General features: G+C 54.8%; 444 protein-coding genes, 3 tRNA genes, 1 other RNA gene and 1 pseudogene (2 of these 449 running past the window's edge). 269 read left to right on the plus strand and 180 right to left on the minus strand.

The genetic code is table 11. From position 1 onward, the window contains the following. The 5 genes in view from ABJG22_RS05520 to ABJG22_RS05540 are tightly spaced (at most 15 nt apart) and all read left to right on the plus strand, a layout consistent with a single transcriptional unit that may run on beyond the window. A protein-coding gene (locus ABJG22_RS05520) for an OB-fold domain-containing protein (protein WP_348019254.1) crosses the window boundary here: on the plus strand, positions 1-249 show its 3' portion. 165 nt of this gene lie to the left of the window's left edge; 249 of the gene's 414 nt are visible here — the last part of the coding sequence; the start codon falls outside the window, past its left edge; its stop codon occupies positions 247-249. Positions 250-251: 2 nt separating this feature from the next. After that, on the plus strand, positions 252-1,397 hold the full coding sequence (locus ABJG22_RS05525) for a thiolase family protein (protein ID WP_348019255.1): 1,146 nt from the start codon (positions 252-254) through the stop codon (positions 1,395-1,397). Positions 1,398-1,405: 8 nt separating this feature from the next. Next, positions 1,406-2,581 (plus strand): acyl-CoA dehydrogenase, encoded by a 1,176-nt coding sequence (locus ABJG22_RS05530; RefSeq protein WP_348019256.1) that lies wholly within the window; start codon positions 1,406-1,408, stop codon positions 2,579-2,581. Between the two features lie 3 nt (positions 2,582-2,584). Then, positions 2,585-3,607: an NADP-dependent oxidoreductase gene (locus ABJG22_RS05535; protein WP_348019257.1), complete on the plus strand. Its 1,023-nt coding sequence runs from the start codon at positions 2,585-2,587 to the stop codon at positions 3,605-3,607. A gap of 15 nt (positions 3,608-3,622) precedes the next feature. Continuing rightward, positions 3,623-4,015: a limonene-1,2-epoxide hydrolase family protein gene (locus ABJG22_RS05540; RefSeq protein ID WP_348019258.1), complete on the plus strand. Its 393-nt coding sequence runs from the start codon at positions 3,623-3,625 to the stop codon at positions 4,013-4,015. 2 nt (positions 4,016-4,017) lie between these two features. On the opposite strand, the gene ABJG22_RS05545 is transcribed toward ABJG22_RS05540, so the two are convergent. Beyond that, positions 4,018-4,779: an SDR family oxidoreductase gene (locus ABJG22_RS05545; protein ID WP_348019259.1), complete on the minus strand. Its 762-nt coding sequence runs from the start codon at positions 4,777-4,779 to the stop codon at positions 4,018-4,020. A gap of 282 nt (positions 4,780-5,061) precedes the next feature. On the opposite strand from ABJG22_RS05545, the gene ABJG22_RS05550 reads away from it, so the two are divergent. Both ABJG22_RS05550 and ABJG22_RS05555 read left to right on the plus strand, forming a co-directional pair. Further along, positions 5,062-7,542 carry a TonB-dependent receptor gene (locus tag ABJG22_RS05550; protein WP_348019260.1) on the plus strand — a complete coding sequence of 827 codons (2,481 nt, stop codon included), beginning with the start codon at positions 5,062-5,064 and terminating at the stop codon, positions 7,540-7,542. A gap of 149 nt (positions 7,543-7,691) precedes the next feature. Next, entirely contained in the window at positions 7,692-8,483 is a 792-nt protein-coding gene (locus ABJG22_RS05555; RefSeq protein ID WP_348019261.1) for an SDR family oxidoreductase, read from the plus strand. 58 nt (positions 8,484-8,541) lie between these two features. Here the strand turns inward: ABJG22_RS05555 and gyrB are convergent, their stop codons facing one another. Then, positions 8,542-11,034: a DNA topoisomerase (ATP-hydrolyzing) subunit B gene (gene gyrB, locus ABJG22_RS05560; protein WP_348020304.1), complete on the minus strand. Its 2,493-nt coding sequence runs from the start codon at positions 11,032-11,034 to the stop codon at positions 8,542-8,544. A 298-nt stretch (positions 11,035-11,332) separates the two neighbouring features. Here gyrB and ABJG22_RS05565 point away from each other — a divergent pair, with 298 nt between their 5' ends. The 3 genes from ABJG22_RS05565 to ABJG22_RS05575 all read left to right on the plus strand — a co-directional run bounded on the left by ABJG22_RS05565 (position 11,333) and on the right by ABJG22_RS05575 (position 13,562). After that, on the plus strand, positions 11,333-11,734 hold the full coding sequence (locus ABJG22_RS05565; protein WP_348019262.1) for a PaaI family thioesterase: 402 nt from the start codon (positions 11,333-11,335) through the stop codon (positions 11,732-11,734). A 75-nt stretch (positions 11,735-11,809) separates the two neighbouring features. Continuing rightward, positions 11,810-12,304 (plus strand): hypothetical protein, encoded by a 495-nt coding sequence (locus ABJG22_RS05570; protein WP_348019263.1) that lies wholly within the window; start codon positions 11,810-11,812, stop codon positions 12,302-12,304. Positions 12,305-12,536: 232 nt separating this feature from the next. After that, positions 12,537-13,562, plus strand: coding sequence for a DUF1838 family protein (locus ABJG22_RS05575; protein WP_348019264.1), 1,026 nt, complete (start codon positions 12,537-12,539; stop codon positions 13,560-13,562). Positions 13,563-13,706: 144 nt separating this feature from the next. Here the strand turns inward: ABJG22_RS05575 and ABJG22_RS05580 are convergent, their stop codons facing one another. Together ABJG22_RS05580 and ABJG22_RS05585 are read right to left on the minus strand one after the other, a co-directional pair. Next, on the minus strand, positions 13,707-14,405 hold the full coding sequence (locus tag ABJG22_RS05580; protein WP_348019265.1) for a hypothetical protein: 699 nt from the start codon (positions 14,403-14,405) through the stop codon (positions 13,707-13,709). Positions 14,406-14,573: 168 nt separating this feature from the next. Further along, a complete protein-coding gene (locus ABJG22_RS05585) occupies positions 14,574-16,052 on the minus strand; it encodes a serine hydrolase domain-containing protein (RefSeq protein WP_348019266.1) in 1,479 nt (492 codons plus the stop codon). A 195-nt stretch (positions 16,053-16,247) separates the two neighbouring features. Here ABJG22_RS05585 and ABJG22_RS05590 point away from each other — a divergent pair, with 195 nt between their 5' ends. Continuing rightward, complete coding sequence (locus ABJG22_RS05590; protein ID WP_348019267.1) at positions 16,248-16,406, plus strand: hypothetical protein; 159 nt, start codon at positions 16,248-16,250, stop codon at positions 16,404-16,406. Positions 16,407-16,421: 15 nt separating this feature from the next. Here the strand turns inward: ABJG22_RS05590 and ABJG22_RS05595 are convergent, their stop codons facing one another. Further along, positions 16,422-16,919: a rhodanese-like domain-containing protein gene (locus ABJG22_RS05595; protein ID WP_348019268.1), complete on the minus strand. Its 498-nt coding sequence runs from the start codon at positions 16,917-16,919 to the stop codon at positions 16,422-16,424. 187 nt (positions 16,920-17,106) lie between these two features. Between ABJG22_RS05595 and ABJG22_RS05600 the strand changes: the two genes are divergently transcribed. From ABJG22_RS05600 to ABJG22_RS05650, 11 genes are all read left to right on the plus strand, one after another. Then, positions 17,107-17,511: a GxxExxY protein gene (locus ABJG22_RS05600; RefSeq protein WP_348019269.1), complete on the plus strand. Its 405-nt coding sequence runs from the start codon at positions 17,107-17,109 to the stop codon at positions 17,509-17,511. 60 nt (positions 17,512-17,571) lie between these two features. Then, entirely contained in the window at positions 17,572-19,137 is a 1,566-nt protein-coding gene (locus tag ABJG22_RS05605; protein WP_348019270.1) for a class I adenylate-forming enzyme family protein, read from the plus strand. A gap of 94 nt (positions 19,138-19,231) precedes the next feature. Continuing rightward, complete coding sequence (guaA, locus tag ABJG22_RS05610; RefSeq protein ID WP_348019271.1) at positions 19,232-20,803, plus strand: glutamine-hydrolyzing GMP synthase; 1,572 nt, start codon at positions 19,232-19,234, stop codon at positions 20,801-20,803. A gap of 191 nt (positions 20,804-20,994) precedes the next feature. Next, positions 20,995-21,264, plus strand: a complete 270-nt coding sequence (locus ABJG22_RS05615) for a GIY-YIG nuclease family protein (RefSeq protein ID WP_348019272.1) — start codon at positions 20,995-20,997, stop codon at positions 21,262-21,264. 383 nt (positions 21,265-21,647) lie between these two features. After that, a complete protein-coding gene (locus tag ABJG22_RS05620; RefSeq protein ID WP_348019273.1) occupies positions 21,648-22,655 on the plus strand; it encodes an NAD(P)-dependent alcohol dehydrogenase in 1,008 nt (335 codons plus the stop codon). A gap of 28 nt (positions 22,656-22,683) precedes the next feature. After that, on the plus strand, positions 22,684-23,085 hold the full coding sequence (locus ABJG22_RS05625; RefSeq protein WP_348019274.1) for a GFA family protein: 402 nt from the start codon (positions 22,684-22,686) through the stop codon (positions 23,083-23,085). Further along, positions 23,072-23,521: a GNAT family acetyltransferase gene (locus ABJG22_RS05630; protein WP_348019275.1), complete on the plus strand. Its 450-nt coding sequence runs from the start codon at positions 23,072-23,074 to the stop codon at positions 23,519-23,521. Before ABJG22_RS05625 ends, ABJG22_RS05630 begins: the two co-directional genes overlap by 14 nt. A 3-nt stretch (positions 23,522-23,524) precedes the next feature. After that, entirely contained in the window at positions 23,525-24,220 is a 696-nt protein-coding gene (locus ABJG22_RS05635) for a DUF4336 domain-containing protein (protein ID WP_348019276.1), read from the plus strand. Positions 24,221-24,345: 125 nt separating this feature from the next. After that, positions 24,346-24,714 carry an ArsC family reductase gene (locus ABJG22_RS05640; RefSeq protein ID WP_348019277.1) on the plus strand — a complete coding sequence of 123 codons (369 nt, stop codon included), beginning with the start codon at positions 24,346-24,348 and terminating at the stop codon, positions 24,712-24,714. Then, the gene (locus tag ABJG22_RS05645) at positions 24,714-24,995 is read left to right on the plus strand and encodes a DUF427 domain-containing protein (protein WP_348019278.1); all 282 of its coding nucleotides are present in this window, start codon (positions 24,714-24,716) and stop codon (positions 24,993-24,995) included. The genes ABJG22_RS05640 and ABJG22_RS05645 overlap by 1 nt, the downstream gene beginning before the upstream one ends. Next, entirely contained in the window at positions 24,992-26,086 is a 1,095-nt protein-coding gene (locus ABJG22_RS05650) for a glycerophosphodiester phosphodiesterase (RefSeq protein WP_348019279.1), read from the plus strand. The genes ABJG22_RS05645 and ABJG22_RS05650 overlap by 4 nt, the downstream gene beginning before the upstream one ends. On the opposite strand, the gene ABJG22_RS05655 is transcribed toward ABJG22_RS05650, so the two are convergent. Next, positions 26,062-27,294 carry a TCR/Tet family MFS transporter gene (locus tag ABJG22_RS05655; RefSeq protein WP_348019280.1) on the minus strand — a complete coding sequence of 411 codons (1,233 nt, stop codon included), beginning with the start codon at positions 27,292-27,294 and terminating at the stop codon, positions 26,062-26,064. The two genes, ABJG22_RS05650 and ABJG22_RS05655, sit on opposite strands and share 25 nt — an antisense overlap. 141 nt (positions 27,295-27,435) lie before the next feature. Here ABJG22_RS05655 and panB point away from each other — a divergent pair, with 141 nt between their 5' ends. The 5 genes from panB to ABJG22_RS05680 all read left to right on the plus strand — a co-directional run bounded on the left by panB (position 27,436) and on the right by ABJG22_RS05680 (position 32,524). Continuing rightward, positions 27,436-28,308, plus strand: a complete 873-nt coding sequence (gene panB, locus ABJG22_RS05660; RefSeq protein WP_348019281.1) for a 3-methyl-2-oxobutanoate hydroxymethyltransferase — start codon at positions 27,436-27,438, stop codon at positions 28,306-28,308. A 156-nt stretch (positions 28,309-28,464) separates the two neighbouring features. Next, complete coding sequence (locus ABJG22_RS05665; protein ID WP_348019282.1) at positions 28,465-29,229, plus strand: tetratricopeptide repeat protein; 765 nt, start codon at positions 28,465-28,467, stop codon at positions 29,227-29,229. Next, positions 29,226-30,560, plus strand: coding sequence for a PQQ-binding-like beta-propeller repeat protein (locus ABJG22_RS05670; RefSeq protein WP_348019283.1), 1,335 nt, complete (start codon positions 29,226-29,228; stop codon positions 30,558-30,560). The genes ABJG22_RS05665 and ABJG22_RS05670 overlap by 4 nt, the downstream gene beginning before the upstream one ends. Before the next feature lie 31 nt (positions 30,561-30,591). Then, positions 30,592-31,983, plus strand: a complete 1,392-nt coding sequence (gene der, locus ABJG22_RS05675; protein WP_348019284.1) for a ribosome biogenesis GTPase Der — start codon at positions 30,592-30,594, stop codon at positions 31,981-31,983. A 130-nt stretch (positions 31,984-32,113) separates the two neighbouring features. After that, entirely contained in the window at positions 32,114-32,524 is a 411-nt protein-coding gene (locus ABJG22_RS05680; protein WP_348019285.1) for an Hpt domain-containing protein, read from the plus strand. Positions 32,525-32,539: 15 nt separating this feature from the next. On the opposite strand, the gene bfr is transcribed toward ABJG22_RS05680, so the two are convergent. The 4 genes from bfr to ABJG22_RS05700 all read right to left on the minus strand — a co-directional run bounded on the left by bfr (position 32,540) and on the right by ABJG22_RS05700 (position 35,324). Continuing rightward, complete coding sequence (gene bfr / locus ABJG22_RS05685) at positions 32,540-33,016, minus strand: bacterioferritin (protein ID WP_348019286.1); 477 nt, start codon at positions 33,014-33,016, stop codon at positions 32,540-32,542. Positions 33,017-33,138: 122 nt separating this feature from the next. Then, positions 33,139-33,309: a (2Fe-2S)-binding protein gene (locus ABJG22_RS05690; RefSeq protein ID WP_348019287.1), complete on the minus strand. Its 171-nt coding sequence runs from the start codon at positions 33,307-33,309 to the stop codon at positions 33,139-33,141. 72 nt (positions 33,310-33,381) lie between these two features. Then, a complete protein-coding gene (locus ABJG22_RS05695; protein ID WP_348019288.1) occupies positions 33,382-34,620 on the minus strand; it encodes a DUF418 domain-containing protein in 1,239 nt (412 codons plus the stop codon). 29 nt (positions 34,621-34,649) lie between these two features. Continuing rightward, positions 34,650-35,324 carry a nitroreductase family protein gene (locus tag ABJG22_RS05700; protein ID WP_348019289.1) on the minus strand — a complete coding sequence of 225 codons (675 nt, stop codon included), beginning with the start codon at positions 35,322-35,324 and terminating at the stop codon, positions 34,650-34,652. Between the two features lie 156 nt (positions 35,325-35,480). On the opposite strand from ABJG22_RS05700, the gene ABJG22_RS05705 reads away from it, so the two are divergent. Next, the gene (locus ABJG22_RS05705) at positions 35,481-36,284 is read left to right on the plus strand and encodes a Coq4 family protein (protein ID WP_348019290.1); all 804 of its coding nucleotides are present in this window, start codon (positions 35,481-35,483) and stop codon (positions 36,282-36,284) included. On the opposite strand, the gene ABJG22_RS05710 is transcribed toward ABJG22_RS05705, so the two are convergent. Both ABJG22_RS05710 and purL read right to left on the minus strand, forming a co-directional pair. After that, entirely contained in the window at positions 36,281-36,610 is a 330-nt protein-coding gene (locus tag ABJG22_RS05710) for a DUF6122 family protein (RefSeq protein ID WP_348019291.1), read from the minus strand. The genes ABJG22_RS05705 and ABJG22_RS05710 overlap by 4 nt on opposite strands. A gap of 44 nt (positions 36,611-36,654) precedes the next feature. Further along, complete coding sequence (gene purL, locus ABJG22_RS05715; protein ID WP_348019292.1) at positions 36,655-38,877, minus strand: phosphoribosylformylglycinamidine synthase subunit PurL; 2,223 nt, start codon at positions 38,875-38,877, stop codon at positions 36,655-36,657. A gap of 91 nt (positions 38,878-38,968) precedes the next feature. Between purL and ABJG22_RS05720 the strand changes: the two genes are divergently transcribed. After that, positions 38,969-39,568, plus strand: coding sequence for a 2-hydroxychromene-2-carboxylate isomerase (locus tag ABJG22_RS05720; RefSeq protein ID WP_348019293.1), 600 nt, complete (start codon positions 38,969-38,971; stop codon positions 39,566-39,568). 181 nt (positions 39,569-39,749) lie between these two features. Here ABJG22_RS05720 and ABJG22_RS05725 read toward each other — a convergent pair whose 3' ends face one another. Together ABJG22_RS05725 and ABJG22_RS05730 are read right to left on the minus strand one after the other, a co-directional pair. Further along, on the minus strand, positions 39,750-40,166 hold the full coding sequence (locus tag ABJG22_RS05725) for a DUF2177 family protein (protein WP_348019294.1): 417 nt from the start codon (positions 40,164-40,166) through the stop codon (positions 39,750-39,752). 25 nt (positions 40,167-40,191) lie between these two features. After that, entirely contained in the window at positions 40,192-40,851 is a 660-nt protein-coding gene (locus tag ABJG22_RS05730; protein WP_348019295.1) for a hypothetical protein, read from the minus strand. A 99-nt stretch (positions 40,852-40,950) separates the two neighbouring features. On the opposite strand from ABJG22_RS05730, the gene ABJG22_RS05735 reads away from it, so the two are divergent. From ABJG22_RS05735 to ABJG22_RS05760, 6 genes are all read left to right on the plus strand, one after another. Further along, on the plus strand, positions 40,951-41,199 hold the full coding sequence (locus ABJG22_RS05735) for an exodeoxyribonuclease VII small subunit (RefSeq protein WP_348019296.1): 249 nt from the start codon (positions 40,951-40,953) through the stop codon (positions 41,197-41,199). A gap of 40 nt (positions 41,200-41,239) precedes the next feature. Next, positions 41,240-42,106 (plus strand): polyprenyl synthetase family protein, encoded by an 867-nt coding sequence (locus tag ABJG22_RS05740; RefSeq protein WP_348020305.1) that lies wholly within the window; start codon positions 41,240-41,242, stop codon positions 42,104-42,106. 15 nt (positions 42,107-42,121) lie between these two features. Further along, positions 42,122-42,625 carry a pantetheine-phosphate adenylyltransferase gene (coaD, locus tag ABJG22_RS05745; protein WP_348019297.1) on the plus strand — a complete coding sequence of 168 codons (504 nt, stop codon included), beginning with the start codon at positions 42,122-42,124 and terminating at the stop codon, positions 42,623-42,625. An 86-nt stretch (positions 42,626-42,711) separates the two neighbouring features. Continuing rightward, the gene (locus tag ABJG22_RS05750) at positions 42,712-43,362 is read left to right on the plus strand and encodes a peptidylprolyl isomerase (protein ID WP_348019298.1); all 651 of its coding nucleotides are present in this window, start codon (positions 42,712-42,714) and stop codon (positions 43,360-43,362) included. 8 nt (positions 43,363-43,370) lie between these two features. Beyond that, complete coding sequence (gene queA / locus ABJG22_RS05755; RefSeq protein WP_348019299.1) at positions 43,371-44,402, plus strand: tRNA preQ1(34) S-adenosylmethionine ribosyltransferase-isomerase QueA; 1,032 nt, start codon at positions 43,371-43,373, stop codon at positions 44,400-44,402. 93 nt (positions 44,403-44,495) lie between these two features. Further along, positions 44,496-45,917 carry an aldehyde dehydrogenase family protein gene (locus ABJG22_RS05760; RefSeq protein ID WP_348019300.1) on the plus strand — a complete coding sequence of 474 codons (1,422 nt, stop codon included), beginning with the start codon at positions 44,496-44,498 and terminating at the stop codon, positions 45,915-45,917. Positions 45,918-46,011: 94 nt separating this feature from the next. Here ABJG22_RS05760 and ABJG22_RS05765 read toward each other — a convergent pair whose 3' ends face one another. Continuing rightward, the gene (locus ABJG22_RS05765; RefSeq protein WP_348019301.1) at positions 46,012-46,365 is read right to left on the minus strand and encodes a DUF2282 domain-containing protein; all 354 of its coding nucleotides are present in this window, start codon (positions 46,363-46,365) and stop codon (positions 46,012-46,014) included. Positions 46,366-46,519: 154 nt separating this feature from the next. Between ABJG22_RS05765 and tgt the strand changes: the two genes are divergently transcribed. From tgt to xth, 7 genes are all read left to right on the plus strand, one after another. Next, entirely contained in the window at positions 46,520-47,647 is a 1,128-nt protein-coding gene (gene tgt, locus ABJG22_RS05770; protein ID WP_348019302.1) for a tRNA guanosine(34) transglycosylase Tgt, read from the plus strand. Continuing rightward, on the plus strand, positions 47,644-50,370 hold the full coding sequence (locus ABJG22_RS05775; RefSeq protein ID WP_348019303.1) for a bifunctional [glutamine synthetase] adenylyltransferase/[glutamine synthetase]-adenylyl-L-tyrosine phosphorylase: 2,727 nt from the start codon (positions 47,644-47,646) through the stop codon (positions 50,368-50,370). The genes tgt and ABJG22_RS05775 overlap by 4 nt, the downstream gene beginning before the upstream one ends. Further along, complete coding sequence (locus ABJG22_RS05780) at positions 50,367-50,828, plus strand: peroxiredoxin (protein WP_348019304.1); 462 nt, start codon at positions 50,367-50,369, stop codon at positions 50,826-50,828. The genes ABJG22_RS05775 and ABJG22_RS05780 overlap by 4 nt, the downstream gene beginning before the upstream one ends. A 10-nt stretch (positions 50,829-50,838) precedes the next feature. After that, positions 50,839-51,636 carry a ferritin-like domain-containing protein gene (locus ABJG22_RS05785; RefSeq protein ID WP_348019305.1) on the plus strand — a complete coding sequence of 266 codons (798 nt, stop codon included), beginning with the start codon at positions 50,839-50,841 and terminating at the stop codon, positions 51,634-51,636. Positions 51,637-51,818: 182 nt separating this feature from the next. Beyond that, positions 51,819-52,439: a M23 family metallopeptidase gene (locus ABJG22_RS05790; protein WP_348019306.1), complete on the plus strand. Its 621-nt coding sequence runs from the start codon at positions 51,819-51,821 to the stop codon at positions 52,437-52,439. Between the two features lie 92 nt (positions 52,440-52,531). Further along, on the plus strand, positions 52,532-52,882 hold the full coding sequence (gene erpA / locus ABJG22_RS05795) for an iron-sulfur cluster insertion protein ErpA (RefSeq protein ID WP_348019307.1): 351 nt from the start codon (positions 52,532-52,534) through the stop codon (positions 52,880-52,882). Then, complete coding sequence (gene xth / locus ABJG22_RS05800; RefSeq protein WP_348019308.1) at positions 52,883-53,671, plus strand: exodeoxyribonuclease III; 789 nt, start codon at positions 52,883-52,885, stop codon at positions 53,669-53,671. Between the two features lie 27 nt (positions 53,672-53,698). On the opposite strand, the gene ABJG22_RS05805 is transcribed toward xth, so the two are convergent. Then, positions 53,699-54,865 (minus strand): N-acetyltransferase, encoded by a 1,167-nt coding sequence (locus tag ABJG22_RS05805; protein ID WP_348019309.1) that lies wholly within the window; start codon positions 54,863-54,865, stop codon positions 53,699-53,701. A gap of 143 nt (positions 54,866-55,008) precedes the next feature. Between ABJG22_RS05805 and ABJG22_RS05810 the strand changes: the two genes are divergently transcribed. Beyond that, a complete protein-coding gene (locus ABJG22_RS05810) occupies positions 55,009-56,109 on the plus strand; it encodes a fatty acid desaturase (protein ID WP_348019310.1) in 1,101 nt (366 codons plus the stop codon). 5 nt (positions 56,110-56,114) lie between these two features. Here the strand turns inward: ABJG22_RS05810 and lptG are convergent, their stop codons facing one another. Further along, on the minus strand, positions 56,115-57,203 hold the full coding sequence (gene lptG, locus ABJG22_RS05815; protein WP_348019311.1) for an LPS export ABC transporter permease LptG: 1,089 nt from the start codon (positions 57,201-57,203) through the stop codon (positions 56,115-56,117). Positions 57,204-57,209: 6 nt separating this feature from the next. Further along, positions 57,210-58,415 carry an LPS export ABC transporter permease LptF gene (gene lptF, locus ABJG22_RS05820; RefSeq protein ID WP_348020306.1) on the minus strand — a complete coding sequence of 402 codons (1,206 nt, stop codon included), beginning with the start codon at positions 58,413-58,415 and terminating at the stop codon, positions 57,210-57,212. A gap of 131 nt (positions 58,416-58,546) precedes the next feature. Here lptF and ABJG22_RS05825 point away from each other — a divergent pair, with 131 nt between their 5' ends. Genes ABJG22_RS05825 through ABJG22_RS05835 form a run of 3 tightly spaced genes read left to right on the plus strand, consistent with a single transcriptional unit; the run spans position 58,547 to position 60,972 of the window. Next, complete coding sequence (locus ABJG22_RS05825) at positions 58,547-59,029, plus strand: DUF2141 domain-containing protein (RefSeq protein ID WP_348019312.1); 483 nt, start codon at positions 58,547-58,549, stop codon at positions 59,027-59,029. 35 nt (positions 59,030-59,064) lie between these two features. Further along, a complete protein-coding gene (locus tag ABJG22_RS05830; protein ID WP_348019313.1) occupies positions 59,065-60,039 on the plus strand; it encodes an acylglycerol kinase family protein in 975 nt (324 codons plus the stop codon). 15 nt (positions 60,040-60,054) lie between these two features. Next, on the plus strand, positions 60,055-60,972 hold the full coding sequence (locus ABJG22_RS05835) for a hypothetical protein (protein WP_348019314.1): 918 nt from the start codon (positions 60,055-60,057) through the stop codon (positions 60,970-60,972). A 24-nt stretch (positions 60,973-60,996) separates the two neighbouring features. Here the strand turns inward: ABJG22_RS05835 and ABJG22_RS05840 are convergent, their stop codons facing one another. The 9 genes from ABJG22_RS05840 to ABJG22_RS05880 form a co-directional block, all read right to left on the minus strand. Further along, positions 60,997-61,791, minus strand: coding sequence for an enoyl-CoA hydratase/isomerase family protein (locus ABJG22_RS05840; protein ID WP_348019315.1), 795 nt, complete (start codon positions 61,789-61,791; stop codon positions 60,997-60,999). Positions 61,792-61,806: 15 nt separating this feature from the next. After that, entirely contained in the window at positions 61,807-62,040 is a 234-nt protein-coding gene (locus tag ABJG22_RS05845) for a hypothetical protein (RefSeq protein WP_348019316.1), read from the minus strand. A gap of 241 nt (positions 62,041-62,281) precedes the next feature. Continuing rightward, positions 62,282-63,481 (minus strand): aminotransferase class I/II-fold pyridoxal phosphate-dependent enzyme, encoded by a 1,200-nt coding sequence (locus ABJG22_RS05850; protein ID WP_348019317.1) that lies wholly within the window; start codon positions 63,479-63,481, stop codon positions 62,282-62,284. A 103-nt stretch (positions 63,482-63,584) separates the two neighbouring features. Next, positions 63,585-63,830 carry an acyl carrier protein gene (locus ABJG22_RS05855; RefSeq protein WP_348019318.1) on the minus strand — a complete coding sequence of 82 codons (246 nt, stop codon included), beginning with the start codon at positions 63,828-63,830 and terminating at the stop codon, positions 63,585-63,587. A gap of 222 nt (positions 63,831-64,052) precedes the next feature. Next, the gene (locus tag ABJG22_RS05860; protein WP_348019319.1) at positions 64,053-64,955 is read right to left on the minus strand and encodes an NAD(P)-dependent oxidoreductase; all 903 of its coding nucleotides are present in this window, start codon (positions 64,953-64,955) and stop codon (positions 64,053-64,055) included. 35 nt (positions 64,956-64,990) lie between these two features. After that, positions 64,991-66,100: a glutamate 5-kinase gene (gene proB, locus ABJG22_RS05865; protein ID WP_348019320.1), complete on the minus strand. Its 1,110-nt coding sequence runs from the start codon at positions 66,098-66,100 to the stop codon at positions 64,991-64,993. Next, the gene (obgE, locus tag ABJG22_RS05870; protein WP_348019321.1) at positions 66,097-67,161 is read right to left on the minus strand and encodes a GTPase ObgE; all 1,065 of its coding nucleotides are present in this window, start codon (positions 67,159-67,161) and stop codon (positions 66,097-66,099) included. The genes proB and obgE overlap by 4 nt, the downstream gene beginning before the upstream one ends. Before the next feature lie 45 nt (positions 67,162-67,206). Then, on the minus strand, positions 67,207-68,508 hold the full coding sequence (locus ABJG22_RS05875) for an SRPBCC family protein (RefSeq protein ID WP_348019322.1): 1,302 nt from the start codon (positions 68,506-68,508) through the stop codon (positions 67,207-67,209). Between the two features lie 121 nt (positions 68,509-68,629). Further along, entirely contained in the window at positions 68,630-69,256 is a 627-nt protein-coding gene (locus tag ABJG22_RS05880) for a TetR/AcrR family transcriptional regulator (RefSeq protein WP_348019323.1), read from the minus strand. Positions 69,257-69,367: 111 nt separating this feature from the next. Here ABJG22_RS05880 and ABJG22_RS05885 point away from each other — a divergent pair, with 111 nt between their 5' ends. Beyond that, positions 69,368-70,906, plus strand: a complete 1,539-nt coding sequence (locus tag ABJG22_RS05885) for an amidohydrolase family protein (RefSeq protein ID WP_348019324.1) — start codon at positions 69,368-69,370, stop codon at positions 70,904-70,906. 54 nt (positions 70,907-70,960) lie between these two features. Here ABJG22_RS05885 and ABJG22_RS05890 read toward each other — a convergent pair whose 3' ends face one another. From ABJG22_RS05890 to ABJG22_RS05900, 3 genes are all read right to left on the minus strand, one after another. Beyond that, positions 70,961-73,099, minus strand: coding sequence for a molybdopterin-dependent oxidoreductase (locus ABJG22_RS05890; protein WP_348019325.1), 2,139 nt, complete (start codon positions 73,097-73,099; stop codon positions 70,961-70,963). A 131-nt stretch (positions 73,100-73,230) separates the two neighbouring features. Next, positions 73,231-75,918, minus strand: coding sequence for a phosphoenolpyruvate carboxylase (gene ppc / locus ABJG22_RS05895; protein WP_348019326.1), 2,688 nt, complete (start codon positions 75,916-75,918; stop codon positions 73,231-73,233). Between the two features lie 102 nt (positions 75,919-76,020). Next, the gene (locus tag ABJG22_RS05900) at positions 76,021-76,587 is read right to left on the minus strand and encodes an HNH endonuclease (RefSeq protein ID WP_348020307.1); all 567 of its coding nucleotides are present in this window, start codon (positions 76,585-76,587) and stop codon (positions 76,021-76,023) included. Between the two features lie 104 nt (positions 76,588-76,691). Between ABJG22_RS05900 and gluQRS the strand changes: the two genes are divergently transcribed. From gluQRS to egtD, 5 genes are all read left to right on the plus strand, one after another. Continuing rightward, positions 76,692-77,564, plus strand: coding sequence for a tRNA glutamyl-Q(34) synthetase GluQRS (gene gluQRS, locus ABJG22_RS05905; RefSeq protein ID WP_348019327.1), 873 nt, complete (start codon positions 76,692-76,694; stop codon positions 77,562-77,564). Between the two features lie 9 nt (positions 77,565-77,573). After that, complete coding sequence (locus tag ABJG22_RS05910) at positions 77,574-77,804, plus strand: HIG1 domain-containing protein (RefSeq protein WP_348019328.1); 231 nt, start codon at positions 77,574-77,576, stop codon at positions 77,802-77,804. Between the two features lie 12 nt (positions 77,805-77,816). Continuing rightward, a complete protein-coding gene (locus tag ABJG22_RS05915; protein ID WP_348019329.1) occupies positions 77,817-78,395 on the plus strand; it encodes a cob(I)yrinic acid a,c-diamide adenosyltransferase in 579 nt (192 codons plus the stop codon). A gap of 190 nt (positions 78,396-78,585) precedes the next feature. Next, positions 78,586-79,743, plus strand: coding sequence for an ergothioneine biosynthesis protein EgtB (egtB, locus tag ABJG22_RS05920; RefSeq protein WP_348020308.1), 1,158 nt, complete (start codon positions 78,586-78,588; stop codon positions 79,741-79,743). 26 nt (positions 79,744-79,769) lie between these two features. Next, the gene (egtD, locus tag ABJG22_RS05925) at positions 79,770-80,723 is read left to right on the plus strand and encodes an L-histidine N(alpha)-methyltransferase (RefSeq protein WP_348019330.1); all 954 of its coding nucleotides are present in this window, start codon (positions 79,770-79,772) and stop codon (positions 80,721-80,723) included. A 3-nt stretch (positions 80,724-80,726) separates the two neighbouring features. Here the strand turns inward: egtD and ABJG22_RS05930 are convergent, their stop codons facing one another. Then, on the minus strand, positions 80,727-81,818 hold the full coding sequence (locus ABJG22_RS05930) for a DUF1176 domain-containing protein (RefSeq protein WP_348019331.1): 1,092 nt from the start codon (positions 81,816-81,818) through the stop codon (positions 80,727-80,729). Between the two features lie 76 nt (positions 81,819-81,894). On the opposite strand from ABJG22_RS05930, the gene ABJG22_RS05935 reads away from it, so the two are divergent. The 5 genes from ABJG22_RS05935 (at position 81,895) to ABJG22_RS05955 (ending at position 87,273) form a co-directional block, all read left to right on the plus strand. Beyond that, the gene (locus ABJG22_RS05935) at positions 81,895-82,764 is read left to right on the plus strand and encodes a 3-hydroxyacyl-CoA dehydrogenase NAD-binding domain-containing protein (protein ID WP_348020309.1); all 870 of its coding nucleotides are present in this window, start codon (positions 81,895-81,897) and stop codon (positions 82,762-82,764) included. Positions 82,765-82,854: 90 nt separating this feature from the next. Next, positions 82,855-84,009 (plus strand): epoxide hydrolase family protein, encoded by a 1,155-nt coding sequence (locus ABJG22_RS05940; protein WP_348019332.1) that lies wholly within the window; start codon positions 82,855-82,857, stop codon positions 84,007-84,009. A 6-nt stretch (positions 84,010-84,015) separates the two neighbouring features. Beyond that, positions 84,016-84,936: an ABC transporter permease gene (locus ABJG22_RS05945; protein ID WP_348019333.1), complete on the plus strand. Its 921-nt coding sequence runs from the start codon at positions 84,016-84,018 to the stop codon at positions 84,934-84,936. Then, a complete protein-coding gene (locus ABJG22_RS05950; protein ID WP_348019334.1) occupies positions 84,902-85,729 on the plus strand; it encodes an ABC transporter permease subunit in 828 nt (275 codons plus the stop codon). Before ABJG22_RS05945 ends, ABJG22_RS05950 begins: the two co-directional genes overlap by 35 nt. After that, the gene (locus ABJG22_RS05955; protein ID WP_348019335.1) at positions 85,726-87,273 is read left to right on the plus strand and encodes an ABC transporter ATP-binding protein; all 1,548 of its coding nucleotides are present in this window, start codon (positions 85,726-85,728) and stop codon (positions 87,271-87,273) included. The genes ABJG22_RS05950 and ABJG22_RS05955 overlap by 4 nt, the downstream gene beginning before the upstream one ends. 57 nt (positions 87,274-87,330) lie before the next feature. On the opposite strand, the gene ABJG22_RS05960 is transcribed toward ABJG22_RS05955, so the two are convergent. The 4 genes from ABJG22_RS05960 to sseA all read right to left on the minus strand — a co-directional run bounded on the left by ABJG22_RS05960 (position 87,331) and on the right by sseA (position 91,784). Further along, positions 87,331-88,086, minus strand: a complete 756-nt coding sequence (locus ABJG22_RS05960) for a TorF family putative porin (protein WP_348019336.1) — start codon at positions 88,084-88,086, stop codon at positions 87,331-87,333. 301 nt (positions 88,087-88,387) lie between these two features. After that, entirely contained in the window at positions 88,388-89,725 is a 1,338-nt protein-coding gene (locus ABJG22_RS05965; protein WP_348019337.1) for a mechanosensitive ion channel domain-containing protein, read from the minus strand. Then, on the minus strand, positions 89,722-90,921 hold the full coding sequence (gene metC, locus ABJG22_RS05970; RefSeq protein WP_348019338.1) for a cystathionine beta-lyase: 1,200 nt from the start codon (positions 90,919-90,921) through the stop codon (positions 89,722-89,724). The genes ABJG22_RS05965 and metC overlap by 4 nt, the downstream gene beginning before the upstream one ends. A 26-nt stretch (positions 90,922-90,947) precedes the next feature. Beyond that, on the minus strand, positions 90,948-91,784 hold the full coding sequence (sseA, locus tag ABJG22_RS05975) for a 3-mercaptopyruvate sulfurtransferase (RefSeq protein WP_348019339.1): 837 nt from the start codon (positions 91,782-91,784) through the stop codon (positions 90,948-90,950). A gap of 176 nt (positions 91,785-91,960) precedes the next feature. On the opposite strand from sseA, the gene queF reads away from it, so the two are divergent. The 3 genes from queF (at position 91,961) to ABJG22_RS05990 (ending at position 93,994) form a co-directional block, all read left to right on the plus strand. Further along, entirely contained in the window at positions 91,961-92,431 is a 471-nt protein-coding gene (gene queF / locus ABJG22_RS05980; protein ID WP_348019340.1) for a preQ(1) synthase, read from the plus strand. Further along, positions 92,431-93,519: a glutathione S-transferase gene (locus ABJG22_RS05985; protein WP_348019341.1), complete on the plus strand. Its 1,089-nt coding sequence runs from the start codon at positions 92,431-92,433 to the stop codon at positions 93,517-93,519. Before queF ends, ABJG22_RS05985 begins: the two co-directional genes overlap by 1 nt. Before the next feature lie 82 nt (positions 93,520-93,601). Beyond that, entirely contained in the window at positions 93,602-93,994 is a 393-nt protein-coding gene (locus ABJG22_RS05990; RefSeq protein ID WP_348019342.1) for a thioesterase family protein, read from the plus strand. A gap of 31 nt (positions 93,995-94,025) precedes the next feature. Here the strand turns inward: ABJG22_RS05990 and ABJG22_RS05995 are convergent, their stop codons facing one another. From ABJG22_RS05995 to ABJG22_RS06015, 5 genes are all read right to left on the minus strand, one after another. Then, on the minus strand, positions 94,026-95,606 hold the full coding sequence (locus tag ABJG22_RS05995; protein WP_348019343.1) for a helicase HerA-like domain-containing protein: 1,581 nt from the start codon (positions 95,604-95,606) through the stop codon (positions 94,026-94,028). 105 nt (positions 95,607-95,711) lie between these two features. Beyond that, positions 95,712-97,253, minus strand: coding sequence for a Do family serine endopeptidase (locus tag ABJG22_RS06000; protein ID WP_348019344.1), 1,542 nt, complete (start codon positions 97,251-97,253; stop codon positions 95,712-95,714). 286 nt (positions 97,254-97,539) lie between these two features. Further along, a complete protein-coding gene (locus ABJG22_RS06005) occupies positions 97,540-97,980 on the minus strand; it encodes a nuclear transport factor 2 family protein (RefSeq protein WP_348019345.1) in 441 nt (146 codons plus the stop codon). 6 nt (positions 97,981-97,986) lie between these two features. Then, on the minus strand, positions 97,987-98,838 hold the full coding sequence (locus ABJG22_RS06010) for a protease modulator HflC (protein WP_348020310.1): 852 nt from the start codon (positions 98,836-98,838) through the stop codon (positions 97,987-97,989). Between the two features lie 3 nt (positions 98,839-98,841). Beyond that, positions 98,842-99,933 (minus strand): protease modulator HflK, encoded by a 1,092-nt coding sequence (locus tag ABJG22_RS06015; RefSeq protein ID WP_348019346.1) that lies wholly within the window; start codon positions 99,931-99,933, stop codon positions 98,842-98,844. A gap of 83 nt (positions 99,934-100,016) precedes the next feature. On the opposite strand from ABJG22_RS06015, the gene ABJG22_RS06020 reads away from it, so the two are divergent. The 11 genes from ABJG22_RS06020 (at position 100,017) to ABJG22_RS06070 (ending at position 109,914) form a co-directional block, all read left to right on the plus strand. After that, the gene (locus ABJG22_RS06020) at positions 100,017-100,979 is read left to right on the plus strand and encodes an Mrp/NBP35 family ATP-binding protein (RefSeq protein WP_348019347.1); all 963 of its coding nucleotides are present in this window, start codon (positions 100,017-100,019) and stop codon (positions 100,977-100,979) included. Positions 100,980-100,996: 17 nt separating this feature from the next. After that, positions 100,997-101,434, plus strand: coding sequence for a CoA-binding protein (locus ABJG22_RS06025; protein ID WP_348019348.1), 438 nt, complete (start codon positions 100,997-100,999; stop codon positions 101,432-101,434). Then, complete coding sequence (locus ABJG22_RS06030; RefSeq protein WP_348019349.1) at positions 101,424-103,712, plus strand: molybdopterin cofactor-binding domain-containing protein; 2,289 nt, start codon at positions 101,424-101,426, stop codon at positions 103,710-103,712. Before ABJG22_RS06025 ends, ABJG22_RS06030 begins: the two co-directional genes overlap by 11 nt. A gap of 3 nt (positions 103,713-103,715) precedes the next feature. Beyond that, a complete protein-coding gene (gene hemH, locus ABJG22_RS06035) occupies positions 103,716-104,723 on the plus strand; it encodes a ferrochelatase (RefSeq protein WP_348019350.1) in 1,008 nt (335 codons plus the stop codon). Further along, on the plus strand, positions 104,714-104,977 hold the full coding sequence (locus ABJG22_RS06040; RefSeq protein ID WP_348019351.1) for a ribbon-helix-helix domain-containing protein: 264 nt from the start codon (positions 104,714-104,716) through the stop codon (positions 104,975-104,977). The genes hemH and ABJG22_RS06040 overlap by 10 nt, the downstream gene beginning before the upstream one ends. A gap of 9 nt (positions 104,978-104,986) precedes the next feature. Continuing rightward, complete coding sequence (gene crcB / locus ABJG22_RS06045) at positions 104,987-105,364, plus strand: fluoride efflux transporter CrcB (protein ID WP_348019352.1); 378 nt, start codon at positions 104,987-104,989, stop codon at positions 105,362-105,364. Continuing rightward, on the plus strand, positions 105,361-106,650 hold the full coding sequence (locus tag ABJG22_RS06050; protein ID WP_348019353.1) for an RluA family pseudouridine synthase: 1,290 nt from the start codon (positions 105,361-105,363) through the stop codon (positions 106,648-106,650). The genes crcB and ABJG22_RS06050 overlap by 4 nt, the downstream gene beginning before the upstream one ends. A gap of 118 nt (positions 106,651-106,768) precedes the next feature. Beyond that, positions 106,769-107,425 carry an HAD-IA family hydrolase gene (locus ABJG22_RS06055; RefSeq protein WP_348019354.1) on the plus strand — a complete coding sequence of 219 codons (657 nt, stop codon included), beginning with the start codon at positions 106,769-106,771 and terminating at the stop codon, positions 107,423-107,425. Further along, the gene (locus tag ABJG22_RS06060) at positions 107,422-107,724 is read left to right on the plus strand and encodes a hypothetical protein (protein WP_348019355.1); all 303 of its coding nucleotides are present in this window, start codon (positions 107,422-107,424) and stop codon (positions 107,722-107,724) included. Before ABJG22_RS06055 ends, ABJG22_RS06060 begins: the two co-directional genes overlap by 4 nt. After that, positions 107,721-108,419 carry an ATP12 family protein gene (locus ABJG22_RS06065; RefSeq protein WP_348019356.1) on the plus strand — a complete coding sequence of 233 codons (699 nt, stop codon included), beginning with the start codon at positions 107,721-107,723 and terminating at the stop codon, positions 108,417-108,419. The genes ABJG22_RS06060 and ABJG22_RS06065 overlap by 4 nt, the downstream gene beginning before the upstream one ends. A gap of 52 nt (positions 108,420-108,471) precedes the next feature. Next, positions 108,472-109,914, plus strand: a complete 1,443-nt coding sequence (locus tag ABJG22_RS06070) for an AMP nucleosidase (RefSeq protein ID WP_348019357.1) — start codon at positions 108,472-108,474, stop codon at positions 109,912-109,914. A 1,635-nt stretch (positions 109,915-111,549) separates the two neighbouring features. On the opposite strand, the gene ABJG22_RS06075 is transcribed toward ABJG22_RS06070, so the two are convergent. From ABJG22_RS06075 to ABJG22_RS06085, 3 genes are read right to left on the minus strand one after another with little or no spacing between them, the layout of a single operon-like run. Next, positions 111,550-112,389 carry a methyltransferase domain-containing protein gene (locus ABJG22_RS06075; RefSeq protein ID WP_348019358.1) on the minus strand — a complete coding sequence of 280 codons (840 nt, stop codon included), beginning with the start codon at positions 112,387-112,389 and terminating at the stop codon, positions 111,550-111,552. 3 nt (positions 112,390-112,392) lie between these two features. Further along, the gene (locus ABJG22_RS06080) at positions 112,393-113,703 is read right to left on the minus strand and encodes an NAD(P)-binding protein (RefSeq protein WP_348019359.1); all 1,311 of its coding nucleotides are present in this window, start codon (positions 113,701-113,703) and stop codon (positions 112,393-112,395) included. Next, complete coding sequence (locus tag ABJG22_RS06085) at positions 113,703-114,500, minus strand: thioesterase family protein (RefSeq protein WP_348019360.1); 798 nt, start codon at positions 114,498-114,500, stop codon at positions 113,703-113,705. Before ABJG22_RS06085 ends, ABJG22_RS06080 begins: the two co-directional genes overlap by 1 nt. A 123-nt stretch (positions 114,501-114,623) precedes the next feature. On the opposite strand from ABJG22_RS06085, the gene ABJG22_RS06090 reads away from it, so the two are divergent. After that, entirely contained in the window at positions 114,624-114,923 is a 300-nt protein-coding gene (locus tag ABJG22_RS06090; protein ID WP_348019361.1) for an integration host factor subunit alpha, read from the plus strand. Positions 114,924-114,951: 28 nt separating this feature from the next. Next, positions 114,952-115,338, plus strand: a complete 387-nt coding sequence (locus ABJG22_RS06095; RefSeq protein ID WP_348019362.1) for a MerR family transcriptional regulator — start codon at positions 114,952-114,954, stop codon at positions 115,336-115,338. 27 nt (positions 115,339-115,365) lie between these two features. Here the strand turns inward: ABJG22_RS06095 and ABJG22_RS06100 are convergent, their stop codons facing one another. The 3 genes from ABJG22_RS06100 to ABJG22_RS06110 are packed head-to-tail and all read right to left on the minus strand — an operon-like array spanning position 115,366 to position 119,210. Next, positions 115,366-115,908 (minus strand): histidine phosphatase family protein, encoded by a 543-nt coding sequence (locus ABJG22_RS06100; protein WP_348019363.1) that lies wholly within the window; start codon positions 115,906-115,908, stop codon positions 115,366-115,368. Beyond that, on the minus strand, positions 115,905-118,640 hold the full coding sequence (locus tag ABJG22_RS06105) for an ATP-dependent DNA helicase (RefSeq protein ID WP_348019364.1): 2,736 nt from the start codon (positions 118,638-118,640) through the stop codon (positions 115,905-115,907). The genes ABJG22_RS06100 and ABJG22_RS06105 overlap by 4 nt, the downstream gene beginning before the upstream one ends. Beyond that, on the minus strand, positions 118,641-119,210 hold the full coding sequence (locus ABJG22_RS06110; protein ID WP_348019365.1) for an NnrU family protein: 570 nt from the start codon (positions 119,208-119,210) through the stop codon (positions 118,641-118,643). A gap of 90 nt (positions 119,211-119,300) precedes the next feature. Between ABJG22_RS06110 and ABJG22_RS06115 the strand changes: the two genes are divergently transcribed. Together ABJG22_RS06115 and ABJG22_RS06120 are read left to right on the plus strand one after the other, a co-directional pair. Beyond that, positions 119,301-120,887, plus strand: coding sequence for a lysine--tRNA ligase (locus ABJG22_RS06115; protein ID WP_348019366.1), 1,587 nt, complete (start codon positions 119,301-119,303; stop codon positions 120,885-120,887). Continuing rightward, positions 120,884-121,363, plus strand: coding sequence for an asparaginase domain-containing protein (locus ABJG22_RS06120; RefSeq protein WP_348019367.1), 480 nt, complete (start codon positions 120,884-120,886; stop codon positions 121,361-121,363). Before ABJG22_RS06115 ends, ABJG22_RS06120 begins: the two co-directional genes overlap by 4 nt. 24 nt (positions 121,364-121,387) lie before the next feature. Here ABJG22_RS06120 and ABJG22_RS06125 read toward each other — a convergent pair whose 3' ends face one another. Both ABJG22_RS06125 and argE read right to left on the minus strand, forming a co-directional pair. Further along, complete coding sequence (locus tag ABJG22_RS06125; protein ID WP_348019368.1) at positions 121,388-122,452, minus strand: fatty acid desaturase family protein; 1,065 nt, start codon at positions 122,450-122,452, stop codon at positions 121,388-121,390. A 175-nt stretch (positions 122,453-122,627) separates the two neighbouring features. After that, a complete protein-coding gene (gene argE, locus ABJG22_RS06130) occupies positions 122,628-123,785 on the minus strand; it encodes an acetylornithine deacetylase (RefSeq protein WP_348019369.1) in 1,158 nt (385 codons plus the stop codon). Between the two features lie 244 nt (positions 123,786-124,029). Here argE and ABJG22_RS06135 point away from each other — a divergent pair, with 244 nt between their 5' ends. Then, complete coding sequence (locus ABJG22_RS06135) at positions 124,030-125,577, plus strand: hypothetical protein (protein ID WP_348019370.1); 1,548 nt, start codon at positions 124,030-124,032, stop codon at positions 125,575-125,577. A gap of 193 nt (positions 125,578-125,770) precedes the next feature. On the opposite strand, the gene ABJG22_RS06140 is transcribed toward ABJG22_RS06135, so the two are convergent. From ABJG22_RS06140 to aroQ, 8 genes are all read right to left on the minus strand, one after another. Then, a complete protein-coding gene (locus ABJG22_RS06140; RefSeq protein ID WP_348019371.1) occupies positions 125,771-127,603 on the minus strand; it encodes a DUF885 domain-containing protein in 1,833 nt (610 codons plus the stop codon). A 123-nt stretch (positions 127,604-127,726) separates the two neighbouring features. Then, the gene (locus tag ABJG22_RS06145; protein WP_348019372.1) at positions 127,727-128,428 is read right to left on the minus strand and encodes a 2OG-Fe(II) oxygenase; all 702 of its coding nucleotides are present in this window, start codon (positions 128,426-128,428) and stop codon (positions 127,727-127,729) included. A 10-nt stretch (positions 128,429-128,438) separates the two neighbouring features. Next, complete coding sequence (locus tag ABJG22_RS06150) at positions 128,439-129,716, minus strand: amidohydrolase family protein (RefSeq protein WP_348020311.1); 1,278 nt, start codon at positions 129,714-129,716, stop codon at positions 128,439-128,441. Between the two features lie 116 nt (positions 129,717-129,832). After that, positions 129,833-130,690 carry an RcnB family protein gene (locus ABJG22_RS06155; protein WP_348019373.1) on the minus strand — a complete coding sequence of 286 codons (858 nt, stop codon included), beginning with the start codon at positions 130,688-130,690 and terminating at the stop codon, positions 129,833-129,835. Between the two features lie 130 nt (positions 130,691-130,820). After that, positions 130,821-131,378, minus strand: a complete 558-nt coding sequence (locus tag ABJG22_RS06160; RefSeq protein WP_348019374.1) for a hypothetical protein — start codon at positions 131,376-131,378, stop codon at positions 130,821-130,823. A 31-nt stretch (positions 131,379-131,409) separates the two neighbouring features. Further along, positions 131,410-132,765 carry an acetyl-CoA carboxylase biotin carboxylase subunit gene (gene accC, locus ABJG22_RS06165; RefSeq protein WP_348019375.1) on the minus strand — a complete coding sequence of 452 codons (1,356 nt, stop codon included), beginning with the start codon at positions 132,763-132,765 and terminating at the stop codon, positions 131,410-131,412. Positions 132,766-132,775: 10 nt separating this feature from the next. After that, positions 132,776-133,252 carry an acetyl-CoA carboxylase biotin carboxyl carrier protein gene (gene accB, locus ABJG22_RS06170; RefSeq protein ID WP_348019376.1) on the minus strand — a complete coding sequence of 159 codons (477 nt, stop codon included), beginning with the start codon at positions 133,250-133,252 and terminating at the stop codon, positions 132,776-132,778. A 21-nt stretch (positions 133,253-133,273) separates the two neighbouring features. Continuing rightward, the gene (aroQ, locus tag ABJG22_RS06175) at positions 133,274-133,711 is read right to left on the minus strand and encodes a type II 3-dehydroquinate dehydratase (RefSeq protein ID WP_348019377.1); all 438 of its coding nucleotides are present in this window, start codon (positions 133,709-133,711) and stop codon (positions 133,274-133,276) included. 99 nt (positions 133,712-133,810) lie between these two features. Between aroQ and thiS the strand changes: the two genes are divergently transcribed. From thiS to ABJG22_RS06210, 7 genes are all read left to right on the plus strand, one after another. Continuing rightward, positions 133,811-134,791 (plus strand): sulfur carrier protein ThiS, encoded by a 981-nt coding sequence (gene thiS / locus ABJG22_RS06180; RefSeq protein ID WP_348019378.1) that lies wholly within the window; start codon positions 133,811-133,813, stop codon positions 134,789-134,791. A gap of 325 nt (positions 134,792-135,116) precedes the next feature. Then, on the plus strand, positions 135,117-135,470 hold the full coding sequence (locus tag ABJG22_RS06185) for a UrcA family protein (protein WP_348019379.1): 354 nt from the start codon (positions 135,117-135,119) through the stop codon (positions 135,468-135,470). Between the two features lie 315 nt (positions 135,471-135,785). Then, positions 135,786-136,190 (plus strand): DUF1153 domain-containing protein, encoded by a 405-nt coding sequence (locus ABJG22_RS06190; RefSeq protein WP_348019380.1) that lies wholly within the window; start codon positions 135,786-135,788, stop codon positions 136,188-136,190. Between the two features lie 15 nt (positions 136,191-136,205). Further along, entirely contained in the window at positions 136,206-137,357 is a 1,152-nt protein-coding gene (locus tag ABJG22_RS06195) for an EAL domain-containing protein (protein WP_348019381.1), read from the plus strand. An 86-nt stretch (positions 137,358-137,443) separates the two neighbouring features. Next, entirely contained in the window at positions 137,444-138,967 is a 1,524-nt protein-coding gene (locus ABJG22_RS06200; RefSeq protein WP_348019382.1) for a wax ester/triacylglycerol synthase family O-acyltransferase, read from the plus strand. 77 nt (positions 138,968-139,044) lie between these two features. After that, entirely contained in the window at positions 139,045-139,959 is a 915-nt protein-coding gene (locus ABJG22_RS06205) for an SDR family NAD(P)-dependent oxidoreductase (RefSeq protein ID WP_348019383.1), read from the plus strand. 24 nt (positions 139,960-139,983) lie between these two features. Beyond that, entirely contained in the window at positions 139,984-140,442 is a 459-nt protein-coding gene (locus ABJG22_RS06210) for a MaoC family dehydratase (protein ID WP_348019384.1), read from the plus strand. A gap of 100 nt (positions 140,443-140,542) precedes the next feature. On the opposite strand, the gene ABJG22_RS06215 is transcribed toward ABJG22_RS06210, so the two are convergent. Beyond that, on the minus strand, positions 140,543-141,307 hold the full coding sequence (locus ABJG22_RS06215) for an SDR family oxidoreductase (protein WP_348019385.1): 765 nt from the start codon (positions 141,305-141,307) through the stop codon (positions 140,543-140,545). Positions 141,308-141,389: 82 nt separating this feature from the next. After that, positions 141,390-143,618, minus strand: coding sequence for a molybdopterin-dependent oxidoreductase (locus ABJG22_RS06220; RefSeq protein WP_348019386.1), 2,229 nt, complete (start codon positions 143,616-143,618; stop codon positions 141,390-141,392). 147 nt (positions 143,619-143,765) lie between these two features. Here ABJG22_RS06220 and ABJG22_RS06225 point away from each other — a divergent pair, with 147 nt between their 5' ends. The 5 genes from ABJG22_RS06225 to ABJG22_RS06245 all read left to right on the plus strand — a co-directional run bounded on the left by ABJG22_RS06225 (position 143,766) and on the right by ABJG22_RS06245 (position 148,454). Continuing rightward, positions 143,766-144,980: an acyl-CoA dehydrogenase family protein gene (locus ABJG22_RS06225; protein WP_348019387.1), complete on the plus strand. Its 1,215-nt coding sequence runs from the start codon at positions 143,766-143,768 to the stop codon at positions 144,978-144,980. 15 nt (positions 144,981-144,995) lie between these two features. After that, positions 144,996-146,120, plus strand: coding sequence for an acyl-CoA dehydrogenase family protein (locus ABJG22_RS06230; protein ID WP_348019388.1), 1,125 nt, complete (start codon positions 144,996-144,998; stop codon positions 146,118-146,120). An 18-nt stretch (positions 146,121-146,138) separates the two neighbouring features. Beyond that, positions 146,139-146,897 carry a crotonase/enoyl-CoA hydratase family protein gene (locus ABJG22_RS06235; RefSeq protein ID WP_348019389.1) on the plus strand — a complete coding sequence of 253 codons (759 nt, stop codon included), beginning with the start codon at positions 146,139-146,141 and terminating at the stop codon, positions 146,895-146,897. A 9-nt stretch (positions 146,898-146,906) separates the two neighbouring features. Continuing rightward, positions 146,907-147,854 (plus strand): alpha/beta hydrolase, encoded by a 948-nt coding sequence (locus ABJG22_RS06240; RefSeq protein ID WP_348019390.1) that lies wholly within the window; start codon positions 146,907-146,909, stop codon positions 147,852-147,854. A 150-nt stretch (positions 147,855-148,004) separates the two neighbouring features. After that, positions 148,005-148,454: an RcnB family protein gene (locus ABJG22_RS06245; protein WP_348019391.1), complete on the plus strand. Its 450-nt coding sequence runs from the start codon at positions 148,005-148,007 to the stop codon at positions 148,452-148,454. 58 nt (positions 148,455-148,512) lie between these two features. Here the strand turns inward: ABJG22_RS06245 and ABJG22_RS06250 are convergent, their stop codons facing one another. The 6 genes from ABJG22_RS06250 to ABJG22_RS06275 form a co-directional block, all read right to left on the minus strand. Next, positions 148,513-149,298, minus strand: a complete 786-nt coding sequence (locus ABJG22_RS06250; protein WP_348019392.1) for an SDR family NAD(P)-dependent oxidoreductase — start codon at positions 149,296-149,298, stop codon at positions 148,513-148,515. Between the two features lie 2 nt (positions 149,299-149,300). Continuing rightward, entirely contained in the window at positions 149,301-150,278 is a 978-nt protein-coding gene (locus ABJG22_RS06255) for a nitronate monooxygenase family protein (protein ID WP_348019393.1), read from the minus strand. Between the two features lie 71 nt (positions 150,279-150,349). After that, positions 150,350-151,378 carry an acyl-CoA dehydrogenase gene (locus tag ABJG22_RS06260; protein ID WP_348019394.1) on the minus strand — a complete coding sequence of 343 codons (1,029 nt, stop codon included), beginning with the start codon at positions 151,376-151,378 and terminating at the stop codon, positions 150,350-150,352. Continuing rightward, positions 151,378-152,532 (minus strand): acyl-CoA dehydrogenase family protein, encoded by a 1,155-nt coding sequence (locus tag ABJG22_RS06265; protein WP_348019395.1) that lies wholly within the window; start codon positions 152,530-152,532, stop codon positions 151,378-151,380. The genes ABJG22_RS06260 and ABJG22_RS06265 overlap by 1 nt, the downstream gene beginning before the upstream one ends. Before the next feature lie 12 nt (positions 152,533-152,544). Then, complete coding sequence (locus ABJG22_RS06270; protein ID WP_348019396.1) at positions 152,545-154,503, minus strand: alkyl sulfatase dimerization domain-containing protein; 1,959 nt, start codon at positions 154,501-154,503, stop codon at positions 152,545-152,547. 1 nt (position 154,504) lies between these two features. Further along, positions 154,505-155,302 (minus strand): enoyl-CoA hydratase-related protein, encoded by a 798-nt coding sequence (locus ABJG22_RS06275; RefSeq protein ID WP_348019397.1) that lies wholly within the window; start codon positions 155,300-155,302, stop codon positions 154,505-154,507. Between the two features lie 122 nt (positions 155,303-155,424). On the opposite strand from ABJG22_RS06275, the gene gspH reads away from it, so the two are divergent. The 11 genes from gspH to ABJG22_RS06330 all read left to right on the plus strand — a co-directional run bounded on the left by gspH (position 155,425) and on the right by ABJG22_RS06330 (position 166,388). Next, positions 155,425-155,880: a type II secretion system minor pseudopilin GspH gene (gene gspH / locus ABJG22_RS06280; RefSeq protein ID WP_348019398.1), complete on the plus strand. Its 456-nt coding sequence runs from the start codon at positions 155,425-155,427 to the stop codon at positions 155,878-155,880. Next, positions 155,880-156,320 (plus strand): type II secretion system minor pseudopilin GspI, encoded by a 441-nt coding sequence (gene gspI / locus ABJG22_RS06285; RefSeq protein ID WP_348019399.1) that lies wholly within the window; start codon positions 155,880-155,882, stop codon positions 156,318-156,320. Before gspH ends, gspI begins: the two co-directional genes overlap by 1 nt. An 89-nt stretch (positions 156,321-156,409) precedes the next feature. Next, positions 156,410-157,159: a 6-phosphogluconolactonase gene (locus tag ABJG22_RS06290; RefSeq protein WP_348019400.1), complete on the plus strand. Its 750-nt coding sequence runs from the start codon at positions 156,410-156,412 to the stop codon at positions 157,157-157,159. 128 nt (positions 157,160-157,287) lie between these two features. Then, positions 157,288-158,823 carry an acyl-CoA synthetase gene (locus ABJG22_RS06295; protein ID WP_348019401.1) on the plus strand — a complete coding sequence of 512 codons (1,536 nt, stop codon included), beginning with the start codon at positions 157,288-157,290 and terminating at the stop codon, positions 158,821-158,823. Then, the gene (locus ABJG22_RS06300; RefSeq protein WP_348019402.1) at positions 158,823-160,121 is read left to right on the plus strand and encodes a cytochrome P450; all 1,299 of its coding nucleotides are present in this window, start codon (positions 158,823-158,825) and stop codon (positions 160,119-160,121) included. Before ABJG22_RS06295 ends, ABJG22_RS06300 begins: the two co-directional genes overlap by 1 nt. A gap of 74 nt (positions 160,122-160,195) precedes the next feature. Further along, on the plus strand, positions 160,196-161,626 hold the full coding sequence (locus ABJG22_RS06305) for an aldehyde dehydrogenase family protein (protein ID WP_348019403.1): 1,431 nt from the start codon (positions 160,196-160,198) through the stop codon (positions 161,624-161,626). 135 nt (positions 161,627-161,761) lie between these two features. Further along, entirely contained in the window at positions 161,762-162,934 is a 1,173-nt protein-coding gene (locus tag ABJG22_RS06310; RefSeq protein WP_348019404.1) for an acetyl-CoA C-acetyltransferase, read from the plus strand. 65 nt (positions 162,935-162,999) lie between these two features. Then, a complete protein-coding gene (locus ABJG22_RS06315) occupies positions 163,000-163,782 on the plus strand; it encodes an SDR family NAD(P)-dependent oxidoreductase (RefSeq protein ID WP_348019405.1) in 783 nt (260 codons plus the stop codon). 62 nt (positions 163,783-163,844) lie between these two features. After that, positions 163,845-164,717: a crotonase/enoyl-CoA hydratase family protein gene (locus ABJG22_RS06320; protein ID WP_348019406.1), complete on the plus strand. Its 873-nt coding sequence runs from the start codon at positions 163,845-163,847 to the stop codon at positions 164,715-164,717. Between the two features lie 34 nt (positions 164,718-164,751). Further along, the gene (locus ABJG22_RS06325; RefSeq protein WP_348019407.1) at positions 164,752-165,384 is read left to right on the plus strand and encodes a TetR family transcriptional regulator; all 633 of its coding nucleotides are present in this window, start codon (positions 164,752-164,754) and stop codon (positions 165,382-165,384) included. Positions 165,385-165,407: 23 nt separating this feature from the next. Further along, on the plus strand, positions 165,408-166,388 hold the full coding sequence (locus ABJG22_RS06330) for an MBL fold metallo-hydrolase (protein WP_348019408.1): 981 nt from the start codon (positions 165,408-165,410) through the stop codon (positions 166,386-166,388). Position 166,389: 1 nt separating this feature from the next. On the opposite strand, the gene yghU is transcribed toward ABJG22_RS06330, so the two are convergent. The 5 genes from yghU to ABJG22_RS06355 form a co-directional block, all read right to left on the minus strand. Continuing rightward, a complete protein-coding gene (gene yghU / locus ABJG22_RS06335; RefSeq protein ID WP_348019409.1) occupies positions 166,390-167,280 on the minus strand; it encodes a glutathione-dependent disulfide-bond oxidoreductase in 891 nt (296 codons plus the stop codon). Positions 167,281-167,380: 100 nt separating this feature from the next. Further along, a complete protein-coding gene (locus ABJG22_RS06340) occupies positions 167,381-167,695 on the minus strand; it encodes a DUF1330 domain-containing protein (protein ID WP_348019410.1) in 315 nt (104 codons plus the stop codon). A gap of 9 nt (positions 167,696-167,704) precedes the next feature. Then, positions 167,705-168,901 carry an acyl-CoA dehydrogenase family protein gene (locus ABJG22_RS06345; RefSeq protein WP_348019411.1) on the minus strand — a complete coding sequence of 399 codons (1,197 nt, stop codon included), beginning with the start codon at positions 168,899-168,901 and terminating at the stop codon, positions 167,705-167,707. Positions 168,902-168,914: 13 nt separating this feature from the next. After that, positions 168,915-170,027, minus strand: coding sequence for an acyl-CoA dehydrogenase family protein (locus ABJG22_RS06350; protein WP_348019412.1), 1,113 nt, complete (start codon positions 170,025-170,027; stop codon positions 168,915-168,917). A gap of 33 nt (positions 170,028-170,060) precedes the next feature. Beyond that, positions 170,061-171,272 carry a CoA transferase gene (locus ABJG22_RS06355; protein ID WP_348019413.1) on the minus strand — a complete coding sequence of 404 codons (1,212 nt, stop codon included), beginning with the start codon at positions 171,270-171,272 and terminating at the stop codon, positions 170,061-170,063. Between the two features lie 92 nt (positions 171,273-171,364). On the opposite strand from ABJG22_RS06355, the gene ABJG22_RS06360 reads away from it, so the two are divergent. After that, positions 171,365-172,888 (plus strand): hypothetical protein, encoded by a 1,524-nt coding sequence (locus ABJG22_RS06360; protein WP_348019414.1) that lies wholly within the window; start codon positions 171,365-171,367, stop codon positions 172,886-172,888. Here ABJG22_RS06360 and ABJG22_RS06365 read toward each other — a convergent pair. After that, positions 172,878-173,912, minus strand: coding sequence for a cysteine synthase family protein (locus ABJG22_RS06365; protein ID WP_348019415.1), 1,035 nt, complete (start codon positions 173,910-173,912; stop codon positions 172,878-172,880). The two genes, ABJG22_RS06360 and ABJG22_RS06365, sit on opposite strands and share 11 nt — an antisense overlap. A 106-nt stretch (positions 173,913-174,018) precedes the next feature. On the opposite strand from ABJG22_RS06365, the gene ABJG22_RS06370 reads away from it, so the two are divergent. The 3 genes from ABJG22_RS06370 (at position 174,019) to ABJG22_RS06380 (ending at position 176,458) form a co-directional block, all read left to right on the plus strand. Continuing rightward, on the plus strand, positions 174,019-174,489 hold the full coding sequence (locus ABJG22_RS06370) for an Lrp/AsnC family transcriptional regulator (RefSeq protein ID WP_348019416.1): 471 nt from the start codon (positions 174,019-174,021) through the stop codon (positions 174,487-174,489). Positions 174,490-174,654: 165 nt separating this feature from the next. Further along, complete coding sequence (locus ABJG22_RS06375) at positions 174,655-175,305, plus strand: glutathione S-transferase family protein (RefSeq protein ID WP_348019417.1); 651 nt, start codon at positions 174,655-174,657, stop codon at positions 175,303-175,305. A 457-nt stretch (positions 175,306-175,762) separates the two neighbouring features. Then, positions 175,763-176,458 (plus strand): hypothetical protein, encoded by a 696-nt coding sequence (locus tag ABJG22_RS06380; protein ID WP_348019418.1) that lies wholly within the window; start codon positions 175,763-175,765, stop codon positions 176,456-176,458. 83 nt (positions 176,459-176,541) lie between these two features. Here ABJG22_RS06380 and ABJG22_RS06385 read toward each other — a convergent pair whose 3' ends face one another. The 3 genes from ABJG22_RS06385 to hppD all read right to left on the minus strand — a co-directional run bounded on the left by ABJG22_RS06385 (position 176,542) and on the right by hppD (position 179,327). Further along, positions 176,542-177,552, minus strand: a complete 1,011-nt coding sequence (locus tag ABJG22_RS06385; RefSeq protein WP_348019419.1) for a fumarylacetoacetate hydrolase family protein — start codon at positions 177,550-177,552, stop codon at positions 176,542-176,544. A gap of 126 nt (positions 177,553-177,678) precedes the next feature. After that, positions 177,679-178,227 (minus strand): VOC family protein, encoded by a 549-nt coding sequence (locus ABJG22_RS06390; protein WP_348019420.1) that lies wholly within the window; start codon positions 178,225-178,227, stop codon positions 177,679-177,681. Continuing rightward, positions 178,224-179,327, minus strand: a complete 1,104-nt coding sequence (gene hppD / locus ABJG22_RS06395) for a 4-hydroxyphenylpyruvate dioxygenase (RefSeq protein ID WP_348019421.1) — start codon at positions 179,325-179,327, stop codon at positions 178,224-178,226. Before hppD ends, ABJG22_RS06390 begins: the two co-directional genes overlap by 4 nt. A 145-nt stretch (positions 179,328-179,472) precedes the next feature. Here hppD and ABJG22_RS06400 point away from each other — a divergent pair, with 145 nt between their 5' ends. Continuing rightward, the gene (locus ABJG22_RS06400) at positions 179,473-180,732 is read left to right on the plus strand and encodes an ACS family MFS transporter (RefSeq protein WP_348019422.1); all 1,260 of its coding nucleotides are present in this window, start codon (positions 179,473-179,475) and stop codon (positions 180,730-180,732) included. Here ABJG22_RS06400 and ABJG22_RS06405 read toward each other — a convergent pair. The 3 genes from ABJG22_RS06405 to ABJG22_RS06415 all read right to left on the minus strand — a co-directional run bounded on the left by ABJG22_RS06405 (position 180,729) and on the right by ABJG22_RS06415 (position 186,522). Beyond that, positions 180,729-184,001, minus strand: a complete 3,273-nt coding sequence (locus ABJG22_RS06405; protein WP_348019423.1) for an error-prone DNA polymerase — start codon at positions 183,999-184,001, stop codon at positions 180,729-180,731. The two genes, ABJG22_RS06400 and ABJG22_RS06405, sit on opposite strands and share 4 nt — an antisense overlap. Before the next feature lie 159 nt (positions 184,002-184,160). Continuing rightward, the gene (locus ABJG22_RS06410; RefSeq protein WP_348019424.1) at positions 184,161-185,717 is read right to left on the minus strand and encodes a DNA polymerase Y family protein; all 1,557 of its coding nucleotides are present in this window, start codon (positions 185,715-185,717) and stop codon (positions 184,161-184,163) included. Further along, positions 185,605-186,522 carry a hypothetical protein gene (locus tag ABJG22_RS06415; protein ID WP_348019425.1) on the minus strand — a complete coding sequence of 306 codons (918 nt, stop codon included), beginning with the start codon at positions 186,520-186,522 and terminating at the stop codon, positions 185,605-185,607. The genes ABJG22_RS06410 and ABJG22_RS06415 overlap by 113 nt, the downstream gene beginning before the upstream one ends. Before the next feature lie 138 nt (positions 186,523-186,660). Between ABJG22_RS06415 and ABJG22_RS06420 the strand changes: the two genes are divergently transcribed. After that, positions 186,661-187,452 (plus strand): methyltransferase, encoded by a 792-nt coding sequence (locus ABJG22_RS06420; protein ID WP_348019426.1) that lies wholly within the window; start codon positions 186,661-186,663, stop codon positions 187,450-187,452. A gap of 48 nt (positions 187,453-187,500) precedes the next feature. On the opposite strand, the gene ribH is transcribed toward ABJG22_RS06420, so the two are convergent. The 3 genes from ribH to ABJG22_RS06435 all read right to left on the minus strand — a co-directional run bounded on the left by ribH (position 187,501) and on the right by ABJG22_RS06435 (position 190,384). Then, the gene (gene ribH / locus ABJG22_RS06425) at positions 187,501-187,920 is read right to left on the minus strand and encodes a 6,7-dimethyl-8-ribityllumazine synthase (protein WP_348019427.1); all 420 of its coding nucleotides are present in this window, start codon (positions 187,918-187,920) and stop codon (positions 187,501-187,503) included. Continuing rightward, the gene (gene ribB, locus ABJG22_RS06430; RefSeq protein WP_348019428.1) at positions 187,920-189,236 is read right to left on the minus strand and encodes a 3,4-dihydroxy-2-butanone-4-phosphate synthase; all 1,317 of its coding nucleotides are present in this window, start codon (positions 189,234-189,236) and stop codon (positions 187,920-187,922) included. Before ribB ends, ribH begins: the two co-directional genes overlap by 1 nt. Positions 189,237-190,006: 770 nt before the next feature. Then, on the minus strand, positions 190,007-190,384 hold the full coding sequence (locus tag ABJG22_RS06435) for a hypothetical protein (protein WP_348019429.1): 378 nt from the start codon (positions 190,382-190,384) through the stop codon (positions 190,007-190,009). A gap of 428 nt (positions 190,385-190,812) precedes the next feature. Between ABJG22_RS06435 and ABJG22_RS06440 the strand changes: the two genes are divergently transcribed. After that, positions 190,813-190,902 carry a hypothetical protein gene (locus tag ABJG22_RS06440; RefSeq protein ID WP_348019430.1) on the plus strand — a complete coding sequence of 30 codons (90 nt, stop codon included), beginning with the start codon at positions 190,813-190,815 and terminating at the stop codon, positions 190,900-190,902. A 45-nt stretch (positions 190,903-190,947) separates the two neighbouring features. Then, positions 190,948-192,024 (plus strand): glutathione S-transferase family protein, encoded by a 1,077-nt coding sequence (locus ABJG22_RS06445; RefSeq protein WP_348019431.1) that lies wholly within the window; start codon positions 190,948-190,950, stop codon positions 192,022-192,024. 6 nt (positions 192,025-192,030) lie between these two features. Here the strand turns inward: ABJG22_RS06445 and ABJG22_RS06450 are convergent, their stop codons facing one another. Together ABJG22_RS06450 and ABJG22_RS06455 are read right to left on the minus strand one after the other, a co-directional pair. Then, entirely contained in the window at positions 192,031-192,903 is an 873-nt protein-coding gene (locus ABJG22_RS06450; RefSeq protein ID WP_348019432.1) for an alpha/beta hydrolase, read from the minus strand. An 88-nt stretch (positions 192,904-192,991) separates the two neighbouring features. Then, a complete protein-coding gene (locus tag ABJG22_RS06455) occupies positions 192,992-194,050 on the minus strand; it encodes a serine hydrolase (RefSeq protein ID WP_348019433.1) in 1,059 nt (352 codons plus the stop codon). A gap of 117 nt (positions 194,051-194,167) precedes the next feature. Between ABJG22_RS06455 and ABJG22_RS06460 the strand changes: the two genes are divergently transcribed. The 5 genes from ABJG22_RS06460 to ABJG22_RS06480 all read left to right on the plus strand — a co-directional run bounded on the left by ABJG22_RS06460 (position 194,168) and on the right by ABJG22_RS06480 (position 200,818). After that, complete coding sequence (locus tag ABJG22_RS06460) at positions 194,168-195,745, plus strand: winged helix-turn-helix domain-containing protein (protein WP_348019434.1); 1,578 nt, start codon at positions 194,168-194,170, stop codon at positions 195,743-195,745. A gap of 190 nt (positions 195,746-195,935) precedes the next feature. Next, positions 195,936-198,086: a TonB-dependent siderophore receptor gene (locus ABJG22_RS06465; protein ID WP_348019435.1), complete on the plus strand. Its 2,151-nt coding sequence runs from the start codon at positions 195,936-195,938 to the stop codon at positions 198,084-198,086. Between the two features lie 51 nt (positions 198,087-198,137). Next, positions 198,138-198,731, plus strand: coding sequence for a hypothetical protein (locus tag ABJG22_RS06470; RefSeq protein WP_348019436.1), 594 nt, complete (start codon positions 198,138-198,140; stop codon positions 198,729-198,731). Next, a complete protein-coding gene (locus tag ABJG22_RS06475; RefSeq protein WP_348019437.1) occupies positions 198,728-200,020 on the plus strand; it encodes a PepSY-associated TM helix domain-containing protein in 1,293 nt (430 codons plus the stop codon). The genes ABJG22_RS06470 and ABJG22_RS06475 overlap by 4 nt, the downstream gene beginning before the upstream one ends. Positions 200,021-200,080: 60 nt before the next feature. Further along, positions 200,081-200,818, plus strand: a complete 738-nt coding sequence (locus ABJG22_RS06480) for a CPBP family intramembrane glutamic endopeptidase (protein ID WP_348019438.1) — start codon at positions 200,081-200,083, stop codon at positions 200,816-200,818. A gap of 23 nt (positions 200,819-200,841) precedes the next feature. Here ABJG22_RS06480 and ABJG22_RS06485 read toward each other — a convergent pair whose 3' ends face one another. The 3 genes from ABJG22_RS06485 to ABJG22_RS06495 are packed head-to-tail and all read right to left on the minus strand — an operon-like array spanning position 200,842 to position 206,933. Then, a complete protein-coding gene (locus tag ABJG22_RS06485) occupies positions 200,842-204,078 on the minus strand; it encodes an efflux RND transporter permease subunit (RefSeq protein ID WP_348019439.1) in 3,237 nt (1,078 codons plus the stop codon). Further along, positions 204,075-205,445, minus strand: coding sequence for an HlyD family efflux transporter periplasmic adaptor subunit (locus ABJG22_RS06490; RefSeq protein WP_348019440.1), 1,371 nt, complete (start codon positions 205,443-205,445; stop codon positions 204,075-204,077). The genes ABJG22_RS06485 and ABJG22_RS06490 overlap by 4 nt, the downstream gene beginning before the upstream one ends. After that, positions 205,446-206,933, minus strand: coding sequence for a TolC family protein (locus tag ABJG22_RS06495; protein ID WP_348019441.1), 1,488 nt, complete (start codon positions 206,931-206,933; stop codon positions 205,446-205,448). A gap of 137 nt (positions 206,934-207,070) precedes the next feature. On the opposite strand from ABJG22_RS06495, the gene ABJG22_RS06500 reads away from it, so the two are divergent. Then, complete coding sequence (locus ABJG22_RS06500) at positions 207,071-207,712, plus strand: TetR/AcrR family transcriptional regulator (protein ID WP_348019442.1); 642 nt, start codon at positions 207,071-207,073, stop codon at positions 207,710-207,712. A gap of 17 nt (positions 207,713-207,729) precedes the next feature. On the opposite strand, the gene ABJG22_RS06505 is transcribed toward ABJG22_RS06500, so the two are convergent. Further along, positions 207,730-208,377 carry a heme exporter protein CcmB gene (locus tag ABJG22_RS06505; protein WP_348020312.1) on the minus strand — a complete coding sequence of 216 codons (648 nt, stop codon included), beginning with the start codon at positions 208,375-208,377 and terminating at the stop codon, positions 207,730-207,732. Further along, positions 208,377-209,003 carry a heme ABC exporter ATP-binding protein CcmA gene (gene ccmA / locus ABJG22_RS06510; RefSeq protein ID WP_348019443.1) on the minus strand — a complete coding sequence of 209 codons (627 nt, stop codon included), beginning with the start codon at positions 209,001-209,003 and terminating at the stop codon, positions 208,377-208,379. Before ccmA ends, ABJG22_RS06505 begins: the two co-directional genes overlap by 1 nt. A gap of 53 nt (positions 209,004-209,056) precedes the next feature. On the opposite strand from ccmA, the gene ABJG22_RS06515 reads away from it, so the two are divergent. Next, complete coding sequence (locus tag ABJG22_RS06515) at positions 209,057-209,353, plus strand: 4a-hydroxytetrahydrobiopterin dehydratase (RefSeq protein WP_348019444.1); 297 nt, start codon at positions 209,057-209,059, stop codon at positions 209,351-209,353. A 3-nt stretch (positions 209,354-209,356) separates the two neighbouring features. Here the strand turns inward: ABJG22_RS06515 and ABJG22_RS06520 are convergent, their stop codons facing one another. Further along, positions 209,357-210,190 carry an SDR family oxidoreductase gene (locus ABJG22_RS06520; RefSeq protein WP_348019445.1) on the minus strand — a complete coding sequence of 278 codons (834 nt, stop codon included), beginning with the start codon at positions 210,188-210,190 and terminating at the stop codon, positions 209,357-209,359. Between the two features lie 109 nt (positions 210,191-210,299). Between ABJG22_RS06520 and ABJG22_RS06525 the strand changes: the two genes are divergently transcribed. From ABJG22_RS06525 to ABJG22_RS06540, 4 genes are read left to right on the plus strand one after another with little or no spacing between them, the layout of a single operon-like run. Next, complete coding sequence (locus tag ABJG22_RS06525; protein ID WP_348019446.1) at positions 210,300-211,073, plus strand: ABC transporter ATP-binding protein; 774 nt, start codon at positions 210,300-210,302, stop codon at positions 211,071-211,073. Then, positions 211,070-212,605: an ABC transporter permease/substrate-binding protein gene (locus ABJG22_RS06530; protein WP_348019447.1), complete on the plus strand. Its 1,536-nt coding sequence runs from the start codon at positions 211,070-211,072 to the stop codon at positions 212,603-212,605. The genes ABJG22_RS06525 and ABJG22_RS06530 overlap by 4 nt, the downstream gene beginning before the upstream one ends. After that, entirely contained in the window at positions 212,602-213,132 is a 531-nt protein-coding gene (locus ABJG22_RS06535; protein WP_348019448.1) for a hypothetical protein, read from the plus strand. Before ABJG22_RS06530 ends, ABJG22_RS06535 begins: the two co-directional genes overlap by 4 nt. 16 nt (positions 213,133-213,148) lie before the next feature. Then, positions 213,149-213,928 carry an SDR family NAD(P)-dependent oxidoreductase gene (locus ABJG22_RS06540; protein WP_348019449.1) on the plus strand — a complete coding sequence of 260 codons (780 nt, stop codon included), beginning with the start codon at positions 213,149-213,151 and terminating at the stop codon, positions 213,926-213,928. Between the two features lies 1 nt (position 213,929). Here the strand turns inward: ABJG22_RS06540 and ABJG22_RS06545 are convergent, their stop codons facing one another. Further along, positions 213,930-214,577: a glutathione S-transferase family protein gene (locus ABJG22_RS06545; protein ID WP_348019450.1), complete on the minus strand. Its 648-nt coding sequence runs from the start codon at positions 214,575-214,577 to the stop codon at positions 213,930-213,932. A 96-nt stretch (positions 214,578-214,673) separates the two neighbouring features. Next, entirely contained in the window at positions 214,674-215,291 is a 618-nt protein-coding gene (locus ABJG22_RS06550) for a DNA-3-methyladenine glycosylase (RefSeq protein ID WP_348019451.1), read from the minus strand. Positions 215,292-215,383: 92 nt separating this feature from the next. Between ABJG22_RS06550 and ABJG22_RS06555 the strand changes: the two genes are divergently transcribed. Beyond that, entirely contained in the window at positions 215,384-215,701 is a 318-nt protein-coding gene (locus tag ABJG22_RS06555) for a 2Fe-2S iron-sulfur cluster-binding protein (protein ID WP_348019452.1), read from the plus strand. A gap of 63 nt (positions 215,702-215,764) precedes the next feature. On the opposite strand, the gene ABJG22_RS06560 is transcribed toward ABJG22_RS06555, so the two are convergent. Beyond that, the gene (locus tag ABJG22_RS06560; RefSeq protein WP_348019453.1) at positions 215,765-216,400 is read right to left on the minus strand and encodes a hypothetical protein; all 636 of its coding nucleotides are present in this window, start codon (positions 216,398-216,400) and stop codon (positions 215,765-215,767) included. Positions 216,401-216,501: 101 nt separating this feature from the next. Beyond that, positions 216,502-217,248, minus strand: coding sequence for a 23S rRNA (guanosine(2251)-2'-O)-methyltransferase RlmB (gene rlmB / locus ABJG22_RS06565; protein WP_348019454.1), 747 nt, complete (start codon positions 217,246-217,248; stop codon positions 216,502-216,504). 136 nt (positions 217,249-217,384) lie between these two features. Here rlmB and ABJG22_RS06570 point away from each other — a divergent pair. The 5 genes from ABJG22_RS06570 (at position 217,385) to ABJG22_RS06590 (ending at position 225,076) form a co-directional block, all read left to right on the plus strand. Then, positions 217,385-217,470: transfer RNA gene (locus ABJG22_RS06570), tRNA-Tyr, on the plus strand. A gap of 233 nt (positions 217,471-217,703) precedes the next feature. Continuing rightward, on the plus strand, positions 217,704-221,249 hold the full coding sequence (locus tag ABJG22_RS06575; protein WP_348019455.1) for a FecR domain-containing protein: 3,546 nt from the start codon (positions 217,704-217,706) through the stop codon (positions 221,247-221,249). After that, the gene (locus tag ABJG22_RS06580; protein ID WP_348019456.1) at positions 221,250-223,049 is read left to right on the plus strand and encodes an adenylate/guanylate cyclase domain-containing protein; all 1,800 of its coding nucleotides are present in this window, start codon (positions 221,250-221,252) and stop codon (positions 223,047-223,049) included. An 81-nt stretch (positions 223,050-223,130) separates the two neighbouring features. Further along, positions 223,131-224,132 (plus strand): low specificity L-threonine aldolase, encoded by a 1,002-nt coding sequence (locus ABJG22_RS06585; protein ID WP_348019457.1) that lies wholly within the window; start codon positions 223,131-223,133, stop codon positions 224,130-224,132. Then, positions 224,129-225,076: an EamA family transporter gene (locus tag ABJG22_RS06590; protein WP_348019458.1), complete on the plus strand. Its 948-nt coding sequence runs from the start codon at positions 224,129-224,131 to the stop codon at positions 225,074-225,076. Before ABJG22_RS06585 ends, ABJG22_RS06590 begins: the two co-directional genes overlap by 4 nt. A gap of 3 nt (positions 225,077-225,079) precedes the next feature. Here ABJG22_RS06590 and ABJG22_RS06595 read toward each other — a convergent pair whose 3' ends face one another. Both ABJG22_RS06595 and ABJG22_RS06600 read right to left on the minus strand, forming a co-directional pair. Beyond that, positions 225,080-225,880: an SDR family NAD(P)-dependent oxidoreductase gene (locus ABJG22_RS06595; protein WP_348019459.1), complete on the minus strand. Its 801-nt coding sequence runs from the start codon at positions 225,878-225,880 to the stop codon at positions 225,080-225,082. A 6-nt stretch (positions 225,881-225,886) separates the two neighbouring features. Next, a complete protein-coding gene (locus tag ABJG22_RS06600) occupies positions 225,887-227,182 on the minus strand; it encodes a M48 family metallopeptidase (protein WP_348019460.1) in 1,296 nt (431 codons plus the stop codon). Positions 227,183-227,285: 103 nt separating this feature from the next. Between ABJG22_RS06600 and pepN the strand changes: the two genes are divergently transcribed. From pepN to ABJG22_RS06620, 4 genes are all read left to right on the plus strand, one after another. Further along, positions 227,286-229,883, plus strand: a complete 2,598-nt coding sequence (gene pepN / locus ABJG22_RS06605; protein ID WP_348020313.1) for an aminopeptidase N — start codon at positions 227,286-227,288, stop codon at positions 229,881-229,883. Next, a complete protein-coding gene (gene pgeF, locus ABJG22_RS06610) occupies positions 229,849-230,631 on the plus strand; it encodes a peptidoglycan editing factor PgeF (protein WP_348019461.1) in 783 nt (260 codons plus the stop codon). Before pepN ends, pgeF begins: the two co-directional genes overlap by 35 nt. Before the next feature lie 95 nt (positions 230,632-230,726). Next, positions 230,727-232,133 (plus strand): DASS family sodium-coupled anion symporter, encoded by a 1,407-nt coding sequence (locus ABJG22_RS06615; RefSeq protein WP_348019462.1) that lies wholly within the window; start codon positions 230,727-230,729, stop codon positions 232,131-232,133. Between the two features lie 50 nt (positions 232,134-232,183). Continuing rightward, positions 232,184-233,509 carry a cystathionine gamma-synthase family protein gene (locus ABJG22_RS06620; protein ID WP_348019463.1) on the plus strand — a complete coding sequence of 442 codons (1,326 nt, stop codon included), beginning with the start codon at positions 232,184-232,186 and terminating at the stop codon, positions 233,507-233,509. 34 nt (positions 233,510-233,543) lie between these two features. Here the strand turns inward: ABJG22_RS06620 and ABJG22_RS06625 are convergent, their stop codons facing one another. Continuing rightward, complete coding sequence (locus ABJG22_RS06625) at positions 233,544-234,215, minus strand: HAD-IB family phosphatase (RefSeq protein WP_348019464.1); 672 nt, start codon at positions 234,213-234,215, stop codon at positions 233,544-233,546. A 115-nt stretch (positions 234,216-234,330) separates the two neighbouring features. Between ABJG22_RS06625 and ABJG22_RS06630 the strand changes: the two genes are divergently transcribed. The 4 genes from ABJG22_RS06630 to ABJG22_RS06645 all read left to right on the plus strand — a co-directional run bounded on the left by ABJG22_RS06630 (position 234,331) and on the right by ABJG22_RS06645 (position 237,881). Next, positions 234,331-235,443 carry an ABC transporter permease gene (locus tag ABJG22_RS06630; protein ID WP_348019465.1) on the plus strand — a complete coding sequence of 371 codons (1,113 nt, stop codon included), beginning with the start codon at positions 234,331-234,333 and terminating at the stop codon, positions 235,441-235,443. After that, on the plus strand, positions 235,443-236,258 hold the full coding sequence (locus tag ABJG22_RS06635; RefSeq protein WP_348019466.1) for an ABC transporter ATP-binding protein: 816 nt from the start codon (positions 235,443-235,445) through the stop codon (positions 236,256-236,258). Before ABJG22_RS06630 ends, ABJG22_RS06635 begins: the two co-directional genes overlap by 1 nt. Before the next feature lie 65 nt (positions 236,259-236,323). Further along, positions 236,324-237,271 carry an MlaD family protein gene (locus ABJG22_RS06640; RefSeq protein ID WP_348019467.1) on the plus strand — a complete coding sequence of 316 codons (948 nt, stop codon included), beginning with the start codon at positions 236,324-236,326 and terminating at the stop codon, positions 237,269-237,271. Positions 237,272-237,284: 13 nt separating this feature from the next. Continuing rightward, positions 237,285-237,881, plus strand: a complete 597-nt coding sequence (locus ABJG22_RS06645; protein WP_348019468.1) for an ABC-type transport auxiliary lipoprotein family protein — start codon at positions 237,285-237,287, stop codon at positions 237,879-237,881. Between the two features lie 17 nt (positions 237,882-237,898). On the opposite strand, the gene ABJG22_RS06650 is transcribed toward ABJG22_RS06645, so the two are convergent. After that, positions 237,899-239,038 (minus strand): SAM-dependent methyltransferase, encoded by a 1,140-nt coding sequence (locus ABJG22_RS06650; protein WP_348019469.1) that lies wholly within the window; start codon positions 239,036-239,038, stop codon positions 237,899-237,901. Beyond that, a complete protein-coding gene (lgt, locus tag ABJG22_RS06655; protein WP_348019470.1) occupies positions 238,971-239,837 on the minus strand; it encodes a prolipoprotein diacylglyceryl transferase in 867 nt (288 codons plus the stop codon). The genes ABJG22_RS06650 and lgt overlap by 68 nt, the downstream gene beginning before the upstream one ends. Positions 239,838-239,916: 79 nt before the next feature. Here lgt and ABJG22_RS06660 point away from each other — a divergent pair, with 79 nt between their 5' ends. Further along, positions 239,917-241,626: a class I adenylate-forming enzyme family protein gene (locus tag ABJG22_RS06660; protein ID WP_348019471.1), complete on the plus strand. Its 1,710-nt coding sequence runs from the start codon at positions 239,917-239,919 to the stop codon at positions 241,624-241,626. Further along, positions 241,623-244,403 (plus strand): [protein-PII] uridylyltransferase, encoded by a 2,781-nt coding sequence (locus tag ABJG22_RS06665; RefSeq protein WP_348019472.1) that lies wholly within the window; start codon positions 241,623-241,625, stop codon positions 244,401-244,403. The genes ABJG22_RS06660 and ABJG22_RS06665 overlap by 4 nt, the downstream gene beginning before the upstream one ends. Here ABJG22_RS06665 and ABJG22_RS06670 read toward each other — a convergent pair. Continuing rightward, complete coding sequence (locus ABJG22_RS06670; RefSeq protein ID WP_348019473.1) at positions 244,400-244,924, minus strand: YceD family protein; 525 nt, start codon at positions 244,922-244,924, stop codon at positions 244,400-244,402. The two genes, ABJG22_RS06665 and ABJG22_RS06670, sit on opposite strands and share 4 nt — an antisense overlap. Continuing rightward, on the minus strand, positions 244,924-245,457 hold the full coding sequence (locus ABJG22_RS06675) for a ubiquinol-cytochrome C chaperone family protein (protein WP_348019474.1): 534 nt from the start codon (positions 245,455-245,457) through the stop codon (positions 244,924-244,926). Before ABJG22_RS06675 ends, ABJG22_RS06670 begins: the two co-directional genes overlap by 1 nt. A gap of 156 nt (positions 245,458-245,613) precedes the next feature. On the opposite strand from ABJG22_RS06675, the gene ABJG22_RS06680 reads away from it, so the two are divergent. Further along, entirely contained in the window at positions 245,614-246,096 is a 483-nt protein-coding gene (locus tag ABJG22_RS06680) for an outer membrane protein assembly factor BamE (RefSeq protein WP_348020314.1), read from the plus strand. Positions 246,097-246,141: 45 nt separating this feature from the next. On the opposite strand, the gene ABJG22_RS06685 is transcribed toward ABJG22_RS06680, so the two are convergent. Beyond that, entirely contained in the window at positions 246,142-248,412 is a 2,271-nt protein-coding gene (locus tag ABJG22_RS06685; RefSeq protein WP_348019475.1) for an NADP-dependent malic enzyme, read from the minus strand. 225 nt (positions 248,413-248,637) lie between these two features. On the opposite strand from ABJG22_RS06685, the gene mutS reads away from it, so the two are divergent. The 7 genes from mutS to ABJG22_RS06720 all read left to right on the plus strand — a co-directional run bounded on the left by mutS (position 248,638) and on the right by ABJG22_RS06720 (position 255,358). After that, on the plus strand, positions 248,638-251,217 hold the full coding sequence (gene mutS, locus ABJG22_RS06690; RefSeq protein WP_348020315.1) for a DNA mismatch repair protein MutS: 2,580 nt from the start codon (positions 248,638-248,640) through the stop codon (positions 251,215-251,217). Between the two features lie 4 nt (positions 251,218-251,221). Further along, positions 251,222-251,776 carry a peroxiredoxin gene (locus tag ABJG22_RS06695; protein WP_348019476.1) on the plus strand — a complete coding sequence of 185 codons (555 nt, stop codon included), beginning with the start codon at positions 251,222-251,224 and terminating at the stop codon, positions 251,774-251,776. Between the two features lie 43 nt (positions 251,777-251,819). Then, a complete protein-coding gene (argB, locus tag ABJG22_RS06700) occupies positions 251,820-252,737 on the plus strand; it encodes an acetylglutamate kinase (protein ID WP_348019477.1) in 918 nt (305 codons plus the stop codon). A gap of 98 nt (positions 252,738-252,835) precedes the next feature. After that, entirely contained in the window at positions 252,836-253,132 is a 297-nt protein-coding gene (locus ABJG22_RS06705; protein ID WP_348019478.1) for a YggT family protein, read from the plus strand. Beyond that, positions 253,129-254,025, plus strand: a complete 897-nt coding sequence (gene folD, locus ABJG22_RS06710; RefSeq protein ID WP_348019479.1) for a bifunctional methylenetetrahydrofolate dehydrogenase/methenyltetrahydrofolate cyclohydrolase FolD — start codon at positions 253,129-253,131, stop codon at positions 254,023-254,025. The genes ABJG22_RS06705 and folD overlap by 4 nt, the downstream gene beginning before the upstream one ends. Continuing rightward, entirely contained in the window at positions 254,022-254,744 is a 723-nt protein-coding gene (locus ABJG22_RS06715) for a hypothetical protein (protein ID WP_348019480.1), read from the plus strand. The genes folD and ABJG22_RS06715 overlap by 4 nt, the downstream gene beginning before the upstream one ends. Further along, positions 254,741-255,358, plus strand: a complete 618-nt coding sequence (locus ABJG22_RS06720; protein ID WP_348019481.1) for a MarC family protein — start codon at positions 254,741-254,743, stop codon at positions 255,356-255,358. Before ABJG22_RS06715 ends, ABJG22_RS06720 begins: the two co-directional genes overlap by 4 nt. A 90-nt stretch (positions 255,359-255,448) precedes the next feature. Here ABJG22_RS06720 and ABJG22_RS06725 read toward each other — a convergent pair whose 3' ends face one another. The 5 genes from ABJG22_RS06725 to ABJG22_RS06745 form a co-directional block, all read right to left on the minus strand. After that, positions 255,449-257,116: a hypothetical protein gene (locus tag ABJG22_RS06725; protein ID WP_348019482.1), complete on the minus strand. Its 1,668-nt coding sequence runs from the start codon at positions 257,114-257,116 to the stop codon at positions 255,449-255,451. 103 nt (positions 257,117-257,219) lie between these two features. Further along, positions 257,220-257,633: a JAB domain-containing protein gene (locus tag ABJG22_RS06730; protein ID WP_348019483.1), complete on the minus strand. Its 414-nt coding sequence runs from the start codon at positions 257,631-257,633 to the stop codon at positions 257,220-257,222. 137 nt (positions 257,634-257,770) lie between these two features. Further along, positions 257,771-258,220: a hypothetical protein gene (locus ABJG22_RS06735; RefSeq protein WP_348019484.1), complete on the minus strand. Its 450-nt coding sequence runs from the start codon at positions 258,218-258,220 to the stop codon at positions 257,771-257,773. Positions 258,221-258,270: 50 nt separating this feature from the next. Then, entirely contained in the window at positions 258,271-258,639 is a 369-nt protein-coding gene (locus tag ABJG22_RS06740) for a hypothetical protein (protein ID WP_348019485.1), read from the minus strand. Positions 258,640-258,695: 56 nt separating this feature from the next. Then, positions 258,696-259,271, minus strand: coding sequence for a LuxR C-terminal-related transcriptional regulator (locus ABJG22_RS06745; protein WP_348019486.1), 576 nt, complete (start codon positions 259,269-259,271; stop codon positions 258,696-258,698). A 695-nt stretch (positions 259,272-259,966) separates the two neighbouring features. On the opposite strand from ABJG22_RS06745, the gene ABJG22_RS06750 reads away from it, so the two are divergent. Continuing rightward, on the plus strand, positions 259,967-260,167 hold the full coding sequence (locus ABJG22_RS06750; RefSeq protein WP_348019487.1) for a hypothetical protein: 201 nt from the start codon (positions 259,967-259,969) through the stop codon (positions 260,165-260,167). Positions 260,168-260,189: 22 nt separating this feature from the next. Here ABJG22_RS06750 and ABJG22_RS06755 read toward each other — a convergent pair whose 3' ends face one another. Genes ABJG22_RS06755 through ABJG22_RS06765 form a run of 3 tightly spaced genes read right to left on the minus strand, consistent with a single transcriptional unit; the run spans position 260,190 to position 261,894 of the window. Then, complete coding sequence (locus tag ABJG22_RS06755; protein ID WP_348019488.1) at positions 260,190-260,372, minus strand: Trm112 family protein; 183 nt, start codon at positions 260,370-260,372, stop codon at positions 260,190-260,192. Further along, positions 260,369-260,989, minus strand: a complete 621-nt coding sequence (locus ABJG22_RS06760; protein WP_348019489.1) for an LON peptidase substrate-binding domain-containing protein — start codon at positions 260,987-260,989, stop codon at positions 260,369-260,371. Before ABJG22_RS06760 ends, ABJG22_RS06755 begins: the two co-directional genes overlap by 4 nt. Continuing rightward, a complete protein-coding gene (locus ABJG22_RS06765) occupies positions 260,986-261,894 on the minus strand; it encodes a tetratricopeptide repeat protein (RefSeq protein WP_348019490.1) in 909 nt (302 codons plus the stop codon). Before ABJG22_RS06765 ends, ABJG22_RS06760 begins: the two co-directional genes overlap by 4 nt. A 221-nt stretch (positions 261,895-262,115) precedes the next feature. Here ABJG22_RS06765 and ABJG22_RS06770 point away from each other — a divergent pair. Beyond that, positions 262,116-262,190: transfer RNA gene (locus ABJG22_RS06770), tRNA-Gly, on the plus strand. A 122-nt stretch (positions 262,191-262,312) separates the two neighbouring features. Here the strand turns inward: ABJG22_RS06770 and ABJG22_RS06775 are convergent. The 3 genes from ABJG22_RS06775 to ABJG22_RS06785 are packed head-to-tail and all read right to left on the minus strand — an operon-like array spanning position 262,313 to position 265,534. Further along, positions 262,313-262,783, minus strand: coding sequence for a DUF4396 domain-containing protein (locus ABJG22_RS06775; protein ID WP_348019491.1), 471 nt, complete (start codon positions 262,781-262,783; stop codon positions 262,313-262,315). A 13-nt stretch (positions 262,784-262,796) separates the two neighbouring features. Continuing rightward, positions 262,797-263,693, minus strand: coding sequence for a copper resistance protein B (locus ABJG22_RS06780; RefSeq protein WP_348019492.1), 897 nt, complete (start codon positions 263,691-263,693; stop codon positions 262,797-262,799). Further along, positions 263,690-265,534 (minus strand): copper resistance system multicopper oxidase, encoded by a 1,845-nt coding sequence (locus tag ABJG22_RS06785; RefSeq protein ID WP_348019493.1) that lies wholly within the window; start codon positions 265,532-265,534, stop codon positions 263,690-263,692. Before ABJG22_RS06785 ends, ABJG22_RS06780 begins: the two co-directional genes overlap by 4 nt. A 41-nt stretch (positions 265,535-265,575) precedes the next feature. Between ABJG22_RS06785 and ABJG22_RS06790 the strand changes: the two genes are divergently transcribed. Continuing rightward, positions 265,576-265,860 (plus strand): metal-sensitive transcriptional regulator, encoded by a 285-nt coding sequence (locus tag ABJG22_RS06790; protein ID WP_348019494.1) that lies wholly within the window; start codon positions 265,576-265,578, stop codon positions 265,858-265,860. An 81-nt stretch (positions 265,861-265,941) separates the two neighbouring features. On the opposite strand, the gene ABJG22_RS06795 is transcribed toward ABJG22_RS06790, so the two are convergent. Next, positions 265,942-266,793: a nucleotidyltransferase family protein gene (locus ABJG22_RS06795; RefSeq protein WP_348019495.1), complete on the minus strand. Its 852-nt coding sequence runs from the start codon at positions 266,791-266,793 to the stop codon at positions 265,942-265,944. Positions 266,794-266,952: 159 nt separating this feature from the next. Between ABJG22_RS06795 and ABJG22_RS06800 the strand changes: the two genes are divergently transcribed. After that, a complete protein-coding gene (locus ABJG22_RS06800) occupies positions 266,953-268,134 on the plus strand; it encodes a hypothetical protein (protein ID WP_348019496.1) in 1,182 nt (393 codons plus the stop codon). A 16-nt stretch (positions 268,135-268,150) separates the two neighbouring features. Here the strand turns inward: ABJG22_RS06800 and ABJG22_RS06805 are convergent, their stop codons facing one another. Both ABJG22_RS06805 and ABJG22_RS06810 read right to left on the minus strand, forming a co-directional pair. Next, positions 268,151-269,293: a TIGR03032 family protein gene (locus ABJG22_RS06805; protein ID WP_348019497.1), complete on the minus strand. Its 1,143-nt coding sequence runs from the start codon at positions 269,291-269,293 to the stop codon at positions 268,151-268,153. Positions 269,294-269,347: 54 nt separating this feature from the next. Then, positions 269,348-269,530 (minus strand): DUF1674 domain-containing protein, encoded by a 183-nt coding sequence (locus tag ABJG22_RS06810; RefSeq protein WP_348019498.1) that lies wholly within the window; start codon positions 269,528-269,530, stop codon positions 269,348-269,350. Positions 269,531-269,614: 84 nt separating this feature from the next. On the opposite strand from ABJG22_RS06810, the gene ABJG22_RS06815 reads away from it, so the two are divergent. After that, positions 269,615-270,538: a M48 family metalloprotease gene (locus ABJG22_RS06815; RefSeq protein WP_348019499.1), complete on the plus strand. Its 924-nt coding sequence runs from the start codon at positions 269,615-269,617 to the stop codon at positions 270,536-270,538. Positions 270,539-270,767: 229 nt separating this feature from the next. On the opposite strand, the gene ABJG22_RS06820 is transcribed toward ABJG22_RS06815, so the two are convergent. Continuing rightward, a complete protein-coding gene (locus ABJG22_RS06820; protein ID WP_348019500.1) occupies positions 270,768-271,103 on the minus strand; it encodes a hypothetical protein in 336 nt (111 codons plus the stop codon). 543 nt (positions 271,104-271,646) lie between these two features. On the opposite strand from ABJG22_RS06820, the gene ABJG22_RS06825 reads away from it, so the two are divergent. The 4 genes from ABJG22_RS06825 (at position 271,647) to purH (ending at position 277,086) form a co-directional block, all read left to right on the plus strand. Beyond that, on the plus strand, positions 271,647-272,924 hold the full coding sequence (locus ABJG22_RS06825) for an RsmB/NOP family class I SAM-dependent RNA methyltransferase (RefSeq protein WP_348019501.1): 1,278 nt from the start codon (positions 271,647-271,649) through the stop codon (positions 272,922-272,924). Positions 272,925-273,044: 120 nt separating this feature from the next. Continuing rightward, on the plus strand, positions 273,045-273,707 hold the full coding sequence (gene rpe, locus ABJG22_RS06830) for a ribulose-phosphate 3-epimerase (protein WP_348019502.1): 663 nt from the start codon (positions 273,045-273,047) through the stop codon (positions 273,705-273,707). Then, on the plus strand, positions 273,704-275,491 hold the full coding sequence (locus tag ABJG22_RS06835) for a heparinase II/III family protein (protein WP_348019503.1): 1,788 nt from the start codon (positions 273,704-273,706) through the stop codon (positions 275,489-275,491). The genes rpe and ABJG22_RS06835 overlap by 4 nt, the downstream gene beginning before the upstream one ends. Before the next feature lie 2 nt (positions 275,492-275,493). Continuing rightward, positions 275,494-277,086 (plus strand): bifunctional phosphoribosylaminoimidazolecarboxamide formyltransferase/IMP cyclohydrolase, encoded by a 1,593-nt coding sequence (purH, locus tag ABJG22_RS06840; RefSeq protein WP_348019504.1) that lies wholly within the window; start codon positions 275,494-275,496, stop codon positions 277,084-277,086. 156 nt (positions 277,087-277,242) lie between these two features. Here purH and ABJG22_RS06845 read toward each other — a convergent pair whose 3' ends face one another. The 9 genes from ABJG22_RS06845 to purE form a co-directional block, all read right to left on the minus strand. Further along, the gene (locus tag ABJG22_RS06845) at positions 277,243-277,650 is read right to left on the minus strand and encodes a DUF3035 domain-containing protein (protein ID WP_348019505.1); all 408 of its coding nucleotides are present in this window, start codon (positions 277,648-277,650) and stop codon (positions 277,243-277,245) included. Positions 277,651-277,705: 55 nt separating this feature from the next. Next, positions 277,706-278,233, minus strand: coding sequence for a signal peptidase II (gene lspA, locus ABJG22_RS06850; RefSeq protein ID WP_348019506.1), 528 nt, complete (start codon positions 278,231-278,233; stop codon positions 277,706-277,708). Next, positions 278,230-281,169: an isoleucine--tRNA ligase gene (gene ileS / locus ABJG22_RS06855; RefSeq protein WP_348019507.1), complete on the minus strand. Its 2,940-nt coding sequence runs from the start codon at positions 281,167-281,169 to the stop codon at positions 278,230-278,232. The genes lspA and ileS overlap by 4 nt, the downstream gene beginning before the upstream one ends. A 140-nt stretch (positions 281,170-281,309) precedes the next feature. Beyond that, on the minus strand, positions 281,310-282,293 hold the full coding sequence (locus ABJG22_RS06860) for a glycerophosphodiester phosphodiesterase family protein (protein WP_348019508.1): 984 nt from the start codon (positions 282,291-282,293) through the stop codon (positions 281,310-281,312). Continuing rightward, a complete protein-coding gene (locus tag ABJG22_RS06865) occupies positions 282,290-283,213 on the minus strand; it encodes a bifunctional riboflavin kinase/FAD synthetase (protein ID WP_348019509.1) in 924 nt (307 codons plus the stop codon). The genes ABJG22_RS06860 and ABJG22_RS06865 overlap by 4 nt, the downstream gene beginning before the upstream one ends. A gap of 7 nt (positions 283,214-283,220) precedes the next feature. Then, positions 283,221-284,435 (minus strand): dipeptidase, encoded by a 1,215-nt coding sequence (locus ABJG22_RS06870; protein WP_348019510.1) that lies wholly within the window; start codon positions 284,433-284,435, stop codon positions 283,221-283,223. A 1-nt stretch (position 284,436) separates the two neighbouring features. Beyond that, positions 284,437-284,925: a dihydrofolate reductase gene (locus tag ABJG22_RS06875; RefSeq protein WP_348019511.1), complete on the minus strand. Its 489-nt coding sequence runs from the start codon at positions 284,923-284,925 to the stop codon at positions 284,437-284,439. Positions 284,926-284,960: 35 nt separating this feature from the next. Next, a complete protein-coding gene (locus ABJG22_RS06880; protein ID WP_348019512.1) occupies positions 284,961-286,025 on the minus strand; it encodes a 5-(carboxyamino)imidazole ribonucleotide synthase in 1,065 nt (354 codons plus the stop codon). A gap of 15 nt (positions 286,026-286,040) precedes the next feature. Further along, positions 286,041-286,529, minus strand: a complete 489-nt coding sequence (gene purE / locus ABJG22_RS06885; protein ID WP_348019513.1) for a 5-(carboxyamino)imidazole ribonucleotide mutase — start codon at positions 286,527-286,529, stop codon at positions 286,041-286,043. A gap of 284 nt (positions 286,530-286,813) precedes the next feature. Between purE and ABJG22_RS06890 the strand changes: the two genes are divergently transcribed. After that, positions 286,814-287,335 (plus strand): GGDEF domain-containing protein, encoded by a 522-nt coding sequence (locus ABJG22_RS06890; protein WP_348019514.1) that lies wholly within the window; start codon positions 286,814-286,816, stop codon positions 287,333-287,335. A 10-nt stretch (positions 287,336-287,345) separates the two neighbouring features. On the opposite strand, the gene gpmA is transcribed toward ABJG22_RS06890, so the two are convergent. The 4 genes from gpmA to ABJG22_RS06910 form a co-directional block, all read right to left on the minus strand. After that, positions 287,346-288,032: a 2,3-diphosphoglycerate-dependent phosphoglycerate mutase gene (gpmA, locus tag ABJG22_RS06895; protein ID WP_348019515.1), complete on the minus strand. Its 687-nt coding sequence runs from the start codon at positions 288,030-288,032 to the stop codon at positions 287,346-287,348. 66 nt (positions 288,033-288,098) lie between these two features. Beyond that, positions 288,099-289,028: a HupE/UreJ family protein gene (locus tag ABJG22_RS06900; protein ID WP_348019516.1), complete on the minus strand. Its 930-nt coding sequence runs from the start codon at positions 289,026-289,028 to the stop codon at positions 288,099-288,101. 101 nt (positions 289,029-289,129) lie between these two features. Next, a complete protein-coding gene (locus ABJG22_RS06905) occupies positions 289,130-289,954 on the minus strand; it encodes a peptidylprolyl isomerase (protein WP_348019517.1) in 825 nt (274 codons plus the stop codon). A gap of 17 nt (positions 289,955-289,971) precedes the next feature. Further along, on the minus strand, positions 289,972-291,876 hold the full coding sequence (locus ABJG22_RS06910) for a DUF3604 domain-containing protein (protein ID WP_348019518.1): 1,905 nt from the start codon (positions 291,874-291,876) through the stop codon (positions 289,972-289,974). Between the two features lie 224 nt (positions 291,877-292,100). Between ABJG22_RS06910 and ABJG22_RS06915 the strand changes: the two genes are divergently transcribed. The 6 genes from ABJG22_RS06915 (at position 292,101) to ABJG22_RS06940 (ending at position 299,673) form a co-directional block, all read left to right on the plus strand. Beyond that, the gene (locus ABJG22_RS06915; protein WP_348019519.1) at positions 292,101-294,671 is read left to right on the plus strand and encodes a TonB-dependent receptor; all 2,571 of its coding nucleotides are present in this window, start codon (positions 292,101-292,103) and stop codon (positions 294,669-294,671) included. 104 nt (positions 294,672-294,775) lie between these two features. Further along, complete coding sequence (locus ABJG22_RS06920; protein ID WP_348019520.1) at positions 294,776-295,936, plus strand: iron-containing alcohol dehydrogenase; 1,161 nt, start codon at positions 294,776-294,778, stop codon at positions 295,934-295,936. Then, positions 295,920-296,372, plus strand: coding sequence for a thioesterase family protein (locus ABJG22_RS06925; protein ID WP_348019521.1), 453 nt, complete (start codon positions 295,920-295,922; stop codon positions 296,370-296,372). Before ABJG22_RS06920 ends, ABJG22_RS06925 begins: the two co-directional genes overlap by 17 nt. Positions 296,373-296,401: 29 nt before the next feature. Next, positions 296,402-297,544 carry an acyl-CoA dehydrogenase family protein gene (locus ABJG22_RS06930; protein ID WP_348019522.1) on the plus strand — a complete coding sequence of 381 codons (1,143 nt, stop codon included), beginning with the start codon at positions 296,402-296,404 and terminating at the stop codon, positions 297,542-297,544. Positions 297,545-297,583: 39 nt separating this feature from the next. Beyond that, a complete protein-coding gene (locus ABJG22_RS06935) occupies positions 297,584-298,498 on the plus strand; it encodes a DMT family transporter (protein ID WP_348019523.1) in 915 nt (304 codons plus the stop codon). Positions 298,499-298,503: 5 nt separating this feature from the next. Next, complete coding sequence (locus ABJG22_RS06940; RefSeq protein ID WP_348019524.1) at positions 298,504-299,673, plus strand: crosslink repair DNA glycosylase YcaQ family protein; 1,170 nt, start codon at positions 298,504-298,506, stop codon at positions 299,671-299,673. Between the two features lie 14 nt (positions 299,674-299,687). Here the strand turns inward: ABJG22_RS06940 and ABJG22_RS06945 are convergent, their stop codons facing one another. Beyond that, complete coding sequence (locus tag ABJG22_RS06945) at positions 299,688-300,230, minus strand: hypothetical protein (RefSeq protein ID WP_348019525.1); 543 nt, start codon at positions 300,228-300,230, stop codon at positions 299,688-299,690. A gap of 223 nt (positions 300,231-300,453) precedes the next feature. Between ABJG22_RS06945 and ABJG22_RS06950 the strand changes: the two genes are divergently transcribed. Together ABJG22_RS06950 and ABJG22_RS06955 are read left to right on the plus strand one after the other, a co-directional pair. Next, entirely contained in the window at positions 300,454-302,535 is a 2,082-nt protein-coding gene (locus tag ABJG22_RS06950) for a BamA/TamA family outer membrane protein (RefSeq protein WP_348019526.1), read from the plus strand. Next, positions 302,536-306,705: a translocation/assembly module TamB domain-containing protein gene (locus ABJG22_RS06955; RefSeq protein WP_348019527.1), complete on the plus strand. Its 4,170-nt coding sequence runs from the start codon at positions 302,536-302,538 to the stop codon at positions 306,703-306,705. A 27-nt stretch (positions 306,706-306,732) separates the two neighbouring features. Here the strand turns inward: ABJG22_RS06955 and ABJG22_RS06960 are convergent, their stop codons facing one another. Together ABJG22_RS06960 and ABJG22_RS06965 are read right to left on the minus strand one after the other, a co-directional pair. Then, positions 306,733-307,101, minus strand: a complete 369-nt coding sequence (locus ABJG22_RS06960) for a hypothetical protein (protein ID WP_348019528.1) — start codon at positions 307,099-307,101, stop codon at positions 306,733-306,735. A 9-nt stretch (positions 307,102-307,110) separates the two neighbouring features. Continuing rightward, positions 307,111-307,620 (minus strand): hypothetical protein, encoded by a 510-nt coding sequence (locus ABJG22_RS06965; RefSeq protein WP_348019529.1) that lies wholly within the window; start codon positions 307,618-307,620, stop codon positions 307,111-307,113. 185 nt (positions 307,621-307,805) lie between these two features. On the opposite strand from ABJG22_RS06965, the gene ABJG22_RS06970 reads away from it, so the two are divergent. The 5 genes from ABJG22_RS06970 (at position 307,806) to ABJG22_RS06990 (ending at position 317,348) form a co-directional block, all read left to right on the plus strand. Beyond that, positions 307,806-309,962, plus strand: coding sequence for a TonB-dependent receptor (locus ABJG22_RS06970; protein ID WP_348019530.1), 2,157 nt, complete (start codon positions 307,806-307,808; stop codon positions 309,960-309,962). A 91-nt stretch (positions 309,963-310,053) separates the two neighbouring features. Further along, on the plus strand, positions 310,054-311,148 hold the full coding sequence (locus ABJG22_RS06975; protein ID WP_348019531.1) for a GTP-binding protein: 1,095 nt from the start codon (positions 310,054-310,056) through the stop codon (positions 311,146-311,148). Positions 311,149-311,235: 87 nt separating this feature from the next. Next, positions 311,236-311,913: a response regulator transcription factor gene (locus ABJG22_RS06980; RefSeq protein WP_348019532.1), complete on the plus strand. Its 678-nt coding sequence runs from the start codon at positions 311,236-311,238 to the stop codon at positions 311,911-311,913. A 313-nt stretch (positions 311,914-312,226) separates the two neighbouring features. Beyond that, the gene (locus ABJG22_RS06985; protein WP_348019533.1) at positions 312,227-313,789 is read left to right on the plus strand and encodes an ATP-binding protein; all 1,563 of its coding nucleotides are present in this window, start codon (positions 312,227-312,229) and stop codon (positions 313,787-313,789) included. Positions 313,790-313,910: 121 nt separating this feature from the next. After that, the gene (locus tag ABJG22_RS06990) at positions 313,911-317,348 is read left to right on the plus strand and encodes an autotransporter domain-containing protein (RefSeq protein WP_348019534.1); all 3,438 of its coding nucleotides are present in this window, start codon (positions 313,911-313,913) and stop codon (positions 317,346-317,348) included. Between the two features lie 368 nt (positions 317,349-317,716). Here the strand turns inward: ABJG22_RS06990 and ABJG22_RS06995 are convergent, their stop codons facing one another. Both ABJG22_RS06995 and ABJG22_RS07000 read right to left on the minus strand, forming a co-directional pair. Then, complete coding sequence (locus tag ABJG22_RS06995; protein ID WP_348019535.1) at positions 317,717-318,601, minus strand: hypothetical protein; 885 nt, start codon at positions 318,599-318,601, stop codon at positions 317,717-317,719. 326 nt (positions 318,602-318,927) lie between these two features. Continuing rightward, entirely contained in the window at positions 318,928-320,358 is a 1,431-nt protein-coding gene (locus ABJG22_RS07000; RefSeq protein WP_348019536.1) for an amidohydrolase, read from the minus strand. Positions 320,359-320,559: 201 nt separating this feature from the next. Between ABJG22_RS07000 and ABJG22_RS07005 the strand changes: the two genes are divergently transcribed. Beyond that, on the plus strand, positions 320,560-320,826 hold the full coding sequence (locus ABJG22_RS07005) for a hypothetical protein (RefSeq protein WP_348019537.1): 267 nt from the start codon (positions 320,560-320,562) through the stop codon (positions 320,824-320,826). 24 nt (positions 320,827-320,850) lie between these two features. Here ABJG22_RS07005 and ABJG22_RS07010 read toward each other — a convergent pair whose 3' ends face one another. The 3 genes from ABJG22_RS07010 to recF all read right to left on the minus strand — a co-directional run bounded on the left by ABJG22_RS07010 (position 320,851) and on the right by recF (position 322,850). After that, positions 320,851-321,471: a molybdenum cofactor guanylyltransferase gene (locus ABJG22_RS07010; RefSeq protein WP_348019538.1), complete on the minus strand. Its 621-nt coding sequence runs from the start codon at positions 321,469-321,471 to the stop codon at positions 320,851-320,853. A 71-nt stretch (positions 321,472-321,542) separates the two neighbouring features. Further along, the gene (locus tag ABJG22_RS07015; RefSeq protein WP_348019539.1) at positions 321,543-321,716 is read right to left on the minus strand and encodes a hypothetical protein; all 174 of its coding nucleotides are present in this window, start codon (positions 321,714-321,716) and stop codon (positions 321,543-321,545) included. 63 nt (positions 321,717-321,779) lie between these two features. Continuing rightward, on the minus strand, positions 321,780-322,850 hold the full coding sequence (gene recF / locus ABJG22_RS07020) for a DNA replication/repair protein RecF (RefSeq protein ID WP_348020316.1): 1,071 nt from the start codon (positions 322,848-322,850) through the stop codon (positions 321,780-321,782). A gap of 619 nt (positions 322,851-323,469) precedes the next feature. Here recF and ABJG22_RS07025 point away from each other — a divergent pair. The 6 genes from ABJG22_RS07025 to ABJG22_RS07050 all read left to right on the plus strand — a co-directional run bounded on the left by ABJG22_RS07025 (position 323,470) and on the right by ABJG22_RS07050 (position 327,380). After that, entirely contained in the window at positions 323,470-323,649 is a 180-nt protein-coding gene (locus ABJG22_RS07025) for a PspC domain-containing protein (RefSeq protein ID WP_348019540.1), read from the plus strand. Positions 323,650-323,774: 125 nt separating this feature from the next. After that, positions 323,775-324,734: a cation diffusion facilitator family transporter gene (locus ABJG22_RS07030; RefSeq protein WP_348019541.1), complete on the plus strand. Its 960-nt coding sequence runs from the start codon at positions 323,775-323,777 to the stop codon at positions 324,732-324,734. A 181-nt stretch (positions 324,735-324,915) separates the two neighbouring features. Continuing rightward, the gene (locus tag ABJG22_RS07035) at positions 324,916-325,266 is read left to right on the plus strand and encodes a hypothetical protein (protein ID WP_348019542.1); all 351 of its coding nucleotides are present in this window, start codon (positions 324,916-324,918) and stop codon (positions 325,264-325,266) included. A gap of 48 nt (positions 325,267-325,314) precedes the next feature. Next, positions 325,315-325,839, plus strand: a complete 525-nt coding sequence (locus ABJG22_RS07040) for a thermonuclease family protein (protein ID WP_348019543.1) — start codon at positions 325,315-325,317, stop codon at positions 325,837-325,839. A 105-nt stretch (positions 325,840-325,944) separates the two neighbouring features. Continuing rightward, on the plus strand, positions 325,945-326,580 hold the full coding sequence (locus ABJG22_RS07045) for a lysophospholipid acyltransferase family protein (protein WP_348019544.1): 636 nt from the start codon (positions 325,945-325,947) through the stop codon (positions 326,578-326,580). After that, positions 326,577-327,380, plus strand: coding sequence for a DUF1295 domain-containing protein (locus ABJG22_RS07050; RefSeq protein WP_348019545.1), 804 nt, complete (start codon positions 326,577-326,579; stop codon positions 327,378-327,380). Before ABJG22_RS07045 ends, ABJG22_RS07050 begins: the two co-directional genes overlap by 4 nt. A 3-nt stretch (positions 327,381-327,383) precedes the next feature. On the opposite strand, the gene ABJG22_RS07055 is transcribed toward ABJG22_RS07050, so the two are convergent. The 3 genes from ABJG22_RS07055 to ABJG22_RS07065 form a co-directional block, all read right to left on the minus strand. Next, on the minus strand, positions 327,384-328,043 hold the full coding sequence (locus ABJG22_RS07055; RefSeq protein ID WP_348019546.1) for a DsbA family oxidoreductase: 660 nt from the start codon (positions 328,041-328,043) through the stop codon (positions 327,384-327,386). Between the two features lie 19 nt (positions 328,044-328,062). Further along, positions 328,063-328,395, minus strand: coding sequence for an ATP-dependent Clp protease adapter ClpS (gene clpS, locus ABJG22_RS07060; protein ID WP_348019547.1), 333 nt, complete (start codon positions 328,393-328,395; stop codon positions 328,063-328,065). A 219-nt stretch (positions 328,396-328,614) separates the two neighbouring features. Further along, complete coding sequence (locus ABJG22_RS07065; RefSeq protein ID WP_348019548.1) at positions 328,615-329,130, minus strand: phasin family protein; 516 nt, start codon at positions 329,128-329,130, stop codon at positions 328,615-328,617. Between ABJG22_RS07065 and ABJG22_RS07070 the strand changes: the two genes are divergently transcribed. From ABJG22_RS07070 to ABJG22_RS07080, 3 genes are all read left to right on the plus strand, one after another. Continuing rightward, positions 329,117-329,377: a hypothetical protein gene (locus tag ABJG22_RS07070; protein WP_348019549.1), complete on the plus strand. Its 261-nt coding sequence runs from the start codon at positions 329,117-329,119 to the stop codon at positions 329,375-329,377. The two genes, ABJG22_RS07065 and ABJG22_RS07070, sit on opposite strands and share 14 nt — an antisense overlap. A 366-nt stretch (positions 329,378-329,743) precedes the next feature. Next, positions 329,744-330,796, plus strand: coding sequence for a type III polyketide synthase (locus ABJG22_RS07075; RefSeq protein ID WP_348019550.1), 1,053 nt, complete (start codon positions 329,744-329,746; stop codon positions 330,794-330,796). Next, positions 330,789-331,319: an isoprenylcysteine carboxylmethyltransferase family protein gene (locus ABJG22_RS07080; RefSeq protein ID WP_348019551.1), complete on the plus strand. Its 531-nt coding sequence runs from the start codon at positions 330,789-330,791 to the stop codon at positions 331,317-331,319. Before ABJG22_RS07075 ends, ABJG22_RS07080 begins: the two co-directional genes overlap by 8 nt. A gap of 40 nt (positions 331,320-331,359) precedes the next feature. On the opposite strand, the gene ABJG22_RS07085 is transcribed toward ABJG22_RS07080, so the two are convergent. Next, positions 331,360-332,538, minus strand: a complete 1,179-nt coding sequence (locus tag ABJG22_RS07085; protein ID WP_348019552.1) for a diguanylate cyclase — start codon at positions 332,536-332,538, stop codon at positions 331,360-331,362. Positions 332,539-332,857: 319 nt separating this feature from the next. After that, positions 332,858-335,188 (minus strand): TonB-dependent receptor, encoded by a 2,331-nt coding sequence (locus tag ABJG22_RS07090; protein ID WP_348019553.1) that lies wholly within the window; start codon positions 335,186-335,188, stop codon positions 332,858-332,860. Between the two features lie 205 nt (positions 335,189-335,393). Between ABJG22_RS07090 and ABJG22_RS07095 the strand changes: the two genes are divergently transcribed. The 39 genes and pseudogenes from ABJG22_RS07095 to ABJG22_RS07285 all read left to right on the plus strand — a co-directional run bounded on the left by ABJG22_RS07095 (position 335,394) and on the right by ABJG22_RS07285 (position 362,882). Beyond that, positions 335,394-336,059 (plus strand): hemolysin III family protein, encoded by a 666-nt coding sequence (locus ABJG22_RS07095; protein ID WP_348019554.1) that lies wholly within the window; start codon positions 335,394-335,396, stop codon positions 336,057-336,059. A gap of 55 nt (positions 336,060-336,114) precedes the next feature. Beyond that, entirely contained in the window at positions 336,115-336,486 is a 372-nt protein-coding gene (locus ABJG22_RS07100) for a DUF1304 domain-containing protein (protein ID WP_348019555.1), read from the plus strand. 216 nt (positions 336,487-336,702) lie between these two features. Beyond that, entirely contained in the window at positions 336,703-337,083 is a 381-nt protein-coding gene (locus tag ABJG22_RS07105) for an Imm8 family immunity protein (protein ID WP_348019556.1), read from the plus strand. 253 nt (positions 337,084-337,336) lie between these two features. Further along, entirely contained in the window at positions 337,337-337,708 is a 372-nt protein-coding gene (rpsL, locus tag ABJG22_RS07110; protein WP_066744956.1) for a 30S ribosomal protein S12, read from the plus strand. A gap of 23 nt (positions 337,709-337,731) precedes the next feature. Further along, positions 337,732-338,202 (plus strand): 30S ribosomal protein S7, encoded by a 471-nt coding sequence (gene rpsG, locus ABJG22_RS07115; protein ID WP_100092391.1) that lies wholly within the window; start codon positions 337,732-337,734, stop codon positions 338,200-338,202. 147 nt (positions 338,203-338,349) lie between these two features. Further along, a complete protein-coding gene (gene fusA / locus ABJG22_RS07120; RefSeq protein WP_348019557.1) occupies positions 338,350-340,443 on the plus strand; it encodes an elongation factor G in 2,094 nt (697 codons plus the stop codon). Between the two features lie 153 nt (positions 340,444-340,596). After that, positions 340,597-341,787, plus strand: a complete 1,191-nt coding sequence (gene tuf / locus ABJG22_RS07125) for an elongation factor Tu (protein WP_348019558.1) — start codon at positions 340,597-340,599, stop codon at positions 341,785-341,787. Positions 341,788-341,909: 122 nt separating this feature from the next. After that, on the plus strand, positions 341,910-342,221 hold the full coding sequence (rpsJ, locus tag ABJG22_RS07130) for a 30S ribosomal protein S10 (protein ID WP_348019559.1): 312 nt from the start codon (positions 341,910-341,912) through the stop codon (positions 342,219-342,221). A 195-nt stretch (positions 342,222-342,416) separates the two neighbouring features. Beyond that, the gene (gene rplC, locus ABJG22_RS07135; protein ID WP_348019560.1) at positions 342,417-343,268 is read left to right on the plus strand and encodes a 50S ribosomal protein L3; all 852 of its coding nucleotides are present in this window, start codon (positions 342,417-342,419) and stop codon (positions 343,266-343,268) included. A 3-nt stretch (positions 343,269-343,271) separates the two neighbouring features. After that, positions 343,272-343,898 (plus strand): 50S ribosomal protein L4, encoded by a 627-nt coding sequence (rplD, locus tag ABJG22_RS07140; RefSeq protein ID WP_348019561.1) that lies wholly within the window; start codon positions 343,272-343,274, stop codon positions 343,896-343,898. Beyond that, positions 343,891-344,199 carry a 50S ribosomal protein L23 gene (locus ABJG22_RS07145; RefSeq protein WP_067198324.1) on the plus strand — a complete coding sequence of 103 codons (309 nt, stop codon included), beginning with the start codon at positions 343,891-343,893 and terminating at the stop codon, positions 344,197-344,199. Before rplD ends, ABJG22_RS07145 begins: the two co-directional genes overlap by 8 nt. Positions 344,200-344,205: 6 nt before the next feature. Continuing rightward, positions 344,206-345,042, plus strand: a complete 837-nt coding sequence (rplB, locus tag ABJG22_RS07150) for a 50S ribosomal protein L2 (RefSeq protein WP_348019562.1) — start codon at positions 344,206-344,208, stop codon at positions 345,040-345,042. 2 nt (positions 345,043-345,044) lie between these two features. After that, entirely contained in the window at positions 345,045-345,320 is a 276-nt protein-coding gene (gene rpsS, locus ABJG22_RS07155) for a 30S ribosomal protein S19 (RefSeq protein WP_348019563.1), read from the plus strand. Then, positions 345,320-345,703, plus strand: coding sequence for a 50S ribosomal protein L22 (gene rplV / locus ABJG22_RS07160; protein WP_348019564.1), 384 nt, complete (start codon positions 345,320-345,322; stop codon positions 345,701-345,703). The genes rpsS and rplV overlap by 1 nt, the downstream gene beginning before the upstream one ends. A gap of 2 nt (positions 345,704-345,705) precedes the next feature. Beyond that, a complete protein-coding gene (rpsC, locus tag ABJG22_RS07165; protein WP_348019565.1) occupies positions 345,706-346,407 on the plus strand; it encodes a 30S ribosomal protein S3 in 702 nt (233 codons plus the stop codon). Positions 346,408-346,431: 24 nt separating this feature from the next. After that, positions 346,432-346,863 carry a 50S ribosomal protein L16 gene (rplP, locus tag ABJG22_RS07170; protein WP_348019566.1) on the plus strand — a complete coding sequence of 144 codons (432 nt, stop codon included), beginning with the start codon at positions 346,432-346,434 and terminating at the stop codon, positions 346,861-346,863. A 5-nt stretch (positions 346,864-346,868) separates the two neighbouring features. Then, complete coding sequence (gene rpmC / locus ABJG22_RS07175; protein WP_348019567.1) at positions 346,869-347,087, plus strand: 50S ribosomal protein L29; 219 nt, start codon at positions 346,869-346,871, stop codon at positions 347,085-347,087. Positions 347,088-347,096: 9 nt separating this feature from the next. Then, a pseudogene (gene rpsQ / locus ABJG22_RS07180) lies at positions 347,097-347,327 on the plus strand (30S ribosomal protein S17); the annotation flags it as partial. 225 nt (positions 347,328-347,552) lie between these two features. After that, positions 347,553-347,921, plus strand: a complete 369-nt coding sequence (gene rplN / locus ABJG22_RS07185) for a 50S ribosomal protein L14 (RefSeq protein ID WP_348019568.1) — start codon at positions 347,553-347,555, stop codon at positions 347,919-347,921. 2 nt (positions 347,922-347,923) lie between these two features. Next, positions 347,924-348,247 carry a 50S ribosomal protein L24 gene (rplX, locus tag ABJG22_RS07190; RefSeq protein ID WP_348019569.1) on the plus strand — a complete coding sequence of 108 codons (324 nt, stop codon included), beginning with the start codon at positions 347,924-347,926 and terminating at the stop codon, positions 348,245-348,247. After that, positions 348,240-348,827 carry a 50S ribosomal protein L5 gene (gene rplE / locus ABJG22_RS07195; protein WP_348019570.1) on the plus strand — a complete coding sequence of 196 codons (588 nt, stop codon included), beginning with the start codon at positions 348,240-348,242 and terminating at the stop codon, positions 348,825-348,827. The genes rplX and rplE overlap by 8 nt, the downstream gene beginning before the upstream one ends. A 37-nt stretch (positions 348,828-348,864) precedes the next feature. After that, positions 348,865-349,170: a 30S ribosomal protein S14 gene (gene rpsN, locus ABJG22_RS07200; protein WP_348019571.1), complete on the plus strand. Its 306-nt coding sequence runs from the start codon at positions 348,865-348,867 to the stop codon at positions 349,168-349,170. 12 nt (positions 349,171-349,182) lie between these two features. Continuing rightward, complete coding sequence (gene rpsH, locus ABJG22_RS07205; RefSeq protein ID WP_348019572.1) at positions 349,183-349,578, plus strand: 30S ribosomal protein S8; 396 nt, start codon at positions 349,183-349,185, stop codon at positions 349,576-349,578. A 2-nt stretch (positions 349,579-349,580) separates the two neighbouring features. Continuing rightward, complete coding sequence (rplF, locus tag ABJG22_RS07210; protein WP_348019573.1) at positions 349,581-350,114, plus strand: 50S ribosomal protein L6; 534 nt, start codon at positions 349,581-349,583, stop codon at positions 350,112-350,114. Between the two features lie 3 nt (positions 350,115-350,117). After that, positions 350,118-350,471: a 50S ribosomal protein L18 gene (gene rplR / locus ABJG22_RS07215; protein WP_348019574.1), complete on the plus strand. Its 354-nt coding sequence runs from the start codon at positions 350,118-350,120 to the stop codon at positions 350,469-350,471. 1 nt (position 350,472) lies between these two features. After that, positions 350,473-351,201: a 30S ribosomal protein S5 gene (gene rpsE, locus ABJG22_RS07220; RefSeq protein WP_348019575.1), complete on the plus strand. Its 729-nt coding sequence runs from the start codon at positions 350,473-350,475 to the stop codon at positions 351,199-351,201. 5 nt (positions 351,202-351,206) lie between these two features. Next, the gene (rpmD, locus tag ABJG22_RS07225; protein ID WP_348019576.1) at positions 351,207-351,386 is read left to right on the plus strand and encodes a 50S ribosomal protein L30; all 180 of its coding nucleotides are present in this window, start codon (positions 351,207-351,209) and stop codon (positions 351,384-351,386) included. Positions 351,387-351,431: 45 nt separating this feature from the next. Continuing rightward, complete coding sequence (rplO, locus tag ABJG22_RS07230; RefSeq protein ID WP_348019577.1) at positions 351,432-351,986, plus strand: 50S ribosomal protein L15; 555 nt, start codon at positions 351,432-351,434, stop codon at positions 351,984-351,986. A 201-nt stretch (positions 351,987-352,187) separates the two neighbouring features. Continuing rightward, positions 352,188-353,561: a preprotein translocase subunit SecY gene (secY, locus tag ABJG22_RS07235; RefSeq protein ID WP_348019578.1), complete on the plus strand. Its 1,374-nt coding sequence runs from the start codon at positions 352,188-352,190 to the stop codon at positions 353,559-353,561. Between the two features lie 55 nt (positions 353,562-353,616). Beyond that, positions 353,617-354,264, plus strand: coding sequence for an adenylate kinase (locus ABJG22_RS07240; protein ID WP_348019579.1), 648 nt, complete (start codon positions 353,617-353,619; stop codon positions 354,262-354,264). A 23-nt stretch (positions 354,265-354,287) separates the two neighbouring features. Then, complete coding sequence (locus tag ABJG22_RS07245; protein WP_348019580.1) at positions 354,288-354,917, plus strand: SRPBCC family protein; 630 nt, start codon at positions 354,288-354,290, stop codon at positions 354,915-354,917. 137 nt (positions 354,918-355,054) lie between these two features. After that, positions 355,055-356,410, plus strand: coding sequence for an NADP-specific glutamate dehydrogenase (gdhA, locus tag ABJG22_RS07250; protein ID WP_348019581.1), 1,356 nt, complete (start codon positions 355,055-355,057; stop codon positions 356,408-356,410). 276 nt (positions 356,411-356,686) lie between these two features. After that, on the plus strand, positions 356,687-357,055 hold the full coding sequence (rpsM, locus tag ABJG22_RS07255) for a 30S ribosomal protein S13 (protein WP_348019582.1): 369 nt from the start codon (positions 356,687-356,689) through the stop codon (positions 357,053-357,055). Positions 357,056-357,105: 50 nt separating this feature from the next. Beyond that, complete coding sequence (rpsK, locus tag ABJG22_RS07260) at positions 357,106-357,495, plus strand: 30S ribosomal protein S11 (RefSeq protein ID WP_067198370.1); 390 nt, start codon at positions 357,106-357,108, stop codon at positions 357,493-357,495. A gap of 104 nt (positions 357,496-357,599) precedes the next feature. Then, positions 357,600-358,658 (plus strand): DNA-directed RNA polymerase subunit alpha, encoded by a 1,059-nt coding sequence (locus tag ABJG22_RS07265; protein WP_348019583.1) that lies wholly within the window; start codon positions 357,600-357,602, stop codon positions 358,656-358,658. 116 nt (positions 358,659-358,774) lie between these two features. Continuing rightward, a complete protein-coding gene (rplQ, locus tag ABJG22_RS07270; RefSeq protein ID WP_348019584.1) occupies positions 358,775-359,197 on the plus strand; it encodes a 50S ribosomal protein L17 in 423 nt (140 codons plus the stop codon). An 85-nt stretch (positions 359,198-359,282) separates the two neighbouring features. Next, positions 359,283-361,427, plus strand: coding sequence for a prolyl oligopeptidase family serine peptidase (locus ABJG22_RS07275; protein ID WP_348019585.1), 2,145 nt, complete (start codon positions 359,283-359,285; stop codon positions 361,425-361,427). A 174-nt stretch (positions 361,428-361,601) separates the two neighbouring features. Then, entirely contained in the window at positions 361,602-362,132 is a 531-nt protein-coding gene (locus ABJG22_RS07280; RefSeq protein WP_348019586.1) for a hypothetical protein, read from the plus strand. 120 nt (positions 362,133-362,252) lie between these two features. Beyond that, positions 362,253-362,882 carry a hypothetical protein gene (locus ABJG22_RS07285; protein WP_348019587.1) on the plus strand — a complete coding sequence of 210 codons (630 nt, stop codon included), beginning with the start codon at positions 362,253-362,255 and terminating at the stop codon, positions 362,880-362,882. On the opposite strand, the gene ABJG22_RS07290 is transcribed toward ABJG22_RS07285, so the two are convergent. The 6 genes from ABJG22_RS07290 to ABJG22_RS07315 form a co-directional block, all read right to left on the minus strand. Next, complete coding sequence (locus tag ABJG22_RS07290) at positions 362,879-363,670, minus strand: SDR family oxidoreductase (protein ID WP_348019588.1); 792 nt, start codon at positions 363,668-363,670, stop codon at positions 362,879-362,881. The two genes, ABJG22_RS07285 and ABJG22_RS07290, sit on opposite strands and share 4 nt — an antisense overlap. Before the next feature lies 1 nt (position 363,671). Continuing rightward, entirely contained in the window at positions 363,672-364,733 is a 1,062-nt protein-coding gene (locus ABJG22_RS07295; protein ID WP_348019589.1) for a phosphotransferase family protein, read from the minus strand. A gap of 23 nt (positions 364,734-364,756) precedes the next feature. Continuing rightward, a complete protein-coding gene (locus ABJG22_RS07300; RefSeq protein ID WP_348019590.1) occupies positions 364,757-365,842 on the minus strand; it encodes a Zn-dependent alcohol dehydrogenase in 1,086 nt (361 codons plus the stop codon). Positions 365,843-365,851: 9 nt separating this feature from the next. Continuing rightward, positions 365,852-367,153, minus strand: coding sequence for an acyl-CoA dehydrogenase family protein (locus ABJG22_RS07305; protein WP_348019591.1), 1,302 nt, complete (start codon positions 367,151-367,153; stop codon positions 365,852-365,854). Between the two features lie 104 nt (positions 367,154-367,257). Then, complete coding sequence (locus ABJG22_RS07310; protein WP_348019592.1) at positions 367,258-368,688, minus strand: MFS transporter; 1,431 nt, start codon at positions 368,686-368,688, stop codon at positions 367,258-367,260. Next, positions 368,685-369,527 carry an SDR family oxidoreductase gene (locus ABJG22_RS07315; protein ID WP_348019593.1) on the minus strand — a complete coding sequence of 281 codons (843 nt, stop codon included), beginning with the start codon at positions 369,525-369,527 and terminating at the stop codon, positions 368,685-368,687. The genes ABJG22_RS07310 and ABJG22_RS07315 overlap by 4 nt, the downstream gene beginning before the upstream one ends. A 203-nt stretch (positions 369,528-369,730) precedes the next feature. On the opposite strand from ABJG22_RS07315, the gene ABJG22_RS07320 reads away from it, so the two are divergent. From ABJG22_RS07320 to ABJG22_RS07345, 6 genes are all read left to right on the plus strand, one after another. Further along, positions 369,731-370,924: an acyl-CoA dehydrogenase family protein gene (locus ABJG22_RS07320; RefSeq protein ID WP_348019594.1), complete on the plus strand. Its 1,194-nt coding sequence runs from the start codon at positions 369,731-369,733 to the stop codon at positions 370,922-370,924. A gap of 81 nt (positions 370,925-371,005) precedes the next feature. Further along, positions 371,006-372,142, plus strand: a complete 1,137-nt coding sequence (locus ABJG22_RS07325; RefSeq protein ID WP_348019595.1) for an acyl-CoA dehydrogenase family protein — start codon at positions 371,006-371,008, stop codon at positions 372,140-372,142. A gap of 11 nt (positions 372,143-372,153) precedes the next feature. Next, positions 372,154-372,945, plus strand: a complete 792-nt coding sequence (locus tag ABJG22_RS07330) for an SDR family oxidoreductase (protein WP_348020317.1) — start codon at positions 372,154-372,156, stop codon at positions 372,943-372,945. A 71-nt stretch (positions 372,946-373,016) separates the two neighbouring features. Continuing rightward, positions 373,017-373,547 carry a hypothetical protein gene (locus ABJG22_RS07335; protein ID WP_348019596.1) on the plus strand — a complete coding sequence of 177 codons (531 nt, stop codon included), beginning with the start codon at positions 373,017-373,019 and terminating at the stop codon, positions 373,545-373,547. Positions 373,548-373,658: 111 nt separating this feature from the next. Then, on the plus strand, positions 373,659-374,345 hold the full coding sequence (locus tag ABJG22_RS07340; RefSeq protein ID WP_348019597.1) for a DUF4197 domain-containing protein: 687 nt from the start codon (positions 373,659-373,661) through the stop codon (positions 374,343-374,345). 1,048 nt (positions 374,346-375,393) lie between these two features. Continuing rightward, the gene (locus ABJG22_RS07345; RefSeq protein WP_348019598.1) at positions 375,394-376,290 is read left to right on the plus strand and encodes an SDR family oxidoreductase; all 897 of its coding nucleotides are present in this window, start codon (positions 375,394-375,396) and stop codon (positions 376,288-376,290) included. Between the two features lie 442 nt (positions 376,291-376,732). On the opposite strand, the gene ABJG22_RS07350 is transcribed toward ABJG22_RS07345, so the two are convergent. From ABJG22_RS07350 to ligK, 5 genes are all read right to left on the minus strand, one after another. After that, positions 376,733-377,560, minus strand: coding sequence for a MaoC family dehydratase N-terminal domain-containing protein (locus ABJG22_RS07350; protein ID WP_348019599.1), 828 nt, complete (start codon positions 377,558-377,560; stop codon positions 376,733-376,735). Continuing rightward, a complete protein-coding gene (locus tag ABJG22_RS07355) occupies positions 377,560-378,708 on the minus strand; it encodes an acyl-CoA dehydrogenase family protein (protein WP_348019600.1) in 1,149 nt (382 codons plus the stop codon). Before ABJG22_RS07355 ends, ABJG22_RS07350 begins: the two co-directional genes overlap by 1 nt. Positions 378,709-378,891: 183 nt before the next feature. After that, a complete protein-coding gene (locus ABJG22_RS07360; RefSeq protein ID WP_348019601.1) occupies positions 378,892-379,779 on the minus strand; it encodes an amidohydrolase family protein in 888 nt (295 codons plus the stop codon). Further along, positions 379,776-380,843 carry a 4-oxalomesaconate tautomerase gene (locus tag ABJG22_RS07365; RefSeq protein ID WP_348019602.1) on the minus strand — a complete coding sequence of 356 codons (1,068 nt, stop codon included), beginning with the start codon at positions 380,841-380,843 and terminating at the stop codon, positions 379,776-379,778. The genes ABJG22_RS07360 and ABJG22_RS07365 overlap by 4 nt, the downstream gene beginning before the upstream one ends. Then, positions 380,836-381,510 (minus strand): 4-carboxy-4-hydroxy-2-oxoadipate aldolase/oxaloacetate decarboxylase, encoded by a 675-nt coding sequence (gene ligK, locus ABJG22_RS07370; protein WP_348019603.1) that lies wholly within the window; start codon positions 381,508-381,510, stop codon positions 380,836-380,838. The genes ABJG22_RS07365 and ligK overlap by 8 nt, the downstream gene beginning before the upstream one ends. A gap of 99 nt (positions 381,511-381,609) precedes the next feature. Between ligK and ABJG22_RS07375 the strand changes: the two genes are divergently transcribed. The 9 genes from ABJG22_RS07375 (at position 381,610) to ABJG22_RS07415 (ending at position 390,017) form a co-directional block, all read left to right on the plus strand. Beyond that, positions 381,610-382,755, plus strand: coding sequence for a LysR family transcriptional regulator (locus ABJG22_RS07375; RefSeq protein WP_348019604.1), 1,146 nt, complete (start codon positions 381,610-381,612; stop codon positions 382,753-382,755). A gap of 74 nt (positions 382,756-382,829) precedes the next feature. Next, positions 382,830-383,609, plus strand: a complete 780-nt coding sequence (locus ABJG22_RS07380; RefSeq protein ID WP_348019605.1) for a DUF1932 domain-containing protein — start codon at positions 382,830-382,832, stop codon at positions 383,607-383,609. Further along, entirely contained in the window at positions 383,606-384,628 is a 1,023-nt protein-coding gene (locus ABJG22_RS07385; RefSeq protein WP_348019606.1) for an amidohydrolase family protein, read from the plus strand. Before ABJG22_RS07380 ends, ABJG22_RS07385 begins: the two co-directional genes overlap by 4 nt. Further along, positions 384,625-385,650 (plus strand): aromatic ring-hydroxylating dioxygenase subunit alpha, encoded by a 1,026-nt coding sequence (locus tag ABJG22_RS07390; protein WP_348019607.1) that lies wholly within the window; start codon positions 384,625-384,627, stop codon positions 385,648-385,650. Before ABJG22_RS07385 ends, ABJG22_RS07390 begins: the two co-directional genes overlap by 4 nt. Next, a complete protein-coding gene (gene ligA, locus ABJG22_RS07395; RefSeq protein WP_348019608.1) occupies positions 385,647-386,057 on the plus strand; it encodes a protocatechuate 4,5-dioxygenase subunit alpha in 411 nt (136 codons plus the stop codon). The genes ABJG22_RS07390 and ligA overlap by 4 nt, the downstream gene beginning before the upstream one ends. A gap of 1 nt (position 386,058) precedes the next feature. Continuing rightward, positions 386,059-386,901 (plus strand): class III extradiol dioxygenase subunit beta, encoded by an 843-nt coding sequence (locus tag ABJG22_RS07400; protein WP_348019609.1) that lies wholly within the window; start codon positions 386,059-386,061, stop codon positions 386,899-386,901. 19 nt (positions 386,902-386,920) lie between these two features. Then, complete coding sequence (locus ABJG22_RS07405) at positions 386,921-387,859, plus strand: Gfo/Idh/MocA family oxidoreductase (RefSeq protein ID WP_348019610.1); 939 nt, start codon at positions 386,921-386,923, stop codon at positions 387,857-387,859. After that, positions 387,856-389,025: a 4-hydroxybenzoate 3-monooxygenase gene (gene pobA, locus ABJG22_RS07410; RefSeq protein ID WP_348019611.1), complete on the plus strand. Its 1,170-nt coding sequence runs from the start codon at positions 387,856-387,858 to the stop codon at positions 389,023-389,025. The genes ABJG22_RS07405 and pobA overlap by 4 nt, the downstream gene beginning before the upstream one ends. Beyond that, positions 389,022-390,017 carry an aldo/keto reductase gene (locus tag ABJG22_RS07415; protein ID WP_348019612.1) on the plus strand — a complete coding sequence of 332 codons (996 nt, stop codon included), beginning with the start codon at positions 389,022-389,024 and terminating at the stop codon, positions 390,015-390,017. The genes pobA and ABJG22_RS07415 overlap by 4 nt, the downstream gene beginning before the upstream one ends. 36 nt (positions 390,018-390,053) lie before the next feature. On the opposite strand, the gene purU is transcribed toward ABJG22_RS07415, so the two are convergent. Next, a complete protein-coding gene (gene purU / locus ABJG22_RS07420; protein WP_348019613.1) occupies positions 390,054-390,914 on the minus strand; it encodes a formyltetrahydrofolate deformylase in 861 nt (286 codons plus the stop codon). 121 nt (positions 390,915-391,035) lie between these two features. Then, complete coding sequence (locus ABJG22_RS07425; protein WP_348019614.1) at positions 391,036-391,884, minus strand: p-hydroxycinnamoyl CoA hydratase/lyase; 849 nt, start codon at positions 391,882-391,884, stop codon at positions 391,036-391,038. 83 nt (positions 391,885-391,967) lie between these two features. On the opposite strand from ABJG22_RS07425, the gene ABJG22_RS07430 reads away from it, so the two are divergent. The 8 genes from ABJG22_RS07430 to fdhD all read left to right on the plus strand — a co-directional run bounded on the left by ABJG22_RS07430 (position 391,968) and on the right by fdhD (position 400,288). Beyond that, positions 391,968-392,393, plus strand: a complete 426-nt coding sequence (locus tag ABJG22_RS07430; RefSeq protein WP_348019615.1) for a MarR family transcriptional regulator — start codon at positions 391,968-391,970, stop codon at positions 392,391-392,393. Positions 392,394-392,502: 109 nt separating this feature from the next. Beyond that, a complete protein-coding gene (locus tag ABJG22_RS07435) occupies positions 392,503-393,612 on the plus strand; it encodes an S-(hydroxymethyl)glutathione dehydrogenase/class III alcohol dehydrogenase (protein ID WP_348020318.1) in 1,110 nt (369 codons plus the stop codon). Continuing rightward, on the plus strand, positions 393,612-394,439 hold the full coding sequence (gene fghA / locus ABJG22_RS07440) for an S-formylglutathione hydrolase (RefSeq protein WP_348019616.1): 828 nt from the start codon (positions 393,612-393,614) through the stop codon (positions 394,437-394,439). Before ABJG22_RS07435 ends, fghA begins: the two co-directional genes overlap by 1 nt. Next, positions 394,439-394,864, plus strand: a complete 426-nt coding sequence (locus tag ABJG22_RS07445; protein ID WP_348020319.1) for an NAD(P)H-dependent oxidoreductase subunit E — start codon at positions 394,439-394,441, stop codon at positions 394,862-394,864. The genes fghA and ABJG22_RS07445 overlap by 1 nt, the downstream gene beginning before the upstream one ends. Continuing rightward, entirely contained in the window at positions 394,861-396,411 is a 1,551-nt protein-coding gene (locus ABJG22_RS07450) for an NADH-ubiquinone oxidoreductase-F iron-sulfur binding region domain-containing protein (RefSeq protein WP_348019617.1), read from the plus strand. The genes ABJG22_RS07445 and ABJG22_RS07450 overlap by 4 nt, the downstream gene beginning before the upstream one ends. Further along, positions 396,408-399,269 (plus strand): formate dehydrogenase subunit alpha, encoded by a 2,862-nt coding sequence (gene fdhF / locus ABJG22_RS07455; RefSeq protein ID WP_348019618.1) that lies wholly within the window; start codon positions 396,408-396,410, stop codon positions 399,267-399,269. Before ABJG22_RS07450 ends, fdhF begins: the two co-directional genes overlap by 4 nt. Then, positions 399,266-399,511: a formate dehydrogenase subunit delta gene (locus ABJG22_RS07460; RefSeq protein ID WP_348019619.1), complete on the plus strand. Its 246-nt coding sequence runs from the start codon at positions 399,266-399,268 to the stop codon at positions 399,509-399,511. The genes fdhF and ABJG22_RS07460 overlap by 4 nt, the downstream gene beginning before the upstream one ends. After that, complete coding sequence (fdhD, locus tag ABJG22_RS07465; RefSeq protein ID WP_348019620.1) at positions 399,512-400,288, plus strand: formate dehydrogenase accessory sulfurtransferase FdhD; 777 nt, start codon at positions 399,512-399,514, stop codon at positions 400,286-400,288. It begins immediately after the preceding gene. Between the two features lie 190 nt (positions 400,289-400,478). Here the strand turns inward: fdhD and betA are convergent, their stop codons facing one another. Then, positions 400,479-402,200, minus strand: coding sequence for a choline dehydrogenase (gene betA, locus ABJG22_RS07470; protein WP_348019621.1), 1,722 nt, complete (start codon positions 402,198-402,200; stop codon positions 400,479-400,481). A 13-nt stretch (positions 402,201-402,213) separates the two neighbouring features. Next, complete coding sequence (locus tag ABJG22_RS07475) at positions 402,214-403,353, minus strand: hypothetical protein (RefSeq protein ID WP_348019622.1); 1,140 nt, start codon at positions 403,351-403,353, stop codon at positions 402,214-402,216. Positions 403,354-403,520: 167 nt separating this feature from the next. Between ABJG22_RS07475 and ABJG22_RS07480 the strand changes: the two genes are divergently transcribed. Continuing rightward, positions 403,521-405,746 carry a TonB-dependent siderophore receptor gene (locus ABJG22_RS07480; protein WP_348019623.1) on the plus strand — a complete coding sequence of 742 codons (2,226 nt, stop codon included), beginning with the start codon at positions 403,521-403,523 and terminating at the stop codon, positions 405,744-405,746. Between the two features lie 56 nt (positions 405,747-405,802). Further along, positions 405,803-407,317 (plus strand): PepSY-associated TM helix domain-containing protein, encoded by a 1,515-nt coding sequence (locus ABJG22_RS07485; protein WP_348019624.1) that lies wholly within the window; start codon positions 405,803-405,805, stop codon positions 407,315-407,317. Positions 407,318-407,443: 126 nt separating this feature from the next. On the opposite strand, the gene ABJG22_RS07490 is transcribed toward ABJG22_RS07485, so the two are convergent. Continuing rightward, positions 407,444-407,520, minus strand: a tRNA-Pro gene (locus ABJG22_RS07490). 200 nt (positions 407,521-407,720) lie between these two features. Here ABJG22_RS07490 and yajC point away from each other — a divergent pair. Genes yajC through ABJG22_RS07510 form a run of 4 tightly spaced genes read left to right on the plus strand, consistent with a single transcriptional unit; the run spans position 407,721 to position 411,049 of the window. After that, the gene (gene yajC, locus ABJG22_RS07495) at positions 407,721-408,053 is read left to right on the plus strand and encodes a preprotein translocase subunit YajC (protein ID WP_348019625.1); all 333 of its coding nucleotides are present in this window, start codon (positions 407,721-407,723) and stop codon (positions 408,051-408,053) included. Positions 408,054-408,080: 27 nt separating this feature from the next. Then, complete coding sequence (secD, locus tag ABJG22_RS07500) at positions 408,081-409,685, plus strand: protein translocase subunit SecD (protein WP_348019626.1); 1,605 nt, start codon at positions 408,081-408,083, stop codon at positions 409,683-409,685. Continuing rightward, the gene (gene secF / locus ABJG22_RS07505; RefSeq protein WP_348019627.1) at positions 409,682-410,665 is read left to right on the plus strand and encodes a protein translocase subunit SecF; all 984 of its coding nucleotides are present in this window, start codon (positions 409,682-409,684) and stop codon (positions 410,663-410,665) included. The genes secD and secF overlap by 4 nt, the downstream gene beginning before the upstream one ends. A gap of 3 nt (positions 410,666-410,668) precedes the next feature. Beyond that, positions 410,669-411,049, plus strand: a complete 381-nt coding sequence (locus ABJG22_RS07510; protein ID WP_348019628.1) for an Mth938-like domain-containing protein — start codon at positions 410,669-410,671, stop codon at positions 411,047-411,049. Here the strand turns inward: ABJG22_RS07510 and ABJG22_RS07515 are convergent. Together ABJG22_RS07515 and ABJG22_RS07520 are read right to left on the minus strand one after the other, a co-directional pair. Next, entirely contained in the window at positions 411,046-412,224 is a 1,179-nt protein-coding gene (locus tag ABJG22_RS07515; protein WP_348019629.1) for a glycosyltransferase, read from the minus strand. The genes ABJG22_RS07510 and ABJG22_RS07515 overlap by 4 nt on opposite strands. A gap of 24 nt (positions 412,225-412,248) precedes the next feature. Next, a complete protein-coding gene (locus ABJG22_RS07520; protein WP_348019630.1) occupies positions 412,249-412,812 on the minus strand; it encodes a helix-turn-helix transcriptional regulator in 564 nt (187 codons plus the stop codon). An 87-nt stretch (positions 412,813-412,899) separates the two neighbouring features. Between ABJG22_RS07520 and ABJG22_RS07525 the strand changes: the two genes are divergently transcribed. Further along, a complete protein-coding gene (locus ABJG22_RS07525; RefSeq protein ID WP_348019631.1) occupies positions 412,900-413,421 on the plus strand; it encodes a DUF6456 domain-containing protein in 522 nt (173 codons plus the stop codon). On the opposite strand, the gene ABJG22_RS07530 is transcribed toward ABJG22_RS07525, so the two are convergent. After that, positions 413,422-415,236: an ABC-F family ATP-binding cassette domain-containing protein gene (locus ABJG22_RS07530; protein WP_348019632.1), complete on the minus strand. Its 1,815-nt coding sequence runs from the start codon at positions 415,234-415,236 to the stop codon at positions 413,422-413,424. A gap of 203 nt (positions 415,237-415,439) precedes the next feature. Here ABJG22_RS07530 and ABJG22_RS07535 point away from each other — a divergent pair, with 203 nt between their 5' ends. The 5 genes from ABJG22_RS07535 to ABJG22_RS07555 all read left to right on the plus strand — a co-directional run bounded on the left by ABJG22_RS07535 (position 415,440) and on the right by ABJG22_RS07555 (position 419,929). After that, a complete protein-coding gene (locus ABJG22_RS07535; protein ID WP_348019633.1) occupies positions 415,440-416,156 on the plus strand; it encodes an SIMPL domain-containing protein in 717 nt (238 codons plus the stop codon). A gap of 68 nt (positions 416,157-416,224) precedes the next feature. Next, complete coding sequence (locus ABJG22_RS07540) at positions 416,225-416,533, plus strand: PepSY domain-containing protein (RefSeq protein ID WP_348019634.1); 309 nt, start codon at positions 416,225-416,227, stop codon at positions 416,531-416,533. Between the two features lie 98 nt (positions 416,534-416,631). Continuing rightward, positions 416,632-417,297, plus strand: coding sequence for a response regulator transcription factor (locus ABJG22_RS07545; protein ID WP_348019635.1), 666 nt, complete (start codon positions 416,632-416,634; stop codon positions 417,295-417,297). Between the two features lie 95 nt (positions 417,298-417,392). Further along, entirely contained in the window at positions 417,393-418,712 is a 1,320-nt protein-coding gene (locus ABJG22_RS07550) for a HAMP domain-containing sensor histidine kinase (protein WP_348019636.1), read from the plus strand. 35 nt (positions 418,713-418,747) lie between these two features. Next, positions 418,748-419,929 carry an NAD(P)/FAD-dependent oxidoreductase gene (locus tag ABJG22_RS07555; RefSeq protein WP_348020320.1) on the plus strand — a complete coding sequence of 394 codons (1,182 nt, stop codon included), beginning with the start codon at positions 418,748-418,750 and terminating at the stop codon, positions 419,927-419,929. On the opposite strand, the gene ABJG22_RS07560 is transcribed toward ABJG22_RS07555, so the two are convergent. Continuing rightward, positions 419,926-420,207, minus strand: a complete 282-nt coding sequence (locus tag ABJG22_RS07560; protein WP_348020321.1) for a chorismate mutase — start codon at positions 420,205-420,207, stop codon at positions 419,926-419,928. The two genes, ABJG22_RS07555 and ABJG22_RS07560, sit on opposite strands and share 4 nt — an antisense overlap. Positions 420,208-420,323: 116 nt before the next feature. Here ABJG22_RS07560 and ABJG22_RS07565 point away from each other — a divergent pair, with 116 nt between their 5' ends. Further along, positions 420,324-421,337, plus strand: coding sequence for a polyprenyl synthetase family protein (locus ABJG22_RS07565; RefSeq protein WP_348019637.1), 1,014 nt, complete (start codon positions 420,324-420,326; stop codon positions 421,335-421,337). Positions 421,338-421,361: 24 nt separating this feature from the next. Further along, entirely contained in the window at positions 421,362-421,640 is a 279-nt protein-coding gene (locus ABJG22_RS07570; RefSeq protein ID WP_348019638.1) for an ETC complex I subunit, read from the plus strand. Position 421,641: 1 nt separating this feature from the next. On the opposite strand, the gene ABJG22_RS07575 is transcribed toward ABJG22_RS07570, so the two are convergent. From ABJG22_RS07575 to ABJG22_RS07590, 4 genes are read right to left on the minus strand one after another with little or no spacing between them, the layout of a single operon-like run. Beyond that, on the minus strand, positions 421,642-422,139 hold the full coding sequence (locus tag ABJG22_RS07575; RefSeq protein WP_348020322.1) for an NUDIX hydrolase: 498 nt from the start codon (positions 422,137-422,139) through the stop codon (positions 421,642-421,644). Positions 422,140-422,168: 29 nt separating this feature from the next. Next, the gene (locus ABJG22_RS07580; protein WP_348019639.1) at positions 422,169-422,846 is read right to left on the minus strand and encodes a hypothetical protein; all 678 of its coding nucleotides are present in this window, start codon (positions 422,844-422,846) and stop codon (positions 422,169-422,171) included. Further along, positions 422,846-423,646: a TPM domain-containing protein gene (locus ABJG22_RS07585; RefSeq protein WP_348020323.1), complete on the minus strand. Its 801-nt coding sequence runs from the start codon at positions 423,644-423,646 to the stop codon at positions 422,846-422,848. Before ABJG22_RS07585 ends, ABJG22_RS07580 begins: the two co-directional genes overlap by 1 nt. 29 nt (positions 423,647-423,675) lie before the next feature. Then, positions 423,676-424,266 carry a LemA family protein gene (locus tag ABJG22_RS07590; protein WP_348019640.1) on the minus strand — a complete coding sequence of 197 codons (591 nt, stop codon included), beginning with the start codon at positions 424,264-424,266 and terminating at the stop codon, positions 423,676-423,678. Between the two features lie 145 nt (positions 424,267-424,411). Here ABJG22_RS07590 and mscL point away from each other — a divergent pair, with 145 nt between their 5' ends. Together mscL and ssrA are read left to right on the plus strand one after the other, a co-directional pair. Beyond that, a complete protein-coding gene (mscL, locus tag ABJG22_RS07595) occupies positions 424,412-424,831 on the plus strand; it encodes a large conductance mechanosensitive channel protein MscL (RefSeq protein ID WP_348019641.1) in 420 nt (139 codons plus the stop codon). 95 nt (positions 424,832-424,926) lie between these two features. Further along, positions 424,927-425,317: a transfer-messenger RNA gene (ssrA, locus tag ABJG22_RS07600) on the plus strand. Positions 425,318-425,364: 47 nt separating this feature from the next. Here the strand turns inward: ssrA and ABJG22_RS07605 are convergent. The 4 genes from ABJG22_RS07605 to ABJG22_RS07620 form a co-directional block, all read right to left on the minus strand. Beyond that, entirely contained in the window at positions 425,365-425,595 is a 231-nt protein-coding gene (locus ABJG22_RS07605; RefSeq protein WP_348019642.1) for a hypothetical protein, read from the minus strand. Between the two features lie 101 nt (positions 425,596-425,696). Beyond that, positions 425,697-426,959 carry an N-succinylarginine dihydrolase gene (locus ABJG22_RS07610; protein WP_348019643.1) on the minus strand — a complete coding sequence of 421 codons (1,263 nt, stop codon included), beginning with the start codon at positions 426,957-426,959 and terminating at the stop codon, positions 425,697-425,699. Then, positions 426,956-427,966 (minus strand): arginine N-succinyltransferase, encoded by a 1,011-nt coding sequence (locus tag ABJG22_RS07615; protein ID WP_348019644.1) that lies wholly within the window; start codon positions 427,964-427,966, stop codon positions 426,956-426,958. Before ABJG22_RS07615 ends, ABJG22_RS07610 begins: the two co-directional genes overlap by 4 nt. Then, entirely contained in the window at positions 427,963-429,171 is a 1,209-nt protein-coding gene (locus tag ABJG22_RS07620) for a hydrolase (RefSeq protein WP_348019645.1), read from the minus strand. Before ABJG22_RS07620 ends, ABJG22_RS07615 begins: the two co-directional genes overlap by 4 nt. A gap of 466 nt (positions 429,172-429,637) precedes the next feature. Between ABJG22_RS07620 and ABJG22_RS07625 the strand changes: the two genes are divergently transcribed. Beyond that, the gene (locus tag ABJG22_RS07625; protein WP_348019646.1) at positions 429,638-431,743 is read left to right on the plus strand and encodes a malate synthase G; all 2,106 of its coding nucleotides are present in this window, start codon (positions 429,638-429,640) and stop codon (positions 431,741-431,743) included. Here the strand turns inward: ABJG22_RS07625 and rsmA are convergent. Genes rsmA through ABJG22_RS07640 form a run of 3 tightly spaced genes read right to left on the minus strand, consistent with a single transcriptional unit; the run spans position 431,740 to position 434,806 of the window. Then, the gene (gene rsmA / locus ABJG22_RS07630; protein ID WP_348019647.1) at positions 431,740-432,567 is read right to left on the minus strand and encodes a 16S rRNA (adenine(1518)-N(6)/adenine(1519)-N(6))-dimethyltransferase RsmA; all 828 of its coding nucleotides are present in this window, start codon (positions 432,565-432,567) and stop codon (positions 431,740-431,742) included. The genes ABJG22_RS07625 and rsmA overlap by 4 nt on opposite strands. Beyond that, positions 432,564-433,571 (minus strand): 4-hydroxythreonine-4-phosphate dehydrogenase PdxA, encoded by a 1,008-nt coding sequence (gene pdxA / locus ABJG22_RS07635; protein WP_348019648.1) that lies wholly within the window; start codon positions 433,569-433,571, stop codon positions 432,564-432,566. The genes rsmA and pdxA overlap by 4 nt, the downstream gene beginning before the upstream one ends. Then, a complete protein-coding gene (locus ABJG22_RS07640) occupies positions 433,571-434,806 on the minus strand; it encodes a peptidylprolyl isomerase (protein ID WP_348020324.1) in 1,236 nt (411 codons plus the stop codon). Before ABJG22_RS07640 ends, pdxA begins: the two co-directional genes overlap by 1 nt. On the opposite strand from ABJG22_RS07640, the gene ABJG22_RS07645 reads away from it, so the two are divergent. Next, positions 434,745-435,008 (plus strand): hypothetical protein, encoded by a 264-nt coding sequence (locus tag ABJG22_RS07645; protein ID WP_348020356.1) that lies wholly within the window; start codon positions 434,745-434,747, stop codon positions 435,006-435,008. The genes ABJG22_RS07640 and ABJG22_RS07645 overlap by 62 nt on opposite strands. 25 nt (positions 435,009-435,033) lie before the next feature. On the opposite strand, the gene lptD is transcribed toward ABJG22_RS07645, so the two are convergent. Continuing rightward, a complete protein-coding gene (gene lptD, locus ABJG22_RS07650) occupies positions 435,034-437,247 on the minus strand; it encodes an LPS assembly protein LptD (RefSeq protein WP_348019649.1) in 2,214 nt (737 codons plus the stop codon). Positions 437,248-437,515: 268 nt separating this feature from the next. Between lptD and ABJG22_RS07655 the strand changes: the two genes are divergently transcribed. The 3 genes from ABJG22_RS07655 to ndk all read left to right on the plus strand — a co-directional run bounded on the left by ABJG22_RS07655 (position 437,516) and on the right by ndk (position 439,992). Then, the gene (locus ABJG22_RS07655; protein WP_348019650.1) at positions 437,516-438,973 is read left to right on the plus strand and encodes a leucyl aminopeptidase; all 1,458 of its coding nucleotides are present in this window, start codon (positions 437,516-437,518) and stop codon (positions 438,971-438,973) included. Positions 438,974-439,014: 41 nt separating this feature from the next. Continuing rightward, complete coding sequence (locus ABJG22_RS07660; RefSeq protein ID WP_348019651.1) at positions 439,015-439,452, plus strand: DNA polymerase III subunit chi; 438 nt, start codon at positions 439,015-439,017, stop codon at positions 439,450-439,452. A 117-nt stretch (positions 439,453-439,569) separates the two neighbouring features. Further along, positions 439,570-439,992: a nucleoside-diphosphate kinase gene (gene ndk, locus ABJG22_RS07665; protein WP_348019652.1), complete on the plus strand. Its 423-nt coding sequence runs from the start codon at positions 439,570-439,572 to the stop codon at positions 439,990-439,992. 116 nt (positions 439,993-440,108) lie between these two features. Here ndk and ABJG22_RS07670 read toward each other — a convergent pair whose 3' ends face one another. Both ABJG22_RS07670 and ABJG22_RS07675 read right to left on the minus strand, forming a co-directional pair. Next, complete coding sequence (locus ABJG22_RS07670) at positions 440,109-441,236, minus strand: PepSY-associated TM helix domain-containing protein (protein WP_348019653.1); 1,128 nt, start codon at positions 441,234-441,236, stop codon at positions 440,109-440,111. Beyond that, entirely contained in the window at positions 441,236-443,317 is a 2,082-nt protein-coding gene (locus tag ABJG22_RS07675; protein WP_348019654.1) for a TonB-dependent receptor, read from the minus strand. Before ABJG22_RS07675 ends, ABJG22_RS07670 begins: the two co-directional genes overlap by 1 nt. Before the next feature lie 321 nt (positions 443,318-443,638). Here ABJG22_RS07675 and ABJG22_RS07680 point away from each other — a divergent pair, with 321 nt between their 5' ends. Beyond that, positions 443,639-444,439 carry an alpha/beta hydrolase-fold protein gene (locus tag ABJG22_RS07680; RefSeq protein ID WP_348019655.1) on the plus strand — a complete coding sequence of 267 codons (801 nt, stop codon included), beginning with the start codon at positions 443,639-443,641 and terminating at the stop codon, positions 444,437-444,439. Positions 444,440-444,464: 25 nt separating this feature from the next. Here the strand turns inward: ABJG22_RS07680 and ABJG22_RS07685 are convergent, their stop codons facing one another. Next, on the minus strand, positions 444,465-444,962 hold the full coding sequence (locus tag ABJG22_RS07685) for a nuclear transport factor 2 family protein (RefSeq protein WP_348019656.1): 498 nt from the start codon (positions 444,960-444,962) through the stop codon (positions 444,465-444,467). 86 nt (positions 444,963-445,048) lie between these two features. On the opposite strand from ABJG22_RS07685, the gene ABJG22_RS07690 reads away from it, so the two are divergent. Further along, complete coding sequence (locus ABJG22_RS07690) at positions 445,049-445,822, plus strand: SDR family oxidoreductase (RefSeq protein WP_348019657.1); 774 nt, start codon at positions 445,049-445,051, stop codon at positions 445,820-445,822. A gap of 22 nt (positions 445,823-445,844) precedes the next feature. Here ABJG22_RS07690 and ABJG22_RS07695 read toward each other — a convergent pair whose 3' ends face one another. Together ABJG22_RS07695 and ABJG22_RS07700 are read right to left on the minus strand one after the other, a co-directional pair. Next, positions 445,845-446,534, minus strand: a complete 690-nt coding sequence (locus tag ABJG22_RS07695) for a CerR family C-terminal domain-containing protein (protein ID WP_348019658.1) — start codon at positions 446,532-446,534, stop codon at positions 445,845-445,847. Beyond that, positions 446,527-447,852 (minus strand): oxygenase MpaB family protein, encoded by a 1,326-nt coding sequence (locus tag ABJG22_RS07700; RefSeq protein WP_348019659.1) that lies wholly within the window; start codon positions 447,850-447,852, stop codon positions 446,527-446,529. Before ABJG22_RS07700 ends, ABJG22_RS07695 begins: the two co-directional genes overlap by 8 nt. A gap of 265 nt (positions 447,853-448,117) precedes the next feature. On the opposite strand from ABJG22_RS07700, the gene ABJG22_RS07705 reads away from it, so the two are divergent. Continuing rightward, entirely contained in the window at positions 448,118-448,444 is a 327-nt protein-coding gene (locus ABJG22_RS07705; RefSeq protein ID WP_348019660.1) for a DUF6481 family protein, read from the plus strand. 230 nt (positions 448,445-448,674) lie between these two features. Beyond that, positions 448,675-449,274, plus strand: coding sequence for a LuxR C-terminal-related transcriptional regulator (locus ABJG22_RS07710; protein WP_348020325.1), 600 nt, complete (start codon positions 448,675-448,677; stop codon positions 449,272-449,274). Between the two features lie 180 nt (positions 449,275-449,454). Here the strand turns inward: ABJG22_RS07710 and purN are convergent, their stop codons facing one another. Both purN and purM read right to left on the minus strand, forming a co-directional pair. Continuing rightward, positions 449,455-450,420: a phosphoribosylglycinamide formyltransferase gene (purN, locus tag ABJG22_RS07715; RefSeq protein WP_348019661.1), complete on the minus strand. Its 966-nt coding sequence runs from the start codon at positions 450,418-450,420 to the stop codon at positions 449,455-449,457. Then, the gene (gene purM / locus ABJG22_RS07720) at positions 450,413-451,519 is read right to left on the minus strand and encodes a phosphoribosylformylglycinamidine cyclo-ligase (RefSeq protein WP_348019662.1); all 1,107 of its coding nucleotides are present in this window, start codon (positions 451,517-451,519) and stop codon (positions 450,413-450,415) included. The genes purN and purM overlap by 8 nt, the downstream gene beginning before the upstream one ends. Before the next feature lie 62 nt (positions 451,520-451,581). On the opposite strand from purM, the gene ABJG22_RS07725 reads away from it, so the two are divergent. Genes ABJG22_RS07725 through ABJG22_RS07740 form a run of 4 tightly spaced genes read left to right on the plus strand, consistent with a single transcriptional unit; the run spans position 451,582 to position 457,226 of the window. Beyond that, the gene (locus ABJG22_RS07725) at positions 451,582-452,886 is read left to right on the plus strand and encodes a heavy-metal-associated domain-containing protein (RefSeq protein WP_348019663.1); all 1,305 of its coding nucleotides are present in this window, start codon (positions 451,582-451,584) and stop codon (positions 452,884-452,886) included. A gap of 12 nt (positions 452,887-452,898) precedes the next feature. Further along, entirely contained in the window at positions 452,899-453,516 is a 618-nt protein-coding gene (locus tag ABJG22_RS07730) for a chromosomal replication initiator DnaA (protein ID WP_348019664.1), read from the plus strand. 42 nt (positions 453,517-453,558) lie between these two features. Further along, positions 453,559-455,709 carry an RNA degradosome polyphosphate kinase gene (locus ABJG22_RS07735; RefSeq protein WP_348020326.1) on the plus strand — a complete coding sequence of 717 codons (2,151 nt, stop codon included), beginning with the start codon at positions 453,559-453,561 and terminating at the stop codon, positions 455,707-455,709. A 38-nt stretch (positions 455,710-455,747) separates the two neighbouring features. Beyond that, on the plus strand, positions 455,748-457,226 hold the full coding sequence (locus ABJG22_RS07740; protein WP_348019665.1) for a Ppx/GppA family phosphatase: 1,479 nt from the start codon (positions 455,748-455,750) through the stop codon (positions 457,224-457,226). Positions 457,227-457,238: 12 nt separating this feature from the next. Here the strand turns inward: ABJG22_RS07740 and rnd are convergent, their stop codons facing one another. Then, positions 457,239-458,429: a ribonuclease D gene (gene rnd / locus ABJG22_RS07745; protein WP_348019666.1), complete on the minus strand. Its 1,191-nt coding sequence runs from the start codon at positions 458,427-458,429 to the stop codon at positions 457,239-457,241. Positions 458,430-458,500: 71 nt separating this feature from the next. On the opposite strand from rnd, the gene ABJG22_RS07750 reads away from it, so the two are divergent. From ABJG22_RS07750 to aspS, 3 genes are all read left to right on the plus strand, one after another. Continuing rightward, positions 458,501-458,833 carry a hypothetical protein gene (locus ABJG22_RS07750; protein WP_348019667.1) on the plus strand — a complete coding sequence of 111 codons (333 nt, stop codon included), beginning with the start codon at positions 458,501-458,503 and terminating at the stop codon, positions 458,831-458,833. After that, positions 458,833-460,347: an FAD-binding protein gene (locus ABJG22_RS07755; RefSeq protein ID WP_348019668.1), complete on the plus strand. Its 1,515-nt coding sequence runs from the start codon at positions 458,833-458,835 to the stop codon at positions 460,345-460,347. Before ABJG22_RS07750 ends, ABJG22_RS07755 begins: the two co-directional genes overlap by 1 nt. Positions 460,348-460,529: 182 nt before the next feature. After that, a protein-coding gene (aspS, locus tag ABJG22_RS07760) for an aspartate--tRNA ligase (protein WP_348019669.1) crosses the window boundary here: on the plus strand, positions 460,530-461,373 show its 5' portion. The gene runs 941 nt beyond the window's last position; the window shows 844 of its 1,785 coding nt (coding positions 1-844); it begins with the start codon at positions 460,530-460,532; the stop codon falls past the right edge of the window.

Consider the following 461,373-nt stretch of genomic DNA (forward strand, 5'->3'; position numbering starts at 1 on the left):
ACAGTCCAACGCTTTCCGCCGAAGACGCCATATGCTGGACCAGCTGATCCGGAAACATTCAAACCGTATGTTGTCGCCTATGTCAGCCTGCCGGAGCAGACCATGGTGGAATCGCGTTTGACCGGCATTGAACCGGAAGATGTCAAAATCGGCATGGAAGTAGAATTGACGGCGATACCGCTTGATCCAGATGCACCGCCATCGGAGCAAGTGCTCATTCATGCCTTCAAGCCTGTTCAGGGAGAATAATTATGTCAGACGTTTGTATTGTAGGAGCAGGCATTCATCCATTCGGTCGAACCGAAGGGCGCGATGGCATGGACCAAGGCGTCTATGCGGTGAAACAAGCATTGAAAGACACCGGCGTGTCTTGGGAAGATATTGAATTTGCCTTTGGGGGATCTGCGGCTTCGGGTGCGGCTGATACGATGGTGTCTCAGCTTGGCCTCACCGGTATTCAATTTATTAATGTCTCCAATGGCTGCGCCACTGGCGGCTCGGCCCTCAACGCGGCCGCGAGCGCGATCAAGTCGGGCGAATATGAAATCGGTATGGCGGTCGGTTTTGACAAGCACCCTCGCGGCGCTTTCAACGCTGACCCGGCAAGCTATGGCTTGCCAAATTGGTATGGTGAGGCTGGCTATATGCTGACCACCCAATTTTTCGGCGCGAAAATCATGCGCTATTTGCACGAACATAATCTTAGCACGGAGACATTGGGCCGGATTGCTGAAAAAGCGTTCCGCAATGGTGCCAAGACTGACCATGCATGGCGACGCAGTGAGGTTGATCTGGAGACCATCATGAATGCGCCGATGATTTCCGACCCGCTCAACAAATATATGTTCTGTTCTCCAGCAGAAGGTGCAGTGGCGCTGATCCTGGCGAGTGAGAAAAAGGCCAAGGAATTGGGGATGCCGATGATTCGGCTCAAGACTTCGGTCATGCGGACCCGGCCGCCGGGTTCCTTTGAAGTGTTCGCGGCATCGATAGATGTCGAGCGCGGCGGAACGGCGACAGAGCTGGCTGCGAAGGCCGCATTCGAACAGGCTGGCATGGGCCCCGAGGATATTGATGTTGCGCAATTGCAAGATACCGAAGCCGGTGCTGAAATCATGCACATGGCGGAAAATGGTTTCTGTGCGCATGGCGATCAGGAGCAATGGCTGATCGAAGGCAAGACAGAAATTCACGGCGAACTGCCGGTCAACACGGATGGTGGCTGTCTTGCGTGCGGTGAGCCTATCGGTGCATCGGGGCTGAGGCAGGTCTACGAAAATGTTATGCAATTGCGGGGTACCGCGGGGGCACGGCAAGTGCCGGGTGATCCAAAAACCGGCTATACCCAAGTCTATGGCGCACCAGGCGTATCTGCCGTAACGATTCTCCAAAGATAGGAGATTCGATGACCAAAGATATCAGCGCAGAAGCGCAAGACATGGCCGAACGGGTGGAGACATTCGTTCGCGACAAAATTTTTGCTTTTGAAAAAGATGAGCGTTGCGAAGACCATGGCCCGACCGACGGTCTGGTCCAGGAAATGCGGGCCCTGGCGAAGGAAGCCGGCGTTCTGACACCGCATATCCGCGAGGATGGCAGTCACCTGACGCATCTGGAAACGGCGCTGGTTTTGCGCAAGTCCGGATTGTCGCCTTTGGGGCCACTGGCGGTGAACACATTCGCGCCGGACGAAGGCAATATGTATCTGCTCGGCAAATGCGCTTCGCCGGAGCAGAAAGAACGGTTCTTGGAGCCGCTCGTGTCCGGACGGGAACGTTCCGCCTTCTTCATGACCGAACCGGCTAGTGAAAATGGCGCGGGCTCCGACCCGATGATGATGCAGACGACCGCCAAGCCCGATGGCAACCATTGGGTGATCAATGGTCGCAAGACGTTCATCACTGGCGCAAAAGGTGCCAAAGTCGGGATCATCATGGCAAAGTCTGACGAAGGCGCGACGATGTTCCTCGTTGATCTTCCGGACCCCGCGATCAAGATCGAGCGCGTACTCGACACGATCGACAGCTCGATGCCGGGCAGCCATTCGGTCGTACAAATCGATAATCTGCGCGTTCCAGCGGACCAGATGCTGGGCGAAAGTGGCGAAGGGTTTAAATATGCGCAGGTGCGCCTGTCTCCGGCCCGCCTGACCCACTGCATGCGCTGGCTCGGTTGCTGTGACCGGGCGCAAGAAATCGCGATTGATTATGCTTGCAAACGGCAGGCTTTTGGCAAACCGTTGATCGACCATGAGGGCGTTGGCTTCATGCTGGCCCAAAACCAGATTGATCTGAAGCAGGCCGAACTGATGATCGACTGGTGCGCTTCGGTCCTCGATACCGGCGCGCTTGGGACGACCGAAAGCTCGATGGCCAAAGTCTCCGTTTCCGAAGCCCTGTTCCGGATTGCCGACAATTGCGTGCAGGTCATGGGCGGCACCGGATTGAGCAAGGATACGGTGGTCGAACAGGTGTTCCGTGAAGTGCGCGCTTTCCGCGTCTATGACGGACCCACCGAGGTCCACAAATGGTCGCTCGCCAAGAAGATCAAGAAATCTCATAAAATCGCGAATGAAGGATAATCCATGACCAAGAACCGCAAATTCACGCTTGTCAGTCGCCCGGTTGGCGAACCCAAAGAGCGCGATTTTGCATTGGTTGAAGAAGACCTACCGGAACTCGACGATGGCGCGTTTTTGGTCCGCAATCATTTTATCTCGCTTGATCCTGCCCAGCGCGGTTGGATGAGCGATGCGGAAAGCTACATGCCGCCGATCGCTCTAGGTGCAGCGGTCACCGCCAGCAGTGTTGGCAGAGTGAGCGAGTCCAGAAACCCCGATTTTCCAGTTGGTCAATGGGTTGTCGGGCTTGGCGCGATGGAAGAATATTCGGTCGTTCAGGCAGGTGGCTTTACCTCGCCCGTTGACGCATCGCTTGTGCCTTCTCCAACGAACTTTCTTTCGGTTCTTGGTGCCGTCGGGATGACCGCCTATTTCGGCATGATCGACGATGGCAAACCCAAGGAAGGCGACACTTTGCTGGTAACCGGTGCCGCCGGTGCGGTCGGGTCGCTGGTTGGCCAGATCGGCAAAATCAAGGGTTGCCGCGTTGTCGGCATTGCCGGTGGCGCGGAAAAATGCGCCCGGCTGGTTGACCATTATGGTTTTGATGCCGCCATTGATTATCGCGGCAAGAGCCAGGCTGATCTTGAGAAAGAAATAGCGGCGGCGGCGCCCGATGGCGTCGACATTATCTGGGAAAATGTTGGTGGTGAAATTCTCGATGCTGGGATCACAGCGATCAATGAACATGGCCGTGTCGTGCTTTGCGGAATGATCAGTGAATATAATAGTCCGGACCCCATCGGTATCCGTAATCTCTGGTATCTGATCTCGCGTCAGGCGACGATCAAAGGTTTCCTTGTGCGCGATTATCCGCCGCGTTTCCCTGAAGGTATTGCGCAAATGGCGCAATGGATCGGTGAAGGCAAAATCAAGCATGACGAGGACATCGATAAGGGAATCGAAAACAGCTACGCGGCGTTTATGAAACTGTTTTCCGGCGGCAATCACGGCAAGATGATCCTCGACGTCTCGCCGGACGAATAGAAGGGAGTTTCCACCATGTCCGATAGCAAGCAACAGGTTCTCGATTTTATCGACGCCTGGAACCGGCTGGATTATGACGCGATCTATGCGGCGATGGCAGATGATATTTTCTATCACAATATCCCGATGGAACCTTGTGTAGGGATTGATGCGGTCAGGGCTTTCTTTGACGGATCGGGCATGGGCTCCGATGGCGCGGAATGGATTGTCCACCATATTGTCGCCGAGGGTGATACGGTTCTAACCGAACGCACGGATAAGTTTCGGATCAACGGCCAATGGATTGCAATCCGCGTAATGGGGACGTTCGAAATGCGCCAGGGCAAGATCGCCAAATGGCGAGACTATTTTGATCTCGCGGAATTCCAGAATCAGATGGCGGCCGCAATGGGTGCCGCTGCCTCCTGAGATCAGGCAGGTTTGTACAGCACACCATTGTCGACCGGATATTCGCCGGCGGTCATGAAGCGGGATTCATCGCTGGCCAGATAGACGCACAAAGCTGCGACATCATTGGGGTGGCCCAGATCGCCGATCTTGATCATTCCGGTCGCGGGCGTTTCTCCACCGTCTGCACCAACGGCTTCCTGCCGCACCATCGGTGTGTCGATGCCGGCGGGGTGGAGACTGTTGCAGCGGATCGGATAGTCCTGTTCCTTGCAATGTAACGCAACGGATTTGGTCATCGAACGTACGCCCCCCTTGGCGGCGCTATAGGCCACAAAGGGGGAATAGCCCTGCAAGGCCGCCATCGAGCTGAGGTTGATGATTGCACTCGGTTGGTCATTGGATTTCATGGCTCTTACCGCGCTGCGGCATCCCAGGAAAACCCCGTCGAGCATGACGGAAGTTTGTTTGCGGAACAGATCAAGCGAGCAATCCTCGATAGTGCCGGGAATGACGAGCCCCGCATTGTTCACCAGAATATGAGGCGCGCCAAAAGCATCGGCCGTTGCCGCGAATATTTCGTCCCAGCGCACTTCATCGACAACATCCTGTTCTAGGGCAATGGCATCGGCGCCAATCATATCGGCAACTTTCGTCGCAGCTTCGATATCGATGTCGGTTAGCACGATCCGTGCGCTTTCTTTTGCAAATGTTTCGCTGATCGCTTTCCCTAGACCGGAACCGGCTCCCGTTACGATGGCAATTTTCCCGCTGAGGCGACCCATTTTGCTTTTCTCCTAATGCTGCAATTATGTTCACTATAGGCGGTGAGTTCTTGTCTTGCGCAATCCCTATTATCGTTAGCACTATCGATAGTGCACAGCCGATTTTTGGCCAAAAACGAACAAATGTTGCGGGAAAAACACAGTTTTCCTCATTTGCTATCAATTTGGCTAGCAGAGCCAAGGGAAACGGACGCTTAAGACAAAATCATAACAAGGCGGAGGAAACCGCCGCATTTTGTAGATAGCGCCTGGCTGAAAAACTAGGCCGATTGGGAGAGAGCAATGACCGAACATATGTCGCACAGTAAATCCATCTTCGGAGGCAAGTCCGCAAAGTCAATATTATTGGGCTCTGCCGCCACTCTGGCATTTGCCGGTTTCGCAACGCCAGCTATGGCACAGGATGCTGAAGAGTTGGACGAAAGCAATGTGATTACCGTTATTGCGCGGAAGCAAACGGAAACATTGCAGGAAGTGCCCGTTACGGTAACTGCAATCGGTGGCGACACGCTGGAGAAATTCCAGGTTAACGAAATTGCCGATGTGACGAGCCGAGTTCCGGCTCTTAACGTTCAGGTTGGTGGTTCTGGTTCTGGTGGTCAGATTAGTTTGCGTGGCGTTGGCTCATCCAATATCTCTGCGTCATTTGACTCCGCCGTGGCTTTTGACTTTGACGGCGTTCAGGTCAGCACGATGCGGATGGTACAAGCAGGCTTCTTCGACGTTGAGCAAATTGATGTTCTCAAAGGACCGCAATCGCTATTCTTTGGTAAAAGTGCTTCGGCCGGCGTTTTTTCGGTTCGGTCAGCCGATCCAACAGCCAGCTGGGAGATCGGAACGAAGGTTTCTCATGAATTTGAAGAGAATGGTACGACGATCAGTGGACATATTTCTGGTCCAATCTCCGATACCTTGGGTATCAGAGTTGCAGCTCAGTTGAACAGTATAGAAGATTATGTGAAGTTGGCGCCAGGAACACCGGCTTTCAATCCAAACGGTAGTATCAGAGATTCCAGAGGACTTGAGAGTTTCGTTGGTCGTACGACGCTTCAGTGGGATCCCGCTGATAATTTTAGCGCCAATTTGAAATTGAACTACGTCAAAAATAAAAATGACGGCGCAATTGCGCATTCCGATATTAATTGCGGTGCGAATGGAGTTGCAGATCCCATTTTCTTGCTTTCGGGCGGTGTAATAATTCCATCGAACGCCGATTGTAATGATAGTGATGGTCTTTACCACCATGCAGACGGGGCAACGGCTTTGATTAGTCAAGCTCCAGACGGCTCTGCAGGGGATCCTAGATTCAACAATGGCATTCCGTTTGGTGAAACTGAGATCTTCTTTGGACGATTGAAATGGGATTTGGACCTGTCTGATTCGCTGACATTGTCATCGGTTTCCGGCTATCTCAGCTTGGATGCTGTCGATACGGATTGCTACGGATATGTGGGACAATTTGCTTCGGGTGCACCAGGGGGCGTAGGTTGTAGTGACCCGCGCAACGCGACCGAACAATTCACTCAGGAATTGCGTGTTTCAAGCGATTTTGATGGAATGTTCAACTTCATGGTCGGCGCATTTTATGAAAGTCGCGACATTGACTTCAATACTTCGCAACAGGGTGTGAATATTTCGCTACTTGCTGCTGATCCTGTGACTGGCAACACCTACGATTGGTACAAAAAGCAGAATACCAAAACCGAAGCGCTATCGTTTTTCGCCAGTGCGACGTTGGATTTAACGGACCAGTTGCAGGTATCTGGCGGCGTGCGCTGGACCGATGAGAACAAGACTAGCCGGATTTCGGTTCCTTATGTTCATACATTCCTGTCATCAGGCCCTGCGTTTATTCCGAGCGGGTTCTTCTCAGGGCCGATCGATTTCAGCGATGATAATTTCTCTCCTGAACTTTCGATCCGTTATCAGGCGACGCCGGATATCAACATCTATGGTGCGTTTAAAACGGGCTTCAAGTCTGGTGGCATCGATAACAGTGCCTTGCCATCTTCTAGCTTGCTGGGCTTCAATGATCCGGATCCTGCCACCCGCCAAGCTGTTGCCGATGCGCTGAAATTCAAATCGGAAACGGGCCTCGGCGGTGAAATTGGTGTGAAAGCGCAGTTTGCTGATCGCGCGGTTACCCTGAACACATCTGTCTTCTATTATGTATTTGATGATCTTCAGGTGCAGAATTTTGATGCGACAACTGTTCAGTTCCAGACCTTTAACGCTAGTCAGCTGACGAGCCAGGGCGTGGATGTCGAATGGGCATGGCGCACCCCGGTTGAAGGGCTGAGCTTTTCTGGTGCGTTTGCCTATACGGATGCGACATTTACGGCTCCGTTCGTGACGACGTCGGGTGAAGATCTTGACGGCCGAGCAGCGGCGCGTGCTCCAAAATTTGCTGCCAACGCAGCCTTTGATTGGTCGACGCCATTGGGAGATTCATTGGAACTCGGTTTGAACGGCAATGTCCAATATAGCGGATCCTATTTCACGAACGAAGATTCACTGAATGATCTGAAACAAGATAGCTACGTATCGATCGATGGCTCGATTTCGGTTGGTGACCCAGATGGTGCTTGGAAATTGTCACTGGTTGGCGTGAACCTGACCGATGAGATTTGGATCAACACCACTGGTGGTCGTCCTTTCTTGGCTCCAGCAGGCAATGGTTTTGGTTTGCCAGCTGGTGATGACCTTGTCGTCACCCAGAATCGTGGCCGTCAGGTGTTTGTGGAAGCCAGCTTTACATTCTGATCAACCTCCCGTTGATCAAATTGGGCCGGGGCAGTTCGCTGCTTCCGGCCCTTTTTTTGGACTGTATATGATAACCATATTGAGAGTAGCCGCTGGCGAGTGGCGAGATAGTGTGATCCGCAACAGATATTAAACGAAGGAGAGTGAAAGTGGGACGTTTGGCAGGAAAACGGGCCGTCATATTGGGTGCGGCCGGAGCAGGCAATATGGGGCAGATCATTGCGCAGCGTATGCACGATGAAGGTGCCGACATTTTGGTGGCCGGGCGGAAGGAAGATGAGCTGAAGCGCTTCTCTGGCGAACTCGGTGGTCACTATGCGCTTTGCGATCTAACGAACGAGGCTGATATCAAGGCTCTTGGCGATACAGCAAAAAGCAAAATGGGCGGTGTTGATATTGCGGTCAATGCGACCGGATTGGGCTTTCTGAAACCGTTTCTGGAAAATACCAAGGAAGAGCTGGAAATGATGTCGGCGCTGCAACTGGTGGGGCCGTTTCAATTCTATCAGGAGATGATCAAAGCCATGGAAGATGGCGGGTCGATCATTCAAATCAGCTCCGCTACCGCGACGATCATGCTGAATGACCATGCTGCCTATATGGGTACCAAGGCGGCCACCGATCATATCATTCGCTGTGTTGCGCATGAATTTGGCGAAAAAGGAATTCGTGCGAACAGTATTTCGCCGGGTCTCACGCGGACGCCAATGACGGCGGGCGTGGATCAGGTGCCTGGACTGGTCGAGTCATTCGAAGCGCGCTATCCGCTTGGCCGTATCGGTACGAGCGAAGATATCGCTGCGGCAGCGGTATTCCTCGCCAGTGACGAATGCTTCATGTCGGGTGAAAATCTACAGGTGAACGGCGGACTGTGTCTGCGCGGCAATCCGACGCGCAAGGATCAGGAATTGATGATGGGCGCTGTCGCTGCGGCGTCCTAAGTCATAGTCTATGCGAAGGTTGACCGATCGTTCGGCCAACCTTCGCTTATAGAATTGACTAAATATCTAGATTGGCGACGTTCAGCGCATTGTCGACAATGAATTCGCGCCGCGGTTCGACCACTTCGCCCATTAACTTGGTGAAGATATCATCGGTCACGTCGGCTTGCTCGACGGTCACCTGCAATAGCGAGCGCACTTCCGGATCGAGTGTCGTTTCCCACAGCTGTTCAGCGTTCATCTCGCCCAGTCCTTTGTAGCGGGAAATGGCGAGGCCCTTGCGGCCTGCAGTCAGCACCGTGTTCAGCAGTTCTGATGGGCGGGTGATGAGGGCGCCGTCTGCACCAACGTCGTCCGTATCGCCTGTATCTGCATCATTTGATGTCGATTTCACTAGCCGGCTGCCGCTGTTATATGTTGCGGATTCTTCCGAAGCGAGCCGGTGCAGTTTGCGGGCCTCCGCGCTCTCCAGAAATTTAGCTTCGATGATATGATGATCGGTAACACCCCGCCACAATCGCTGGAATAGATAGCCGCCTTCTTCCGAGACTTGACCCGACCAGCGGCCTTCCTCGTCAACCTTGTCCATCCAAGCTGCTGTTGCATCGACGGCGGCCTGTCGTTCCTTCCCTGTATGATCGGGATTGAGAGCGCCTGTCAGTGCCATTCCCTCAACGATAGTGCCGTCATAGCGCCGTGGCACATAGGTCATCAGGCTGCGCATTCTGCGGGCATGTTCGATCAAGCTACCAAGATCATCGCCGCTTCGTGCGCCTTCTCCGGTTTGCAAAATCATGCCATTCAATCCGGCTTCGACCAGATATTGGTCGAGCGCATTGTCATCCTTGAGATAGACTTCGCTTTTCCCCTTTCCAACTTTGTAGAGTGGTGGTTGAGCGATGTAGAGATGGCCGCCCAGGATGATCTCGGGCATTTGGCGATAGAAGAAAGTCAGCAACAAAGTACGGATATGTGCGCCATCGACATCAGCATCGGTCATGATGACAATCTTGTGATAGCGCAGCTTCTCTATGTTGAAATCTTCCCGTCCAATTCCGGTGCCCATGGCCTGGATCAAGGTCCCAACCTCTTTAGAGGACAGCATCCGGTCAAAACGCGCACGTTCGACGTTGAGGATCTTGCCTTTCAAGGGCAGGATGGCTTGATACATGCTGTCGCGGCCCTGTTTGGCCGATCCGCCAGCAGAGTCTCCCTCCACCAGGAATAGTTCGCATTTTGTTGCATCGCGTTCGCGGCAATCGGCGAGCTTTCCGGGGAGCGATGCAATGTCCATTGCCCCTTTGCGGCGCGTCAGTTCCCGCGCTTTTTTCGCGGCTTCACGGGCTGCCGCAGCATCAATGACCTTCTGTATCACCATAGCGGCATTCTGCGGATTTTCCTCGAGCCATTCTGCCAATTTATCAGCCATTAAGCTTTCCAGCGGTTGCCGTACTTCCGAGGAAACCAGCTTGTCTTTGGTCTGCGAGCTGAACTTGGGGTCGGGCAGTTTGACCGAAACAATGGCAGATAGGCCTTCGCGCATATCGTCGCCGGTCAGTTTGACCTTCTCTTTTTTCAGCGCGCCGGAATTTTCGGCATAATTGTTCAATGTCCGGGTCAAGGCCGAACGAAAAGCCGCCAAATGGGTCCCGCCATCGCGCTGCGGAATGTTGTTGGTGAAGCAGAGAACATTCTCATAATAGCTGTCATTCCACTCCAGCGCGACGTCGATAATGACATCGTCCCGGTCGCCGTGAATGGCGATAGGTTCGGGCACCAGAGCCGTTTTGTTGCGGTCAAGATATTGAACAAAAGCAGCGATTCCGCCTTCATAAAACAGGTCGATTTCACTGGGCTCTTCATGCCGCGCATCGCGCAAAATAATGTGCACACCGCTGTTGAGAAAGGCCAGTTCGCGGTAGCGATGCTCCAGTTTTTCGAAATCAAATTCGGTGATTTTAAAAGTCTCGGGAGAAGGAAAAAACGTTACTTTTGTACCCTTTTTGACCCCGGTTTCATTGTCTGCTGGCGGTGCGTCGCCGGTCACGGCTAGCGAACGAACGGCTTCGCCGAATTCAAAGCGCATATTATGCGCCTTGCCGTCGCGCCAGATATCCAGTTCGAGCCATTCCGACAGGGCATTGACCACCGATACACCAACGCCGTGGAGTCCGCCGGACACTTTATAGGCATTGTCGTCAGACGTATTCTCAAACTTGCCGCCAGCGTGGAGCTGGGTCATGATGACCTCGGCCGCTGACACGCCTTCTTCGCTGTGCATTCCGGTCGGAATACCGCGCCCATTATCCTCGACCGAGACGCTGCCATCGCCATTGAGCGTGATCAGGATCAGATCGCAGTGACCGGCCAGCGCTTCGTCAATTGCATTGTCGGAAACCTCGAACACCATATGATGGAGTCCGCTGCCATCATCGGTGTCGCCGATATACATGCCAGGGCGTTTGCGAACAGCATCTAGGCCCTTGAGAACCTTGATAGAATCTGCACCATATTCGTTTTGATTGGAAGAGTTGGAAGCATCTTCCGGCATTTCATTTTCGTTCATGTCATTCATGACCAGACCATAGCCGCTGGCGCGCGCAAACCCAAGGGAAATGTAGGATTTTGCGATATTAAAATCCCTAAAAATCAATGACTCCCATCAAGTTTCAAACGCGCAGAAAATTTTCGCAAAAAGCGGTGATTATCAAAATGAATAGGGGGGCAAAATCGCGACAAAAATGCTCTTTTTGCGCCGATGCTGTAAATTCCTTTGCGCTCCCAATTCTTTATGCAAAACAGGGGTAACATCCCGTTTCTTCGCCCAGCCGACCGAAAAGGACCCGAATATGCCCAATCCTGCCGATATGGTTCCCTTTGCCAAAACCATGGGAATCACCGTCACCGCGATGGAAAAGGACGTGGTGCGCGGGGAAATGCTCGTCCGGCCGGAAATTTGTACGGCTGGCAACGGGCGCGGCACCCCCAGCATCCATGGGGGGGCGGTGATGACCTTTGCCGATGTTCTGGGTGCTTTCGGCGGATTTGCCAATTTGCCGGAGGGGTCGAACGGCACCACGACGTCGGAAAGCAAAACCAATTTCCTGAGCGCCGCGCCGGAGGGCAGCATCGTCTATGGCGAAGCGACCCCGTTCAAGGTCGGCCGACGCCAGTCGGTCTGGCAAACGAAAATTACGCTGGAAGACGGAACGCTCGTGGCCGTGGTCACGCAAACGCAGATCGTCCTGTGACTGGCTACGGAGCAGATTGAGGCCACATTAATTCGCAGCTTCCCAAAGACCCTGTTCTTGCGCTAAACTGTTGCCATGAACAGAACCCTGCTCGCCGTTTCTCTGATAGGTTTGGCAACCACCGCCTGCTCCGAATCCACCAAGGTCAGCGATGACCTGGCCGATAGCAGCGACTATATGGAAAATCCGACCGGCCGTTCCGAGCGGGTTGATGCCGGAACCACGGCTAAGCCGGTGCGCATTGGTGAAGGTGGTCCCCGTTTTGATGCCTGTCAGTCCGTGGGCGAAGTGGGGGGCCCTGTGAGCGATTCCCTATCGGTGCTGAGCGCGCCTTTTGATGCCGCGGAGAAAATGGACAGCCTTGCGGCTGGCCAGATGGTCCACATCTGCACCCGCAGTCACGACCAGCAATGGTTTGGCATCGTCTATGACGCCTCCTCTGGTTCAGCAGGTACAGAAGGAGCGCTCGATTGCGGCGTATCCTCTCCCGTGCGTGCCAAACGCAATTATGACGGCCCCTGCAAGAGCGGTTGGGTCGAAAGCACCTATGTGGTGCTGGTGGCTGGCTAAGCCTGTCGAGCCTCCTCAGGCTTCCCAAAGACCGAGATAGTCCGAGCTAGGATGTTGAAAGCCAGCCTTCGCTATGAGCGCGGGAGAGGGGTATTTGTCCGCTAAGCGGACAAGAACGTCCTGCGCGGCTTAGGCTGGCGCATTTGCGGTGCATGTTGAAGACTATCGCAATTTCAAAAGAGTAGCCCGCGACGGGGCGCTTGCTTAAGCTCTGACATTCTGGAGAAGAAACATGCAATCAGCGTTGATCAATGATCTTATCATGAACCGCCGGCGAGCACTGACGGGCCTGGGGTTGCTGACCGGCTCGGCTGTAGCGGTTGGTGGCAGCAGATTGGCGGCCAAATCAACGCTGGCTGAGCAAACTCAGATTCAGAAACAGACGCTGGACTATCAAGACCCCACCGACAATCTATATGCCTTTGGCAAGATCTGGGCGGGTTTTGATGAACCGGTCTATGGCGCTTACCACGGCATTATGTACGCGCGCATTCCGGGTCAGCGACATACGCCGTTATTTGGCTATGTCGGTACCGGCGTGCTCCAGGCCAAGTTTAACGAGGATGGGAATCTTCATCTGCGCGGTAAAGAAACGGGCTTTTTCACCGACCTCGCTTTTACAAAAGTTCTGGAGTCTTGGCAAAATCCCTACACGGGTGAAACGGTTAAGCCATTTAACTTCTTCAATACCATTGGTGGCGTCTTGACCAAAGAGATGCCGCGCTATGATTTTGGCACCGAAGATGACGAGCCTACTGTCATGAATGAAGGCTCGAACATCGAAAAAAATGGCACGATACCGTTTATCTTGCCGTTTGAATTCTATGGCGATGACGCCCTGTTGGCGTGGGATTATGCCCATGGCTACACCAATCCTGTCACCCCTGAAAAATGGCCGAAGGCTTCCACCGGGCACAAGATTTTTCCTTCCGAGCATTTTACCTTTCGCGTGTCCAAATCGGAACTTGAAAATCGTGACATTCCATCCGCTCGATCGATGACCGGTTTTTCGCGGGTTTCGGAATGGTGGCCATGGATGATGATGGGCGGCAATAAATATCAGGACGGCACGCTTTATGGCCGGATGTTCAGCCACAAGGGCCTAAGCGGTTATCAGGATATCCCGCCCTATCTGCTGGCATATGTCGAGAAGCATCACCCGGATTCCCTACAAGTGCCAGACCAGTGGCTGAACAAACGACCGATGAGCACTTGGGAAAAATACGCAACCAGCGTTCCGCCTGAGGTTTCCATCTAACAGCCATTCATATCTGCATCCGCTGCGACCTGCTGCAATAGAATGAAGAGCGAAATTCGGATCGACGGCAGTCTTATGAAAATAGGGACATTACATAGTGCCAGTGGGTAGCGTGACGAGATGTCGGCAATCAGATGGCTCTAACTAGCCCAGCGGTTTTTTCGGCATTGCCGACAAACCAAAGACAAAAATGGCGGCGGCCATAGCGGCGACGGTTAGCAGCGTCGATGTGCCCATATTGGATATGCCAATGGCGAAAAATCCCCAGGTGACGGCTGCGCCATAAGGCAGGGATTTGAGCCGGTAGCCATTATAACCTGCGAAGACGGTCGCCAGAGCGAGCGCGATCACCGCTGCGGGTATTTCTGCAACAAAGCCATATCCGGCGAGCAGCAATCCGATGGAAACAAAGGACGCTGCGGATAGCCATCCGGCATAGAGCGCCACTGGCCATCGCGCGATCCAAGAGGGGGTTGCCTGTTCGGATTGATAGAGGGAGACCAGCGCGGCGATGAGCATGATCCATATCAATATTGTCGCCCAAATGGGGGATAGCAGGGCAACGGGCAGCCAGATGGTGCCAACCGCCAGCGAGATGAAGAGCGCGATCCGGCCTTTGTCCCATTCGCTATCGTCTTGATATTTAAGAACCCCGAAAGCGGCGTGAGCGATCAGCCAGAGATAGATCAGGCCCCAGATAGAAAAAGCCCAGCCAGCGGGTTGAACGGCTGCATTTCTTTGGGGGATCGGAAAGCGTTCGGGATCAAATCCACCAAATTCCGGTGACAGAAACGGGACAATAGCAAAGGCGATTGTCGTGATCAGTATGAGAATGGATTTCACAAACATGGCGTCCCAACCTTTCGTTTCTGTCGACCTGTGATAGCCACCCTATCGACTTCCCCCTTTCTAAGCCAATGAATATGCGACACCGCAATTTGGGCCTGGGTAGAAACTTCTTTATCACCGACGAGAGTACGCTGGCGCCCTAACTTTTGCAGCGCCTATCATTCAATCCTTTGACAGTAATCGGACCAAGCGAATTTCTCCTTCGACGCTGATTGCGATCACTTGCCCTGACGCACTCCGTTCCGTTTCGAAGTTAAGCCCTTTGGTCACAAAATATGCGCTCTTGCTGAGAGCATGTAAGCGGGAACGTTCAACCAATATGCCGTCGATCCATAACTCGCCGTCAATGACAGAAATTGTCGCTACGGGCTGTTTGTCATCTTGGCCAAACGCATAGCTTCCAGCAATATCTCGCAACTCTGCTTCGCTAAGAGGTATAGTGTCGCGGACTTCATAGGCGTCTTGTTTCCAGCCATAGACATGACCGATACCGCTGAATATCTCGCGGATCAGGTTTCCCCCGCTATCCGAGTTGGTGAGCACTGCCACACTGGCCCGGCCATCAGCATAATTGATCCATCGAGCACTGAAGCCCGGATTATGGCCGTTGTGGACAAAAGTCAGGCCATCTCCGGCATCATTGAGCCCAAAGCCAAGACCGGGCATTTCTGCATCGTTAGGCACAAGCTGTCTGGCCAGTGCGGTATCCAGTATGAGATTGCCGGTGTTTCTTGCGTCGGCTACCAGCGAGCCAAGCGTAACTAACTCGCTGGGCGTCGTCCACATTCCAGCGGCGGCCAGTTCGGGATAGACAAGATCTCTGCCGGCCATCGACAGCGAACCCTTTCCGTCATGACCGGTGGCTGCATTGGGATCATTAACTGGATAGCGAAAATTGCTCCGAGTCATATCAGCCGGGTAGAATATTCTGCCTTCGACGACATCGGCGAAACTGCGACCGATGGCGTCCTCTATCGCCAACTGAAGAATAGTAAAGCCGCCGCCTGAGTACCGATATTCCTTGCCCGGCAGCTGGTTCACAATGACGGGCAGCGTATTTGCTGGAGCAACGCCGTCTAGTATCTGCGGCAAACTCGGTAAATCAGCACCGGTTTCATATCCTTTAAAACCATGAATGGTTGTCCCGCCACGGTGCGACATGAGATGACGGATTGTGACTGGCTCTTGCTTGGTAAATTCATTGTCAGGTATCTGCCAGCTCGTCAGAAACTCGTTCGCAGGCTTGTCCAAGGATAGGAGGCCATCTTGTACTAACGCTAGTCCGGCGAGGCTAGCGATGGGCTTCGACAATGATGCAGCTTGAAAAAGTGTGTCGCTATCCACTTCTTTGCCGCTATTTTTGTCCAGAACACCATATGCTTTCGCCCAAACAAGCTTGCCGTCAATAGCGACCGCTATGCTGACACCCGGCACGTCGTAGTGACGCATCCTTTCTGCAAGAGTCCACTGCTCTTTTTCGCCATCGCGGACACCATATGTTGGCCGTAAGCCAGCCTCGATCAATTCTATCCGTTCCGCATGCTTGGCGCTCACAGGCGCTGGCGCTGATTTTTCGGCCTGGGCAGACTGGCTCAAGAAATAAAGGCCGAGAATGCCGATGACTGTTCTAACAGTGGTCATAACCTAACTCCAATTTTGATCAGACATTCGATTACATGTGTAGTCGAGTCAACCCTTACATCTTGTCATACCCATTATCGGGCTCAAATTTCGACTGAGGATAAGATGTAGTCAGAGCAGTTCTGAACCAATATATTCTCCCTTGGGCCCAGCCCCCGCTGGCCGTTGGAATCCCATCTTGTATAGGCGTATATCGTGAACATCAAAGATCCGCTGACGTTCCAGGTTTTCAACGAGATCGGGATCATCAACCAACTGACCAGCACGTTGGCGCGGATGGAGAAAGCGGGCCTCGTCGTGATCACGGCGGACCCGAAGGATGGCCGGGTCAAGCTGGACAAGCTGCGCGATTGATCGCTGCGTTACGCCTTATTGGCTGGTCCACGCGATCGCCGGATCTTGCATCTGATAGGCACCCTGCAATTCATAGATATTGCGATAACCATAGCCATAGAGATTGATAAAGGTCGGGATATTGAGCGCTAGCTGAGCCTTTTTGCTCGGCACCGGCGCGACATTGTCGGTGAAATTATTATTGCAATAGATCAATATCTCGCGGTCGGTGGTCTCGCCGATAACCTCTTTAAGGCTGGTTTCGGTAAAGTCGGAAAAGGGCAGGTTGACCGCACCTTCAATATGACCAGCCGCGAAAGCGGCGGCCGAACGCGTATCGAGAATGATCGTATCCGGCTTTGCTGCGCGCGCGCGGAAATCTTCCAGGCTGACCATATGGGTTTCCCGGTAGCCGAAGACTTCGCCGGTCAATTGTTCGAAACCCCGATAGTCAACAAGGTCTTTGGGCGCCTCTTGGGCAAAACCAGGGCTAGCGAGCAGAGCCGCCAAGCATAAAATCGAGAATGAGCGCATGTTTTTCTCCCTTCCCGCTGGATATCGGACGGGCGTATTTAACCGCGGCTGAACGCAGCTTTGTTTGCGTCAGAGAATGGCGTCACCAAATTCATTTTTTGCTAACCAAAAGCCTTATCCAATCTGTCATCCAATGACCGCAAAGGCCTTGCAGCGCTTCCAATGGCGCTGACAAAGGGGCGGGCAATTGGCGACATCAATCGTGGATCACAATATTCAAAAACTGGAAACCGCTGCGATAGACAGCGGCTATCATATCTATGACGCGCTTGGCCCCGGCTTGCTCGACAATGTTTATGAAACCTTGCTCGCTGAGCGGTTGACGCGGGCCGGTCTGACGGTCGAGCGGCAGAAGCCGGTTTCCATTAATTTTGACGACCAGAGTTTTGACGAGGGGTTCCGCTGTGACCTTCTGGTCGAAGGGAAGCTGCTGATCGAGATTATCTCGGTCGAGCGCTGGACATCGATTGATAGCCAGCGGGTCACCACCTATTTGCGGTTGATGAATCTGCCGATGGGATTGCTGATCAATTTCGGTGCGCCGAGTTTCAAGCAAGGCGTGAAACGGATTGCCAACGGCTACGCGACCTAGCGGCGCCTCCCCTCATTAAAGTAAGTTGCATTTTCTGCAGCGATGCGGAATCAACCGCGCATGATAAAATTAGACCCCTATCGCTATCTTGAACAACCTTTTGGCCAGCTGGCTGATCTCATCAATGCGCATGCCGTCAATCAACCCGACCGGATCGCGCTGGATGATGGTGAGGAAAAGCTGAGCTGGGCCGAGACCGCTGCTCAGGTGAACCGGATCGCCGCACAGTTGCAGGCGGATGGTCTGCAAAAGGGGCAGGCGGTTGCGATATTGGGAACGACCACGATCCGCTATGCGCTGGCCTATCTCGGCACGATTGTCGCAGGCGGCTGCGCGGCACCGCTGACCACATCGGCGACCCCGAAACAGCTTGCCAATATGGCCCGTGATAGCGGCGCGATGCATTTGTTCATCGATGGTGCAAAACGCACAGAGCTATTGGAAAGTGGCCTCGACCTGCCGCCGCTCCAACATATCATGATGGATACCGCGGTAGAGGATGCACCCTTGATGTTCGATTGGATGGCGGCAGAAGGCGCGACACCGACGGACCCCGGCACTGGGCCCAATGATCCTTATAATATCATCTATTCCAGCGGCACCACCGGCACGCCCAAAGGCATTGTCCACAGCCGTCAGATGCGCTGGTACCAGATGGCGGTCGGAGAGAATTCGGGTTACGGCAAGCTCGGACAGGTCTCGCTTTTTTCGACCCCGCTTTATTCCAACACCACGCTCGGTATCTTTGTAGCAACCATGGCCTATGGCGGCACTGCGGTGCTGATGCGGAAATTCGATTGCCAGCGTTGGCTGGAACTGGCGCAAAAACATCGCGCGACCCACACGATGCTGGTGCCGGTCCAATATCAACGACTGATGGATTTTGAAGGATTTGACGATTATGATCTGTCGACCTTCACCCATAAATATTGCACCAGCGCGCCGTTTTCGGCGGAATTGAAGGCCGAGGTTATCGCGCGCATGCCCGGCGGCCTGATCGAGATTTATTCGATGACCGAAGGCGGCGTCGTCTGCATTCTGCTCGCCCATGCCCATCCTGACAAATTGCACACCGTCGGCATCGCCTGGGCTGGCAGCGAGGTGATCACCGTCGATGAAGAACTGAAGCCATTGCCGCCCGGCGAAATGGGTGAACTGGTTGGACGGTCACAGACGATGATGTCCGGCTATCAGAACCAGCCGGAAAAGACGGCAGAAGCCAGCTGGTATGACGAGAATGGCGACCGCTGGCAGCGGATGGGCGATATCGGCCGGGTCGATAAAGATGGTTTCATCACGCTGATGGGCCGGTCGAAGGACATGATCATCTCGGGTGGCTTCAATATCTATCCCCGTGATCTGGAAGAAGCGCTGATGGAGCAGCCGGGCGTGACCGATGCTGCGGTTATCGGGATTGAATCCCGGCAATGGGGCGAAACGCCGCTCGGTTTCGTGGTCGCTGAACCTGGTGTTGTGCTGGATCTCGACGCATTGAAAACCGCGACCAATGACGGTCTTGGCAAGACACAGCGTCTGTCCGAACTGCGCCTGATTGACGAACTGCCGCGCAGCCATATTGGCAAGATTTTGAAGACCGAATTGCGGGATATGATAGAAGCGGAATAAGGTAGCCAGGCTTTGCATTGATGGCCGCCCACTAATTTCGCAAAGACCGTCACAAGATATAGACTCTCTGCGCGCGCGCCATTAAGCGCATCCCATGTCCATTGCTCATGAAGAAACCATATTGATTGTCGATTTCGGCTCTCAGGTCACGCAGCTTATCGCCCGCCGGGTGCGCGAGGCGGGGGTCTATTCGGAAATTGCTCCGTTCAACAGCGCGGAAGAGGCCTTTCACCGGCTGAAACCCAAAGGGATCATCCTGTCCGGATCGCCCGCCGGGGTTCCCGAAGAAGGCAGCCCGCGCGCGCCGGATGTGATTTTTGAAAGCGGCCTGCCGATCCTCGGTATCTGCTATGGCCAGCAGGTGATGACCCATCAGCTGGGCGGCACCGTTGAATCGGGTGACGGCGGTGAATTTGGCGGTGAATTCGGCCGCGCCATTATCGAGATTAGCGAGGAATGCGTTTTGTTCGACGGCCTGTGGAAGGTCGGCGAGCAGCATCAGGTATGGATGAGCCATGGCGACAAGGTTACCGAATTTGCACCCGGCTTCCGGATCGTTGCGACCACCGAAGGCGCGCCATTCGCGCTGATCGCCGACGACGAGCGCCGCTATTATGGCACACAATTCCACCCCGAGGTCGTGCACACGCCGGCTGGTGGGAAGATGATCGCCAATTTTGTGCGTCATGTCTGCGGTTGCGCCGGTGACTGGACGATGGCCGAATATAAAGACGCCAAAATTGCCGAAATCCGGGCCCAGGTTGGCGACAAGAAAGTCATTTGCGGTCTGTCCGGCGGCGTCGACAGTTCGGTGGCGGCGATTCTGATCCATGAAGCGATCGGCGACCAGCTGACTTGCGTCTTTGTCGATCATGGTCTGCTGCGCATGAACGAACGCGAGCAGGTCGAGACCTTGTTTCGTGACCATTATAATATTCCGCTGGTCGTGGTGGACGCTGAAGAGCGTTTTATGACTGGTCTTGCCGGACAGACGGACCCGGAAAAGAAACGCAAATTTATCGGCGGCGAATTTATCGAAGTCTTTGACGAAGAATCCGCCGGCGTCGGTGGCGCTGACTTCCTCGCGCAGGGCACGCTCTATCCCGATGTGATCGAAAGCGTCAGCTTTACCGGTGGACCTAGTGTCACGATCAAATCGCACCATAATGTCGGTGGCCTGCCCGAGCGGATGAATATGAAACTGGTCGAGCCTTTGCGCGAATTGTTCAAGGATGAAGTCCGCGATCTCGGGCGCGAGCTGGGCCTGAACGATCAATTCGTCGATCGCCATCCTTTCCCCGGCCCGGGCCTTGCGATCCGCATCCCCGGCGAAGTGACCAAGGAACGCTGCGACATTTTGCGCAAGGCGGATGCCATCTATCTCGAGGAAATCCGGAACGCCGGACTTTATGACGCGATCTGGCAGGCCTTTGCCGTGCTGCTTCCGGTCAAGACCGTCGGCGTGATGGGCGACAGCCGCACCTATGACAATGTCTGCGGCCTGCGCGCCGTGACCAGCACCGACGGCATGACCGCCGACGTCTACCCCTTCGACGCCAGCTTCCTGACCCGCGTATCGACGCGGATCGTCAACGAAGTAAAGGGGATCAACCGGGTGGTTTACGATTATACCAGCAAGCCGCCGGGGACTATTGAGTGGGAATGAGGCGGTCCTTGGACAGGCTCAGGACGAACGGGTTTCTTAGCCGTGCGATTCTGGCTGAATCACTGATCGCTTCGTAGCCGACTGAGTCCAACTGCATTTACCTGTTCCGGCCAACCACATCTCTCCGTTCGTCCTGAGCTTGTCGAAGGACGAGTGCGCGCTATCGTGCGTCGATGGCATTCTGGACTTACATGCTGAAATGTGCGGATGGGCATTATTATGTCGGGCATAGCGACAATCTTGACGTGCGCGTCGCTGCTCATCAGTCCGGAGCTATCGGTGGATATACGCACAGCCGCCGTCCGGTGGAACTGGTGTGGAGCGAAACATTCGGGACGCGCGAAGAAGCCCTGGCTGCCGAGCGCCAGATCAAGGGTTGGTCACGGGCGAAAAAGCAGGCTTTGATTGCGGGGGACTGGGATTTGATATCCGTGTTGGCGCGGAGTCGGTCGCGGGGATAGATTGTGCGAATTCATGCTTCAACAGGCTCAGCACGAACGGCGTTTTGCGGCGATACGCTTTGACTCTTGAGGCCATCAACCCTCTTCCGTTCGTCCTGAGCTTGTCGAAGGATGGGTGCGCACCATGCCAACCCGGTCTCGAGCTTGCGAATCCGGGACTGGTTTCCAGACCAAGTGCCGGGCTCAGATGGTAACTGCCTCGGTCCTTCGACAAGCTCAGGACGAACGGGCTTTTTGCGTTTCGGTCTCGCTGCCACGGAAAAGGCCGGTCGACCGGCGCCAATCGTCATCAGTCGGCTATGATGCGGGCAGTTGTTGACCACCCGCCACCGCCATACTAGACCTGAATTTAATCAAACAATTAAATTCAGGAGAGACCCGCCATGAAAGCCATCCAACTCCACGCGCCTGCATCGCTCGACAATCTCAAGCTGGTCGACCTACCCAATCCGGCGGCGCCTGGTCCCGGTGAAATCGCGGTGCGGCTGCGGGCGTCCAGTCTCAACTATCATGACTATGCGGTGGTCAAGGGGATGATCCCGACGGTCGACAACCGTATTCCGATGTCCGATGGCGCGGGCGAGGTTACCGCAATCGGTGAAGGCGTCAGTGAATTTGCGGTGGGCGATATGGTGGTTTCGACCTTTTTCCCAGACTGGATTGACGGGACGCCGCCCGAAGGCGGGTTTCAGCGTGTCCCGGGTGACGGCATTGATGGATATGCGGTTGAACAGGTCGTTGGCGCAGCCACGTCATGGACCAAGGCACCCGCAGGCTATAGCGCTGCGGAAGCCGCGACCCTGACCTGCGCGGGGCTTACCGCTTGGCGCGCGCTTTTTGTCGATGGCACGGTGAAGCCGGGCGATACGGTGCTGGTGCAGGGCACCGGCGGTGTTTCCATCTTCGCGCTACAATTTGCGAAGGCGGCCGGTGCGACGGTGATCGCGACGTCGTCATCCAATGAAAAGCTGGAGCGGCTGAAAGCGCTCGGGGCTGATCATCTGATCAACTATAAGGAAGTCGAAGCCTGGGGTCCCAAGGTGCTCGAACTGGCCGGCGGCAAAGGCGTCGATTGCGTGGTGGAAATCGGCGGACCGGGCACGCTCGACCAGTCGATGATGGCGACGCGGATCGGCGGACATATCGCCCTGATCGGCGTGCTTACCGGTTTCGCCGGACCGGTGCAGACTGCGATGTTAATGGCGAAAAATCTGCGCGTGCAGGGCCTGACCGTGGGCAGCCGGGCGCAGCAGCAGGATATGATTGCCGCGATCGAAGCCAATGGGCTGAAACCCGTGCTCGACAAATCCTTCCCACTGGCCGATCTGGGGGATGCATTCCGGCATCAGGAATCGGGTCAGCATTTCGGCAAGATCATCGTCGATATCTAAAACGCCCTCGCGGTTGAAAGGAAGCAATATGATCAAGGGAAGTTGTCTGTGCGGATCGGTTACCTATGAAGCGGATTGCGACAATGGGCCGATCATCCATTGTCATTGCCAGACCTGTCGCAAGGCGCATAGCGCGGCTTTTTCGACCGTCATGCCGATCGCGCATGATGCTTTCCGATGGACCAGCGGCGAAGATGTTCTGAACCGTTTCGAATCCTCGCCGGGAAAGAATCGCTATTTCTGCACCAACTGCGGATCGCAGCTGATCGCCGAGCGACTGGCGGCCAAGATGGTGCTGCTCAGGATAGGCTGTGTGGATACGGAGATTACCGACCGGCCTGACGCCCATATCTGGCGGTCCGATGGCGCGCCATGGTATGACCCGGACCATGAAATCCGCCAATTGGCGGAAGGCTATGTCAGGGCCTAGCGCCGCGATCAGGATGCAGATTTCTACTGCCAGTGAGGCCGACATGGGACAGGTCATCGCGCTTTGGGAGGCGTGTGAACTGACGCGCCCATGGAATGATCCGGTGGCGGATTATCGTCTGGCTTTGGCGAATGAGACATCGGCGATATTGCTGGCGCGCGCAGATGGCGATCTGGTCGCCAGCGTCCTGACCGGTTTCGACGGTCATCGCGGTTGGGTCTATTATCTGGCGGTTGATCCCGGTCATCAGAAACAGGGTCTGGGCACAAAAATGATGGAAGCGGCAGAGCAATGGCTGCGCGAGCGTGATGCGCCCAAAATCCAGTTGATGGTGCGGGATGACAATGATCGGGCTATCGGCTTTTACAAAGCGCTGAGATATGATGTACAACCGGTGATGACGATTGGAAAAAAATTGGGTCCGGAAAGCAGCTGAACGATGGAACAACTAGCCGATGATATCTGGGTTGCCGAAGGCGATATTGTCGATTTTCACGGTTTTCCTTATCCGACCCGCTGCGTCATTGTTCGGCTTCCCAGTGGCGATCTATGGTGCTGGTCGCCGATTGCGCTGACGCCGGAACTAAAATCCGCAATTGATCAGATTGGTCGGCCCAAACATCTGGTCAGCCCCAATAAAATCCACCATCTCTATCTGCAGGATTGGCAAGCGGCATGGCCGGACGCAAAGCTATGGGGGCCCGCTTCAACGATAAAAAAACGCTCCGATCTGGCCTTTGAAGCACCGTTGACCGATGAACCGCCCGCCGCCTGGGAGGGGGCTATGGATCAAATCTGGTTCACAGGATCGCCGGTGATGGACGAAATGGTGTTTTTCCATCGGGCATCGCAAACCGCAATCCTCTGTGACTTGTCTGAAAATTTCAGCGACGCTTTTATCGCGAAACATTGGAAAGGCTGGAAGCGTTGGATCGCCAAGCCATGGGGTATTACCGAGGGGAAGGGCTATGCTCCACTTGAATGGCGGCTTTCCTTTGTCCGACGCAAAGCCACGCGGGCGGCGCGGGATCAGCTGCTCGATTGGAATCCGGAGCGGGTGATAATGGCCCATGGCGAAATACAACGCGCCCATGGACAGGCCTTTATAAAACAGGCTTTTGCCTGGCTCGATTGAACGCCTCGGTGTCAAGCGACATGCAATTGCCTCTTGCGCGAAAGACAATTCTGATTAAGCCTCTGTGGCAAATGTAAGGATGATCATCATCGTCCGATGCGCTGCACAAGAACAGGACCAAGCCCATGAGCAACGAAACCAAAATGTACGGCATATCCAATTGCGACACCATCAAGAAGGCGCGCAACTGGATGGAGAAAAACGGCATCAACTATGTGTTCCATGATTATAAAAAATCCGGAATCACACGGGAAAAGCTGGAAATGTGGGTGATGCAAGTTGGCTGGGAAACATTGGTCAACAAGCGCGGCACCACCTTTCGCAAACTGCCTGACATGGTGAAAGAAAATATCGGCGACGATACAGCGGTGATGGTGATGATGGAAAATCCCAGCATGATCAAACGGCCGGTGCTGGAGCATGGCGAAGAGCTTGTCGTCGGCTTCAAGGCTTCGGACTATGAAGCAGCAGGGCTGACTGCGCGCAACAGTTGATGATCACAGCACGGTGGAATGGCGCGGTGATTGCGGAGAGCGACCAGACAGTGGTGGTCGAAGGCAATCATTATTTCCCGCGTGATGCCATCTGGTCGAAATATCTGATGCATAGCGACACGACCAGCCACTGTCCGTGGAAAGGCGATGCCTCTTACCATAGCCTAATCGTGGCGGGCGAGGTCAACGAAGATGCGGCCTGGTATTATCCCACGCCGAAGGAAGCTGCGGCGGAAATTGCCGGAAAGATCGCCTTTTGGAAAGGCGTCGAGGTGCAATGACGATGCGCGGCACCGTTGCTTTGTCTGCGCTATTGGCGCTGGTGCTGGCCGGATGCGGAGTAGAAGCCGAACAAGCCGGAGAAGCGGATATGAAGATAGCCTCATTGACAGGCCAAGCCCCGATCATCATCGCCCATCGCGGTGCCAGCGGAGAGCGGCCGGAACATACGCTTGCCGCCTATGAACTGGCCATTGAACAAGGCGCGGATTATATCGAGCCGGATCTGGTGCTGACCAAAGACGGCGTGCTGGTCGCGCGGCACGAAAATGCCATCGCCGATACCACTGATGTTGCCGACCGGCCGGAATTTGCTGATCGCAAGACGATCAAGACGATTGACGGACAGCAACATGAAGGCTGGTTCACCGAAGATTTCACTCTTGCCGAGCTAAAAACGCTCCGCGCCAAAGAACGCCTGCCGGAGTTGCGAGCAGCCAATATGCAATATGACGGCCGGTTCGAAGTGCCGACCTTCGAAGAAATCCTGCAACTGCTGGAACGTCACGAAAAGAAAAGCGGCAAGCGGGTGGGTGTCTATCCCGAGACCAAACATCCGTCCTATTTCGCATCCATTGGCCTAGCCCATGAAGAACCGCTTTTGGCTTTGCTGACTCAATATGGCTTTGATGGCGCGGACGACCCGATATTCATTCAGTCTTTTGAGGTTGGCAATTTACAAGCGCTTGCCAAGAAAACGGACGTCCGCTTGGTGCAGCTGGTGGCCAGCGCTGGAGGGCCGCCGGATCGTGAAGGACAGAGCTTCGCATCAATGCTGACCCCGGATGGCCTCACGGAAATTGCATCCTATGCCGATGGCATCGGTCCATCCAAGGATCTGGTGATTGACCGGAATGCCATTGGCCAACTGGCCAAGCCAAGCGGACTGGTGGAAGCAGCGCATAAGGCCGGTCTGCTCGTGCATCCATGGACCTTCCGCGTGGAAAACTACTTTCTGCCCACGGATTTCAAAAGCGGCGTTGATCCGCGCGATCCGGGCGATCTGCAAGGCGAAGTTCGTGCTTTCATCGCCGCCGGTGTCGACGGCTTATTCAGCGATAACCCGGCTCAGGCGGTATCGGCTTCCGAATAGTGGCGGCGGGTGGTCACGACGTAGATCATTATTGCAACGGCCATCAACGCAGCACCCAGAATGAAAGGCGCGCCGGGGAAATAGAAGCCCTCCTTGTCCGCATAGGCCCCGAAGACGCCGGTCATCATCACCGGCCCGATGATCGAGGTCAGGCTGATCGTGCTGGCAATCGATCCTTGTAATTCGCCCTGGGCATCCTCGCTGATCCGGCTACTCATCATCTGCTGCATCGCCGGAAAGGCGAACCCGCTGGCCGCGCCGATGATGATGCCAAGAAACACAAACCAGTCATTCGGCGCGAAGGCGAAGATCAGATAGGCGGGTATCCCGAACAGCAAGCCGAACTGGCCAGCGCGCCTTTCTCCGATCTTTTTTATCAGCGGGCCGGTCAATATGCCCTGTACCAGCGCCAGCAATATGCCGAACAGGGCGACGCTCAACCCGATTTTCAATATGCTCCAGTCGAACCGTTCGATCAGCCAATAGGCCCAAACCGCAATCTGCGCCTGCGCCGCCAGCTGGAGTACGAATATGGTCGAGAGGAAGCCGAGTACGAGCGGCGTTCTGCTCATCTGGAGGATGCTGCCCATCGGATTGGCTCGCGCGATAGAGAACCGCCGGCGCTTCTCTTTCGGCAATGTTTCCTGCAGGATTATCAGGCCGACGGCCGTCCCGGCCAGCGCCAGAATCGATGCGGCGATAAACGGTAGCCGTTCGCCATATTCGCCGAGCAGACCGCCGATGCCGGGGCCAAGGACAAAGCCCATCGCGCCGGCCCCGCCCAAGATCCCAAAATATTTGCCGCGCTCCGCGGGCGATGTCACGTCGGCAACGCAGCTATTGGCCGCAGCCCAGCTCGCGCCCATGATCCCCGACACTATCCGGCCGATGAACAGCCAGGCCAATGTCGGCGCCCAGGCCATGATTGCATAGTCCAGCCCGAGCAGAAACAGCGTGACCAGCAACACCGGCCGCCGTCCGAACCGGTCGCTCAGGCCGCCAATGACCGGGGCGAAGAGAAATTGCATCATTGCATAGGCGAACAGCAGCCAGCCGCCGATCTCGGCGGCGCGATCGACCGTGGTGCCGGTGATCCCCTCGATCAGCGAAGGCATGACGGGCAGGATTAGACCAATCCCCATCATGTCGATAAATACGATGAAGGCGACAAACAGCAAAATGGACTCTGGCTTACGGGCCACAGGCATGAATAATTCCAATGATTTGGAGGTCAGATTTTGGTGAGTCGCGAGACGAATCAAGTGTGCCGCAAATAATTTTGCAAGGCAATGGATATTCGCGGCAACAGTATACTGGCCTTATCCACGAAGTGAGGCTAAACATGCCCTATGTCTACGACCTTCAAGCTTGATACGTCCACCAGCCGCGCCACGCCGCGGCCGCAGCCGATGCGGCGTCTGTCCGTGCCGAAAATCCAGGGTCGCAAGGTCGACGGGGTGACGGCGGAACCGGTGGTGATGCTGACCGCCTATACCGCTCGGTCGGCCCAATTGCTGGATTCCCATTGCGATATGCTGCTGGTCGGAGATTCTCTGGCGCAGGTGATTTACGGACTGGATTCGACCATTCCGGTCACGCTCGACATGATGTGCAATCATGGCGCGGCGGTGGTCCGGGGGAGCTATCACAGCGTTGTCGTCGTCGACATGCCCTTTGGTTCTTATGAAGCATCGCCGGAAAAGGCTTATGAAAGCGCGGCCCATATTTTGAAAGAAACCGGTGCTGCCGCGGTCAAGCTTGAGGGCGGAGAAGTGATGGCCGAAACGGTTGCTTTTCTCGTCCAACGGGGCATTCCGGTGGTTGGCCATGTCGGTCTGACGCCGCAAGCCATCAATGTGCTTGGCGGCTATGCGGCGCGTGGGCGCGATGATGCAGAAGCAAAAAAAATTGTGGGAGATGCGGTCGCGCTGGACAAGGCAGGGGCCTTTGCAATCGTGTTGGAAGGCGTTCTGGAACCGATTGCGATTGAGGCGACCAAGGCGGTGGATGCGATCACTATTGGCATCGGCGCATCGGCGCAATGTGACGGCCAGGTGCTGGTCACTGAGGACATGCTGGGCATGTTCGACCGCACCGCCCGTTTCGTAAAACGCTATCATAATATTTCCGAACAAATCGATCAGGCGGCCGAACAATATGCCGCAGAGGTCCGGGAACGCAGCTTCCCGGGACCAGACCAACTCTATCAACCGAAGAAATAGCGATTTTCTTACTTTCTATCCTGTCTCCGTTCAGCCTGTAGAAATGGTCAATAGACTTTTACTTTTGCTATTCCGGACGCTAAAGGACAGCCGATTGCAAAAGGCCTTCGTCTGACTGACGATTACCGTACGCAAAACAGATTTGAGGAAGCCACATTGGCCAAAGACGAAGATAAAGCACCAGAAGAGAAACCAGACCGCAAGGAGGAAGTATTCCTGCGCGAAGTGGATGAGGCGGTGCGTGAGGATCAGCTGAAGAATTTCGTTACCCAATATGGGCTTTGGCTTGCGGCAGCTTTGGTCATCGGACTGGGGTCGCTGGCAGGCTGGATATTCTACCAGAATAGCCAGGATGAAGATTCCGGTATTCGCAGCGAGGAATATGTCGCGGTGGTCGACAGCATCCGTCAGAATAATCTCGACGGTGCCGCGACAGCGTTGGAGCCGTTGATGGAGGCCGAGCAAGTTGGTTATCGGGCAGCAGCCCAATTGTTGTCGGCCAATATCGCTCTTGAAAAAGATGATCCGAAAAAAGCGATCGAAGGCTATGCCAAGGTTGCTGCGGATGACAGTCTGCCACAGCCGTTTCGTGATCTCGCGCTGATCCGCCAGACCGCTGCTGAATTTGACTCACTCGAACCCCAGCAAGTGGTCGACCGATTGAAACCGCTTGCGGTGCCCGGCAATGCTTGGTTCGGTAGCGCTGGCGAATTGGTCGCTTTATCCTATTTGAACTTGGATAAATCTGATCTGGCAGGGCCATTATTTGCCCAGCTGGCAAAGGACGATAGCGTTCCATCCACGATCCGGTCGCGTGCTTTGCAAATGGCGGGTGTCGAAGGCGTCGACGCTGTGGAAGCGGATGGTGATGATAATAATGCTGCACCCGATGAGGCAGTTGAGGGAGAAGCGAAGGAATGATTTCCGGTAAGAAACTGATCGGTGGCCTATTGGCTCTGTCCTTGTTGTCCGGTTGCGGCATGTTGGGCGGCGGCGATGGTGATGATAAGAAAAACACACCGACGCTCGGTAAGCGTACTCCGATATTAAGCGGCGAGAGCGGCGCTGAGGTTGATCCTGCGCTGGCTTCGATTGCGGTGATCCTGCCCAGCCCGGTGGCCAATAGCGATTGGGCTCAATCTGGCGGCAATGCCAGCAAGTCGATTGGCCATGTCGCACTGGACGGCAGTCTTGATCGCGTTTGGACGGCGTCGATCAGTGGTACCAACAAGCGCGAACGGCTGGCGGCGGCACCTGTTGTGTCCGGCGGACGGCTCTTTGTCACGGACACGGAAGCGACGGTTCACGCCTTTGATGCGGCGACAGGGTCGAAAATCTGGTCCACGCAGATTGAAGTCAAAGGCGATGGAGCATCGTCACGTTTTGGTGGCGGTGCCAGCGTGTTTGACAATATTGTCTATGCAACCAACGGCGTTGGTGATGTTGTAGCGCTTAACGCTGCGGATGGCAGCCAGATATGGAAAGTGCGCCCGGCTGGACCGTTGCGCGGGGCCCCGACCATTTCCAATGGTAACGTCTATGTGATGACGCAGGATAACCAAATCTATGCGCTCAATATGGTGGACGGCTCGGTACAATGGAATGAAGCCGGCACAGTCGGTCTGGCCGGGATTTTCGGTGTAGCCGCTCCTGCAGCAGGACAGGGCACGGTGGTCGCTGGCTATTCTTCAGGCGAGCTGACGGCTTATCGCTATGAAAATGGTCGGAATCTCTGGAATGATGCGCTTGCGCGGACCAGCATTTCTACTTCCGTCTCGACGCTTTCCGATATTGACGCCGATCCGGTGATTGATCGCGGTCGTGTTTTTGCGCTCGGGCAGGGTGGTCGTATGGCGGCCTATGAACTGGTGACCGGTCAGCGGATTTGGGAATTGAATATTGCGGGCATCGCCACGCCGGTTGTTGCCGGCGAGTGGGTGTTTGTGCTGACCGATGATGCGAAGCTGCTCTGCATCGCGCGGCCCAATGGCAAGGTTCGTTGGATGAGCCAGCTCGCGGCGTTCAAGAATGAAAAGAAAAAGAAAAACCCGATCAACTGGACGGGACCAATTTTGGCAGGAAATCGTCTGATTGTTGCCAGCACGGAAGGTGATGTCGTGTCGATCTCACCGGGTGAAGGTTCGAGCCAGACCTTGTTCGAGTTGAATGATGCCGTATCGCTGCCGCCGGTTGCTGCAGGTGGCATGCTCTATATTCTCGACGACAGCGGCCGGATTTCCGCGTTCCGCTGAGGATCAGAAAAGAAGGATAGGGACCGGCTTTATGCTGCCCAATATCGCAATTATCGGTCGACCAAATGTCGGCAAATCCACGCTGTTCAACCGTCTGGTTGGCAAGAAGCTGGCGCTCGTCGATGATCGCCCAGGGGTTACCCGTGACCGCCGAGAGGGGGCCGCTAATCTGCTGGGGCTCGAATTTAACGTCATTGATACGGCGGGCTATGAAGATGAAGACGCGAAAAGCCTGCCTGGACGGATGCGCAAGCAGACGGAATTGGCGGTTGCCGGTGCCGAACTGGCGATATTCGTGATCGATGGCCGTGCAGGCCTGACTCCGCTCGACGAAGAGATCGCCCGTTGGCTGAGAAGCTCGAGAACGCCGGTTGTTTTGCTGGTGAACAAGGCTGAGGGCCGGGCGGCGGAATCTGGGATATTGGAAAGCTATTCACTAGGCTTTGGTGACCCCATTCCGTTTAGCGCGGAACATGGAGATGGCGTCGCTGACCTATTTCAAGCGATCCAGCCTTATGTCGAGAATTTCAAGGCGGCTGCATTTGAGGAGCCTACCGACGAATCCGCACCGTTGAAGCTGGCCATCGTTGGTCGCCCCAACGCCGGAAAATCGACGCTGATCAACAAGATGCTCGATGAAGACCGGATGATCACCGGTCCTGAGGCTGGCATAACCCGCGACAGTATCACTGTGGACTGGAACTGGCATGACGATGCGCTGAGCGAGGATGAAAAACTCGACGGTATCGCGCCCGACCGACAGGTGCGTTTGATCGATACTGCCGGTATGCGCAAGCGCGCCAAGGTCAATGACAAGCTGGAGAAGCTGGCCGTGGCCGATGCCCGGCACGCAGTGGATTTTGCCGAAGTTGTAGTGCTTTTGCTGGATGCCACCAAAGGCCTGGAGGCGCAGGATCTGCGTATCGCAGACCATGCGATTCAGGAAGGCCGCTGTCTGGTAATCGGGATCAACAAATGGGACGTGGCAGAGGGGCCGAGCAAATTGTTCAACGGTATCCGTGCGGCGCTCGACGACGGGCTGGCGCAGGTGCGTGACGTACCGCTGGTTGCGGTGTCCGCCTTTACCGGCAAGGGCATAGACCAGCTGATGAAGGCAGCATTTCAAGCGCGTCGGACATGGTCGCAGCGGGTCGCAACCGGGAAGCTCAACCGCTGGTTCGAAGATGCGATATCGGAAAACCCACCACCGGCACCTGGCGGGAAGCGGATCAAATTACGCTATATTACGCAAGCCAAGACACGTCCGCCTTCTTTTGTGATTTTCGGTACCCGGGTCGATGATCTGCCCGAGAGCTATCGTCGCTATTTGATCAATGGTATTCGTCGGGAACTTGGCTTTGGCGGTGTACCGGTGCGTCTGATCATCCGTGCCCCAAAAAATCCTTACCACGAAAAAGACTGATTCTTCTGTAATATAGCGAAACCGGTGCAGGTGGTGGTTAATTATATTTGAACCGGTAACAAAGTTTTTACCGGTTTTGGCCTAGACTCCCTGTCAGAAACGCATTTTTGCTTTTTGTCTGGAGTATGTGGTGACGCCATTGGACAATAATTTGATCGATTGGACGGTTTGCAACGCAACGCGTGCGGCGCTCGGTGCGAATTTCATCCGGATTCTCGGTTATTTTCGTGAAGATGGCACTCAATCGGTCCGCAAGATCGAGGAAGCCATGCGCGTGAAGGATCCGGCACCTATGGTACTTGCGGCGCACACGCTAAAAGGGGAAGCGCTGCAATTTGGTGCTCTGCAACTGAGCGATACGGCGGAAACGATCGAAACCACCGCCCGCGCCTGCGTCGAACATCATGAGACGCCCGACGAGGTGCTTGAACTGGTGGTCGCGCTACGCCCCATGTTTGAAGAAACGCTGGCGATATTGGAAAAAAATTCCAGCCCGGTGGTGCAGCGTCAACCCCAGCAATTCGGCCGTCGTTTCGGCTGAAACAGCCTGATTAGGCTATTCGACCGATTTCGATTGCAGCTGGATATAATTTTCAATTCCCATCCGCTCGATCAGGTCAAATTGCTGTTCCAGTGAATCCACATGCTCTTCTTCGCTTTCCAGGATTTCGGCGAATAGATCGCGGCTGACATAGTCGCGCACGCTTTCGCAATGCTGGATCGCATCCTTGAGCATCGGTAAGGCTTCATGCTCCAGTTCGAGATCGGCCTTGAGTATCTCTTCGACCGTCTCACCGATCTTCAGTCGGCCCAGCAACTGGAAATTGGGCAGGCCGTCGAGGAAGAAAATCCGCTCGGCCAGCTTGTCCGCATGTTTCATTTCATCGATCGACTCATGCCGCTCGAATTCCGCCAGTTTCGTCACGCCCCAATTGTCGAGCATGCGATAGTGCAGCCAATATTGGTTGATTGCGGTGAGTTCGTTTTTTAGCGCTTCGTTGAGAAACTCGATGACTTTTGTATCACCCTTCATGGCAGAGTCCTTCCCGTCTGTCAGTGGATCAGTTGGGGAAGTCTATACAGCATCGGGCCACCAAGCGAAAGAGCGGCTTGTGTAAAAAACACAATTATTTCAATGCTTTGCTAACGAGAATGCTAAGCGGTCGCAACTTCGGATTTAATAATCTGTTGTGCAAATGCGAGGCATTGTCCGCATTTCGGTTTGCGACCAAGCTGCGCATAGACCTCGCCGGGGCGGTCAGCCCCGCTGCGCACGGCAGCTCTCAGGTCTTTTTCCTTTATCGCATTACAGACACAAACAACCATTTGGGCTCCTCACGCGACTCGTATACCGCTAATGAGAATAGATCGCAATAGCAAACAGCAGTGGTGACGAGACTATTTTGCGATTGTCATTTTTTGCACTTCGCCGCGTGCCAGACTCCGCCACAGCCATTCGAGCGGCCCATAGCGAAAGCGCATCAGCCATGGCTGTGACCAGAAGAGCATAAGCGCCCAAGTTGCGGATACGATCAGGGTTAGTTCGGTGCGGCCGACAGACCCATATAGGCCGAGGCCCCAGCCATAGAATAGGAACGTCATCAGAATGCTGGTTCCCAGATAGTTGGAGAAGGCTACTCTACCCGCTGCGGCGACGCGCCGCAAAATCGGATGGTTGGCAAAATGCTGAATGACGAGAATCAACAAGGCCAAATATCCGACGGTCATGAGCAATCGCGACGGCATGGCCCACGCCATGACAGCGTTCAAGGTGATCAACATGTCGAAATCGCTGGAGAGGATCCATAGGCCGAGGGGGATCAGAAGGGCCAGGCCGACAGCGAGCGTTTTGATCGCCAGTTTCTGATATTCTTTCGTGCCCCATTCGCCGGTTAGAAACCCGTTTTTATACAGGGCCATGCCGAACATCATGAACGGCAGGGTTTCCATGCCATTTGCTAGAACCAGAATAATCGGGGTGAACCAATTCTCGCTGAATTGGTGTTTCAGAATATCGAAATAGCCTGATAGATATAGCGCAATCTCGGCGGAAACAGCTGCGGCACCCGGCGCGATTTCGTTCATCGTTTCTTGATATTCCAACGCCATGTCGGAAGCGGGACCTGCGGCGGCGGCTGCATATTGCAAATAGAACAGGCTGCCAGTGAACAGCGCATAGCCTAGGAAACCTGTTGCGTAGATGATCAGGCCCCAGCGGACCAATTTTGCAGGCTCCCAGTCGCGCATCCTAAAGGCGACGCAGCCGATCACCGCGTAGAGAAACAAAATATCTCCCCACCAGATGAAGAAGAAATGGATCAGGCCGAAAACCGCCAGCCAGAACATTCTGGAATAATGTGTTTTTGCCGGGCTTTCGCCTTTGGCGGCGGCGCGATCACAAATCAGGATGAGGCTCGCACCGAAGAGAAATGTGAAAAGCCCGCGCATTTTGCCGTCGACAAATAGGAAGGAGAGGAACCAGGTCACGATGTCCGGCGTATCGGTTCCGCCATATATCGCAGGATTGATATAGGCCATTTCGGGCATTGAAAATCCGATGATATTCATCGCCAATATGCCCATCACTGCGAAGCCGCGCAGCGCGTCGAGTTCCAAATAGCGTTGTGACGCACTCATTCCGTAGCTCCTACTGTATTATTATGATACTACAGCCACGTTGAAATCTGGTCCAGCGGTTTCTTGATCATCGCATGAACCGGTATCGTGGCGTCCGGTGCGGGCTTCCCAACCACGAGTACCATCATCGGTTTCTCGTTGGCCGGGCGTTCACAGACCTGGTTGAGGAACTTCATCGGATTGGGCGTGTGGGTCAGCGTCGCAAGACCGGAATCATGCAGTGCGGTGATCAGCATACCGGTGGCAATGCCGACGCTTTCGTTGACATAATAATTCTGCTTCATCTCGCCGGGGTTCATGCCGCCTTTGCGCTGACCGAAAATCACGATCAGATAGGGCGCGGTTTCCAGAAACGGTTTGTCAGCGTCGGTGCCCAGCGGCGCCAGCGCTTCTAGCCATTCTTCGCTGCCCTTGCTTTCGTAAAAGGCGCGCTCCTCTTCTTCGGCCGCGGCGCGGAGGGCCTTTTTCTTGTCTGCTGATTCGATCACGGCAAAATGCCAGGGCTGGTGATTGGCCCCATTGGGCGCGGTGCCAGCAGCGAGAATGGCATTTTCTATAACGGCCCGCGGGACTGGATCATCGGTAAAATAGCGGCAGGTCCGGCGGGTTTGGATGGCTTCGTAAAAGGCGCGAGATCGCGCAATGCGTTCTGCGTCGGTATAGTCCGGCAGTTCGGTATAGGGCAGGGTGTCATGCGGCTTCAAATTTCCATCTCCCGCGTTCAAAGTTAGTCAAAGTTAGGGCCAAGAAAGCCTTTCGACTGGCCCCGATAGCATAGCATGTGGATAGCGGAGTGACCTTTCGGAGGGAAGCGTCGATCCTCTATTGACATGGATGTTAGTAAGGGACATATAGGTCTTATGAAAATTGATCACAAATTCTCGGCGCCGCATGATTCGGATATGCCATTCATCCACCCGGATCGCCCGGTAGCCCGCTTTCGTCCCCTGAAAGCGCTCCATCATTTCCGCGAGCTGATCAAGGATAAGGAAGATACCGCACAGGTATTCCATATTTTTGAATCACTGCCGCGCCCGGGCTTTCGCAAGGATGCCAAAGCTTTTGTCGACAGTGCCAAGGGCAAGGCGTTGCTAGCGAGTGAGCCCCATCTGTCGGAATTGCTGGATGATCATGAACGCCTGCGCAAAATGCCAGAGGGTAGTCTTGCCCATGCATATTGCGACTTCATGGAAAAGGAAGGCTTGAGCGCCGCCGGATTGATCGCCGAATATGATCAGTTTAGTCCGCGTAAATATGGCGACTTGCTCGAATGGTATGGTTTCCGCCAGCGCGACACACATGATTTGCTGCACATTTTGACTGGCTATGGCCGTGATGCACTGGGCGAAGCCTGTGTGCTTGCGTTCACCTATGGCCAGAACCCGGCATTGGGCAATATCTTCATCGCCTATGCCGCCGGACTGAATATGAAGAAACAGTCCAAGATCAAGGTGCCGATATTCAAGGCAATCCGCGAGGCCCAGAAAATGGGCAAAGCCTGCCCGTCGATCAGCGAAGCAAATATTGCCGAACTGCTCGCCCAGCCGCTGGATGAGTTACGCGAACGGCTACATATCAAAACGCCGCAAGCTTATCTTGACGTTCATGCGCAGTTTCGCGCCGGGAATATCGATCCCTATGATTTGATGGGACAGGCTGCCTAGAATATCTGCAGGGCACAATCGCCGGCATCTATCGTTAGATGCCAGAGAAGCCCTAGACCAAGTGCCCGCCATTTCCATGACGGTATAGCCAGCATGGCTGCATAGATGGCCGCTGCCCAGCCCGTATGCAGGGGATGGAAACCAATGCTGCAACGGGTCGGATCAAAGACCGGGTCCGCAAGCAGATGGTCCATATCAATCGCATTGGCCGCGATCATGATCAGCCCAGCTTTCCACCAATGCGCGCGGAAGAATAGCCCGCCAATTGCAAACGGGACTAGGAAGTGTCCGCCATAGTGGAAAATAAATGGGAGGATTTCAGGCAACGTCCGTTCTCCCGACCATTTGCCAATCAGGAAAAGGCGAAGGCCTAGTCCTCCATCCAGTCGCGGAAGAAGCCTTCATGGGCTTCGCGCAGAGCGCTGACCGCAACAGGCTTTTCGTTCAGGACAAGCTGATCGCCTTTCACCTGGCCGATTTTTTCAAATGGTATTTTTGCGCGATCGAGATCATCTTCGTTGCGATAGGTGATGACATAGCGGCCCTGCGCTTCGCTGAAGGCAAAGGCGCTGGTCATCTTGTCGATTTCAGCGCCAAGATTTCCGGCCAAGGCCATTTCCGCCAAGGCAACGGCCAGACCGCCATCGCTAATATCGTGAACGGCGGTGACTTTGCCCTCTGCAATCAGATCGCGAATGACTTGGCCGGCCCAGAGTTCATCCTCGAGATTGACGACCGGTGGTGGTCCGTCCTTGCGTCCGTGAATTTCACGCAGCCATGTCGATTGGCCGAGCTCTTCATAGTGAAATCCGATGGTAGCGATAAAATCGCCTTCCTGTTTGAACCCGATGGTCATCATCTTATCGAGATCATCAATCAACCCGACCGCGCCAATCGCCGGTGTCGGGAGAATCGCATGGCTCACGCCATCGCCGCCGGTGGTTTCGTTATAAAGGCTGACATTGCCGGAGACGATGGGCATGTCGAGCGCTTTGCAGGCTTCGCCAATACCTTCGATCGTACCCACAAATTGCGCCATGATATGCGGCTTCTCGGGGTTACCAAAATTCATGCAATCGGTTGTTGCGAGCGGCTTTGCGCCGACCGCGCAGAGGTTGCGATAGGCTTCGGCAATGGCTTGTTTGCCGCCTTCAAATGGGTTCGCTTTGCAATAGCGCGGGGTACAGTCGGTGGTGATTGCAAGGCCTTTGTTGGTGCCATGCACACGGACGACAGCCGCATCGCCGCCAGAGCGTTGTGCCGTGTCAGCACCCACTTGGGAATCATATTGCTCCCAGATCCAGCGGCGCGAGGCGAGCGCCGGGCTGGCCATCATCTTCAACAAATCGGCGCCAATATCGGTGCTTTCGGCGATGTCGCCGAGCGGTTGGACATTCATATGCGCGGCATATTCTTCACGGGTCAGATGCGGGCGGTCATAAAGCGGCGCATCATCAGCAAGCGGGCCGAGCGGAATGTCGCAGACGGTTTCGCCTTTGTGGGTCAGGACCATCCGGCGCGTGTCGGTCACCTCGCCGATGACCGCAAAATCCAGTTCCCATTTGGTGAAGATGGCTTCGGCCATTTCTTCGCGACCGGGTTTCAGGACCATCAGCATGCGTTCCTGCGACTCGCTGAGCATCATTTCATATGCGGTCATCTCGGTTTCGCGGCAGGGCACCTTGTCCATATCGAGAATGATGCCGACTTCGCCATTGGTCGCCATTTCAACGCTGGAGCTGGTCAGACCCGCTGCGCCCATATCCTGAATAGCGACAATCGCATCGCTAGCCATCAACTCGAGGCAGGCTTCGATCAGCAGCTTTTCGGTGAACGGATCGCCAACCTGTACAGTTGGGCGCTTTTCATCGCTATCGTCGTCAAATTCGGCGCTCGCCATGGTCGCGCCGTGGATACCGTCACGGCCGGTCTTGGACCCGACATAGACAATCGGATTGCCGACGCCGCTGGCGGCTGAATAGAAAATCTTGTCCGCATCCGCCACGCCGACGGTCATCGCGTTGACGATGATATTGCCGTCATAGGCTGGATCGAAATTGGTCTCGCCGCCAACTGTCGGCACGCCCACGCAATTGCCATAGCCGCCGATGCCGGCAACGACGCCCTTGACCAAATGCTTCATCTTTGGATGGTCGGGCCGTCCGAAACGCAGCGCGTTGAGATTGGCCACGGGCCGTGCGCCCATGGTGAATACGTCACGCAAAATGCCCCCGACGCCGGTCGCTGCGCCTTGATAGGGTTCGATATAGCTGGGATGGTTGTGGCTCTCCATTTTGAAAATGGCAGCCATCTTTTGTCCATCTGGCCCGTCGCCGATATCGATCACGCCGGCATTTTCGCCAGGGCCGCAAATGACCTGCGGGCCGGTGGTCGGCAGTTTCTTCAGATGCAGGCGCGAGCTTTTGTAGGAACAATGTTCCGACCACATCACCGAAAAGATACCGAGTTCGGTGATATTCGGCTCTCGGCCGAGCGCGTTTAATATGCGCTGATATTCCTCCGCATTCAGTCCGTGCTCGCGCACGGTTTCGGTGGAAATCTGGGGCTCTGCAATCCGCGTGTCTGTGGTCATGCAGACCCTTTAACGAGGCGGGACAATTTCGCCTAGAGGGAATTGATGTTTCGTGTCGCTGCTTTAAGGATAGGCTCAAAGGAGAGACACCATGTCCAAGACTATCGAGCTTATTTTCGACTTCGTGAGCCCTAATGCCTATCTGATCTGGCAGCCGCTGAAAGCGCTTGCCGAGAAACATGGTGCGACGCTCGAAATTACCCCGGCCTTTCTCGGTGGCATGCACAAGTTGACCGGCAATGCGCCGCCGTTCGTCCGGGATGCTGAGGTGAAGGGTAAGAATGAATATGCAATGCTCGAACTCGGCCGTTTTGTGAAAAAACATGGTCTTAGCAAATTTAAGATGAACCCCCATTTTCCTTTCAACACGATCACGCTCTTGCGGATGTTGATTGCGCTGGAACCGGAGAAACGCGCAGGCTTTGTCGAGGCACTCTTGCCGGGCATTTGGGAGCAGGGTTTGGATGTGACCGATAGCGAAACGCTCGGTAAAATATTGCAGGATGGTGGTTTCGACGCAGCCGATCTTTTGGCACGGACCCAAGATCCGGCGATCAAACAAGCCTTGATCGATAATACCGAAAAAGTAGTTGAGCGGGGCGCTTTTGGCATTCCGACCATATATGTCGAAGGCGAGATGTATTTCGGCAAAGAACGTTTGGGGCAGATAGACGAACAGCTGTCCTCTTGAAATCACCCTGCAACGACATTTGTACCATCGATCGGCCTAGCGGCCTGTGTATCGGGTGCGGGCGTAATTTGTCCGAAATCGGGGAATGGGCATCCGCAACGGTTGATCGGCAGCAGGAAATCTTATCTCTGCTGCCGAAGAGAATGCAGGGTCTGACGACGAAATCGAAAAGGCTGAACCGTTAGGCCGCCGGAATTTTGACGAACCGGAGCACCAGATAGGCGGTTAGTGCGGCGGTCACGCCGGTCGCGAACGTCCCCCAGGCAATATCATAGAGACTGATTTTGGAAGACCAGACCTTTAGTACTGCTTGGCTGGTCAGGTCATAGGTCGCGTAAGCGATCCCTCCAAATAGCGCGCCGTTGAGCAGGGCTGTGGTCCATTGACCGCTGGCCAGCGCAGGCTTGATCCCGAACCAGACGATGCCGAATAAATAGATGGCATAGAAGAGCATCGCCGGTGCCTTGCGAAATTCATCGGCCATTATCTCGCCAATGACCGGCCGGTACAAGGTCCCCGCCATATTGCTGAGCCAGAGATAATCGAGAATGCCAAAGACGATGGCGGCGATGAAATAGGCGGCGATATATTGGGTCATATTTGTCTCTTTTCTGCTTTGCGGCTCACATCTGTTTTAACATTCGCGTCTTGCCAACGAGGGCAGCCACGATCGACGCAAAGGTGAAGGCAATAAGGGCGGTGATCATCATGTTGGTATCCGCGACTTCCGGTGCGGGTCCAAACCAGTTAGCCGCCTGAAAAACTGCCAGCAATATGACCAAAAGGACTAAGACAAATTTGGAGCTTGGGGCAATGGGACGGGTACGTGCCACGAAGAAGGCCAATGCGCCAAAGGTAAGCAACAGTTCGAGCGGCATCTCAATCAACGGGTAATCCCAGAGACCAAAGCCCAATTTGGGGGGTGACCCGGCAAGCGTCAGATCTGGCGCATGAACCAGCAAGTCGAGTAGCCAGTGGGATATCACCACAAGGCCGCCAATGATCGCGCCGGTTCTGTTGTGGGTGAACAGCCAAATCAGCAGCGCAAATCCTGCGGCCCAAATCGCGCTTCCCAGCAGGCTATGCGTATAAGGCATATGATAGAGATCCAACGGCACCATCTCAGTGATTCCTGGCGTGATGCGGAGCTTTTCTATGCCAGCCAGCGCGAGGCCGAAAAATCCGAAATCCAAAAGCTGTCCGGCCACAAATAGGGTTCCCAGTCCAGGCGCCTTGGGGTGGGTGGCTGCAACCATGGCGGGGGCGAAGTGACCGATGAACATGAATTCTTCTCCGTTGTTTTGGAAAGGCTACACTCCGTTGCGTAATAAGTGAAGCTGTGCTCTTGACCGCGCGGGAAAGCAGCGTCATTGAAATTGGCTATGAGCGAAATCAAAGAAGATCTTTCCACGCTGAATTTTGAAGATGCGCTGAAGCGCCTTGAAGATATCGTCCGCAAATTGGAAAGCGGCGATGTGCCGCTCGACCAATCGATTACGCTCTATAGCGAGGGTGAGAAGCTCCGCGGACTGTGCCAGCAACGGCTGGAAGCGGCGCAGGCCAAAATTGAAAAAATTACACTCGACCGCGATGGTAAACCGCAAGCCACTGCACCTTTTGACGCGGACTGAGCCGGTGGCGGCTAACAACAATTCTGATCTTTTGCGGGAAATGGGGCGAATTGCCACCGCTATCGATGGTCAGTTTGATGCGCTTTTGCAGGTCCCGGATGACGCCCGCCGGGAATTATACGAAGCGATGCGCCATGCCGCAATTGGCGGCGGTAAACGGCTGAGACCATTGTTGGTGATGTCGACCGCCGGATTGTTCAACGTCGATGAATCCTGTGCTATCCGCGCCGCCACGGCGGTAGAGGCCCTGCATGTCTATTCGCTGATCCATGACGACTTGCCTTGTATGGACGATGACGACCTGCGCCGGGGCAAGCCGACGACCCATATCGCATATGGCGAAGCAGCAGCGGTGCTGGCGGGCGATGCACTGCACGCCTTGGCCTTTGGATTGCTGACGGACGAGCGTACCCATAGCGATCCATTTGTACGCGCTGAAATGACGGCCTGTCTCGCCAAAGCTGCCGGTCCGGCTGGTATGGCGGGTGGTCAGATGATGGATCTGGTGGCAGAAAAATCGAAATTTGATCTGCAGACGGTGACCCGGCTTCAGCTGTTGAAAACCGGCGCATTGATTGCAGCCTGTGTTGAAATTGGCGCGATCATGGGCCGCGTGCCGAGCGATGGTCGCACGAGCCTTCGTGGATATGCCCATGACCTGGGTCTCGCATTCCAGATTGCTGACGACATATTGGATGTCGAAGGTGACGAGCAAATCGCCGGCAAGGCGCTGCATAAAGATGCCGAGGCCGGCAAAGAGACGTTTCTCAGTCTGATGGGGCTGGAGCGGGCAAAAGAGCAGGCCCAGATGCTGGTGGATCAAGCCAAATCACATTTGAAGGGCTATGGCGAAGAAGCGGATTTGCTTCGCGCTATTGCCGAATATACAATCGAAAGAGACCGCTGAGCGGAAGGAAAAATAATGAGAATCGGTATTTATCCGGGGACTTTTGACCCGATTACATTGGGGCATATGGATATTATCAAGCGCGGCATGTGTCTGGTCGACAAGCTGGTGATTGGCGTGACCACCAATCCTTCGAAATCGCCGATGTTTGCCGATGAAGAGCGACTGGCGATGGTGCGGCGGGAAACGGCCCACCTGGGCGACGGCGTCGAAGTTGTCGGCTTTAATATGCTGCTGATGAAATTTGCTGAAAAACAGGGTGCTAGCGTGATTGTGCGCGGACTGCGCGCTGTGGCCGACTTTGAATATGAATATCAGATGGCGGGCATGAACCAGCAATTGAATGGCGATATTGAAACGGTGTTTTTGATGGCCGATGTTTCGTTGCAGCCGATTGCCTCGCGTCTGGTGAAGGAAATCGCCATGTTCGGTGGCGAGATTCACAAATTTGTGACGCCGCCGGTGGCCGATGAAATCACCGACCGGGTCAAAAAAATCGGTCTCAAGGGCGATCAATAGCCATCGCGAGCAATTCATTGCAGTGAAAGGTAGAATCGTTCAAAGGCCTGTTAATTCTCCAATCCGCGATATCAAGCGAGTATGCCATGCTGCGTAAATTTTTTCTGACTGTCTCTGCCCTGCTTTTTGCTTCTGCTGCTGCATATGCACAGGAAGTAGAGGAGCAGGCGCCGGCGCCCGTATCCGTGCCGGCTGAAGAGAATATCCTACACCTCGATCTGTCCACCGGTGGCCGGGTGACGATCAGATTGTTTCCCGCCATGGCTCCCAATCATGTGGAACGGATCAAGACCTTGGCGCGGCAGGGTTTCTATGACGGTATCGTTTTCCACCGCGTGATCGAAGGTTTCATGGCGCAGACCGGTGATCCCACTGGCACCGGCACCGGCAGCTCCGAATTGCCGGACCTGAAAGCAGAATTTGGTTCCTTTCCGCATGTCCGAGGCGTAGTTTCGATGGCGCGGGCGGCGAGCGAAGATAGTGCGAATAGCCAGTTCTTCATTGTCTTTTACCCACGCTTTTCTTTGGACGGCAAATATACGGTCTTTGGCCGTGTGACCTCCGGCATGGAATATGTGGACATGATCCAGCGTGGCGAGCCACCCCTCAACCCCAGCCGGATATTGCAGGCATCGATTGCTGCCGACAATAAATCGCCTGTTTTGCCGGGGTCCCGCACGGTCGTTTCCGAAGCGCCCGTTTCGGTGAATGACCTGAACGCACCAATCCAGCCTTAGGCCGCTCTATGCGCGTTGATCTTTTCGACTTTGCGCTGCCGCAGGACCGAATCGCACTGCGCCCATCCGTTCCGCGCGATAGCGCGAAATTGCTGAAGGTCGACGGTAGCCGAATATCCGACCATATTGTCAGCGATTTGCCGCAACTGCTGGGCCCGCAGGATATATTGGTGTTCAACGATACCAAGGTCATTCCCGCGCAACTGCAAGGCAGGCGTGGGGAAGCCAAAATCGGTGCGACGCTCCACAAAAGGGTGGATTTGCGACGCTGGCAGGCCTTCATCCGCAACGCCAAGCGGTTACGCGTTGGCGAGGTCGTCGATTTCGGATCGGACGTATCAGCAGAAGCGGAAGCCAAGCTGGAAGACGGCAGTTTCATATTGCACTTCCTTGGTGAGGAGCCGGTCGAACTGCTGCTGGAACGGGCGGGCACCATGCCATTGCCGCCCTATATTGCCAGCAAGCGCGCGATCGATGAGCGTGACGCGGATGATTATCAGACCATGTTCGCCCGGGAAAAGGGTGCGGTCGCGGCACCCACTGCGGCGCTGCATTTCACAGACGATTTGTTGGCCGGGCTAGTGGCCGCCGGCGTTGGCAGCGAAACCCTGACCCTGCACGTTGGGGCGGGTACTTTTCTGCCGGTGAAGGTGGAAGAAACCGACAAGCATCAGATGCACAGCGAGTGGGGCCGCATTGATGCCGCAACCGCAGACCGCCTGAACGCCGCACGCAAGGCTGGAGGCCGGGTGATTGCGGTCGGTACCACCAGCCTGCGCCTGCTAGAAAGTGCGACCGGAGAAGATGGCATCATCCAGCCGTTCGAGGGCGATACCGATATTTTCATCACGCCCGGCTATAAATTCCGCGCGATCGATGGCTTGATGACCAATTTCCATTTGCCAAAATCCACTCTGTTCATGCTGGTTAGCGCGCTGATGGGACTGGAGACGATGCAAGAGGCATATGCCCATGCCATCGCCCATGATTATCGCTTTTACAGCTATGGGGATTCCAGTTTGCTATTGCCGGCACGCTAAGATCGGGCTGGCCTTGTTGCTAGTGGAATGCCAAGCCGAATCAGGGCATGGTGACGCAATATTACAGACAATCTGGCAACTGGAGAGATGACAATGGATAGCTACGAGCAGAATTATATCAATGGCCAATGGGTCGATTCTATCGGAGGTACGCCGCATCAGGTCATTAATCCGGCGACCGAAGAGCCCGGCACCAAAATCGTTTTGGGCACCAAGGCCGATGTCGATGCCGCTGTTGCCGCAGCGAAAGAAGCTTTTAAAACCTTCAGCCAGACGTCGCGCGAAGAGCGTTTGGCACTGCTTGGCCGGATCATCGAGGAATATCAAAAGCGTATGCCGGATATTGCCGCCTCTTTGTCGGTCGAAATGGGCGCTCCGGTCAGCCTCGGCAATGCAGCGCAAGCGCCAGCCGGTCTCGGCGGGTTCATGGGGACGCTCGAAGCGCTGAAAAATTTCGAGTTTTCCGAAACGGTTGGTGAGAATACCATCCTCTATGAGCCTATCGGTGTGGTTGGTATGATCACGCCATGGAACTGGCCGTTGAACCAGATTGCTTTGAAAGTGGCTCCGGCACTGGCGGGCGGCAATACGATGATATTGAAGCCATCGGAAGAATGTCCGGGCAGTGCCGCTATCCTCGCAGAGGTGATGGATGCTGCGGGTGTTCCGGCGGGCGTTTTCAATTTGGTGCAAGGCGATGGTCCAACCGTTGGCGCAGCGATTTCTTCGCATCCGGATGTGGATATGGTCAGCTTCACTGGCTCAACCCGCGCCGGGATCTTGGTGGCCAAAGCCGCCGCCGATACCGTCAAACGCGTGCATCAGGAACTGGGCGGAAAGTCACCTAATCTGGTCTTGCCTGGTGCGAAACTGGAAGAAGTATTGCCGCCGACTATTGGCGGAGTGATGGTCAATACCGGACAAAGCTGTATCGCGCCGACCCGCGTTTTGGTTCACAAAGATCAAAGCGACGAGGCCGTTGCCGTGGTCAAAAACATCGTCGCCAGTCAGGAAGTGGGTGACCCGACGGTGGAAGGCGGACATATGGGGCCAGTTGTGAACAAGGCCCAGCACAGCAAGATTCAGGACCTGATTCAATCCGCGATTGACGAGGGCGCCACGCTCGAAACCGGCGGCCCGGATCTGCCCACCAATGTGAACCGCGGCTATTATGTCAAACCGACCGTCTTCAGTGGTGTCACGCCCGATATGCGGATCGCGAAAGAGGAAATATTCGGTCCTGTGGTCACATTGATGGACTATGATACGCTGGAGCAAGGGATCGAGATTGCAAATGACACGGAATATGGCCTGTCAGCGGTGATTTCGGGCGATCCTGCCGAAGCCGGTGCTATCGCACCACAGTTGAAAGCCGGTATGGTCATCGTCAACAATTGGGGGCCGAGCCCTGGCTTGCCCTTTGGCGGATATAAGCAGTCCGGCAATGGCCGTGAGGGCGGTGTCTATGGTCTGAGAGACTTCATGGAAATGAAATCGGTTAGCGGGGCAGCCTAGGCGTCCCTTTAGGTGGCGATTAACCGCCTGCCATGTGAAATAAAAAAGGGCGGTTCGCGAGAACCGCCCTTTTTTAAATTCTAATGTTGGCCGTTTAGCCTTCGACAGCTGCTGGTGCGACTGGCGGGTCATTGTCAGCGACTTCGGTGAGCGATCCGCCGATCGATTCGCAGTCACCCGCATCGGTATATTTCCAAGCATTGCCCTGATAATCGACCATTGAAGTGCCTGCACAGCTAGTGCCTTCGCCTGCGGCGCAATCATTTTCGCCCGCTTTGGCGATGCCGAAGCATTTTTCTTTTTCTGCTGCTACGACTTCTGTCGCTTCGCCGCTTGATGCTTCAGCATTTTCGCTGGCTGCTTCATTGGCGCCGCCGGAACAGGCGGAAAGAGCGGCAGCCGCGATCAATGCGGTGGCTGCTGAACCAAGTTTCGTTGCTTTTGTCATAAAATACTCCCGATTTAGGTCTTTGAGAATCTGTTTCCATCCTGCACAGATGTCGAAATATTCGGACAGGACAAGCCAGTGGTTACACCAACAACAGAAAAACACAAAATTGAGCCCGTAAAATCTGCTTTCGAAGCGGAGGCCGGCCATTTTCATGGCTGATCGCTTTTCCTTCTCGATTGCCGCCACCGACGGCAAGGCGCGCACCGGCAAGATCAGCATGTTGCGTGGGGATATTCGCACGCCTGCTTTCATGCCGGTAGGAACCGCGGCTACGGTCAAGGCGATGAAGCCAGATTCGGTGCGCGCGACCGGCGCTGATATCATTCTTGGCAATACCTATCATCTGATGCTGCGCCCCGGAGCGGAGCGGGTGGCGCGGCTTGGTGGCCTGCACAAGTTCATGAACTGGGATCGCCCGATCCTGACCGATAGCGGCGGTTATCAAGTGATGAGCCTTTCGGACCTCACCAAGCTGACCGAAGATGGGGTTGAATTCCAGAGTCATCTGGACGGCTCCCGGCATATGCTGACCCCGGAACGATCGATGGAAATCCAGAGATTGCTGGGTAGTGATATCGTCATGGCTTTTGATGAGTGTACCAAGAATGGCGCGACGCGGGACGAAGCATTGGCCTCTATGGAGCGTTCGATGCGCTGGGCGAAACGTTCGCGGGATGGTTTCGACAGCGGCGAAGACCATGCAGCGAGAGCGGCTCTATTCGGTATTCAGCAAGGGTCTTTAGACAAGGAAATCCGCGCCGCCTCGGCGGAGGCGCTGATTGACATCGGTTTTGATGGCTATGCAATTGGTGGTTTGGCCGTAGGCGAAGGACAGGAGGCGATGTTTGACGTGCTCGATTATGCGCCGGGGCAATTGCCCGCCGACAAGCCCCGCTATCTTATGGGCGTTGGTAAGCCGGATGATCTTGTCGGTGCTGTCGAGCGGGGCGTGGATATGTTCGATTGCGTACTGCCGAGCCGGTCTGGCCGCAATGGGCAGGCCTTCACGGCTCAGGGCGCACTGAATATCCGCAACGCCAAATTTGCCGAAGATCTCGCGCCGCTTGACGAAAATTGTAAATGCTCGGTCTGTGCGAACTATAGCCGCGCCTATCTGCACCATCTCATTCGGGCGAAGGAGATATTGGGCGCGATGCTGATGACCGAGCATAATATTGCTTATTATCAATCGCTGATGGCTGGCATGCGCGATGCGATTGCGGCTGGCACGTTCTCCGATTTCGCTAGCAAATTCCGTGCGGGCTATTTGCGCGCATGATCGCTGGGTTGCCCGAGAAAACCAGTTTGCAAAATGCGCTTGAGCGCGCCCGGGACAACGCACCTTTTCTTGCTATGGCGATGCAGGTGCAGCCGGAGCTGACAGATCTTCTGGCTGCAGAAAATTTCGAAGCGGCGATGGAATATAGCCGTCGTGCTGGCGACGGTGCGGAGAGCGTGCGACAAAAATTGCGGCAGGAAAAACGCGCGCTGGCTCTAACGCTGGCCATTGGCGACCTGGCCGGGCGGCTGCCCCTGACCGATGTCATCACACAGCTATCCGATTTTGCCGATCGGGCGCTGGATGAAGCGCTCGCCGATATATATGCGGCCCGCTATCCCGATGCGGCCTTGGAGGGCTTTTCGATCATCGGGCTGGGCAAACATGGCAGCCGGGAACTCAACTATTCTTCGGATATCGATCCGATCTTCATCTATGATCCGGATAAAATCCCTGTGCGCGGGCGGGAGGAGCCCAGCGATGCGGCGCGGCGGATCGGCCAGCAACTGGTCGAAGCGCTCAACAGCCGCGACGCCGATGGCTATGTTTTCCGGGTTGATATGCGGTTGCGGCCATCGCCGGAGGTGAGTCCCGTGGCGTTGCCGATGGAGGCCGCGATCAGCTATTATGAATCAAGCGCTCTGGCGTGGGAGCAGGCAGCCTTCATCCGCTCGCGGGCGGCTGCGGGTGATCAGCAGCTCGGGCAGGATTTTCTCGAAACAATCAATCCGTTTATCTGGCGCCGTTCGCTGGATTACGGGGCGATCAAGAATATCGGTTCGGTCTCGACGCAAATTCGGGATCATTATGCCGCAGGGCAGATATTCGGACCGGGTTTTGATCTGAAACGCGGGCGTGGCGGCATCAGAGAGGCGGAATTTTATGCCCAGATGCACCAGTTGATTTTTGGTGGCAGGCAACCGGATTTGCGCGTGCCTGCGACACGGGATGCTCTCGCTGCTTTGGCCGCCGCTGGCCGGATTGATGCGGACAAGGCAAGAGTGCTGGGCGAAGCATATGAAGTCTACCGGATCGTCGAACATCGGTTGCAGATGGTCAATGATCAACAAACCCATAGTCTGCCGGATGAAGAAGCGGCTTTTGACCGGGTAGCGCGGCTGCACGGATTGGAAACCGGTCAGCAAATGCTCGATCTGCTTGCGCCGCATGTTGATGCGGTTGGCAAGATTTATGATGACTTGATCGAACCCGAGGACAGCGCGCTGCTGCCAGCAGATGAGGATAAGCTGGGTGCGCTCTTGGCGAGCAAAAACCTCTCGGAAGCTGATGCCTATCTTCAGGCTATCAAGCGTTGGCGGAGCGGCAAGGTGACGGCATTGCGGTCGGCTGCGGCGCAGGAGTCTTTTGAAGCAATCTTACCGGACTTGGTTGATGCGATTTCGGCAGCACCCAATCCGTCACAGGCGCTGGCACGGCTGGATAGTTTGATCGAGAAGCTGCCGACGGCGATCAATTTTTTCCGGATTTTGGAAGCCCGGCCCGGCCTGCTCGATTTACTGGGGAAGATTTTGAGCCATGCGCCGGTGCTGGCTGATGCGTTGGCGCAGCGCGCGGAACTGTTCGACGGTTTGATTGATGCGACGGCTTTGGACCTGCCACCGTCCGTCGAGGTGCTGGCCCAACAATTCGCCCGTACGGAGCCCGGTGATGACTATCAGATATTGCTGGACCGCGTGCGTGCCCGGGTTGGTGAAAAACGCTTTGCTTTAGGAGTCCAACTGATCGAAGGCCGCCATGATGCTCTGGATATATCAGCCGGCTATGCACGGGTGGCAGAGGCGGCGATCCAAGTGTTGGCCGATGCGACTATCGCCGAGTTTCAGGAAACGCACGGGAAGGTTGCTGGCGGCGAGCTGTTAATTCTTGCGCTCGGTCGGCTGGGTGGAGAGGCGTTGACCGATGCTTCGGATCTCGATTTGGTCTTTCTTTTTACCGGCGACCATAGCGCCGATTCCGATGGCCAACGGTCTTTGGGCGCTACCCAATATTTCAACCGTTTGACGGCACGGATTGTGACGGCGCTGTCGGTGCCAACCGCCGCTGGTCCACTTTATGAAGTGGACACCAGATTGCGCCCTTCCGGAACGCAAGGTCCGCTCGCCGTCACCCTGGAAAGCTTCTATAAATATCAACGAGACAGCGCCTGGACGTGGGAACATATGGCTTTGACACGCGCGCGTCCGGTTTATGGTGATAAAAACGCTCGTTCAGAACTGCAGAACGAGATTTACGAGATTCTGCGCAAGGATCGCGAACCGGAGGCTTTACGCAAGGCCGTCCGGAAAATGCGACTGGACATTGTCGAGCATAAACCGCCCAAAGGACCGCTTGATACCAAGATGATGGAAGGCGGGTTGGTCGATTGGGAATTTATCGTCCATTTTCTGCAGTTGAAGACCGGCGCGGCCCTGTCGCCGCAATTGGGCACAGCGGTCCGGGCTCTGGCGGCTGCCGGTCATCTTGGCGAAGATATGGTGACTGCGCATGAGCTTATGACACGCTTGCTGGTCGCTTTACGCTTGATGTCGCCGGATTGTGATTTTCCACCCGAGACCAGTCGCGGGTTGATTGCAAGAGCCGCGGGTCAAGAAAGCTGGAATGCGCTTTTGGATGGCTATGATCAGGCACGGCAATGCGTTATTGACGAGTGGAACAGGCACTTGCGGCCGGACCCCGATGAAATATTAGGAGACATAAATTGATCGATGTAGGCGATAAAATTCCGGACATGGAACTGGTAGCACCCGACGGTAGCCTGGTGAAAATCTCCGACTATGCCGGTAAAAAGCTGGTTTTGTTTTTCTATCCCAAAGCCAGCACCCCGGGATGTACGACCGAATCAAAAGATTTCTCGGCGCTTTTGCCGGAATTTGCGAAAGCTGGTGCCGCCATATTGGGCATGTCCGCCGATTCGCCGAAAAGGCAGCAGAATTTCATCAACAAACAGGAACTGACCGTCGATATAGCATCTGACGAAAGCACGGATTTCCTCAAGAAAATCGGTGTTTGGGCGGAAAAGAAAATGTACGGCAAGACCTATATGGGTATCATTCGCTCGACCTTTCTGATCGGTCCAGATGGCACGATTATCCAGGCCTGGCCGAAAGTGAAGGTCAAGGGCCATGCAGAAGAGGTCCTGGCAGCGGTACAAGCGGCTTAGACTTTTTGAAATGACCGAACGATCCGAAGTGGGCACCGCAGTTTTGCGCGTGTTGCAAACCGCCGATCCAGCTTCCAAGGTGATGGCGGCCCGTCAGGCTGCCCGGGAATGGCGTCTAGGCAAGCTGTCTCATGAGTTCAGCGACATGATGCCGGATATGCCAGCGCGTCCCGAGCAACCGGCGCTCTTGCGCCCGCGCGATATGCCGCGACGCGGAACGGGGACTTCTGTGCCCCGACGGATCGCGCTGATACACGCTCTTGCCCATATTGAATTTGTCGCCATTGATCTCGCCTTCGATATGATCGGCCGGTTCGGCAGTGAATTCCCGCGGGCGTTCACTGATGACTGGATGCGTGTCGGTGCGGAAGAATCGATGCATTTTGCTTTGCTTGACCGGCGATTGCGCGAGCAGGATAGCTTTTACGGCGCGCTTCCGGCGCATGATGGTCTTTGGGACACGGCGAAGGATACGGCCCATGATGCGTCGGCGCGTCTGGCCATTGTTCCGATGGTACTCGAGGCCCGCGGGCTGGATGTTACCTTGGAGACGGTGGAGCGTTTCAAGCAGCAGGGCGATCATCTGACAGCGAAAGTGTTAAACCGAATCTATAATGATGAAATCCGGCATGTTTCCTATGGAACAAAATGGTTCGAATATGCCTGCAGGCGTAACAATCAACCGCCATATGATCATTGGAAACAGCTTGTGAAAACCCACTTTAAGGGCGGGTTAAAGCCTCCTTTCAACGACTCAGCGCGCCAAGCTGCCGGTTTAACTCAAGATTATTATCTTTGTGTTGAATAATTAACCAATATGATTTTACACCCGTAAATGATTATCGGGCCAGAGTGCCTGACATAGAATAATTTCCATGGAAATCATGGGTCGCAAATATAAGGTTCGATCATTTTATGACCGAAAACATAGTAGTTTTGTTTCAAAAGTCTGTGCGTAAGATCACAGCAATCGCTTTTCTAGGATCAGCAATGCTGTTTTCTACCGCTGCATCAGCCGAAGAGGCTGAAGAAGCGAGTGTTCCGGTTGACGTTTTGAAAAGCGGGGCAGCAGACAGCGCTCTTGGTGAAGCGGACCCGGCATTCAAATTGATTTTTGAAAATTGGAGCGGTCAAGGCAAGGCCAAGACGGTGAAACATACCATTCCGTCTGGAAAGCCGGTTAAAAATTTCACGCTGACCAGTTCTTATGGTTTCCGTTCGGATCCCTTTAAGGGCCGTCGTGCCCGTCATAAGGGCATTGATATGGCTGGGCCAATTGGCACACCAATTTATGCGACCGCCGATGGCATTGTTGGCCGGGCGCAGTGGGTGCGGGGCTATGGCAAATATATCGAAATCAACCACGGCAATGAAATTCAGACTCGCTTCGGTCATATGTCTCGACTCAATGTTGAAGCAAATGCGCGTGTTAAGCGTGGTGATCTAATCGGTTTCATGGGTTCGACCGGTCGTTCGACGGGTAGCCATCTTCACTATGAAGTACGAATTTCCGGGAAAGCGGTTAATCCGGTGCCATTCATGCAATCCAATGATTTTCTGATCGCGCAGAAGCTGAATTCCAGCGTTGCATTGGGCGGTCCAGCCGAATAAGATTGAATTTAACACCTTTGGGAGAGGGTGCAAGAAGGAGCGGTTCGAGCTTAAGGCTTGCCGCTCCTTTTTATTCTCCCTATCTTAAGGTCATGAACGAAGTGCTCGCAACCACCGAACAGGATATCATCCTCACGCCCAATGCCGCAAAACGCGTGGCCGCCATTGCTGAAAAGCAAGGCAAGACCGCCATTTTGAGGTTGGCCGTTGAAGGCGGAGGATGTTCCGGTTTCCAATATCGTTTCGGCCTAGCCGATGGCATTGAGGCGGATGATATCGCGGTTGAAGAATCGGGTGTTACCTTGGTGGTGGATGAAATCAGTCTCGATCTGGTGCGCGGAAGTGCGGTTGATTTTGTCGAGTCTCTTGGCGGTAGCGCCTTTCAAGTTACCAATCCCAACGCTGCATCGGGTTGCGGCTGCGGCTCTAGTTTCTCTGTCTAAGTGAAAATAGCCAGCTTCAATATCAACGGTATCAGAGCGCGCCTGCCGCGCTTGCTGGAGTGGCTCGAAGAGACCAAGCCGGATGTTGCCTGCCTGCAGGAAATCAAGACGCAGGATGAAGGTTTCCCTGCCGAAAAATTCGAAGAAATCGGCTATGGTGCAATCTGGCATGGCCAGAAGAGCTTCAATGGCGTTGCTATTCTGGCGCGGGATCAAGTGCCGGAAGAGGTCAAGCGCGGCCTGGATGGCGAGCCGGAAGATGAGCATAGCCGCTATTTAGAGGCGAATATCAAAGCGAAGGATGGCTCGAAGGTCCGGGTCTCCAGCATTTATCTGCCCAATGGCAATCCGCACCCAGGCCCCAAATTTGATTTTAAGCTGCGCTGGATGAAGCGCCTGCGTAATCGTGCCGCTGAGATATGGGCAGAAGAAGTGCCGGCGGTGCTGGCCGGCGACTATAATGTCATCCCCCGGGATAATGATGTTTTTTCGGTCAAGGCGATGCAGAATGACGCGCTGATGCAACCGGAAAGCCGTGCGGGCTATCAGCGTATGTTAAATGACGGTTGGACCGATGCCTTGGGTGTGGCCCATCCTGAGGGCAATTTGTGGACCTATTGGGACTATCGTAGTGGTGGTTGGCAGCGCGATCAGGGATTCCGTATTGATCATCTGTTGCTCAGCCCTCTGGCGGCAGATCGCTTCCATAGCTGCGGCGTGGATAAAGAACATCGTGGCCGTGAAAAGGCCAGCGATCATACGCCTGCTTGGATAGAGCTGGATATCTGACCGGCGCGGAACCGGTTTCTGCCGGCGCTATGTGGTGAGCGGTTTCTCATAAATCAGATATTCGTGGTTCATTTTCGCTTCAATCGCCTTGGCAATCGCGACCATCCCTTGATTATCCTCTAATATCCAACCGAGCTCGGCGCGTTTAGTGCCAAAATCGCGCGTCGCGTCGCGGCGAATATATTCGATCATCATAAACGCCATCTGGCTCGCCAGTCGGCTGTTCTGTAGCTCTTTCTTGACGCCCATCAGCGGTACGCGCATCGACTCGGATTTTGGGAATTTTAGCCACCATAATAGTTTCGCCCAACCGAAGGGCCATAGCGAACCCTTCATCGGTTTGATCCGTTCGTTCATATCGGGAAGGGTCATCATGAATGCGACCGGCTCTCCGTCCAGTTCGGCAATCCGGATCAAATCTTCGTGAACTATCGGCTTCAGGCTTTCGCCAGCATGTTCAATTTCGTGATCGGTCATCGGGACAAATCCCCAATTGTCCGACCAGGCATCATTGAGGATATTCAAGATGATTTCCGCATCTCGATCGAAAAATTTCTTGTCGACCCGCCGGATATTCAGTCTTTTGTTGCGCTCCCCCGATGCGATGATCCGGTTGATCAGGTCATTGAAGCCATCGACGACCGGCAGGTCATAGCTTTTCAGGCGCTTTGCTACGCTATAGTCGAGATTTTCGATCCAGCCTTGGTAGCTTGCATTGTGATGGCCCATCATGATCATCGGGCTTTGGTCGTGACCCTGTGTCAGAAGGCCTGGTTCTTCCCAGACCGACATGCTTAGCGGTGCCAGCACACGGGTCATGCCTTGATCCTTCAGCCAAGCCTCGGCGGCGTGGATCAAAGCGTGCATCACGGCTTCTTCGCTGGCTTCCATCAAGCCCCAATTGCCGGTTCCGGGACCCATGCCTTGCTCTATTGGCTGTTCCAGCGCCAGTTCATCGATATGCGCGCTAATCCGTCCGACCACCTTGCCCTGTCTTATGGCCAGAAAAAACTGCACCCGTGCATGTTCGAAAAACGGATTTTTTTCCGGCGTAATTATCTTGACAAATTCGGACCTTAGCGGTGGAACCCAATGTGGGTCATCGGCATTAAGTGTGTAGCCAATGTCGACAAACTGTTTGGTTTGGGCCTTGGTAGTAACAGGCTGTATGCTTATATCCTGACTGGCCACCATATTTTGTCCTTCTATATTTGCGGCTGGCTGTGGCGTTAATCGCGGCGCATTGTCAAGGGCAGGCGCGTGATTGCGGTCTTGCCCTTGCCATGATGTCGCCACGATATGTTGCTCTAGGCGGCCCAACCACTATGTAGGTGTTTATGAGCTCGACAACCATCTCTACCAAAAATGCATCGGGAACGGTGGCAGATTCACGCGGCAATGTATCGTCGGCGCCCGTTGGCGAAGATAATGAACTGATCCGCGCTGCTGCAAAGGCTACGCGCGATCTGAACACGCCCAAACCGGCCATTTATTGGGCCGATTTCTTGGCGTCGGTGGCCGTCGGCTATGGATCGCTTGCCGGTGCCATGTTCAGCCAATCTATGGGTCTCACCATTTTTCTCGGGTTAATAGCCGCTCTGGCTCTCTATCGAGCCGGTAGCTTCATTCACGAGTTAACCCATGTACGCCGCAACGCACTGCCCGGTTTTCATTTTGTCTGGAATGCCTTGTTTGGCATCCCCATGCTGATCCCATCCTTCATGTATGAGGGCATCCACAGCATTCATCACCGAACCAAAAAATATGGCACGGTCGAAGATCCGGAATATCTGCCGTTGGCTTTGATGAAACCTTGGTCCATTCCCTTGTTCGTTGTTGTTGCGGCGCTGGCGCCGATTGCGCTGTTCTTCCGCTATGCCATTTTGTCGCCGCTGTCCGCGATTATTCCGCCGCTGCGCCGCGTTGTGGTGGAGCGCTATTCCGGTTTGATCATCAATCCTGAATTTCGCAGAAAACCGCCGGAAGGCGACCTTAAACGTCGTTGGCTGGCCTGCGAGATCGGGGCGAGCATATGGGCCATTGGCCTGTTGGCGATGGTCGCAACGGGCATCATTCCGACGCGCGCTTTTCTAATCTATCTCGCGGTGTTGTCGGCCAGTGTTGTATTGAACCAGATCCGGACCCTGGTGGCACACCTATGGGAAAATGACGGCCAAGAGATGAGCGTGACCGCGCAATATCTCGACAGTGTCAATGTACCGCCCCCCGCGACACTGCCTGCTTTGTGGGCCCCGGTGGGGCTGCGCTATCATGCGCTGCACCATCTTTTGCCGGGCGTTCCCTATCATAGCCTCGGTGAAGCGCATCGGCGTCTCGCAGCAGAGTTGCCCGACGGTTCCAACTTCTATCGGGCGGATCATGATAGTCTCTGGACTTTGATCAAAGGGCTTGTGCGCGGCAGCGCCGGTCGAAACTAGGGGCGCTATTCTTCGGTCCGGACGAGCACGGTTTCGCCAATCAAGAAGAATAGAAGGAAAGGGGCCCAGGCTGCCAATATTGGTGGATAAGCACCGATATTGCCCATTGCGAGCGCGAAATTATCGGCAACGAAATAGGCAAAGCCTAGCGCCATGCCGAGCACCGCCCGAATGAACAATTGCCCCGACCGGGCCAAACCGAAAGCAGCGACAGCGCCTAGCAAGGGCATCAGGATCGAGGACATCGGGCCGGATATCTTGTGCCACCAGCCCGCCTTGAGGCTCATCGTTGGACGCCCGGCATGTTCCAGCTCATCAATGGCGCTGCTCAAGGCGAAGATCGACAGGCTGTCTGCTTTGACATTGCTCAGGGTGAATTGATCCGGCCGGATGGAATCGCCGATCAACATCTCCGCTGTCTTTCCTTCGCTTCCGGTGCTCACATCGAAGCCGGTGACATCGGTTAGCAACCAACCGGTATCGGTGAACCGCGCTTCATTCCCTTGCAGCAGGCTTTTCAGACCATTTTCCGTGCGCTCGTAGATCGTGATGTCGCGCAATATCACATTCTCGCCACGGCCGTTCACGGTACCTGCGTTGATCAGATTGTCGCCATCCTTGACCCAGACGTTGGTGCGTATGTTGCTCTCTGCCGGTATGGGGCCGAATTCGACCTTCTCCCATTGCGACAGACGGGCGGTTGAGGGGGCGACCAGTGTTTCATTGAATATGAAGGATAGCAAAGCAACGCCCATGCTGGTGACGATCAATGGTGCCAGAATCTGATGAGCGGAGAGCCCGCCTGCTTTCATCGAGACGACTTCGCTGTTCTGGTTCAATGTGGCCAGCGTGATAATCGTTCCCAGCAAGACCGAAAATGGTAAAAACCGGGCTATAAGCTGCGGTGCTCGCAACGAAACATAGGTCCAAAGTTCCGCTTCCCCATTGCCCTCATAGGCCAGGATTTTGCCGCTCTCGCCGAGCAGGTCTAGCGCTTGCAATACCAGGACCAGCAGCGCCAGCACCGCTAGCGTGCGGACGATGAACATTTTTGCCATGTAAATGGCAAGTGTGCGGGAAGGGAAGAAATTCATATCCGCCTATTCCTTCATCAACGCACGTTTGCGATTGAAATTGAGCAAGCCTTTGAAGACGCCACCGAATTTGGAAAATGCTTTTTCAAGCGCACCGATTGGCTGGCCGCCCGGAACATGGGCGGCAACATGGTACATCCATATGATCAGGGCCGCAAACAGACAGAAGGGCAGCCACAAAGCAATGATCGGGTCAACGAGGCCCAGTGTCCCCACATCCTCGCCATATTCGTTGACCTTGTGATAGGTCACGATCATTACGATGGACAGAAAGACCCCCAGAGCAGAGCTGGAGCGTTTCGGCGGGACCGCCAGCGCGACCGCGAGCAGCGGCATCAGCAGCATCATGACCACTTCGACCATACGAAAGTGAAAATTGGCACGGCTTTCATTGCGTTCGGCTACGGGCCGTTTTTCATCCAGACCGACCCGGACAAGCTCCGGTATCGTATATTCCAGATCCTTGCCGCCCCGTGATCGGAAGGTTTCAATGTCCGGTAAATCAATGGGTAAATCATGATTGCTGAAGCTCAAGATGCGCGGTTTTTCGTAATTGGGCGCATCATGGACCAGAACGCCATCGGTCAGGCGCATGATGATTGTGTCCGGATCGTCGGTTGCCAGAAATTGGCCGTTTTTCGCGGTTACCGATACGGTCTGACCTTTGTTGCTTTCGGCGCGGACGAAGATGCCGCTCAAATTGGTGCCATTGTCGCGACTTTCTTCGATCCGCAGGGTCATTCGTTTGCCCAGATTGGTGAATTCCCCAACTTTGATCGAGGCGCCAAGGGCACCGGACCGCAGTTCGAAGCGCAGTTCTTCATAATAGTAACGGGACAAGGGTTGGATGAACCCGACCAGCGCTAGGTTGACTAGCATCAGTGCCACTGCGAAAATATAGGGCACGCGGAGTAGGCGGCCGTAGCCCTGTCCGACCGCGCGAAAGACATCCAGTTCGGAACTGAGCGCAAGTTTGCGAAATGCCAGCAATATGCCGAGTAGCAGGCCTATTGGTATGCCCAGCGAGAGATATTCGGGAATCAGATTGGCTAGCATCCGCCAAACCACGCTGACCGGACCACCTTCTGCCGCGACAAAATCAAACAGGCGGAGCATTTTCTCCAACACCAGCAGCATGGCCGCAATCACCAATGTGCTGAACAGGGGCAGTGCGATCAATTTTGCTAAATAACGGTCGGTGGAAGTCAGCAGTTTCAACTTGTTGTCGCCCTATCACCATGTTTTCGCCGCAAATCAAATCCATAGTCTTGGCTAGATCGGGGGCTGATTCTTGTCCGTGCCGGAGTAATGGCGCGGGTATAACGACTAGGAGTTACTTCGTCATGTTGAAATTTGCGGCATCCATCGCATTATCGACTGGTATTTTGCTATCTTCTGCTCCGGCCTTTGCCGGTGGGCAAAAGATATCCAACGACCTTCGCCCCTGCCAATCCGGCAATGGTCCCGCCGTGTTGGTGAAAGTGAGCGGCCTGAAGGCCGTGGCAGGCAATGTACGCATTCAAAGCTACCGTGGCACCAAGGCTGAATGGCTTAAGAAGGGTGCTTGGCTGCATCGCATCGAAACCCCTGTGAGCGGGAAAAAAATGACCTTTTGCCTGCCGATCAGCAAGGCAGGTGAATATGCGATTGCCGTGCGGCATGACCTCGACGGCAATGGTAAGACCAATATCACCAGTGACGGCGGCGGTATGTCGAACAATCCAAAGATCAGTATCTTTAACCTCGGCAAGCCAAGCTACAAGAAAACGAAATTTGCGATCGGCAATGAGGTCAAATCCATAAACATCACCATGAAGTATATGTGATGTTTCAAGCGTACCGGACAATTTAAGGCTATTTCATGGCAAATGTCGCACTTATTTCCAATCCGAATTCAACGGGAAACCGAGCGATCTTGCCGGAAGTGCGATCTTATTGCGTCAAGAATAGCGATGTTTTTCACTATGAAGTCGATCATGTCGATGAAATTGCCAAGGCTTTGGAAACCATTGCCCGGGTGAAGCCGAAAGTGCTGGTGATTAACGGCGGTGACGGGACGGTGCAGGCGGCGCTGACCGAATTGCATCAAGGCGGTCACTTTGGTGATACGCCACCACCGGTTGCCGTTCTGCCCAATGGAAAGACCAATTTAATCGCGCTTGATCTAGGCGCTGAAGGCAATCCGCTGAAGGCTTTGGATCGTATTGTCGAGATGGCTAAGCATGATCTGCATGACCATCTGGTTGATCGCGAATTGATCGCACTTTCCGACGGCGGGAAAGACAGCAAAGTCGTCTTGGGCATGTTTCTGGGCGGGGCGGGATTGTCCGAGTTCATCCTCTATTGCCGTCACAAGATTTACCCGCTCGGGCTACCCAATGCCGCAGCGCATGTGTTGACGGTTTTCGCCGCCCTCGCATCGGTGCTATTTGGTATTCGAGCGAAATTCCTGCCCAAACGATCGTCACCTGTCAAAATATCCCTGATCCGTGATGGCCAGTTTCAAGGCAATTTCGCGGTGCTGATTGTCACCACGCTGGAACGGCTTTTGTTGATGAAACGATCCATGCGGAACAAAAATGCTATCGGCCGGATGCAGTTTTTGGCCATTGATCAGCAAGCGGGTGCCATTGTCCGTTTCTTGCTATCGGTGATTTTCGGTCGATTGGGACGCAATGCCCAAAAAGGCATCCATCTTGAGCGTGGCGATACGATCCGCATCGAGGGCGATGGCAGCAATGTATTGATGGACGGTGAGCTATTCTCCGCTCAACCGGGACAGCCTATTGTGCTGAAATCAACCGAGCCAGTGTCCTTTCTTCGGCTTGCCGCTTGAGCTAGGACGTCTCGCGTGAGCGAACTGAAATCATTAATCGCAGAAGAACTGGCACAACCTGTTGATGAGCGGGTTGCGGCCTTTGCAGCATCGATTGCCGCGCAATATGGCGAGGCATCGCGGGCGGTCTTATTCTATGGATCTTGTCTGCGGACCACCGAGCTCGAAGGGCAGATGCTCGATTTCTATCTGATTGTTTCTGACTATGAGGCGGCCTATGGCAAAAGCTGGCTGGCGCGCGCCAATAAGCGCTTGCCGCCGAATGTGTTCCCGGCGGAACATGACGGGCTGGTCGCCAAAGTGGCTGTGTTGAGCGAAAGAGACTTTCACAAGTTAAACCGGATCACTGCCAGCGCGGTTAGCGTATGGGCGCGATTTGCGCAGCCATCCCGGTTGGTGTGGCAGGCGGATGAAGCGGCGCAGGCAATGAGTGTGGAGGCGATAGAAGGTGCTTCGATCACCTTGTTTGATATGAGCTTTCCAATGATGGCGGTCGACACGGAATATACCATCGTGGATCTGTGGAAGCGCGGTTTTGAACTGACCTATGGCGCAGAGCTGCGGGCTGAACGGAAAGATCGTTCGGACTCGGTCGTGGACTCCGATCCTCAGCGTTACGCACGGTTCGGACCTGCCGTAATGGCGACAATTGCCGAACGAGACAAAGCGCAGGGCAAGAAGCTCAAAATTGTCGCCTCCCGGGACGCGGTAGAAAAAAGATGGCGGCAATTGCGGCGCAATGGCAAGATTCTAACGCTTGCCCGACTGGCCAAGGCCTCTGCGACCTATGCCGGCGGCATTGATTATCTGGCATGGAAGATCAACCGTCATGCCGGGACGGATTATGTCATCAAGCCCTGGCAACGCAAATGGCCGATATTGGGCGCGCTGGTGATGCTGCCCCGGTTGATCATGGGCGGCGCGATTAAATGACCCGCTTATCCAAATGAGGATATTTTACCGGTCCTTATAATCGGGTTTCCGTTTGGCAAAAAAGGCTTTCGCCGCCTCTCTGCTGTCTTCGGTCATCGATAGCATCACTTGTTGACGGTCTTCGATCGCGAGCGCCGCTTCAAAGCTTTGGGCATCGATATTGCGGTTCAGCGCATCTTTCGACAGGCGCAGGCCCATTGGTGCGGTGTCGAGCATCTCTTCGGCCAGCGACAGACCGGTCGTCAGCAACTTGTCTTCATCGACCATTTCACTGATCAGCCCGTATTTCTCGGCCCGTTCGGCATGGATGAAACGCCCGGTCAGGATAAGTTCGGAGGCAATGGAAGCACCAACCATGCGCGGCAGGAAATAGCTCGATCCCATATCGCAGCCACCCAGACCGATCTTGATATAGGCCGCGTTCATTTTGAGCGATGGCGCGCCAAAGCGGACATCGCTGGCCAGCAATAGCGAGAATCCGCCACCGCAAGCCGCGCCCTGGGCCAGTGCGATAATCGGTTGCGGACATTGCCGCATGAGCTGCATCACCGTGGCAATGGAGCGCTGCGTGCGCCAGATATGCTGGACCTGACCCTGCGAACCATCATTCTTCCAGCCGCCGATATCAAGGCCGGCGCAAAAAGCGCGGCCCTCGGCGCGGAAGAGAACCACGCGCACGTCATGGCGTTTCTGCAGACCGCGGAAATAATCCTGCAGCGCGAAGATCATCTCTTCGTTCATCGTGTTGAGCTTATCGGGACGGTTGAGCGTCAATATCTCGATCGCGCCGCGTTGTTCGATTTGGATGGAATTGGTCATGGTAATAACTGCTCCCTACATCGTCCAGCTATAGAGAAAAACATCAGCACTCTGACCATCCTTGACAACCGCAATGTCGACATAAGGATCGTCTTTTACGTTGATGTCGCCGCTGCTACCGATCGCACTGCTAGGGATTTTTTTGGGCCACCAGTCAATCACATTGGGATCGGGTCGATCGCGGAAGCCCCTGAATTTCTCGATATCCCGGATATTGCCAGCAAAGCTAATAGCATCTTCATATTGCATCCGAAATCTAGCAAAAAAGCGACAGTCAAGCCCGCAAGTCTCATAATAATAAACGTCATTCACGTTGTCCGGTAGAGAGATTTTCGCGTAGCTAAAGCGAATTTTTGAATAGTCTTCAACGGCAACAGGAGATGCCGGGTCGGACTTAATGCATGCCGCACAAACAGTAACTTGTTCGCAGGCACTTAACAGAAAAATGACCGCACACAGGAAGGTAATCGAGAGGTTTTTCTGCATCCCGCTAAATCGCCCCAACCGCCTTGCCAGCCGCTTCAAACATGCCCAAAATCTGGTCGACTTGTTCGCTTGTATGCTCTGCGCAGAGTGAGCAGCGCAGCAGGGTCATATTCGCGGGGGTCGCGGGTGGTCTGGCCAGATTGACATAGAGGCCTTCGGCGAGCAGCGCCTGCCACATCATCGCGCCTTTTTCCAGATCGGGCATGATCACCGCGATGATCGCACTTTCTGCTTCCGCTGTGCCAAGGGTGAAGCCGAGATCGCGTAGCCCCTTGTGGAGCTTCTTGCTATTCTCCCACAGATGCGCCCGCTTGTTTCCGCTGCGCATCAGTTTGCGGATCGATGTGCTCGCCGTTGCCATGACGCTGGGCGGCAGGCTGGCGGTGAACACATAGGGGCGACAGACCAGTCGCAGGATTTCAGCTTTCGGATGGTTGGAGACGCAGAAGCCGCCGACCGTGCCGACGCTTTTGCTGAACGTGCCGATGATGAAATCAACATCGTCAATCACGCCTTGATCTTCGCAAACACCGCGGCCATTTTCGCCGATAAAGCCCATGGAGTGCGCTTCGTCGACCAGCACCATCGCGCCGTTTTCCTTGCAGATGCGGACCATTTCCTTCAGCGGCGCGACATCGCCGAGCATCGAATAGACGCCTTCGAGAACAACCAGCTTGCCGGCTTCGGCGGGCAGGCGTTTGAGGCGCTTTTCCAGCGCTTCGACATCATTGTGGCGGAAAGCGACAATCTCGGCATTGCCCATCGCGCAGCCGTCGTAGATGGATGCATGGCTGTCGATATCGAGGATTACATAGTCCCCTTTGCCCGCCAGCGTCGAGATGATGCCCAGATTGGCCTGATAGCCGGTGGAAAAGACCATAGCATGGTCCATGTCGTAAAATTCCTTCAGCGCGTCCTCGCAGTCGCGGTGCAGGCTGTAGGTGCCATTGAGGACTCGACTTCCGGTGGTGCCGGACCCGAATTCCTTGAGCGCATTTAAGCCCGCCTGACGCACATCACCGTCAAAGGTCATACCCATATAATTATAGGTGCCGAGGAGAATGGTCTCCTTGCCGTCGCAGACCGCAACGGTCGGTGAGAGAACTTCCTCCATGACGAGGGAGAACGGGTCTTTGACGCCGGTGGCGAGAAGCGTCTCGCGCTCCTCGATCAGCGGGTCGAATTTTGATAAAAGATCAGTCATGTTTTTCTCATCTCGCGTCCCGGACTTGATCCGAAACCCAGAGTGGAACACGGCGATGTTCGCAAATGTGTTCCTGGGCCTCGCACCAGGTGGATCGCGTTTCTCAGTTGTCCATTAACTTGGTAACGGCATCGGCGAGCTGGCCGACGGTTTCGATTTCCGCCTGCATGTTCATAGTGATGATGATATCAAATTCATCTTCAACCGCTGCAACGAAGTCCATCACCGTCAGGCTGTCCCATTCCAGATCGTTCTGAAAGGTTGTGTCAGCCGATAGATCAACACCCTTGTTGTTAAACGGCCCGATCAGCTTGCTGACGATAGCCATGATTTCTTCGCGATTTGCCATATATTGCTTCCCTAGTGTCACTGGCCAAATTGCCTTATTCGACCTTTGCCAACGGATGCGCCCTATTGGCAAGTGAATAAGGCGCAAAAGCGGCATCAGCTTGCCCAATTGGGACGGTTATATCACATTCTCAAACAGATAGCGGATGACGGAAAATGACGGAATACCGGGTTAGCGGAGCATGTCTATGAACGATATGCCTTTGCCATGTTTCGCTGTCCGCTACAGCCAGTTGTTTTTGCGATACCAATTTGCCGTGTCTTTAAGACCGTCGCGCGTTTCGACCTGTGGTTGCCATAGCTGACTGGGCAGACGTTTCTGTGGATCAATTGTCCAGTCGTCATGGCAAAAATAGCTCACGCGATCTTCGGTAAGCTTTGCCTTGTCGCCGCGCACGAGACGGTCGGCCTTGGCGCCAAGGCGCAGCAGCGCTTTTGGTATCCCGATGGTAGAGACGTTCCTGTCCATTGCCACGCCTATCGCTTTGGCGAAGCTCGCCTGCGTCCAGCCGCCCTGCTTGCCGTCGTCAACTTCGAATGTCTGACCCGTCAAGTCTTCCCGTGCAGGGAGGAGCGCAAGCAGCGCCCGGCAGAGGTCCTGAACATGGATGACGGACAAGCGGCCATCGGCATCGGGCGGCAAGGTCACAAATCCCAATCTGGCCATTTTGAACAGATCAAGCATTTCGCCATCACCGGGGCCATAGACGGCCGGCGGACGGATGATCGTCCAGTCGAGTTCGCTGAGCGCGACCATTTTTTCGGCCGAAGCCTTGGTCTCGCCATAGATGGAGAGTTCCGGTTGTGTGGCCGCTAGCGACGAGACATGGATGAAACGCTTCACACCGGCTTGTTTGGCCGCTTCAACCACGGCGAGCGTGCCCGCAATATTGCCGGATTCAAATCCGGCTCGGTCTGGAGCGTTGACGACGCCCGCAATGTGTAGAACCACATCGGCGTCGTGACATAATTCAGAGAGACTATCTGGATTGTCCAGTGCGCCGCCCACCCATGTTACATGGGCCCGGTCGTCCTGATCGCGCCTGGTGAGTGCGCGCGCTTCATATCCTTCGCGGACTAAAAGATCGAGCATCCGGCTACCGACAAATCCGGTTGCACCGGTCATTGCGATTGTTTTTGGAGAGCCTCTAGCCACGGCGACTAGACCAGCACCATTTGATTGCGGTGAATCACGGCGCTGCGCGGTGCGTAGCCCAGCAAGGCTTCCATCTCCGAACTCCGGCAACCGATGATCTTCGTGCAATCGAGCGCATCATATTCGGCGAGACCGCGCGCGATGGTTTGGCCATCCATATCCTTGACCTCAACCACATCACTGCGTTCAAACTGGCCATTAATGGTGACGATACCGGCGGCCAATAGACTGCTGCCGGATTGCAGGGCCTCAACGGCACCCGCGTCGACGGTTATCGTCCCAGCAGAGGTGGTCAGCCCGCTCAACCATGCTTTACGGGCATTGATACCCTCTCCGGCTTTGAACAAGGTGCCGACATTGGTTAGCGCATAGCGTTCCAATGGATGGTCTTCCTGACCGGAGATGATCGATAGTTCGATCCCCGCGAGATTGGCGATTTTTGCGGCCTCGAGCTTGGACGTCATTCCACCGGAACCCAGCCCGGAAGAGGAACTGCTATCGGCCATTTCCAAGATATTCTCATCGACGATATCGACTGTACCGATAAATTGCCCTTTGGTTTCGCTGTCCGGCCTGCGGTCGTAGAGGCCGTCAATATCCGAAAGCAGCAATACGCGGTCGGCGGTTGCTGCTTGGCCGACCCGTGCTGCGAGCCGATCATTGTCACCGAACCGGATTTCATCGGTGGCGACGCTGTCATTTTCGTTGATCACCGGGATAGCCCGATGTTCAAGCAGCTTTTCTAGTGTTGCAGCGGCGTTGAGATAACGTTTGCGGCCTTCCATATCACCCAGTGTAAGCAACATTTGAGCGGCCGCAATTTGATGTTCGCCAAGCAGTTCTGACCATAGGCTGCTCAGCGCGATCTGCCCGATTGAGGCTGCGGCTTGCGCGTCGGCCAAGCTGGCCCTGCCGCCTTTTCCAAGACCAAGTTTTCGTGCGCCCAGCGCAATCGACCCGGATGAAACGATGATGATATTGTCACCCGCCTGATGGCGTTTGGCGATATCCTCAACCAGCGTTTTTAGCCATTCGCGGCGTGGTTTCCCATCCTCTCCCACGAGCAGGGACGAACCGATTTTGACGACAATTGTCTCTGGCGTGGCAGCGCTCACAGTGGTGACCACTCCTTGGTCACGTCCTCCCCATCCGAAGAGGGCGTTGCCTGATTTTTCTGCTCGATTGAACTATTCTCGCCAACGGCTTCAAGCACCTTGTTTAGCGCCGCTTCCAGCCCGGCGCCGGTTGCGCCTGATACTGACAGCACATGTTCCGCGCCGGCGGCATGCAATTGATCGGTGATGTCTGCCATCAGATCATCGTCCAGCAGGTCGGCTTTGTTGAGCGCCAATATCTGAGGTTTTTCGGAGAGGCCGCCGCCATATTTCTCCAGCTCTTTGGTGACCGTTTTCCAAGCATCGACGGGATCATCACCCGTGGCATCGATGAGATGGAGCAATATTTTGCATCGTTCAATATGACCCAAGAACCGGTCGCCGATTCCCGCGCCTTCTGCTGCCCCCTCAATCAGACCGGGTATGTCGGCCAGAACGAATTCGCGGCCCTTATGCCGAACCACGCCCAGCTGTGGATGGATGGTGGTGAACGGATAGGCACCGACTTTGGCGCTGGCGTTGGTGACTTTATTGATCAGCGTTGATTTTCCGGCATTGGGCAGGCCAACAAGTCCAGCATCCGCGATGAGTTTAAGTCGCAACCAAAGGGCTGCTTCTTCACCGGGTTCACCGGGCTGGTGCTGGCGCGGTGCGCGGTTGGTCGCGCTTTTGTAGCTGGCATTGCCGCGGCCACCGACTCCACCTTCCAGGAACGTCGCGCGCTGGCCTTCTCGGGTGAAATCGAGCAGCACATGCTCTTTGTCTTCCGACAAAATCTGAGTGCCTACGGGGACTTTGATAACCAGCGCTTCTCCGCCCGCACCGGTGCGGTTGCGCCCTGCGCCCCCTTTGCCGCGCGGGGCTTTGAAATGCTGGGCATAACGAAAGTCTATCAGCGTGTTGAGGCCTTCAACGGCCAGAAAGACGATGTCGGCACCTTTGCCGCCATTGCCGCCATCAGGGCCACCATATTGAATATATTTTTCGCGCCGGAAACTGACGGCACCGGGGCCGCCCTGACCTGAGCTGACGTATATTTTGGCTTGATCCAAGAAATGCATGTTGGTGCATTTAGGGAAGGGGAGCGGTGTTGGCTAGATTAAACGCTATTCCGCCGCTTCCATCTGCTCCATTTGGGCCACACGAGGATCGTTGGGATAGACCCAATCGTCGCCAATTACCTGATCTACAGCGAGATGATCCGGGACGCGGTTCAGTCCGATCATCTTGTCGCAGGTTTGATGGAAACTGTATATCCGGGCCTCCTGATAGCTCAGCGGAACGCTTTTGAAGCCGTCGCTCTCCATCGATTTCTGGATCATTTCGCCGAACTGCGTGTCCTCAAGGATGATCGGCGACATATCGCGGCCATTGGGTTTGCTCTCGTCCGGCACGGTCCAGAGGTCCGGGGCCGGACCATCGCCCCAGTCCATGGCCATGGTGACTAACTCGATCCGGGTCGTATTGAGCGAAGTGGGCCAGAAGATCAGCGGCGGCACGAAATAATTGCTCAGCGGCGACACCCAGTTCGGGAACATCGTATAGCTTTGCGTGCAGGTGCGGCCAAATTCGCCGACGCCTTCAATCTCCTGCCAGCCCGGTGGATTATCAATGGCACGGACATGCTCGCGGTCGGTTTGCTGTGGGGCAGGCGCGAGCATCCGGGCATGGCCGTTCGGGTATATAGTGTTCACATTGCGCTTGCTGTCGACCAATGGCGCGACGGTATCGGGATGGATGAAGGGCACGTGATAGACCTCCATATTGGCCTCCATCGCCACCTTCCAGTTGCACTTTAGATCGAATGAGTAGCGTGCCGCCAGCTTGATTTGGTCAAAGCGGAATTCTTTCCATTCATCCCAGACGGGACCCAGCCACTTTTTGAGCGGCATTGCGTCTTCGTCAAAATTGATAAAAATAAGATTGCCTAGCCTCTCGCACCTGACAGGGATCAGGCTGCGGCAGGACATGTCGAAATCTGGACCGAAATCCTGCTTTTCCGGTACCCCGACCAAGCTACCGTCGGTTTTATAGGTCCAGTTGTGATAACCACACATCAGGCGCGGTGATCGGCCCTTTTCCTCGGTAACCACCGGCGCGCCGCGATGGCGGCAGGTGTTGTAGAAAGCGCGTATTTCGCCATCCATGCCATGGACGATGATGACCGGATCGCCAATCTGCTCCCATTTCATAAAGCAGCCGGGATCGGGGACCTCATCAATATGGGCCGCGAACAGCCATGTCTTCTTCCACAGATGCTGCTGCTCGAGATCATAATATTCCTGAGATGTATAACGGCCCGCCGGTAAATCCGGCAGCCGTGGAAAATCCGCTGGCGGCGCTGTGCGGGAGGATTCCCATTCCATCAGACGTTTCATCTGATCGATATAATCTGGAGTCATGTGCATCGTTGTCGTCCTCTTCCTCCAACGGAAAAGAGGCTTGTCTGGGACCAAAGTCGATTGGCAAATATGATAGACCGTAGGTCCTCAAGCTTCATTGCCATCACCGACCATGCCGATATCCGGGTCAGTTTGTCTTCAAAGCTCTCAAAAGAATATCTTCAAATATGGCATCACGCTGTGCAGCGGGCATCTGGGTGAAATCCATCGGCATTTTTGTGCGGCCAGAAATTATCAGTTCTGCCAACCCATGAACCATCGACCAGGATGCCATGACCTGGGTCATCGCGACGCGATCGGTATAAGGGTCTGTCCCAAGAACATTTCTGATTTCAACCGCCAGCTTGTCAAATGCTGCCATTGAAACCGCGGAAAAATGCTCATTGTCTCGATCCGGCAGGCTGGAGGCGAGCATCAATCGGAACAGCTCTTGGTTTTGCATCGCGAAATCCAGATAGCCGCTTCCTGATGCGATCAGTTGCGATAACGGATCGGGCTGCGCTTTTTTCTGCCGTTCATTCTGAGCGTCGATCAACCGCCGATAGCCTTCCGCAGCCAGCGCGGTCAGCAATCCGTTTTTGCCGTCAAAATGATGCGCGGGTGCGCCGTGGCTGACGCCGGCCCGCTTTGCGACCGCCCTTAGAGAGAAGGATTCAATGCCGGCCTGTGAAAGTTCCTGCTCCGCTGCGGCGATAAGGGCGGGGGCCAGGCTGCCGTGATGATAGCTGTTTACCGGGGGTTTTCTTGCCGTCATGCCGCTTGCATAACTCTGGAACTTGACAGTGTCTAGAAATAAGGTCTATTGGCATAACTAGACAGTGACTAGATGGTCTCGAAAAGGCAAAATGGACAGGAATATTGCGGCATGACGATCAAAGGCTTTTTTAATCCGAAACGCTGGGCCGTCGGGCTCTTGTTCTTCACGATCCTATCAACGCTGGGTTCGTATTTTTTCGTGGATTATCAGCTCGACGCTATGTTCGGCAAATATACGGAACGGGCTGAGACCATCGAAATTGACCAGCGGCCCGAGGTGTTTGCGATTAGCAATGTCAATATATTGGCCCCGACCTCCGATCGCTTCAGTGAGAATCAAACCGTTCTTATCCGCGATGGAAATATTGTCTCCGTCACTTCAGAGCCTGAGCTTGCAAGCGACATTCGGACAATCGACGGAACCGGTATGTTTCTGGTGCCGGGCTATACAGATTCGCATGTCCATCTTTGGGAAAGCGAAAATGATCTGCAACTCTACATCGCCAACGGTGTCACCCAGGTCCGGGAAATGAATGGCAGCGACACGCATTTGCAGTGGAAACGGGAGATCGAACAGGGCCGAATCGGTCCGGACCTGTTTGTCGTTGCTCCCCAACTAGCCAATTTCGACCTGCCGGGCGGCTGGTTCACCAGCTGGTTCCAGCGCAAAACCAATGTCCGCTCGCAAGCGGATATCGAGCGGGCTGTGCAATCATTTGAAAGCAAGGGCTATGACGCGATCAAGGCCAGCAGTTTTTTGGATAAAGAGGGCTATGCGGCAATCAGCGCGCTGACCAATGCGGATTCCCTTCCTCTGGTCGGCCATCTTCCCATGGCTATTGTCCTGGATGATGTCTGGCAATCCAACCAGTCGGCCGTTGCCCATGTCGAAGAATTTATGAAGGCTCTGGATCGGGAATTTGGCGGATATCGCCACGAAACTGCGGAAGATTTTCTTGCCTTTGTCAGCGAGCGCAGCCCGGATGTGGCCGAGCATATTTTGAGAAAAGGAATTGTTGTCACATCGACAATGGCGCTGCTGGATAGTTTCCCCGGCCAAAAATCCAATTTGGATGGCGTGTTGAAAGAGGCGCAGCTTGCCTATGCCAATCCGGGGATTACCGAAGGTATCATGCTGACTTCGCGGGGCATGGGCTGGTTGCCGGATGTCAATATCTACCGATGGCCGGAAGAATGGGATGCACAGAAACGGTCGGATAGCCTGAAATATTGGCAGGCCTATTCAGATGCCCAGCATATCATATTCAAGGCGTTGCTGGAAAAAGGCGTGCCGATACTGGCTGGGACGGATGCCAATGTCCCCGTCACGGTGCCGGGGTTTTCGCTGCACGAAGAAATGCGGGCCCTGAAGGATGCCGGTATGACCAATGCTCAAGTCTTGGCGTCTGCAACATCAGCGCCAGCGCAATGGATGGGATGGAACACCGGCAAGATTCAGGCGGGTTTCAAGGCCAATCTCGTGCTGCTGAGAGAGGATCCCCTGCTGGATATATCGGCAACCGACTCGATCGAAATGGTGATCGTCAACGGAAACCCGCTGTCCCGCTCTCAACTGGATGCGATGCTGTTGTCGGTGAAAACCGCTAACGACAGCAGCCGCAAGCTATCGATTGAGAAATGGCACTAGAGCCCCATTCTCCCTCAACCATATCCGCTGCGCCGTTGACTGTTCCGTAGCCCCCTAAGCCGCGCTTACCCGGACGGGAATCGCGCTTTGCATCGCTTGCCCGGTGATGGGGTCGATATCGGCGTCGTCGACGATTAACCGGTTGGTGGAGCCGCCTTTGGTCATCACATCATCCTTGCCGGCCTCGCTATCGCCGAAAGCATGGCTCATCGAGATAACGCCTGGCCGGACTTTGTCGTCTGCTTTGGCCAATCCGAAAATCGATGCGGTGGGAGAGCTGATCTCAATGATCGCGCCATCGTCTATGCCTGCGGCAGCAAGATCACCTGGGTTGAAAAACGCTGGATTGGTGGGCATTTTTGCTACTAGTTTCGGGAAGGGATGGCCGTTGCTGTTGTAGCGATGCTTGGACCGCCGCGATATCAGGCGGAAGTCAAAACCGCTATCGACCGGATCATTGGCAGCATAGTCGAGCAATTGGCTTGGCATTGCGCCCGCGTTCAGATTGAATTTCTCTTCTGCGTCCGAATCCGCAGGTCCGATCACCGGATGCAGCTCTTCATAGGTCATCGCGGCACCTTTCTTCTCCTGAGCCGCCGCATCAGCTTTGGCTTTGCTGGGTTTGAGCAAGGAACCTTCGGTAATCAGATCGAGAATAGTGGATTTGTCAGGGCATTGGTCCATCGAAGCTGCGCCGCCGGGAAAGTCCATTTCGATGCCCATATGTTTGGCGAGCCACCAGAGCATTTCATATTCATCCATTGTGTCGCCGGGTGCGGGCACCATCGCTTCGGTATAATGGGCATAGGCTTCTTCGGTGAAAGCATCGGAGACATTGTTGATGTCTTCGCGTTCCAGACACATGCTGGGCGAGAGAATGATGTCCGCGCGTTTGGCGCTCGCTGACATCCATGGATCGACCTGAATGAACAGTTCGCACTCGTCCAGCGCACGGCGGACTTTCTGCTGGTCTGGGAAAGCAATTTCCGGATTGCCGCCGATGGAAATGAGCACTTTAACCTGCCCTTCGCCGGGCGTCAGAATCTCATCTGCCAGTACGTTGCACGGCATTTCTTTGCCCAGATGGCCTAGGCCACGGATACGGGATTTGGGAAATCCTTCGCCAAAGGTCGGCATTTTGGGTGCGACCTGTGCTTTTTTGGGCAGGCCGCTGAGTGGATTGAAAACCATCGGCGCTGATACTTTGTCGCCTTCCTGATTGAAGCGGGCGCACAGGATATTGAGCGACGCGACTAGATATTCCGTCAACGTGCCATTACCGGCCATTTCCGGACCGGTTCCGGTCACCACGCGGCCTTTATGGGCACCGGCAAACATACGAGCAGCCTTGATCAGTTCATCCTTCTCAACGCCGGCGCGTTTCGCAGCGACATCGGGCGTCATCGGTTTGACGGCTGCTTCCAGTTCTTCGACGCCATCGACATGGGCGGCAACGAAGTTCTGATCGAACAGTTTCTCTTCGAAAATCACATTGAGCATGCCTGCCAATAGGGCCGGGTCTTCACCTGGTTTCACTGGCAGATAGACGTCCGCCAGCTTGCCCATTTCGCTCACGCGCGGGTCGGCGACGATTAGCTTGAGTCCGCGTTCTTTGGCATCCCGAATGCCACGTGACGGAGATGCGGTTGGCATGCCGCCGGAATAGTGGGATACAATTGGGTTGTTGCCGACAAACATGGCAACATCGGAATCGGCAAAGGCATTTCCGCCACCCATCCACATGCCATAGCGCGCGGTGGTAAAGACTTTGGCCGGTTGATCGACGGTCACGCTGGTGAACCAGTTCCGTGTTCCGACACCTTGGGCAAAAGCATAGGACGTGCCCAGTACCGCGCTATTTTGAAAAGCATTGGTACCGCAATAGACAGCGACGCTATGCGGGCCATGCTCTTCGACAATAGCCTTCATCTGAGCACCGGCCAGCGCAAGCGCATCGGCGGTCGAGATGTCTTTGAAACTGCCGTCGGGCTGGCGAATTTTGCTGGTAATCATGCGGTCAGGCAGATTGTGCATGTCGGGGAGCTGGCGACCTTTGATGCACGTATAGCCATTGAACATGTGGTTTTCTTTGTCGCCGCGCACCGATTTGATCTTATTGTCTTCCACTTCGACAATCATTGCGCAACTTGCGTGACAAAAACGGCAAAAACTACGCTTGGTCTCGACAGCCATGAATCTCTCCTATTTGCGGAGAAGTCTAGGCGTCGAAAATTATGCAGGCGACTGACAAAAATGCTCGGAAGAGACGTCTATCGGCTCGCAGGCAATATTTGCCTTTGCGGGGCCGTCAAAGAAGCCAAATATCAGCCGCTATTGCGCAGCGCCGTCGCGATGGCGTTGAGCGACAGCTGGATGCCTTCGCCAATGCGCGGGTCATCTTCACCAGCACGGAGGCGTTTCATCAACTCGATCTGGAGATGATTGAGCGGCTCGATATAGGGCAGGCGCAGCTCGATGCTGTTGAACAGCGACGGATTTTTCGCCAGCAGATGTGGCTGGTCGGTGATCTCTAGCAAGATATCGCGCGTCTGGTCCCAGCTGGAACGAATGCGGTTGAAAAAAGCCTGACCCATATCCTGATCCTCGACCAATCCCGCATAGCGGGCAGCTATGCCCATGTCGGATTTTGCGAGAACCATCTCCATATTGGAGAGCGAGGCCTGAAAGAAGGGCCAGCTTTGGGCCATGTCTTTCAGCTTGGACTTATCATCAAAAGCTGTGAGCGCTTGTCCTACGCCATACCAGCCGGGCAGCATGACGCGAGCCTGCGCCCAACTGAACACCCATGGGATGGCCCGCAAATCCTCGATTTTGTCGCTTTTGGTGCGGCTGGCGGGACGCGAACCGATCTTGAGCTTGGCGATTTCCGTAAGCGGCGTCATCTGCCGGAAAAAAGTACGGAAGCTATCGTCACCATAGACCAGATCGCGATATTCGCTGAACGCAACCTGTGAAATTGCATCCATCGCTGCAGCGAAATCGGCCTGCACTTTGCCGTCCGTCTGGTCTGGCTCCAGTGAATTGATCAGTACGGCCGAAGTCATCGCTTCCAGATTGGCTTCCGCCCCCGCGACCGTGCCATATTTGGCGGCAATCACCTCACCCTGTTCGGTGATACGGATGCGGCCGGCAACAGTGCCCTTGGGCTGTGCCTTGATCGCGCCGAAGGCCGAACCGCCTCCACGGCCCACAGCTCCGCCGCGTCCGTGGAAAAGCTGCATCTTGATACCGGCCTTGGCAAATATCGGAGTCAGCGCATCGCTGGCCTTGAAAAGGCTCCATGTCGAGGTGAGATAGCCGCCATCCTTGTTGCTGTCGGAATAGCCAATCATCACTTCCTGATGCCCACGGCCTTTCGCGAGCGCATGCATTTCGGGAATGGCGAAGAAATCGGTCATGACTTCGGGCGCATTTTCCAGATCGGCCACCGTCTCGAACAACGGCACGGCCATGACCGGGCAGGATGGGGTTGTGTCATCTTCCGTGGGTGCATGATAGAGACCGGTCTCCATCAACAGGACATAGACTTCCAATATATCGGAAACGCTTTCGCCGTTGCTGATATTATAATTGGTGATCACCTCGGGACCGTATTTCCGGTGTGCTTCTGCAGCCGCGCGGATGATCGACAGTTCCTTCGCGGTTTCTTCGCTATAGGTGATCCAGGGGCTTGCGAGCGGTCGGTTGTTTGCCAGTTCTGTGCGTAGCCGCTTCACCCGCGCCGCTTCGTCCAGTGCTAGATAGTCTGGTTCAACTCCGGCTTGCTTCAGAAGTTCCGCGACAACACGTTCGTGTACACGGCTGTTCTGGCGCATGTCCAGAGTGGCAAGGTGGAAGCCAAAGAGTTCGACCGTACGGATCAGACGTCCCAATGCGCCGGACGATGCGAAGACACCTTTTCCGGCTGATTTGAGGCCGCGTGCCAATATCACCAATTCTTCGCGCAGCTGTTGTGGATTGTCGTAAGCTTCGGCTGGAATCGGGGACGGTCGGCCGGGAACATGGCCGCAGAGTTTGAGATGGGTTGCCGATAGTCTGGCGTAGATGCCCGAAAGCGCCCGACGATACGGCTCGTCTTTGCGGCTCAGCGCATCATCACCGCTCGCTTCGGCAAGTGCCAGCACTGCATCGGGCACGTCGGCAAGTTCGGTGGATATAGAGAGTTCGGCACCAAGAGCATGGACGCGCATCAGATAATAGCCGACAACGGTTTCGGCTGCGCGTGACAGCGCCTCCTCCATGGCTTGGGCGTCGACGAAGGGATTGCCATCCCGATCGCCACCAATCCAGCTGTTTAGTTTTAGAAAGCTGGGCAGACGGGCGCCCAAAGTCCGTTCCCATTTCGCATAGAGCCTCGGCAGGACGGGAAGAAACACATCCTTCATATAGCTTTGTGATATCTGGACTTCGTCGGTAACGAATAGCCGTTCGCGGCGGAGCGGACGGGTCTGCCAGAGCAAAGCGATTTGGCGCATGATCGCGTCATCCAGCATGTCGCCCTGGGGTGTTTCTGCATCACCTGCATCTTTCATCAACAAAAGCTCTGCGATCCGAGCCTTGTGATCGATACTGCTTTTGCGCCGCACTTCAGTGGGATGGGCGGTTAGTACCGGTGCTATCAAGGCTTCTTCGAGCAGGTCTAGGACCGCTTGCTGGTCAACCCCTTCTTTGGCGAGCAGCTCAATGGCCTCGACCACAGTGGCGCCTTCTTCAGCGGCCACACCTTGGCGGTCTTCCGCTAGATTGGCGAGCAACGAAAACAACATGAATCCACGAACAAAGGCCAATGTTTCATCAAGCGTTAGCGCATCAAGGCCTGGGTCTATAGCATCGGCATCGGCTAAGCCGCGATGGCGGTCGACGCTGGTTGACCGGATATATTCGGTGCGTCGGTACAGCTCCTCTCCGCCATAGGAGCGAATGACATCGCCCAACAATTTGCCGAGATATTTGATGTCAGGATTTTGGCGAACGGTGAGGGATTTGGTCATAGGGATATGCTGCACTGCGGTAGGGATTTGGTCAAGCGGTTACCATGACTGTTTACAAGGCTTTTAGCCGCTTACAAGTTCCTATTCACAATGTGGTTGGTTTCAGCTTTCCAGCTCAATATCCCAATATAACCAATCATGCCATGTATCGTGCAGGAAGTTGGGTGGGAAAGCGCGGCCATGTTCTTGCAGATGCCAGTTGGTCGGTTTGATCGGACGATTGGCTAGCTGCATGTGCGCTTCCTCCGGTGTCCGCCCGCCCTTCTTGAGGTTGCACGGTAGACATGCGGTGGTGACATTTTCCCAAGTCGTGCGGCCTTGCTGGCGGCGCGGAATGACATGGTCGAAAGTCAGATTGTCGGGTGATCCGCAATATTGGCATTCAAATTTGTCGCGCAAAAACAGATTGAAGCGCGTGAAGGCCGGATGTTCGGATGGTTTTATATATTTTTTGAGCGCAATCACCGACGGGATTTTCATGTCGAGATTGGGGCTGTGAACCTCGCGCTCATAGCTGGAAACAATATCAACCCGGTCGAGAAACACCGCTTTGATTGCGGTTTGCCATGGCCACAGGCTGAGCGGATAGTAAGACAAAGGCGTATAGTCTGCGTTCAGGACGAGCGAAGGGCAGCTTTCCGGATGCCTCAGCAGGTCGGGGTGATACATAAGCATTGTCTCCCTTGGCCTTTACTGCCCGCTCTTTATGCCTAAGAACGTGACATGACTGTTACACAAAGAACAATATCCGCATGATAAGGTCAAGTGCGCAGTTGAATCGACATATTGTGGTGCGTTTCGCGCCCAGCCCCAACGGATTGTTGCATTTGGGTCACGCCTATGCCGCGATGATGGCGCATGATTTTGCCCGTGAAAGAGGCGGCCAGTTTCTTCTGCGGATCGAGGATATTGATAGCGCGCGTTCCCGTCCGCAATTTGTCGAAGCGATTTTGGCGGACTTGCAGTGGCTTGGACTGGAATGGGACGGGGATGTGATTTTCCAGTCAGATCGATTGGCAAGCTATGCGGAAGCGGTGGAACGGTTGAAGGATATGAACTTACTCTACCGCTGTTTCTGTACGCGGACGAGCATGCGGCAAGAGCAGGAGGCCGGTTCGCAAGCAGAGGGTCCGGATGGACCGATCTATGCCGGCACGTGTCGCCATTTGGACCCGGAGATCGCTAGCGCGCGGGCGGAAACCGAACCGCATAGCTGGCGTCTGGATGTTACGAAGGCGGCTGCCATGACTGGACCACTTGAATGGCTGGACGAACGGCATGGCACACGAGTGACACGCGAAGGCGCGCTCGGCGATGTTGTGATCGTCCCCAAAGACACGGCGGTCGCCTATCATCTGGCAGTGACGCTGGACGATGCAAGGGACGGCATTACCCATGTCGTGCGTGGCGATGATCTATTCGCCTCCACCGATATTCATCGCTTGCTGCAAGCGCTTCTCGATCTACCCACGCCGATTTATTACCATCACCCGCTGTTGCTGGATGAAAGCGGTACAAAGCTGGCGAAAAGTCGCGATTCTGCCTCTTTGTCCGTATTGCGGACGGCGGGTCACAACGGGCATGAGTTGGTGGACAGACTAAGGACAGGAAACTTCCCTGTTGGAATCTCTCTTTTGGCGTCTTAAGGTGAATTTATGAGCTATATTCTGATATTGATGATCATCGCAGCAGCAGGCGCTGTTGTTTATGCCCTCGCGCGCGGCTTGATTGCTTTTGCCAATATGAAACCGGAAGACGTTGATGCAGACGGTATTACGGCGTCACATAAAAAGCAGAATCAAATGATGTTTGCGCGGGTTAAATTCCAGGCGATCGCGATCGTACTGGTGGTGATATTATTGGCTGTGGCAGGCGGCCAGAGCTAAACTTTTTTCCCGATGGTAAAACTTAACAAGATTTATACAAAAACCGGCGATGACGGCACCACCGGGCTGGTTGACGGTTCGCGGATTGGCAAAAATGATCCACGCATGGCCGCGATTGGCGACGTCGATGAGCTGAACAGCAGTCTCGGTTTGGCGATTTGTGAGATCACCGATGCAACGCTTGAGAAGGCCTTACGGATTGTCCAAAATGATCTGTTTGATCTGGGTGCTGACCTTGCAACGCCCGCTGTAGAGGGTGATGATTTCGCACCTTCTGAAATGGTTCTTCGGGTCACATGTTCACAAGTCGAGCGGCTAGAAATGGAAATTGATGCGGCCAATGCCGATCTTGATCCGGTGACCAGCTTTATCCTGCCGGGCGGCAGCAAAGCGGCCGCGGCTATCCACTGTGCCCGTGCGATTGCTCGGCGAGCCGAACGAACCTGTGTCACGGCAGCACAAGAAATGGCTATAAACCCACAGGCATTGGCTTATGTGAACCGCCTTTCAGACTATCTATTCGTGCTTGGACGGGCGCTTAATGGCGGTGGGAAAGACGATATTTTGTGGGTGCCGGGCGCATCTCGCTAGGCAGCATTTTCGCAACGATTCGTGATTTTTTGCAACGAGCTGACGTAAATATGCGCTGTTGACCTACATGCTGTTCGCTCTATGTTCTGAATAGAATAAAGAATTCACCGGAGTAGGATTGATCGCTAGCCAACCCGAACGCCCATTCTCGGCCTCGTCCGACGCAGAAAATTGCCTTCGGTCGAGCGGCTTGCTGGATCGTTTCAGAGTGGTGAGGGCCCATTCGACCCATCTTGCTGACGGATTGAGCGACGCTGACGCAACTGCACAGTCTATGGAAGATGCATCGCCAGTAAAATGGCATTTGGCGCATAGCAGTTGGTTTTTTGAGACCTTTTTGCTGCGCGACCATGTACCCGGTTATCGGATATTTGATGAAGCCTATGCCTATTTGTTCAACAGCTATTACGAGGCAGAAGGGGCACGGCATGCACGCCCCGAACGTGGCCTGCTGACCCGTCCAGCGCTCGGGGAGGTGATCGATTATCGCAACCATGTCGATGGTGCGATGGCCGATGCCATCGAGGATTTTTCTGAAGAACTGCTCGATCTGGTGGAGCTCGGGCTCCATCATGAACAGCAGCATCAGGAATTGCTGCTGACCGACATATTGCATCTTTTCTCCCGCAACCCCCTGAAGCCTGCCTATGCCGATAGGGCAGCGGTTCGGGGGAACGAATCCGGACCATTGCAATGGATTGAAGGTGGCACCGGCGTGCATCAGATCGGACATGATGGTGCTGGCTTCGCTTTTGATTGCGAAGGCCCCTGCCATGACGTGCTTTTGTATCCCCATGCGCTGGCCAGTCGTCCGGTGACCAATGGCGAATGGCTCGCGTTCATTGAGGATGGCGGTTATCGCGAGGCGCGTCATTGGCTATCCGATGGTTGGGCCTGGGTGCAGGAGCAGGCGATTGCCGCACCACTATATTGGAGTGAAGCATCGTCGGACCCGCACTGGTCTGAGTTTGGACTGGCTGGTAATCAGAGGTTGGATCTGGCGGCACCGGTTAAGCATGTCAGCCTCTATGAAGCCGATGCATATGCAACCTGGGCCGGTGCGCGTCTGCCAACCGAAGCGGAATGGGAAATTGCTGTGAACAACGGCTTGCCCAATGTTGGCGCGGTATGGGAATGGACCGGCAGTGCCTATCGGCCTTACCCAGGCTTCAAGCCCGCTGACGGGGCCGTCGGTGAGTATAATGGCAAATTCATGTCAGGACAGTCGGTTTTGAAAGGGGGCAGTATTGCCACGCCAGCAGACCATATCCGTCCCAGCTATCGGAATTTCTTTTACCCTCACCAGCGCTGGCAGTTTTGCGGACTGCGGCTTGCAAAAGACCTTTGATGGAAAGGACCACCATCTAGATGGACATGACCACTACGCTCGTTGATCACACGTTTCGCAAGGACGTAAGGCGATGCTTTGAAAATCAGACTTATGCGATTCCGGCACGCTGGCTCTATGATCGACGTGGTTCGGAATTGTTTGAGGAAATTACTGCGCTTCCCGAATATTATCCAACGCGTACGGAGACGGCGCTGCTCAGAGCAAACGGTCCCGCTTTTGCAGCTTCGACGGGCGCCAATCGGGCGGTGATTGAATTTGGATCGGGCAGTTCTACCAAAACCCCCCATTTGCTGAAAGCAATTGATCCGGCGGCCTACGTACCCATTGATATTTCGGGTGAGTTTCTGGAGCACAGCGCATCGCTGTTGCAGGAGCAATTTCCTGATCTGCCGATTTACCCGGTCGAAGCGGATTTCATGAAACGGGTTGCATTGCCTGAGTCTGTTGCAGACATGCCGAAACTTGGCTTTTTCCCGGGCTCCACGATTGGCAATATGATCGCGCGTACGTCGGTTAATTTGCTCAGTTTCATGCGGGAGACATTGGGTGAGGGTGCGCAGCTTTTGATCGGTTTTGACCGGATCAAAGATCAGCAATTGTTGATCGATGCTTATGACGATAGCGCCGGTGTGACTGCGCAATTTTCGTTGAACTTGCTCCACCGGATCAACCGCGAATTGGATGGTGATATTCCCTGCGAGACATTCCGGCATCGGGCGGTCTGGAACGATCTTCATGCGCGGATTGAAATCTATCTGGAAGCGCAGGACGACGTAAAATTTTCAATTGATGGCACAGTCCATGAAATGGGCAAGGGGCAGAAAATCCACATTGAAAACAGCCATAAATATGGCTTGCGCGATGCTCGCTTAATGCTGCGGGCGGGCGGCTGGACGCCTTCGCATGATTGGAGCGATGAGCAGGATTATTTCACGCTCATTCTTGCGGAAGCGCGTCCTTATAAGCATGCGCCATGAGGTCTATTCTTCTGGTTTTGCTGCCTGTTCCAGCTTGCGATATTCTGCGCGCCAGATAGTGATCCATTCATAGGCTCCGCGACATTCAGGCATAGCGCTGGCATTAATCATGCGGAACATGTCGCCATCCCAGATGTAGTTTTCGGCATTGCCACAATCTCCGAGACCGCGACCTTTGCCATAGCTGCCAAGTGTCTGTTCTTCTTCGTCCCAACCTGCGTTGATCAGCAATGGTTGGTTGCCTTCGCCACCCCACGATGGTTGACGGTCAAATTTGGCGGGAGCGAAGGTCCAGCCCTCTGCACTGTCTTCGCGATATTCGCCGATATAGGGCGTGCTGGAGAAATTATAGGCACCGGACCCACAGGATATCAGCACCAGCGCCCGATATAGATCGTCGCGTTTGCCGATTGGATAGGCTTGGTCCTCGATCAACCCGAAACGGTCGTCCTTGCATTTTGAATTCTCGGCCAGCGCGACGATGGTGTCAGTCTCTGGCACGAGCGTTGCCTCCTCCCACCGATCGACGGTGATTCTTGGCATATCGCTGTTGACCGGCTGAAAAATTCGCGATCCCCGTGCAACCAGAGCGCTAGTGGTATGGGCACGGTTCTGTACTTGGTCGATGTAACGTAAAGCAGCAGACGAACCGGCCAGCGATATTTTGGTGATATCTGTCCCGGCGGGTCCTTGCATGGTCAACAGATTCCCGTGGATCATTGCCTTGGCCACTTTTGTGGCATCCGTGCCGACAATTTCAACCGGATAGTCGCTTTGCCCGATGGGTCCAGTATCGACCAATTGGCCATCGATGATCATTCGGTAGCGATCTATATCCTCTGCTTCGAACAGGATCCGTATCTTGAAAATATCGTCGCTGCCGGTAGTCCGGATGATCGAGACACGTCCATCCCATTCTTCAAAACTGGCTCTACCTTCATCCGGCACCAGCGATATGGCTTCGCAATCACCAAGATTGTCACAACCGACGGTCCAGTCCTTGAACGTCTGGATTTCCCCAAGCTGGGGAGCAGCCAGCGATGTGGTCGCGAAGAACGCGGTAAATATTCCCGTGATGAAACTGATAGGGGACATAATTGCAATCTAGCCAGTTTGGCCGACAATCGCTAGTGGCTTGTTCAAACACATCGAACAGCACGAAGGGCATGTTATGAAAGCAATTGGCATTATCGGATCGGGGCAAATGGGCGCCGGGATCGCACAGGTTTCGGCTCAGGCGGGCTATCATGTCTATCTTTCGGATGTCAGCATGGAAATCGCCGAGCGCAGCAGAGCCGGCATTGCGAAGCAGCTGTCGCGGCTGGTCGAAAAGGAAAAGATCGATCCGCAGGCCGCCGAAACGGCACTGGGCCGCATCGAACCGATCGTCCAGCTCGACCCGATGGCCAATGCCGACATCGTCATCGAGGCTGCTACGGAGCGCGAAGAAATCAAACGCCAGATTTTCGCGGCAGCATCAGAAGTTCTGGGCCATCAGGCCATTTTGGCGAGCAACACCTCGTCGATCTCGATCACCCGACTGGCGCAGTCGGTGAAAAACCCGTCGCGCTTTGTCGGCGTGCATTTCTTCAACCCGGTACCGTTGATGGGGCTGGTGGAAGTCATTCGCGGATTGGCCACCAGCGATCAGACGGCGGCTATGGCGAGCGATTTTGCCAAAGCGGTGGGCAAGAGCCCGGTGATGGCAAAGGACTCGCCTTGTTTTGTCGTTAATCGTATCCTCCTGCCAATGCTCAACGAGGCGTTTTTCGCGCTCGGCGAGGGCACGGCATCGATGGAAGATATTGATCGCGGCGTGCAGCTTGGCCTCGGCCATCCAATGGGCCCGATCACCCTGGCCGATCTGATCGGGCTGGACACGTTGCTGGAAATCCTGCGCGTGCTGCAAAACGACTTTGGCGACCCCAAATATCGCCCCGCGCCGATCCTGACGAAATATGTTGAGGCCGGTTGGCTCGGTCGCAAGACGGGCAAGGGTTTTTACGATTATTCGGGTGAAGTGCCGGTTCCGACGATGTAAGGTGCAGCCTATTTATCTTGATTTTTCAGGAGGATAAAGACTAGAATAGAGCGATCGTCCTTTTGCAGGCTCGGGACGAATGGATAGAGGATGATAGTTGTGGGCGAAGAAATCAGAGACTTTCAAATCGACATTCCAAAGACCGCGCTGGACGATCTCGACATAAGGCTGCGCCATGTGCGCTGGCCCGATCTCGAACCGGTCGACGACTGGACGCAGGGGATCCCGCTCGACTATGTCAAAACCATCGTGGAACATTGGCGGACCAGCTATGACTGGCGCCGGTGTCAGGATGCGCTCAACCAATATAATCATCATCTGACGGCAATTGACGGTGTGGATATCCACTTCATGCATATCCGTTCGCCGGAAGCCGATGCACGGCCCCTGCTGATGACGCATGGCTGGCCGGGATCGATCGTTGAGTTCATGGATGTAATCGGGCCGCTGACGGATCCGGCGGCTCATGGCGGAGACGCAAAAGATGCCTATCATCTAGTGGTGCCATCGCTGCCGGGATATGGATTTTCCGGCAAGCCGACTACTACTGGATGGGGCATGGAGAAAATTGCGCAGGCGTGGGACACGCTGATGACCCGGCTCGGCTATGATCGCTATTTCGCGCAAGGCGGTGACTGGGGCGGGATGGTCACTTCCGTGATCGGCGCGCAAAATCTTGGCCATTGTGCCGGCGTGCACGTCAATCTGGTGGTTGTCGGCCCACCTTCCGAAGAGATCATGGCTAGCCTGACACCGGAAGAGCAGGCGTCGCTGGTGCATTTTGCCGGCTATCAAGAACAGGGCTGCGGCTACGCCGAAATTCAGCGGACCCGGCCGCAGACACTGGGTTATGGCTTAGCGGATTCTCCGGTCGGGCAAATGGCCTGGATCATGGAGAAATTCCAGGGATGGGCCGATGATGCGAAAGCCCCGGATGACAATTTCGATTGCGACCATTTGCTCGACAATGTCATGATCTATTGGCTCAACAATGCTGGCGCTTCCTCGGCGCGGCTATATCGTGAAAGCTTCGGTGCCCCCAATATCGATCCTGTTACGATCCCCTCCGGCTGCAGCATCTTCCCGCACGAAATCATCACCCCCTCGCGCCGCTGGGCGGAACAACGGTTCAAGAATCTTCAATATTGGAATGAGCCTGCGAACGGCGGGCATTTTGCGGCGATGGAAGTACCGGAATTGTTCATAGCCGAAGTGCGGGATTGTTTCCGCGCGATGGAGCTGTAGCGGCGCGTGCTTGCTTTGATCATCCGGCGACTAGCGACGGCAATACCGACGCTGCTGGTGATCATCTTGGCGTCCTTCTTCCTGATGCGGCTGGCGCCGGGTGGCCCGTTTGATGGGGAACGGCCGCTGGATCCAGCGACGCAGGCGGCATTGCAGCAGGCTTATGGTCTGGATCGACCGCTTTGGGAGCAGGCTTGGCTATATATCTCGCGATTGCTGCAAGGGGATTTCGGACCTTCGCTGGTCTATCGGGATTTTACCGTATCGGAGCTGATCGCACAGGGCCTGCCGATTTCGCTGACGTTGGGTGGTCTGGCGATAGCGCTGGCGCTGATGATCGGGGTGACGGCCGGTCTGTTTGCTGCGGTGCGGGCAGGGCAGGCTGCGGATAAGACGATCATGATGCTGGCAACGGTTGCGACCGCGCTGCCGACTTTTGTTACCGGACCGGCTCTGGCCCTATTTTTCGGACTGTGGCTCGGATTGCTGCCGGTGTCGGGAACGGGAGATGGTGCTGCGTGGCTGATCATGCCGGTGGTTGCATTGGCGTTGCCCGTGTCAGGAGCCATCGCAAAACTCACCCGCGCCGGTCTGGCCAGCGTGCTCAAACAGGATCATATCCGCACCGCCCGGGCAAGAGGTCTCCCCGAAACCAAAATATTGTTCAAACATGGGCTTCGGCCGGCCTTGGTTCCTGTAGCAAGCTATCTGGGGCCAGCAGCCGCGGGTCTCTTAACCGGCGCGGTCGTGGTCGAGACGGTCTTCGGATTGCCGGGCCTGGGGCGCTATTTCGTGCAAGGTGCGCTTAACCGTGACTATCCGCTCGTGCTGGGCGTGGTCACGCTTTATGCGGCGCTGATCATCCTGTTCAATCTGTTTGCGGATATGATCTATGGCTGGCTTGATCCCAGAATGCGGGAGGGTTGAACCGGTGTTGAAACGGCATTTCCCGCTTTTCATTGTCTTTGTGATTGTAACGCTGGCACTGTTGCTCCCCTTCCTTTTGCCGTGGAGCTATGACCAGATTGACTGGGATGCCGTTCGTGCGCCGGCGTTCACTGGATCGCATATCTTCGGTACCGATGAAATCGGTCGTGATCGTCTGGCCCGGCTGGCGGCAGGAACCGGGGTTACGCTGATGGTGGCAATGGCCGCAGCGCTGGTCTCTTTGATTGTTGGCATCGCATGGGGAGCCACCGCAGGCTGGATCGGCGGAAAGGCTGACGAGGTGATGATGCGTATTGTAGATGGCCTCTATGCATTGCCTTTCATGTTCATCGTCATTTTGCTGATGGTGGTATTTGGGCGATCCATATTGCTGGTTTTTATCGGCATTGGACTGGTGGAGTGGCTGACCATGGCGCGGGTGGTGCGGGGGCAGGTCATGGCGTTGAAAGAACGGCCCTTCATTCTGGCCGCCGAAGCTGCCGGAACGCCGTCTTTCATGATCATATGGCGTCATATATTGCCGAATATTGCTGGCGTTGCGCTAGCCTATCTCATGCTGACTGTGCCGCAGGTTGTGATGGTTGAAAGCTTTCTGTCCTTTCTCGGGCTGGGCGTCCAGGAACCGCTGACCTCGCTCGGTATATTGGTTAAGGAGGGCGCCGACGACATGGATATGGCACCGCTCGGCCTAGCGCTGCCCGGCGGCCTGCTGGTGGTAATCTTGGTCTGCCTGACGATAGAAAGCGAACGATTGAGAGACCGTTTCTCATGAGCCTCTATGAAATTCACAATCTGGCCGTGGATATTGCGGGCAATCGGCTGGTGGAAGAGGTCGATCTGACGGTCGAACCCGGACGGTGCACGGCGATCATCGGTGCCTCGGGTTCTGGCAAAAGCCTGACCTGCTTGACGCCGTTCGGACTTACGCCCGCTATTGCCTCTGGCTCGATCCTATTGGACGGTATCGCCCTAGATAGCGCCGATGCCGGTCATCTGCGCGATGTAAGGCGCAGGGACACCGGATTTATATTCCAGCAACCGCTAACGGCTCTGTCGCCTCACCTGACTGTGGGTGCTCAATTGCAGGAATCAGCCATGCAGGCCGGGGCAGCACGGCCATCGCGCCAGAATTTGGCGCGCAAACTGGAACGCGTTGGACTGTCTCGATCTGACGAGCGACTGGACCAGTTCCCGCACCGGCTGTCAGGTGGCGAACGCCAGCGGGTGATGATTGCCGCCGCTATAGCCCATGGCCCTAAATTGTTAATTGCCGACGAACCTACCAGCGCGCTGGATGCGTCCCTGCGGGCGGAGATCATGGACTTGCTCGATGAATTGCGCGCTGAACAAGGGCTCGGGATGTTGCTGGTCAGCCATGATCTTGCGTCGGTCGAGGGTCATGCCGACCAACTGGTGGTGATGGAGAAGGGGCGAGTGGTGGAAACGGGGGCGACCCGTGCTGTCCTTACGAATCCGGTCGAAGATTATACCAAGCGTTTGATTGCTGCTACACCGCGTCTTGACGAACCATTTCCGAAGCTCAGCCCGCCAGATGATCCGGTGCTTGAAACGGTGAACATTGGCGTCGAATTTCGTCGCCCCGGCTGGCGTCGCGGAAAAATACGCGCTGTGGCAGATGCGAACATCCTCTTGCGGCAGAACGAATCCTTGGCATTGGTCGGTGGATCTGGTTCCGGAAAATCGACGCTCGGTCGGGCTATTGCGGCTATTGGACCGGTAACCGAGGGTGAAATAACATGGGAAGGCAGATTGCTTCCTGAGCGCCGAAAGCGCGATCTCAAAATGCGCCGGCTGATCCAGCCGGTTTTTCAGGACCCAGTCGCGAGCCTCGATCCGCAATGGCATGTCAGCGATATCATCGCGGAACCGCTACGCAATCTTCGTCCTGACCTGACAAAGGCCGAGCGCGATGACATGGCGCGAAAAGCCCTATCCGATGTTGATTTGTCGGAAGAGTTTTTGGACCGCGTACCGGCCAGCCTGTCTGGGGGGCAGGCGCAACGGGTAGCGATTGCGCGCGCTATCGTTGCGACCCCGCAATTGCTGGTGTTGGATGAAGCGACATCTGCCCTGGATCCCTTGGTAGGGGCCGAGATTTTGAAGCTTCTCTCTCGGCTACAGGGCGAGAATGGATTGAGCATGTTGTTCATCACACACGACATCGCAGCCGCGCGTAGACTATGTCACCGGATTGCGGTGATGGAAGAGGGGCGGATTGTTGAAACCGGCGATATGCAAGCCGTCATCGATGATCCGCAGCATCCTGCAACACAAAGGCTTATCGCTGCCAGTTAAAAATAGGGCCACTCGGTTGTCCGAGCAGCCCTATTTTTCAGCATGATTTTTGTGAATTTAGAAAGATATGCCGAGGGTGAATACAATCGCACTATCGGTGAAATTATTGACAGCTGGTGCATCCGTGTCGGTATAGGCGAGAGAAGCGGTCAGATTGTCGGTAACCGCCCAGTCTACACCGAGCATCCAGTCAACATAGTCGTTGACACCAAGAACACCTGTAGGATTGCCCAAAGACCCTTCATTGATACCGATATTGGCATTCAATGTAATAGGAGTGTCAGGAATTCCAGCCGACAAGCCGGTGTAAATATAGACATTGTCGGAATTGCCGAGACTGTCCTGGCTCCAAGCATAAGCGATACCGCTGGTCACATCGACTGGGCCGACTGTGGCGGATACCGAAGCATAAGGTTCAAAATAGTCGCTGGGGCCAGCCGCGCCGTCTTCACCGTTGGGGTAGAAGAAATAGAGCAAGCCAACATCGAGCGTCAGGCCTGACGTGACTTCACCGGACCAGCCGCCGTAGAGGTCGAGCTCGGTGTGACCGAATGTGGCGCTATCTTCGATGGAAGAGCCCCATGTGCCGATATAGAAGCCGCTATCATGTGCGACATCAATGCCACCCTGGATCGCGATATCACCATCGGAAAAAGACAGGCCGCGGAACCGGTAATCTGAGGTTACCGCAGCATTTCCTGAAATCGAGATGGAAGAATCATCTTCCTGAGCGAAGGCAGGTGTAGCCGTGCTGGCCAGCAAGATAGCCGATAGGCCGATGATAGTGGATTTCTTTTTAATAGACGTGCGCATGGAAATTCCTTTCTCGTTAATGCGTGCGCCCCTCCCGGAGTTGTTTTGGCTGTCATTTTATTGCGTCAGAAGTCCCGAACGCGAACAGTCTCTAAACGTGCAAGGGAAAGCTGCTCCATAAAATTACGCGGTACAAGAAAGAAAACGACAGGAAGGGTGACATAATTGTGAAATGTTGCACAGCCGCCACAAACCATTTTTTGGTCGCTTAAAAATTAAGCGGATTTGATTTGAGGTGACTAATAAAACAGCATTTCGTCCCCGGCTGGACCGCCATCGACGTTTTATCTCGCAACGAATATTATTCTTTCGCGGCCGATTCTGTCGGTAGCGCAGATTGTTTCGCGCTGGCTTCGAGCTTGACCATCCCACCTTCGGGCAATGACTTAATGTGGACATCCCGCTGTGGGAAGGGGATTTCGATTCCATGCTCCTTGAACAGGTCCCAGACCCGTTTCAGAATCGCTGACTTGAAATTTCCAACCCCTGATTGGGGATCCTTGATCCAGCATCGGATTTCAAAATTGACGCTATTGTCGCCAAATTCGAGCATCCAGGCGACCGGCTTGGGATGATGGAGCACCCTTGGTACATCTTCACAGGCCTGTCTCATCAGTTCCATCGCCTTATCCATATCGGTATCATAAGAGACCCCGACAGGTATCCCGATCCGGATATTGGGATTGGAGTAGGACCAGTTTTCGACTTCCCGCGTCATAAGATCCTCATTCGGGATCAAATGCTCCTTGCCTTCTCGGGTGAGGACCGAAACTGCGCGTACGCCGATTTTGTTGACCCAGCCGAAACTATCACCGACGGCGATGACATCACCGGGCTTGATTGAACGATCCATCAGCAGAATGATTCCCGCGATCAGGTTACCGATCGTTTTCTGCATTCCGAAACCAATGGCCAAGCCAAAGGCACCGGAGAATACCGCCAGGGCGGTTAGGTCAATTCCGACTACATCGAGGCCCAGTACGAAAGCCATGGCCAAAATCGCGACGGTTGCGAGCTTCTGCCCCAGAACTTTCTGCGCGCCATCCAATTGACTGTTGCCGATGATATGGGAAACGATTTTCATCAAGGCGCGCGCTACGGCGAGCAATATCACCGCCGTCATCGCTACGGTTACAATCCACCATAGAGATATTCGGCGTGACCCGAGATCAAAGCCAACCCGCTCCATTGCCTCTGCTATCGGCGCTATGCCGCCGACCAGACCGGATCCAATGGTGATAAACAGAGCCAGGCCAATGATGGTCCCTAGCCAGTTTGGCATACGCACGCCGCGGATCAGATCATTGGCAAATAGGCCAACGGTTATGGCGATAGTGAGCGAAAAAATGACTTGTGCGATGAGGTTCCAAGGATAGGCTGCGAGAAAAATGCCGCATAGAATAAACGTGGTCGCTCGGCGGGTCATATCCCGAATCCGGCGTCCCGCAAGCTCGCTTTCATAGCCCGCGCGCGCCTCCCAGAGGTGGCGTAGCTTGGGTCCTATATATTTGCTGAGATACCAGCCGACTGTCAAAGCGAGTGCCGCTAATATGACGGCGATAATGCCTTCAACATATTGGACGTTGCCGGGCGTTTCAGGAGCCAGCGATTCCAGATATTTCAGCATGTTATCCATCATGGTCGGGCATTGTGATACTGTTCAAAGCCTTTGGCAAGGTCCGCCATCAAATCTTCGGGATCTTCCAGCCCGATATTGAGCCGCACCAGCGGGCCTTTCTCCGCCCACGTGGTTGCCGTGCGATATTTTCCCGGGTCGACCGGCAGCGCGAGGCTCTCAAAACCGCCCCAACTATAACCGATACCGAACAGCGATAGCGCGTCGATGAAAGCAGAACGGGATTGGTCATCACCGTCTGCAAGCTCGAAGGAGAAAAGACCTGATGCTCCCGTGAAATCGCGTTTCCATATTTCGTGACCGGGGCAATCGGGCAGGGCGGGATGGAGAACGACGCCCACTTCAGGTCGCTCTTTTAGCCAGTGCGCGATCTTCAGTGCGCTGGCTTCATGCTGACGCAGGCGCACATCCAGTGTTCTGAGGCCGCGCCCGGCGAGATAGGCATCGTCAGGAGACACCACTTGCCCCAATTGCTGGGCGGTACGACGGAGGCGGGGCCAATAGGCGCTGTGTGTGGTGACAGCACCCATCATCACATCACTATGGCCGACAATATATTTGGTGGTAGCGATTATGGCGATATCTACACCATGTTCGAGGGCCGAGAAAAAGCGGGATGTTGCCCATGTGTTGTCCAGTAGCGTGACGATGTTTGCCGCCCGCGCTGCTGTGCAGATTGCGGGCACATCCTGAACCTCGAAAGTCAGACTCCCGGGGCTTTCCATCAGAATAGCCTTTGTGTTGGGGCCGAATAGATCCGCAATATCTGCGCCGATCATCGGATCGTAATAACGTACGGTAATTCCCATGCGTTTGAGAAAAGCGTCGGCGAAACTGCGGCTGGGGTCGTAGCTGCTATCGGTTAGCAAGACCTCGTCGCCGGGATTTAAAATGGCGAGCAGTGAACAGGAGATGGCCGCTACACCGGAAGGAAAGAGCATGGTCCCAGCGGCACCCGGCTCCATTTCGGTTAGCGCCTCAGCAAGAGACCATTGGGTTGGAGAACCCCGGCGGCCGTAAAAAAAGCGGCCGTCCTCATTCGATTTCAACCCTTCTCTAAGGTGGGCGACATCATCATATAAATGGGTGCTGGCGCGCCATACCGGCGGATTGACCACGGCTTCGGTCCAGACTTTCCTTCGACCACCGGTGACAACCTGAGTCGCGGGTTTTCTGGAACCAGAGTCGTTATCTGCCAACTATAGTTCCTGCGACGTCAGCATGTTTAGGCAGTTGCTTTTGGGGTGTCGGCATCGGCGCCCCATTCCGCCCAACTTCCGTCATAAAGCGCTGTTTTCTCGGCACCTGCGACTGCAGCTGCAAAGGAAACAACCGCTGCGGTCATTCCCGATCCGCAGGTTGTGACCAGCGGTTTGGAGAGATCAATGCCAGCGTCACTGAACACCGCGCTGATTTCGTCACTGCTTTTCCATGTGCCATCGGCATTGAAAAAGCTGCTGTGCGGAATATTGGTCGAGCCCGGAATATGGCCTGAGGCAGCGTCACCGCGAGGGTCTGCTGTTGCGCCACTGAAACGGTCGGCTGGCCGCGCATCGACAACTTGTTCATCTTTGCTGTGCAGATTGGCAAGAATGTCAGCTTTGGTCCGGACGTCCTTGTCGTCTTTCCAGACCGTGAAATGGCGGTGACGCAGCGCTTCCTTGCCGGTTTCCAGTGGTCGGCCTTCGGCTTTCCATTTGGCGATGCCACCATCAAGAATCGCGACTTCATGCGCACCAAAAATGGTCAACATCCACCATGCGCGCGTCGCGCTTTTAAGCGGGCTGTCATCGTAGAGAACCACGCGGCTGCCATCGCCCAAGCCAAGCGATTGCATCCGGCTGGCAAATTTTTCCGCTGGCGGGAGCATATTTTCTATCGGATTGCCGGTGTCGGTCAGATCATCCAGGTCCATGAAAACTGCGCCGGGGATATGGCCGGCTTCATATTCCGCCGCCGGATTCCGTCCTGCATCGGCCATGAATTTTGTTGCATCAACGATGCGCAGATCAGATGCGCCTAGTTCGTCGGCCAGCCAGTCGGTCGTTACCAGCAATTCCATATTTAACTCCTCATGCCCGCAAATATTTGCGCTATTCCTCTCGCCGTTTAGCGATTCTAATTCCAGCCGTCGAGGCTATATCGCATCGCATCACGAATCTGCTGCTTATGTGGTTTTTGTGCATAACCTGCGGTCGGGGTGATGACAGAGGGCATCCCTTGCCCTAGATGTTCTCTATGACCGATAATTCTTCCTCTGCCGCAAATCCGAAATTTTTGGGTAAAGAAAGCCCCATTGCCTCCTCGCCTGAAGAGGCAATGCTCGACTATGTTCCGAATCCTCGAGCAGAGGAGCTTTATCTTACCCGCTTTGCCGCGCCGGAATTTACGTCGCTTTGCCCGGTTACGGGACAACCGGATTTTGCCCATCTGGTGATTGATTATGCGCCGGATCAGACCATCGTGGAATCCAAATCACTCAAGCTATTTCTCGGATCGTTTCGGAACCATGCGGCCTTTCATGAAGACTGTACGGTTGGAATCGGCAAGCGCTTGTTCGATGAGATGAAACCCCGATGGCTACGAATTGGCGGCTATTGGTATCCGCGCGGCGGGATACCGATCGACATATTCTGGCAATCGGGTGAGCCGCCCAAGGGGCTCTGGATCCCGGATCAGGGCGTTGCGCCCTACCGGGGCCGTGGTTGATGCCGCATAAATTCTATGGTGGCCCACTATCGCTCTATTCGGGCAAGGCGCGGGCCTATCTCGACTGGAAAGATGTGAATTACGAGGAAATCCTCAGCACCACTGAAGTCTATAAGACGATTATCGTTCCCAAAGTCGGCCGCCCCGTCATTCCTGTCATGGTGACCCAAGACGGAGAGACCCTGCAGGACACGACGCTGATTATCGACCATTTTGAAACGGCGATCGGCGGGCCGTCGGTCTATCCCGATACGCCCAAGCAACGGCTGGTCGCGTTGCTGATGGAAGTATTCGGCGATGAATGGCTGGTGATTCCGGCGATGCACTATCGCTGGAACTATAATGAAGAATGGGTTTATGGTGAATTCGGCGCGGTTGCCTCACCGGCCGCCAGCAAGGAAGAGCAGCTGGCTATCGGTCGCGAGCGGGGACAGACGTTCAAGGGTTTCTGTCCGATATTGGGCATCAATGAACAGACTATTCCGGCAATCGAGGCCAGCTATGAAGCGCTTTTGGCCGACCTCGACCGGCATTTTTCGGAATATGATTATCTGCTCGGTTCGCGCCCATCGATTGGCGACTATGGTCTGATCGGACCGCTTTATGCGCATTTATACCGCGATCCAGCATCGGGCGAGATCATGAAACGGCTGGCGCCCAAGGTTGCCGCATGGGTCGAACGGATGGTGGATGTGCAACAGCCTTTATCCGGAGACTTTCTGCCGGATGACGAGATTCCGCAGACCCTGCTTCCGGTGCTGGAAAGAATGATGGCAGAGCAGATGCCCTTTTTGCAGACGACCGCAGGCATGCTTGTCAATTGGGCCCAGGCCAATCCGGATAGCGAAATACCGCGCGCGGTGGGCATGGCGGACTTTACCGTCGAGGGTGTGACCGGACAGAGATTCGCACCGCCATTCAGCCTCTGGATGCTGCAACGGCCGCTGGACTATTATCGGTCCTTGTCAGATGCGGAAAAATCGGCGGTGGATGAATTTTTGGCGGCGATTGAGGGCGCATCAACCTTTCAGGATTTTATCATGGAACAGCGGTTGGCGTTTGAAGAATTCAAGCTCATCCTTGGCTGATACCGGACACCGTGCACAGATTCGGATATAGAAACGAGTTTGCCCTATCAATCAGCCGTCGCTGATCATATATATCACCGGTATGAGCAGCATTTCACATCATCATAACGTTGCCATCGAACCGTCCGACATAGATTTCATGGGTCATGTCAATAATGCCAATTATCTGACGTGGGTACAGGATGCGGTCATCGCTCATTGGCAAAAATTTGCACCCTCCGAGGCCGTCGCAGACCATCTCTGGGTCGCGATCAAGCATGAGATCACCTATCGGAAGCCTGCTTTTCTGGAGGATGATGTAATCGCCGAGGTGCTACTCGAAAAAGTACATGGAGCCCGCGCATTTTACAGCACTGTCATCCGTCGTGGCGAAGAGGTTCTGGCTGAAGTGCAATCAAGCTGGTGCTGTATTGATGCCGACACATTGCGGCCAACCCGCCTAGCGAAAGATATTGTAGCGCGATTTTTTGGCTAGCTTAGCTATTAAGCCAAGCGCTTGATCAATCTCATCGCATCAGCCCGCCAATCAGGTTGCGAACAAAGCGGCCAGCCACAGGCCCTGCAAGATCTGTAACGACTGAACCCACCGCGGATGTAACGCCGGTCCGCATCGGGTTTGCCCGCGACTTTTTGCCGAGCATTGTCGATGCGGCCATGCCTGCTGCTGACCCCATGGCGACTTTGGCACCACGGCTTAACGCTTTTTCCCAAATGCTTTTGGTTTTGCGCGGGCGTTTGCGAACTTCATCTTCGCCTTTTTCTTCGACTTCTTTGGCCGTTTCTATGGCGTCGGTCGCTTTTTGCGCTAATAATTCCTCGGCGCTATTGCGGTCGATCTCTTCATCATATTTCCCCTCGTAAGGCGAAATCGAATTGATGATTGCGCGTTCCTTCACGGAAACCGGTCCCAAACGCGACCGTGGCGGTTTGATCAAGGTCCGCTGGACAATCGATGGTGCCCCATCTTCCAGCAAGGTCGAGACCAGGGCTTCGCCGACGCGTAATTCTGTAATGGCTTCCTCGACATCCAGATCAGGGTTGATACGGAATGTATCGGCTGCTGCCTTGATCGCTTTTTTGTCGCGCGGAGTGAATGCGCGCAGGGCATGCTGGACACGATTGCCCAGCTGACCTGCGACCTTCTGCGGTATGTCGATCGGGTTCTGGGTGACGAAAAAGACGCCGACGCCCTTGGATCGTATCAGGCGGACGACTTGCTCAATTTTTTCTTCGAGCGCCTTGGGGGCGTCGTCGAACAGCAAATGCGCTTCATCGAAGAAGAAAACCAGTTTCGGTTTTTTCGGATCACCAACCTCTGGCAAGGTTTCGAATAGTTCGGCGAGTAGCCAGAGCAGAAATGTCGCATAGAGTTTCGGGCTACGCATCAACTGATCAGCGGCGAGCACGTTGATGTATCCGCGACCTTGATCGTCGCATTTGATGAAATCGTCAATTTCCAGCGCCGGTTCCCCGAAAAATTGGCCTGCGCCTTGGCTATCCAGCTGCAGCAATTGGCGTTGGATGGCCCCAACGCTGGCCTTGCTCACATTGCCATATTTTGCCGAGAGCTCTTTTGCATTTTCTGCGGTATAGGCGAGCATCGATTGCAAATCGTCGAGGTTGAGGAGCAGCAGCCCTTCTTCATCGGCAAAGCGGAAGACGATATTGAGTACGCCTTCCTGTGTGTCGTTCAGATCCATCAAGCGAGCGAGGAGTAATGGCCCCATCTCGGTAATAGTGGTCCGGATAGGATGACCCTGTTTGCCATAGAGGTCCCAGAATATCGCCGGATTGTCGGAATAGGCATAGTCATCCATTCCGAGTTCTTTGGCGCGCTCTTCTAGTTTGTCCGCATGTTTGAACTGAGAGGAGCCGGCCATGGAAATGCCCGACAGATCACCTTTGACATCGGCAACGAAGACCGGAACGCCATTGGTGGAAAAGCTCTCCGCTAGCCCTTGGAGAGTGACCGTTTTACCGGTGCCGGTGGCGCCAGCAATCAGGCCATGCCGGTTGGCGCGTGACAGGTTAAGACTTTGCTGTTCGCCACCGCCCAGTCCGAGAAAAATTTCTGTTGCATCGGCCATTGGCGGATCCCTTCACTCTTATTGCATATTTGGACCCTGACTTGACGCAAAAAAAAGGCCGGCGTCAAGCACTGGCCCTTTTCTGTTACATCTGTTTAGATGCGTTTAGTCTTCTTGCAGGCGAACCGCGACAAATTGTGGATCACGAGCGCCGCGTCGAATTTGCAGCAGTACTGCTTCGCGATTTGCGCGTTTCGCGCTGTTGATCGCTTTGTCCAGATCGGGTGTGTTGTTCACAGGCTGGCGATTGACGCTGGTAATGATAAAACCGCGTCTGATGCCTTTCTGGGCGGCATCACTATTCGGATTGACCGTCGAGACGACAACGCCTTTCTGCTTCGACGGAACCCCGATCTGCCGCGCGATGGCCGGTGTCAGATCGACGACCGATAGTCCCAGAGCATCGGCGGTTGCCTGTGCGCTGGCCCCATTGTCATTCTGGCCTAGGGCGTTGTCTTCCGCATCTGGATCAAAGGTACTGCCGGCCAGTTCTTCTTCTGATGGACGTTTGCCAAGCTTGGCATTGACTTTGATCGCCTTGCCATCGCGCACCAGTTCGATCGGAACGGCTGTACCGACGGGAAGATTAGCAACCAGATAGGAGAGTGTCTGATCTGGTGTAACCAGTTTGCCATTCACTTTGGTGATCACATCACCTGCCTGGATACCGGCTTTTGCGGCGGCTTCATCGGGCTCTACCCGCTGGACGAATTCGCCGCGATTCTTTGGTAGACCGAGTGAATCCGCGAGATCTTCCGAAAGCGCACTTATCTGGACACCGAGATAACCGCGCTCGATCGCTTGTCCATTTTTGAGTGTTTCAACAATGGGTACGGCAACCTCTGCGGGAATGGCGAAGCCGATGCCGACATTGCCGCCGGTTGGTGAAATGATGGCATTGTTGATGCCGATGACATTGCCGTTGAGATCGAACATCGGACCACCGCTATTGCCGCGGTTGATTGAGGCATCCGTCTGCAGGAACCGGTCATAGGCGCCGCCCTGGCCGGTATTTCGATGGATCGCCGACAAAATGCCGGTGGTCACGGTTCCGCCAAGACCAAAGGGATTGCCGATAGCAATGACCCAATCGCCAACGCGGGCGCTGGTGCTATCGCCGAATTTCACAAACGGTAGATCTTTATTTGCTTTGATCTTGAGAACCGCGATATCCGAGGCCGCATCGCGTCCGACTAGTTCCGCCTCATATTCGGTGCGGTCTGGCATGATCACGGTGATCGTTTCGATCGTTGCGTTGCGGTTGCCAGGTGCCACCACATGGTTGTTGGTGACGACATAGCCATCGGCAGAAATGATGAAGCCGGATCCCAAGGATTGCGCCTGGCGGGTTTGTGCACCGCCATTGCCGCCTTGGCGATTACCAAAAAGACCGCCAAACGGGGTGCCTGCGAAAGGATTATTGTTGTTCACGCGGACACGCTGGGTAGTCGAAATATTGACGACGGCGGGCTGCAACTGCTCGGTCAGGTCTGCAAAGCTCATCGGCGCGCCGGCACGTGGCACGACATTGCGCATCACTGTGCTGTCGTTGGCGGCGGTTTGTGCTCCGGCCGAACCAATCCCGGTCAGGGTTGCTGCACTGCCGGCCAAAAGCAATGCTGCTGAAATTCCGTAAGCGTAACGCACTATTATCTTCCTCTCAAATTACTGGTGGAGCAAATGAATGTTTGTCACCAGATCCGTTCAAAATCGTACAAATAATGACGCAATTTTCATGAACGGCAATTGAATATTAGCATATTCGACTGTCGATCTTAAGCGTAGAACTGCGATATATTCTTGATATAGGCCTATTTGGGTGTGCCCAAGCCTTTGCGCAAGCTGGGAATCTGTCTTTGGTCGAAAAAAAGCGACGCTATGTAGAATAGACGACAAGTGTAGTCGTTGTGGTACTGCAACGGGGCCATGGCCGTCAAAATTCAAATGCGCCATCAGTCTCGAACCGAGGTTTCGTCGTGAATCCAAGCGCCTCATTAGCCAGTTGGGTGTCGAAAAATTCATGAACCGAAGCGATTTTGCCATCTCGGAAGGCAAAGATATGCGCATAGCGCTGGTCGTAGCGTTGCCCGTTTTTGGTGAGTCCTTGCGCTTCCATGATGGCGGTTGCGCCGTCGGGGCCGTCGTTCATCACTCGCCATTTTACCGCAAACTGGAACTGCTCGAAATCGAGCGCATCAAATATCGCAGGCAATATCTGTTTCAGTGCAGCAAAGCTCTCATATCGGCCCGATATGATCGTATTGCCGGATATATGATAGACGACGTCCGGATGGTGCAGAGCCTCGAAACCATCGACGTCCATGACCGACAAAGCGGTATAATAGGCATCGATAATCTCGCGGTTTGTGTTCAAAGCGTCTTACCGACCTCGGAATTGGCGTAGATATTCGTTATCCGGAGAGAGAATGAACGAGCTTTGTGGATCATCCGGACCACCATTTTGGAACGTCGTCTCATAGCTCTTCATGGCGCGATAGAAATCATAGAATTGCGGATCTTTGCCAAAGCTTTCGGCATAGGTCCGCGCTGCGCTTGCATCAGCTTCGGCGCGAATGATTTGCGCTTGTTTCGCGCCTTGAGCGCGGATGGTCCGCGCTTCTTGGTCACGGGCTGTCCGCATCCGTTGGTAGGCGCTGTCCAGTGGTGTGCCGTCAGGCAGATCGGCCCGCTTGATTCGCACGTCAACAATCTCTGCGCCATATTGACGCGCAACCCGGTTCAAACCGGCTTGAATATTGTCCATCACTTGCCCGCGTTCAGGGCTAAGCAGTGCAGCAAACGGGCGTTTGCCGAGCTCGTTCCTCAGAGCCGAACCCAAAATAGGCCGAAGTTCGTCGGAAACCCGTTCTTCGGTGCCAGCCGCAATATACATACGCAGCGGATCGGTTATCCGGAACCGGGCAAAGGCATCGACTTGCAAGCGAAGTTGATCGGTCGACAGCACTTGCTGTTGCTCCATCTCAACGTCGCGAATGCGTTTGTCGATCCATACAACCTGTTCAATGAACGGGAATTTCATCAACAGACCGGCGCCGGTCTGCCCGAATGGGACCGCATTTTGATATCGGTTAATGATGCGAACCGGTTCACCAAAGCGCACAACCACACCTTGCCGCGTTTCGGGGACGATGATGAGCGTGTTCAGGAAGGTGAACAATAACGCAACGACGATGAAACCAAGCGCAGCGGGGTTTTGCATGATCCGTCTAATCATTTACTTGCCCTCCACGGTTGAAATCGGTGCTTGCTGTGCCCGCTTTTTCAATTCCGGCAAGGCCAGATACGGCGTTACACCGGGTGCCTCGACTACCGTCTTGTCGACTTTGGACAATACACGCTCCATTGTTTCATAATACATCCGTTGTCGCGTCACCCTTGGCGCCAATCGATATTCTTCGTACACCTTGTCAAAGGCCGCTGACTCACCTTGCGCCTGCGCGGTGAGCTGCTGGGCGTAGGCGCGGGCTTCATTGAGGTAAGTCTGTGCGGTCTGCTGGGCGGCCGACACTTCTTTAAACGCGTCGTTCACGGCAGCAGGCGGATCGGCTTTCTTGATCGCGATACCGCGAATGACAACGCCAGCGCCATAGCCGTCGAGTAGCTGTTGCATATTACGCTCAACTTGTTGCTCGATCTCTGTCCGTTCCGAACCGATAGTGTCATCCAGCGTGAAATTGGCGACGGCGGCACGCATTGCGGCTTCCGCGACTTCCTTGATCGTTTCTTCCGGTTCAGCAATTTGGAACAAGAACAGCTCGGGCGCTTTGATGTTCCAACGTACGGAATAAGCCAAGTCGACGATATTCTGATCACCCGTCAGGATCAGCTTTTCCGTCTCTCCCTCGGGAATGTCGATTGTCCGAATATCTTCGATGTCGAGCTTCGTCACCTGTTCAAGCGGGGTGGGAAGCGAAAAGTGGAGGCCGGGATCCATGGTCCGCGAATAGGAACCTAGGAAAGTCACCACGCCCCGTTCTTGCGGACTGATACGATGGATGCTGGTCAGTAAAACCCAAAGGACGATAAAGCCAATAGCCATCAGTGGCCACCAAGACCGCCCGCCCGGGCGCTTTGGAATACCGCCCTTAAATCCACCACCAGAGCCTTTTTTGAACAGTTCTTCGAGAGAGCCAGCACCCTTGCGACTGCCACCGGAAGAGCCACCCGGGGGATTACCCCATGGGTTCCGTGGACCGCCGCCGTTGCCGTCGCCGCCATCATTGCCGCTGCCGCTGTCATTGCCCCAGGGGCCAGCCATGTTCAATATTGAGCCTAAAATCGATTTGCGGCGGGCTTCGCCGTCCATATTTTTATCCATAGTATCTTTATAGGTAGCACGCGTTCAGAAAAACAGTGTCAATCCGATAAAAGTGCAACTATGTCGATCCGATGACCGATATTACTACAATTGAGGCGGCGCTGGATGGCGTTGCCAAGGGCCGTTTTAGCGCCGTAAAATTCGCCGAAGGTCGGGTTTCTCTGGTGCTTAACGTTGGCGGATTGGACGTGCGGGAGCGCGGCCAGATCGAGATTGGCGTGAAAGGGACCTTGCTGGCGTTAGACGGCGTCGAAAAAGTCGATGTTGCGATGACGGCCGAAAAGGTCGAGCGGCGTTTGATAGCAGTCGCCAGCGGCAAAGGGGGTGTGGGCAAGTCCACACTTTCGACCAATCTCGCAATTGCGATGCAGCTGTTGGGGCGCAAGGTTGGGATGGTGGACGCTGATATATATGGTCCATCACAACCCCGATTGCTCCATTGCGAAGGGCAACGGCCGGAAGCCGAAGACAAGCAGTTGATCCCGGTACCCAATGACTATGATGTGCCGGTGCTGTCTATGGGACATCTGGCAAAGCCCGGACAAGCTATCGCTTGGCGCGGGCCGATGGCGGGCAAGGCGCTTGAGCAGCTGATTAACGCGCATTGGGGGGATGTTGAGGAACTGATCGTAGATATGCCCCCTGGTACCGGCGATGTGCAGCTGTCGATGATGCAAAATCATAAACCAGTCGGTGCGGTGATTGTCTCCACACCACAAGATTTGGCACTGATGGACGCAACCCGAGCAGTGGATCTTTTCAATCAGGCCAAGATTCCGATCATCGGTATGGTCGAGAATATGGCAAGCTATCACTGCCCGCATTGCGGAGAAGCGAGTGATCCTTTCGGAACGGGTGGAGCGGAAGCCGCTGCAAAGACAATGGGCATGCCTTTCCTGGGCAGAGTGCCGCTTGATATCGAAATCCGTAAGTCAAGCGATGGCGGAACACCAACGGCTTGCCGCGATGATGTGCATGGACAGGCTTTCCGTGATATTGCCAAAAAACTCGCTACATGGTTGGATAACCAATAGCCCGGAGAAAGGATATCATGCTGCTGGAACGCGATCAGGATATAGCCGAATTGCTGACATCGGCGCGGCGTATCGCACTGGTCGGTGCCTCGGCGAAGCCCGAACGCGCCAGCAATCGGATATTCAAATTTCTGATCGAGCAGGGCTATGATGTGATCCCTATCAATCCCGGCCTTGCCGGACAAAAACTTTATGATGTGCCGGTGGTCCCATCGCTGGAGGATATTGAAGGAAGTCTCGATATGGTGGATATCTTCCGCAATTCCGCTGCCGCTGGGAATGTGGTTGATGAGGCCATTGCGGTCGCTGCCCAATCGGTATGGATGCAATTGGGTGTTATCAATGAAGCGGCTGCAGGGCGTGCGATCGATGCGGGGCTCAAAGTCGTTATGGATCGCTGTCCGAAAATCGAAATCCCGCGGCTGGGCCTGTTGAAAGCACCCCATGGTGGCTGAAACGGACATCGAGCAGGTTGAAAGTGCATCTCGCGGAATGGATCGCCGCAAATTTCTGATTGGGGGAGGTGCCGCGGCTGGCTTGGTGGTTGCGTGGGCAATTTGGCCGCGCAGCTACGGGCATAATGTTGCTGCGACCGAGAATGAGCATGTTTTTGGTGCTTTTCTGAAAATTTCTGAAGATGGACAGGTGACGGTTGTCGTACCGCAAAGCGAAATGGGGCAGGGCGTCTATACGGTCTTGCCGCAAATCCTGGCCGATGAACTAGGCGCCGACTGGCGGACGGTTGCGGTTGAGCCCGCACCGATTAATCCGCTTTATAGCAACGGCCTATTGATGGAGCAGTGGGCAGAGAGCTTCTTGCCCGCAGGCACGGAGCAACTGGCCGAGAATGAAGCAATCCAATGGGTCGCCCAGAATGTTGCGGTCCGTGACCAGTTCATGCTGACGGCCGATTCAACCGCGATCCCAGCTTTCGCTGGAAGTTTTCGGGAAGCGGGTGCAGCAGCGCGGGTGTTGTTGACCAAGGCGGCTGCCGCCAAATGGGACGTTGATTGGGAAATCTGTACGGTCGAAAACGGTATCGTCTCCAACGGTGACAACCAGCTGCGCTTCGGGGAACTGGTGCGCGACGCAATGGCTGAGACGTTGCCGGATCCGGTGCCGCTGCGGCCAGCCGGTGCAGGCAATCTGATCGGACAGGATGTCCCCCGTCTCGATTTGCCGAGCAAATTAGATGGTTCTGCAAATTTTGCGGGTGATATCAGGTTGCCCGACATGGTGTTTGCGGCCATCCGTCAAGGCCCGATTGGCGAAACGCGTTTGAAATCTTTTAATCGTGCAGGCGCTAGCAAGATCACGGGATTCATCGACGTTGTTGAGGGCGAAAATTGGATTGCGGCAGTCGCAACCAACTGGTGGGCCGCCAATCGCGCGCTGGATCAAATGATCCCGGTTTTTGAAACCAAAGGCTATATGGCTGATAGCGACAAGATCGATACCGCGTTGCAAGAGGCTTTGGAAAATGGACTAGGGATACGCTTCATCTCACGCGGCGATAGCAAAGGCGCGTTTTCAGCCGATAATATCTTCCAGGCACGCTACAATGCCGATGCCGCACTGCATGCGTCAATCGAGACGCGGACGGCTACGGCAGAATATAAAGATGGTGGTTTAGAGCTTTGGATGGCCACCCAAGCGCCTGTTGCGGCGGTGCGGGCAGCCGCCAAGGTTTTGAACATCGGGCAGGATCGCGTCACGCTATATCCAATGCTGAGCGGCGGGTCGTTCGGCCGCAATCTGGATAATGAAATCGCCGGGCAGGTCGCGCAAATCGCAAAGCAGATTGGACGCCCGGTCCAATTGGTCTGGTCCCGCGCAGAAGAGTTTATGCATGACCATTATCGGGCACCGAGTCACGCGCGTCTGGATGCCGCCATGGCAAAAGCGGGTCGTGTGGAAGCTATGCAAATCAAGATCGCGTCTCCGCCATCGGCCCGCGAGCAAGTGAAGCGACTATTTGGTGGTCAGAACAATGTGGATGCGATGCGTAGCTCTATCGGGGAAGCGGATATCAAAGTCGTAGACGGTCTAGACGTGCCCTATGATATTCCTAATCTCACCGTCGATCACCATAGCGCTTTTGTTGGCGTACCGACGGGCAATTGGCGCAGTAATGCCCATAGCAGCAACATATTCTATCTGGAATCGTTCATCGATGAGTTGGCGGCGGAGGCGGGCGTAGAACCTTTGTCCTTTCGCATGCAGATGATGAACAATCAGCCGAGGCTCGCTCGATGCCTGACGGGTGTCGCCGCCATGGCTGGATGGGATGGCGGCTTGGATGGCAGCGGTCAGGGCATCGCATGCCACGGTATGCGCGGCGGCTATATCGCGCTGATCGCCAGTGCTAGCAGGGGGACGGGCGGCTTAGAAGTTCGCCGTATTTCGGCAACCGTGGATATTGGTCGGGTCATTCACCCGGATATTGCCCGGCAGCAGATTGAGGGCGGCATAATATTCGGCTTGGCGATGGCGTTGGGTAGTGCAACCCGGTTCCAAAAAGGACTGCCGACAGCAAAGCGGTTGCGTGATTTGTCCTTGCCAAGCCTTGCGGAAATCCCTCCGATCCAGATTGAATTTATCAGAAGCGATGAAGAAGCTGTCGGCTATGAAGAGCTTGGGGTGCCAGCTGTCGCGCCAGCTGTCGCCAATGCATTATTCTCGGCAACCGGGGTCCGGTTCCGGCAAATACCATTTTTCGGGGAAGTGTCATGAATCATGCGTGAAACTGGGCCATTGCCAAAGGGGCATCCGCCGGTCGCGGCCAAGAAAGTCGGTGTTTTGCTGGTCAATCTGGGTACGCCCGATGCGCCAGATAAGAAAGCCGTCAAACGCTATCTCAAAGAATTTCTTTCGGACAAGCGGGTCGTCGAGATTCCTTCAATCATCTGGCAGCCGATATTGCGCGGTATCATTCTTAATACGCGTCCGGCAAAATCCGCCGAAGCTTATGGTCTCGTCTGGACCGAAGACGGTTCGCCATTAGCCTCTAACACACGAAAACAGGCCGAAAAATTATCCGGAAAAATCGAAGGCGTGATGGTGGATTGGGCAATGCGCTACGGCAACCCGAGCATCAAAAGCCGTCTAGAAGCGATGAAAGAGGCCGGATGCGATCGCATATTGATCGCCCCGCTTTATCCGCAATATAGCGGGGCTACGACCGCTAGCGTCCATGATGCCGTATTTGATGCGATTGCCGGCATGCGCTGGCAACCGGTTATTCGGCTGCTGCCCGCCTATCATGACGACGAAGCCTATATTGATGCACTGGCAACCAGCCTCGAACGGGATATTGCGGCTCTGGATTTTGTGCCGGACGCGATTGTTGCGAGCTTTCATGGCATGCCACAGCGCACTCTGGAGTTGGGCGATCCCTATCATTGCCATTGTCAGAAGACCGCTCGACTCTTGTCTGAGAAGATGGGGCGAGAATTGGTGATTGCTTTCCAGTCCCGTTTTGGTCGGGCGAAATGGCTCGAACCGGCGACCGATACAATTTTGGAATCGCTGCCCGGACAGGGGAAAAAGAATATCGCTATCTTTGCGCCCGGCTTCTCGAGCGATTGTTTGGAGACGTGCGAAGAATTGGCGATACGGGGCAAGGAGCAGTTTGAAGCCGGCGGCGGAGAATATTTCGCCTATCTGCCCTGTCTCAATGACAGTGATCCCAGCATCGATATGTTGGATAAATTGGTACGACGGGAATTGTCCGGGTGGATATAGAAGGGCCCGAACTCTTTCATCCACCGGTCAAGCGCAGCATCACGATTGCGGGGCATCAAACGTCCATTTCTTTGGAACCGTTGTTCTGGGATATGTTGAAAGTGGCTTCCGATCTTCGCGGTCTGCCGCTTAATGCATTGGTGGCACAGATAGACGTCGAACGGATTGCAGCGGCACAGCCGCCCGGGCTTGCGACAGCTATCCGCTTGTGGCTCACCAATGATCTGCTTGGAAAAACCACGCAAGCGGACTAAGGGACGGCCATGAACGCGACCCTTCTTGTCATGGCAGGCGGTGCGATTGGTGCCGCAGGGCGGTATCATCTCGGACGGCTTGTCTTTCACCTTGGACCTATGGGCTATCCCTATGGTACGTTGGTGGCCAATTTGACCGGGGGTCTTTTGATGGGTGTGCTAGCGGGAGTTTTGGCGCGCAGTAATTTTGTCGATGAGCCGTGGCGGCTGTTGCTTGGCGTTGGTTTGCTAGGCGGCTTCACAACTTTTTCGGCCTTTAGTTTGGAAGTTATCAATATGATCGAACGAAGCGAATGGAGCATGGCCATCGGCTATGCCTTGCTTTCGGTTGTCGGTTCGGTGCTGGCGTTGTTCGCGGGTCTGATGGCAGTAAGGGCGCTGACATGAGCGGTTTTGACCCCACGGCAGAAAGCGGTTCCGAAGAAGAAAAGCCTCAGGGCTCGGCGAAAGAGCAAAGGCAGGCTCTGAAGACACTCGACGTGCGGCAATTTACTATTTCCGCCGATGATGAGGATATTCGGGTCGACCGGTGGTTCAAGCGGCATATGGATGATGTGCCGTTCAATATCGTATCGCGCTGGGCACGGACCGGACAGCTGCGGCTGGACGGGAAAAGAGTATCGCCGGGCGATCGCGTTCAGGCTGGGCAGATATTGCGGGTCCCGCCGTTGGAACTCGACCGTCCCGGCCGCGTACCGAAGGCGAGAACGGAATTGTCGCAAGATCAGATAGATTTTGCCCGAGAACTGGTGATTCACAAAGACAAGGCGGCTTTGGTGGTTAATAAGCCCCCTGGTCTGGCGACCCAGGGTGGCAGCAAGACGACAACGCATCTGGACGGTCTGTTGGACGGCTTAACCTTTGATGCGAAGTTCCGACCCAAGCTGGTTCATCGTCTCGACAAAGACACTAGCGGTGTGATCCTGCTGGCGCGCTCGCCGGGCGCTGCATCCTTTTTCTCCAAGCGATTTTCTGGCCGTGACGTGCGCAAAGTCTATTGGGCGATTGTCATGGGTGTGCCGGAAATTGCCGATGGCGTGATCGATTTACCGCTTTCCAAACAGCCGGGTTCCGGTGGCGAGAAAATGCACGTCGATGAAGAAAACGGACAGTCGGCCAAATCGCGCTATCGGATTATCGAACGCGCAGGTAACCGGGCTTGCTGGGTCGAATTGCAGCCGCATACCGGCCGGACTCATCAGTTGCGTGTCCATATGGCGGCGATCGGACATCCGATTGTCGGTGACGGCAAATATGGCGGCAAGGATGCGTTCTTGACCGGCGCCATCAGTCGCAAAATGCATTTGCACGCGCGACGGCTGCGGATCGACCATCCCGACGGTCATAAGGTCGATGTGAAGGCTGACCTGCCGGACCATTTTGCCGAAACGGTTGAAAATCTGGGACTAGATCTAAGCCTAGGCGACTTGCCACTCGACGAAAAAAGGCCTGGCGGCAAGATGGCCCGCAAACAGCAGGCCAAGGCCCATGCCAAGCAGATCCGTAAGGATAAACGCGGCGAGCGTCGTGGTCGCGGAGAGACAAGCGGCAAGCCCACCAAGGCAGGCAAACCTACCAAGCGTGAGCGGCCGAATGCCGGCAAGGCGACGCATAAGAAAAACATGCCGCACAAGGCAAAAGTCAAACAGGCCCTCCATAAGAAATCCAAATAATGCACCCTGATCCCGCTTTCCGATGGCTGAAATCTGCCAATTACCATCATAATGGCGGCGAGCGGGTGGGTCTTGATGTCTTGGAGAGCAAACATTTGATGCAGGAGTCCGAAGAGAAATGACCAATAAGCTTGCCTTGTTCGATTGCGACGGCACGATGGTGGACAGTCAGGCTAATATTTGCGCCGCGATGGATCATGCTTTTACAAAGCATGGCCTTGTCCCGCCTGATCACCATCTTATCCGGCGGATTGTCGGCCTCAGCCTCATCGAAGCCGTATCGCAACTAATGCCCGATGGTGACGAGGCAATCGTTGCGGCGGTGACACAATCCTACAAGGATGGTTTCTTTGAATTGCGTCAGGCAGGCGGCGTGCATGAGCCGCTTTACGATGGATTGCTCGAGACATTGGACGCGTTGGAAGCATCTGGCTGGGTGTTGGGCGTTGCCACCGGAAAGTCGGATCGGGGGCTCCAGCATGTACTGAGCGCGCATGGTTTGCTGGACCGTTTTGTGACGCTGCAGACTGCAGACCGCCATCCGTCCAAGCCGCATCCAGCGATGGTCGAATTGGCGATGGCGGAGGCAGGCGCGGTGAGGAAAACGACGGCGATGATCGGTGATACCAGCTTCGACATGGAAATGGCGGTCAATGCCAAGGTGCGGGCGGTCGGTGTCGATTGGGGCTATCATGACGAGCATGAATTGATTGATGCTGGAGCAGAAATAGTCGCGCCAACCATGGCCGATCTGAACGGAATATTGAACGCATGAGCGAGCCAATGGACGATCAACCGGAATATATCCCCGACCCCGAGAAAGAGAAGCAGGCCAAGGCGGTGCATATCACCGTCAGCATTATCCGTCTGCTTGGCGTGATCTTGGTGATGTTAGGGCTGGCCATCGTGCTGGACCGGCTGCCGCCAATGCCGGCTCGGGCAGGCTATGTACTGATCGCTTTGGGCCTTGTGCAAATGTGGGTCGCGCCAGTCTGGATCATCCGTAAATATGTGCAAGCCCGTGTCGTCGAAGAACAGATGGCCAAAGCGGCGGAAGAGGCGGAGGTTCCGTGAAGCGCTTTTATAAGGATGTATCGGTATCGCCCGATGGCGACGCTTTTGCCATTTTGCTCGACGGGCGCCCGATGAAGACGCCGCAGCGTCACCCGCTGGCCGTACCGAATGTCAATCTCGCCGACGCGATTGCGACAGAATGGGCGGCGCAGGGTGAGGATATCCTGCCCGGAACCATGCCACTCACCGGCCTTGCCCAAGGCGCGCTGGATCAGGTTGAGCATGAGCGCGACCGGATTGTTTCCCGTATCGCCGCTTTTGCCGACAGCGACATGCTCTACTATCGCGCTGATCCTAATCAGCAGGCGCTGATCGACTATCAGGCGGACCATTGGGATCCGCTGCTCGATTGGGCGAAGCAACGCTATGATGTCAGCTTCAACCTGATCTGCGGTATCCGGTATGAAGCGCAGCCGGTCGAAACGATTGCGCGACTGACCAGCGTGGTTGCTGCGCAGGATGATTATAGCATTGCCGCGATGCTGTCGCTGGTCGGACTGTCCGGTTCGCTGATCGCGACATTGGCGCTGGTCGAACAGGTCCACGATGTCGAGGCCCTGTGGCCGCAGGTCAATCTGGAAGAGCTGTGGCAGGAACAGCAATGGGGCCGCGATGATCAGGCAACAGCAGCGCGCGATATCAAGAAAGCAGAATTCGCAGCAGCAGCCCATTTTCTCGACCTATCGCGTAGCTAGTTTCCTTTGTTCCCGTTTTCCGTTAAAGGGTTGAAACTGTAACGGAGACTACATGACAACTGAATCTACTTTATGTGCCACGCCCGCGGAAGCGGTGGCCCTGCTTGAAAAACTTTACGCCGAACAAATTGAAATCACGGCGGCTCGCTTTGGCCGTTATGCCACATCCAAATTGTCCCAGGATGACCGGCAACAAGGCCGATATCCCCAGATCAGCGTTGAAATTCCGGCTGCGCAGGCGACCGAGACCAGCCATCTGACATCCGGCCAGCTATCCGACATCAACGCCTATCGCACGACCGTCACCGAACCCCGGCTCTATCGCGCCTATCTGCTCGATCAGCTGGAGCGCATCGCCGGGACGTTCACCGCGAAGATCAAGGTTGGGCTATCCGACACGCCCATTCCGTTGGCCTTTGCTCTCGCCGACGCTGGCGCTGGCCTTGACCGCGCGAAGAAGGAAAAGCTGCCCAACTATTTCCACACGCCCAATCTGGTCAAAACCAATGACGAGATCGTCGATGGCGGCCAGATTTTCCAGGGCGAGGAAGCCTCGGCCCTTGCCCTGTTCACCGCCGAACGGGTCGACTATTCGCTCCACCGCATCCGCCATTATTGCGCGACCGAACCCGAGCATTTCCAACCCTTCATCCTGTTCACCAACTATCAGCGCTATGTCGACGAATTTATCGAACATGGCCTCGCGGAAGTGAAATCCGGCGAAGCGACGATGTTGGTTGAGCCCGGAAACCGGATCACCGGCAGCGATGGTAAGCCCTCCGCGCCGCCCATTGCGAAGCCACCGCAAATGCCCGCCTATCATCTGGTCCGTGGCGATGGCCGTCCGGGTGTGACCTTGGTCAACATCGGTGTCGGCCCCAGCAATGCGAAGACGATCACCGACCATCTCGCGGTGCTCCGCCCGCATGTCTGGCTGATGATCGGCCATTGCGGTGCGCTGCGCCGGACCCAGCGGCTGGGCGACTATGTCCTCGCCCATGCCTATTTGCGCGATGACAATGTGCTCGACGACGTCCTGCCACCCAGCATCCCGCTGCCGACCATTGCCGAAGTGCAGCAAGCGCTGACTCAGGCGGTGCAGGAAGAAACCGGCATCGATCATTCGAAGCTCAAACAGCATCTGCGCACCGGCACGGTGGTGACCACCGGTGATCGCAATTGGGAGCTGCGCTTCGAACAAATTGCCCGGCGCCTGAACCAGTCCCGGGCGATTGCCATCGATATGGAAAGCGCGACGGTCGCCGCCAATGGCTATCGCTATCGCGTGCCCTATGGAACGCTGCTCTGTGCGTCCGACAAGCCGCTGCATGGCGAGATCAAGCTACCCGGCATGGCTGACGCTTTCTATCAGGAACGCGTCGGACAGCATCTCGCGATCGGGCTGCGCGCCATCGACCTGCTGGCGAAGGAAGCCGATGCGGGAACGCTGCATAGCCGGAAGCTGAGAAGCTTTGGCGAACCTTTGTTCCGCTAAACTCCGTCAATCCCGCGCCGCAAAGTTGACAGAAAATGGACTTTTTATTTTCTGCGACCTCTGCCGCTAAGCCGCGAAATTCCTGATTTTCTGGGTTGAAAACGGCGTGGCGAGTGTAACCTTTGTGGCGGGGTCTCACTCCGGCGCATTTGGTCCCTGCGGGCGTGTGAAAGGGCTTCGTCCTATATCCAGATTGTCAAAGAGCCGGTCCTGCGCTTGGTGGCAGAACGGCGGGAAGGATAGGGGATGGGGGTGGTTGTAGGAAAGGGGTGTTTTGGGGATGGTGTGACTGTGGCCGTGATTCATGTCCTTTCTTAACAACCATTGCTAAATAGCCAAAAATATGACTGCTAAAACCATTGCCGTTGTCGATACAATCAGTGACCAGCCTACAAAATTTGCGTGTTCTACAAAGCATACATCCGACATTCTTCTTCGAAAATTAGCTTCGCTGTTATCAAAATCTGTCAAATAAACATACCATCGCTTCTTAAACACCATCATAAAACCAGCACAGTAAAATAATGCTATGAGAATAAAAAGTGATGACATAATATTCATCCTAGTCATTAATCCGCCAAGAGTAGTGGCGTGAGTAGTTTGCTTCGACGCCACCCGACCCTATACCAGTTGCCGACAGCTCGCTACCCCAGCTTTGGGTGATGGCGAATCCTCTAGCTAAAGTTGCAGTGTCGCCCGGCCCCGTCAAAAAGTCATTTAGCTGACGTTCTGAGGGACGAAATCTACATTACGGTGACAGTTGCACCATTCCCTTATTGTCCTCCCCTAGGCTTGCGTCCGCGCTTTGCTGGCGCAATTTTGTGCCCGGTCCTTGCTTCCAGATCGGTAATCCATTCTGACGAACCAACCGGTCTGCATGCGGGGAAGACGAGCCATAAACCAAATCTAGTCGGCCCAATGTCACAGGCAAATGATCATCCCTTGGCAAAACGGACAAAGGATCGAGGAAATTGGGGAATGGCGCACCTGTCACCGTAATTCTAATGCAATTTATCACCGTAATCTTATTGCTCAACTACTTTCCGATTGGGCTCTCATATCTATAGTAATATTCCCGAAATACAGCATAACATATTAATACCGACAAAGGGGATAAAACAAGAAAAGTAAAAGGTAGAAAAAATGCATTCAAGCATTCAAAATTTATCGGATTAGATCTAATTTGAATTATGCAATTTTTATACAATTCATCATTCTGATGAAGAATATTATTTGCTTTATATACTCCATAATTAAATCCACAATATAAAATTGAAATGCTCAATAAAAATGATCCAGAAATATTCAATAATACAAATAAATAAAAATTTCTTTTGGAAGACAGGAAAATGAAACATGAAATGAAAATGCAGGCCAGTGACGCAAAAAGAAAAGCATAAAAATTATATACTGAACTGCTTATCGCATAATGACTTCTGTAGTTCATCAAATCAAGAAAATTTAAACCAAGCGGTATCATCACAATACCGATAGCATAGCCCACAAATCTTCTAGTTTTTTCGTACATATAGAATATTTAACTACCTCCTCTTCGCAGATAAATAGAAATATTGGTAAGGCCCGAATTACGGTGACAGTGCACTTTTTTCCACCCCTTGTTTCTTCCGTCCGCGCTCAGATGATTCTCGTGGCGCTGATCAGGCAATAACGCAAAATCGAGCGGCGATAGGCCCATGTTAGAAACCGGCCGGTTACGTTATATTTGATCCGGCTGGACCATCCCAGTTTGCTGCGGCCCGCTCCATTGCGGTTTTTCCGGCGGGAGGCGCGGAGCCCTTGGGCGAAGGCGGGCATGACCTGTTCGCTGATATCGACAATGTGGATTGCATCAAAACCGGCGTCCCGCAGCTGGCGCAGATATTGGTCGCGGTGGACGATATTGGCCTCTGCGATATGCGAACGCTTCAGCATCCAGCGCAGGAGCCGATGCATAGGGGAGTCGGTCCGATGTTGATCGGCGAGCATGAAGTCGGTCAACGCCAGTCGTCCCGCTGGTGCAAGATGCTGCTGTGCCAGTGCGAAAAAGTCTGGGCGGTCGGGGAAATGATAGGCGCAATCCAGCGCCAGAACATGGCTGGGCCGCGCCCCGTTCAAGGCGGCGCTCCAGACATCAGGATCGTTGATATCGCCCTGCACGATGGTGTCGGCGGCTTTGGTTTGTCTGTTTTGGCGCAGCAGGTCCTTCGCATGGGCGGTCTGGCTGCGGGACAGGTTGACGCCATCAATCTGCGCCACGTCAAATTGGTCGCACCAGAGCAGCAATTGGTCGCCGCAGCCAAAGCCGGCGTCAAGCACTCGCGAATGGTGGTCCAGCCCTGCCTGTTCACCCAGCAATTTGGCGAGCGCGCGGCATGCATCCGAATAATGGGTCGCGCTTTCCCAATATCCCAGATTGCCCCAGGATTGCCCTTCGCGATTCAGCGCCAATTCTGCGAGATCGTGAAATTCGGACATGGGCTAGATTGCGGCAGGAGCGCTGGTTTTCCAAGGAATCGGAGCATCCAGATGTTCTGCCACCGCCACCGAAGAATCGACCGCCGCCTCGAGCAGGGGAATTTTCTCCGCCATATAGGATCCGCAGAGCCATAGCTTGTTGCCGGGCTGATATTGGCTTGCGCGCAGCGCCTTTACCGCGTCGCGGCTGTCCCGTGTCACCGTGGGCCGGGTGAAATCGACCCGCGCGAGTTCGCGGTTGGGAGCGATCCGGCGCATCGGGTTCCATGTCTGGAACACGGTTTCCTGATCGGACAAGCGGGCAATCGCCTTGGTCAGATTGACCGACACTTCGGCGCGACTGCCGCCGCTCGGGATATGATAGCTGACCGGTGACAGGTCCTGTGCAGGGGCGGGCAGGATGTCCGGATCGCTGTGCACGCTCATGCTCGACGATTCGAACGGAATGCGGTTCAGTAGCGCCTTGCGATCATCAAATCCGGATAGCATGGCTGCGGCCTGCTGGGCTTGGGCGGCGATCACGACCTGATCAAAATATTGTTCTTCATCCGTCTTGGTGACGACGCGCAACTGGTCTCCCGCAGGTTCAATCAACGCGACCGGACTGTTGGTCTTCAGTTCCACATCGACCAGCATCCGCGGGACAATATCATCGACCCCTTTAGCCGCGCTCATAATCCCCAATTCATGGACCCCGCAGGTCAGATATCCCAGCATGATATCGGCAGGATAAGCGCGTACCGCCTGATAATCGCAGGTGCAGGTCACCGACATCATCGGCAAGAGGACGGTCTCGACAAATTCCCGGCCGGCCCCGGATTGCTCCAAATAGGCGCCAAAATCCATGTCGGCGAGGTCCGCTCGACCGATATCTTGCTTCGCCCGCGCAAAAAAGCGTTTGCTCTGAAGGCCGATGGTCCACGCCTTTGGATTGAGCCAGTTCCGGCCTTTCAAATGGGAAAAGCGCATCTTGCCCCAGCGGCTATTGCCATAATGCAGGATGATCCGATCCGCCTCATCCGCGAATATCCCGGCATGGTCACTGGTCAATATCTCGACGCCGATATGCTGATATAGCGCGAGCAGATTGTCATAATAGCCGTGGCAGAAAATGCGCAGCGGGATATCGATCCGGCGGGTGATGCCGTTGCTGACATAGTCAATGCTATGCGCGCCCATACCAGCGCGGGCCTGGCTTTCAAACACCGTGACCTGATATTTGTCTTTCAGCAAATAGGCCGCAGAAAGGCCGGCAATACCGGTGCCGACGACGGCAAGCCTGGGTCTATTCCGGTGAGGCGGGCCTGGTTCCATCAGGCGTAATAGGCCACGCTTTGCATTGCGGTCGCGATCAGTTCCCGGCGGCTGTTCCAGATGCTCATATATTGGCTGCTGGCCCCATGATCCGCGTGATGGGTGTGGGAATCGATCAACCACCAGCCGTCCTGAGTCGTCAGTTCTTCGGCAATGATATTGACCTGCCAGTTCATTGAGCTGACCATCGCATTCTTATCGAGCAGTCCCATGACCGAAGGCGGCAGACTGTCGCACATGCACAGGATTTCCGCCATTGGATCAAGACCCTCCCGCTGTTTCAGCCGCATCCAGCGGGTCAGGCGGTTGGTTTTCTTGCTGGTGTCGATCCGCTTGCCGACATATTCCATATTCGAGGTGAAAAACTGTGGTGGACCGCTGTGCAGGTCGGTGTCACCCGGCAGGTCGGGAAAATCGGGTTCGACGATGTCGGATGTCTTCACCTCAGTGGCGCGGGCTGCCGCGAAAATGAAGTTGCAATGCAGGCCGAGGCCCTTGTCGCCAAAAACTTCCGACTGCACAAATGCGGTGTTCTTGCCACGACGCAACATGGCGGTTTCTGCCGTCAATGAACCGAACAGAGGTCCTGTAAAGGCTATCTGTGCTGATCGAAGGGGCGGCAGGTCGGCTTCGATATGGCTCGCCGCCTGATAGGCGAGTGCGCCGGATAGGCCACCGAAGGCGGTGCGGCCTTGTGTCCAGCTTTGGGGTAGAACCACTGGATGATCTGGTCCGCCAGGGCCACATTGATCGAGTAGTTTGGAAAGGGCGACAGGTTGAAGATTTTTATCGGTCATTCCTCTCGCTTATCGGGCTAATCGACTGAAATCCACTGGTAAGTTTTCTATCAACATTTACAAAAGCCACAATTTGGTTTATGGCTTTGTCGATTTTTCAATCTCTTAGTGGAAGATATTGTAATGAGCTACACCAACACCCTGACCCGCGCTGACCTCGCTGATACGATGAACCGACAGGTGGGCCTGTCACGTGCCGATAGTGCCGTCATGGTGGAATCGATTCTCGACCATATGATCGATGCCCTTGTTGATGGCGAAAATGTTAAGATTTCCGGCTTCGGAACCTTCGTGCTGCGCGACAAAGGCGAACGTACTGGCCGCAACCCCAAGACCGGTGTCGAGGTGCCGATCGCACCGCGCCGGGTTTTGACCTTTCGCGCCAGCCAGACGATGCGCGATAGGATTATCGCAGCAGGTTAATTTACCCGGACAACCGGGGGAGTAGAGTATGACGAAGGAAGAAGGAGCTTTCCGGACTATCGGAGAGCTGTCGAAAGAACTCAGCATAAAGCCCCATATTTTACGCTACTGGGAAGACCAGTTTGCTATGCTGACGCCGCTTAAGCGTGCTGGTTCACGTCGTCATTACCGCCCCGAAGACGTCGAGATGGTGAAGACGATCAACCGGCTGCTCAATGAAGAAGGCTATACGATCAAGGGCGCCCGGAAATATTTGACTGCATCCCGGCGCAAGGGGCGGGCTTCAGCCAAGGATGCGCCGCAGTCCCCCGTAACCGAAGAATTGCCGGAAAAGGAATCCGTCGATAGCGGTGTGACTTTGGCGCAGTTGAAATCTATCCGCGACCGGCTGGCGAACGCGCTGGATGATTCTTAGCCTCCGAGCGGCTTTTCACAATCTGGCTTAATCGTAATTTGGTCCCAGTTCCGGATCCAGGTCGCGCGGACGGGTGAAGCGATCCAGCGTCGCGCATTTGTCTTCAGTATCGGCCCAGCTATCGATAGCCAGTGTCAGTTCTGCGAGCGCAGCGGTCGGATATTTTGTTTCAACCTTGTCGCGGTCGGGCGAGCGTCCGTCATCGGGAACAAGATCGAAGATGATGTCCTCCAGCCCCGGATTATGACCAACCATCAATATATGATCCGCATCCCCACTCGCACCGCGCAATACATCAATCAGGGTGACGGATGAGGCGAGATATATTTTCCGGTCCCAGGTCGGTTCCATAGCCAGACCACAGGTGCTTTCGACATTTTCAAGCGTCTCTATGACCCGGACGGCGGGGGACGCGAGAATTTGATCGAAGGTCAATCCCTGACGCTGGATGAAGCGGCCCATCACCGCAGCGGCGCGTTTGCCTTTTTCGTTGAGAGGGCGATCAAAATCGCGATCAACCGGGTCATCCCAACTGGATTTGGCGTGGCGCAGGAGTGTAAGCTTTTTCATTGCAGATCGTCATGCATGAAACTTGTTTCAGTTGGAAGACCGGATTGCATCATTTCGGATTTCGCTTTGCCGATCTCCGCCAGCGCCTGTTGCAGCGGCATGCGTTCTATCGGCGTGCCTTCTGGAAAAGCCGATAACAGGCGCGATGGGAAGGCCGAAGAAAGAATGACAAAATGTCCGTGATCATCGGCGCGGCGAATGATCCGTCCAAAGGCCTGTGCCAGCCGTGCGCGGATGATCCGGTCGTCATAGGCGCTGCCGCCACCCGCCAGTTTTCTGGCACGGTGGAGAATGTCAGGGCGCGGCCAAGGAACCGATTCCATCACCACGAGCCGCAGGCTCTGGCCGGGTACATCGACGCCGTCCCGCAGAGCATCTGTGCCCAACAGGCTGGCCTTGGGATCGTCGCGAAAAATATCGACCAAAGTTCCGGTGTCGATTGGATCGACATGCTGGGCATAGATGGGCAGTCCGGCTTGCGCCATCCGGTCGGCAATGCGGGCATAGACGGTGCGCAGGCGCCTGATGGCGGTGAATAGACCAAGCGTGCCGCCACCAGAGGCTTCGATCAATTGGGCATAGGCACCCGCTAGCCCCGCCATATCGCCGCGCTTCACGTCGGTGACGATGATGACCTTGGCCTGATTGGGATAATCGAAGGGGCTCGGAACTTCAAATTCCTGTGGCGCATGTTCTAGATGCACGGCGCCGCTCCGCGCGCGGGCGGTATCCCAGCTGCCACCACCTTTAAGTGTGGCCGACGTGATCATCACGCCATGGGCGGGCTTGGTGACAACTTCGGTGACCGGGATGGTCGGATCCAGCCAGTGCCGGCAAATGCCGATATCATATTCACGGCCTTCGAAACGGTCGATCATCAGCCAGTCAACAAAGTCTGGATCGGCAGGCCCGCCGATGCGCGACAGGAGCGAGAGCCAGCCGGACAAGGTGTCGCAACGCCAGCCGAGACTCGACAACGCGCCTTCCATCCGTGCGCGGGCCTGTGCATCCATCCAGTCGGGACCTTCTTCAATTAGATGTTCGATCCTTTGGCCTAACCGGACTAGCGGCTTGAGTAGCGCATCCATTGCTTGTGCAGCCGTCGCAACTGCGTCAATCATCGGGCCTTCGACGTCGGTCATTTCGGTTTCCAGCCCATAGCCAGCATCAGCACTTTGGCTTTCGTCGCGCGCGAAGACCATCGCGCGGACTTCGTGGAGCAGCACTTCAATCGAGCCGGACGGTTCGTTTTCGCCAACCCGCTGGAGCCAGCCATCCCCGGGTAGTGCCTCTGCCGCATGACGTGCGCTTTCGATCGCACGACCGCCTTCTTCGTCATAGGATGCGAGATCAGCGAGGCGTGCGGCCAATCCCCGGCGACGGCCCCGGTTCTTTGTTTCCGGTCCGATCACCCAGCGCCGTATCTCTATTGTCTCTTGCCCGGACAGCCGCGCGGCGAACATGGAATCGGCGGCATCAAATAGATGATGGCCTTCGTCAAAAATCAATCTTGTCGGCCGGTTCTGCTGTTCGCGTCCGCGGGCGGCGTTGACCATCACCAAAGCATGATTGGCGATCACGATATCGGCTTGCTGGCTGGCCCTTGATGCTTTCTCGATGAAGCATTTCCGGTAATGCGGACATCCAGCGTACACACATTCGCCGCGCCGGTCGGTCAGCGCGGTGGCGCCGTTGCGGCGGAACAATGTGGTGAGCCACCCCGGCAGGTCACCGCCAACCATATCGCCGTCTTTGCTATAGGCGGCCCAGCGGGCGACCAGATGAGCGAGGATCGCCGCCCGTCCAGCAAAACCGCCTTGTAGCGCGTCTTCTAGATTGAGCAGGCAGAGATAATTTTCCCGTCCCTTGCGGACCACGACTTTCTTGCGGAAGGTCTCTTCGTCTGGATAGATACGCCGGGTTTCGCGGTCTAACTGGCGTTGCAGGGCTTTGGTAAAGGTCGAAATCCAGACCGCACCACCGGCCTGCTGCGACCATAAGGAAGCGGGGGCCAGATAGCCGAGGGTTTTGCCAATCCCGGTGCCGGCTTCGGCCAGCAACATATTGGGCGCGCCCTTGATCTTCCGTGGATTGAATATCTGAGACACTACGGCGGCATATTTTTTCTGGCCCTGCCGTTCCTCGGATCCCTCGCCGGTCAGCACATCCAGCGTAGCAAGCGTTTCATTGTCGTCTAATTTGATCGATAGCGGAGCAGGGCGTGGCGGTTCTTCTTCCCATTCGTCCAGTTTGGAGAATAGCCAGCGTTCGGTCTGAACGGGCTTTTCCAGTTTCCGTCCCACTTCTTGCGCCCATGGCCAGCGTAGCCGAAAGAGCGCTTGTGCGCTGCTCCATGCACCTTCCCGTTCTTTCCAGAAAGGCGCTTCCAACCCTTCTAGCAGCAGGCTTGCGGCCTGCCGGTAAAGGCTGGCAATATCGGCTTCCTGATCGGGTGGCGTCAGCCCAAGCGTCTTGGCAAGACCAGCTGGGGTCGGGACAATGAACTGCGCCGGGTGGATGAAGGCGTATAGCTCCAGTAGATCGAGACCAGACAGGTCGGGATAGCCGAGCCTCTGCCCTAATAGCGGCGCGTTGAGCAATATATGCGGCGTTTCCGCAACTCGGCCAATCGCTTCCCCCTTGCCGATCGCGCGGGTTTCGCCATCGGTTGAGCAAATCCAGATGCCGCTATGGCTGGCATGGAGCGCAGGATAGGGGAGCGGTGCGGTCATTTAACCGGTGACAACCGGTACACCAGCGATCCACGGATGGATAAAAATCAATATGAGATATAGCACCGCGACGATCGCAATGGTCAGCAGTTCGCGGCCTGCGGTTGCGATTTTGGCTGGCTTTATCCAGGCACCTTCGTTGCGTGATATGGTGATGATCGAGATCAGCGCCCAAAGGCCAAGTCCGCCGAACAGCACCAGCGACTTATTATCACCATTGGCCAGCAAATGCCCAAGCGACCATAGGAAAACGCCCATCAGCATCGGGTGCCGGATCCATTGCCGTATCCGGGATGCGCCTTGTGCGGCGCCCAGCAACAGAATCGCCACGAACATCAATGCCATATTGGCGTGGCGGCCCCATGCTGGTGGATCATAAGAGAATTCTGCGGGCGTCGAGCGCCAGCCGAATATCATCAATGCCATTGCACCCAGCAACAATAAGGCAACCAGACCTTTGTGCGGGCCTTCTCCGATAGCGCTCTGGACCGAGGCGCGCAGCCCCGGCGTGACCGACTTCATCAAATGTACCAGGCTCCACAGCAGAACCCCCGTGATCAGCATAGCCATATTCAATCTCCTGCTTTCGTCCTATTCTAACTTGCTATACAGGCTAAGGCCACTATTTGCGCAGCATCCAATGAAAAACAGGACAAGTTTGTGACCGACTATCGTGAAGCAGCAGAAAATTCCAAAGCGTGGCCCTTTGAGGAAGCCCGTAAGTTGCTCAAACGCTATCGCGGCGAGCGCGGTGTCCCTGCGCCCAAACCGGGTGGGGCGCCGATGCTGTTTGAAACCGGCTATGGTCCGTCGGGTCTGCCGCATATCGGCACATTCAACGAAGTCTTGCGGACGACCATGGTGCGTCACGCCTATGAAACGCTGACCGGCAACAAAACGCGGTTGATTGCATTCAGCGACGATATGGACGGCTTTCGGAAGGTGCCGACCAATGTTCCCAATCAGGATATGCTGGCCGAACATCTGCACAAGCCGCTGACGCAGGTGCCGGATCCGTTCGAGAAGTTCGAGAGTTTCGCCGCGCATAACAATGCGATGCTGCGCGATTTTCTTGACCAGTTTGGTTTTGACTATGAATTCATGTCTTCAACCGAGCAATATCAAAGCGGCGCCTTTGACGAGACGCTGAAACTGGTGCTCGCGCGCAACCAGCAGATTTTGGATATCATGCTGCCGACTTTGGGCAAGGAGCGTCAGGCGACCTATTCGCCTGTGCTGCCGATCAGCCCGAAAACCGGTCACGTGCTGCAGGTTCCTGTTGAAGTCATCGATCCGGAAGCCGGCATCATTCGCTTTGAAGATCAGGGTGAAATGATCGAACATAATGCGCTGAGCGGCGGCGCCAAGCTGCAGTGGAAAGTCGACTGGGCGATGCGCTGGACCGCGCTCGGCGTCGATTATGAGATGTATGGCAAGGACCTTACCGACAGCGGCGTGCAGTCGGGCAAGATCGCCAAAGTGCTCGGCGCGCGCAAGCCCGAGGGGCTGATCTACGAGATGTTCCTCGACGAGAAGGGCGAGAAGATTTCCAAGTCCAAGGGCAACGGCCTCAGCCTAGAGGAATGGCTGCGCTATGGCTCGGAGAATAGTCTCGCTTTCTATATCTTCCGCGAGCCCAAATCGGCCAAGCAATTGCATATGGGGGTGATCCCCAAAGCGGTGGACGAATATTTCCAGTTCCGGACCAACTGGCATGATCAGGCCCCGGACAAGCGGCTCGGCAATGCCGTGCACCATGTCCACAATGGCGATGTGCCGACGGATACGATTCCGGTGACCTTTGGTCTGCTGCTCAATCTCGTGGGTGTGATGGGCGAAGCGGATAAGGAGCAGATCTGGAGCTATTTGCGCCAATATGCGCCGGATGCGACACCGGAACGCTATCCCGATCTGGATGAGCTGATCGGCAACGCGATGGCCTATCACAAGGACTTCATTGCCCCGACGCTGCAGCGGCGCAAGCCGAAAGGCGTTGAAGTGGCGGCACTGGAGCGGCTGGACAGCGAATTGGCCGCGCTACCCGAAGAAGCGGCCGCTGAGGACATTCAGACGATCGTCTATACGATCGGCAAGGAAGGTGGCTTCGACAATCTGCGTGATTGGTTCAAGGCGCTTTACGAGACGCTGCTGGGCAGCTCGCAAGGACCACGGATGGGCAGTTTCATAGCGCTTTATGGCGTGTCCAATAGCCGCACATTGGTTGCCGAGGCGCTGGCTTTGAAATGATCGATATTTTCACGACCGGCGGGACCATCGACAAAGTCTATTTTGATGCCCTTTCGGAATATCAGATTGGTGCGACGGCGCTGCCCGATATGCTGCAGGAGAATAATGTCTTTGTTGCGCATCGGGTGACCCAGTTGATGCGCAAGGACAGTCTGGAACTGACGGATGCAGACCGGGCCGCGATCCATGACGCGGTTGCCGCGAGTGATGCCGACAAGATCCTGGTGACTCACGGCACCGACACGATGGTCGATACGGCGCGTGTGCTTTCCGGCATCGCCGGCAAGACGATCGTGCTGACGGGGTCGATGCAGCCAGCGTCTTTGCGGGTAAGCGATGCCCAGTTTAACGTCGGCTTTGCCCTAGCCGCGACCCAGACTTTGCCGCATGGCGTCTATATCGCGATGAACGGCGAGGTCTTTGATCCCGCGAAAACGCACAAGGATCGCTCGGCGCGTCGTTTCGTCAGCGAATAGAATGGCCGCCAGTCGCCATCCGGTTCAACCCGCCGCCATCGGTCGGGTGACTGTTCGCAACACATCGCCATAGCTTTTCGAAATTATCATCCGCGCGCCATAGCCTTTGGCGATGAGCAGGTCGTGGGCCGTTACCAGATTGTAGCAGGGGACGCCCATGAACATATGATGCTCGCTGTGATAATTGACCCAATAAGGTGCGAGCGCCATGCGCATGAGCAGGTTGGCATGGGTGGTCCGGGCATGGCTGAACGGATCATTGCCACCGGTCGCGGTGCAGGCATGTTCGGCGATATTGCGGATGCGCAGAACCAGTTGAAAGCTCGTCGCCAGCGCGACCAGCCAGATCAGGAAGGGGATGATGCCCAGCGTCGCCAGACTGACCAGCAGCACCGTCAGCTGGACTAGCAGAAAGCGCCCTACGGTTCGCGCCGTTGTCTTGGCCCCGTCCAGATCGACCACCGGCGCGGCCACCCCTGCGGCGCCGTTGCGATTAAGCGGTGTCCCGGCGGAGGTGTCGCGCTTTGCTGAGGGCGTGGCATCCACGGCGCCCGAGAGTATCGCTTTCAACCCTCTCCATGCGACTGCAAATTGGTTGCTGCGTTGCTTGAAGAATGTCTGTCCGGTTAAGTCGCGGATGATCTTGCGGCGCAGGCTTGCCCGCGTGGTGGGAAATGCTTCAGATAGACCGAGATCGGGATCCTCTGGCTGCTGGGTGAAGCGATGATGGGTGAGATGATAGGCGCGGTAACTGTGCAGATCGCTGCCTGTTGCCGCGCCGGTGATCCACTGGCCGAGAAAATTGTTGATCTTGCGTTTCGGGTGGAGCAGGCCGTGCGCGCCTTCGTGCATCAGGATCGATAGGCCGAGTTGCCGCCCGCCGACCAGCGCGATTGCTAGGGGGGTGGCGCCAAGTCCGGCTAGCCAGTGCCATTGCCATAATAACGCCGTGCCACCGGTGATCAGAGCCACGATTAGCCACGCATGTAGCGACAGCCAGAGACCACGCCAGCGTGACACATGGGTCAGGGCCGCCCATTGTTCACGGGTGAAAATATCATCGGGCTTGGCAGCTTTTACGGTGGGCATGACCTGATCCTTCTTCCCCCAATATAGCTGTTTTCTGCCGATTTTACAAATGTTGGCGATGCCGTAGCGTTATCCCGGAGTGACAGCGATTCGTTCGTCCCGCGCCTGTCGAAGGACGGACCTGTGCGCGATCATCCTTCGACGGGCTCAGGACGAAGGGCAATTTTCTCGCCCTTCAAGCGAGCGCCTCCGCCAGCCGGATCATGAAATCCGAGCCCTTCTCAAATTGCTCGACCGCCAGATATTCATTCGGCTGATGTACTTGCTCGATCGACCCCGGGCCACAGATTACGGTGGGGAATCCGGCTTGCTGGAACTGCCCGGCCTCGGCTGCGTAGGAAACCACGCCAGAGGGACTGTTGTCGCCAGTTAGGCGACGGACAAAGGCCTCGGCCTCCTGCGAACCGGCCGGTGTCATTGGCGGGGCGTTGGATAGCTGCTTGATGGTGACGCCCGTTTTGGGGAAGGCGCCGCGCATCTCGCCATCGAGTGCCGCAATTTTGGCTTTGAAGGGCGCGAGCACCGTGTCGGGATCGACATCGGGAGGACAGCGCAGATCAAAGACAAATTGCGCATGCCGCGCCAGGATATTGGCTGCGGTCCCGCCCGCCATTTTGCCGATGGTCAAAGTCGCATGCGGCGGGGTGAAGGGAGAGGCGGGATCCGCATTCTCCCATAGATTGCGGGCCAGTTCGGCGAGATCGTGCATCAACTCCACCGCGACCATATTGGCCGAAATACCCAGATGGGTCAGACTGCTATGGGCTTCATGACCCAGCACCTCGACCTCGTGGACGGTGATCCCCTTATGGCCGGTGATGACCTTCATCATCGTCGGTTCGCCGATAACCGCTAGCGCGGGCTTGGGTAGTTTCGCCGCCATTTCCTCGATCATCGCGGGCGCGCCGAGACAGCCGACTTCCTCATCATAGCTAAAGGCCAGATGTACCGGTTTTGTAGCGTTTTTAAACAAGGGCACGGCGGCCAAAGCCAGCGCAATAAAGCCCTTCATGTCGCACGTCCCGCGCCCGTGCAGCAGGCCGTTGCGTTCGGTGACTGTCCAGGGGTCACTATCCCAATTCTGCCCGTCTACGGGGACGACATCGCTATGACCGGAAAGGATGATCCCGCCTTCGACATTGGGGCCGACGGAGGCGTAAAGATTGGCCTTGGACGCATCTTCATTGATGACGCGCGTCGAAGCCACGCCATGCTGGCCCAGATAATCCTCCACCCATGCGATAAGCTCCAGATTGCTGTTTCGCGACGTGGTGTCAAAACCGATCAGCGTCGCGAGAATATCGCGGGCAGCGGGGACAAGGGCGTTGGTCATGCGGCTCCGAACTTTACAAAGTTTACAGTGTTAAAGGAAAAAGGCGGACCGGTCCTAAAACTGTTGAAAATTGGGGGGTTTTTGGATGATGATTTAGGATCGGCCATGGGGGACGCCTATCATGACAAGCGCGATGTAGGACAGGCAATTTTGTCTGGCCCCTGCTTTTTAAAAGAGGGGCGGGATCGCAGCATTACAAATAACCGTTGCCTTATTCTGCTACTATCGAAATACTTCTAGAATAATGGTAAAAATTAAAACCCGCGAACAATTTGAAAAATGGCTGGAAGATAAACCGGCCGGATGGGCGCAGGCGCTCGCCCTGCGTTCGGCGCTGCGGGTGCTACCGATTGCGTTGAACTCGGATATGTTCGCGAAAAATGGCCCCCCGCCAGGCTTGACGGCAGCGATGATCAGGGCGATGATCATATCATGGGCCGCGCGCAGTTGTCCGGCCCATGATATGGCCGCCTATGCCGCCAATGCCGCCGCCAATGCCGCCTATGCGGCCAAAGCCGCCACCAATGCCGCCGCCAATGCCGCCTATGCCGCCAATGCCGCCACCAATGCCGCCTATGCCGCCAATGCCGTCTTTTGGAAGCAACTGGTTGCAGATTGTGATATTTTGCTCACAGTCCCCGGCGCTGATGCTGAGGCGCAAGGACGGACTCTGCTGCGTCAGCCTTTGTGGGGCGCCAAGCAAATGCCTAAGACCGTCCACAACAGCTGGCGCAATGCCGTTTCCTATCTGGATGGTGAAGGCCTGCACATCTGGCGACGCTGGTATCAGAGGCGGCTGGCGGGAGATGCCAGTGGATTTTCCTTGCCGCTCGAGCAGGATTTGATCGTTCAGGCGCGGCTTCTCAAGCAGACGAAATCTTGGTGGACCGGCGGTAAAGAACGATCCGATATGGCGCAGTTTCAGAAGGTTTCGCAGGAGATTGAGGGGTGGGTTGCGGATTTTCAACCAGAGAAATTGCCATCGGAAGTGCCAGATCAAAATTCATATGCAATAACATTTCGTCCAGGAGATGATGGTCCGATTACGATCGAAGGCAGTATCGGTGCCGATCGACTATTGGCGGATCAGGATGCTCTTGATCGTTACAATGAGGTAAAAGCAGAAACAGAAAATATCATTGAAGCTTGCTCTCGAACCAACGCAGGTGGTTCGTTAAAAAGACGAGCGTTGGGCTATCTTGATGCCCTTGGGGGGGATATCAATTCAATTCAGCCCAGTCTTGTGGTTCAGCGTGGGCAAACGCTCAGAGACAAATTAGCCGAACAATTGAATCCCAATCCAGATCCGATGACCATGCCCTTGTCAGGCGATCTCCTTCTTGATCTCAAGGCATGGCAATCGGCTCATAATATGATGGTCCTAATGGACCCTGAACTGGAAAAACGCGATAAGGCACTTTACGGCCCTGATCAGATTACGGTCGTGATCGCGCTTGAAAAAATCAAACAAGTCGTCATTGAAGCAAACTCCCAAAATGTTATTGACCAGAGTGCGCAAGATGCTTTGGTTGATGCAACCGGCAGCGCTGAATCTGAAATAGAGGAATGGGGTCGGCTTTACCGTCTGGCGTCCGAAAGTCTGAAGAATCTCGTTAAGGCCATCGTCCAATGGTGTTGGAAACATAAAGGCAAAATCAGCGCTGCGACGAGTGGGTCTTTGTATGCCGGTGCTGCATGGATTCAACGGAACGCGAAATGGCTTTTGGAGGTTTTTGCTGACAATCCCAATATGATTGAATGGATTCAGTACATATCGAAATTGCCGCTCTAAGGATATCGTCGCCCCAGCGTCGGCTGGGGTCTAGCCCAAATTTTGGTTTTCCCACATCGATCGGGTTGGATGCCAGCCTTCGCTGGCATGACGGGCTGGGCCGTATCACCAATTTGCTGCGCGAGCGATGCTGCCGCATCGCCACCATCCCAACCCCCTCCTCTTCAGAGGAGGGGCTACGAGAGGCTTCACCTTAGTCTTGTGAAGCAACCCAGTCGCGGATTTTGCTTTCCAATACCGTCATCGGCAGGGCGCCGGTGTTGAGCACCTGATCATGAAACTCGCGCGGATCGAACTTGTCGCCAAGCGCATCCTGGGCTTCTTTCTTCAGCCGCTGGATGGTCAGTGCGCCGATTTTATAGGCCAAAGCCTGGGTCGGGATTGCGATATAGCGTTCGACTTCGGCGGTGGCGTCTGTTTCGCCCATGCTGCTGTTGTCGAGCATATATTGGATCGCCTTTTCACGGCTCCAACCCTTGCTGTGCAGGCCGGTGTCGACGACCAGACGCATGGCGCGGAGCATCTCGTCGTCGAGATGACCGAAGCGCTGGTAAGGATCGTTGTAAAGGTCCATCGGGAAGCCGAGCTTTTCAGAATAAAGCGCCCAGCCTTCGACAAAGGCGGTATTGCCGCCAAAGCGCATGAAATTGGGCAGATCGGCATTTTCCTGAGCTAGCGAAATCTGGAAATGGTGACCCGGCGCGCCTTCGTGCAGATAGAGCGTGGTGATGCCCGATGTGTTGCGCGACGGCAGGTCATAGGCGTTGAAATAGAAGACGCCGGGACGCGAACCGTCGGGTGTACCGCTCTGATAGGAGCCGCCAGCCTGGAACTTCTCGATGGATTCATCATAAGGACGAATTTCCAGCGGCGATTTCGGCAGCACCTTGAACTGCTCGCCGATTTTCGCGTCGACGAGCTTGCCCATGTCATAATAGCGCTGGGTCAGGCTTTCGCGAGATTCCGGGTGGAATTGTGGATCGGTGCGCAGGAATTCGAAAAATTCCGAGAGCGTGCCGTCAAAACCGACTTCGGCCTTGATCGATTCCATTTCGGTTTTGATCCGCGCCACCTCGCTGAGGCCGAGATCATGGACATAATCGGCCTTCAGCGGCAGGGTCGTCGTGTTCTCGATCATATTCTCGTAGAGAAGCGCGCCGCCCTTCATCTGCGACAGACCGACTTCGGTGCGCGCCACCGGCAGATATTCGTTTTTCAGAAAATCATGCATCCGCTGATTGCCAGCGAAAAGTGCATTGGTCGCCTCGGTATATTCCTTGGTCAGGCGGGCCTTGTCGGCATCGCTGAAATCTTCCGGGAAGCTTTTGGTCGGTGCCATGAACGGGCTGTTCTCGAGACCAAGGCTATTTTGCGTGGCAAGTTGCTCGATCACGTTGGTGATCGTCAATTTGGTTTCCAATACGCCGCTTTCCATACCTTCGCGGAACCGTTCGATCGAACGGTCGCCAAGCACAATATATTGTTTGTGTCGTGTCAAATTGTCTTCATAATGTTTGATCGTCTTGAACGGCGCACCGCCTTTGCCGGACGCGAAATTGGGATAGAAAGTGTGAAATCCGCTGAAATGGTTGACCGGGCGGACCACCGTCAACGCCATGATTTCGTCGGAATAGCCTTGCAGCGCTTGTTCCTTGTTGCGCTTGAAGACATCATAGGCAATTTTGTCGGTCGCATTCAAACTGCTGCGGTCGAGCTTTAACAGAGCCGCCAGTTCGGCTTCTTCTGCGGCCTTTTCTCCGGCAAAATACTCATCCGAAATATAGTCACCCAGTTGATCGGCATAGCGTTCGTCACCCCGGAACAGAGCACCAATCGGATTGCGTTTCAGATTATCCTCGTCGCTTTTGGCGAACAAAGCCTTGAGCTTTTCGCCCTCGGTCATTTCGGTTTCTGCGTGATGCTCCATCGTCGCGGCGCTGGTCGCGGCCAGTGGCTGGGCGATTGTGACGCTGCTGATGGAGAGCAGGCTGGCACCGATGAGAAAAGCGAGAGGTTTCTTGGTCATATTATCTTCCTATCCTAGACTGTTATGTGCAGCTAACACAGTAAAGTATCACTCGCAACGATTTCGCGGTGCCTTTGATGTTGTTTGTCGAAGCCGGTCGCTAGTTGGTCGTAGAACAGGCTTTTATGCGGGCTCCGCTTCCCGCCATTGATTGAGTCTGAACCATTTGGTGATGATATATTTTGTGCCTTCGTCCACCGGCGTTCCGGCGTGCAATGTGTTGATGTTGGGCGTCCCGTCCAGGCCCATATTATTCCACATCAACAACATCCCGCGGCGTGGTTCGACTTCATATTCCAGCTGTGGAAAGGCGGTTGCGCCGCCTTTTTCTGGTTCATTGAGATAGGCCATGGCGGTCCAGCTTCGCTGACCGCCATTGGGTCCTTCAAATTGCCAATAGTCCTGGCCTTCATGGAAATAGTCGTGATGGTCCTTAAACTGCTGCCCGGGCTGATAGCGTTGACCCTGCAGGATTTCGCTATGCGTTTGCCGCAGACCCAGAAGGTCGCAAATTGATTTGTCGATACGGCGAATATCGGGGTCCGCGGGGTCCACATTGCAGCTATAGCTGGTCCGATATCCCTCGCGTTCGCCGCCCTTGTACAGGGTGGAGGGCTGGCTATCGCTGTCGATCATGTCGATCAACAGGTCGCAATCGGCGTCGCTCAGGAAATTCTGATGGACATAGAGTTGTACATGCGGGCTTTCGAGCCACTGGACTCGGGGATGGGCGTTAAGCGTCTCGGTGACCTGCCGGCCCATTTCAGCCAACCGCTTTGGGCTGGCGTAGCGTTCGTTTTGCTTTTTGGAAAAGACCCGCGCCATCGTCGCCAACCTAGTCGATGATGCGGCCGCGGACCATGACCCAGTCGATCTGTTCCAGTACCCGGACATCGTCCAGAGGATTGCCGTCAAAGGCGATCAGGTCAGCGGAATAGCCAACCGCGATCCGGCCGAGCTGGTTGCCCATGTCCAGCGCCTCGGCTGCCGATGTGGTCGCGCTTGCCAGCGCTTCCCGTGCGGTCAGCCCGGCATCGACCATCAATTGCAGCTCTTCGGCATTGCGGCCATGATCAAAGACGCCGGCGTCGGTTCCGAATACAATCGGGACGCCCAGTCTTTTGGCCGACGTGACCGCCTTGCCAACGGTATCCAGTGTCATCCGGATTTTCTCTTCGACCACCGGCGTGTAGACACCCTTGCCAAGCCCTTCGCTGACGCCCTTGAACGCCATCAATGTCGGCACCATCGCTGTGCCGTTGGCTTTCATGACTTTCAAAGCTGCTTCGTCGGCAAATGTGCCGTGCTCGATTGTGTCGATTCCTGCCCGCGCTGCGGCTTCGATTCCACGCGCACCATGGGCATGGGCCATGACCTTGAGACCCAGCGAGTGGGCGGTATCGGCGATCGATTTCATTTCGGCATCGGTAAAATGCGCTTCCAGCCCGCGTCCCTGTTGCGACAGAACCCCGCCGGTTGCGGTAATCTTGATGATATCGGAACCCGCGCGCGAGGCTTTGCGCACTTTTTCGGCGCATTCGACCGCGCCCGTGCAACTATAGCCGCTGGCGAGCAGTTCGTTGACCGGTTCGGTGAAGCCCGTGGTGTCGCCATGGCCCCCGACGATCGCCAATGCGGGGCCAGCGGCAATGATGCGCGGGCCGGGGATGATACCGTCGGCGGTGCCGCGGCGCAGCGCGAAGGCGCTATATTGGGAAGAACCTGCTTCACGCACGGTGGTGAAGCCGGCTTTCGCTGTGAGCAGCGCATTTTTCGCGCCGACAACCACGCCCCATTCGGTCGGTTCGGTGGTCTGTTTCCAGAAATCGCCACCCGGATCGCCGGTCAGATGTACGTGCAGATCGATCAGGCCGGGCATGACGGTTTTGTCGGAAAGGTCGATAATCTCGGCATCAGTGCTGGCTACCGCGTTCGATCCGCTATGGATTTCGGCAATCTTGCCATCGCGGATGATGATGGTCGCCGGGCCGCTGGGCTGGGAGTTCGCATCGGTCAGCAAATTGCCCACCTGGATGATCTGGTCCTGCGCACGGGCCGCACTCGGCGACAGGGTCAGGGCCAAAGCCGACATCACAAGGCTGAGCGCACGCATCATCAATAATCTCCCATTCTCTCAATATGCTTCTGCTTTGAGGGTCGTCAGGATGCAACAAAAAACCCGCCACCCATTTGGGTAGCGGGCCGTTCGGTGGCTATTGTGATGCCAATCTACCAGAAGAAATTGTAGATCACATCGATGACTTCGCCGGTGTAAGTGTCGACCAGCAGAACATCGTCATAATAGCGGATCCATCGGGTGCCGGCATAAGCTGCGGGCAGGCGGTAGCGCCAAGGGTCGTTGATCCAATAGCGTGATCCGTAAAAGGCCGATCCCAGATAGACCCCGATGCTCCAGCGTCTGTAATCATGGTAGCGATAGGGGGTGTAATAGCGGCCCAACCGGAAATGGTTGCGATTGGCCTTGCGATAACGCCGCCAGTTATAGCGTTGGTTATTCCGCCATGCGCGGTTCCAGCTTCGGTTGCTGCGATAGCGTCGGTCGACGCGACCATTGTTGTTGCGGTCATAGCGCCGGTCAACACGTCTATCGCGATTCACGTCACCGCGCCGAACATTGCGCCGCTGCGTGGCTTGGCGGTCGCGCGTTGCGTTCCGTGTGACATTGCGGGCCGGGCGTGTGTCCTGACGCGCAACATAGGGCGCGCTGTTGCGATCGACATTGCGTTCTGCTCGACGTTCTGTACGGCGGTCGATCCGGTTCGTCCGGCGGTTCTGACGGGTTTCCGCACGATCTCCTTGGGTCCGTCCGATAGCGTCCGATTGCCCGCGCGTATTGCGTCTTGGTGCCCGCGCCTGTCCCCGGTTGTTTCTGCGGTCGACCCGCCGATTGGTTCGGTTCGCACGGCGTTCACTGCGACTGTCGCGCTGCAGGGCGACAGAACCGGTCAGATCCGCCTGGATCGGATTGGCGTTTATATTGGGTGAGAGTCCCATATCAGCGGCCGAGGCAGCGGCTGGGGTCAACATCGTGGCCGCCATCAGGCCGGTGAAAAAAAATATACGCATGGCAAACTCCTGTTGCGAGCGACTCCGTTTGCCGCGTCTGTACAACAGGTGATAGTTTATTAACCCTGTCGGAGTCCTGAACTGGCTTGTTATGTTCAGGAAAGGTTGCACTTATATGAACATAACGGCGTTAAGACGCCGATGGTTGCGGCAGGGAACGCATCCGCCAAAACGAGTATAGATAGGCAGCAACGACCACTGCGCAAATGGTGCTGGCGGTATAGGGCTGAGGGACAAAGAGATAGGCGGCATAGCTGCCAACCGCGCGACCCAGGGAATGATATAGGCCGAGATTCGTGCCCGCAGTCCAGCCCCACATTATCCAGATATTGCCAGAAATCAGGGAAAGACCAACGATGAACAGCAAGGGGTCAAAAGTTGCTGCAACCATGACGAGCGGAAAAAACAAAAGGCAGGTGATCAAGGCCATCATGAACGCACTGGTCAGCGGACTGTCTTTTGCGTCTTTGAACATATCTCCGCCGCGCAATTTTGTGATCAAAACGCCGAGCGGGAATATCAGGCCGCAAGTCCAGGCGAGATAGACTATATTTTTGGGTTCCGGAAAAAGGAGCAATATGATCGCCCATGCTGCCCAATATAGCAGTCCGGCAATCGGCATTCCTCGATATTCACCAGCCAGCAGCTCTTGCCGCATTTCCGGCAGGGTTGCCTTTTCATAGTCCATGAAAAACCTCCTGCGTGCCTATTGCACCAATCTAATCCTTCAGATTGTCCTTCTCCAGCCACTCTTCCAGCCATTTGATCGTATATTCACCTGACTGGAATTCCTTGTCGTGAACGAGTTTCAGGTGGAGCGGAATGGTGGTTTCGACGCCTTCGATGACAATTTCGTCCAGCGCACGTGCAAGGCGCATCATGCAACCGTCGCGGGTCCGGCCATAGACGATCAGCTTGGCGATCATACTGTCATAATAAGGCGGGATCGAATAGCCGGCATAAAGACCGCTATCGACCCGCACATGCATGCCGCCGGGCGCGTGGTAGCTGGTGACTTTACCGGGAGAGGGGGCCCAGGTTTTTGGGTTCTCCGCATTGATCCGGCATTCGATGGCATGGCCGCTAAAGACAATGTCTTCCTGTTTGACGGACAGATCCCGTCCGTCCGCGATGCGTATCTGCTCCCGAACCAGATCGACGCCAGTGATCATCTCTGTCACTGGATGTTCGACCTGCAGGCGGGTGTTCATTTCGATGAAATAGAATTCGTCATTCTCGTAAAGAAATTCGATCGTTCCGGCGCCGCGATAGCCCATGCCCTTCATGGCATCGACGCAGACTTTGCCCATTTTCTCGCGTTGTTCGGCGCTGATTACCGGTGATGGCGCTTCTTCGAGAACTTTCTGGTGGCGGCGCTGTAGCGAACAATCGCGCTCACCCAGATGGATGGCATTGCCGCGGCCGTCGCCGAAGACCTGAAATTCAATATGGCGCGGATCGCCCAAATATTTCTCGATATAGACGGTAGCGTCGCCGAATGCCGCTTTGGCTTCCGTACCGGCCTGTTTCATCTGGGTTTCCAGCTCGGTCTCGCTGTTGACCACTTTCATACCGCGACCGCCACCGCCGGAAGCTGCCTTGATGATAACCGGATAGCCGACATCTGCGGCCACCCGCTTGGCTTCTTCGATCTCGCTCACGGCGCCATCGGAACCGGGGACGAGAGGGATGCCCAGATCGCCGGCCGTTTTCTTGGCGGCTACCTTGTCACCCATCACCTTGATATGTTCCGGCTTGGGGCCGATCCATTTGATATCATGCGCTTCGACGACTTCGGCAAAATGCGCATTTTCCGAGAGAAAACCATAGCCAGGATGGATTGCATCTGCGCCGCTGATTTCGGCTGCTGAAATGATCGCCGGGATCGACAGATAGCTGTCTGCCGCAGCGGGAGGGCCAATGCAGACCGCTTGATCGGCAAGCCGCACATGCATGGCATCTGCGTCAGCCGTGCTGTGCACCGCGACGGTTTCAATGCCCAGTTCTTTTGCTGCGCGCAAAATACGCAGCGCGATTTCACCGCGATTGGCGATCAGGATCTTTTCAATGGTCACGCTGGCAGCCTCAAGCGATCACGACCAGAGGCTGGTCGAATTCTATGGCTTGGCCATTTTCGACCAAGATAGCTTTGATGGTACCAGCGGTTTCGGCGGTGATTGGGTTCATCACCTTCATCGCTTCCACGATCAACAATGTGTCGCCCACTGCAACCTTATCACCGACGCTGATGAAATTCGCTGCGCCAGGTTCGGCGGCGAGATAGGCCGTGCCCACCATCGGTGATTTTTGTGCATCGGCGTGATCATCGGCCGGAGCGGCTGCTGCTGGGGCCGGAGCGGCTGCCGCGGGGGCAGCTGGCGCTGGGGTCGCTGCAACGGGTGCGGAAACGAACGTTCCACCGCCGCGCGCAACTTTGATTTTGCGGTCACCATCTTCGACTTCAATCTCGGTCAAACCCGCTTTGTCGAGAATGGCCGCTAGATCACGAACCAGTTTGATGTCCACGTTCATGCCTTCACCCGTGTCTTTTTTTGCAGGCATTTTTTGTCCTTATGCTTTTCGTTAAAATTTGCTCGCGGCGTCTAGCGCCAGTTGATAACCGAATGCACCAAAGCCGGAAATGCTCCCTTTTGCAACTGGTGCAATGAAACTCTTGTGACGATATTCCTCGCGCGCCGCCGGATTCGAAATATGCACTTCGATAACCGGAACGTTAATGGCCTTAATCGCATCGAACAGAGCGAGCGACGTGTGCGTTAGTGCTGCGGCGTTGAGGATTACCGCATGGGCGCCTTCCGCAGCGGCCTCGTGCAGCCAGTCGACCAGATGGCCTTCATGGTTGCTTTGGCGAATCTCGACGTCGAAACCGAGCGTCTGGGCATGGTCTTCAATCTGGCCCGCAATCTCGTCGAGCGTTTCCGAACCATAGATTTCAGGTTCACGCATGCCGAGTAGGTTGAGATTAGGACCGTTCAATACAAAGATGGTCTTGGCCGCCAAGATATTGCTCCTTCCCAAAGGCTTTTGGTTGCGACTGGAGCGACCTCTTTATATGGCTCGTTTTTGAAAAGCGAGATCAAAGACATGAAAGTTATCGAAATGGCTGAAATTCAGATCAAGTTGAACGGCGATGATCACAAAATTCCGGCGGGCGGCTCGATTGCCGATCTGGTCCGGTCACTCGATCTGGAGCCGGCCAAGGTGGCGGTTGAACGCAATCGGGTGATCGTGACTCGGTCGACCTTGGAAGATGTCATGGTCGAGCAGGGCGATGAACTGGAGATCGTACATTTTGTGGGCGGTGGTTCTGGTGACGACAGCTGGACGGTGGCAGGGCGTAGATTTCAGTCCCGGCTAATCGTCGGTACGGGGAAATATAAGGATTTTGCCGAAAACGCAGCTGCGGTCGAAGCTTCCGGTGCAGAGATTGTCACCGTGGCCGTCCGGCGCGTCAACGTCATGGATCGCAACCAGCCGGTGCTGATGGACTATATTGATCCAAAGAAAATCACCTATCTGCCGAATACCGCGGGCTGTTTTAATGCAGAAGATGCGATCCGGACTTTGCGGCTGGCGCGTGAAGCGGGTGGCTGGGATCTGGTGAAACTTGAGGTGCTCGGTGAAGCAAAGACCCTCTATCCCAATATGCGCGAAACACTCGAAGCAACTGAGGTGCTGGCCAAGGAGGGGTTCAAGCCCATGGTCTATTGTGTCGATGATCCGATTGCCGCGAAGCAACTCGAGGATGCCGGCGCGGTTGCGATCATGCCGCTTGGTGCGCCGATTGGTTCCGGGCTGGGCATTCAAAATAAGGTCACGATCCGGTTGATCGTCGAAGGTGCTAGCGTGCCGGTACTGGTCGATGCTGGTGTCGGGACCGCGAGCGATGCAGCGGTTGCCATGGAACTGGGCTGCGAAGGCGTGCTGATGAATACAGCCATTGCAGAAGCAAAAGAACCGGTGCGAATGGCCCGCGCGATGAAGCTTGCCGTAGAAGCAGGACGGGAGGCTTATCGGTCCGGTCGCATGGGCCGCCGGATGTATGCAGACCCTTCAAGTCCCCTGTCTGGGCTGATTTAGCCATATAACACAGTGTAATTTGGTGTCATCCGTAACTAATTGATTCGTAACAAAAGTTACATAACGTTGGGTTGGTCGATCAGCGATTGTCGTTGGTCGAAGCCTTGTGCCGTTTGCCGATCACAATGGCGGTTTATCGAAGGCCGGATGCTAAGCCGACCATAGTCCCCTACCTAGGATTGCGAGGCGGGAGCAAATCCATACGTCTCTCAAGACAGCCCTCCCCCAAGGGCCTTGGATATCCCCGCTCCCGATCTCGCCCCGGAGTGGGCAGCGTCGGTCCCCCAATTTTCCGACACCGCCCCAAAATTGTGAGGAGTAAAAAATGTTGAATTCTACTTTTACCAAAACCATCTGTGCTGCGGCCGCGTTCGCGGTAACCGCAACAGGATTTTCCGCTGGTGCGAATGCCCAAAACCGGATTGAGCGCTCGGCGGTCGTCAGCTATGCCGACCTTGATTTGACCAGTGCGGATGGACAATCCGCTTTGCAGGGTCGTTTGAAACGAGCCGTTCGTAAGGTTTGCGGAGGCTTTAATTCGAAAAGCCTAGCCGATATCCAGGATCATAGCGTTTGTATCGGTGAGGCCAGCGCATCGGCCCAGCGTGCCAGTGTGACGATCATGGCTGCCGCCAAAGCCGGTAAGCCTGTCGAGACCGCGATGGTGATCAGCAACTAAAAGCAAATTCCAAGAGCCGCAGTCCCCCAACAAGCGGCCGTACTTTGGCCAAAACAGCCTTCAAAAACCCCGGTGTCCCTTACACCGGGGTTTCTTTTTGGGGAAAATTATCGTGACCTATTCAACAATTGTTGATCTAAGAATTTAATCTATTCTGTAACAATAGGTATAGTAACATTTATTTTACTATAAAAAAATTGCTATGTCGTTAATAAATATAGATATTCCAAGTATATATCGTCTATTAACCACAAACCAGAACGCAGCGTTAATATATACCGTCCATATGTAAACCATTGTAAACGGCAGTGTGGTGTGTCCGCTTATTCATGCACTGAACTGTCGGCAAACCGTGTTTTTGGAGGTTATATGGAATCTGGTCGGCAAAGAAAACCGGAGAGGGTTATTGGCCCTTTCGGTGAAGCCTTGAGTTTGAGTGATTTGCCGAAGAATAATGTGACGCGTTGGGTGATCAGACGGAAGGCAGAGGTAGTTGCTGCTGTAAACGGCGGCCTTCTGAGCCTCGAAGAAGCCTGCGCTCGCTATGATCTTTCATTTGAAGAATTTCTTTCTTGGCAGGATTCTATCGAAAAGTCCGGACTGCCGGGGCTGCGGATCAGCTATCTTTCCAAATATCGCACAGAACATCGAGCAACGCAGGACAAGCTCGAACAATCCGGGTCGCAACCATCAAAAGACTCCTATCCGGATTCTTACTAATTGAAAGCCTAAAACATGCCAAATAAACGGGTCCTCGTCATTGACGAAGAGAGCGCGTTTACGCGCTTCCTGCAGGATGACCTTGAGCAGCGCGCAATATCCGTAGCCTGCGTCTATTCACCGGGAGATGAGAACGGGGCTACAGCTTTTGCTCCGAACGTCATTGTTGCCGACAAGAATATGCTGACCGATCGCACCACGGGGCTTTTGCGTACTTTTGACAGGGTTGAGCGCAAATTGCCGCTGGTTCTGATGACCGGTACAGACATGAAGTTGCCGCATAGCAGTGCGGCGTCTGTCAAAGCGGCCAACTCCCAGATCGTTGCGACTATACCCAAGCCGTTTGCACCCGATGTGCTAGCGCAGCTGGTCGAACGATATGCGGAAGACAGCCAGAAGACGATATTGGATTCCGAATATATCAACGCCCTGATTGCCAGTGATAGACTGCTGGACAATCTCGTTGTTGAATTTCAGTCCAAGCATGCGCTGACCGATGGCAGCATCGTGGGATATGAAGCCTTGTCGCGGTTGAAAACGAGACGAGCGATTAGCCCGGCGACGATTTTTTCCGCATCCACAGAGATGTCTCTTGAAATCGAAGCAACATTGAATGTCGTTGATCAGGTGTTAAAATTGACCGACATGATGGGGGATTGGCGGAAAATTGTTCCGGTATCCTTCAACTGCAGCGCGATATTGCTGACCCAGGCTAAATTTGTCGATGCGCTTTGCGCCCGTTTGCAAAACGCCAGCAATTTAAGCGGATCGATCATCATGGAGATTACCGAAGAGAACCGGATTGCCAACATCAAAGTCGTCGCGGAAATCTGTCATATGTTGTCCCAATATGGCCTGGCCGTGTCCATTGATGACTATGGCACGGGGCATAGCAATCTGGATCGTATTGCTGAAATTCCCTTCGCCGAGTTGAAGCTGGATAAGGAAATTTTCTGGGCCTTCTGTAATGATCGCGTACCTATTACTGTCCTTGGCTCTATCATTGATTTCTGCCACTCGCGGGGCGCCAAGACGGTGGTTGAGGGTGTCGAAACGCCGTTCCATCTGGAAAAAGCGCGACTGCTTGGTGCGGATCAGGGGCAGGGCTTCTACTGGGGCCGTGCGGTTCCTCCTCAATATTTGGTGAAAAACTGGCGCGGCTATTGAGGGGTAAACCCGATGCTTAACCGATTCGCTTATTGGAGAAATTTGAATTAGGCTGCTCTCCATTGGAGCATCTTAAGGGAATCGCCATGAAACAGCTCAGCGCACTGGATGCGATGTTTGCCTATACCGAGACGGCAAACACGCCGATGCATATTGGACAGTTGCTGATCTATGATCCTTCCACCGCGCCAGACGGGATGGTCGGTTTCAAGGACATATTGCGCTACATCGAGGGGCGCCTCGATGGCGCGCGGATTTTCCGGCAAAAATTGGTCCGGGTCCCGCTTGATCTCGATCATCCTTATTGGGTCGACGACGCGAATTTCGATCTTGAATTTCATGTGCGCCATATTGCTTTGCCCAAGCCCGGTGACTGGCGACAATTGTGCATTCAGGCGGCGCGCATCTATGCCCGCCCGATGGACATGAACAAGCCGCTTTGGGAATATACGGTCATTGAGGGGCTGGATAATGTCGAAGGCGTGCCAAAGGGTAGTTTTGCCGTGTTACACAAGATGCACCATGCTGCGATTGATGGACAATCCGGCCTGCAAATGACGCTGGCGCTGCACGACCTCGATGCCCAGATGAAGCCGCGCCAGTTTGATATGCAGTTTGAACCAGAAAAAGATCCCAATCCCTTTGGATTGCTGGCCAAGGCTCAGTTTAACAATATTGCCAACCCGGTCCGGGGGCTGCAGAATTTGCAAAAGCTCATCCCGATGCCGAAACGACTGCTCGATGTGCAGCGCGAATATCGTCAGCGCGATGATGCGAAGGGCAGCATACCCAAGACTCGATTCAACAAAAAACTGAGCCCGCACCGCGTGTTTGACGGGCGTGAATTTGCCCTGTCCGATATCAAGACAATTCGGGAGGCTTTTCAAGGCGCAACGGTCAATGATGTGATGATCGCAACGGTCAGCGGATCGATGCGTGGATATTTGCAGGCGCATGACGATCTTCCCGACAAGACGATGAAAATCGGTGCGCCGGTATCGGTTCGATCAGACAATGACAAGGACTCCGCTGGCAATCAGGTAACGATGATGCAGGTCGGTGTGGGGACGCATCTTGCCGACGCCGGTGACCGGTTGAAGTTCATCATGGAGGAAACCCAGCGGTCCAAAGCGATGACCAAAGCCCTCGGTGCGAAGACCTTGATGGAATTATCGGGTGCGATGCCGGCCGGTTTGACGGCTGCGGGGACCAAGATGATGGTGCGTGCCGGTCTCGTCGAGCGTCTCAACCCAGCGGTGAATTCCGTGGTCACCAATGTCCCGGGGCCAATGGTGCCGATGTATTTTGCCGGTGCCGAGTTGGTGAAATCCTTCGGCATGGGCATATTGGCGGAAGGACAGGGGCTATTCCATGTGGTGACCAGCTATAATGGCAATGTCATCCTGACCTTTTTGGCGGATCGCAATATCATGCCGGATCCAGAGTTTTACGCGACTTGCATTTCGCGTAGTTTTGCGGACCTGCTGGATGCGGCGGCGAAGAAAAAGGCCAAAGCGAAAAAGGTCAAGAAGGCCAAAAAGCCGAAAAAGCGGGTTTCTGCCTCTGCCGCTACGGCAGGCAGGGTTCGGGTAAAAAGGACCGGAAAATAGCGGCCTTGCCGCTTGACTCATTGGGTCTGATTGCGCATCGCTTTTGTTAATCATTCGGTTAACAAAAAGGACTCGCCATGAGCACAGTAGAATTTAACGACCGCGTCGCCATCGTCACAGGCGCTGGTGCCGGTCTCGGCCGCGAACATGCCAAGGAACTGGCGCGGCGCGGCGTAAAAGTTGTCGTCAACGATTTTGGCGGTGCCCGTGATGGCACGGGCGGATCAGCAACGGTTGCCGAGCAGGTTGTTGCGGAAATCGAAGCCGAAGGCGGCGAAGCCATGGCCGCTGGTTGCAGCGTGACCGACATGCCTGCGGTTGAAAAAATGGTTGCCGACGCGATCGCCAAATGGGGTCATGTTGATATTCTGGTCAACAATGCCGGCGTGCTGCGCGATAAAAGCTTCCACAAAATGACGCTGGAAGATTTTCAATTTGTCATGGACGTCCACCTCACTGGCAGTGCCAATTGCACCAAGGCGGTTTGGGACCATATGCGCGAACGCCAATATGGCCGGATCGTGATGACTACGTCCTCGACGGGTCTCTATGGCAACTTTGGTCAGGTCAACTATGGCGCTGCGAAGCTTGCTTTGGTCGGCATGATGAACAGCCTGCATCAGGAAGGTGCTGGCAAAGGCATCCATACCAACTGCATCTCACCCGTTGCCGCAACGCGCATGACCGAAGACATCATGCCGGAAGAAGCTTTGAAAGCCTTAGTCCCAGAAGCCGTTACCCCTGCTGTGGTCTATCTGTGCAGTGATGGCGCGCCATCGAAGACAATCTTGACTGCTGGTGCTGGTGGTTTTGCCGCTGCAAAAATCTTTGAAACAGAGGGTGTTTGGTTGCCGGTTGAGAAACGCAACGCGGAATCCATTGCCGAGAATATCGACCAGATTCTCGACGAAACCGGCATGCAGGAATATGCTAATGGCGGCGGACAGGGCGGCAAATTCTTCCGCCGGATGCAGGAAGTTATGAAGGGCTAAAAGCCCGAATTTAGGAGAGATATTATGCCAACGATTAAACCAAGCGAGCTCGAAAGCTGGAAAGGCAAAGAAGTCGGAGTATCTGACTGGGTTGAAGTGGGACAGGACCGCATCAACACGTTCGCTGACTGCACCGAAGACCATCAGTTCATTCATATCGATGAAGAAAAAGCCAAGGCCACACCCTTTGGCGGCACCATCGCACATGGATTGCTGACGCTCTCTTTGCTGCCGAAATTATCTTATGGCACGACGCTGGGTCTTGAAGGCACGGTCATGGGCATTAACTATGGCTTTGATAAAGTGCGCTTCCTCAACCCGGTTCGCGCCGGATCCAAGGTGCGTGGACGCCATACGTTGGTCGACGCAGTAGAAAAGCAGCCGGGTCGCTGGTTGCTGACCTACAATGTTATTGTGGAAATTGACGGTATCGACACACCGGCGCTGATCGCGACATCATTGGTGATGATCGTCGTCGGCTAAGGTGACCGGATGATATTTTGGACAAAGGGCTCCGGACTGGTTCCGGGGCCCTTTTTCGTTTCAACACCGATCAACCGAAGGCATCACGGCGCTAGTGGTTTTAGGGCGTGCCCGCGATGCGAATGCATTGTCCGGTAACCCATTCTGAAGCTGGCGCGCATAGGTAAAGCGTCAGCGCACCGATATCTTGTGGCGTGCCCAGACGCCCGGCGGGCAAGCCCAGCGTATCTTCAAAACCGACAAAATCCTCGTCTGTCATACTCAGCGCTTTCTTCACCGTTTCTGTCGGGACAAAGCCTGGCAGGATCGCGTTGACCCGAGTCTTGGGGCCGAGCTCATGCGCCAATGTCTTGGTCAACATCAACACGCCGGCCTTGGCAGCGCTATAATGGCCGCTGCCGGGGAAGGGATCTTGTCCGGCCATGGAGCTGGTGTTGACGATCCGGCTGCCTTGGCCAAAATGTTTGCAAGCGGCGCGGACGCCATGGAATACCGACGTTAGGTTGGTCGCCAAGGTTTTGTCCCATTCCGCTTCGTCCAGCTCGGTGAGCGGTGCGGATACCAGCGACCCGCCGGCATTGTTGACCCAGATATCGAGCCGACCAAATTCGTCGACCGCGCGTTGGGCGAGAGCATCCATTTGTTCGGCGCTGGTGACATCGGTGGTCTGGGCAATCGCCCGGCCGCTGCTGTTGCTGGCGTTGATCTCGTCGGCGACGCGGCTGATTTCGTCGATACTGCGGGAGGCGCAGACGACATTGCATCCCGCATCGGCCAGCGTCTTGGCCATGCCTTCCCCAATGCCCCTTCCTGCGCCCGTGATGACGGCGACTTCGCCGGTGAGATCAAAGAGAGGACTGGTCATGCTAGAGTCTCCAATATTTGCCGTTCGCGTCCAGCCGGATGCTTCGACAGGCTCAGCACGAACGGATTTGGTTTAGTGGCAATTATTCCGCCGGTTCCAGATCCACCTGTTTGGCCCGCACCCGGATCGGGATGCTGCTCATCAACGGAATGCCGGTGCGCTTGTCAAAATCGCGATCATTGTAGGACAGCCGTCCGGTATTGCCACCGGCGCCCAGCGGATCTTCTTTCTCATCGGGATTGGTGCCCCAGCTGTGCGGCATGGATACGCAACCCGTGCGCACGGTTTTGTCGGCTTTGGCGACGCAGCTGATGAAGGCCCGCGCCGATTCCACTTCGACCGGCTGGTCTTCGGATAGGCCGAGCGTTTCCATATCGGCGGGGTTCATGAAGGCCGGATGATGCGGCACGCGTTTGCGCTGGACCGGGTCTTCGTGCCAATTGCTGTTGTGGATTGCGGTCATCCGTCGTCCAATCATCCGGAAGGGGAATGCATCGGCTTCGATAGGCTGGCCGAGCCGATCCGCATATTCGCTGAGTTCGTCCAGCATCGCGCTATTGCCGACCGATAGCTTGCCTTCCCAATCGGCTGGCTTGGGCTGCACCAGCAATGCTTGCGCATCGACGACCTTGCCCTTTTGCGCCTCTTCGTCTTCATAAAGTTGGGCAATATCTGCGGTACAGCCCTTGAGCGACGCACTCCAGGCGCTGATCGGGTCTGGCGTTTCGCCTGGTGGAATTGATGTGGCGGTGTCCTCACGCTCGTCCGGATGAGCGAGCAAGGCCCAGGACTTGACCTTGATGGTCTTGTCCATTTCGGTCGCAAGGGCATGGATGAACTGATATTCTTCGCACAGATCCGAGCCCTCGGGCGATTCCATGATCGGCGGGCTCGCCTGCGCATAATTATTTTCAAAACCCCACCCCGCGCCAAATCCACCATAGATTTCCGGTGCAGCTGTGTTGCCATGCACTTCATAATGCAGCTTGGGCGCGATGACATAGTCGGCCAGTTCGGCGGTTTTCGACATGCGCGGATCAATGCAGACTAGCAGATCGAGCGCTTTCATCGCCTCGAAAGTCTTGAGCTGATCGGGCCAGGCGAGCATCGGATTACCGCCGAGACAGATCAGGGCCTTCACCTGCTTGTCGCCGGGGGTCAGTATCTCGTCGGGCAAGGCGGCGGTTGGCATGCCGGATATGCTCTGTTCCAGATCGCGGCTGTGCAATTTGCGCCCGAAACCCCATGCCGGTATCGGGCCCGGCGTGGCGGCAATGGGCGGAGCCGGCTTGGTGAATACACCGGTCCGGCGATTGAGATCGCCTTCGCGCAACCAGTGGCCCATGATCGATGTGAGCGCCAGATTGAGATATTCGGTGATATTGCCGCCGCCTGACATATTTGGACCAGTGCCGCCGCTGATGCTGGCTTTTTTCCAGCTGCCATACATGCGCGCCGCGCGGACAATATCATCCGCCGCTACGCCGGCTTGTTCGGCGGCCGGTCCGGCATCAAAGGGTTGCACGGCCTTTTTGAGCGCTGCGAGACCTTCGATGTCGCTCGCGACAAAATCCTTGTCGTACAGCCCCTCGTTGATCACAATTTTTGCAATGGCGCCTAACAGAATCGGGTCTTGGCCGGGACGGCATTGCAGATGGATATCGGCTTGTTTTGCGCTGTCGGTCACGCGCGGGTCGATCACGATCAACTGCATTCCGCGCTTCTTCGCATCGTGCAGTTTTTTGGCCGGATTCATACCGAGGCCGCCGTTCATCGATACAATGGGATTGGTGCCTACGAGCATCAGTCCGTCCCAGTCGCCAACGCGTGGTGCACCCGCCAACCAAGGCCCAATCAGGGCGCGGGCAATGCCTTTGCCCGGCTGGTCAATGGTGACGCTGTCATAGACGGATGTCGAACCGATCGATTCCATCAGGGCCAGCAAGAACGCATGGGCGTTGACGTTATTATAGCCGAAGGTACCGACATAGGAGGCCACGCTGTCAGGACCATGTTCCTCGACGATCCGTTCCAGCCGTCTGGCAATATCACCAGCGGCATCCCGCCAGTGCACCGCTTGTTTCTGGCCGTTTTTCATGTCTTTGTAGCTGGTCAGCAGCCGTGTATCGAAGCTATGATAATTGGCTAGCTGCCGTCCTTTGATGCAGCTGTAACCTTCAAATTCCGGATTGTCTTTGTCGCCGTGGGTTTTGACGGGAACACCATTTTCGAAATCGACAATCAATCCGCAATGGGCGTGACACGCCCGGCACATGACATGTTTCTGCCCGCTAAAGGTTTCGGTGACCATATTTCTCTCCACTGGCTTTATTTAGCAGGCCCCGACCATTGCTTTTTGCAATTTAATCGTTCAATTAACCGGCTATCGATTCAAGCAATATCGTAGGCAATGGGGCTGTGCCACTGGCCCTATTGATAAGAAATTGGGAGCAAGATCATGGCCGACAAACCGAGTGCAGCCGAACTGAAGGACTATGCTGAACAGGCAGACGCCTGGTTCAAGGAGAATACCGTTCGCGATCCGGGTTTCATGCTGCCCCTGACTTTCATGGAAGTGTCCACCGACCAGCAATTTGATTTCCTCCGCGATTGGCAGCGCAAAGTTTATGAAGCCGGTTATTTGGGCGCCAGCTGGCCAAAGGAATATGGCGGCGGCGGTTTGCACAGTGAGTATCAGCGCGCGGCGACCCGGGCGATGAAGAAATATGATGCGCCGATCATGCTCAACGCCATTGGCAATGGCTGGGCCGGACCCTTGATCCTTGATCTTGGTTCCGAAGAGCAGAAACAGAAATATATCAAAGGCATGCTCAATGCCGAAGATATCTGGTGTCAGGGCTTCTCTGAACCGGACAACGGCTCCGATCTTGGCAACGCGCAGTTGAGAGCCGTGAAAGATGGTGATGAATATGTCCTCAATGGCTCGAAAATCTGGACCTCGCTGGGTGATCGCGCGAAATATATGATCTTGCTGGCGCGGACCGATTTTGAAGCCGAGAATAAATATAAAGGCCTCAGCTTCTTCCTCAATCCGATGCAGGTGGATGGGATCAGCACCAGTCGGATCAAGAAACTGACCGGCGAATATGGCTTTGTGCAGACCTTCTTCAGCGACGCGCGTATTTCCGCTGACTGCCTGTTCGGCGGTGAGGGCAATGGCTGGTCGATGGCGATGAAGACGCTGGAATATGAACGCGGCGCCAAGGTTAAACCGGTAGGCGGTTTCTTCGTCAAGGAACTGGACGTGATGGAAATTGTCGAGCTAGCGAAAAACTCGGTCCGTAACGGCAAGCCTTTGCTCGACGATCCGGTGATGCGCGACAAGATGACGCAATATATGATCGACATTCAGGCGCTGAATTTGAACAACACCCGTCGCCGGATGCCGCAGCTGATGCAGGACAAGCCGATGGGTCTGCCGTTGATGAACAAGCTGGCACGTACAGAGTTGATCCGCGAGCTGACCGAATTTTCGCTTGGTTTTCAAGGCACCAAGGCTGGCTATTATGTCGGTGACGAAAATGCGATCGATGACGGCTACTGGCATCGCAGCTATTTGAACAGTTTCTCGGCAACCATTGGCGGCGGGACTTCAGAAATTCAGCGCAACATTGTCGCAGAGCACGCGCTCGGCCTCCCCAAAACACGCTGATCGGAAAGTAATATCATGGATAATTTAGGCACAATCGGGACAACCGAAGAGCAGATTGAACTGATGGACGTGGCGACCAATTTTTGTCGCGATAAAAGCCCGGTCGAAAAGGTGCGGTCGCTGATCGATGATGATCTGGGCTATGATCCCGACATCTGGCGCGAGATCGGCGAGTTGGGCTGGCTGGCGATTGCTATACCCGAGGCGCATGACGGGGTTGGCCTGTCGATGGCGGAAGTCGTTCCGATCGCCGAGCAAATGGGGCGCAACTTGATGAGCAATCCCTTCGGATCGACCACGCTGGCGGCGCAGGCTTTGCTGGCAGGCGGCAGCGAAGCACAGCAGGCCGCATGGCTACCGAAAATTGCAGCAGGTGCTGCGGCAACACTGGCCCTGCGCGAAGATAATGGCGATTGGGACTTGTCCAACATTGACGCGTCTGGCGTCGAAAGTGGCGGCACGGTTACCTTGTCCGGCAAGAAACAGCTGGTGCTCTGGGCCGATAGCGCGGAGCTGATCATTGCTTCGGTGAAAATTGACGGCGCGGTGCGCTTTGCCCTGATCGAGCGATCGGCCCTGCCGGAAGGTGCGCTGCGCCGCGAAACGGTGATTGACGAAACCGCGCGCAGCTATGAAGTGACACTGGATGGTGTGACTTTGTCAGCCGATGCTCTGTTCGACGCAGGCCGGACCCGGGAGACGCTGGAGAAGATCGAGCTGGCTGCGGGCCTGCTTCACGCAGCAGAAATGACCGGCGGCGCGCAATCGGTGATCGACTATACGCTCGAATATCTCAAAACCCGCAAGCAGTTTGGCAAGATTATCGGCAGCTATCAGGCGCTGAAACACCCGACGGTGAACAATTATGTCGAATATGAAAAAGCGCGCACGCATCTTTACAGTGCCGCCAATAGCTGGGGCGAGCAAGGTCGTGGCGAAGTCGCTGTACGGATGGCCGCGGCGCAATCGCATAGCAGCTATTCGACATCGGCAGACCGGGCCATTCAATTTCATGGCGGTTTTGGCTTCACCCATGATTGTGATGCCCAATTGCATCGGCGCAAAGCGATTTTGTCAGGTGCCTTGATCGGTGATGCGGCCTACCAACGCTCGAAATTGGCCAACTTGCTGTTCGATTAAAAATCAGGAGAAATAATAATGTCTGAAGTACTCACCGATATTCAAGACGGTTTCATCATCGTCACGATCAACCGGCCCGACGCGAAAAATGCGATGACCAAGGCAGCAGCCGAAGGCATTCGCGCGGCGATGGAACAGCTCGACAATGACAATAGCCTCAACGCGGGCATCATCACCGGCGCCGGTGGAACATTCTGCTCAGGCATGGATCTCAAGGGCTTTTTGCGCGGTGAAACGCCGTCGGTGAAAGGCTATGGCTTTGGCGGCATTACCGAAAAAGGTCCGGAAAAACCGATTATTGCAGCGGTCGAAGGCTATGCCTTGGCTGGCGGCCTGGAACTGGCGTTGGCCTGTGATCTGTGTGTTGCCAATGTGAACGCGAAATTTGGCATTCCCGAAGTGAAACGCAGTCTGGTCGCAGCGGCCGGTGGTGTGATCAAGCTGCAGCAACTGGTCGGCAAGCGGATCGCGATGGAAATGGCTCTGACCGGCGATTTCTTCTCTGCGCAACGCGCTTATGACGTTGGTTTCGTCAACCGTCTGACCGAAGGCGCTGCGATTGATGAAGCGATAGAGCTGGCAACAACAGTGGCAGCCAATGGACCACTGGCGCTGAAAGCGACCAAGAAGATCATCAACGAAAGCTATGACTGGACCAGCGAAGAAGCCTGGAAGAAACAGGCCGAAATCACGATGCCAGTCTTCACGTCGAAAGATGCGCAAGAAGGTTCTTTGGCCTTTGCGCAAAAACGTAAGCCCGACTGGAAGGGTGAATAAGCCCTACTTATGGCAAGCACAGACATTGTAGATCAGTGGGCAGCGTCGCAAGACCTGCCCGCATGGTTCGTGGACGCGATGGCCGTCCCGCGTGAAGAAAATTTTGTCGAAATAGAGGGCTGCAAGGTCCATTATTTCCGGTGGGGAAAGCGCGGCAAGCCGCCGTTGCTGATGACTCACGGCTTTCTGGCCCACGCGCGCTGCTTTGCCTTTATCGCACCGTTTTTGGCCGAAGAATATGACATTATTGCTTATGATCTCGCGGGCATGGGCGAGAGCGAGATGGTCCCCGAGACCAATGGCGACACGCGCGCTACGGGTATGGTTGCCGTAGCCGAGGCGCTTGATCTGTTTTCCGGACCGGTCAAACCGAAGATCATTGCCCATAGCTTTGGTTCCGGCGTCGCGCTCACCGCGATGGAACTGGCGGGTGAGCGCTTTGGCGGTCTGATCATCTGTGACCTGATGATCATGCGGCCGGAAAAACTAATGGCCCATTTCAAAGGGTCCAATGGACCGCCCGGATCCGGCCGGTCTGACAAGCCGAACAATATCTATCCTGATTATGAAACCGCGCGCGGGCGCTTTGTCCTGTCACCGCCACAGGACGCGCAAGCGCCGTTCCTGCTCGAATATATGGCCTATCATTCTTTGAAGCCTGTCGAAGGCGGCTGGTCGTGGAAATTTGACCCGATGGTCTTCCATCGTAGCGTCGACGATCAAGCGAAATGGTTGAAAGCGCCGCAGCGTATCGTCGATTTGCCGCATCGGCTGGGGATTATCTATGGTGCGAAGAGCAAGCTGTTTGACGACGACAGCGCGGCCTATCTCCGCGAACTTGGCGGTAGCCATATTCCGATGGTCGCTATACCGGAGGCTGAACATCATCTGATGCTTGATCAGCCACTGGCGTTGGTAACCGCATTGCGGTCCATGTTAGCCGTTTGGGCAGAATGACCATCGGTTAGCTGATTGTCAGATGAACCAAACGCAGTTTTGCGACAATCTAATACAAAGAACCGCGAATCTGACAAAAGTCTGCGACAGGCTTTCCTTATTTCTACCTGTGACGCCGCAGTTGGCGCCGGATAGAAAAAGGATTTGAACATGAAAAAGTTTCTGATGGCTTTGGCAGTCACGACCATGGCAGTGTCCCCGCTTGTTACGGCGCAGGCCCATGCCGCCCCGCAGAATAGCGTCGCAAAATCCAAATATAAGAAGGTCCAAAAAACCACGCAGCGGACGGTGAAGAAAAACACCGCGAACACGCGAAGCAAGCGCACTGTGACCAAGACCGTCACCAGACAGAGAGCGGCTCCCTTACGCTATAGCAAAACCCGCTATGCGATGAACCAGAACCAGAGGAATTGGACCAAGGGACAGCGGTTTGACCGGCGCTATGCGACCAATTACCGGGTGATCAACAACCCCCGTGCTTACCGGCTGTCGAATGCGCCGCGCGGCTATCAATGGGTCCGGTCCGGCAATGACGCAGTGCTGATCGCTGTCACCAGCGGCCTGATCGGAGCGGTGATCGGCAACGCGATTGCCCGCTAGGATCAACCGGCAAGAGTGGAAACGAGAGCCCCCGGAAGCGATTCCGGGGGCTTTGGTGTCAGGCGTTTTTGATCGTCAGCCCGCCATCGACCGGAATCACGGCTCCGGTCAGAAAGCTTGCTGACGGCAGCACGCAAGAGAGCGTCATATGCGCAACCTCTTCGGGGATGGCATAGCGGCGCAGCGGCACACGGCGTTTCGCGTAGATGGTTTTATGTTCCTCGGGGATCGCATCGGTAATCCCGGTGCGGATCGGTCCCGGACAGATGCAATTCACGGTGATGCCATCGCGCCCAAGATCAACCGCAAGCCCGCGTGTTAAACCAATCACGCCGTGTTTCGCAGCGACATAGGGGCTGTTGCCCGGCGAGCCGCCCAGCCCCTCGGTCGAGGCGACATTTACGATCCGTGGATGATCGGCCTTGCGTAGATGCGGCAAGGCAGCGCGGATCATCCTCTGGTGCCCCGATAGCATGACGTCCAGCGTCGGTCCCCAGCTGTTTTCGTAGCTTTCTTCTGCAATGTCGGCAGGGATTGCAAAGCCCGCATTGTTGACAAGAATGTCGATGCCGCCAGAGCTTCGGGCAATTTCCCCGACAACCGCCTTGATCACATCGGGGTTGCTGACATCCAGTGCCCAGCCATTGGCGCTGCCGTCATAGCCTGCCGCAGTGATTTCCTGCACGACAGCGTCACATTTTGCCTGATCGAGATCGGTGACCGCGACATGCGCGCCTTCCGAGGCGAAGAGATGCGCGGTCGCCCGCCCCATACCGCTGGCCGCGCCGGTTACGATCGCGACCTTGCCGGCAATGGAGCGGCTGAGCGGTTGATAGGGTTCCATCGTTATGCGGCCTGAAAACCCTTGAGCCGTTGATTGATGATCTCATCCGCTTCGGCCATGATCCGGTCGATCAGTTCCTGACAGGTTGGAATATCGTTGATCAAGCCGGCGACCATGCCACAGCTCCATGCACCAACGTCCATATCGCCTTCGAGCATGATCTTTGGATAGACGCCCGCGACCTGTTCGATCACATCGGTAAATTGCAGGTCCGCGCCTTTTTCCTTTTCGATTTCGAGCAGCCGTTCAACCGCAGGGTTGTTGAGCACCCGCTCGGTGTTGCGCAGCGGGCGCATGACAAGGCGGGTGTCGCGTTCGCTGGCGGCGACGATTGCGTCTTTCACATTCTGGTGCACCGGTGCTTCTTTGGTAGCGATGAAGCGCGTGCCCATGTTCATGCCTTCTGCGCCCATGGCGAGAGAAGCAACAAGGCTGCGGCCATCAGCCTGACCACCGGAGGAGACAAAGGGAATGTCCAGTTCGTCGGCGGCACGCGGCAACAGAATCATGTTTGGAATATCATCTTCGCCAGGGTGGCCACCGCATTCGAAACCGTCGACGGATACCGCGTCACAGCCAATGCTCTGCGCTTTCAGTGCGTGACGGACGGCGGTACATTTGTGGATCACTTTGATGCCCGCATCGTGCAGGGCAGGGAGCACCTGAACGGGGTTGTTACCAGCGGTTTCCACGGCCTTCACGCCGCCATCGATAATCGCTTTGACCATGCCTTCATAATCAGGCGAGTTGACGACCGGTAAAAAGGTCAGGTTCACGCCAAACGGCTTGTCGGTCAGGTCCCGGCATTTGGCGATTTCATCGGCCAGCGCGGCAGCAGAAGGCTGGGTCAGGGCGGTGATGATGCCCAGGCCACCCGCGTTGGATACGGCTGCGGCGAGTTCAGCAAATCCCACATAATGCATGCCGCCTTGAATGATCGGATGTTCGATGCCGAAAAGTTCAGTGATGCGTGTTTTCATGGAATTTGCTCCTGCTATTGGAAGGATTGGAAGCATGTTTGCTCCGTCCGGGAATCAACTTAATTGCGCAATTAACTAGCAATCCACTCGCCGGTTGTCACGCCTTTCCAGATTTGATCGGGTGACGTTAGGGCAAGCTCTGCGCCCAGCAATTTGGACCAGTGATGTTCATTGCCCAGCGCGTCGCGCCATGCCCAGAGTCTGCGGGTATAATGGTGCAGGTCATATTCCTGCGTATAGCCCATGGCCCCGTGGACCTGATGGAAAGGCACGGTGACGGTCTCTATGCCATGGCTGATCTGGACCTTGGCAATGGCGGCTTCATGCCAGGCTTTTTCCGGATCACCGGCGTTGCGGGTGATGCTGCTGGCTGCCTGTGTGGCGGCCATGGTTGCGGCGGCGCATTCGGACGCGGCAACCGCCAACTGGTGTTGGATCGCTTGAAATTTGGACAAGGGCCGGCCGAATTGTTCGCGCTGCGAGACATATTCGATCGAGATATTCAGTGCCATTTCCATGGCCGCTGCCATTTGCACAGCGCGGACCGTCAGGATGAGCGCTTCTATCGCCCGGCGGGACAGATTGGTCTTGGCCGATTGCTCCGCGACATGGCCGGAGAATATGAATTGCGTCATGCCATCAGGAGACAAGGCCTCTTCGGGCGACCGGGTGGCGGCGCGATTGTCGAATAGAGATATTTCCTGATGCGCTTCGTCGAACAGGACAATCTTGTCGGCATGCATGCCAAAGGGAATGTCGGCGCTAGGCGTATGTCCGCTGAGGGCAAAGCTGGCGCTTCCGTCGGCGGGAGCGAGGCCCGCTTGATCGAGCATCCAGTTGGCGATCAATGTCTCGGCGAAGGGTACCGGAGAGGCGGCCTGTGCCGAAGCCCAGATGGCGCCAAAGACTTCGTCATAGTCGGCCCCAAAGCCGCCATTGGATTCACGGACCCAGGCGAGTGGCAGGCCATTTTCTGCGAGAGCATCCCAGAGTGCTTGCGGATATTCACCGGCCTCGGCTTTATGCGGCACTTCGCGGTCACACAGGTCTGTGTAGATTTTTGTCGCGGTTTCAGCGACCATAGCTTCGGTGTTGATCATCAGCGTAATCCCAATTGCCGTGCAGTGATGCCGCGCATCACCTCGGTTGTTCCGCCGCGCAAAGTGTTGGGCGGAGAGCGTAACACGCCGATATTCATGATCCGCCGCATATCGGGGCTCCATTCTTCCGTGGGCAGGTCGTTCAGCAGAGCGCGGACCTCCATGGTTAGATCATTTTCAAGCCGGTTGCCGAGATCCTTGACCAGCGCTGCTTCGGTTTCCGGTGACACGCCCTGACTAAGCAGATTGGCAATGCCCCAGGACATGCCTTTCAACGTGCGCAGACTGGCGATCATCTTGCCGAGGCGACCATGGCTATCCGAACCCATTTTGCCGGTCAGTTGCCATAGCGCGGTTTCCAGCGTGATATAGCTGGACAGGAAGCGTTCCGGACCGGAGCGTTCCATCGCCAGTTCGCCGGTGACCTGTTTCCAGCCGCCGCCTTCGTCGCCGAGCAGGCAGTCGTCGGGGACAATTACGTCTTCAAAATAGACTTCGTTGAAATGCGCATCGCCGGACAGATCAACAATCGGTTTTATCGTAACGCCGGGCAGGCTGAGGTCGATCATGATCTGCGAGAGGCCGACATGGCGGTTGCGGCCATCGGCTGGCGAGGTGCGTAGCAAGGCCACCATATAATGCGAGATATGCGCGCCGGAGGACCAGATTTTCTGGCCGTTGATTTTCCAGCCTTCGGGGACTTTCTCGGCTTTGGTTTTGACATTGGCAAGATCCGAACCGGCGCCCGGTTCACTCAGGCCAATGGCGAAATAGCAATCCCCTGCGGCAATACGGGGCAGGATATCGAGTTTTTGCTCCTCGGTGCCGTGCGCCAGCAGCATGGGCGCGTGCTGGCGATCGGCAATCCAGTGAGCGCCGACGGGTGCGCCAGCGCGCAAAGTTTCCTCGGTCACAATATAGCGTTCCAGCGCGCTCTTGTCGTGGCCGCCATATTGGCTGGACCAGGTCAGGCCAATCCAGCCGCGCTTGCCCATTTTTTGGGAAAATTCAGGGTCTGCCGAGGCCATCCAACATTCCGGTTCCGGCCGGAAATTACCCGCCTCGCGTTCTTCTTTCATGAACAGCTGCAGATCGGCGCGCAATTCTTCTAGGGCCGGTTCGGGCTGGACGACGGGGAAATTAAAGCGCTGCATGCCTATTGCCTCTCAAGGTGTGACGATATCAAATTGCGGATCAACCTCGTCGAGGGATCCAAATAGAGCTGCCATCAAGGCTGAATTTCCGCCGATGACCATTTCTCGCTTCTGTATCAATTCCAGTGGATTGGCCTGACGCATTAGCAATTTGGTGAACAGGGTGCGGCTGATCGTGATCTGTGAATCTGATCCTTCCGCAGTGATTGCATAATCCTCCTTGCGAGGGAACATCACGCTTTTGCCCAGATCAACGCTGACGGCCTCTTTCCGGTCCGGGAACCAGAAGCGGATGATGCCGCCATCGCCTTGCATTTTGGTTGGATTAAAGCGCGTGGCCAATGCGTCAAACAGGTCCACTGCCGGAATGCCGCTCAGTACTTTTTCATTGGCGGTGGAAATGCTGTCTTTGACATTATTGCCTTCGCGCAATTCCTTAGCGCCAACCAGATAGATATTGCGCCAGGTTCCGGCTTCGGTTTGAAACGCGAGCTGTTCGTAGGTCGAAGCCAGCCAATTTTTGGCCGCTTCATTGGCCGGATCGGCGAAGACCAGATGGTTGAATAGCGTCGCGGCCCACCGATAGTCGCCCTCTGCAAAGGCTTGCTCGCCTATCGCCAGTGTCTTGTCGGCTCCGCCCATGGCAGCCACATATTTTTGCGAAGCTTCGGCCGGCGGCAGTTGGTGGTAGTTGGCGGGCACTGCGTCCCACCAGCCGAAATAGCGTTGATAGACCGCCTTGCTATTGTGGTTGAGCGTTCCGTAATAATCGCGCACGCCAAAGTCGGTTTGCGCGAAATCCGGTTCGCCAATATTCTCTGCAATCTCGAGCATGGTTGCACCCTGATTGGCCTGACGCATGGTCTGGTCATGGACATAGCGATAGATGCCGCGCTGGTTTTTGAGCGCTCTGCGGACATTGTCGCTACCCCAGGTCGGCCAGTGATGGGAGGCCAGCATGAGATCTGATTTGGCACCATATCGGGCGAGCATATCATCAATCACCTTGCTCCATTTTAGCGTATCACGCACTAGCGCGCCGCGCGGGGTCAGCACATTATGAAAGGTGCGGGTCACCACTTCCGCGGTGTGCAGCGCTTTGAACTGGGGCAGGTAGAAGACCAGCTCGGCTGGCGCTTCGGTCTCGCCGGCATCCATGAAGTCGAAGCTGATGCCATCGACAGTCACAGTCTCGCCGTCTTTGCTGATCGACCGGGTTGACGGGACCAGCGCAACATCGCCGCTGGATAATTTCTGGCCCAGACCGCCACCGACATGGCCGGTCTTGCCAACCGGTAGGGCGGTGCCGAACTGGAACTGCACGCGCCGGTTCATGGCGGTGCCAGCGATTACGCTTTCACCGATTGATTCCGCTAGCCAGCCATGGGGCGCGATAATCTGTATCTTGCCAGATTGAATGTCTGCTGCCGATGCGACACCGGCGACACCGCCGAAATGGTCGCCATGGCTATGACTGAAAATAACGGCCACAACCGGGCGCTCACCCAGCGTTTCATTGGCAAGCGCGAGGCCAGCTTTGGCCGGTGCTGGTGTGGTTAGCGGATCGATGACGATCCAGCCGGTATCGCCGGCGATCAATGTCATCTGCGCCAAATCATAGCCGCGGAACTGATAGATGCCGGGCACGACCTCGAACAGCCCGTGAATGCTGTTCAGCTTGCCTTGCCGCCAGAGCGAGGGATTGACCGTGTCAGGAGCTTCGCCCTTTACAAAGTCGAACTCGCTGGGGTCCCATGCGACTGAACCATCGTCGTTGAGGATCGGCTTTTCGATCTTGGCCAGAAAGCCGCGATTGGCATTTTCGAAATCGGTCTGATCGTCGATCGGCAGGCGGGCCGCCACTTCGGCATTGGCCGCTTTGGTGGCCTCTGTTGCGACACCGACCGGCGGTTCTGCTTGTGCGGCCGTTGCGGTGACCAGAGCCAATATGGAAAGGGCGGCCTTCACCATATCACGCGCCCTTGAATACGGGTTTGCGCTTTTCGAGTATCGCGTCAATCGCTTCTTGATGGTCGTCCAGCTGTTGCAAGACGCCCTGAAACAAGGCGGCCTGATCGAGATTTTCTTTCAGGGTTACGCTCTGCGCGGTGCGGACCAGTTCCTTGGTCTTGCGGATCGCGAGCGGTGGCAGGCCGACGACCATTTCGGCCAGTTCATAGGCCCGTTGGAGCAGCGTGTCGTTCGACACCACTTCCGACACCAGACCATAGTCCAGCGCCTTGGCGGCATCGATAAACTCTCCGGTAAACAGCATCTGGTTAGCGCGTGCTTGTCCGATGATCCGCGGTAGCAGCCATGCGCCACCGTCGCCGGGAATGATCCCGACGCGCAGGAAGCTTTCAGCAAAAATAGCATCCTCGCCCGCAATGCGGATATCGCACATGGTGGTCAGATCATTGCCCGCACCAATGGCATGGCCGTTAACGGCTGCGATGACCGGCACGGAAATTTGCGAGAAAGCGAGCGGGATGCGCTGGATGCCGGTCTTATACCAATTTTCGATTTCCAGCGGCGTCATATTCTGTTCGGCGGTCATCGCCTTGATCTCGTGGAGGTTGCCGCCGGAGGAAAAACTCTTGCCATTGGCGGCCAGCACAACGCAGCTCACACTGGCATCAGCATCGGCCTTGTTGATCGCATTGACCAAGGCTTCGCATAGATCTGTAGATAGCGCGTTGCGCGTTTCCGGCTTGTTCAGCGTGATTGTCACGATGCGGTCATTTTTCTCGTAGAGAACGACGTCACCCATCAGAAATTCCTTTGCCCTATGTTTATATTTATTGCTGCGTCATTGCAGGGGATGTTTGATTCCGCAAGACTCGCCCCGATCAAATCGCTAAATGCGTTTTGATGGTCCGGCGGAACAATCTCTTGTCTAACCGTGATACCGCGGGTTTCACCCTAGTGGAATTGATGGTCGTGTTGCTGATCATCGGTTTGATGGCATCGGTAGTCGTCTTTTCCATTCCAGGCGGCAGCGGCGCATTGGAGGAAGATGCGCAGCGCTTTGCTGCACGCACGGCGGCGCTGCGCGACAATGCCATCCTGCAATCGCGGCCGATGGCGGTACAGGTTACGCCGTCCGGCTATAGCTTTCTGGAACGCCGCAAAGGCAGCTGGTCGGTGATCGAGGATAAGCCGTTCGTGTCGACCAACTGGTCTGCCGGTACCAGCGCGGACATCGGCAAGAGTGGAACGATGTTGATCAGTTTTGAAAGCACCGGCCTGCCGAGTGATCAGGCGGAACTTGTCTTGCAAGGAGAAACGCAACGCCGCAGCATTGTGATTGCTCCGATGGGCGATGTGAAACTGGCGGGAGCGCCGTGATGATCAGATTTGGGACTAAATTGGGCACCAATTCGGATGCCAATTCAGAAGAACGCGGCTTTACTCTGATTGAAATGCTGGTGGCGCTGTCGGTGTTCAGCCTCGCGGCCCTCGCTTTGATCCGGTTGCAGGCTTTCACCACCCATAATGCCGCTGAACTGGAACTGCGGGTTGTCGCGCAATCGGTTGTGCGCAATCGGGCGGTTGAAATTCTGACCGATCCGCGTCCGCCGACGCTCGGTGAACAGGGCGGCATGGTCGAAAATGGCGGCTGGCAATGGCAATGGGCGCAGACGGCGACGTTGACCGAGGACCAAAGCTTCATTCAAGTCGATATTACGGCGCGAGAAGAGGGGAGCGGTGCACCGGCTTCGCTGACGATCTTGCGGCCATCGGGACTGCTATTGGATGCGCCGTCGGTTGGGGCATCTGCGAACTAGAAACTCTCTAGAAAAATCTTACGTTTCGCCTTTGTTTCGACTGTAACACGGGTTAGAAGCGTGAAGAAATTAGGCTGACGGACAGAAAAATGAACGAATTCGAAGATGCGATAGAAGATTTTGATATGGATGACCTGCCCGAAGGCGAAGAGTCCATGCTCGAATGGTGGGATTTTGATAAATCCGAGGAGATGGTTGAAGCTGTCGTCGGCGATATTCAATTCATCATCGAGAGCGCTCTCGATGCGCGCGGCGATGCGCTGCTGGCTTTGCCCGCCAGTGACGAAGCCATGCCGTTCCTGGAGGCCTTGGCGGAAAGGCAGATCAAGTGGAAATATGTCACGATCATTCCGACGGATGATTATCTGGTGCCGCTCGATGACCCGCGCAGCCATGTGAAAAAACTGGCGACCCTGTTTCTGACTCGTGGCGCCCGGGTGCTGCCGCTGGCGCCGGATCATGACGATTATCATATGGCCGGCTCCGCTGCCGATGCGCGGCTGCGCGACACGAAATGGCCACCTGACTTGGTTCTGCTGGGCATGGGTCCCGGTGGCAGCACTGCCGGGATCATGGAAAGCGCCGATATGGAAGAAGCGCTGGACGGGCCTCCGGAAAAACTCGCGGTTGGTTTGTTGCCCGATGATGGTGACACGCCGCTGGTGACGATCACCAAGGCTGCCATCTGTGAAGCCCGCACGGTTGCGGTTCTGCTCAAGGGTGCCGCCAGCCAATCTATGCTGGAAATGGAAATCGAGCAGGGTGCTACCAGCATGGCCCCAATTGGCCGGGTATTTGCCGATTTGACGGTGCCGGTGGATATTTACGTAGAGAATTAGGAGCCCTTGCGGCCTTCTATCGCCAAAAATTCGTGACTATCCATTGATTTAACCGAGCGATTAAACCATGATGCTTCCAAAGCGAATCGCTAAATTAGGGCGATCGACTATTTGGAGAGCGTCTACTCATGCATCCGTCTGTTCATGCCCGGGAGACCCCCGACAAACCAGCTATCATCATGGCTGGTTCCGGAGAAACCATCACCTATGGTGAGTTGGACCAGCGCTCTAACCAGATCGCCCAACTCTATCGATCTCGCGGCGTACAAATTGGCGATACGGTCGCAATTTGTATGGAAAACCACCCGCAGTTTTTCCCGCTGACATGGGGCGCACAGCGCTCCGGTCTGATTCAGGTCGCGATCTCCAATCGTCTGACCGCCGACGAAATCAGCTATATTCTGAAAGATTCCGGCGCGAAAATGCTGATCGGATCCCAGCAAATGCTGCCGATTCTTGATCAACTGCGGAGCTTGAATCCGGACGTTGCGCAGCTTGCTTTCGGGGCTGAGGATGAACGGAGCATTGAATCGATCTTGGATTCTATGCCGGACACGCCGATCGCTGATGAACGGGCGGGCATTGATATGCTTTACTCGTCGGGCACCACCGGGCGTCCGAAGGGCATTCGAATTCCTCTCCCGGAAGTGGAAGATATCGCCGGTCCCAACAGCGTGGCCGCACTGGCGCAGATGATTTTCGGTTTTCACAAAGATTGCGTCTATCTTTCGCCCGCGCCGCTCTATCACGCCGCGCCTTTGCGTTGGAACATCGCGGTCCAGTCGCTTGGCGGTACCAGTGTCATCATGGAGAAATTTGATCCCGAACGGGCGCTGCAGCTGATCGAGAAATATAAGTGCGATGTTGGCCAATGGGTGCCGACCCATTTCGTGCGGATGTTGAAATTGCCGGAGGAAACACGCGTCAAATATGACGTATCCTCGATCAAAAGCGCGGTGCACGCTGCTGCCCCGGTTCCGGTTCCGATCAAGGAAGCGATGATCAAATGGTGGGGGCCGGTGCTGAACGAATATTATGCAGGGACGGAAGGCAATGGCTTTGTCTTCTGCAACAGTGAAAATTGGCTGACCCATCAGGGAACTGTCGGACAGCCGGTTAATTGTCAGGTCCATATCTGCGATGAAGTGGGTGAAGAAGTACCCATTGGCGAAGAAGGGCAGATTTTCTTCGAGAGCGGTTCAAAATTTGAATATCACAATGATCCGGAGAAAACCAAAGCCGCTACCCATGCCAAGGGATGGACCTCGCTAGGCGATGTCGGGAAGCTGGATGAAGATGGCTTTCTCTATCTGACCGACCGCAAGAGTTTCATGATCATTTCGGGCGGTGTGAATATCTACCCGCAGGAAATCGAGAATCTCCTCGTCTCCCACGACAAGGTAGCGGATGCCGCCGTTATCGGTGCGCCGGATGACGACATGGGCGAAAAGGTCGTAGCAGTGGTGCAGCCGATGGATATGGCTGCTGCGGGTGATGAACTGGCGCAAGAGCTGGAGGTCTATCTGCGGCAGTCGCTCTCCGGCGTCAAAATTCCGCGCCAGTTTGATTTCCGGGCGGAGCTGCCACGTCATGCGACCGGCAAGCTCTACAAACGGCTATTGCGTGATGAATATTGGAGCAAAACGGGCAGCAGGATCGTTTAATGGCAACACAGGCAGAACCTATTTTAACCGGTCAGGAGGCGCTCGCCATTGTTGACCCCGGCAATTATGTCGACTGGGATGGGCTGCTGGATCAATTTGACAAAATCCGTCGCGAAACGCCTGTGGTGCGCGTGGTCAACGATGAAATCCACGACCCCTTCTGGCTGGTCACCAGCTATGATGATGTCATGCGGATCAGCAAGGATAACAAGCTGTTTCTCAATAGCCCGCGCAGCGTGACGTTCAGCGACAAGGCTGGCGGCGCCTTTGTGAAATCAATCACCGGTGGCGATCCCAATCTCGTCAATTCTCTGGTTGCTCTTGATGCACCGACGCATCCGAAATATCGTCGGCTGACCCAAAATTGGTTCATGCCCAAGAATATTGGCAAGATGGAAGCCGAGATCAAAGCATTGGCCAAAACAACGGTCGACCGGTTGGTTGATGCCGGCAATGAAGCTGATTTTGTGCCTTTGGTGTCCGCGCCCTATCCGCTCCATGTGGTGATGCAGATATTGGGTGTGCCGGAAGCCGATGAGCAACGCATGCTGTTCCTGACACAGCAGATGTTCGGTGGGCAGGACGAGGATCTCAATAAGTCCGGCATGGCGAATATGACGCCGGAACAGGTCATGCAGCTCGTGGTGGGCGCTGTTGCCGACTTTGAGGCTTATTTTGTTAAGCTAACCGAAGAAAAGCGCGCCAATCCGACTGAGGATGTGGCGAGCGTGATCGCCAATGCGAAAGTCGACGGCGCGCATCTTAGTGACCGCGATATGGCGGGCTATTATATCATCCTCGCTGCCGCTGGCCATGACACGACCTCTGCTTCCACGGCAGGCGCTATGCTGGCACTGGCGCAGGACCCCGAACAATTTGCGCGGTTGAAGGCTGACCGCGATTTGCTTCCCGGTATTGTCGAAGAGGCGATCCGCTGGACCACGCCGGTACAGCATTTCATGCGCACGGCTGCGGAAGACACAGAGATTGGCGGACAGAAAATCGCCAAGGATGACTGGTTGATGATCAGCTATATTGCTGCCAATCATGACGAGACCATCTTCCCTGATCCGCGCAAATTTGATGCGACACGTTCTCCCAACCGCCATTTGGCTTTTGGTGCAGGCTCGCATCAATGTCTCGGCCTGCACATGGCGCGCATGGAGATGAAGATATTATTCAACGAGTTACTGGACCGGATCGAGACGCTGGAACTGGCCGGAGAGCCCAAGCGTGCGAAATCGACTTTTGTCGGTGGGCTGAAAACCCTGCCGATACGCTACAGTCTATCAAAATGAATGGCCGCGAAGCCTTGTAATGCAGTATAAGCGACTCAAATAGAATAGAACGGCAGACATAAAAGGAGAGCAACATGGTTACCCAATATAAGAATTTGATCAACGGCGAGATGGTCAGCACCTCGCAAATGCTTGATGTCGTCAATCCGGCCAATGAAGAAGTGATTGGTCAGGTTCCGGCTTGCGGTGAAGACGAGCTGAATCAAGCGGTTGTTGCGGCTCGTGCTGCCTTCAAGACCTGGTCGAAAACGCCGATTGATGAACGCCGTAAAGTGGTTCAGGCGATTGCCGGTGTGATCAATGACAATAATGACGAGCTGTTCCGTTTGCTGACCGCAGAGCAAGGCAAGCCCCATGCACAAGCCCAAGGCGAAATCATGGGCGCAGCCTATATGGCTGGTTCGCAAGCGACGCTGGAAATCAAAGAAGAGATTAACGAAGATAGCGACGAACGGCTGAGCCGTACCCGCCGTGTGCCGGTTGGTGTCGTCGGCGGCATTGTGCCGTGGAATTTCCCGGTCATGATGGCGGTGCAGAAAATTGCTCCTGCCTTGTTGTCCGGTTGCACGATGGTGCTCAAACCATCACCATTCACACCACTGACCACTTTGCGCCTTGCAGAGCTGATCAAAGATGTGGCTCCGGCAGGCGTGGTGAATATCATTACTGGCGAAGATGATCTCGGTCCGTTGATCACCGCACATCCGGATATCGACAAGATCACCTTCACGGGTTCGACCGCGACCGGCAAGAAGATCATGGAAGGCGCTTCCAAAGATCTCAAACGGATCACGCTGGAATTGGGCGGCAATGACGCCTCGATTGTTCTACCCGATGCCGATGTCGAAAAGGTTGCCGAGCAGCTGTTCTGGTCGAGCTTCACCAACGCCGGACAAATCTGTGTTGCGGCAAAACGTATCTATATCCACGAGGATATTTATGATGACCTTAGCGCAGCGATTGCGGAATTTGCCAAGAATGTGAAGGTTGGAGATGGCTCGCAACAGGGTACGGCTGTTGGCCCGATCCAGAACAAGAAGCAATATGATCGCGTTTTGGAACTGATCCAGGATGCCAAGGATAATGACTATAAGTTCCTTGTCGGTGGTGATCAGCAGGATGACAATATTCCGGGCTATTATGTGCCGATCACGATTCTCGACAATCCGCCTGAAGATGCGCGGATTGTGGCGGAAGAGCAATTTGGTCCGGTCATGCCGCTGATGAAATTCAGCTCCACGGACGAAGCCATCGCCCGCGCCAATGATAGCGAATATGGTCTTGCCGGTGCTGTATGGACCGCGAATCCTGATGAAGGGGTTCGGGTTGCAGAACAGCTTGAAACCGGCACCGTATGGGTCAATGAATTCCTGCACCTGTCGCCATTCGCGCCTTTCGGCGGGCATAAACAGTCAGGCTTTGGCGCTGAATATGGCACGGAAGGCCTGCTTGAATTCACCTATCCTCAGGTGATCACGGTCAAAAAAGACAATGTGCCTGCTTAATCCGGACGGCATATGATTTGAAAAAGCCGGTTATCACTATTGTGATGACCGGCTTTTTTATTTGACGCTACGCTGACCGCGGTTTAATCGATCAATTAAATTCATCGCTTATAAATATTTTGAAGGAGCAAAATTATGGCAGTAGCCTATATTGTAGACGCAGTTCGGACCGCAGGCGGTCGTCGCGGCGGACGTTTGGCTGGAGTTCACCCGGTTGATTTGGGCGCAGCGACGCTTGATGCGATTGCTGATCGCAACGATTTTGATCCAGCGGCGATTGAAGATGTGATTACCGGCTGCGTCATGCAGGGTGGTGAGCAATCCGGCGATGTTGGTCGTAATGCGGTTCTGGCATCGAAGCTGCCAGACAGCATTCCATCGGTTTCGATCGACCGCCAGTGCGGTTCTTCGCAGCAGTCCATTCAGTTTGCGGCGCAGGGCGTTATGTCCGGCACGCAGGACATGGTTCTGGCACATGGTATCGAGAGCATGACTCGCGTGCCAATGGGATCAACGTTCAAATTGTTCAAGGATGCGGGACTGGGTAGCAACAAATCCGCCGGACTAGAAGCAGCCTATCCGGGCGTTCAGTTCAGCCAGTTCACCGGCGCCGAAATGCTGGTGAAGAAGCACGGATTCACCCGTGATGACCTCGATGCTTTTGCACTGGAAAGCCATCAAAAGGCAATCAAGGCAACCGAAGCCGGCGCGTTTAACAACGAAATCGTCGGTGTGAAGATCGAAACACCGGAAGGCGAAGAAGTGCACAAGGTTGATGAAGGCATCCGCTTTGACGCAACCCCGGAAAGCATCGGGTCGGTAAAGTTGCTGCAAGAAGGTGGCGCAATTACCGCCGCCAACGCCAGCCAGATTTGCGATGGTTCGAGTGCCGTTCTTGTTTGTTCCGAACAAGCGCTGAAAGACCATGGTCTGACCCCACGGGCGCGGATCGTGAACTTGACGGTAACCGCCGGTGATCCCGTGATCATGTTGGAAGAACCGCTTTTCGCTACCGACCGTGCGTTGCAGCGCGCCGGCATGAAGATCGACGATATTGATCTTTATGAAGTGAACGAAGCTTTCGCCCCCGTGCCATTGGCATGGTTGAAGCATACTGGTGCTGATCGCAGCAAGATCAATGTCAATGGGGGCGCTATTGCATTGGGGCACCCGCTCGGTGCATCCGGCACCAAGCTGATGGCAACCTTGCTCAACGCGATGGAAGGCAAAGGCTCGAAATATGGCCTGCAAACCATGTGCGAAGGCGGCGGCCAGGCAAATGTCACCATTATCGAGCGGATGAACTAATAGACGCGCATAGCGTCCTGCTGAACCCAGTTCAGCAGGACGGCAAATAGAAGAAAGACAAGATTATGGAACTCAACAGCAATATCTCAGCCGTGATTACCGGCGGTGCTTCCGGTCTGGGCGCTGCAACAGCCCGTCGTTTGGCAGAGCAAGGCGTCAAAGTCGCTCTGTTCGACCTCAACGAAGAAAAAGGGGAAGCATTGGCCAGCGAATTGGGCGGTGTTTTCTGCAAGGTCAATGTGACCGACGATGACAGCGTGGATGCTGGTTTTGAAAAAGCCCGCGCCGCCAATGGCCAAGAACGGATCTTGGTCAACTGTGCTGGTATCGGCAATGCGATCAAGACCGCTAGCCGGTCGAAGGAAGATGGTTCGATCAAACATTTCCCGATGGACGCCTTCAAATTCGTCATCGAAGTGAATCTGATCGGTACTTTCCGCTGCATCGCCAAATCGGCGGCCGGCATGTTGACGCTCGATCCGCTGGAAGACGGCGATCGCGGTGCCATGGTGAATACCGCTTCGGTCGCGGCTGAAGATGGTCAAATTGGTCAGGCTGCCTATTCCGCTTCCAAGGGCGGTGTGGTTGGCATGACCCTGCCGATTGCGCGTGACCTGTCCCGCGAAGGCATAAGGGTGAACACGATCCTGCCCGGTATCTTTGACACGCCATTGCTCGCTGGCGCGCCACCACAGGTGCGCGATGCTCTGGGTGCGATGGTTCCGCATCCGCCACGCCTTGGTGTGCCGGATGAATATGCCAAGCTTGCGCTGTGTATGATCGAAACCGGTTATTTCAACGGCGAGGATGTTCGCCTTGATGGCGGTATTCGGATGGCACCGCGCTAGACAAAGCAAATCAAGGGGCTGCGAGAAACTCGCGGCCCTTTTTGTATCTGATGGAGAGAGCCATGTCCGACTATACCCAAATCCTATATGACGTCGCTGACAATATCGCGACGATCACGATCAACCGCCCGGAAAAGATGAATGCCTTTACCGGGACGATGATCAAGGAGATGACGGACGCATTTGATCGTATCGATGCGGATGATGATGTACGGGCGGTGGTGGTGACGGGGGCTGGCGAGCGTGCCTTTTGTGCCGGTGCCGACCTAACTCCTGAAGATGGAAAAAAACCGTTCGCCAGCGAAGATCCGGTGGAAGATTATTCCGATCCCCGCGTTCGCGATGGCGGTGGCCTGCTGATCCTGCGTATCTACCAATGTCTGAAGCCCGTAATCGGCGCGGTCAATGGCGTTGCTGTCGGTGTCGGTGCCACCATGTTGCTGCCCATGGATATACGGCTGGCCAGTGAAACGGCGCGCTTTGGCTATGTGTTTGCGCGGCGCGGCATAGCGCCCGATGGCGCAGCAAGCTGGTTCCTGCCCAATCTGGTGGGGCGTGCGCAGGCCTTGGAATGGTGCTTGACCGGCCGGGTTTTTGACGCGGAGGAAGCGATCAGCGGTGGCCTGGTCCGCTCTCTCCACAAACCGGAAGAATTGTTGCCTGCTGCTTATGAACTAGCCCGCGAGATTGTCGATAATACGGCGCCGGTATCGGTGGCGGTGACCCGGCAGATGTTGTGGCAGTTGCCCTCTACAGCGCATCCGATGGAGGCGCATAAGGTCGATAGTCGGATCATCTATAATCGCGCGAAATCCGCCGATGCGAAAGAGGGTATTGCGAGCTTTTTGGAGAAGCGCAGTCCAAACTATCCGGATAAAGTGTCGAGCGACTTGCCAGACAGCTTTCCATGGTGGGAAGAACCTGTTTATAAGTGACAAAAAATATGACGTTGTGCATGGGGGAATATAAATGAGCGTCGACAAATTAGCGACCAAAGAAACCGAAGCGAGCGCACGCAATAAGCTGATCGAAACCGCCAGTAATATCATGCGCAAGGGTGATACGATCGATATTTCGTTCAGCGAACTATCGGTTCTGTCCGGCTTGAACAGTGCCTTGGTCAAATATTATTTCGGTAACAAAGATGGCCTGATGGAGGCGATCCTTGAGCGCGATATGGATAATATTCTGGTCCAGGTCGGCCTCCTGATCAAAAAGGACATGCCGCCGGAGGATAAGCTTCGCCTTCATATCGGCGCGGTCATCGATACCTATTATGAATTTCCGTATCTTAATCGGCTGACCATGCGGTTGATTCGTGAATTGCCGCCGGAAGGCGCGCGAAAAATCGCGGATAAATATCTCAAACCTTTATCCGAGGCCTATAATATCTTTGTCGGCGAAGGCATAAAATCCGGCGTTTTCCGTGATATGAATGCTGACTTATTCTACTCCGCAGTTACCGGAGCAGCGGACCGATTCTTCACAGGAAGACTGGTTTGGAAATATTGCTATGGTCGCGATGATTTCGACGAAAAAGTACGCGACAAATATCGTGAGCAGACGGTTGACCTGATCATGGCGGGTATCCTGAAGCAATAACCCATCGAAAAAGGCATAGGCATATGAGCAAGACGGTAGCAAATCTGGCGCTGGCAACAGTATTGATCTTCAGTTCACCGGCTCTTGCCCATGGCTCTCAATCGGCAAAACCAGCGGCACATGGTCCGGTGATGACCATGGATCAAATCTATCAAGCCTTCGGCTGGGATTTTGACACAGCTGAAATCACAACCCAGAAAATCGACGATGGATTCTATGTCCTGTTCGGGCTCGGCGGTAATATCGCTGTGTCGGTGGGCGAAGATGGTACGTTGATCGTTGATGATCAGTTCCCGCAGCTCATGCCCAAGATCAAGGCCGCTCTGCAAGAGATCGGCAGCGAGAGTGTTGATTTTGTCATCAATACCCACTGGCATTTTGATCATGCAGATGGGAATCTAGCGCTCGGCAAGGAAGGTAGCTGGATCGTATCCCAGGCGAATAGCCGCGCCAAAATGCTGGACGATCATATCGTCAATTTCGGGCCTTTTGCGACGGAGCAGAAAGCTTATCCGAAATATGCGCTGTCTGACATCACCTTTGATGAGACGATGCAGTTCCATATCAATGACGAGAAGATCGACCTGCTACATGTCGGTCCAGCGCATACCACCGGCGATACGGCGGTCATATTCCGCGGTGTGAATGCGGTGCATCTGGGTGATGTATTCAACAATGCCGGCTATCCCTTTATTGACGCCGACAATGGTGGTGACCTCGCGGGGATGATTGCTTTCTGTCAGGCTGTCCATGACGCGATTGATGACGATACGAAAGTCATTCCCGGCCATGGCCCGGTCACCGACCGTGCAAAACTGGCCCGCTATATCGACGTGCTGACCATCATTCAGGACCGTGTGCAGGTGCTGATCGACGACGGCAAGTCGCTACAGGATATCATGGCGGCAAAACCCACGGCGGATTTCGATGCCGAGTTTCAGGCCAATGCAATGATGCTGCCGAGCTTTCTTAGCCGCGTTTATGCGAGCCTGACGCGGGAGTAATTTACTCCGCCGCTTCGCCTTCCGGTTCCAGCTTGTCCTGCGTACGCAATTCGAAATCGCTGGCATCATGGCGGTTGCGCAACTGACCTTCTAGATCACCCCAGGCCCGATTGACCATCTTGCCGCGCTGTACGGCGGGGCGTTCGGCGACCATATTAGTCCAGCGGTTCATATGTTTGTAGGACGCCGTGTCGAGAAATTCAGCCGCCTGATAAACGACATTCTTAACCAGCGCGCCATACCACGGCCAGATCGCTATATCGGCGATGCTATATTCGTCGCCGGCCATATATTCATTGTCGGCCAGATGGCGGTCGAGCACGTCGAGCTGGCGTTTGACCTCCATCGCAAAGCGATCGATGCAATATTCAATCTTCACCGGCGCATAGGCATAGAAATGACCAAATCCGCCACCGAGATAGGGCGCGCTTGCCATTTGCCAGAACAGCCAGTTCATCGCTTCGGTGCGCTTCTTGGGATCACTTGGCAGGAATTCTCCGAATTTCTCGGCGAGATAGAGCAGCATCGAACCGGATTCGAACAGCCGTGTCGGCGTGTCGGTGCTGTGGTCCATCAATGCCGGAATTTTGCTGTTCGGGTTGATGTCGACAAAGCCGCTGCCGAATTGGTCACCATCGCCAATGTTGATCAGATAGGCGTCATATTCTGCGCCCTGATGGCCCAGAGCCAGAAGCTCTTCCAGCATGATCGTGACCTTCACGCCGTTCGGTGTTGCCATGGAATAGAGTTGGAATGGATGTTTGCCGACCGGCAGTTCTACCTCTTTGGTCGGGCCAGCAATCGGACGATTGATATTGGCAAAGCGGCCGCCATTGGCCTTGTCCCATTTCCAGACTTTCGGGGGCGTATAGTCAGGCAGGTCGGTGGTCATGGGATCGTTCCTTATCTTTGTGTTGCATCAGAGATAACAGCTGAAACCGTTCCAATCACGCAAGTTTTTCTGCTTCCGCATCAAGCGGATTTATAACGGCCTAGCTTCGGGCCGGAATGCTGTGCACCATGGTCAGAAATTGCAGTGTTGTTCCTGCGCGGCGATGCTCGGACAGGGCCTGATAGTCGGGGTCATTATACCAAGCGTTGGCCGCCGCTTCATTGGGGAATTTGAACATTACCACCCGGCCTTCGGGCGGTGACGGGCCTTCGAAGGTGACGCTATTGTCGTCAAAGGTGATGAACTCCCCGCCATGCCGTTTCAATATCGGGAAAAACCCCTTTTCATAGACGCGATATTTGGCCGCATCTTGCACGGTGAAATTGGCGACGACATGGACGGGCAGTTCAGACATTTTGATCTCCTAGTTCATTTCCGCAAAGGTCTTGTCCTTATCGACGCGGACGTCTTGCGGCAGGCCAAGCACCCGTTCGGCGATGATGTTTTTCAGGATTTCATCGGTGCCACCAGCAATTCGCAGGCCCGGTGCCCACATGAAGCTTTCCTGGAAAATGGCATCAGCAGGCGATTCATCCTTGTCGACGATCAGGCCGAAATGGTCCTGCATTTCGATCGCGCTGTTGCAAATATCCTGCAGATGATTGGCGTTGATGATCTTGCCAATCGCATTTTCTGGACCCGGCGTTTCGCCCCGCGACAAAGCGGTCTGGGTGCGGAATTTGGTCAGCTTATAGCCCTGCGCCGCGACATACCAGTCGGCCAGTTTCGCGCGGAATGCTTGGTCGGATATGGTGCCAGCCGAACGGGCATAGTCCATGATTTCCTTCCAGTCCGGTCCCGGAGAACCACCCACGGCGAGCCGCTCGTTCATCAAGGTAACCAAGGCCACTTTCCAACCCATGCCCGGCTCACCGAGGCGATCAGCATCCGGGATGCGGACGTCGGTGAAATAGACTTCGTTAAATTCCTTGCCGCCGGACGCCTGATGGATCGGCCGTACATCGACGCCCTTCTGCTTCATGTCGACAATGAACATGGTCAGGCCCTTATGCTTGGGCACATTGGGATCGGTGCGCACCAAAAGGATACCATAATCGGAATAATGGGCACCGGACGTCCACACTTTCTGCCCATTTATGACCCATTCGTCGCCATCTTTGACCGCTTTTGTCTTGAGACCGGCAACATCCGACCCGGCTGCGGGTTCGGAGAAGAGCTGGCACCAGACTTCTTCGCCCATCAGCGCTTTGTGGACGTAGCGTTTCTTGTGCTCGTCTGATCCGAAGGCAATCACTGTCGGCACACACATGCCGAGACCGATAGCAAAAGGGCCTGTCGGGGCATCAAATTTGGCTTCTTCCTGTCCCCAGATAACCTGCTGCATCACGGTGCCGCCGCGGCCGCCAATTTCCTTGGGCCAGGTGATCTGCGCAAAGCGGCCTTCCGCTTTGGTCTTCTGCCACGATTTTGCGCGGGTTAGAAAATCTTCGCGTCCACCGGCCCGCAGCGCGCCGGGGGTCTTGGGCTTGAGATGTTTTGAAAGGAAAGCGTGCGCTTCGGCGCGGAATTCTGCTTCTTCAGGTGTGTCATTGAAATCCATATTCTATTCCTTCTCAATCATTTTTCGCTTCGAGCGCGCTGACCAATTTCTCTTTCCACACGGCGGGACTGCCGGCCTGTACGGAGAGCAATTTTGCGCGACGGTAGAAGAGGTGGCAATCCACCTCCCAGGTGAAGCCCATGCCGCCATGGGTCTGGATATTTTCCTTGGAGGCAAACCAGAAGGCTTCTGACGCTGCGACCCGGGCAGCCGCCGCGGCTTCGGGGAGCTCGGCAGCGTCGCTGGATAGCGCCCATGCTCCATAATAGGCGTTGGAACGGGCGACTTCATTTTTCACATACATGTCCGCGAGCTTGTGCTTGATCGCCTGATTGCCGCCAATGGCGCGACCAAAGGCAACCCGTTCCTTGGCATAGTCATTGGCCATTTCGAGACAACGGGAAGCGCCGCCCAATTGTTCAAAGGCGATCAATATGGCTGCCCGATCATTGATCTGGTCGTGCAAGGCCATTCCATTGCCCGCTTCGCCGAGCAATTCTGCTGCCGCGCCGTCGAAGCTGATCGTCGCATGGCTCCGCGTGGGTTCGAGCGTCTTGATCGGTTCCCGCGATATGCCGTCTTGGTTCAGGTCGACAATGGCAAGGCTTTCGCCGCTACCGTCCTTGACCAGCACCACCGCGTGGGTAGCGATATCACCATCGGTGACCGGGATTTTTTTGCCCGAAATTTTCCCACAGCTAAGTTTTGTGGTTATCGCGCCGGATTTGATCTCGCCCGGTCCTTCGCTGACCGCGATACAGCCAACGACGCTGCCGTCGGCAATTTTGGGAAGCAATGTGGATTTCTGTTCTTCGCTGCCAGCCAATTTCAACGCTTCGGCAAAGAAATAGGCGGAGGAACCGAAGGGTACGGGTGCCAGAACGCGGCCCAGTTCCTCTGCAATCACGCAAAGCTCCAACATGCCGAGGCCCAGTCCGCCATATTCTTCGGGAATGGCGGCACCGAGCCAGCCCATTTCGACAATTTGTTTCCACACATCTTCATTGTGGCTCTTGTCGTCATCATCCAGCACTTCGCGGACCTGCGCAGAAGTGCATTGCGCTTCCAGAAACTTACGCGCTTCATCGCGGAGAAATTTCTGGTCATCAGAGAAATCAAAATTCATCGAGCGTTCCTGTCCTAATTACTATTATTATTCTTATTCGTCATTGGCGGGCATGCCCATTGCGCCCCGTATTTCGTCATTATCGGCGCCCAAAGTGGGCGGGTCGGCATAGATGTTCGCCGGGCTTGCCGAATAGTGCACCGGATGTTTGATCGTCCGATATTTGCCGATTTTCTCGCCTTCACGTTCTTGCCAGAATCCGACCTGCTCCAAATGCGGGTCGGTCAGAACATCTTTCATTTGGTTGTAGCGCATGGCCGGAATATTATGTTCGTCCAGCAGCGGTAGCCATTCGTCGGTGGTCTTGGTTGCGGCAATTTCTTCGATCAGGGCGTAGAGCGCGGTGATATTCTTGGTGCGCTGGGAATAATCGGAAAAGCGGGGTTCATCGAAGACGCCCGGTTTGCCACCCAGTTCAAAAAACTTCCGCCACTGCGCATCATTATAAGGCACCAGGCCGATATAGCCGTCCTTGGTCGGATAAGGTTTGCGATTTTCGTTGATCGAGCGCGTGTAGGCAAGCTTGCCATTGCCGGGAATGAACGTCTCGCCCCACAGATTTTCGACCATGTTGAACCAGGTAAAGGCTTCGAACATCGGCACCTGGACAAATTGCCCTTCGCCGGTTTTCTCTTTGTGATACATCGCCGCGAGCGTGGCGTTTACGGCAAATAGCCCGATCGTCTTGTCGGCCACCAGCGAAGGCATATAGAGCGGCCGTCCGCTGTCACCGCGCATTTCAAACAGGCTGGCAAAACCGGACGCGCATTGGATCAGGTCATCATAAGCCTGCCGCTTTTCATATTCACCGCCCTGACCGAAACCGGCGCAATGGACATAGACGATGCCGGGGTTGATCGCCTTGACGCTTTCATAGTCCAGACCGAGCCGTTCCATGCCAGCGAGGCGGACATTATGGAAAAATACATCGGCATGTTTCAGCAGTTCGAGAATGACGGCCTTGTCGTCGTCATTCTTGCCGTTGAGCGTTACTGATTTTTTGTTGCGGTTCAGCGATGTGAATATCGGACCCAGATCGCCGGTCGGATTGTCACCCGCATGGCGCATCATGTCGCCGCCGAATTTGCCTTCGCCATTTTCAATCTTGATAACGTCCGCGCCCATGTCTGCGAAATTCAATGTCGCGAACGGACCAAGGACCACGGTCGACATATCGACGATCTTCAATCCCTTCAGTGGACCGGTTTGTTCCACGTCCCATTTCAGCTCTGGCCATCCGCTCATTCAAAAGTCCTCAATTTATTAGGTGCATAGATTACCTTGTCTGTTATCATGTTTAATCGATTGATGAACTGTTTATTTTGAGGGAATTACCATTGGCTTTGGCAGACAAAAGCGCGCCGGTGCTTATCGGCGTTGGCGAAACAAGTGGCCAGAAACTAAAGCAATCGCTGGGGCTGGAATGGCCTTCGACCGTCGATCTGGCGTCGGCGGCGGTCAAGCAAGCGCTGGCGGATAGCGGCGCGGCGGACAAGCTGGCCGCGTCGATTGATTGCCTGCTTTCGATTCGCCTGTTCCACGACAGCGGCCTGCCACATGATTGCGGATCGCCGGAGAATCATCCCGAAGCGGTGGCCACGGCCTCCGGTCTCGATCCCGCGCACTTGCTCTATGGCGATGTCGGCGGGCAGAGCCCGCAGAAGCATCTCAACAAGCTGGCCTGTCAGGTGCATGATGGCGAATATAAAGCCGTGGTCCTGTCCAGCGCGGAGAATATGGGTACCGTCAAACGGGCGCGGCGGAGCGGTCACAAGCTGGACTGGAACCAGCCAGCAACCCGCGAGATGACCGATCTCATCACCAACGAAGACAAGATGCTCACTGCCTATGAATGGCGCCAGGGTATCATCAGCATGCCCATGGCTTACGGCATTGTCGAAAATGCCCGGCGCGCGCGGCTCGGGATGGACCGGGACAGCTATGCGCAGAGCATGGCCGAACTATGGGAGGCCTTTGCTGGCGTTTCGCTCACGCGTGAGCATGCGCAATTTGCGCGGCAGTGGACGGCAGAAGAATTGCTGGCTGACGATCATGGCAATTACCGGCTCAATGACCCCTATCGTCGCTGGATGGTGGCACAGGATGCAGTGGAACTGGGTGCAGCGGTGATTTTAACGACCGCTGGCCATGCGGCAGAGCTGGGCATTGCCGCAGATAAGATGATCTATCTGCACAGCGGCTCTGATGCGAGCGTGCCCTTGATGAGCCTGCAGGACGATTTGTCGGTATCCCCAGCGATGCAGGCTGCTTTCCCCAAGGCACTGGAACTGGCGGACGTTGAAGCCGGTGATCTCGGCCCGATTGATATTTACAGCTGTTTCCCTGTGGCGGTGTCGCTGGCGATGGACGCGCTGGGTTCGCCGGATCGTTCGCTGGCGTCTTATACGCTGACCGGCGGCCTCAGCTTCTTTGGTGGTCCCGGTAACAGCTATAGCGCGCACGGCATGGTCGCGCTGGTTCAGGCACTGCGCAAGGATGGCAGTAAGCCGGGTATGATTTCCGCCAATGGCGGCGTGATCAACAAGGAATCGGTGGGCATTTATGCCGCGCAACCGGTCGCTGGCGGCTGGTCGCCGGACCGGATCGCCGCGCCGGTGCGGATTCCAAAGCCGGATCATGTCAAAGCGGACCATTTTTTCAGCGGCAAGGCGGTGATCAAAAGCTATGCCATGCCTTATGGCAAGGCCAGCCGGGGCGCGGCGTCGCTGTGGCTGGAAGACGAACAAGGCTTGCCCGCCATTGGCGTGCTACCCAATGCGCCGGAAGACACCGATCTGATCGGATTGGCGGTCGATGTGGCCACCGCGGACGAGCGCAATATCGCGACGCTCAGCGGATAGTCTGCATATCCAGCAGTTCGATTTTCGGGGTTAGATAGCAATCCCGGCACGGCTCCACTTTCGCCAGATCGGTCGACAGATATTTTGTGTTGCCGTCGGCGAATATCGTCGCGACCGCTTTACGTGTGCCATCGGCGGCCACCGGTTGCTGCACGGCTGCGTGGATTGCGGCAACCAGATTGATGCCGCTGGAAATGCCGACACCCAGACCGAATTGGCGGTTGAGGCGCTGGGCCATCAGGATCGCGTCGCCGTCATGCACGCCGATCACGTCATCCAGTTGGGACAGGTCGAGAATGGCAGGGATGAATTCGTCTGACAGGCCCTGTACCCGATGTTGCCCGCATTTGTGGCCGACCGAAAGAGTGGGCGATTCCATTGGCTCGACCGGGTGGACGGCGATGCTGGGGTCGCGGCCTTTCAAATAACGCCCCATGCCCATGACCGTGCCGCCGGTACCGACACCGGCGACAAAGCCGCCGAGCGCGCCGCCGTCGGTGGCAAGCTGCTGCCAGAGCTCGGGCCCGGTCCCTTCTGCATGTTCATCGGCATTGACCGGATTGGAAAACTGGCGGGGCATATAGGCGCCCTGCTGACCCAGTTCTTCCGCCGCAGCCATGCAACCGAGAAAACCGCCTTCTTCTCGCGAGACCAGACGCACATCGGCGCCATAGATTTCGAGCGTGGCGCGTCGTTCCGAGCTGACCCAGTCGGGCATGAAAATCACGACAGGATGGTCGAGGGCGCAACCAATGGCGGCAAAGGAAATGCCGCTATTGCCGCTCGTTGCCTCGACAATCGTCTGACCCGGCATTAGCTCGCCGTGCCGAAACGCATCCTGCAGGATCGCGAGGGCCATGCGATCCTTTATGCTGCCGGACAGGTTGAACATTTCCGCCTTGGCGTAAATGGTTACCTCCTGATCCTCGTATCGTGCCAGAATTTTAATGGTCGGCGTATTGCCGATCAAAGCCGATAGCGACAGAAGCTTGTCTTCCTGCGCCTGGCCTACAAACTCCAACATTATATAATTCTCCGTGACAACATCATTGGTTTATGATGCTGACCGACTAAAAAATCTTCGTCATTTTTTGGTGATTTTGTTTAAATATTGTGATAATATTCTAAAAATGAGCGATAATGATAAAAATATTGATGATAATGACCGAAATATCCTGAAAGCTTTGCAGCGTGATACCAGCCTGTCGTTGGAAAATCTCGCGGCGCAGCTTAGTCTTTCTACCAATGCCTGTTGGCGGCGGATCAAGCGGATGGAGGCGGACGGGATCATCGCCCGCCGGGTGGCCATTGTCGATCCTGAAGCGGTCGGCTTGAACATGACCGTATTCGTCGCCGTGCGGACCAGTGACCATAGCGACAAATGGTTGGAGAAATTCGCGACGGCCGCCTCTTCGATCGAGGAGGTGGTCGAATTCTACCGGATGGCCGGAGAGATCGACTATATGCTCAAACTGCTGGTCCGCGATGTTGCCGACTATGACCGGGTGTATAAGAAGCTGATCAAGGCGGTGCCCCTGTCCGACGTGTCGGCGAGCTTCGCGATGGAGCGGATTAAATATGAGACGGCAGTGCCGGTTTGAGGGTGTTTTACAACGTCGTCTAAACGTCTTCCGATTTTCATTCCCTTGTTTGGCGTGGTCATATTTTTGGGGGTGGCCGGCATCATAGCCCATGCGTAATACAGGGCGGACAGGGAGGCGGATATTTCAAGCATCACAATCATCGGTCCGTCCATTTCTCCTTTTGTGACAAAAGTGAAAGCGGCCACGGCTTACAAGCGACTGCCGTTCACGCATCGGGAATATGTCGGTGTTGCCGAACTCAGAAAACTGAACCCGCAAACCGGCAAAATTCCCATCGCCCTGTTTGGAGACGAGGTCCTGTTTGATTCCAGCCTGATCTTGCGCCGGCTGGACGCAGAGCAGCCATCACCGCCTTTGATCGCAGAGGATCCTGCGACCGCAGCCCGGCAATATCTGTTGGAAGATTGGAGCGATGAATCGCTTTACTGGTATGTTCAGGCGCTGCGCTGGAGCGACAAGAACGAGCCGCTTACGCTTGCGGAAAACCGCAAATTCGTGCCCGCCCCGTTTCGCCTGTTCGCGAAACCCATTTTGCGGCGTCTGGTCGGCAAACAGCCTCAGGCGCAAGGGCTGGGGCGACTGCCAGATGAAATGCTGATTGCCGAGCTCGCGCTGCGGCTGGACAATCTTGTAACATTGCTCGCGCAAGACCCGTTTTTCTATGCAGATAAGCCCAGCGTCGCGGACTTTGCGATATACGGCGTCAGCACCACAGGATTTTCCGGCGCGACTCCCGAATTTGCGGAGGCCTTTACAAGCCGACCCGCCTTGGTGGAATGGCGCTCAAGAATGGACGCGGCGATCAGCTGCTGAGCCCCGGTCGCGACTGTCCGCTTCGGGACCTAGCGGCCAGCCAAAGCCAACTCCATCAACCAGCCACGACCTCCTGCCGGATCGCGCCAAAGATCGAATGTCCGTCCGCATCCAGCATCCGGATTTGACGATGCAGCTATAGCCGAGGTCGCCTTCGCGCCCCTGATTGGATACGGTGCCGGAACCGAAATTAAGCTGCTGGTCCGCGATGTCGCCGACTATGACCGGGTGTACAAGAAGCTGATCAAGGCGGTGCCTCTGTCTGACGTCTCGGCGAGCTTTGCGATGGAGCGGATTAGATATGAGACGGCGGTGACGGTTTGAGGTGGTTTGGCATGCCCGGCGAGTGGCGGCCAAAGGCTAGTGTCTGTTTTAGCTGCAAAAAACGGATAATGTGAAAACGGAGAATCAATAAATAGTCAGTTGTACAAGAGAAGCAAAACTCTATTGGACAATTATGCAAATTATTGAATCTACGGTATTTGGGGTTCGCAGTGCCATCTTTCGCTTTGACAGCATCGATCGGCTATCGAGCTTCACTCTATTTCCAATGATACATGTCGCTGATAAATCATTTTATGATGACGTCCTAAAACTACTTGCGGATTGCGATGTGGTTTTGACGGAAGGTGTTCGAACAAAGACAGGGACGCTCCTTACTGCGTCCTACCGATACTTCACAAAAAACCAAAAACTCGGGTTGGTGCTGCAATCGACCATGTCTTTGGATGATCTAGATGCAGATATTCGGCATGCTGACGTTGCTTCTGATGATTTCTCAAAAAAGTGGGCCGAATTACCGTTCTTCCAGCGTTTCCTTATCCCGGTGCTTGCTCCCATATATGGCCTTTATCTAAGGTTCTTTGGGACAAGAGAAACGATCGGAAAAGGAATGAATCTCGATCTTCATGATCATAATGATGCAATTTTGGACGATAATGAGGCCCTCGAAAAAATCGGAGAAATTATCTTGGACTGGAGAGATGAGCACCTCATTGGAGTTATCAACGACTACATGGAGCAGGCGGAAGGGGTTAAAAGGTCTGTTGGAATAGTTTTTGGGGCACGTCATATGAGGGCTGTTATTCATCACCTGCGTGAACAAAATTACAAGGTGACCGCCTCCGATTGGGTGAACGTGATTAGATACTAGCTCAACGGGTCGAAAACAATATTCGCTAGTGTCAGCTTTCGGGATAGACGAACACCAATATTACCAGCAAATAACCGCCCCCATCAAACCGCCACAACATCCTGCCGGATCGCGCCGAAGATCGAATGGCCATCCGCATCCAGCATCTGGATTTTGACCGTATCGCCAGCCGACATAAACGGTGTCTTGGCTTCGCCGTCGTTGATCGTTTCGATCATCCGGATTTCGGCGATGCAGCTGTAACCGAGGCCGCCTTCACTGACCGGCTTGCCGGGGTCGCCGTCAGGGCCTTGGTTGGACACGGTGCCGGAGCCGACGACTGTGCCGGCGGATAGCGGGCGGGTCTTGGCGGCGTGGGCAACCAGATCGGCGAGGCTGAACGTCGCATCTACGCCGGCATTGGCGCGGCCAAAGGGTTCGCGGTTATAGTCGACCTGCAGCGGCAGATGGATGACCGAACCTTTCCACGCATCGCCCAATTCATCGGGTGTCACGCAGACTGGCGAGAAGGCGGAGGGCGGCTTCGATTGGAAAAAGCCAAAGCCCTTGGCCAGCTCGCCGGGGATCAGACCGCGCAGGGATACATCATTGCACAGCATGACCAGTTTGATGTGATCGGCTGCCTGCGCAGCGTCGGCACCCATGGGCACATCATCGGTGATGACCGCGACTTCGCCTTCCATATCGCAGCCCCATTTGGGATCGCCGAGCGGGATATCGTCGCGCGGGCCGAGGAAGGCGTCGCTGCCGCCCTGATACATCAAGGGATCTGTATAGAAGCTCTCTGGCACTTCCGCGCCGCGCGCTTTGCGGACCAGTTCGACATGATTGATATAGGCGCTGCCGTCGGCCCATTGATAGGCGCGGGGAAGCGGGGATTCGGCCAGCCGCTCGTGAAAGCGTTCGCAGGGTACGGTTTCATGTTCGACATCGCGGTAGAGCGCTTCGAGCTTGGGCGCGCATTGGTCCCAGTCGTCCAGCGCCGCCTGTAGGGTCGGGGCAATATTGCTCGCTTCGCAGCAGCGGGTGAGGTCTTTGGAGACAACGACCAGACGGCCGTCGCGGGTGTCATTTTTCAGGGTAGCGAGTTTCATCTAAGATCCTTCTCCAAGCTGCCGTTGCTCCCCGATCATGTCGAGGCGCGACGATCTATCGTTCCACCGTCAGGACTAGGCCCGACAGGAACGGAAATAAAGGTGGTTATGACTTTCAACGCGGGACTAATGTTCGTCGCGGGCTTTCTCATGCAGCCAGGCGGCATGTTGCGGTGCTTTCTTGGTGCGACTCCATTCCTCCAGCATCGCCGGAGCAACGCGGCGTAGTTCGGTCATTTCTTCATCCGTACCAATGTCGCAGGCCAGTTCCAGACGATGGCCATTGGGATCAAAGAAATAGATAGACTTGAAAATGCCGTGATGGGTCGGGCCGATGACGTCCAGGCCTTCGGCTTCCGCATTGGCTTTTGCTGCCAGCAGTGCGTCGAGCGACCCGACTTTGAAGGCAATATGCTGCACCCATGCCGGTGTGTTCTGGTCGCGGTCCATTTCTGGCTGCTCGGGTAGTTCGAAAAAGGCCAGAACATTGCCGCCACCCGCATCGAGGAAAATATGCATATAGGGATCATATTCACCGGTCGAAGGCACTTCATTTTCGGCAAAGGCGAGCTGAAAATCCATGCCCATCACGCGCTGGTAAAAATCGACCGTCTCTTTCGCATCTTTGCAGCGATAGGCGACGTGATGGATTCCTTCGACCGTGGGTGCATTCATTCTGCAGGTTCCTCTACTTTCAGCACACCCCGCGTCACCTGATCACGTTCGATGCTTTCGAACAGGGCTTTGAAATTGCCCTCACCAAAACCATCATCGCCTTTTCTTTGGATAAATTCAAAGAAAACCGGACCGACTTGTGCTTCGGCGAAAATCTGCAGCAACAGGCGGGGTTCCCCACCGTCAGTGGTGCCGTCGAGCAAAATGCCGCGCGTTTGTAGCGCATTCACATCCTCGCCATGGCCGGGCAGGCGGCCGTCGAGCATCTCGTAATAGGCGTTCGGTGGCGCGGTCATAAACGGTACGCCGAGGGTTTTGAGTCGATCCCAGCAAGCCACAAGATCATCACAGATGAGCGCGATATGCTGGATGCCTTCACCGTTAAATTCGCGCAGGAACTCTTCGATCTGGCCCTTGCCGCCTTCACCTTCTTCGTTGAGCGGGATGCGGATCTTGCCATCGGGCGCGGTCAGCGCTTTTGACGTCAGGCCGGTATATTCACCCTTGATGTCGAAGAAACGGATTTCGCGGAAGTTAAAGAGCGTTTCATAATAGTCCGCCCAATATTTCATCCGGCCGCCGTAAACATTGTGGGTCAGGTGATCGATGATGTTGAAACCCGCGCCGACTGGATTGCGGTCCACGCCCGGCAGATATTCAAAATCAATGTCATAGATGGAGAGATTTTCGCCCCGCTCGCCGCCATTATAGCGGTCGACCAGATAGAGAATGGCCCCGCCGATGCCGCGGATTGCCGGGATATGCAGCTCCATCGGACCGGTTTCAACGTGAACAGGCTCGGCGCCTTTTTCGAGCAAATAGTCATAGGCTTTGCGCGCATCTTTGACACGGAATGCCATGCCGCAAGCAGAGGGACCATGTTCGCGGGCAAAATACCAAGCGGCCGATTTGGGCTCATAGTTGATGATCAGATTGATGCCGCCCTGCCGCCATAGATGCACGTCTTTTGAACGGTGCTGGGCAATTTCGGTAAAGCCCATGACCGCAAATACCGGTTCAAGGACGCCGCGCTCGGGCGCGCAAAATTCAACAAATTCAAAGCCGTCCAGGCCCACGGGATTTTCAAACAGATCAGCCACAACAATTTCCTTGAGATAAACATGCGCTAAGACGCAATATAGTTACAAATGATACTATAGGGAATTTGCACTAGATATGCAAGTGAAATGGCGCCCATCCTATCGATAAAAACAGGGTATCGGGGCATCATCGGGGAGGATGACAATGCAAAAACGCCATCAACTGGCACTCATGGCCTTTTTGGCCATTTTTATCTGCTATATGGACCGGGTCGCCATTTCGGTTGCGATCATTCCAATGGTGGAAACCTATGGTTGGAATTTGTCGACGCAAGGGTTGGTATTGTCCAGTTTCTTCATCGGCTACCTGCTGACCCAGATTGTCGGAGGAAAGCTGGCGGACCGTTATGGTGGCAAGATCGTGCTCGGCTATGGCGTATTGATCTGGTCGCTGTTCACGCTTGTTGCCCCTCCTGCCGCCGCGCTGGGTATCACGGTTCTGGTCATTGCCCGAATATTGATGGGCATGGGCGAAGCGGTTACTTTTCCAGCCATTTACGCGCTCTATGCGCGCTGGATTCCGGTGAAGGAACGGTCGCGATCCGCCGGGTTTTCCAATAGCGGCATTCCACTTGGTACGGTTTTCGCGCTCTTGGCGACGCCGGTGATTGTCGCATCATGGGGCTGGGAATGGGTGTTCTATCTGTTCGGCGGCGTTGGCTTTATCTGGTGCGCTGTCTGGTATTTTCTTATCGCGCCAAGCCCGCACAAGCAGGCTGGGATTAGTCAGGCAGAGCTCGATCTGATTGCCGCCGACACGATAGCCGATACGCCCGCGGTCGCCACGCCATGGCGCGCGCTGATGACCAATATGCCGGTCTGGGCGGTTATTGTCGCCCATTTCTGTAACAATTGGTGGTTCTATGTCTTGCTCGCATGGCTGCCGACCTTTGTCACCAAGGGGCTCGGTGTGGATTATGCTTCGGTCGGCTATTTTGCGATGATGCCGCATATCGCGCTGTTCCTCTGCATCAATCTGTCCGGGGTTGTAGCAGACCGGTTGATTGGAGGCGGCATGACGATAACCCGCGTGCGCAAGTTGATGATGTTAATCGGCTTTGGCGGCAGCATCATTGCGCTACTGATTGTTGGACAGGCACAGGATGCGGTCACGGCGATCACCATCATGACGATTGGCAGCGCGCTCGGCGCCTTTGCGGTCAGCGGTTTCTTCGTCAACCATATGGACATTGCGCCGGAACATGCCGGCACGTTGATGGGCATTACCAATACCGCCGGTACGATTCCCGGCATCATCGGTGTGCTGGTCAGCGGCTGGATATTGGACGTCACCGGATCATGGGCACTGGTGTTTCAGGTCGCCGCAGGGGTCGCCGCCTTCGGTCTAATCTTCTATCTGGTTTTCGGTAGCGGCGAGCGTCAGTTTGAAGCAGCTGCCACCTAATGAAAATCGCGCGACTTCGGTAATATTCTGACGTTGCGGGGATGACCGCCATTGGACTTGGCGGGATAGGGCGGCGTTAATCGCGCTGCCTGTCTGTCTTCGTTGCGGTAGACCGGACGGTTGACTTCGTCGGCGTGGGCCATGGGCATGTCGGGGCGTTCCCGATCGGTGATCTCGCTTAGCATGAAGGTATAGTCCTCGATGCGGCTGGTCATCAAATGGGTAACGCCTTCGACGCTGCGCTGAACCTCTCCGGTGGCGAGCATCAGCCGGGCGGCCATCACCGGACGGCGCATTTTCTCGAACCTGCTGGCCCAGAGCAGCAGGTTGGACACGCCGCTTTCATCTTCCAGCGTGATGAACACCGCATTGCCCTTGCCAGGGCGCTGGCGGATCAGCACGACGCCAGCGACTTTTGCCTGCGATCCGTTTTTGGCCGTCGCAATTTCTGCGCAGCTGAGCACGCCCATTTCCCGGAACCGCTCGCGCAGAAACTCCATCGGATGGCCTTTCAGCGACAGGCGGACGCTTTGATAATCTGCGACCACATGTTCGCCTTTGGTCATCACGGGCAGACGTGCGTCCGCTTCCTGTCCCAGTTCCTTTGCCCGTGCCGCTTCGAACAACGGCAGGGTATTGACCGGAGTCCGGCGCACTTCCCATAAGGCCTGCCGCCGGTCCAGCCCCAGCGACCGGCAGGCATCGGCATCGGCAAGCAACCGCAATGCGCGAGACGGCAGATCGGCTTTGCGGGCCAGTTCTTCAATAGTGCGGAACGGGCGTGCGGCGACAATCTGTTCGGCCCAGGCTTCACGAAAACCGTCAATCTGGCGCAGGCCGATGCGGAGGACGTGGTCATGATTCACCCGGTTGTCCCAATTGCTGAAATTCACATCGGGCTCCTGCACTTTCACCCCATGTTCGCGGGCGTCGCGGACCAGTTGCGCGGGGGCGTAAAATCCCATGGGTTGTGAATTGAGCAAAGCCGCCGCGAAGACCGCTGGATAGTGGCATTTGATCCAGCTCGACACATAGACCAAGCGGGCAAAGCTGATCGCGTGGCTTTCCGGAAATCCATAGCTGCCAAAGCCCTGTATCTGTTTGTAGCATCGTTCGGCAAATTCCCGCTCATAGCCCTTGGCGGTCATGCCCTCGATCATCTTCGCTTCGAAATGGTGGATCGTGCCGACATTGCGAAAGGTCGCCATCGCCCGGCGCAGCTTGTTGGCATCGCCGGGAGAGAAATCGGCGGCGACAATCGCCAGCTTCATCGCCTGTTCCTGAAACAGAGGCACACCGAAAGTCTTGCCGAGCACAGATTTGAGTTCGTTGGGATCATGGGGTGGCTTGGGCGAGGGCAGGGTGATTTTCTCCACGCCCGAGCGGCGGCGGAGATAGGGGTGGACCATATCGCCTTCGATCGGGCCGGGCCGGACAATCGCGACTTGAATCACCAGGTCATAGAATATCCGTGGTTTCAGTCGGGGCAACATATTGATCTGGGCACGGCTTTCGACCTGGAACACGCCGACGCTGTCGCCCTTGCACAGCATGTCATAAGTTGCGGGATCTTCGTGAGCTATATTCTGCAGATCATAGTCCCCGGCCCCGATATCCCGCATCATATCAAAGGCCTTGCGGATGCAGGTCAGCATCCCAAGCGCCAATATATCGACCTTCATCAGGCCGAGCGCGTCAATATCATCCTTGTCCCACTCGATAAACGTGCGGTCGTCCATCGCCGCATTGTGGATCGGTACGGTCTCGTCGAGCCGGTCCTGTGTCAGCACAAAGCCGCCGACATGCTGCGACAGATGGCGGGGGAATTGCAGGATTTGCTGGACGATATCGCCAAGCCGCCGGATGTCCGGATTGTCCGGGTCGAGACCGGTTTCGGCAAAGCGCTTGTCGGGCTTTTTGCCGCCGTGGCTGCCCCAGACGGTGCTGGAGAGACGGCTGGTAATATCCTCCGACAGGCCAAGCGCCTTGCCGACCTCGCGGATTGCGCTGCGCGAGCGGTAATGGACCACGGTGGCGGCAATCCCGGCACGGTGGCGACCATAGCGCGCATAGATATATTGGATGACTTCTTCGCGCCGTTCATGCTCGAAATCGACATCGATATCCGGCGGCTCGCGGCGTTCTTCCGAGATGAAACGCGAAAAGAGCAGGTCATGTTCCATCGGATCGGCCGAGGTGATGCCGAGCAGATAGCAGACCGCGCTATTGGCCGCCGATCCGCGTCCCTGGCAGAGGATATCCTGGTCCTGCGCAAATTTGACAATGTCGTGAACGGTCAGAAAATAGGGGGCATATTCCATCTTCTGGATGAGCCGCAATTCCTCCTCCACCTTGGATCGCAAGCGTTCCGGAAGGGTCGTGCCATGGCGGGCATGGGCGGCGGACCAGGTGAGATGCTCCAGCCAGTCTTGCGGTGTCCAGCCTTTGGGAACCGGTTCCTCGGGATAATGATAGCTGAGTTCGTCGAGCGTGAAATCGACCAGATCGAGCAGCTTTTGGGTTTCCGCAACGGCCTCGGGATAGTCGCGGAAAAGGTGCGCCATTTCTACCGGGTGTTTGAGGAACCGTTCGGCATTGGCAGCGAGCAGGCGACCTGCCTTGCTGATCGTGGTCTTCTCGGCAATGCAGGTGAGGATGTCGTGCAGCGGGCGTTGCTCAGGCGTCGCATAAAGCGGGTCATTGGTGGCCATGAGGGGGAGGCCCGTCGCTTGGGAGAGGCTGTGCAGCTTTGCGAGATGGCGCTTGTCGGGACCGGAGCGTGGCATCACGGCGCCGAGCCAGATATGGGGCGTGCAGGATCTTAGATTGTTTGCCAATGCGGCGGTCGGTGGCGCCAAAATGATCAAAGCCCAATCGCCCGAGCACCATTCCAGCAAGTCGGCCTCATAAAGAAAGCAATCGCCTTTCTCGGCCCGCAAATTGCCGGTCGAGAGCAGCCGCGTCAGTCGACCCCAACCGCGCCGGTTCAGCGGATAGACGATGATCTCCGGCGTTCCATCGCTGAACAACAGCCGCGATCCGACGATCAGCTTGAGGTCGGGCAGGGTGAGCCCTTCCTCCGCCGCATCCTCATGCGCCCGGCGCAGCGCGGCATGGGCCCGCACCACTCCGGCGACGCTGTTGCGGTCGGCGATCCCGATGCCGGTCATGCCCAGTGCCATGGCCTGCATCACCATGTCGGCGGGGGAGGAGGCCCCGCGCAGAAAGCTGTAATGGGTGGAGGAGGCTAGTTCGGCGAAGTCATTCATTGGATGCGCGCCCACATCCGTGGTCGCTCTGCTCCAGCCCGTCTCCCCCTCCCGACCACCCAGTGCGACTGTACCCTATGGGTGGCCGGGAGGGGGAGACGGGCTGGCACCGAAGCAAAGGCGGATGCCTTTGCGCCGTGAGCGCGAGCGAACAGAGAGTCACGCAAATAACCCATGCACATACCAGTCCGGGCCTGCCGTCTCCGTACCATAAAGCCCGTGCCGGAACAGCCAGTAGCGCCGCCCGCGGATATCTTCGACGCGATAATAGTCACGGGTCAGACCACCCTTGCCGGGCTGTTGCCCATCCTTGCGCTGCCACCATTCCGACGCGATGCGCTCCGGTCCTTCATAGCGGATCACCTGATGGCTCTTGCGCCGCCAGGTGAAGCGATAGGGCGGGCCGTCGGGGACCTCGGCGATCACCTGTACGCGCTGTGGCGGGTCGAACATATGCAAGGGGCGTAGCGGCGGGTCGTCCGATGGTGGTATTTTCCAAGGAGCGGGCGGCGGGGCGTTGAGCGCGGGCAGGGCGAGCAGGCCCTGTTCCGGGATATGGCTGTCTGCGACGGCAAATTTCTGCACCCGGTCGCGGCCCATTCTTGTGCTAAGCTGACTGACCAGCGCGTTTTCGTCACCGCTGCGATCCTCGCCGCCTTCGAGCCGCAATTGTTGCGGGGCCAGTGGCTCCGATGCGACGATGCTCAGCCGGATCAGATCATAGCCGAAGCCCGGATTGAGCGCGTCGTTGAGCGACTCTATCCGCTCGCGCAGCAGCCGCTGGAACAAAGCGACATCGCGGGTCGGCGCGCCGGTTTCCAGACCGAGCCGCGCAACATCCCCATCGCAGCGGAACAGCATCATCCGCACCATCCGCGCGCCCTGACCGCGCTCGTTGAGCCGTTCGGCGGCCTCGGCAAACAGCTCCGACAGGCAGGCAAGCGCGGCATCGATATGGGTCAGCGGTTCGGCAAAGCGGCGCTCGGTCACGACATTGCCAATCCGGCGCAGCGGATCAATCGGCCGGTCTTCGCGCCCCAATATCCGGTCCAGCCGCAAGGTGAGCTCCATCCCGAAGCGGGCCGCCAGATTGGCGCGCGGTCGCTCGGCCAGATCGCCGATGTGATAAAGCCCCGCCCGCTCCAGCGCTTGATGGGTCTTGGCGTCCATGGACAGCGCCGACACCGGCAACTGCGCCTCCGCGCCTTCTTTCAGGCCATGCCGGGCCAGTGCTAGGGCTGCATCGGCTGTCCCGGCGAGCGCCCAGAGGCTGCGATAGCCCGCCGCGTCGAGCCGGTCCTCGGCATCCTGCGCCAGCGCGGTTTCGCTTTCATAGAAATGGGTTGCGCCGCCAATGTCCAGGACCAGTGCATAAGGTGGAGCCGCCGCGACCATCGGCGTATAGCGCTCGCAGGCTTCTGCCAGCCGCGATAGCAGCTCTGCATCAGCCAGCGGCTCATGGTCAAAGGCCAGCAGTTCCGGCACGCGGGCGCGTGCATCGGCCAGCTTCATGCCCGGCCCAAGGCCTAGGGTCACGGCTTGCCGGTCCGCCGCCATGATCACCATCGCGCCGCGAATTTTCTCGATCAGGGCAAAGGGATGATCAGGCGGCCCGTGCGCCTTGATGATCCGCTCGGCCGGCAGATAGGGCAGGAACAGCGCCAAGGCCCGGCGTTGTCTCTGTGGCTTCCTGCTCGCGGAAGGCTTGTTGGTCACGATTCCACTCCAGTCGGGCGCTCAGCCCGTAAAGGCCGCTACGATGGCGCAGCAGATTGATATTAAAGGCGGGATGGCCTGGCGCATTGGCTTCCAGGGGCGAGGATGGCGCCGCGCTCACGTCCCAACGACTAAAGGCAGAGGTTGGCAGCGGATTGTCTTTGTCGCCGCTGCTTCTCAACAACAAAGTCACCACGCCTGATTGCTGGGCCGACAAGGACAGGCGCCGGGTAGCGGTCAGATCCAGCCCCTTGGGTTTCTTGCCGGACAATTCGGCAATCACCGCCCCCATGGCGGCGCAGCGCACGCCATCGGACGCAGCGCGCAGCACTGCGATACTGTCGGGTGCATCGACATGGATGATATGCGACGGATCAATGCCCAATTCGGCGAGGCCAGGGGGATAGAGCCGCCCTTGCCGTCGGACTTCTCCGCTTTCGCTGATCCACAATATGGGTTTGCTGTCTGGCTCCAAGGCCCGGCATCGCTGTGCGAGCAGCAAGGCCATTGCCGCCGCGCTGGTCCGGTGGCTTTTGTAGGCGGCATGCAATTCGTGCAAAGCGGCCCGCGGCAAGCCATCGGCCCCCGCATTGCCACGCAGGGCAGCATCCATCCGCTCCACCCCAAAGGTGAAGTGCGACGGTCTATCATCCTGTTCTTCCGTTTTTACACCAGAGCTAGCCAAAATCTTCGCAAGCCGCGTTTTTAACGCAGCCGCTTTAGGGCCAGCCTGTTTAGGCACGGCAGCAGGGTTGACCGGTGAGCCCGTAAAAGGCCCGGCCGAATCCGAATCGATATTGTTCATGGTTTGTTCTAATTTAGAGAACGAATGGATTTGGTCAAGCCCGTTCACGATTTCCGGTATCCGGTGAAACGAGGTGCACCGCATAATGCTTGACCAATTTCCAGGGTTGATGAACATTGCAGGCAGAGGAGAGATGCCATGAAAATAACATTGCTCAAACTATCCGCTATTTGTCTTGCAACCACAGCGCTTGCACCCTTGCCGGCGTTCGCCAACCACCATGAAACCGCAGAGATGGCGACAATCAACGTCGCTGCTGTCAATACGGCTTTGGCTGCTGCCGAAGGCCGGTCAGAGGAAGATAAGGCCCGTGATGCCAGTCGAAAGCCAGCTGAAGTATTGGCTTTTCTGGGCATGGAAGCCGGTGATACCGTGCTGGATCTGATCTCTTCTGGTGGCTGGTATAGCGTCGCTGCAGCGATCGCGACTGGACCGGAAGGCAAAGTCTACGCTCAGAATCCGGCAGCGGCACTCCAGCTACGCGACGGCGCTTATGAAACCGAAATAAACGCACGTCTGGCGGCCAATGCTCTGCCCCAGATCGAACGACTCAATAGCGAGGTGACCGATCTTGGTGTGCCGGACAATAGTATTGATGTCGTGATCACCGCGCTTAATTTTCATGATGTCTACAATAGTTTCGGAGCCCCGGCGGCGATCGGAATGCTGCTGGCGGTCAAAGCGAAGCTGAAGCCCGGTGGAGTGCTTGGCGTGATTGACCATGTCGGTGCTGCCGATGGCGATAACACCGCTAACCACCGGATCGATCCGGCCTTGGCCGTTGCAGCGGCGGAAACGGCAGGCTTTATAGTGGATCGTGATGACGAATTGCTCGCCGGAACGAATGACGATTATACGAAACATGTCTTCGATCCGTCCACACGCGGTAAGACTGACCGGTTCATCCTGAAACTGACCAAGCCGGAATAATGGCGCCGGAATAATGGCTCGTAAAGTTTAGTCGCTCAGCCTGAGTGACTAGCCAAATTTCAGCGCCAGATCGTACATCGCAATGGCTGCCTGTGCCGCTTCGCCACCCTTGTTCTTGCAGGTCTTGTCCGCGCGCGCCAGCGCTTGTTCCTGATTTTCGACGGTGATGATGCCGTTGCCAATTGCCGCGCCATCCATGGTCAGCGCCATGATTCCACGGGCGCTTTCCCCGGCGACAATTTCGAAATGATAGGTTTCGCCGCGGATGACCACGCCAATGGCGACAAAGCCGTCATATTGATCGCTGTCTATGGCTAGCGAGATGGCGCTCGGAATTTCCAGCGCGCCCGGCACGGTGATGACCTCATGCTCATGACCAGCCGCTTTTAGCGCATCGGTAGCGCCCTCGATCAGCATATCGTTGAGTTCATCGTAAAAACGCGCTTCGACGATCAGAAATTTTGCCATTATGCCGACTCCAGTTCTTTGGTTTCTGTGCTGCTGTTCCCGGCCGGTACAGCGCGCTGCCCGACAATCCGCAAGCCATAGGCGTCCAGCCCGACCAGATCATGGCTGCTATTGGTCAGCAATTCCATATCATGCACGCCCAGTTCGCTGAGAATCTGCGCGCCGACGCCATAGTCGCGCAGCTGATCCATCGGCGGTGCTTTTTCACCCGCAAGGCTACGGACTTGTTGCGAGAAAAAGTCGGGTCTGCGCGAGTTGATGAAGACAATGACGCCGGATCCTTCTTCGCCGATGATTTTCATCGATTGCTGGACCATGCTTGGACGGCTGGTGTCCTGCGCAAAAATATCAGGGAATATCGTCATAGCGTGCATCCGCACCAGAGTTGGCTTGTCGGGATCGACATGACCCTTCTGCAAGACAATCTGCTCGCTATCGGTTGCGCTATTATAGAAGGTCAGGGCCGTCCATTCTCCGCCCCAACGGCTGGTAAAGCGCGCTTCCGCACGGCGTTCGGTTAGATGGTCGTGGCGCAGGCGATAGGCGATCAGATCACGGATGGTGCCGATCTTCATCCCGTGATGCTGGGCAAATTCGATCAGATCATCGAGCCGCGCCATCTCGCCATCATCCTTCATGATCTCGCAGATCACGCCGGACGGGTTGAGGCCAGCCAGCCGCGAGACATCGACCGCCGCTTCGGTATGGCCGGCGCGGACGAGCACGCCGCCGTTGCGGGCCTGTAGCGGGAAGACATGGCCGGGGGTGACAATGCCCTGCTTGCCCTGGTTCGGGTCAATCGCAACCGCAACCGTACGCGCGCGGTCGGCGGCGCTGATTCCGGTGGTCACGCCTTCGCGTGCCTCGATTGAAATGGTGAAGGCCGTTTCATAGGCGCCCCGGTTATTCTGGCTCATCATGTCGAGGCCCAGTTCCTCGACCCGGTCCCGGGCCATCGCCAGACAGATCAGCCCGCGACCATATTTGGCCATGAAGTTGATCGCATCGGGGGTCGCCATTTGCGCCGGGATGATCAGATCGCCCTCATTCTCGCGGTCTTCGTCATCGACCAGAATATACATGCGCCCGTTGCGCGCTTCGTTGATAATTTCTTCTGCCGTCGCCATCACGCCGCTACCGCCGCGTGCGAGATAGGTTTCCAGCTTGCCGAGCGTTTCGGCCGTCGGGTTCCAGTCATCCTGCCCCAGACTGCGCAGGCTGTTCGCGTGCAATCCCGCCGCCCGCGCCAGACCCGCACGAGTTTCTTCGCCGGAATCGATCAGTTCGATCAGTTGCTCAATCAGGATTTTGCTCATGGACTCGCCCTTCAATGTGATGTTGGGAATCGAATATCACACTGTAATGTGATGAGTCTAGGGAAAATATCACATTTGCTTCACATGGTGTGTTTTTGGGTGAACATGAGGAGATTTTATCCATATTAGGATTTTAACATTGGGGGGTGATGTAGGAAAGTAGGGCGTATATTTGGTAATGTCGTCCACGTAATTCGCACCGTAAATTTGTCCGGTCTAGCGTCCGCTTTGGGCGCAAAAACGGACCTTGAAGACGCACTAACCACTCAACCGTTCTTGACCGATTGAATGTGCAGTAAGCGACTATAGATTATTTGATATGACCGGGACCCGAGATTGATGAATTTAAAGAGAATTACGAATTTTGACTACGATAGTTTGTAAAAGTTGCAGGGTAGTTATCGTATAGAGGATTGGTTTTATGATCAGGCGAATTTTGTCGACGATCATGAAAGTCTTGCCGTCTTTCTTCGGCTTTACGCCGAACATGGCGAGCAAACCGTGGGGCTGTCTCAAATCGATTTGCAAACCTATTTTGATAAGCTTGCGATGGTATTGCAAAGCCCTCAATCAAAAATGAAGTTTCGTGAGGGTAATATTTGGCCGGGATTGGCTAGAATTATGATATCAGCGATACATTTTGAATACTATGGTCTTCAATTCCCATGCAACTAGCGGCACGATCCATTTGGAGCTGATATCGGGGTAGCGCGGCAGACAAAGCCTAATGTCCGCTTTCGGGATATTGCGGACATTGGAACTGAACCACACTATTTTAGTTTCGTGACTTCGAAGCTTCCAAATTTTATCAGGAGTTCCCCATTGTTTGTCTGCAAGCTGAGAGACGCAGTTTGCGTCTCAATACACTCCGATAGTTCATAGTGTTCGATCTCTGCGAGATCATCATCTCGGGGAGTACGGAAATATTCGATTTCATCCTCGACGCTTGCAAGTTGCTTGAAAGTAAGACGAAATTTTTCGTACGGTCGGTACTCTCCGTGTTTTGTTCCTTCGCTTCCGGGTTCACCCATAGCGGTGTCGATATCCAAAACAAAGAAACCATCGTTGTGCGATACGCCAATTATCCAAGCCTCATCATGAAGAAATAGAGTTTTGAGAGCGGCTTCTATCTTTGCGTATTTATTCATATCGAAGCAGTTTAACTGTGAGGCGGTAATTCTGCAATCGTCCGCTTTCGGGATATTGCGGACGCTAGGATTCTGTAAAATTACGGTGCCAGTTCGCCAAATGCACCAAATCATCACCAATGTGACTGGCTTCGGGCCGCACTTCTACGGCTATCGGGTTTGGCCTGCTTCCCCAACACCATCACGCCGCGCCGTCCAATTGGCGACCTAACGAAACGTTTTCAACGTCCCCACAAACTCTTCAAACTGGTCATGGTGTAACCAGTGACCGGCTTCCTGAAATTCCCCCACTTCCCCTTGACCGGAACCTTGCCCAACCCAATACGCTGTTAGGCTATGGCAAAAACGAAACACTGGATCGAACCGCATCCGCAGGGCATTTATGTGCGGCTTGCCGATGTCTGGGCGATGCCGATGACTTTGCGCCAATGGCTGCTTTTCTTTGCAGTTCGCTGGCAAGGTTCATTGTTGGTCAGAATATTGTGATTGATGGTGGTCAGCACAGCTCTATTTTTTAGGGTGCGGGTCGAGCGGGAAGGCCGGAGAAATATGAGGAGGGCCATATGATAGTCTACGGATCGCGGATTTCTTACTATACCGGCAAATTGGAAGCCTATTTGCGGTATAAGAATATCGCCTACACGCTTTTGCCAACGCCTTATGGTGAAGCCAAGATGTTGAAGGAAAAGGTCGGCGCGGTACAGATGCCGATTGTCGACGATAATGGAAGCTGGATGTCGGATACCACGCCGATCATCATGCATCTAGAGACCGAATATCCGGATAATCCCGTCTTGCCGCAGGACCCGGTCGTAGGCTTCATCTCGCATCTGATCGAAGATTATGGCGATGAATGGTTGTGGCGCTCGGCGATGTATTATCGCTGGTGCTATGATTATGATCGCCAACTTGCTTCGAATGTCCTGACCGACGAGGTGACGGGGCATATAAAATTACCCCGGTGGGCGAGATTACGGATGATCGTGCGCCGACAGGTGCGCCATTATGTTGACCGGGATGGGGTCACAGAAACAACGCGCCAGCATATCGAACAGTCATATCATAATGCATTGGCGGCGATGTCAGCAATGTTGGAGAATCGGCCTTTCCTTCTTGGTGATGCGCCATCGCTGGCCGACTTTGGCATGATGGGACCGATGTTCAGACATTATGGCCAGGATCCTACTCCCGAAGAAATAATGCGGAATACCGCGCCCGCTGTTTATGAATGGGTTGCCCGGATGTGGCGCGCAAAAGATCAAGAACAGCAAAATTTCGTTGCACAGATACCGAATGATGCTGCGCCCTTACTGAAAGAAATTTGTGAAACACATCTGGTCCAACTAACCGCCAATGCAGAAGCTTTTGCCGAGGGTCAGGAGCGCTTTGATATGGCGGTGCAAGGCTGCGATTACCGGGATATCGCCGTATCAAAATATCGCCTGTGGTGCCTCGAAGAGCTGCGCCGTCGTTTTGGCTTGCTGTCCGCCGATCAACAAAAGTCAGTCAAAGCGTTGTTGCCTCATGGTCAGGCCGAAATTCTCTGGAGCGCACAACCTCCGGCGCAATCCGGCTTTAACAATGACAATCATCTACCCTTTGGGCAGGCAATGAATGTGTTCAAAGGCGGTGTTCCATAGGGTGGTCTAAAGAAACTCCTGCAGCGTTTCGATAAACAGATCAAACTGGTCATGGTGCAGCCAGTGACCGGCTTCCTGGAATTCCCGCACTTCCACATTGTCGCCGAAATATTTCATTCGGCCGTCTTTCTCCGGATTGCTGGCCCAGCTGTCCGCGCCATAGTGGAGCTGGGTCGGGCAGCTGATATCGCCCCACAATTCGTGGATGCTATCCTGCGACAAGTCGATGCTATCCCAATGCTGAACATAGGGATCGAATTTCCAGCTATAGCTGCCGTCTTCGTTGCGGATCACTGCGTGGGTGGTCAGATGACGGGCCTGTTCATCGGAGAGATGCTGGTTGGCATCCTGCATGCGGCCGAGTGCATCCTCAAAAGAGGGATAGCGTTTGACCTGTCGGCCAGCGGCCTTGCGCTTTTCCTCGATCGAATTGCGGACACGCTGCAATTGGCCGGCCTTTTCCCGCTCGATCAACATTTCGGGGCTGGGGCCAAGGCCCTCGATCGCGACCAGCTTGCGTACCGTATCCGGATAGAGGCCGGTATAGCGGAGCGCGATATTGCCGCCCATGCTGTGCGCGACAATGGTCACCGGTGACAGGTCGAGCTGGTGGATCAGTTGCGCCAGATCGGTGACCATCGCCATGCTGGTGTAATTGCCATCGGTGCTCCACTGGCTGTCGCCATGGCCGCGGACATCGGGGCAGATGATATGCCAGTCATCGCGCAGCGCCTGCGCCGTCCAATCCCAGTTGCGGCAATGATCCTTGCCGCCGTGCAGCAGGATCAAAGGCGGCTTATCTTCATTGCCCCAGTCCGCATAATGCAGCTTGAGCCGTTGCGAGAAATAGCTGTGTGAGGCGGGGCCGATCAGGGTCATGGGGGTTCCATATATGGTATGTTTTCCGAACCATGACCCTAGTCGGATAGCGAGGGTTGGACAAGCACCTGATCAACGCAGCACCGGATCAGCGTGCCAAACGCTTGATGATTTCCTCTTCAAAGAACAGGTTGGTTTTCTGGTGCATGCCTCTTTGGTTGAAATCCGTTTTGGTAATGACGACCACAAGATCATGCGCAGGCATGACGGTCACGCGATTTCCGCCATTTCCGCTCATGTAATATTCTTCGTGGCGTTGTTCCGAGATTTCATAAGCGGCGCGCCACCATAGATAACCATATTCCATGCCCCGATCAGCAAAGGCGACGGTGCGTGGCTTGATGGCCTCTTGTGTCCATGTTTTAGACAGGATTTGACGGCCATTATAGACACCGCCGTTTCGCTGCATTTCTGCAAACTTCCCCAGGCCGCGTGTCGTCAGTCCCAGGCCACCGCTTTTATGCGCCTGACCCAACCCATTCTCCTGCCACTCGAAGCGTTCGATCTCCAGCGGGTCGAAAAATTTCATCTTCACATAGTCCTGAAAACGCGTTCCCGTAGCGCGCTCCACCGTCTCGCCAGCCATCTCCACGCCTGCGGAGCAATAGGAAAAGACCCGCCCATATTTCGCAGTTTCTGGCTTTTCTGACCAGCTCGGATAGCCGCGAATGGGCAGATCCCAGAAAAAGGAAGGCCAATCCTCGACATTGTGCATGCGCGATTCATTCCCGCGCGAGAAATTATCATTGTCGTTGCATTCCAAAATATTGCTCATGGAGATCAGATCCTTGATCGTCAGCTCGAGCTTGCGGGGATCGGGATTTTGAAAGGGGGTAATATCGGTAAAAAACTGTGCTGCAGGCATATCGACATTCAAAACACCATCATCAATCGCGGCGCCAACCGCCATGCCGGTGATGGTCTTTGTGGCCGATCGCGTATTGTGCAATGTGTCGGCATCGGCGTCATTAAAATATCCTTCATAGGCGATGTTTCCGTCCTCGATGATAAGGATGCTTGTCACCGTGCCATAGTCGCCCTTACGAACGTTCTCTTCCAATGTTGCAATATCAGCCCAGCGCTCTTCTGCCGCTGCCGGCGTGATCGTGCTGGCCAGAAGTCCAAATGCTATGAGTAGTTTTTTCACCATCTTCTCCTTGAAAATAAGCTGCCGGTTGGGCGCTATGGTGAAGAGACATGGGCGCTGACGGTGACGCGGTCACTTGAAGAAAGTTGAAAATTCTTGAAGCATGACATTTCAAAAATGGTTAGACGGGCCGTTATGCATTATGTTCTCAGAGATCTGTCGATCGATACAGAGACACGCACCGTTCGGCGTGATGCCATAGCCATCAAGCTACCCGATTTGAGTTTTGACGCGCTGATCACATTGATGGAAGCGGCACCGGATCCGGTCAGTATTGCAGATTTTTCGCGCGCGGTTTGGCGCGCCGAACATGTTAGCGATGAAACCGTTGCCCAACGCATTGCCCTTTTGCGCAAAGCTCTTGGAGATGATCCGAAAAACCCCCTTTATATCCGTACCGTGCGCGGTGCGGGATATGCAGTGGCTGGATCGGTAGAACGATTGGAAGATAGGCCGAAGCCTAAATCTATTCTGAATCGCCGCAATAGCATCGCCGCGACATTGGGGCTGATGGCACTGCTGGTAGCCGGCGCTCTATTCTTGACCAGTCGCGATACCGGTTTTCAAGTCCAGATGGCTGAATCGGATGCTGGCCCGAAATCACTGGTCATGACTTTGGTAGACCGAGCACAGGAGCAGCTCGGGCTTCACCAAGCACGCGAGACGGATCGTGCCATCACCATGTTGCGCGAGGCCTTGGCGCAAGATCCGAATAGTTTTGACGCACGCATGACATTGAGTTTCGCTCTCTCGACAAAAGCCACTAAATTTGATGGTGGTCCAAGCGAGAAGACGGAAGCCGAAGCGCTTGCCCGTGCCCTGATTGAAGAACAGCCGGATAGCAGCAACGCTTGGTCCGCGCTTGGCTATTCACTCGGTTCCCAGGGACGTGTGAACGAAAGCCTGTCGGCGCTGCAATATGCGTATCAACTGGATCCGGAAAATGCCCCCGCCGCCTCGAGTGCCGCTTATGTGCATCTTATGCGAGGAGAGCTGTATCAGGCCCTGGAACTAGAATTTCAGGTCCGGCGGACAGGGGGGGCGTCCCGCTATGCCGAGATACAGATTGCACAGAGTCTGGAGCTGGTTGGACATCCTGCTACGTCAAGATGGCATGAAAAAGCCTTGTCTCTCAATCCCGGTCAAATTGTCATATTGAGTGAAATCGCCAAATCACATCTGCGCCACGGTCGTCCCGATGCTGCGCTTGAAACGCTTGCCCAGACAAAGGGAGATGACCAGTCAGCCCCGCAGATTTCGGCGTTGCGCGGGCGTGCCAATATCGCTTTGGGGCATATAGAAAGAGCCCGTTCATTGCTGGAGGCGGCTGGCTGGAGAGGACAATATGACTTGGCTGCGCTCGATGCCGTTTCCGGTGATGGAACGCGTGCAGAGAAACTTCTTCATCCGTCGAAACAGGTTGATATGGAATCCGATCCCGATCCAGGGATACGCATTCAGCTTGCCGAAGTCGCCGCGGCTCTTGGTCGACAGGAAGATGCTCTGCGGCTTCTCTCGCAAGCCGTCAATCTTGGTTGGCGGGACGCGGATTGGCTAAATCAATCGCCTTTTCTCGCTGTGCTGATGTCGTCATCGAAAGGGCGGCAATTGGAAAGCCGGATTGTGCGTGAGCTCGAAGCGCAACGCAGGTTGATTGAGGGATCAAAAGAACTTTCATTGGCTATTGCCGACTAGGAATTCTTTCTCCATATCCGCGAGAATCCGCTGTCTCATTTTGAACTCAGGCCGGCTCTAACGCCAGGCAGAGCCTAGGAAGCAGCTGATAAAAGGGAAATATCTTTTTATTGATAACGATTCTTATTTACATTAGCATTTATCTTACCTACCGACCTCGCATCAATTCCATTGAACGGGGACTTAAAACGTGATTCGCAAAATATTACTCAGCACAACACTTCTAGTGATGCCTTCGGTTGCTTTGGCGCAATCGGAAGCGGCCGAGGAAACTGATCCCGATACGATTATCGTTACGGGTCAGGTTACAAATTTTGGTGCGACCAAATCGGAAACCCCGATTTTGGAAACCGCGCGCTCCGTTAAAGTTATCGATTCCGAAGAATTTCTGGAAAAAGGTGCGCTCACATTGGATGACACGCTAAACTACACCGCTGGTGTGGTCGGCGACACATTCGGTTTCTCGACCCGCGGCGACTTTCCGCGGGTTCGTGGTTTGGATGTTCCAGAATATCTGGACAATATCCAGGTGCTGTTCGGCTATTATAACAATGCGCGATCCGATATTTATATGCTGGAACAGGTTGAGGTGCTCAAGGGCCCGGCTTCGGTGCTCTATGGCCAAGGCTCTCCCGGCGGGATTTTGAACACTGTTAGCAAACGCGCCGGGCCGGATAGTCTTGATCGCGAAATCGTTGTTGATTTTGGTACCCATGATCGCAAGCAAATTGCCACTGATCTGGGTTTGGATCTGTCCGGTGATGGTGTTTGGACGGGCCGGATCGTCGCGCTCTATCGCGATAGCGGCACCCAATTGGATTATGTCAATGATGATGCCATCGTTGTCGCGCCGTCTCTGACCTTTGACAATGGCGATACTGCAATCACGGTGCTGGCCAATTATACGGACCGCAAAAGCGATACCGCGCATCAGTTTACGCCCCTGTCTGTATCGGGTTGCCCCAGCTCCAATGTGACCATTTCCGAACCGAATATCTGTTCGGGCCTGATCACCGAGGAAGTCGACCCGTCGCTTTATGTCGGTGATCCCGGTTTCAACGCATATGATACGGAATCTTTTTCGGTCACATTATTTGCCCAGCACCAGTTTAATGATGTGCTGTCTTATGAAACAACCGCCCGCTATCGTGATAGCGAAGTCGATTATAAGCAGACATGGATAGCCTTTCTGGGAGCCGGAAACCCGCGCACTCTGGCAGATGGTACTGCCATCGGCCGGAGTTGGTATGATGCGCCGGCCAGTTCAGACCAAATCGCTATAGATAGCCGCTTCCGTGCGAAGTTTGAAACCGGCGCGATCCAGCATGAGCTGCTCGCCGGGATGAGCTACCAGAACGTCAACACATTGTCGGAAGCCGCCTATCTCTATGCGCTGCCAACGACGTTCAATCTGTTCAATCCTGACTATTCTGGCGCTGAAATTCCAACGACCGCGGCGTTTGATGCCGCTAGAGGGCGTAGCGAAAGCGAAACAGACGCGCTGGGCTTCTATATCAACAACCAGATCACATTCGGGAATCTGGTGCTCAACGCGGGTGTCCGGTTTGATGAATTGAAGACCGGCAATGGCGTGACATCGCAAGATGATAACGCCACGAGCCTGAGCTTCGGTGCGCTATATAAGACGGCTTTCGGGTTGAACGCTTATGTAAGCTACGCCGAGTCTTTTGAGGCAGTCGTCGGGGTCGATGTAACAACCAACGAAACGCTGAAGCCGCAGCGCGGCAAGCAATATGAAGCGGGCTTGAAATACCAACCTCCCGGTTCGCAGACCTATATCACCGCGTCTTACTTCGACATTGAACAATCCAACCTATCCAATCCAAATGGCTTGCCAAACGCCGCGTCACAGCAAGAAGGCGTTGCGAAAATCAAAGGAGCGGAGATCGAAGCGCAAACCAAAATTGGTGACTTCCACCTCGATGCGGCATTCAGCATTCTGGATACTGAAGATGCCAATGGCCTCCGTTTCCCGAGTGTTCCTGAAGTGCAGGGTTCGGCTTGGGCAGCATGGCGCCCATCATCGGGTGCGCTGGAAGGCTTCACGCTGGGCGGCGGTGTTCGCTATGCCGAAGGCAATGAAAGCAGCGGAACGGCGTTTCTTGCCGCCAATGGCTTTGCGCCAACACCGGTGTTGATTGAAACCGATGGCTATGTCGTTTTCGATGGTGTCATTGGATATGATTTCGATCAATTCTCACTGACGCTCAATGCACGCAATATCTTCAACACGGAATATTACGGCACCTGCCTGTCGCGAGGCGATTGTTTCCCGGGTGAAGGCCGGACGATTGTCGCAAGAGCCGCATTCAAATTCTAGAAGTCCGGAGAATAAGGCCTTGTCCGTCAGGACGGAACGCCGACTAGAGATATGACAATCATAGTGGATCCCATTTTTACACTGCTCGGCCTTGGCAGCGGGATTGCCGGCTTGTTCATTCTCTATCGGGCGTGGCTGGAAAACGAACGTTCGACAAAGCTGCTCGCCGCCGGTTGGGCCGCCTTGTTAGGATCGCTTGTCTTCTGGATCTATGCCGGTGGTGCCGACCGCGGCATTGCGCTCGGTTTGATAGTGATTTGTCTGGGGGCCTTGTGCTTCGTCGGCCATTCGGCCGCCCAACAACCGGCCAATCAAACGAAGGTCGCTCGGAAAAAGAAGCCATCGCAAAAGCCTCCACAAGCCGCATCCTTCGCGCAATGGGGGCGGTCTATCGGTATCATATTGTTCCTTGGCCCGATCTGCGGCCTTTTGGCGTTTCTGATCGCCATGGGTGTTTATGAAGCTTTGGATATGGTCGGCACGGAAAGGGCGAACAGTCTGGTGACAGCGCTGTTTCTATTCCCGATATTATGGGCGATCATTGTCAGCTTCTGCTTGATATCAACGCGCAGGATTTGGAAAGCGGCGGTTTTGCTATGTGCGCCTTTGCTCAGCGCGGCGTTGATATTTGTGGGATATGCATGATGGATGATGCGCAGAAAACGGATCAGGAGCCGCTCGCAAAGCGGGCATTAGCGGCGCACCATCTGCTGGGCATCGCGATTAGCGCGGTGCTCTATATCATTTGCTTCAGCGGTATGATCAGTGTTTTCAAGGAAGAGATACAGCTTTGGGAACAAAGCGGTGATCAGACCGTATCCAGCCTGTCGCCCGAAGCGACGCAAGTGGCGGCACAAAATGGCATGAAGGCCGATCCAACGACGGCCCACGTCTTCATCCATATGCCGACGGATCAGAATCAGCGGGCGATTGTCGAAACGGACAATAAGGAAACCTATGTCGATAAGGACGGAAATCTGGGTCCAGAGGCCTCCCGTCCATGGACCGATTTCCTGATCGACCTCCATTATTATCTTCATCTGCCCCATTCCTTCGGGATGATCGTGGTGGCGATATTTGGTGTGTTTCTATTCGCCATGTCGGTCACCGGCCTCGTCGCGCATCCCAATATTTTCAAAGATGCCTTTGCCTTTCGCCGGTCGAAATCGGAGCAGATAAAACAGGTGGATTTGCACAATCGCCTGGCCGTCTGGACCGCGCCCTTTCACATTTCCAACTCTCTGACTGGGGCGATGATCGGGCTGGCGGTCCTATCGGCTGCTGCCGTCGGTACATTGAAATATGATGGCGATGCGGATGTGGTATTTGAGCCTGTTTTCGGCGCAGAACCGGCAGTGGATAGCGCGCCTGCTCCGCTTGCCAATATTGCCAAGGCATTGGACTATGTGAACAGCAAACATGGCGATACGGTGCCGCTTTATGTCATTCTCCATGATCCGGAAACACGCGGGCAATATTTGCAGATCATGTCAGAGCATCCGCGCCGATTAATCTATGCCGAGAAATATAATTTCAACGGCAATGGCGATTTTATCGACACGGTTGGTTCAGCCGACGGGCATATCGGGCAGCAGGTCGCTGACTCCGTTTATAAAGTGCATTTCGGCCAATTTGGCGGCTTGCCTGTGAAGCTGGCGTTTGGACTATTTGGGATAGCGCTGCTCTATATAATCCATGCCGGCATGCGGATATATTTCATCAAACGGGCGGCCAAGGGCTATGCAGCGGCGAAAATGCAGCGCGGCTGGATGGCCATTGTTTATGGCGTGCCGGCGATGTTGCTAGCCACCTTGTTGCTTAGCATTGCTATGCCGTCGGTCGCCGGTTCGCTGGTTCCGATATTTTGGGGCGGCCTCGTGGTGATCCTATTGGGTTCCCTTTTCTGGCCGGACCGCACCGCTCACGATTCTTGAGAAATCAGGCGCGCGAAGACGTTAGCGTGACATATAAGTGTATTGCATATGCAATACACTATGTACATGATAGAAACCATCATGTCCGACAAAATCATAGCATCCGCCACCCCTGACGAACCGCAATCTACATGGGATAGAGGCGCGCTGTTCGACCTGTTGATCGTCATGGCGACGCTGGTGGTTGTGAAGCAGTCGCTGCTGCCATTCACTTATCTCTATGCCGGCCCAGCATCGACTTTTAGCGCGATGGCCGTCGCCACCTATCTGCTGCGGCGGCGGGGCTTCGGTTGGAAAGACCTCGGGTTGAAATGGCCAGAAAACTGGCTGAAAACCGCTGGGCTGACCCTGTTATCAATCTTCGCCTTCATCGCCGCGACGCAGTTGATGGAACTGCTAGCGGACCAATATTTTGAGGATGTCGGGGCCAGCGGACGATTTGATCATATTATAGGCAATCTGACAGCCTACCTGGGCGTCATGTTTCTGGTCTGGACTCACGGGTCCTTTTTCGAGGAGCTGTTGTTCCGCGCCTTCGTCATCAATCGGGCGAGCCATTTTCTGGGCGGTGGTCTGAAGGCGGATTTGATTGCGGTGTTATTCTCATCCATTTTCTTCGGCTATCGCCATTATTATTATCAAGGAATGAATGGCGCGTTGATAACCGGAGCCGCAGGCTTTGCCTTTGGCATGCTCTATCTGTGGTTTGGACGAAAAAACATCTTGCCGCTCATTTTCGCACATGGAATTCTAAATTCTCTTGCCCAGACATTTCGGTTCCTGGCCATCGAAGACTGAATCCCGCTTTTGCTCAGCCGGGATCAGGCTTCGACCGTATCCGCCCGCCATTCTTTCCAGAAGCGTTTGGCTCTTTGTTTCCCTCTATATTCCAGCATCGTCAGGGCAGGGATAAGCAATTGCAGGATGATGACACCGAACAGCACGCCAAAGCCGAGGCTGGCCGACATCGGGATCAGGAATTGCGCCTGGGTGCTGGTTTCAAAGGTGATCGGAGCCACGCCGAGGAAGGTGGTGAGCGACGTCAGCATGATAGGGCGAAAGCGGGTTTTCGCGCCGCTGATAATGGCTTCCTCAATCTCCATGCCATTGCGTAGATTCTCGTTGATGAAATCAATCAGGATCAGCGAGCCGTTTACGATCACGCCCGACAAGGCGATCATTCCGAACATGCTCAGCACGCCGAGCGGTAACCCTAGGATCAAGTGACCGATCAGGGCGCCAATAATGCCAAAGGGGATGATGGCCATGATGATCAGCGGCTGGATATAGGAACGGAACGGGATGGCGAGCAGGGCGTAGATCATCAGCAAAGCCGCACCAAAGGCGATACCCAGATCACCGACGGAATCCTCTTGCTCTTTTTGTTCTCCACCAAATTCATAGAGCATGTGCGGATAGTCTGCTTGCAGTTCCGGCATGATTTCGTTGGTCAAAGCATCCGCAATTTCCTGACCGGTCACGACATTACTGTCGATGTCCGCGGTAATCGTTGTAATCCGCCTGCCGTCGGTGCGGCGGATCACGGCGGGGGCTTGGCCAAAGGACACTTCGGCTAGAGTCGAGAGTGGGACTTCACCGCCCGGAACCCGGACACGGAAGCGTTCGACATCGACGATTGAGTTGCGTTCGGCCTCGGGTAGCCGGATATAGACGCGCATATCTTCCTGCCCGCGCTGTACGCGCAGCGCTTCGCTACCGAAGAAGGCAGCGCGTACCTGAAGCGCCACATCCTGCAGGGTCACGCCCAGCGAACGAGCCTCGGGCTTGAGCCGCAGTTGGATTTCCTTGAGGCCTGCATCCCGATCGCTTTCGATGTCAAATACACCGGAAAAGCGGTTCAATCGTTCCATCAGTTTCTCGGAAGCGGCTTCAACGACATCGGGATCTGGGTCCGAAATCTGAACGTCGACCGGTGCGCCAACGGAGATCAGGTCGGAGGCAAAGACCAGTGAACGGGCCTCAACCACCGGACCGACGGTCTCGCGCCACGCATTTTCGAAATCCCGCGATGCAAGCGTGCGCTGGTCGCCGGGAATGAAGCTGAATTGAACGCTGGCGATATTGGAAGAAAAGCCACTGTCTTGAGGACCGGGGCCCGTGGCGCGGGGCTGCTGACCCACGAGCGTGAATATGCCGCGCAAAGCTGATGGTTCGTCATCATCTTTCTGTTCTTCAAATTTGGCATAGGTTTCGCGGCCTTTCTGTTCGATCAGGCGGGCTATTCTCTCGGTTTCCGCAATCGTCGTGCCGGTCGGCATTTCCAGATTGGCGGTCACCACGTCGGATTCGATCGCAGGAAAGAATGAGTTTTTGATAATGCCGGCCGGGATCAGCGAGCCGATGACAATGAGCAGCGCGACGCCGGTAGCCAGAATGACGAAGGGCATGCGCACGGAGAATTTTATCGCACGATCGAGCGGACCATTGACGAAGGCTTGATAATATTGATCGACCTTTTTCTGTAGCCGTTCAAAAAAGCGCGTGACGGGATTGCGCGTCGGCGCGCCTGGGGCGGGCAAGTGGCTAAGATGGCTGGGCAGGATCAGCAGGCTTTCGACCAGTGACAAGAATAGAACAGCGCATACAACCAACGGAATATCGGCCAATATTTTCCCCATAATGCCGCCAATGGCGAAAAGAGGGGAAAAAGCGGCGACGGTCGTTAACACGGCAAATATCACCGGTACCGTGACCCGTCGCGCGCCGCTGACAGCTGCGCCCATTCCGGTGCGGCCAGCTTCACGCCGGGCATAGACGCTTTCGCCGACAACAATGGCATCGTCGACCACCAGCCCCAAGGCCAGAATGAACCCGAATAACGAGAACATGTTGATGCTGGAGCCGGCAAGATCGAGCAGGAATATAGCGCCGATAAAGGTGATTCCGATGCCAAGCGCGGTCCAGCCCGCGAGCCGGATATCGAGGAATAGGGTCAGCGCGAGCAGGACCAGCACCAGACCGATCGCTGCATTTTTCAGCAACAGGCTCAGGCGATCGTTCAGCAGTTCACTATCGTCGCTCCAGATCGCATAGGATATGCCCTCTGGCAGCGAATGCGCAAACGGCCCATCCAGATATTCTCGGGTGGCGCGGGATACGTCGAGCACCCGTTCATCGCTGGTCCGGAAGACTTCTACAAAAGCCACCGGCTTGCCATTATATAGTGACACGAGATCTGAATCTTCAAATCCATCGTGGATATTGGCTATCTGTCCAAGCCGAATGAGCGCGCCATCTTCGTTGCTCACCAGCACGATATCTTCGAAATTCTGCTGGTTATAATTTTGACCGATGGTGCGCACGCGTACTTCTTCGCTGTCGGTATCAATCGAACCTGCAGGGCTGTCCAAACTGCTTGCCGCGACGGTGCGTGATATGTCGTTGAGCGACAGTCCAAAGGCTTGCAACGTGTCTTGCGGAACTTCGATCGAAACTTCGTAGTCCCGGATCGAACTGGTATCGACAAAGGAGATTTCGGGCAGGGCCGCGAGGGAATCTTCCAGCCGATAAGCGGTTTCCTTTAGCGCATTTTCGGAAACATCCCCGAAAATGGCGATACGAACCACGCTTTGCCGACTGGTAAGCTCCCGGACATCGGGTTCTTCTGCTTCATCGGGGAAGGACTGTATCTGGTCTACTTCGGCTTTGATGTCGTCCAAGGCGCGATCAATATCGGCGCCCAATTCCAATTCGACGGATACCGACCCCGAATTTTCGGCGGCATTAGATTTGATCTGCTTGACATTCTCGACCGCTTCGACGGCTTCTTCAATCTTCTGGACGATCGATTCCTCGATCTCGTCCGGTGTCGCACCAGGATAGTTTACGCTGACCTGAATCGTGTCGAGGCTGTTTTCCGCGAAAACTTCCTGCACAATCGTCTGGTAGGACGCGATGCCCGCGATCAGCAGGAAGACCATCAGCAGGTTTGCCGCAACCCCGTTGCGGGCCATGAACGCCACGACGCCGCTCTGCTCCATTATGCCCTTGCTCGGCTGTTCCGGCAGGGATGGATCAATATCTGTTGATTTTGTCATTGGGCCGGTTTGGCTTTCGCATCAGCTTTGGTGCTGGTTTTCTTTGTCTTCGTTGCTGAACGGGGTTCGACAATGCGGACTTGCAAACCTTCGGTCGCGATTTGCAGATTTCCGGTAACGGCTATCGGTTTGGGGCCAAGGCCCTTGGCGCTGATCAACGCTGTTTTGTCCGTGCGTTGATAAATATCCACCGTGACGATGCGCAATCTGCCTTTTTCGATCAGCCACACTTTATTCTCCGATCGCAGGGCAGAAAGGGGCAGGACCGCATAGCTATCGAGGTCTCTGCCGGTGATTTCTGCATCGACAAAGCTACCAACGAACAGGGGAGGGGCACTGGATGCGGTCGCCGATTTGTCGGCATTGGCCGGTACAGCGGCGGGCGCGCCGCTTCGTGCGGGATTGGGTATGCGCAAAAACACATCGATCGTGCGTGTCTGTGGGTTGAGCAAGCCGTTGACCCGGTCGACATAAGCGGGCCAGCGATAACGGACCCCACCATAGTCAGAATAGACCGATGCCTGAATCTTCGTGCCCCCGCTGTTGCGGAACAGTTCCGGGATCAGCGCAGCCTCTTTTTCGGACAGCGGAATGACCGCTTCGTAATCGGAAGTGCTGACCATCGAACCCAGAGATTGGCCCGGTTGCACATAGCTGCCCAAGGCGATGCCTTCGGTGCGGACAATGCCGGAAAAGGGCGCCCGAACGACGGTGCGTTGCAATGCCGTCTGGGCATTGGCGAGATTGGCTTGGGCGCGGCGCAGTCCGGCACGTGCAGATTGCAATTGCGGTTGCCGTGTCGCTAAGCCGTTGGTGACCGCTTTCTGTTTCGGCTGCGATCCGCTGGCCTCTGTTTTCTTGGCTAAGGCATCCGGCGGTAGAATTTGGGCTGCATAGTCGCTGCTATCGACGCTGGCATAAGCATTGCCACCGCTAGCACCGCGTTGTTCGAACCGTTCCAATTCGGCCTTCGCCAATGTTACTTCTTCTTGGGCCTGCAACAGTGCGACCCCTTGCGATGCAACATCGGCTTGCGCGGTTTGTACGGCATTGCGATAGTCGGCAGTATCAATGCGAAATAGCGTCGCGCCGCGCGCTATGCGCTGGCCTTCGCGTAGGTTCGGATTGACATAGACCAGCTTGCCGGCGACCTCCGCCGCTAGCGTCAATTCTTCGCGCGCGCGCACCGTGCCCGCACCATTGACCATCAAATTGCCAGACCGGATCTCCAGCGGCGCGGCCTGGACCAGAGGGATTAGATCCTCCGGCGGCTTTTCTTCCGGATCGGAGCGCAGCAAAATCAGAGCGGAGGCGATCAATATTGCCCCGAGCAGAATTATACCGCCGAGTACGCGTTGCCTATGCACTTATTCTTCTCCTTGGGTAACGGGAGGGTTGGTTATGATATCGGATGCAGGCGGGCTGTTGTCCCAGCTGCCACCCAAAGCACGGTGAATGCCGAGCCGCGCCAATGCGACGTCGCGCCCGGCCGACGATAAAGAAGATTGTACCTGATATTGGGCGCGCAACGCGTCGAGATAATCGACATAGCTGCCAACCCCGTTGGCAAAGCGGCGTGCTTGCAATTCTGTGGTCGCCTGTGCTTCGTCAAGTTGCGAGAATAGAAACTGGTAGCGCTGCCGCTCTTCTTCATAGCGCTCGATTGCCGTTCTGGCCTCTTGATAGGCGGTCAATATGGTACGGGCATAGACGGCGGTTTGCTGGGCATATTCGGCATCGGCAATATCGACATTCGCCTGAATTCGTCCGCCTTGAAACAGCGGTGCAGTCAGGCCCGCGCCCAGGTTCAACACCCAATTGTCCATGATGTCGAACACGCCCGATGGCTCCCCGGCCTGACTGCCGGTGCCGGCAGAGATGCTAATGGACGGAAAACGTTCTGCCTTGCGTGCGCCGAGATTGAACCGCGCGGCTTCGAGCCGTTGGCCTTCTGCAAAAACGTCGGGCCGCTGTGCCAACAGATCAATCGGCAGACCGGCGGGCACGGGCTTGAAGATCAACTTGGGGGTCAGGTTTTTGCCGATCAGCTCTTCTATATTATTCGCATATCTACCGACCAGAACGGCCAGTTGCCCTTCGGTCGCCGTCAACTGGCTTTCCCGCTGCGGCAGGCTGGCCTGCACATTCCGGAAATCCTGACGAACTTGATAGAGTTCAAAGGATGTCGCTAGACCGCGGCTATAGCGGTTCTCGGTTTGCTCGACGCGATCGCCGAGCACATCGATAATTTGGGTGGTCAACGCGATCTGATGGCGGGCATCGACAATATCAAAATAGCTGGTGATGGCTTCCGCTAGCACCGCCAAACGCACCGCTTGCCGATCTGCGGAAGCGGCGACCGCATCTGCGCGGCCGGCCCGCGCATCGTCGCGCAGCTTGCCCCAGATATCAATTTCATAGGAGAAAGTGAGACTGGATGAATAGGTCTCGTTTTGCAGTCTTCCGGTGCCTGCACCAGCAATGGCACCAAAGCTGGTTCCTGCCGTTGGTGAATCCGAATAGCTGCTATCCAGCCCTGCATTAAGCTGCGGGAACAGGCCGCTTTTGGAAATACGTGCGCGCGCTTCGGCAGCGCGCAATCTTGCTGACGCTTCTTCTAGATCGAGATTGTTGCTTAGCGTTTCGTCCAGCAGCCGGTTGAGCACGGGGTCTTCAAAAGAGCTCCACCAACGGGCGGATTGATAGGAACCGTCAGTCCCGGCCTGATTAAAAGCATCGGGAATGGCTGCGACCATTTCTGGCGCAGCGGCTTCGGGTGCCATGCTCGCACAGCCACTGGTCGTGGTTGCCAGCGCAAGCAGTAAATATGCTGGGCTATTGAATCGTTTTTTCACAATATCATCCGCGATTGATTCGGCTTGGCCTTTACCAAGTATCAATAATATGTCATGAGTAAAAATGAACGTCAACGTTTTATTTGAACGCTTCCGTTCATTTTGTAAGTTATTGTGATTTTTGAAGGGGATGGACCGTGACAAACACGGAGGATAACATTGTTTTGGAGCGAGTGGATCGACCATCCAGTCAGCGTAAAATTGCCAAAATCATTGCTGCGGCCCGCACGGAATTTTTTGCGAACGGCTTTTCTGCGTCGAGCATAGAAGCGATCGCGGCGCGCGCTGAAGTATCGAAAGTCACGGTGTACAGCTGGTTTAAAACCAAAGAAAATCTGTTTGGCGAAGTGGTCAAGGCAGAACGCGCTCGTATGACCCAGAAATTTGTCGACGATAGTCTCGAATCGGAAAGTCTCCGCGACATCCTGTTGCATGTCGCCGAAAATCTGCTGAATTTCTTGATGCTGGAAGAAAAGGTGCGATTTGACCGCATCTTGGCGGCAGAAGTGAACCGGGATCCAAAAATCGGCAAATATTTTCTCGACAATGGTCCGCGTGCGTCGATGGCGAATCTGACAGAATTGTTGCAGAAACTGGTAGATAAGGGTGAAATTGAGAGCTCAGATCCCAAATTCTCGGCAGAAATGTTCCATGGCCTGGTCATGGGGAACATGGATGTATTTCTGCGCTATGGTGAGAAAATCAAACTGACCACACCGGAAAAACGCGAGCGCGCCAAACGCGCTGTCGACGCATGGATTCGAATCCACCAGAAATAGCAAATCTCTTGGTGCTGCTATTCCCGAACCGCGCGCAATGCGGCACCGGCGGTAAAAGGGGTGATGGCGACAAGCAGCAGGGAAATAGCCGCTAAGAATAGCAGTGCGCTGTTATTCTGTGCTGAAAGACTGCCCGCGCCAAAGATCAGCAACGGGATCGCAAGCGGAACCATCAGCAATCCGCCCAGCACGCTGGCTCCTTTCAGGCCTGCTGTGAGCGCCGCGATCATCACCGCCAGACCAGCCAGAGCCGGTGTCGCAATCGCCAGGCTGGCCAGCAAAATACCAAGGGAAGGGCCTTCCAGCCCCATCAGACCGCTCGCCAGAAAGGCCGCGAGCAACAGCGGCGGCCCAAAGGAGAGCCAGTGCGAGACAAGCCGCGCCGCTGCGATCATCTCATCGGACAGGCCGCGCACGATCATCTGGTCATAGACACCATTTTCAAGATCGGGCTGGATCAGCCGGTCTAGCGGCAGCAGGGTCGCCAGCAGGGCCGCGATCCACAATATCCCGCCGCCCGTCTGGAGCAGCAGCTGGTGGTCGGGGCCTACGGCAAAGGGGAAGAGCGTCGCCGCCGAAAGATAGAATATCATCGGCAGCCAAGTCCCGCCGCTGCCATAGCTTTGCCGCACATCGCGCCAGATGATCGAAACAATGCTGTTCATCACAAACATGCTTCCAATTCTTCCAATGGTTCCAGCTTCAGCGTGAAATCAAAGGCAATCGGCAAGGGAATATGACTCGCGGCCAGAATGATCCCACCGCCATCCAGATGCTTTTGCAATGCTGTCCCCAGTTGATCGACCGAATCTATATCCAACCCGTTGGCGGGTTCATCGAGCAGCCACAATCTGGCCTCGGTCAGATAAGTGCGTGCAAGCCGTGCCCGTTGCTTTTGTCCGGTAGAAAAATAGCGCACCGGAACTTCAGCGAGATTGCTCATTCCCGCCCGTACCATCGCAGCGGTCACATCTTCTGTCCCTTTGTCATCCAGCTTTGCCCAGAAGCGCAAAGTCTGTTCGAAGGGCAGATGCTCATCCAGCGCTAGCCGGTCGTCACAAAGGGTTTTGGTTTCCGGCGCTGAATAGGTTCCGGCTGCTGGCTGAAGCAGGCCGGCAAGCAACCGCAATAGGCTGGATTTGCCGACACCATTAGGGCCCGTAAGCAATCCGGCCTGTCCCGCTTCGAGGGAAAAGGACAGGTTACGGAATAAAGTCCGTCCACCGCGCTCACAGCATAATGCCTCGGCCAAGAGCCGATCACTGCTTCCGGTTGACTGTCCTTCATTCATGGAACAGACTTAAGACATGATTTGGCGCGAAAGCCAAGCAAGGAGCAATAAATATGGTGGCGCAACTGACTGATGACGAACGCACGGCGGCTTTGATGGTGCTTTCCGACTGGGACTATGACGCGAAGCGCGATGCGATCAGCCGCACGTTCACATTTTCCGATTTCACCGAAGCCTTTGCCTTTATGACCCGCGTCGCTCTGCACGCGGAAAAGGCCGATCACCATCCCGAATGGTTCAATGTCTACAACCGGGTCGACATCGTGTTGACCACGCATGATGCTGGCGAAAATGGCGGGCTGTCGCAGCGGGATGTGAATCTGGCGCGTATAATCGAGCAGTGCGCCTAGACCTTATTTGTCTTCCGCGCCTGCCAGAACATCACCAAGATCGGCGGCAAGGCTGACCGACTGTTTGCGCACCCGTCCCGGTAGCCAGCGCGCGGCAAAGGCCAGCTGTTTGGCCATTTTGTTGACCGGTGTGTGAACCTTGGTTCCGTGGACGGCATCCCAGGCTGCCGGACCGATGATCGATACCGGGCTAACCATGACGCCGGCTTCTTCTAGCCGTTCCTTGCCGCTTTGGTTGGTGCCTTCCACGACATTCGAAATGATATTGGTGTCGATGAAGCCGGGCATCAACGAGCAGGCCTTGATGCCATATTTGCGGAATTCGATATCATGGGATTCGGCGAGACCGCGCACCGCGAATTTGGTGGCGCTGTAGACGCTGAGATCGGCAACCCCGTAAATACCTGCTGCCGAGGCTGTGTACAGGACGCAGCTGTCGGGCGTGTTTTTGAGCATCTCGAAACAGGCGCGGGTGCCGCTGATCACGCCGGTCAGGTTGATCGCGATCATCAGATCGATTTCGGCATCTTCCATTTCCTGAATCGGGCCGCCTTCACCAATGCCTGCATTGTTGAACAATACGGTCATCGTTCCGCCGGTGATCGAACCAAATTCGGCGACGGCTTTCTTCCATTGTGCCCGGTCGGTTACGTCCAGCCGGTGGATAGAGCTTTGGCCCTCGGGCAATTGCGCAGCTGTTTCTGCCATGCCTTTATCATTGATATCGGCGATCCCGACAAACCAACCTTTTTCAGCAAAATGGCGACCGACTTCGCGGCCCAGACCGGATGCTCCACCGGTGATAAAAATACTCTTCTGTCCACTTTGATAGCCCATGTGGCTGCTCCCGACTTGTTATTAACATTGATGTTTATTCGAGCGGTTTTTGCGACGGGCGTCAAGTGACGTTGGACATGTGCGACAAAGCGCGTCACTATATAATTCGATGCCTATCTCCGGTCCTTCCATTTGTCTGAAAAATGTCAGTCGCCATTACGGTACGGTTCGTGCGGTAGATTCCGTTTCGCTGGATATTGCGGCGGGCAGTCTGGTTGCTTTGGTTGGTCTTTCCGGTTCCGGGAAATCAACCCTATTGAAAATGATAAATCGTCTGGTTGAGCCCAGTAGCGGCGCAATTTCCATCGGGGACGAGCCCATCGAATCGGTCGATTCTCATATATTGCGCCGTCGCATCGGCTATGTTTTTCAGAATATCGGACTTTTCCCGCATATGACCATTGCCCGCAATATTGCGATTGGGCTGGAGCTTGCGGGGGATAAGGACGGGCATGCTGACCGGGTCGCTGAACTGCTGGATCTGGTCGAACTGCCGCAGGAGATGGCGTCCCGCATGCCAAGTCAGTTGAGTGGAGGCCAGCAACAGCGGGTTGGCGTTGCCCGTGCGCTTGCAACGCGGCCTGGCCTGATGCTGATGGATGAACCTTTTGGCGCGCTTGACCCGGTGACGCGCGACAACCTGACCGATCAATATAAAGCGCTGCATGAGAAGCTTGGCCTGACCACGATCATCGTGACCCATGATATGGCCGAAGCGCTCTATCTGGCCGATCGCATATTGGTGATGGAGGGTGGGCAGATCAAAGCAGATGCGACGCCCGCTGCGCTTTTGTCCGGCAATGTTGGCGAAGAAGCGGAGGCGTTGGTCGCTATTCCCCGCGCGCAGGCGGCCCACCTGATTGCGTTGAGCAAACCATCATGAACGAGGCGTGGAAACAAGCATTGGCCCGCGTCCCGGAACTGCTTGCTGCCCATGTGCAGATCAGCGTTTCGGCCTTGGCACTGGCGATGATCATTTGCCTGCCGCTGGCGATCTGGGCGACGCGGTCTCCGAGAGTGGCCGCGGTGGCCATTACCGCCGCCAGTCTGATCCAGACGATTCCGGGCTTAGCGCTGCTGGCGCTTTTTTACCCGCTGCTGCTCGGTATTTCGGCTCTCGTAGGTGGCGAGATATCGGCCTTTGGTTTCCTGCCGGCCTTGCTGGCGCTGACCCTCTATGCGTTGCTGCCGATTTTGCGCAATGCGGTGACCGGATTGTCCGGCGTCGATCCGGCGGCAAAGCAAGCGGCGGATGGCCTCGGCATGACCAGCGCCCAAAAGCTCTATTATGTAGAAGCGCCGCTGGCTGCACCGACGATCATGGCGGGTATTCGCACGGCGGCGGTCTGGACCATCGGCGCGGCAACGCTTTCCACAACGGTGGGTCAGCCTAGTCTGGGCGATCTGATCTTTGCAGGGCTGCAAACGCAAAATTGGACATTGGTGTTGGCGGGATGCCTGTTTTCAGCGGCTCTTGCCATTTCGGTTGATCTCTTGCTTGGGCTGATCGAACGCGGAATCCGGGAGCGCCGCAGGATATTGGCTGGCATCGGGATGGCGATCATCGCGGCGGGACTGCTGGTCGCGACGCTGCCGCTAATGATCGCGCGCGACAATATTGTGGTGATCGGGGCCAAGGGCTTCTCCGAACAGTTCATCCTCGCGCGGTTGATTGGGTCACGGCTGGAAGAGGCCGGATATACCGTTCGTTACCGCGACGCTCTGGGGTCTGCGGTTGTTTTCCAGGCCCTGTCGGCGGGTGATGTCGACGTCTATGTCGATTATTCCGGTACGATCTGGACCAACCAGATGCAGCGCACCGACAGCCAGTCGAAAACGGAAATGCTCGATGTGATTGCCGATTGGACGAGCGCTAATCATGAAGTCAAAACGCTCGGGGCTTTGGGATTTGAAAACACCTACGCCTTTGCGGTGCGGCCGGAAGATGCCCGGGAAAAATCAATCAAGACACTTGATGATCTTGCGCGGGTTTCGAGCGATTTCAATTTTGGTGCCGATGTTGAATTTCTCGAACGGCCCGAATGGCGGATGGTGCAGGCCGCCTATCCGATCAATTTCAAGGCATCACGATCGTTTAATCCTACCTTCATGTATCCGGCTTTAGCCAGCGGAGAAGTGGACGTAATCTCCGCCTTTTCATCGGACGGCCGGATTGCGGCGAACAATTTTGTCGTGCTGGAAGATCAGAAAGGCGCAGTGCCATCCTATGAAGCAATCTTGCTATTGGCTCCGGATCGTGGAGACGACGACGCATTTGTCGCGGCACTAAACCCGCTGATCGGTGCGATCTCGGTGGCCAATATGCGCGAGGCCAACTATATGGTGGATCGCGAAGACGACAAGAAAACACCCAAGCAGGCCGCGGGCTGGTTGAATGACAAGTTGAAGGAATGACCGTGAAATTTAGCTTTGCATATCTATTGAGAATGACGGGAATGGCGGCGCTGCTTTTCATGGCCTGTTTTTCGGTGACGGCGCGCGCGGAAGTGACCGTCACGTTCTATTCGCACGATTTTGGCAAGAACTTTCCCCATGCTTTCTTCGTTGCCAAGGGCGCTTTGGCCAATGGAAAAAAGGTGGATACCGGCTTTGGTTTCACCGCCATCAATGTATCACCGGGCATATTATTCGGCTCGGTCAAAGGCCATGTCAAGGCGCCCTCTGCTGATTATATCGCCAGCAGCAACCCGCATTTCACTGTAAAAATCGACGACGGAAAATATCGTGAATTGCTGGCTGTGGTGAAAAAATGGCAGGCTATCCCTCAGAAAAGCTACAGCCTCAACAAGCGCAATTGCGTCCATTTCATCAATGATGTGATCAAGACGCTGGACCTTAAGACCAATTTGAAAACGGCCAATTGGAAGAAGCCGCGTTCCTTCATGGAAGAAGTCATGAAGCTCAATCCGTTTCTGAAATGATTGAACAAAGGATAGCATGATGGCAGATGTTTGCATGATAATCGGCGCCGGGGCAGGCATTGGCGGCCATGTTGGCAAGCGCTTTGCTGCCGAAGGTTATCATGTCGCATTATGCCGTCGCAGCGATCAGGATGGTCTCGACAAAATGGTTGCCGAGATCGAAGCGGCCGGCGGCAAAGCTTCGGGCCATTTGCTCAATGCGGTGGACGAAGGGTCGATCGAGAAGCTGATCGACGATGTCGAAGCCGATATCGGTCCGATCAATGTTGTGGTCTATAATCTCGGCGCGCAGATCGGGAACCGGACGCTGGCCGACACGCCGCTGAAGACGTTTGAACTGGGCTGGCGCATGGGCAATCTGGGTGTGTTCCGGGTCGCGCAAAAACTGTTCCCGAAGATGGTGGAACGCGGCGGCGGGGCGTTGCTGGTCACCTCAGCCACTTCGGCGATGCGCGGCAATGCGGGACAGCATAGCCATGCCGCCGCGATGGGCGGTCGGCGGATGCTGTGCCAGACGCTCAACGCCGAATTTGCGTCCCAGAATATCCATGTCGCGCATATATTGATCGATAGCGCGGTCAATGCGCCGGACACGCTCGGCAAGCTGCTCGGGCCGGAACGCTTCGCAAAATTGCTGGAAACCAAAGCGCAAGGCAAGGATGAAATCATGGAACCGAGCGCGATTGCCGACACCTATTTCCACATCGCCCACCAGCACCGCTCGGCCTGGACCTTCGAACTCGATATGCGCGCATTTTCCGATACCGCATGGTGGAATCATCCGCTGGATCTTTAGATTAAGGCGTCATTAAATTGAGGCTGGCCACCTTTGCGCTTGGCCGTTTTGAAACGAGTTCCCACCACTTTTGTAAAGCCTTGTGTTTCGTGATCGCCTCGGCACCTTCCGGGCTTTCGACGAAGTAGCCAACCATGGGAGCCAGATGGCAATCCGCTAATGTGATTTCGTTTCCGTTCAAAATTAGCTGCTCATTCGCAATTGTTTCGATTGCGTTCAGCGCTTTTTCAGCGGCTCGCATTCCGAGACTAATCTCATCTTCGCTAAATGGTTCATCGAAAAATGGTCGAAAAACGCGATGGCTGCAAACTTGCCTGACCATTGGCCAGTAACAATAGTTATCCACTATCGAGACCAGCTGGCTAACGCGAGATGCTTTCTTTGGGGCTGACGGAACCAGATGCTGCCCGGGAAAAGCCAGATCGACATATCGGGCAATTGCAGCCGTTTCATAGATCTGGAAATCACTGTGGATCAGCAACGGCACTCGGCCAAACGGATTCATTGATAGATAATCCGGGGAGAGATCGTCGCCGAATGGCACTGTTTCGACTGTTGAGAATGCAACGTCTTTCTCAATCAAAACCATCTGCGCAATACGGCCATAAACACTGTATCGGTAGCTATGAAGGACCACTGGTTCAGCCATGCAGATCACACTGCTGGTAAAGGGGTGCAGCTGTCAACGAGAACAATATTCAGCAGGATGTTCCGTATCCTCGCAGATATTAGACTCAATTTCGGGCTACATCACCATCACATGATAATGGTGCCAGGTGAATATCGCCACGGCGCCGCGATGCGGGGACCAGCTTTGCGCGATTTCCCGAATCTCTTGTTCTGTTGGCCGTTCCGGCAGGCCGAGAAAATTGCCTACGCCGACTTGAATCGCCAGATCACCGGCCGGCCAGATATCCGGACGACCTTGCGCGAACAGCATATAGATTTCTGCCGACCAGCGGCCAATGCCCTTGATCTTGGTCAGCAGCGCGATGGCTTCTTCGTCATCCTGTGGCAAATTGGCAAGATCAAGGCCACCCGAGAGAATTAGCTCCGCAAGGCTTCTGGCATAGCCTTGTTTCTGCCGCGAAAGTCCGCAGGCGCGCAGTTCATCAAATTCTGTGGTGATCAGGGCTTCGGGGGGGCAACCCCCACCCAGTCGCGCTTCCAGCTTATTCCAGACTGCCGCCGCCGAAGCCACGCTGACTTGCTGGCCGACGATGGTACGGAGCAATGTCTCATAGCCTTCCGGCCGGATGCGGGGTTCGGGATAGCCGGACGATTCAATGGCGGCCGCCAGCCGGGGTTCGACGGCAGCGGCATGGTCCAGTCCGGCTTTGATCATTTCTTTTGATAGGCCCATCGAATATCGGTCCTCGTTTCGGCCCTTGATTCTTTTTCTCGGTGCAGACATAGCGTGCGGGATTTTTAATGAACAGTCACTAAGGGGTAGCTATGCCAACGATTCATGTAACCGGCCGCGATGGCGAAGAAAAAGCGGTTTCCGTAGATAACGGGGTTAGTGTCATGGAAGCGATCCGCGACAACGGCTTTGACGAGCTGCTCGCGCTATGTGGCGGTTGCTGCTCCTGTGCCACGTGCCATATTCATATTGATGCTGACTGGAAAGCCAAGCTTCCTGAAATGAGCGAAGATGAAGATGACCTTTTGGAAAGCAGCGACCATCGTGACGAATTCTCGCGCCTCAGCTGCCAGATCGAATTGTCTGATGAACTGGATGGTTTGAAAGTCCGGGTTGCTGAAGAAGACTAAGCCTCTTCGATCTGCGATATAAAAAAAGGGGAGCATCGCTCCCCTTTTTTATGGTCGGCCGTCTTATTGCTCGAGCCGGATGATCGCCCGCGGGCTGCCTGCACCGGTGGCATTGTCGATCGTCCAGGACAGGCTTTTCATGCCTTCTTTGTTATCATAGCCGTCTGCCGAATTGTTGCCCAGCACTTCGCCGTTGGTTTCAATAGTGAAAGCACCGTCAATCGGCTGCATATTATCCTCGCCACCACCCATCGGCATGGGTCCCATGGCTCCGGCCAATCCGCCCGGTCCGCCCATGCCGGGGGTCAGGACTTCGATTTCTCCACCGCTGCGGCGGATGATTTGCACGAACGGAAACTGCATTGTCGCGCCCGGCAATGTGGGAAAGGCAAACATCTGATCGAAATTGCCGCTGATCGCATATTCGACGTCAAACAGATTGTCGCCCATATATTCGACCTTGTTCCAGCCTTCATATTTGGCAAGCTGTGCTGCGAATTTTTCCAAGCCTTCGTCATCACCCGGCACGGCACCGCCAAAGACTGAGCGCATCGCGGCATTTTTCTGCTGATTTTCCTGTTGGCCGTCGTCGGGAAAATCTGGGTCCGCCGTCGCCGGTTGTGAAGACATCGGATTGTCATCGCCGTCGGCCAATTGCATCTGACCATTATAAGTGAAGCTATAGGTTCCGTCGTTCATCAATCGCAATTGCGACTCAAACTTTCCCGGGATTAGCAAACAACCGGTCAGCAACAACGGGGCGATCAAAGCCAAGGCCCATTTGTAATATTTTTCCAACGCTATTCCCCTCTTTTTCTTGTATACTCCGCATATAACGAAATTGCAGCGGCATTGGAAACATTCAGGCTTTCCATACGGGGATGCATTGGCAAGCGGGCCAGTGCATCACAATGGGCCGCAACATTCTGTCGCAATCCTTCACCTTCTGCACCCATGACCAGTGCGAGCTTGCTATTGCCCATGGCGGTTTCCAGCTCGTCGGTGGCTTCGCCATCCAGTCCGATACGCCAATAGCCAGCATCGGCAATTTCATCGAGCGCGCGCGATAGATTGACCACCCGGATCCACGGCACAGTTTCCAGCGCCCCGGACGCTGATTTTGCCACCACACCCGATTCGGGCGGAGCATGCCGATCTTGGGTGATGATAGCGGCTGCATCAAAGGCAGCGGCGGAGCGCAATATCGCCCCGACATTATGCGGATCGGTCACCTGATCGAGCAGCAGCAACGGACGATCGGACTGTTTGTCCAATATATCGCCCAGCCAGATATCGGGCAGGGGATCGACATCGGCGACCATGCCTTGATGCGGTGCGTCGCGCGGAATGACCCGGCCGAGATCGGCAACATCGCTGATCACAACGGCTATATCGCTGGGAATTTCAAGCGTTGTAAGCGCTTCTCGCGTGATCGAAATTTTCTTTATCACGCGCCGCGGATTGTCGAGCGCAGCTTCTACGGCGTGGCGTCCCCAGAATTTGAGACCGCCACCGGTTTTCTTTATTGATCTGTTCTTGCGTGCCATAATAATACCCTAGCGGCTAAGCTGCCTGCACACAGCCCTTTTTTTCTTCGAAATTGCGAGGGCAGGCATTGACAGTTTGCCATCCCTTCGTCATTGAGCCGCTCTTGTCGCCAATGGCGGCCTTGGGTACCCAAATGGACAGGTGGCCGAGTGGTTAAAGGCAGCAGACTGTAAATCTGCCCGCGTAAGCGTACATAGGTTCGAATCCTATCCTGTCCACCATCCCTTCCTAAGAAGAATACACTCTCTCCATGTCCCGCATATTCGCGGTCGATCTCCGTGCGCGGGCAAATCTAAATCGGGAGCAGAAACCGGTCTCCGGCGCGATGTTCGTGCCCCTGAACCTTGACGAGGTATTTGTCCGCATTGGATAATTTTCCAATATGGGTCATTGCAAATTTCTCACAATCGCGGCAAACACGATACAGGTTCGCTAGATTTGGGAGAAATATTCGGTGAATCTATCGGCCATCCTGTCATTTTTTTCGATCCTGCTGCTGGGACTGGGTGTCTTTCCGGCGGCTGTCGCTGCACAACCATTGAAGCGTGCGGGCCCTGTCTCGGGACAGATCGCCGCGACCAAAGGCGGTGAGCAGGCGACTTTGCTTCCGCGCAAGGTTTGGCGAAAAGCTGTTGTCCAACAGGATCTCAAGGCAGGCGATATTTTGCGGACCAATGCCGCCGGTACGCTAGCAATTGTCTTTGCGGATGGCACCCAAGTTCGCCTGGGACGGAACTCAGTCATGGTCGTGCGGCGGGTGAGCAAGAGCGGGCCGTCCAGCCTGTCGCTCCAGCGCGGCCGTGCATGGGGACGTAGCCCACGGAAACGAAGCAATCTTACGATCGATACGCCATCGGCAACCGCGGCTATTCGAGGCACCGAATGGGCGATTAGCGCTGACCCTGATTCCAGCCAGTTGCAGGTCTTTTCTGGCGTGGTGGAACTGTCCAACGAGGCAGGGTCGCTGACCGTTCAGGCCGGGCAAGCGGCATCGGTTTTGCGCGGTCAGGCACCGACAAGGACGGTGTTGGTCAATCCGACAGGGCGCGAACAGATGCTTTATTTCGTCAGTCTTGCAGATGGGTTGGATCTGCTTGGCAATGAAAGCGAAACCTTCAACAGCGCGCGTCAGCTCGCGGCTCAAGGGGAATGGCAGGCCGCCTCGCGCATGTTTGGCAATTTGACCACGTCCAATGATCCGGCAGATCGCGGAGCAGGTGCCTATGGCTATTATGTTTCGGCTGTGCAGCAAGGGGAAGAGCCGTCACCACCAGAACTGGACGGGACGGCCGAGAGCTATCTCGCACGGTCTCTCATTGCGGCTTATGATGGTGACTTACGCGCGTCACAACATATCGCGGAAGAAGGACTGAAGGCATTTCCGGATGTTGTTCCGCTTTATCAAGCCAAGGCCGATGTAGAGGCATTGCTGGGGGATGCCGATGCGGCGATTGCCACCACCGCGATGGCCCGCACTGCCTTTCCGACCAATGTGGCTCTGGTGATAAGCGAGGCCAATCTGTTGCGCGATTATCGCGGCAGTCCCAAAGCGGCGCGCGATCTTGTGCAGCCGATATTGACGGCCGATCCGGACAATTTCTTCGCCCAGAAATCGCAGGCGAAAAACTGGATGGCCATCGGTGGGCTGAAAGAAGCGGGGGACCTCGTGACACAGGCGCTCACTGCAAAACCCTATGATGCCGAACTGGTCAGCATGCGTGCCGAGATATTACTCGCACAAAATAAATTATCTGCCGCCAAAGTAGAAATCGAGAAAGCTCTGGAGATGGACTCCGGCAATGCACTGGCGGGGAACGCATTGGCGCAATATTGGCGCCGCAAAGACCGGCAGGATGAAGCATTGACGGCATCGCTAGCCGCATCGGCCTACAATCCGGATTATGGCATGGGTTTTCTCGGTCTCGCGCAGGTTCAGCACGAATTGGGCGAGCCGGTCCTCGCCGAGCAGCAATTTGATACCGCAGATCGGCTTGATCCCTATAATCCGGCCATTCCTTTGGCCCGTACTGGCGTCGCCTTGCATGATTTTTCTGCCGATGACGCGATCCGCAATGCGCGCGAAGCATTGGACCGTTATCGCGCGCGGGGCGGGGAATATGTCAACTTGTCCGAAAATCGAGAAACCGGCAGTCTTGTGTCGCAAGCCTTCCGCTTTCTCGATCTGGAAGGATGGGGCCGCTATTATGCGGACCGTGTGTTCGACAGCTTCACGCCATCCAGCTATTTCGATCAAGCTATCAACCAGTCGCCCGGGCCGTTCCTGATCCGTGATGCTGATGGTAGCTACAACGCCCAGCAGGCAGAGAATTTTGATGCGCTTTCCAGTTTCTTGCAGGGCGTGGCGCTTGACCCGCTGAGTGTGGCCAGTTCCCAGCGGCGCTTGCGGTTCGATAACGGCAATTTTGTAGAGCCTCATTTCGGCGTCGCGATGCTGGATGAAAAACTGCGTAATCAGAAGACCATCAGCGGCGGACTCGACATGATTGTCGACACTCCGCTGCCCACCGCCATCTGGTTGCGCGGCGATTATAGTGATATTTCCGATCAGCGCCGGCGTCCCGATATCAGCCCCTTCTCACGCCGCCGCGGCGGCGACACATGGTCGCTGGAAACCTATGTCGGATTGGAGCTTAGTCCATCCGACAGCTTGGTAATCAACGGCGAGTTGAACAGCGACAGTAGCCAGTCCGAGACCAATGTCCTCGGCCTGATCAATGGTAATTTCGCACTTGAAGACGACCGCGAGGAGAACAATAATTTCCTGTTCGGACTGTACAGCCATGAATTTGGTTATCGCGATCAGCTGACCATCGGCGGCGGCTTTGGCAAATCCCAGCAGAATGTCATTTCGCTGGATATCAGCAGCACTCGTGCTTTCCCGGATCAACTATTGCAAAGCCGCGACCGGTTTTCCTATCTCAGCGCCAACTATGCCAAGGGCTTTGGCCCCCTGGACCTGCGGATTGGTGGAGAATGGAGCGATATACGCAGCAGCGTGACCAGCGCGGATTATGATTTCGCGCAAGATAGGATCGCACCGGGCGCACCGCCGGTCATCGAAGAGAGCCAGACGACAGAAGTGCGCGCCTATGCCGATCTGCGCTACCATCCGATAGAGACGCTCGTGGTTCAAGGGCAGGCGGAAGTGGTCGCGCGAACGGTTGATGATCGCACCACCCATCCATTTAACTGGCGTGTTGGTGCATCCTATGAGCCGATCGAGGGCCAATGGTTGCGCGCTGGCTTCATCCGTCAGAGCAGGGGCTTGTTCGATTTCAGCTTCCGCCCGGCTGCGGTCGTAGGTCTGCAGTCCAATTCTGCGCCCAGCTTTCGTCAGAGTCGGGGCGACAGCCTGATCTTCCGCTGGGAAGCCGAATGGTCCGATCATCTGTTTACCACGGTTGAATATCAGGACCAGCAACTGGAGGCGGTTCAATATGCTATTCCCGACCTGCCGGTCGATATTACAGGCTTTCCGGTATCGGTAAAACGGATCAGCGCCGAAGCCAATCTATGGCTGGGGGGTAATGTCGGATTGCGGGCATCATATGCTTATACCGAAAGCGCCATTGAAGGCGGTTTCGTTTCGGGCGACAATGTCAATCAGGCCATCGGTCCCAGTTTTGGTTGCGCCACGGAAGACTTGGGCTTCACCTTTGGCTGCACCTATGAACAGGGCGACCAATTGCCCTTCGTACCCGGTCATTTTGCCCGTGCTTCGCTGGTGTGGACCCTGCCTGTACCGACCCGGCTGAAAGCCACTGTATCGGGCAGCTATATCGGCGGACAGAATGACGATTTGGGGCTTGCTACGCAGGACGTGACTCTGGTCGATGCAAGGCTTGAATGGGAACCGCTTGATCGACGTTTGGCGATCAACCTGTCTCTGTTGAACCTGCTCGATAAAAAATATGACTCCGCGACCGACGTCGCCGCGCCACGATTGACAGTGCTCGCCGGCGCAAAGATCCGGTTTTAAATGAGCAAGCACTGGATCAACAATATGCCGGTTAAAAGCCAGAGCCTGTCCAGTGTCATGCTGGTTGTTGCCGCGGCCTTGATCATCGGTCTGCTGAGTCTGACCACCATCCTGCGCGATCTGGATGGACGCAGCTTTGACTATCTGTCGACGGCGGACCCGGTCTTACCCGAACAGCCGGGAATCACGCTGATCGCGATTGACGAACCCAGTATGGATGCCATCGGTCAGCAATGGCCATGGCCGCGCGCGCAGCACGCAGAGTTGATCCATCAACTGCGCAAAGCCGGGACCAAGGCCATCGCTTTTGATGTGGTTTTTGCTGAACCGTCCGATCCTGAGCAGGATCAAGCGTTGGTGGATGCAATGGGGCCGGACATCATCCTTGCTGCCGATGAAAGTCTGATTGAACGTCCCTATGGCAGCACCCTGGTGCGAACCGAACCGATGCCCGAAATGATTGAGGCCGGTGCCCGTTTCGGGATTGCGAGCCTGTCGATGGACAGTGACGGCGTGTTGCGCAACATGCCGCGTTATCCCGACGGTTTCATGGCGGCACTGCTGGAGCAAACCAGCGGAGAGACGGTGGCAGAAGGTGAGGCCTTGAAACGTATCCAGCATTTTGGTCCGGCGGGCAGCTATCCGACAGTCTCTTATTATCAGGCGCTAGATCCCGATAGTTATCTGCCGCCAGACTATCTGAAGGATCAAATCGTCTTGGTTGGCTTTGCCTTGCAGGCCAATGCTGACGTCGCAGCCGGTGGCATCGATGCTTTTGAAACGGCCTATACATTGCGCTCGCGCCAGCTAACGCCCGGGGTCGAGGTTCAGGCAACGATTTTTGACAATATGCGCGCCGGACTGTCGATCGGCAAATCACCCCGCTGGCTTTCGCTTGTGCTGATCGCCCTTGCTGCCGGACTTGCGCTGCTGGTTTCTCGCCCCAAGGCGCCTATGAAAAAGGCTTTGTTGTTGGCGGCGTCCTTGCTGGGGCTGATCGGTGGTTGCTGGCTATTGCTACAATTCGGACGGTTCTGGGTAGGCCCTGTGGCGCCGTCGGCGGCATTGATCCTGGGTGTGGTGGCAATTGCCACCCGTGATTTTGCCAGCGAACAGAAACGGCGGCGGGAAGTGCAAAATGCCTTTGGCCAGTATCTGGCGCCGGAAATGGTGCAGAAGATTGCGGATGACCCAAGCCTGCTCAATCTCGGCGGCGTAAGCCGGGAACTGACTATATTATTCTCTGATATTCGCGGTTTTACCTCGATTTCGGAGGCGATGCAGGATGATCCTCAAGGCTTGACCCGGATGATCAATGCGATCCTTACCCCACTTTCCAACATCATCCTCCGGCACGGCGGTACAATCGACAAATATATGGGCGATTGCGTGATGGCCTTCTGGAATGCGCCTCTGGATGATCCAGACCATGGCTTGCACGCGCTGGAAGCAGCGCGTGAGATGCTCGCAGAGATGGAGACCATCAATCGTGAGATTCAGGCGATGTTGCCGGATGGAGCTAATGTTCCGGTTATCCGGATGGGCATCGGTATTAACACCGGCACGTGCGTGGTTGGTAATATGGGTTCGGACCAAAGGTTCGACTATTCGGTGCTCGGCGACGTCGTCAATCTGGCCTCGCGCCTTGAAGGCCAGTGCAAAGATCAAGGCGTCGACATATTGATCGGAGAAGCTACGATGCGTGCGGCGCCCTCTTTGGCCTATAGGAAAGTCGCCGACATCCAGGTCAAAGGTCGATCGGCAAAAGAGGCAACCTATACGCTAAGCGATGATCGCTGACCCAGGGTAGAAAACAACAAAGCATCATCCTGTTCGCCATCCTGTCTTGACGCGCCAGATGCACTGAGCCATGCGCTGCCTATGCGATTTTTCTCTGATAATGCGGCGTCTGTGCACCCAAGGTTGCTGGAAGCACTGGTCGAGGCAAATGTGCAGGATACCGCCTATGATGGCGACGGCCTGACCGCTCGGTTAAATGGTGCTTTTTCTGATCTGTTCGAAACCGAGGTTGAAGCCTTGTGGGTGGCGACCGGCACGGCGGCCAATTCGTTGGCGCTGGCCGCGATGTGCCAGCCGCATCAGGGCGTCATCTGTCATAAAGAAGCCCATATCGAGCAGGACGAGGCTGGCGCGCCGGGCTTCTTCACCGGCGGTGCGAAGCTGATGCTGCTCGATGGACCGGGGGCGAAGCTTTCACCGGAAACTGTCGAAGCCCATTGCGCTGCCATCCGCGACGATGTTCATCAGGTCCAGCCTGCCGTCGTTTCAATCACCAATGCCAGCGAATATGGCATGGTCTATCGCCCCGATGAAGTTGCCGAGTTGTCAGCAGTCTGCAAAGCGCGCGGACTTGGCCTGCATATGGATGGCGCACGTTTTGCCAATGCGGTGGGGACTCTTGGTTGCGCGCCCGCCGATCTGACGTGGAAGGCGGGTGTCGATGCGCTGAGCTTCGGCTTTGTGAAAAATGGCGGGATGAGCGCCGAGGCTTTGATATTTTTTGACCGCGAACTGGCTGCCGACACCCATTATCGTCGCAAGCGCGCCGGGCATTTGCAGTCCAAGGGGCGCTATCTGGCGGCGCAGATATTGGCGATGCTCGACCATGACCTGTGGCTCGATAATGCGCGGGCTGCCAATGCGGGCGCGCAGATTATCGCCAATGCGGCGCGTGATCGGTTGCTCTATCCGGTTGAAGCCAATGAAGTCTTTATAAAATTATCTGCCGACGAAGCGGCGAAATTGCGCGGGCTTGGCTTTGATTTCTACGACTGGGGTGAAGGGCAGGCGCGGCTGGTGACCAGCTGGAACCAGAGTGCAGATGATATCCGCCCGCTTGCTGACGCGATCAACGCTTTATGAACGCGGGTGAAGGCGACGAAACTAGCGAACCGAGCCTTCTGACCCCACGCATCCTGATACCCTTCCTGCTGGTCTCGCTGATCTGGGGATCGACCTGGCTGGTAATCAAGGACCAGATTTCCGAAGTGCCGCCCAGCTGGTCGGTGAGCTACCGGTTCATCATTGCCGCTGCTGCAATGTTCATGCTGGTCGCCATCCGGCGCTTGCCATTCCGGCTCGACCGGACCGGCTATGTCTTTGCGGCTATCCTCGGGCTGTTCCAGTTCAGCTTCAATTTCAATTTTGTCTATTATGCGGAGCTGTTCATCACGTCGGGATTGGTCGCGGTATTGTTCGCGCTGCTGATGGTTCCCAACGCACTTTTCGGGCGCATTTTCCTGGGCCACCGGATATCACCTTCTTTTCTGGGCGGTTCGGCCATTGCCGGTGTCGGTATCGCGATGCTGTTCTGGCAAGAATATCGGATGTCTCCGGCCAGTTTGGAGCAGGTCTTGCTCGGCGCACTGCTGGCCTTCGGCGGTATAATATCGGCGTCGATTGCCAATGTCATGCAAGCCGGCGAGCGGCTCAAATCCTATCCGATGATCACGCTCCTTGCTTGGGCGATGCTCTTTGGCGCGCTGATCAATATCATGCTGTCGTGGATTACCGTGGGACCGCCAGTTTATGAAATGCGCGCGGCCTATTGGGGGGGGATATTCTATCTCGGCGTCATCGGGTCGGTCGTAACCTTCCCGCTCTATTTCTCGATGATCCGGGAAATCGGACCGGGCAAGGCGGCTTATTCCAGCGTGCTGGTACCGGTGGTGGCGATGATCCTCTCGACAATTTTCGAAGCCTATATGTGGACATGGCTGGCTGCGGGAGGCGCGATGCTGGCGATGGCGGGACTGCTGGTGGCGCTAAAGGCGCGCAAACCCAAGTTGCCGCGCGTTTCAGCCTGAATTTCAATCCAGCAGGGACTGTAATCCCGTTTTATAGTCCGGATATTGCGGTTGCCAATTCAGCAAGCGCTTGGCCTTGCCATTGGTGACCTGGCGGTTTTCGTCATAGAAACCCATTGCGGTTTTCGACAGATCGGCTTGCTCCAGTGACAGCAAAGGCGGGACCGCCATGCCTATCAGTCTTGCGGCATGGGCGACCACTTCATGCTGCTGCGCGGGCAGATCGTCTGTGACGTTATAGACGCCCGCCGGACCATCAAATGATGCTATCACAGCCGAAATAATATCGTCGACATGGATCCGGCTGAACAATTGCCCCGGCACATTGATCCGTTTGGCCTTGCCGTCGCGGACACGGGTCAGCGGGCTGCGGCTCGGACCATAGATGCCCGGCAGGCGGAAGACGCGTATATCGCCGCGTAATTCCTGCCAGTTCTGGTCAGCCGCGCTGCGCGCCTTGCGCCGACCCGATCCGATAGGCGCGCTTTCATCGACCCATGCGCCATCAACATCGCCATAGACGCCGGTGGAGGAAAGATAGCCGCTCCATTGCAGAGACGCGCTCCGGATCGCGTCCCCATAGCGCTCCAGCACCGGTTCGTTGCCCTCGCGGGTCGGCGGGACCGATGAGAGAATGTGTGTGGCCTCGGACAGGGCCGCTAAAACCGAGGCTTCATCGGCGAACGCAATTGCGCCATCCTGTGCTTCGCGGCGGGTGCCGGTCACGGTACAGCCGTCGGCGCGCAACCGCTCGGCGAGACGGTTGGCGGTATAGCCCATACCGAAGATCAGCATGCGGGCCATCGTCGGCTATTCTTGCTCTAGCGTGCCCGGATTGATCATTTCCGGATTCTCAACATTGTCGGCCTTCCACTGCATCGCCATGCGGACGCGGGTGGCGCCAGACGGATGGTCAAAGAAAAGCATCTCTTCCATCGGTCCCGGTTCAATCTTGCGATATTCGGACAGACGCATCGCCACTTTGGCAAAACCATCCGGTTCCTGGGCGCTGTCCAGACCGAATTGATCAGCATCGCTTTCATTGATCCGGATCAGACTGTTCAGCGCTGGAGTGGCGGCGAGGAAAAACAGTGTCAGGATCAAGCTGAGTATAGGAATGGCGGCGGGATCGGAGATGCTTCGTACACCCCATTTCTCACCATAGCGATCGATCAATCGAGGCGCGAACCGCGCAACAACAAACAGGCCGAGGCCGATGATCAGTGCGAGAATGAGCACTGTCCGCCAGGTATGGCCGAGCACATAATGACCGAGTTCATGGCCCATGACCGCGGCGACCTCTTCTGGGTCGGTGCGTTCTAGCAGATTGTCATTCAGCGAAATCCGGATCGTCGGTCCGATGCCGGAAACATTGGCTGATATCCGTTTGTGCTGCTTCGACTGGTTGAACACGTAGATATTCTTGGCGGGAATATCATATTCCGCCGCCATTGCGACAATCCGGTCGCGCATGGGGCCATCCGTCATTTCACTATAATCGTTGAACAGGGGCGAAATGAATACTGGTCCAAGCAGCATTCCGATGAACAGGAAGATGGTGATGACGCCGGTTCCCCATATCCACCATGTCTTGGGTGCACGCCGGATGACCGCCAAAATCGCCATGATCAGCAGCGGAAACATGATCAACGAAATGACGAGCCCGATCATCTGCTCGCCAAACCAGGCACCAAAATCCTGGTTCAGCAGGCCATATTGCCGCTCCCGGAAAAAACTGGTGTAGATCGTCCAAGGCAGGGTCAGCAGGAAACCGGCGATGATATAGGGGAGCGTGTAAAGCGCCGGTTGCAGCCATTTGCGGGCGGTAACCCGTTCGGCCCAGTCGCGGAAACGGGCCGAGAAACGCGATTGGAGAATGAGGAAGTCGACCAATATGCCGATCAAAGCGCCCCAAAGGATCAACCAGTAGCCGCCTTGGAAATAGCTGTTGGATTTTTCCAGCTCTTCGCCCTGCAAGGTATCAATATAGGCGCGACTGGCTTGTTCTACATCAAAGGCCGGTGCGCTGGATTGCGCGAAAACATTTTCCGCTGGCAGACTGGCGATCAGCGCGGCGGCGATACAAAGCATCAATATTCTGAACATAATCCACTCCCTTTGATCCAAGCCATAAACGCAATTGCGCGGGGTGCAAATGGCTCTTATGGCAAGGCCCATGCTTGATATTCAAAAAACCGCCAATTCCGAAATGGCTGATGCCGCTCCGGCTCCGGCCGACCCGGCCACTATCCGCCGTGAAGATTACCGCCCGCCGGCGTGGTTCATACCGCAGGTCGATCTTGACTTTGATCTGGATCTGACACGGACGTTGGTGCGTTCGAAATTGGACGTCCGGCGTTCGGAAAGTGCAAAGCTGGACGAGCCGTTGGTGCTGCAAGGCGACGATATTAGCCCGACCGCCGTCAAAGTGGACGGCGCGCCATTCACCGATTGGACGCTGGTCGAGGGCGATCTGGTCCTGCCGCTAACCGGTGCGGCCCACGTCGTCGAGATTGAGGTCGAACTGGATCCTTCGACCAACACCCAGTTGATGGGCCTCTATGCCTCCAACGATATGCTGTGCACGCAATGCGAGGCGGAAGGATTCCGCCGGATCACCTTCGCGCCCGATCGCCCCGATGTGTTGAGCCGCTATCAGGTGCGGATGGAGGCTGACAAAGCAAAATTCCCCGTGCTTCTGTGCAATGGAGACAAGGTCGCTGAAGGCGATGGAGAAAATGGTCGCCACTGGGTGCAATGGAATGATCCTTGGCCAAAGCCGAGCTATCTTTTTGCGCTGGTTGCCGGTGATTTGGTCGCGAATAATGATAGCTTCACAACTTGTTCCGGTAAACCGGTCGAGCTGAATATCTGGGTACGCGACGGCGATCTTGATCGCACCGGTCATGCCATGCAGGCGCTCAAAGACTCGATGCGCTGGGATGAAGAAACCTATGGTCGCGAATATGACCTCGGCCTGTTCAACATTGTTGCGGTTAGCGATTTCAACATGGGGGCGATGGAGAATAAGGGGCTGAATATCTTCAACTCCCGCTATATTCTCGCGGACCCCGAAGTTGCCACGGACGGAGACTTTGATGGCATTGAAGGCGTTGTTGCGCATGAATATTTTCACAATTGGTCGGGTAACCGGGTCACCTGCCGCGACTGGTTCCAGCTCAGCCTGAAAGAGGGCTTTACTGTGTATCGCGATCAGAGCTTCTCTGCCGATATGGGCTCTACTGCGTTGAAACGGATTGAGGATGTGCGCATCTTGCGGGCGGCGCAATTCCCCGAGGATGCTGGTCCGCTGGCCCATCCCATCCGGCCGGAAAGCTATCAGGAAATCTCGAATTTCTACACCGCGACCGTCTATAACAAGGGCGCGGAAATCATCCGGATGATGCATACGCTGATGGGGTCGGAAAATTTCCGCAAGGGCACCGATCTCTATTTCGACCGGCATGATGGTGAAGCGGCGACTTGCGAGGATTTTGTCACTGCGATGGAAGAAGGTGGTGACATTGATCTCATCCAGTTCCGCAAATGGTATGAAACGCCCGGTACACCACGCGTGACCGTGAAAATGTCCCACGATCCTCAAACCGGAACCGTGACGATCCAACTCAATCAGAAAATCGCGCAAAATGGTGAGGCGCCAAAAGCGTCGGAGCTACTCATTCCTCTGCGAGCCGCGCTGCTCGATCCGGAAACCGGTGCGCATCAGGGTGAACAGCTGTTGCTGCTGGAAAAGGCAGAGCAAAGCTTTGCGCTCGAAGGCTATACCGAGCGCCCGATCCTGTCGATCAATCGCGGTTTTTCGGCGCCCATCATATTGGACAGTAACCAGACTGCTGAGGAGCTGGCCTTCCTGTCGGCCCATGATGACGACCCCTTCGCCCGGTTCGAAGCGATGCAGCAGCTGATGACCAATTATCTGACCGCGAAGGTCTCGGGTACGCCGGTCGACCGGGATATCATCCTGCTCGCGGTGGCGAAAATACTGGCCGATCCATCGATTGACCCAGCTTTTCTCGCGGAGCTGATCCAGTTGCCCAGCGAAGCTTTTCTTGGCGACCAGATGGTTGAAGTCGATCCGCAGGCGATCCACGAGGAACGCGAAAAATTGCGCGGCAAGATCGCGGTGCAATTCGAAAAGCAATTCCGCAAATTGTACAAGAGCTGCTGGCCGGGTGAATTTTCGCTGGATGCCGAGGCGCGTGGGAAGCGCAAATTGCGCAATGTGACCTTGGGCTATCTCGCGGCCTCCTTTGCCGAAGATGCAGCGGAGCTCGCCTTTGACCAATATCGTGAGGCAGACAATATGACCGCCATGCAGGGCGCTTTGGCCATATTGTCCAATCTGGATTCGGAAGAACGAACCGCCGCCTTTGATGATTTCTACAAGAGATTTAAAGACAATGCGCTGGTTCTTGATAAATGGTTCAGCTTGCAGGCGATGTCGCAGCGCAAGGATGCGTTGAAACGGATCGACAGCCTGTCGCGTCATCCAGACTTCACCCTGTCCAATCCCAATCGCGTGCGTGCACTCTATGGCGCTTTCACCGCCAATGCGGTCCGCTTCCACGATCCGTCTGGCAAGGGTTATCAGATGATTGCCGATATGGTGATCGCGCTGGACAAGCAGAATCCGCAAACCGCGGCGCGCTTCATCCCGCCGCTCGGACGCTGGCGGCGCTATGAACGCGGACGGTCGGAACTGATGCGGCTGGCGCTGGAAAAAATCGCGGCGCAACCGGATCTGTCGAAAGATGTTGCCGAGCAGGTGCACAAAAGCCTTGCTTGATATCACGACCTCTCCTCTGCTCGACGGCGCGAAACACGGTTTTCTCGGCCGGGCAGGGGGCGTCTCAGAGGGTATTTATGCGGGGCTGAATATTGGTCTGGGCAGCGATGATGATCGCGAAATCATCATCGAAAACCGTCGCCGTGCGCGCGAGGGCGTGCTTTCAGGCAGCGAACTTGTAACTGGATATCAGGTCCATGGCGCGGACGTCGTGACGGTGACCGGCCCTCTGGAAAAGCGCCCGGAAGCGGATGCGATGGTGACCGACCGGCCGAACCTGTTGCTCGGCATTTTGACCGCCGATTGTGTGCCGGTGCTGTTCTATGATCCGCAGGCCCATGTCATCGGTGCGGCCCATGCGGGGTGGAAGGGCGCTCTGGCTGGCGTGACCGATAACGTGCTCACGGCGATGGAAGCACTCGGGGCGGATCGCGAAAATATTGCCTGCGCCATTGGTCCGTGCATTGGGCAAGCAAGCTATGAAGTCGATGCAGCCTTCCGGGCGCGGTTTCTGGAGGCCGATGACGCCAATGACCGTTTCTTCGCAGCGGGTAAGCCGAACTATTTCCAGTTTGATATTGAGGATTATGTCGCGGCACGGCTGCGTGCTGCGGATATCGCGAAGATCGATAAATTGAGTCTTGATACCTATGCCCACGAGGACCGCTATTTCAGCTATCGCCGCTCCTGCCACCGCGATGAAGCGGGTTATGGAAGACAGATTTCGCTCATTGGTCTTGCAGATTAATATTGATTTCCGCCGTCACCCCAGCGAAGGCTGGGACCTAAACCGAACAGGTCGCTAAGAACGATCGGTCGGTTTCTGGAGGAGCAGGAGAGGGCATGAACGCACAACGTATCGGTCTTTGGGCGGGGCTCAGCGGATTCATTATCATGCTGCTTGTTCCGGCTCCGGACGCCATGGGGACACAGGCCTGGCACGTCGCCGCGCTGACCCTGTTGATGGCGACCTGGTGGATGACACAGGCGGTGCCGCTGACGGCGACCGCATTGCTGCCGTTCTTGGCACTGCCGATGATGGATGTGATGACCGCCAAGGAAGCCGCAAGCCAATATTATTCGCCGATTCTGTTCCTTATTCTGGGCGGCGCGTTTCTGGCGTTGGCGATCGAGCGGGTCGGCCTCCACAGACGTCTGGCGCTAGCGATTATCGGGCTGTCGGGGAAAAGCGCGTGGGGCATATTATTCGCTTTCATGATTGCGACCGCGCTGCTCAGCATGTTGATTTCGAACACTTCCTCGACCCTGATCATGATCCCTATTGCCTTGGCGGTATTGGTCGCTGGCGGGGTTGGTGAAGGCGAAACCGAAGGCTTTGCCGGGGCTCTGGTTATGGGCGTGGCCTTTGCTGCATCCATTGGCGGCCTAGGGACCTTGGTGGGCAGTCCAACCAACGCGATTGCGGCGGGCCTGATCAACAAAACATTGGGCATGAATCTTGATTTTCTCAGCTGGCTGAAATTCGGTCTGCCGATTGTGATCATCGGTATCCCGGTTCTGGCGGGCATACTCATCGTCGTGCAGAAAGTCGGTCGCCATAGTTTTGACGGCGTAAAAGCAAAGGCCGCTATTGGTTCGCCGGGCGCATGGAGCCTGCCGGAGAAACGCCTGCTACCGGTTGTCGCAATTGTTGTGCTGGGCTGGCTGTTTCTGCCGCAGATCAAAGCCTTCTTCCCCGCCGGTGCGTTGCACGATGGCAGCGTCGCGATTGTCGGTGGTTTGTTGCTGTTCATGCTGCCCGATGGCACGGGGCGGCGCCTATTGAACTGGGACGAAGCGGACCGTGCGCCGTGGGGCGTTATCATGATGTTTGGTGGCGGACTGGCGCTTGCGGGCGGGATCATCGAATCCGGACTGGCGAGCTGGCTGGGTGGCGCGCTGGAGCCTTTGAAAGCAGTCCCTGTGTTGGTTATCGCGATTGCCTTGGTCGCGCTGGTTATCTTGGTCACAGAATTTGCATCCAATGTGGCAACCGCCAGCGGGATCATGCCGGTGGTTGCCAGTCTGATCCTCGCCACCGGTGTCGATCCGGTGCTGCTTGCCGTACCTGCGGCAATGGCGGCCAGCTGGGGGTTCATGCTGCCAAGCGGAACCGGACCCAACGCAATTGCTTGGTCGACGGGGCATATCAAGCTACCGAAAATGTTGAAATCTGGTTTCTTGCTCGATCTCGCTGGGATCCCGATCATCATTGGCTGCATTTGGATGGTTTCAGTTGTAACCAGTTAGCTTTTCGGGCATGATATTCTCCAGACTCAATCGGTGTGGAGAACTAGAATATGGCGAAGCAGAATGATCCAACGGCGGCAGTGCCAGTTACGCGCAGAATGCCGAAAGCACCGATTGACGAAATTGGTGGCCGGAAGCTGAAGCCCGCTACTTTGATGATGGGCCACGGTTATGATCCGGAGCTTTCCGAAGGGTCGCTTAAGCCGCCGATTTTCCTCACGTCGACGTTCGCGTTTGAAAATGCTGCTGCGGGGAAACGCTTCTTTGAAGGGATTACCGGCAAACGGCCGGGTGGAACCGACGGTCTGGTCTATTCGCGCTTCAACGGCCCCAATCAGGAAATTCTCGAAGACCGGCTGAGCATCTGGGACGAGGCTGAGGATGCGCTGGTCTTTTCCAGCGGCATGTCGGCGATTTCGACGGTGCTGCTCGCCAATGTCAATCAGGGCGATGTCGTGGTCCACAGCGGGCCGCTCTATGCCGCTACCGAGACATTGATCAACAAGATACTCGGCCGCTTTGGCGTCAGCTTCCTAGACTTCCCGGCGGGTGCGCGCCCGTCCGAAGTTGCCGCGTTGCTCGAAAAGGCCAAGGAGCAGGCGGCGGCCAATGGCGGAAAGGTCGCGATCATCTATCTGGAAAGTCCGGCCAATCCGACCAACGCGCTGGTTGATATCGAGGGTGTTGCCGATGCTCGCAAACAGGTCTTTGGTGAAGAAGGTGCGCCGCCCATTGCTATTGACAATACTTTCCTCGGTCCGCTCTGGCAGCAGCCGCTGAAACATGGCGCGGATATCGTCATCTACAGCCTGACCAAATATGTCGGCGGCCATAGCGATCTGGTCGCGGGCGGCGTGCTTGGCAGCAAGGCACATATGGACCCGATCCGCGCGATCCGGAACACCATTGGAACGATCTGCGATCCGAACACCGCCTGGATGCTGATGCGCAGTCTCGAGACGCTGGAACTGCGGATGACCCGTGCCGGTGAAAATGCCGAAAAAGTCTGCGCCTTTCTGCGCGATCATCCCAAGGTCGAGGGGCTGGGGTATCTCGGCTTCATCGAGGATGAGAGCCAGAAGGATATTTATGCCCGCCATTGCAGCGGCGCCGGGTCCACCTTCTCGGTCTTCATCAAGGGCGACGAGGCAGAAGCCTTCCGGTTCTTAGACGCGATGAAGATTGCCAAGCTCGCGGTCAGCCTTGGCGGTACCGAAACGCTGGCCAGCCTGCCGGCCGCGATGACCCATATTTCGGTCCCCGACGAGCGCCGCGCCGCACTCGGTATCACCGACAATCTGGTACGTATCTCTATTGGCGTGGAAGATCCGGATGATCTGATCGCCGATTTTGATCAGGCGTTGGCAGCGGTTTGATTGGGAGCTCTGTCCTAGCAGTGGAGCATCGGTATTAGCGCCAGTCGACGATTTTCCATCCGCGTGCTTCCGCCAATCGCCGCAATTTCGGGGATGGCGTGGTTGCGATGGCCTCGTCGGCCCATTCCAGCATTGCCTTGTCGCTGACATGGTCAGAATAGGCACGGACGTGGGCTTTTTCACGCTGCCATCCCTGCTGTTTGAATAGCGCCTCGATCCGTCCGATTTTTGCATCATCATAGCAATTTTCACCCAGGATCTGCGGCAGTACATGGCCTTCGCTGTCGACTGCGAGCTGTGTGCCTATTGCATGGTCGAATTGAAGACGGCGGGCGATGGCATCGGCATATAGCTCGTAGGATGCGGTCACGAGAACGAGCTTTCGTCCGTCGGCGCGATCGGCCTCAATCTGGTCAATCGCTTTCAAGTGGCGATTGGACTGCAGAACTTTCTCGGCAAACCGATCAATATGCGGTTGCAAGACCGAAAGTTTCGGCGCGCTGCCTAAGAACATCCTCTGGTTAGTAGTTTTCAATTGTCCGCGGTTGATCAGCTTGAGCCCGTACGCGATGAAGGCAAACGGCGATAGCATTAGGAAAATCAAACGCCATGGCGCCCGTGCCAGCATCATATGAAACAGAAATGGCGTATAGGTCCCGCGGACGGTAATCGTCCGGTCCATGTCGTAGAGCGATATTTTCTGCATGACGTCCCGAATTTCTGCTTTCCGGGACCCATAGCATCCTGAGTAGAAAAGGGGCAAATATATGGCCCTTTTAATCTCTTGAGCTTTGCTGGAATTTCCGTCACCTATAGAGGTGATGTCGATGCCCAGCGATTTTGTCGAAGATACAGCCGAAAACGGAGCGGTTACGCTGCGTTTTTCTGGCGATCTTTCGATTGCCTGCGTGGGCGATTTGCCAGAGCGTTTGCGGGATTATGCCGGTGAAGCGACGCGGCTGGATATATCCGATACGGGCTATGTCGATACGGTCGGCGCTTGGTTGATCCATCGGACGGCGCGGGACTGGGAAGCAGAGATTGTCGGTGCCGATGATGAAGCACAAAGGCTGATTGCAGCGGTTTCCGGGGTTGATCAACCAACGGATATCCGTCCGGAGGTAGGCCATCCTTTCAAGCGAATATTGGGCGATATTGGCGAAGCGACGACGCTTGCCTTCACCACATTGACCGGATTGGTTGGCTTTTTCGGCGCAATCGTGGCGGGCTTCGTGCGGCTGGTCCGTCACCCCAGCCAGATACGCTGGAACGCGGTGATCCAGCGCTTTGATGTTGTTGGCGTTCGTTCGCTTGGCATTATCGGGTTGATGAGCTTTCTGATTGGTCTGGTGATTGCGCAACAAGGCGCGGTGCAGCTTCGTCAATTTGGCGCGGAAGTGTTTACCGTCAATCTGGTCGGGCGTCTGACATTGCGCGAATTGGGCGTATTGATGACCGCGATCATGGTAGCGGGGCGGTCGGGTTCAGCCTTTGCCGCGCAGCTGGGCACGATGAAACTGACCGAAGAAATTGATGCCATGCGCACCATCGGGGTGTCGCCGGTGGAGGCCCTGGTTCTGCCGCGTTTCATCGCCGCTGTGTTCATGCTGCCCTTGCTGGGCTTCTATGCCTCGGTCGTCGCAATCATTGGTGGAGGACTGCTGAGCTGGGTTGAGTTGGATATTCCGCCTGCAACCTTTTTTGCCCGTATCCGGGAGGTCGTGCCGCTGACGGATGTCTATGTCGGTCTTGTGAAAGCACCGGTGTTCGGAGCGATCATTGCCGTGACCGGTTGTTATCAGGGGATGCAGGTCAAGGGCAATGCCGAGGATGTCGGCAAGCGGACAACGGCCGCGGTGGTTCAGGCAATTTTTCTGGTCATTGTTCTCGATGCCTTTTTTGCGGTCTTCTTTACCTGGATCGGATGGGACTGATGCTCGAACCCAAGACCCTAGCCTATGATCCCGATTATGAAGGCCCGATTGTGAGCGTCCAAGGCCTGCGCAATGCTTTTGGCGAGCAGGTGGTGCACGACGGTCTGGATCTCGATGTGCATCGTGGTGAAATTATTGGCGTCGTCGGCGGTTCTGGTACCGGTAAGTCGGTATTGATGCGCTCGATCATCGGACTACAGACACCCGAAGAGGGCGAAGTCAAAGTGTTCGGTGAACAGATATTGGGAAAATCCGATGCCGAGACGATTGAAATCCGAAAGCGCTGGGGCGTGTTGTTCCAAGGCGGCGCGCTATTCTCAACGCTGACGGTCGCGGAAAATGTGATGGTGCCGATCCGCGAATTCTATCCGGAAATGGACCGTAATTTCCGGCGCGAGGTCGCCAAATATAAAGTCTGTCTTTCCGGACTGCCGCCGGATGCCGCTCCCAAATATCCATCCGAACTATCCGGCGGGATGCGCAAACGCGCTGGCATAGCGCGGGCGCTCGCGTTGGACCCAGAATTGTTGTTTCTGGATGAACCGACGGCGGGACTGGATCCGATTGGCGCTGCGGCATTCGATAATCTGATCAAGGAACTGCAGCAGACACTGGGGCTGACGGTATTTCTAATCACCCATGATCTTGATACGCTTCATGCCATATGTGACCGGGTGGCGGTGCTCGCCGACCAGCGTGTCATTGCCGTTGGCACAATCGACGAACTGCTTGCGCTCGACCATCCGTGGATACAGGAATATTTTAACGGGCCGCGCGGCCGAATGGCCTCTGCGGGAAAGAAGGCGTCGGCATGAGAATAGTGAACCCGATCAGAGAATTGTTGCGGCTGGCTGCAGCGCTCGGCATAGAGGTGAAATAGATGGAAACGCGCTCCAATCATATTCTTGTCGGTGTTGTCACTTTGGCAATGCTGGCCTTGGTGGCTGCCTTTCTCGTATGGATTGTTCGCTTTGGCGACGGTGCAACGAAAGAATATGATATTTTCTTTGCGCAGTCGGTCGGCGGACTGGCTTCTGGAACCGGGGTGACCTTTGCCGGTGTGCCGTCCGGACAGGTGACCAAGGTCGAGCTTTGGAAAAAAGACCCAAATTTTGTTCGCGTCCGTATTGCGGTGAGCGAAGACACGCCGATCTTGGAGGGTACGACCGCGACGATCCAGAGTGTCAGCTTTACCGCCCCGCCGAATATTCAATTGGATGGCGCCAAAAAAGACGCGCCACCAATCACCGATCGCGGCCCCGAAGGCGTGCCGGTGATTCCAACCAAACCGGGTGCGCTTGGGGAATTGCTCAACAGCGCGCCACTGGTCGTAGAGCGGCTGGCAACGCTTACCGACCGGCTGACTTTGCTACTATCGGATGAAAATCAGAAATCCATCACCGGTATCTTGCGCAACACGGATAAGCTGACGGACAGTCTGGCGGATCAGGCACCGAATATGCGGCTGCTGATGGAAGAATCGCAGATCGCCATTCGTAACGCTGGTCAAACGGCGGAAAAGCTCTCCCTATTGGCGGACAATGCCAATGGGTTTCTGTCTAGCAATGGTGAACCGGTGGCGAAAAACCTTGCCAATACGCTGGATGCTGCGGACAAAAGCCTCCGCGCGCTGGAAGGTGTTTTGAAAAATGCACAACCCGCCGCTGCGCGCTTCTCCAGCAAGACATTGCCGGAAGTTGATCAATTGGTGGAAGATATGCAAGCCCTGACCAAATCAATGACGGCCGTGACCGAGCGACTGGATCAGGGCGGGGCCGGTTCATTATTGTCGGCGCCAGCGCTGCCGGATTATGAGCCAGGGCAATGAAAGGGTAGATAGGATGCGCGAATTTCAACCGTTGAAATCTGTCGGCCTGTTGGCGGCGATCCTCATGCTGAGCGCCTGTGTTAGCTTTGGCGCTTCCGATCCACCGCCATCGCTATTGTCGCTGTCGCCGGATCAGAAATTGTCGGCTGGCGCGACGCAGAGCGGACTGCAAAACGGTTCGCTTGTGGTGGCGCTGCCTGCCGCGCCGCAGAAGCTGAATACTATTCGGGTGCCGGTGCAAACCACCAGCACGGGCATTGCCTATTTGAAAGACGCCATTTGGGTCGACAAGCCGGCGCGCCTGTTTCGGGACCTTGTCAGCGAAACCATCGCGGCCCAAAATAACCGGTTGGTGCTTACGGCAACCGAAGCGGGTGGCAATGCGCAGACCTATATTACCGGCGAACTGATCAACTTTGGTCTTGATGGCCCCAGCCTGACAGTCACGGTTACTTATGACGCGGTCAAAATGACCGTCGATCAACCGGTTGAGAAAAAACGTTTCGAAGCCAGTGAAGCTGTTTTCGCTGCTGAACCGCTGGCCGTTGGTGAAGGTCTGAACAAGGCGGCCAATAGAGTAGCGGCCGAAGTGGCTGAATGGGTCGGCTAGGGCCGTCCTAGCGCCTATCATTCCCCGCCATAGCTAAAGCCCTCGGGTTGTGGCCAATCAATCGCGGTCGCCGCCATCACCTGGAACAGCCGTCCCATTTCATCCACATGGGTCAGCCGTTGATGGGCAGCGACGATTGCGTCCGCTTCTTTCGGACTCGCGACCATTAGCGATTCGGCGCGTTGATCAATCCCCAGCGACTTCAGCCATTGTCCCTGTTCCGCTGGCCCGTGGATCGCGAGCAAGCGCGTTCGCGCGATATTTGCAAGCGTATGAAAATCGACATGGGCGGTTAGATCGCAGGTTCCGGGGCTATCAAACGGGCTGATCGGCATATGATCCTTCACCGCCTGCAAGGTGCTGCCAGTGCCCGGCCTGCTATAGCCATAGTCGATAATCAGCAGACTGCCGCCCTGCTTGGCTATGCGATTGGCTATGTTGCCGGTTATCTCCACACTGACGGGCGAGCGTTCCAATATCGTATCTTCGGGAAATCCACTGGTGCTGCTGCCAATCCGGTCTTCTGTTGTTTCCTCGCTGGGTATCACCACAAATTTGCTGCGGTCGCGCATCACCATATGCCGTCGCCACCCGCTGGCGGTTGAGACGAATTGTTCAATGGGCAGGGCGTCGAAAAATTCGTTGGCGACGATGAGCAAGGGACCGTTTTCGGGAAGGCTGGCAATATCCTCATGCCATATGGCATCGGGATGCAAATCGGCCTGTCGGGCTTTTAGCACCGGGCTGGTCTCGACAAAATGGATCGTCGGGTGGCAACCAAATTTGGCCATCGATCGCAGCGCATCACTGGCCAAAGTACCGCGCCCCGGCCCCAGTTCGACATAATGGCAATGGTCGGGGGAGCCTTTGCGAAGCCAAAGGTCTGCCAGCCAGATACCGATGATTTCGCCAAACATCTGGCTGATTTCCGGAGCGGTGACAAAATCCCCCTCTTCGCCGAGCGGGTCTTTGCTGGCGTAATAAACGCCATTGGCGATAGCCATATAGTCACCCAGCGAAATCGGGCCCTCGCGGTCGATTTTGTCCGCGATTATATGGGCTGCGCTGGGTGGGTCCGTTTGAACGCCGTTAGGCAACGCTTTTATACCCTGCCACTGGTTCGATGCGTTCGCGCCGGCCTTTCGCGGTGAAGACAAGCCATGCACCGAGCAATATCATGGGGGCGGTTAGCCATTGGCCCATGCTGAATCCGGTCTGTTCGACCAACCAGGTCAGCTGTGTGTCGGGTTGGCGGAAAAACTCGACGGTAAAGCGGCTGAAGCCGTATACCAGCAGTCCGGTACCGACAAGCTTGCCGGGTTGATAGCGGGCCTCGGTTTTCCAGAAGAGCAGCGAGAGAATGATGAAATAGACTATGCCTTCTAGCCCTGCTTCATAAAGCTGGCTGGGGTGGCGCGCCACTTCACCACCCATGGGGAAGATGATAGCCCAAGGGGCGTCGGTTGCGCGGCCCCAAAGCTCGCCGTTGACGAAATTTGCGAGACGGCCGAAGAATAGGCCGAAAGGAACGACGCAAGCGACATAGTCGCACATCCGCAGAAAATTGAGTTTCTCCCGCCGGGATATCCACCATAAGGCTAGTACCACCCCGATGGTGCCACCGTGGAGTGACATGCCGCCGTTCCAGACTTGCAATATCTTCAACGGTTCTAGCAAGATTTCGGGATTGTAGAAAAACACATAGCCCAATCGTCCGCCGGCGATGATTCCGAGCGTCGCCCAGAAGATCATGTCATCGGCATGGCGCCGGGCCATTGGCGAACCGGGTTGATCGACCAATTTCGTCAGATACCAATAGCCAATGAGAATGCCGGCCAGATAGGCCAGCGAGTACCATTTTAGCTGGAAAAAGCCGAGGTCGAGCGCATTGGGAGAGAGGCCAAGCTCTTCAAACCGCGTAAACTGTGCCGCATTGGCCAATATAATATCAATCAACTCTTTTCCCCACGTGGTTTCCTGTCCATATAAAGGGAAATTCCCCTATACCAAGAGGGAACAACGGGAGACTAGAATAATGGCGACATCTGAACTGGATGCGGTAATCGATAAAACGCTAGCAGCGCTGACGCAGCCGGGTCAGCTGCTGGAGCTGGATACAGTCAATAAATATGGCACTGATCTGCCGATTTTTAAGAATGCGCCGCAGAATGTGTCGGACTATCTGGCCTATTTCTGCAACGAGCATAAGGATAAAGAATTTCTGATTGATGGCGATATTCGCCTGACCTTTGGCGAAACCTATGCCGCGGCACGTGTTTTGGCCGGCGGACTGGTGGAAGGCCATGGCATTCAGAAAGGCGACCGGATTGGCATTGCCGCACGCAATTCGGCCAATTGGGTCATTCTCGACATGGCGATCACCATGGCCGGCGGTGTCTCAACCAAGCTGAACGGCTGGTGGCAGGGCGATGAGCTTGTTGATGGCATTGAAGATGTTAGCTGCCGGATGGTTGTCGCGGACGTACAGCGGGCCAAGCGGATCACTGACACCGGCCGCAATCATGGCGCAGAAATCTTGATCTTCGACCATGACGTGGGCCCGATGGAAGGTTTGAAAGCATTGATGGCGAAGGGCGGTGGCGCGGAAACGCCGCTGCCACAAATGATGCCGGACGATAATGCGACCATCCTGTTTACCTCGGGATCCACGGGCAAGTCCAAAGGGGCCTATGCCGAACATCGGTCCGTTGTTCAGGGAGCGATGAGCTTTGTTGGCACGGTGATGGTGCTGGTCCATATCATGACCGAAGCCGGAACCATGCCGGACAGCCAGCCGACCGCTATGGTCTGTGTGCCGCTATTCCATGTCACCGCGTCCGTGCCTTTGGTGTTGGTGAGCTACGCCATCGGCCGCAAGCTGGTATTCCTCAACAAATGGGATGCCGAGCAGGCGATGCAGTTGATCGAGAAGGAGCGCGTGACCTATTTCGTAGGCGTGCCGCTGATGAGCATGGAGATATATTCCCATCCTGATTTCGATAAATATGATCTGAGCAGCTGTGTCACTATGGCCGCTGGCGGCGCGCCGCGTCCGGTGGAACATGTCAAACGGATCAAAGAGAAAATGGGCGATGGCTATCCGGTCATTGGCTATGGCTTGACCGAAACCAATGGCGTCGGTTGCTCTAATCAGAATGAAAATTATCTCGCCAAACCGGACAGCACCGGCCGGGCGACGCCGCCGATCGTCGATGTTGCGATTCTCGATGATGACGGCAATAAAATGCCGCAGGGCGAACGCGGCGAGGTTTGCATCCGCACCGCTGCCAATTTCAGTGGTTATTGGGGCAATGATGAAGCAACCAAGGAAGCGTTCACCGATGACGGATATTTCCGTTCTGGAGATATCGGCTATCTGGATCCCGAGGGCTATCTCTACATTGTCGATCGCAAGAAAGAGATCATCATCCGCGGGGGCGAAAATATCAGCTGTCAAGAAGTGGAAGCTGCGGTTTACGCCAATCGGGCCGTTGCCGAGGCCTGTATTTTCGGCGTTCCTGATGAACGGTTCGGGGAAGTGCCTGCGCTGGTCTATCACGTCAAAGACGGCCAAAGCCTGACCGACGAGCAACTGCTCGCATCGCTCAAAGACATGCTCGCGCCGTTCAAAATGCCGGTGCATATCTGGCAATATGATGAACCGCTGCCGAAGCTGGGCACTGCAAAAATTGCAAAAATCGTGCTCGCGAAAAAGCATCGCGACGAGCTGGCCGCAATCGGATGAATGTACGGGCCAATATTCCGGCCGCGCCGGCTGATCCGGGCAAACGGATCGTCCGGCAGCGGGAGATTATTGATCGCCGGGAGCTGGCCGAAAAAATCGAGGAAATCATTGCCGAACATGGCATGACCAAGGGGCGGGCAAATATTTTGCCTCTCCTGCAAGATGCGCTGGCCGATGGTCGCGCGGAAATCAGCAAGCGATTGCTGGCAAAACCATCAGCCGGTCATGAAATGGCCGCTGCGCAATCGTTTCTGGTCGATCAGCTGGTACGCCTGATCCATGATATTGCCGTGCACCACCAATATCCGGTCAGCAATCCATCGTCGGGCGAGCGTATCGCGGTCATGGCGGTTGGTGGCTATGGTCGGGGCGAAATGGCCCCGCATAGCGATGTCGATATTGCTTTTCTGACGCCGCACAAGGCCACGAGTTGGACCGAACAGGCGGTAGAAGCGATGCTCTACTGGCTCTGGGATTTGGGTCTCAAGGTCGGGCAAAGCAGCCGTTCGATCGACGAGATGGTGCGCATGGCCAAGGAAGATCTGTCTATCCGCACTGCGTTGCTCGAAGGTCGCTATATCTGGGGCGATACCGGGGTTTATGAAGAAGCAAAGCACCGCTTTTTCAATGAAGTCGTTGCCGGAACCGACAGTACCTTCGTCTCGGAGAAGCTGGCGGAACGGGATGCGCGGCACAAGAAAATGGGCGACAGCCGCTATGTCGTTGAACCCAATGTCAAAGAAGGCAAAGGGGGCATGCGCGACCTGCAAACGCTCTATTGGATCGGCAAATATGTCCACCGGGTGGCATCGGCCAAGGAACTTGTCGAAGTCGGCTTGCTTACGGCTGATGAATTTAAGCGTTTTCGCAAGGCTGCCAATTTTCTCTGGGCTGTCCGGTGCCACATGCATGATATGACCGGCCGCGCGGAAGACCGGCTTACCTTCGACTTGCAGACCGAAGTGGCCCAGCGGATGAACTTTGCCGACCGCCCCGGGAAATCAGCGGTCGAGCGGTTCATGCAATATTATTTCCTGAACGCAAAAGTGGTTGGCAATCTGACCGGTGTGTTCCTTGCCCATCTCGATGAGACGCATAACGCCGGGGTGCGCCGATTTTTGCCGTCGCTGACTCGCAAGCCGAAGAAACTGAAGGGCTTTGTCCTTGATCGCGGTCGACTTGCCTTGCCAGATGAAAATTTCTTCGAGGAAGACCCTGTCCGGTTGATCGAGATTTTCTGGTTGGCGGACAAGCACGGGCTCGAAGTGCATCCATTGGCGATGCGGTCAGCGCGGCGCGATGCCAAGCTGATCGATAATAAGATTCGCAATGATCGGCGGGCCAACAAGCTGTTTCTTGATGTGCTCTGCTCTCCGCGTGACCCCGAACTGGTGCTGCGCTGGATGAATGAGGCAGCTATTTTTGGTCGCTTCATCCCCGATTTTGGCCGTGTTGTGGCACAGATGCAGTTTGACATGTATCATCACTATACGGTCGACGAACATAGTATCCGCGCGATAGGCCTGCTCGCCCGAATTGGCAGTGGCAAATTGATTGAGGATCACCCCAACAGCACCGCGACGATGGAAAAACTGCAGAACCGCCGGGTGCTATTTGTCGCCACGCTGTTGCATGATATTGCCAAGGGACGCGGTGGTGACCACAGCGTGTTGGGCGCGGAGGTGGCGCTGGAGCTTTGCCCGCGACTAGGCTTGAAGCCCCATGAAACCGAGCTGGTTGCGTGGCTTGTCCGCAATCATCTGATGATGTCCGCGGTGGCCTTCAAGCGGGACCTTTCCGATTTCAAGACCATTCAAGATTTCGCCAGTCAGGTGAAAAGTGTCGAGCGTCTTCGTCAGCTTACTGTTCTCACCGTCGTTGACATTCGTGCGGTTGGACCCGGCGTATGGAATAGTTGGAAGCGGCAGTTGCTGACCGACTTGTTTGAAGCCACGCAGGAAGTGTTGTTGCTTGGCCACAAACAGCGTGGCCGTAAAGAACGGATTGCCGAGAAAAAAGCGGTTCTGGCCGAGACGCTTGATCTGCCCGAGGATGAATTCAAGACGTTGGCAAGCCGGTTTACCGATCCCTATTGGATTGCCGAGCCCGACGATATCATCGCCCAAAATGCCCGTCTGGTGTTGGACGCCGGGGATACGGACCTGTCGATTTTTGCCGATATCTATCCCGAACGCGGGGCCACGCTGATCACCGTCTATGCGGCGGACCATCCAGGCCTATTCTACCGGATCGCAGGGGGCATTCATGTCTCTGGCGGCAATATTATCGATGCGCGCATCCACACCACGCGTGATGGGATGGCGCTGGATAATTTCCTGGTCCAAGATCCGCATGGCAAACCTTTTACCGAAGAAGATCAATTGGAGCGGCTGAAACAGGCGGTCGAGGATGCGTTGGCCAATCGGGCCAAGCTCTCCAAGAAACTGGACGCCAGACCTTTGACCCATTCGCGGGCCGATGCCTTTGCAATCACGCCTTTTGCCCTGATCGATAATGAAGCGTCCAACCGGTTCACGGTGGTGGAAGTCAACGCGCAAGATCGGCCGGCCTTGCTCAACGAACTGGCCTATGCCCTGTTTGAATCGAAAGTGACGGTGCATAGCGCCCATATCGCGACCTATGGCGAGCGCGCGGTGGATACTTTCTATATCACCGATTTATTGGGCGGTAAGATTACCAGCAAACAGCGGCTGAACGGGCTTCAAAAGCGCCTGACCAACGCCGCCGGTGGCAAAGCCACGAAAAAAGCAGCCTAGCTGAGCTTGTCTTTCAGGGCCGCCAGAGCGCCAAAGGGGCCGGCTTCTTCTTCAGACTTCAACCCTTTTGCCTTGGCCGCGGCATCCGCATTGGGGCCGCGCGGATAGGGATCGAGCGACAGATATAGCGTCTGCGCAATGGCTTCCCCGAGATCGATCTGTCCCTGCTCATATTCAATGAGATCGCAATCTTCCTCGCTTAGTTCCACTTCTTCCTCGACCTCGCTTTGATCGACTTTGGGAACGAACAGAATATCGAATGCCTCTTTGACCTGAACCGGCATCGGCTCTTCCGTAATCACGCAGCTCTGCTGCAGACCGGATTCGATTTGTCCGGCAAAGGCAATCCCGCGCTCTCCGCCGGTCAGTTTATAGCTGGCCGTCAAGCTTGAGATGCTTGGCAAATCAAACCGCAGCGCAAGCGCTTCCCGCTCTTTTTCACTGGCAATGAGCGTGCCCGTTTTCGGTTTCGCACCTATATCACTCAGTTTGACGATATGAGAAAATTCTGGCGCTTCCATTATAGGCCCGATCCACTGTCAGGGATATTGCCAGCAACAATATCGCGGCTATCGCATTGCAGCAGCGCGGCATGATAAGCGGACAGCCGTTCGCTAAGATAGGCCAACGCTGAGACATCCGGTTTTTCGCCGCGAAAAACATTGCGCAAAATGGCGTCTTGCAGATCGGCACCATTTTCCAGCGCTTCGCGATAGGCGCCTACACGACCGCCCAAAGCACCCATCATGCGGCCGACTTGCTTGCCAACCACCATGTCGCCGACGCCGATCTGGCGCAATTGTCCATCCATGTCGGTGATGAAAATTTCGGTTAGCCAAGCGATCTCCTGATCCCAGTCTCTGCCTTTTTCTATCCGGATCATCACCAGAGAGAATATCGCAGCAATCATATCGAAACGGCCGTCCAGACTGTCGGGCACCTGACCTTGCTCATACCAGGTGATTTGCCGCCCTTCGCGCACAATGGCTTCGTATAATGGACGCATGCCGGCGTTGGATTCGTCCTTGGAAAATATTTTGCTCAAAAATGACATTGTTGGTTCCGCTGGTTGGATCGCATGTTTATGAACGATCAGGCCGGTTGTTAAGTCTAGATACAGGGCATATTGATATTTATTGCGCGAGATGCAATGGGCGATGACTAGTCAGGTACCGGAATGGTGTTGGCTGTATAGTGGAGAATGGTTTTGATGGTCGGCAATTTCAAAAAACATGGCTTGTGGCTCGGGCTTGTGGCTGGCGCCATGACGATGACAGGATGTACTCAGGTGCGCGGTCATCAGGGCTATATTGCCGATGAAGTGCTAATGTCCGCCGTTCAGGCTGGCGTTGATAACCGTCAATCGGTTGAGGCATCGCTGGGTCGTCCAACCTTCACCGGACAATTTGACGAAAATACCTGGTATTATTTGTCACGTAATACGCGCCAATATGGCTTCAGCACGCCGCGCCCCCGCGATCAGCAGGTCATGCGGGTGCAATTTGATGCCGCAGGCAATGTGATAGCCGTCGATCGCACCGGACTGGAACTGGTCGCCAATATCAGCCCAGAAGGCGACAAAACACCAACGCTGGGCCGTGAGCGGTCCTTTTTCGAAGAACTATTCGGCAATATCGGCGCAGTTGGTGCTCCCGGTGCGCAAGGCGGAAGCAACGATCCTACCCGGCCTTAAGTCTCCGAATAAGCCGTTCGCGGCTGCCTGATTTACTGAAGCAATCTATTTAGCGATGCCGCTGGCCGCCAATACTGCCAGTGTCACCAATTCCGATGCTGTGGATGCCATGGTTGCAATCTGCACGGATTTTTCCAATCCGACCAGCATCGGTCCGATAACCGAATCGCCGCCCAGTTCGCGGAGCAATTTTGCGGATAGATTGGCCGATTGCAGGCCGGGCATGACCAGCACATTGGCGGGTTGAGACAGCCGGTTGAACGGATAATTTGCCATCAGCTTGGGATTGAGCGCGACGTCGGGTGCCATTTCGCCTTCATATTCGAAACTGACGCGTCGCTCATCAAGCAGTGCCACAGCATCGCGGATGCTTTCCAGCCAGCGACCCGCTGGATTGCCAAAGGTTGAATAGCTGAGGAACGCGACGCGCGGTTCATGTCCCATTTGTCGTGCTACGGCAGCCGTCTGTTCAGCGATGTCGGCCAGTTCATGGGCGGATGGCCGCTCGTTGACGGTCGTATCGGCCATGAAAACCGTATGATGCTGACCAACCATGACATGAATGCCAAAGGCGGTGCGGCCAGGTTCGACATCGATGACCTTGGCGACATCACGGAAGGTTTGCGAATAGGGGCGGGTAACGCCGGTGATCATCGCATCGCCTTGGTCCATCGCAAGCAAAGCGGAACCAAAGATATTACGGTCCTGATTGACCATGCGCTTGATATCGCGCTCCATATAGCCGCGACGATGAAGCCGGTCGTATAGCATGCTCACCATATTGGGGACGAGCGGGCTGTTGCGGCTGTTATATACTTCAAAACTGTCGGGATCGCTGACGCCCAGTTCCTGTAGCTTTTCGCGGACGCGTTCATCGCGACCGACCAGAACCGGCGTACCATAGCCACCATCTTGAAACTGGATAGCGGCGCGCAGCACAACATCTTCTTCTGCTTCGGCAAAAATGACCCGTTTTGGTGATTGACGGCTAACCTCATAAGCTCGCGTCAGGACCGATGTGGTCGGATTGAGACGCGCCTTCAGATCCTGGCGATAGCCATCCAGATCCTCGATGGGTTTCTGGGCCACGCCGCTATCCATCGCCGCCTTCGCGACAGCGGCGGATACCACGTCCATGAGACGCGGATCAAAGGGAGCAGGGATGATATAATCGACGCCAAAGGTCGGGGCCTGTCCGCCATAAGCAGCGGCAACTTCTTCCGGAACCTGTTCGCGCGCGAGCTCGGCAATGGCATGGGCCGCTGCGACTTTCATTTCCTCGTTAATGCGGGTTGCCCGGACATCCAGCGCACCACGGAAGATGAAGGGAAAGCCGAGAACGTTATTGACCTGATTGGGATAGTCGGAGCGGCCCGTCGCCACAATCGCGTCTGGCCGTGCGGCCTTGGCATCGGGCGGCGTGATTTCCGGGTCGGGGTTGGCCATTGCAAAGATGATCGGTTTGTCGGCCATATCCATGACCATCTCGGGCTTCAGCGCGCCCGCAGCAGACAGGCCAAGAAACACATCAGCGCCTTTGAGCGCTTCGTTCAAATCGCGGGCATCTGTATCGATGGCATGGGCGGATTTCCACTGATCGACGCCGTCGCGGCCGCGGTAAATCACGCCCTTGCGGTCACACATGGTCAGATTGTCATGCGGAACGCCGAGGCTTTTGACGAGAGAAGCACAGGCAATAGCCGCAGCACCGGCGCCGTTGACGACAACCTTGATATCTTCAATCTTGCGGTTGGTTAGCAAGCAGGCGTTGATGATGCCGGCAGCGGCGATAATCGCAGTGCCATGCTGGTCATCGTGGAAAACGGGAATGTTCATCCGGTCGCGCAAGGTTTGTTCAATGATGAAGCAAGCCGGTGCTGCGATATCTTCCAAATTGATCCCGCCAAAGCTGGGTTCCATGATTTGGACGGCGTTGATAAAGGCATCTGTGTCTTCGGTATCAAGCTCTATATCAATTCCGTCGACATCGGCGAACCGTTTGAACAGGACGGCCTTTCCTTCCATTACCGGCTTCGACGCAAGCGCACCGAGATTGCCAAGGCCAAGAATCGCAGAACCGTTGGAGATGACGGCCACGAGATTGCTCTTTGCGGTATAATCATAGGCTTTCGCAGGGTCATCAGCGATAGCGCGGACCGGGACGGCGACGCCGGGCGAATAAGCGAGGCTGAGATCGCGTTGGGTCGCCATCGGCTTAGAGGCGACAATTTCGATTTTCCCCGGGCGACCATGAGAGTGGAAAAGCAGGGCTTCACGTTCAGAAAATTCTACATTGCTCTCATTCTTGTCGGCCAAAACTTATCTCCGTATATTGTGGGCAGGCTAGACTGCGCCGCCCGGTTCAACGCCTAGCCGCTTTGCTGCAGGGCCGCAATATCAACTAAATTTCGATAGGATGTCATCGCCACTCTTTTATGTCTCGTCGCAGTCGGCTATCGCCAGACCATGGCAACCCGGACTCAGGACAAAGTGAAGAAAAAGGCAAAAGCCGCTGCGCCGAAACCGGTCAAGGTTACGCCGATGATGGAGCAATATTTCGCGCTGAAGGAAAAAGCAGACGATTGCCTGCTTTTCTATCGCATGGGGGATTTCTTCGAGCTGTTCTACGACGATGCCAAACAGGCTTCGGCGGCCCTGGATATCGCTCTAACGTCGCGTGGAAAAAATGCCGGTGACTCGATCCCGATGTGCGGCGTGCCGGTCCATGCCGCAGAAAGCTATTTGGCAAAATTGATCCGGGCCGGTTTTAAGGTCGCGATTGCGGAACAGGTGGAAACGCCGGCAGAGGCAAAGGCGCGCGGTGGCTACAAGGCCTTGGTTGCGCGGGACATCGTCCGCTATGTCACTGCGGGGACGTTGACCGAAGATACTTTGCTCGATGCGCGCAGTGACAATATGTTGGTCGCGCTGGCGCAGGTTCAGGGCGAGATCGGACTGGCGGCGGTTGATATTTCGACCGGCAATTTTGAACTGGCGACGATTTCTGACGATGCTCTGGATGCGGAGCTGGCCCGGCTGGCACCTTCGGAAATCATCTGCCCGCCCGCCCTCATGCCCCGGCTGGTATCAGCGACGGCTTGGGACAAAGGCCATTTTGAGAGCGTGGGCGCGGAAAAGCGCCTGCAGGAGCATTTCGGGGTCGCGACGCTGGACGGCATGGGCGAATTTTCGCGGGTCGAACTGGCAACGGCAAGCGGCTTGGTTGCCTATGTCAATCATGCCTCCCAAGGCAATACGCCCTATTTGCATCCACCCAAAAGGCGAGAAACGCGGGAGTTTCTCTCAATCGACGGTCCGACCCGCGCGAGTTTGGAGATTGACCGCACATTGGCTGGTGCGCGGGAAGGTAGCCTGCTGCACGCAATCGACCGGACGGTTACACCGGCGGGGGCCCGTTTGCTGGCGCGCGATCTATCGGCGCCCTTGTTTGAGGAACAGAAAATCAACCAGCGACTGGGTCTGGTGCAATGGTTTCATGACGGTTCCGCAGTGCGCGATGATGTCCGCACCGAACTCCGCGCGTTACCCGATATTGGTCGGGCGCTGGGCCGGGTCTCGGCGGGTCGAGGCAGTCCGCGGGACCTTGGGCAGATTCGCGATGGTTTAAGCGGTGCCCGTATCCTGCGCGAACGCTTGGCTTTGGCGGCGGGCCTGCCGGAGCTATTGAACAATATCTTGCCCGCGCTAGACGGGCATGCGGCGCTGGTAGATCTGTTGGATAGGGCGCTTGTTGAAGCCCCGCCGACCGAGATGGTCAATGGTGGCTATATTGCAGCGGGTTTTGATTCGGCGCTGGACGAATTGCGGAGCGCTGGCTCTGACGGTCGCAAGGCCATTACGACGCTGGAAGCGCGCTATCGTGAGTCCACCGGCATCAACAGTCTGAAGATCAAGCACAATGCGGTGCTGGGCTATTTTATTGAAGTACCGGCGCGTCATGGCGATAGCTTGATGGCGGAGGATTCCGGTTTTACCCATCGGCAAACGCTTGCTGGCGTCGTTCGGTTCAATTCAACCGACCTGCATGAAGAGGCTGTGCGCGTGTCACAGGCCGGGGCGCATGCTTTGGCGGCCGAAGCAGCGCATTTTGAAGAGCTGGTCGACAAGCTTCTGGCCCGCAAGCAAGAGATTGGCGAAAGCGCCGATGCGCTAGCCCGGATCGACGTTGCTGCGGCCCTCGCCGAACGTGCCGCCGAAGGCCAATGGTGCCGCCCCGAATTTGTCGGTGGCAATGTCCTGGATATTCAAGCCGGCCGTCACCCTGTGGTCGAAGCCGCTTTGTCGGCCAAAGGCGACCCCTTTGTCGCTAATGATTGCAGCCTGGCGCAGGATGAGCGCTTGTGGCTGGTATCGGGCCCCAACATGGGTGGTAAATCAACTTTCTTGCGGCAAAATGCGTTGATCGTCATTCTGGCTCAAGCCGGAGGCTTCGTACCGGCGTCTTCCGCACGGCTCAGTCTGGTGGACCGTCTGTTCAGCCGCGTTGGCGCTTCGGACAATCTGGCTCAGGGGCGTTCGACCTTCATGGTCGAGATGGTGGAAACGGCCACGATCCTATCGCAGGCGACCGAGAAGAGCTTTGTCATTCTTGACGAAGTAGGCAGGGGTACATCCACCTATGACGGGCTTGCGCTTGCGTGGGCGGTGGTGGAAGCGGTGCACGAAACCAATTGCTGTCGTTGCCTGTTCGCGACCCATTATCATGAACTGACGAGGCTGGCTGACCGTCTGGATGCGCTGTCCCTGCACCATGTTCGTGCACGCGAATGGAAAGGCGATCTGGTCCTGCTTCACGAGCTGGCCAAAGGTCCGGCAGACCGCAGCTATGGCTTAGCAGTGGCGAAACTGGCGGGTATTCCAAAGCCGGTGTTGAACCGCGCCAAAGCGGTGCTCGACAAGCTGGAAGCCGGCAAAGCGGAAACTGGCGGACTGGCGGCTGGACTGGGTGATCTCCCGCTTTTTGCGGCAAGCCTTGCAGAAGTCGAAGAAAAATCCGATAGCTTGCGCGTGGCCTTGGGTGCGATTGATGTAGACGCCCTATCCCCGCGAGAGGCATTGGATCAACTATATGCGCTGAAGACGCAACTTGAACAGGAATGAAGATATGAAAAAGTGGATATTGATTTTGCTGGCCGTGGTTGTCGTTGGCGGCGGTTCCTTTGTTTATTATGCGCGAAACGCCAATGCGGAACCACTGGTTGTCGGTGCCACCGCACCAGATTTCACGACAACCGGTGCGCTGGCTGGTGAGGAATTTGAATTTTCTTTGGCCGACAAGCTGAAAGACGGTCCGGTCGTGCTCTTTTTCTTTCCCAAAGTATTTACCGAGGGCTGCACAATCGAAGCGAATATGTTCGCCGAAGCCACCGCTGACTTCAACGCTGCGGGTGCGACGGTGATCGGCATGTCGGGCGATGATATCGAAGGGTTGAAGAAATTCTCCGTCTCCGAATGCCGCGACAAATTCGCCGTTGCTCAGGCCGATGGAAAAATTATCAAGGACTATCAGGTGCGTATGGCACCCGGTCTCACGATGACCAACCGCACCAGCTATGTGATCGATCAGGACGGTAAAATCGTGTTTGTTCACAGCGCGATGAAACCGCACGGCCATGTGTCGGGCTCTTTGGCAACCGTGCAAGCGCTGTCGAAAAGCTGATTAAATAGTTGCATTTGCCCAAAGGCTAGACTGAAAGACGCTCATGACCGATCACGCACCCGATCCAGCCATGCTTGCTAAGGCGGAAACGCTAACCGACGCGCTGCCTTATATGCAGCGCTATGCGGGAGCGACCTTTGTCGTCAAATATGGCGGTCACGCTATGGGCGATGCCACGTTGGCAAAGAATTTTGCGCAGGATATCGTGCTGTTGAAGGCGGTCGGGATCAATCCGGTTGTTGTCCATGGTGGCGGACCACAAATCGGCGCTATGCTTGAGCGGGTTGGCGTGGAAAGCGAATTTGTCGATGGCTTGCGGGTTACGACCAAGGAAACCGCAGAAATCGCGGAAATGGTCTTGTCCGGCGCGATCAACAAGGAACTGGTCAGCTGGATTGGTCAGGCTGGTGGCAGCGCGATCGGTATATCCGGCAAGGATGGCGGATTTGTCAAAGCGACGAAATTGCGGCGGACCGAACGCGATCCGGATAGCAATATCGAACGGATCATTGATCTTGGCTATGTTGGAGAGCCGAAGAAAGTGGATCGCGGCGTGGTCGACAAGATTTCGGCTGCCGGGATGATTCCGGTCATCGCCCCCATTGGTGTGGGCGAAGATGGCGCAACCTATAATATCAATGCCGATACAATGGCGGGCGCGGTGGCGTCGGCTTTGCGCGCATCGCGTCTTTTCCTGCTGACCGACGTGCCGGGTGTGCTCGACAAGAATGGGGAATTGCTGACCGATCTTGATCCTGTAAAAATTCAGGATCTGGTGGATGAAGGCACGATTTCTGGCGGGATGATTCCAAAGCTGGAAACCTGCGTGAAGGCGGTGGAGGAAGGCGTGGATGCAGCGGTTGTTCTCGATGGCCGGATTCCGCACGCAATGTTGCTGGAAATCTTCACCAGCAAGGGCGCAGGTACGCTGGTCAAGGATGATTTTCAGTCGGTTGAATAATTGCCTAGCTGTCTTATATATATGCTACAGTAAAATTCTGGCGTTACGGGTAACAAACCTCTAGTCGCTATGCCAGATTATCGATAAAGGATCCGACCATGGCATTCGCAATTCTTCAGATCATCGCAATCCTCCTCAACGTGGCGATTACCGTCATCATTGTGCAAGCAATCATGAGCTGGTTGCTCGCCTTTAACGTGATCAATCTGCAAAATGATATCGTCCGTGCAGTCTGGACTGCACTGGATGGGCTCACCGCCCCGATTTACCGGCCGATTCGCCGGATCATGCCGGATTTTGGTGCGATTGACCTTACGCCGATGGTTGTCATCATCGGTATCATCATCTTGCAGGATGCGATCCTGCCTCCTCTGGCGCAGGCTCTCCTCAGTTGACCACTGCACATATTATTGACGGCAAGGCATTTGCCGCCGGTCTACGCGAACGCATCAAAGATGCAGTCCCGACATTTCAAAAACAAGCTGGCCGCGCGCCGGGCCTTGCGGTTGTCTTGGTCGGCGAAGATCCGGCCAGTCAGGTCTATGTCGCTTCCAAGCATAAGGCGACGATCGCTGCTGGCATGGAAAGTTTTGAACATCGGCTGCCGGCCGATGTCGCGCAGGATGATCTGCTCGCTTTGGTGGAGCAGTTGAACAAAGACGAGACCGTAGACGGCATATTGGTGCAATTGCCTCTGCCCGATGGTCTGGACGAGAAAGCGGTCGTGATGGCTATCGACCCGGACAAGGACGTCGATGGTCTGCACGTGATCAACGCAGGCCGATTGGCCAATGGCGAAGAGGCGTTAACGCCTTGTACGCCTCTTGGTAGCCTGATGCTGCTGAAGGATAGTTTGGGCGACCTTTCGGGCTTGAATGCTGTCGTGGTTGGCCGGTCGATATTGGTCGGCAAGCCGATGGCGCAGCTCCTGCTCGGCGAAAATTGCACCGTAACCATGGCGCATAGCCGAACGCGCGACCTGCCTGAGGTTGTTCGTCGCGCCGATATTGTTGTTGCGGCTGTTGGCCGCGCAGAAATGGTCAAAGGCGACTGGTTGAAAGACGGCGCGGTGGTTATCGATGTCGGTATCAACCGGCTTGCCCCTGAACCGGGCAAGGATAGAGGACGTTTGGTGGGCGATGTCGCCACTGCCGAAGCAATGGACCATGTTCGCGCTATCACCCCGGTCCCGGGAGGAGTTGGCCCCATGACCATTGCAGTGCTATTGCGCAATACGCTGGTCGCTGCATCTGCGCGCGTCGGGCTGGAGAAACCGGAGGGCCTATGATGCGCTTATTCGCCGCAATTGGAATTACATTGATGCTAGCTAGCTGCGCCAGCGGTGGTGGCCGGCTCAATGACCGTGAACGCTATAATAGGGTGGCCGGCAAGCCCGTCGCCAATCCCAGCGCGGTTGTGAAAGCAGAACTGTCTTTCGCGCGCCTGGCGCAGGAAAAAGGGCAATGGACCGCGTTTCGTGAAACCGCGGCCGATGAAGCGATCATGTTCACACCCAATCTGGTCAATGCGCAACAATGGCTGAAAAGCAAAGCGGATCCAGCGCAGGCTGTGGATTGGCAGCCGCATAAAATCTACATGTCCTGTGATGGCAGTGTCGGTGTCTCGACCGGTGCTTGGCAAAGTGCCAAAGGGGCCACGGGTCACTTTACCACCATCTGGCATCAGGAAGGCTTTGGTGAGCGCAAGCCCGGCAAGGAAGTAGAATGGAAATGGATTTTCGATGATGGTCTGCCGCTTGAGACACCACTGGCGGAACCGGATTATATCGAGACCGAAGTTGCGAAGTGCAAAGCGATAGTCTCTGCGGGCTCGGCACCAACGGGCCTGACGAAAAAAGGCAAGTCGGCGGCTTCTGCCGATGGGAGCCTGATCTGGAATGCCAGCTTCACCGATGACGGATCACGCGTTGTTTCTGTCGATCTGGCAGCAGAGGATGGTAGTTTCCGACGCGTCCATGAATATCGTGTTGCAGCGCCAACCAAATGATCGAACTCTTCATCTCTGCCTTCATCACCTTTTTTGTGGTGATAGATCCGCCAGGTTGTGCGCCGATTTACGCGAGTCTGACCAATAGCGCGCCTCCGCGCGATCGCCGGATCATGGCCATTCGGGCGATCATTGTTTCCTCGATCATCTTGCTGGGCTTCGTCCTTTTTGGCGAGCAAATGCTGGGCGCGCTGGGCATCAGCCTGGATAGTTTTCGCATAGCTGGCGGCATCATGCTCTTTTTAATCGCACTGGAAATGGTCTTCGAGAAACGTACCGAACGGCGCGAAGATCGGGCGCAGGAGATTATCGAGCAACCGGAGATTGAGGATGTATCGATATTCCCCATGGCTATGCCGATGATTGCCGGCCCGGGCTCGATCGCTGCGGTCATGCTGCTGACATCGCAACATGCTGGCTTTAACGATGGCTTGGTCATTCTCGGCGCTCTGGGTGCCGTTCTGCTGCTCACGCTTGTCGGACTGCTCGCGGCCGGGCCATTGATGCGGGTGCTGGGCAGCAAGGTAGAGGCGGTTATTACCCGGGTGCTAGGCGTGTTGCTGGGCGCGCTGGCGGTGCAATTTGTTGTCGATGGGTTAAATGCGAGCTTCTGACTTGTCTGCCTGAAGACCTATCTGGCGATCGCAAACGCCAAGCGACAATTCAGACTAGATTTTCTGTGAGGAATGATGACGGCAAGGTCGCTAGCGGATCGCCTCTGATTCGACGAGCACTTCGATCGCTTGGTTGATCAGGGCTGGATTCATGATGACGCGCCGGATCAGTTGTTCCGGGCTCTCATCTTTTTCATTTCCATAGTTTTCGACCAGGCGATCCCATGATTGCTGTGCTTCTTCCATCCGGCCATTCTCGGCATAAACCATGGCCATGGTGATGTCATAATATGGACCGATACCAGTACTGGACGGAATGATTTTTTCGGCGAGCTGCAGCGCTTCCTGCTTTTTATCTTCTGTTAATAGCGCCAGAACCAGCCCAGTTTCAGCGGCCAACGAACCACCAGGGTCCAGAGCGACGGCTTGTCTCAGATAGTTGATTCCGTCGGGATCGTGACAGCCGAGCAGATGGGCACCAATCTGCGCCTGCAAGGTTGCTTCATACGGGTTTAGTTCGATCGCTTTTTCTGCAAATTCTTTACCGCGGGCGCAGCTGTCACTGAAAAAACTGGATCGAGCGAGTGCGAAATTGGCAGATGCATCTTCTCTGCCGCGAATCAAGGCGCGGCGTGCGAACTGCAGGGCGGTTTCAAAATTACCTTCTTTTCCTAATTGCAGTTGATGTGATACGGTCATCAGCGAGGCAGCGGCCAATATTCTGCTATCCAACGGATCTTCCAGGAGTGATTGCGCAATGCATGAATCAACGATGGGCATTAGTTCAGGGTCACGGTTGGCGCGGTAATTTTCGAAACGCAGTAAACAAGCATAGCCGATCATAGCATCATTGGGCATGTGTTCCCGTTGATCGGTAGCGATGACGCCGTAAGCGCTTGCGATGCGACTGACTATGGGGCCGAGTTTTTCGGGATATTCGACCGGTGAACCCGGCATGGGGATCGTCGTCGACCAAATTGTCTCATTGCGCATCAAGGATGATAAAGAAAATTTGATTTCAGAACCGCTTACGCCCGCGACCAATTGGCTTTCAAGCAGATAAGCATTTTGTTTCGGCCGCGCTGTAATGTTCGAGACATCCACTGCTGCTAGCCGTACCTGCGAGGAGCCAGCGAAGGCATGTTCAAAGAACAGTTCGATTTCTCGTGCTCTGTTGCGATCTTCGCCGATAAGCCCTCGCTGTGCGCTGGCGATATAGATTCTGGGGGGCAGGACATATTGCTGTGTCTGTGACCCCTTATCTTGATCACCTTCTTTGTCGGCGTACAGCCACCAAATCAGCGTTAGGCCGATAGCGGTAAGCAATGCAACCAGGCCCAGAACCATCTGCTGTTTGCTTAAGCGCGCCTTCCGCTTCGGTTTACGCGGCGGCGTGATAGAGACGTCGTCATTTTCTTTGAACTCGGTCAGTTTTTGAGGCGTGTCCGATCCATCGACTCGCAGTTCGACGGCGTAGTGGCCAATCGGAATGCGAAGCCGCTCCTCCGTGCCAAGTGCGGCATAATGGGCAGCCAGTATCTTGCGCAGACGTCCGACTTGAACGCGCGGATAGCTGTCGGATTGAACATCGAAATCTTCGGTGCGGCCGAGGCCATCCACGGCAACTTGATAGGCTTTGGGTGGGGTATCGGGGTTCGTGATCGCCTCTTCAACCAGATAGCTTAAGAGCTGCGACATTACCGGCGAACGAGAGAATTCCGAAGATTTCAGCAGCGCTTTGGTCTCTGCACGGAGCATCCGTGCTCGTTGTTCGGCTGGGATCGACGACGACATTATTTTTTACTCGCACGCACTAATATTACTGATGACATAATGCTCTTGTTTTGGGAGAGTAGCAATATCATTCGAACTCTGCCCAATCTCTCAGGCTGACCCAGCCTTCGCTGCCAACGATAATATGGTCATGAACGGTCAATCCCAGTGCTTTGCCAGCTTTTGCTAGCCTATTCGTGGCTTCGACATCACCGTCGCTTGGTTTCGGGTCGCCCGATGGATGATTGTGCGCCAAGATTAAAGCCGATGCATCCAAAGCCAGTGATCGTTTTAATATTTCTCGTGGATATATGGGAGCTTCTGAAATCGTGCCTCTGCTGACAACTTCATCGCTGATGAGGCGGTTCTTGCTGTCAAGAAACAAGACACGGACTTCTTCAATTGGCAGGTGAGCCATCGCGACTACAAGATATTCGATAACATCCGTTGCGTTAGACAGATAAGTGCGATCAAGCATCTTATCCTTCGTGGACAAAACCATCGCTTCACGCACTAACAATAGTATCGCCCGGGCCGCGCTATTCTTCGCGGGCCATGAATTGGCGTGGAGAACGCCGCCGATAGAACCAAATTCAGCAATTAGTGCAGCCGCGACAGCGGGCGCATCGTCGATTTTCGCTAGAACGAATAGTCGCTCCAGGATCTGTCGACCCCGAACTGCCGAAGGCGCTGCTGATGGCGGTAGGTAGCCGCTGCCAAAACAATTAGCATCGGATAGCCCCAGAATGCCACTATCGCGTAATAAGCTTGCGGAAGAAGCTCCGGAATGAACATTATCGGGATATGTGACAGAACCTGAATCATTTGCATCGAGCATATCCATAAAGTCCAATATCTTTCTGCATTTAGTGCCAAGGCTAAAAAGGCCAAGAATATCACCACATCACAAATCAGGATTCCGACTTCCGGTTGCGTGAACCCACTGTCGGAATAAGAGCCTGTGATGATGGTCAGGATGACCCCCACAACGAAGATCAATCCGCCCCATCTTTCAGGTGCGCCCCCTTTGACGGTCGAATAGAGACAAACGATCGTCAGGAGAGAGAAGAAGAATTCGATACGAGACACTGCGCAATCGGACCAAAAAAGCCCTGCTTGGTCAAGTTTCGATATTCTTACTAAGCGCTTTTTACGACGTGGAGCGGTCTCGATACATCATCTGCGGCACTGGCCTGTGATGGAGGGCACTCGAAAACATCGCCGAGGCTCACCGCGCGCAACCCCGCGTCGTCACGGTCAGTAGCTAAATGACCATGTGCTTCCACGACTTCTCGATAAGAAGATGCTGTTTTGGCGGCTGCGGCAATCAGCTTTTCGGATGCATCCATGCCTGCGGTCAAAGAAAAACGGGTTCCAGGAGCGAGGCGGGCTGAAGCAATATTGCTCATCAATTCACCCATTTGCACCATCGTTAGGTTCAAGGATTTTTCGACTTCATGAACTTTTTCCGCAATGGGGCGGGCGGCTTCGATACGTTGATTTAACATGTGAATCTCCAGACGCCGGACGATGCCGACGCCAAATTACAATCTGTTTGCAGAGATTAACTTAGGCCGATCAACCTGCTGACGAGCATTGCCGCAAGGCAGACAAAGGCAAATGCAAAGGTGAGCTTGACCGAAAGGTCGGCGATCACCCTTAATCTTGCACCTTTGTTTAGATCATTGCCCAATTCTCCCTGCTTGCGGAACGGCACTGGCTGAGATGGGTTAGAGAAAGTTGCCTGGGCTTGATAAGCCGCCTGCATTTCCCTGACTCGATCCCGATCCGGTGACGCTGCCTGATGTCCAGGCAAGGGGTAAACTGCCTCGGTTTTTGGTCTTTGGACAATCCCAATTTTCTTGGGCCCAAGAAAATTGGGAACATTTCCTTCGTGACTAGCAAGCATCCGAGCGGCCGCTTTACTGCTAGTTACCTGGAGTTTTTGCCGTGCGGAACGCAAACGTTCATTGATGATATTGGGGGTTACCCCAATCTCTTGCGCGGCGGTTTTCGCATCGTGGCCCATCAAAAGCAGGCGCAGCACTTTCTTTTCTTTTTCGTTGAGATCGTTACATGCCGTTCGGGTCATTTTACAATCATATGTTAGCTGGCCGCGTTTGGCAAAAGGAACGATCAAAATGATTGTTGTTTGATAAATTTCTTGGGTCCACCGGTTTTTTTGGCCTTGTTTCTATGGAGTTAATTGACTTGTTACCGCGACAATTCATTAACAAAAATGGTTAATTTTTCCAAAAAACTACAGGATTTATGCGGGTTACATTCTCCTATGGTAAATATGTTACTCCCCTTGGCGTTGGTGACACGGGTTGAAACTCAAGAAGGATGACCGATCGGCGCATAACCGTGTTGTTCGGTAACAAGATCTACGCGATGATCTGTTTGGAACGACAGTATGACGGGTTTGGTCGCTCTGAATTGCAGTCCTTCCATGCGTAAAAGGATCATTGGCGGAGCGAAGGGATATTCTGGTCAATATCCACTCGCTGGAATAGTTCTAGTGCCATTCTAAACGAAGAGATTAGTCTCTTCTTTAGACGATCAAATCCGGGACGACCCAAGTGTTCCCATGCTTGGTTCGGCCCGGATTTGATAGCACCGGCCTAGATAAATCTGGGCGAAGTTACCTCATTATTTCTGGGAAATATTTGGATACCAAGACACTGCGTCTTGGTGATCGGGGAAGTTTTGTCCAACCGATCTATGTCGAATAGAGCAAAGATTGAACGAGTGATGCTAAGAGGCGAAAAGAAAATTTTGAGCCCCAGAGAGAAGGAGCTGCTTTGGGCCAACCTTGTGACTTGGGGGTCAATTGTGACTGCTTTGGTTCTCGCGGTATCTTTATCTCCTGCCAGCCTATTGGGAACGGATCGGCCCAATGTCTCGCGCTGTTCGGACGCGGCTGCTCAGGCTCCCGTTAACGGCGCTGCTCTGACCGTCAGTTGCCTAGCAATGAGCAAAGAAGCTTTGTCCGCTGATCGGCGGCAGGCTTCACCGGCCGTGGCTCGCCCATAGCGCCGCCATCCTGATTGCGGTTCTAATATTTACGCGCTTCTTCCACGAGCATGACCGGAATGCCGTCCCGTATGGGATAGGCTAGCCCGGCTGCTTCGCTGATCAATTCCTGCGCATCTACATCATGGATAAGCTGCGTCCGGGTGATCGGGCACACCAATATGTCGAGCAAGTCCGGATCGATTGCTGGTTTTTCCTCGTTCATTGCAAGGTGACCCTGTCGTCGTCGCCATCTTGCCGGCCAAAAAATTGGAGCAGTTGGATGGTCAGTTCGGCGCGATTGGCAAGGCCATCGACTTCGAGCAGAGCCTGTTTGGACGCTGCATCAAAAGGTGCAATCTGAGCGATACCGTTGACAAAGGCCATGTCATCGAGCCGTCCGATGCTGTCCCAGTCGACTTGATAGCCTTGTACATCGGCAAATTTCCGGGATTCTATCTCCAGAGCGGCACGTTCGGCGCTAGCCAGTATTTCGTCCATTTCCTGATCATCTTCGACCTCGGCGCGCACCTGACGAAATGCTGTGGAGGCATCAATTTCTTCGATAACCCGAAAACGCGCCACACCTTCCAATACGACATTGAAACGGCCGTCATCGAGCGCCTCAATATCGATGATTTTTCCGAGACAGCCAATATCGAACAGGGCGGGGTGATCGCCTGTTTCTTTTGGCTGGATCATTCCGATTTGTCGGTCGCGCGCCATTGCGTTGTTGATGAGCGCGCGGTAGCGTTCTTCAAAGACATGCAATGGCAAATGCATGCCGGGAAATAGCAACGCGCCTGCCAAAGGAAATATAGAGAGGCGTTTGGTTTCGCTCATCCGAACAGCACGGCACTAAGCTTGCGGCGGGTAGCGGCAACCCATTCATCTTCCAGGCCAACCATTTCGAACAAAGAGAGCAGTTTCTGGCGCGCCGCACCGTCGTTCCAATCCTTGTCAGCGGCGATGATGGTTAGCAGATGTCCGGCGGCTCCGTCATGGTCGCCGGTGGCTATCAGCGCGCTGCCTAGGTCGAATCGCGCCTGATGGTCTTTGTCATTTGCGGCGACGGCGGCTTCCAGCGCAGTCAGGGCGCCGGTGTCAGGCTTGTCTTTCGCCAATTGCAGGGTTGTCGCTGCCCGTTCGATTGAGGGGTCGCTGCGTAGTTCATCGGGCAATCCGGCGAGAGCGGCTTCTGCCTGCTCCAAATGTTCTGCCGCGACCAGTGACCGAATCAGTCCGCCAACGGCTTCAACATTGTCGGGCGCCATATCGGCGATCTGCGCGAAAATTCCGGCGGCCCGCTCGGCATCGCCTTCGCCCAATACTTCTTCGCCCATGGCGAGCAGCGGGGCAATATCTTGCTGGGGTTCCGCTCCGCCGCCGACCGGTAGTTTTTCGAGCAACTGGTCGAGTGCGCCTGTGAGCTGGCTTTCAGACCGCGCGCTGGTCAGATCGGCAACCGGCTTGCCCTGAAAAATCGCATAGACGGTCGGAATCGATTGCACCTGAAACTGGGCGGCGATGAATTTATTTTCATCGACATTGATCTTCGCCAGAACCACGCCCTTGTCGGCATATTGCGCTGCGACCTTCTCCAGCATCGGGGTCAAAGCCTTGCACGGCCCGCACCATTCCGCCCAGAAATCGAGAATCACGAGCTTTTCCATGCTCGGAGTCACGACTTCCCGCTGGAAGACTTCTACCGCTTGCTGTTCTTCGACTGTCAGTCCTGCTGTTGCCACTTTTTGCTCCTGTTACCGCGCGGAACGAATGTTCGGACTCGCGCTCAAATCGTTTAACTTGTGCGCTTTATGTGGGGTCTGGAGGGGCAATGCCAAGGATATTTTTGCATTTGTAGTCAACTAGGGGGTGATTGGGGCTTGCGGGGTATAAAAACCCATGCTAACCGCGCGCCTCAACTGCTGCTGACCAAGTGATTACCCAAGTGTCGCAGCAACGCCGAGCGGGCGTAGCTCAGGGGTAGAGCACAACCTTGCCAAGGTTGGGGTCGAGAGTTCGAATCTCTTCGCCCGCTCCATTTTTCCAGAAAAAATGACAATCCAGACGATCCGGCAGGCGCCCGAAACGTTGTGGCTTGCTTATATGTTGTAACGCAGGATGGTCTGTGACCGCTATATCTCGAAAGCGGACATTAGAAATTCAATGACAGGCCTTCAAATCACGACTGAGCAACCACCAGTTTACGGGCCATGCAGCAACAAATCCCGCCGGAATGGCAATCATCATCGCAATCCAAAATTGCGGTGCCAATAGGCTTCCCGCTGTCATCCCACCCATATAAAAATCGGTAGCATTCATCGCGATTTCCATCACACCTATTGAGATGACTTCGCCAAGCCAAATCAGTTTCAATGCCTGCATGAACGTTTTGCCTTGATCGCGTATGACGGGCAGCAATCCGAGTGTGAAACCTGATAGATAGGCAAGTGAGGTTGCCAATATGATCGTTGGCCAAATTCCCAATCCCAATGCCATGGCGATGATAAGTCCGGCGACCTCACCGATCACACAACCTGTCAGGCAATGCAGCGTTGCCTTTGCGGATGTCACGAAGGGATTGGAGTTATGTTCTGAGTGACCTTCATTATGGCATGTCGTGTGATCTGTCATTTTGTCCATCTCCTTAAAACCAGAATCTAACGCCAACGACATAGTTGGTGACACTGGGGTCTTCGCCATCGGCAATCGCAAAATCCCGGCTGCTGCCTAATTTCCATTCCTGTTCAACGCCAACATATGGCCCAAATTCTGGTGTGATTTCGTAACGTAGGCGTATCCCGGCCTCTATACTGTCGATGCCGGAACCTGTTTCCAATTCTGGAATATCTTGCGCGGAAAAATTGATTTCAGCGCGTGGTTGCAAGATCAGTTTCTGCGTGACGCGGTGGCTATACTCACCTTCAACGCGCGCTGTCAGATCGCCTTTGTTGGAGAGGAATGTCGCGATGTCTATTTCCAGAAAATAGGGAGCAACGCCTTGGGCACCGACAACAAGGTGCGTTCGGTCCGGCCCATGAAAATCCTGACGAACGCCAGCTTGAAAATCAAAGAAAGGTCCGATGGCATGGCTCCATAGCGCCTGCACTTCAGCTTGCTCTATCTCTTCGCCAAAGCTGCCTTCGCCTTCGCTTTTGAACCAGAGTTTGTCACTATCCCCGCCATAATAACCCTGCACGTCCCACAGATAACCATCCTTGCCATCGCGAGCGCGGTATTCAATCCTGTCTCCCTGAAACCAGAATAGCTTCATATTGCCATGTTCATCATAGAGCGCATCGCGTGATGGCTGCATGGCTTCCTTACCCCAGATACTATCCGCCGCATTCGCATTGGCAGGTCCAGAACCGGCGCTTTCTGTCGTTCCGCTAGGTTTTGGCGGCATGCCGTGGTCAGAATGATCAACCTGCTCTTTTTCACCATGGTCCATTTTTGAATGATCCATCTGGCTATTGTCTTCCAGTGCCAAAACGGGCGATGAAAGCGCGCATATTGCGGCGAAGGAGAGGATGCGCTTCATCATGCTTCTTCCGGAAAGGCCACACTGACCGTTTGCATCATACCTGCGTGCATGTGGTAAAGCAGATGGCAATGGAATGCCCAGTCACCCGGTTCATCGGTTGTCACATCGAATGTGGCGGCGCTGCCCGGTTGAACAATGACGGTATGCTTCTTGGGTTGGTGAGGTCCTTGACCGTTGACCAGTTCAAAGAAAACACCGTGTAAATGGATCGGATGCGCCATCATCGTATCATTCACTAACTTCACACGGACGCGTTCATTATAGGCAAAGCGGATTGGATTATCTTTGACAGAGCTAAATTTCTTGCCATCGAATGACCACATATAGCGTTCCATATTGCCAGTGAGGTGCAGTTCCATTTCACGGTCAGGCGGGCGCTTACCATGGTCCATATCCAGTGACCTGAGCATTTTGTAGTTGAGAACGCGGTGCGGCACATTGTCCAAACCTAGCCCTGGATAACCCATCCGGTCCTGTGGGTTCATAGCGACCATATCAATGCCCGGACCAACATCGACCGTTTCGGGCAATCTAGAAGTGTCGCGCATCTTCATTCCGCCCATGCCATGATCCATCGCTGCAGGCTCCGGATTTTCCATAGCTCCATGGTTCATTCTGGAATGATCCATCTTGCTGTGGTCTATTGGCTTTGCATTCATGGCTCCATGGCCAGAATGACCGCCCCCTCCATGACCACCATGCCCGCCCTCCATCATTCCGCCGTGGCCCATATCAACCATGGAAAGTAGCGGCGGGTCACGTAGCTCTGGGAAATCGGCGCGTCGGCCTGTTTTGGATGTCAGTGTGGCTTGAGCCATACCAGATCGATCCATGCTTTCGGCTACAAGTCCGAATGCACCGTCTTTCTTGGGCGTCACGATCACATCGTAGGTTTCAGCAATACCGATTTGAAACTCATCGACTTCTGTGGGCTGCACATTCTGTCCATCAGCCTGCACGATGGTCAGAGGCAATCCTGGTATACGGATATTGAAGAAGGTCATCGCGCTGCCATTGATGAAGCGCAACCGAATCCGTTCACCCGGTTCATAGGGAAGTTCCAACCCATCCGCAGCGCCATGGCCGTTGATCATGTAAGTATATGTCGGTGCAGAAACATCAGCGATGTCAGTTGGCATCATCCGCATCCGCCCCCACATCAATCGTTCTCCTGTGCTCAAATCGTAATCATCGAAAGCGGCGGTTTTTTGGTTACTGAAATAGCCCTCTGCGACTTTGAGTTTTTTCATGATTTGATGTGGATGTAGGGGTGTAAATTCGGAAAGCAGGATCACGTGCTCACGGTCATATTCGACCGGGTCTTTGCCTTCGGGATCAATGATGATCGGGCCATAATGGCCCATCTGCTCCTGCAGTCCCGAGTGACTGTGATACCAATATGTGCCGAACTGGCGAACATCAAATTTAGCCGTGAATTGTTCGCCGGGTTTGATGCCGGGGAAACTTAGGCCCGGAACGCCGTCAAATTGAAAAGGCAAGAGAATCCCGTGCCAATGCACACTGCTATCTTCGTTCAACATATTGTGAACCATCAGTCTCGCATTTGTGCCTTCTTGCAATCGGATAAGCGGACCGGGGATGGAACCATTTAGGCCGATGGCATGCCCAGATCGACCAGATGTGCTGAAACTGCCTTCGCCAACATTCAAATGCACCATTGGTCCTGTCAGAACTTCCGAACCCTGTTTGAAGACTCCATGATTAGAATTGTCGATTTTGCCTTTGGACCATGCTGGCATGGAGAGGCCGCTTGTCGCGGAAAGAGCCGCCAAACTGCCTATCATTTGGCGGCGGGATATTGAATATTTGCCTTCGTTCATGGGAGACGATATATACCCCCTATAGGTATATGACAAGAGTGATGGAAATGACACAAACCGCGAAGCACACAGACAAGCTCAATCGCTTGAAACGGATAGAAGGCCAAGTGCGCGGTATCGCGGGCATGATCGAAGAAGATCGCTACTGCATGGACATTCTAACCCAAATGCAGGCGGTGAAGTCCGCGCTCGCCAAGGTGGAAAGCCAGATATTAAAAGACCACGCAGCCTGTTGCGTTGCGGAAGCTATTTCATCGGGTGATGAAGCTCAGCAGAAACAGAAATTTGGCGAGCTAGTTGATTTATTTGAGAAAATGAAGCGCTGATCTAATGTCCGCTTTTGCGCCCAAAGCGGACATTAGAATTCTGCGACGGAACAGCAATATCCGCTGTTCAAGCTCCATAGTCTAGCCCTCGCGAGCACTCAATATTCCCGTCACCAATTCCAGATCACTTGGCTTGTCCACATCGATTGCCGCTTCGGCTATCGGCAAGACAATCGGTTCGGCCCGCAGGTTCATGCGGCGGCCTGCTTTGGCCATCGCCTGCCTAAAACCAATCGTCCGAGTAATCGCGCGGAGCAGCAGCCAAGGGCCGAAATGGGCGAAGATTTTCCAGCCCTTTTTCCGGTCTTGTTCAACCATGCTCCAAAAGTCTACCGCTGGTTTCGCGGCTTCATTGTGCAGGGCGAAGAGATTGGCACCGCTATAGGCACCACCCCGGAATTTCAGCCAGGTCCGGCGGGCGTCGGGATAGGCGGCGAGCATTGTTTGACGTTCGACCACGCCGACCGCGACATCTTGTCCGTCATGTGCTTGAAAGAAACAGTCCAATATCTCTTCGGTCAGCAGTGGATTGTCGGCGGTGGTCGCCAGCACCGGCCAGGGCGCGCGCTCGGTACCGATGATCCCGTGGATGCTAGCGGCGATGCCATCGTGCGATTCCACGAAGGTGATATTGCCTTTTTCTACTAGATCAGGGTGCAGGCCGGCCTTCAGGGTTGCGGGTGACTGGCCCATGATGACGATCCTGCCGATATCGGATGATGCCATCAGTGCGCGTGCGACGCGTTCGAGCATCGTCTGTCCCGCGATCGGGATCAACGCTTTATATCCGCCGTTGCTATGCGGGGCCATCGCGTCAACCTCGGGTCGCTGGCCGGCCAATATGATGGCGGTCCACAGCGACTGCTGGCCGGATGGCTCCATAGCAGTGGGTTTTTCGGGATTTTGGGCAGAAGTCACGGCGATCCTTATCATGCTCCATTGCTTCCTCCGAAAACGGGCTTCCCGGGCAGCAGGTGCTTGGGTGGAGACCCCCGTAGACTTCCCTGGAGAATTTGTCCAAGGACATGCGTCGGCGAAACGATTTCGCTTGCGCGTTGAGAGCTATGAGGTCCGACATCCGATGGAAGAGAAATGAAGCCTGACCGATCAAAGGATCCGCAGCGCATCGGCTTCTTGTTCAATCATGACGAATTGCATCAGGTCGCCCATATCGCGCCGATTATCTCTGCGTTGCAGCGGCAGGCTCCGACGGCGCAGGTCGAAGTCATTACCTCCAGCGACCGGCAGGCCGAGGCGGTTCGGCAGTTTTTGGACCCCGCTGCTCCACTTCCGCAATTTCAATCCATCCGTCCGAGTGGCTGGAGCCGGATGATCGAGGCGTTGCTGGGCAATATGGTGCCGCTCAACCGGCTAAGCAGTTTGAAACGCAATGCCGCTTTGTTCCGGCAATTTGACGCATTGGTGGTGCCGGAGACGACAACCACCTTTCTCAAGAAGAACGACCAGATGGCCCGGCCCAAGCTGATATTCTTCCCCCATGGTGCGGGAGACCGGTCGATTGGTTTCTCGCCGGAAATTGCGCGGTTCGATCATGTCCTGCTGCCCGGCGAAAAGACCCGTGACCGGATGTTGGCGGCGGAGGTTATCCGTGCGGATAATCACAAGATCGTCGGCTATCCCAAATTTGAAGCCTATGCACCCCGGCCGCCGGTGAAGCTGTTCGACAATGATAAGCCGACCGTGCTCTACAACCCGCATTTTGATCCATTGCTGTCTTCTTGGTTCCGCTTTGGCGAGCAGATTTTGGACTATTTCGCGAAGCAGAATGACTATAATCTGATCTTTGCACCGCATGTGATGCTGTTCCAGCGCAGGCTATTGGCATCGGTCGAGCACCGGTTGTTCCGTTTTCGCCAGAATATCGATCCGCGCTATGCTGTGCTGGACCACATGCATATCGATACCGGCAGTGAACGCAGTGTCGATATGACCTATACTAGAACGGCGGACATCTATCTGGGCGACGTCAGCAGTCAGATATATGAATTTATCCAGAAGCCTCGTCCGGCGCTGTTCCTCAATTCTCATGATGCCAAATGGCGGGATAATCCCAATTACGATCATTGGACTTTTGGCCCGGTGCTGGATGATGTTGCCGGTCTTGGCGCATCCCTGGACGCGGCCTCTCCGCTTTCGGATCTATATCGAGAGGCCCAGACACGCGCTTTTGTGCATTCCTTTGATCGGGATGATGACGTACCACCATCGCTGCGCGCAGCGGCGGCGATTGTCGAATTTCTCGATCTTGCGTAGCGATCCGCGCCGGATATCAGGCGCCGGGCGGCTCGATGGTTAGAAAATGTCGGATCTCTTCGGAATCCGGTCCCAGAGTGATCGGGTTTTTGACGCCCGGCAGGACACAGACATCGAATAATTCGGTAATCGCACCATCGAAACGCAGCCATTGGGCGACTTCGCCTTTCGCCAGCGATACGATGTGGATGCCGCACCAAGCGTCGCTATCTTCTTTTTTCAACCGGTCATCGAGGGCAAGTCCTTCGAAATGGCCCTTTCGGGGCTTTGACAGGGTCACGAAGGCATGATCCTTATGAAAAGCCAGGCCCCGTAAAAACCCCGGGAAAAAGGCCAAAGGCACGAATTTGGCATTGTCCGGATCAATCCAGCCCAATTCTCCGGTCCCCGAGTTTAGCAGCCAGACCCGACCATCGTGGACGCGCGGGCTGTGCGGCATCGAAAGACCGTCGGCAAGGATGGCGTTGGTTTCGACATCAATGATCAGGCCACCTTCATCCCGATCCTCGCGCCAACCATTGGCCACGTTGGAGCGCGAGACGGCGCTAACATATTTCGGTTTTCCGTTGACCATCGCGAGCCCGTTAAGATGGCAGCGATCTTCGGCAACCAGTTCGCTGATAAAGTCCGGTTTCCAGATGGGTTTGAAACTGTGCGTTAGGCTCGGCTCGCTCAGGCAGTTGAAGCGGGTGTTGACGAAGATGATCTTGCCGCTGGTTTGAATGCCGATTTCGTGAATGTCGACATTGCCGGTGGTCTGTGCATTGCGGGGGACATAGACTTTGTCATGCAGATGATTGACCATCTGGGTCGGGGTTAGGACATTTTCCATGCGCACGATCTGCGTCAGGGTCCCGAGATACATACGGTCCGCGTCTCCGGTTACGCCCATCGCTTGTGGATAGACCGCCTCATGAAGCGCCAGTTTGCCGTCGGGGCCATGGCCGACCAGATACAGCCGGCCGGTCTGATAGGAGGTGAAGCCGATGGAGATATTGTTGGTTGCGAGAAACGCCGCCAGTCCCGGGGAAAAGCTAATGTCGATATTGGCCGCTTCTGCCGCAGCCGTCGGAGCGGCGTCCGTCGGAGTATTTCTATCTTCCGGAGCGATAGTTTCAGCGGTTTCCGCGCCATCCGCGCTTGCTTTTTTGTCGCTCACAATATTGTTCCTGCTCGGCAGTGGTTTGGGTTCGTGTTCTTTCTACGCGGGACGTTAAAAGTCGACGGCTATCCCTTTATGCTCCCAATCGCCGTAGCGGGTAGGCCCCTTCTTCTCCGCAGACTCTTCCGCCTTTTCGATGGGATCGGGTTTGGGAACCGGCTTGCTTGGGGAAAGATGCGCGGGTGGCTTCACATGGGCCGGGCGTTCGCCGGGTTTTCTATTGCTTTCGGTCATATCCTGCCTGTCCGCCAATTTGAATCGCACTGCTTTAATCCCTATATTGAAGCTAAGGCCAATATAATCAAGCGAGTGCAGGCGATGAACTTTATGAAAACCACAATGTTGCTGGCGGCGCTGACCGCCCTGTTCATGGTGATGGGCTATTCGCTGGGTGGCAGCGGGGGTGCAATCATGGCCTTGCTGGTTGCAGCGGCGATGAACCTGTTCACCTATTGGAATGCCGACAAAATCGTTCTGAAAATGCACAATGCCGTAGAAGTTGACGCGACCAGCCACCCCGAATTCTATAATATGGTCAAAAATCTCGCACAGCGCGCCGAGCTGCCGATGCCGAAAGTCTATATTGTCGAGCAAGCGCAACCCAATGCTTTCGCGACGGGCCGGAATCCGGAAAATTCGGCGGTTGCCGCGACTACGGGCTTGCTCAAGGCGCTGAACCATGACGAGATTGAAGGCGTGATGGCCCATGAACTCGGCCATGTGAAAAACCGGGATACGTTGATCATGACAATGGTCGCCACGATTGCCGGCGCGGTATCGATGCTGGCGAATTTCGGTATGTTCTTTCGCGGCAACAGAGGAGCCGCCGGGATCATGGCGGTGCTGATCGCACCCTTTGCCGCGATGATCGTGCAAATGGCGATCAGCCGCACCCGTGAATTTGGTGCCGATGCTACGGCGGCGCAGATCAGCGGTAAGCCGCTATCGCTGGCCGCTGCGCTGGCCAAGATTTCCGGCCAGGCGGTGCTGATCCCCAATCCGGTTGCACAGCGCAATCCGGCTGCGGCGCAGCTCTATATCGTGCCGGCTGGTGTGCGGCAGATGTTCTCCACCCATCCCGCGACCGAAGACCGGATCGCGCGGCTAGAAGATATTGCGCATGGCGGTGACTCTGGCGGCGGTGACTCTGGCGGTGGTTCCGATGGCTGGTCCAATCGACCCGATGAAGTGGGTGATATGAGCCGCCAGCGCAAACCCAGCGCGCTCGATCCCACACGGTAAGTTTACCGCTAATGTGTTGCGACTTGGCGCGCTGCATTTGGTGATCAGTTAAAGGCCATGTGGATGGCTGGACCAGGGAATTATTCAGACACTGGCTTCTGGAGTCACTAGCCGCTCTAATCCGAGAGCTGGCTGCAATACGGAACCGTGTTCGTTTGCCAATATTTCCGTGATGAAAGCACGGCAGGGAATATTCCCTGCCGTGCCTAATTGTTTTGCCTGATCTGGATTATTCAGCGAGCATTGCGTCATAGGCAGCGCAAGCTTCGGTAAGGCCATAGCTTCCGTCAGCAGCGCCTTTTTGAATGTTGCCCTGAATTTCCTGCATCTTGCTGGTCATTTCCTGCATCGCTTCTGGATTGCTGGCCAGACCCCGCAGTTTTTCGCCAAGTTCCGTTGCTTTCGCCAGCATGGTTTCTTGGGTGCATGGCTCAGCAGTCGCCGCTTCTGTAGCCTCTGCAGCTTCTTCTGTTGCTGCAGCTTTCGATGCTTCATCGCTGGTGCCGCATGCGCTCAGGGCTAGGGCGCTGGCAAAAATTGACAAGGTGGCAATTGAATTTTTCATAGTTGTTTCCCGTTATTTTATATTGGTGCCGCCTTTGCTGACAATGCGCCATGGCCCGGCAGCGGACGTAGTCTTTTCCACTGATCATGGATCGGTGAAGTTTCAGATTGATCCATCAATCTCCCTTGCCGATAGCTTTCTCGCGTCACCGTCAATGCCATGTCCGAAACCATCGTCTCTATGCCCCCGCCGGTTGGTGCACGATTTGCGACCCCAGAAAGCGATTGTAGGAAAAATGGTGATGAACAGAATGAAAATATTACGTGAGAAAGTTTCCGTCGTAGAGCTTTGGGTTAATCCAAGCTTAAACATAATGTTACACGTGTGCCGTGGTGTGATATATGTCACATGCACGCGAAAGAGGGGCTGATTGGGTAAAAAGGCGGGGTCGTAGCATTCGACTGCCATTATTCCGGCGGCTGATCTTGCACCCATCGCGGGCGTCCATTCTATCCAAAAGCTTGATCGAAACGCGGGAGGGTCTATGCGGTGCGGCAGAGCGGACCATCCGGGTTCTCCAAGCCATATCATCGCGGAATCAAAATGAATCAGCCCAATAATAAAATTCCCGGCCTTGCCACGCGCCAGTCGGCCCTTCGCTTGCTTGACGCCGTCTGTCGGCGGGGCGAGACGCTGGATCAGGCGATGCCGGCGGCAACCGGAAAACTGTCCAATCCGTCGGATAAGGCACTGGCCCATAATATCGCCGCCAATGTGCTGCGCTGGATGAGCGCGCTGGATGCAATGATCGACAGTGCGACCCGCAACCGGCTGGCTGATGACGCGAAGGCGCGGATGGCGCTGCGCATCGCGCTTGCGCAGGTGTTGATATTGGAAACGCCGCAACATGCCGCGATTTCGACCGCCTTGCCTTTGGTCCATGGTGGGCCGCGCCGGTTGGTGCATGGTGTCTTTTCGACCATCATGCGCGGGATAGAATCGGGCAAGTTGAAACTGCCGGAATATCCCGAAATTCCGGGCGAGACGCTGGACCGTTGGACCAGCAATTGGGGCGAAGATGTTGCCAATGCGGCTTCTCAGGCCTGGGCCAAACCTGCACCACTCGACCTCAGCTTCCAGTCAGAAGAGCTTGGCACGTTGGACGGCAGGGCGCTGGCCCCGAAACATCGCAGGATGCTTCCATCTCTTCCAGTGACCGAGCTGGACGGTTTTGATGATGGCCAATTCTGGGTCCAGGATCTGGCAGCGTCCATTCCCGCACGGCTTCTGGGAGAAGGCAAGAACCGGACGATATTCGACCTTTGCGCAGCACCGGGTGGTAAGACGATGCAGCTGGCAAGTGCCGGCTGGAAAGTGATCTCGGTTGATAGCAGCGACAAAAGAATGGAGCGCTTTCAGGACAATTTGAAACGTACCCGATTGCAGGCGGAGGAAGTGATTGCCGACCTGATGCAGTGGGAGCCGGCTGAGCCCGCCGATGCTATCCTGCTCGACGCGCCGTGCAGCGCCACTGGTATTTTTCGCCGTCATCCCGATGTGCTCCACTGTATCGGTTCTCGCCAGATTGCCGATCGGGCCGAAGTGCAGAGCGCCTTGCTCGACCGGACTGCGTCTTGGGTGAAGCCCGGCGGAACATTGGTCTATGCGGTTTGCTCGCTGGAACCGGAAGAAGGCGAGGAGCAGATCGAAGCCTTTCTGGAGCGGCATAGCGAATTTGCCATTGATCCGGTCAGCGCCGACGACTTGCCGAAGGGGCTATCGCCAACCGATGATGGCTGTGTCCGGACGCTGCCAAACACGCTAGCGGACGAAGGCCATGTCGATGGATTTTTTGTCGCGCGTTTGGTCCGGAAAAGCTGATTTTCTATATATTGTGAACCTGTCCCCAATCTGTCCACAAGGGACTGTGAGATAGGCCGCATCCCATCTTGCTTGCTTTGGTCAAAAATTCTACAGCCGGGCGCAGTTTAAGGAAGTATAATGTCCGACAGCATCCGTATCGCTCCATCCATTCTCTCTGCTGATTTCGCTCGCTTGGGCGAAGAGGTGCAAGCCATAGACAAGGCCGGTTGCGACTGGGTGCATGTCGATGTGATGGACGGCCATTTCGTGCCCAATATTACCATTGGACCCGGCGTCGTCAAAGCGCTGCGCCCGCACAGCGATAAGCCGTTTGATGTTCATCTGATGATTTCGCCGGTGGATCAATTTCTGGAAGATTTTGCCGAGGCCGGCGCTGATATCATCTCCTTCCATCCGGAAGCAGGCCCGCATCCGCACCGGACGGTGCAGACCATCCAGTCGCTCGGCAAACAGGCCGGACTGGTGCTCAATCCGGCAACCCCGCTCGACATTCTCGATTATCTGATCGATGATCTTGATCTCATTCTGGTGATGAGCGTCAACCCCGGCTTCGGCGGCCAAAGCTTCATCGATAGCCAGCTGCGCAAGATCGAGGCGATCCGCAAGCGGATTGACGCGACCGGCAAGGATATTCGCCTGGAGGTGGACGGCGGCATTGATCTCAAAACCGCGCCCAAGGCGATTGCAGCGGGCGCCGACACATTGGTTGCCGGAACCGCCACGTTCCGTGGCGGGCCAGATCATTATGCGGCCAATATCAGCGGCCTGAGGGGTGAATGACCACCAGCAGTTCTGACCGGCTTGATCTGGGCGATAGCGACCCGGATGAACCAGTGGACGATGACGAACATAAACCAGCAAGCGAAGGCCGCAGTTTAACGCTGCGCCATGACAAGGATCGCGGTCAGTCGTTGGCTGAGCAGGTGACCATGCTCTATTACCGGATGACATGGCGGATGCCGATGCACCGGCTGCGCCTCACCGGAAAACTACCCATGCGTCTGCTGGCCGTGCCGGTCGATCCGGTTGACGGTGACCGGGTGCAGGGGACTGCGGTCCGCGCGGGATATTTCCTGTTCCGGGGCCTCAAGAAAAAGCACGAGAATATCGATTTTTCCAATCTCAAACTGCCGCCGCAGTTTGAAGATTATGTGCATCGCTTCCTGTGGTTGCGCGATCTGGATACAGCAGCATCCCGTGATCAAGCGGTGCCGGTGGCGGAAAAGCTGATCAACCAATGGCTCGATGCCAATGGCAGCGCAATTCGCCAACCCGCTTGGCGGCCCGATAATTGTGGGTGGCGTTTGTTGATCTGGGCGAGCCATGCGCCGTTGATCCTGTCCTCCAGCGATCTCATCTATCGTTCAAAACTGCTCAACAATATCGCCCGCACCGCCCGGCATCTGGATCGGACTGCCGACAAGGCAAATTCGACGCTTGGCCGGTTGGTAGCGTGGAGCGGCGTGGTGGCGGCCTCCTTGCTGCTACCCGAAGGGCGCGTACGCCAGATTGTTGGCGAAGCGGGCCTGGAAAAGGCGATGGGCGATTTTTTCTTCACCGATGGCGGCAGCGTGTCACGCTCTCCGCTGAACCAGATGGATGCGGTGATCCTGCTATCGATGCTCAAGCAGGTCTATCTGGCCCGCAAACAGGAAGCGCCCGTGTTTCTGGAAGAGGCGCTTAACAAGGCGGTACCGCCGCTGACCGCGCTGGCTCATTTTGATGGAACAATGGGCAATTGGCAGGGCAGCGGCGCGACGTCACCCGAGCAAGTGGCGCAAGTGGTGGACGCCAGCGAGGTGCGGGCCCGACCACTTCGGCAGGCCCACGAATGGGGTTATCAAAGGGTTTCTTCCGCACGTTCGGTGCTGGTTCTGGATGCCGCGCCGCCGCCGATTGCGCGCATGGCAGTCGCGGGCTGTGCCTCGACATTGGCTTTTGAATTTTCCAACGGCGATTGCCGGATCATCAGCAATTGTGGTGGAGCTGGACTGGTCGGCGCGACCATACCGGCGGCATTGGCCCGAGGTCTTCGGACCACCGCTGCGCACAGCACATTGTGCATCGCCGATAGCAATAGCACCTCTATTCTGGCCGACGGCAAGCTTGGGCGCGGGGTCAGCGAAGTGGAGCTATTCCGGCGCGACGTGGAAAATGCGACAAGATTGGAAGCCAGCCATGATGGCTATGCGCGGCGCTTTGGCTTGATCCACAAACGGCTGTTGCTGATGCGTTCCGATGGTCTAGAGCTGCGCGGCGAGGATATGCTGATTCCCGATGGGAAAAAGCGTCGGCGGCGTAAGGATGATATCGACTATGCGGTGCGTTTCCATCTCGGGCCGGATATCGAAAGTGATCTGATTTCGGAAGGCAAGGGCGTGCTCTTGCGTTTGAAAGATGGAAATTTATGGCAATTCCGTTCGACGAGCGGAGAAATTCAACTGGAAGACAGTATCTGGGTCGACGGCATGGGTATAGGCCATGAAGTCAAACAGATGGTGATTAGTGGAGCAGTGGGCAGGGGCGGCGGAGCCACCGGCTGGTTGCTCAAACATATGGGGTAAACATGACGGAAAATATCAAAATCAAACGCGCGCTATTGTCGGTTTCGGACAAAAGCGGCCTCGCCGACCTGGGCAAGCAGTTGGCGGCCATGGGCGTTGCGCTGATCTCGACTGGCGGCACGGCCAAGGCTCTGCGCGATGCGGGTCTCGAAGTCGCGGATATCAGCGATGTGACCAACTTCCCTGAAATGATGGATGGTCGGGTCAAGACGCTGCACCCCAAAGTCCACGGCGGCTTGCTGGCGCGGCGTGATGATGCTGGTCATGTGGCATCGATGGAAGAACATGATATTGCCGGGATCGATCTGGTGATCGTCAATCTCTATCCCTTCGCGCAAACCGTTGCCAAAGGCGCGGAACGCGACGAGATTATCGAGAATATCGATATCGGTGGACCTTCGATGGTCCGCAGCGCGGCGAAAAACCATGATTTCGTCACCATCGTCACCGATCCGTCCGACTATGCCACCTTGCTGACCGAGCTGCAGCAGAATGACGGCGGCACTTCTCTGGCTTTCCGCAAGAATATGGCGGCCAAAGCCTTTGCCGCGACGGCCAGCTATGACAGCATGATCGCCCAGTGGTTTGGCTTTGCCGATCAGGGCAAGATGTTCCCCGATACGTTACCGCTGACCATGAGCCAGCCTGTCGAATTGCGCTATGGCGAAAACCCGCATCAAAGCGCGGCGCTTTATCTGCCCAATGGTCCGTCGGCCAGCGGCATAGCGCAGGCAGAGCAACTGCAAGGCAAGGCGCTCAGCTATAATAATTATAACGATGCCGACGCCGCGCTGGAACTGGTCAGCGAATTTCGCGATGGCCCGCCCACGGTGGTTATCGTCAAGCATGCCAATCCCTGCGGCGTGGCGAGCGCGGACAATATCCTCGACGCGTATAAAGAGGCTCTGGCCTGCGATAGCGTCTCGGCTTTCGGTGGCATCATCGCGGTCAACCGGCCGCTAGACGGTGCGGCAGCGGAAGCCATGACCGGCATCTTCACCGAAGTCGTCTGCGCGCCCAGCGCCGATGACGACGCCAAGGCGATTTTTGCCAAGAAGAAAAACCTGCGCTTGCTGCTGACCGGCGAGCTACCCGACCCGACGCGCGGTGGCATGGGCTTCAAATCCATTGCGGGCGGTTTTCTGCTGCAGTCCCGCGACAATGGCCAGATATCCCGCGATGATCTGAAATGTGTCACCAAGCGCCAGCCGAGCGAACAGGAGCTGACCGACTGCCTGTTCGCGTGGACGGTTGCAAAACATGTGAAATCCAATGCCATTGTCTATGCCAAGGGCGGCGCGACAGCCGGTGTTGGTGCCGGACAGATGAACCGACTGGAATCCGCACGCATTGCTGCGTGGAAAGCCAAGGATGCAGCGGAAAAAGCGGGTTGGAGCGAAACGCGGACCTTGGGATCGGCGGTCGCATCGGACGCTTTCTTCCCCTTTGCCGACGGCTTGCTGGCCGCCGTCGAAGCGGGCGCAACCGCGGTCATTCAACCCGGTGGTTCCATCCGTGATGATGAAGTGATTGCAGCAGCGGATGAAGCAGGACTGGCGATGCTATTCACCGGGATGCGCCATTTCCGGCATTAGACTTTTTCCCTCTCCCTTCGGGGAGAGGGCCTGAGCCTCAATCAGATATCATCAGACAATAGTCATTATGCTCCGCACTTGATGCGGAGTCCGGCATTTTAAAGCGTGAAAAGTCGCCAAAGCTCCGCATCAAGCGCGGCGCTCAACCGAGCGGGATTATTCCGGCGTAGCGGCTTGCGCGTTTTGTCCGTCACCTTCTGGTGCGGCGATGATGTCGCGGGTTACGCTGCCTTTGTCGACGGTGAAGGTTTCCGGATCACCAATCGAGCTGCGAATGCCAGCGTCGGAGCTACCGGCCTGACCAACAATGGCCGATTCGGTGATGCTGCGCGCTTGTGGTCCGCCGAACAGGGCTTCCAGAGTCTGCTGCTGCAAACCACCGGCTTGCGGGCGAGGCTCGCCCGGCTTTGGCGGGGTCAGCGTGAAATCGGGTGGAATCACCAGCGGTGGCTGGCGCGAAACAGCAAATTCATCGGGCCGTTCGCGGTCAAACAGACCGGAGGAACCGCAGGCCGTCAGACTGGCCAGCGAAATAAGGCTGATGGCGACGGTGGATTTACGCATGATATTGTCCCTCAAAAATCTCTTATGGAGCCTGATAGCGCGCTCCTGTCACAGGTCAACTTTCGTCAAGCTGAACATCGTCTTTTGTCTGGTCATCATTTTCGCGGATGAACAGCGCCCGCGCAAGCAAGATGACCACGCCGATGCTGATACAGGCATCGGCAAGGTTGAAAATCAGGAACGGCCGGAAGTCACCGATATGCAGATCGGCAAAGTCGGCAACATAGCCGAGCCGCGCCCGGTCGACGATATTGCCCATTGCCCCGCCGAGCACCATCGCCAGCGCAATAATATCCCATTTCGCGGTTTCACGGTTCATCCAGATCCAAACGGCGATGCCGATCAACCCGGTCAACGCGACCAAAGCCCAGCGCTGAAAATCGGTGGAGGCGGTCAGAAAACCCATGGAAACGCCATAATTTTCCGCCCAGGTGAGATCGAAAAACGGGATCAGTTTGATCTGCCCTTTGGCCGGTAGCTGCAGAATTTCCATAACGACAAATTTGCTGATCTGGTCCAGTGCAAAGATCAGAAAGGCGATGATCAATCCGGTGCGGCGATATTTCTTGATTTGGTCGGTCATGCCAGCACCTTTGCACAACGACCGCATAGCGCGCCATCTTCTTCTACTTCGGGAAGGAGACGCCAGCAGCGACCGCATTTGTGATTTTCGGTCTTGGTGACGGTGATGTCTGCCCCGTTGTTGATCTGCGCGACAATTGCCAGTTCGGCAAATTCGTCGCTGTCGATCGGAAGGTCGGTCATCGGATAGATGACTTCGGCTTCCAGGCTCGACCGGATTGTTTTCTCGCGGCGTAGCGGCTCGATCGCTTCGGTGACCTGCTCACGCGCATCGCGAATCTGCTGCCACTTGCCAGCCAGATCAACATCGGTCCAACCCGCATCCACCTCTGGCCATAGCTTGAGATGGATCGAGTCATTCTCATCCGGGAACCGGCTCTGCCAAATTTCTTCAGAAGTGAATACTAGCACCGGCGCGATATAGCGGGTGAGGGCGTGGAACAATATGTCCATCACCGTCCGATAGGCCATGCGCTTCGGATCATCCGGCGCGTCGCAATAGAGGCAATCCTTGCGGATATCGAAGAAGAAGGCGCTCAGGTCTTCCTGTGCGAAGGCGTTCAGCGTCCGCATATAGGGACCGAAGGCAAAGTCGCCGACATGCTGTTTCAGCTCCGCATCCACCTCGGCCAGCCGGTGCAGGATATAGCGTTCCAGCTCCGGCATGTCGGCCACCGCCACGCGCTCGGCATCGGTGAAATCACCCAAGCCGCCCAGCATATAGCGGAAGGTGTTGCGCAATTTCCGGTAGCTGTCGGTGACGCCCTTGATGATTTCATCACCAATGCGATGATCCTCGGTATAATCGACACTGGCCGCCCAGAGCCGCAGGATATCCGCGCCCTGCACGTCGATGATCTTTTTCGGGTCTAGCGTGTTGCCGAGCGACTTCGACATTTTCTTGCCGTTTTTGTCGAGCGTCATGCCGTGGGTCAGAACGGCTTTATAAGGCGCATGACCACGGGAACCGCAGCTTTCGAGCAGACTGGACTGGAACCAGCCGCGATGCTGATCGCTGCCTTCCAGATAAAGGTCGGCGGGCGACTGGTGATCCGGCCATTTGCCGCTTTCCAGCACGAAGCTGTGGGTACAGCCACTGTCGAACCAGACATCGAGAATGTCGGTGATCACTTCATAGTCATCGAGACTGTGATCATTGCCGAGAAAATCCTGATGATTGGCATTGAACCATGCATCGGCACCGCCGGTTTTAAAGGCGGCGATGATCCGCGCATTGACCGCCGGATCATTGAGATATTCACCGCTCTTGCGGTTCACATAAAGCGCGATGGGCACGCCCCAGGCGCGCTGGCGGCTGAGTACCCAGTCAGGACGGCCTTCGACCATGGATTCCAGACGGCGACGCCCGCGTTCGGGCACGAAGCGGACCTTGTTGCGAATTTCGTCCAGCGCGATTTCGCGGAGCGTGGCGGGAATGCCTTCAGCATGCCCGACTTCCAAATCCGTTCGCCCTGAGCTTGTCGAAGGGTCCGCGTCTGCCAGCTGTGCTTCGACAGGCTCAGCACGAACGGCATTTGGTGCCGTCAGCGGTTCATCCATCGGGACAAACCATTGCGGCGTGCAGCGGTAAATAATCTTGGCTTTTGAACGCCAGCTGTGCGGATAGCTATGCTGGAAATCATCGCTGGCGGAGAGCAAACCACCCGCTTCGCGCAGGTCCGAACAGATAGGCCCATCGCTGCCAACAAATTTCTTGTTGATGACGCTGCCCGTTAGCGGCAGCCATGGCCAATCCTCGCGATACTGTCCGCCTGCATCGACCGCGAACACCGGATTGATGCCATTGGCTTTGCACAGATCGAAATCATCTTCGCCATGATCGGGCGACATATGGACGAGGCCCGTACCAGCATCGGTGGTGACGAAGCTTGAGCCATCGAGGAACGGGCGGGGTTTTGTATAGAATTCGCTGTCCGGGAATTTGTCCGCCATCGGGTGTTTGGCGGTGGCTCCGGCGAGTTGGGAGCCTTGGAATTGGTTGTCAACTATTAAGGCTTGAATGCGCTCTGCGTCCGATAAACCAGCTGCGACATTTCCAATAGGTTTGAAGTTAAGCCCGGTGCGTTCGAAGAATTGGTCGACTAGATCGAAGGCAACAAGATATCTGCGATCATCGCTCGCGTCGATCTGCAAATAATATACATCCGCCCCATAAGCCAAAGCCTGATTAACCGGAATCGTCCACGGCGTCGTCGTCCAGATTACCGCATGCGCACCAACCAGCTCCGGCGCATTCGGCGCATCGACAATCTCGAACGCCACATCAATCTGCGTCGATGTGATATCTTCATATTCCACTTCGGCCTCTGCCAGCGCGGTTTTCTCGACCGGCGACCACATCACCGGCTTGGCACCGCGATAGAGCTGGCCGGCTTCGGCAAATTTTAGCAATTCGCTGACAATCTCCGCTTCCGCGTCATAGTCCATCGTCAGATAGGGTTTGTCCCATTGCGCTAAGACGCCGAGCCGTTTGAACTCCTCGCGCTGCACATCCACCCAATTATCCGCATAGGCGCGGCATTCGGCGCGGAATTCGCTGGCCGGCACCTCGTCCTTGTTCCGTTTTTTCTTGCGATATTGCTCTTCGATCTTCCACTCGATGGGAAGCCCGTGGCAATCCCAGCCGGGTACGAAAGGGGCGTCTTTGCCCAGCATATTCTGTGAGCGGACCACCAGATCCTTCAGCGTCTTGTTCAGGCTATGGCCGATATGGATATTGCCATTGGCATAAGGCGGGCCATCATGGAAAATGAATTTCTCATTGCCATCGCGGGTTTCGCGCAATTTTTCATAGAGGCCAATCTTCTGCCAGCGCTCCAAAATCGCCGGTTCCTTGTTCGCAAGGCCAGCCTTCATCGGGAAATCGGTTTTCGGCAGGAAAACCGTGTCTTTATAATCTGCTTTCGGATCGCTCATAATCGGGGGATTAGGCGAGGTTGCGAACGTGTGCAAGCATGGTTTTGCAACGGCGCCTGTACCGTTCATTCTGAGCTTGTCGAAGGATAGTTATAGGCTTGAGAAGTGGTCCGACAGGCTCACCACGAACGGAACAAAAACTAGCGGATCAGCGCGGGGCCGACTTTCAGTATATCCTCGACCATCACATAGCCATTATAGCTGGTCGGAATGTCCGCCAATTGATCGCCATGGACGATTCCACGGGTGGATTCGCGGTCGTTCATCGGACCGGTAATCACGATCCGTGCGCCAACCGCGTCCATGCGGGCGATCGTGCGGTCGGGCCAGCCGGCAATGGCCCATTGAAAGTCCAGCGGGACGATGAGCGTCGCATTCTTGCAGCTATCCGGGGTAATCCCGAGCCAGCCCATCCACGCATAATCTTTGGTGCAGGCCTTCACCATCGGTTTTGTCCAGGTCCACGCGCCAGGAAAAAGCTCACCCATGCGCATGGTTGGCGCTTCTCCGCCGTAGAATCCGTCGCCTTCTTTGACAGGATCGCGACCTGCCGCTTTCAATATCGCCGCCAATTGATCTGCTTCAGCCGGATTTTTGCTTTTGAAATTGAACAGAAATGGCTTGTAGCTTTCTGCCGCCAGCGCTTCTTCGACCGTCGGGATTTTGCCGACGCCCTTGCCGCGCAGGGGATAGGTCTCGCCACCGTCAGCGGTATAGCCATAGCTGATATCCAGCGCCTTCAGCTCCGCCAATGCCTTGTCCCGGGTCTTGCCGTTGCCATTGGTCCGGCAATCGACGGTCCAATCATGGAATAGCACCATCTTACCGTCTTTGGTTGGCGCAACATCGACCTCGATCATATCCGCCTTGGCGTTGACCGCGGCGCGGATCGAATGGACGGTATTTTCGAATATATCCAACTCTTCCTGTCCCGGCAGCATGCGTTGCGCGGTGCAGTCATTGCGGCCGACGCCGGTGGGATCATAGATATGATGGACGCCGCGATGGGCGATCATTTTGATATCGCCTTGGGGGGCAGGGGCCCAGCGCGGGCTGTTGATCAGCATGATGGTCACAAAGATCATCCAGAGCCCGCCAAGGCCCCACAACAGCTTTTTCTTCATCCCAAAAGCTCACGCGCTTTGTCACAATCCTTTTCCATCTGGACCTTCAGCGCTTCAAGATCATCAAACTTCTCTTCGCCGCGCAGGAAGTGGTGCAGTTCGACCTCGATCGTCTGGCCATAGAGATCTTCGGAAAAATCAAAGAAATAGGGCTCCAGCAATTCTTTTGGCGGATCGAACGACGGGCGGATACCGATATTCGCCGCGCCGTTCAGCACCCGGCCATCGGGCAGGCGGCCCTTCACGGCATAGATGCCATATTTCGGGCGCAGATAATGGCCGATATCGATATTGGCGGTAGGAAAGCCGAGTATCCGGCCATTTTTATCGCCATGAATGACTTCACCCTGAATCGCGAACGGACGGGTCAGCAGCCGGCCCGCTTCCTCGCACAGCCCCTCTTTCAGAGCCGCACGGATGCGACTGGAGGAAATGACATCATCGCTGTCGCTGATCGCACTGACCGCTTCGCTTTGCAGGCCGTGGGTCGCGCCAATCTCGCGCAGCAGATCGATATTGCCTTGTGCGCCTTTGCCAAAGGTGAAATCGGCTCCGGTGACAACGCCTGCTGCGCCAAAACGGTCGACCAGTAGAGTTGCGATAAAATCTTCTGCGGAGGTTCCGGCCAGAGCGGCATCAAATTCGAATACCAGCATCGCGCTCGCCCCGGCATCGGCAAATAGCCGCTGGCGCTGGTCCAGCGTCGTCAGGCGAAAGGGTGGCAGATCCGGTTTGAACAGGCGCGCCGGATGCGGATCAAAAGTTGCGATAATCGCCGGTCGGCCTTCTTTCCGCGCCCAGCTGAGCGCCTTGCCGGCGACCGCCTGATGGCCGAAGTGAAAGCCATCAAAATTGCCTAGCGCTATAATCGCGCCGCGCAGCTCGCCTTCGATCCGGTCTTTTCCGTTTAGTCTTTGCATCAAGCGGCTATTGACCGGAAATGCTTGCCGGTTCAACCGCTTCTTGCGGAAGATCTTGCATCGGAACCAGCCCCTGACGGATTATCCGCATGGCGTTCAGTCCCATCACGGCGCGGATTTCTGCCTCGGTAAAGTCTGCATTCATCAGCGCCTGCGTGATTTGTGCGACGCCGCTGGCGTCAAAGCGCGTGGTGACCGCGCCGTCAAAATCGCTACCCAGCGCCACATATTCGATGCCGACCAGGTCGCGGACATGTTTTACGGCTTTGGCGACGGTTGCCGGATCGGTGTCGCACATTGCGCCGTCCCAGTAACCAAGGCCGATGATGCCGCCAGTTGCGGCCACGCCCTTTATTTCATCATCGGTCAGGTTGCGATTGACCCCGCACACCGCTTGCACGCCGCCATGGCTGGACACCACGGGACGTCGTGCCATTTTCAGGATTTCGGCAACGGTCGTGTGGCTACTATGAGCGATATCGACGATCATGCCCATATCTTCCATGTCGCGGATGATCGTACGGCCAAATTCGGTCAGACCGCCTTTTTCTTCGCCGTGCATCGACCCTGCCAGTTCATTGTCGAAGAAATGCACCAGCCCCGCCATCCGCATTCCGGCATCATAGAATTTCTGCAAATTTGCGCGGTCGCCTTCCAGCGTCTGCAGACCTTCGGCGGAGAACAGCACGCCGATCGGGCGATCGGCGCCCGTCCGCGCCGTTTCCAAAGTATCGAGATCATCGGCGGTGTTGATCGTCTGCATCGCACCGGCGGACTGTTCGACGGCCTCATCCAGCTTTTGTGCGTGATAGATTTGCCGTTCGAAAAGCGAAAACCAGGTCCGCATCGGCTGCATCTGGGTGATCGCCAGCATCGTGATATTATCGGTATCGGCGCTATTGCTGTCGTAATTTTGGCCCTTGGGCGTTTTGGTGACACTGGAGAAAATCTGCAGGCCGATGTTGCCCGCCTGCAAGCGCTTCAGGTCGATATGGCCACGGTCGACGCTATCGGTAATCTTGCGCTTCCACAGCAATGTATCGCCGTGCAGATCGACAATCATCAAGCTATCATGCAGATTCTGTGCTTCTGCGCTGATTCCCGGCAGCGGTTTGCCATCGATCATATTAATCTGTTTTTCAAACCATGCTGGTCCGACAGCCAGCCAAATGGCGAGCAATATCCCGCTGAGACCCAAAAGCGTGAGCAGGATTTTTCGCATCTTATTTCCTTTTCAAAGTGACGAAGCTGTACCCCGGCTTGCCATTTTCCGCGTCATGATCCTCGCGGGCAATCTCTTCCCAGATGGCATCGTCAAAGGCTGGCATTTTGGTATCACCTTTCGGCTTGAGATGCACTTCCGTCAATTCGATCCGGTCGGCCTGTTTGAGAAAGGCTTTGTAGATTTCCGCGCCGCCGATCACCGCGATATGCGGCGCATTGGCGATTTTTAAGGCATTTTTGATGCTGGTTGCGACCTCTGCGTCGTCCGCTTGCCATTTTTTATCCCGGGTGAGCACGATATGGCGGCGTCCGGGCAAGAGGCCGGGCAGGCTGTCAAAGGTCTTGCGCCCCATGATCATCGGTTTGCCCATGGTCATCCGCTTGAACCGCCGCTGGTCTTCGGGCAGCCGCCACGGAATGCTGTCGCCATCGCCAATCACACCATTGTCGGCGCGGGCAAGAAAGAGAATGATTTCAGGATGGTTCATGCGCGAGGCCTAGCGCAGTTCCGGCGGACTGCAAATTAGAAATGCAATTTGGTGACATGACCCATTTTGCGGCCCGGCCGGCTTGCGCCCTTGCCATAGAGGTGGAGATGGTTGGCATCGTCGGATAGCAGGCGCTGCCAGTCATCCGCTTGCGCCCCGATCAGGTTGTGCATCTCGACTTTTGTTGCGGCCAGACCGGTATCGCCCAGCGGCAGTCCGCAGATCGCGCGGATGTGATTTTCAAACTGGCTGGTGATGGCGCCTTCGATGGTCCAGTGGCCACTATTGTGGACCCGCGGGGCCATTTCATTGAACACCGGGCCATCGTCGGTGGCGAAAAATTCGCAAGTGAGCACGCCGACATAGTTCATGGCATCGGCCATTTTCGCGGCAAGCGCGCGGGCGTCGTCCTGTTGCGCCAATATTGCGTTGGGGGCAGGCGCCGTCGAGACCGCCAATATGCCGTCTTCATGCACATTATGCGGCGTGTCCCAGAAGCGGATCTCGCCATCCTGCGCACGCACCAATATCACCGAAAACTCATAGTCAAAGGTCACGAAACCCTCGGCAACGCAGGGTTGATGGGCCACGGCGTCCCAATGCTGGTCGAGGTCGTCATCCGCTTTGATCCGAGACTGGCCCTTGCCATCATAGCCCATGCGGATGGTTTTCAAGATCGCCGGCGCGCCGATGTCGGCCATCGCCTTGTCCAGCGCCGCGCGATCAGTCACTTCGGCAAAGGGTGCCGTAGTGCCACCATGGTCGCGAGCGAAATTTTTCTCTGCGATCCGGTTTTGGGCGACGTCCAATGCCGCAATGGGCGGATGCAGCGGCGCGCAGCTTTCAATCTGGTGCAGCGGGTCAACCGGCACATTTTCAAATTCGAAAGTGACCACATCGCAGGCCTCGGCGAAGCGGGTCAGTGCTTTGATGTCGTCATCTTGCGCGCAAGTGAAATCGGCGGAAACTTCGGCGGCCACACTGTTGGCATCTGGCGCATAAATATGGCAGCGATAGCCTAATTGTGCCGCCGCGACGCTTAGCATCCGGCCAAGTTGACCGCCGCCCAATATACCAATGGTTGATCCAGGAGGAAGCATGTGCACGATGTCTGTTTATACGGGCTTGTCGGCGACGGCAGCGGTCTGAGCCGCACGCCATGCGTCCAGACGTTCGGCCAGGGCCGCGTCTGAATTGGCAAGAATAGCTGCAGCCAATAGTGCTGCATTTTTAGCACCTGCTTCGCCAATAGCCAAAGTACCGACCGGTATGCCGGCCGGCATTTGCGCGATGGAAAGAATGCTGTCGACGCCGCTTAAGGTTTTCGACTGAATGGGTACGCCAAGCACCGGGATGCGTGTCATTGATGCGGCCATGCCGGGAAGATGTGCCGCGCCACCCGCGCCCGCGATAACCACCTTCAATCCGCGTTCGGCCGCTGACGTTGCATAGTCATAAAGCCGGCCAGGTGTCCGGTGCGCCGAGACAATCTTGTCTTCATGCGCCACATTCAACTGATCCAGGATGTCGCTCGCAAGCTTCATTGTCGACCAGTCGGACTGGCTGCCCATGATGATTCCAACAGAAGGAGGTGCTTCGACCATTTTTGACCCTGACAAATGCTTCGGAAGCAATGTGGTTTAGTCGGGAAATGGCGCGGACGCAATGACACAAGTGAGAGGTAAGCCATTTTATAGCGATTATAGGGGGTAATGCCGCCAGTCTGATGCTGAAATGACAGTAGCAATAGTTACTTTGGGCATTTTTCAAATAAAAAAGTTGTATTTTCAAATAGATAAAAATATACGCCCTGCCGGGATGAAGAATGACTAACAATATAAAACAACATCGCGCAAGCAATGACCAGCATTGTCGTAGGTGCAATATATTGCAGCGCGAAATAGATTCGCTGAGAGAGCAGCTCGCTGAAATGGAGCGGCACGCCTATCATGATGTGCTGACCGGATTGTCCAATCGTCGTCTGTTCGTGGAACGGCTGGAAAACCGGATAGCGCGATGCCAGCGATATGGTGACAATTGTGCGCTGCTATTTCTCGACGTCGACAATTTGAAAGCGGTAAACGACGAACGTGGTCATGCCGCCGGCGATGCCTTGTTGATGCATTTGAGCAAATTGCTGAAAACACATATGCGAAAATCCGATGTGGTTGCGCGCATTGGTGGCGATGAATTTGGCTTGCTAGTCGACAATCTGGATTGCGATCAGGTGGTAGAAAAAATCGCTTTTCTGATGAAGCGATTCAGTGGAGCCAACTGCGTTCATGAAGGCAAGCGCTTACCCTTTAGCGTTTCCATAGGCTATTGCTTTGTCGGACCGAAAGACAGTGTCGAAGTCCTGATGTCGCGTGCGGATGCTGTGATGTATCTCGCGAAGGATAAATCCAAATAGTCGCTCGGGCCTACCGCTCCGACAGATAATAGCGCTCGATCTCGTTTAGATCGTCGTCCAGTTCATAGATAATCGGCTGGCCGGTGGGGATTTCCAGACTGGTTATTTCATTATCGGCAATTTTGGAAAGATGTTTGACCAGTGCGCGCAGGCTGTTGCCATGCGCGGAGATCAGCACTTTTTTGCCATTTTGCAACTCGGGTGCGATCCGGCTTTTCCAATAGGGTAATACCCGTGCAATCGTGTCTTTCAGGCTTTCGGTAGCCGGAACTTCAATGCCTTTATAGCGGGGGTCGCTGGACATTTGATATTCGCTGTCCGCTGCCATTGGTGGTGGTGGCGTGTCAAAGCTGCGGCGCCAGATATGGACTTGCTCATCGCCGTGTTTATCGCGGGTTTCCTGCTTGTTGAGGCCGGTCAATCCGCCATAATGACGTTCGTTGAGGCGATAGCTTTTCTCTACCGGCAGCCACAGGCGGCCCATTTCTTCGAGCGCAAGATTGAGCGTCGCGATGGCCCGGGTCTGCAGGCTGGTGAAGCACATATTCGGATCAATGCCGCGTTCTTTCATCAACTGCCCGGCAGCCTTGGCTTCCTCAATACCTTTTTCGGTGACATTGACGTCCCACCAGCCGGTAAAGCGGTTCTCAAGATTCCATTGCGACTGTCCGTGGCGCAGCAAGATAAGTTGGGGCATTGATTGTCCTTAATGCTTGTGTTTTCTTTTCCCCTAGCGGTGATGACGAAGGTCGCCAAGGGGATTTCAAACGAACACACGGACCATCGTATAATATGCACCCAGTGAACCCACCAGAAAAAGGGCCGGTTGGGCGAGCCATTTTTGGCGGTCGAGCGGCAGTCGTCCGAGGATCCAATAGCCACCCAATATTGCTGCCACAAATAGCAGCTGCCCCAATTCCAGTCCGAGATTGAACAAGAGCAAAGCCCAGATTTCCTGTCCTGTGGGCAGGCCTATATCCGCAAGCGCGCCCGCGAAACCCAGCCCATGGAGCAGTCCGAAGCCGATCGCGATCACCCAGGGGTGACGGATTGTGAGACTGGTTTTCCCGGCTTGCTTACGCACCGCTTCGATGGCGAGGAAGAATATGCTGAGCGCTATCAGCAGTTCCACCGGCCCGCTGGGCAGGCGGACGAGGCCCGTGGCGGTAATGGCCAGCGTCACACTATGGCCGGCGGTGAAGGCGGTAATGACCCATAGCAGCTGGCGTAACGGCGTGATCAGCAGCAGGCCGAGCACGAACAGCAAATGGTCCCAGCCGAACAGCATATGTTCCGCGCCAATCTGCAAATAGGCTCCGGCCGGAGAATCATTGACTTCGGTGTCCAGAGACAAAGCCGCGCTGGCCGGGCGCAAAAGCCGCGTTTGTTCGCGACCATCGGCAAATTTTAAACGGACAAATACGTCAGTGAGCGTCTGCTCGAGCCCTTCTATCCGGATTTTTCCGCGATCCAAGCGGCAAGTGGCCTGCCAGCTTTCAAGGATAGCCGTGCCAACATAATCTAGCTGTGTTTGTTCCGGCACAGCGCATTGGGCAGGCAGGACGGGACGCATTTTGAGCTTGCGGCCCGACAATACCGGCTGTTTCCAGATGACCGCGACATTGCCATCGGCCTGCTCGGTCAATTCGAGCGCAGCGGGCCGGATTTCATGGGCATCTGCTGGACTGGCCAAAAAAAGTGCGCATAGCCAGATCGATAGACACCAAAGGATCATGCGACCGCCGGGCGTCCGGTCTGGTAACGGTTTCGCGGCTGATGGAGCGGAGAGAGGCGTCATTCCTTATTCTCGACGACCACTTCATAATTGTCGATCAGCTCCAGCAACGCGGTCCGTTTCGCGCTGCTCCGCTGCTCTTCTTGCCAAGCGGCCAGCACTTCGGCGCGGATCGGTTCGAACTGGGCCTGTGCAGCGCTGTCGACGGCTTTGATCTGGACGAGATGCAGGCCAAAGGCGGATCCTATGGGTTCGCTCCACATATCCGCATCAAGTTTGAATATGGCAGCGGAAAATTCCGGTCCGAACAGTCGGGTGACTTCGCGTTCCGGAACGGCGGCATAGCTGCGTTTCTGGATGAACGGATCACCGGTTGATTTCCAATCTGCACCCGATTGCAGCGATGTGCGTGCGGCCTCTGCCGCCGCGTCTATACCGTCTCCGTGTTTTTCCGGGCTGAAATAAACATGGTTGAAGCTGCGCATTTCCGGGGCGGAAAAACGGTCGCGATGATCGTTGAACCAGCTTTCCAGCTCCGCGTCGGTCGGATCATCTGCCCGGGTTTCGTTGCCGACCAGAAAGTCCATCTTCTGGGCGAGCCGTCGCCGGATGATTGTGTCGCGGTCGCCGAGCCCCAATCGCTCCGCTTCCCGAACCAGCGCCTCTTCCTGCACATATTGTTCGATGATTTGCTGGCGGTCTTCTCCGGTCGGAAGCCGGCCCGCGGTGCCGGCCCAGATATTTTCGAGCCGCTCGATCTCGGCTACACTGACCACAATGGTCCTGCCCAGTTCGCCTTGCCAGGCGTTCCAGAAATGGTTGATGGCAATCAGCGCCAGCCCAATCAGGACAAAATGCGTGATTGGTTCACGGAAGATTTTCAAGAGGCGTTCCAGTCAGATTAGGCGGTTGGTACATACCAGATGGGTGAAGACCAGGCGCGTTCCTGGATCGTTGTCTGCAAGGCAGGATTTGGCTCAGCGCCCGCCCGCAAGGCATCCCATGTCGACCAGCGGCAAACCGGATTTTCTAGCACGCGCACATAATAAGATGCGCGTTGGTCTGCCTGATGCTCTGGATCGCGCCAGAAGGTTTTGAGCTCCGGTGCGCCTTTGTCGGTGGAAATCGAACAATCGCTCAGGTCCACCATCGCGCCATTGTCGGGGCATCGGAAATTGCCATCCGGCGTTCCACCATCGCTACAGGCGACATCAAAGACTTTTTCTTTGGCTTCTCCGCCATCGGTCCACACTTTGATGACCTGCACCCGTTGCAGCGGCGCGCTCATCGCGTCGCGCATGGCCCAGATGATAAAGCCGGGCGCTTGGTTGCCGACAAGGTCGCCGCCCATGGATACGCCATCCTTATAGGCTTTGCTGACCATTTCGGGATCATCGAGCATTTTCTCGTCAAAACCAAAGCCGCCGAAGAAGCGCAATTTGATGCGGGTTCCGGTGGTGGCGTAGGTTTCCTTGCGCCGCATCGCGTCAAAAATGGCTTCGCGACTATTTTCTTCGGCCCAGACCGCGGCGTAACCGGATGCGGCCCAACGCGAGAACCAGTTGTCGGCATTCGGGTCAGGGGTCACACCTTCCCAGCTTTTCTTGCCGCCCGGCGGAATGGAACCCCGGGATTCCGGTGTGCCGTCAAGAACACCGACTTTGGACCAGAAATTCTTTTCATCAAATGAACCGCCGACCACATGGCTGTCGGTTGATCCAATGAAGCCGAAATGAAACGGATCGGCGCCGATTTCTTGCGCCAGTTTCAGGCCATTGGCCAGCGCCTGCCGGACATAGTCGCCGGTGGCGGTTTTGGATACGACGGCTGTACTGAGCAGCTTGTCATAGATTTCAAAATCGGCCCATTCGTCATTGGGTGATAGAGAAGGGTGGGTTTCGGATGTGCCCTTGACCTGGGTGATTTCAACAATCGGTTCGTTGCGTATCCGCTGTTCGGCATAGGCTTTGGTCAATGGTTGCCCGTTATAGGTCTCCATCTTGAACATTTCACCGTCGGAGACATTGCTGTTATGCGGGATCGACATCACATCATTTCCCGCTTCGCGCTGATCGTCCATCCAGGACCACAGGTCTTCCGGATTGGTTGAATCGACCGTCGCGAACGGCATGTCGGGCGCAGATCCTCTGAATATCACGTTGCGGTGCAGATTGCCGCCAGCAAAGCCGCCTTCTTTGCCGTGGGTAATCCGCACGGCAGTATATTCATAGCCGGCAAAAGTGGTGAATTTTCCGGGATTGTTGTGTTTTTCGGCTGAATCGACAATTTGTTTCCAGACATTGCCGACGATGGCGGGGTCATAGACGCCATCCATTTTGCGGCCGTCCCGGATTGCGCCGCCGATCAGCTGGAATGCCGCGGTGATTTTTTCGGGGTCGGTGCTGAACATATCCTTTGCCATGTCCAGCTTGGACAGCGCAGTATCGGGCGTATTCATGGCCTCGAGATGACCAAGATAGGCGGCATGATCGGTGACCGCCATGAAATCAAGCGGTGGGCCTTCCAGCTTCAGGTCATAGCCCAAAGGGTGTTTGACGGTGCCGCCCATGCCGAATTTATAAGCATCATCGGGCGTGGTCCGTACATTGAAGATATAGGCATCAAAGCTATTCTTTGTATGGATGTGCAGATCGCCAAAATAGACATTGCGATCGGGATTTGCTTCTTCGCCGACGGTTTCTCCGGGTGCCAGCGCGATTTCTGAAGCGCTGGTTCCGCTCGTTTCGGCTGAACAGCCACTGATCAATGCGCTCAGCGCGACCGCTGCGAGTAGTTTATGTGTCATTTTAGCATCTCTCCCCAGGCATAGCCGCCAATTTCTGCGTTTTTCATCAATTGACAAATGTATCATATTTGCAACGACCGGCGCAGAATCGGCGTGTCTTTGCCGCTCTTCGCTTGATTTAATGACGCAATTAAACGACTGAGGCAAGCATAGCTGTTGGAAAAATACGTCTTCCCCCAAGGATAAAGACACTGCCAGCAGCTGAGTTTAACGGGAGAATAGTTATGAAAACCATCAATAAATTACTCATGGCGGCTATGTGTACCACTGCCATGACGACACCAGCTTTTGCGCAGGATGCTGTGCAGGAAGCGGAAACTTCCGACGATAATGTCATCATCGTGACGGCCACCCGCCGTGCCGAAGACGTTCAAGACATTCCTATTGCTGTGACCGCGGTTAGCCCGGTTCAACTTGAGCAGCAGGGCGTTGTGAACGTACAGAATATCGGCAGCGTTTCACCAAGCTTCTCAACCTCCAACGCGCAAACAGCGTCTGGCACGGTTGTTCTTCGTATTCGTGGTGTTGGTACCACGTCCAACAACATCGGTTTTGAATCCGCAGTTGGTATTTTCGTTGATGGTGCTTACCAATCACGTCCTGGCGTAGCGCTTGGCGAATTTGTTGACGTAGAACGCGTCGAAGTTCTTCGCGGCCCGCAAGGCACGTTGTTTGGACGGAACACCTCGGCTGGTGCTTTGAACATCACGAACAAACGTCCGGATCTGAATGAATTCGGTGGTTTCGTAAACGCGACCTATGGCAATTTTGATCATATGAGCATCCAAGGTGCGATCAACGCTCCCCTGATCGAAGACACGTTGGCGCTTCGCGTAACCGGCGCTTATCGGAAACGTGATGGCTATGTGAACACGGTTGACAGTACCGGAGCGAGCAACGGTGAATCCAACAATACGGACCAATATCTTGTTCGTGGCCAGTTGGGCTTTGAAACCGAAAGCGGCATCAGCGGTCGTCTGATTGCAGACTATTCTAAAAGTACGGCGAGCTGTTGTGCGGCTGTTGAAGTGTTGCGGTCTCCGGTTGAATCAGCGGGCTTCTTCGCTGCGGTGGGCCTTGGCGCCCGCGGCGGTATGGCTGCTCCGGTCGTAGCGGTAAACCCGTTCGACACGACAACCATGCAGGAAGCGGTTGATAATCGTCTTGCGACACAGAGCTTTCAATCGGCCAACAGCAATGATCAATGGGGTATTACCGGAGAGGTGGAAATTCCATTGGGCGACAGTGCTGACCTGATCTACATCGGTTCCTATCGCGAATTCAGTGCTGGTGAATCCTATGACTCGGACTTCTCGGGCCTGGATATTTTCAACGTTCTGCCAGGCGGCGGCACGTCCATTGATACCATGACCCACGAATTGCGTGTGCAGGGTGATGCACTTGATGGTGCTCTTGATTGGCTTGTCGGTGGATATTATTCGGATGAAGATATCAATCAGACCGTTAATTTTGGCCTCGGTCAGGATTATGACGGGCTTGTCGGTGCGTTGTTCGGTGGTGCGGCTGGTCCGGCTCCGCTGGCGCTATTCTCTGGTGGCGTTGATGCGGCGACGGTTCGGGCAACCAATGCCTATACTCAAAGCAGCAAAAGCTGGTCGATCTTCACCCATAATACGCTGGAAGTTACCGACGGTCTAAAGTTCACCGTTGGTCTGCGTTATTCGGATGAAAGCAAAGATGGCGGGTTCACGCAGCCTTCTGTCACCAATGCGCTATGCCCTGCTATCATAAGCAACCTTTTGGGCGCGCCGGCTGCTGGTGCTCCTCCGGCTCCGCTGCTGTCAGACGGCTCTGCTTTGGCTACCGGCCTTTTCGGCACTGGCTGTTTCGCGTTCACGGCTCCGGCTGATTTGCCTCAGGCGGCATTTCTTCCGCTCCCGCGTACCTTTAACAGCAACTTCAGCGATGAAGAGCTGATTTACACCGGTAAGGTTAGCTATGAATTCGCTTCCCCGATCACGGTATATGCCAGCTTCACGCACGGCTATAAATCAGGTGGTTTCAATCTGGACTCAACAGCAGCCACTGGCGGTGCGGATCCACGCTTCCTTTCGGAAGAAGTTGATGCCTATGAAGTCGGCTTCAAGGGCAAGTTCCTTGATAATGCGGTCACATTGAACGTCGCTGGTTTCCATGAAGAGTTCACCAACTTCCAGGTGCTCGAATTCACGGGCGCTCAGTTCACCACGTTCAACGTGCCATTGGCAAAATCGACGGGTGTTGAAATTGAAACGGTCATTCGTCCGAGTGACAATTTTACCATCAATGGCGGCTTGACCTACACCAATGCGCGCTATCCGGAAAATTGTGCTGGTACGCAGACATCGGCCAACGTTTTGAGCCTGTGCGGCAATTCGCTGACCAACGCTCCGAAATGGGTCGGTATCATGGGCGCAACCTATGATCGCGACATCGGCACGAACATGAAGTTCTTTGTGAACACGCAACTTCGGATGGAAAGTGATCGGCGTACATCTACACAGGCTATCGTTGTACCGAACGCTGCAGCTATTACAGCTGCAGGTAGCGTACAGGCTGCTGTTGATGTGGCTGCGTTGAACCCGTTTGATGTTCAGGATGGTAATATCAAGATCAACATGCGGGCCGGTATCGCCGATATAGACGATACATGGGGTGTTGAAGCTTGGGTTACCAACCTGACCAACGAGATTACACGGGGTGTTACGTTCAACACCGTGTTGCGTTCCGGTTCACGGTCGGCATTTGTGCAAGAACCGCGCATGTATGGCCTGACCCTTCGCGGCAAGTTCTAGACACGAATTTAATCGGGTGGCATTTCGCCGCCTAGTGAATAGGGGCCGGTTTTCCGGCCCCTTTTTATTGCGTGGCCGATGCATTGATGCAAAAGACTCATGCTATGAAAAATTTTATATTCCAGACCGTCCCGGTGCTTCACTTCGGTGAAGGCTGCCTTGCTGAACTTCCCGGCCAGATCGCGGCGCTGCGCGCATCCAAACCGATGATCGTAACTGACAAAGGCATCGTCAATGCCGGCTTGATCGTTCCGGTGGAAAAGACCCTGTCCGAAGCGGGCTTTGATGTCGTGATCTTTGACTCGGTCGTGGCCGACCCGCCAGAGGCGATTGTCCGGCAAGCGATGGCGGCGGCTCGAGATGCCGACGTCGATATTGTCATCGGACTGGGCGGCGGCAGCTCGCTGGATACGGCCAAAGTCGTGGCCGCTCTCGCGGTTGATGGCGCGCAGGCGCTCGAAGATGTTTATGGCATTGGCGTGCTGGAGAAAAAGGGCCTGCCGACCATCCTGATCCCGACCACGGCCGGCACCGGATCGGAAGTGACCGCGATTTCCATTCTAACCACCGGCGAAACCACCAAGGCAGGAATTATCTCGCCGCATTTGGTTGCCGATGTGGCCTTGCTTGATCCCGCCCTGACCGTAGGGCTCCCCGCCGATGTGACTGCGGCAACCGCTATTGACGCGATGGTCCATGCGGTTGAATCCTACACCAGCCGCAATGGCAAAAATCCGGTTTCCGATATGTTTGCTATCGAGGCTTTGAAATTGCTGACGGCCAATATCGAAACCGCCTGTTTCGACGGTGGGAATATGCAGGCCCGCGAAGCGATGTTGCGCGGATCAATGCTGGCGGGGCAGGCTTTTGCCAATGCACCGGTCGGAGCGATCCATGCACTCGCCTATCCGCTCGGCGGCATTTATCATATCCCGCACGGCCTCTCCAACGCCTTGGTCATGCCTTATGTGATGCAGTTTAATCTGGAGGCTGCCGCGCCGCTCTATGCCGAGCTGGCCGATGCTTTGGATATTCCCAAAGGCAGTGAAAATAGCGATGAAGCCCGGGCTCAGCAATTGATCGACTTTCTGGAAGCGCTGGCGGTCAAGGTTAAGGCGCCACGCAAGTTGCGGGATATCGGTATCGCGCAAGACGCGACCACAGAGCTTGCCGAGGCGGCGATGTTGCAGACACGTCTGCTCGACAATAATCCCCGAGCCGTGTCGCTGGCAGATGCCCAGAGAATCTATGATGCCGCCTGGTAAAAGTTCACGAAGCGCGCCACCGGTGCGCAGCGATTATCGCGCCGGTTCTGCGATTACGACGCGCTGGAATGACAATGACCCTTATGGGCATGTCAATAATGCTATCTACTATCTGTGGTTTGATACGGCGGTGAACCGTTATCTGATAGAGCAGGATGTTCTTGATATTACCGGCGGCGACACAATCGGTCTGGTGGTCAACACCAGCTGCGACTATTTCGCGCCAATTGCCTTTCCCGATGACGTGATGGCGCGCATCCGCGTCGACCGGCTCGGCAACAGCAGCGTCACCTATGGCGTCGGCCTGTTTCGCGGGGACGAGGATATCGCCTCTGCTGCAGGCAGTTTCACCCATGTCTATGTCGATCGCGATACGCGCCGACCAGTTTCTCTCCCCGCCCCCTTGCGCTCAGCGCTGGAGGCGATAGAGGTTTAATCAATCGATTAAGTCTTTGGGAGAGAGAAATGCTACGTCCTTTTGAAACGGATGAGCGCCGCCAGTTCCGTGAGACCTGCCGCCGTTTTATCGAAACGGAATTGCAGCCTTTTGCCAATGAGTGGGACGAAGCGGGCGAAATCCCCTGGTCGCTGCACGAAAAAGTCGGTGCGCTGGGTGTCTGGGGCTTCGGTATTGATGAAAAATATGGCGGTCTGGGCGTCGATGATATTTTTATGCGCGCGGCCTGGAGCGAGGAAGCCGCAAGGGCACATAATGGCGGGACGCTGGCGGCGCTGGGCGGCCGGTCGATCTCAATCGGGCCGATTCATAAATTGGCCTCGGAAGATATCAAAGACCGTATATTGAAAGATATCGTGCTGGGCAAAAAAGGGTCCAGCCTCGGCATTACCGAACCCGGCGGCGGATCGGATGTCGCCAATATGCAGACCACGGCAAAGCAGGACGGCAATCACTGGGTGATCAACGGGGCCAAGACTTTCATCACCGGCGGCATGACATCCGACCATTATGTTGTCGGCGCCCGCACCGGCGGCGAAGGCCTGCACGGTATTTCCCTGTTTCTGGTAGACGCCGATGCCGAGGGTTTTTCGCGTACCGCGCTCGACAAGAAAATGGGTTGGTGGGCGTCGGATCAGGCGTCGCTCTATTTTGATGATGTGCGGGTGCCGGCAGAAAATATGCTGGGTGAACAGGATCGCGGCTTCATCCAGATCATGCATAATTTCAACCACGAACGACTGGGCATGGTCGCGCAATGTCTTGGCATGATGCGGGTGCTGTTGGAGGAATCAATCAGCTATGCCCAGCAGCGCGAGACATTTGGCAAGCCGATGATCAAACATCAGGTTATCCGTCATAAAATCGCCGATATGTCGGCGCGCGTGGATCGTTTGGACGCATGGGTGAACCAGATTTGCTGGCTGGCCGATCAAGGCGAAATGCCGGTGGCGCAGCTCTGCAAGGCCAAGTTCAGCGCCACCAAGGATCTCGAATTTTGCGCCAGCGAAGCGATGCAGATTCTGGGCGGGGCCGGCTATTTGCGCGGCAATCCGGTCGAGCGTTTCTATCGCGAGGTCAAAGTCATGGCGATCGGCGGTGGATCGGAAGAAATCATGCGCGATCTCGCGGTTCGACAAATGGGTCTGTGATGGCTGGACAAGCACGAGCACGGGCCCGATAGCGCTATCATGTCTGGATCACCGCCTCTTTTCGAAAACAGCGCGCCTTTGCTTCCTGCGGGAGCGGTGCTGACCGGATTGCTGACCTTCTCGATGATGGATGTCGTGATGAAGAGCCTGGCAATGGATCTGGGCGCTTATAACGCCATCCTCTGGCGGGTGTTGGCCTCTCTTGCCATTGTTTCAGTGATCTTCTTTGCACGCCGTCCAAAAATGCCGGGGAAGGCGGCGCGCAAAGTGCATCTGCAGCGTGGTATCATCGTCGTGTTCATGTCCTATCTGTTCTTCTGGGGTCTGGCGCGGGTGCCGCTGGCGGAAGCCATTGCCTTGTCCTTTATCGCGCCGATTATCGCGCTCTATCTGGCGGCGGTTTTTCTCGGTGAGGCCATCCATCGCAAAGCTATCTATGCCTCGATACTCGGTTTTAGCGGGGTGCTGGTGATCGCCTGGGCGCGGGCCACCGGTGACTATGATGAAGACGTGCTTTTGGGCATTGGCGCGATCCTCGTGTCGGCGGTGCTCTATGGCGGCAATCTGGTGATTCAACGAACCCAGGCATTGCTTGCCGATCCGATCGAGATCAGCTTTTCACAAAATCTTATTGTCGGCGTGACGTTCTTGCTGCTGGCCCCGTTTTTTGCGGTCGTGCCGGATCAGGAGTTTTTCCCCTATATTGGCGCAGGCGCGATTCTGTCGATCACTTCGGCGGTGCTCATTGCCTGGGGCTATGCGCGGGCGGAAGCGAAGAATTTGATCAATCTCGAATATAGCGTCTTTGTCTGGGCGGTCATTTTCGGCTGGCTGTTCTTCAAAGAACCGATCACGCTGACGACAATCGTGGGTACGGTTTTGATCGTCATCGGCTGCATCGTGGCGACGCGCAAAGACAAGACGGTGGCGCATATCGAAAATACCGCAGTCTGACGGCGATGGCACTGCGGATCCGCAACCGGGAGGCGCGCTGGCTCTGGCTGCAATCACAGGGTCTGTCCGATACACCAACGGGTCCGCTGGATCTGCCAGAGATGATCCGGCGCCTCGGTTATGTGCAGCTGGATACGATCCAGAATGTCACTCGCGCCCATCATCATATCCTGTGGAGCCGGAACCAGAATTATCGCGAGCCGATGTTCGACCGGATGCTGGGCGAGGACAGGGTGGTTTTCGAGCATTTTACCCATGACGCCTCGGTCCTGCCGATGGAATTTTACCCGATGTGGCAGCGCCAGTTCCGGCGTCTGGGGCAGAAGGTCGCGGGCTATGCATCTTTTCAGAAAGCGGTGCGCGAAATTGGTGCCGAGGAGATCAAGGCACGCATCGCCGAAGAAGGCCCGCTGTCGACCCAGGCATTTGACACCAAGGTCAAAGGCAAAAAGCAAATGTGGGACCGTCCGCCGCATAAAAGGGTGATGGATCAGCTATGGTATGCGGGCGAACTGGCCACGTCTCACCGTCAGAATTTCAATAAATATTACGACCTCAGCGAGCGGGTTATCCCGGCGCATCATCGGGAAACAGTCCATGATGATGCGGATCAGATTGACTGGCTGTGCCGCAATGCGCTCGACCGGCTGGCCTTTGGCTCGCACGGTGAAATCCAGCGTTTCTGGGACGCGGTGGACGCAAAGGAAACGCGGGCCTGGGCGCAATCGGCGACCGATATGGTGGCGGTGGAGCTACAAAGCCACGACGGACAATGGCTGAAAGCGCTGGCGCCGCCGGATATCGAGAGGCGGTTGTCGCAAGCGCCGGCCCCGACCGCGCGGCTTCGCATCATCAACCCGTTCGACCCGGCCGTCCGCGACCGCAAGCGCCTGCTGACGCTGTTCGGTTTTCACTATCGCAACGAAATGTTCGTACCCGCCGCCCAGCGGCAATGGGGCTATTATGTCTATCCGATATTGGAACGCGACCGTTTCGTCGGCCGGATCGAAATCAAAGCCGATCGATCAGCCGAATGTCTGCGCGTCACCCAATTTTGGCCAGAACCAACGGTGCGGTGGTCGAACCCCCGGCAGGACAAGTGCGCGGCGGAATTGGCGCGCTTGGCGCGACTGATCGGGGTTCGCGATATCGTTTGGGAATGCAGCGGTGCGTGATGCCGATGCCCAGCCTATCTGACAATCCCGCGAAATTGCAGTTCGCCTGATGCACCGGGTGCGATCGGCGATGCCAAGACCCAGCGGATATGGGTGACGTCGGACGCTTGTGCCGGACGGCTTGTCGGAGCGGATTCTGATGCTGTTTCCGAGACACTCAGGTCGGACAATTTACCAAAACTCTTGCCGCCATCGACCGATACCAAAGCCCAGTCTTCTAACACTTCGGTCAAGGCGACGGCCGGATGGACGGGATTATTGACTACAAATCCTGTCACCGCACTTCCGCCGGTATTGCGATAGGCGTTGGTGAACAGCAATTTGTCGCCGGGAATGACCTTGATGGTTGCCGGGTCCAGAAGGGTTGTTGTGATTTCACCTGACGCCGATTCTTCGGTCCGTTCGACCTGAATCTTGCTGTCAATTTTTACATTGGCCCGCGGGTCGGTTGCAGCCGATTGAATGCTGGCCGACAGCGGTGCTGCATAGGCAGCCTGGGATGCTGACAAGCCCACCGTTAAAACACCGGTGGCGAGTGCCGCTTTAAACAAAATCATATGCATATCAGTCATATATAACGACCCTGTTGAACAATTGCTGAATAGGCGAACACGCCTTTCCTCATACTATAATGCCATGGTGATTAACACAAAATTGAAAATCATTCAAAAATGGGCACCTGCGATAGATTGTGCGGAATATCCCACAAAAAGAAACGCTTGCCGTAAAAGCAATCTTATTCGTTGGCATCGGGATTCATCAACCGCTAAAGAGTCAGCAATGGCTCGGACCGCATATCGTCGCTGCCTAGGCATGCTGGTTATTTTGCTGATGGGCTTGCCCTTCCGGCCGCTCCTTGCCCAGTCCGAAAATCCAGCCCAAGACCCGTCGGTTTCCGAGGCACCCGACCCCGGCCTATTCGATAGGCCGCTCGACCCGGATCAGCCGCTGACCGAAATTCCCGATTTTGGGGTCGCCTGGCCTGATCTGGAGGACGAGGCAGCAGCTGTTGCCGATGATCCCGAAGATGAAAATCCTCCGGCAACGGCACTGTTGGACGATGCCGAAGATGTTTTGGCCGAAGATCTGACGCTGAACGATTACCGGCCGACCGACGCCCTGGCGCAAACCGCTTATCGGGTCAGCTTCGAAGGCGTGCCCGACGCGATTGGCGAGGCGTTTAACAGCCGGTTCAAAATCCTGTCGGTATTGGAGCAATATCGCAGCGAAGATGCCAATTTCGCGCAGATAAGACGGCGTGCGCAAAGCGATACCGACCTTGTCGAACGGTTGCTACGGATCGAAGGCTATTATGACGCGGTCGTGCAGACGCGATTTGAGGCGGATGGTGCCGAGCAGGTTGCGGTGTTCATCAATATACAGGCCGGGCCGCAATATGAATTGGAGAATATCGCTCTGCCGGGCCTGGAAGCCGCAAGTGCTGATGACGCCGAGACATTCCGGGGTGGTTTCGGATTGCAGGCCGGCGCTGTTCTGAACAGCGACCGGATCATGGATGCGACGGACCGGCTTGATCAATTCATGGCGGAAAATGGCTATGCCTTTGCGCAGACCAGCCAACCGGAACTGGAAGTAGATCATGCCGAGCGGCTGGGCGATCTAACAGTGCAGGTCACGCCCGGCGGCAAATATGATTTCGGTTCGATCGACATGGGGCGGACGGACCTGTTTGATGCCGATCATGTCCAGATGATTGCGCGGTTCGATCCCGGTGATGTCTATCAGGCGTCGGATCTGGAAGATTTGCGACGGGCCTTGATCGCGACGGGGCTGGTTTCGACCATGTCTATCGATCCGGTGGTATCGGAAGATCCAGACGTGGTTGATATTGCGGTCAATGTCACGCCAGCCCCGCTGCGCACCATCGCCGGTGAATTGGGCTATGACACCGGCGAAGGGCCGCGTGCCGAGGTCAGTTGGGAGCATCGGAATTTCTTCCCGCCCGAGGGTCTGATCCGCCTGACTGGCGTGCTGGGGACGCAGGAACAATCGGGCAGCATCGCCTATCGTCGTAACAATTACCGGCGGCGGGACAATGTGCTGAACGGCCGTACGGCGTTGAGCGTGGTCGACCGTCCCGCATTCAAGGCGCAGACATTTTCGGTCGCCGCGAATCTGGAGCGTCAGAGCAACCTCATCTATCAGAAACGCTGGAACTGGTCGGTCGGGGTCGAGCTGCTTGCGTCCCGCGAAACAGATATTACCGGGCCGACTGGCACAACCGGCCGGGAAACGTTTTTTATCGGTTCGCTGCCCGGGTCGGTAACCTATGACACCAGTGATGATTTGCTGGACCCCAGCCACGGTGTTCGTCTGACGGCTCGTGTTGCACCGGAAGCATCCTTGCAGAACGGTAGTTTTTTCTATGTACGGGGTCAGCTGGATGGCAGCGCCTATTTCCCGATTTCGGATGAAATCATACTGGCCGGTCGTTCGCGTCTGGGTACGATCATCGGGGCTGGCAATAACCGGATCGCGCCGTCGCGCCGGCTCTATTCCGGTGGAGGCGGCTCGGTGCGGGGCTATGGTTATCAGAGCATCGGGCCGCGCGATGTCAACAATGATCCGGTGGGCGGACGTTCCTTGGTTGAATTTTCTCTCGAAGCCCGAGTCCGGACCGGGCTTTTCGATGGAAACCTTGGGATCGTGCCCTTTGTCGACGCAGGCAATGTCTACACCAGCAGCAGTCCCGATGTTTCCGGCCTGCGCTTTGGTGCCGGCCTCGGCGTGCGCTATTATAGCGATTTCGGTCCCATCCGGATCGATGTTGGCACACCCATTAACCCGCAGCCGGGTGACTCCCGCATCGCCGTCAATGTCTCGCTCGGGCAGGCCTTCTAAATGGCTGAAAGCACCGAAAAATATCCCTATAAATTGATGACATGGCGCTGGCCATTGCGCAGCCTGTTGGGGCTGGTGGCGGTGGTCATTCTGGGTCTGGTGGGCACGGCCTTTTGGTTGGATAGCGATTCCGGCCATCGCTATATCATCGATCAGGTCGAGGCACTGGAGCCGGAAAGCGGCTTGCGCATTCGTATCCAGGATATCGACGGGTCCATCTATGGCAAAGCAGACATAAAGGCGCTCGAGCTTCACGATCCCAATGGTGTGTTTTTTACCGCCGATACGGTCGCGGTCGTCTGGAAACCGCTGGCGTGGATATTTGGCGAACTTAACATTGCGGATGCGGTGATCACCAAAGCGCGGCTCGATCGGTTGCCCGCGCTGGCGGATAGCGGAGAAGATCAGCCTTTGTTGCCCGGCTTCGATGTATATGTCGGGGCTTTTCGCGCCGAGAATTTGGCGCTCGGCGCTGCTATTGCGGGCACGGAGCAATTTGCCGATCTAACCGGCTCGGCCGATATCAGGGCAGGCCGGGCAATGGTGTATCTGGATGCCGCAACAACGCGTAGCGGTGACAAAATGCTGCTTGCCTTGAACGCGGAACCTGATCGACAGAAGCTGGAAATCGATGCCGAGATCGTTGCGCCAATGGGCGGCGTATTGGCCAATGCGCTTGGGATGAAGCGTGATCTTAATATCAGCCTGAAGGGGGATGGCAGTTGGCAAAAATGGAACGGTGAGCTGAATGCGCTCAGTGGCGATGACGCTCTGGCGCAGGTCGCTCTGGAGGCGAAAGAGGGGCTGTTTGTCTATGATGGCAAGCTGACACCGTCGCTCTTCCCTGCGGGGATTGCGCAGAAAATCGCATCGCCTGATCTAGCGATACGGGGCAATGCGAGGCTGGATGATCGTCTGGCCACTGTGGATTTGGAGGCGCGTTCCGCCGCTTTGTCTTTCACCGCGAAGGGCGGAATTGATCTGGCGCGCAATCGTCTGGATGCGATGCGTCTGGAGACCCGACTGATCAATCCGTCTGCCTTGGTGGCCAATATGAAGGCGCAGGATTTTGAACTGAAAGCTCTGCTGAACGGGAAGATTTCCGAGCTACGTTATCAATATCTGCTGACCGCGCCGCAGCTGGCCGTGGGCAAGACTCTGTTGACCAATGTGCGTGGTCAAGGCGAGGGCCAGCGCGATGCCGGTGGTTGGAATATTCCGCTGGAACTTTCCGCCGGTTCGCTGATCGGCAAGGGGCCGTTTCTGCAACAGTTGCTCTCCGGTTTTACCGCGACAGGGCTTTTTCGCTTTGAAAATGATCTGTTATTTGCCGAGCGCGCGCGCATCGCGACCAATAGCGCACAGGGAGTTCTGGATTTTGAGTTGCGTCCGTCGACCGGGGACTATGCTGCAAAAATTGCCGCCAACGCACCCGAATTTGCGGTCGAGGGTGTCGGGGTTGCCGATATTATTGCTGATATTGAAGTAGGGCCTCGCGCTTCCGGGATCGCGCTGGATGGTCAGGTCAATGCCAAGCTCCGGCGGTTCGACATTGGTTTCTTGCGGGAGCTGGCCGGTGGCTTGCCGAGTTTGCAATCCAATATCGCCTTGGCATCGGACGGGCGTTTGCGTTTTTCCAACCTCAATATCACCGCACCAAAACTATCATTCAAAGGATCGGGTCGTCAGACCGGCGCGCGGACTTTTGCGTTTGAGGGCGCGGGCACCCAGGATAGCTACGGGCGCTTTGATCTCAAGCTCGACGGGCCGCTGCGCCAGCCGCAAATCGCATTGCTATTCGACAATCCATTGCCTGCTGCCGGTCTGTCGGCGGTCAGCTTGCAGGTTGACCCGGCTGCCGCCGGTTTTTCCTATATCGCATCCGGGGGGTCGACCTTGGGGCCGTTCAGCAGCGCGGGTATGATTGTGACCCGAGCGGGACAGGAGACTGTCGTCCGTGTCGATCGGATATTGCTGTCCGACACGATGGCCAAAGGAATGGTCACCCCGACCGCACGCGGGCTTTCCGGAACACTTGCTGTTAGTGGCGGCGGTGTGAATGGCGATGTGCTGTTCCGCCCGGGTGACGGTCGGCAGTTGATCCGCGCCGATCTTAAGGCTGAAAATGCCCGCTTCGATGGGCAGCCACCGATTTTCATCCGCTCGGCCGTCGTTGATGCCGATATCATCCTCGTCGATGGCCAGTCCGATATTGACGCGACGATCCGGGCGCAGGGGATTAGTCGCGGCGAATTGATCATTGGCCGGATTGCCGCCAATGCCAAACTGACCAACGGCAGCGGCAAGGCCGTTTTTACCATGTCCGGCACGCGCGGCAGCACGTTCGAATTTCAGGCAAAAGCCGATATCACGCGCGACCGCTATCAGATCACTGGAAACGGTCAGTTTGAAGGGCGCAGACTGCGCTTGACGAGGGCGCTCGATCTTCGGCGGGTCAGCGACGGCTGGGCGGCTTCCCCGACCACGATCAGCTATGGCAGCGGGACCGCCCGTATGTCTGGCCGATGGGGTAGCGGCAATTCCGCGCTTGATCTGGTGCTGACGAAAATGCCCTTGTCGTTGATCGATATTGCTTATCCAGACCTTGGGCTGGGCGGCAATGTCAATGGGACGGTCAAACTTACCCAATCGGGTTCGCAGGTGCCGGTGGGTGAAGCCAAGCTGACGGTAAAAGGGTTGATGCGCTCTGGCTTGATCTTGACCTCCGATCCGGTTGACCTGGGTCTGAATATTGTCATGTCCCGGCGCAACGCAGCGGCGAGGGGAATCATCAAATCCCCGACAGGAAAAACTATCGGTCGGTTCCAAGGACGGGTTACCGGGCTGGATAGCGGTCACTGGCAGGATGAACTGATGCAAAGACCCCTGTTCGCGCAGGCGCGGTTCAATGGTGGGGCGGAGAGCCTGTGGCGGCTGACGGGTGTCGAGACTTTCGATCTGACCGGACCGGTCGCGGCCAGCGCTGATATTGGTGGCAGTCTCGCCAATCCGGAAATTCAGGGACAGGTACGCACCAGCAACGCCCGACTGGAAAGCCCGCTGACCGGCACGGTGATTTCCAATATCAAGACGGTCGGCCAGTTTGACGGGTCGCGTCTGGTTATGCCGAACCTGTCGGGGATTACGGTTGATGGCGGAAAATTAAGCGGTAGCGGCAGTTTCAATTTCGCGGTCGCCCCCGGTGAGGGGATTGGCATTGTGATGGATATCAATGCGGAACAAGCGGCGTTGATCGCCCGCGATGATTTTGCTGCAACCGTCACCGGGCCGATCAAGATCCGCAGTTCCGCGGAAGGTGGTCTGATTTCCGGTGATGTGACCCTGAACCGCAGCTTCTTCCGCTTTGGTCAAGCCAGCGCCACCGCCAGTCTGCCCGATATTAAAACCCGCGAGATTAACCGGCGGGCGGACGAGCGACCGGTGCAGACCCGCAGCCGGCCTTGGCGCTTTGCCCTGTCGGCGGACGTCCCCAATCGCTTGCGGGTTGAGGGTCTGGGGCTGGACAGCGAATGGGGGGCGAATCTGAATATCTCGGGTCCGGTCGATAATTTCGCGATGACCGGAACCGCCAATCTGATCCGCGGCAATTATACATTTGCCGGTCGTCGCTTCCGGTTGGAGCGGGGCCGGATCCGCTTTGTCGGCAACCAACCGGTCAATCCGATATTGGATATCGAGGCAGAAGCCAATCTGACCGGTCTGAACGCCACGATTGATGTCACCGGTACGGGCAATAAGCCCGAAATCGCCTTTTCCAGCATCCCGGCGCTGCCCGAGGATGAATTGCTGTCGCGTATATTATTCGGTGCGTCGATTGCCGATCTGTCAGCACCGGAAGCTGTTCAATTGGCCGCTGCCGTGGCTTCGCTTAATAGTGGTGGCGGGCTGGATCCGATCAACCAGCTGCGCAAGGCAGTGGGGCTCGACCGTTTGCGTATTTTGCCGTCCGATACGGATGCAGGTTCCGGAACCTCTATCGCCGCAGGCAAATATATCACCCGCCGCGCCTATGTGGAATTAATCACCGACGGCAAGGGCTATAGCGCGACCCAGTTGGAATTTCAGATCACCCGCTGGCTGTCGATCCTGTCGAGTATCTCGACCCTGGGCCGGCAGAGTGCCAACGTAAGGGTCAGTCGGGACTATTGATTGGGACGGTAACTAGCCTTAGCGCGGCTAAGCCATGAGAGGCGGTGTAGTCGGCAGTAGATTAGGCGGCACGCCGGCTCCGGCCAATATCGTGCGCATCCCGCCCCACAAGGCATTGGCGACGGCATTCCAGGCCTGTTCGATGGTCAGGGCCGTCAACATCGCGATGGACCGGACCATATTTTCCGTATCCCGCTTCATGCCATCGATAAAAAAGGCGAATAGCTCGTCATCGTCGGCGAGGAAGCCATCTATCCTTTCCATGGCCAGATGTTCCGCCTGTTTTGACAACATCCGTCCTTGCCGTTCTGCGAAGCCTGAGATCAGGTCGTAGCCGTCGGTCAGTTCTCCGCTCAGGGCGCCCAGCATATTGTCCAATATTTCTGCTGCGTTCATCCTTGCTTCCTATCTCTTGAGTGCGTTTTCGACGGTCAGCGCTTGATCAATCTGAATGTCATAGCGATTGCGAAAGGCAACGACCGCACCGCTTTGCAGACCGCGCTCTCGATGCAGATCCCGCATGCGCCGGATATTGGCCAATATCTCGCCGATACTGGCGGGTGATGCGTTGAGACAGCCATTGGGGTTGGTCTCGGAGGCACAGAAATCGCGGATGATCTTCTTTTCCGCCAGACGGCTGGCCAGTGGCGGGACGTAGCGCGACTGGGCCCTTTGCCGAAGCGCACCGAATTTTCCGATCAGCACCGCATAGTCGCGGGCATGGCTGGGATATTCCTCGGCCGTCGAACCGCTTTCGACCTGTGCAAACAAGGTGAGCGCTTCGGTATTGGCATCGTTGAGGCCATCGAGCAGGGCCTGATCATAGTCCGGAACAAGCTGGATCGCGCAACCAGAGAAAAGGAACAGTGCGAAGAAAAGCGCCAGTTGCCGGTGCGCAAGATAAAGGGTCTGCATAAGCTATCTTCCTTCCAGATTGCAGCAAGTGTAGGCTTGTCAGTCTCCGAGCGCATAGGACGGATTCGCCAGAGGCTAAGCACGCAGACCGGACGCCGATAATTCCCATTGCAAAAAATGGGTTGTAAAGCTTCGGATATTCATTAATGAGACGTTATATCATATCATTTAGACGCGAGGTTCATATGAAGAAGGCCGCTTTTTTATTAGCAACACTGCTCAGTTCTCCGGCGATTGCTGCAACCGCAGAGGATGCCAGTCTTGATGGAGGACACCCTGTCAACGATGATGAAACGATCATCGTTACCGCTGACTATCTGGATGAATTTGACATTCTCGCAGGTACTTCGGTGATCGCCAGGGACAATATCCTTCGTGGATTGCAGCCGCAGATAGGTGATGTTCTTACGAGCCAGCCGGGTGTGTCGGCCACGTCGTTCAGCCCCGGAGCATCGCGCCCGGTGCTGCGCGGTTTACAGGGAGAGCGTGTCCGGGTTTTAACCGACGGGATCGGAACGCTCGATGTCTCCAACACCTCGGCGGATCATGCCGTGACTATAGATCCTTTGACGACGGATCGCATTGAAGTGTTCCGGGGACCGGCAGCGTTGCTATTCGGAAGCCAGGCCATTGGTGGAGCGGTCAATGCGATTGATCGTCGCATCCCGCGGATTGTGCCGGAAAATGGCTATCATTTCGATCTTCTGGGAAACTATGCCAGCGCCTATGATGAAACCAGCATTGGCGGCGCTGCTGAAGTTGCATTGAGCGACCAGTTTGTTGTCCATGTGGACGGGAGTTTCCGCGAGACAAAAGATCTGGAAGTGGGCGGCTTTGTTCTAACGCCTGCACTCCGTGCCGAGCAGCTAGAGGTAGCGGCGGAAGAGCAGGAGGAAGGCCATCTGGACGAAGCCGCCGAGGCGCGAGAGCTGGCGGAACTGCAAGACATACTGCCGAACAGCTATACCGAGACCTATAGTTTCGGTGCCGGCTTTGCGCTGATCAATGATCGCGGCAGTATGGGTGCATCCATTGGCTATTATGACACCCGCTACGGCATTCCGGCACGACCGGGTGCTGAACATCATCACGGTGAGGAAGGCGAAGAAGAAGAGGGCGAAGAAGGCGAAGAGGAAGGCGTGCCGGTTTCGATCGACTTGCGGCAATGGCGGGCTGACCTGCGCGGGGAGATATTCACTGGCGGGGGTTTCCTGGAATCCGTCCGCTTGCGCGCCGGCTATTCCAACTATGAACATACCGAATTTGAAGGCGACGAAGTCGGCACGGTTTTCGACAGCCAAGCTTTTGAAGCCAGAGTGGAGCTGGTCCAGACGGACCGCGACGGCTGGCGCGGTGTGACCGGTTTTCAGGCATCGACCCGCGATTTCGTCGCCATCGGGGCAGAGGCATTTGTACCGCCCAATGTGACCGATCAATATGGTCTGTTCACCCTTCAGGAATTCGAATTTGACAAAATTGGACTGGAAGTTTCCGCCCGGTATGAGAAAACCGATGTCGGGTCCGATAGCGTTGCCATAGGGCTGGAGGATGCTGCGATCATTGTGCCGATTGACCGCAATTTCGATGCCTTTTCCGTGGCGGCCGGAGCGAGCTACGGGATTGCCCCCGATGTTCGTATCGGCCTCAACGTCAGCCGGGTTGAACGCGCTCCGTCTGCCGAGGAACTATTCTCAAACGGGCCGCATGTCGCGACCCAGGTCTTTGAAATCGGCAATCCGTTTTTCAGCAAGGAAACCGCATGGGGCATGGAGGCCTATCTGCGCGGTGAAAGCGGACCGGCGCGTTTCCAGCTGGCGGCCTATCACAACTGGTTCGACAATTTTATCTACGAGGTTGAAACCGGTGATGAAGCGGACGGCTTGCCGGTGTTCCAGATCGTGCAATCGGACGCCCGATATTGGGGGGTCGAAGCACAAGTCGCGATCGACGTCATACAATCGGACGATCTGACCGTGACCGTCGATGCTGTCGCGGATTATATCCGGGCCACGATCGAAGGCAGCGGTCCAGCGCCCCGTATCCCGCCCCTGCGCGTGCTGGGCGGGATTGAAGCCAATAGCGGCGTCCTTGGCGGGCGGGTCGAAATGGAATGGGTCGATAGCCAGAACAGGACATCCGGTTTTGAATTGCCGACTGATGGCCATACATTGGTCAATATGTCTCTGTCGTGGAAACCCTTTGGTGCGGACTCCGAACATGTGCTGATTCTGTCGGCTGACAATGTATTTGATGTCGATGCCCGGCGCCATGCGAGTTTCACAAAGGACTTCGTACCGCTGCCCGGCCGCAACGTAAAAATCGCCGCCCGTATCAGCTTCTGATATAGGCTAAATACTACTGCGTCCCGGCTGGAAACTGGCACTTGAGTTTCGGTTTCCAGCCGTTTTTCGGCCACTAGAGAATGGAAGTTTGATGCCGGATAGCCGTATCCCCGTTACTTTGCTCACCGGCTTTCTCGGATCGGGAAAGACGACATTGCTGAACCGGTTGATGCCGCTGCCTCAAATGGCGAAGGCGCTGGTCATCATCAACGAATTTGGATCAATCGGTATTGATCATGACCTTGTGGCACATAGCAATGAAGATGACACAATCGTTGAAATGGCCAACGGCTGCTTGTGCTGCACCATAAAAGGAGACCTGCAGAAAACTCTGCACGAGGCACCTTGGCGATTTGCCCGCGATGGCGAGCGATGGTTTGACAGAGTGCTGATCGAGACCACCGGCCTCGCCGATCCCGCTCCGATCATTCATACCGTGATGGCGGATGACAAGTTGAAGGCGCTGTACCGGTTGGATACGGTGATTGCTTTGGTTGACGGCTATAATGGCCACAATACACTCGACGCCCAGGTCGAGGCGGTGAAGCAGGTGGCCGTCGCCGACCAGTTGCTGGTCTCGAAGACCGACATCACGGATGACGTCGTGGTTGCCAGTCTGCAAAAGCGGTTGCGGAAACTCAATCCCGCTGCGCCGGTGCACCTGCTCCCCGGCGCAATCGATGATCTGGCGCGCCTGTTCGAAGGTCCGACTTTCAATCCGGAGTTGAAGCATGAAGATGTGCAGCGCTGGCTGGCGGCGGAGGCGTATGAGGAGGATCATCACCACCACGGTCACCACGATCATCACCATCACCATCATGGCGAAGCGCATGATATCAATCGTCATGATGACCGGATCCGGTCGATTTGTCTGACGATAGACGAGCCTCTGCCCGCACAGGTGTTTGATTCCTGGCTGGACATGCTGGTGACATTCAACGGGGTCAACGTTCTGCGGGTAAAGGGCATCATCAATCTGGCCGAGCTTGACAAACCCCTTGCCATTCATGGTGTCCAGCACATCTGGCACCCGCCGGAAATTCTGGAAGACTGGCCCAGCGAAGATCGCAACTCGCGCATTGTCTTCATTCTTCGCGATCTGGAAGAAACCGAATTGCGCCATATGCTGACCTTTGTGCAGAATAAATTTTCCGGTACGAACATCATGGGACTGGATGCCGGATAGCGCATTTTCACCGCCGCTACCCCCAGAATTCGGGATTGATTATAGATAGATTCTGCTGCTCAATATAGTTTGAACTACGGAGAGACTATGAGCTCGATAATAAGCAGCGTTTTTCTCGCAGAAGACGAACCAAATGCCTTTGAGCGATGTGCGCAAATCATTGAGATGCACCCACGTTTGGAATTGAAAGCGTCGGCCACTTCGTTGCGTGAAGCGCTTGCGCTTCTGCAGCAGGATAGCGTCGGCTATGACTTGCTGGTGACGGACCTGAGGTTGGGTGACGGCGATGGCGCTGATCTTATCCGTCATTGGCGAAGCAAAGGCGGTAAATTTGCTATGGTCGTTACTGTTTTTGGCGACGTCGACAGCGTTATGCGTTCCGTAGAAGCAGGCGCAGATGGCTATATGCTGAAAAGCGGCACTGACTATGAAATGATCACCGCCATTACGACGGTTCTCGATGGTGGTTCACCGATCAGTGCGTCAGTAGCGGGGCATTTGCTCAAAAGACTACGAAACTCCGGCGATGCCGATCGAATGGAAGAAGAAACGGACAAGCCTCAGCTTTCAGCACGAGAGATTGATATTCTCTCTGATCTGGCGCGCGGGCTTTCCTATAAAGAGGTCGCGCGTTTTCGGTCTATCTCCCCCCATACGGTTGCGGATCACGTCAAAGCCATCTATCGTAAAATGGCAGTAAACTCGAGGGGAGAGGCAGTGTTTCAAGCCATTCAAAACGGTATAATTGACTTGAAACAAGATTAGTAAGCTAGTGCTGAACGCACCGAAGACCGAAAAAAGACGACCGTTATGGGTAGGCTTTCTTTTATTGATCGCGGCGATTTCCTCGATGGGTCTAATTGCGATGGTAGCAGAAAATGCGATGCATCCGGACGGGGCTATCGCAGTCAAAGAATTAAAACCGGCCGGTGGCCAGGATCGAGAGCCTGTTGCTTTGAGTGCAGGGCGGTATCGGATCACAGGTGATCAAAATTATGTCAGCGACCTGGAATTTGACGTCCCACAGCTATCCAATGATTGGAGCGATGCAGCTATCTTGGTTACATTGGCCCGGCGTATGGTTGCCATCCGTCATTGTGGGCAGGAATTGACGGGTGGGCCTACGCGTTTTTCTCCCTCTCGGTACAAGGTATTCGACCCCCATTATTTCAATTTCCCGGCCCTTGATTGTGAAAGCCCGACATTGAGTCTGAAAGTGGATGGTCGCCTCGAAACTCCGACCATAAGGACAATTCATTTCGGCGAGGAAGCGTCCATTCAACAAGCTTTCCGTTGGCGGCGTTTCTTCGCGGTTGATATGGTGATGATTTCTACCGGTGTTGCGGCAGTGACAGCTTTGCTGGCGTTTGCAGCTCTCCCGTTGGCCAACCGCAGAAGACTGTTTTTGACGTTCGGTGCGATGATGGGAATTTGGGCCCTTCGCAATGTCTTTTATATTGGTCCTTTGTCGGAAAAGACCGAGAAGTTTGCAGACCTTTGGTTTTACGCATTCACTTATGGATTGCTCATCGCCTCAACTGTCTTCGTAAATGAATGGACATTGCAAAGCCAATGGCTCAGGCGAAGGGTCTTACTACCACTAACAATCGGGTTTGGCAGTTGCGTTTTCGCTATAGCAATTGGTTCCGATGCTATCGCTGCGTTCGCGACGCGCATGGGCTATGCTATCGCCGCGGTCAGTATTCTGATCATGATTTTTCTGCATATTCTGGCTTTGCACCGCGTCAGAAGCTTGCCCTATTTTGAGAGTTTTATATTCTTGGTAGGAAGCAGTGCAGGTCTAGTTGATCTGATGGGCCAAACACTACCCGAAGTGTCTTCATTTTTGTTCGGTTGGCAAGGGCTGACTATACCCTATTCATCACTCATGCCCATGTTGACGGCTTTTGCGATAGCGCTGTTTTTGGCTCGTGAAAATTGGAGGGTTCAAGGCGAGTTGAGCTCTGCGAACAAAGGCCTAGAGACCCAGCTTGCGGAACGCGAAGCTGAAATTCGGACGGCTTATCATGAACGCGAAGAAAAAAACCGTGAGGCCAGTATGTTGAGAGAACGTCAACGCATCATGGAGGATATTCATGATGGCTTCGGCAATCGGCTGCTCGCTTTGCTGCTTCAGGTTAAGCGGGGTAATTTCAATCAAAAACACTTGTCCCGCGGTTTGGAAGATAGTCTTCGCGATTTACGCTTGATTGTGGATTCAATGGATACGGCTGATGGTGACCTTGGCTTGGCCTTCGGCGCGCTAAGAGGGCGCCTCGAGCCTGATCTGCAGGGTGCGAATATCGAAGTTGTATGGAAAGCCGATCTCGAAGGTGAGGTCCACGATATCGGCCCACGGGCAGTATTGTCCATATACCGGATGATTCAGGAAGCGACCACCAATGTGATCCGCCATTCCGACGCGAGCCGGTTAAACGTCAACATCTTCTGGAAAGATGGCAAACTTGTTCTGATCGTTGAGGATAATGGCACTGGGCTACCAACGGAAATTTCAAACGGTCATGGACTGAAGAACATCAGGAACAGGGCATCTGCTTTAAATGGTGATGTCGTTTTTGATTCCGATGCGGGTTTAAAGATTACTATCACAATTCCTGCATTCCCTTCCGCGAAGGCATAGGCCCGAAAGCACCCCCAATTTATGGGGCCAAAAACCGCAGCTAACCGCTAACCTGTGGGATGCACTTCTGCGTAACCAGAAGATATAACCTCCTCAAATTTAGCACTCTTTTGGAGGAACTATGTCTTTCTTGAAGTCACAACATAATATTGAAAAAGCCTCATTGCTGAAGCTGCTGTGCACGACTTCTATCTGTGCGGCAGTAGTCGCAATCCCTGGCGCTGCGGAAGCCGCCTGTTCTGGGACTGGAAATCTAGCCGCTGGCACAGCTGTCGAATGTACCGGTAGCAACATAGGTCCGGTAATATTCGTGGGTGACAATCTGGATATTGAAATCGATAGCGGCGCGACATTTGAAAACACGGCTCCGGTCAATCAAGCGCTGATAGACATCACCGGTGATGACAATATATTCACGAACGACGGAACTGTCATCGCTACCAGCGTTGGCGGCAGCGGTCTCCGCAATAGCGCGATTGTCATGGATGCGCCGAATGGTGACGTCACTTTCAACAATAATGGTTCTATCACATCGCCGAATACAAGGCGGTCGGTTAGTTTGGCAGCAGACCTCGGGAATATAACGTTTGCGAACACCGGTAGCATCAGTTCTGCGACCCTCATTTCAGGCTTTGACGTCTCTGCCTCCAACGCAGGGGACATGAATTCTGTGCTCATCGGATTATCCGTCTCTTCATACGGGCAAGCCACGATCGATAATATTGGTGGTCAAATATCTGCCGGTTTTCATGGCGCAGCGATAGAGCTGAATGATACCGCAACTGTTGGACTCATTCGCAATAGCGGTACGATCATATCGAGCAATGCGTTTTCTGCCGCTGCCAGTTTGGAAATTTCATCTACCGTTGTCACAAATGCTACGTTGGAGGTGAGCAATCTGGCGTCCGGCACATTAATTTCATCCGGTGATCAGGGTTTTGGGGCTTCGATCGATATACAAGTGCCGATGAGCACTGTCGATACTATCGTAAACAACGAGGGGCGGATCGAAGTCAGTGGCGATGAGGCTACCGGCATTGCAGTGCAGCATACGGGTATAGGCAATGCGACGGTCGTTAACTCGGGAACGATCCAGACAACTGGCTTTTTCTCCAACGCCGTAGCCACGAATGTTTCGAGCGGAACGATCAGCTTGACCAATACTGCCACTGGCATCATCATCAGCACGCGAAACGGGCTGCAAGGGGACAGTACTGGCGGCGCTATTCTGATAAATGAAGGTAGCATAGACGTTACAGGTCGTGGTGCTGGCCTTGCTTCAAATGTCACAGGAGACATCGTTCATCAAAATGATGGAAATATAACCACAACGGGCGATGGCAGCCGCGGCATGTCTTCCAATGTTACTGATGGCGATGCGTCGATCACCAATAATGGACAGATTTCAACTTCTGGAAATGGGGGCACGACGAGAGGTATTTCCAACGTTGTCAGTGGCGCTGGAAATAGCCAGATTACCAATTCCGCAACTGGATCAATTTCAGTTTTGGGAGCGAATGTCATTGGAATAACAGGCTCTGCAGCCGTTGATATTGCAACCATACAAAATGCGGGCAGCCTCTCTGTCGAAGGAAGTGACTCTATCGGAATTTCTGTTGAGGGTGATGGTTTTTCGATTTCCAACACCGGCCAAATTGTTGCGTCCAACGGCGCTTACGCAGCCATTGAAAGCTATCAATCGGGAGGTACAAGGCAAAACGCAATCGCAAATGCGGGATCCATCGCAACCGACGGCACCGGCATTCTACTTGTGGGGACGACCGGCGGAATTGTGACGATTGATTCTGCAGGCACGATCGAGGGATCCGAAGCTGCGATTAGCTCGTTTCTCGTTTCGGATGTTGTTACCATTGGTGGGAATACAACAGGTGACATCCTCCTCAGGGAATGGGATGATAGCCTGGCTTTTACAATGGATGCCGCTGATAATTACTCAGGTCTGCTCGACGGTGGTGATGGCGTGGATGTTCTGAGCTTTGCCGGCCTCAGCACGATTGCCTTTGAGCAGGATATTGCCAACTTCGAAGCGATAAATGTTGTCGACACTCTTCGGGCAGGAAATATGAACATCGCCGGCCTACAAAGCTTCACTGTAGATAATGGTGGCACGCTTAGTCTGGCTGTTGATACGATTTTGAACTTGAGTGCAGGAAACTTTGTTGCAGCTGATGGCTCCACAATCATTTTTGATATTGATGCGAGCAATCCGGTTATCACAACAACTGGAACAGCGACATTCGACCAGGGTAGCCAGATCGCAATCAATGTATTGGATGTCGATACACTGGTCGCCGACAATAGTTTTGATGCGCTGACCGCCGATGGCGGTATAACCGATGCAAGTGCTTCGGTTGTCGACAACTCGCTGCTTTTTGATTTTGAAAAGACAGTCGTCGGCGGCAACATACTGCGTATTACAGCACGCCAGATTCTGATGATCGATGAAGCGGTTGACGCAAATGATATCGGTTTGTTCAATGCCGCAGGTGCCTTGCAAGCGATTGTCGACAATGGAGATCCAGCAAGCAGGCCGCTCGCTACCATATTCGGTCAACTACCTGATGATGCCGCGGTATCACAAGGCGTACAGGGGTATATGCCGGACGATTCCGGGGCGATTTTTGACCTGCAAGCGGGCGCTGTGCGTTCCGTATCGGACGCGATCTTCACCGACTCGCTGCATGGCAATGAAAGCAAAAGTGGCTGGCGTATCTGGGGCTTTGGCATGACCAGCGATCTTGATGGTGATGTCAAAGGGTATCATTCGGCATTTGATGGATCGCAGGACGGTTTTGCAATCGGTATCGACAAGCGATTTAATGGCGCAGATCATGCATTCCGCTTTGGCTTTACTTTCTATGATGTTGACTCGGACTACAGCGTGAGGATGCCGGCGGTTAAAAGCGGCGATATCGCTGTCGCTGGCGGCATATTATACGGCGAAGCGATTTTGAATGACAAATGGCGGCTGCATAGTCAGCTTGCCTTTGGCGATGCGGATGTTGATGGACAGCGTTTCAATTTGCTTTTGGATGAAGCGGCTAGTTTCACCGCGGATGGCAAGCAGACAATGCTGCAACTGGGGCTATCCCATTTGTTTGATAGCAAGGGCTGGAATTTTGAACTGGGCGGCATCATCGACCGCGTCTGGATGGAACTGGACGGATATTCCGAAGCGACGGCCGGACCTGGCGGACTGAATGTTGGTGAACAGGGCGCCGATAGTTTCCAGGGGCAAATATTCTTCGCTGGAGCCAAGGCGTTCGATTTGTCCAAAGGTTGGAAGATACAGCCGGATATGCGTATTGGCGCGGCATTTAACGATCAAGATTTTGATCCGGTAACCGCGCGCTTTCAGATGGGTGGGCCAGCATTTCTTGTGCCTGTAGCAGAAAGAAACCAGACTGCATTCAAACTGAATGCCGGACTATCGCTCTTTGCATCAGACAGTTTCACTATCCGGGCTGCCTATGACGGTTCATTTGGTGCAGAAGCTGATCATCACGCTGGGATGCTAACAGCCACCCTTGGCTGGTAGAAGTTGCTCCAAAGGGTCGCACTAGTCTAGCTTGGTTATTCGGATGGCAGAATGATTTTAAATCCACTGTCATCCGATGACCGAGCTAGACATTTTTTCGAGCAGTGAATTGTATTGGGCGTCAGCGGCTATCGCTCTCGCGAAAAATGGCGGCACGTTCACATTGCTTCTGCACCTACTGGTTTGGAACTCGCTATCTGTTCCTGACAATTGAGCCATCTTACAACTTTGAACGACAGAAAAGATAAGCCTAGCAACAACAATATGATCCGCGGCTTCCGTGTGATCAAAGGGGTGTTCTCGGGCGGCAAATCAACCGCGAGTATCAAACGTCTCTTCGCCTGTTGCTGATCCTCATCCTCATAAACCTAGAAAATGCCACCGGGAATCTTCACGCGTGGGATTTTGATCTTTGGTTTTTTGGGTTTTGTCGGCTTTAGGCGAGGCGCAGTTGGTGCGGTGGATGCAGATGTCGCTGAAGGAGATGATGACGCGGCGCTATTCTCTTCTGACACACGTCCCATCAACGGGTTGGCGGAAGCGGATGATGCAGACCCCCCTGCCTTGGACGCATCCAGCTTGTAGTTGAAACAATCTTCGGCAATAATCGTATTGCGATAGTCCGGTTCCCTGACATTGTTCGTATTTGTGCTTCTGTTCCGATAGCCGTTTGCGCTCGCAACACGCACGCGGACACAGATTTCAGTTCGTTCCGGAACCCGGTATCGAGAGTTTTCGGCATATTTTCTGATATTATTTCCCAAATTCACACAGCCACTTGGAAATGCGCCATATTTCTTGGCTCGAAAATCCTTGAATTCAAAGCTGCAGTTTTTGCTGTCCATCAGCTCAAATCGCTCTCTCTTCAATCCCGGGTTTGTATAGCTGCGCCACACCACGGCAAGACCATGTTCATCGTTGCCCGAGTTGTTTTCAAATTTTCGTTTCCACAAAAGATGGACATAATATGTGTTTTTGTTTCTGAGCGTGTTGGCGACGCTGCCTAGCTTGGCATAGTGGCTTAGCGGCTGCTTATAGAAGCAGCGGATATGGATCGGTTCGCCTTCGACAAAATTGCTTGTCACTTTGGAATAAGCCGGATCGCTATATCTGTCCGGCGGCATCAAATCAGATGAAAAAATACACTTGCCAGGAGCGGGGCCGCTGACTTTCCGAAACGGGCCTTCTGCTTGTGCATTGCTGACCGGCAATATGAACGATGCCATCGCCGCACCGATAAAGATGTTTTTCACGCTGATTCCCCGCTAAATTTCTGTCGGGAGAATGATAGCAATCAGGGGCTATCAGAAAATCCCATGAATGTGGGGGCGGCTCCGTATTTGGGGGATTGGAATTTGATGCTGCAGTCTCTGCTTTCGGCGTGAACCAGTTACAGCCCATGTCTGATCTATGCCGTTTGTATGTACAGCACAGGACGTTTTTTCTGTTTTTGTTGGACCAAAATACTTGCTGGTAAGCGTATCAAGGTGGCTGGCTGGATGATGCCGCTGGACAAGGGAGCACGGCAGAAAAGGTTTGTGTTGCTCGCCTATCCACCGGGATGTCCTTTCCATTCCCTCTATTTCCGGTAATCCAGCGGCGGATCGCGGTCGCCAAGCAGCGACTTATATTGATAGTCCGGCCCCCGCGCCTTGTCGAATTCGGCCTTGGCTTCGGCGCGCAGATCGGGGTTGGTGTAGAGCTCGATCGCCGCCAGGGTCAGCGTTTTTGCCGCGACCTGGGTGCCTTTGAAGCCGATCGACATGCCGCTGGCCGCAGACGATTGCCAACTATGCGCCGAGGTGCCAGGTACCCATGTCGCCGTGTTCAACCCTACGGTTGGGGTCGCATAGGAAACATCTCCAACATCGGTCGAGCCATAGCCGAGCGATACATTATAAGGCTGGATTTCTTCCTGGCTTCCCAGTTTCAGGCGCGGCTTGTCAAAGCTTGCATAGATTCTCTCGGCGAACTCTTGTTCTTCGGGCGTATAGGTAACGCCGCCCACCTGTCGCAATTTTGCATCCATCATCTTCGCCAGCGGTTCGTTGACCAGCAGCGGATTATTGCCGTGGATCACTTCCCAGTCGACCGTGGTGCCGGTGCCCAGAGCCGCACCGCGCGCTGCATCTTCCAGTCGCGTCCAAATCGCGTCCACTTCGCTTGGTTGCGGGTGGCGAACGTAGTAAAAGACTTCTGCAAAGTCGGGCACAACATTGGGAGCGGTGCCGCCTTCGGTAATCACATAGTGGATCCGGCTTTGCTGCGGTATATGTTCGCGCATCATGTTGATCATCATATTGAAGGCTTCGACGCCATCCAATGCGGATCGTGCCTTGTCGGGTGCGCCGGCGGCATGGGCGGATACACCGCGAAAGCGGAATTTGGCCGAACGATTGGCGAGGGTGGTGCGGGCAGCCGCCGAGTTCTTGTCACCGGCGTGCCAGTGCAGCGCGATATCGACATCGTTAAACAATCCTGCGCGGACCATATAGACTTTGCCGCTGCCACCTTCTTCTGCTGGTGTGCCATAGAGGCGCACGCGTCCCGGCGTGCCGGTCTGTTCCAGCCATTTGCTTACCGCGATGGCCGCTTCGACCGATCCGGCGGCGAACAGATTATGGCCGCAGGCATGAGCCGCACTTTTGCCGGCGATGGGGCTGCGGGTGGCGATGGCGTCTTGGTTGATGCCAGGCAACGCGTCATATTCCGCCAAGATCGCGATCACTGGGCCTTCTGTACCGAATTCGGCGGTGAAGGCGGTCGGAATATCGGCGACTCCGGAGGTGATTTTGAAGCCGTTGGATTTTAACATCTGTTTCAGAAGATCGCTGGATTTCTGTTCCTGATAGCCGAGTTCTGCCCATTCCCAGAGTTGCCGTGCTGTCTTCGCCGATTCTTCGGACCGCGCATCAATCAAGGCGGATATGTCGGACATCACGTCGCTCTGCTGGGCTTGGACGGAAGCGGGAAACGCCGCAAGGGCAGCAATCAGGGCGTAACGGATCATGGAAACCTCATCTATCTAACATGTTTGAGCAAGGATGGCACAGGATGGGTGATCCGAGCAACATAGTTCTGCTTCGACATTTTGCGTCGTTTTGGCGGCTGGTTGCAAAAATGCAACTCGCAGGTGCAGCATTTCAAATTGCAACTTATACGGAGTCTGCATAGTTTCACTATCAACCCTCAAGCAAAATGGAGTTAAACCATGCGTGTATTTTCTTCCCTGATTCTGGCCGTAACCGCCCTAACCCTGACCGCTCCGATGGCAACCGCCGCCGAAGCAGAGCGCAACGACCGGCTCTACGATGCAACTGGCGCCAGTGTCGCTAAAGTAAATCGCGTAAGCGAAAACGGTGATCTGGTTGTTATCTACAAAGGCAAAGTGCGGCGCATAGAAGCATCGACGCTTTCGAACACCGATGGTAAGTTGATGACCAGCCTGACCAGAAAAGAAATCCGCCGTTTGAAATAACTGAACGATTTCGTTGATCGCTATTCATGGCGGTTTTGCAAACAGATAAACCGGCGCTTCCCTCAAGTGCCGGTTTTTGTGGTCCTCTGCGGCGGCTAGATCTTGTGGACGGTTGATGTTTGCGAACAGGCTGGAGTCTTTCCAAGCGACTGTTTTTGCGTTTGATTTTTTGGCTAACCACTGCAGTGAAGGCGCCCGCTCTCCGGGGACATGGTTGGTGCGAAGGCGGTTGATGGTATCGCAGCGCCAATATGCAAAGGTCGGATGCATGCGCTGCTCATCCTGTGCGACAGCACAGCCGCCGTCAGCGGACAGTCGCTCGACAAGATCAATAGGTGCATAAGGCGCATCGACCGGGACGGTCACAAAACTAGCTACCGATGGATTCCTGTCCTGCAATCCGGCGGCTATCGAGAAAATGCCGCCAACCGGTCCGTCCGGATAAACGGGGTTGTCACGGATGATGTCCAGCCCCGTACCGTAATCCTGCCTGGCGGAAAGCAATATAGGCGAGGCCTTTGAAGCAAACCGGTCGATCAGAATATCCACCAACCTTTGTCCTTTAAGCGCGACGATGGCTTTGTCGGTGCCCATGCGGGTGGACTGGCCACCCGCTAGAATTACGAGGCAGGGAAGCATGGTCATGGAAGAAGTCGCCCGGTTTGAAACATTGCGTTTCAATCTGCTCGCACCGGGCCGTTCTGTCCAGCTAATCTCTAGTCGAGGTGTGCGGCGGGCTGGTCGGGCAAGGATAAGGCAGCGCCGTCAGCGAGCGTCGGCATCATGATCGCCTGCAGCACCAGCAAGATCGGAATGATTGCATTGCAGAGCGTAGTGATGGAGTCTTTTAGTGAGATGGCCTTCATAATTGAGGATATAGGCTGGCCCATGGAAAGCTCCTGCTAAGGAAGGTCATGAATCATCCTTAAACCATTACGGATCCAATATTTCCGTTACCTCAGCCTGACGGAACCATTGGAGACTTCAAAATGCAGCGCGCTATTTGGAATATCCTTGAATAGCTCGGGTTCTGTTCCGGTAAGCCATAGTTGTCCGCCTCTGTCGGCCAGCTTGTCAAATAGCGCTGCCCGGCGTTGCGGATCGAGATGGGCGGCAACTTCGTCAAGCAACAAAATAGGACGGCTTTTACGATGTTCGGCAATCAAATCGGCATGGGCCAGAATGATGGAAAACAATAAGGCCTTCTGCTCGCCCGTTGAACATTTGTCCGCCGGTTGTCGTTTGGCAGAATGGAATACGTCTAAGTCCGCCCGATGTGGCCCCCGCAAAGTGCGGCCAGCGGCAAGGTCTGCGGCTTTATTCTGATGAAGCATTTGGTTGAGTTGATCCTCGGTGCGCAACTGATCATCCGCCAGTCGCAACGACGGTGTCGCGAACATGGTGTTGTCTGATTGATCCAACTTCTGGTTCAGCGCCAATACCATGCGATGCCGTGCTTCCGCTACGGATGAACCAAATTGCGATAGTTGTAGGTCCAATCCTTCTAACCACTCTGCGTCAGAAAGATATGTGTCAGCGAGCAATCGATTGCGTTCGCGCCGCGCTGCTTCGTAGCGGGAGCAGTTGCGTGCATGTGCAGGTTCGAGCGCCATGACGAGCCGGTCCAAGAAATTTCGTCGTCCTGCGGCTCCTTCGGTGAACAGGCGGTCCATCGTGGGGGTTAGCCATAGGATGGACAGCCACTCGGCCAAGTCGTTTGTGGGGGCAGCAGCTTCGTTTATCCGTGTCTTGCGACGTTCCGGCGCCTCTGCATTTGTACCAGTGCCAATCTGTATATCACCCAGCTGAGCGGCAACGGCAAAATCGCCTTTGCCATTCTGATGCGCCATGTCCCGCAGCGCGGCGCGTCTCAAACCGCGTCCCGGCGCAAGCAGTGACACAGCCTCCAGAATATTGGTTTTGCCGGCACCATTTTCACCACTGAAAGCCATGAAGCCAGGCGCTGCTTCTACACGCAATTCCGGATAGTTGCGAAAGTTGTGCAGAGTAAGCTGGGATAGGATCATGGCAGGGTTTTTCACTAGCTTTCGCCGTTGATAAAGAGAAGCAAATTCGGATGGATGTCGATTTCGTTCATCCGCCATTCACGGAAAACTAAAATTTAGTAAAATACACCAATATTAGGTTTTTGTATCATCATGACTTGGAGGTCAATCCAGTTAAAATATTGAAAAATATGGATTTATAGAAACTGGCACGGGCTGTGCAATGTATGAGACATCTTCGCATAAACGCGAAACACAGTTTCAAACCGAAAGGATATTAAAATGTTCTCCAATGTATCAAACAGCTTCGCAGCAGCCGTAGCCGCCTTGTTCTCAGCCGCTATCTTTGTTGGCGCCAGCGTTGGTCCAGCCGTCAATAACGCTTCTTCGATCATCGCTTAACGTTCATATTAAACTTATAGAAAGGACATCCTATGTCATATAGTCTTCAAAATTCAGTTCTCGCCGCTTTCAGCGCAATCGTATCGGCGGCTCTATTCGTTGGCGCTAGCGTCATGCCTGCCGTCAACCAAGCATCTTCGTTGGTGATCTGATGGTCGACAAAGAGAAAAGCACAGAATCTCGGTCCAGCAACTGGCCGGAGCCCATTTCCTCAAACAAAGAAAGCAACAGTCCTATGAAAAGCAAATTGAAACTCGACAAAGCCAATGGCAAGCTGATGGGCGTATGTTCGGGTCTGGCAAACTGGACCGGAATGGACGTAAACTTGCTGCGAATTCTTTTCGTTCTCGCAACGATATTTGGTTTCGGTTCTGCTGTAATCATTTATCTGGCAATTGGATTGATTGTCGATTGATCCCGACATCAATTCACCAATAGATGATATAACGTACGGAAAATATTGTCTAAAAATATAGACCGCTCTGGCTAATAGGTGTAATCGAAGATTCGAAAATTCGCATTGCTATAGTCGGAGCGCAGATGTCGGCAGGTCATCATCATAGCCATGGGCACTTTCCCCACAGCCACCATGATCGCCATGGACCGCATGGTCATGTGCCGAAAAATTTCAGCCGTGCCTTTGCGCTGGGGATCGCTCTCAATAGCATTTACATCATTGTAGAAGTGATCTTCGGGCTGCTGGCGGGGTCGGTGGCACTATTGGCTGATGCTGGTCACAATCTCTCCGATGTTCTCGGCCTTGCTGTCGCCTGGGCTGGTGCAGAACTCGCAAAACGACCGCCTAGCAAACAATTTACGTTCGGACTGGGCGGGTCGTCGATCCTCGCGGCGCTCCTAAATGGCCTATTCCTGCTTGTCGCTTGTGGCGCCATCGCTTGGGAGGCCATTGGCCGTTTCAACGCACCAAGCACCGTCGCTTCAACTACGGTCATTATCGTGGCATCCATTGGAATTCTGATAAACTTTGGGACCGCGATGCTGTTCATTCGCGGGCAAAAAGATGACATTAATATACGCGGTGCCTTTCTGCATATGATGGCGGATGCCGGTGTATCAGCGGGTGTCGTGATCGGCGGAATAGTCATTTATTTTACCGATCTAAGTTGGATCGATCCGTTAATCAGTCTGCTGATTGTCGCGCTGATATTTTGGAGCACCTGGGGATTGCTATATGAAGCAGTACGCATGTCGTTGGCCGGTGTGCCCCGTGATATAGATATCGAGCAAGTATCTGAGCATCTGTCATCATTGCCCGGTGTTGAAACTGTTCATGACCTTCATATTTGGCCAATGAGCACCAGTGAGACGGCGATGACGGCCCATTTGGTTCTGCCGGGCGGACATCCAGGCAAGGGCTTCCTGGCGGAGGTTCAAAAGCAAATGAAAGAGCTTTTCTCCATCCATCATATTACCATCCAGATTGAACTTGAAGATGAAGAAGCAGACCTGTGTCAGGTCGATTGTGGCGGGTCCGATTAAGAGGGGCTAGCGCCGCAGAAGGTTTCTTTGTTTGGTGCAAGAAATCCGCAAACTTGTTAACCATTGAATAAACATCTTTTGTTAATTCCAAAGCCTGCGCAGACGATCATCTGCACATTAATGCAATCCAAGCCGGCTTTTCCGTCGGACGAGCGCGTTAGAAACAGGAAATCTGGATGCTATGAATGAAACGCCGGATCATCGGGCAATGGACAGGGCGTTCAAACGTGGCGATCCCCGTGAACTCTTGCGAACGCAAGTGGAAATAGCCGCTGTCGTTCGAGAGCCTGGTCTTGGCGCTGTCAATGCGATGATTCTGGACCTGTCTATTACCGGCTTCAGGATGCGCTGCATGACGGGGTTGACCGGCAAGAAGATAGTCTTTTTGAAACTGCCGTCTTTTGAGCCATTAGAGAGCAGAATCTGTTGGGAGCAAGGCGGCTATTTTGGTGGTGAGTTTCGCCAGTCACTGCATCCTGCGGTCTATCATCATATCATCGCTAAATATCCCACGCTGCGAATTGCAGGCTGAGGATTGTTTGGCAATTGAGGGGCAGTCCGTTAGGAAGTCGCGGACTATATGCAGAAACATTCTATCCGATCTAGGCTTTCTAAAGTTGCATTTTTCACCATATTGGTCGCTTGGGCATGGTATCGATGGCCGGATGGTCCCGAGATTTTGAACGTCAATGGTGCGCAAGCCCAAGTGATTGACGGCGACAGTTTCAAAACAGCGACGGACGAGTTCCGCATCTACGGAATTGATGCCCCAGAATATCGTCAAATATGTAAAGACGGCAAAGGTAATGATTGGGATTGCGGCAAAGTGGCGCGCTCCGGACTGGAAAAGCTTCTTCGAGACAAAAGCCATGCCTGTGAAGTCACTGCGAGAGATCAATATAAACGGGCAATCGCAACATGCACCGATACCGCTGGGAAGAATCTAGGCGCTGAACTGGTACGGCAAGGAATGGCGCAATCGGCGGATAGCTATGGCAGCATTGTTTTCGCCGAAGAGGAAACGGACGCGAAAAATGCCAAGCGTGGAATCTGGAAAGGCCCATTCACAGATCCCAAAATTTGGCGCTCCGAACATTCTCGTTGAGCGCCATCGTAACCATAGCGTTTAACATCTTTCATTGCGCGGCCCCAAAATAGATTTATGGTCTTTTGGTAACCGCGGTGTTCTATCCCGCGAATGGGAGGATGTGTGCACGACGATATTAAACCGAATTGGTTGTCTGAGATCGTTCGTCGTTTTTCCGTGTTTGTCTATACCGTCAACGGATGGACCGCCGTCCAAGAGAATCCACCGCCCAGAAAAGCGGTGATTATCGCTGCTCCCCATACGAGTAATTGGGATTTCATCTATTTTTTCGGGCTGACGAACAAGCTCAGGATCCAATCCTATTGGATCGGTAAAAATACTTTATTCAAATGGCCATGGGGCGATATGATGCGGCGAATGGGCGGTATCCCGGTGGATCGGTCCAAGTCCCAGAACATGGTCGATGCGATGGTCGAAGAATTCAATAGACGTGATGATTTTCTGCTGACGATCCCACCGGAAGGCACGCGTGGTAGTGTGAAGCAATGGCGAACAGGATTCTACTATATCGCGCTGAAAGCAAAGGTTCCGCTGATTATCGGGATGATGGACTATGCCAAAAAAACCGGCGGGTTAGGGCCATCGTTCATGCCGTCCGGAGACTATGAAGCGGATATGGAAAAGCTGTCTAGTTTCTATCACAGCGTCACGCCAAAGTTTCCTGGGAAAGCGATGCGCGATATTGTCTCGACGAACAACGAGATATCCGGTGATAATCATGGGGGAGAAGCGACTTGACGAATCTGTTTATGGCTTTGGGGCTCAATTTTGCGGCGCTGGTCGCAATCATGATCATTCTCTGGTTGATATCCCTGCGTATCCGCGACGTATCTTTCATTGACGCCTTTTGGGCCTATGGCATGGCGATCATGGCCAGCACTTCTTTCATGCAGACTGAAAATCCGGGGCCTTTGGCGTATACAATCTGGGCGTTGACGGCGCTTTGGGGGATAAGGCTGGGAACCCATCTATTCCTGCGCTGGCGCAGGGAAGGGGTAGACCCCCGCTACACAAAAATTCTTGGTCATGCGATGGACAAGCAAGGGATGAGTTTCGCCAAGGCTGCGTTGTTGAAGGCATGGGCATTGCAAATTCCGCTTCTTTTTATTGTCTGCCTGCCTGCCCAGCTTGGTATATTGCTAGCTGGCGCTGATGCCGTCGGCCCTATTGCCATGGCCGGCGTCGTGATTGCCTTGGTTGGCATTGCTTTCGAAACCATTGGTGATTTGCAGCTCAAAGCGTTTCGGGCAAATCCGGCCAGTGAAGGGAAGGTGTTGGACAGCGGATTGTGGAAATATACCCGGCATCCCAATTATTTCGGAGACTTCTGTGCTTGGTGGGGTATCTGGCTGGTGGCTGCTCAGACCGGCTGGCCGGTGTGGATTGCCATCGTTGGGCCTTTGTTCCTCAGCTTCACTCTTATGAAGTGGAGTGGCGCACCTCTTTTGGAAAAAAGCTTGAAGAAAAACCGTCCCAATTATGCCGACTATATTGAGCGGACATCGGGTTTCTTCCCTATGCCGCCGAAGAGAAAGTGATGATCAAGCAGCCTGCTTGAGCAGCTTGTTTTCAATGATGTTGGCAAATACGTCCGCTTCTTGAGCGCCGGGTACCATGAATTTCTTGTTGAAGATGAACGCTGGAACGCCCGTAATGAACCGGTCCTGCCATTCTGCTTCCGTCGCTCTGACTTCGTCGGTGTAGAGCCCCGTGCTTAACAAATCTCGCGCACGAGCTTCATCCAGCCCGACCGAGGATGCTATATCCACCAGCGTATCATGATCGCTGACATTCTTGCCATCGGTGAAATGCGCTTTGAACAACGCCAGTTTTAAGGCTGTTTGCTTGCCAGTCTCTCCCGCCCAGTGGAGCAAGCGATGGGCATCAAAAGTGTTCACCATCCGCATATTCTCATGGTAGCTAAAATCAAAATCCAGATCATTGCCAGCATCGCGCAGGCGTTGCCGATTGGCCGTGCTTTGTTCCGGTGTGGCGCCATATTTTTGCGCCATATGTTCGTTGATGTCTTGCCCTTCAGGCGGCATCGCCGGGTTGAGCTCAAAAGCATGCCAGGCCAGTTCAAAGCGGGCTTTGCCTTCAAATTGCACCATTGCTTTTTCAAGCTTCTTAAATCCGATAATACACCATGGACAGACAACGTCGGACACGATGTCCACGGTGATCACTGGTGTCTCGGACATAATATTTCCTTGGTTGATTTCAGGCTTTCTCAAGCGTGCATTGCAGCGGATGTTCGTTCTTGTGGGCAAAATCCATCACTTGGGTGACTTTGGTTTCGGCCACTTCATAACTGAACGTCCCGCAGATCCCGACGCCTTTTTGGTGCACGTGAAGCATGACTCTTGTCGCTTCATCAATATCCATGTTGAAGAAGCGTTTCAAAACGAGAATTACAAATTCCATCGGTGTATAATCATCGTTGAGAAGCAAGACTTTATATGGGCTGGGCTTCTTGGTCTTAGCCCGTGTCTTGGTTGCGACGCCCATGTCTGAATCGTCATCACCGGGCCCCTTGTCAGCATCATCGTTCATGATTGGCCGATCGGCGATAGGACTATCGCCGATGGTTAGGGGAACGGGGAAAAGAATCTGCATGTTCATCATCAGCCTCAGGATATGGCATTTTTATCGTCGAGGGCAAGTGGCGGATTGATAGTTTTATCTGCTTTTATGCTTGTGCATGCCATGGAAGCACAAATGAAAAGGGCCGCTCCAGCGGAACGGCCCTTTTTGATTGGTTGAAAAAGTCGCTTATGCGGCTTTCTTCAGCTCCTTGCGGATGTCGCTTACGCGATCAGCAATTGGCTGATAAGCTTTGCCAGCGAGTTTCACAACGGCATCAGCATTGTTCGAAGTCTGGTCCATAACCCGGTCCAGGCCGCTGCGTACATAGTCAGCTTGCTTTTCAAACATGTCTCGTGGCGTCGCGACGCTGAACAAGCCTTGCAGTGCGCGGCTGGCTTCAACGAAATTTTCGCGGGTATATTTTACGTTGGTCTGGCCGATTTCCTGAGCGCCTTTCGCAGCAATTTTGCCGCTTTCGATCAGAGTTTCGACGTTTTCGCGGTTAAATTCAACGGCGGTTTTCGACAATTCAACAGCACGCTCTGCGGCTTCCTTGGCACGAACCTGTGCTTCGGCAGTCAGCTTTTCAAAACGTGAACCGAGGTTTTCGGCAGTTTTCTTGGCGGTGTTAGCAGCCTTGGTGTTGGCGGCTTTGGTGTTTTTGACAACGCGTTTGGTTGCAGTGGTTTTGGTGGTAGCCATTTTCTTTGTTCCTTTAGACGTTTTCTTCAATGTGGTTTTGGCGACTGGCTTCGCTGCAGCTTTACGTTTTGCAGGAGCTTTCTTCGTTGCAGTTTTGGATGCTGCGGTTTTCTTGACAGCAGGCTTGGCCGCTGTTGCCGGTTTAGCAGCTGTAGCCACCGGCTTTTTGATTTCAGTCTTTGTGGCAGAGGCGGCTGTTGGAGCCGGTTTGTCAGAAATAACGGTTGCAGATGCTGCAGCAGAATAAGCGGCGTCCGCAGAAAGCGAGCCGGTTTCTTTTACTGTTGGAGCAGCGGAATTTTCGTTTTTCATATCAGCCATCGGATATCTCACTTCTTTGTTGCAGTGCACAAATAGGGGATGAGATTGCTGATGTCAAGAAAAATGGTGCAGTGCACAATAATCGACATTATTGCGTATAAATTACCATATTACAGCGTTTTAATTGGAATTTGTTTTGCGCCTTTTGTGCAATAAGGTAAAAAATTGTGCGCCTGCGTTATTGCGCGATTGGCGATTGCACTAGTGCCTGTGATAGTGTGGGCCGCCAGATTTCCATGGTTCGTTGTAGCTTCTGCTGTAACAAGAGAGATATGATGTGCGAATGCCCCCTATGTCTGTTTTGAGATCTATCGCTACTGCCGTGCCCGATCATCGGATTACGCAGGCGGAAGTATTGGACGTACTGGCGAAGGCGAGAGGGGCGGCGCTGCCCCGCCGGCTGAAACAGATATTGGGCAATAGCGGGATCGACCAACGTTATCTCGCTTGCGAAGCAGATTACTATCTGGAACCGCGCGGCTGGACCAATCGGGCGGCTATATATGATCGGGTCGGTAGCCGGCTGGCGCATAAGGTGGCGGGGGATGCGCTCGACAAGGCGGCGCTGGTGCCGTCCGACATTGATGCCATCGTCCTGATTTCGACAACAGGCACGATGACGCCCTCTATCCCCAGTCGGATGATAGAGGCCATGGGTTTCGATCCGTCGACCCAGACGATCCCGGTGTTCGGCTATGGCTGTGCCGGTAGTGTCCTTGGTCTCCGGCTAGCTAATGATCTGGCGACAGCGAGCGGCGGGCAGAATATCCTGTTGATTGCGCTGGAATTGTGCAGTCTGTCTTATGACTATAGCCAGTTTGACAAGAAGAACATGATCGCCACCGCGCTGTTTGCCGATGGCTGTGCCGCGGCCGTGCTCAGTGGCAAGGACAGGGCGGTCGATGCACCGAACTTCCGTGCCTTTGACCAGAAAACCTGGCCGGGAACCTGCGATATGATGGGCTGGGAGATTGGCGCTACTGGCTTCGATCTCGTGTTGGCGCGTGATATCCCAAGCTTTGTGGCGCAGGATTTCGCGCCTTTCTGCGATGGGTTTCTGGCGGCTCAGGGGTTGCAAAAATCTGACCTTTTCGAGCCGGCTTGCCACCCTGGCGGGGGCCGGGTGGTGGAAGCATTGGAAGCATATTTTGCGCCAGAGATCGAAGGCATTTCGGCCACCCGGGACGTTCTCCGCCAGCATGGTAACATGTCTTCGCCCACGGTTTTGTTCGTGCTCGATCAACTGCTTGCGCAGAAGCCGGATAAGCCGATATTGCTGACCGCGCTGGGCCCCGGCTTCACCGCAGCGCTCGGCATCCTAGATCCGCGGGGGCAGTATGACTGACAATCTCGGTGCTATATTTACCACCGGCCTGACACCGGTCGGCTGGCTGTTGCTCTATATAGTGGTTCAACGGCTGGGCGAGCTGATCTACGCCAATCGCAATACCAAGCGGTTGCTCAGCGAAGGCGGGCAGGAACATGGCGCGGACCATTATCAATATTTCATTTTTCTCCACAGCGCCTGGATCGGGATCATCGCATTGCTCGTCGATCCGCAGCATAATATTCATCCGGCCATGCTGGCGCTGTTCGTGGTGACGCAGCTGCTGCGGGTCTGGACATTGGCCAGTATTGGCCGTTGGTGGACCACCAGGATTATCTCGGCTCCGCATTTCGACCGGGTGAAGCGCGGGCCGTACCGGTTCATCAGTCACCCCAATTACACAGTCGTCGTGCTAGAGATAGCGATTGTGCCCTTGATGCTCGGCCTGCCGTGGGTGGCGCTGGTTTTCTCCATCCTGAACGCGGTTCTGCTGCGCCACCGGATTGGTGTTGAAAATAAAGTTCTGGGCGAGCGCGGCTAATCCACGCCAGGTCCCGTTTTGGGCCTCTGTTGTCGCTCGATCAGGCGATGTCGCGCCAAGACCGGTTTGGAAGCCTATCCACATTTTTGTCGCTGCGTTTCATATCATATAGCGCGCTGTCGGCGGCTTTGAGCAATTGCTCCACATTCGTGCCATCAAGCATCTGGACCGCAATGCCAATGCTGGCCGACGGCGTAATCATATGCCCATTGATCTCCGCCGGTCTGACAAAGCTGGCCAGATAGGTGGTCGCCCGCGCCAAAGCTTCATCATGTCGGACGACGTCCGGCATAAGGATCAAAAATTCATCCCCGCCCAGTCGGCCGACAATTTCTTCCGCTGCGCTATTCTGGTTCAATCGGTTGGCCACTTCAATCAGCAGATGATCCCCCACATCATGGCCCAGATTGTCATTCACCTGTTTAAAGCGGTTGAGGTCAAGTAGGGCGACGGCAAAGCCGCTGCCGTCTCGCGCGAAAGCCTGTTCGGCCAGTTGCAGGTGGTTCATCATCGCGCGGCGGTTGGCGAGCCCGGTCAACGTATCGCTATGCGCCTGTTTCCATATCGTATGGCGCATGATCAAACCGGAGATGATCTGGTTATAGCTATCAATGATGAACCGGATCATCAGCAGCGCAATTGTGATCATGCTCCACCCCATGATCATTTCGTCGAAACCGCCAACCAATATCATCGCGACGGCGGATGGGATGACGCCGATAAACAGGATAGCGATCGCCACCTTTTTGATGCACGCGAGACAATGGGCCATGCAGGTCGATCCGAACACCAGCGACACGGGAATGAACATCTGGTTGATGAACAGATCGGTTGTAACGGCATAGACCGACCAGATGCTCAGGAAGGTGACGATGCTGATGGAAATGCCGGATAGATTTGTGAGTATTTTCTGGGAACGGGCCGGTGAATCGGGGGTTTTGGGAAAGCGCATCCACATGATCATCCGCCCGAGACAACCAATGGCCAAAATGCCCATCCATGCGTAATATACCGGTTCCACCCCTTCGTGGGCCGATAGAACCATCACCGATATCAGATTGAATATGGCGACCAGATAAATCATGGGCACATGGGTCATTGCCCGCTGCAATTGCATGTCCTCGACCGAGGACCGGATGTCTTCGGGAATAGCGGGAGACCACCAGGTCGCGCGCCATGATTTCCACCAATTGCTGTTCAAGAGCGGCGTTGCAGCCATGTCTTCTGGTCATCCCATATTATTCTGGTCAAATATGTGACCTTCTGACTAGCCTTCGGTTGTGAAAATAGGGTTAACAATTGTTTTCGACATCACGGGAATTGCTTGGAAAACTCTCTTGGATACGGTTTCGGCGCTATCGGTCTTCCTGTCGATATGTTGGAACTATCCGCTGCGGTTGCGAGCTATGATGGTCGGCCTTGCAAGTCCGGGCGATCTATTTGTAGCGGTGGATTGCACTAGCCCTAACGCAATGTCCCCGACAAAGGCTGTGACCTTTGCCGGGGACATGCTTTCGTTTTGATCGGTCGGTTATCAATCAGAATTTGGCGCTGGCTTGAATGCCGTAGAAGCGTGGTTCTGCCGGGATGAAGGTCGGGATGCCAAAGGCACCGCCCGTATTGCCGGCATCGAGCAGATAATCCTTATTGGTCAGATTGCGGACAAAACCGGCGATCTCGAACCGTTCCTCTGCAAAAGACACCCCGGCGCGCAGGTTGACCAGCGTCACCGCTGCCTGACTGGTCAGGATGTTGTTCGGTGCTTCGAAATAGACCCGGCTGCGATGGGTGACGCTGGGTGTAGCAAAGAAGCGCGTGCTGTCATTGATCGGATAATCGACCGTGAAGCCAGCCGCTGCCTGCACCTCCGGCTGGAGACGAAAGCGCGACCCTGCCAGATTGCCGTTGCCCGGATTATCGTCAATGCCGCCATCGATATAGCCGATATTGGCGAACAGGCTCAGCCAGTCGGCCGCACGGACATTGACCTCGGCTTCGACCCCGAAATTGCTGGCGCTACCGGCGCTCAGCGTGGTCGTGGTGCCCGGTCTGGCTGGATCAGCGATCGTGACCTGGAAATTGTCATAGACCTGATAATAGACGCCAAGCGAGCCGGAGAACGGACCGGCCGCCCCTTTTAGACCGACTTCATAATTCCACACGGTTTCCGGCGCGATGTCGCTGAAGTCGCCGACCGGCCCGGTGGGCGTGCTGGTGGCGCCGGCGTTGACCGTTGCGGAACGGCGGCCTTTGGAGACCGTGGCGAAACCGTTGATTGCGTCGGAGAAGCGATAGAGGATGTTGAAGCGTGGTAACATCGCGGAGAAACTGTCCTCTGTGCGGAAGGTCTGGCCCGCCGTATCGGTGAGTGGGAAGGGCGGCGCTCCGGTGATGACCGATCCTGGTGCGGTGGCGCGATAGCCGGAGCGGCGTTTCTCGATCAGCACCCGGACGCCTGCGGTCAGCTCGAGGCTGGGGTTGGGGATCCATGTGCCATCGGCAAAGACCGAATAGCTGTCATTCTTGCCAAGATTTTCGAAGACCGCCTGATAAGGGATGGTGTTGATCGCACCGCCGGTCAGTGCCGGGATTGCGTCGCCGGCCGGCACACCATTGGTATCGACGCAGGGCACGCCCGGCACGAACACGTTGGCGAGACACTGGAAATAGGTCACTTCATCGGTGGAGAAGGGGACCCGCTGGCTATTGTCTTCGCGGAACAAATTCCAGCCAAAGCTACCGCGGAAGCTGCTGCCATCATTGTAGGTGAAGCGGGTTTCGTGGCTGCCCTGCTCGCCATTGGCATCCTCGGCAAACTCCAGGAAATAGGCAGCCGAGCCGTCGGCGTCGAACACCTCGTTGCTGTTGAACTTGCGAAAGCCGTTGACCATGGTGATGTTCCAGTCGTCGGCAAAATCCCAACTCATTGTCAGGTTGGCGTCATAGACGTCGCGCGTCAGGCCAAGGTCTGCATCGCCGAGCACAGCGGCAGAGAAGGGTGAGCCGCGCATATCGGCAACGCCGAACGGATCGGCCGGTCCGGCACTGGTCGGCAAGGTGCCGGAAATGAAGGGCGTGCCGGAATTGCGCTGCCGGTCATAGGTCAGGACCAGATCGGCGGTGAAATCGCTGCTCGGCGTGAAGCGAAAGGATGCGCGCGCTCCCAGTTGGTCCTGTGCGTAAAGGTCATCCTGGTTCGGCGCGAGATTGGTGACATAGCCGTCGCGTTTTTTATAGGCTCCGGCAACCCGTACCGCGACCGTGTCGTTGCCGGCGTTAAGATGGCCGCTCAGCGTATAGGCGTCAAAATTGCCATAGCTGGCGGTTATTTCACCGGAGAGGTCCGGTTTGGGCCGCGCGGAAATGATGCTGATTGCGCCGACGGCGGATGCCGTACCGAACAGGGTCGCCTGCGGGCCTTTGATCACCTCTACCCGGTCTATATCGTATAGATCCTGATAGGAACCGCGCGAGCGGGAGATGTCGACGCCGTTATAGTAAAGCGTGACGCGGGCGGCTTGCTGCGCCGAACCGCTGTCCGAAGTAATCCCGCGAATGACCACGCCGGGATTGTTGGCGCTCTGTTCCTGAATATTGAGACCGGGGACATAGTTGGACAGCTCGTCAAGATCGGACACGCCCAGTTGTTTGAGCCGTTCACCTGTGTTTGCCGAGATGGTGATCGGTACATCGGTCGACTTCTGCTCGATCTTCTGAGCGGTAACGATGATGATATCGCCGTCAGTGTCTTCGGCCATATCGTCGGTACCGGTTTGCGCCATGGCCGGGGCGGTCCCGGCCGAAAAAAGAGCAGCAGCCAGTGTGAGGACGGAGCTACGGGATAGGGTTGTGGGAGAAGTTTTTGTCATGGAAGGAATCAGCCTTTTGCTATGCGACACGGAATGGATTCTGCAGTGCAGCAAGGCGGTTGCATGACGGCGGCTGTTCTATGAAAGTTTGGATAATCTTGCGTGACTCAATTGTGAACGCGGGCAGGAGGGGCAGATTTTTCGCAACGTCGGTTAATGGGTGACTGTTGGCGATAAATATGCTGTCACGGTGATCCCGTCTCCCATGCCCACCTCCAAAGATTGTGATCTGATGTACCCCACGCCCGATAAACAGGAACGCCGCGCCGACTTCATGGTCCACGCCATTGGATTGATCTTCATTCTGGTGGGTGGGGTGGCTTTGCTCTTGCGGGCTGCGGCTGGTCACGGACTGGCTGTGGTCGCGGCAGTCGGTATCTATGTGGCTTGTGTGGCCTTTTCTCACGTCATTTCGATGTTCTACCATCTGTCGCCATTTCATGACCGGCGGCTAGTGCTGCGGCGGATAGACCATGCGGCCATCTATCTGACGATCGCCGGGACCTTCACTCCGCTATTCGTCCTGACCGATACGGAATTCAGCCGCTTCCTGCTCGCCATTGCCTGGGCGCTGGCCGCGCCGGCGATCCTGTACAAGATATTCGGCAAAAATCTGGACTCGCGCTGGTCGCTGGCTTCCTATCTCGGACTGGGATGGATGGGCGTGATCGGCGTGCCGGAGATGATCGACCGGTTGCCCCCATTATCGCTCTGGGCGATGTTGGCGGGCGGTGTCTTCTATTCGTTCGGCACGATTTTCTACGCCCGCAAGACGCAGCCCTTTCGCTATTCCATCTGGCATAGTTTTGTGATGATGGGCGGGGCGAGTTTCTTTGTGGCTATCTGGGTGGCTTTGGCGGTGGCTGGCTGATCGCTTGTGCTTGCTCGCCCGTACCTTATAATGGTTCGGTTCGGGGAGAGGTACAATGAGAATATTGGCGTCGCTATGCATCGGGCTTATCGCCGTGCTGCATCTCTATATCGCTTGGTTCGAGATATTTGCCTGGACCACCAGAGGCCCGGCGGTTTTCACGGCCTTTCCTGAAGATTTGTTTGAATCAACCACGGCGATAGCCGCCAATCAGGGGCTCTATAACAGCTTCCTTGCTGCTGGCCTGGTCTGGTCGCTGTTTATCAAGGACGATATATGGCAACGCCGTGTCGCGACATGCTTTTTGCTGTTCGTTGCGATTGCCGGACTATTCGGCGCCTATACCGTATCGCCGCATATCGCAGTGGTGCAAAGCGTGCCAGCGGTGATTGCGCTGGTGCTGGTCTGGTTGGGCAGGGGGCGTTAGGGCGTAATTTCTTTGGTATGCTGAATGTGTTGCGGGCAATAGGTGTGCGGTTGGATGATCGAAGAATCGGGTTTAATGCACATTAGTCCAAGTTAAGCTAATGTCCGCTATGGGCGCAAAAACGGACGTTGAGATTCGCTCTCTTCCGATATTGGAGGTGACAACCTAAAACGGTTGTGCGCAAATCTTTAGAACACTGCGTTGCTGGAGGTTGTTGTGATTGAAGCTGAAGTTAAGTGGATAGACTGGGTCGATGAGTTCACAGGATCAGTTGACGAACCTGATTTCCTCTTAGTTACCGCTGGCATCGGTGAACGTGGTTCCGAAGGTGCTGATAATTTCAATGTCAGTGTCTGCAACGTTGCGGGGCTAAATAAGCTTTTTGAAGGACAGCCGGGATTGTGGCCTCGCGGTAAGTTGATTGTTACCAAAATCGATATCAATCATATTGAAAAAACGCTTCAGAATCTGGTGCGGCAGTTTAACGGATCAAAAACGTGGCAGATATTTTCGGAAAGGCTGAACAGATATCTTCATTGGGAGTTTGAAGACATGGATGACTATCAAGGGAAACCTTTAATTCCCAAAATTGATTGAGTGCCTAATGTCCGCTTTCAGGATATAGCGGACCTTCCTTTCCAAGTTTGATAGCTATCACGAATTTATTGTCTGATATGCGGTCAACCTGTTGACGAAATCGCGAATCCCCGCTAATGGCCGCGCTCTTGTTCGTGCGGGATGCGTCTTGCTGAACAGGAAAGCTACATAGGCAAAACACTTGCCGTACTAACATGCGGTGAGAGTAACCCCTGCAATTTGCAGGATAAACTACTTATAAGGTGAAGACTTTATGCCAACGATTAACCAGCTCGTCCGTAAAGGGCGGGTGCCTCAGAAGGTGAAATCCAAAGTTCCAGCAATGGAAGCCAACCCACAGAAACGTGGCGTTTGCACCCGGGTTTACACAACGACTCCAAAGAAACCAAACTCCGCTCTGCGTAAAGTTGCCAAGGTTCGCCTGACCAACCAGCGTGAGGTCATCAGCTATATTCCCGGTGAAGGTCATAACCTTCAGGAACATAGTGTTGTCCTGATCCGCGGCGGCCGTGTTCGCGATCTTCCCGGTGTGCGTTATCACGTACTTCGCGGTGTTCTGGATACCCAGGGTGTCAAGGACCGGAAGCAGAGCCGTTCGAAATATGGCGCCAAGCGTCCTAAATAAGTTTAGTTTCGGAGTTATAAGATATGTCACGTCGTCGTCGTCCCGAAAAACGGGTTATCCTGCCCGATCCTAAGTTTAAGGATCTGGTGCTTTCGAAATTCATGAACAACCTGATGATGGATGGTAAGAAATCCACCGCAGAACGGATTGTTTATGGTGCATTTGACAGCGTTGAAGCCAAGGCCAAAAAAGACCCGCTTCAACTGTTTCATGATGCGCTCAACAATATCAAGCCGGGCATTGAAGTGCGCAGCCGCCGTGTTGGTGGTGCAACCTATCAGGTTCCCGTCGAAGTGCGTCCTGAACGTGCGCAGGCTCTGGCCATCCGCTGGATGATCTCTGCCGCTCGCGGCCGCAGCGAAACCACAATGGCAGCGCGTCTGTCGGGTGAAATTCTTGATGCTTCCAACAATCGCGGCAACGCGGTGAAGAAGCGTGAAGATGCGCATAAGATGGCAGAAGCCAACCGCGCCTTCGCTCACTACCGCTGGTAGTAAGAATATACACCGTAGCGTTGATCTTCCGGATCGTCGCTACGGTGAATTAATAGATCGAATAGACCATCACAGGGCTGGCATTGTTCAGCCCATTTCACTATAGGGCGGCCAGAAATTGGTTCCCGACATATTGGAGTAAAGACTATGGCACGCAGCCATCCGCTCGAACGATATCGCAATATCGGCATTATGGCCCATATTGATGCTGGTAAAACAACGACCACCGAACGTATTCTTTATTATACGGGTAAGTCCTACAAGATCGGCGAAGTGCATGATGGCGCGGCGACGATGGATTGGATGGAGCAAGAGCAAGAGCGTGGTATTACCATTACCTCTGCTGCGACCACCTGTTTCTGGAATTCAGAAGACCGCAAGGGTCCTGAGCACCGGATCAACATCATTGATACGCCGGGCCACGTTGACTTCACCATTGAAGTTGAACGTTCATTGCGTGTGCTTGATGGCGCGGTCGCCTGTTTTGACGGCGTTGCCGGCGTTGAGCCACAGTCTGAAACCGTATGGCGTCAGGCTGATAAATATAAAGTTCCACGGATGTGCTTCATCAACAAGCTCGACCGTACCGGCGCTAACTTCAAATTCTGCGTTGATTCGATTGTAGAACGTCTGGGCGCAACGCCTGCTGTGCTTTATTTGCCAATCGGCATCGAAGCGAGCCTCGTTGGTCTAGTTGACCTCGTCAATCAGCGTTCGATCACTTGGAAGAACGAAGATCTCGGTGCTGAATATTCCTATGGTGACATTCCAGAGGATATGGCCGACGAAGCAGCGGAATATCGCGAAAAGCTCATCGAACTTGCTGTTGAGCAAGATGATGATGTCATGGAACAGTATCTTGAAGGCAACGAGCCTGATGCAGCGACTTTGAAAGCGCTCATCCGTAAAGGTACGTTGAACCAGAGCTTCGTTCCTGTGCTTTGCGGTTCGGCCTTTAAGAACAAAGGCGTTCAGCCTCTGCTCGACGCGGTTGTGGATTACATGCCTAGCCCGCTCGACGTTGACGCGATTAAAGGCGTTGGCCTTGACGGCGAAACCGAAGACGAACGTCCATCGAGCGATGATGAGCCATTTTCCGCTCTCGCGTTTAAAGTGATGAACGATCCATTCGTGGGCACGCTGACCTTCTGCCGTATCTATTCCGGTAAGCTGGAAAAAGGCACGTTGCTGAACTCGGTTAAGGACAAGAAAGAAAAAGTCGGCCGTATTCTGGAAATGCACTCCAATGATCGTAAAGACATTGATGAAGCATATGCAGGCGACATTGTTGCTTTGGCCGGTATGAAAACCACGACCACGGGCGATACGCTTTGTGACGCTGACAAGCCGATCATTCTGGAGCGTATGGAATTCCCGGATCCGGTTATCGAGTTGAGTGTGGAACCAAAAACCAAGGCTGACCAAGAGAAGATGGGCGTTGCTCTGAACCGCTTGGCTGCTGAAGATCCATCATTCCGGGTGACCACTGACCACGAATCCGGTCAGACGATCATCAAGGGCATGGGCGAGCTTCACCTCGACATTCTCGTGGATCGTATGAAGCGTGAATTTAAAGTGGAAGCCAATGTTGGTGCGCCACAAGTTGCGTATCGCGAATCTCTCGGCAAGGCTGTTGACATTGACTATACGCATAAGAAACAGTCCGGTGGTTCCGGTCAGTTCGCGCGTATCAAATTTGAAGTCACGCCCGGTGAGCGCGGTGCAGGCATTACGTTTGAAGATGAAATCAAGGGCGGTAATATTCCGAAAGAATATATCCCGTCTGTTGAAAAAGGTATGCGCGAAACGGCCGATACTGGCTCGTTGATCGGCTTCCCCATCATCGATTTCCACATTCGTGTCTATGATGGCGCCTATCATGATGTTGATAGTTCGGCACTGGCATTTGAAATTGCAGCGCGTGCAGCAATGCGCGAAGCCGCTCAGAAATCCGGCATTAAGTTGCTTGAGCCTGTCATGAAGGTGGAAGTGATTACGCCGGAAGATTATCTTGGTGACGTTATTGGCGATCTTAACTCTCGCCGTGGTCAGATCCAGGGTACAGACACACGTGGTATTGCCCAGGCTGTGGATGCGATGGTGCCGCTGGCCAACATGTTTGGTTATGTGAACGAATTGCGTTCCTTCACTCAGGGTCGTGCACAATATTCGATGCAATTCTCTCATTACGAAGAAGTGCCGAATAGTGTCGCGGAAGACATCAAGGAGAAAATGGCTTAACCGCCACTCCAATCAGAGGTAACGCGCTTTCCTTTTGTGCGCAGCTGGCGGGAAAAACGCCAGACCGGCAAAAGGGTGTTGACAGAATTAGAGAGTCTCGCCAAAGCGCGGCGCAGACTATCAAGTATGATAGAAAATTAGAGGTAAGAGAAAATGGCTAAAGAGAAGTTCGAGCGCAATAAGCCGCACTGTAACATTGGAACCATCGGTCACGTCGATCATGGTAAGACAACGTTGACTGCGGCTATCACCAAGGTTCTGGCGGAATCAAACGGCGGTGAAGCTGTTGACTTCGCAAACATCGATAAGGCGCCTGAAGAGCGTGAGCGTGGTATCACCATTTCAACGGCACACGTTGAATATGAAACCGAAAACCGCCACTATGCGCACGTCGATTGCCCAGGTCACGCCGATTATGTGAAGAACATGATCACCGGCGCTGCTCAGATGGATGGTGCTATCCTTGTGGTTAACGCTGCTGATGGTCCAATGCCACAGACTCGTGAGCACATCCTTCTTGCCAAGCAGGTTGGCGTGCCTTCGATGGTTGTTTTCATGAACAAAGTTGATCAGGTTGATGACGAAGAACTTCTTGAGCTCGTCGAAATGGAAATCCGTGAACTGCTTTCTTCTTATGATTTCCCTGGTGACGATATTCCAATCGTTGCAGGTTCTGCACTTGCTGCATTGGAAGGCCGTGACGACAACATCGGTAAAGAAAAAATTCTTGAACTGATGAAAGCTGTTGATGAAGCTATTCCACAGCCTGATCGTCCAGTCGATCAAGACTTCCTGATGCCTATCGAGGACGTGTTCTCGATCTCTGGTCGCGGTACTGTTGTAACCGGCCGTGTTGAAACCGGCGTTGTGAATGTTGGCGACGAAGTTGAGATTGTTGGTATCAAAGACACCACCAAGACAACCGTTACCGGCGTTGAAATGTTCCGTAAGTTGCTCGACAGCGGTGAAGCTGGCGATAACATCGGCGCATTGATCCGTGGTATTGATCGTGAAGCTGTTGAGCGTGGTCAGGTTCTTTGTAAGCCTGGTTCGATCACGCCGCACACCGAATTCAGTGCAGAAGTTTACGTGTTGTCGAAAGACGAAGGTGGCCGTCATACGCCATTCTTCGCTAACTATCGTCCACAGTTCTACTTCCGTACAACGGACGTTACCGGCGAAGTCATCCTGCCAGAAGGTACGGAAATGGTTATGCCTGGTGATAACGTGACGATTGACGTTAAACTGATCGCTCCGATCGCAATGGATCCAGGTCTTCGCTTCGCTATTCGCGAAGGTGGCCGCACCGTTGGTTCTGGGGTTGTCAGCAACGTAACAAAGTAATATAGGAACGCCTCGCTGCCCGGATCGGTGATTCGGGCAGCTAGTTATTTCGCCGCTCCGGCCTTTTTCGTTAGAAAATCGGGGCGGTTTATTTTTGGCTCTTTGACATTGGTAGCAGGTACATGGAAACGCAGAATATTCGCATTCGCTTGAAGGCATTTGACCATCGGGTTTTAGATCAAGCAACTGGCGATATCGCTGAGACTGCTCGCCGGACTGGCGCGCTGATCCGTGGACCGATACCTTTGCCAACGCACATTGAAAAATTTACCGTAAACCGCGGGCCGCACGTAGACAAAAAGTCTCGTGAGCAATTCGAGGTACGGACTTATAAAAGGTTGCTCGATATCGTGCAGCCAACACCGCAGACGGTTGACGCTTTGATGAAGCTTGATCTGGCTGCTGGTGTAAATGTCGAGATCAAACTGGCCTGAGCCAATTGATCGTAGATGCCTACCTAGGTGGTCATCTAGATAAATGACAGGATACCGCCGGCTTTAGCCGGGCAGCGTCCTCCGTCTCGTTCCAGAATTTCTGGAACAATACAGCCCGGACGGGGTGATGCATTACAATTTGGGTTGGCACGCCGGACGAAATGGTTCGTTCGGCCTCTGTTAAGGAGATTGATCGTGCGTACAGGCGTGATCGCGAAAAAAATGGGGATGACCCGCTTGTTCCAGGAAGATGGTCGGCATGTGCCGGTTACCGTTCTTTCTTTGGAAGAATGTCAGGTTGTTGGAGCGCGTAAACAGGTTCCGGATGGCTATTTTGCTGTTCAGCTGGGTGCGGGTCCTCGTAAAGCGAAAAATGTTAATAAGCCACAACGTGAAGCTTTTGCTAAGGCAGAAGTTGAACCAAAGGCTCGAGTTGCCGAATTCCGGGTTGATAGCGAAGATGCTTTGCTCCCCATCGGTGCTACCGTAACTGCAGACCACTTCATTGCTGGCCAGATGGTTGATATCCAGGGCGTGACCCAGGGTAAGGGCTTTGCTGGTGCCATGAAGCGTTGGGGTTTCGGTGGTATGCGTGCAACTCATGGTGTTTCTATCTCTCACCGTGCTCATGGTTCTACTGGTCAAAACCAGGATCCAGGCAAGGTCTTCAAGGGTAAGAAGATGGCCGGTCACATGGGTGCGCGCAATCGCACTCAGCAGAATTTGGAAGTCGTCCGTACAGACGCCGCTCGCGGTCTGATCTTTGTGCGCGGCAGCGTTCCTGGTTCAAAGGGTGGCTGGTTGCTGATTAAAGATGCTGTGAAAACGGCTCTTCCTGAAGGTGTTCCATTCCCGGGTGCTTTGCGCCGCAACGCGGATGAAACGGCAACGGAAGATGCGCCGGCGGGTATGATCGAAGCAGGTGCGGAAATCGAGGCGCCAGCGGGTCCAACCGATGCAGAAGTAGCGGCGGCAGCCGAGGCTCCCGCAGAAAAGCCAGCGGAAGAGAAATCTGATGCTGCAGATGATGCAGGGAAGGAGGGCTAAGCCATGAAATTGAAAGTGAAAACCCTCGACGCGAAAGCCAAAGGCGACATCGAATTGAACGATGACGTGTTCGGCGTTGAAGCGCGTGCAGACATTCTTCACCGTATCGTCAACTGGCAGCGCGAAAAAGCACGTGGAACGGCTCGTCCGACCCGTGAGCGTTCAGATATTGCTCGTACCGGTAAGAAGTTCGGCAACCAGAAGGGTGGTGGTACCGCTCGTCATGGTGATCGTCGTGCTCCTATCTTCATCGGTGGTGGTAAAGCCCACGGCGCTCGCAAGCGTGACTTCAATCCTTCGCTGAACAAGAAAGTTCGTGCTTTGGGTCTGAAAATGGCGCTGAGCGATAAAGTCAAAAACGACAATTTGATCGTGCTTGAAAATATTGATCTGAAAGAAGCGAAAACACAGGCGCTTTTGGCCAATATCACCAAGCTCGGTTTCGGTAAGTCGGCGCTGGTCATGGACGGTGATGCTGTAAACGATGCTTTTTCGAAGGCTTCGAACAACATTCCACGCGTTAACGTGATGCCAGCAGCTGGTGCCAATGTGTACGACATTTTGAACCATGAAACCCTGGTGCTGACGCGCGCAGCGGTAGAAAAGCTGGAGGCGCGCTTCAATGGCTAAAAAAGAAGCAGTCGATATTCGTCATTATGACGTGATTGTCGGCCCGCACATCACCGAAAAATCAACCTTGCTCAGCGAACATAATGCTGTGGTATTCAAAGTTGCGAACACCGCAACCAAGCCACAGATTAAAGCTGCCATCGAGGCGTTGTTTGATGTCAAAGTCAAAAACGTCAACACGCTGGTGCAAAAGGGCAAGACCAAGAAGTGGAAGGGTCGCCCCTATACACGCAACGACATTAAGAAGGCTGTTGTCACTTTGGCTGAAGGCCAAACCATTGACATCACCACGGGAGTTTAAGGGCACATGGCATTAAAATCCTATAAACCAACAAGCCCCGCCCGACGCGGCCTGATCTTGGTAGACAAGAGCGGCCTGTGGAAGGGCAAGCCTGTCAAAAAACTTGTCGAAGGCAAGCGCAAGACCGGTGGTCGGAACAACAAAGGTCATGTGACCTCGCGCGGTATTGCCGGCGGTCATAAGCAGAAATATCGCCTCGTCGATTTCAAACGGCGTAAATGGGATATGGCTGCGACCGTTGAGCGGATCGAATATGATCCTAACCGGACGGCCTTTATCGCTCTTCTGAAATATGAAGACGGTGAACTGGCTTATATCATTGCGCCACAGCGTCTCGACGTTGGTGATAGCGTGATTGCTGGTGAAAAGACCGACGTGAAACCAGGCAACGCGATGCTCTTGTCGCAGATGCCGGTTGGTACGATCGTTCACAATGTTGAAATGAAGCCAGGCAAGGGCGGTCAGATTGCTCGTTCTGCTGGTGCTTATGTCCAGATTGTTGGTCGTGACCGCGGCATGGTAATTGTTCGCATGAAATCAGGCGAGCAACGCTACTTGCGCAGCGATTGCATGGCTACGGTTGGCGCGGTTTCAAACCCCGACAACTCGAACCAGAATTTTGGTAAAGCAGGCCGTACCCGTTGGAAGGGGCGTCGTCCTCTTACGCGCGGTGTTGCGAAAAACCCTGTGGATCACCCGCATGGTGGTGGTGAAGGTCGGACTTCCGGTGGTCGTCATCCAGTGACACCATGGGGCAAGCCAACCAAGGGTGCTCGTACCCGCAAGAATAAAACGACCGACAAGATGATCATCCGGTCGCGTCATTCTAAGAAGAAGAGGTAAGCATGGCTCGTTCCATCAAAAAAGGTCCATTTGTTGACCTCCACCTGCTGAAAAAAGCACAGGAAGCACAGGAAGCAAGCAAGCGTTCGCCGATCAAGACATGGTCGCGTCGTTCTACTGTTCTTCCTGATTTCGTCGGTCTAACGTTCAACGTTTATAACGGAATGAAATTCATTCCGGTTTCGGTGAATGAAGACATGGTCGGTCACAAGCTTGGCGAGTTCGCTCCAACGCGTAACTATTACGGCCATGGCGCTGACAAAAAAGGCAAGAAATAATGGGTAAGGCATCATCACCCCGCCGCGTTGGCGACAATGAAGCTTTGGCTATGGGCAATTCCATTCGTGGTTCCGCCCAGAAGCTTAACTTGGTTGCGCAGCTTATCCGCGGCAAGAAAGCGGAAGACGCTTTGAACATCCTGTCCTTTTCGAAAAAAGCGATGGCAAAGGACGTCAGCAAGGTTCTGGCTTCCGCAATTGCTAATGCCGAGAATAATCACAATCTGGATGTTGACGCATTGATCGTTCACGAAGCGAGCGTCGGCAAATCAATCACGATGAAGCGTTGGAAAGCGCGTGCTCGTGGTCGTTCAGCCAAGATTATCAAGCCATTTAGCCGCGTTCGCATTGTCGTGCGTGAGCATGAAGAGGAAGAGGCGTAACCATGGGTCAAAAGAGTAATCCTATCGGGCTTCGCCTGCAGATCAACCGGACCTGGGATAGCCGCTGGTATGCGGAAGGTTCCAACTATGGCGATCTCTTGATGGAAGACATCAAGATGCGCAAATTCATCTTTGACACTCTGCCACAGGCAGCGATTTCAAAGGTAGTGATCGAGCGTCCGGCTAAGACTTGCCGCGTTTCTATCTATGCTGCACGTCCTGGTGTTATCATCGGTAAGAAAGGCGCGGATATTGAAAAGCTGCGTCGCAAGCTTAGTGACATGTCTTCTGGTGACGTATCGTTGAACATCGTCGAAATCCGCAAGCCGGAAGTCGATGCGAAACTGGTTGCGCAGGGCATTGGTGATCAGTTGATCCGCCGTGTTGCATTCCGTCGTGCCATGAAACGTGCGGTACAATCCGCGCTGCGTCTTGGTGCTGAAGGTATTAAAATTGTTTGTGGTGGCCGTTTGGGTGGAGCAGAAATTGCCCGCGTTGAATGGTACCGTGAAGGCCGCGTGCCGCTCCATACGCTGCGCGCCAATATCGATTATGCTGAATATGAAGCACTGACCGCTTATGGCATTATCGGTATCAAGGTCTGGATCTTTAAAGGTGAAATATTGGGTCACGACCCAATGGCTCAGGATCGGTTGAATGTGGAAGCACAGACATCCGGCGTCCGTCCGCAGCACCAACGTTGATTTTTGAGGAATAGGTAGAGCATCATGCTGCAACCCAAGAAACATAAATTCCGCAAGGCTTTCAAAGGCCGGATTAAAGGCAAAGCCCCTGGTGGCACCAGCCTGAACTTCGGTAGCTATGGCCTTAAAGCCATGGAACCTGAGCGGATCACTGCGCGTCAAATCGAAGCGGCTCGCCGTGCGATCACGCGTCACATCAAGCGTCAGGGCCGGTTGTGGATCCGCATTTTCCCGGATGTTCCTGTATCGAAAAAACCTGCCGAAGTTCGTCAGGGTAAAGGTAAAGGCTCGGTAGAATATTGGGCTGCGCGCGTTAAGCCAGGCCGGATTTTGTTCGAACTGGACGGCGTTCCCGGACCAATTGCAGCCGTCGCTTTCGAGCGGGCAGCGATGAAGCTCCCGATTAAGACAAAGGTTGTGGCCCGCCTCGGCGATACGTCACATCTGGAAGGTTAAAGCAGATGAGCATTAAGACAGAAGATTTGCGGACCAAAACCGACGATCAGCTCGGGGCGGAATTGGGCGAACTGAAGCGCGAGGCATTTAACCTGCGTTTTCAGGCTGCGACCAATCAACTCGAAAAACCAAGCCGGATGCGGGAAGTGCGTCGCACCATCGCCCGGATCAAAACATTGCAGGCCGAGCGTGCGAACGCGGCGACCGCAGAAGCTAAGGCGTAAGGAACCGATATGCCAAAACGTATTCTCACGGGCACGGTTGTGTCAGACAAGGGCGATAAGACTGTTGTCGTCAATGTCGAACGCAAGGTGAAGCACCCGCTTTACGGAAAGATTATCCGGCGCTCGAAGAAATATCACGCGCATGATGAGAAAAATGAAATGAGCCTCGGCGAAACCGTGCGCATTGAAGAAACACGGCCGATTTCCAAGTTGAAAACTTGGAAAGTGCTGGAGCGGGTCGGCGCAGCAGCCGGCGTTGCAACGCCAACGGTCAGCGAGATTACAGCAAGTGATCCGAAAGACGAAAAGATCAAAGCACCGGAGAAGCCAAAGGCTGAACCAGTAGCGGAAGAAACGGCTGAAGCCGCGCCAGCTGGCGAATAAGTTTAGAATATCCCGGGTCTGCCGGGATGACGAAGTAGGAAACGCCCGGTTTTCCGGGGTTATGAAGAAGGAATTGGATCCATGATCCAGATGCAATCGAACCTGGAGGTCGCTGATAATAGCGGTGCCAAACGCGTGCAGTGCATCAAGGTGCTGGGCGGCTCGAAACGTCGCTTTGCCGGCGTCGGCGACATCATTGTCGTTTCGATCAAGGAAGCGGCACCGCGCGGCAAGGTCAAGAAGGGCGACGTTCACCGGGCGGTGATCGTGCGCACGAAGAAAGACATCCGCCGTAAAGACGGATCGGTCATTCGGTTCGACAGCAACGCTGCAGTTTTGGTGAACAACAGCCAGGAGCCTATTGGCACCCGTATTTTTGGCCCCGTGGTTCGTGAACTGCGTGCGAAAAAGCATATGAAAATCATCAGCCTTGCGCCGGAGGTAATCTAATCATGGCCAATGCAAAAATCAAAAAAGGCGACACCGTCGTCGTTCTGTCCGGCAAGGATAAGGGCAAGTCCGGTGAAGTCAGCAAAGTGATGCCAAAGGATGACAAGGTCATCGTTTCCGGCGTGAATGTTGCTGTTCGCCACCGCAAGCCAACACAGGCTAACCCTCAGGGTGGTCTGGAACGGCGTGAAGCGGCAATGCACATCAGCAAAGTGGCTTTGGCAGATCCGAAAGACGGAAAGCCGACGCGGGTTCGCTTTGAAAAGGCAAAAGACGGAAAGATGCAGCGTATCGCTGTGAAATCCGGGGAGAAAGTCGATGGCTGACAAAAAATATACCCCGCGCATGCGCAAAAAATATGACGATGAAATCGTCAAAGCGATGCAGGAACAGTTTAACTATTCCAACCCCATGGAGATCCCACGGATCACCATGGTCACCATCAACATGGGTGTTGGTGAAGGCAGTCAGGACAAGAAGAAAGTCGCGACTGCTGCGAAGGAAATGGAACTGATTGCTGGTCAGAAACCAGTAATCACGAAGGCGAAAAACTCGATCGCAACGTTCAAGTTGCGTGAAGGCATGCCGATTGGTTGCAAAGTCAATCTGCGCCGGGAACGGATGTACGAATTCATCGATCGTCTCGTGACGGTTGCGATGCCGCGTATCCGGGATTTCAGAGGCCTGAATCCGAAGAGCTTTGACGGTCGTGGCAACTTCGCCATGGGCTTGAAAGAGCAGATCATTTTCCCTGAGATCGCTTATGACAACATCGACGTTGTTCGCGGCATGGACGTGATCGTAACGACAACAGCAAAAACAGACGACGAAGCGCGTGCGCTTCTGGCATTGTTCGGTTTCCCGTTCCCGAAAGAGGAACAAGAGGAAGAAAAAGAAGCCGCGTAAGCGTGTTTCATAATACGGAAGGACGAGAACTTAAGTCATGGCGAAACTGAGTTCCATTAACAGAAACGAAAAACGCAAGCGGATGGTGAAGAAATACGCCAGCCGTTATGCGAAATTGAAGGCAATGGCAGCAGACGAATCTCTTGATGAGACCGAACGTCTGATGGCGCGCCTGAAAATGGCGGAAATTCCGCGGAACGCGAACCCAACCCGCGTACGCAACCGCTGTGAAACCACAGGACGGCCACGCGGCTATTACCGCAAATTCCGTCTGTGCCGGATCGAGCTTCGGGACATGGCCAATAAAGGTCTGATCCCTGGCGTAACGAAATCAAGCTGGTAAGGGAGAGATAATATGGCTTTTACCGATCCCTTGGGTGACATGCTCACCCGTATCCGTAACGGACAACAGGCACGTAAAGACAGCGTCTTGACCCCTGCGTCCAAATTGCGTGGTGCCGTCCTCGAAGTGTTGCAACGCGAAGGTTATATTCGTGGCTACAGCGAAGAAGAGGTCGACAAGCACCCCGGTTTACGGATTGAACTGAAATATTTTGAAGGGCAGCCGGCTATCCGCCACGTGGCTCGCGTTTCAAAGCCTGGTCGTCGTGTCTACAGCGGTTCGGAAGAACTGCCACGGGTGCGCAACGGTTTGGGTATAACAATCGTATCGACGCCAAAAGGTGTTCTGTCCGACGCGGAAGCGCGTCAGGAGAAGGTCGGCGGCGAAGTACTGGCTGAGGTATTCTAATCATGTCCCGTATTGGCAAAAAATCAGTGGCTATTCCTGACGGCGTCACAGCCGTCATGGAAGATGGTCTGGTCAAGATTAAAGGACCAAAGGGCGAGCTTTCGACCCCGATGGTTGACGATCTGACCTATGAACTCGGCGATGGTGGTTTGCAGGTAATGCCTGCGAATAAAACCAAAAGCGCGCGGGCTTTCTGGGGTATGCAACGTACTTTGGTTCAGAATTTGGTTGAAGGCGTTACGACGGGCTTCACCAAGGTTCTAGAAATCAACGGTGTTGGTTATCGTGCAGCGGTTAAGGGCAAGATCCTGAACCTGCAGCTTGGCTACAGCCATGATGTCGATTTCCCGATTCCAGATGGTATCGATGTGAAAACACCGGATCAGACGACTATCGAAATATCCGGTATGGATAAGCAGCAAGTTGGTCAGGTAGCCGCGGAAATCCGGCGCTGGCGCAAGCCCGAGCCTTATAAAGGCAAAGGTATCAAATATCGCGGCGAATATATTTTCCGCAAAGAAGGGAAGAAGAAATAAGCCATGGCGAATATTTCTCAGTTCAAACGGCGCCAGCAACGCGTACGCAGCAAATTGCGGAAGCGCGGGCTCTCAAAGCCTCGTTTGTCCGTGCATCGCACGAGTCAGCACATTTATGCGCAGATTATCGACGATGCCGAGGGCAAAACGCTGGCTTCCGCTTCGACCCTTGATAAGGCGTCTAAAGTCAAAACCGGTGCGGATAGCAATGCCGCTGCCGATGTTGGCAAGCGCGTCGCCGAAGCAGCCAAAAAGGCTGGTATCAAAGAAGTAATTTTTGACCGTGGCGGGTTCCTGTTTCACGGACGTGTGAAGGCTTTGGCCAACGCAGCACGTGAAGGCGGATTGGAGTTTTAATATGGCTGATGAACAAAAAACAGCAGAAAGCACGCCAGCCGCAGCTGCTCCAGCAGAAGCTGCGCCAGCAGGCGATAACAAACCACAAGAACGCCAAGGGCGTGGTGGTAACCGCGGTGGCAACAACCGTGGCGGTGGTCGTGATAACCGTGGCGGAGGCCGTGGACGCGGTGGCCGTGGCAATAATGACGGCGGCGAAGAGCTGATCGAGAAATTGGTCCACATCAACCGCGTTTCCAAAACCGTAAAAGGCGGTAAGCGCTTTGGTTTTGCTGCGCTTGTGGTTGTAGGCGACGGCAAAGGCCGTGCTGGTTTCGGTAAAGGTAAGGCGCGGGAAGTGCCTGAAGCTATTACCAAAGCAACGGCAGCTGCAAAAAAATCTATGGTTCGGGTTCCCCTTCGTGAAGGTCGGACACTGCACCATGATGGCACCGGTCAATTTGGCGCGGGCAATGTGACCGTCCGTTCAGCACCTCCTGGTACCGGTATTATTGCTGGTGGCCCGATGCGCGCTGTTTTCGAAAGTCTCGGCGTTTCCGACGTTGTGACCAAGTCGAACGGTACCGCAAACCCTTACAATATGATCCGCGCAACCTTTGCCGCATTGTCAGATCAGTCGAGCCCGAAAGCCGTGTCCCAACGACGCGGAAAGAAAGTCACTGACTTGCTTGCACGTGCAGGTGGTTCCGCTGCTGAAGTGGCAGCAGATGCCGCGGCCGTTACGGAGTAATTTTGATGGCGAAAGTTAAAATCAAGCAGATTGGATCTCCAATCCGTCGTCCTGAAAGTCAGCGGAAAACGCTGATCGGCCTCGGTCTCAACAAGATGCACCGTGTTTCCGAACTGGAAGACACTGCAGAAGTCCGCGGTATGATCCGTAAGGTACATCATCTGGTGGAAGTTGTTGAAGGGTAAGACCTGACACTTCCGTGCGAATAAAAGCGAAAGCGAGTACACGATATGAAATTAAACGAAATTAGAGACAACGAAGGCGCACGCAAATCGCGTACGCGTATTGGCCGTGGCATTGGCTCAGGCAAAGGCAAAACCGGTGGACGTGGCCAAAAAGGTCAGAAATCCCGTTCCGGTGTGTCGATCAACGGATTTGAAGGTGGTCAGATGCCGCTTCACATGCGTCTTCCGAAGCGTGGCTTTAACAACCCGTTCGGTACCGACTATGCTGAAGTGAACCTGGGCATGATCCAGAAATTCATCGATAGCAAAAGCCTCGCGAACAAAGGCACCATCGACCACGCAACGCTAAAAGCCGCTGGCTTGGCGCGCGGTGGCAAAGACGGCGTCCGTTTGCTTGCAAAAGGCGAATTGAAAGCCAAAATCACAATTGCCGTTGCCGGGGCTTCTAAAGCCGCTGTTGCCGCTGTTGAAAAAGCGGGCGGAAAAGTTGAAATTCTTGCCGCTGGCGGTGAACGCCGTCCGAAGGGCGAAAAGAAGGCAGTGCCTTCCAAACCCGCTAGCGAGAAAAAAGCCGCTAACAGGGCGAAAAAGAAAGATTGATCTTCGAGAGGCGCTGGTTTCAGCGCCTCTTTTTCTGGCCCCTTGTTTTTGATGCACGAACATCCGATATGGGGCGGGTTGCATAGCTGCAAAGGCAGTTATCCATCTCCGGAGATTGCTGCGAGACGCAATAGTTGGAGATGGGCTTTTTGTTTCGGCAAGAGCGCGTTGTAAACTAATAGTGGGGCAGGGAAGTCAAGCATGGCATCAAGAGCCGATCAGGTCGCAGCCAATCTAAGCCTGGCAAAATTTGGCGAAGCTACAGAATTGCGGAAACGTATCTGGTTTACGCTCGGCGCGCTTGTCATTTTCCGTTTGCTCAGCTTTGTTCCGCTTCCGGGCGTTGATCCGGTTGTTCTGGCTGATCTTTACGATCAGACCCGTGGCGGCGTTCTCGATATCTTCAATACATTCTCCGGCGGTTCGCTGGAACGGATGAGCCTGATTGCCTTGGGCGTCATGCCCTATATTACCGCCTCGATTGTGGTCCAGCTGGCCGCGGCATTATCGCCGACGCTGGCTGCGGTAAAAAAAGAAGGCGAATCCGGGCGTAAGAAGCTTAATCAATATACCCGCTATGGTACGGTTGGTCTGACCGCCGTTCAGGGCTATTTCATCGCGGTAGGGCTGGAAAGCTTCGCGTCCCAATCCGGCCTGCAAGCGGTCGTCGAACCCGGTTATATGTTCCGCGTTGGCGCCGTCATCAGTTTGGTTGGCGGTACGTTGTTCCTGATGTGGCTGGGTGAACAGATCACCAGTCGCGGTATCGGCAACGGTATTTCGCTGATCATCATGGCCGGTATTGTCGCACAGATGCCGACTTTCGTGGCCAATCTGATGGAAGGCAGCCGCACCGGTTCGATCGGCGCGCTGACGATCGTGGGTTTGATTGTGATGGTGGTTGGACTGGTGTTGTTCATCAGTTTCATGGAGCGCGCGCAACGACGGGTGCTTATCCAATATCCGAAACGCGCTACTCAACATGGTGTGATGCAGGCGGATCGCAGCCATCTGCCGCTGAAGGTCAATACCGCTGGCGTCATTCCTCCCATTTTCGCGTCATCGCTGTTGTTGATGCCGCTGACGGTTAGCCAATTTGCTGGCAATGCAACCGCTGGTGAGACGGCCTTCGGTGATTTCGTTATCACTCTAAACCAATATCTGGCACATGGTCAGCCGCTCTATATGGCCCTTTATGCAGCGGGCATTATCTTCTTCTGCTTCTTCTACACCGCGGTTGTTTTCAATCCGGAAGAAACATCAGAGAATTTGAAGAAAAATGGTGGTTTCATTCCCGGCATTCGTCCCGGTAAGAATACCGCAGATTATCTGGATTATGTTCTGACCCGGATCACCGTGGTGGGCGCTGCCTATCTTGCCTTCGTCTGTGTCTTGCCAGAATATGTCATGGCGCAAACCAATCTTCCGATCTTCTTCCTTGGCGGCACGAGTCTGTTGATTGTTGTCAATGTGACGGTCGATACGGTGACCCAGATACAGAGCCATCTATTGGCGCTGCAATATGGCGACCTGCTGAAGAAATCCAAACTCAAGGGCGGGCGACGTAAGCGCTAGGGCCTGAACGCGTAAATTTCATATCCGATCCAATAATCACCACGGGGGTAATCGCATGGACATCATCTTGTTGGGGCCACCGGGTGCCGGAAAAGGGACACAGGCTAGCCGTCTGGAAGATGAGCATGGCATGGTCCAATTGTCGACGGGTGATATGCTTCGTGCAGCGGTAAAGGCGGGTACGGAAGTCGGAAAGAAAGCCAAGGCGCTAATGGACGCTGGGGAATTGGTTCCTGATGAAGTTGTGTCGGGCATTATCGGCGACCGGTTGGACGAACTTGGTCGTGAAAAAGGCGTTATTTTTGACGGCTATCCACGAACGGCTGCTCAAGCGGCGTCGCTTGACGAGATTTTGACCGCGAGAAACCGGGCTCTGGCCCATGTCATTGAATTGGCCGTTGATGAAGATGCACTGGTCGAGCGTATTGTCGGCCGTTTCACCTGCGGCAATTGCGGTGAAGGCTATCACGACACATTCAAACAGCCGGCCAAAGAGGGCGTCTGCGATGCCTGCGGTAGTGACGCATTTAAACGCCGTCCGGATGACAATGAAGAAACCGTGCGGACCCGTATGAAGGAATATCGTGCGAAGACCGCTCCCATACTTCCTATCTATGAAGCGCGCGGAATTGTCCGTAGAGTGAATGGCATGGGCAGCATGGCGGAAGTCAATGATGCGATTGAGGCCGTCCTGTCGCTCTGAAGAGATTTCACAGGAGATAGGTCATGGGTAAGTTGGGATTTCAATCTATTCTGGGGATCGCAGCCTTCTGCAGCGCGACCGCCGCAAATGCGGAAGTGACCCATCTCGCTGACAACGGCTTTACGGTACAGCATCAAACAGTGGTTTCTGCTGATAAAGAAGCGGTCTGGAGCGCTATGATTGCACCGTCGCGCTATTGGAATGATGACCATAGCTGGACCGGTAACGCAGAAAATTTCTATCTGATTCCGCAGGCTGGCGGTTGTTTTTGCGAGCTGATCCGGACCACTTCGGACGATAATATTAGGTCGTCCGACGGCAGCGTTCAGCATATGCGGGTGATCTACGCGCGTAATAACAAGATGCTGCGGCTTTCCGGCGCGCTGGGTCCCCTTCAAGAAGAGGCTGTGACGGGCACGCTGACCATGCAGTTACAGCCACAGGATGATAGCACCGTGGTGCGATTCACCTATAAGGTCGGCGGCTATATGGAATTTCCCATCGATCAGATCGCACCCGGCGTAGATGCAGTGATCGGAGATCAATTGGCGCGCTTGGCGGCTTTGTTTGAAGAGCCGGAACCAGCGGATGGCGATGTGCCAGCTGACGAAACCGACGGTGAAACAGCCAGTGTTGACGCGGACGAAGGCTAGGATCTATTTCTGCTGAATATCAACGCTTTACCAACCGTGTTTAATAGTTCTATGATATATTCATATTCACTGCCGACTTGAGGAGGTCGTCAGCGATAATCGGGCCGCGCAAATCTTGACTTTTGAGGGGTTAGACGATGGCTGTTTCCGATCATGTGGATTTTCCGACTTTTATGGAAGGCGTCAAGAAACGCAATCCAGGGCAACCTGAATTTGTTCAGGCAGTGCAAGAAGTCGCAATGGATATATTCGACTTTATAGAAGATAAGGAAGCCTATCACAGCGCGCAGATTTTGCGGCGGATGGCAGAGCCTGATCGGGTGGTATCCTTCCGCGTCTGTTGGGAAGATGACAATCACTGTATCCGCGTGCAGCGCGGTTTCCGTATTCAGAACAACAATGCCATCGGCCCGTATAAAGGAGGCATTCGTTTTCACCCGAGCGTGACGGAAAGCGTGCTGAAATTCCTGGCGTTTGAACAGACATTCAAAAATGCGCTGACCGGACTGCCCATGGGCGGCGGCAAGGGTGGAGCGAATTTCAATCCTAAAGGCAAGTCTGATGCTGAAGTCATGCGCTTCTGTCAGTCGTTTATGACCGAACTTTACCGGCATATCGGCCCGGATACGGACGTGCCTGCTGGTGACATCGGAGTGGGTGGTCGCGAGATCGGCTATATGTTTGGCCAGTATAAACGCATTACCAACCGCTGGGAAGGCGTGCTGACCGGCAAGGGCATGGAATATGGTGGATCACAAATGCGCCCCGAAGCGACTGGTTACGGCGCCGTCTATTTCATGGAAAATATGCTGAAGCATAAAAAAGACGCCATTGCTGGCAAAACGGCGGTGATTTCTGGTTCCGGCAATGTGGCAACCCATGCGGCGGAGCAGATTACCAAGCAGGGCGGCAAGGTTTTGACGCTGTCGGACAGTGGTGGTTTCATCCATGATCCTGACGGAATTGATCAGGATAAGATCGACTGGGTCAAACATCATAAAACCCACACACGGGGGCGGATCAGCGACTATACCGACCATTTCACTGGTGCATCCTTCCACGAAGGCAAGCGCCCATGGAGTGTGCCTTGTGACCTTGCCTTGCCTTGCGCGACGCAGAATGAGTTGAATGAAGAGGAAGCTAAAGAATTGGTCGATAATGGTGTGATTGCCGTGTCGGAAGGCGCGAATATGCCGACGACGTTGCAAGGGGTGCATGTCTTCCATGATGCCAAGATCATGTACGGCCCCGGCAAGGCTGCCAACGCCGGCGGCGTTGCGGTCTCCGGTCTCGAAATGAGCCAGAATGCGGAGCGGATCAGCTGGAACCACGAGCGGCTTGGCGAGATGCTGACCGAGCTTATGGAAGGTATTCACGGCAAATGCGTCGAATATGGCGATCAGGGCGACGGATATGTCGACTATGTAAAGGGCGCCAATATAGCGGGCTTCAAAAAAGTGGCCGATGCTATGCTGGCTTATGGAGTGGTTTGACGGGAATTGTCGCTTTCGAAAAACTTCGTTCGGGCGGATAGCATCTCGGAGCAAATAGGGCAGTGGCTTCGGCAGGCAGGAACAAGCTGGTTTGCCGCCGATTCCATTGTTGACAGCGAAAGGGATTCTCCCTATTTCACAACAATCCAAAATCCAACACAACCGGCAGCGCTCTTCGTGCGTACGCTGGTTTTGTGCGTTTTGGGTGTGTTTTTAACGACTTGGCTATGAGATAGGGTCCGGCGAATCGGTCCCTGTGGAGCATGGAGAAAAAATTTGGCACGTATTGCTGGGGTAAATATCCCCACTAACAAGCGCGTAATCATTGCGCTTACCTATATTCACGGCATCGGACGCACGAAGGCGGCTGAAATTGTTGAAAAATTGAAGATTGATCCGACCCGTCGGGTTCAGGACCTTACCGATCAGGAAGTTCTGCACATTCGTGAAACGATTGATGCTGATCATACGGTTGAAGGTGATTTGCGGCGTGAAGTTGCAATGAACATCAAGCGTTTGATGGATCTGGCCTGCTATCGCGGCCTGCGTCACCGTAAGGGCCTGCCAGTTCGCGGACAGCGTACGCATACCAATGCGCGCACCCGTAAAGGCAAGCCTAAGGCGATTGCTGGTAAAAAGAAATAAGACTTGTCTTTTGACGAGTATCTTCAAGATATTAGGTAGGAATTGATCACATGGCACGCGAACCGCAGCGCATAAAGAAAAGCGCGCGCAAAAACATTTCGGCAGGCGTCGCGCACGTCAACGCCACTTTTAACAACACGATGGTCACCATCACCGATGCACAGGGCAATGCGATTAGCTGGTCCTCTGCGGGCATGATGGGCTTTAAAGGCTCTCGTAAATCGACACCTTATGCAGCACAGGTTGCCGCAGAAGACGCTGGCAAGAAAGCCGCTGATCATGGTGTGCGGACTCTGGAAGTTGAAGTGAAGGGTCCTGGTTCCGGTCGTGAATCTGCTCTTCGTGCGCTTCAGGCTGTTGGTTTCACGATCACATCGATCCGTGATGTCACACCGATCCCGCATAACGGTGTTCGTCCATCCAAAAGACGCCGCGTCTAACACCGATTGAGTTTTTGAGGCGGTCGGGGTGGCCAGTCTCATATTTTATCATTCAGAGCGGAAACGATGACCAAACCCGCTCTTTGAACCATTAGGGGAAGTCCATGACTGTCAATATGAAGAACTGGCAAGAACTGAAGAAGCCCAACGTCCTCGACATCAAGCCCGGCGGAGATCCTAAACGCAAAGCAACTTTCGTTGCTGAGCCTCTGGAACGCGGTTTTGGTTTGACGATGGGCAACGCGCTGCGTCGCGTACTTCTGTCTTCGCTTCAGGGCGCTGCGGTCACCTCGATCAAGATCGAAAATGCTCTGCACGAATTTTCTTCGTTGCCCGGTGTTCGTGAAGATGTCACCGACATCGTTCTGAACGTCAAGCAGATTGCTCTGAAGATGGAGAGCGAAGATGCGAAGCGTCTGCAGCTATCTGCAACCGGTCCAGCAGAAGTCAAAGCTGGCGACATAGCTGTTTCCGGCGATATCGAAATCATGAACCCAGACATGGTAATCTGCCATCTCGACGAAGGCGCTTCGTTGAACATGGAGCTGACCGTCAATGTCGGCAAAGGCTATGTTCCTGCCGTTGCCAACCGTCCGGCTGATGCACCTATTGGCTTGATCCCGATTGATTCGCTCTACTCGCCGATCCGTCAGGTATCTTATAAAGTCGACAATGCCCGTGTTGGTCAGGAGCTCGATTTTGATAAGCTGAACCTCACCATCGAAACCGATGGCACGGTTACTCCGGAAGATGCGATTGCTTATGCAGCCCGCATTTTGCAGGACCAGTTGCAGCTTTTCGTACATTTCGAAGAAGCCTTGGAGCAAGTGTCTTCGCCAATCGGAATGGCCGCTCAGCAAAGCCAGGCCGAAAGCGATGCCAACCAGCTCAACCGTTATCTTCTCAAGAAGGTCGACGAACTGGAACTCAGCGTTCGCTCCGCCAACTGCCTCAAGAACGACAATATCATCTATATTGGCGACCTTGTGCAGAAGACCGAAGCGGAAATGCTACGCACCCCGAATTTTGGTCGCAAATCCTTGAACGAAATCAAGGAAGTGCTGTCCAGCATGGGTCTGCGTCTCGGCATGGATATTCCTGGATGGCCGCCTGAAAATATCGAGGAAATGGCCAAGAAGCTTGAACAAGAGCTGCTGGGTTAAGCCTTCCATCATCCCGGCTCCGGCCGGAATGATACAGGGGTCAACTGGTGATGCCCCAATAAAATCACCTGCTGCGGGGTACCTGATACGGCCCCATAACGAACGGAGTATAGAATATGCGTCATAGAATGAAGGGCCGCCGTATGCAGCGGACCGGTGCTCACCGTCAGGCTCTCCTAAAGAATCTTTCGGCGGCATTGATCAAGCATGAGCAGATCATGACCACTCTGCCTAAGGCCAAAGAATTGCGTCCTTATGTTGAAAAATTGATCACGCTTGGCAAAAGAGGTGGCTTGTCCAACCGTCGTCTCGCACATGCGCGTTTGATGGATGAGACTCAGGAAAAGAAACTCTTTGAAGTTCTTGCTGATCGCTACAGCGACCGCAGCGGCGGTTACACTCGTATCGTTCGTGCTGGTTTCCGTTCTTCGGATGCAGCGCCAATGGCTGTGATCGAACTGGTTGACCGTGACGAAAGCGCTAAAGGTCAGGACAGCGGTCCAGACCAGAGCGAGCAGGATGAATACGAAGAGGCATAAGCCCTTCATCCTGAATACAGTTTCAATTGATATGAGAGGCCGTGAGCGATAAGCTTGCGGCCTCTTTTCTTTTGCCGAGGTATATATGCGCAGTCTGACCATTTTGACATTGGCCATGGGATTGGCCGCAACTTCACCGGCGCTCGCTGCTGACCATGAAAATAAGGATATCGCGCTGACCTACCCGCAAACCAAGACCGTTGATGTCGTTGAAGAGCAATTTGGTGAATATATTTCGGATCCGTATCGCTGGCTGGAAAATGACGTTCGCGAAGATCCTGAGGTCGCGGAATGGGTGAAAGCGCAGAATGCGGTTACCGATAGCTATCTCGAAAAACTCGAAGGGCGTGAAGCGCTAGCCCAATCGATGGAGCAATTGTTCGATTTTGATGATCTGAGCGTTCCGGTCGAGGCAGGCGGGAAATATTTCTACGAACGCAAAAGCGGCGGTCAAAATCAAGCGATACTCTACGTTCGCGAAGGCGCTGATGGCGAAGAACGGGTGCTGATCGATCCGGCGGATTGGTCCAGTGATGGAGCAACGGCTCTCGCTCATTGGAAACCGTCCGGTGACGGAAGCCTGTTGGTTTACGCGGTTCAAGATGGCGGCTCCGATTGGCGGACGCTGAAGGTTCTGGATGTAGAGACGGGCGAGGTCAAACCGGACACCGTTGAATGGGTCAAATTCACCGACCTCGTTTGGATGCCGAGAAATTTCGGTTTTCTCTATTCGCGTTTTCCCGAGCCGGCAGAAGGCGAGGCGTTTCAGTCGCTAAATGCTGATCATGCGGTCTATCTCCACCTTATTGGTCAGGATCAGGCCAAGGATATACTGGTTTATGCCACGCCCGATCAACCGGAGCTGAATCATACGGCCGAATTGACGTCGGACAAGGAATGGGTGGTTATCACTTCCTCTTCCGGCACCGACGAGCGCTATGAAATCACCTTGATCAAGGTGGACTCGCCCAAATTGGAAACGCGCAAGCTGGTGAGCGGTTTTGAAAATGACTGGCGCCTGATCGATGGTGTCGGCGATACGCTCTATTTCACGACCAACAAGGACGCACCGCGTCTGCGAGTGGTCAAAACCGATCTTAGTGTTGAGGAGCCGGAATTTACCGAGCTGGTGCCAGAGAGCGATGCGGTTGTTAACGACAGTATGATTGTCGGCGACCGGTTGGTGATCAGCTATCTGGTGGATGCCAAAAGCCAACTTTCGATTTTCGGGTTGGACGGGACAGCGCTGGGTGCGGTTGATCTTCCGGGGCCTGGGCAGGTCGGGAGCCTCAGTGGCTCGATCAAGAGCGACGAAGGCTTTTTCACCTTTCAAAGCTACAACCGTCCAACGACGGTGTTCCGCTATGATCCTGTGTCACCTCTGGCGATCTGGGCGGAACCGTCCCTGCCTTTTGATCCGGAGACGGTCGAGGTGACACAACGTTTCTATACCAGCAAAGATGGCACCCAGATTCCGATGTTCCTCGTGCATATGAAAGGTCAGGACCTCTCAAAGGGTGCGCCGACTTTGCTCTATGGCTATGGCGGATTCAATATCTCGATATTGCCGCAATATAAGCCGGTCTGGATGGCATGGATCAAGGCGGGCGGTGTATTTGCTTCTGCCAATCTTCGCGGTGGCGGGGAATATGGCAAAGAGTGGCACGATGGCGGCCGCTTGCAGAACAAACAGAATGTCTTTGATGATTTTATCGCTGCCGGTGAATATTTGATTGCCGAGGGCCTTACACCGGAAGACGGGCTTGCGATTGAAGGGCGTTCCAACGGCGGATTGCTGGTCGGTGCGGTAACCAACCAGCGGCCTGATCTGTTTGCTGCCGGACATGCGGCTGTCGGCGTGATGGATATGCTCCGTTTCGACCGGTTTACCGCGGGGCGCTATTGGGTCGATGACTATGGCTATCCGAACAAGGAGCAAGATTTCAAAACCCTGCTTAGCTATTCTCCCTATCATAATCTGACAGGTGGGGTCGATTATCCGGCTGTTATTGTTTCGACTGCTGATACCGATGATCGGGTCGTTCCCGGCCATAGTTTCAAATATACGGCGCGGCTGCAGGCATTGAATGCGGGCGACAACCCCCATCTTATTCGCATTGAAACGCGGGCAGGGCATGGCAGTGGTAAGCCGACAGATAAGGTGATTGAAGAATATTCGGATATCTATGCTTTTCTGGCGCAGGCGATTGGACTCCATCTGGCGGAGTGATCAGCAGTTGGGCCGGACGGAGATCTAAGGGTTTTTCGTCCTATTGTTCATATTAAATACCATTAACCTGAACATTGCCTGTCAGGGCAGTTCAGTTTTCACTCAAGCCGAATCACCTAAAAGGGGCTTGCAAGCTCGGGAGGTGGTTTCGGGCAGTGTGAAAGGAAAGTGGATATGAACAAGTTAAACAAAGCTCTTGTTGGAACCGCTGCTGCTGCTGCGATGGCTGTTTCTGCTACCCCTGTGATGGCTAAGGATGGCCGGCATAATGGGCCCAGTACTGGTGAGGTTATCGCCGGTGTAGCGATCATCGGCGCGATTGCGGCGATTGCGAGCTCCAGCAAAAAGGACCGAAGCTATCGTGATAGCAACTATCGCGATGTTCGGTACCACAGCAACCAGCGTTATGCCGATAATCGTTATCGCAACAACTATCGTCCGATCAATCAGCGTCAGGCCGTGAACCGTTGTGTGCGGGCCGCTGAAAACCAGGCGACGCGTCGAGGGCGCGCATCTGTAACCGATATCCGAGATGTCGATCGGACGCGCTATGGCTATCGGATCAAAGGCAAGATCCGGGTGGATCAGGCCCGTGGTCGCTATCAGCGGAACAGCTATTCCGACAAGGGAAAGTTCACCTGCTATGTTGACGGCAATCGCGTGAGCAATGTTCAGTTCAAAGGCCTCGACTACGCTCGGCGTTGATCATGAGGTCGAAAACTACCGAAGAAAAATGGTTCAGCCTGGTGACAGGCTGGACCAGCTATATTTGATGCAATGGTAGGTTTGATATTGTCGAATCTGCGCCAAATGGGGTTATTAGACATGACAAAGATGACAAAGTTTTCCGCTCTCGCAGCATCCACGGCATTGGTGTTTTCTGGCATCTCTCCGGCTTTTGCTGCGCCGATTAATCCGGGTGTGGCTCCGGCTACGCCGATTGACGCGAGCGCGCTGGGTTGGAATGCGGAGAATGAAAAGGCGGAGGGCTGGCGCAGCCATCGCGGTTATCGAGGCTATCGCGGGCACCGTCGTCATCGCGGTCGGGTTGATGGCGGGGATATATTGGCCGGTATATTGGTGATTGGCGGCATCGCCGCGATTGCCAGTGCGGCCTCAAAAGACAAACGTGACCGGCGCTATGAAGACCGCGATTATCGCGGCGAGAACCAACGCTATGATGATCGGCGTACCGATACACGCGATGATCGTAGAAATAGCTGGGGAAGCGAAGCGATGGAATCGGCGATCAGCGCCTGTTCCAATGCGGCAGAACGGCAGGCAGGCCAGGACGCGCGCGTTTCTGCCATTCAATCAGTAGCGCGTGATGGTGCAGGCTGGCGGGTCGAAGGCGAATTGTCCAACAGTGGACAGCGCACATTTCTGTGCGGAGCCACCGAAGGCCGTGTAGATTTCGTGCAATTGGGAGACGGTAGTCTCGCCTTGGCGAACTAAACCGCCGTCCGACCAAATTCCTGACGGGTGACCGGATGCGAGCCGCTGAGGCCGCCATCGACGGCAATTGCTTGTCCGTTGACATAGGACGAGCGGTCGGACGCCAAGAATAGCGCGACTTCTGCCATCTCCATAGGTGCTGCTCCACGGCGCAGCGGATTGAGATAGCCCAGCCGGTCTTCCTTACCTTTTTCGCGGGCCTTGTCGTAGATGAATTGGGTCATGCCGGTCTCGGTGATACCGGGACAGATCGCATTGCAGCGGACATTGGATGTCGCAAATTGCTGCGAGGCGACCTTCACAAGATTGATAACGCCAGCCTTGGATGCGGAATAAGCGGGGCCACCGGCGCCGGACCGGATGCCGGCTACACTGGCGGTGCAAATGATAGAGCCGCCATGTTTGCTCTCCGCAATCACCTTGCCGGCATATTTGCAGGCTAGAAACGGTCCGATCAGATTGACGCGCAGGACTTCCTGCCATTCGGCAACGCTGCTGTCGAAAATGCCTTCAAACCCGCCGCCGATACCGGCATTGGCAAAGAACACATTGAGGTCGCCAAAGCGCTGCTCAGCGGCTTCTACGAGCATCTCGACATCGCCTTCGGACCCTGCGTCGGCCTTGATTGCGATGATATTGCCTTCGGAGCCTTTTGCGGTTTCCTCGACGGCATCGGTGACGTCGCTGGCGATGACTTTCGCGCCATGTTGCGCGAATAGCAGGGCAGAGGCCCGACCAATCCCGCTACCAGCGCCTGTGACGATCGCGACTTTGTCCTTGAGGTCCATTTTATGCTCCTGCGCGTTTTGCGACTTCCCAACCGGCCTGTGCCAAGGGGGTTACCCGATCCGACATCTCAGCGGCGGCCGCGCTATTGGCCGTGCCATCGGCAACCCGTTTTTGAATGCCCTGCAAAATAGCAGCAATCCGGAATAGATTATAGGCCAGATACCAATCCATCGCGGGTAGTTCGGTGATGCCCGATTTTTCGCAATAGCGTGCAATGGCTTCTTCGCGAGAGGGGATGCCCAGTGCAGCAAGATCGACGTCTTTCAATCCACTGCGGCCTTCGGGCTCCATTTCATAAGCCATCAGCCAATAGGCAAAGTCCGCAATAGGATCGCCCAGGGTCGAGAGTTCCCAATCCAGAACCGCTATGACCTTGGGTTCGTCATGGGCAAAGATCATATTGTCTAGCCGATAGTCGCCGTGGACGATGCCAAAGCTTTTTTGTTCCGGTATGGTTTTGGTCAGCCATTCTATCAGCTTGTCCATCTCTGGAATGACCTGAAGTTCGGACAGGCGATATTGTTGGGTCCAACGGGAAATCTGCCGCTCGCAATAATTGCCGGGCTTGCCGTGCTTTTCCAGACCTAGTTCGGTCGGGTCATAGCTATGCAGCTGAGCCAGCGTATCGATCATTTCATGATAGATTGCCTTGCGCTCCTGTGGATTGCTGTCCGGTAGCGTACCATCCCACAATGTACGGCCATCTGCCATGCCCATGATGTAGAACATCGTACCGATCACGCTGTCGTCGTCGCATAGGCCATAAGGTTTCGCGACCGGGAAACCAGCGGGATGCAGGCCAGCGATTACACGGAATTCACGGTCGACGGCATGGGCCGAAGGCAGCAATTTCCCAAAGGGTTTCTTGCGCAACACATAGGACGCGCCCGGCGTATCGATCTTATAGGTCGGGTTGGATTGGCCGCCTTTGAATTTGCTCAAGCTTAAAGGTCCGGTAAAGCCTTCGACATTGGCTTCCATCCAGTTTGTAAGACTTGCTTCATCAAGCTTGTCCTTGTCCGGTACTTCCATTGTACCAGTCATGTCTTCCTGTGGATTCATGGGAAGTCCCTCTTCCTATTATTCTATGCGAAGGTGATCACAGAACGGGCTGCGTCACCTTTTTTCATTTTTTCAAAACCGTCATTGATCTGCTCTAACGGAATGGTTTCTGCTACAATGCTGTCTAAATCGAGCATTCCGCGCAGATAGAAATCTACCAGACGCGGGATGTCGACCGGGAAGCGGTTTTCGCCCATCAGCACGCCTTGCAGTTTCTTGCCGGAGAGCAGGTCCATCGCGCTCAGTCCAACTTTGTGGTCCAGCGGCATCATACCGAGGATCGTCGCAGTGCCGCCGCGTTTCAGCGAGCCGACTGCCAAGTCGCCGGAGGCCGGACGACCAACGGCTTCAATCGCATGATCAACGCCGCCCTTGGTAAGTTCAACAATCTGCCCAGCGGCATCGTCGGCCATCGCATCGACAACGTCAGTCGCGCCCAGTTTGACCGCGAGATCGCGCTTTTCCTTGATCGGGTCGGCAGCAATGATCCGACCGGCACCGGCGATTTTCGCCGCGTTGATGGTGGCAAGGCCGACGCCACCGCAACCGACGACGGCAACGGTTTCACCGGGCGTTACTTTGCAGGCGTTGAAAATAGTCCCTGCACCGGTGGTCACGGCACAACCGATAACTGCTGCCCGATCCAGCGGCATGTCTGGATCGATACGGACGCAGGCATGTTCATGGATCAGCATCTGCTCGGCGAAGGCGGACAGATTGAGCATCTGTCCTACGGTTGAGCCATCGGGTCGCGTAATTCGCGGCGCTTCGTCTGTACCGCGCCGTGTGTCTCCACCTAGGCACAGCGACATCCGGCCGGATACGCAAAATTCACAATGTCCGCAAAAAGCCGACAGGCAGGACACCACCGCATCGCCGACGGCGACCGTGCGTACTTCGCTGCCAATGGCTTCGACAATACCCGCAGCCTCATGCCCAGGAATAGCGGGCAGGGGGTGCGGATAGGCGCCATCGATAAAATGCAGATCCGAATGGCAAAGCCCGCAGGCTGCCGTTCGGATCAGCACTTCATGCGGTCCTGGTTTCGAAATTACGACGTCTTCTATTTCAAGCGGTTTGCCCGCTTCAACCAGAACTGCTGCTTTCATAATGTTTTCCTAGCGGGTTGCGCCCAAGTCACCAGACGAGATGCTTTCCTTCATCTTGCTGCCGTCGGCGGTCTCGGCATATTTGCCATATTCCATCTTGGCGATTGTGCGATTGTGAACCTCATCCGGGCCATCGGCAAGCCGAAGGGTCCGCTGATGTGCATAAGCGCTGGCGAGACCGAAATCGTTGGAAACGCCGCCGCCGCCATGGGCCTGAATCGCATCATCAATGATTTTCAGCGCCATATTTGGGGCTTGAACCTTGATCATGGCAATTTCAGCCTTGGCATATTTATTGCCAACCTTATCCATCATGTCCGCGGCTTTCAGGCAGAGCAGACGACTCATGTCGATGTCGATCCGGGCACGGGCAACGCGCTCATCCCAGATACTATGTTCGGAAATGCGTTTGCCGAACGCGACGCGCGATTGCAGGCGCTTGACCATTTTTTCGAGCGCTTCTTCTGCGACACCAATGGTCCGCATGCAGTGATGGATCCGGCCGGGTCCGAGGCGGCCCTGGGCAATTTCAAAGCCACGCCCTTCGCCGAGCAGGATATTTTCAGCCGGAACGCGAACGTCCTTCATTTCGACTTCCATATGGCCGTGCGGTGCATCGTCATAACCGAATACCGGTAGGTGACGGAGGATTTTTACGCCCGGTGCGTCGGTTGGCATCAGGATTTGGGATTGCTGTGTGTAGCGGCTGCCTTCGAATGTGGTCTTGCCCATGACAATCGCAATTTTACAGCGTGGATCACCAAGGCCAGAAGACCACCATTTGCGGCCGTTGATGACATATTCATTGCCATCGCGAACAATCGCGGTTTCGATATTGGTTGCATCGGAAGACGCAACAGCTGGCTCCGTCATTAGGAACGCAGAACGGATTTCACCGTTCATCAACTGACGCAGATATTGCTCTTTTTGTTCCAGCGTGCCGTAGCGATGGAATACTTCCATATTGCCGGTATCAGGTGCGGAGCAGTTGAATACTTCGGAAGCGAAACCAACGCGGCCCATTTCTTCGGCACACAGGGCATATTCCAGATTGGTCAGGCCAGGACCTTCAAATTCAAACACATCGTCAATATGCGTAAGATTTGGATTGGCAGGCGGCATGAACAGGTTCCAGATGCCTGCTTCCTTGGCCTTCTTTTTTTCTTCTTCGACCACTTGCAGGACCTTCCAGCGTTCGCCGCTAGCGTCTTCTGCTTGAAAATCAGCGATACGGGGGCGGAGGTGAGTGTCAATATGGTCGCGGACCCGGTTGCGCCAATATTCCTGCTTTTCAGTGAGATCAAAATCCATGCCCAAATCCTTTTTGTTTTTAACTATACGATTAACTTATCAGAGGCCGTCTGGCTTTGCCACCGCGAAAACGACTAGCCAGAGCAGTTTTTATTCCCCTGTCTTCATTTCACCTTCGGCATGGTCGCGCCAAGCTTTGAGATGCGCTCGCTATGGTCCTGCTCGCTGAGCGGGAACAGGGTATAGGCCCATGTTCCGGCGAGCCCGATCACAGTCACCATGGCCACGAAAATCAGCGCCAGATTGTCGACAATCGCTGGATCGACCGTGCCGGGCACTGCCTGCGCGGGCAGCTGGATGAAGGAAATGATCAGCCCGGACAGCAATATGCCCATGCCGCCGACCATTTTCTGCATGAACCACATGCCGGAGGAGAACAGCCCTTCCGTGCGCTTGCCGACCTCAAAGGCATAGGCATCCGTTACATCTGCCATCATCGACATCGTGAGGATCATTGCGGAAATTCCGGCCGCTATGTTGATGACGAGAAAGGAGAACAGGACGGGGATCAGATTGGGCGAGCCGAGCGCCGGAAAAAGATCGACCATCCGCAGCCAGTAAGGCGCTGTGCCGACGATCACGGCAAAAAGCGTCAACAAGGCAGCACCCTTGGGCTTTCCTGTGCGCTTGGAAATCGGAGTGACCATTAAAAATGCGATAATGACGCCGATGAAAAGCACAGCGGAATAGAGGGTCATCTCTTCTGACCCGAATTCCCAGACATGGGTGAGCAGATAAGGTGTCATCGAGAATAACAGGCCCTGATTGGTAAAGGCGAAAACACCAGCAAACATCAACAACAGAAACGGCGTGTAGCGAAAGGTCGCCAGCATTTCCGAAAACCCTTCTGCGGTTTCCGGCTGGCTGGGCTCGGCCTTATAGCGACCGACGATCCGTTTGTGGGTGCTGATCGCCGATATCAGTACGGAAAATGCCATGACGCAGGCGCCGACAATGGCGAATGTGGAATAGCCGTCGACGTTCAGCATTCCGACGGGATATTTCTCGCTCGGCACCAGCAGTACGCCATAAGCAATCGCCATGATGCCAAGACCGCTCGCCCAGCCGAACAGGGTGCGATAGCGCAATGTGCTGGTGCGGTCATGATAGTCGCTGCTGAGTTCCGGAAGCAGCGCCAGCGAGGGGACTTCATAGGCGGACAATGTGATCCGCACGAGCATCGCCATCGTCAGCAGATAGAAGAATTGCAGCGTAGCGCTCGTCTCTGGCGGGTGCCACAATAATAGCCAGGCAATGGCGATCGGAATGGCGGCCCCGTAGAGCCACGGGTGGCGGCGGCCGACCGGGGTTCTGGTCCGGTCGGTCATCTGGCCGATCAGCGGATCGATGAAAGCATCGACAAACAGCGCAATGGCAATCGCCAGACTGACAACATCGGCGCGCATGCCGACCACCTGATTGTAATAATAAAGCAGGAAAACGGAAAAGCCGTTGTCCTTGATGCCATAAGCGGAGGCGCCGAAGCCGTATAGGATCTTGGTTCGGAGGGGGAGCTTGTCGGAACCTTCTGTCAACGCAAATGCTCCGGCAAAATTGCATCAAGCATGCCCGGAACTTCAGGATTCCAGCTGCCTTGGGTGCCGACCAGCATGCCGCCATCGACCAGTAGATGTGTACCGGTCACAAAGCCTGCGGCGTCGGAAGCGAGATAGGCTGCGGCCTCGGCAATGTCATTGGGTACGCCGGGACGAGCGACTGGTTGGGCACTGGCTGCGGCCTGGCCCAGAACCGAATTAATCTCCATCGTCTCTTCTTTATTGGCGCCGACCGTCGATGCGAAAATATTGGTCTGGATGAATCCAGGACAGATTGCGTTCACACGAATGTTATATTGGGCCAATTCCGCCGCTGCGACCTTTGTCAGATGCAGCACGCCGGCCTTGGCTGTCGAATAAGCGATCGGGCCATATCCGGCTTGAAAAGAGCAGATGGAGGCCGTGTTGACGATAGCCCCGCCACCGCGGTTTTTGAGATGGGGTGCGGCGTGACGGATGCCCATAGCGACCGATTTCAGCAGCAGCGCCATGGCAAAATCCCAATCGTCACCGCTAATCTCATCAATCGGATCGCGGGGGCCGCCGGCACCAGCATTGTTGAAGACGATATCGATGCCGCCGGTTTCTTTGGCTGCATAGTCCATCAGCGCCTTGACCCGATCTTCTTGGGTGACATCGCATTTTTTGAAGAGGAAGCCATCACCCATGGATGACATCATCGCAGAGCCTTCTGCTTCATCAATGTCGCCCATTACCACGGTTGCGCCCTCGCGTAGGAATAGATCCACGGTACCACGCCCAATGCCTGATGAACCGCCCGTTATAACCGCTGTTTTGCCTTCAAATCGCATCTTCATCCGTTCCTTTTTCTTCGCTTCATAGGCGGCGTCCAATTCATGGGCTGCGCGCTTTGCGTTGACCGGGTAAATTGCCGCTACGGAAACCGTAAAGGCACTTTGCCACCGAAATTTATTTGCTCGTCCGGTTCAGGGAATCATTGAATCGGATAACGCACTTGTGATAGTCCAACTTTAATTGATCAATTAAAAGGAAAATCGTGATGTCCGATCTGGAAACATTCCGCGCGGAGACCGCCGCATGGCTAGAAGCCAATTGCCCGCCGGAGATGCGCGAGCCGATGACAGGCGAAGAAGATGCGGTCTGGGGCGGACGCAATGCGACGTTCAAGCCGGGTCAGAAAGAATGGCTGGATATCATGGCCGCAAAAGGCTGGACGGTGCCGGACTGGCCGAAAGAATATGGCGGTGGCGGACTGTCGCGGGCCGAAGCGAAGATTCTGGGTCAGGAAATGGCGCGGCTGAGATGCCGTTCGCCCTTGTCGAGTTTTGGCATCTGGATGCTTGGCCCCGCGCTGCTGCATTTCGGCACCGAAGCACAGAAGAAACATTTTCTGCCGCCGATCGCACGTGGTGAAATCCGCTGGTGCCAGGGTTATTCCGAGCCGGGGTCGGGTTCCGATCTCGCCTCGCTGCAAACCAGCGCGGTCGACCAAGGCGATAGCTTTCTGGTCAACGGTCAGAAAATCTGGACGAGCTATGCGGACAAGGCCGATTGGATATTCTGCCTGACGCGGACCGACAAGAATGAAAAGCATAAGGGCATTACCTTCATGCTGTTTGACATGACCAACAAAGGCGTGACGACCAAGCCGATCGTCCTGATTTCCGGTCAGTCGGCATTTTGTGAAACGTTTTTCGACGATGTGACCGTACCGAAGGAATATGGCGAAGGCGTTTCTTCCGTGGTTTACGAGGTCAACAAGGGCTGGGATGTTGCCAAATATCTGCTGGGTCACGAACGCAGCATGATTTCCGGTGGTGGCTCCGAGGGGTCAGCGTCGCTTGGCGCCAAATTTGCCGATCAATATGGTCGTGATGAACAGGGCCGTCTTGATGACCCCATGCTTCGCGCGCAAATGGCAGACATGGATATTGATGTGCTGGCATTCCGCGCCATGGCGGAGCGTTTCGGCGACACGTTCAAGGCCGGTCTTTGCCATCCTGCACAGCCCAATATGATGAAATATGCGGGCACCGAGATCAACAAACGCCGCCACGAGCTGATCATGGCAGCCGGCGGCAGCGAAGTGCTCGAGTGGGAAAGCGAAGCCACCAATGGCGGGCTGACGGCCCGTAGCTGGCTGCGTACCAAGGCGAATAGTATCGAGGGGGGTACCAGCGAAGTCATGCTGAACGTGGTGTCCAAGCAAATTCTGCGATTGCCAGGCGCCTGATAGAGGCCCGCCACACAGCCATTGATGCGGGATCGGCTCGCGCCTGAGCCCGCAGCGCACATATGAGATAAGGACTAGAAAATGCCGCTATATTTGAACGACGATCAAAAGATGCTCCACGATAGTGCAGCCGAATTTATGAAAGGCGAAGCGCCGGTTGCGCATCTTCGCGAATTTCGGGACAAACAATGCAAGGACGGTTTTTCGCACGCTTTGTGGAAGCAGTTTGCGGAAATGGGCTTTACCGGAATCTTGATCGGTGAAGAGGAAGGTGGTCTTGGATTGGGCCACGTCGAAGCCGGTGTCGTGCTCGAAGAGGTTGGCCGCAACCTGACGCCGTCGCCATTTCTGACCACAGCGGTTGCTGGCGTGGAAGCGCTGAACGCAGGTGGAAAAGCGCTCCGTGACCAATATTTTCCGGGTATCGTCTCGGGCGATACGGTGCTGGCGCTGGCGATCGACGAAGGCGCGAAACATCGCCCGGATCAGATCAGCATGACCGCTGCGCGTGAAGGCAATGGTTTCAAGCTGGACGGCAAGAAGCAATTTGTCGTGCAGGGCGGTTCTGCGGATATGCTGATCGTGGCGGCGCGGACGAGCGGTGCGGCTGGTGATGACAAAGGCCTGACCCTGTTCGCGGTTGATGCCAATGCAGCAGGGGTTTCGAAAGACAGCGCGCGGCTGGTCGACAGCGCGATGGCGGCACATGTGCAATTTGACGGCGTGACGGTCGATGCCGATGCGGTGATCGGCGAAGTTGATGAAGGCGATACGGTCCTGCGGCGCATGCTGAATGCCGGACGCGCCGGTGCGGCTGCCGAAACACTGGGCGTTGGTTCCGGGTCGATGGACATCACCGTGGATTATATCAAAGGCCGGAGCCAGTTTGGCGCGGTGATCGGGACGTTCCAGGCGCTGCAACACCGCATTTCGCATCTTTATAGCGAGATGGAAATCGCACGGGCAGCGGTTTTGAAAGCGCAGCAGATGCTGGATGAAGGCTCTTCCAAAGCAGAATTGATGGTGTCGGTTGCAAAGGCCAAGGCCGGTAAAGCCACGGCGCTTTCGGTCAAGGAAGGCGTCCAGATGCACGGCGGTGTCGGCATGACCGATGAATATGACATCGGCCTCTATATGAAGCGCGACCGCGCGTTGCAGGAATTCATGGGTGATGTGAACTATCACACCAACCTCGTTGCCGAGATGCACGGCTATTAAAGGACAATATGATGGATTTTAACAAACTTTTCTCTCTCGAAGGCCGTGTAGCCCTCGTCACCGGCGGCCAGCGTGGTATTGGCGCGATGATCACCGAAGGATATCTGGCACAAGGCGCCAAGGTCTACATCTCGGGTCGCAAGGCCGATCAGGGCGAAGCCGCGGCTGCCAAATTTGGCGAGAACTGTACCTATATCCAGGGCGATATTTCGACCTATGAAGGTTGCAAGGCATTGGCCGCAGAAATCGCTTCGCGCGAAGAGAAGCTCGACATTCTCGTCAATAATGCGGGTGTCGCCTGGGGCGCGGAATATGTGGATTTCCCGGAAGCCGGCTGGGACAAGGTCATGGACACCAACGTCAAAGGCTTGTTCTTCCTGACCCAGGCTCTGCACCCACAGCTGAAAGCAGCCGCCAGTTTCGAGCGTCCGGCCAAGGTTATCAACATTGCGTCGGTAGATGGATTGAAGGTCAATCCTTGGGAGACCTACAGCTATCAGGCGTCGAAGGCAGCGGTCATCCACTTGACCCGGAAAATGGCCTCGAAGCTGGTGCAGGAAGATATCATCATGACCGGCATCGCCCCCGGTGCTTTCGCTTCGACGATGAACAAGGCGGCGCGCGACCACGAGGATGCTGTCGAAAAAGGTATTCCGGCGAAGCGGATCGGCCGCCCCGAGGATATGGCATCTGCCGCTGTATTTCTGGCGAGCCCGGCCGGCGATTATGTCATCGGCACAACAATTCCCGTCGATGGCGGCATTGTGAATGCGGCCAACCCCGGAGCATCAATAGACGGTTGATCCGGCTTTGCCGCTTGACCAAATAATCTCCAGACTGTATTAGTGAATCAATACAGTCTGGAGAAATACGCATGACCACGAAATATCTGATCCTATTGGCGGCACTGCCGCTTAGCTTGTCCGCTTGCAGCAAGGTTGACGATGGCTCTGCCGATGGTTCCGGAATATCCATAGATCTTAGTGACGACAGCAAGTCGGATGATAAGAAAATCAAAATCGGCGGCGGTGAAGAAGATAGCAAATTCTCGATCAAGGCCGATGGCTTCTCGATGGAAATTGATCTGCCTTCTATAACGCTCGACAGCGATGATTTCGATATGAACAATATCGATTTCTATCCCGGTAGTCGCGTCACCAGCTTTGATATCCAGGACGCGGATGATCAGGGCGGTACCGTCCAGATCAGTTTTCAGGCACCTGCTGGCGCTGATAAGCTTGCAGATTGGTATGAAGGGCAATTGACCGACAATGATTTTGAAGTTGCGCGCAGCGGAACGAATTTCTCCGGAAAGACGGATGATGGAGACCCATTTTCGCTAACATTGGCCGAAATGTCGGTAGCGGAAACCAAAGGTGTTCTGGAGTTTTCCGAAAGAAAATAGACCAAGCTGAATCCACAAAATTTGCAGAATTTTACCCCTGAACCGGGGTTGTTCAGCGTTGGATCAATGAAATGTGCTATGATCGCCTGACATTATTCAGGAGAAACAGCCATGCGTCACGGAAAAACATCTGGTAGATTTATCGCTACCATCGCCCTTGCTACGGCACCTTTAGCGCTCATCCCTATGGCGGTAACACCGGCTGTAGCGCAAAGCACCGGCGTGAAGAGCATCTTGGGTGATGCGTCTGACAATGCGCTCGACAAGCTTTCCCAGCCCGGTGCTTTTTACGAGGATAAGGCGGTACGGATATTGCTGCCGGGCCCCTTGGAGAAGGCGACGAGTATCTTGCGTTTTACCAGCAAGGCAGGGCTGACCAAGGATATTACCAAAATGCTCAATGACGCGGCAGGCAAGGCGGCTTTGGAGGCCAAGCCTGTGTTCCGTTCGGCGATTGATGGCCTCACGTTGCAAGATGGCGTTGGCATTGTGACTGGCGGTGAAGCGGCTGGTTCGGATTATCTTCGACGCACATCTGGTGAAGAATTGGCGGTAAAAGTCCGCCCGCTGGTTGAAAAGGCCCTGGGTGATCTGGGAGCTTACGAGCAGCTTGAACGGTTGGGATCACTCTCTTCCTTGGCGCGACTCGGCGGCGCGGATCTTTCTCGTGATGGGCTGACAGATAGCGTCACGGATCAAGCGCTCGATGGAATTTTTTCTTATATTGCCAAAGAAGAAGCAAACTTTCGTCGGAACCCACTCGATAAGGGCAAGAAGTTGCTCAAAGGTATTTTCTAATTTTCTAATTTTCTAATGGGTTAGGGGGTGTTTTGAGTCAATTGCGCGTTTTGCAGTTGCATATAATGCAACAGCTTGTACTCCGTTTTCAATTGAAACTTATACCAGATGCGACCATCTCCGTTTTGTAAGTTACGCAGGAACAGAGATGTTTGATCGGCGTTGGAATAAGGAGAAAATCCATGAGAACGCTTTTCAATATTGTCGCCGCCCTTTCCGTTAGCAGCGTGTTGCTGTTCACGACGGTACAGGTCTGAGGCAAACAGTTACAGTCCCGGCAGCCTCCTCCTCCTCCTCCCGAATGAGGCGCCGGGATTGGTCCAAAGGTTCGGTCCTTCCACTATCCCCTCCCAAAGCGAAGGGCCGAACCAGCGGACAAAATTGCAATATTTTGCTGACCAATCCCAAATAAAATTTTATTCACCGCTTCGGCAGGAGTTTTCCACCGCTAAGTTTATCGCTTGTGGATAACTCCCCATTTTCCACTAGGTCCGACTCGAGACCTGGAGTCATATCTCAATCACCGGAAGGGAAACGGACGAACCAGCGACCAGTCAGCAATGACCCGCAGGACAGGACGGAACCCGGAAGAGGATCGAGACGACCAGTTTGTTTTTCGCAAGAAAAAGAGAATGATCTTTCGATCGATGATTGGAGAAAGACCGAAAAGGAAAGGCGCAAGCTGGAACGGATCGGACCGACAAAGATCATCGGGTGACTGGACCTAATGCGGGTTGGGAACCGAAGCGAAGAAGCGCAAGCGGACACGTGGAAAACCACTAACCATCAACGTATTTGGCCCGGAAACCGGACGCCGAACAAGCGGTCACCGGAGTCGCAAGACGAAGGCAGCCCCAACAGAGGCGCAGCGGGAGCCTATCTTCGGATAGGCTCCCGTTTTTCGTTGGTGAATCCTAGTGTGATAGCGCGTCCCGATATTGCCGGACCTGTACCAATTATCACCTTTTCCAATGCATCATTACTGCTAGTTTGAATGTGCGCACTCATCACGCATGAGTGGCATATAAAAAATATAGGACAGGATGATATGGACACCAGCAAACTCATGTTCCGCGATGGCCTGATGAAGGGCGAACGCATTCTTGTAACCGGCGGCGGCACCGGCCTTGGTAAGGAAATGGCCGAAGGCCTGCTCAAACTGGGCGCCGAGGTGCATATTTGCGGCCGGCGGGGCGATGTATGCAAGGCAACGGCAGAAGAACTGGTCGAGAAACATGGCGGAAAGGTTGTTCCGCATCCGTGCGACATCCGCAGTGCCGAGATGATCAGCGAGATGAACGATATCATCTGGCAGCAACATGGTCCGCTGACAGGGTTGGTCAACAATGCAGCTGGTAATTTTATTTCCCGTACGGAAGATATGTCTATCCGCGGCTTTGACGCGATTGCCAATATCGTCTTCCGCGGCACATTCTATATGACCCATGATATCGGCAAGCGCTGGATCGAGGGTGGAACGCGCGGCAATGTTATTTCTATCCTCACGACTTGGGTCTGGAACGGCAGCGCTTTCACTGTGCCTAGCGCGATGTCCAAGGCCGGGATCAATGTGATGACGCAGAGCCTGGCCGTAGAATGGGCGCGTCATAATATCCGGCTGAACGCCATTGCACCCGGCTTATTTCCGACCGAGGGTATGTCGAGTCGCCTCAATCCGACCGGTAGCGAGGAAGAACGGAAACATAGCGGTGCGCCAATAGACCGGCCCGGCGAAATGCACGAACTGGCGAATCTTGCTGCCTTCCTACTGGGGCCAGGTGCCGAATATCTGACGGGCCAGACGATTGCCATTGATGGTGGCAGCTATCTGGCGGGTGGCGGCAATTTTTCACAATTGCTTGCTTGGGGTGACGACCAATGGACAGCCGCCAAGGAGGCAATTCAAGGTCAAAACCAGAAAGATCGGTCGAAACGGACGGTTTGACAATATTTTTCATTGTCGAGTGACGGCAATCACAGTGTTCGCAAAAAGTCTCGGTTAACAGAATCTTGCGGCAGCGATTTGATAGAGCAGTTTATTCCGTTCAATCATGGTGCCGCAACAACCCTTTTTGGGTATCCAGGAGAAGTCCGGCGGTTATTTGCGACCCGGCCGTCGGGCTTCTTTTTTCTTCTCACAGAATTGAAAGCCAATCGTGCCATTTGGGCATGGCGATTTTTGGATGAGCGACGCCAACTCTATGGTTGTCGCGGCAAATCACCCCGACATCTTCCTCCACAATTCTCTGCTATTTCCCGCTCAATATATCGAGGCCGGAAAAGCGATCCCGCACATCTGCAGTGCCATTTTAATCGAATCAGCCTGATGAACGCCAACCGTTTCTAGCTTCGGTTGGAATGTTGGAAGGACCGGTGGTCGCCTATTCTCAGATCGTCGCCTGTGCAGTCATGACTTCCCGGCCATCATTGCCTAGCACGGCCAGCGTAACATTTTCATCCTGCCGCCGGCCGACGAGATAGAGCGCGGCATTGGCGAAGGCGGGCGCTTGTCCCCGAAAGGAAAAGCGGGATAGCTTTTTTGCGCCCAGTTGGTTCGCCGCCAGATTGAGCAACAATGTCGCCATCAGCGGCCCCTGTACGACGAGCCCGGGATAGCCTTCCTCCTGCGTGGCATAGGGCTTGTCATAGTGGATGCGGTGGCTGTTGAAGGTCAGCGCCGAATAGCGGAACAGCAGGGGTTCGGATGGCGTGATTTTCTGTTGCCAGTCCCAGCCGTCAAGATTTGGCGGAACGCTGCTGATCTGGGCAGTCGGCGCGGCGCTCGGCGCGGGTGCCCGATAGACGATATTCTGCCGTTCCCGGATCGCCACCAGATCACCGACGCGGGTTTCATGATTGACAGCGACAAATACCAGATCGCCGGACTTTCCGGATTTCTCTTCGATATTGGCTACGGTCGAGATGCGCGATACGGCATCACCCGGTTGCAGTGCGTGATCAAAAGAGACGCTGCTCGACGCCCACATGCGGCGGGGCAGGGGAATAGGCGGCAGGAAGCCGCCTTTTGCGGGATGGCCATCTTCGGCGAGTTGTGTGGTCGGCGCGTCGGGCAGGCAGAGACACCAGTGCAGCCCCTGCGGAATATCGTCGGTGACGGGCGTATCGATGGTCGCGCAAAAGCGTTGCAGCAGGCCCGGCGTGACCACGTCATGGCGGGTCTCGCTCTTGCCGATCCAGTCCGACCAGTCGTTCATCAATAGCTCCTTGGCAGGCCCAGCACATGTTCGGCGACATAGGACAGGATCATATTGGTGCTGATCGGGGCAACCTGATAAAGCCGGGTTTCGCGATACTTGCGCTCGACATCATATTCTGCGGCAAAGCCGAAGCCGCCATGGGTCTGGACACAGGCTTCACCCGCGGCCCAGCTGGCATCGGCTGCGAGCATTTTGGCCATATTGGCTTCCTCGCCGCAATTTTCACCCGCTTCATATTTGCGCAGGCCTTCGTGGACCAGCAGTTCGGCGGCGCGCATCTGCGCATAGGCGCGGGCAATGGGAAACTGGACGCCCTGATTCTGGCCGATCGGACGGTCGAACAGGACCCGCTCCTTGGCATAGGCGGTTGATTTCTCGATGAACCATTTGGCATCGCCGATACATTCCGCCGCGATCAGCAGCCGTTCGGCGTTCATGCCGGACAGAATATAGCGAAATCCCTTGCCTTCCTCACCGATCAGATTGGCGGCTGGCACGCGCATATTATCGAAGAATATCTCCGTCGTGCTGTGGTTCATCATCGTGTCAATCGGCCGGATCGTCAGGCCGTTGCCCAGCGCCTCGTTCATATCGACAAGAAAGACCGAGAGGCCGTCGGTGCGCTTGTCGACCTGATCGCGCGATGTGGTGCGGGCGAGCAACAGCATCAGGTCGCTATGTTCCGCGCGGCTGGTCCACAATTTCTGGCCGTTGATGACATAATCATTGCCATCGCGCTTTGCCACGGTCTTGAGCGCCAGCGTGTCGGTGCCGCTGGTCGGTTCGGTCACACCAAAGGCTTGCAGGCGCAATTCGCCGGTCGCAATGCGAGGCAGATATTGAGCCTTCTGCTCTTCCGATCCGTGGCGCAACATCGTGCCCATGATATACATTTGCGCGTGCACCGCGCCGCCATTGCAGCCCTGCGCCTGAATTTCCTCAAGGATCGCTGCCGCTGCCGAAATCGGTAAACCGGCGCCACCAAATTCTTCGGGGATCAGGGCTGCAAGATAGCCCGCCTCACCGAGAGCGGCGACAAAATCGCTGGGATATTCGCGCGCCTTGTCCCGCGCCCGCCAATATTCTCCCGGAAATTTCTGGCAAAGCTTGGAAACTTCCTCACGTATATCACTGTAATCCTGCATATATCCCCGTCCCTCAATCTGATGCCCATGGCGACCAGGCTTTACTCCGGCTGTGCCTATGAAAGACATCAACCTCGGTCAGCCAAAAGCCTCGGCTCTTTATATTGATTGAAACGAACTTGGCCGGAAGATCAACTGCCAATCATGTTCTGACCGGTCAGATGGCAGCAACGAGTCAAGGCGTCAGATAGTCTCCGGCCAGTACAGGCGCATCGGATTGTCGACGAGCAGCTTGCGCTGGAGTTCCTCGGTCACCGCAATCCTAGGGATCATATCGACCAGATGGCCGTCGTCTGGGATGTTCGATTGCATATTGGGATGGGGCCAGTCGGTGCCCCATATCACGCGATCCTGATAATCCTCGACCAGCGGTCGGACGGCTTGGGCAAAGCGATCCCACGGATCGTTGCTTGCATCGAGCCGGTCGGGGCAGGTGGCCTTGAACCAGATGTCAGGGCGGGTATCGAGCATGGTGCGAAAGGCCTTCATCTCTGGACCATCGGGACCCTGGCTGACATCGGGGCGACCCATATGGTCGATCACCACCGGCACCGGGATAGCATCGATAAAGGCGCGCATCTCGTCCAATATATCGGCTTCGAAATAGATCACGACATGCCACCCGGCGGGCAGGCGGTCGGCGACTTCGAGAAACTTGTCTTTGGGCGCATTGTCGACGAGCCGCTTGAGAAAATTGAACCGCACGCCGCGAATGCCGCCCTCGTGCAGTGCCACAAGTTCGGTATCGCTGATATCCGGATCAACCACGGCGACGCCGCGCGCTTTGCCGTTTGACTTGGCAATGGCATCAAGGGTGGCGCTGTTGTCGGTACCGTGGCAACTCGCCTGGACGATCACATTCCGGTCGAAACCCAGATGGTCGCGCAAGGCAAAGAGCATGTCCGGCCCGGCGTCCTCGGGGTGATATTTCGCCTTCGGGCTGAACGGGAAGGAGGCTTGCGGGCCAAAGACATGACAATGGGCGTCCACGGCACCCGGCGGCGGGGTGAATTTTGGTTTCGGCGGATTGCTATGCCAACTGGTGATGCGGCCCTGTGAATCGTCACTCATGCGAAAATCTCTCCGTCCATCAATTTGCGCGCGGTCCGCAGCATCGCGGCGCTGGTCACTGTGCCCGCCTCGTCGATTTCCATGACGCAGGTGGTTTCACCGGTGGGATGCTCGACCGACATGGTTTTCCGGTTTCCGGCGGGAATATTCGCAACCTCTGCGGCTGGCGAATCCTCGATCAGGCAGGCCGTCGCCACCGTGACCGCGGCAAGTACGCCGACGCTGGCATGGGCGCGCCTGGGAATGAAGCTGCGCACGGTGATCGCGCCGCCGTTTCGGGGCGCGGCGACCAGCATCATCTTGGGAACAGATTTCTCCGCGACATCGCCCAGGTTCATGCGCTCGCCAGCGGCCAGCCGGATCGCCTCGATACGGGCCTTCACCGCTTCGGCTGCGTCGAGTTCTTCGCGGCTTTCATAACCGGTTGCGCCGACATCTTTCGCCTTCATCACGATGCAGGGCATGCCATTGTCAATGAGGGTGCAGCGCACATCGTTGATAATATCGACGGCATTGCCGGTGGGCAGCAGAGCCCCGCAGCTTGATCCCGCCGTATCGCGGAATTCCAAGGGCACGGGTGCTGCTGTTCCGGGTACGCCATCAATTCTGGCTTGACCGGAATAGACCGGTATGCCGCCCGACGTTTTGACGGTAGCTACGGCGGTCTGGGATGTATTCTCCATGAAAATGGTGACTTTGGTCTGCTCACCCGTGGCGGCAACCAATCCGCGCTCGATGGCAAAGGGGCCAACGCCGGCGAGAATGTTCCCGCAATTTTGCGCATCGCTGACGAGCGCCTGATCGACAAAGACCTGCAAGAATAGATAATCGACATCAATGCCGTCGCGGCTCGATTTTTTGATAATCGCAACTTTGCTAGTCAGCGGATCGGCGCCGCCCATGCCGTCAATCTGTCGCTCATCGGGGGAGCCCATGATGCGGAGCAGAAAAGCATCCCGTTCCGCCTGGTCGGCGGGCAGGCCCTCCGCCAGAAAATAGCCGCCTTTGGACGTGCCGCCGCGCATCCACATGACGCGCGCCGAGGCCAGTGGGCCGTCAGACATATTTCAGGCCTTCTTTCTCCAGCCGCTCGCGCATATTGTACATGTCCAGACCCAATATGCCGCTTGCCAGCTTCTGCCGTTTCTCTTCCTCGTTCGCTTCCCGCTCTTGCGCTTTTTCGAGTATTTCGGCCGCCCGTTCGCGTGCGACAACGCAAACGCCATCATCGTCGGCAATCACAACATCTCCCGGATTGACCAGCGCGCCAGCGCAGACGACCGGAACATTGACCGACCCCAATGTATTCTTGACCGTGCCCTGAGCGTAAACCGCCTTGGACCAGACCGGGAAATTCATCTCGGTAAGGTCTCGCACATCACGTACACCCGCGTTGATGATCAGGCCGCGACCGCCACGTGCTTGCGCAGATGTTGCTAGAAGATCACCAAAATAGCCATCTTCGCATGGGCTCGTGGGCTCCAGAACCAATATGTCGCCTTCTTGCATCTGTTCGATGGCGACATGGACCATCCAGTTATCGCCTGGCGCTGCGGAAATCGTGACGGCATTTCCAGCGATCCGTGCACCGGCGTAGATCGGAGTCATGTGCGAAGCCATGAGGCCGTTTCGACCCTGCGCTTCGTGGACTGTGGCAACACCGCATTTGCCCAGCGCATCGACCAGTTCCAGATCGGTCCGTTTGATATTCTGAACAACAATATTCGCCATTTTCCATCCTTCTGATAGTCGCATCACTGTTGCAGTCTATCGGCAACAGCGCAATTTGGAACTTGGATGAGGCTATAAGATCATGCTAATCCTTGATTCATGGAATTGTGGGATCTCAACTTACGTCATTTATATGCAGCGATGGAAATCTGCGATAAAGGCAGCATTAGCGCCGCCGCAGATGCGGTGAATCTGACGCAGCCGGCGATAACCCAGGGGCTGGTAAAGCTAGAGACGCAATTGGGGCAGCCGCTATTCGAACGGCATACCGACGGGATGACGCCGACGCCTGCAGCGACTATATTCGCGCCAAGGATTGACGCGGCGCTGGTCAATATCGGCTCCAGCCGGGTGACCATGGCGCAAATGCGGGCTTTTTTGTCCGTCGCGGAACATGGTAGCTATCCAACCGCCAGCGCGATGTCGGGACTGGCCCAGCCATCCCTTCATCGTTCCGTCGCCAATCTTAGCATTGCCTTGAAGCGGAAATTGCTGGAGCGACGCGGAAAGGGCATGGCGCTGACGGCGCAGGGGCGATCTCTGGCACGTTCCTTTCGTTTGGCCCGCGCAGAGCTTGCCGCAGGCCTATCGGAACTGGACGCGCTCAAGGGTAAGGAAACGGGAACCATATCCATCGGAGCCATGCCTTTATGCAGGGCGCGGCTGCTGCCAAAGGCGGTAGCGGAATTTCACAAGGCTTATCCCGAGAGCGAAGTCCGGATTGTTGAAGGCAGTCATGCCGAGCTTATCGAACCGCTCCGTGACGGTGAGCTTGATATTTTGATCGGTGCATTGCGCGATCCGGCGCCCGGCGATGACGTGCAGCAACGCTCGCTATTTGAAGACCATCCAGTGATTATCGGTCGATATGATCATCCGCTGCGGGATCAGCGGAGCGATCTGGATAAACTTGCCAGCTATCCGTGGATCATTGCTGCGCCGGATACGCCTTTGCGGATGCGTTGGGAGCATATGTTTGAATCGGCTGGAATAGACTGTCCGGATGTTCCGATAGAATGTGGTTCGGTGATCACGATCCGTCAGATATTGCTCGAAAGTGACTTTTTGACGCTATTGTCGCCCGATCAGGTGGCGGTGGAGTTAGAAGCGAATTGGCTGTCGACCATCGGTGGGCCGCCAAAAGGTATACACCGAAATATTGGTGCAACCACCCGCACAGGGTGGATGCCAACCGCAATGCAGCGGGACTTTATGCAGATTCTTGATAGGGCTTCGATAACCTAAATTCGCTTTATCTTATACCCGGCCCTGCTTTCCGATTGGTAGATTTACTGGGTTCCAGATAGCAATGAATCATCATGCAATCTGTATCTCTTATCGGTTTTGGTGAAGCGGGTTCGACCTTTGCGCGGGCGGGGCATTGGGGTGATTCTGCGCGCGCCTATGACGTTCAGGACAAACAATCGGACTATGGTGCGGTCGGAGTTGCCGGATGTGCTGCGTTGCCGGATGCGCTCCAGCAATCACCGGCGATATTGAGCCTTGTTACGGCCAATCAAGCAATGGCGGTGGCAAAAGCAGCATCTCAGAGCATCGCGCCCGGAGCACTGTTTTTTGATATGAACTCCGTGGCGCCGGATACCAAGTATCGGGCGGCAGAATATATTGAAAAGGCGCAGGGGCGTTACGTCGATGTCGCGATCATGGCACCGGTCCATCCTGCCGAACTGCATGTGCCGCTATTGCTTTCTGGCGCTTACGCCGCCGAAGGCGCGGCTGTTCTCACCGATTTGGGATTCGACAATATTCGTGTTGTGGACGGTAAGGTCGGAAAAGCATCATCGATCAAGATGATCCGTTCGATCATGGTAAAAGGCATGGAGGCGTTGACCGCAGAGATGATGCTGGCCGCCCACGAAGCTGATGTGAGTGAAGAGGTCCTGGAGTCTCTTGGGACGGAATGGACTGAAAAGGCCGCTTATAATCTTGAGCGCATGACAACCCATGGCCTGCGCCGGGCGGAAGAAATGGAACAAGTCGCTTTGACCCTTGATGCATTGGGCGTCGAACCGTTGATGACCAAGGGCACGATTGTCCGTCAGCGGGAAATGCCAAATAAGGAAGGATGGGCGAAATGAGCCTGATTATTGATTGTCATGGTCACTATACCACGGCCCCGACCGCGCATAACGAATGGCGCGAGGCGCAGAAAGCGGCGTTCGCGGCGGGAGAACAGGTCGGACCTTATCCAAAGATTTCCGATGATCAAATTCGTGAGACGCTGGAGGCAAACCAGATCCGGCTGCTGAAAGAACGCGGCGCGGATATGACGATATTCTCGCCCCGCGCTTCGGCGATGGCTCCGCATATCGGCGATGAAGGCGTTGCCAGCAAATGGGCGCAGGTGAACAATGATCTGATCAAACGCTGTGTCGATCTTTATCCAGAGATATTTGTGCCGGTTTGCATGCTACCGCAAAGCCCGAAGGCGGACATGCAGGGCAGTATCGAGGAGTTGGAACGTTGCGTCGATATGGGCTTTGTCGGTTGCAACCTCAATCCCGATCCGGGTGGTGGAAAGTTTGAACATCCGCCGCTGACCGACGAATATTGGTATCCTTTCTACGAGAAAATGGTCGAGCTGGATGTGCCCGCCATGATTCATGTTTCGGGCAGCTGCAATCCAGCCATGCACGCGACCGGCGCTTATTATATCGCGGCCGATACCATTGCTTTCATGCAGTTCATTCAAGGGGATCTGTTCAAGGATTTCCCGGACCTGCGTTTCATCATCCCGCATGGCGGCGGCGCAGTGCCTTATCACTGGGGTCGCTATAGGGGCCTTGCCGATATGCTTAAGCAGCCCGATCTGTCTGGGCATGTGATGAACAATGTCTATTTTGACACCTGTGTCTATCACCAGCCCGGCGTGACGTTGCTGGCCGATGTGATCGACAACAAGAACATCCTGTTCGGTAGCGAGATGGTGGGCGCGGTGCGTGGCATTGATCCCCAGACCGGTCATTATTTCGATGATACGAAGCGCTATGTCGACGCGCTCGATATTAGCGACGCCGAACGGCACGCGATTTTCGAGGGCAATGCCCGGCGCGTCTATCCCCGGCTGGACGCTAAATTGAAAGAGCGGGGACTATGAGCAGCTGGATCCAAAACGCTTGGTATGTGGCGGGATGGGACTACGAAATTGGCCCGCAGCCGCTTGGCCGAACGATATTGGGCGTGCCGGTCGTGCTGTGGCGCAAGCTGGATGGTGATGTAGTTGCCATGCGGGATAGCTGTCCTCACCGCATGCTGCCTTTGTCTATGGGTATCAAGGAAGGCGATTCCGTCCGCTGTAAATATCACGGACTTAAAATCGGTCCGGACGGTGTCGCCGAGGAAATGCCGTTGAAATCCGATCCGGTGAACAAACGCATTTGCACGGAAACGTTCGAGGTGCACGAACGGCATCGCTTTGTCTGGATATGGATGGGCGACAAGCCCGCCGACCCGGAACTGATTCCGGAACTATGGCCTTGCTCGGCAGAAGGATGGGCCTTCGAAGGCGGCTATTATTCTATCGCTTGCGACTATCGGCTGTTAATCGACAATCTGATGGACCTGACGCACGAGACTTATGTCCATCAAGGCTCTATCGGCCAGCAGGAGTTGATGGAAGCACCCCTCGAGACACGCGTCACTGAAGACCGTGTGTTCGTCGAGCGCTGGATTCCCGATATCGACCCGCCACCATTTTGGAAAGGTGCGCTTGGCAAGGAGGGGCGTGTGGACCGCTGGCAGATTTGCGAATTTATTGCGCCATCTGCGGTGATCATTGATGTTGGCGTCGCACCGGTAGAAGCCGGTGCTACCCTTGAAAAGCATGATCAGGGCGTGCGCGGTTTTGTGGTCGATGTGATGACGCCACAGGATGAAACGCACAGCCACTATTTCTGGGGCATGGCGCGGGACTTCCGGACCGATGATCCCGGTTTCGGTGCCCGTTTCCGTCAACAGCAGAGCGGTGTTTTCGCAGAGGATGTTGAAATATTGGAAGCCCAACAGCGCTCGATAGCGGCCAATCCCGATCGCAAATTGCAAGCCTATAACATCGACGAAGGCGGCGTCCGCGCTCGCCGGATGATTGAACGAACCCGAAAGACAGAAAGCAGTTTATGACCGGACCAGCCGATATCCATGCCTATCTTGCTGAACTTGAGGATATCCCGGGCACGCGGGTGTTTACCGCCGTGCGTGCTCGGCAAGGATATCATCTAAATCAGTTTGCTATGAGCTTGATGGACGGAGCAAATCGCGAGCGCTGGAAGGCGGATGAAAAAGCCTATCTTGCCGAATGGCCGCTTTCCGATGCGCAGCGGCAAGCCGTAATCAACCGCGACTATAACCGAATGCTGGAACTGGGCGGAAACATCTATTTTCTTAGCAAGATATTCTCGACCGATGGCATCAGCTTTGCCGAAGCCGTCTCGACCATGACCGACATGAGCTTTCCGGAATATCGCGATATGATGATGCAGGGCGGGCGCCCGGCAAAAGGCAATCGCTCGATAAAGGGAGGCTATTGAGATGGCGCGCATTACCGCTGGTGTAGGCTCAAGCCATGTCCCGCTTCTGGGTGTCGCGGTCGATCAAGGGAAGACACAGGACGACTATTTCGGTCCCATTTTCAAAGGCTATGAGTGGACCCGTAAATGGGAAGAAACCGAAAAACCCGATGTCATTATTCTCGTCTACAATGATCATGCCTCCGCCTTTGATGCCAATATCATCCCCACCTTCGCGATCGGTTGCGGTGAGCAATATAAGCCTGCCGATGAGGGGTGGGGACCGCGGCCTGTTCCCGATGTAGAAGGGCATGCTGACCTTGCCTGGCATATCGCGCAAAGTCTGATTCTAGACGATTTCGATATGACGATTATCAATGAAATGGATGTCGATCACGGCCTGACCGTGCCGCTGAGTATGATGTATGGCCAGCCCGAAAAATGGCCTGTCAAAGTCGTGCCAATTGCCGTCAATGTTGTCACTTATCCGGTGCCTTCCGGTAACCGTTGCTGGACGCTCGGTGAAGCGATTCAGCGTGCTGTCGCAAGCTTCCCCGATGACCTGAACGTCCAGATATGGGGGACCGGTGGCATGAGCCATCAGTTGCAAGGCCCGCGCGCTGGCCTGCTTAACCGTGAATGGGACAATAAGTTTCTTGATGCGCTGGTCGGCGATAGCGACGCGGCCCGCGATATTCCGCATATCGAATATCTGCGCGAAACCGGCAGCGAGGGCATTGAGATGGTGATGTGGCTGATCATGCGCGGGGCTTTGGGCAAGAAGACCAAATGCCTGCATCGTCACTATCATATTCCCTGCAGCAACACAGCAATCGGGCACATTGTGCTTGAGCCTGACAACTAAATTTGACGGAGCATATATCATGAGAATTGCACTGGCCGGAGGCGGCGCTTTTGGTGAAAAACATCTGGATGGCCTCAAGAATATTGATGGCGTGGAAGTCACGGCTTTGGTTGGTAGGCGTCAAGAGCCGACGCAGGCTATGGCGGACAAATATGGCGTCGGTTATGCAACCACCGATTATGACGCGATGCTGCAACGGGATGATGTCGATGCGGTGATATTGGCAACACCGACCCAGATGCATGCGGATCAGTCGATCAAGGCGATGAACGCCGGCAAGCATGTCGAGGTGGAAATCCCGCTGGCCGACAGCTGGGCAGATTCCCAAGCGGTTTTGGATAAGCAGAAAGAGACCGGTCTGGTCTGCATGGTTGGCCATACACGGCGCTTCAATCCGTCGCATCAATATGTCCACAACCGGATAAAGGCGGGCGAATTCAATATCCAGCAAATGGATGTGCAAACCTATTTCTTCCGTCGCCAGAATATGAACGCCAAAGGCGAAGCGCGCAGTTGGACTGATCATCTGCTGTGGCACCATGCGGCCCATACGGTGGACCTATTTGCCTATCAGGCGGGGCCGATTGTGCAGGCCAATGCCATTCAGGGGCCGATCCACCCGGAACTGGGTATCGCCATGGATATGTCGATCCAGCTAAAAGCGGAGAGCGGCGCGATCTGCACCTTGTCGCTGAGTTTCAACAATGACGGGCCGCTCGGCACCTTCTTCCGTTATATTGGCGACACTGACACTTATATCGCGCGCTATGATGATCTGGTGAATGGCAAGGAAGAAGCCATTGATGTGTCCAATGTTGATGTGTCGATGAACGGGATCGAGTTGCAGGATCGTGAATTTATTGCGGCGATCCGCGAAGGTAGGGAGCCGAACAGTTCGGTCGCGCAAGTCTTGCCCTGCTATAAGGTTCTACATGATCTGGAACAGCAACTCGGGTGAAGACCCAGGTCGCTATAATCGGTGCCGGACCGGCCGGGCTGCTTCTCGGCCATTTGCTGCGCGCAGAAGGCATCGATTGTATCATCGTGGAGCGCCAGTCGCCGGACTATGTTCTGGGACGGATCAGAGCGGGCGTGCTGGAGCGAACCACGACAGATTTTCTGGATCGTCTGGGTATTAACGAACGGCTGCACAGTGAAGGCCTGAAAGAAGCGGGCTTCGCGCTTGCCGATGGCGAACGGCTGATCCGGATCGATACGCTTGGGCTGACCGGCAAATATGTAACGGTCTATGGGCAGACTGAAGTGACGCGGGACCTGATGGATGCAGCGCCCGAACGGGGCCTGGAAATCATTTACGAAGCCGCTGACGTGGCGCTTCATGACGTCGAAAGTGACAATCCCTATCTTACCTTTGAAAAAGGCGGGAAAGTCAATCGGATAGACACCCAATTTATCGCCGGTTGCGACGGTTATCATGGTCCGTCCAGAAAGGTAATTCCAGCACGTGTCGCGAAGGAATATGAACGCGTCTATCCGTTTGGCTGGTTGGGCATATTGGCCGACGTGCCACCCTGTCACGAGGAACTGATTTACGCCAATCATGAGCGCGGCTTTGCACTGGCATCGATGCGTTCCAAGACGCGCAGTCGTTACTATATCGATGTTCCCCTGACCGAAAAAGTGGAAGATTGGTCGGATGAGCGGCTGTGGGATGAGCTTTCTATTCGCCTGGGCCCGGAAGCAGCGGCCAATATCACGCGGGGGCCGGCGATCGAAAAAAGCATCGCTCCGCTGCGTTCCTATGTATTTGAACCCATGGGTCATGGGCGCCTCTTCTTGGCGGGAGATGCAGCGCATATTGTGCCCCCCACCGGTGCTAAGGGCTTGAATTTGGCAGCTTCGGATGTTGCCTATCTGTCTGATGCCTTGACCGGATTTTTTAAACATGGTGATAATGATGCGATTGCAGGCTATTCCGCCAAAGCATTGGCAAGAGTCTGGAAAGCCGAACGTTTCAGCTGGTCGCTGACCAAGTTGATGCATCGTTTTCCTGATGATGGTTCGTTTGAACGGCAGATGCAGATGGCCGAACTGGACTATATCGCGAGCAGTACGGCGGCGCAGACCAGCATCGCCGAAAATTATGTGGGTTTACCGTTATGAGCATTTCTAAGCGCGCCATTGATGGCAAAAATACGAACCCTATCGGGCTGGGCTGCATGTCTCTCTCTTGGGCTTATGGCGTGCCGCCATCCGAGGATGATGCAGCAAAATTGCTGCACCGGGCGCTGGATATTGGCTATGATCATCTTGATACGGCGAATATCTACGGTTTGGGGCATAACGAAACACTGATCGGTAACGCGCTCAACGGTCGCCGGAACGAATTCTTTCTAGCGACGAAAATGGGACTGGTTATTGATGGCGCAAAACGGGGCGTCGATTGCAGTCCTGCAGCGATCCGCAAATGCGTCGAGGAGTCACTGGCACGCCTGCAAACCGATCGCATCGATCTTTACTATATGCACCGTCGTGACTTTACTGTGCCTATTGAAGAGTCAGTCGGCGCTATGGCGGATTTGATCAAGGAAGGTAAAATCGGCAGCATCGGATTGTCCGAAATGTCTGCCGAGACGTTGAAAAAAGCAGCGGCGGAGCATGCCATCGCCGCCGTTCAGACGGAATATTCGCTGTGGACCCGCAATCCGGAAATCGCAGTTCTGGAAGCTTGCAAGGAGCTGGGCACGACGCTGGTGGCTTTCTCCCCTGTAGGCCGCGGCGTTTTGGCCAATGGCGTCCGCGATGTAGAGGCGCTGGCGGAGAAAGACCTGCGCCGCACCATGCCGCGATTCAATGATGACAATTGGCCGAAAAACTTGGAATTGGTAGATCAGTTCAATGCGATTGCAACGGAAGAAGGCGTGACGCCTGCGCAATTGTCGCTGGCTTGGGTGCTGTCCCAAGGGAAGCATGTCGTGGCCATTCCCGGAACGGCTTCCGTCGCGCATCTGGAAGAAAATCTCGCACGGTGGGATTGGAAAATCTCTGCAGATACCAAGGCTCGTCTAGATGCTCTCATCAATCAGGCAAGTGTTGCCGGACCGCGCTACAGCGAGATGATCCAGAAAACGATCGATACCGAGGAATTCTCCTGATCCTTTCGAAAGTCCAGTTGCCCGCGGGTGATAAAATCAGTTTTTGAAAACGACCGTTTTTTGACCGTTCAGCAGTACCCGGTCCGCGAGATGATAATGAACGGCCTGCGCCAACACCCTGCGTTCTATGTCACGCCCCTTGCTGACCAGCATTTCGGGTGTGTCGGCATGGCTGATGGCTTCGACGTCCTGATGAATGATCGGTCCCTCGTCTAGGTCGGCTGTGACATAATGGGCAGTGGCGCCGATCATCTTGACCCCGCGCGCATGTGCTTGGTGATATGGCTTGGCGCCCTTGAATCCGGGCAGGAAGCTGTGGTGAATATTGATGCAGCGGCCCGACAGAAAACCGGCGAGATCGTCTGATAATATCTGCATATAGCGGGCTAGTACCACCAGATCCGCGCCACTGTCGGTAACCAGTTGTTTGACCTGTGCTTCCTGTTGCTGCTTTGTGTCTTTTGTGATCGGGAGGTGGTGAAAGGGAATGTCACCGTTGATCGATATTTTGAGCGCTTCGCGGGGATGGTTGCAGATGATGCCGACTACATCCATCGGCAGTTCTTCGATGCGATGGCGATAGAGCAGATCGCCGAGACAATGGTCAAATTTGGAGACCATGATCATCACCTTGGGCCGGTCGTCGTTGCGGCGCAGCTTCCATATGATGTGCTTCGCTGCGGCGAAGCTTTGCAGCGCTTCTGCGATGGCATCGGCATTGGGGCTGGCCGGTAAGTCAAAGACCACGCGCATAAAAAAATGTTCGGTCTCAGCGTCGTTGAACTGCTGCGAATCGACGATATTTCCAGCATTATCTGACAGTATCTTGGCCACGCTGGCGACCAGTCCCGGCTGGTCTGGGCAGGACAATGTCAATATTTGTCGATTTGTCGGCATGGCCTATCTGTCATTTCCGGTTTTGTTGATGATCATCACGAAAGCGGTGCTGTTTGAACAGCTGGCTTATATTGTCAATGCCTGCGCAGACGGTCCCGATGACGAAAAATCAATGTTCTGTTCAGTCCTGACCGGCTCCTGCCTTTGATTTATCATAGGTACCGAGCCCCGGTTTGAAACTTTTATCGTCCAGAAATTGTTTCATGCCTTCGTGGCGACCGTCAGTCTTGTCATGAAAATTCAATGCTTCCTGCGCACGGACCAAATAGTCTTGGGCATTATCGAAGGTCATTTCGATGACGCGTTTAACGGCATCCTTGGACGCCTTGAGCGTATCAAGGTTTTTTGAGAGCAACGTGTTTGCAACTTGCGTAACCCGCGCTTCCAACTGATCGAGCGGCATGGACTCGTTGACCAGTCCGGCTTCCGCCGCTTCCTGACCGCTCAAATTCTCACCCATCAGTGTATGATACATGGCCTTGCGCAGCGGCATCAGATTGGTTGCGACCTTGGTCGCGCCGCCGCCCGGCAATATGCCCCAGTTGATTTCCGACAAGCCAAATTGGGCTTCATCCGCACAAAAGGCGAGGTCGCAGGCATAGAGCGGTCCGTAACCGCCGCCGAAGCACCAGCCGTTGACCATGGCAATCGTGGTTTTCTGGTACCAGCGAAGCCGCTCCCACCACGTATAGGCTTCGCGCTGGCTCTGCCGAATGCCCGGAAGGCCTTTTGCTTCGGTCTCCCGGAAATATTCTTTCAGATCCATACCGGCTGACCAGCTATTACCTTCTCCGGTTAGGACCAAGACACCAACATCGTCATTATACTCCAGCTCATCGAGCACCCGCAGCATTTGCCGATTCAGTTTCGGGCTCATGCAATTGCGTTTTTCCGGGCGGTTGAACTTCACCCAGGCAATGCCGTTCTTAATCTCATAAGCTACAGTATCTTCTTCTTTGCGGTCGGTCATATCGAGTTCCTATCACTGCTTGATTGTTATGACTCATAGCGGTTGATATTGCTATTGCCAATAGCATTTCTTATAGGGAGGAAATGATCGATCCCCTCTCATCATTGCCTGGATATGTATTGAGCCGGGCTGCGGCTGCTTCCTTGACGGAATTGAATAGGGGGCTTGCGAAATTCGGGTTGCGGCATAGCGATGTTTCGCTCCTGATACTGGTGGAGGTCAACCCTAAATTGACACAAAGCGATGCGGGTAAGTTGTTGGATATCCAACGTGCGAACATGGTGCCTCTTGTCGCTAGACTGTTGGACCGTTCCTTGATTTCCAAGGAGCCCGTAGACGGTCGTTCGCAAGGGTTATTGCTGACTGGCAAAGGGAAAAAGCTGCTTCGGGAGGTGAAGGCAGTGGTTGACCATCACGAAAGGGAATTGGAGCTATCAATTCCCGAGCGTTTACGACCGCATCTATTACCGATATTGAATGCGCTTTGGGACTCCATCAGGTCCAAGTGATGTTCGGATAGATTTAGTCGTTGCCTGCAATCCGGTGGCTTCATCTAACGATAACCGAATTCATAGTCGTAAATCATGATCGATCGATCAGTAAAAGGAATGAATGAAAATGAAGACCCGCGCAGCTGTAGCCTTTGAAGCCAAAAAGCCACTCGAGATCGTCGAGCTTGATCTGGAGGGCCCTAAAGCGGGCGAGGTCTTGGTCGAGATTATGGCGACCGGTATTTGTCACACCGATGCGTACACGCTCGATGGGCTCGATAGCGAGGGCAAGTTCCCTAGTGTTCTCGGTCATGAAGGCGCCGGCATCGTGCGCGAAGTGGGGCCGGGCGTTACCTCCGTAGCACCCGACGACCATGTGATCCCGCTCTACACGCCGGAATGTCGCCAGTGCAAAAGCTGCCTGTCCGGCAAGACCAACCTGTGCACGGCCATCCGCTCAACTCAGGGACAGGGCCTGATGCCTGATGGTACCAGTCGGATGTCCTACAAGGGCGAGGCCATCTATCACTATATGGGCTGCTCGACTTTCTCTAATTTCATCGTTCTACCGGAAATTGCGGTGGCAAAAATCCGCACGGACGCGCCGTTTAACACCAGCTGCTATATTGGCTGCGGCGTCACCACCGGCGTCGGCGCGGTGACCAACACCGCGAAAGTGGAGCCCGGCTCCAATGTCATCGTCTTCGGGCTCGGCGGCATCGGCCTGAACGTGCTGCAAGGCGCCCGGATGGTTGGCGCGGACAAGATTATCGGCGTCGATATCAATGATGATCGTGAAGAATGGGGCAAGAAATTTGGTATGACCCATTTCGTCAACCCGGCGAAAATTGAGGGTGACATCGTCGAACATCTGGTGGCGCTGACCGACGGCGGCGCGGACTATACGTTCGATTGCACCGGCAATACCGACGTGATGCGTCAGGCGCTGGAAGCCTGCCATCGTGGCTGGGGTGAAAGCATCATCATCGGCGTGGCCGAGGCCGGCAAGGAAATCTCCACGCGACCGTTTCAGCTGGTTACCGGACGGGTCTGGAAGGGCACGGCTTTCGGCGGCGCGCGCGGCCGGACCGATGTTCCGAAAATCGTCGACTGGTATGTCAATGGCAAGATCGAAATCGATCCGATGATCACACACACGCTGTCGCTGGAAGAGATCAACAAGGGCTTCGACCTGATGCATGCGGGTGAAAGCATCCGCAGCGTGGTGGTCTTTTAATGGAGACCATCTCCACCAACAGAAGTTTCGCCGGAACGCAGGGCGTCTATTCCCACGCATCCGCCGAAACGGGCACGGACATGACCTTCGCCGTCTACGTCCCCGATCATGACAAGGGCGCGAAGCTGCCGGTGGTCTGGTATCTCTCCGGCCTGACCTGCACCCACGCCAATGTTATGGAAAAGGGTGAATATCGGAAGGTGGCCAGCGAACTGGGCTTGATCATCGTCGCGCCCGATACCTCGCCGCGCGGCGAGGGTGTGGCCGATGATGAAGCCTATGATATGGGGCAGGGCGCGGGCTTCTATGTCGATGCGACCGAAGAGCCATGGGCCAAGCATTTCCGGATGCGCAGCTATATCGAGAAAGAACTACCCGCCTTGATCGCCGAGGAATTTCCCGCGGATATGGACCGACAGGCGATATTTGGGCACAGCATGGGCGGCCATGGCGCACTGACCATCGCACTGCGCAATCCGGACCGGTATAAAAGCGTGTCTGCTTTCTCGCCGATTGTTTCACCGCTCAATTGCCCGTGGGGTGAAAAGGCGCTCGGTGGATATATCGGTAGCGACCGGGCGGCGTGGCGCGCATATGACGCCTGCGCATTGATCGAGGATGGCGCGCGCGTTGCCGACATATTGGTAGATCAGGGCACTGCGGATAATTTTCTCGAGGAACAGCTTAAGCCTGATTTGCTAGCGGATGCCTGCGAAAAGGCGGGCATGAAGCTCAGCCTGAATATGCGCAAAGGCTATGATCACAGCTATTATTTCATCTCGACGTTCATGGCAGATCATTTGTATTGGCATGCCAAACGACTGTGATGGACAAAACGGCGCGTCTTGACGAAATTATCGCGGTTCATGCGGGCTGCGAGGGGCCATTGCTACCCATTTTGAATGATATTCAGGAAGAATTTTCTTGCGTTGACGAACAAACCAAGCGGCATCTTGCCGATAGCCTCAATTTGAGCCCCGCAGAGATTCAGGGCGTGGTGAGCTTCTATCATGATTACAAATCTACTCCCCCGGAATTGCCTGTTTTGAAACTATGTCGGGCCGAAGCCTGCCAGGCGCGCGGTTGCGATGCTTTGGCGGCAGATATATCGACCGTGGCGCAAAGCAAATGCGAGATTGAAACCGTATATTGCCTCGGCCTTTGTAGCGCTGGTCCCAATGCGATGATCGGACAGGACGTGCACGCGCGGCTCGATATTCAGAAACTCACGCGGTTGATTGAATCGCTATGAGTTTGCGGATTGCTATCTCTGATGATGCGCTGGCACTTGCGTGTGGCGCCAACGAAATTGCCGAAGCGATCCAAAAGGCAGCACCGGATGCTGAAATTGTGCGTGTTTCGAGCTGGGGCATGTCCTGGCTGGAGCCGCTCGTCGAGGTTAATGGCCTGGGCTATGGACCGGCGACGGTGGATGATGTCGCGGCGATATTGGATGGATCATCCGGTCTCAATATTGGCAAGATTAAGGATCATCCCTTCATTGCAAAACAACAGCGACTAACTTTTGCACGGGCCGGTATGACCCGGCCGCTTGATCTGGAAGATTTTCAGGCAACCGGCGGCTGGCTGGGCTTAGAAAAAGCCCGTAAAATGGGCGCTGATGCTATCATTGAGACTGTCACGGAATCTGGCCTGCGTGGTCGAGGCGGTGCGGGCTTTCCAGCGGGGATCAAATGGAAGACCGTTGCTGGTGCAGAGGGATCCCGGAAATATATCGTCTGCAATGCGGATGAAGGCGACAGCGGAACCTTTGCCGACCGGATGTTGATGGAGGGCGATCCTTATTGTCTGCTCGAAGGCATGGCGATTGCAGGTCTCGCCGTTGGAGCTGGCAAAGGTTATATCTATGTCCGTAGCGAATATCCGCATGCGATTGCCAAGCTGAACGCGGCGATCAAGGCAAGCGCACATATCGTCGCGCCCTTTGATATCGAGGTTCGCGTTGGGGCAGGGGCTTATGTCTGCGGCGAGGAAACCTCGCTTCTCGAAAGCCTTGAGGGCAAGCGTGGCGAAGTTCGCGCAAAACCTCCACTTCCCGCCCTAGAAGGACTATTCGGTAAGCCCACGGTGGTGAACAATGTCCTGACCCTCGCGGCTGTTCCTTATATTCTGGCAAATGGGGCAAAGTCTTATGCCGATTATGGCATGGGACGTTCGCGCGGCACTATGCCGATCCAATTGGCCGGAAATCTGAAATATGGCGGCCTGTTCGAAACGGCCTTCGGCATCACGCTGGGCGAACTGGTCAACGACATCGGCGGCGGAACGGAGAGCGGTCGGCCTGTCAAAGCCGTGCAGGTGGGCGGCCCACTGGGGGCCTATCATCCGGCTAGCGATTTCCATCTGCCATTCGACTATGAATCTTTCACCGCGGCCGATGGATTAATTGGCCATGGCGGTGTCGTTGTGTTTGATGAGACGGCCGACATGCTCTCTCAAGCCCATTTTGCGATGGAATTTTGTGCCGCTGAAAGTTGCGGCAAATGCACGCCGTGCCGATTGGGTTCAGTCCGCGGGATAGAGGTGCTGGACCGGATAAAATCCGGCGGACGGGCCGCCGCAGATTCAGTTGAAAGCCTGCCACAAATGCACAATGCGCCGAAACAGGGGCGCAGCGTGAAAGAGGAACTGTCGCTCGTTTCCGATCTTTGTGAAACCATGAAATTTGGATCGTTATGTGCGCTTGGCGGTTTCACACCATATCCGGTGATGAGCGCAATCAAACATTGGCCCGAGGATTTCGGAGCAAGCGCTGATATGGTAAAGGACAAGTCATGACCTACCAGCCGCAGAAAGATTTTGGCACACCGGCATCCAAAGCCAGTGAAACGGTAAAGCTATCGATCGATGGTAAGGAAGTTGTCGTCCCGGCCGGCACCAGCGTGATGCGCGCAGCAGCGGAAATCGACAATAATATTCCCAAGCTCTGTGCTACTGACAATGTCAAAAGCTTCGGATCTTGCCGACTTTGCCTGATCGAGATCGAAGGCCGTCGGGGTACGCCGGCAAGCTGCACGACGCCGGTTGAAGACGATATGGTGGTGAAAACCCAGACGCCGCATTTGCAAAAATTACGCAAGGGCGTGATGGAGTTGTATATATCCGATCACCCGCTCGATTGCCTGACCTGCAGTGCGAATAATGATTGCGAGCTGCAAGATCAGGCCGCGAATGTCGGATTACGCGATGTCCGTTATGGCTATGAAGGTGCCAATCACCTTGGCGAGACGAAAGATACGTCCAACCCCTATTTTGATTTTGATCCGTCCAAATGTATCGCCTGTTCACGCTGCATCCGGGCCTGTGACGAAGTGCAGGGGACATTCGCGCTGACCATGGATGGTCGCGGCTTTGCTTCCAAAATTTCCGCCGGCCTGCCGGATGATGATTTTCTGTCGAGCGAATGCGTGTCATGTGGTGCCTGCGTTGAGGCTTGCCCCACTGCAACGCTTCAGGAAAAGGCAGTTGCCGAAATTGGTAAGCCTGACCGGACGGAAATTACGACCTGCGCCTATTGCGGTGTCGGCTGTACCTTTCGCGCCGAGATGCGCGGCGAGCAGCTGGTCCGTATGGTGCCGTGGAAAGATGGTAAGGCCAATCGCGGCCATAGCTGCGTCAAAGGGCGGTTCGCTTGGGGCTATGCCAATCATCAGGACCGCATCACCAAACCGATGATCCGGGAAAGTATCGATCAGCCATGGCGGGAAGTCAGCTGGGTTGAAGCACTAAGCCATGCGGCCAGCGAGATTAAACGCATCCAGAGTAAATATGGCCGGCTCAGCGTCGGCGGGATAACCTCCTCGCGCTGCACCAATGAAGAGACATTCCTAGTCCAGAAGCTGATCCGGGCAGGTTTCGGCAATAATAATGTTGATACCTGTGCCCGCGTTTGCCACTCGCCGACCGGCTATGGTCTAAAAACAACCTTCGGTACGAGCGCTGGCACGCAGGATTTCGACAGCATCGAGGATAGCGAAGTCATATTGGTGATCGGTGCCAATCCAACCGATGCCCATCCGGTCTTTGCCAGCCGGATGAAAAAGCGCCTGCGGGGTATTGACGGAAAACCGGCTGCAAAGCTGATTGTCATTGATCCGCGGCAGATTGCACTGGTGAAATCCCCGCATATCGAGGCATCGCATCATTTGCCGTTGCAACCGGGCACCAATGTCGCGGTATTGACAGCCATGGCGCATGTCATCGTCACCGAGGGACTGGCTGACGAAGATTTTATTCGCGAACGCTGCGACTGGAATGAATATGCAGAATGGGCCGCTTTTGTGTCGGATGAGCGCCATGCTCCCGAAACGTTGGAAGCCGTAACGCGCGTGCCCTCCAAAGAGTTGCGCGCTGCAGCACGGTTGTTCGCAACCGGCGGCAATGGAGCGATCTACTACGGACTGGGCGTGACGGAACATAGTCAGGGCAGCTCGACGGTAATGGCGATTGCCAATCTCGCGATGGCGACCGGTAATATCGGACGGCGCGGCGTCGGGGTAAATCCTCTGCGTGGTCAGAACAATGTGCAAGGCGCATGCGATATGGGCAGTTTTCCGCACGAACTGTCCGGATATCGTCATGTTTCGGATGCCGATGCACGGTCTTTGTTTGAAGCTGACTGGGGAGTGCCGATCGATTCCGAACCGGGACTGCGCATCCCGAACATGCTGGATGCCGCCGTTGATGGTGAGTTCAAGGCGCTTTATGTGCAGGGTGAAGATATCCTGCAATCCGACCCCAATACCAAGCACGTATCGGCCGGATTGGCGGCGATGGAATGCGTTATCGTGCACGACCTGTTCCTCAACGAAACCGCCAATTACGCCCATATCTTTCTGCCGGGTTCGACCTTTCTTGAGAAAAATGGCACGTTCACAAACGCTGAACGGCGCATCCAGCTAGTCAATAAGGTGATGACTCCAATCAACGGGATGGAAGATTGGGAAGTCACACAGGCGCTGGCCAATGCGATGGGGTTGGACTGGAACTATGCCCATCCGTCCGAGATTATGGATGAAATCGCTCGCTTGACGCCTACTTTTTCCGGTGTGAATTTTGACCGGCTGAGAGAAGAAGGCTCGCTGCAATGGCCGGTCAACGAGGCCGCGCCCGACGGATCACCGATCATGCATGTTGACGGCTTTGTTCGCGGTAAGGGGCAGTTTGTGGTCACGGATTATGTGCCGACCGACGAAAAAACCGGTCCGCGCTTTCCGCTGTTGCTGACGACCGGACGGATATTGTCACACTATAATGTCGGTGCGCAGACGAGGCGGACAGAGAATACCGCCTGGCATCCGGAAGATTTGTTGGAAATACACCCGACAGACGCCGAAAATCGCGGATTGAAAGATGGCGATTGGACCAAATTGTCGAGCCGTTCGGGTGAAACAACCCTGCGGATAACGGTGACAGAACGGGTCGCACCGGGCGTGGTCTATACCACATTCCATCATCCGGTAACGCAGGCCAATGTCATAACCACAGAATATAGCGACTGGGCCACCAACTGTCCGGAATATAAAGTGACCGCCGTTCAAGTCTCCGCCTCCAATGGTCCGACTGACTGGCAGGAAGATTATGAACAGCTTTCGGACCAGGCGCGACGCATCGAGACGGTTGAAGCAGCGGAATGAATACGCTCGACCATCTTGTCCATATGCTTGACCAGATCACGCGCAATTTCGGGACATTGGACGATGGAGCGGCGGCTGAGGCTACGGCGGAACATATATTGCTCTACTGGGATCCGCGGATGAAGAACCGTATCATTACCTATGGTGCCAGCGATGAGTCCGATCTGTCGGAAGTCGCCGCCCAGGCGATCACGATTGTTGCACAGAAGGTGCCGGCATCTGCGACTATCGGTGAGGCATAGATGGACAGCTATGACGCCCAGATCGTTCGTCCCGGCGGCGCAGCATCGGAAAGAGATGATCGACAAGTCGCGATAGAAGCTCCGGTTTCGATAGAATTTAACGGTATCGGCTATGCCGTAATGATGGCGACGCCTTCCGATCTGGAGGATTTCGTCACCGGATTTGCAATTTCCGAGAGACTGGTCGAATGGGCTGATCAACTGGGCGAAATCAATGTCCATAGTCATGAAAAAGGCTGGGTTATTCGCGCCAATGTCGCGTCCGAGAAAGCGGAAATGATTTTCGAGCGCGCGCGAACCCGCGTTGCGGAAAGCAGTTGCGGCCTCTGCGGTCTGGAAAACCTGGAACTGGTCGCCAAACCGCTGCCGAAAGTAAGCGAACATCCACCGATCCAGAAACAACATGTTTTTGACGCGCTAGCCTCCCTTCAGGATCATCAACCACTGAATATCGCGACCGGCGGTGTGCATGCTGGTGCATGGATCGATGAATCGGGCAAGATTGCTTGCGTCCGGGAAGATGTCGGCCGCCATAATGCACTCGACAAGCTGATCGGTGCGATGGCCCGAAAAAACCGACTGCTATCAACCGGCTTCGTATTGACAACATCTCGCTGCAGCTATGAGATTGTTGAGAAATCGGTGATTGCGGGAGCCACCACCCTCGTGACCATCTCGGTCCCGACCAGCATCGCGATTGAACGGGCAAAATCTTGTGGCCTGACGCTGATATCATTGGCCCGTCCGGACAGTTATCTCGATTATAGCCAAGGCTGAAGCCCGACAATTGCGAGCAGGGAATATCGAGGCCAATCATTATCAAGGTCCGCTAAGCCCCATCGGCCCGCCAGTTTCAGGAAAAAGACCTTGGGACCAACCATGTTGGATTCCGTTTGATCTATCCGGCGGCATTATAGTCAGGGAAGTGTCGAAGTTGCTATCATTGCCACGACGGTAGATTCCGGCATCATGTCACGCTTCGAACCGGGTCTTTATAGCGTTGTCGTGTCTGCCAATTTTCATCGATCCAACTTGCGGCCGGTGATGGGAGCAACAGCGGTTTCTCCAAAATCATATCGGATGCTCTTTCCGCCAACATGATGGTCGGCGCGTTGATATTCCCGTTGGTTACGGTCGGGAATACAGATGCATCGACGACACGCAGTCCTTCCAATCCGATCACCCGACATTCCGAATCTACTACCGCCATGGGATCGCTGGTCAGGCCCATTTTGCAGGTTCCGCAGGGATGATAGGCGCTCTCGACATTTTCTTTCACCCATGCGTCAATCTGATCATCCGACTGGACATGCTCTCCGGGCTGCAACTCTTCCCCGCGATAGTCATCCAGCGCAGGTTGGGCAAAAATTTCACGGCTGAGGCGGATACAGTCGCGCCATTTCGCGACATCTTCGGGATGCTGCAGATAGTTGAACTGAATGCTGGGCGGAGCCAATGGGTCCGATGACCCGATGTGCACATGGCCTCTGCTTTTTGGTTTATTGGGGCCGACATGTACCTGGAATCCATGACCATCTATCGATGGTGTCCCGTCATATCGCATCGCGGCGGGCAGGAAATGATATTGGATATCGGGTGATTTTCGACCGGCTTCGGAACGAATGAATGCGCACGATTCAAAATGGTTGGTCGCCCCCAGACCGGATTTGAAGAAGAACCATCTTATGCCGATCAACAGCTTGCTCAACCATCCCAGCTTGTTGTTCAAACTCACCGGCTTTGTGCAGTGAAACTGGAAATAGATTTCCAGATGGTCTTGCAGATTTTCTCCGACACCGGGCCGTTCGTGCTGTAACTCTACGCCGGCTTGTTTGAGCGCAGGCACCGAACCAATGCCAGATCGTTCCAATATGCCCGGCGACGCGATCGAACCGGCCGAGAGGATGATTTCTTTGGCGGCAGAGACTGTCTTCTGGTCATTTTTATGTTTCAGAATGACGGAACGCGCGCGTCCGTTGTCGACCGAAAGCCGATCGACCAGCGCGTCGGTCCAGATTGTCAGGTTTTTGCGCTTCTTTGCAGGTCGCAAATAGGCGCGTTCTGTCGATTCCCGGATTCCGCCCTGAACCGTCATGTGCATCGGACCAAAGCCTTCTTGACGATATCCGTTATAGTCTTCTGTCGCTGGATATCCGGCCTCTACGCCTGCATCGATAAAGGCCTGATATAGAGGGTTTCCGGTCATATTATTGCCGCCGCCTACGCCCAGCGGTCCATCCCCGCCGCGATATGTATCTGCGCCAAATTGCCATGTTTCGGCACGTTTGAAATAGGGCAGACAATCGGCATATCCCCATCCTTTGGCACCGGCCGTCTGCCATTCGTCAAAATCGCAGCTATGGCCCCGGACATAGACCATCCCGTTGATTGATGATGTCCCGCCTAGCCCTTTGCCGCGTGGGCAGGTGATCTGACGGCCATCCAACGCGGGTTCAGCATCGGAAGAATAGCCCCAATTATATGTCTTGGACGCCATGGGATAGGAGAGGGCTGTCGGCATCTGCACCAATATATTCTGGTAGCTGCCGCCGGCCTCCAGCAGCAGCACGCGGTTCGCTTCATCTTCCGAAAGCCGGTTGGCGAGCACGCAGCCGGCTGATCCCGCGCCGATGATGATATAGTCCCATTGGGCATCAACATTGGGGGCGGCCGCTTCACTGGCTGGCATAGAATAGGGACCTTTAGATAAATGACTGGACCAGCGAACGCCGCCGCTGGACGATGAGCGCATATACACAAACGTAAAGGCCGATAACAACCATCCCGATCCATTCAATCTTTAGCGGTGTAAATTGATACAGCAGGATCAGTCCGAACAGCAGTAGCCAATGGACCGTGATATAGGCGGTCCGCCCCATCCGTTCGACCGTCAGGTTCAAATTTTCCGAATAGAGCCGTGTCAGAGAATCCAGAGAATTGACGACAAAGATGATTCCGACAACGACCATCGCGATCTGGAAGGGGCCGGTGAGCGTGATATCCTGACCGTGGAAGTGGAACAGTACCGAGAACCAGAGCGCAATCGGTATCGATGGGAGAACCAGCAGCGCCGCCAGCAACTGCCAAGGCCGCAATCCGCCGACGAAGCGGGCGACGAACTGCCCGATCATGATGCTCCAGGCAAACCACCAGAAGAGGTAGAAGGCATGATAGTCCGTCAGCGGGCTAATGAAACGGTGCAAATTGCTGAAATAGCCGCCCAGATATTGGCCGCTTTGGGAAATTTGGGCGATGCCAAAGTCGCCGTATACTATCATCGTTCCAATCAAACCCAGGAATAGCAGGAATGATCCGACGCTCAGCCATATGACAAAGCGAATATCGGTGCTGGAAAAGACCGCGAAAAGCACGACCGCAGCCACCAAAGCATAGCGCAAACTGTCAGAAATTCCGTCTATATAGCCCGGAAGGTAGCTTAGAAAAAGGAAGCCTGTGAAAGCGCAAGTGGCGATAATCACGATATTGTTGATGAACTTAACCCAGGCAATCTCAAACAGTTTCAGGCGCGGTTCGACGACGCAAAAATAGAATGTCGTCAGAAAATAGAAGCCCCAGACCAGAAAGCCCCAAAAACCAAATTCGATCGCCAGCGGATTGGTGAATGAATATATGGCTTCTGTTTCATAGACCGGGAATTCGGTGAGCGGGAACAAGATCAGACCGACATCTAGGCCGGATGTGAATAAGATTGCGATAAAGGCGATCAAATTGGTCGGCTGCTCCCCGACTAGCGAAATATTCCGGAACCGAAAAATCAGCCATATCGAGGTCAGCAGGGTGATCGAGATCGCCGTCGTCAATATGATATGTGAGATAGGCATTATGCGCATTGTCCTTCGACGAGGTCATCGCAAAGTCTATGCATGTTTCCGTTGAAAGCATAATGAAATGTGATTTTGACATATCATTAATGATAATAACTATCAATTGCATTAAGTTTGACCCTTGTATATCGCTCGCCGCTCAAGAATCATAAGGGGTATTCATAATGACGGTGTTGCGTTTCGGAATTTCATTGACGGTTTTGGCTTATTGCTCCGCTGCTTCGGCGCAAACGCCAGCAGAAATGGGGGATTCCAGCGTTGACGATAATGTGATCGTCGTGACCGGGACAAAGCAGGAGCGCTATCGCATTGAAGACTCCGGCGCACTAACCGGCTTCCGACTCGACTATCTTGAACTTCCACGGGTTGTTAATGTCATCCCTGAACAGCTTATTCTCGATCAAAAAATCACCGATCTGGGCGAAGCATTGCGCAATACGCCGGGTGTGACCCAGTCAGACGGGTTTGGTGGTACCAATGATGATTTTTTCATTCGCGGTTTTCGTCGCAACTCCGTGTATCGGAACGGGTTTCGGCGACAAAGCAACTTCAAGATCAACTTGACCAACACGGAATATGTCCAAGTTGTTCGTGGCCCGTCTTCCATTACTTACGGCCAGGTCGAACCAGGTGGACTGGTAGACATCGTCACCAAGAAGCCATTGGCTGAGCAGCGCATCGCTGGCGAAGTACGCTATGGTGATTTTGACGATCTGCTTTTCCTAGCCGACTGGTCGCAGCCGGTGACAGAAGATATCGGGGTCCGGGTGGTCGCATCCACGCAAGATGCCAACTCGTTCCGGGATTTTACCGAGATATCGCGCGATACCATAGCGGTTTCGGGACGATTTGATCTGTCACCATCGACGCGTTTTGATGTCTCATACGAATATCGAGACGAGGATCGACCATTGGATCGCGGTACTGTTACCATAGCAACGCCCGAGGGACGGCAAATCGTCAACAATGTCATAGATATTCCTATCTCGCGGCGCTTTGGTGAGCCTTTCGAGATATTCGAAAGCCAATTCCATTTCTTGGAAGCTACTCTGGAACAGAAACTGGGTGACAATTGGAACGTGCGTTTAGGTGCCGCCTATGAAAGTAGCGTTGCGAATGACCTGCAGGCACGACCAAGAGCTGTGGTAATTCTTAATGCTGACGCGCCAATTTCTAATGATGGTTTCTTCACGGTACCAGTGCCGCCCGTAGAACTCGACGCGGTGTTTGACGATCCGAGCGACTTGGTTTTTCTTGCGAGACGGACAGATGGCAGTCGGGAACGAGACACAGAGGTGTTGTACCTGAACGGGAAAATTACAGGGGAGTTTTCGACCGGCAGTATCGAGCACCGGATTGCGGTTGGCGGTGATTATTTTGATGCGAGCTCGACGCGCTTTTTTGTTGCGACACCTACAACAAATGGTGTGCCCGTCGCATTGGGAGGAAATGGCCCGCTGTTTGATTTGAGGAATCCCATTTATGGTAATTTGCCCGATAACGTGCCAACCGATTCTCTCCCGGTATTAACCTCGGGTTCCAAGGCCTATGGATTCTATATAAATGACTATATTGATCTGACCGATCGGTTAAGCGTCTTGTTAGGGCTGCGTTTTGACGGTGTCACATTCAATGGCGATCGAGAGCTGGATGCGGCGAACGCTTTTTCTCCTCAAGCGGCTATCAACTATAAATTGGCTGACAACAGCTCTGTTTTCCTTAGCTATAGCCAAGCGTTCGAACCCAATATTTTTGCCGATCCAGAGCAAGGTGTAACAGCCCCATTTGATCCAGAAGACTCCGAGCAATTTGAACTTGGGGTGAAGAGCGAGTTTTTCGACGGTGCCCTTCAGGCCAGCGGTGCGCTCTATCGAATTGACAAGAACAACGTCTTGATAACGGAAAATGGTATACTGGTCTTGCGTGATGGGCAAAGTTCGCAAGGCATGGAACTTTCGCTGTCTGGTCAACCGACAGATGGCATGAACATCGTCGCTGGCTACGCCTATACGGATGCAGAAGTTAGGGGTGGCGCAAATGATGGTAACCAGCCGCGCAATGTTGCAGAGCATACGTTCAACCTATGGGCATCCTATGAAGTGCAAGCCGGATCATTGGAAGGTCTGGGCTTTGGCGGAGGGCTCTTCCACAGCAGTGACCGCTATGGCGATGATGCCAATAAATGGTCTTTGGGCAGCTACACCCTGGTTGATTTGTCCCTGTGGTATACGGTTGCAGTTCCTGCGCTGGGGGATGGCAAGACCGTCCGTATCCAAGTGGCGGCGAAAAATCTTTTTGATAAGACATATTTCTCTGCGAGCGGCGGAAATGAACGGGTCAGCATCGGCTTGCCACAAGCCTTCATTGGGTCCCTTTCGTTTGACTTCTGAACTGGCGGCCATGTTGGCGGCATGACATTCTGTTGGAGCAAGTTGTGGCGACATCTGTGAAAGATATAGGTGAACGCAAGAAGCCGGTGAAGAGCAAGCGTAAGAAGCAATATGAGCTTCATACGTGGGTGGGTTTCCATCTGGCGTTTATAATGTCTTTGGTGCTGTTCACCGGCACCGTCGCCACTTTGTCCAATGAGATTGATTGGATGATAAACGATGACATGCGCGTCACACCCGGCACCGAAATGGTGTCGTGGGGAGCGATGGAAAAAGCCGTTCGGGAGCATAGTCCGGACGGCAACATCGCCAGTATCTATACTATGGGACCTGGCTATTTTGCATATCGGGCCAGCGTTTTTGATGAATTTAACAAGCTGACCTATGTGCATGTCAATCAATGGACCGGAGAGATCACTGGTGAGACGCACCCTCTGACCGTGCAGCGCTTTTTTCGCGACCTGCACCGCTATTTGTTCATGCCCAATTATCTGGGACTACCCGTTGTTGGTTCGCTATCCTTCATATTGCTGATTTCACTTTATACTGGCCTGAAAACCACCCGCAACTGGCGTACCGTCATGATGCGTGTGCGACGCGATAGAGGCGTTCGCATCATGGTTGGCGACCTCCATAAAGCAGCGGGAATATGGGGCAGTTGGTTCTTCATTGTCATGGCCGTGACTGGATTATGGTATCTGACCGAATTTGGTTATGCCGTTGCCGGCGAACGGATGGAAGCCGAGCGACCCGATGTCACCGAGCAACGGACAGCACGGCGGGGAATGGTGCTACAGGATCGGCCACTTCAAGAGGTCGTGACGGTCGCTAAAAAAGCGCTTCCGGAACTGCAAATCACGGGCGTGCAATACCCCCTTCGGTCTAACCAAGTCTTCACCGTTCTAGGGGTCCGTGACAATCCGTTGCTGCGAGACAGGGCCAATCGCGTGTTCATTGATCCGATCGATCTTTCGGTCATCAAAGCGCAACCTGAAGAAAATATTTCGACGGTCGCTTATTTGAACGAGATGGCTGATCCCCTGCATTTTGGTACCTTTGGTGGACTAACCACCAAAATTATCTGGTTCATATTCGGCATCTCTATGACCGGTCTTTCCATCACGGGCATCTGGTTGACGTGGCGCAGATTGAAAAGCAAGGCGGTCACCAAAGCACAATTTGCAACGCTGCCGATCCTGCTTTTGTCGCTATTGTTCTTTTCCCAATGGATGGATCGATATCGCGAAGCCGATCTACCGGATGTCGAGAAGAAATTTGTGCAAAAACGAACAGCTTCCGGTTTGCAAGTCAGCCTGGCTATTGGTCAGGATCCGCGCGCAGAAGCGGGTCCGGCCCGGCTGGTGTTGCAAACGGAGGGTCGGCCTAATCTTAGAGCGGTGAGCCTTTGCAACCGCGAAGATTGCCAGGAAACAAAGCTGCCAGTGCAAGGGCGTAGCATGTCGATCCCCGTCGATTTGCCGGATAGCAGTTTCAGCACAGGCGATATTATCACAGCGAAACTCAGCTATAATAATGACCAGGAAGAACAGGTCGAATGGCGCTGGCGGTGAAGATATCTAGCCTGAGACTGGCCGTATAATAATCTGTCGATGATCCGCGATCCGGCCGCGTGCGCGCCAGTGCTAAGCTCGTTATAATGCTCTGGCGAAAATACCGCTGTTCCAGAGCGTGAAAATTGGTCGGGACGAGAGGATTCGAACCTCCGACCCCCACACCCCCAGTGTGATGCGCTACCAGGCTGCGCTACGTCCCGACCGAGGTTGCGCATATATGGTGGTCGATTGGCCTTGGCAAGTCGTTTGCGTCCTGCTTGCAACCTTTCCCAAATACGGATTTCGTTGCACCTGTGACAAGTGCGTGATAGGCGCGCGCATCATCTGGCTTGGCTGTTTTAGGGCTTGAAACAAGAACCCAGCCAACACACATAGAAATTGCAATAATTGGGACGAGTTCATGACAAATATCATTATATTATCCGCAGCAGCAGGCACTGGTGGCGCCGGTGGTTTCTTGGTTTCGATTATGCCGTTGGTGCTGATTTTTGCCGTTTTCTATTTCTTGCTCATCCGGCCCCAGCAAAAGAAAATGAAAGAGCATCAGACCAAGATCGGTGCGGTTAAAAAGAATGATGAAGTGGTGACCGGTGGTGGACTGGTTGGCAAAGCTGTCAAAGTTGATGATGAATTTGTCGAAGTCGAAATCGCCAAAGGCGTTCGTGTGAAAGCGGTCAAGGCGACTCTCACGGATGTGATGCCGCGCGGTGGTGCCAAACCTGCGAACGATTGAACGCGGTGATATAGAAAGTTAGTTTCGATGCTCGATTTCCCGCGTTGGAAAGTTATTTCCATTTCCCTGTTGCTGGCCTTTGGCGTGATAATGTCATTGCCCAGCCTGCTTGTCGGGGAGAGCCACAAATATTGGCCGAGCTTTTTACCCGATGAAACGATCAACCTAGGGCTCGATCTGCAGGGTGGTAGCCACATCTTACTAGAAGCAGATCCAGCGGATGTTGCGGTCATGCGTCTTGAAACGATGGAAGAATCCGTGCGGGCGGCAATGCGCCGTGCGGACCCACGCATCGGTATTGGTGATATCTCGCGGCGCGATGGTGTGTTGAGCTTCATGGTGCGGGACAGCACCCAGGTTGACGCTGCGCGCGAAGAGCTCCTTCCTCTGATCAGTGGTGCCAGTCTTACAGGGCAGCGAGACTGGGATATCGAAGTGCGTGATGATACGCGCATCGTTCTGACGCCGACGGCAGCGGGGATCGAAAATGCCGTTGAAAATGCGATGGAAACGGCAACCGACGTGATCCGTCGCCGTATTGACGCCATGGGCACGCGAGAGCCGACTATTATCCGGCAGGGCGACAATCGGATTGTGGTGCAGGTACCGGGGCTAGATGATCCCGAGGCGCTCAAGGCTTTGCTGGGACAGACAGCGAAACTGGAATTTAAGCTGGTCGACTATGAAGCCGATCCCAATGCGGTAGCCGCCGGACGTCCTCCAGTCGGCAGCCAGATTTTCCCTTATCCCGACAATCCGGCTGGATTGCCAAATATCGCGGTGAAACGCCTTGGTGGTATTAGCGGCGATAAGCTGACCGATGCAGGGCAGGGCTTTGACCAGCAAACCAATGCGGCGGTGGTCAATATTACCTTTGATAGCGAAGGCGGAGCCAAGTTTGCGCGCCTGACCCAGAATAATGTCGGTCGGCCTTTTGCAATCATATTGGACGGAGAGGTGCTTTCCGCACCGAATATCAATGAGCCAATCCTCGGCGGTTCGGCTCAGATTTCAGGCAATTTCACCGTTGAAGGTGCCAACCAACTGGCAATCGCGCTGCGATCCGGTGCTTTGCCAGTGGAGTTGAAGATCGTCGAAGAGCGGACGGTCGGTCCCGATCTTGGTAAGGATTCTATCGACAAAGGCATGATTGCCGCGATGATCGCAACCGCTGCGGTATTAGCCTTCATGGTCGTCACCTATGGCCGATTTGGCGTCTATGCCAATATCGCGCTGGCACTGAACCTGTTCATCATTGTCGGGGTCATGGCGATATTCAACGCAACGCTTACCCTGCCGGGGATCGCGGGTTTTGTTTTGACCGTGGGTTCCGCTGTTGACGCTAATGTTCTGATTAACGAACGGATTAGAGAAGAGCGCCGACGAGGGCGACGAGTCATTCAGGCGATTGAAGTCGGCTATAAAGAGGCTTCGCGCGCGATTTTTGATGCGAATATCACGAATATCATTGCCGGTGTGCTGTTGTTCATGTTCGGCTCTGGCCCGATCAAAGGCTTCGCGGTTGTTCTGATGATCGGGATTGCATCATCCGTCTTTACCGCCGTGGTTGTAACCCGCATGTTTGTGGCCCTCTGGGTAAGACGAAATCGGCCACAGGAGTTGGTAATATGAGATTACTCAAACTTGTTCCCGACGATACCAATATTGGTTTTTTGAAATGGCGCAATATTGCCATGGCGATCAGTATTTTGACGATCATTGTATCGATTGCGCTGGTCGTATCTCGTGGATTGAATTTCGGTGTCGATTTTATCGGTGGTCAGATGATTCAGGCGACTTTTACAGAGACGGAAACAGCACCGATTCCAGAGTTGCGCGACAGTATCGGCGGACTCGGTTACGGTGAAGCGACGATCCAGCGATTTGGCGATGCCAATGAAGTGTCGATCCGGATGCGTCTCCCGGCCGAAGCGGAATCGCGCCCTGAAGCTGCCAGCGAGATGACTGCAAATATCGTCTCGACCATCAAAAGCGAATATCCTGACGCACGAATAGATGGCGTGGAATCCGTGTCCGGAAAAGTGTCGTCGGAGCTTTTCGAAACCGGCGCCTATTCATTGTTCTTCGCGATGATCGCTATATCCATCTATATTTGGATACGATTTGAGTGGCAATTTGGTGTCGGTGCATTGTTTGCGCTGTTCCACGATGTTTCGCTGACGTTCGGATTGTTCGCGCTGACCCAGATGGAATTCAATCTCAATATCGTTGCGGCGTTGCTGACGATCATCGGCTATTCGCTCAACGATACCATTGTTGTGTTTGACCGGGTTCGGGAGAATCTGAAGAAATATCGCAAGATGGATATCATCGCATTGCTCGACCTGTCGGTGAACGAGACGTTGGCGCGAACCGTGATGACCAGCTTGACCATGTTGATTGCGCTTGGTGCATTGATCCTATGGGGCCCTGATGTGATCTTCGGTTTTGCCGTTGCCATGTTCTTTGGTGTGTTCGTCGGTACATATAGTTCGGTCTATATGGCGGCGCCTATTCTGATTTGGTTGAAAGTTGGTCCCGATAGCTTCGTTCCAGCGGAACCAGAGAATGACAAAGGGAAGAAAATGGGCGGACCAGAGCAGGTCGGTTGATCAGTGGTCGAACTACGCAAAGATGTAGAATTTGCCGGCCCGGTCGTTACCGGTTTTACGCCCAAAGGGTTTAAAGTCGGCGATGAGCGCTTTGAGCAAGGACTGCTGATTTCTCCCGAACAAGCTGCGGGCTGGGCCACATCCAGCCTTGATGGGCTAGATCTTGGCGAGATATTATCTCGGATGAATCTGTCTCCACATCCTGAATTTCTTCTCTTGGGCAGCGGTCCTTCTATGTTGCAGCCGTCAGCCGCTTTCCGGCGGGAGGTCGAAGCTGCGGGCATGGGGCTAGAGGTTATGGATAGTCGGGCAGCCGCGCGGACATGGACGGTTTTGCGGGCTGAAGAGCGCTGGATTATCGGAGCATTTCTGCCGATCGTTTAGTCTTTGCCTGAGGCTTTCTGCAATATTGCAAGCAACTGGTCGCCGTTGTTGCGCCAACTAAACTGTGCGACCGCTTTTCGCACCACGTCCTGCTTCGGCGGTTTCGCGATTATGGCTTTTGCGGCGCCAACAATCGCTTCGACATTCTGCTCGACGACCCTGCCGGCATCCGGGCTGGTCACAAGTTCCCGCGCACCACCTGCTTCGCTGATGATGACTGGTGTACCGCAGGCAAGCGCCTCGACCCACGCGTTGGCTAAGCCTTCGGATTTGGACACGAGAATGGCAATATCGGCCGCGGCGGTTAGATGCGGCAGCTCGTCATGCGGTACGTTGCCGAGAAAGCGAACACGGTCCGCAACACCAATCTGTTCGGCGAGCTTAAGATAATTTTGCTCTTCTTCCCCTTTGCCAGCCAGCATCAGCTGCGCTTCGGGAAGGCTAGCCATAGCGCGGATGACCAGGTCTTGATTTTTGCGGCCGATCAGGGCCCCAGCGGTGATGAATAAAGGACCATCGATGCCAAGCGCGCGTTTCGCGGCGAGCCGATCGACGGGCGTGAACTTGTCCTGATCGAGCCCTGTATAATGTACGGCAATCTTACCGCTCTCTATTCCGAGGGCAGTCATGTCCTGTTTCAGCGCCTCTGATACGGCTAAAAGCGTGTTTGCTTTCTCGGCTGCTTCCAAAATCTGATCCCGGCATTTGGGATTGCTGCCCCAATGATGGATGTCTGCTCCCCGCGCTTTCACCGTGAAGGGGATGTTTAGCGCCGCTGCTAGCCGCATCGCGGCCGGTCCATCAGGATAGAAAAACTCTGCGTCGATCACATCAAAGGGCGTCTGCCGATGCAGTTTTTTTACCAAGGGCAGGATGGCGTCGGCAATGCGTCTTGGATTGCTTGCACCACCGATTTTCGGAACCAGTGTGAAGGTTGGCCGATAGATATTTAGTCCCCGCCATTCTTCATGCGCTGCCAGTGTCTGCAACGTTTTATATTGGTGGTGCTTGTTCAAGGGCCAGGGCGGTATTCCAATAGGATTGATGACCGTTACATTGACGTCTGCGCGACTAGCCAATTCCGCGGTTTGCCGTTCGACGAATATCCCGAAATTGGGCGCTGCACTGTTTGGAAACAATGTTGAAAGCGTCAGTATGTTGAGCGGGCTTTTCATGGTAGGCCTCCTAGCACAGCGGCCCTAAAGCTCCCTTACCAACCGGACCGCGACGCCAATCCATTCGGGATCGCTGACAATCTGTTGCCGTGCGCCGCTGCCAAGCGGCAGGATTTGCAGGCGGTTGCCCTCGCGCCCGATCAGGCGGCCAAATAGATAGCGTCCGGCAGGCCGAGGCACCAGCACATCGCGATTGAGCGCACTGCTATATTGGTCCGGATTGCGCCGCGACAGCCAGACATCGTCACCGCTGCGATAATCACCGATGCTGCTTTTGACACGCAGCGCGACCATTGCCGGTTCGATGGCAGGCTGATAGATATTTTCTGTCTTTTCCAAGGCGTGTGCGCCCTTGTGGTCGAGGATTGCCGCGACCGGCAGTTCCTCCTGATCCGGCAATGACAGGAGCGCTGCACTGTCTACCGCCAAGGCATCGGCAATCCGGTTCAGCCAACCAAGCGACAATGTGCGCGCACCGGTTTCCAATCGTCCGATGGTTTGTGCCGTAGTAGGCGGTTTGCAGCGCTTCGCAACGTCGTCCAGCGTCAATCCTTTGCCCTTGCGAACGTCTCTGATACGGCTGATCATATCCTATCTCCAAACCTATATGGTTTTATCCTTTCCTACAATATCGCCTAAATGGCAAGTATCTAGTTTCGCCAGATAGGAGATATCATGCCAGCCAATGCCACCAAACCTCTGTCCGACCCGCGCCTGCTCGCAGAACGCGCGCTGCCACAGGATGGGGAGGACCGAAATAACCGCAGGCGGCAAAGACGGCGGGCACGGAGCATCACCGTCAATCTCGCGGAATCTCCTTTGGGTTGGCTTCACGCAAGGGGTCATTTGACAGACCGGCAATTTGATGCTGGTGAAAAATTGCGGGCCGATTGGGAAAGAGCCAATCTGGCACCGAGCGTCACAATGCGCTGGGATGTCGTATCGGTCGCCGGTGGGAAACGCTCTGCACCGGCGATTCTCAATGAAACCGAAGCGCAGCTGGCGGCAAAGCAGCGCTTTACCAATGCGGTTGATTATCTGGGTAGCGACCTGTCGGATATTGCGTGGCGGATCATCTGCGGCGGGGAGGGGATGCCTGTTGCAGAGAAAAATCTGGGATGGCCCGCGCGGTCGGGCAAACTGGTGCTCAAAATCGCATTGGATCGTTTGGCTATATTCTACCGTCTGCCGGGTTGATCAGCCATCGATTAGGCGTTCGACTTCCTCGGCCAGTTCCAGCCAGCGCATTTCCGCAGCGTCTTTCTCTTCGATCAGGGCGCTATTCTCTTCGGTCAATTTCTCGAACTGTGGGAAATCTTTGGTGTAGAGATTGGGATCGCCCAGCGCCTGTTCGATCTGTTCCATCCGTTTTTCTATGGCTTCGATCCGATCGGGTAACAGGTCAAAATCGCGTTGATCCTTGTAGCTGAGTTTTTTGCTTGGGCTGTTCGAACGGGATGTTGACTGGCCAGTGCTCGGGGCAGGTTTGGAAGCTGCTTTCTGGCTCGGTTGACCGTCTTTGCGCTTTGCTTCCCATTCCGCGTAGCCGCCCGCAACAATATCGACCATGCCACTGCCGTCGAGTCCGAGTGTAACCGTCACGGTGCGATCGAGGAAATCACGGTCATGGCTCACTAGCAATACGGTGCCTTCATAATCGGCGATGACTTCCTGCAGTAGGTCGAGCGTCTCGAGATCAAGGTCATTGGTTGGTTCGTCGAGCACCAGCAGGTTCGACATGCGCGCAAATTCGCGGGCCAGCAACAGACGTGATTGCTCTCCGCCAGATAAAGTACCGACCTTGGCATCGATGAGTGACGGCGCGAATAGGAATTCCTTGAGATAGCCCTGCACATGTTTCTTGTCGCCGCGCACATCAATCCAGTCGCTGCCATCGGCAAGCACTTCACGGACTGATTTATTGCCGGCCAGCAGGCTACGCTGCTGATCGATGAAAACGCCATTTAGAGTCTTGGCGAGGGTGACGGTGCCGCTATCCGGCTCCAGTTCGCCGGTGAGCATTTTCAGCAATGTGGTTTTGCCAGCGCCATTGGCTCCGACGATGCCAATGCGATCGCCCCGCTGAATGCGCAGGGAGAACGAACGAATGATCTGGCGTATATTGTCACCTTCGCCGAAGGATTTCGCGATATTCTCAGCGGTGATGACCGATTTCGTGCGGCTGTCGTTATTCTGGATTTTGAGATTGGCGGTGCCGGTGGGACCGATCATCGCGGCCCGGGCCGCGCGCATTTCCCAAAGTTTTTCCAAACGGCCCTGATTGCGCTTGCGCCGCGCGGTAACACCGCGCTCCAGCCAGCGGGCTTCGAGCTTCAACTTCGCGTCAATCTTGCTGGCGGCCTGCGCCTCGTCTGCATGGATTTTTTCCATCCATGCGTCATAGCCGCCGAAACCGACTTCCTGTCGTCGCAGGGCGCCGCGATCCAGCCAGATGGTCTGCTTGGTCAGTCGGGTCAGGAAGGTTCGATCATGCGATATGGTTATGAAAGCGCCTTTGTAGCGGCCCAGCCATTCTTCTAGCCAGTCAATCGCGCCAAGATCGAGATGGTTGGTGGGCTCGTCGAGCAACAGAAGGTCCGGTTCGGAGGCCAGAGCCCGGCATATAGCCGCGCGGCGTTTCTCTCCGCCGCTGGCTTTATCTGCACGGGTGGAAAGGTCGGTGCCCAATTGATCGGCAATGGCTTCGACTTCGTGAAGGGCAGGGCCTTGCTGTCCCGATATCGCAAAATCGCGCAACGTCTCAAATTGTCTGAAATCCGGTTCCTGCTCCAGATAGACAATATTCGTGCCCGGCTGGATCATCCGCTGGCCCTTGTCCGATTCAATCTGGTCGGCAATCAGGCGCAGCAGCGTTGTCTTTCCGGCTCCGTTGCGCCCGATCAGCGCCAATCGATCGCGGGGTCCGACATGCAGATCCAGATCACGGAACAGCCATCCCTCTCCCTGATGGAGCGAGAGTTTCTCATAGGAAAAAATAGGAGGCTGTGACATGGTCTCCGGGCGTTAGGGGTAAGCGGGCTTTGGCTCAAGTCTTGTCTTTTCGTCACAGGCCGATCAATGGCCAGAGCCAATAGCATATCGATTATATCTATGGGATGACCAGCGGTGGATGATAGGATAAGAAATTCAAGAAAGTCATTTAGCTGCTGTTCACAGAGGTTGTTTTAAAACGGTCTGAAATATTGGAGGAAAATATGAGATTTTCAATTTTATTGGCCGGAGGGGCCCTGGCCCTTACCCCGTTGAACATGGCGCAAGCCGCGAATGTTCAGATTGTTGCCCAAAATCCCGTGATCGAACTTAGCGTATCGGAACAGGTGGATAGCGCGCCAGATACTGCAAGATTTAGCACTGGTGTGGAAACCAAGGCCCGCACCGCGACGGAGGCTCTCCGCCAGAATTCGGTGCAAGCCCGCGCGGTGATCAAGCGCCTCAAAGCGCTCGGCATTGCCGAAAAGGACATCCAAACGACGGGCATTAATCTGCGCGCAGATTATCAATATGATCAAGAAAGCCGCACCAACCGCTTTGTCGGCTATGTGGTTTCCAATCAGGTTTCCGCCACCGTGCGCGAGATATCCAGGCTTGGTGAAGTTCTCGACGGGATAGTCAGCAGCGGTGCGACCAATTTAAATGGTCCCCATTTTTCGATCAGCGATGATTCTGAGTTGAAAAATGTGGCGCGAAAGCGGGCGCTTGCTAACGCAAAAGAGCGGGCCATGAGCTATGCCCTGTCCGAGGGATATACCGGCGTTCGGATCATTTCGATTAGCGAAGGTATCTCCCACCGCTCGGCTGCGCCAATGATGCGGATGGAGAGCGCAGCTGATTTCGCTGCAGCACCGCCAGTGGCACCGGGACAGGTTGGAACGGTCGTTTCCCTCAACCTTAGCTATGAAATGACCCGTTAATATAGCCATCTCTAACCTGAACTTGCTATTCACCTGATGTTAAAACCATCCAGCCTAAGAAGGTGACAATGTTGAAGAAGATTTCCTTTTTGCCTCTTATGGCGATCGCGTTCAGTGCGCTTGCGCCGCAGATGGCTTCGGCTGCGGATCGGCGAGGCGAGCAGAATGACGCGCGCGCGCAGATGATGGCCGGACAGGTGAAATCGCTTCGCTCGATTGAAAACCATATATTGCCGCGGATGTCCGGAAGCCAGTATCTCGGACCGGAATTTGATCCGGTGGCGCAGGTCTATCGGTTGAAATTCATCCGTGACGGTCGTGTGATATTCGTTGACGTCGATGGCCGGACCGGCGCGATTTTGCGTCAGGCGCGCTGAGCAATATCGTACCGCTCCCCAATTTCTAAATCATTGTGCGTTTTCGGGATGGTGATATAGGCTATCCATAGAATTAAGCATTATTTCGGAGGATAAGCATGCGCGTCTTGATCGTTGAAGACGAACCTACGCTGGGACAGCAGCTCAAATCGACGTTGGAAGCCAATGGTTATGCCATTGATCTGTCGACAGATGGGGAAGACGGCCATTTCATGGGTTCGACCGAAGATTATGATGCGGTGATTTTGGACCTTGGTTTGCCGGAAATTGATGGACTGACGGTGCTGGATCGCTGGCGCAAGGAAGAGCGCAATTTTCCGGTTCTGGTGCTAACCGCTCGCGATAGCTGGTCGGACAAGGTTGCCGGACTGGATGCCGGCGCAGATGACTATCTCGCCAAACCCTTTCAGACCGAAGAATTGATCGCACGGTTGCGCGCGCTTATCCGCCGTGCATCCGGGAATGCGTCGTCCGAGCTTACCGCAGGCGCTGTGCGTCTTGATACGCGGTCGGGTAAAGTTACACTGGAGGGCAGCCCCGTCAAGTTGACGGCGCAAGAATATAAGCTTCTATCCTACCTGATGCATCACAAGGGTAAGGTTGTCTCCCGCACCGAGTTGATTGAACATATTTATGATCAGGATTTCGATCGGGATTCCAACACGATTGAAGTCTTCGTCACTCGCATCCGCAAAAAGCTGGGGGCAGAGGTCATCTCGACGATTCGGGGGCTTGGCTATAGTCTAGAGGATCCAGAAGCCTGAATGAAGCACGCCAGATAGATGATCCGGTCGACGAAAAGGCACAGAAAACCGATTCTCGGCTAGGCACCCGGACCACCGGTTCGCTTAGTCGGCGTATGATCGGGATCGCTGCGGCGTGGATTGTGATCTTGCTGTTCGGCGGCGGTTTCGCACTGGACCGGGTTTTGAAGGACGCCGTTACGCGCAATTTCGACAACCAGCTGGAATATGTGCTGACGGCAATGATCGCCTCGGGAGAAATTGGTCCTGATGGTGAGGTTTTCTTGAACCGCCCCCTCGGTGACCAGCGTTTTCTGGAACCGAATAGCGGTCTATATTGGCAGATTAGCGGCGAGGGCCATGACGATTTCCCATCACGCTCGCTATGGGATCGGACGTTGGTATCGAACATCAGCCATGATGATCGGGAAACGCATTTTTATGATAGCAACCAGTTTCCCGAAGAACCCCTTCGCCTGCTCGAGCGCACGATAATCTTACCGGACTCCGATACGACTTGGTTGTTTCAGGTCGCGCAGAGCCGCGATGGTCTTGATGGCCAAATTTCCAATATTCGTTCGATTCTGGTCAATAGCTTCCTGATGCTTGCGCTTGGACTGATCGGCATGGCTGCATTGCAGACCCTATATGGACTGTGGCCCCTGCGCAAAATCCGCAGCGCAATTGCCGCGATGAGAACGGGCCAGCAGCGCCGGGTGGTCGAACCGATGCCCAATGAAGTTACACCGATGGTCGATGAACTGAATGAACTGCTCGATCACAATGAGAAACAGGCGGAAGAGGCGCGGCGGCATGCTGGCAATTTGGCCCATGCTTTAAAAACCCCGCTGACGGTGATCATGAACAGCGCCACGGCCAAGGCCGATGATCTGGCTGACACGGTGATCCGCGAAGCCGGTGTCATGCGGAGACAAGTCGACCACCATCTGGCGCGTGCACGGGCCGTGGGCCGACGCGGCCACGCCCATAGCAGGGCTAAGGTCTGGCAAAGCGTGCAGGCGGTCGAACGCGCCGTTGGACGCCTCTACGCGCATGTTCGGATAGACATTGACGGTGACAAAGAGGCGGTCGCTTCGGTCGAACGTCAGGACCTTGATGAAATGATCGGCAATCTCGTCGAGAACGCGGCGAAATATGGTGGCGGCAGCGTGTTTGTCACCGTCGAAAGCGATGAGCAGTTTGTCGAACTGCAGATTGAAGATGATGGTCGCGGCATCCCCGAGAAAGAGCGTCAGCGCATATTCGATCGAGGGGCGCGGCTGGACAGCGGCAAGCCAGGGACCGGCCTAGGTCTCGCCATCGTCCGCGATGTCGCCGAAATCTACGATGGCTCGGTGTCGCTGGAGGAAAGCGAAGATCTGGGTGGCCTGCTGGTGCGGTTGCGATTGCCAAGGTCGGAAGGGCAAGTCGCTTGATGATCGTTGTCCGAAATATCCAGATTTGATTGGTGATGGTAGGCAAGTTGAACATCGCAATCATCGGCTGTGGCCCCGGCGGACTGGCCGCTGCTCTATTTCTCAATCGGCAAGGTCATGCGATCACCATTTTCGATCAATTTTCGGAACCGCTGCCGGTCGGTTCGGGATTGCTGATCCAACCCTCTGGCCAGTTGGTTCTCGAGCAATTGGGCTTGCTGGACAGGATAAGGGCGCTCGCCAGCCCGGTGCAGCAATTGCATGGAATCTCGGTGGAAAAAAACCGCCGCGCCTTGGACATGCAATATGCCTATAGTTCCGATGCCAGGCCTGCATTGGGTATTCATCGGGCCAGCCTGTTTTCCGTTTTGTTGAACGAAGTCAAAGAAGCCGCGATTCCGGTTGTCGCGAATAGCAAGCTGACCGGGATGGATGAAACGCAGGTTTCTATCGCGCCCGTCTTTGAAGGCGGCTTAGTACAGGCGACATTTGATTGTCTGATCGATGCCAGCGGCGCGCGAAGCCCAGTGGCAGGAGGACAGGTTAAACGTTTGGATTATGGTGCGTTTTGGGCCACTGTGGATGTTCCGGAAAAATATGAAATTTTGCCTGCAGCGCTGGATCAGCGTTATTTCCGGGCCAGTCAAATGGCCGGTATCATGCCGATTGGCTTGAATCCTGCGACCGGAAATCCGGGAGCAGCGTTATTCTGGTCGGAGAAGCCCGAAAATGCGGATGAGCTCATCGCATCGGGCATTGATGCGTTCCGGCAAAACTATTGCGACCTCTGGCCAGCAGCCGAGCCCTTTGTCTCGCAATTGCAATCGATAGAAGAGCTAAATCTCGCGGTCTATCATCACCGCACCGGCCTGCCTTCGTCTTCCAATCGGTTGTTTTACATCGGAGACAGCTGGCATTGCACCAGTCCGCAGCTGGGGCAGGGCGCGAACATGGCATTGATCGATGCTGCTGCTCTTGCCAAGGCATTGGAGCAATCCAGTTCGCTTTCCATAGCCCGCAAAAAATACCGAAAAGCGCGGATGAGACATATTAAATTATATCAGGTGCTGAGTATCATCTTCACGCCACTCTATCAGTCGGATAGCCGGATCAAACCGTGGATAAGAGATATGGTCATTCACAATTTTGCAAGATGGCCCATCATTCGCAATTTCATAGCCAAGACCGTTTCGGGAAGGCTCTTTCTATCGCCTTAACTCTCGCTGCGAATCCGTTCGTGGTGGCGAATCACTTCGTCGATGATGAAGCGCAGGAATTTTTCCGAAAATTCGGGGTCGAGATTGGCATCGCTGGCGAGCTGGCGAAGCCGTGCAATCTGTTCCCGTTCCCGGGTGCCGTCGGCAGGCGGCAGCTTGTTCTTCGCCTTATACTCGCCGACCGCTTGGGTAACTTTGAACCGTTCAGCCAGCATGAATACCAGCGCGGCATCGATATTGTTGATGCTTTCGCGATATTGCTTAAGCTTTTCGTCCATTTTATGCTGCCCCAATTCACTCTGTTTCCGTTTCGACGCCTCATGCATGATATGCAACCGATCGAGGTCTGATTTCACTTGCCTTATCCCTAGTGACTTGCCACATCGCGTGCAACATGTCAGCAACGGTCCATCATATCGGGCGGGACACCGCGCCATCCCTTGAACCCATCATGTCATTGGTCGCCAGTGACATGAACCAGGTCAACAGCGTTATTCTAGATAGAATGCAGTCGGAAATACCGCTTATTCCGGAACTCGCCGGGCATCTTATTGCCGGTGGTGGAAAGCGGATGCGCCCGATGCTGACGCTGGCGGCGGCAAAATTGATTGGATATTCGGGGGATCGCCATTTCAAATTGGCGGCGGCCGTGGAATTTATCCATACGGCGACCTTGCTCCATGATGATGTTGTCGATGGTTCCGACTTGCGGCGCGGGAAAACCGCCGCAAATCTGATTTTCGGTAACCCGGCGACGGTGCTGGTGGGCGATTTTCTGTTCAGCCGTTCCTTCGAACTCATGGTCGAAGATGGCTCTCTCAAAGTGCTTAAAATCTTGTCCAATGCGTCGGCAGTGATAGCCGAAGGTGAGGTCCATCAGCTGACTGCCCAGCGCAAGGTCGATACCAGCGAAGATCGCTATCTTGAGATTATTGGCGCAAAAACAGCCGCTTTGTTCGCTGCCGCTAGCCGGATATCTGCCGTGGTTGCAGAATGTGACGAAGAAATCGAGTTGGCGCTGGATAGCTATGGCCGCAATCTTGGTATTGCCTTTCAACTGGTGGATGACGCGATTGACTATTCTTCGGATCGGGAAACCATGGGCAAGGATGCCGGTGATGATTTCCGTGAAGGCAAGGTAACGCTGCCGGTCATATTGGCTTATGCACGGGGCAATGAAGAAGACCGCAAATTCTGGAAAGATGCGATCATCGGTCATCGATCGTCAGACGAGGATCTTGTCCAGGCGACCAGTCTGCTGCGTTCGACCGGTGCGATTGATGATACGATGGCCCGCGCCCGGCATTATGGCCAACGGGCGATTGACGCTCTGGGTGTGTTTGGTTCCGGCAAAGCCCGGGACGCAATGACCGAAGCGGTTGAATTTGCTATTTCCCGCGCCTATTGAGGCGGCGCAAGACAGGAACCGAAAATGGCAGCACGAATTTACCAAAACCCGATGAACGCAATGCAGTCTGGTCAGGCACTGACGGACAAATGGGTGTTGGAGTTTGAACCGTCTGAAGCGCGCAAGGCAGACCCTCTAACCGGTTGGGCCGGGTCAGGCGACACGCAGCGGCAGGTGAAGTTGAAGTTCAAGGATGTCGATGCAGCAAAGGCCTATGCCGACAAATGCGGGATTTCTTATTCTGTTGTTCCGACGCCGCAGAAGAAACTGAAACTGCAAGCCTATGCGGATAATTTTCGCTGAGTTATAGAGTCTCTGCCTGAAGCAAGAGTAGCAATTTCACATCAATACCAGCGCCTTCGCTGCGCTTTTTCTCGATAAAATCGGATAGCTGGGTCAATGCCACGCGGTGGACGATGATATCTTCTCCATCAACGCCGCCGCCTTCGCTGACTTTGGTTAGCCCCTTGGCTTTGAATAGCGAGAAGCTTTCCGACACCATGCCCGGTGAGGAATAATATTCACCGCAATCATCCATGGTTTCGGCCCGATAGCCGGTTTCTTCTTCCAGTTCGCGAATTGCCGCGATGGCGCTATCTTCGTCTGCATTGTCGTCATGATCGCCGACCAGTCCGGCAGGCAGCTCGATGCAGTTTTTACCCAGCGGAACGCGAAATTGTTCGACCAGCAACACATGACCATCATCAATCGCGAGAATGACCGCGGCTTTGATGCCCCGACTGCGTGAGACATATTCCCATTTTCCGTCGCGCTTGGCCGTTATAAATCGGCCTTCCCACATTGTTTCAATATTCGTGTGGCCGGCGTCGCTCAAAGTTCGATCAGCCTGTCGGGTAGCTCATTCGGATTTTGGTCCGATTTGGGGAAATGTTCCGATAGGACAATACCCATCTGCCGTACCGCTTCGGCCATGCCTTCACCGGGTTTGCGAGCGCGTACCAGATCGATCAGGGCAATCATTGCGTCGCCCCATATGGCGGGCTCTACTTTTTCCACAATGGCTTCGTCGGCGACAATTTCTGCCCGATGTTCGCGCATGGATAGATAGAGCAATATGCCAGTTCGGCCGACGGTGCGATGGTCCGTGGATACACGGAACAGCGAGATGGCCCGTTTGCGTACACGGGCTTTCTTGATCGGTGATGGAATCAAGAGGAAAAGCAAAGGTTTCCAGATCAGGATCAGTCTCGTGCCGAAAAATTTCAACGCGGTAAAAACAAACAGGGCCCAATAGGGCAGGGCAGTGATCCCGCTCCAGCCACCGGCGAGCCAATCGATGGTCGTCAGATATGTTTCGGGAAACAGGCTGATGACCAGCAAGGCGGTTAGCGCAACAATGCCGGATATCGCCCAGGCAACATCACCATAATGATCGGATTCGCCGGTTACGATGGTGACAATTTCTCCATCGGTGGATTTCTCCGCTTCGGAAACCGCGGACGTAACGATCTTATGATCAGCCGGTGTAAATTGGTTCACTTTTCCCATTACCAACCCCCCGATGCGCCGCCGCCGCCAAAGCCGCCGCCTCCGCCGCCAAAGCCGCCACCAAAACCTCCGCCGCCGCCAAAGCCACCGCCGCTGCTACCGCCGCCCCAGCCGGAGCCGCCACCGCCCCAAATGATGACGGGGCCGGCGCCATGACGATAGCGTTTGCCGCCTCGGTTGGAGAACATCGGAATGATGACGAAGAATATGAGGATGAATCCCCAGAATATCAGCAGGCCGATATTCTCTTCGTCGCCCCTGTTGGACCGTTGCTCCGCTTCCTGGGCTACCAACCGTGCTTCATCCTCGGGCAGGGTGAGTTGGTTCGATATCCGCCCGACGCCAGCGATAATGCCGCCAGCCATATTGTTGTTGCGGAATTTTGGGAGAATATCATTCTGAATGACCATGCTCGACAGAGCATCGGTCATAATCCCTTCTAGGCCATAGCCCACTTCAACGCGCACTTTGCGTTCATTGGGCGCGACCAGCAGGATTAGGCCATTGTCTTTTTCTGTTTCGCCCACGCCATCCTGTCCGATGCCCCATGTCCGACCTAGCTGATAGCCATAGTCGGCGATATCATAGCCTTGCAGGCTGTTGACCGTCGCGACGACAAGCTGTCGATTGGATTGGGTTTCCAGGGCCGCAAGCCTTGCCGTCAGATCCGCTTCTTGCGCAGGATCAAGCAGGTCCGCCTGATCAACCACCCGGCCGGTGAGTTCGGGGAAGTCTTGGGCCAAAGCCGGGCTGGCGATCGCCAAAAAGGCGATGGCCAAGCCAGCAAAGACCGTCTTCAACGGATGAATGAATCGAAGGGCAGTCACGCTTAGAAGCTGACGTCAGGTGCTTTGTCCGCGCCTTCTGTGGTTGCAGCAAAGGGTTCCATTGGTTCCGCACCGTGAATGATCTTCGCGCCGATAATGTCGGGGAACGTCCGGATGGTGGTATTATATTCGCGGACTGATTCATTATAATCGCGCCGGGCGATGTTGATCCGGTTTTCGGTACCTTCTAGCTGGCTTTGTAGAGCCAAGAAATTCTGGTTCGATTTAAGATCAGGATAGGCTTCGACAGTTGCCATCAGGCGCCCCAATCCCTGCGAGAGTGCGCCTTGTGCAGCAGCAAATTCTTGGACCTTCGCAGCATCGCCGAGGTCTTCGACATTCAGCTGAATGGATGTTGCTTTTGCTCTGGCTTCTACCACGGCTGTCAGCGTGTCTTGCTCTTGAGCCGCAAAGCCCTTCACGGTTTCTACCAGATTCGGAATGAGATCGGCGCGGCGTTGATAGGTGCTTTCCACATCCGCCCATTTTGCTTTCGCATTTTCTTCTGCCGTCGGTACGCTGTTGATCCCGCAGGCGCTTAGCGACAAGGCTACGGCCGGAACCATTAGAAATTTGATCAATTTGGTCGTCATGTTTGAAATCCCTCCATCCACACGGCGAAAAGCCGTTTCACTTAGTAAAAATAGGTATCTCTGGTTGTTTTTGCAACGACTTCACTCGACAAATTTGGATTTTTCCTACATTCAGTCTCCATTAAACATGGGGAAAGGAAACAATATGTTGAGTGAATTTAAAGAATTTATCCTGAAGGGCAATGTGCTGGATTTAGCCGTTGCCGTAATTATCGGGGCAGCCTTTGCAACGATTACTACATCGTTGACCGAAGATGTAATCATGCCGATTGTCAGCGCGCTATTTGGTGTTCCTGATTTCTCGGGAATGTTCATCTTATTGGGATCGCCACCTGCTGATTACGCTGGCGCGATGACTGATTATGCGGCGCTGAAAGAAGTTGGCGTGCCGATGTTGGGCTGGGGGCAGTTCCTTACCGTGGTGATCAACTTCATCATTCTGGCGTTCATCATCTTCATGATCGTTCGTTATGCCAATAAAGCGATGAAAAAAGCAGAAGCAGAAGACGCAGGACCAAGCGAAATTGATCTGCTCACCGAAATTCGCGATAGTTTGAAAAAATAACGATCTGAACTAGGAAAACTACATTCCGGGCCCCTTCGGGAACCAAATTGCCATTGGCATGCTTGGTATCCCGGAGGGGCCCTTTTTGTGTCTGTGCACTGTTCATTCAGAATTATATCCCTATATAGGAACCGTTCGTTTCGACGGACTATGGTGATAAATTATGGTGTGTAATAGACACAACGGACCCGGGGGCAGTACCCGGCGGCTCCACCATTTTAAGCGATTTGTAGCGATGCAGAACGCTTTTGTTGATGGGGCCGAACCAGGATCGACGTGTGTTCAAAGACTCTATTTTTACCCGGCCTGAGTATGCCGTGATTGCTCAAAACCTATAAGTGCAAACGATAATGAAGCACTCGCTATCGCTGCCTAACCCATTGACCTCACGGTCATAAGTTAGAAAGCTATGCGCGGTTGAACCCACCGGGCAACAGAAGGGAATTCAGCGGTTTGGAAGGCACCGGGCAACAGAAGCCTTCCACTTTATCTTCAACCATTAAGCGAATTATTGGTGCCATCGGGCCGGCTGTTCAGTGTTTGGAACCATAAGCCTGACGGAGTTCGATGGCTTCGAGCATTTTGGCGCCGGCCATGAAAACCGCGCCCGTCACGGCCAGAAACAGCAATTTTCCACCCCAGCCGGGATATTGGATCAAATAATCTTGACCACGCGCTACCGCGCCTGTGGCAAGAGCATAGGTGATAAGAAAAGCTTCAAATTTCGTCTTGATAACGAAGAGCCGTCTGATCTTCTTCCACATAGTGATTTCGTAGCAAACCTTATGCCAAGCCTAGAAAAGTGCCATTTTGTTATCGTAAAACATGGTAAACTGTAAATTAACCCGACAGTGAAGGGATGCAATTAGCGATCCAGTTCTGTGAGGCCGCATATCGCGAGCAGTTCGCTCCTGGCCGTGCGTATCGCTTGGATTAACCCCGGATCGGAAAGCTGGTCTGGATTGATTGCTTCGGGCCAATGATTGGACACGATCCGTGCAATGGCATCAAGCTTGTCCGATGTTGCCATAAAGCGCTGATCGACGGTGGTCGGGTCCGCGACGACGCGCAGTCGCAGGCATGCGGGGCCACCACCATTGGCCATGGATTGCCGAACATCGACAGGGCACAGGCGGCGTATCGGCCCATTGCCGTCGACGAGTTCCTCTAGATAGCTCCAGACGCGCTCATTTTCGCGGGCCTCGCTTGGCAGGATGAGAGCCATGCCACCTTCGCCCGGAAGGGTTACCAGTTGCGCGTTGAACAAATAGGATTTTATCGCGTCTTCCAAACTGACCTTATTGGTCGGGACGATGATAATCTCAGCCTCGGGCATTTTCTCTCGGATCGCGGTATAGAGCGTGTCCGGCCGTTCAAAGGCCTGTTCATGGGTGAACAATACCCGCTCATTGGCGACCGCGACAACATCATTGTGAAAGGCGCCTGCTGCTATCGCGATTTCCGCCTGCTGGGCAAATAGTGCGTGATGTCGGTCCAGGCGATGTTTGCGGGCCACGGCTTTGCTTGCTTCAATATGTTGGCGAGCAGGAAAGGGGCCACCGCTTTTGCCAAAGACGAATATCTCGATACCCGGCGCGTCATGGCGTGGACAAAGGCGCATATGATTGGCAGCCCCTTCATCGCCAAAGGGCGATGGAACGGGAGCGTGGACGGAGAAATGCTCGCCATCGGCAAAGGCCAGTTGTATCTGTGATGCTGTTCCGGGCCATTCATGGCTGCGGTGTGGCATGGTTTGCAAATTGGCAACGGTGAGATGGCATCTGTGATCGGGAGTGTCGGGTGCCGGAGAAACGGTCGCGGCATTGGCGGCCCACATTGAGGATGCGGAAAAAGCCGCAGCCCGCATATGGGCTTCGGCATCACCAACCGTCGTACCCAAGCCGTCCAGCCAGCTCATATTGGGCCGATCGAGCGGCATGAAAAATCCTTGCGCGAGACCGAGGTCCAGATTGTGTCGCATTTTGGCGATACCTTGAAGCGCCGCTTCTCGTGGATAGGCGGTTTCACCAGCATTGGTTGCAGAGGCAATATTGCCAACGCTCAGTCCCGCATAATTATGGCTGGGGCCGATGATGCCATCGAAATTGATTTCAACCAGCGGGTTCATCGGGGGATGTACCTAATCATGTCCCCCGCGTTCAGTCCCAGATTATCGGCAGCCTGCTGGTCGATTGTCACACCATCGGGGGTTTCCGTGACCATCGCATAGGTTGCCTGAAACTGCAGAAGCGAACCATGGGAGATGATCGATTTGATCTCGCCGTCCGCCATCGCGGTGATTGCCGCGGACTTTGAATTGCGAATGCTGGTCACATCGTTGGTTTTAGCCGCCATAGTCGGCCCACCGTCAAAAATATCGACATAGCCATCATAGGAGAAATTCTCGGTTTCGAGCATGCGCATCGCCGCGCGGCCGCTGGTATGGGGTACGCCGATGGACGCTCGCGCAGTTTCGCTCAGCATCGCCGTATAGATCGGGTGTTTGGGCATTAGGTCGGCAATGAATTGGTTGCCGTGAATGGCATTGAAATAGTCCGCTTCTTGAAAACTCATGCCAAAAAAGCGACCCGCGAGGCCGTCCCAGAAGGGAGATCCGCCTGCTTCGTCAATCACACCGCGTAGCTCTGCAAATACCTTGTCGCCAAAGCGGGTGCGATGCTCCTTGATGAACAGATAGCGGCTGCGCGCCAGCAACATGCCCAGACCACCTGCGCGCTCGCCCGGATGGAGGAATAGACCGCCAACTTCACTGGCGCCTTCCAGATCGGTGACCAGGCTCAGCATTTGTGCGCTGAATGTGCGGTCCAGCTCTTTGCTGGTTTGCGACAAGGTGCTCAGGCGATAGGAATAGAAGGGCCATGTCTGGCCGACTTTGGTGAACAGCTGCGAAGTGCCGCGGACTGCACCGGTTTCGACATTTTCCAGCACCATGACAAACAGATCATTGCCATGTTCGTTCGTATCACTCTGATAAGCGCGTTCGGAGCGCTCTAGTTTCTCGGTCAGGGAATCGCGATCGGCCGGCAGGTTGGTAAAGCCGCCACCCGTCAGTTTCGCCATTTCGTATAGATGCTGCAGATCGCTGACCCGCGCCGCCCGTATTCGGAAACTCATAATCCTCCCTTTCCGGCAATCCGCATGATTGTCAGTGCCGATAATTGTGTCCGTTCGATCAGACTGTCTGCGATCAAAAATTCATCAGAGCTGTGGATCGCTCCGCCGCGGACGCCCATGGTGTCGACCACCGGAATGCCACAGGCCGCGATATTATTGCCGTCACATACCCCGCCGGTGCCCCGCCAATTGATATCGAGACCGAGTTCCGCGCCGCATTGTTTCACCAAGCCAAAGAGTTTCTGCGCTTGGGGATCGATTGGTTTGGGTGGACGGCCAAAACTACCGTGACAATGGGTGTCTAGATCATGTTCGCGTGCGATATCGGCAACCAAATGGTCGAGTGCAGCTTGCGCCTCTGCTTGATCTTCGAGAGACTTTGGCCGGAAATTGACGCGTAGGATCGCGTGATCGGGAACGCTGTTATTGGGGGCGCCGCCATCGATCTTCGCCGGATTTACGCTGAGCCCCTCGCGGTGGAGCGCTTTCAAGCGTACGGCCATATCGGCCGCCGCGATCAAGGCGTTGCGCCCTTCATCGGGATTGCGGCCTGCATGAGCACTCTTGCCGGTAAATATGATTGAGAAATTGCCGCTGCCGCCGCGTTCGCCGGCCAGCGTGCCGTCGGGCAGGGCGGGTTCATAGGTCAGGGCAGCTGTTTTGCCTTTGGCCAGTTGTTTGATCAGCGATGCTGAAGAACCGGACCCGACTTCTTCATCGCTGTTGATCATCACATCATAGCCGATCTGGCTCGCGACGTCGCTTTGCTCCAGCAGTTGCAGCGCACCGAGCATGACGGATATACCGCCCTTCATATCGGCGAGGCCCGGGCCGTTCAGCAGGCCACTTTCCAACTCGACAATTTGCTGAAACGGATGGTCCACCGCGAATACCGTATCCATATGCCCGGTTAGCAATATACGGACCGCTGCTTCGGGGCGTACGGAAGCAACCAGATGTTGTCCCCGCTGGATCTGATCAACACGGCCATCGGCGCGCACAGCGTCAACCGGTTCAGGATCGAGCAGCTGGATATCGCCCGGCAAGACGGAGAAAGCATCAGCAAGCATTCCCGCGACGGTTTTTAAACCATCGAGGTTGCCGCTGCCGCTGTTGACCTTTGCCCATTCAAGGGTTCGCGCCAATAGAGGCAGTTCGCTCGCCTTTTCCAATGTCTCTTGTTCAGGGAAGGAATTTGCTTTCATTTGAAACCGGTAGCATTTGTCACCATCTGATGCCACCCGCTCTGTTGTCCTGAAATTGCTGTCCTACATGGGCGCCGATCAATATATTCTGATATTCATGTTCCCAAGATGGTGCGGGCCGTCGTTGAAAGGAGTATCAAATATGTGTGAAAGAAGAGCCGACGAAATATTGATCTTGCGAGACATTCTAGAACGGAGGTTGGGTTCCAAGCCAAAGTTATTGAATTATCGTCCATTTTTTAGCATTTCTACGCATATATCTATCGTGGAAAAATAATCTCTCTTAACAGTGTAAACTTTGTAAAGTTCGCCATCGGGACGATCGTTTTTTAGCCTCCCTTTGCCCATAGCATTTACAGGGCGAAAAAGAGTGGCCATAGACGGCTGCGATTCCTCCCCGGAAAATTTTGATAGTTTAGAGTGTACGCTGTACGCTTCGGGTAAATGATTTGAACGAGGAAGATTTATGTCTGAATATGTCAGCCAGAACGGCATCCAGATCGCACAGGAACTGTTTGATTTTGTCAATGACCGGGCCTTGCCGGGAACCGGCGTAGATGGCGCAAAATTTTGGCAGGCTTTTGCAGAACTGCTCGGAAAATTCGCGCCCCGCAATACATATCTCTTGGCAAAACGAGAGGATCTGCAAGAGCAGATTGATGCTTGGCACAAAGCCAATATGGGTAAGGCCATTGATCAGACTGAATATCAATCATTTCTAAAAAGCATTGGCTATCTTGTTGAAGAACCAGATTCTTTCTCGATCACCACCGAGAATGTGGATTCGGAAATCGCGACAATGGCCGGACCGCAGTTGGTGGTGCCATCACTCAACGACCGGTTTGTTCTGAACGCTGCCAACGCCCGCTGGGGTAGTCTTTATGATGCCTTTTATGGAACGGATGCATTGAACGCTCCGCCAGCCAAGCCGGGCGGCTATGACCCTGAGCGTGGCGCGCATGTGGTCAAAGCAGCAAAGGCATTTCTGGATGAAGCCTTTGCCCTGACCGATGGCTCCTGGATCGATTATACCGGTGGTGAGCCTGCATTGGCTGATCCATCGCAATTGGTCGGCCGAAATGGTCAGTCACTATTGCTCAAACATAACGGATTGCATGTCGAGGTCGTGATTGATCCAGCCCACCCGATTGGCAAGGATGACCCGGCTAATATCGCGGATGTTCTGATGGAAGCGGCGCTGACCACGATCATCGATATGGAAGATTCGGTCGCGGCTGTGGATGCCGAGGATAAGGTACTGGCTTATACCAACTGGCTTGGTCTGATGCGCGGCGATCTGGATGCTTCCTTCGAAAAGGGCGGCAAGACGATTGAGCGGAAAGCAAATCCCGATCGGGATTATACCGATCTGGACGGTACCGCTTTCTCCTTGCCGGGCCGCAGTTTGATGTTTGTTCGCAATGTCGGCCATTTGATGACCAATCCGGCGGTGTTGCTGGCCGATGGATCAGAAGCGCCAGAAGGATTGCTGGACGGCGTGTTCACTAGTCTTATCGCGATGCATGATATCAAGGGATTGGGTGAGTTGAGCAACAGCCGCACCGGATCCATCTATATCGTGAAACCGAAAATGCACGGGCCGGAAGAATGCGGCTTCACCAATGACCTGTTCGATGCGGTGGAAGATATGCTCGGATTGGACCGCCACACCATGAAAGTGGGTGTGATGGATGAAGAGCGCCGGACTTCTGCCAATCTCGCTGCGTGTATCTACGCGGTGAAGGATCGCGTCGTGTTCATCAACACCGGTTTTCTTGATCGCACCGGCGATGAAATCCACACTTCGATGCAAGCGGGCGCAATGCTTGCCAAGGGTGATATCAAAAATAGCGACTGGATCACCGCCTATGAGCAGCGCAATGTCACCATTGGCCTAGCTTGCGGTATGTCCGGCAAGGCGCAGATCGGAAAAGGCATGTGGGCCGCACCCGACATGATGGCCGACATGATGGAACAGAAAATCGGTCATCCGATGACCGGTGCCAACACCGCCTGGGTGCCCAGTCCGACGGCGGCGACCCTGCACGCGATCCACTATCACCGGGTCAATGTTTTTGACCGGCAGAAAGAGGTCGCGGCTGATGGAATTGCTCCGCTCGGCAAGTTGCTGACCGTTCCGTTGGCGGATGGCCATAATTGGTCGGACGCGGAAATTGAACGCGAACTCGACAATAATGCCCAAGGCATATTGGGTTATGTTGTGCGCTGGATTGATCAGGGCATCGGCTGCTCCAAAGTACCGGACATCAATGATGTCGGTCTGATGGAAGATCGCGCGACGCTGCGGATATCCTCGCAGCATATGGCCAACTGGATGCTGCATGGCGTCTGTTCGGCCGAGCAGGTCGATGCCGCCCTGCTGCGGATGGCGTCTAAGGTGGACGGTCAGAATGAAGGCGATCCCCTATATCGGCCTATGGCTCCCAATCCGGATGATAGTCTCGCTTTTCAGGCGGCGCGTGATCTGGTGTTCAAGGGTGTAGAACAGCCTAGCGGCTATACCGAACCGTTGCTGCATGCCTATCGGCGCAAGCTGAAAGCAGCCGGCTAGGAGAGCCGCCGGGCGAGTTCGACGAACTCGGAAACCGCGAGTGTCTCGGGCCGGCGTTGACTGTCAATGCCGGCTTGTTCCATCGCTTCGAGGCCGCCGGGCAGCTTTTTCAGGCTTTGCCGCAGCATTTTGCGCCTTTGGCTGAAGGCGGTCTGTGTCAGGATTTCCAGCTTGGCGAAATCGACGCCCTCGGGCTGTGCTTTGGGAACGATATGGACAACCGCCGACATGACCTTTGGCGGGGGCGTAAAGGCCGATCGGTGGACGGTCATCGCGAGCTTTGCGGTGCTGCGCCACTGGGCCAGGATCGACAGACGGCCATAGGCACTGGACCCGGGCTCCGCGACAATCCGGTCGGCGACCTCACGCTGGAACATTAGGGTCAGGGATTGCCACTGGGGCGGCCATTGCGGAACGGAGAGCCATTTGATGAGCAGTGCAGAACCGACATTGTAGGGCAGGTTGGAGAGGATATGAAACGGCCCGTCAAACAGACTGCCATAGTCCAGCGCCAGCGCGTCGTCGTTGATCAGCTTGAGCTTGTCCGGGAAATAGTCGGATAGCTCGGACAAGGCGGGCAAGCAGCGTTCATCCCGCTCCACGGCGGTTACGCTGGCTCCGGTTTGCAAAATAGCACGGGTCAGGCCGCCAGGGCCGGGGCCGACTTCAAACACTTGCTGTCCATCAAGATCGCCGGGAACCGCCGCAATACGGTCTAGAAGCTGCATATCGAACAGGAAATTCTGACCCAGCGCCTTGCTAGCCGTCAGGCCGTGTTTCTTAATCACCTCCCGAAGCGGGGGCAGGGCGATATGCTGTTTCAATGGTCGTAAATCTGTCGATTGGCGACCGCAGTAGCAGCCATCTGGATCGCAGCGATCATGGACCGGGGATCTGCGATACCTTGTCCAGCGATATCGAAAGCGGTCCCATGATCCGGCGATGTCCGGACAATAGGAAGACCGAGCGTGATGTTGACGCCATCAAAGAAATGCAGGGTCTTCAAAGGTATCAGGGCCTGATCGTGATAGGGGCATAGCGCGACATCATATTTGGCCCGGGCTTCCTCATGGAACATCGAATCTGCCGGAATCGGATCGGTGATATTGATCCCTTCCTGTCGCAGTTCATCAATCGCGGGTTGCATGATCCGCTGCTCTTCCTCGCCAATATTGCCGTCCTCGCCGGCATGTGGATTGAGCCCAGCTATCGCGATCCGCGGTTTTTCTATCCCGAAATTCCGGATCATCGCCTTCTGAGCGGCGCGAGCCCGAGCGATGATCAGCATCCCCGTCAGTTGCTCCGGAACGTCCTTCAGTGGGATATGGGTTGTCATCGGGATGACCCGTAATGAGGGGCCCGCCAGCATCATGACCCCATTCTCCCTCGCTATTCCGCAACGCTCCGAAACAAATTCGGTCTGACCGGGATAGCGGAAGCCAACTTTATATAGCTGGGATTTGGACACCGGAGCCGTGATCACTGCTCCAGCATCTCCTGAGCGAGTCAACCCACAAGCAATTTCGAGTGCGTGAAGTGAACATTGGGCGCCATCTAATGTTGCCTCACCCGGGACAGCAGCATCGGCTTCATGGATGTGCAATATTGGCAGCGCATCGCCGAATATCTCGCTGGCTTCCGCGGGCTGTTCAATTTTTTGAGTAGGCACGCCGGTAAGATTTTCAAAGTCGGCCATATTGCCGATAGCAAAAAATGGCTTAAGTCCGGCTTCGACGCGCTGTTGCCAGCTCTTTCCAATGATTTCAGGGCCAACTCCAGCAGGGTCACCGCAAGAAATGGCAAATGGCTTGGCGTTCCAATCGGCCATTAATTATATTCGATAATGGCGTCGCGTCTTAGATCGCGGAGATATATTTGGGCCCGCTTGTTGATGCGTTCATTCTCCAATTGAGACATGATGGCATCGAAGGACGGTGCAGCAGCAGTCTGGGGATCATCTCGCCCGCACAGGATAAGAACGCGAACGCCATCTTCGACCGATCCAAATGGCTGACTAGCCTGACCGATCTGTAATTTCCCGATTGCGCCTTGTAGAGCGGCGGGAAGATCACGAAGTCTAACTTGATCGTTGTCGACTATGCTGGCTCCTAATTGGGCAGCAACTTCATTCGCTGCGCCACAGCCTTTGATATTTTGGGTCTCGGTGGCAAATTGTGCCGCTTCCGAGGAGGCTTGCGCTTCGGTGGTTCCTACCGGAAAGCTAATCGCGAGTTGTTTAAGGCTGAGTAGAGCGTTGCGGGGATCAGCTGTTAGTACCTGACGTGAGTCGATCAGATAGAGGATCGAAAAACCACCCGGTACTTGTATCGGACCAACAACCTGTCCCACTTGCATCTGATTGGCAGCATCTGCCAATGTTTGCGGCAGTTGAGCCGGGCGGACCCAACCTAAGTCTCCGCCGGTCGCAGCTGTAGAGGCTTCCGAAAACTGTCGAGCATAAGCAACAAAGGAGCCGCCCGCGCGGATCTGCTGCAATATTTGGGTCATATTTTCGGCAACCTGTTGTGCTGTTTCTTGGGATGCCGACATATAGATCTCGCCGATACGATATTCGCTCGTGCCTTTTGAAGCGTTCAGGCGCGTGATGATGGCATTGACCTCTTCATCGCCAACATTGATGAATGGCTGGATGTTGCGACGCAGTAGTCGGCTCCATGCCAACTCGCCCCGGATCTGGCGCTTAAGTGTATCTGTGGATGAGCCTCTCGTACGCAGATATTGATCGAATGCGCTAATGTCCTGCTTGAAATTTTGTTGAGCTACTTGACGAAAAGTAGCTTCAACTTCCGCATCAGCAATGCTGATTTCATTGGCTTCCGCTTCTTGAATTTGAAGTGTTTCGTCGATCAGATTCCGCAATACTTGCAACCGTAACCGCTGCTTCTCTTCGTCCGAAACTTTGCCGCCGTTGGCTGCTACTATAAGAGCGAGCCGGTGACCAACATCGGTTCCAGTAATGATATCGCCGTTAATAATCGCCGTGGCACGCCGAACATTTGGATCATTCTCTCCGAATATTGTCAATTCATCAGGGATATTCAATCCGGTTTGCGGCAGTGAGCTATCGGAAACCGTTTGGCCTATCGATGGCGAAGCGCCAGCGATGGTAAGTGCGGCGAATAATGTGGCCTTGGTTTTGAACCTGCGTATTTTCATGCTCAATAAATTCATTTCTTGTTTCTTCTCAACTACAAAGAGTAATGTTCATGCAGCAAATAACAAATATCTACTGAACCCAATATGAGCGGATTGACCCGTTTGAAGCATCTCTACACGCCCAGATTGCGCAAGGCCAGCCGCAACAGAAAAGTACTGCCACGCCGTGCATCACCGCTATTTTCATAATCATAACGCCAGGTTACACCCATGGAGAGACAACCGTCGTCATAAGCGACGCCAAGACGATGCCTCACCGGATCATATCCGTCGGCCACTGAAATTGGATCTTCCTTGCGATCTGTCAGGTCAACGATAGCAGAGCCAAATACGGACCAGTAGCGGTCGATCTGGTAACGACCTCCAACTCGAATTTCTTCGCGGTCTCGAAGGTCTTCAAGCTGGGATCCAATATTGCGGTTTAGGCGCAGATAGCCGACTTGAGCGTACGTGCTCTTAGAACCAATCGTCGCGTCAATCTCGTTGCGCCTTACGGCAAAATTATCTTTGTCGAGCCGGAAACGGTGGGTGAACTTTACGATATCCTTGAACCGAACATTGGTGCGGCCAACAATATCGGAAAAACGATCAGACAGCCCGGTGCCCTCTGGGACGATATTGCTGTTATCTTCCAGTCGATAACTCTGGCCGACGATCATGTTTATCTGCAGTTGAGGGCGATTAATTTCCCATTCCAGCCCGTAGGTTGCTCGGACGTTATCCTCATAGCGATCGTAGCCGGGAAAGCGATTGAGAGCGAAAAGGTTGCTGTCTTCCAAATCAACTGCGCGGGAATCTTCGTTGGGGACGGAGAGATTCGCTAAACCGGGTGTTGCCACGATTTGAAACCGCGGCGTGACGGTTTGGGTGCCACCAAAGGCTTCACCGATCAGCGGCCATTTTACATCGATCGCTGCTGTAGCAATAGCACGGGTCTCCCAACCGCTTTGACCGCGATAGATGGCGGTTTCGTTGAGTGCATTGTCTTCGCTATGATAAACGTCGCCACGAACCAGACCTGTCAAGGTTATCTCTTGCCCCCAGTCGGTTAGTTTCCGTAAGTCCCAGCGGGCGGATCCGAAAGCGCGTTGGGTATCTTGCCCCTCGCTGCGTCCTATAGCGAGGCTGTTCGCTTGTATCTCAAGTCGTCCACCCAAGACAGGATCATTGAACCGTTTGCGATAGTCAATCACGGGCAAAGCAACAGGAACGCGGTTTTGCGGATCATTCACTCTGAGTGTTTGGAAAGCCCATCCAGCCAAAGAGAAATAGCTGCTGTCATCAATCCGCTCGATATTGATTGTCGAGCGCAGGCTATCGTCATCGCTGATATCATAGCGCCTTAAGAACGTTCGATCGGATGCTATCCTGGCCGATTGCGAAACTGTCCATTTATCATCCAGCCGGAACCGTCCGCTGGTGGCAAAATAGCCCCGAAAATCTTCTTCTGCATTTGGCAAGGCCTGAGATGCACCGGCTGGAATACGGGAACCATAGGTGGCATAGCCGGTTAACTGGAAGGCGCCCTTTTGATCAAGGCTACGAAAAGTACCGCTGACCAGCGGCGCGACATCGGTAAATATCTGCGTGGTCAAGATGGCATCTTGATTAGGCGCAATATTGAAATAGTAAGGCACCGTTACGCCGATGCCATTGACCGTATCAAATTTGATATTGGGAACGATTATGCCACTGCGGTTTTCGTCACTTATCGGATGAGAGAGACCGGGTAGAGGGATGACGGGCAGCCCAAAAATTTCGATGCGAGCCCCATCATATTTCACACGCTTTTCGATCGGGTCGTATATTACTTTAACAGCTTTAATCTGCCAGCTGGGGTTTTTGGGGCAGCCATCTTCGGTTGTGACTGCACAAGCGGTATAAGCAGCATTGTCTAGCGCAAGTGAACCATCGGCAAAACGTTCGCTTCGCTTAGCGGCGAGGCGGCTACCATCTTCTAGAACGAGCAGAAGGTTTTCGACGGCACCATCGCGCAGGCTATCGGTAAGTTCAATCCGGTCGCCATAGGCCACGTCACCATCCGGGCTGATCGAGCGAATATGACCTTCTGCCACAACGGATCCGGTATTCCGGTTCCAGACAACTGTATCCGCATGTAGCTTATAACCGTCGCGATTGAGGTTTACATTGCCTTTAGCGGTGACAAAATCATTCTCAAAATCATAGTCGATGGAATCGGCGCTAAACTCGATTTCATCATTCTGCTCGTTGGGCGCTGCCGCTGTCTCGTTTTGTGATTGGCCCATAGCGGATGTTGGCGTCGCGGCGGCGGCGCAAAGGGCAAAAAGGGCGAGTGAAGATTTCATCGACTGGCTCAACCTACTTTAAGTCCCACTTTGGGCAGCATCAAATATCGCATTACCCATCTTCCGAACGCCTATTGCACCAGTTTGTCTAGTCTGCAAATTTTCTTTGACAGATTCTGATGAACAGATGCTTGACCAAAAAACCCAGACGGTGCAGCAACGTCCCCAGACAATATAAATGTCGGTTGGTTCATGTTTGAGTCGAACCGACGAGTGGACCGTTGCGGTTATTCACTCTTCAAAATATAAAAATAAGGACAGTTTCCCCATGAATTTCAATTTTGCCAATGAACGGCCTTCGGATGCTGATGCAATTATATTCGCGATTGCGGCGGATGGTTTGAAAGGCTTCGATTTCGCGTTGGAGCAAGCCGACACGGTGAAGGCGGCTGCTAAAGCGGCGCGGTTTGATGGGAAGACTGGCGAAGTGTTTGAAACCTTCGTGACCGAATCGGATCAGGTCTTGCGGGTGGTTTTGACCGGTATGGGCAATGGAAAAGCGAAAGATGCAGAATTTGCAGGTGGTTCCGCCATCGCAAAAATCCTAGCGTCTGGGGTCAAGCATGCAGCCGTTGCTGCCTCCGGTCTGGACGAGGCGCTTCTGGCGCGTCTGCTCTTCGGCGCAAAATTGCGCAGCTGGCGGCATGACAAATATCGGACGACTATGCCAGAAAAGCAAAAGGTCACTCTCCACACAATCACGATGCTCGATCAGGATCTGGAAACCGCCAAAACCTGGCAGGATCTTTCTGCCGTGGCTGATGGTGTTGCCTTGACTCGAGAGCTGGTCGCGGAGCCGGCGAACACGATCTATCCTGAGAGCTTTGTCGCCCGTTGTGAAGAATTGAAAGGCCTTGGCGTGGAATTCACGGTGCTCGGCTGGGATGAAATGGAGAAGCTGGGCATGGGCGCTCTGCTTGGCGTTTCGCAAGGTTCCGAACGTCCACCGCGGTTGCTCGCGATGCGTTGGGACGGCACCAACGGTGCTCAGAAGACTCCGCTGGCGCTCGTCGGCAAGGGTGTAACCTTCGATACGGGCGGAATTTCGTTGAAACCCGGTGCCGGCATGGAAGAAATGAAATGGGACATGGGCGGAGCCGGAGCGGTTGCTGGTACTATGAAGGCACTTGCCGGTCGCAAAGCCAAGGCACATGTCGTTGGTGTCTGCGGTTTGGTTGAAAATATGCCTGATGGGAAGGCACAACGCCCCGGTGATGTTGTGACCAGCATGAATGGTCAGACAATTGAAGTCATCAACACCGATGCAGAGGGGCGGCTGGTGCTTTGTGACGCGATGCATTGGACGCAAGAGATATTTAGGCCGGAAGTGATGATTGATCTAGCAACGTTGACTGGCGCGATGATCATTGCGCTGGGCAACGAACATGCTGGTTGTTTTAGCAATGATGATGATCTTGCTCAGGGTCTGATAGATGCTGGCAAGGAATCCGGCGATCCGGTGTGGAGACTTCCCGTCGGTCCGGCATATGATAAGCTCATCAATTCCCCTATTGCTGACATGAAAAATGTTGGTCCGCGCGGAGCGGGGTCAATTACGGCCGCGCAATTCCTCAAGCGTTTTGTGAAAAATGGCGTGAAATGGGCGCATTTGGACGTTGCTGGAATGGTGTGGGCTGACAAGCCGAGTCCGGTTTGGGACAAAGGTGCAACCGGCTATGGCGTGCGCTTGCTCAACCAATATGTCGCCGATCATTTCGAAGATTGATCCTACTGCGACCATGTGGCGTAGATTGATCGGAACATTTGGTGCGCGTTGATTTCTATCATCTAACCCGGGATCCGGTGGAGAAACTGGTGCCGATGTTGGCGAGTAAGTCGCTGGATGTCGGCAAGAGGGTGTTTCTTGTATCGCGGGACGAGGCTCGCTGTGCCGCGCTCAGCAAATCTCTGTGGAGTGATGATCCGGCAAGCTTCCTCGCCCACGATTTTGCGGGATCGGAACGGCAGGCCGATCAACCGATCCTGATTTCGGATCAATGCGAAGCAGCGAACGGAGCGCCCTATATCATCCTTTCGGACGGCCAATGGCGGGAAGAGGCGCTGACTTTTGAGCGCGCCTTCTTCCTTTTCGCCGCTGACCAGATTGATCATGCGCGGACGGTTTGGCGGGATTTGGCTGCCAATGAAGTGGTCACGCCGCGCTATTGGAAACAGGATGGCGGTCGTTGGGTGGAAGGCCCTTGATTTCATCTATTGTTGAGGTTTGGGGCAGCGATAGCATATCGAAAACTTGCCATGTTGCAGTGCAACGGCTAAGGGCGGCGCAAACTTACCACATCCCCTATTCTATGGAGAAATATCATGGCCGTGACACGGACATTTTCGATCATCAAACCTGACGCAGCGCGTCGCAATATCACTGGTGCTGTTACCAAGATGCTGGAAGAGGCAGGGCTGCGCGTTGTCGCTTCCAAGCGTATCCACATGACCCAGGAGCAAGCTGAAGGCTTCTACGCCGTCCACAGCGAGCGGCCTTTCTTTGGCGAACTCGTCGCGTTCATGACCAGCGGCCCTTGCGTCGTACAGGTTCTGGAAGGTGAAAATGCGATGCAGGCGAACCGCGACATCATGGGCGCGACCAATCCTGCCGACGCGGCACCTGGCACAATCCGTAAGGAACTGGCCGAAAGCCTGGAAGCAAATACGGTCCACGGTTCCGACAGTGAAGAAAATGCCGCGATCGAAATCGCCTATTTCTTCAATGAGGACGAAATCGTCGGCTAAGCCCAACGCATTTCTAATGGTTATGGACGCCCGGTTGCATTATTTGCGGCCGGGCGTTTTTAGTGGGGATTGCGAGACGCGATCGGGGAGTTTCCATTTTGGATGGAAAGCGGATGTTAGCGTTTAATCGCGTTGTTTTGTTTTGCATTGCCTCGGCGTCGCCATACTAGCCGCAGCCCACTATAACACAGCAGTAGCGTCATCAATCCCACCAGGGTGACGATCAGTCTTCCAACTATGCCAGCTGCATGCCCTGAGTGAAGTGGATATTGCCATGCAAAGAATAGATCACCGCCGCTTTCGCCGATATCATGCCGATTGCCGGTGATTGTGCCATCTTTCATGCTGATATAGGTCCACAGGCGTCCCTGATTGTCGGGGTCGCGATCATCATATGTTCGCACAGCATATTGCCCGACCGCCGGGAAAATTCGGACACTATGAACTTGCGAAATATCCGCTGTCACGCGTGAAATTGCATCATCAATTCCGATTCCGATCTCATCATCGGTCTCTGGCATGGTTTCATGCAGTCGTCCGCTAATGGGCGAAAGGGGCTGCACCAATTCACGGCTCGCATTGGGAAATGACAAGGTAACACCGGTCAGCGCGATCGTGAATGTTAGCAGCCACAACCACATGCCCTTGGCACGATGCCAATCGAATAGGCGACGCAGTCCACCCTTTCGTCCGGCGATTCGGAATGCATCCTGCCATTTCTGACGGTTGGGGAAAGCGAGGGGCAGGGCGAAAAAATGATCGAACAACCAAAACAGGCCGATAATCCCGACGATAGTCGCTCCAACTTCATGGGCCAGCAATTCAGTATGCAGGCCGTAAAGCAAATCAAGGAGATGGTGGCGGTCAAATCGCAAGGCTCCGCTTTCGCGCCACCCCTCTACGGTGCCACTGCCTGGATCTACAAAAACCTGCATCGCGCGCATGCTGCCGTCCGGTAAAGCCTGCCTGCCGATCAGCCAGTGCGTATAGCCTGTTTCAGGTGCAAGAAGCGCATTGTTCACAGAAAGACCAGGTAAAGCGGCCTTTGCGTTAGCAACGATCATATCTAGCGGTACGGGTGTGTGGTGGCTGATCTCCGTCTGCCTTAGGTCGGGATTTAAAGCGATATCCAGTTCGTCATACCACGCAATTGCCATGCCGGTGATGGCGAGTAGTATCAACCACCCGCCGATCAATATCCCGAACCAGCGATGCCAGAGTTTGAGGCCGGTGCGCCGCTGCATCAAAAGCGATATGAGGCAGTCAGGCGAAAGTTCCGACCTGGTTCTGACAGACCCGAAACAATTCCATAGTCTGGTATTGCGGTATAATCGCCGACACTGGCATGGGCCAGATATTGCTTATCAAACAAATTGTATATCGCCGCATTTATGGAAAGACGCCCATCATCAAAAGGCAGCCAGCGGGCGAAAAGATCAACCACGGTATAGCCCGGTTTGTCGATCAACTCAGTGGCTGGAACGAAACCAAGCTCTGCATCGCGAAACAAGACTTCGAGATCACGCACGGCTTCAAATCGTGTTAGGCTGGCTTCAAATCCCAGCGACGATGAAGGATCGAAACTGGCCGTTAGTTTCCAGTTATCTCCCATGGTATTACCGAGGGCGAGCTGTTCGTAGCCATTGATACGATTGCCATTTATCCTGGAATCGTAGCTGTTGTAGAAACCGCTGATGCCGAAAGAACCGGTGCGATAGCCAGCCCGTAATTCGATACCGTCCGAGGTGAAGTCACCAACATTTTCATAATAGACGCCGTCTTGCGGAAATGGCCCGCGATAGAGTTGATCCAAGATAACGTCGTTGATCTTCATGTCGAAATAGGCGGCGGAAGCGGTAAAGCCGTCACGTTCAAAGGTCGCACCGACTTCGAAATTTCCAACAGTCTCTGGTCGCAGACCAGGTTGCAGGATATCACGGCCGGGCCTGTGCTCAAGCGTGAAAGCATCACCGATCTCTTTGCCACGAAATGCTTCTGCATAGCCGGCGTTTAACGTAAGGCCCGGAATCACTTCAAAATCAGCACCGATATTGAATGAGATCCCATCGCTTTCTGTACCTGTGTCGTAGGTGACGACATCCAGATTGTATGAATCATAGCGTACGCCAAAGCTGAGCAGCAATGGATCGGCGACCTGCCAGTGATCCTGTAGATAGATACCGAATAGGTCTCCGGTTTCTTCGAATCGACCAATATTGGGGTCCCATGCCCATGGCTGCCATGTAGCGTCATCGGCAAGATATTCGCTGGCTACGCTGTCAGAGCGGTGTTCCACGCCAGCTACGATGTCATGGTCAGAAAATTTGGCACGAAGACGGGTATCAAAGCCATAGCTTTCGATATCTGCGCCATAGAGCCCCCAACGATCATTGCGATCCAGGGTAAATTTTGCGCGTGTCCAATAGCCTGTGGCTTCAAGGCTGATAGCCCCGCCGGAATTATATCCGTAATTGCCGATAATTGTTTGGCGTGTGCCTTCCGCTGGGAACAAGCTATCGCCAACCAATACCGGCCAATTTGGTCGGGCGCCAAATTCACCTTCCTCTTCACGATGTTCGTAACTCAGAGAGAAGTTGTGCCCAGAACCGACCTCACCGCCAATTTTGACAAAGCCAAGTTGCTGCTTCGCGGCGGTGCCACGCAATTGATTGCCGTCACCATCTTGAAATTCATTGCTGTCCGAATAGACATAGGAACCGACAATACCGATATCTCCAATAAGCTTCCCGTAGAGAGTAGCTGACAATTTATAGCCATCATTGGAGAACCAGCCTGCCTTGACGATTCCGCCAAAATCACGACCTGGTTCCAACAAATCTGATGCATCGCGTGTCCGGAAACGAAGCGCACCACCAATAGCGCCGAAACCGGAAGTCGCTTCACCGGCACCGGCCTGCAGTTCGACCGTTTCCAGGAGTTCAGGCTCAATATTCACACGGCCAACATGGTGGAACAATGTGCCGCTTTGCGGAGCACCGTCAATGGTCACATTGATTTGCGAATCCTCAAGCCCGCGTACATAGATTTTTTGCGTAATGCCGAGCGAACCACCGACTGAAACAGAAGGGACCTGGCGAAAAATATCCCTCAAATCATTCGCTTGCAGAAAGTCGAGCTCATCGCGGTCAATCGCAACGCCCGTCAGTTTCCCAACAACGATAATCTCATGTCCAATGCCGTCACGTTGGCCTTGCTCTTTGCCGGCGACGGATTTTTCTGAGCCATCGTCCTGCGCATAAGCAGGGGAGATAGAAACTGCTGCGGTTGAAGCAGCACATAGAATAGCAAGTTTATGGTGGCGCATTGTCTGGTCCCTCTGTTGATAGCGAGGCACGCGTAGGATTAGTTGATAACGATTGTCAATAGCAACTTGTGGGATATTTGTGAGTTTGATGATTTTGCTTAGACTGTTGGAAGCTTAGGCCAGATTGTTCGACGTCCGGCCCTATAAGGTGATCGATTGATTGACCGTCGCGTGCGCTTCCTCCAAATATAGGATATGCAAAGATTATCGATGCTCATTGCTACTGCATTCCTCATAATGTCCGCTCCAATGGGCTTGTCGCCAATTGTGTATGCACAATCATATAGCGAAGCAAAGCCCCTCGCTTTTGGCGAACAATATATGGTTGATTCAAAAATATATGGAGAGGCGCGGGAAGTGAATGTCTATCTTCCTGACCTTCCAGACTGGGCTGACGAAGTTTTTGAGTCTCCTCTCCCCGTCCTATATTTAATTGACGGTGGCACCGACCAAGACTTTTTCCATATAGCTGGATTGTCTCAATTGACTTTGGTGAATGCGGAACGTCAGCCAATGATTGTGGTTGGTATAAAAACGCACAATCGCCGGGCTGAAATAAGCTATCCAGCGACCGACCCACGGTATCAAACTGAATTTGCGGAGTGGCAAGTCGCCGACGGGGAAAATTTTCGCCGTCACATTGAAGACGAAGTGATGCCGCTGATCGAAGCCAAATATCAGACTGGTCGCAAAATTATCTTGGGTGAATCGCTGGCCGGCCTATTCGTGATGGAAGTGTTTTTGCGGAACCCGAATATGTTTGATGATTATGTGAGCGTTTCTCCCAGCCTTTGGTGGGACGACCGGTTTCTCGCAAAAAACGCGGCGACATATTTGAAGACGCACAAAGCCTCTGATCGTCGCCTCTATGTCACGATGGCCGATGAAGGCGGAACGATGCAGAAGGGACTGGACGAACTATTACTGGCTCTCGATCAAGACGCACCGGAAGGTCTGCAGGCCAAATATGTCGATCGAAGGCAAGAGGACAGCCACAGTACAATTTATCATCATAGCGCAAGAGATGCATTGAGCTGGTTATTCGGGATCGACCCGGGGAATTACGGGCAGGCGCCATGGTATCTGACCGAAGGTGCCGATCCGCCATCAAAAGAAAATTAGCGCATTTCGCCAATCGATCGCTTGATTATTTACCGCTCACATGGTTCCCAACTGTCACTGCGGAACTGGTCGCCTCTTCGGAGCGTTCCCAGTCATGGAAGGCTTCACGGCGGACAATGATCCAACTGCCATCCCGTTTTTCTAACGTGTCGCAATAGCGTCCAGCGACGATCCAGTCGGTGGCCTTGCCGTGGGTTTCGCATGGGGTGAAGTCTGGGTGACCAGCTTCGATATAGTGATAGGCAACAAAATTGGCTTCGGTGGTGGCGCTTTTGCCGTCGGCCGATAGCGCGATATGGACATTAGAGATTGAATGATGGGTGCCGGGAATAAATTCCAATATTTGACTAGCAAAACCGATAAATTCATCTGGTGGGCCTTCATATTCGGCATGTTTGTGGACATGATCATCGGCAAAGCAAGATCGTACTAGCGGCCAGTCGCGGCGATCGATGCCTTTGCAATAGCGGTGAAGGATATCCTGAATTTCTTCACGAGCCGATAGCTCCTCCAAACTGTACATTCCCGATGTCTCCTAATTTTGGCAGTCGTTATTATTTGACTCTGGTCATAGCCTTTAACGCAATAGTCATTGAGGGAGATAAGAGCATGGGCAGACTGCAAGGCAAAGTGGCAATAATAACAGGTGCGGCCAAAGGGCTTGGCGAAGCGGATGCGCGAATGTTCGCGAAGGAAGGCGCGACCGTCATTCTGACCGATATGGATGCCGACAATGGCAATCGCGTCGCCGCAGAAATTGGGGGTACGGCGGAATTTCATGTGCAGGATGTTCGGGAAGAACAAGGATGGGAGGATCTCGTCGCTGATATCGTCTCGCGACACGGGAAGCTCGATATATTGGTGAACAACGCCGGTGTGGTGGAGCCTGGTACGATCGAGACGCAAACAGCAGACGAATATCGCTTTGTGATGGCAGTCAGTGCCGATGGCGCCTTTTATGGCTGTAAATATGCCGTTCCGGCGATGAAGGCATCGGGCGGTGGCGCGATCATCAACATGTGTTCTATCGCGTCGATCATCGGTGAACCAATTGTGGTGGCTTATTCCATGGCAAAGGGCGCGATTGAGAGTCTGACTCGCAGCGTTGCGGTGCATTGCGCCAACAATCAGTATAATATTCGTTGTAACAGCGTGCATCCAGCGGGCATATTGACGCCGATGGTCATGGAGATTGGCCCAAAAATAACGGACCGCGATGATTTGCGACCGGCAAGCGAAGGGCCTGCACCCAGCCTGCTGGGGGAGCCCGACGACATTGCCAATACTGTGCTGTTTCTCGCCTCTGATGAGAGTAAGTTCATCAATGGTGCCGCCATCCGTGTTGATAACGCAAAGTCGGTGGTGGAAGGCGTCGTGCCCTAGTTTTCTGTTGACCTGGAAGCGCTTAGGCGCGCGTCAGAGCGTCCACAAAACGATCAATCGTACTGTCGAGCAAAGCGAGGGTTTCGGTATCGAGCACCTTGCGGCCGAGTATTTGGAGAGAGACGTCGCGTCCTGTGTTGAACGCCAATAGGCTAGAGATTAGCATCAACGCTTCGGTGCGATCACTTTCCATGGTCTCTCGTTTGTCCTTTGCTCCCGCCAGCATTCGCGCGGTCATTTCGACGCCGGGTTGCCAGAGCCGTTCATATAGTATGGCAAAGGCTGGTCCGCGTTCACGCATCTCGCGTGCGACGAAATCAGCGCGCGACTGGGCGCTTTCGGTTTCGGCAAATATCCGGAGCACCATGTGTAACATGCGTTTCAGGTCTGTGCGGCATCGTTCGGGATCACCGCTTGTATTGAAACTGATTTTACCAGTTGATGCCAGAGTGGTGGCACTGCGTTCATATCGTGCGACAATATCTTCGGCGCAAGCTATATAGAGGCCCTGTTTGCCGCCGAAATGATAGGCAATTGAAGGCAAGGTCACTCCGGCCTCTGCGGCGATTCCCCGCGTGGTTGCGCCAGCAAAGCCATGTGCTCCAAAGCCCGCAAGCGCGGCGTCGAGGATAGTGCTGCGCGTCTGGTCACTTTTGGCATAGCCTTGTGGTTTTGCCGCGGGCGCCGAGGATTTAATCCTGGTTTCAGCCATGTGATTCTCGATAGTTGTTGCCGTCGGTCACGAATTCAGCATGGCCATAGCGTTCGAGCAGACGGTTGAGCTTGCCGATAAGGCGTCGATCCGCCGCTTCGCGAATGTACGGAATCTTGGCTAGCAGTTTATAGAACTGCAACGGCACATAGATGCGTCCAACAGAGGCTAGCGCGAGCAGCCGGTCGCCTAGCGTGTAATCAACGCCTATCTCCTTAGAGCGCTTCGTATCACCTTGCAGGAAATGCCGAATAAAATAGGCTTTGGAGAAGCCGCGTTCCAACGTGCGGTCGATCTTTCCGCCCAGTGATTGGTCATGTGATAATTGTGTGTTCATCGTTCCTCGCACTAGCGCGCCGCAAGTCTCGTCGTCAAACGCGTTGCGCAAAGTTGCTTGTCTGGCGAGCATAAGCCGGGTGATCTCGTGCGGTGTTTCTCCGAGAAGTTCCTCGGGCAAGCCAAGCAAGAAGCAGCGATAGCGCGCGATTTCGATCCGGGCTTGCTCTGCTGGTGTGAATGCGTCGCGTCCTTCTCGAATGGCTTTGAAAGCAAGGAGAAAGGAACCAATCTGTCCAGCTGGCATCTGATCGACCTGTGGAATCGGGATGCCAAAGGTTTGTGTATCCCAGATGCCGTCGCGCTGCATAACATTGAAACGCACCATCGAGTGCATCAGCCGCACCATTGCTGCTGCTTTGAATGCCGCGCCATTACGTTCGAGTGCGCCGGGCATCACCGTTAGCGTGAAGAAGCTTGCGGTCTCATGGACACGCCGTGCGGCGAGCTTGTCAGACAGCGCGCCGGTGAGCGCCATGGGCAGCGCCGAATAGCGGTTCATGAAGGTCGCAAGAAAGGCGCCGCGGATCGCGAAGGGGGTGAGGTGCGCATATTGGTTTCGTTCCACCCGTGCGCCCTCGCGCACCAGATCCATATCGACCCAATCAGGTCGATTTTCCATAGCGGTAATAAATGCCGTAAGTTCGGGCGGTGCATCGGGTACTGCGTCCAAGCCCTTATCACATGCGGTTTGGAGCATATCGATAAGCGTGCGAAATCCGAGATCCGGAATACGCGCGGCATAGGCGTCCGCAACTGGGTCGCCCATGAAGGTATAACCAGCCATCATTTCGACCAGCGCTTCGTCTTCCATAAGCTCCGGGACCATATCTTTAAACTCCGGCCGTCGCTCTAGGGACGCTTTGGTGGTGAACCGTTCGGGCGTGGCAGTAAAATCAAAGCGACCGAAAATCGCGGGCGTTTCGACCGCCTGTTTATCTACGCGGTTCCAAAGGTCTGAGTGATGATGACGAATCTGCATGGCTTGCCTTTCTTTTTATATCAACCGATAGATATCTATCAAAAGATAGAAATGCAAGATGTTTCCAGATGGAGCGGGGGGCATTATTGGTCAAACCGTGATTTAGCCCTTTGACCATTGAGAATGCCGCAGCCACAACAGGTTGAAACTCCTTGGGGGGTGCTTAAACATTGCTCGACCGCACCAAAGACGGTAGGCATTGTTACACTTTCGTGAACTCTTCGATGTTTAAGGTCCATCGCTCAACAAGGGAATATCAAGTCAAATGCCGACATATTCACCACCAAGCTTTCAAGAACGCACACAGATGGCTGCTAAAGCCAAGCAGGCTGCACTTAAAAAACTGAAAGCAAAGGCTCCGTTGAGCCCAGAAGTGATAGCGGAGCGCAAGGCAGCCCAGCTCGCTCGCGAAGAAAAACAGGCTATTGCTCGCGAAAAAAAACGGGCGGCGTTCGAGCAAATGAAAGCGGAGCAGAAAGCAGCGAAAGAAAAAGCGACGGCAGCTGCCGCGCCTGAACTGACCGAAGCCGACAAGAAGGCCGCCCGGGACGCGCGCTACGCAGAACGGAAGAAACGGAAGAAGAAAAGGTAGCTATCTTACTTTTTTCGGGCAAATTCTGGCGCACGGCTAACGCGCCTTAACCTGTTTTTCGGCCCCGCGGAGCGTGGATGTCGGCTTTCCGCTCGAGAGCAGAAAACTATAATAGCCTGTTGTCGCTTCGTTCAACCGCTTGCCTTTCGCTGTATATGGAGTAGCTTAATGCTATGGAGCGCGAGCAAAATAGGAACGTGCAGGGCCAGTGTCCGGTCTCCAAATCCGATATGCCAAAGGCAGCGGTCATGGCGTTGATCGAAAATAGTCCAATTGCCTCGGTGGTTTGTAATCCTCGGCTGCCTGACAATCCGATTGTCGCTCTCAATGAAGCTTTTATAGAACTTACCGGTTATGATCGGGACTTCATTGTTGGCCGAAATTGTCGCTTTCTGTCAGGTGAGGCGACGGAACCGTGGCTGACGGAAGAAATCCGGCGCGGAGTGAGGCAGCGAACTTCCGTTCTGGTTGAGATATTAAATTATAAGAAGGATGGAACGGCTTTCCAGAACGCGGTGCTTGTGGCGCCTTTGTTCGATGAAGATGGCGAGCTCGAATATTTCCTAGGATCGCAGGTGGAAATTGATGCCGATGTGCCAAGCCTTGCCAAAGCCCGAAGAATGCGGGCGGTTGCCATAGTGAAGGATTTGTCTAAGCGGCAACGTGAAGTGCTGCAGTATATCGCCAAAGGCATGCTCAACAAGCAGATTGCCCATGAGTTGAATCTCAGCGAGCGGACTATAAAAATGCACCGTTCTATTTTGATGAAGCGGCTTAACGCCCCCAGTGCGGCGGATATCGTTCGCCTGGCAGTAGAGGCCGGAATGTAATCTACCAATTATATGGCCTAAGAGCCGTATCGATCTTACCTATGCCTATGTTTATCAATGATATTGTATCGCGGGTTGAAACTTCTTTTTCCAAATCTGGACCAGCAGATATCATTGGGGCAACATCTCAACCCTCTTCCTCGTTGTCGGGAGCACTTCAGCCCGTGGTGCGTCTTTTTCCTAAAATTGATCTGCAATGTCGATCATTTTTGTGAGTCGTTTTGGCGCGACTAGACGCCAGCTTTTGTAGAGCCAGTCAGCAATATGATCCCAGTCGGTGCGGCCGGTATTTAATCGAATGGCTATCCAACCCGACTTTCCGTAAAATTTAGGAGCGTAATATAGGTCGGGATCGGCATCGATCAGTGCGGCCTGTTCATCAAGTCCACTTGTTTTGACCAGCAAGCCGACGCTTGCTTCACCGTGCAGTTTTTGCGTAAAATAGGCAAAGTATTTCCCGGTTTTTTCACTGCCCACTCGCCATCCAGGGGAACCGAAGCTTTCCCGCTCATGGGTTTCGGTAAGCGCCAATGCACGTTCTCGGACCCGATTTAAAATCCAAGCGGGGTCAGCTTCTCGCGTCACATATTTGGCAAGTATTTTCGGATATAGCTGATGTTCTGCAATCAATATCCTGCTGGCCAAGCGTTCGGCGTCGTCATCCGGCAGGATTGCAACCTCGGTTTGACCGAGCACCGGTCCGTCATCCAGTTCCGTAGTAACCAAGTGTACGCTGCATCCAGCGACGGTGTCTCCAGCATCAATGGCGCGTTGGTAGGTGTCTAGGCCTCTATATTTAGGTAATAGGCTGGGGTGGATGTTGAGCATCCGATTGACCCATTTCTCTACAAATCCATCACTCAAAATCCGCATATAACCGGCGAGCACGACATATTCGGCCCCGGAGTGGACGATTGCATCATGCATGATTTTATCATGTTCTTCCCGCGACAGCCCCTGATGTGAATGGGCAAAGGTCGCAATGTCCTCCGCTTCCGCAAGCTTCAAGCCGGGAGCTTCGGCATTGTTGGAAGCCACAAGCACGATTTCATAGGGGCAGTCGGTTGATTTTGCAGCATAAACAAGTGCCGCCATATTGGATCCACGGCCGGAAACCAGTATCGCGATTTTGGCCTTTTCAGCCATTGTAGGTTGCGGTCCAATCGTCCGTCGCTGACCATGTGCCGCGTTTGCCCGATACGGAGCAGCCTTTCGTTCCTCCCTGAACATCACCGATATGATGGACGTTTTCACCAGCTGCTTCGAGATCTAAGGTAATTGCCTCTGCATCATCGGGGGACACAGCCAAGACCATTCCGATTCCGCAATTGAATGTTCGCGCCATTTCTTCTGGCTCGATATTGCCCTGGGCTTGTAGGAACGCCATGAGGCGGGGCTGATCCCAGCTCGTGGCATCGACATGGGCGTGTAGTCCTTCGGGCAATACGCGCGGGATATTCTCCAGCAATCCGCCACCGGTGATATGGGCAAGCGCCTTGACCCGGCCGGTTTGCATCAACGGCAGAAGCGGCTTTACGTAGATTTTTGTGGGAGCGATCAATGCTTCCACTAACAATATATCCGGGTTGAACAGGGCAGGGCGGTCCATTTTCCAGCCTTTATCGGCTGCCAAGCGCCGGACCAACGAGAATCCGTTAGAATGAACGCCGGAAGATTCGAGCCCGAGCAGGATATCGCCCGAATCGACACCCGCTCCGGTTACGACCTTATCGCGTTCCACAGCGCCTACGCAGAAGCCAGCTAGATCATAGTCTCCGTCGGCGTACATGCCTGGCATTTCTGCCGTTTCCCCACCGATCAACGCGCAGCCTGATATTTTGCAGCCTTCCGCGATGCCGGCCACAACACGCTCCGCAATACCATTTTCCAGTTTTCCGGTGGCAAAATAGTCGAGGAAGAACAAAGGTTCTGCACCTTGCACGATCAAGTCATTGACGCACATGGCGACAAGATCGATTCCGACCGTATCATGACGATCATAGTCAATCGCCAGTTTCAGCTTCGTTCCGACGCCATCGTTGGCCGCTACTAGAAGCGGGTCCTGATAGCCGGCAGCCTTCAGATCAAAAAACCCCCCGAAACCGCCTAGTTCCGCGTTGGCACCGGCACGCGCCGTGGCTTTTGCCAATGGCGCGATTGCCTTGATCAGGGCATTGCCCGCTTCGATGGAGACACCCGCTTTCGCATAGGTGTACGAATCCGGCTCATTTTGCTTTTCACTCATAGCATGAGCGATTAGACAACTACCGGCTGGATTTCCACGCCATAATCGTCAAAAGGGCGCAAATGAGTTTTTTGACTGACTTTAAGATCAAGGTTGCGGCCATTCTTGCCGCAGTGATCATGCTTGCGGGCACGGTCGTCTATGCCCAGTTGGAAGGCATAGAGCGCGGCGTTGCACCATTGGCCAGCACTGGTGATTTTGAAGTCACGGGCGTCGAAGTTGATGTGCGTGGCCGCAATGCCTTTGACGCGCGCAAAAAGGGCTGGGAAGAAGCGCAACGTAAGGCTTGGAAGATAATCTACCAGCGGACTCAAGGGGCGACGACGTCCGGACTATCCGACGATCGGCTCAATTCGATTGTTTCTGCCATTATCGTCGAGCAGGAACAAATCGGACCAAGACGCTATATTGCTACGCTGGGTGTGATGTTCGATCGGGCGAGAGCTGGCTCGATTCTTGGAGTCGGCGGCCGGCGTTTGCGCTCTCCACCGCTGCTCGTCCTGCCGATAATGTGGAGTGGAGGGGCTCCTCAAGTCTTCGAAAATCGTACTGAATGGCAAAAAGCGTGGGCGCGTTTCCAATCCGGTGATAGCGCGATTGATTATGTACGCCCCTATGGAACGGACAGCGAATCGTTGGTGTTAACTGCTGGGCAGGCCGATCGCCCGAGTCGGCGTTGGTGGCGGAATATTTTGGATCAATTTGGTGCGGCCGACGTCATCATTCCTATGGTTCGGCTGAACTATGACTATCCCGGTGGTCCGGTAGAAGCACATTTTACCGCGCGATATGGCCCAGATAACCGGTACATCGAGAGTTTTACGCTGAAAGTGGATCGTAGCGAAGATATACCTAAGATGCTGGATCAAGGTGTTGGACGGTTGGACAATATCTATTCCGCTGCTTTGTCTCGCGGGATATTGAAAACTGATAAATCGCTGATCAGAGACGATCCTTTTGATATCGATGATCTGAATCTCGACGGGTTCGAGTTTGATCAGGATGGAAATTTGGTTCCGGGCGGCGGCGATGAGGAATCTTCGGCAAGCGTCGTCGAGGATGATGAATCGCAAACCGACGATACAGCGCCGGCCGTTGCGTCAGTCCAAGCGCCGGTTGCAACGACCAGTGTTTCTTTGCAATTTGATACGCCAGATGTGGGCGCTGTCGGGCGGGCTGAAACCTTGGTGCGGGTGATTCCTGGTGTTACGTCTGCTTCGACATCCAGTCTTGCGCTTGGCGGTGTTTCTGTAATGAACGTTACCTATAGAGGTGATATCTCTGCCCTCGCACAAGCCCTTCGGGGACAAGGCTGGCAGGTTCAGCAAGGAGCGGGCGTCATACGTATCAGTCGTTCCGGACAGTAGTGAAGCGAGACCATGAGTCAGATAGCCCTACCTCTTGAGCAAAACCCAAAAGCGGATCATGGCCGATATCTGGTTACGGCTGCGAATGCCGAGGTGCATCAGCATTTGCAACATTGGGGTGATTGGTCCCACCATACAATGATCCTGACTGGGCCGGAAGCGTCCGGCAAAACCACTATGGCTGCTGCATTTGAAGCGGACAGCGGAGGGATGTGCATCGACGATGCGTCTCAATATGAAGATACGGAGATATTTCATCTTTGGAATCGCGCGAATGGTGAGAAACAGCCGCTGCTGCTTTTGTCTGCAAAGCCGGTATCTGAATGGGGCGTGGAACTTCCAGATTTGCAATCCCGTCTAGCTGCGTCCTTTCATCTAGAGATCGGAGCACCCGATCAGGCTATGATCGATGGGTTGTTTCAAAAATATTTTGCTATGCGCGGTCTGACGATATCGGCAGATGCGTTGGCCTATTTGGAAAAGCGCATGATACGATCATATTCCATGGTGCAGAAATTGGCGAAAAAGATGGATGCGCTTGCGATCGAAACGAAAAAGCCGATAAATTTGGCTATCGCAAAATCGGCACTCACATTTTTTGACGCTGATGGTGAAAAGGTGAAAGCATAGCCCATGGAAAATCCTGCTGTAGAGTTGCCGGATGCCGAGATGATGCTCGGGGATGATGGTGCTAGCGCGTTTTCGGAAGATGGCAGCAACCGCTATTTCAATCGGGAGATAAGTTGGCTGGGTTTTAACGAACGGGTTATTGAAGAGGCTGAAAATAACGCGCATCCTTTGCTTGAACGGCTGCGTTTCCTGTCGATTTCCGGTAGCAACTTAGATGAGTTTTTCATGGTTCGCTTTGCCGGACTGGTAGGGCAATATCGCCAGAAGATCGAAGAACGATCGGCGGATGGCTTGACTGCAACCCAGCAACTAGATGCGATATCGATCCGGGTAGAGGCTTTACTTGACCATCAACAGCGCGTTTGGTCTGCCCTATCCGACACCCTTTCGGATGAGGACATTTTTGTTTCGGCTGTGGACCAACTTTCCGATGATCTAAAGGCTTGGATTCGGCAGCATTTTCTGGATCAAATATTCCCGGTACTGACGCCTCAAGCGCTTGATCCCGCCCATCCATTTCCGTTCATTCGGAATAAGGGGTTGAGCCTAGTTTTCGATCTGGTTCGGGAATCGGATAATCAGGGCATTCGTGAATTGGTGATGATTCCTTCCGGTCTTCCGCGCTTCATTCGCTTGCCGGGTGAATCGGCAATCTATGTTTCCGTTGAGAATGTTATCCAGCAATTTTCTGATATTCTGTTCCCCGGCTATGCAGTCAGAAGTAGCGGCCTGTTCCGGATTATTCGTGACAGCGACATCGAGGTTGAGGAAGAAGCGGAAGATCTTGTCCGCTATTTCCGAAGCGCGATCAAGCGTCGTCGGCGTGGCGATGTGATTCGATTGGAAATGGGACCAAATCTGGCGGAACCAGTCGTTGCAATGCTGCGTGAGAATTTGCTGGATGATGGCGCGACTGAAAGCCGGATCAATGGACTGGTAGGCGTGGGCGATCTCGACATTCTGGTCAATGAAGACCGTCCTGATCTTAAATTCACGCCCTATAGTCCCCGTTTTCCTGAACGTATTCGTGACCATGGTGGCGATTGTTTCGCCGCCATCCGGGACAAGGACATATTGGTCCATCACCCGTATGAATCCTTTGAGGTGGTGATTGAATTTTTGAGGCAGGCGGCTGCCGATCCCGATGTCGTAGCGATTAAGCAAACGCTCTATCGCGCTGGCAAGCAATCTGCCGTTGTTCGAGCGTTGATTGATGCTGCTGAAGCCGGCAAGTCCGTGACTGCAATTGTCGAGCTTAAGGCTCGCTTTGATGAAGAGCAGAATCTGCTCTGGGCAAGTGCGCTGGAACGAGCTGGTGTGCAAGTTGTATACGGATTTATCGAGTGGAAAACCCACGCCAAAATATCGATGGTCGTCCGTAAAGAACAGGAAGGCTATCGCACCTATTGTCACTTCGGGACCGGCAACTACCATCCGATTACGGCAAAAATATACACGGATCTAAGTTTCTTCACTGCTGACCCCCGGGCCGCGCGCGATGCAGCTCAATTGTTCAATTATATCACGGGCTATGTCCAGCCCAAGAAACTCGAGCTCATATCCATGTCGCCGCGTCATTTGCGCGAGGATTTGATGGGGCTGATCGATCAGGAAATTGCGAATGTTCGTGCGGGTAAGCCGGGAATGGTCTGGGCAAAGATGAATTCACTGGTGGACCCTGCGCTGATTGAAAAATTATATCAGGCCAGCAATGCCGGTGTGGAAATTGATTTGGTGGTCCGAGGTATTTGTTGTTTGAGGCCAGATGTGCCGGGCATGTCGGATAATATCCGGGTGAAATCTGTGATAGGCCGCTTCCTAGAGCACAGTCGTATATGGGCCTTCGGCAATGGCGGCGAACTACCGAATGATAGCGCAAACCTCTATATTTCATCTGCGGACTGGATGCCGCGTAACCTTGATAGGCGAGTGGAATATATGATGCCTATCACTAACGAAACCGTCCATGACCAGATTTTGGATCAAGTCATGGTGGCCAATTTGATCGATGATGAACAGAGTTGGGAATTGAACGCGGATGGCAGCTACACTCGGGTTGAGGCTTCCAGCAAACCATTCAATTTGCACCGTTACTTCATGACTAATCCATCTCTTTCTGGACGTGGTAAAGCGCTTAAGAAAAGCCAAGCGGTTCCTCGGTTGAGCTTGCGCCGCCGTAAGAAAAAAGCGTGACCGACGTGCCGCCTCAACAAGATGCGTCAGGCGGGCCAATGCGCGCGAAGAAAAAGAAATCCAACCGACGCACGGCTATTGTCGATATTGGCTCGAATTCGATCCGGCTGGTTGTCTATCAGGGGCCGACAAGAGTTCCCTCTATTTTGTTCAATGAAAAGGTCATGGCAGGACTGGGAAAGGAATTGTCCAGCACCGGAGCTATTGGCAAGGATTCGATGGCACTCGCGGTGCGCGGGCTGAAGCGTTTTCATCGATTGTGCATGGAAATGGATGTCGACAGCATCAAGAGTTTTGCTACGGCAGCGGTGCGGGATGCGAGTAACGGTAAGGATTTGCTCAAGGCTGCGCGCGAAATCGGCTATGATGTAGCGGTTCTGCAGGGTGAGGAAGAAGCGGAACTGGCAGCTCTAGGTGTCATTTCAGGCATACCGGATGCGACAGGCATCGTTGGAGATCTCGGGGGCGGAAGTCTAGAACTGGCGCTGATAGACAAAGGCAAAGTGTTGGATTGTTTTTCTTTCCCGCTTGGTGTGCTGAGAGTTGCGGACCTGCGGGCGAAGGGCAAGGACAAGCTGAAGGCCCAAGTACGTAAGATGCTAAAAAAAACCGGCTGGGAAAAGCAGGCGCAGGGACTTCCTTTCTACCTAGTTGGCGGATCGTGGCGTTCTTTGGCGCGGCTTGATATGTTCGACAGTCATTATCCGCTGCCGGTCATCCATAATTATGAAATGGAAGCACGCCGCGCTCAGCGCCTTGTTAGCCAGCTCGCGCGATTGAATAAGGACAAGCTCAAAAACATTCCCGGGCTTTCGACATCCCGGATACCCACGTTGAATGATGCGGCTTGGATGCTATCCATGTTGGTGCGCTATTTGAACAGCAGCAAGATGGTGGTTTCCGCTTATGGTGTGCGGGAAGGTCTCTTGTTTAAAAGTCTGGGCAAGCAGGAGGCCGCGCGTGATCCGTTGTTGCTAGCGACGGAAGATGCTGGAACAGCACAAGCGCGCTTCCCTGCGAATAGTAAGTTGCTGGGAAAATGGATCGCGGATATCTTCTCTGATGATCCGTCTGATTGGCATCGCATTCGCCAGGCCGCTTGTAATTTGGGTGATGTTGCGTGGCGCGCAAACCCCAATTTCCGTGCAGAGCGAGGACTAGAGATCGGGTTGCACGGCAATTGGGTGGGTATCAGTGGTCCAGAACGGGAGATGCTGGGGCAAGCGCTGTTCACCAGTTTTGGCGGTGGCAATGATATTTTTCCTGGCGGGGGTAAGCTTGCCAACGCACACGCGACACAGCGCGCGATAAGTTGGGGACTTGCAATGCGTTTGGGGCAGCGGATTAGTGGTGGTACCCGCGATCCGTTGGAACAGACGAAAATCCGGAAAGTTGGGAAGAAACTGGAACTGACAATTTCGGGGGATTTGGTTCATCTTTATGGAGACGTCGTCGCCAAACGTCATGGCCATCTTGCCAATATAATGGGACTCGAACCATTGATGACAGGCGTTTAATCTGGATTTCGGCTATTCTGCCTCTTTGGCTTCGCCCTCTTGCCGATGGGTCATTTCCAGTTTCCCGTCCTTGACTGTAAAACTCATCCGGCCCTCGATCAAATCCAGCGCATCCCGGCCAAATTCTTCGTATCGCCAGCCCTCAAGGAGCGGGACGTTCTCCCGTTCTCCTGCGACAATGCGTTCCAAATCATCCGCCCGAGCAAGCAGACGGGAAGCGACGTTCATTTCCGCCGAGCGGATTTTGAGCAATAATTTGAGCAAATCCGTCACCAGAGCATTGGATTTGCCGTTTTTGGGGCGCCGGCCATTTCGTTGCGGTAGATCGTCATGCGAAAGCGGTTCCGCTTGTTCGATGACATCCATCAGACGTGCACCGATATCGTTGTTTTTCCAGCCGGCGGAAAGCCCACGAACCTGCCCTAGTTTTGACTGATCCTTGGGTGGGTGCGCAGCAATATCCGCCAGGGTTTCATCGCGCATGATCCGTCCGCGCGGCAAGTCTTTGGATTGGGCCTCTCTTTCCCGCCAGGCGGCGAGAGCTTTGAGCCTGCCGAGCATCTCTAAATTCCGTCCCTGCGATTTGACGCGCAACCAGGACTTTTCCGGATCGTTCACATAATTATCGGGGTCTGCGAGCTTTTCCATCTCAGCGTTGATCCACATACCGCGGCCGGTTTCGCGCAATTTTTCCAGCATCATCGGAAAAATCTCGGCGAGATGGGTGACATCGGCCACCGCATATTCCAACTGGCGAGCGTTGAGGGGGCGCCGCGACCAGTCTGTAAACCGGGCGCCTTTATCTAGAGTGACCCCAAGCCAGCTATCCACCAGATTGGCATAACCGATCTGTTCGCTCTGGCCGATCGCCATTGAAGCGATTTGGGTGTCAAAAATCGGGTGGGGGGTCTTGCCGGTCAGGTTGTGAATGATTTCGACATCTTGTCCGCCGGCATGAAAAATCTTGAGAACATCTTCATTGTCGACCAGCAGTTCAAGAAGAGGGCCAAGATCAACATCCTTGGCAAGCGGATCAATCGCAGCGGCTTCTTTGCCATCGGAAATCTGAATCAGACAGAGAATAGGCCAATAGGTATTCTCGCGCATAAACTCGGTATCAACCGTCACAAAATCGGCAGTTGCAAAGCGCTCGCATATATCGGCGATGTCTTGATTGTCGGTCAGCAAGTTATGGATGTGCATTTTTGTCCTATACAGCGGGCGGCTCATCCAGCAAACAATTCGTGGGCGCAGGATAAAATTGGGGGTAGATCATGACATATTGGTCACTGATTCTGATTGCGATACTGATCTTATTGGTACTTGGGCAGGCAATGGCGCTATGCGGTGATGCTTTTTTAGCGGTTGTCGATCCGCGACCCGTTGGCGGAAAGACTATCGAAATTACCATATTGGGTTGGGGTTTTGCTTCGCGGCAGGGCCGGTCCTCGCAAGTCGATGACTGTTCGCGACTGGGCATTAACGATATGCGGTTCTTTATGACCAAGAAGGCCATATTTGTCTGTTTGTTGACCTTCGGTTTCGTCCGAAAGGTGAGTATTGCTTATCGTTGCTATGCCGGTGATTCCGACGTGGGAGAGGCTTGATGGCGCGGGTGGTACATCTCGGTCATCAGGTCTGGACCAACTATCATGAAACAGCAGCCTGTAATCTTAAAGACCGGATTGAACTGTCGAACGGTGAGCGAATGAACGGGCGGGCGCATCTGAAAGATGTAGCGGAAACGGTTCTCGCATTGCTTAAGGAAGCCAAGCAATATCAAATCCCCGTGCGGCCGATTGGTGCAGGCTGGTCGCCGTCGCCGATTAACGTGGTGGAAGACGGTTGGTTAGTTGAAACGTTGCGACTCAACCGCACTTTCAAACTGTCGACCAAAGATTTGCATGAAGATTGCGAAGGTGCCGCAGAATCCTTCTTGCTGGTGCAAGCCGGCGCGACAGTTGATGAAGTCTACGAGAGCGCTGAGGAGATCGGCCGGTCCTTGCGGACCGGTGGCGCTAGTAATGGACAGAGCTTTGCCGGCGCTTGTGCGACGGGGACCCATGGTAGCGTTTGGCAAGAAGGCGGGATTCAGGATCATGTCCGGGCGGTGCAACTGGTGACGCCAGAACGTATATTGTGGATCGCGCCGAAGAAAGCGGTGTTGTCGGATGACTTTATCGCGCAGACCGGTTCAGAGATTATTCGCGATGACCGGATATTTGCCGCCGCGCAGTTGCATGTTGGCGCCATGGGTTTTGTTACCGCAATGCTGATCGAGACTGATCCGATCTATATGGTCCAGAATATTCAAAAGGCGACGAAGATCAGGCGGGAACATATCGATTGGTTATCTCGGGGGGAGTTTCGGAAGTTTTCGAACAAGTTTGGATTGAATGAAGATCCTTATTTTCAGCAGGTTATTTTAAATCCTTTTGATCCTTTCGAAAAAAATTGCCTTTTGCGTTTTCTGTATAAACGTGCCTATGACGCCAGCATCCCGGCACCACCCGCTGGTCAGATGGGGGCTGGCTATGACGCGCTGACGATGCTTGGAAAGCTGATGACAAACAGCGAATTTTTCAAGGGTGCCATCATGCAATTTGCCATGGAGCAAGGCTATCCCGACGATCGCGATGTTGATGATCCGCCAGCTATAGCGACATGGGGAAACACTACCGAGGAGCATGTGCCGATAGCCAGCCTGTTTAACGGTTCAGTGACATTGGACCGGAATAAGCTATCGGAAGCATTTGATCTAATTATCGATAGTTTTCGCAAAGGTGGCGGCGGGACTGTCGTAACGTTGCGGTTTGTCCGACAAGCGAAAGGGTTGTTGGCGCCCGCTCATTGGCCGGACAATGTTGTTATCGACTTTGATGGACCCGATGTCGACTCCAGCCACGCGGGCTATAAGAAGGTTGTAGAAGCGTTGGATGACGCCGGGATAGAATTTACCCGCCATTGGGGCAAGACCAACAATCTCGACGAACGGCGTGTGAAGCGGGACTATGAGCAAAATTTTGCGGACTGGAAGTGGGCGCAAGCGCAAGTGATGCCGGACGCGGCTGATCGGCGCGTTTTTGCCAATGACGAATTGGTCAAGCTAGGCCTTATCTAGACGTTGTGCCATACCATTGATCTCGGGTTTCAAGAGGTTTGGATGTGGAGGCTCTGCAGTAGCCGATAAAGTGCGTATGTTGGCTCGTTTTGACAATCTCAAGCCTTGACAAATGGCGCGTAGACCTGTGTTACGCCTGCAATCTTGCCATATAGGCAAATACCCAATTCCAAAGGTTCATCATGCACGCATATCGTACCCATAATTGCTCCGCGCTTCGTTCTTCGCATGTTGGCGAAGAAGTCCGCCTATCCGGCTGGATTCACCGCAAGCGGGATCATGGTAATTTGCTCTTTGTCGATCTGCGTGATCATTTCGGTTTGACCCAGATTGTCAGTGAGACCGGCAGTGATGCGTTTAAACTGCTCGACGGTGCGCGGGTTGAGTCGGTTGTCACGGTCACCGGAAAAGTTGTTGCTCGCGATGATGAGACGGTGAACAAAAGCCTGCCAACTGGTGATGTAGAACTGGTGGCCGATACCGTCAGCATGCAGGGCCCAGCCGATGAATTGCCGATGCCGGTCTTTGGAGAACAGGAATATCCTGAGGATATCCGCCTACGTTATCGTTTCCTCGATCTGCGGCGCGAGGCGGTTCATGCTAATATGATGCTTCGTTCGAAGGTAATCGCAAGCCTGCGTAACCGGATGAACGACCAAGGCTTTACCGAGTTTCAAACTCCGATCCTCACAGCGTCTTCGCCCGAAGGCGCGCGCGACTATCTGGTGCCCAGCCGTGTCCATCCTGGCAAATTCTACGCGCTGCCGCAGGCGCCGCAGATGTTCAAGCAGATGCTGATGGTTGCCGGTTTCGACCGCTATTTCCAGATCGCGCCTTGTTTCCGCGATGAAGACGCCCGCGCCGACCGTTCGCCGGGCGAATTTTACCAGCTTGATTTCGAGATGAGCTTTGTCACCCAGGAAGATGTGTTCCAGACGCTGGAACCGGTTCTGGCTGGCGTGTTCGAGGAATTTGCAAATGGCCGATCGGTCACACCCGCCGGCGAATTTCCGCGGATTCCTTATA

Source organism: Parasphingorhabdus sp. (assembly GCF_039939955.1).
In the GTDB taxonomy this organism is placed as follows: domain Bacteria; phylum Pseudomonadota; class Alphaproteobacteria; order Sphingomonadales; family Sphingomonadaceae; genus Parasphingorhabdus.

Bases quoted from the DNA above. Each gene is read 5' to 3' on its own strand.
- ABJG22_RS05525 (WP_348019255.1), top strand. From the start codon at position 252: ATGTCAGACGTTTGTATTGTAGGAGCAGGCATTCATCCATTCGGTCGA.
- ABJG22_RS05530 (WP_348019256.1), top strand. From the start codon at position 1,406: ATGACCAAAGATATCAGCGCAGAAGCGCAAGACATGGCCGAACGGGTG.
- ABJG22_RS05535 (WP_348019257.1), top strand. From the start codon at position 2,585: ATGACCAAGAACCGCAAATTCACGCTTGTCAGTCGCCCGGTTGGCGAA.
- ABJG22_RS05540 (WP_348019258.1), top strand. From the start codon at position 3,623: ATGTCCGATAGCAAGCAACAGGTTCTCGATTTTATCGACGCCTGGAAC.
- ABJG22_RS05545 (WP_348019259.1), bottom strand. From the start codon at position 4,779: ATGGGTCGCCTCAGCGGGAAAATTGCCATCGTAACGGGAGCCGGTTCC.
- ABJG22_RS05550 (WP_348019260.1), top strand. From the start codon at position 5,062: ATGACCGAACATATGTCGCACAGTAAATCCATCTTCGGAGGCAAGTCC.
- gyrB (WP_348020304.1), bottom strand. From the start codon at position 11,034: ATGCCGGAAGATGCTTCCAACTCTTCCAATCAAAACGAATATGGTGCA.
- ABJG22_RS05565 (WP_348019262.1), top strand. From the start codon at position 11,333: ATGCCCAATCCTGCCGATATGGTTCCCTTTGCCAAAACCATGGGAATC.
- ABJG22_RS05570 (WP_348019263.1), top strand. From the start codon at position 11,810: ATGAACAGAACCCTGCTCGCCGTTTCTCTGATAGGTTTGGCAACCACC.
- ABJG22_RS05575 (WP_348019264.1), top strand. From the start codon at position 12,537: ATGCAATCAGCGTTGATCAATGATCTTATCATGAACCGCCGGCGAGCA.
- ABJG22_RS05585 (WP_348019266.1), bottom strand. From the start codon at position 16,052: ATGACCACTGTTAGAACAGTCATCGGCATTCTCGGCCTTTATTTCTTG.
- ABJG22_RS05595 (WP_348019268.1), bottom strand. From the start codon at position 16,919: ATGCGCTCATTCTCGATTTTATGCTTGGCGGCTCTGCTCGCTAGCCCT.
- ABJG22_RS05605 (WP_348019270.1), top strand. From the start codon at position 17,572: ATGATAAAATTAGACCCCTATCGCTATCTTGAACAACCTTTTGGCCAG.
- guaA (WP_348019271.1), top strand. From the start codon at position 19,232: ATGTCCATTGCTCATGAAGAAACCATATTGATTGTCGATTTCGGCTCT.
- ABJG22_RS05615 (WP_348019272.1), top strand. From the start codon at position 20,995: ATGCTGAAATGTGCGGATGGGCATTATTATGTCGGGCATAGCGACAAT.
- ABJG22_RS05620 (WP_348019273.1), top strand. From the start codon at position 21,648: ATGAAAGCCATCCAACTCCACGCGCCTGCATCGCTCGACAATCTCAAG.
- ABJG22_RS05625 (WP_348019274.1), top strand. From the start codon at position 22,684: ATGATCAAGGGAAGTTGTCTGTGCGGATCGGTTACCTATGAAGCGGAT.
- ABJG22_RS05630 (WP_348019275.1), top strand. From the start codon at position 23,072: ATGTCAGGGCCTAGCGCCGCGATCAGGATGCAGATTTCTACTGCCAGT.
- ABJG22_RS05635 (WP_348019276.1), top strand. From the start codon at position 23,525: ATGGAACAACTAGCCGATGATATCTGGGTTGCCGAAGGCGATATTGTC.
- ABJG22_RS05640 (WP_348019277.1), top strand. From the start codon at position 24,346: ATGAGCAACGAAACCAAAATGTACGGCATATCCAATTGCGACACCATC.
- ABJG22_RS05645 (WP_348019278.1), top strand. From the start codon at position 24,714: ATGATCACAGCACGGTGGAATGGCGCGGTGATTGCGGAGAGCGACCAG.
- ABJG22_RS05650 (WP_348019279.1), top strand. From the start codon at position 24,992: ATGACGATGCGCGGCACCGTTGCTTTGTCTGCGCTATTGGCGCTGGTG.
- ABJG22_RS05655 (WP_348019280.1), bottom strand. From the start codon at position 27,294: ATGCCTGTGGCCCGTAAGCCAGAGTCCATTTTGCTGTTTGTCGCCTTC.
- panB (WP_348019281.1), top strand. From the start codon at position 27,436: ATGTCTACGACCTTCAAGCTTGATACGTCCACCAGCCGCGCCACGCCG.
- ABJG22_RS05670 (WP_348019283.1), top strand. From the start codon at position 29,226: ATGATTTCCGGTAAGAAACTGATCGGTGGCCTATTGGCTCTGTCCTTG.
- der (WP_348019284.1), top strand. From the start codon at position 30,592: ATGCTGCCCAATATCGCAATTATCGGTCGACCAAATGTCGGCAAATCC.
- bfr (WP_348019286.1), bottom strand. From the start codon at position 33,016: ATGAAGGGTGATACAAAAGTCATCGAGTTTCTCAACGAAGCGCTAAAA.
- ABJG22_RS05690 (WP_348019287.1), bottom strand. From the start codon at position 33,309: ATGGTTGTTTGTGTCTGTAATGCGATAAAGGAAAAAGACCTGAGAGCT.
- ABJG22_RS05695 (WP_348019288.1), bottom strand. From the start codon at position 34,620: ATGAGTGCGTCACAACGCTATTTGGAACTCGACGCGCTGCGCGGCTTC.
- ABJG22_RS05705 (WP_348019290.1), top strand. From the start codon at position 35,481: ATGAAAATTGATCACAAATTCTCGGCGCCGCATGATTCGGATATGCCA.
- purL (WP_348019292.1), bottom strand. From the start codon at position 38,877: ATGACCACAGACACGCGGATTGCAGAGCCCCAGATTTCCACCGAAACC.
- ABJG22_RS05720 (WP_348019293.1), top strand. From the start codon at position 38,969: ATGTCCAAGACTATCGAGCTTATTTTCGACTTCGTGAGCCCTAATGCC.
- ABJG22_RS05725 (WP_348019294.1), bottom strand. From the start codon at position 40,166: ATGACCCAATATATCGCCGCCTATTTCATCGCCGCCATCGTCTTTGGC.
- ABJG22_RS05730 (WP_348019295.1), bottom strand. From the start codon at position 40,851: ATGTTCATCGGTCACTTCGCCCCCGCCATGGTTGCAGCCACCCACCCC.
- ABJG22_RS05735 (WP_348019296.1), top strand. From the start codon at position 40,951: ATGAGCGAAATCAAAGAAGATCTTTCCACGCTGAATTTTGAAGATGCG.
- ABJG22_RS05740 (WP_348020305.1), top strand. From the start codon at position 41,240: ATGGGGCGAATTGCCACCGCTATCGATGGTCAGTTTGATGCGCTTTTG.
- coaD (WP_348019297.1), top strand. From the start codon at position 42,122: ATGAGAATCGGTATTTATCCGGGGACTTTTGACCCGATTACATTGGGG.
- ABJG22_RS05750 (WP_348019298.1), top strand. From the start codon at position 42,712: ATGCTGCGTAAATTTTTTCTGACTGTCTCTGCCCTGCTTTTTGCTTCT.
- queA (WP_348019299.1), top strand. From the start codon at position 43,371: ATGCGCGTTGATCTTTTCGACTTTGCGCTGCCGCAGGACCGAATCGCA.
- ABJG22_RS05760 (WP_348019300.1), top strand. From the start codon at position 44,496: ATGGATAGCTACGAGCAGAATTATATCAATGGCCAATGGGTCGATTCT.
- ABJG22_RS05765 (WP_348019301.1), bottom strand. From the start codon at position 46,365: ATGACAAAAGCAACGAAACTTGGTTCAGCAGCCACCGCATTGATCGCG.
- tgt (WP_348019302.1), top strand. From the start codon at position 46,520: ATGGCTGATCGCTTTTCCTTCTCGATTGCCGCCACCGACGGCAAGGCG.
- ABJG22_RS05775 (WP_348019303.1), top strand. From the start codon at position 47,644: ATGATCGCTGGGTTGCCCGAGAAAACCAGTTTGCAAAATGCGCTTGAG.
- ABJG22_RS05785 (WP_348019305.1), top strand. From the start codon at position 50,839: ATGACCGAACGATCCGAAGTGGGCACCGCAGTTTTGCGCGTGTTGCAA.
- ABJG22_RS05790 (WP_348019306.1), top strand. From the start codon at position 51,819: ATGCTGTTTTCTACCGCTGCATCAGCCGAAGAGGCTGAAGAAGCGAGT.
- erpA (WP_348019307.1), top strand. From the start codon at position 52,532: ATGAACGAAGTGCTCGCAACCACCGAACAGGATATCATCCTCACGCCC.
- ABJG22_RS05805 (WP_348019309.1), bottom strand. From the start codon at position 54,865: ATGGTGGCCAGTCAGGATATAAGCATACAGCCTGTTACTACCAAGGCC.
- ABJG22_RS05810 (WP_348019310.1), top strand. From the start codon at position 55,009: ATGAGCTCGACAACCATCTCTACCAAAAATGCATCGGGAACGGTGGCA.
- lptG (WP_348019311.1), bottom strand. From the start codon at position 57,203: ATGAATTTCTTCCCTTCCCGCACACTTGCCATTTACATGGCAAAAATG.
- ABJG22_RS05825 (WP_348019312.1), top strand. From the start codon at position 58,547: ATGTTGAAATTTGCGGCATCCATCGCATTATCGACTGGTATTTTGCTA.
- ABJG22_RS05830 (WP_348019313.1), top strand. From the start codon at position 59,065: ATGGCAAATGTCGCACTTATTTCCAATCCGAATTCAACGGGAAACCGA.
- ABJG22_RS05840 (WP_348019315.1), bottom strand. From the start codon at position 61,791: ATGACCAATTCCATCCAAATCGAACAACGCGGCGCGATCGAGATATTG.
- ABJG22_RS05845 (WP_348019316.1), bottom strand. From the start codon at position 62,040: ATGCAATATGAAGATGCTATTAGCTTTGCTGGCAATATCCGGGATATC.
- ABJG22_RS05850 (WP_348019317.1), bottom strand. From the start codon at position 63,481: ATGACTGATCTTTTATCAAAATTCGACCCGCTGATCGAGGAGCGCGAG.
- ABJG22_RS05855 (WP_348019318.1), bottom strand. From the start codon at position 63,830: ATGGCAAATCGCGAAGAAATCATGGCTATCGTCAGCAAGCTGATCGGG.
- ABJG22_RS05860 (WP_348019319.1), bottom strand. From the start codon at position 64,955: ATGACCGGTGCAACCGGATTTGTCGGTAGCCGGATGCTCGATCTTTTA.
- obgE (WP_348019321.1), bottom strand. From the start codon at position 67,161: ATGCATTTCTTGGATCAAGCCAAAATATACGTCAGCTCAGGTCAGGGC.
- ABJG22_RS05875 (WP_348019322.1), bottom strand. From the start codon at position 68,508: ATGCACATGACTCCAGATTATATCGATCAGATGAAACGTCTGATGGAA.
- ABJG22_RS05880 (WP_348019323.1), bottom strand. From the start codon at position 69,256: ATGACGGCAAGAAAACCCCCGGTAAACAGCTATCATCACGGCAGCCTG.
- ABJG22_RS05885 (WP_348019324.1), top strand. From the start codon at position 69,368: ATGACGATCAAAGGCTTTTTTAATCCGAAACGCTGGGCCGTCGGGCTC.
- ABJG22_RS05890 (WP_348019325.1), bottom strand. From the start codon at position 73,099: ATGGCTGTCGAGACCAAGCGTAGTTTTTGCCGTTTTTGTCACGCAAGT.
- ppc (WP_348019326.1), bottom strand. From the start codon at position 75,918: ATGACCAAATCCCTCACCGTTCGCCAAAATCCTGACATCAAATATCTC.
- ABJG22_RS05900 (WP_348020307.1), bottom strand. From the start codon at position 76,587: ATGTATCACCCCGACCTGCTGAGGCATCCGGAAAGCTGCCCTTCGCTC.
- ABJG22_RS05910 (WP_348019328.1), top strand. From the start codon at position 77,574: ATGAGCTATATTCTGATATTGATGATCATCGCAGCAGCAGGCGCTGTT.
- ABJG22_RS05915 (WP_348019329.1), top strand. From the start codon at position 77,817: ATGGTAAAACTTAACAAGATTTATACAAAAACCGGCGATGACGGCACC.
- egtD (WP_348019330.1), top strand. From the start codon at position 79,770: ATGACCACTACGCTCGTTGATCACACGTTTCGCAAGGACGTAAGGCGA.
- ABJG22_RS05930 (WP_348019331.1), bottom strand. From the start codon at position 81,818: ATGTCCCCTATCAGTTTCATCACGGGAATATTTACCGCGTTCTTCGCG.
- ABJG22_RS05935 (WP_348020309.1), top strand. From the start codon at position 81,895: ATGAAAGCAATTGGCATTATCGGATCGGGGCAAATGGGCGCCGGGATC.
- ABJG22_RS05940 (WP_348019332.1), top strand. From the start codon at position 82,855: ATGATAGTTGTGGGCGAAGAAATCAGAGACTTTCAAATCGACATTCCA.
- ABJG22_RS05950 (WP_348019334.1), top strand. From the start codon at position 84,902: ATGGCTGGCTTGATCCCAGAATGCGGGAGGGTTGAACCGGTGTTGAAA.
- ABJG22_RS05955 (WP_348019335.1), top strand. From the start codon at position 85,726: ATGAGCCTCTATGAAATTCACAATCTGGCCGTGGATATTGCGGGCAAT.
- ABJG22_RS05960 (WP_348019336.1), bottom strand. From the start codon at position 88,086: ATGCGCACGTCTATTAAAAAGAAATCCACTATCATCGGCCTATCGGCT.
- ABJG22_RS05965 (WP_348019337.1), bottom strand. From the start codon at position 89,725: ATGATGGATAACATGCTGAAATATCTGGAATCGCTGGCTCCTGAAACG.
- sseA (WP_348019339.1), bottom strand. From the start codon at position 91,784: ATGGAATTGCTGGTAACGACCGACTGGCTGGCCGACGAACTAGGCGCA.
- queF (WP_348019340.1), top strand. From the start codon at position 91,961: ATGACCGATAATTCTTCCTCTGCCGCAAATCCGAAATTTTTGGGTAAA.
- ABJG22_RS05985 (WP_348019341.1), top strand. From the start codon at position 92,431: ATGCCGCATAAATTCTATGGTGGCCCACTATCGCTCTATTCGGGCAAG.
- ABJG22_RS05990 (WP_348019342.1), top strand. From the start codon at position 93,602: ATGAGCAGCATTTCACATCATCATAACGTTGCCATCGAACCGTCCGAC.
- ABJG22_RS05995 (WP_348019343.1), bottom strand. From the start codon at position 95,606: ATGGCCGATGCAACAGAAATTTTTCTCGGACTGGGCGGTGGCGAACAG.
- ABJG22_RS06015 (WP_348019346.1), bottom strand. From the start codon at position 99,933: ATGGACGGCGAAGCCCGCCGCAAATCGATTTTAGGCTCAATATTGAAC.
- ABJG22_RS06020 (WP_348019347.1), top strand. From the start codon at position 100,017: ATGACCGATATTACTACAATTGAGGCGGCGCTGGATGGCGTTGCCAAG.
- ABJG22_RS06025 (WP_348019348.1), top strand. From the start codon at position 100,997: ATGCTGCTGGAACGCGATCAGGATATAGCCGAATTGCTGACATCGGCG.
- ABJG22_RS06030 (WP_348019349.1), top strand. From the start codon at position 101,424: ATGGTGGCTGAAACGGACATCGAGCAGGTTGAAAGTGCATCTCGCGGA.
- hemH (WP_348019350.1), top strand. From the start codon at position 103,716: ATGCGTGAAACTGGGCCATTGCCAAAGGGGCATCCGCCGGTCGCGGCC.
- crcB (WP_348019352.1), top strand. From the start codon at position 104,987: ATGAACGCGACCCTTCTTGTCATGGCAGGCGGTGCGATTGGTGCCGCA.
- ABJG22_RS06050 (WP_348019353.1), top strand. From the start codon at position 105,361: ATGAGCGGTTTTGACCCCACGGCAGAAAGCGGTTCCGAAGAAGAAAAG.
- ABJG22_RS06055 (WP_348019354.1), top strand. From the start codon at position 106,769: ATGACCAATAAGCTTGCCTTGTTCGATTGCGACGGCACGATGGTGGAC.
- ABJG22_RS06060 (WP_348019355.1), top strand. From the start codon at position 107,422: ATGAGCGAGCCAATGGACGATCAACCGGAATATATCCCCGACCCCGAG.
- ABJG22_RS06070 (WP_348019357.1), top strand. From the start codon at position 108,472: ATGACAACTGAATCTACTTTATGTGCCACGCCCGCGGAAGCGGTGGCC.
- ABJG22_RS06075 (WP_348019358.1), bottom strand. From the start codon at position 112,389: ATGTCCGAATTTCACGATCTCGCAGAATTGGCGCTGAATCGCGAAGGG.
- ABJG22_RS06080 (WP_348019359.1), bottom strand. From the start codon at position 113,703: ATGGAACCAGGCCCGCCTCACCGGAATAGACCCAGGCTTGCCGTCGTC.
- ABJG22_RS06085 (WP_348019360.1), bottom strand. From the start codon at position 114,500: ATGACCGATAAAAATCTTCAACCTGTCGCCCTTTCCAAACTACTCGAT.
- ABJG22_RS06090 (WP_348019361.1), top strand. From the start codon at position 114,624: ATGAGCTACACCAACACCCTGACCCGCGCTGACCTCGCTGATACGATG.
- ABJG22_RS06095 (WP_348019362.1), top strand. From the start codon at position 114,952: ATGACGAAGGAAGAAGGAGCTTTCCGGACTATCGGAGAGCTGTCGAAA.
- ABJG22_RS06100 (WP_348019363.1), bottom strand. From the start codon at position 115,908: ATGAAAAAGCTTACACTCCTGCGCCACGCCAAATCCAGTTGGGATGAC.
- ABJG22_RS06105 (WP_348019364.1), bottom strand. From the start codon at position 118,640: ATGACCGCACCGCTCCCCTATCCTGCGCTCCATGCCAGCCATAGCGGC.
- ABJG22_RS06110 (WP_348019365.1), bottom strand. From the start codon at position 119,210: ATGGCTATGCTGATCACGGGGGTTCTGCTGTGGAGCCTGGTACATTTG.
- ABJG22_RS06120 (WP_348019367.1), top strand. From the start codon at position 120,884: ATGATCGATATTTTCACGACCGGCGGGACCATCGACAAAGTCTATTTT.
- ABJG22_RS06125 (WP_348019368.1), bottom strand. From the start codon at position 122,452: ATGCCCACCGTAAAAGCTGCCAAGCCCGATGATATTTTCACCCGTGAA.
- argE (WP_348019369.1), bottom strand. From the start codon at position 123,785: ATGACCAACGCCCTTGTCCCCGCTGCCCGCGATATTCTCGCGACGCTG.
- ABJG22_RS06135 (WP_348019370.1), top strand. From the start codon at position 124,030: ATGGTAAAAATTAAAACCCGCGAACAATTTGAAAAATGGCTGGAAGAT.
- ABJG22_RS06140 (WP_348019371.1), bottom strand. From the start codon at position 127,603: ATGACCAAGAAACCTCTCGCTTTTCTCATCGGTGCCAGCCTGCTCTCC.
- ABJG22_RS06145 (WP_348019372.1), bottom strand. From the start codon at position 128,428: ATGGCGCGGGTCTTTTCCAAAAAGCAAAACGAACGCTACGCCAGCCCA.
- ABJG22_RS06150 (WP_348020311.1), bottom strand. From the start codon at position 129,716: ATGCGTGCGCTCAGCCTTGTGATGTCGGCTTTGGCCCTGACCCTGTCG.
- ABJG22_RS06155 (WP_348019373.1), bottom strand. From the start codon at position 130,690: ATGCGTATATTTTTTTTCACCGGCCTGATGGCGGCCACGATGTTGACC.
- ABJG22_RS06160 (WP_348019374.1), bottom strand. From the start codon at position 131,378: ATGGACTATGAAAAGGCAACCCTGCCGGAAATGCGGCAAGAGCTGCTG.
- accB (WP_348019376.1), bottom strand. From the start codon at position 133,252: ATGCCTGCAAAAAAAGACACGGGTGAAGGCATGAACGTGGACATCAAA.
- thiS (WP_348019378.1), top strand. From the start codon at position 133,811: ATGGCTGAAATTCAGATCAAGTTGAACGGCGATGATCACAAAATTCCG.
- ABJG22_RS06185 (WP_348019379.1), top strand. From the start codon at position 135,117: ATGTTGAATTCTACTTTTACCAAAACCATCTGTGCTGCGGCCGCGTTC.
- ABJG22_RS06195 (WP_348019381.1), top strand. From the start codon at position 136,206: ATGCCAAATAAACGGGTCCTCGTCATTGACGAAGAGAGCGCGTTTACG.
- ABJG22_RS06200 (WP_348019382.1), top strand. From the start codon at position 137,444: ATGAAACAGCTCAGCGCACTGGATGCGATGTTTGCCTATACCGAGACG.
- ABJG22_RS06205 (WP_348019383.1), top strand. From the start codon at position 139,045: ATGAGCACAGTAGAATTTAACGACCGCGTCGCCATCGTCACAGGCGCT.
- ABJG22_RS06210 (WP_348019384.1), top strand. From the start codon at position 139,984: ATGCCAACGATTAAACCAAGCGAGCTCGAAAGCTGGAAAGGCAAAGAA.
- ABJG22_RS06215 (WP_348019385.1), bottom strand. From the start codon at position 141,307: ATGACCAGTCCTCTCTTTGATCTCACCGGCGAAGTCGCCGTCATCACG.
- ABJG22_RS06220 (WP_348019386.1), bottom strand. From the start codon at position 143,618: ATGGTCACCGAAACCTTTAGCGGGCAGAAACATGTCATGTGCCGGGCG.
- ABJG22_RS06225 (WP_348019387.1), top strand. From the start codon at position 143,766: ATGGCCGACAAACCGAGTGCAGCCGAACTGAAGGACTATGCTGAACAG.
- ABJG22_RS06230 (WP_348019388.1), top strand. From the start codon at position 144,996: ATGGATAATTTAGGCACAATCGGGACAACCGAAGAGCAGATTGAACTG.
- ABJG22_RS06235 (WP_348019389.1), top strand. From the start codon at position 146,139: ATGTCTGAAGTACTCACCGATATTCAAGACGGTTTCATCATCGTCACG.
- ABJG22_RS06240 (WP_348019390.1), top strand. From the start codon at position 146,907: ATGGCAAGCACAGACATTGTAGATCAGTGGGCAGCGTCGCAAGACCTG.
- ABJG22_RS06245 (WP_348019391.1), top strand. From the start codon at position 148,005: ATGAAAAAGTTTCTGATGGCTTTGGCAGTCACGACCATGGCAGTGTCC.
- ABJG22_RS06250 (WP_348019392.1), bottom strand. From the start codon at position 149,298: ATGGAACCCTATCAACCGCTCAGCCGCTCCATTGCCGGCAAGGTCGCG.
- ABJG22_RS06255 (WP_348019393.1), bottom strand. From the start codon at position 150,278: ATGAAAACACGCATCACTGAACTTTTCGGCATCGAACATCCGATCATT.
- ABJG22_RS06260 (WP_348019394.1), bottom strand. From the start codon at position 151,378: ATGATCAACACCGAAGCTATGGTCGCTGAAACCGCGACAAAAATCTAC.
- ABJG22_RS06265 (WP_348019395.1), bottom strand. From the start codon at position 152,532: ATGCAGCGCTTTAATTTCCCCGTCGTCCAGCCCGAACCGGCCCTAGAA.
- ABJG22_RS06270 (WP_348019396.1), bottom strand. From the start codon at position 154,503: ATGGTGAAGGCCGCCCTTTCCATATTGGCTCTGGTCACCGCAACGGCC.
- ABJG22_RS06275 (WP_348019397.1), bottom strand. From the start codon at position 155,302: ATGGGTGACGTCGTTCTCTACGAGAAAAATGACCGCATCGTGACAATC.
- gspI (WP_348019399.1), top strand. From the start codon at position 155,880: ATGATCAGATTTGGGACTAAATTGGGCACCAATTCGGATGCCAATTCA.
- ABJG22_RS06290 (WP_348019400.1), top strand. From the start codon at position 156,410: ATGAACGAATTCGAAGATGCGATAGAAGATTTTGATATGGATGACCTG.
- ABJG22_RS06295 (WP_348019401.1), top strand. From the start codon at position 157,288: ATGCATCCGTCTGTTCATGCCCGGGAGACCCCCGACAAACCAGCTATC.
- ABJG22_RS06300 (WP_348019402.1), top strand. From the start codon at position 158,823: ATGGCAACACAGGCAGAACCTATTTTAACCGGTCAGGAGGCGCTCGCC.
- ABJG22_RS06305 (WP_348019403.1), top strand. From the start codon at position 160,196: ATGGTTACCCAATATAAGAATTTGATCAACGGCGAGATGGTCAGCACC.
- ABJG22_RS06310 (WP_348019404.1), top strand. From the start codon at position 161,762: ATGGCAGTAGCCTATATTGTAGACGCAGTTCGGACCGCAGGCGGTCGT.
- ABJG22_RS06315 (WP_348019405.1), top strand. From the start codon at position 163,000: ATGGAACTCAACAGCAATATCTCAGCCGTGATTACCGGCGGTGCTTCC.
- ABJG22_RS06320 (WP_348019406.1), top strand. From the start codon at position 163,845: ATGTCCGACTATACCCAAATCCTATATGACGTCGCTGACAATATCGCG.
- ABJG22_RS06325 (WP_348019407.1), top strand. From the start codon at position 164,752: ATGAGCGTCGACAAATTAGCGACCAAAGAAACCGAAGCGAGCGCACGC.
- ABJG22_RS06330 (WP_348019408.1), top strand. From the start codon at position 165,408: ATGAGCAAGACGGTAGCAAATCTGGCGCTGGCAACAGTATTGATCTTC.
- yghU (WP_348019409.1), bottom strand. From the start codon at position 167,280: ATGACCACCGACCTGCCTGACTATACGCCCCCGAAAGTCTGGAAATGG.
- ABJG22_RS06340 (WP_348019410.1), bottom strand. From the start codon at position 167,695: ATGTCTGAACTGCCCGTCCATGTCGTCGCCAATTTCACCGTGCAAGAT.
- ABJG22_RS06345 (WP_348019411.1), bottom strand. From the start codon at position 168,901: ATGGATTTCAATGACACACCTGAAGAAGCAGAATTCCGCGCCGAAGCG.
- ABJG22_RS06350 (WP_348019412.1), bottom strand. From the start codon at position 170,027: ATGAATTTTGATTTCTCTGATGACCAGAAATTTCTCCGCGATGAAGCG.
- ABJG22_RS06355 (WP_348019413.1), bottom strand. From the start codon at position 171,272: ATGAGCGGATGGCCAGAGCTGAAATGGGACGTGGAACAAACCGGTCCA.
- ABJG22_RS06365 (WP_348019415.1), bottom strand. From the start codon at position 173,912: ATGTTGGAGTTTGTAGGCCAGGCGCAGGAAGACAAGCTTCTGTCGCTA.
- ABJG22_RS06370 (WP_348019416.1), top strand. From the start codon at position 174,019: ATGAGCGATAATGATAAAAATATTGATGATAATGACCGAAATATCCTG.
- ABJG22_RS06380 (WP_348019418.1), top strand. From the start codon at position 175,763: ATGCAAATTATTGAATCTACGGTATTTGGGGTTCGCAGTGCCATCTTT.
- ABJG22_RS06385 (WP_348019419.1), bottom strand. From the start codon at position 177,552: ATGAAACTCGCTACCCTGAAAAATGACACCCGCGACGGCCGTCTGGTC.
- ABJG22_RS06390 (WP_348019420.1), bottom strand. From the start codon at position 178,227: ATGAATGCACCCACGGTCGAAGGAATCCATCACGTCGCCTATCGCTGC.
- ABJG22_RS06400 (WP_348019422.1), top strand. From the start codon at position 179,473: ATGCAAAAACGCCATCAACTGGCACTCATGGCCTTTTTGGCCATTTTT.
- ABJG22_RS06405 (WP_348019423.1), bottom strand. From the start codon at position 184,001: ATGAATGACTTCGCCGAACTAGCCTCCTCCACCCATTACAGCTTTCTG.
- ABJG22_RS06415 (WP_348019425.1), bottom strand. From the start codon at position 186,522: ATGAACAATATCGATTCGGATTCGGCCGGGCCTTTTACGGGCTCACCG.
- ABJG22_RS06420 (WP_348019426.1), top strand. From the start codon at position 186,661: ATGAAAATAACATTGCTCAAACTATCCGCTATTTGTCTTGCAACCACA.
- ribH (WP_348019427.1), bottom strand. From the start codon at position 187,920: ATGGCAAAATTTCTGATCGTCGAAGCGCGTTTTTACGATGAACTCAAC.
- ribB (WP_348019428.1), bottom strand. From the start codon at position 189,236: ATGAGCAAAATCCTGATTGAGCAACTGATCGAACTGATCGATTCCGGC.
- ABJG22_RS06435 (WP_348019429.1), bottom strand. From the start codon at position 190,384: ATGAATAAATACGCAAAGATAGAAGCCGCTCTCAAAACTCTATTTCTT.
- ABJG22_RS06440 (WP_348019430.1), top strand. From the start codon at position 190,813: ATGGCTGCTTTTCTTTGCAGTTCGCTGGCAAGGTTCATTGTTGGTCAG.
- ABJG22_RS06445 (WP_348019431.1), top strand. From the start codon at position 190,948: ATGATAGTCTACGGATCGCGGATTTCTTACTATACCGGCAAATTGGAA.
- ABJG22_RS06450 (WP_348019432.1), bottom strand. From the start codon at position 192,903: ATGACCCTGATCGGCCCCGCCTCACACAGCTATTTCTCGCAACGGCTC.
- ABJG22_RS06460 (WP_348019434.1), top strand. From the start codon at position 194,168: ATGGTTAGACGGGCCGTTATGCATTATGTTCTCAGAGATCTGTCGATC.
- ABJG22_RS06470 (WP_348019436.1), top strand. From the start codon at position 198,138: ATGACAATCATAGTGGATCCCATTTTTACACTGCTCGGCCTTGGCAGC.
- ABJG22_RS06475 (WP_348019437.1), top strand. From the start codon at position 198,728: ATGATGGATGATGCGCAGAAAACGGATCAGGAGCCGCTCGCAAAGCGG.
- ABJG22_RS06480 (WP_348019438.1), top strand. From the start codon at position 200,081: ATGTACATGATAGAAACCATCATGTCCGACAAAATCATAGCATCCGCC.
- ABJG22_RS06485 (WP_348019439.1), bottom strand. From the start codon at position 204,078: ATGACAAAATCAACAGATATTGATCCATCCCTGCCGGAACAGCCGAGC.
- ABJG22_RS06505 (WP_348020312.1), bottom strand. From the start codon at position 208,377: ATGAACAGCATTGTTTCGATCATCTGGCGCGATGTGCGGCAAAGCTAT.
- ccmA (WP_348019443.1), bottom strand. From the start codon at position 209,003: ATGAATGAAGGACAGTCAACCGGAAGCAGTGATCGGCTCTTGGCCGAG.
- ABJG22_RS06515 (WP_348019444.1), top strand. From the start codon at position 209,057: ATGGTGGCGCAACTGACTGATGACGAACGCACGGCGGCTTTGATGGTG.
- ABJG22_RS06520 (WP_348019445.1), bottom strand. From the start codon at position 210,190: ATGGGCTATCAAAGTGGACAGAAGAGTATTTTTATCACCGGTGGAGCA.
- ABJG22_RS06525 (WP_348019446.1), top strand. From the start codon at position 210,300: ATGCCTATCTCCGGTCCTTCCATTTGTCTGAAAAATGTCAGTCGCCAT.
- ABJG22_RS06530 (WP_348019447.1), top strand. From the start codon at position 211,070: ATGAACGAGGCGTGGAAACAAGCATTGGCCCGCGTCCCGGAACTGCTT.
- ABJG22_RS06535 (WP_348019448.1), top strand. From the start codon at position 212,602: ATGACCGTGAAATTTAGCTTTGCATATCTATTGAGAATGACGGGAATG.
- ABJG22_RS06540 (WP_348019449.1), top strand. From the start codon at position 213,149: ATGATGGCAGATGTTTGCATGATAATCGGCGCCGGGGCAGGCATTGGC.
- ABJG22_RS06545 (WP_348019450.1), bottom strand. From the start codon at position 214,577: ATGGCTGAACCAGTGGTCCTTCATAGCTACCGATACAGTGTTTATGGC.
- ABJG22_RS06550 (WP_348019451.1), bottom strand. From the start codon at position 215,291: ATGGGCCTATCAAAAGAAATGATCAAAGCCGGACTGGACCATGCCGCT.
- ABJG22_RS06555 (WP_348019452.1), top strand. From the start codon at position 215,384: ATGCCAACGATTCATGTAACCGGCCGCGATGGCGAAGAAAAAGCGGTT.
- ABJG22_RS06560 (WP_348019453.1), bottom strand. From the start codon at position 216,400: ATGAACGACGGAACCTATAGCTTCACTTATAATGGTCAGATGCAATTG.
- rlmB (WP_348019454.1), bottom strand. From the start codon at position 217,248: ATGGCACGCAAGAACAGATCAATAAAGAAAACCGGTGGCGGTCTCAAA.
- ABJG22_RS06580 (WP_348019456.1), top strand. From the start codon at position 221,250: ATGAGCAAGCACTGGATCAACAATATGCCGGTTAAAAGCCAGAGCCTG.
- ABJG22_RS06585 (WP_348019457.1), top strand. From the start codon at position 223,131: ATGCGATTTTTCTCTGATAATGCGGCGTCTGTGCACCCAAGGTTGCTG.
- ABJG22_RS06590 (WP_348019458.1), top strand. From the start codon at position 224,129: ATGAACGCGGGTGAAGGCGACGAAACTAGCGAACCGAGCCTTCTGACC.
- ABJG22_RS06595 (WP_348019459.1), bottom strand. From the start codon at position 225,880: ATGGCCCGCATGCTGATCTTCGGTATGGGCTATACCGCCAACCGTCTC.
- ABJG22_RS06600 (WP_348019460.1), bottom strand. From the start codon at position 227,182: ATGTTCAGAATATTGATGCTTTGTATCGCCGCCGCGCTGATCGCCAGT.
- pepN (WP_348020313.1), top strand. From the start codon at position 227,286: ATGGCTGATGCCGCTCCGGCTCCGGCCGACCCGGCCACTATCCGCCGT.
- pgeF (WP_348019461.1), top strand. From the start codon at position 229,849: ATGTTGCCGAGCAGGTGCACAAAAGCCTTGCTTGATATCACGACCTCT.
- ABJG22_RS06615 (WP_348019462.1), top strand. From the start codon at position 230,727: ATGAACGCACAACGTATCGGTCTTTGGGCGGGGCTCAGCGGATTCATT.
- ABJG22_RS06620 (WP_348019463.1), top strand. From the start codon at position 232,184: ATGGCGAAGCAGAATGATCCAACGGCGGCAGTGCCAGTTACGCGCAGA.
- ABJG22_RS06625 (WP_348019464.1), bottom strand. From the start codon at position 234,215: ATGCAGAAAATATCGCTCTACGACATGGACCGGACGATTACCGTCCGC.
- ABJG22_RS06630 (WP_348019465.1), top strand. From the start codon at position 234,331: ATGTCGATGCCCAGCGATTTTGTCGAAGATACAGCCGAAAACGGAGCG.
- ABJG22_RS06635 (WP_348019466.1), top strand. From the start codon at position 235,443: ATGCTCGAACCCAAGACCCTAGCCTATGATCCCGATTATGAAGGCCCG.
- ABJG22_RS06640 (WP_348019467.1), top strand. From the start codon at position 236,324: ATGGAAACGCGCTCCAATCATATTCTTGTCGGTGTTGTCACTTTGGCA.
- ABJG22_RS06645 (WP_348019468.1), top strand. From the start codon at position 237,285: ATGCGCGAATTTCAACCGTTGAAATCTGTCGGCCTGTTGGCGGCGATC.
- ABJG22_RS06660 (WP_348019471.1), top strand. From the start codon at position 239,917: ATGGCGACATCTGAACTGGATGCGGTAATCGATAAAACGCTAGCAGCG.
- ABJG22_RS06665 (WP_348019472.1), top strand. From the start codon at position 241,623: ATGAATGTACGGGCCAATATTCCGGCCGCGCCGGCTGATCCGGGCAAA.
- ABJG22_RS06670 (WP_348019473.1), bottom strand. From the start codon at position 244,924: ATGGAAGCGCCAGAATTTTCTCATATCGTCAAACTGAGTGATATAGGT.
- ABJG22_RS06675 (WP_348019474.1), bottom strand. From the start codon at position 245,457: ATGTCATTTTTGAGCAAAATATTTTCCAAGGACGAATCCAACGCCGGC.
- ABJG22_RS06680 (WP_348020314.1), top strand. From the start codon at position 245,614: ATGGTCGGCAATTTCAAAAAACATGGCTTGTGGCTCGGGCTTGTGGCT.
- mutS (WP_348020315.1), top strand. From the start codon at position 248,638: ATGATGGAGCAATATTTCGCGCTGAAGGAAAAAGCAGACGATTGCCTG.
- ABJG22_RS06695 (WP_348019476.1), top strand. From the start codon at position 251,222: ATGAAAAAGTGGATATTGATTTTGCTGGCCGTGGTTGTCGTTGGCGGC.
- argB (WP_348019477.1), top strand. From the start codon at position 251,820: ATGACCGATCACGCACCCGATCCAGCCATGCTTGCTAAGGCGGAAACG.
- ABJG22_RS06705 (WP_348019478.1), top strand. From the start codon at position 252,836: ATGGCATTCGCAATTCTTCAGATCATCGCAATCCTCCTCAACGTGGCG.
- ABJG22_RS06715 (WP_348019480.1), top strand. From the start codon at position 254,022: ATGATGCGCTTATTCGCCGCAATTGGAATTACATTGATGCTAGCTAGC.
- ABJG22_RS06720 (WP_348019481.1), top strand. From the start codon at position 254,741: ATGATCGAACTCTTCATCTCTGCCTTCATCACCTTTTTTGTGGTGATA.
- ABJG22_RS06725 (WP_348019482.1), bottom strand. From the start codon at position 257,116: ATGCTCCGTGCAGAGACCAAAGCGCTGCTGAAATCTTCGGAATTCTCT.
- ABJG22_RS06730 (WP_348019483.1), bottom strand. From the start codon at position 257,633: ATGGTTTTGTCCACGAAGGATAAGATGCTTGATCGCACTTATCTGTCT.
- ABJG22_RS06740 (WP_348019485.1), bottom strand. From the start codon at position 258,639: ATGTTAAATCAACGTATCGAAGCCGCCCGCCCCATTGCGGAAAAAGTT.
- ABJG22_RS06755 (WP_348019488.1), bottom strand. From the start codon at position 260,372: ATGAACGAGGAAAAACCAGCAATCGATCCGGACTTGCTCGACATATTG.
- ABJG22_RS06760 (WP_348019489.1), bottom strand. From the start codon at position 260,989: ATGAGCGAAACCAAACGCCTCTCTATATTTCCTTTGGCAGGCGCGTTG.
- ABJG22_RS06775 (WP_348019491.1), bottom strand. From the start codon at position 262,783: ATGACAGATCACACGACATGCCATAATGAAGGTCACTCAGAACATAAC.
- ABJG22_RS06780 (WP_348019492.1), bottom strand. From the start codon at position 263,693: ATGATGAAGCGCATCCTCTCCTTCGCCGCAATATGCGCGCTTTCATCG.
- ABJG22_RS06785 (WP_348019493.1), bottom strand. From the start codon at position 265,534: ATGAACGAAGGCAAATATTCAATATCCCGCCGCCAAATGATAGGCAGT.
- ABJG22_RS06790 (WP_348019494.1), top strand. From the start codon at position 265,576: ATGGAAATGACACAAACCGCGAAGCACACAGACAAGCTCAATCGCTTG.
- ABJG22_RS06795 (WP_348019495.1), bottom strand. From the start codon at position 266,793: ATGATAAGGATCGCCGTGACTTCTGCCCAAAATCCCGAAAAACCCACT.
- ABJG22_RS06800 (WP_348019496.1), top strand. From the start codon at position 266,953: ATGAAGCCTGACCGATCAAAGGATCCGCAGCGCATCGGCTTCTTGTTC.
- ABJG22_RS06810 (WP_348019498.1), bottom strand. From the start codon at position 269,530: ATGACCGAAAGCAATAGAAAACCCGGCGAACGCCCGGCCCATGTGAAG.
- ABJG22_RS06815 (WP_348019499.1), top strand. From the start codon at position 269,615: ATGAACTTTATGAAAACCACAATGTTGCTGGCGGCGCTGACCGCCCTG.
- ABJG22_RS06820 (WP_348019500.1), bottom strand. From the start codon at position 271,103: ATGAAAAATTCAATTGCCACCTTGTCAATTTTTGCCAGCGCCCTAGCC.
- ABJG22_RS06825 (WP_348019501.1), top strand. From the start codon at position 271,647: ATGAATCAGCCCAATAATAAAATTCCCGGCCTTGCCACGCGCCAGTCG.
- rpe (WP_348019502.1), top strand. From the start codon at position 273,045: ATGTCCGACAGCATCCGTATCGCTCCATCCATTCTCTCTGCTGATTTC.
- ABJG22_RS06835 (WP_348019503.1), top strand. From the start codon at position 273,704: ATGACCACCAGCAGTTCTGACCGGCTTGATCTGGGCGATAGCGACCCG.
- purH (WP_348019504.1), top strand. From the start codon at position 275,494: ATGACGGAAAATATCAAAATCAAACGCGCGCTATTGTCGGTTTCGGAC.
- ABJG22_RS06845 (WP_348019505.1), bottom strand. From the start codon at position 277,650: ATGCGTAAATCCACCGTCGCCATCAGCCTTATTTCGCTGGCCAGTCTG.
- lspA (WP_348019506.1), bottom strand. From the start codon at position 278,233: ATGACCGACCAAATCAAGAAATATCGCCGCACCGGATTGATCATCGCC.
- ileS (WP_348019507.1), bottom strand. From the start codon at position 281,169: ATGAGCGATCCGAAAGCAGATTATAAAGACACGGTTTTCCTGCCGAAA.
- ABJG22_RS06860 (WP_348019508.1), bottom strand. From the start codon at position 282,293: ATGAAGAAAAAGCTGTTGTGGGGCCTTGGCGGGCTCTGGATGATCTTT.
- ABJG22_RS06865 (WP_348019509.1), bottom strand. From the start codon at position 283,213: ATGCAAAGACTAAACGGAAAAGACCGGATCGAAGGCGAGCTGCGCGGC.
- ABJG22_RS06870 (WP_348019510.1), bottom strand. From the start codon at position 284,435: ATGCGAAAAATCCTGCTCACGCTTTTGGGTCTCAGCGGGATATTGCTC.
- ABJG22_RS06875 (WP_348019511.1), bottom strand. From the start codon at position 284,925: ATGAACCATCCTGAAATCATTCTCTTTCTTGCCCGCGCCGACAATGGT.
- ABJG22_RS06880 (WP_348019512.1), bottom strand. From the start codon at position 286,025: ATGCTTCCTCCTGGATCAACCATTGGTATATTGGGCGGCGGTCAACTT.
- purE (WP_348019513.1), bottom strand. From the start codon at position 286,529: ATGGTCGAAGCACCTCCTTCTGTTGGAATCATCATGGGCAGCCAGTCC.
- gpmA (WP_348019515.1), bottom strand. From the start codon at position 288,032: ATGCCCCAACTTATCTTGCTGCGCCACGGACAGTCGCAATGGAATCTT.
- ABJG22_RS06910 (WP_348019518.1), bottom strand. From the start codon at position 291,876: ATGACACATAAACTACTCGCAGCGGTCGCGCTGAGCGCATTGATCAGT.
- ABJG22_RS06915 (WP_348019519.1), top strand. From the start codon at position 292,101: ATGAAAACCATCAATAAATTACTCATGGCGGCTATGTGTACCACTGCC.
- ABJG22_RS06920 (WP_348019520.1), top strand. From the start codon at position 294,776: ATGAAAAATTTTATATTCCAGACCGTCCCGGTGCTTCACTTCGGTGAA.
- ABJG22_RS06925 (WP_348019521.1), top strand. From the start codon at position 295,920: ATGATGCCGCCTGGTAAAAGTTCACGAAGCGCGCCACCGGTGCGCAGC.
- ABJG22_RS06930 (WP_348019522.1), top strand. From the start codon at position 296,402: ATGCTACGTCCTTTTGAAACGGATGAGCGCCGCCAGTTCCGTGAGACC.
- ABJG22_RS06935 (WP_348019523.1), top strand. From the start codon at position 297,584: ATGTCTGGATCACCGCCTCTTTTCGAAAACAGCGCGCCTTTGCTTCCT.
- ABJG22_RS06940 (WP_348019524.1), top strand. From the start codon at position 298,504: ATGGCACTGCGGATCCGCAACCGGGAGGCGCGCTGGCTCTGGCTGCAA.
- ABJG22_RS06945 (WP_348019525.1), bottom strand. From the start codon at position 300,230: ATGATTTTGTTTAAAGCGGCACTCGCCACCGGTGTTTTAACGGTGGGC.
- ABJG22_RS06950 (WP_348019526.1), top strand. From the start codon at position 300,454: ATGGCTCGGACCGCATATCGTCGCTGCCTAGGCATGCTGGTTATTTTG.
- ABJG22_RS06955 (WP_348019527.1), top strand. From the start codon at position 302,536: ATGGCTGAAAGCACCGAAAAATATCCCTATAAATTGATGACATGGCGC.
- ABJG22_RS06960 (WP_348019528.1), bottom strand. From the start codon at position 307,101: ATGAACGCAGCAGAAATATTGGACAATATGCTGGGCGCCCTGAGCGGA.
- ABJG22_RS06965 (WP_348019529.1), bottom strand. From the start codon at position 307,620: ATGCAGACCCTTTATCTTGCGCACCGGCAACTGGCGCTTTTCTTCGCA.
- ABJG22_RS06970 (WP_348019530.1), top strand. From the start codon at position 307,806: ATGAAGAAGGCCGCTTTTTTATTAGCAACACTGCTCAGTTCTCCGGCG.
- ABJG22_RS06975 (WP_348019531.1), top strand. From the start codon at position 310,054: ATGCCGGATAGCCGTATCCCCGTTACTTTGCTCACCGGCTTTCTCGGA.
- ABJG22_RS06980 (WP_348019532.1), top strand. From the start codon at position 311,236: ATGAGCTCGATAATAAGCAGCGTTTTTCTCGCAGAAGACGAACCAAAT.
- ABJG22_RS06985 (WP_348019533.1), top strand. From the start codon at position 312,227: ATGGTTGCCATCCGTCATTGTGGGCAGGAATTGACGGGTGGGCCTACG.
- ABJG22_RS06990 (WP_348019534.1), top strand. From the start codon at position 313,911: ATGTCTTTCTTGAAGTCACAACATAATATTGAAAAAGCCTCATTGCTG.
- ABJG22_RS07000 (WP_348019536.1), bottom strand. From the start codon at position 320,358: ATGATCCGTTACGCCCTGATTGCTGCCCTTGCGGCGTTTCCCGCTTCC.
- ABJG22_RS07005 (WP_348019537.1), top strand. From the start codon at position 320,560: ATGCGTGTATTTTCTTCCCTGATTCTGGCCGTAACCGCCCTAACCCTG.
- ABJG22_RS07010 (WP_348019538.1), bottom strand. From the start codon at position 321,471: ATGACCATGCTTCCCTGCCTCGTAATTCTAGCGGGTGGCCAGTCCACC.
- ABJG22_RS07015 (WP_348019539.1), bottom strand. From the start codon at position 321,716: ATGGGCCAGCCTATATCCTCAATTATGAAGGCCATCTCACTAAAAGAC.
- ABJG22_RS07025 (WP_348019540.1), top strand. From the start codon at position 323,470: ATGAAAAGCAAATTGAAACTCGACAAAGCCAATGGCAAGCTGATGGGC.
- ABJG22_RS07030 (WP_348019541.1), top strand. From the start codon at position 323,775: ATGTCGGCAGGTCATCATCATAGCCATGGGCACTTTCCCCACAGCCAC.
- ABJG22_RS07035 (WP_348019542.1), top strand. From the start codon at position 324,916: ATGAATGAAACGCCGGATCATCGGGCAATGGACAGGGCGTTCAAACGT.
- ABJG22_RS07040 (WP_348019543.1), top strand. From the start codon at position 325,315: ATGCAGAAACATTCTATCCGATCTAGGCTTTCTAAAGTTGCATTTTTC.
- ABJG22_RS07055 (WP_348019546.1), bottom strand. From the start codon at position 328,043: ATGTCCGAGACACCAGTGATCACCGTGGACATCGTGTCCGACGTTGTC.
- clpS (WP_348019547.1), bottom strand. From the start codon at position 328,395: ATGAACGATGATGCTGACAAGGGGCCCGGTGATGACGATTCAGACATG.
- ABJG22_RS07065 (WP_348019548.1), bottom strand. From the start codon at position 329,130: ATGGCTACCACCAAAACCACTGCAACCAAACGCGTTGTCAAAAACACC.
- ABJG22_RS07075 (WP_348019550.1), top strand. From the start codon at position 329,744: ATGTCTGTTTTGAGATCTATCGCTACTGCCGTGCCCGATCATCGGATT.
- ABJG22_RS07080 (WP_348019551.1), top strand. From the start codon at position 330,789: ATGACTGACAATCTCGGTGCTATATTTACCACCGGCCTGACACCGGTC.
- ABJG22_RS07085 (WP_348019552.1), bottom strand. From the start codon at position 332,538: ATGGCTGCAACGCCGCTCTTGAACAGCAATTGGTGGAAATCATGGCGC.
- ABJG22_RS07090 (WP_348019553.1), bottom strand. From the start codon at position 335,188: ATGACAAAAACTTCTCCCACAACCCTATCCCGTAGCTCCGTCCTCACA.
- ABJG22_RS07095 (WP_348019554.1), top strand. From the start codon at position 335,394: ATGCCCACCTCCAAAGATTGTGATCTGATGTACCCCACGCCCGATAAA.
- ABJG22_RS07100 (WP_348019555.1), top strand. From the start codon at position 336,115: ATGAGAATATTGGCGTCGCTATGCATCGGGCTTATCGCCGTGCTGCAT.
- rpsL (WP_066744956.1), top strand. From the start codon at position 337,337: ATGCCAACGATTAACCAGCTCGTCCGTAAAGGGCGGGTGCCTCAGAAG.
- rpsG (WP_100092391.1), top strand. From the start codon at position 337,732: ATGTCACGTCGTCGTCGTCCCGAAAAACGGGTTATCCTGCCCGATCCT.
- fusA (WP_348019557.1), top strand. From the start codon at position 338,350: ATGGCACGCAGCCATCCGCTCGAACGATATCGCAATATCGGCATTATG.
- tuf (WP_348019558.1), top strand. From the start codon at position 340,597: ATGGCTAAAGAGAAGTTCGAGCGCAATAAGCCGCACTGTAACATTGGA.
- rpsJ (WP_348019559.1), top strand. From the start codon at position 341,910: ATGGAAACGCAGAATATTCGCATTCGCTTGAAGGCATTTGACCATCGG.
- rplD (WP_348019561.1), top strand. From the start codon at position 343,272: ATGAAATTGAAAGTGAAAACCCTCGACGCGAAAGCCAAAGGCGACATC.
- ABJG22_RS07145 (WP_067198324.1), top strand. From the start codon at position 343,891: ATGGCTAAAAAAGAAGCAGTCGATATTCGTCATTATGACGTGATTGTC.
- rplB (WP_348019562.1), top strand. From the start codon at position 344,206: ATGGCATTAAAATCCTATAAACCAACAAGCCCCGCCCGACGCGGCCTG.
- rpsS (WP_348019563.1), top strand. From the start codon at position 345,045: ATGGCTCGTTCCATCAAAAAAGGTCCATTTGTTGACCTCCACCTGCTG.
- rplV (WP_348019564.1), top strand. From the start codon at position 345,320: ATGGGTAAGGCATCATCACCCCGCCGCGTTGGCGACAATGAAGCTTTG.
- rpsC (WP_348019565.1), top strand. From the start codon at position 345,706: ATGGGTCAAAAGAGTAATCCTATCGGGCTTCGCCTGCAGATCAACCGG.
- rplP (WP_348019566.1), top strand. From the start codon at position 346,432: ATGCTGCAACCCAAGAAACATAAATTCCGCAAGGCTTTCAAAGGCCGG.
- rpmC (WP_348019567.1), top strand. From the start codon at position 346,869: ATGAGCATTAAGACAGAAGATTTGCGGACCAAAACCGACGATCAGCTC.
- rplN (WP_348019568.1), top strand. From the start codon at position 347,553: ATGATCCAGATGCAATCGAACCTGGAGGTCGCTGATAATAGCGGTGCC.
- rplX (WP_348019569.1), top strand. From the start codon at position 347,924: ATGGCCAATGCAAAAATCAAAAAAGGCGACACCGTCGTCGTTCTGTCC.
- rplE (WP_348019570.1), top strand. From the start codon at position 348,240: ATGGCTGACAAAAAATATACCCCGCGCATGCGCAAAAAATATGACGAT.
- rpsN (WP_348019571.1), top strand. From the start codon at position 348,865: ATGGCGAAACTGAGTTCCATTAACAGAAACGAAAAACGCAAGCGGATG.
- rpsH (WP_348019572.1), top strand. From the start codon at position 349,183: ATGGCTTTTACCGATCCCTTGGGTGACATGCTCACCCGTATCCGTAAC.
- rplF (WP_348019573.1), top strand. From the start codon at position 349,581: ATGTCCCGTATTGGCAAAAAATCAGTGGCTATTCCTGACGGCGTCACA.
- rplR (WP_348019574.1), top strand. From the start codon at position 350,118: ATGGCGAATATTTCTCAGTTCAAACGGCGCCAGCAACGCGTACGCAGC.
- rpsE (WP_348019575.1), top strand. From the start codon at position 350,473: ATGGCTGATGAACAAAAAACAGCAGAAAGCACGCCAGCCGCAGCTGCT.
- rpmD (WP_348019576.1), top strand. From the start codon at position 351,207: ATGGCGAAAGTTAAAATCAAGCAGATTGGATCTCCAATCCGTCGTCCT.
- rplO (WP_348019577.1), top strand. From the start codon at position 351,432: ATGAAATTAAACGAAATTAGAGACAACGAAGGCGCACGCAAATCGCGT.
- secY (WP_348019578.1), top strand. From the start codon at position 352,188: ATGGCATCAAGAGCCGATCAGGTCGCAGCCAATCTAAGCCTGGCAAAA.
- ABJG22_RS07240 (WP_348019579.1), top strand. From the start codon at position 353,617: ATGGACATCATCTTGTTGGGGCCACCGGGTGCCGGAAAAGGGACACAG.
- ABJG22_RS07245 (WP_348019580.1), top strand. From the start codon at position 354,288: ATGGGTAAGTTGGGATTTCAATCTATTCTGGGGATCGCAGCCTTCTGC.
- gdhA (WP_348019581.1), top strand. From the start codon at position 355,055: ATGGCTGTTTCCGATCATGTGGATTTTCCGACTTTTATGGAAGGCGTC.
- rpsK (WP_067198370.1), top strand. From the start codon at position 357,106: ATGGCACGCGAACCGCAGCGCATAAAGAAAAGCGCGCGCAAAAACATT.
- ABJG22_RS07265 (WP_348019583.1), top strand. From the start codon at position 357,600: ATGACTGTCAATATGAAGAACTGGCAAGAACTGAAGAAGCCCAACGTC.
- rplQ (WP_348019584.1), top strand. From the start codon at position 358,775: ATGCGTCATAGAATGAAGGGCCGCCGTATGCAGCGGACCGGTGCTCAC.
- ABJG22_RS07275 (WP_348019585.1), top strand. From the start codon at position 359,283: ATGCGCAGTCTGACCATTTTGACATTGGCCATGGGATTGGCCGCAACT.
- ABJG22_RS07280 (WP_348019586.1), top strand. From the start codon at position 361,602: ATGAACAAGTTAAACAAAGCTCTTGTTGGAACCGCTGCTGCTGCTGCG.
- ABJG22_RS07285 (WP_348019587.1), top strand. From the start codon at position 362,253: ATGACAAAGATGACAAAGTTTTCCGCTCTCGCAGCATCCACGGCATTG.
- ABJG22_RS07290 (WP_348019588.1), bottom strand. From the start codon at position 363,670: ATGGACCTCAAGGACAAAGTCGCGATCGTCACAGGCGCTGGTAGCGGG.
- ABJG22_RS07295 (WP_348019589.1), bottom strand. From the start codon at position 364,733: ATGAATCCACAGGAAGACATGACTGGTACAATGGAAGTACCGGACAAG.
- ABJG22_RS07300 (WP_348019590.1), bottom strand. From the start codon at position 365,842: ATGAAAGCAGCAGTTCTGGTTGAAGCGGGCAAACCGCTTGAAATAGAA.
- ABJG22_RS07305 (WP_348019591.1), bottom strand. From the start codon at position 367,153: ATGGATTTTGATCTCACTGAAAAGCAGGAATATTGGCGCAACCGGGTC.
- ABJG22_RS07315 (WP_348019593.1), bottom strand. From the start codon at position 369,527: ATGAAGATGCGATTTGAAGGCAAAACAGCGGTTATAACGGGCGGTTCA.
- ABJG22_RS07320 (WP_348019594.1), top strand. From the start codon at position 369,731: ATGTCCGATCTGGAAACATTCCGCGCGGAGACCGCCGCATGGCTAGAA.
- ABJG22_RS07325 (WP_348019595.1), top strand. From the start codon at position 371,006: ATGCCGCTATATTTGAACGACGATCAAAAGATGCTCCACGATAGTGCA.
- ABJG22_RS07330 (WP_348020317.1), top strand. From the start codon at position 372,154: ATGGATTTTAACAAACTTTTCTCTCTCGAAGGCCGTGTAGCCCTCGTC.
- ABJG22_RS07335 (WP_348019596.1), top strand. From the start codon at position 373,017: ATGACCACGAAATATCTGATCCTATTGGCGGCACTGCCGCTTAGCTTG.
- ABJG22_RS07340 (WP_348019597.1), top strand. From the start codon at position 373,659: ATGCGTCACGGAAAAACATCTGGTAGATTTATCGCTACCATCGCCCTT.
- ABJG22_RS07345 (WP_348019598.1), top strand. From the start codon at position 375,394: ATGGACACCAGCAAACTCATGTTCCGCGATGGCCTGATGAAGGGCGAA.
- ABJG22_RS07350 (WP_348019599.1), bottom strand. From the start codon at position 377,560: ATGAACGACTGGTCGGACTGGATCGGCAAGAGCGAGACCCGCCATGAC.
- ABJG22_RS07355 (WP_348019600.1), bottom strand. From the start codon at position 378,708: ATGCAGGATTACAGTGATATACGTGAGGAAGTTTCCAAGCTTTGCCAG.
- ABJG22_RS07360 (WP_348019601.1), bottom strand. From the start codon at position 379,779: ATGAGTGACGATTCACAGGGCCGCATCACCAGTTGGCATAGCAATCCG.
- ABJG22_RS07365 (WP_348019602.1), bottom strand. From the start codon at position 380,843: ATGTCTGACGGCCCACTGGCCTCGGCGCGCGTCATGTGGATGCGCGGC.
- ligK (WP_348019603.1), bottom strand. From the start codon at position 381,510: ATGGCGAATATTGTTGTTCAGAATATCAAACGGACCGATCTGGAACTG.
- ABJG22_RS07375 (WP_348019604.1), top strand. From the start codon at position 381,610: ATGGAATTGTGGGATCTCAACTTACGTCATTTATATGCAGCGATGGAA.
- ABJG22_RS07380 (WP_348019605.1), top strand. From the start codon at position 382,830: ATGCAATCTGTATCTCTTATCGGTTTTGGTGAAGCGGGTTCGACCTTT.
- ABJG22_RS07385 (WP_348019606.1), top strand. From the start codon at position 383,606: ATGAGCCTGATTATTGATTGTCATGGTCACTATACCACGGCCCCGACC.
- ABJG22_RS07390 (WP_348019607.1), top strand. From the start codon at position 384,625: ATGAGCAGCTGGATCCAAAACGCTTGGTATGTGGCGGGATGGGACTAC.
- ligA (WP_348019608.1), top strand. From the start codon at position 385,647: ATGACCGGACCAGCCGATATCCATGCCTATCTTGCTGAACTTGAGGAT.
- ABJG22_RS07400 (WP_348019609.1), top strand. From the start codon at position 386,059: ATGGCGCGCATTACCGCTGGTGTAGGCTCAAGCCATGTCCCGCTTCTG.
- ABJG22_RS07405 (WP_348019610.1), top strand. From the start codon at position 386,921: ATGAGAATTGCACTGGCCGGAGGCGGCGCTTTTGGTGAAAAACATCTG.
- ABJG22_RS07415 (WP_348019612.1), top strand. From the start codon at position 389,022: ATGAGCATTTCTAAGCGCGCCATTGATGGCAAAAATACGAACCCTATC.
- purU (WP_348019613.1), bottom strand. From the start codon at position 390,914: ATGCCGACAAATCGACAAATATTGACATTGTCCTGCCCAGACCAGCCG.
- ABJG22_RS07425 (WP_348019614.1), bottom strand. From the start codon at position 391,884: ATGACCGACCGCAAAGAAGAAGATACTGTAGCTTATGAGATTAAGAAC.
- ABJG22_RS07430 (WP_348019615.1), top strand. From the start codon at position 391,968: ATGATCGATCCCCTCTCATCATTGCCTGGATATGTATTGAGCCGGGCT.
- ABJG22_RS07435 (WP_348020318.1), top strand. From the start codon at position 392,503: ATGAAGACCCGCGCAGCTGTAGCCTTTGAAGCCAAAAAGCCACTCGAG.
- fghA (WP_348019616.1), top strand. From the start codon at position 393,612: ATGGAGACCATCTCCACCAACAGAAGTTTCGCCGGAACGCAGGGCGTC.
- ABJG22_RS07445 (WP_348020319.1), top strand. From the start codon at position 394,439: ATGGACAAAACGGCGCGTCTTGACGAAATTATCGCGGTTCATGCGGGC.
- ABJG22_RS07450 (WP_348019617.1), top strand. From the start codon at position 394,861: ATGAGTTTGCGGATTGCTATCTCTGATGATGCGCTGGCACTTGCGTGT.
- fdhF (WP_348019618.1), top strand. From the start codon at position 396,408: ATGACCTACCAGCCGCAGAAAGATTTTGGCACACCGGCATCCAAAGCC.
- ABJG22_RS07460 (WP_348019619.1), top strand. From the start codon at position 399,266: ATGAATACGCTCGACCATCTTGTCCATATGCTTGACCAGATCACGCGC.
- fdhD (WP_348019620.1), top strand. From the start codon at position 399,512: ATGGACAGCTATGACGCCCAGATCGTTCGTCCCGGCGGCGCAGCATCG.
- betA (WP_348019621.1), bottom strand. From the start codon at position 402,200: ATGCCAGCCAGTGAAGCGGCCGCCCCCAATGTTGATGCCCAATGGGAC.
- ABJG22_RS07475 (WP_348019622.1), bottom strand. From the start codon at position 403,353: ATGCCTATCTCACATATCATATTGACGACGGCGATCTCGATCACCCTG.
- ABJG22_RS07480 (WP_348019623.1), top strand. From the start codon at position 403,521: ATGACGGTGTTGCGTTTCGGAATTTCATTGACGGTTTTGGCTTATTGC.
- yajC (WP_348019625.1), top strand. From the start codon at position 407,721: ATGACAAATATCATTATATTATCCGCAGCAGCAGGCACTGGTGGCGCC.
- secD (WP_348019626.1), top strand. From the start codon at position 408,081: ATGCTCGATTTCCCGCGTTGGAAAGTTATTTCCATTTCCCTGTTGCTG.
- secF (WP_348019627.1), top strand. From the start codon at position 409,682: ATGAGATTACTCAAACTTGTTCCCGACGATACCAATATTGGTTTTTTG.
- ABJG22_RS07515 (WP_348019629.1), bottom strand. From the start codon at position 412,224: ATGAAAAGCCCGCTCAACATACTGACGCTTTCAACATTGTTTCCAAAC.
- ABJG22_RS07520 (WP_348019630.1), bottom strand. From the start codon at position 412,812: ATGATCAGCCGTATCAGAGACGTTCGCAAGGGCAAAGGATTGACGCTG.
- ABJG22_RS07525 (WP_348019631.1), top strand. From the start codon at position 412,900: ATGCCAGCCAATGCCACCAAACCTCTGTCCGACCCGCGCCTGCTCGCA.
- ABJG22_RS07530 (WP_348019632.1), bottom strand. From the start codon at position 415,236: ATGTCACAGCCTCCTATTTTTTCCTATGAGAAACTCTCGCTCCATCAG.
- ABJG22_RS07535 (WP_348019633.1), top strand. From the start codon at position 415,440: ATGAGATTTTCAATTTTATTGGCCGGAGGGGCCCTGGCCCTTACCCCG.
- ABJG22_RS07540 (WP_348019634.1), top strand. From the start codon at position 416,225: ATGTTGAAGAAGATTTCCTTTTTGCCTCTTATGGCGATCGCGTTCAGT.
- ABJG22_RS07545 (WP_348019635.1), top strand. From the start codon at position 416,632: ATGCGCGTCTTGATCGTTGAAGACGAACCTACGCTGGGACAGCAGCTC.
- ABJG22_RS07550 (WP_348019636.1), top strand. From the start codon at position 417,393: ATGATCGGGATCGCTGCGGCGTGGATTGTGATCTTGCTGTTCGGCGGC.
- ABJG22_RS07555 (WP_348020320.1), top strand. From the start codon at position 418,748: ATGGTAGGCAAGTTGAACATCGCAATCATCGGCTGTGGCCCCGGCGGA.
- ABJG22_RS07560 (WP_348020321.1), bottom strand. From the start codon at position 420,207: ATGGACGAAAAGCTTAAGCAATATCGCGAAAGCATCAACAATATCGAT.
- ABJG22_RS07565 (WP_348019637.1), top strand. From the start codon at position 420,324: ATGTCAGCAACGGTCCATCATATCGGGCGGGACACCGCGCCATCCCTT.
- ABJG22_RS07570 (WP_348019638.1), top strand. From the start codon at position 421,362: ATGGCAGCACGAATTTACCAAAACCCGATGAACGCAATGCAGTCTGGT.
- ABJG22_RS07575 (WP_348020322.1), bottom strand. From the start codon at position 422,139: ATGTGGGAAGGCCGATTTATAACGGCCAAGCGCGACGGAAAATGGGAA.
- ABJG22_RS07580 (WP_348019639.1), bottom strand. From the start codon at position 422,846: ATGGGAAAAGTGAACCAATTTACACCGGCTGATCATAAGATCGTTACG.
- ABJG22_RS07590 (WP_348019640.1), bottom strand. From the start codon at position 424,266: ATGACGACCAAATTGATCAAATTTCTAATGGTTCCGGCCGTAGCCTTG.
- mscL (WP_348019641.1), top strand. From the start codon at position 424,412: ATGTTGAGTGAATTTAAAGAATTTATCCTGAAGGGCAATGTGCTGGAT.
- ABJG22_RS07605 (WP_348019642.1), bottom strand. From the start codon at position 425,595: ATGTGGAAGAAGATCAGACGGCTCTTCGTTATCAAGACGAAATTTGAA.
- ABJG22_RS07610 (WP_348019643.1), bottom strand. From the start codon at position 426,959: ATGAACCCGCTGGTTGAAATCAATTTCGATGGCATCATCGGCCCCAGC.
- ABJG22_RS07615 (WP_348019644.1), bottom strand. From the start codon at position 427,966: ATGAGTTTCCGAATACGGGCGGCGCGGGTCAGCGATCTGCAGCATCTA.
- ABJG22_RS07620 (WP_348019645.1), bottom strand. From the start codon at position 429,171: ATGAAAGCAAATTCCTTCCCTGAACAAGAGACATTGGAAAAGGCGAGC.
- ABJG22_RS07625 (WP_348019646.1), top strand. From the start codon at position 429,638: ATGTCTGAATATGTCAGCCAGAACGGCATCCAGATCGCACAGGAACTG.
- pdxA (WP_348019648.1), bottom strand. From the start codon at position 433,571: ATGGCCGATTGGAACGCCAAGCCATTTGCCATTTCTTGCGGTGACCCT.
- lptD (WP_348019649.1), bottom strand. From the start codon at position 437,247: ATGAAATCTTCACTCGCCCTTTTTGCCCTTTGCGCCGCCGCCGCGACG.
- ABJG22_RS07655 (WP_348019650.1), top strand. From the start codon at position 437,516: ATGAATTTCAATTTTGCCAATGAACGGCCTTCGGATGCTGATGCAATT.
- ndk (WP_348019652.1), top strand. From the start codon at position 439,570: ATGGCCGTGACACGGACATTTTCGATCATCAAACCTGACGCAGCGCGT.
- ABJG22_RS07670 (WP_348019653.1), bottom strand. From the start codon at position 441,236: ATGCAGCGGCGCACCGGCCTCAAACTCTGGCATCGCTGGTTCGGGATA.
- ABJG22_RS07675 (WP_348019654.1), bottom strand. From the start codon at position 443,317: ATGCGCCACCATAAACTTGCTATTCTATGTGCTGCTTCAACCGCAGCA.
- ABJG22_RS07680 (WP_348019655.1), top strand. From the start codon at position 443,639: ATGGTTGATTCAAAAATATATGGAGAGGCGCGGGAAGTGAATGTCTAT.
- ABJG22_RS07685 (WP_348019656.1), bottom strand. From the start codon at position 444,962: ATGTACAGTTTGGAGGAGCTATCGGCTCGTGAAGAAATTCAGGATATC.
- ABJG22_RS07690 (WP_348019657.1), top strand. From the start codon at position 445,049: ATGGGCAGACTGCAAGGCAAAGTGGCAATAATAACAGGTGCGGCCAAA.
- ABJG22_RS07695 (WP_348019658.1), bottom strand. From the start codon at position 446,534: ATGGCTGAAACCAGGATTAAATCCTCGGCGCCCGCGGCAAAACCACAA.
- ABJG22_RS07700 (WP_348019659.1), bottom strand. From the start codon at position 447,852: ATGCAGATTCGTCATCATCACTCAGACCTTTGGAACCGCGTAGATAAA.
- ABJG22_RS07705 (WP_348019660.1), top strand. From the start codon at position 448,118: ATGCCGACATATTCACCACCAAGCTTTCAAGAACGCACACAGATGGCT.
- ABJG22_RS07710 (WP_348020325.1), top strand. From the start codon at position 448,675: ATGCCAAAGGCAGCGGTCATGGCGTTGATCGAAAATAGTCCAATTGCC.
- purN (WP_348019661.1), bottom strand. From the start codon at position 450,420: ATGGCTGAAAAGGCCAAAATCGCGATACTGGTTTCCGGCCGTGGATCC.
- purM (WP_348019662.1), bottom strand. From the start codon at position 451,519: ATGAGTGAAAAGCAAAATGAGCCGGATTCGTACACCTATGCGAAAGCG.
- ABJG22_RS07725 (WP_348019663.1), top strand. From the start codon at position 451,582: ATGAGTTTTTTGACTGACTTTAAGATCAAGGTTGCGGCCATTCTTGCC.
- ABJG22_RS07730 (WP_348019664.1), top strand. From the start codon at position 452,899: ATGAGTCAGATAGCCCTACCTCTTGAGCAAAACCCAAAAGCGGATCAT.
- ABJG22_RS07735 (WP_348020326.1), top strand. From the start codon at position 453,559: ATGCTCGGGGATGATGGTGCTAGCGCGTTTTCGGAAGATGGCAGCAAC.
- ABJG22_RS07740 (WP_348019665.1), top strand. From the start codon at position 455,748: ATGCGCGCGAAGAAAAAGAAATCCAACCGACGCACGGCTATTGTCGAT.
- rnd (WP_348019666.1), bottom strand. From the start codon at position 458,429: ATGCACATCCATAACTTGCTGACCGACAATCAAGACATCGCCGATATA.
- ABJG22_RS07750 (WP_348019667.1), top strand. From the start codon at position 458,501: ATGACATATTGGTCACTGATTCTGATTGCGATACTGATCTTATTGGTA.
- ABJG22_RS07755 (WP_348019668.1), top strand. From the start codon at position 458,833: ATGGCGCGGGTGGTACATCTCGGTCATCAGGTCTGGACCAACTATCAT.